The following is a 451,683-nucleotide window of genomic DNA, read 5'->3' as shown; positions in this document are numbered from 1 at the left end:
ACGCCCTGACCCCGATGCCGCCGCCGCACTGAGACCTGGCGCCGCCACCACGCACAGCCGGTTCACGGCCGGTTGCCGCGCAGCCTGCGCCGGTCGTGCGCGGACTTCGGCGGCGAGTCCGCGAGCCGGATGACCTCGCCGTCCCGCCCGGCCACCACGGGCCCCAGCGAGCGCGCCGCCTTGGCCCGGTACTGGGCGGCGTCCGCGAGCCGGAACAGCCGCCGGGCCGAGCGCACCGGGCCGATCGGATCGCCGGTCGACGCGACCCCGCAGGCGACCCCGTCGCCCAGCTCGATCACCGCCGCCCGGTCGCAGAGTTCGGTGGCCACGCCGACCACCGCGTCCGCCGGGGGCCCGGCCGCGAGCAGACAGAACTCGTCGCCGCCGAGCCGGGCGGCCAGCGCCTGGGGCAGCATCGCCCCGCACAGCGACAGCACCGAGCCGAAACGTTCCAGCAGACGGTCGCCGACGGCGTGGCCGTGGGTGTCGTTCACCGCCTTGAGGCCGTTGAGGTCGCAGACGACGAGGCTGACGACGGTGTCGTCGACGCGGTGCAGCTCGATCGCCTCGTCGAGCCGGATGTCGACCGCGCGCCGGTTGGCGAGACCGGTCAGCGGGTCGGTGAAGGCCAGTTTGCGGACCTCCTCCAGGCGCTCGGTCTGAGCGATCCCGGAGGCGACGACGGCGGCGAGCACGGTCGCGAAGTCCGCGTCGGCCCGGTCGAAGACGGGCTGTCCGGCCGGCCGCGCCACATACAGCTCGCCCCATGCCCGGCCGTGCAGCACGATCGGCGCGACCACGCAGCAGCCCCGGCCGCGCCGCCGGAGCGCGGCGACCCGCTGGTGGCAGTACGGGCGGGCGCCGCGCGCCGGTCCGCCCGCGCCGGGCAGCCCGTCGGCGGTCTCCACCCAGGCGTCGGGCTCGCCGCCGCCGGCCCACCGCTCGTGCAGGAACTCGGTGATCTCCGGGAACTCGTGGACCGGGTAGGCCTCCTCCTCGGGGAACTCCTCCTCCCCCTCGGCCCGTTGACCCGCGTTCACCAGCACCCGCAGCCTGCCCCGGTCCCGCTCCCACACGGAGAGCGCGGCGAAACTGCCGCTCAGCGCCTCGCAGGCGCCCAGCGCCGCCGCCCGCCACGACTCCCGCGGCGTGTAGGCCGCGGCCATGGTCTGCGCCAGCGAAACCACGGCCCGCAGCCGCACATCGTCACCACCCATTTCTTTAGTTTATGTAGATTTGTCCCCTTTTGAGCGGCTTGATCAGCTTGATGCGTAACTAATTTCAACTATTTCTTCGCATCGCGCTCACTCTGTGTGAGGCACGCGCGTCGTCACTCGCCGGGCCAGTCGGGGCGCCGCTTCTCGTTGAACGCGGCCACGCCCTCCGCCCGGTCCCCCGAGAAGGCCACCGACCGCCAGGCCGCGTCCTCGACCTCCAGGCCCGCCCGCAGATCGAGGCCGTGGCCCAGCCGGAGCGCCTTCTTGGCCGCGCGCAGCCCGACCGGCGAGTTGGCGGCGATCCGGCCGCCCAGCGCGAGGGCCTCCGCGCGGTCCCGGCCCGCCTCGACCAGCTCGTCCACCAGGCCCAGTTCGCGCGCCTCGGCGGCCTCGACGCGGCGGGCGCTGAACACCAGCTCGGCGGCGCGCGCCGCACCCACCCGGCGCGGCAGCAGCTGCGTACCGCCGCCGCCCGGGATGACGCCCACGGACACCTCGGGCAGTCCGACCACGGCGGTGGCGTCGGCGACGATCACATCGCAGGCGAGGGCGAGTTCGAAACCGCCGCCGAGGGCGAAGCCGTGCACGGCGGCGATCACCGGCATCGGCAGCTCCAGGACCCCGGTGTAGGCGGCGCGGGCGGTGGGCCGCTGGCGTACGAGGTCGGCGTCGGAGAAGGAGTTGCGCTCCTTGAGGTCCGCGCCGACGCAGAAGGCCCGCTCGTGGCTGGAGGTGAGGACGGTGACCCGGACGTCCCGGTCGGCGCCGAGCGCCTCGCAGGCGGCGGCGATGGACCGGGCCATGTCGGTGGAGACGGCGTTCATGGCCTTCGGCCGGTCGAGGACCAGCTCGGCGACGTGGTCCTGTCCCTCGTGCCGGCGTACGACGACGAACTCCCCGTACCGCTGCTCGGACGTGACGGTCATGACTGCACCCCTGTCGGTCGACGGCGCCCGTTAACGAGCGTTACCCGGCAGGAATCCTAGACAGGACCGCCGGGCCGCCGACAGGGCGAAGCCGTGACCGACGGGCCCCAGGGGTGTCGGACATCTCTCAGGAGCCGGTCTTGCCCCGGCGGGCCAGCAGCCACGGCTCCACCACGCCGAGCCCGCGCACCGGACGCTGCCACATCGGCTGGAGACCGAAGCGGTACGTGGGCAGCGGCGGCTCGTCGGCGGGCTCGCGGCCTTCCTTCTCGGCGAGCCGGGCCCGTTCGGCGGCGGCCGCGACGGCCTCGGCGGCCTGCGCCTCGGACTCCGGGGCCTCGCCGTGCCGGACCAGCTCCTTGGCGAACGCCCCGTCGACCAGGACGGCGTCCTTCGGAGCTATCGAGGTGAGCCGGCTGGCGAGGTTCACCGTGGTGCCGAAGACATCGCCCATCCGGGTGGTGACCGTGCCGAAGGCGATGCCGACGCGCAGGGCGGGCATCGTCTCGTCCTGGGACATCGCCTCGATCAGCCGGAGCGCTATCTCGGCGGCCGTGCCCGCGTCGTCGGCGGCGAAGAGCACCTCGTCGCCGAGGGTCTTGATGAGCCGGCCGCCGTGCGCGGCGACCAGGTCGGCGGCGGTCGTCTCGAAGGACTCGACCAGCTCGCCGAGCTCCTCCTCCTCCAGGCGCCGGGTCAGCCGGGTGAAGCCGACCAGGTCCGCGAAGCCGACGGCGAGCCGCCGGTCGACCATCTCCTCGTCGTCCGCGGCCTGCACGACCCGGCCGGTGGCGGCGGCCAGCTGGCGCCGCCACACGTAGACGAGGAACTCCTGGAGCTCCGGGAGCAACAGCTCGACCAGCGGATACGTGACCTCGGTGCGGGTCATGCCGGGCTCGGGCGGCTCGGTCAGACCCTCCAGGAACGAGTCGATCTGCCATTCGGCCAGCCGGGCGGTGGTCTGCCCGGTGGAACGGGCGACCTGGATCGCCATCGGCTCGCTGAGCAGCCCGGCCTCGACGAGACCGGCGAGCCGCCGCAGGGCGAGCACATCGGCCTCGGTGAGCGCCTTGGCCTGGCCGATGTCGGCGAAGCCCATGGCCCGCCAGAAGCGGGAGGCCAGGTCCATGGAGACCCCGGCGGTACGGGCCGCCTGGAAGGGCGTGTAGCGCCGGTCGGCCCCCAGGATCAGCGCTTCGAGGCGGATGGCGAGGGGGTCGTCGGTCGGTTCCACCGTGTGGTCGACCTCGTGGTGGGGTGTGGCGTGGACCGAGGAGTCCGGCCCGGGCTCCTCACCCGCGCCGGACGTCGTGTCGCCGACGGTCACCAGCCGCCTCCTGCCCGTTCCCTGCGCACTGCCCTGCCGATCTGTCGCTGGATCGCCTCAACGATACGGCAGGTGTGCCCCAGCTCACGTCCTTGGTTGCCCGCCGTCGGTGCGTCGCGCGTGACAACTCAGGCATACGCGGTATCCGCCCGTACGCCCGTCGGGGGCGGGAGCCGCCTCAGGTCAGACCGCCCGCCGCGCCCCGCAGATGGACGATGTCCCCGGCCGACACCGGCTGCTGGAGGCCGCCCTCGGTGGAGAGGACGAGCCGCCCGTCGCCGTCGATCGCGACCGTCTCGCCGACCAGCGACTTCCCGCCCGGCAGCTCGGCCCGCACGGTCCGGTCCAGGGTCGCGCAGCCCGCCGCGTAGGCGGCCTGGAGCCCGCTCGCCGCCGCGTCGCCGCCGGCCGCCTTCCACCGGCCGTACCAGTCCTCCAGCGAGCGCAGGACGGCGCGCAGCAGGGTCTCGCGGTCGGTGGAGACCGCTCCGGCGAGCGCGAGGGATCCGGCGGTGGGGGCGGGCAGCTCGTCGGCGCGCAGCGAGACGTTGATGCCGAGGCCGACGACGATGCCGTCCCCGGCGAACTCGCCGAGGATGCCGCCCGCCTTGCGCTCCTCACCCTCCACCGAGACCAGCAGGTCGTTGGGCCACTTCAGCGACATGTCGACACCCGCCGACTTCGCGAGCCCGGTCGCGGCGGCCACCCCGGCCAGCAGCGGCACCCAGCCCCAGCGCTCCACGGGGATGTCGCCGGGCTCCAGATGGACGGAGAGGAAGAGCCCGGAGCGGGGCGGTGCGGTCCAGGTCCGCTCCAGCCGTCCGCGCCCGGCCGTCTGCTCCTCGGCGACCAGCACCGCACCCTCGCCCACCGCCCCTGTACGGGCCCGTCCCGCCAGGTCGGTGTTGGTGGACCCGGTGGACTCCACGACCTCCAGCGACGTCCACAGCGCGTCCGGCCGGAGCAGTCCGCGGCGCAGCGCGGTCACGTTGAGGGGCGGCCGGTCCAGGTCCGACCAGCGGTTGTGTGGCGCATCCGGTGGTGTCATGCAACCCAGCCTAGGTGTGGCAAAGGACGCACTGCCTTTCCGGAGGCGCGCCGATACCCTACGAGTCAGTAGCCAGAGCCGGACAGACGGCTGGCCGTCCCCCCGTGACCGGTGCCAGACGTCGTCCCCGTGACCAGGCAGGGAGCCGCCCCCCGATGTCCGAGCCGCTAAGCGACATCCACACCACCGCGGGCAAGCTCGCGGACCTGACGCGCCGCATCGACGAAGCGACGCACGCCGGTTCGGCCCGTGCGGTCGAGAAGCAGCACGCCAAGGGCAAGCTGACGGCCCGTGAGCGGGTCGAGCTGCTGCTGGACGAGGGCTCCTTCGTGGAGCTCGACGAGTTCGCCCGGCACCGCTCCACCAACTTCGGCATCGAGAAGAACCGCCCGTACGGGGACGGTGTCGTCACCGGCTACGGCACGGTCGACGGCCGCCCGGTCTGCGTGTACTCGCAGGACTTCACGATCTTCGGCGGTTCGCTCGGCGAGGTCTACGGCGAGAAGATCGTCAAGGTCATGGACTTCGCGCTGAAGACCGGCTGTCCGGTGATCGGCATCAACGACGGCGGCGGCGCGCGGATCCAGGAGGGCGTCGTGGCGCTCGGCCTGTTCGCCGAGATCTTCCGCCGCAATGTGCACGCCTCCGGGGTGATCCCGCAGATCTCGCTGATCGTCGGCCCGTGCGCCGGCGGCGCGGTCTACTCCCCCGCGATCACCGACTTCACGGTGATGGTCGACCAGACCTCGCACATGTTCATCACCGGACCCGACGTCATCAAGACGGTCACCGGTGAGGACGTCGGCTTCGAGGAGCTGGGCGGCGCCCGTACGCACAACACCACCTCCGGGGTGGCGCACCACATGGCGGGCGACGAGAAGGACGCCATCGAGTACGTCAAGTCGCTGCTGTCGTACCTGCCTTCGAACAACCTCTCCGAGGCCCCGGCCTTCCCGGAGGAGGCGGACCTCGCCACCACCGACGAGGACCGCGAGCTGGACACGCTGATCCCGGACTCGGCGAACCAGCCGTACGACATGCACACCGCGATCGAGCACGTCCTGGACGACGCCGAATTCCTGGAGACCCAGGCCCTGTTCGCGCCGAACATCATCACCGGCTTCGGCCGGGTCGAGGGTCACCCGGTCGGCATCGTCGCCAACCAGCCGATGCAGTTCGCCGGCTGCCTGGACATCAACGCCAGTGAGAAGGCGGCCCGTTTCGTCCGCACCTGCGACGCGTTCAACGTCCCCGTCATCACGTTCGTGGACGTGCCGGGCTTCCTGCCGGGCGTGGACCAGGAGTACGGCGGTATCATCCGGCGCGGCGCGAAGCTGATCTACGCCTACGCGGAGGCGACGGTCCCGCTGATCACCGTCATCACCCGCAAGGCGTTCGGCGGGGCGTACGACGTGATGGGCTCCAAGCACCTGGGCGCCGACCTGAACGTGGCCTGGCCGACCGCGCAGATCGCCGTCATGGGGGCGCAGGGCGCGGTGAACATCCTGCACCGCCGCACCATCGCCGCCGCGGAGGACCCGGACGCCACCCGTGCCGAGCTGATGACGGACTACGAGGACGCGCTGCTCAACCCGTACGTGGCGGCCGAGCGCGGCTACGTCGACGCGGTGATCATGCCGTCCGACACCCGGGCCCACATCGTCAAGGGCCTGCGTCAGCTCCGTACGAAGCGGGAATCCCTTCCCCCGAAGAAGCACGGCAACATCCCGCTCTAGCCGTCGGCACTTCCCAGAGAGGCCTGCCCATGATCAAGGTCGTACGGGGCAACCCCACCCCGGAGGAGCTGGCCGCCGCACTGGCGGTGGTCCGGGCGCGCGCCGCGGCGGCGTCCGCCGTGTCGTCCGGCGCGCCGCTGCCGCCCGAGCAGTGGTCCGACCCGGGGCGCATCGCCCGCACGGGCCGCCCGCGCCCGGGCCCCCGCGCCTGGGCCAGGACGTACTGGCCGGCCTGAGCCGGAACCGGGCGCCGTCGCCTCTTGAGTACCCGTACTCAGGCGCGACGGCGCCCGGCGCAGCAGGATCGGAAGCATGTTGTGGTCCGACCCCGAGAACAAGCCGCCGAAGGAACTGCGCGACGCCCAGGCCATGATGCGCAGAGCCGGCGTGCTGCTGGCGCTGGCGATGCTGGTGGCGATGTTCGTGCTCGGCATCCACTGAGCGGTGCGGCGGTACGGACGCCGGGCACTGCGGGGTCCACGGCCCTTCCGGGCCCTTCTACGATGGCCCGCATGACTGATCAGCGCCGTCTCGTGCTCGCCTCCGCCTCCCCCGCCCGTCTCGGTCTGCTGCGCCAGGCCGGGTTCGCCCCCGAGGTGATCGTCAGCGGTGTGGACGAGGACGCCCTGAGCGCACCGACCCCCGCCGAGCTGGCGCTCGTCCTGGCCCGTGCCAAGGCCGCGGCGGTCGCGGAACGCCCCGAGGCGGCGGGCGCCCTGGTCGTCGGCTGCGACTCGGTGCTGGAGCTGGACGGCGAGGCGCTCGGCAAGCCCGCCGACGCCGAGGAGGCCACCGCCCGCTGGAAGTCGATGCGCGGCCGGGCGGGCGTCCTGCAGACCGGGCACAGCGTGATCGACACCGCCTCCGGCCGTACGGCGTCGGCGACGGCGTCCACGGTCGTACGGTTCGGCGAGCCGAGCGACGCCGAGGTCGCCGCCTATGTCGCCTCGGGCGAACCGCTCCATGTGGCGGGGGCGTTCACCCTGGACGGCCGCTCGGCGCCGTTCGTCGACTCCATCGAGGGCGACCACGGCAATGTCATCGGGCTCTCGCTGCCGCTGCTGCGGCGGCTGCTGGGCGAGCTGGACGTCTCCGTCACGGAGCTGTGGGTCTGAGACCGGAGCCGCCGGACCCGCCCTAGGCAGGCGCCGGGGCGGTCTTCCCGTCCGCCGTGCCGTCGGTGCCGCCGGTGCCGTCCGCCCGGGTCTCGGGGCCGTACGACACCAGGGTGAGCACCAGCAGGGCCAGCACCACCATCATGAACGCGAAGGCGCCCCAGCCCACCAGGCCGACGGTGACCGCGCCGAGGACGCCGTGCACGACCGCGCAGCCGATCAGGACGATCCGTCCGGCCCGCCCCGGAGCCCGGTCGCGTATCCCGGCGATCAGGGCTATCAGCCCGCACAGGACCAGCAGCAGCCCGGAGACGCCGCCCATCGCCCAGGTGCCGGCGGACATGGCGTCCGGGTCCATTCCGGCGAGCGACATGTTCTGGTTCTCGGCGACCGTGGCCAGGACGGCGTTGATGAGCACGATGCCCACCGCCTCCCCGAACAGCACGAGCGCCGTCACGATCGCCACCGGTCTGCGCATCTGCGTCCCACCCCTGTTACCTCTGGTACGTGCGTAGCGCGGACCCTACTCATGGGTATTCCTTCGGACAAGAGGTTGAACGGCCCGGGCGGCGGGCAAAGAATCCAGCGGCCGTTCGTAGGGAGTCCACAAAGAAACGCCGTGAGGCGTTGACCTTAAAGACAGAGACCTGCACCACACCGGGTGGTTACTGTGCGGTTGAGGATCCCGGCGTACCGTGGTGCCACAAGGGATTTCACTACTGGGGCAAGCCTCGGATCACACTCCGTGTGGGCAAGCTCACCATTGGGGACGGGTCGTACGGCCGTGTCGGTAGTCCCTAAACTCAGCTTGTTTCGAGGAGGGAGTCATCGTGCGCAAGGTGCTCATCGCCAACCGTGGCGAAATCGCTGTCCGCGTTGCTCGGGCGTGCCGGGACGCGGGGATCGCGAGTGTCGCGGTCTACGCCGAGCCGGACCGGGACGCTCTGCATGTCCGGGCCGCCGACGAGGCGTTCGCTCTGGGCGGTGACACCCCGGCCGCCAGTTATCTGGACATGGCCAAGGTGCTGCAGGCCGCGGCCGACTCGGGGGCGGACGCGATCCACCCCGGTTACGGATTCCTGTCGGAGAACGCGGAGTTCGCCCAGGCGGTCCTGGACGCCGGACTGACCTGGATCGGCCCGCCGCCGGCCGCGATCCGCGACCTCGGCGACAAGGTCGCCGCCCGGCACATCGCCCAGCGCGCCGGCGCTCCGCTCGTCGCCGGCACCCCGGACCCGGTCTCCGGATCCGACGAGGTCGTCGCGTTCGCCGAGCAGAACGGCCTGCCGATCGCGATCAAGGCCGCCTTCGGCGGCGGCGGACGCGGTCTGAAGGTGGCCCGCACGCTGGAGGAGATCCCGGAGCTGTACGACTCCGCGGTCCGCGAGGCGGTCGCGGCGTTCGGCCGGGGCGAGTGCTTCGTCGAGCGCTACCTCGACAAGCCCCGCCACGTGGAGACCCAGTGCCTGGCCGACACCCACGGCAACGTCGTCGTCGTCTCCACCCGTGACTGCTCGCTCCAGCGCCGCCACCAGAAGCTCGTGGAGGAGGCTCCGGCCCCCTTCCTCACCCAGGCGCAGAACGACGAGCTGTACGCCGCGTCCAAGGCGATCCTGAAGGAAGCCGGCTACGTCGGCGCGGGCACCGTCGAGTTCCTGGTCGGCGTCGACGGCACGATCTCGTTCCTGGAGGTCAACACCCGCCTCCAGGTCGAGCACCCGGTCACCGAAGAGGTCACCGGCATCGACCTCGTACGCGAGATGTTCCGTATCGCGGACGGCGAGGAGCTCGGCTACGGCGACCCGGCCGTGCGGGGTCACTCCTTCGAGTTCCGGATCAACGGCGAGGACCCGGGCCGCGGCTTCCTGCCCGCCCCCGGCACCGTCACCACCTTCGCCCCGCCGACCGGCCCCGGTGTCCGCCTGGACGCGGGCGTCGAGTCGGGCTCGGTCATCGGCCCGGCATGGGACTCGCTCCTCGCCAAGCTGATCGTGACCGGTGCGACGCGTGAGCAGGCGCTCCAGCGCGCCGCCCGCGCGCTCGCGGAGTTCCAGGTCGAGGGCATGGCCACCGCGATCCCCTTCCACCGGGCCGTCGTCGCCGACCCCGCCTTCACCGCGGACCCCTTCACCGTCCACACCCGGTGGATCGAGACCGAGTTCGTCAACGACATCAAGCCCTTCGCCGCGCCCGCCGACGCGGACGCGGAGGACGAGGCCGGACGCGAGACCGTCGTCGTCGAGGTCGGCGGCAAGCGCCTGGAGGTCTCGCTGCCGTCCTCGCTGGGCATGAGCCTGGCCCGCACCGGCCTCGCCGCCGGCGCCAAGCCCAAGCGCCGCGCGGCCAAGAAGGCCGGCTCGGCCGCCTCCGGCGACTCCCTCGCCTCGCCCATGCAGGGCACCATCGTCAAGATCGCGGTGGAGGAGGGCCAGGAGGTCAAGGAAGGCGACCTCGTCGTCGTCCTGGAAGCCATGAAGATGGAACAGCCGCTGAACGCGCACCGTTCCGGCACCGTCAAGGGCCTCACCGCCGAAGTCGGCGCATCCGTCTCCTCCGGCGCCCTGATCTGCGAGATCAAGGACTGACCGCCTCGCACACTCCGAAGGGGCCCGGACCGCGTCATGAGACGTGGGCCGGGCCCCTTCGTCACCAGTGGCATCCTGGAACCCACAAGGTCCTGAGGACCGAGGGAGGGGCGGAAGCCATGGCAGGGGCGATCCCGATGGAGACGAGCACGGCGCGACCGCCGGCCCGGCCGATGCGCGCGGACGCGCGCCGGAACCACGACCGGTTGGTGGGCGAAGCGCGCAGGTCCTTCGCCGAGCACGGCACGGACGCCTCGCTGGAGGACATCGCCCGGCGGGCCGGCGTGGGCATCGGCACCCTCTACCGGCACTTCCCGAACCGGGACGCCCTGATGAACGCGGTCTTCCAGGACGCCCTGTGCTCACTCCTGGACCGCTCGCGGGAGCTGGCGGCGGCCGAGGCCCCGTGCCGGGCGCTGGTGGAGTGGCTGGGCGCGATCGTCACTCATGCGGGTGAGTACCGCGGCCTGGCGCACGGCCTGATGTCCGCCTCGCGCGACGAGACCTCGGCACTCGTGCAGTGCCATCTGCCGCTCCGGGAGGCGGGGGCGGGGCTGCTGCGCCGGGCCCAGGAGAGCGGTTCCGTACGGGGCGACGTCTCCATCGACGACCTGCTCCAGCTGACGAACGCCATCGCGCTGGCGGCCGAGCAGTCGCCGGACGATCCGGAGCTGGCGGAGCGACTGCTGCGGCTGACGCTGCGCGGGCTGAAGTAGCCGACCTTTTCGGAGCCCCTGCGCCAGGCGCGCCAGGCCGCTGCGCGGAGCTTCTCCCCGCCCCGCCCCTTCCCGAACCCGGGGCTCCGCCCCGGACCCCGCTCCTCAAACGCCGGAGAGGCTGAGAAGCGAGCAAGCGGGCGTCGCAGCCGCGAAATCCAGCCCCTCCGGCGTTTGAGGAGCGGGGGTTCGGGGGCAGCGCCCCCGACCTGCGCCTAGCGCCGGCGCAGGTCCGCCACCCGGGCCCGCTGTTCGCCCGGCACGTCCGCCAGGGCGGAAGCGCTGCGCAACTGCGGGCCGAGGCCGCCGTTCTGCGTGCGCCGCTGGCCGGGCAGCGGCATGTCGCGGCGGGGCCGGCTCCCCGGTGGGGGGCCGTCACCACCGGACGCGTCCGACTCCGGGCCGGCCACCGTGATCTCCACGCCCTGGTCCGCCAGGGCCTGGAGCTCGGCCGCGGCCCGCTCGTCGTGGAGCGGCGGCTCGTCCGTCACCAGACGGGTGATCAGCTCCGTGGGCACCGTCTGGAACATGGTGTCCGAGCCGAGCTTGGTGTGGTCGGCCAGGACCACCACCTCCGCGGCGGCCTGCACCAGGGCCCGGTCGACGCTGGCCGAGAGCATGTTGGAGGTGGACAGGCCACGCTCCGCCGTGAGGCCGCTCCCGGAGAGGAAGGCCCGGGAGACCCGCAGCCCCTGGAGGGACTGCTCGGCCCCGCTGCCCACCAGCGCGTAGTTGCTCCCGCGCAGGGTGCCGCCGGTCATGACGACTTCGACCCGGTTGGCGTGGGCCAACGCCTGGGCCACCAACAGGGAGTTGGTGACGACGGTCAGACCGGGGACCCGCGCGAGCCGTCGGGCCAGCTCCTGCGTGGTCGTGCCGGCGCCGACCACGATGGCCTCGCCCTCGCCGACAAGACCCGCGGCCAGGTCGGCGATTGCTGTCTTCTCCGCGGTGGAGAGATGGGATTTCTGCGGAAAGCCGGACTCCCGCGTAAAACCGCCCGGCAAGACCGCACCGCCGTGCCGGCGGTCGAGGAGTCCTTCTGCCTCCAGTGCCCGCACGTCCCGCCGTACGGTCACTTCGGAGGTCTGGACGACGCGGGCGAGCTCACGGAGCGATACCGCCCCGTTGGCGCGCACCATTTCGAGGATCAACTGACGACGTTCTGCAGCGAACACGAAACTGACAGTAACCTGGCCGTCGGTGAGTTTTCAGCAGTTTGCGCCGAATAACAGAAGTTGTACTTCAAAGGGGCCTCCAAGTGGTATAGGAGGCCCCTTTGTTGTTCGGCGGTGATCGTCAGGCGGTCACAGCGCCGTCCGGACTGCCGGGGGTTGCCGGGGAATGTCGGGTTTCCCGGGTGCTCAGCCCTCGCCCGTGAGCTTGCGGGTGTGCAACTGCCGGGCCACTTCGGCGATCGATCCGGACAGGGACGGGTACACGGTGAAAGCGTTTGCGATCTGCTCCACCGTCAGGTTGTTGTCGACCGCGATCGAGATGGGGTGGATCAGCTCGCTGGCGCGCGGCGCGACCACGCAGCCGCCGACCACGATCCCCGTACCGGGACGGCAGAAGATCTTGACGAAGCCGTCGCGGATGCCCTGCATCTTGGCGCGCGGATTGCGCAGCAGCGGCAGCTTGACGACCCGGGCCTCGATCTTGCCCGCGTCGACCTCGGCCTGGCTGTAGCCGACGGTGGCGATCTCCGGGTCGGTGAAGACGTTGGCGGAGACGGCCTTGAGGTTCAGCGGGGCGACCGCGTCGCCGAGGAAGTGGTACATCGCGATCCGGCCCTGCATCGCGGCGACCGAGGCCAGCGCGAAGATGCCGGTGACGTCGCCGGCCGCGTAGACGCCGGGGGCGCTGGTGCGCGAGACCCGGTCGGTGAGGACGTGCCCGGAGTCCTTGAGCCGTACGCCGGCCTCCTCCAGACCCATGCCCGCGGTGTTCGGGATCGCGCCGACCGCCATCAGACAGTGCGAACCGGTGATGACCCGGCCGTCGGCCAGCGTCACCTCGACCCGGTCGCCGACGCGCTTGGCGGACTGGGCGCGGGAGCGGGCCATGACGTTCATGCCGCGGCGGCGGAAGACGTCCTCCAGGACGGCGGCGGCGTCCGGGTCCTCGCCGGGCAGCACCCGGTCGCGGGAGGAGACGAGGGTGACGCGGGAGCCGAGCGCCTGGTAGGCCCCGGCGAACTCGGCGCCGGTGACACCGGATCCGACGACGATGAGTTCCTCGGGGAGCTCGTCGAGGTCGTAGACCTGGGTCCAGTTCAGGATGCGCTCGCCGTCCGGCTGCGCGTCCGGGATCTCGCGCGGGTGGCCGCCGGTCGCTATCAGCACGGCGTCGGCGGTGAGCCGCTCCTCGGTGCCGTCGGCGGCGGTGACGACGACCTGGCGGGATCCGTCGGCCGCCTGGAGCCCGTCGAGCCGGCCGCGGCCGCGCATCACGCGGGCGCCGGCCCGGGTGACGGAGGCGGTGATGTCGTGGGACTGGGCGAGCGCGAGGCGCTTCACCCGGCGGTTGACCTTGCCGAGGTCCACGCCGACGACCCTCGCCGCCTGCTCCACGTGCGGGGTGTCGTCGGCGACGATGATGCCGAGCTCCTCGTAGGAGGAGTCGAAGGTGGTCATCACCTCGGCCGTCGCGATCAGGGTCTTCGAGGGCACGCAGTCGGTGAGGACCGAGGCCCCGCCCAGACCGTCGCAGTCGACGACGGTCACCTCCGCGCCGAGCTGGGCGCCCACCAGGGCTGCCTCGTAGCCGCCGGGGCCGCCGCCGATGATCACGATCCGGGTCACGAAAAGTCCGCCTCGCGTTGTGTAACCCGCGGCCGCCTGCCGCCCCGGCCGGGGGTCCGGGGGATCGCCCCGGGGGAATGCAGTACGTACTCCATTGTCCCGCACGCGCCAAAGTGCTTCGCCCCGGGGCCCTCCATACGGGAAAGAGGGCTTCCGCCGTACGGGAACCGGCACCCGTGCCGTACGGGGACCAGGGCGTCCGCCGTACCGGAACCAGAGTTTCCGCCGTCCGGGAACGGGCCGCCGGAGCCGGTGCCGCGGCCCTCCCCGCACTCCCCCGACCGGGGCCTTCGTCACAGGAACCGCCGCTCCCGCGCCCACCTCCCGTACCCTCGGTCCCATGTCGCTCTACGCCGCGTACGCCGGCAACCTCGACGCGCGGCTCATGACCCGCCGCGCTCCGCATTCCCCGATGCGCAGCACCGGCTGGCTCAACGGCTGGCGGCTGACCTTCGGCGGGGAGCAGATGGGCTGGGAGGGGGCGCTGGCCACCGTGGTGGAGGCGCCGCGCTCCCAGGTCTTCGTCGCGCTGTACGACCTGGCGCCGATGGACGAGGACTCCATGGACCGCTGGGAGGGCGTCGGGCTGGACATATACCGGCGCATGCGGGTGCGGGTGCACACCCTGGACGGCGAGGAGCCGGCCTGGATGTACGTGCTGAACGGATACGAGGGCGGGCTGCCCTCGGCGCGCTATCTCGGCGAGATCGCCGACGCCGCGGAATCCGCCGGCGCACCGCACGACTATGTGATGGAGCTGCGCAAGCGCCCCTGCTGACCTGGGCGGAAGAGGCCCGGACCAGCCCTCTTCGTGCGAAAGCACAAAGACCTCCGACGTGTCTTTGCGCCCGTGCATCTACGCGCGTAGGGATTCAGCGGTTACGCTCATCCGCGTGAACGCATCTGTTATTCCGGACAACATCCAGGGCGACCCGCAGGCAGCCGCTGCCGGGGCCGCCGCCCGTCTGCGCGAGCTGACCGGCGCCGAGACCCACGACGTCGCCCTGGTCATGGGCTCCGGCTGGGCGCCCGCGGGCGAAGCGCTCGGCGTCCCGGAGGCCGAGTTCCCCGTGACCGAGCTGCCGGGCTTCCCGGCGCCCGCCGTCGAGGGCCACGGCGGCACGGTCCGCTCGTACAGGATCGGCGAGAAGCGCGCGCTGGTCTTCCTCGGCCGCACGCACTACTACGAGGGCCGGGGCGTCGCCGCCGTCGCCCACGGGGTCCGTACGGCGGTGGCCGCGGGCTGCAAGACCGTCGTCCTGACGAACGGCTGCGGCGGTCTGCGCGAGGGCATGCGCCCGGGGCAGCCGGTCCTGATCAGCGACCACATCAACCTGACGGCCGCCTCTCCGATCATCGGCGCCAACTTCGTCGACCTGACCGACCTGTACTCCCCGCGGCTGCGCGCGCTGTGCAAGGAGATCGACGGCTCCCTCGAAGAGGGCGTGTACGTCCAGTTCCCCGGCCCGCACTACGAGACCCCGGCCGAGATCAACATGGTCCGGGTCATGGGCGGCGACCTGGTGGGCATGTCCACGGTCCTGGAGGCCATCGCGGCCCGTGAGGCGGGCGCCGAGGTCCTCGGCCTCTCCCTGGTCACCAACCTGGCGGCGGGCCTGTCCGGAGAACCCCTCAACCACGAGGAGGTCCTCCAGGCCGGCCGCGACTCGGCGACCCGGATGGGCGCACTGCTGGCACGGGTGCTGGAGCGCATCTAGGGCCTGCGCGTTTCAGCCCGTCCGGCGGCCTTCTCGGCCGGTCGGTCCGGGCGGGCATTTCAGCCCGTCCGGCGCTTGAGGACCGGGGCCCGGGGCGGAGCCCCGGCCTCGCCCCGGACCGCCCGCACCCCGCCACCCCCGTACCCCCGCCCCCGTACCCCTTCCGCAGACCCCGAAAGGCGGACCCCGTGCAGCACGACCTCATCGCGCAGGCCAGGACCTGGCTGGCCGAGGACCCCGACCCCGAGACGCGCGCGGAGCTGGCCGCGCTCGTCGAGGCGGGTGACACCCAGGAGCTCGCGGCCCGTTTCGCGGGCACGCTCCAGTTCGGCACCGCCGGGCTGCGCGGGGAGCTCGGGGCCGGGCCGATGCGGATGAACCGGTCCGTGGTGATCCGGGCGGCGGCGGGCCTCGCCGCCTATCTCAAGGCCCGGGGCGAGGAGGGCGGGCTCGTCGTCATCGGTTACGACGCCCGGTACAAGTCGGCGGACTTCGCGCGCGACACGGCGGCCGTGATGACCGGCGCCGGACTCCGCGCCGCCGTGCTGCCCCGCCCGCTCCCCACCCCCGTACTGGCGTACGCCATAAGGCATCTGGGCGCCGTCGCGGGCGTCGAGGTCACCGCCAGCCACAACCCGCCGCGCGACAACGGCTACAAGGTCTACCTCGGCGACGGGTCGCAGATCGTGCCCCCCGCCGACGGCGAGATCGCGGCCGCCATCGCCGCGGTCGGCCCGCTGGCGGACGTCGTACGCCCCGAGGACGGCTGGCAGACCCTCGGCGAGGAGGTGCTGGAGGCCTATCTCGCCCGTACGGACGCGGTCCTGGCCGCCGGCAGCCCCCGTACCGCGCGCACGGTCTACACGGCGATGCACGGCGTCGGCACGTCCGTGCTGACCGCGGCGTTCGCCCGGGCCGGTTTCCCGGAGCCGGTCCTCGTCGCCGAGCAGGCCGAGCCCGACCCCGCGTTCCCCACCGTGGCCTTCCCCAACCCGGAGGAGCCCGGCGCGATGGATCTCGCGTTCGCCACCGCGCGCCGGGCCGCGCCGGACCTGATCATCGCCAACGACCCGGACGCGGACCGCTGCGCCGTCGCCGTGCCCGACACCGCCACGGAGGGCGGCTGGCGGATGCTGCGCGGCGACGAGGTGGGCGCGCTGCTCGCCGCGCACCTGGTGGAGCGGGGCGCGAGCGGGGTGTTCGCCGAGTCGATCGTGTCGTCCTCGCTGCTCGGCCGAATCGCCGAGAAGGCGGGCCTCGGCTACGAGGAGACGCTGACGGGCTTCAAGTGGATCGCCCGCGTGGACGGTCTGCGGTACGGGTACGAGGAGGCGCTCGGTTACTGCGTCGACCCCGAGGGCGTCCGCGACAAGGACGGCATCACCGCCGCCCTGCTCGTCGCCGAGCTCGCCTCCGTGCTCAAGGAGCAGGGCCGTACGCTGCTGGACCTGCTGGACGACCTGGCCCTGGCCCACGGCCTGCACGCCACCGACCAGCTCTCGGTGCGGGTGGAGGACCTGTCGGTCATCGCGGACGCCATGGCCCGGCTCCGTGAGCAGCCGCCGACCGCGCTGGCCGGACTCGCCGTCACCTCGGCCGAGGACCTGTCGCAGGGCACGGACCGGCTGCCGCCCACCGACGGGCTGCGCTACCACCTGGAGGGCGCCCGGGTGATCGTCCGCCCGAGCGGCACCGAGCCGAAGCTGAAGTGCTACCTGGAGGTCGTCGTCCCGGTGGCGGACGCGGCCGGGCTGCCCGCCGCGCGGGCCCGGGGCGCGGAGCTGCTGGCCGGGATCAAGCGGGACCTCGCCGCGGCGGCGGGTATCTGACGGACCGCTTTCACGCCGAAGGGCCGGCACACCTCCCGGGTGTGCCGGCCCTTCGGCGTTCGATGGCGTCGGCCTCAGCCGGTCGCCCCCAGCACCACCAGCAGGACGGCGCCCGCGACGGCCGGGGCGATCACCTCGTACGCCCAGCGCACCGAGCCCCGGTCCGCGCCCTCGGGGGTCGTGTCACCGGCCCGCTCGGCGATGTCCCGCAGGTCGCGGACGGTCTGGTCGGCGGAGGCGGTGCGCGCGGCGGTGTCACGGACGTCGGCGCTGACCGACGTACGGCCGTAGGGGTCGTCGTGGGCCGCCCGGGCAGCGCTGCGCGCCGCGCGCTTGCGGGCGCGCAGCGAGACGGGGATCGCCCACAGCTGGTACTTCGTGCCGTCCTGGGCGAGCAGCTCGGAGGAGTACGAGGCGCGTACGTCGGCGACCTCGGTCCAGGGGAGCCGGATCGTCCGGAACGGGTTGCGGATCCGGATGCGCTCGTCGTTCGCGAAGACGGCGGGCCGCAGGGTGAACGCCACGACCAGCGGCACCACGAGGAGCAGCGCGGCCGCCGCGAGCCACGGCGTCCGGCCCTCGCCCCGGATCATGGCGTCCCCGGCCATCCAGGCGATCAGCAGAAGCAGCAGCGACCCGCAGACCAGTGCGGCCACGGAACGGTAGGTCCGGTCGCCGTGGAGCGGCTCTGCGGGAGGTGTGGGGCTCGTCATGGGGCCGATTCTGCCTGACGGGCGTCCGCCCCGGCGGAGCGCCCGCCCGCGCTCGCGTCCCCGGGGCGGATCGCACGGATGGCCCGGCCCCCTGTACAGGTCGCTACGCGCGTAGATATGCTCATGTGGTGACCATGCCCACCACTGCTCCCGCATTTTCCGACGCGACGGCGTCCGACAGTGCGCTGCGCCGCTTCCTGTTCGGGCTGCCCGGCGTCGACGCCGTCGGCCTCGAAGCGCGCGCCGCCTCCCTCGGAACCCGTTCGATCAAGACGACGGCCAAGGCGTACGCCATCGATCTCGCCATCTCGATGATCGACCTGACGACGCTGGAAGGCGCGGACACCCCGGGCAAGGTCCGGGCTCTCGCCGCCAAGGCCGTCAACCCCGACCCGACCGACCGCACGACCCCGCGCACCGCGGCCGTCTGCGTCTACCCCGACATGGCGGCCACCGCCGCCGCCGCGCTGGCCGGCTCCGGTGTGAAGGTGGCGTCCGTGGCGACCGCCTTCCCGGCGGGCCGCGCCGCGCTGGACGTCAAGCTCGCGGACGTCCGCGACGCCGTGGCGGCCGGGGCCGACGAGATCGACATGGTGATCGACCGGGGGGCGTTCCTCTCCGGCCGGTTCCTGAAGGTCTACGAGGAGATCCTCGCCGTGAAGGCGGAGTGCGGGTCCGCCCGGCTCAAGGTGATCTTCGAGACCGGTGAGCTGTCCACGTACGACAACATCCGCCGGGCCTCCTGGATCGGGATGCTGGCGGGCGCGGACTTCATCAAGACCTCGACCGGCAAGGTGGCCACCAACGCCACCCCGGCCAACACGCTCCTCATGCTGGAGGCCGTGCGCGACTTCCGGGCGGCCACCGGCGTACAGATCGGTGTGAAGCCGGCCGGCGGCATCCGCACCACCAAGGACGCGGTGAAGTTCCTGGTCCTGGTGAACGAGACGGCGGGCGAGGACTGGCTGGACCCGCACTGGTTCCGGTTCGGCGCGTCCAGCCTGCTCAACGACCTGCTGATGCAGCGCCAGAAGCTCAGCACCGGCCGTTACTCCGGCCCCGATTACGTGACGGTGGACTGATAGCCATGGCATCCGCATTCGAGTACGCACCGGCGCCGGAGTCCCGTTCCGTCGTCGACATCGCCCCGTCGTACGGGCTGTTCATCGACGGCGAGTTCACCGAGGCCGCCGACGGCAAGGTCTTCAAGACCGTCTCGCCGAGCAGCGAGGAAGTCCTCTCCGAAGTCGCCCGGGCGGGCGCGGCGGACGTGGACCGGGCCGTGAAGGCGGCACGGAAGGCGTTCGAGAAGTGGTCGGCGCTGCCCGGCTCCGAGCGCGCGAAGTACCTGTTCCGGATCGCCCGGATCATCCAGGAGCGCAGCCGCGAGCTGGCCGTTCTGGAGACCCTGGACAACGGCAAGCCGATCAAGGAGACCCGCGACGCGGACCTCCCGCTGGTCGCCGCGCACTTCTTCTACTACGCGGGCTGGGCCGACAAGCTGGACCACGCGGGATACGGGGCGAACCCCCGTCCACTGGGCGTGGCCGGCCAGGTCATCCCGTGGAACTTCCCGCTGCTGATGCTCGCGTGGAAGATCGCCCCCGCGCTGGCCACCGGCAACACGGTGGTGCTGAAGCCCGCCGAGACGACGCCGCTGAGCGCGCTGTTCTTCGCGGACATCTGCCGCCAGGCCGGGCTGCCGAAGGGTGTCGTCAACATCCTCACGGGGTACGGGGGCGCGGGCGAGGCCCTCGTCACGCACGCGGACGTCAACAAGGTCGCCTTCACCGGTTCGACCGCCGTCGGCAAGGCCATCGCGCGCTCCGTCGCGGGCACGGACAAGAAGGTCACGCTGGAGCTGGGCGGCAAGGGCGCGAACATCGTGTTCGACGACGCCCCGATCGACCAGGCCGTCGAGGGCATCGTCACCGGCATCTTCTTCAACCAGGGCCAGGTCTGCTGCGCGGGCTCCCGGCTGCTGGTCCAGGAGTCGGTCCAGGACGAGGTGCTGGACGCGCTGAAGCGCCGGCTCTCCACGCTGCGCCTGGGCGACCCGCTGGACAAGAACACCGACATCGGCGCGATCAACTCCGCCGAGCAGCTGGCCCGGATCACCTCCCTGGTGGAGACCGGCGAGGCGGAGGGCGCGGAGCGCTGGAGCGCGCCGTGCGAACTGCCCTCGTCGGGCTACTGGTTCGCGCCGACGCTCTTCACCAACGTCACCCAGGCCCACACGGTGGCCCGTGACGAGATCTTCGGCCCGGTGCTCTCGGTGCTCTCGTTCCGCACCCCGGACGAGGCGGTCGCCAAGGCCAACAACAGTCAGTACGGGCTCTCGGCCGGCATCTGGACGGAGAAGGGCTCCCGCATCCTCGCGGTGGCGAACAAGCTCCGCGCGGGCGTCGTCTGGGCCAACACGTTCAACAAGTTCGACCCGACGTCGCCGTTCGGCGGCTACAAGGAGTCGGGCTTCGGCCGCGAGGGCGGTCGCCACGGCCTGGAGGCGTACCTCGATGTCTGATCAGAACCGTCTGAGCGTCTTCAAGACCTACAAGCTGTACGTCGGGGGCAAGTTCCCCCGCTCCGAGAGCGGCCGGGTGTACGAGGTGACGGACTCCAAGGGCCAGTGGCTGGCCAACGCGCCGAAGTCGTCGCGCAAGGACGCGCGCGACGCGGTCGTGGCCGCGCGCAAGGCGTTCGGCGGCTGGTCGGGCGCGACCGCGTACAACCGGGGTCAGGTCCTCTACCGCGTCGCGGAGATGCTGGAGGGCCGCAAGGACCAGTTCGTCCGTGAGGTGGCCGCGTCCGAGGGACTGTCGAAGTCCAAGGCGGCGGCCGTGGTGGACGCGGCGATCGACCGCTGGGTCTGGTACGCGGGCTGGACCGACAAGATCGGCCAGATCGCGGGCGGGGCCAACCCGGTCGCGGGCCCGTTCTTCAACCTCTCCACCCCGGAGCCGACGGGCGTCGTCGCGGTCCTCGCACCGCGGAAGTCGTCGTTCCTGGGGCTGGTCTCGGTGATCGCCCCGGTCATCGCGACCGGCAACACGGCGGTCGTCATCGCCTCGGCGGACGCCCCGCTGCCGGCGCTCTCGCTGGGCGAGGTGCTGGCCACCTCGGACGTGCCCGGTGGCGTGGTCAACATCCTGTCGGGCGTCACGGCGGAGCTCGCGGCCCCGCTCGCCGCCCACCAGGACGTCAACGCGATCGACCTGACCGGCGCGGACGCCGAGCTGGCCAAGGAGCTGGAGATCGCGGCGGCGGACAACCTGAAGCGCGTCCTGCGTCCACAGCCTGTGGACGCGGACAGCGCTTCGGACTCCGCCGGCTGGTCGGCCTCCCCCGGCACGCACCGCCTGACGGCGTTCCTGGAGACGAAGACGGTCTGGCACCCGACGGGCGCACTGGGGGCCGCGGGCTCCTCGTACTGAGGAAGGACCGCGCCACAGGCACCCGAGCGGGGCCGCCCTCCACCCCGGGCGGCCCCGTTCGCCGTGTCCGTGCGCGTGTCCGCGTGGGTCAGCCGGTGACGAGCTTGGTCACCGACCCCACCACGGGCAGGTCGCTCAGCGCGCCGCCGCTGGTGATCGGGTCGGTGACGATCGCCGTGGTCACCGGCTTGAAGTCGGCGATCTGCGTGCCCACGGCGTTGTCCAGCGGGTCCACGCCGGTGTTGGCAAGCGGGTCCAGCTGGAGGTCGGTGATCGGGGCGACGCTGCTGGCCAGCGAGGTCCCAAGCGCGCTGGTCACCGCGGGCCCGGCCGTCTCGCCGACCGCCTGGAGGGCCGAGACGCCCTGCTCCGGGACCTCGGCCGCGGCGGGCAGCTGGACGGCCTGCGCGGCGCCCGCACCGGCCCCCAGGGCGGCCCCCAGCGCGGTGAAGGTCAGACCGGCGCGCAGCAGGGCGCGACGTTCGGGCTTACGTGCATGAAGTGCCATGTTTTCCACCTGATCGAACCTGGTCGGGTAATCGTCCGTAAGCGCAGAGTAGTTGAGGTGTGATGCTGGATACCAACAGGAGGCCCGAGGGGTCCCCTGCGCGGGTCAATGCCTCACACTTCTGTTCTGTGAGTTCCCAACCGATCCCGACCCGCGTCGTGCTGCTCGCGGGCCCCTCCGGCTCCGGCAAGTCCGTGCTGGCCGCCCGCACCGGCCTTCCGGTGCTGCGCCTCGACGACTTCTACAAGGAGACGGGGGACCCGACGCTGCCGCGGGTGTCCGGCTCCACGGACATCGACTGGGACTCCGTCGCGTCCTGGGACGCGGAGGCGGCGGTGGCCGCCATCGCCGAGCTGTGCCGGTGCGGCCGTACGGACGTTCCGGTGTACGACATCGCCACCAGCTCCCGCACGGGCCACGAGACCTTCCACATCGAGCGGTCGCCGCTGTTCGTGGCGGAGGGCATCTTCGCGGCGGACATCGTGCGGCGCTGCCAGGAGCTGGGGCTGCTGGCGGACGCGCTGTGCCTGCGCGGCCGGCCGTCCACGACGTTCCGCCGCCGGCTGGTGCGCGATCTGCGCGAGGGCCGCAAGTCGGTGCCGTTCCTGCTGCGGCGCGGCTGGCGGCTGATGCGGGCCGAGCGGCGCATCGTGGCCCGTCAGACGGCTCTGGGGGCGTATCCCTGCGGCAAGGAGGAGGCGTTGGGGCGGTTCGCCGCGGCGGCGGCGGGACGGTGCCGGCGGGGGGCTCCCACGGCGCGGACGTCGTAACCGGGGCTCCGCCCCGGCCCCCGCTCCTCAAACGCCGGAGGGGCTGGACGGGCAGACGCCGGAGGGGCTGAAGTGCGGCCTCCATGCACGGTGGGGTCGTACAGGCCCCCAGCCCGTACGACCCCACCGTGTTCCCCCGGATCCCCTCGGTCCCCGTTTTACTGCTCCCCCGTGTTCCCCCGTGTTCCCCCGTACTTCCCCCGTGTTCCCCCGTACTTCCCCCGTGGCCCCCGCCTCCCCCGAAGCGGAGGGCCCAGCCTCAGGCCACCAGCTCGCCGAAGGACTCCTGCTCGTCACGTCCGAAGCTGAGGACCTCGTCCTCGCGCAGCCGGCGCAGGGAGCGCCAGATGCTGGACTTCACCGTGCCGACACTGATGTCGAGGATCGACGCGATCTCCGGGTCGGTGCGGCCCTCGTAGTACCGCAGGACCAGCATCGTGCGCTGGAGTTCGGGCAGCCGGGCGAGTGCCTGCCACAGCACCGCCCGCAGCTCCGTGCCGCGCATCGCGTCCGTGTCGCCCACCGTCTCCGGCAGCTCCTCGGTCGGGTATTCGTTCAGCTTGCGCCTGCGCCAGGCGCTGATGTGCAGGTTGGTCATGGTGCGGCGCAGATAGCCGCCGACGGCCGCCTTGTCGCTGATCCGGTCCCACGCCCGGTAGGTCGAGAAGAGGGCGCTCTGCAGCAGGTCCTCCGCCTCGAACCGGTCGCCGGTCAGGTGGTAGGCGGTCGCGTACAGGGAGGCCCGTCGCTCCTGGACGTAGGCCGTGAACGCCGCTTCGGCGTCCGCGTTCTCCGTCCGGGTTCCGCGATCCCCCGTGGCCTCCCCGTACGCGCCGGCCGCCGCCTTGGGTGCGTCGACCACCGCCATGTACGGCATGCGCACCTGCTCCGCAGCCGTCTGGTGCTGACGCCCGGTGCTCCGAACACACCCCCGTACGTTCGTCACACCGGACTTCTCCATGCTCCGGCCGACGTCGTGGAGACGCGTGACAACTGCGCTTGAGCTGGTGCTGTGCAGTGCGTTCATCTCGCGCCCCCTATCGGTGGAGTCCGTTCGTTCCCTGCTGACCAAGAGCTTGCCGGGGCAGTTTCATGGCGCTGTCCCCCGACTGTCACAGGCCTGTCACAGGGGCAGTTGCGGCCGTGCCCGGACAATCGGACCGGACCGCAGGTCGAACTGAAGCGCCACCATGGGCCAGAATGACGTTCGTGCCTTTCCTGTTGCTGATCGAGGACGACGACGCCATCCGCACGGCCCTCGAACTCTCGCTGTCACGCCAGGGCCACCGTGTGGCCACCGCGGCGACGGGAGAGGACGGCCTGGAGCTGCTGCGCGAGCAGCGGCCCGACCTGGTCGTGCTGGATGTGATGCTGCCCGGGATCGACGGTTTCGAGGTGTGCCGGCGGATCCGCCGCACCGACCAACTGCCGATCATTCTGCTGACCGCGCGCAGCGACGACATCGACGTCGTGGTGGGACTGGAGTCCGGCGCGGACGACTATGTGGTGAAACCTGTCCAGGGCCGGGTGCTGGACGCCCGGATCCGGGCGGTGCTGCGCCGCGGGGAGCGCGAGTCGACCGACTCGGCGACCTTCGGCAACGTGGTGATCGACCGCTCCGCCATGACCGTCACCAAGGACGGGGAGGATCTGCAGCTCACGCCGACCGAGCTGCGGCTGCTGCTGGAGCTGAGCCGCCGCCCCGGCCAGGCCCTGTCCCGGCAGCAGCTGCTGCGGCTGGTGTGGGAGCACGACTATCTGGGCGACTCCCGGCTGGTGGACGCCTGTGTGCAGCGGCTGCGCGCCAAGGTGGAGGACGTGCCGTCCTCGCCGACCCTGATCCGTACGGTGCGGGGCGTGGGCTATCGGCTGGACTCGCCTCAGTGACCGAAACCGCCAAGCGGTCGCTGCGCGCCGGCCTGCGCTGGACCAGTCTGCGGATGCGGCTGGTCGTCGTGTTCGCGCTGGTGGCGCTGGTGGCCGCGGTGTCCGCGTCGGGGATCGCGTATTGGCTCAACCGCGAGGCCGTGCTGACCCGTACCCAGGACACCGCGCTCGACGACTTCCGGCGGCAGATGCAGGACACCGCCGCGGGACTGCCGACGCGTCCCACCAAGGACGATCTCCAGCGGGCCGCCGGGGAGATGGCGTCCAGCAGCCCGGGCTACAGCGTGCTGCTGGAGGCCGAGCGGGAGCGCGGCAAGCCGATCGTGGGCTACTCCGACCTGGACACCTTCACGCTGTCCGACGTGCCGGACTCGCTGCGCAAGCAGGTGGCCCGCAAGCAGCCGCTGACGTCGAGCAACGAGCACGAGTACCACCTGTTCTGGCAGCGGACGAGCATCGCGGGCACGCCGTATCTGGTCGCCGGCACGCGGATCATCGGCGGCGGCCCGGCCGGCTACATGCTCAAGTCCCTCGACCAGGAACGGCAGGACCTCAACTCGCTGGCCTGGTCGCTGGGGATCGCGACCGCCCTCGCGCTGGTCGGCTCGGCGCTGCTCGCGCAGGCCGCCGCGACGACGGTGCTGCGTCCGGTGCAGCGGCTCGGCGACGCGGCCCGCAAGCTCGGCGAGGGCAAGCTCGACACCCGGCTCACCGTCTCCGGCACGGACGAACTCGCCGATCTCTCCCGTACGTTCAACAGAACGGCCAGCTCGCTGGAGAAGAAGGTCGCGGACATGAGCGCGCGGGAGGAGGCGAGCCGCCGGTTCGTCGCCGACATGTCGCACGAGCTGCGCACCCCGCTGACGGCGATCACCGCGGTGGCGGAGGTGCTGGAGGACGAGGCGGACACCCTCGATCCGATGATCGCGCCCGCAGTGCACCTGGTGGTCAGCGAGACCCGGCGGCTGAACGACCTGGTGGAGAACCTGATGGAGGTGACCCGCTTCGACGCGGGCACGGCCCGGCTGGTGCTGGACACCGTCGACGTCGCCGACCAGGTGACCGCCTGCATCGACGCGCGGGCCTGGCTGGACGCGGTGGACCTGGACGCGGAGCGCGGCATGCTGGTCCGGCTCGACCCGCGCCGGCTGGACGTGATCCTGGCCAATCTGATCGGCAACGCCCTCAAGCACGGCGGTTCGCCGGTGGGCGTCCGGGTGTGGACCGAGGGCGAGGAGCTGGTCATCGAGGTACGGGACCACGGTCCGGGCATCCCCGAGGATGTGCTGCCGCACGTCTTCGACCGGTTCTACAAGGCCAGCGCCTCCCGGCCGCGCTCGGAGGGCAGCGGGCTCGGCCTCTCCATCGCCATGGAGAACGCGCACATCCACGGCGGTGACATCACGGCGGCGAACTCCCCGGACGGCGGTGCGGTCTTCGAACTGCGGCTGCCGCGCGACGCCGAGAAGCTCGCACGGAACGACGAGGCGGGCGCGGGGGCCCCGGACGAGGACGGGGCGACGTGAAGCGCGGCGATGTGACGTACCGGGGGCGGAGCCCGCTGCGGCGGCGCACGGCCGTCTCGCTGGCCGTCCTGGTGGCGGCCGGGGCGCTGGCCTCCGGGTGCGGGATCCGTACGACCTCGGTGCCGGTGGACGCGGGCGCCGCGCCCTCCCGGGTGCCGTGCCGGCTGTCGTCCTCCGACGTCACCACCCGGTCGCCGGACAGTGTGACCGCCGAGGTGTATCTGGTGTGCGCCTCGCAGCTGGTCACCGTGGACCGTCCGGTGACGGCGGAGGCGGCCGGCTCCGACCGGGTGGCGGTCGCCCGCGCGCTGCTGAAGGAGGTCCAGCAGGCGCCGCCCGCGAGCGAGCGGCGGGCCGGGTTCACCACCGCGGTTCCGGCGGGGCTGCGGGTGGATCCGGCCAGGGACGGCGACCCGGCGGGCGCCCTGCGGCTGAGCAGTCAGCCGGAGGACCTGTCGGCGGAGGCGCTGGCCCAGCTGGTGTGCACGTACGCGGAGAGCGAGACGCTGGTCCGGGACGGTTCGGTGGTGCTGGGCGGGCCCGGGGACTATCCGCCGCGCGGCTACCTGTGCACCTCGCAGACGAAGACCCGGCCGGGCGATCTGGCCACCCCGGACGCGATCCGGCTGGACTGACCCGGGCCGGGTGCCCCGTGCCCGTGCGATCGGGCCCGCAGGGGCGTCTCTACGCAGCGGGCCGCGCGGGTACGGAACCGATCCTGCCGGTCGTGGCGTCTTGGTGGACGTGCGTCAGAGTTCGGACGGCCAGACCGTCATCCACTTCCGCGCGGCGGGCGTCACTCTCCTGGTCGCGCATCTGCTGTTCGTCGGGTGGCTGACGCTGCGCCCGCTGGACGTTCCCTGGATCACGGCGGCGAATTTCGAGCCGCTCGCCGGGATCAGGGCGGATCTCGCGCTGGGACCGGCCGAGGCGGCCCGCCGGATCGGCGGTGCGCTGTTGCTGCTGGCCCCGCTCGGAGTGCTGCTGCCGATGGCCGGGGGCCGGATCTTCGTATCGCCCTGGGTCTCACTGCTGCGTACGGTCGCCGCCGGGGCGCTGATCTCGCTGGCCATCGAGCTGGGCCAGACCGGGGTGCCCGGTCAGGTCGTCGACATCGACTCGCTGCTGCTGAACACCACCGGGGTGGTGCTGGCCCATCTGCTGGTCGTGCCGGCCTGCCGGGCGCGGCTGCGCCGGGCGGGACTGCCCGGGGTGCGGGATCTGCCCCGCTACCGCCAGGAGACCCGTCTCAGGGACGAGGCCCCTGGGGGGTCGACCCCGACGATTACCGGGGTCGGCCTCGCACCGTAGAGCGATGCTTCGCACCCCTTCGCGGCGGCACCATGGATACATCGGGGAGCGGAGGAAGCCGCTCCCGCCGCTACGGTTCGCGAAGGAGCCCGCCATGGCTGCCGCACTTGTCCGCCCCCGCGAAGGCCGCATGATCGGTGGAGTCTGCGCGGGCCTCGCCCGGCGCTTCGGTATCTCCGCAGGCACGATGCGCGTGATCTTCGTCGTCTCCTGTCTGCTGCCCGGCCCGCAGTTCCTGCTCTACCTGGCGCTGTGGGCGCTGCTGCCCTCGGAGAAGTCCGCCTCCTCCGCGACGGCCTGGTGACGCGCGGCACGACGGGGAACGGATACGCGCAGTGGGGCGCACACCCTGGACCAGGGTGTGCGCCCCACTGGTGGTTTCAGCCGGTTCAGCCGCCGAGCGGGATCCCGTTGGCGGAGAGACCCTGGGTGGGCAGGCCGCCGAGCAGGCCGGTGACCGGGGCGGCCGCGTCGGTGGCGTCGCCGCCGAGGACCTTGCCGACGGTGTCCTGGACCGGCGCGTTCTGGACCGACTGCGCGACCGTGTCGAGCGCCATCGTCGAGACGGGGAGCGCCCCGGCCGCGGTGTCCAGCGGCAGCGAGGGGGCGGCGGAGGCGCTGCCGGCGGCGGCAGCGGCGAAAGCGGCGCCGAGAGCGGCGACACCGAGAGTCTTGGCAGCAGACTTCTTCATGGAGAATTCATCCTTGGGGAAGGGGATGTGAGCGGCTCTGCAAGCTAGCCATCCCGCAGCTCCCTCCGCAAACATCGCGACACGCGAAAAAGGGCCGGGATTTCGCCTCCCGGCCCTTTCAGGTGTTGCGTTCATCAGCCTCCGGAGACCGCAGAACCACTGGTCACAGCGGTCTGGCGGAAAAGCCACTCCGACTTCAGCTCGGCGTATCCGGGCTTGACGACGTCATTGATCATCGCGAGACGTTCGTCGAAAGGAATGAATGCTGATTTCATCGCATTGACGGTGAACCACTGCATGTCGTCGAGCGTGTATCCGAAGGCCTCGGTCAGCCGCTCGAATTCTCCGCTCATGCTCGTCCCGCTCATCAGCCGGTTGTCCGTGTTCACGGTGATCCGGAAGTGCAGCTTGCGCAGCAGCCCGATGGGGTGTTCGGCGTACGAGGTGGCCGCGCCGGTCTGGAGGTTGGAGGTCGGGCACATCTCCAGCGGGATGCGCTTGTCGCGTACGTAGGAGGCGAGGCGGCCGAGGGTGACCGAGCCGTCATCGGCGACCTCGATGTCGTCGATGATCCGCACGCCGTGGCCGAGCCGGTCGGCGCCGCACCACTGGAGGGCCTGCCAGATGGACGGCAGGCCGAAGGCCTCGCCCGCGTGGATCGTGAAGTGGTTGTTCTCGCGCTTGAGGTACTCGAACGCGTCCAGGTGGCGGGTGGGCGGGAACCCGGCCTCGGCGCCCGCGATGTCGAAGCCGACGACGCCCTGGTCGCGGTAGCTGTTGGCGAGCTCGGCGATCTCCAGGGCGCGGGCGGCGTGCCGCATCGCGGTGAGGAGGGCGCCGACGCGGATGCGGTGGCCGTTGGCGCGGGCGATGCGTTCGCCCTCGCGGAAGCCCTCGTTGACGGCCTCGACGACCTCTTCGAGGGTGAGGCCGCCTTCCAGGTGCTGCTCGGGGGCGTAACGGATCTCGGCGTAGACGACACCGTCCTCGGCGAGGTCCTCGGCGCACTCGGCGGCCACCCGGAACAGCGCGTCACGGGTCTGCATGACGGCGCAGGTGTGGGCGAAGGTCTCCAGGTAGCGCTCCAGCGAACCGGAGTCGGCGGCCTCGCGGAACCAGATGCCGAGCTTGTCGGCCTCGGTCTCGGGGAGGGAGTCGTAACCCTGCGCGCGGGCCAGCTCGACGATGGTGCCGGGCCGCAGGCCGCCGTCGAGGTGGTCGTGGAGCAGCACCTTGGGGGCGCGCCGGATCTGGTCGGAATCAGGGACATTCGGGGTCTGGCTCGTCATCTTGGCACTCTAGCGCCTACGCGCGTAGAGCGCCTCGTGTCGATGCGTAACAGTGACCGCGAAGTCGGGTGGAGTACACCTCACCTTCTGACACTGTTCTGTCATGGCACAGCGCGCACTTCCCCTGCCCGAAGCCAGGCTGGGACGGGCCGTACAGACGGCCGGAGCAACGGACGAGGTCAGCGGCGTGGTTCTGCTGCTCCCGGACGGCGAGGCCGACTCACGCCGCCGCCCCTCCACCCTGTCGTACGCGGTACAGCTGCCGTTCGCGCGTTCGCTGGCCCGGGCCGGGGTGGGCGACGGGCTCGCGGTGCATGTGCTGCGCTACCGCTGGCGCGGCTGGAACGCGGCCGACGCGCATCCCGCCGAGGACGCCGCGTGGGCCGCCGACGAGGTGCAGCGGCGGTACGGCGATGTGCCGGTCTGTCTGGTCGGGCACGGGATGGGCGGACGGGCGGCGCTGCGGGCCGCCGGGCACGGCGCGGTCACCTCGGTGCTGGCGATGGCGCCGTGGCTGCCGGAGCGGACGGCGGACGGTCCGGAACCGGTGAAGCAGCTGATGGGACGGCGGGTGCTGATCGTGCACGGCACCAACGACGAGCGCACCGACCCGGAGCTGTCCTACCGGCTGGCCGAGCGGGCGAAGAAGGCCAACCGGGACACCTGCCGCTTCGAAGTGCACTCGGACGGGCACGCGTTGCGCCAGCACCGCTCCGAAGTGGTGGCGCTGGCCGCCGACTTCGTGCGCGGCTCGCTCTTCGCCCGGTCCTACGCCCGCCCGGTCGCGGACGCGCTCGCCGCACCGCCGCCGCTGGGGCTGCGGATGCCGCTGGCCGCCGGGTTCGGGCGGTCGCTGCGGCACTGAGGCGGGTGCCGGACCGGGTCGGGTCAGGCCGTCCGCCGCCGCGCCAGGGCCTGTCGTCGCCTGTTCTCCTCGGCTCAGTCCGGCAGCAGGTTCCCCCGGCGCGAGAGCAGGAAGCGCTTGAAGGCGGCGACGGGCGGGGTGTCGGGGTGTCCGTCCAGCCAGGCGACGCCGATCTCGCGGGCCGCGCGCGGGGCGGTGACCGTCAGTTCGACGACTCCGGGGCGGGCGACCGCGGGCGGCGGCAGCAGGGCCACCCCGAGCCCGGCGGCCACCAGTCCGCGCAGGGTCTCCGCCTCCTCGCCCTCGAAGGCGACCCGGGGCGTGAAGCCCGCCTCCGCGCAGAGGTCGTCGGTGATCCGGCGCAGCCCGTAACCGGGCTCCAGCGTCACGAACGTCTCGTCGGCGGCCTCCGCCAGGCGGATCCGGCGGCGGGAGGCGAGGCGGTGGTCGTCGGGGACCACCAGGCGCAGCCGCTGTTCGTCGAGGCGGCGGGCGACCAGATCGGGGGCGTCGGGCACGGGTGAGGTGAGGCAGAGGTCGAGGCCGCCCGCGCGCAGCCGTTCGATCATCGCCTCGCCGTAGTTCTGCACGAGCTGGAAGCGGACCCTCGGGTGGTCGACCCGGAAGGCGCGGATCAGGGCGGGCACGGTCTCCGAGCCCATGGTGTGCAGAAAGCCGAAGGAGACCCGGCCGGCCGTCGGGTCGGCGTCCGCCCGGACCGAGTCGGCGGCCTTCTCCACCTCGGCCAGGGCCCGTTCCGCCGAGCCGAGGAAGGTGCGGCCCGCGGGGGTGAGCGAGACGGTGCGGCCCTTGCGGGCGAACAGGGCGACGCCCAGGTCCGTTTCGAGCCGGACCATGGCGCGCGAGAGCGTGGACTGCGGTACGCCGAGCTCGTGTGCGGCGCGGGTCACATGCTCGTGGCGGGCGACCGCCTCGAAGTACGCGAGGCGGGGCGCGAGTACGGCCCGGATGTCTTCTTCGTAACTGCCCGGTGACAGCCGAGGCCCTGAGCTGCGTTCATGCACCATGGGATCGATTATGGCAGTTTCATGCATTGGACGCATGAAACGTCTCGCTCTACTTTCGACCTATGCCTCCCGCCAGTACCGGGGCATCCACCATCGCCGTGGATGCCTCTGCCCCGCAGTCCCCCGTCACCACCACCGCCGCGCCCGACGCCGCCACCCATGAGCGCCTGGAGCCCGGCCGCCCCGGCTACCGCCGGATGAGCTTCGCCCTCTTCGCCGCCGGTGTCGCGGCCTTCGCCCTCCTCTACTCCACCCAGGCGCTGCTGCCCGCCGTCTCCGCGTCGTTCGACGCGACCGCCGGGCAGGCGAGCTGGACGGTCTCGGCCGCGACCGGGGCGCTGGCCCTGTTCGTGCTGCCGCTGAGCGCGCTCTCGGAGCGGTTCGGGCGGCGGCAGATGATGACGGCCTCGCTGACCGTCGCGGTACTGGTCGGGCTGCTGGTGCCGTTCGCCCCGTCGATGGGCGCGCTGATCGCGCTGCGCGCCGTCCAGGGTGCGGCGCTCGCCGGTCTTCCGGCCTCCGCGATGGCGTATCTGGCGGAGGAGGTGCGGCCCAAGGCGCTGATCGCCGCGATCGGGCTGTTCGTCGCGGGCAACAGCATCGGCGGCATGAGCGGCCGCATCCTCACCGGCTGGGTCGCCCAGGCCTGGGGCTGGCGCGCCGCGCTCGCGGCGGTCGGGCTGCTCGCGCTGGCGTGCGCCGTCGTGTTCCACCTCCTGATCCCGAAGGCGAAGAACTTCCGCCCCGGTTCGCTGAACCCGAAGGCGCTCGCCAAGACCGTCGCCGGCCATCTGGCCGATCCGCTGCTGGTGCGGCTGTACGCGATCGGCGCGCTGTTCATGACGGTGTTCGGCGCGGTCTACACGGTGATCGGCTACCGGCTGGTCGAGGAGCCGTTCAGCCTGCCGCAGGGCGTCATCGGGTCGATCTTCCTCGTCTATCTGGTCGGTACGGTCTCCTCCGCCGCCGCCGGACGTCTGGTGGCCCGCCTCGGCCGCCGGGGCGCGCTCTACCTGGCGGTCTCCACGACGACCGCCGGGCTGCTGCTCTCACTGGCCGACCAGCTGGCCGCGGTGCTGCTGGGCCTGGTGCTGATCACGGCCGGCTTCTTCGCCGGGCACGCGGTCGCCTCGTCCTCGGTGAGCCGGACGGCCACGACGGGCCGGGCGCAGGCCTCGGCGCTCTACCAGTCGGCGTACTACCTGGGCTCCAGCGCGGGCGGCACGCTGGGCGCGGTCGCCTTCCACACGGGCGGCTGGACGGCGACGGTGGCGCTCGGCCTGCTCGCGGTCCTCGGCGTCGTCTCGATCACCCTGTACGGCACCCGGGTGGCGCGTGCGGAGCGGCGGGCGCTCGTCCCGGCCACCCGCTGAACCGCTGCCCCCCGACCCGCTCCGCCGGCCGCTGAAGCACAACCGAGACATTCCGGCGCGCAACCACGGCTCCCCTTCGCACGTCTACCAGGCGTAACCAACAACGCACTGTGGGCGAAGGGGAGTTGGCGCGCATGGGAGTCACGGCGAAGATACCCGGAAGACGGTTGCGGCGTGGGGTGGCACTGTCCGTCGCCGGACTGGTGGCCGCCCCGGCCCTGGTCCTGGGCACCGGCACCGCCGCCCACGCGGCGTCCTGCACCAAGTCCGTGGGACCGCACCAGAAGCAGGTCGAGAAGTTCCTGAAGCGGCCCGTGGACGGAAAGCAGTCGACGGCCGACTGCAAGGCGACCCAGAAGTTCCAGAAGAAGCACGGGATCACCCCGACCATCGGCTACGCCGGTCCGCTGACCTGGCGCACGATGAACACGATGCTCGCCCAGAAGGCGGCCGGGAAGAACCCCAACAAGGCGAAGAAGTGCCCCACCAACAAGGGGCGCATCGCCTGTGTCGACCTGACGCGGCAGCTGAGCTGGATCCAGGACGGCAAGAAGCTGAAGTACGGTCCGGTGCCGGTCCGGACCGGCCGGGACGGCGCGGAGACCCGGACCGGCGCCAAGAAGATCTACTGGCGCAACATCAAGCACTGGTCGACCATCTACAAGGTCTGGATGCCGCACTCCCAGTTCTTCGACGGCGGCCAGGCGTTCCACTCGGTCACCAAGTCCATGTACAACCCGCCGGGCTCCGGCGGCTGTGTCAACATGCGCCCCGCCGACGCGAAGGCATACTGGAAACTGCTGAAGAACGGCGACGACGTGTACGTGTACGGGCGCAAGCCCGGGACCTGAGCGAGGCGCTGAGCGCATCCCGAGGGGTGCCGGACGGATCGTGGCCGGAGCCACGGCGTCCGGTACCCCTTGTCCTCTTTCCGCCCCGGCTGTCAGTGGGCTGCGGTAGCTTCCGACGTACCGGGTGACGGATGCCACAGCGCGGCTGCGCGCGACAGGGGTGGAGCGATGAGCGACCTGACCACGACGACGGACGCGGGAGCGGCGGCGGGTTCCGAGGGCGGTGACGCCGGGATCGACAGCCGTCTGGAGGGGCACCGGGTCGAGCTGACCGGCTACTGCTACCGGATGCTCGGATCGGCCTTCGAGGCCGAGGACGCGGTGCAGGACACCCTGGTCCGCGCCTGGCGCAACTTCGACAAGTTCGAGGGCCGCTCCTCGCTGCGTTCCTGGCTCTACCGGATCGCCACCAACGTCTGCCTGGACATGCTGAACGCGGGCAACAAGCGGGCCCGCCCGGTCGATCTGACCGGCCCGACCCCGCTCGCCCAGGCCGCGCTGAGCCCCCGCCCGGAGAACGTCTGGCTGGAGCCGATGCCCGACGGCCGGATCCTGCCGTCGCTCCAGGACCCGGCGGAGGCGGCCGTGGCGCGCGAGTCGGTGCGCCTGGCGTTCGTCGCCGCCCTCCAGCATCTGCCGCCCAAGCAGCGGGCCGTGCTGATCCTGCGCGAGGTCCTCGCCTGGAAGGCGGCGGAGGTCGCCGAGCTGCTGGAGACCTCCGTGGCCTCGGTCAACAGCGCGCTCCAGCGGGCCCGCGCCACGCTGACCGAGACGGAGAGCCGGCCGGGCGACGCGGCGGACCCGCTGGACGAGGAGCAGCAGAAGCTCCTGGAGCGCTATGTGAAGGCGTTCGAGGGCTATGACATGGCCGCCCTGACCGCGCTGCTCCACGAGGACGCGGTGATGACGATGCCGCCGTTCGACCTGTGGCTCCGGGGCACCGGCGACATCACGGGCTTCATGACCACCATCGGCGCGGCCTGCGCCGGCTCCAAGCTGGTGCCCGTCTCCGCCAACGGCTCCCCCGGCTTCGCGCACTACAAGCCCGCCGAGGACGGGTCCGGGTTCGTGCCGTGGGCGGTCCAGGTCATCGACATCCGGGACGGGGCGATCACCGGGATGCACTGCTTCCTGGACGTCCCGCGCTGGTTCCCGCTGTTCGGCCTGCCGGACCGGCTGCCGGCGGACGCGTAACGGCCTTCGGCGGTACGTAGGTACGTACGCCCGCCCGTACGGGTCCGGCAGACGCCGGGCCCGTACGGGCGGCGCGTGCCCGGCGCCGTTCCCCCGCCGTCAGCGCGCGTCCGGCACCCGCTCCCCCGGGTCCTCCTCCAGGGCCACCACGTCGGCCAGCCCCACCAGGTCCAGCAGTGACCGGAGTTCTGGCGGTACGCGGCGCAGCCGCAGGGTGCGGCCGGACCGGCGGGCGACGAGGCCCAGCCGGGCCACCGCCTCGACGAGGGTCAGATCGGGCCGGACCACTCCGCCCACATCGCAGTCCACCGCCGCGCCCGGGGCGAGCGCGGCCCCGTGAGGACCGGCCAGGGCGCGCTCCAGTTCGGCGCAGAGGTCGGGTACGACGGCGCGGCTGACCCGGCCGGTCACGGTCAGGGCGATCGGATTTTCGGCATCCACACCAGGCAGACCGGAGCGGCGGGCGAAATTCATCGGAGCCCCGTGCGTGACCCCCGCCACGGAGGGGCTGTTTCGCGTCAACTCCGGAAGACCTGTGCTCCTTCTGTGAACCAATCCCCCCGGCTCTCCCTCTAGTTCGGTGAACCGACGGCCGCAGCCGTCATTCCTGCGTCTCTGCGGACCGGCGGGTTGAGGAACCATCGAGTTCTCCAGGGGGAGAGTTGCGCAGACACGTGAGGAACGCGTGCATACCGGCGGTCGCCGCGGCGGTGGCCGTGGCGCTGGCGGCGGGCATGACCCAGACCGCCGTCGCCCAGCCGGATCCGAAGGGGGCGTCCGGCGCCCGGGCCAAGGACCGGGAGGTGCGTCATCTGACGCTCGTCACCGGTGACCGGGTCACCGTCGACGCCCAGGGCAAGCCGGTCGCCTTCCGGCCCGCGAAGGGCCGGGAGAACATCCCGGTCCAGCGGATGAGCAACAAGGGCCACACGCTCGTCATCCCGGCCGACGCCCACCGGCTGATCGTCTCCGGCAAGCTGGACCGCCGGCTGTTCGACGTCACCGAGCTGAGCCGTCCGGAGAACCTCCGGGCCCGCAAGGACGGCCTGAAGCTGATCGTCGGCTACCGGGGCAAGCAGGCCGCCGCCGCGAAGGCGCAGGTCCGCGACGCGGGCGGCACCGAGGTCGGCCGGAGCCTCACCTCGCTGAACGCCGAGTCGGTGACGACGCCGACCGCCGACGCGCCGGATATCTGGAAGGCCCTCACCGACCGGGGCGCGGACGGCGAGCGGGTCACCACCGCGGCCGGTATCGACCGGGTCTGGCTGGACGGGGTGCGCCGGGCGAGCCTCGACAAGAGCGTCGCGCAGATCGGCGTTCCGGCGGCCTGGAAGGCCGGGTTCACCGGGAAGGGCGTGAAGATCGCGGTCCTGGACACCGGGACGGACACCACCCACCCCGACCTCAAGGGCCAGGTCCTGGCGGAGAAGAACTTCAGCGACGCCAAGGACACCAAGGACCGGGTCGGCCACGGTACGCACGTCGCGTCGATCGCGGCGGGCACCGGCGCCAAGTCGGGCGGGAAGTTCAAGGGCGTGGCCCCGGACGCCAAGCTGCTCGCGGGCAAGGTGCTCGACGACGAAGGGTACGGCGACGACTCCGGCATCCTGGCCGGCATGGAGTGGGCGGTCGCCCAGGGCGCCGACATCGTCAACCTGAGCCTCGGCGGCATGGACACCCCCGAGGTGGACCCGCTGGAGGCGGCGGTCGACAAGCTGTCGGCCGAGAAGGGCGTCCTGTTCGCCATCGCCGCGGGCAACGAGGGCGACGGCGCGGGCACCGTCGGCTCGCCCGGCAGCGCGGACGCCGCGCTGACCGTGGGCGCGGTCGACGACAAGGACCAGCTGGCGGACTTCTCCAGCCGGGGCCCGCGGATCGGTGACGGTGCGATCAAGCCGGATGTGACGGCCCCCGGCGTGGACACCACGGCGGCCATCCCGCCCGGCTCGCTGATCGCCCGGGAGGTGGGCGAGAAGCCCGCCGGCTACGCCACCATCTCGGGTACGTCGATGGCCACCCCGCATGTCGCGGGCGCGGCCGCGCTGCTCAAGCAGCAGCACCCCGACTGGACGTACGCCGAGCTGAAGGGCGCGCTGACGGCGTCGACGAAGCCCGGTGCGTACAACCCGTTCCAGCAGGGCTCCGGCCGGATCGCGGTGGACCGCGCGATCGCCCAGACCGTGATCGCCGAACCGGTCTCGGTGAGCTTCGGGGTGCAGCAGTGGCCGCACGCCGACGACAAGCCGGCCACCGAGAAGGTCACGTACCGCAACCTCGGCACGAGCGACGTCACGCTCGATCTGAAGGCGACGGGCACCAACCCGAAGGGCAAGCCCGCTCCGGCCGGCTTCTTCACGCTCGGCGCGGACAAGGTGACCGTTCCGGCGGGCGGCACGGCGGAGGTCACGCTGACCGCCGACACCCGGCTCGGCGGCACCGTCGACGGCACGTACTCCGCCTATCTGGTGGCCACCGGCGGCGGGCAGACCGTGCGCACGGCCGCCGCGGTCGAGCGTGAGGTGGAGAGCTACGACGTCTCCATCAAGCACCTCGGGCGGGACGGCCGCCCGGCCGCCTACGTGGACAGCACGCTCTTCCGCTTCGGTGTGGAGTCCGGCAACCCGTTCCTGAGCCCGCAGGTCGTCGACGGCACGGCGAAGATCCGGGTGCCCAAGGGCACGTACGTGGCCAACTCCACGGTGTACAAGGACCCGGACGACGTCACCAAGGGCGCCGACTGGATCGCGCAGCCCAAGGTCGCGGTCACCAAGAACACCTCGCTGACGTTCGACGCCCGCAAGGCGAAGCCGGTGAAGGTCACGCTGCCGGACGCGAAGGCGAAGGGTGAGCTGTTCTCCCCGGACTACGTGGTGGAGGCCGCGAACGACGCGGTCTCCTTCGGCTGGGTGATGGACTCGCCTGCCGGTATCCGTACGCTCCACGTCGGCCCGAAGATCACCGACGGTTCGCTCGCCCAGCACTGGTCGGGCACCTGGAGCAAGGGCGCGTCGACCGAGTACGACATCGCGGTCGGCGGCACGGTCAAGCAGCTCGCCACCGGCTTCGACCGGAAGTTCACCTCGGCGCAGCTGGCCAAGGTGAAGATCGCCATGGGCTCGGCCGCGCCGAAGAAGAAGGGCTCGATCACCGCCTTCCCCTTCCTGCCCACGCAGGGCGGTGGCTGGGCCACCTCGATCGACCAGAAGCTGCCCGGCACCCGCACGCTGTACGTCTCCACCGCGGACAAGGTGACCTGGACCTTCGACTTCGACCAGCAGGGCCCGCTCGACGCGGACGGCTGGCCGACGTACGAGGCCAACTACCAGGTCGGCAAGGAGGCCGCGTACAAGGCGGGCAAGACGTACCCGAAGTCCGTGAACACCGGGGTGTTCGGCCCGCTGGTCGACAAGGACTACGGCGTCGCCCGTGAGGGCAACGAGATCACCGGCTCCCTCCCGCTGCTGGCCGACGGCCAGGGCAACGCGGGCGGGATGGTGTTCACCTCGGCCAAGACCGTCCTTTACCGCAACGGCAAGAAGCTCGGCCAGAACACCGACCCGGTGACCGGCTTCGAGTCCTTCAAGGTCCCGGCGGGCGCGGCCGACTACAAGCTGACGACCACGGTCAAGCACAGCGCGAAGGTCAACCCGCTCTCCACCCGGGTGGACTCGGCGTGGACGTTCCGCTCGAAGAAGACCGCGTTCACGATGCTGCCCGTCTCCACCGTCCGGTTCACCCCGGCCGTGGGCGCCGACGGCCGGGTCAAGGCGGGCAAGACCGTCTCGGTGCCGGTGAAGGTGCACGGCGCGGCCGCGGGCAAGAACCTGAAGTCGCTGAAGACGTACGTCAGTTACAACGGCGGCAAGACCTGGAAGAAGGTCACGGTCAAGAAGGGGAAGATCACCGTCAAGAACCCGGCCAAGGGCAAGGCGATCTCCTTCTCCGCCAAGGTCACCGACAAGAAGGGCAACACCTCGTCGGTGAAGATCTACAGCGCGTACCTGGGCAAGTGACCGGGCACGAAGGGTAGTCCACCCTCGCGGGTGGCCCGCCCCCGCACGACGGCGGCCCGCCGCACGGATGCACTCCGTGCGGCGGGCCGCTCGTGTGTCAGCTGATGGGGAAGACGCCCGTGTCCAGGACCAGCCCGAACGGCTCGGGGAGGCTCAGCTTCCGCCCGTACTCGACCGTCTCCAGCACCCGGTACGTACCGCCGTCCGGCTCGCCGTAGAGCGTCGCGGTGGGGCGGCCGGAGTGCCAGGGGTCGAGGAGGAGGAAGAGCTCGACTCCAGCCTTGGCGTAGCCATTGACCTTGCTGACGCGGTGGTGGTTGGCGTTGGCGCGGGAGGTGATCTCCACGACGAGGCGGGCTTCTTCGGCGGGGACGGTGTTGCCCGGCCCGGTGGCGGAGGCGCGGTCCACGACGACAAGGTCGGGGATGTAGATCCCGCCCCGCCCCGGCAGCGAGAGGCCGAGGGTCTGGTAGATCCCCCAGTCCTCCGGAACGACGGTGTAGAGCCGGCGCTGGAGCAGCTCAGCAGTGGTGTTGTGGTCCTTGGACGGCGGCGGCGACACGGTGACGATCTCCTCGATGATCTCCACCTTGCAGCCCTCGGGCGCGTCCGTCTCCTCCCAGATCCGGACGAGGTCGTCCCAGTCCTGGCCAGGGCCGGGCACGGGGTCGACGGTGAGTGCGCTCATGGCGGTCTCCTCTATCGGTACGTCACCGAGTCCAGCATGCCGAACGGGACCGGCGGCAGTCCACCGGTCCCGTTCACCCGTACGAGAAAACCGCAGGTCAGGCGATACGTTCCCGCACCACCGGCAGCGGTGCGAACGACGTGCCGGCCGGGGCGATGTCGTATGCGTCGGGCAGCGCCTTGAGGGCGTAGTCGAACTTCTCCGGGGTGTCCGTGTGCAGCGTCATCAGGGGCTGGCCCTCGGTGACGGTGTCGCCGGGCTTGGCGTGCAGCTCGACGCCCGCGCCGGCCTGCACCGGGTCCTCCTTGCGGGCGCGGCCCGCGCCGAGGCGCCAGGCGGCGACGCCGACGTCGTAGGCGTCCAGGCGGGTCAGGACGCCGGAGGTGCGGGCCGTCACCACGTGCTGCTCGCGGGCGGTCGGGAGGGTGGCGTCCGGGTCGCCGCCCTGGGCGGAGATCATGCGGCGCCAGACGTCCATCGCGGAGCCGTCGGCCAGCGCCTTCTCGGGGTCGGCGTCCTTGAGGCCCGCCGCGTCCAGCATCTCGCGGGCGAGGGCGAGGGTCAGGTCGATGACGTCCTGCGGGCCGCCGCCGGCGAGGACCTCGACGGACTCGCGGACCTCCAGGGCGTTGCCCGCGGTGAGGCCGAGCGGGGTGGACATGTCGGTGAGCAGGGCGACCGTGCGCACTCCGCTGTCGGTGCCGAGCGCGACCATGGTGGAGGCCAGTTCGCGGGCGTCCTCGATGGTCTTCATGAAGGCGCCGGAGCCGACCTTGACGTCCAGGACGAGCGCGCCGGTGCCCTCGGCGATCTTCTTGGACATGATCGAGCTGGCGATCAGCGGGATCGCCTCGACGGTGCCGGTGACGTCGCGCAGCGCGTACAGCTTCTTGTCGGCGGGCGCGAGACCGTCACCGGCGGCGCAGATGACCGCGCCGGTGGTGTCGAGGACGTTCAGCATCTCCGCGTTGGACAGGTGGGCCCGCCAGCCGGGGATGGACTCCAGCTTGTCCAGGGTGCCGCCGGTGTGGCCGAGGCCCCGGCCGCTGAGCTGCGGCACGGCCGCGCCGCAGGCGGCGACCAGCGGGGCGAGCGGCAGGGTGATCTTGTCGCCGACGCCACCGGTGGAGTGCTTGTCGGTGGTGGGGCGGGAGAGCGCGTCGAAGTTCATCCGCTCGCCGGACGCGATCATGGCGGCGGTCCAGCGGGCGATCTCGGTGCGGTTCATCCCGTTGAGCAGGATCGCCATGGCGAGGGCGGACATCTGCTCGTCGGCGACCTCGCCGCGGGTGTAGGCGTCGATGACCCAGTCGATCTGCTCGGGGGTCAGCTCGCCTCGGTCCCGCTTGGTGCGGATGACGGAGATGGCGTCCATGGGAGTCCTTCCGGCCGGGTGCGTACGCAAGAGTCCTCGTTGACTCTACGCGCATAGAGAGGGGGAAGAGCGGTGGCCCTTCCGGGAAGGGAAGGGCCACCGCCGGGAGATACGGGTTCAGCCGAGGTGCTGCGGGCCGAACGACTGGGGCAGCATCTCGTCCAGCGTGCGCCGCCCGGCGGGCGTCTCCAGGAGGAGTTCCGGCCCGCCGAACTCGTACAGCAGCTGCCGGCACCTGCCGCACGGCACCAGGATCGCCCCGGTGCCGTCCACACAGGTGAAGTGGGTCAGCCGACCGCCGCCGGTGGCCTGGAGCGTGGAGACCAGACCGCACTCGGCGCAGAGCGAGAGGCCGTAACTGGCGTTCTCCACGTTGCAGCCGGTGACCGTGCGGCCGTCGTCCACCCGGGCGGCGACCCCGACCGGGAAGCCCGAGTAGGGGGCGTACGCACGGGACATGGCGTCCCGGGCGGCCTCCCGCAGGGCATCCCAGTCGGCCTCGCCGAAGGGCACGGCGGCGGGCGGCGGCGTCACTTGCCCTCGCCCTTGCGGTACGGCACACCGTTGGCCTTGGGCATCCGCAGCCGTTGCGCGGAGAGCGAGAGGACCAGCAGCGTGGTGACGTACGGAGCGGCGTCGACGAACTGGCTCGGCACCTGGTCGGTCAGGAAGTACCAGGTGAACAGCAGCGCCGAGACGGCGGCCGCGATCACCGCGGAGACGTACTTCTTCTTGTACAGCTGCCAGAACACCGCGATGACCAGCAGGATCGCCAGCAGGAGCAGCATCGCGTGGACGTTCTCGGCGCCGCCGCGCAGCTTGAGGCTGTCGGTGAAGCCGAAGAGGCCCGCGCCCAGCGCCATGCCGCCCGGCATCCAGTTGCCGAAGATCATCGCGGCGAGACCGATGTAACCGCGGCCGCCGGTCTGGCCCTCCTGGTAGATGCCGGTGGAGACGATCGCGAGGAACGCGCCGCCGAGGCCCGCCAGACCGCCGGAGATGGTGACGGCGATGTACTTGTACTTGTACACGTTGACGCCGAGCGTCTCGGCGGCCACCGGGCTCTCGCCGCAGGAGCGCAGCCGCAGCCCGAACGGGGTGCGCCACAGGATCCACCAGGTGGCGGGGATCAGCAGCAGGGCGACGACGGTGAGCAGGGACAGGCCGGTGACGAGCCCGCCGATGATGCCCGCCAGGTCGGAGATCAGGAACCAGTGCTGTTGTTGCAGGTCCTGCATCCAGTCCGAGAGTCCCGGAACGGTGATCCGGTCGATGGGATCGATGCGCGGGGACTGCTTCGAGGAGCCGCCCTGGACGCCGTCGAAGGCGAAGTTGGAGAGGTAGCGGGTGACGCCGACGGCGAGGATGTTGATGGCCACGCCGGAGACGATGTGGTTCACACCGAAGGTGACGGTGATGACGGCGTGCAGCAGACCGCCGAGGCAGCCGCCGAGGACACCGAAGAGGACGCCCGTCCACGGGCCCCACTGGAACCCGGCCCAGGCGCCGAACCAGGTGCCGAGGATCATCATGCCCTCGAGGCCGATGTTGACGACCCCCGCGCGCTCGGCCCACAGACCGCCGAGTCCGGCGAGGCCGATCGGAACGGCGAGTGCCAGCGCACCGCGGACCTGGCCGACGGAGGTGATGTCGTCGGCGCCGCTGATGATGCGGACCAGCGAGACCAGGGCGAGACCGCCCGCGATGATCAGCAGGACGACGGGCAGGGTGAGCTTGCGGCGGCCGTTGCCCTTCTTGGGGGCGGGGCGTGCGGCGATGGTTTTGCTGGTGCTCACAGGGCCGCCTCCTTCTCGGTCGTGAGGGCGTGTCCGGCGGCGAGTTCCTCGCCGACCTTCTGCTGCTGGCGGCGGATGCCGTAACGGCGGACCAGCTCGTAGGAGACGACGACCGAGATCACGATCAGGCCCTGCATGATCGTGGCGATCTCCTTCTCGTACCCGTACTGGTCGAGCGAGGCCGAGGACTTGTCGAGGAACGCGATCAGCAGGGCGCTGAGGGCGATGCCGAGCGGGTTGTTCCGGCCCAGCAGCGCGATGGTGATGCCGGTGAAGCCGATGCCCGTGGGGAAGTCGAGGCTGTAGGTGTGGGTGTCGCCGAGCAGCGTCGGCATGCCCGCCAGGCCCGCGACCGCGCCGGAGATCAGCATCGAGGTGAGGATCATCTTCTTGGCGTCCACACCGGAGGCCTGGGCCGCGGTCTCACTGGCCCCGGTGGCGCGCAGGTCGAAGCCGAACCGGGTGCGGTTCAGAACGAACCAGTACACGACACCGCAGCCGGCGGCGACGAAGGTGAAGCCGTAGATCTCCCCGGCCATGTCGCCCATCGGCAGCCCCGGGAACCAGCCGGACTCCGGGATCTCGCCGGTGGTCAGGTTGTTGGAGCCGGCCGGCTGCTCGCCGAAGTTCTTCGGCAGGATCATCCAGGCGACGAGCGCGGTGGCGATCGAGTTGAGCATGATCGTCGAGACGACCTCGCTCACTCCGCGGGTGGTCTTGAGGAAGCCGGCGATACCGGACCAGAAGGCGCCCACGAGCATCGCGACGATGACGATCAGCGCGATGTGCAGCGGCCCCGGCAGGTCGACGCTCGCGCCGACCAGCGCGGCCATCATGGCGGCGAGGCGGTACTGCCCGTCGACGCCGATGTTGAAGAGGTTCATCCGGAAGCCGACGGCCACCGCGAGCGCGGCGAGATAGTACGTGCCGGCCTGGTTGATGATCAGGACCTGTACGTCGGCGTAGCCGGCCGACTCGAACATGATCCGGTACGGCTCGAAGGGGTTCTGCCCGGATGCCAGCAGCACCACGGTCGTCAGCACGACGGCGACGACCAGGGCGAGCACCGGACCGGCGAAGCCCAGGATCAGCCGGTCCTTGTCGAATTTCTTCATCGGGCCTCGTCCTCCGGGCTTTCGAGGTGACCGGTGGCGGCGCCGGTCATGGCCGAGCCCAGTTCCTCCGGGGTGATGGTGGCCGGGTCGGCGTCGGCGACCAGTCGGCCGCGGTACATGACGCGCAGGGTGTCGGAGAGCCCGATCAGCTCGTCCAGGTCGGCCGAGATCAGCAGGACGGCCAGTCCTTCGCGGCGGGCCTCGCGGATCTGGTCCCAGATCTGGGCCTGGGCGCCGACGTCCACGCCACGGGTGGGGTGGGCGGCGATCAGGAACGTGGGCGCGTGGCTCATCTCGCGGCCGACGATCAGCTTCTGCTGGTTGCCGCCGGAGAGCGAGGCCGCGGTGACCTCGATGCCGGGCGTGCGTACGTCGTACTCGCGCACGATGCGCTCGGTGTCGGCACGGGCCGCCTTGTTGTCCAGCAGCCAGCCGCGGCTGTTGGGCTTCTCGGTCACATGTCCGAGGATGCGGTTCTCCCAGAGGGGCGCCTCCAGCAGGACGCCGTGGCGGTGGCGGTCCTCGGGGATGTAGCCGATGCCGGACTCGCGCCGCTTACGGGTCGGCACACGCGAGATGTCGTCCGTGCCGAGCGTGATCACTCCGGCGTCCGGGGTGCGCATGCCCATCAGGGCCTCGATGAGCTCGGTCTGGCCGTTGCCCTCGACGCCCGCGATCCCCAGGACCTCGCCCTGGTGGATGGTGAAGTCGATGCCGGCGAGCACGTCGCGGACGGTGCCGTCGGGGTCGGTGACGGTGAGCTTCAGGTCCTGGACCCGCAGCATCGGTACGTCGGTGACGGTGGACTCGCGGGTCTCCGGCGAGGGCAGCTCGCTGCCGACCATCAGCTCGGCGAGCTGCTTGGTCGTGGTGTTCGCGGGGTCCGCGGTGCCCACGGTCGTGCCGCGGCGGATCACCGTGATCTCGTCGGCGACGGAGAGCACCTCGCCCAGCTTGTGCGAGATGAAGATGACGGTCAGTCCCTCGGCCTTGAGCTCGCGCAGGTTGGCGAAGAGCGCGTCGACCTCCTGCGGCACGAGGACCGCGGTCGGCTCGTCCAGGATGAGGATGCGGGCGCCCCGGTAGAGGACCTTGAGGATCTCCACGCGCTGCCGGTCCGCGACCCCGAGGTCCTCCACGAGCGCGTCGGGCCGGATGCCGAGCCCGTACGCGTCGGAGATCTCCTTGATCTTCTTCCGGGCGCCGGCGCCGATGCCGTACAGCTTCTCGCCGCCGAGGACGACGTTCTCCAGGACGGTGAAGTTGTCGGCGAGCATGAAGTGCTGGTGCACCATGCCGATGCCGCGCTCGATGGCGTCGCCCGGGTTGGAGAACGAGACCTGCTCGCCGTTGATCGCGATGGTGCCCTCGTCCGGCTTCTGCATGCCGTAGAGGATCTTCATCAGGGTGGACTTGCCGGCGCCGTTCTCACCGACGAGCGCGTGGACCGTGCCCTTGCCGATGGTGATGTCGATGTCGTGGTTGGCGACGACGCCGGGGAAGCGCTTGGTGATGCCGTGCAGTTCTACGGCAGGGGGACTGCTGGACGCGTTGATGACGCACTCTCCTTGGCCGGACAGGAGCGGGGGCGGAGGGGCTGAGGGCTCGGGGGCCCCGGGGGGCGGGGTGAAGTTATCGCGCCGGAGGGCTGTCTACACGCGTAGCGCTGCCGAATCGTGAAACACAGATGCACGTCACGGTCCGGACGCGCGGTCCGGACCGGGTGGGAGAGCACTGCGAGAGGCGGATCTTCTTCGAGTGGTGCTGCGGACGACCTGCTCGTCGGGCGGGGACGGGCCCGCGGCCCTGTCCGTCCGCCGGGCCGGGGTGCGGCGCGGGGACGGACAGGGCCTGGGGAAACCAGCCGTTCGGCAGGAAAGACGCCGAGCTGCTTGCTTACGGAGCGGTCTTGACGGTGATCTTGCCGTCGATGATCTCCTGCTTGGCCTTGTCCACGGCCTCGATGACATCGGTCATCTTGGTGAAGGCCGGGTTGGACATCGACAGGCCGACGCCGTCCTTGTCCAGGCCGTAGCGGATCTCACCGGTCTCCGGCTTGCCGTCCTGGACCGACTTGATCAGGTTGAACACCGAGTCCTCGACGTCCTTGGTGACCGAGGTCAGGATGGACTCCTTGTAGGCCGCGAGGCCCTTCTGCTGGTACTGGTCGGAGTCGACGCCGATGTTCCACTTGCCGGCCTTCGAGACGGCCTCGATGGCGCCGGAACCGGCCAGACCGGCGGCCGAGTAGATCACGTCGGCCTTCTTGTCGAGCTGGCCCTGGGCGGCGGCCTTGCCGAGGTCGGGCTTGGAGAAGCCACCGAAGTCCGGCGGCTGCGTCAGGTACTGCGGAAGGACGTTGACCGAGGCGTCGGTGTCCTTGACGCCCTGGACGAAGCCGGCCTCGAACTTCTTGATCAGCGGGGTCTCGACACCACCGATGAAGCCGACCGTCTTCGACTTGGTGACCTTGGCGGCGGCGACGCCGGCGAGGTAGGAGCCCTGCTCCTCGTTGAAGACGATGTTGGCGATGTTGTCGCCGGTCACCGAGGCGTCGTCGATGATGCCGAAGGTGGTCTTCGGGAACTTCGGCGCGACCTTCTTGATGGCGGGCGCGTAGGCGAAGCCGACGCCGATCACCGGGTTGTTGCCGGAGCGGGCCAGCTCGGTGAGGCGCTGGACCTTGTCCGCGTCGCCCTCACCGTCGGAGGGCTCGGCCTCGCTGCCGGAGATGTCGAGTTCCTTCTCCGCCTTGGCGAGACCGGCGTAGGCGGCGTCGTTGAACGACTGGTCGCCACGGCCGCCGATGTCATAGGCGATGGCGGCCTTGTCGCCGCCCGAGCCGGACCCGGAGTCCGACGAGTTCTCGCCACACGCGGTGACGCTGAGGGCAAGCGCCGCGGACGCAATGCCCACGGTGGTGATCCTGGTGATCCGGCGCAAGGGAAGGCTCCTTCAAACCTGACCGAAGCGCCTCTTCCGGCGCTGGTTTCGCGGCGATCGTAACGCGCGTAGATGTCAGATAAGAGCACGTACGGAAGCCGTTATCGGATCGTCGTGAACAGAAGGCGGCCCGCAGGTCCACGAACGGCCTACGAAGAGTGTGTCAACGCTCCGCTAACGCTTCCCGTCGAGCAGCGCCGAGGCGGTGAACAGCTCGACTCCCACGGCGATGGCCTCTTCGTCCACGTCGAAGTTGCCGCGGTGCAGATCCAGCCCGCGCGTGTCGCCCGGGGTACGGACGCCGAGGCGGGCCATCGCACCGGGGACCTGCTCCAGGTACCAGGAGAAGTCCTCGCCGCCGAGGCTCTGCTCTGTGTCCTCGATCGCATACGATCCGCGCCGCTCGGTCATCGCGGCGTCCAGCAGGCCGATGGACTCGGCGTCGTTCACCACGGGCGGCACGCCGCGGACGTAGTTGATGACGGTCTTGGCCCGATGCATTCCGGCCACCTCGTCCACGGCGGCATGCACCAGGTCGGGGGCCGCGCGCCAGGCGTCCAGGTCGAGGCAGCGGACGGTGCCGGACAGCTCGGCGTGCTGCGGGATGACGTTGGGGGCGTGCCCGGTCTCCAGGCGGCCCCAGGTCAGCGCGAGCCCAGAGCGGGCGTCGACCCGGCGGGCGAGCAGGGCGGGCACGTCCACGGCGATCCGGGCCGCGGCGGTGACCAGGTCGGTGGTCAGGTGCGGGCGGGCGGTGTGGCCGCCGGGACCGTCGAGGGTGATCTCCAGCCGGTCGCAGGCAGAGGTGATCGCCCCGATCCGCAGCCCGATCCGCCCGACGTCCACCTTCGGGTCGCAGTGCACGCCGATGATCCGCCCGACGCCCTCCAGCACCCCGGACTCGATCGCGTCGACCGCGCCGCCGGGCAGGACCTCCTCGGCGGGCTGGAAGATCAGCCGCACGGCGTTGGGCAGCAGCCCTTCGCGGTCGAGCCCGGCGAGCACGAGGCCCGCGCCGAGCACGGTGGTGGTGTGCACGTCGTGCCCGCAGGCGTGCGCCCGGTCGGGCACGGTGGACCGGTAGGGCACGCCCGCCTTGGTGTCCGGGATCGGCAGCGCGTCGATGTCCGCCCGCAACGCCAGCATCGGCGTCACCCCGTCCCACTCCCCCACATCACACATGAGCCCGGTCCCCACGGCGAGAACCTTCGGCTTCAGCCCGGCCTTCTCCAGCCGGTCCTTGATGGCCGCGGTGGTGCGGAACTCCTGGTTGCCGAGCTCGGGGTGCATGTGGAGGTCGCGGCGGAAGGCGATCAGCTCGGCACGGAGTTCGTCGGAGAGCCTGCCGGGCAGCGCACCTCCCCCGGGCTGGCCGGCCGGGTGGTGGGGGCGGGAGGCGCGGGACTTCAACTGGTTCACCTTACGAAGCGTAGGCCCCCTGCCCCCTCAACTGGCCATGGATCTAGGAAATTTCAGCCGTGCAGGCGAACAAAGTTCGGGTGAGGGTGTGTGACAGAGGGTGGTTGCGGGTATACCAAATCCTCTTCCGGGGCGGGTGCGCGCGCCGGTGAGAAAGGCACAGGACACCGCGACAGGGTCCCTCATAGGATCGCGAAAAATCGTGAACATCCTGTGAGGAGCGCCATGAACAGTCGGTCCGACGCCGCCCCGGCCAGAGGGAGACGGACCAGGAAGAGACGGATCCGTCAGGGCACGCTCCTGGTGGCTGTCGCCGCTTCCCTCAGCACGGTCGCCGTCCTGGCCCCGCCCGTCGCGGCGGAGGAATCCCACGCCGCGTCCACCGGCGCGCGCCTGATGAACCTGCCCCCCGAGATACCGGACCGCCTGGCCACCAGCCCCGAGACCGCGTGCGCAGGTGGATTCATCGGCAACACCCGGACGACTCTGATGGCCCGGGTGGATGACGCCGACTCGCCCTCACTCACCGCGCAGTTCCAGGTCTTCGACGCAGACGGCACGGACCCGGTGGCCGAGCGCTCGGTGGCCGCCACGGCGGGCGGCACCGCCTCGGCCTCGTCGATCGACCTGCCTTCCGGTGACTACCGCTGGCGGGTCCGTGCCACGGACCCGGCGGGCGCCGCCTCCGCCTGGACCGACCACTGCCTCTTCTCCGTCGACCGCGTACGACCGGACCGGCCGCCGACCGTCTCCTCGGAGGAGTTCCCCGACGGGGACTCCGGATGGCCCCCGGTGACCGGGGACGCCCGCACTCCCGGCACCTTCACCTTCGGCGCCAACGGCGTGGACGATGTCGTCGGGTACGTCTGGTACAGCACCTTCGACCCGCAGCAGCGGGAGGTCGCCGTCTCCCCCGGCGGAACGGCGGACGTGACGGCCACCCCGCTGAGCGGCGGCCCGCACATGCTGTACGTCTACAGCGTCGACCGTTCCGGCAACCGCTCGGACACGACCACGTACCGCTTCTACGCCCAGGGCATCACCACTCCCGATGCCCCCGGCGACCTCAACGGGGACGGTGCCAAGGACATCTGGAGCCTGGACGACCGGGGCGAGTTGCTGACCTACGCGGGCCGGGGAGACGGGACCTTCGCCCCCGCTGCCGAGGCGGGGCTGACCGCGCCCGGGGCAGGCACCGCCTATCGGACCGACTGGGACGGCGACGGATACGTCGACCTGGTGACATTGGAGTACAACGTCAACACCCGAAGGAAGCAGCTCTGGGTCCACCCCAACAGTGGTCTGGGAAGGGTCGACGGCCCCCGGAGCCGACAGCTTCTGACGGTCGACTGCCCGGTCCCGGACGAGGACTACGGCTGTGTGGGCGAGCCCGGCTGGACCGGTGACGACCACTGGGGGAACGCGGAGCAGGTGATCGCCCCCGGCGATCTGAACGGTGACGGCAGGAGTGATCTCCTCGTCCAGGAGGGCGGCCGGCTGTGGATCTACCACGGCCTGTACGGGACGCAGCTGGACGTGCCGGTGCCGGTCGGCGGCTCGCAGTGGGACGACTTCACCGTCCTCGCGCCCGGCGACGTCAACGGTGACGGCCTGGCCGACCTGTGGCTCCGTGAGAAGGCCACCGGCGACCTCTACGGCGTGCACGGCGGCAACGGTACGGACGGTGAGCCGGACCCCGCTGTCTGGGGCAACCCCGAGAACCGTGTGCTGATCGGTACCGGTTTCACCACGGCCGCCCGTCCGGTGCTGGACACGGTCGGCGATCTCGACGGCGACGGTGTCGCCGATCTGCACGGCCGTACGCAGGACGGCACCCTGACACTGTGGCCGGGCCGTGTGTCGGCGGACGGCGGCTTCGGTTTCGGGGAGGGGAGGGCCATCGGGTGACTCCGCCCGCTCGGCCGGGTGTTCCTCCGCGGAACGCCTGACTCCCCGGGGCGCCCGCCGCGGCGGGCGCCCTACGCGTGGGCCGTCGAGGTCAGTCGCTGCACCCCCCGCGCCGTCTCCGTGACGCCGCTCAGGAAGCCCTGGGCGCGCGGCGAGGCCGTGGCGCGGAGCCATTCCGGGGCGATGTCGCAGACCGCGACGTTCACGCCCGTGCCGGCCAGGGCCAGCGGGAGGGTGTGGACGACCGTGGAGGGGAAGCTGACGATCGTGCGGCCGATGGGGCCGCGGCGGGCGATCAGTTCCAGCGGGAGGTCCGGGCGGACGATCTCCAGGCCGGTGGCGGCTTCCAGGGCGTGGAGCTTCTCGGCGGACTCGCGGCGGTGGGCGAAGTAGCGGGTGGCGCTGTGCGTGCGGGCCAGGGCCGCGACCGCCTCCTGGTACGGGACGGGGTCGACGACGCCCGTCTCGACCAGGGAGGTGCCGACCAGGTCCGCGCCCCTGCCGATGCTGGGCGGGCCGAAGCGGGCCCGGGTCCAGGCGAAGGTGTTCGGGGTGACCGCGATGCCGGGCGGAGCCTCGACCGGCATCGCGGTGAACACCTCGACCGTGTGGCGCGCCGTCGGGGTGAAGCGGCGGCGGGCCGTGGCGGTGACCGGGGCCAGGACCAGTTCGCGCGGTCCCGTACGGCCCCGGCGGTGCCAGCGGGTCAGCCGCTCGCCCCGGGCCAGCTGGGCGACGAACTCCATGGTGGCCGTGCCGTCGTCGACCACGGTGAGGCGGTCGGCGCGGACCAGGGTCAGCAGGAGCTGGACGTAACGGGAGAACGGGTCCCCGATCACGATGTGGTCCGCGCGCCGGACCAGTCCGGCCAGGGCGCGCAGGGCCTTCAGGGGGGCGCCGGACTCGCCGCGCGCCTCCTGCCAGCGGACGGCGATGCCCTCGTCGCGGGCCAGCTCCGCCATCCGGCGCAGCTGACCGCGCGACATCGGGTCGACCGGGGGGAGGACGACGACCGTGGTGGCGGCCGGATCGTCTCCCCCCTGGGTGTGAACCCACTCCAGGACGTTCAGGAGCTGGACCGGGCTCTCGACGAAGGCGAGGTTCACCGGTCGGCGCTCAGACCGCGACCGGCTCGGGGGCCGGCGCGTTCTCGGTCTCGGCGACGACGCCCGCGACGCGGCGGAGCTTCTTCATCGGGCCGAGCTCGGACTCGTACACCTTCTTGACGCCGTCGCCGAGCGACTGCTCGATGGTGCGGATGTCGCGGACCAGGCGGGTCAGGCCCTGCGGCTCGACGGAGGCGGCCTGGTCGGAGCCCCACATGGCGCGGTCCAGGGTGATGTGGCGCTCGACGAAGGTGGCGCCGAGCGCGACGGCGGCCAGCGTGGTCTGGAGGCCGGTCTCGTGGCCGGAGTAGCCGATCGGGACGTTCGGGTACTCCTGCTGGAGGGTGTTGATGACCCGCAGGTTCAGCTCCTCGGCCTTCGCCGGGTACGTGGAAGTGGCGTGGCAGAGCAGGATGTTGTCGCTGCCCAGGACCTCGACCGCGTGGCGGATCTGCTTCGGGGTGGACATGCCGGTGGAGAGGATGATCGTCCGGCCGGTGGCGCGCAGGGCGCGCAGCAGCTCGTCGTCGGTGAGCGAGGCGGAGGCGACCTTGTGGGCCGGGACGTCGAACTTCTCCAGGAAGGCGACGGCCTCGGTGTCCCACGGGGAGGCGAACCAGTCGATGCCGCGCTCGGCGCAGTGCTCGGCGATGGCGGTGTACTCGGCCTCGCCGAACTCGACGCGGTGGCGGTAGTCGATGTACGTCATCCGGCCCCAGGGGGTGTCGCGCTCGATGTCCCACTGGTCGCGCGGGGTGCAGATCTCCGGGGTGCGCTTCTGGAACTTGACGGCGTCGCAGCCGGCTTCGGCGGCCGCGTCGATCAGCGCGATGGCGTTGTCGAGGTCGCCGTTGTGGTTGATGCCGATCTCACCCGTGATGTAGACGGGGTTGCCGGGGCCGGCGGTGCGGGTGCCGAAGGTGCGCAGGCGGGAGGTGCTCATGGTGGTGCTTCCTTACTTGGTGGGGACAGAAGGGGAGGGAGTGGAGGTGAGGGTGGGGCCGAGCAGCCAGGCCGCGATCTCGCGGATGGCGCCGTAGCCCCCGGGGGTGGTCGTGACGGCGCGCGCGGCGGCGCGTACCGAGTCGTGGGCGCTCGCGACGGCGACGGGCCAGCCGGCGAGCGAGAAGCAGGGGAGGTCGTTGACGTCGTTGCCGACGTAGAGGACCCGGTCGGGGGCGATGGAGTGCTCGTCGCACCAGCGCTTCAGCGCCTCGTCCTTGCGGTCGATGCCGTGCAGGACGGGGATCCGGAGCTTGCGGGCGCGGGCGGCGACGACCGGGTTCTGTTCGGTGGAGAGGATCAGGAGGGGCACGCCGGCCTTGCGCAGGGCGGCGATGCCGAGTCCGTCGCCCCGGTGCACGGCGACCGTCTCGCGGCCCTCGGAGTCGATCATGACCCGGTCGTCGGTCTGGGTGCCGTCGAAGTCCAGGACGACCGCGTCCACGTCCGCGAGGGAGGGCAGCGGGGCCGGGTCCAGGAGCGGGGCGAGCGCGCGGGCCCGGGCCAGGTCGTGCGGGTCGTCGATCTCCAGCACCCGCGCCGGGTCGGTGGGCACCAGGGCGGTGTGACCGAAGAAGCGGTGGCGGTGGGTGCGGAAGCCCGCCGCGTCCATCGCGTAGGCCGCGCCGGTCTCCAGGTGGTCCTGCGGGCGGTCCTGGCGGCGGGGGCGTACGGACTTGTCGTGGTTGACGCCGTACGTTCCCTCCTCGACCGCGTGCCCGTCGCGCCAGACGAAGCCGTGGAACGGGGCGACCGTGACGGCCGTGTCCGCGCCCTCGTGGGCCACCGCCCGGGCCACGCCGTCGATGTCCTCGCGGGAGACGAACGGGCTGGTGCACTGGACGAGGAGGACCACGTCGACGGTGCGGGCGCGCTCGGCCTCGTAGACGTCCAGGGCGTGCAGCACGGCCGCTTCGCTGGTCGCCGTGTCGCCCGCGATGGCGGCGGGGCGCTCGACGCAGTGCAGCCGGTGGGCGGCCTGGAGGTCGGCGGCGGCGCTCCGGGCGGCCTCGGCGATCGCCCCGTCGTCGGTGGTGACAACGACGTCGGTGACCTCGGGGGCGCCGAGCGCGGCGCGGACGGCGCGGGCGACCAGGGGGATGCCGCCGACCTCGGCGAGGTTCTTGGCGGGGACGCCCTTGGATCCGCCGCGGGCGGGGATCACGGCGAGGACGGTCGGGGTCGGGGGCGGCTGCATCGCTGCTCCTGGTGTCATGGCGGTTCCTGAGGTGGTCGAGGCCGCCGGCGTGGTCACAGCTCTCCCATCCGGCGGATCACCGGGGCGACGCGCTGGACGCCCTGGCGGTAGGCGCCGCGCGCGGCGTTGCGGACGGTCTCGCGCACCGCGCCCCGGACCCGGCCGGGCTCCTGCGGCGCGGCCGCGCCGGGCAGGGGCGTGCCGTCGGGGGCCAGGTGGTGGCGGGCGAGGATGCCGGGGAGGTAGCCGGGGGCGGTGGCGGGGGTGTAGTAGGGGGCGAGCGGCGGGAGTTGACCGCCGTCGAGGAGGGCGGCCACCTTGGCGCGGGCGGTGTCGTAGGCGGTGCTGTACGAGCCGTCGGCGGCGACGCCCTGCCCGGCCACCCACTCCGCGTCCGGCCGGGGCCGGAGCCCGCCGTCGAGCTTGTCCCAGGAGGTGAGGAGCCCGGAGCCGACGAAGTGGTGGTTGCCGAGGGTCTCCCGTACGCCGAGGTCGGTGAGGACGGCGGTCGGGATGCGGCGGTGCAGGGACTCCAGCGCGGCGGTCGAGGAGACCGTGACCAGGAGGTCGGTGCGGTCCAGGACCTCGCCCATGTGCCCGTACACCAGGCGGAAGTTGGGCGGCAGCCCGCCGGGCAGCTTCTGGGCGAGCCTCTGGTAGGGCAGTTCCTCGATGTGCGTGGTGTGCTCGCCGGGCTTGGAGCGCAGCTTCAGCAGCACCTCGCGGCGCGGGTGCAGCCGGGCGTGCTCGACGAGCCGGCGGAGCAGATACGTACGGTCGGCGCGGGAGGCCGGTACGGAGGGCTGGGCGGCGAACACCACGGTGGCGCGGCCCTCTTCGGGCTCGTACGGGGCTCCGCCGAGGAAGGGCAACGCGGCCTCCGTGACGGCCGAGGCGTCGGCGCCCACCCCCTCGTACACCGCGCGGAAACGCCCCGCGTCGTGGGCCGAGTTGGCGAGGACGACGTCGGCCCCGTGGCGCAGCAGGAGGCCGTCGGCGAGCTTCTCGTAGACGACCCCGACATATCCGGTGACGACGACGGGCCGGCGCGGCAGGTCGAGGGCGGCCAGTCCGTGCAGCATGGCCTGGACGCCGCCGCCGACGAGGGCGAGGACGAGAAGGTCGTACTTCTCCTCGCGCACGGTGTGCAGGAACTCGACGGCGGTGACCTCGCGGACCCGCTCGGCGTCGATGCCGACCTCGCCGACCTCCGCGAGCTGGCGGGGCGTCGGGGTGGCCCGGCCGCGCAGCAGCAGCCCGCTGACCTCGACGGGGCGCGCGTCCGGTCCGTCCGCTCCGGCGGTCAGGCGGCGCGCGGTGAGCGCGCCCCATTTCCACCGGGTGTCGGAGTCGGCGAGGACGGCGACCCGGAGCGCCGGTCGGGCGGCGGGGGTCTCGGCCGGTTCGGCCTCATGGCTGGTACGTGGGGGCACGTCCTAGAAGCTAGGAAGGCATTTCGATGCGCGGCCCAACGCGATGGCAACAGATGGTTAACAGCGAGCCGACGATTGGGGAGGCACCCCGAATACGCCCTCAATTCCCGCTCCGGAAAAGCTGATTCACCTGGGCGTCGGACGTTGTTCACCTGCCGGGCGCATTGCGGAAAAGGAAGGGTCCGAGGCCGCACCTAAGGTGATGTGCGTGGTTAAGCTCTCCGTCATCGTGCCGTTCTTCAACGTGCAGACCTACGCGCCCGACACCCTCAGAAGTCTGCGGGCCAACGCCCGCGAGGACGTCGAATTCCTTCTCGTCGACGACTGTTCGACCGACGGGACACTCCCGTTGCTGCGCCGGGCCGCGGAGGAGATCCCCGGGGCCGTGCTGCTGCGGCACGAGGTGAACGGCGGTCTGGCGACCGCGCGCAACACCGGTCTGGACGCCGCCCGCGGTGAGTACATCGCGTTCCTCGACGGCGACGACTGGCTGGCCCCCGGCCACTATGCCCGGCTGCTGGCCCGGACCGAGGCGCTGGGCTGCGACTTCGTACGCACCGACCACGTCCAGGTGAACGGCAGTTCGCGGACCGTGCGCCGGGTTCCGCACGGGCCGCACGGCGTGGTGAGCGACCCCCGGTCCGCGATCCTGCCCGCCCACCGCACCACGTCGGTGGACTACGCGTTCGCCTGGGCGGGCCTCTACCACCGGCGACTGCTGGACCGGGGGCTGCTGCACTTCACCGACGGGCTGCGCACCGCCGAGGACCGGCCGTGGATCTGGCGGCTGCACCGGGAGGCGGAATCCTTCGCCGTCCTCGGTCTGCTCGGCCATTTCTACCGGCGGGGCGTCGCCACTTCCCTGACCCAGATCGGTGACGTCCGCCAGCTCGATTTCCTGCGCGCTTTCGACCAGGTGATCGCCGATACGGCCACGGACCGCGAGGCGGAGATGTTTCTGCCGAAGGCCGTCCGTACGTACTGCGCGGTCATCGCCCATCATCTGGGCGACCTCGACAAATTCGAACCGGCCGTGGCCCGCGAACTGAAGTCGCGCGGCGCGGCGGCCCTGGGACGCCTGCCGCAGAGACTGCTGGACGAGGCTCTCGACTCCATGGACGTGACACGGGCGACCCGGGTGCGCAGGCTGCGCCGCCGCCCGGCCGCGAAGGGGGCCTCGGCCGCATGACCATCCGGATCTTCCACGCCTCCTCGCCCGCCGCGACGGTGCTGCTCGCCGCGGCGATCGACGCGTGCTGCTTCACCGAGCCCGACCGCCGGATCCTGCTGCTGTCCCGGACCGGGGCGGCTCCGGAGGCCGGCGCCGATGTCTCGGAAACCATCGGCTTCGAACGGCTGCGCGCCCGGTTCGACGAGGTGCTCTCGTGGAACGACGCGATCTTCCCCTTCCACCCGGACGGCTGGCTGCCCCGGGCCGACGACGCCCCGCTGTGGGAGCGCCACTTCCGGCGCGCCTGGGGGCTCGGCGAGGAGCCGCTGGAGCTGGTGGTGGACTCCCCGCACGCCGGGCCCGCCCGGGCCCTCACCCAGGTCTTCGCCGGGGTGCCGGTCGATGTGTACGCCGAGGGGCCCGGCGGCTACGGCCCGACCGGCGAGAAGCTCCCGCCGCCGGCCGGGACCCGGGTGCGGCGGCTGCTCCATCCGGACCTGGTCCCCGGCGTGCGCCCGCTGCTGCTGGGCGAGTACGGGGTGGAGCCGCAGATCGTTCCGGTCGGGGCGATCACCAAGGTGGTGGGCGAACTCGCCGACCTGGACGGGGAGTTGTCCGACGCGGCCGGCTCGGCCCTGGAGCTGCCGGACGCGGGGGTGCCGGGCGCCGGGGCGCCGGGCGCGGGGGTGCCGGACGTCGAGGCGCCCGCGTTGCTGCTCGGGCAGGATCTCGCCGGGGCCGGGCTGATCACGGCGGCCGAGGAGGCGGGGTTGCGGCTGGAGATGGTGCGCGGGGCCGCGGCCCTCGGTCACACCCGGCTGGTGTTCGCGCCGGATCCGTACGCGCCGTGGGAGAGCCCGGCGGCGCTGCTCGCCGAGGCGGACCGGCTGGGCGTCGGGCTGACCGTGCTCGACACCACGCGGCCCGTCCCGGCCGATGTGCTGCTGCACCGGCTGCGGCCCGCGCTGGTCGTCGGCTGCACCTCGGCCGCGCTGTTCGGGGCGGCCCGGTTCCACGGTCTGCCGGTGGCGACCGTCGGCACGGGGCTGCTGCTGGAGCGCCTGACGCCGTACGAGAACGCCGAGCGGATACCGGCGACGCTCGCCGACGCCGTGCTGCCCGCTCTCGACGACGCGAAGGCGGTCGCCGCGCAGAAGACGGGCGACGCCGCGGAGTTGGACGGCACGGTGGGGTCGGGCGGCACGGTGAGGGTGAACGGTGAGGTGAAGCCGGACGGCGCGGACGAGGTGAACGGTCTGCTGGCGGCCGTCGGCTTCGCGATGCGGCCGAAGGTGCGCCCCGATCTGCGCCCGGACGCCGAGCGCTATCTGTCCGCGCACCTGGACGGCCGCACCTGGCGCTACTTCAAGCGCCGCCGCCTGGCCTCGCTCGCGCTTCCCGGAGTGGTCCCGGCGCGGCTGGCGTTCCTGCGCTCCAACCCCGCCCTGCGCCGGGTCGCCCGGCGGGCCCGGGCGCTGCGGAGGAGCGGGGGCTGAGGAGCGGCGGGGGCTCGGGGGCCGCGGGCGGGCGCGGGCAGACCGGCAGGAGCTGGTAGCCGGTGGCCGGCACGGGGGCGCGGGCGTTCAGCCCAGCACCTTGCTCGCCCCGGCGCGGCCCCACAGCAGGGCCGCGCCGAACGACAGCGCCGTCGTGGCCGCCGTGATGCCGATGACCAGCGCTCCGGCGGCCGCGCCGCTCAGGTCCGCCCGGACGAAGGCGTCGTCGAGGACGCCGAGGACGAGGACGTGCACGAGGTAGGCCCCGAACGACGCTTCGGCCAGCCGGGTCAGCGTGGGCCGCATCCGCTCCGGGACGCGCAGGCCGTGCAGCGAGACCAGGACTCCGCAGCTGAACAGGCCCACCAGGATGTGGGCGTACGGGATCGCGTAGTGCACCTCGTGCTGGTACGCGATCACTCCCGCCAGCCCGCCCGCCGCGAGCAGCAGCCAGGGCCACCGCCGTCGGCCGAACGTACCGGCCGGGGCGGCGAGCAGCAGCGCCCCGAGCACCGCGTAGATCAGCTGGTACGGGGCGAACGCCCAGCCGAAGCGCGGCAGTTCACGGCCGGTGGCCTCGGCCAGGTCGCCGAGGAACGACGGAGCGGCGGCCAGGACCAGCAGGACCGCGCCGAGCCCCCACGGCCGCTTGCCCGCCCGAACCAGCACGACCAGGCCCAGGACCATGATCACGGGGAGATAGGCGTACAGGTACCAGAGGTGGTAGGCCGGGCGGACCGAGGCGAAGACGGAGTCCAGCGCGAGTTGGCGGAGCGGGTCGTCGTTGGTGTCGCGCAGTTTGCCCCAGGCCAGGTAGAGCGCGGTCCAGACGGCGAGCGGCACCACGATCCGCACGATCCGCCGCCGCAGCCGCGCGCCGTCCTTCGGCGGGGCCCCGGCCAGGACCACCCAGCCGGCGATGGCGAAGAAGAGCGGCACGGCGAAGCGGCCCGCGGAGTCGGCGACCAGCCCGGCCCAGTAGGTGCCGGACCCCTGCGAGGCCGTCCGGCCCACGGTGTTCACGAACGCCGAACCGGTGTGGAGGCCGATCACGGCGACCGAGCAGAGCAGCCGGATCAGGTCGATGTCGTAGCGGTGCTCACGGACGGGACGCGTCGTCTCCGGGGCCGTCGAAGCCGTGGCGGAGACGGGGGCGGGGGGTGTGGTGGACATGGCTCTCAGAGGGTGGGCGGGGCGGTACGAAGGGAGGGGGCGGCGCGGTCCTCGTCGGCGGCGGACCGGGGCGCGGGAACCACGGGGCCGACGCCCGGATCGCCGAACGGGTCCGGGAGGCCGGTGAGTTCACGCAGCCGGGCGAGGTTGTCCCGGGTCACCGACCACAGCGCCCGCTGCCGGTCGTGGACGTCGGCCACCGCCGCCGCGTGGTCCGCCAGCACCGCCCGGGCCCGCTCCGCGAGCCGGGCGCCGAGGGCCCGTTCGTGGACGGAGACGCCCCAGTCGGGCCGGTCGATGTCGGCGAGGAAGTAGGCCAGTTTGGGGTGCGAGACGAGGCTGATGACGGGGGTGCCGCAGCCGAACGGGATCATCCCGGCGTGCCCGCGCATCCCGATCACCAGGCGGGTGCGCCGGTAGAGATCGCGGATGGCGTCGTTGGAGAGGAGATACAGCGGCTCCACGGGGAGGGTGAGGCCGTGTTCGCGGCGCAGATCGTCGACGAAGCGTTCGTCGGCGGGCATGTGCGCGGCGTAACGGACCTCCGCGGAGGCCGAGAGGTCCCTGATCGCGGCGGCCATCTCCGCCAGGAAGTGCCCGTAGTCGTGACCGAAGCGGAGTCCGGCCCGGTCGTAGGCGCAGTTGATCAGCACGGTGTCCTCGCGTGCCACCGGTTCGGCGAGGCGCGCGTCGAGGTGACGGGCGACGGTGGTGGGGCAGGGCTGGTAGCGGACCTTCTCGCGGAGGGAGTCGGGCAGCAGTTCGCGGACCCGGGCGACGGAACCGTGGTTGCGCAGCCCGAAGAACGCGGACCGCTCGACCAGGGTCCGCAGCGAGGCGGCGAACCGTTCGCGGCGGTAGCGCTGGCCGTCGAAGACGTTGTAGCCGACGGCGAAGACCGCCAGGGGTGCGGTGATCCGGGCGAGCACGTCGTCGGGGATGTTCCACTGCCAGCCGCTGTTGCCGTTGGGCGCGGTGTCGGGGAGGAAGAGTCCTCCGCCGCCCACGATCACCGCCCGCCGGTCGTTGAGGCGTTCGAGGCCGGCCTCGTCGACCAGCAGGTGCGCGTGCTGCTGGTGCCAGCGGTCCGGACCGGTGTCGGCGGTGAAGCAGCTGCGGACCGCTTCGGGCAGCACCTTGTCGCCCGCGTTCTCCTCTCCGTCGGCGAACAGGGCGACGTGGGCGAGCTGTTCACCGGGCGGACTGTCCGGCACAGCACCGCCCGCCGCGATCATCTCGGACGTACGGGCGTACCAGGCACGGCAGTTGGCGTCGGCCGGGTCGGTCTCCAGCCCGGCGAGCGCGTACCCCCGGGCGTCCTCGGTGCGGCCCAGCAGCCAGGCGAGCCGGGCGAGTTGGCCGTAGGCGCGCGGGGCGAAGTCCGGTGAGGCGGTGGCCAGCAGCAGATGTGTCTCGGCCTCCTCGTACCGGGACAGCGCCATCAGGCAGACGCCGAGCGTCTCGTGGCAGCGCGGCAGATCGGGGCGGCCCACGACGGCCTCGCCCAGCAGCGCGACGGCCTCGTCGTGCCGGCCGCGCCCCCGGTGGATCTCGGCGATCCGCCGGACCAGGTCGATCGGCGGTCGGGATCCCTCGGGGAACGGGAGCGCGAGGTGCAGCAGCAGGTCGGGGTGTCGGGGGCCGGTCAGGGCGAGGTAGGCGGCGCGGAACGCCTCGTCGTCCAGGTCGAAGCGCGCCCGTGCCGCGTGGGCGGGGCCGGTGGAAGTCGTGGGCGTACCGGCGAAGTTCAGGACGACGACGTCTTCGGGGACCGCCAGGTCGTCGCCCAGCCGCAGCGCCGGGAAGTCGTACCGGGGTTCCAGGGGTACGAGGACGCTCTCCGGGATGTCCCGCGCGGCGGCGGGCGGTACGGAGTGGTCGAGGTCCTGGCGCTGGATCACCAGCAGGCCGCCGTGCGGGTCCGGGGCGCCGTCGGGGCCGGGGCGTGGTACGGCGGCCACTCCCGTACGGAGTTTCAGCAGGGCGTCGAGCGGGCCGAGGACGACCATGGCGGGGCTGAGGGCGACCACGGTGTCGTACCCGTCGAGGCCGAACACCTCGTGGCGCCCGGCAGCGGTGCGCGGGACCAGCCGGGGGTGCAGCCGGCGGGCGGCGTCGAAGTCGGTGTCCGGCAGGCCGGGGTGCAGGACGACGACGTCCTCGCAGAGGCCCGGGTCGCTCAGCGCGATGCTGCGCAGGAGGGCCTGGAGTCCGGGCAGTTCGTCCGCGCCGGCGACGTACACGGCGAAGGCGATCCTGCGCTTCCCGGTGACGGCCCGGCGGTCGTCGGCGGATGCGGACCCGGCCACGGGGGTGGAGTCGTGCGTCGTCATCTCAGGGTGATCCTCACTGCGGTGTCGTCCGTGGTCCCGGTGCGCGCCCCGATCCACTCCCGCTCGCGCGGGGGGAGGGACGCCGGTCCTTCGAACCCGATGAGGTCCACCCGGGCGGGCGTGCCCAGGAAGTCGAGGAGCCGCAGCACGGTGTACGCGGTGCTCGCGGGCCCTTCGCCGTCGGCCGTCCCGCCGATGAGCGCCGGATCGTGCAGCGGGCGGCGCAGCGAGGCGTCGCCGATGCGGTCCTGCGCACCGGGGACGAGCCGGCTGCGCAGGGCGAGCCGCCAGTGCGGGAGCGGGTCGCCGAAGACCAGCCGGGTGCCGGCCCGCCGGTCCCAACGGGGGCCCTTCCACGGGGTGTCGCCGCGCAGGGTGCAGACGTGCAGGTCGGTGCGGGCGGTGGGGGCGGCATGGCGCAGGGCGTCGCAGCGCACGACGAGGTCGTAGCCCTCGATCAGGGCGGCCAGCGAACTGCCGGACCGCTGCTCCTGCTCGGCGGTGCGCGGCGTGTCGGCGACCAGGCACACCGTGCGGCCCGCGACGAGCCGGCGCAGACCGGGCACGCCGATGGGCTCGGCCCCGCCGAGGAGCGGGTCGGCCATCGGGTCGTGGTCCGAGAGCCGGCGGTGTTCGGCGTAGAGCGCGGCGAGCCGGCGTACGGCCGGGTCGGCGGCCCCGAGTTCGGCGGTACGGCGGCGGACCAGCTCGGTGAAGGCGGCGCGGGCCTCGGCGGCGGGCAGCCGGCGGGAGAGACGGACGGCCCCGGCACCGGCACCGGTCCCGACACCTGCCCCGCCCCCGGTCCCGTCCCCGGCCCCGTCCGCGTCCCCGACCAGCGCCAGCGCCTCGTCGATGCGGTCGCCCGCGGCGCGGAGGGTGGCGATGCGGCGTTCGACGTCGCGCGAGGCGGCGGCGTTCTGCTGGAGCGCCAGGTGACGTTCGTACGCCGTGATCGCCTCCTCGCGCAGGCCGAGCGCGTCCAGGGCGTTGCCGCGCAGCCGCCAGGCGCCCTTGGAACGGCCGCGCAGGGCGGTGGCCTCGTCGGCGAGGGCCAGGGCGAGGCGGGCCCCGGCTTCGCCCCCGCTGTCCAGGGCCTGCTGCCCGGTCCGCAGCAGCGCGTCGAACGCGTCGGCGCCCGGGGTGGAGCACGCGGTGGTCAGGGCGCCGATCGACGCGATGAGCCGGGTGCGGCGGGCGTCGGTGAGGGGCCCGGAGGCGGCGAGGGCGGCGAGGTGGTCGCCGCAGTGCCGCAGGGCGGCCAGGAGCGCCGGGTCCGGTCCGCCGCCGGTTCGTCCCGGGGCGGGCGACCCCGGCCGCCCCGCTATCGCCCGTACTGACGTGAGCAGCCCGGTGAGGGTCTGGCCCATGCTCGTTCCGCCGTTCTGTGAGTCGGACGCCGGTGCCGGGGTTCGTCGCCCCGGCCCCTGGTCAGAGGCCCAGGGTGCTGCGGGTGCGCCGTACGGTGCGGCGCAGCCGGACCGCCGCTCCCCGGGGGCCGCCGCCGGGCAGGGTGAGGCTCTGCAGGCGGCGGCGCTTGAAGTAGTGCTGGGTGGTGGGGTCGAGGTGCTCCCGCAGCCATGCCTCGGCGTCGGGGCGCAGCCCGGGGTGGAGCTTGGCCTGCATGCAGTAGCCGACGGTCCGCAGCAGCGGGGCGAGGCTGTCCGGCGCGGTGCGCGGCAGACGGGGAACGCCCCCGGCGCCCTGCGCGTCCGCGCCGCCCGGACCGTACAGCGCGTCCAGGTCCGGCACGAGGTGGTCGGTGATCGTCAGCGGGATGCGGTTGCTGTTCTCGTACGGGGTGATGCGGTCGAGGACCAGCCGGGTGCCGACGCGGGCGACGGGGATGCCGTAGTAGGCGGCGGCGGTGAACATCGCGGTGGAGAAGCAGCCGACGACGAGAGTGGGCGCGCACCGCTCGTACAGCGTCTCGGCGAGCAGTGGGCCGTCCAGCGTGGTGAGCCGTACGCCGAGTTCGGCGGCGGCCTCGTCCAGGGCGCGGGAGTAGCGGGCCGGGGCGGTCGGGTGGGGCTTGAAGAGGATGGAGGTGTGCCCGGCGCGGGCGGCTCCGCGCAACATCCGGATGTGCAGGTCCTCTTCCTCCTCCGGGGTGAGGATGGTGAGGGCGGCGAGGTACTGGCCGAGCAGTATCGCGGTGGGGGCGGCGGCCTCGGCGGCGGCGAGCCCCTTGTCGCCCTCGGCCGCGGCGGCGATCTCGGAGAGGACGGCGCGGAAGGCGTCGTCGGGGACGAGTTCGGGTTCGACGCCGGCTTCGGCGAGCAGGAGCGGGCGCACTCCGGTGACCAGGTCGAGGTGGAGGACGCGCCGGATGCGGCAGGCGATGGACTGGGGCAGCCGGTTGCGGGTGGGTCCGTAGCTCATCAGGCCGTCGGCGTAGACGTGCACGGCGCTCTCGGAGAAGATCGCGGCGAGTGCGCGGGCCGGGTTGACCTGGATGGACTCGACGGCCAGGTCGACGGGGGCGTCGGGGGCGATGTCCCAGGCGAGGCGGAAGGCCCGCTGCCACAGGACGGTCTCCTCGGAGCGGGGGCCCCAGCCGCTGGGGTGGTGCGGGCTGATCGCCTCGTTCCAGTCGACGACGGCGTCGAAGCGGGCGGCGAGGGGGCCGTAACCGCGCATCTCCTCCAGCCGGAGGGCGGTTTCGGGGACGGCCGCATTGTTGGAGACCAGCAGGATGCGGTGGCTGTCGGTGGCCCGGCCGAACTGTCCGGCGTCGAGCGCGGCGGCGAGGGTGGCCGCGCCGTACAGCGTGGAGACCTGGAAGATCTGGGTGCGCGGGGGCCTGCGTACGGGGGTGGGACCGGGCGAGGATACGGGGGCGGGCTCGGGTGCGGTCATCGTCAGGCGGCCTTCTGCTTGGTCTGCTTGGTGCGCAGACGGCTGAGCAGCGTGCCGCGCCTGTCGTCGATCATCGTGAGGGTGCGGTCGAGCACGTCCTGCGGCATCCGGCCCAGCGCGGCGGTGGACTCGGCGCGCAGCCGGCGGGCGGTGGCGGGCTCGTAGTCGTCGGCCTTCTCGTTGTGGAAGGCGATCATCGCGCAGTAGGTACGGACGGCCTTCGGCAGCAGGACGTCCGCGTCCCGGTCGGCGCGCAGCTCGTCGAGCAGCGTGTCGTAGGAGGCGAAGAAGTCGAGCTGACGGGCGTCCTTGATCTGGGTCAGGGAGGTGGTGACCCCGCGCCGGTAGAAGATGCCGTACAGCCCGAGCGCCGCGTAGGTGCGGGCGCGCAGATGGAGCTGCCAGATCCACAACCGGTCCTCGGCGGTGCGCAGTTCGGTGGCGAAGCGCTGGGCGCCGTCCGCGAACAGCCGCCGGTGGTAGATCCCGGCCCAGACGAACGGGTAGTCGACCATGGTCTCGCGCTCGGGCACCCCGATGCCGTCGCGGGGGTCGAGCACGGTGTCGCGGAGCGGCGCGGGGGCGCGCCGCACGACGCGGGTGGTGCCGGTGGACTGGACGTGGTCGGTGCGGGCGAAGTCGCAGTCGAGGTCCTGGGCGGCGCGCAGCATCTGCACGAGATGGCCGGGGGCGTACCAGTCGTCGCCGTCGAGGAAGGTGAGGTAGTCGCCCTCGGCGGCGTCGATGCCGCTGTTGCGGGCGGCCGCGATGCCGACGTTCGTACCGTGTCTGATCACCCGGGCGCGCGGCAGCCGCTCGGCCCAGTGGTCGACGATGTCCTGCGTGCCGTCGGTGGACGCGTCATCGACCAGCAGGAACTCGATGTCCGGGTCCGCGTTGCGGGCCAGGCCGGCCAGCGTGGTCGGGGCGTAGGCCGCGACATTGTGGAACGGTACGACAACGGACAGTTTCGGCACGCGCGCCCTCACCTTCGATCATGGTCCCGACAACGTAGTGAGACGGCGGAAGGATCGGGTGACACCTGCCACGACAGCGGGTGAACTCTGCGCGTCCGCCGGATGACCGGGCACACGGTTGGACGAGGCCCCCGTCGCCCGGAACCGGACCTCGCCCCGCCCCGCCCCGCCTCGCCTCGCCTCGCCTCGCTACAGCTGGTCGCCTCTGCTGGGCGATTCCGGAGGGTGCGTGCCGCCACCGTCCTTGCCGTCCGCTGCGCAGGTGCGCCGGTTGGAGGACTGGTCGTTGGGGATCAGCAGCACGGCGTCGACCTGCTCGGGGTTTTCGACGTCGAGCCACTGGTCGCCCGTGCGGGAGTCGTCGGCCGGACCGAACGCCTGGGACGAGGAGATCGTCCGGCACCCCAGCGTCACGCGCTTCTCGTCGACCGCGCAGGCGTCCACCGAGGGGGTCATATGCACCGACGCCGTCGAAGCGGAAGCGGAGCTGGCCGCGTACGCCGAACCTCTGGGCCTGGACCTCACGTCCGCCTGAAGCCACCCACGGAACGGGCCGTCCCTCCGGCTACCCGCTCTACACGCTGCTGAGCGAGAGCTTGGCGGCGAACCCGAGGAACAGGACGCCCGCCGCCGAAGTGGCCCCCGCCGACAGCCGCTTGCGCCGGCGGAAGGCGGCGGCGAGACGCGTGCCGCCGAAGATCAGCACCGAGAGGTACGCGAAGCTGGCGAGCTGGAGCAGTGTGCCCAGCACCAGGAAGGACAGGGCCGGGTAGGCGTAGCCCGGGTCGACGAACTGGACGAAGAAGGAGATCAGGAACAGGATCGCCTTCGGGTTGATCAGACTGACCACCAGCGCTCGGCGGTAGGGCCGCTCCATGGAGGCCGCGGCCTGGGGCGCCTCGGCCGTCTCGACCAGTTCGGCGGTACGCCGGTGCCGCTCGCGCCACAGGGACACGGCCGCCCGCAGCATCCCGATGGCCATCCAGGTCAGATAGCCCGCCCCCGCGTACTTGACGATCGCGAAGAGCAGGGGCGTGGTCTGGAGCAGGGACGCGGCGCCGAGCGCGGAGAGCGTCATCAGGACGGTGTCCCCGGTCCAGACGCCCGCGGCGGCGGTATAGCCGGTACGCACGCCGCGTCGGGCCGCGACGGAGAGCACGTACAGCGAATTCGGGCCCGGCAGGAGAACGATCAGCGCCAGGCCGGCGAGATAGGTCGGAAGGTCGGTGACACCCAGCATGGACGGAGTCTCGCACGTCCGTACGGGTCGCCGTCCAGCGGTTTCACCAGGCGATATCAGCGGTTCGGCGCCCGGTCGGAGAGGCCCGGCTCCGGCGGGCCGGACCCGGCCATGATCCACCGGGCGCACCCTCGGGGGGCTGGACGCGCGGCGCGGGTCCGACGGAGGATTCGGTGACCGGGCCGGACGGGAATCCGTCCCGTACAGGAGGCACCGGGCCGGCGGGTGAGCCAGGGGGGACCGAGCGATGGCGGACACGAACAGCGGGCGGGACGGCCGAGGGTCGAGGGGCGGCACGGAGGGGGCGCGGGTGCGGGCGCAGGAAGCGATATCCGGTCCGGGCGTCTCGGGCCCGGGCGTATCGAGCCCGGCCGTCTCAGATCCGGGCGTATCGGGCCCGGGCGTCTCAGATCCGGGCGCATCGAGCCCGGCCGTATCGAGCCCGGGCGCATCGGGCCCGGGCGCATCGGGCCCGGGCGGGCAGGCCGTGCAGAGCGGGCCGACCGCACCGGCCGTGCCGAGCGCGGTCACCGGGACCAGCGGGCCGGCCATGGCGAACGCGTCGGCGTCGCCCTCCGGTCCGGCCCCGAGGACCGGAGGCAGCCGCCCCCGGTCCCGCCGCGTCAACGCCGTACCGATCGTCTCGATCGTCGCCCTGGCCGCCCTCGCGACCGCTTGCGAACCGGGGACCGCCACCGGGGCGCAGGACGCGCCGCCGCCGGTGCGGGCCACACAGGCCGCCGCGCCGACCGCGAGCCCCTCCCCCACGGCCTCGGCCACCGACGACGCGAAACCGCCCACGCCCTCGCCCACCACCCCGCCCCCGAGCCCGAAGGCGTCCACCGCCGCGCCCGCCCGCACCGCTCCGGCGCCGAGCACCGCACCGGCGCCGCGCGTCCTGATGCGTACGGGATCCCAGAGCGACCAGGTGCGGGAACTCCAGGCCAGGCTCCGCCAGATCGGCCACTTCGGGCGCAACCCCACCGGCTACTACGGCTCCGTCACCGCCGACTCCGTACGGTCCTTCCAGGCCAAGCGGCGGCTGCCGGTCACCGGAAGCGCCGACGAGGTCACCTGGAAGCGGCTGCTGGCCATGACCCGGGTACCGACGGCCGCCGAGCTGCACCCGCCGACCGAGCGCCCGGTGGCCACGCCGGACGAACGGTGTCTGAAGGGCCGGGTCCTGTGCATCAGCAAGAAGAGCCGGACGCTGGCGTGGATGATCGACGGCAAGGTCGTCTCCGCGATGGACGTCCGCTTCGGCTCGGAGTACACGCCCACCCGCGAGGGGGTGTTCGAGGTGTTCTGGAAGTCCCGGGACCATGTGTCGACGCTCTACGACACCCCGATGCCGTACGCGCTGTTCTTCAGCGGCGGCCAGGCGGTGCACTACTCCGCCGACTTCGCGGCCAACGGCTACGGCGGCGCGTCGCACGGCTGCGTCAACGTACGGGACAAGAAGAAGGTCGCGGCGCTGTTCGACCAGGTGAAGAACGGCGACAAGGTCGTCGTCTCCTGGTGAACCGGTACCTGGCGATCCGGCGCGAGCACGGTGTGAACAGGGAGGGAGAGGGCGCGGGCGGGACCGGGGGAACGTGTCCCGCCCGCGCCGATGCGCTGAGCCGAAGGTACGGGGGGAACCCCGGCTCGTTGCGCGGCCGATGACCAGTCGGCTCACTCTGTACTGCGCCCGGCCTCCGAAAAACGTCACACCTGGCTGTCCGAGCCGTCCGCCGGACCGCTCACGCTCCCTGGATCCGCAGGTCAGCGGGCGAGCACGGAGGCCGCGCCGGAGCTCTTCGGGAGCGGCGAGATCCCGGCATCCGCCCCGTCGGCGCCGGGCCCGGTCTCCACCGGCTGCTCCGGGGCGAAGCCGGAGCGCGGTACGGGATGGAAGGAGACGGGCGGCAGTGAGCCGCCGCCGCCCGGTCCGCTCTGACCACCGTCGTCGTCATCGTCGTCGTCCCCGCCACCGCCGGAACCACCCGAGCCACCGCTCCCGCCGCTGCCACCGTTCCCGCCGAGGAGGCGGTCGCAGAAGCGCTCCAGGTTCTTCTCACCCTTCGCGAACTCGATCAGCTGCTGTCGGCTCCGGTCGTCCAGGGTGCCGTTGCGGAAGTCCTTGCAGGCCTTGACGGACTTCTCGTACCAGTTCCCGGAGTCCGTACCGTCACCGGATCCGCCGGATTCGCCGGGGCGTTCGTCCCGGCCGTCGCCGCCGCCGGAGGTCTCCTCGCGGCCGTCGCCGCCCGGCCGGTCCGGGGTGCCCGAACGGTCGCCGCCGGACTCCCGGCTGGTGTCGCCGGTCCGTGCTCCGTCGGGGGCTTCGGCCCCGCCGGACTCACGGGTCTCGGGCGAGGAGGACGCCTCCGGTGCGTCGGGCGGGGACGGGTCCGCCGGGGACGAGGAGTCGTCGGCGGGTTCCCTGGAGGTCAGCGGCCCGGGGGTCACGGCGGCCGATACGGAGCTGGCGGGCGCGGGTGAGCCCTGTCCGCCGAAGGTTCCGGTGAACACGCCCGTACCGGCGGCGACCGCGACCCCGCCGAGCGCACAGCCCGCGAGCGAGGCGACCAGGCCGAAGCGGACCGGGCGGCTCCAGCGCGGGCGGCGGGCCGGGGTGTCGGGGGCGGAGCCGATCTGGACGGCGTGCAGGATGCCGGGGCGTCCGGGGACGGCGGCCCCGGCGTCGCGGCCGGCGAGCCGGTCCACCCCGTTGCCGTGGCCGGCCTGCCGGAACGCGGCGAGGACGGCGTCCTCGCCGGGAAGTTCGCCTGTCGCGGTACGCAGCCCTCCGCGGGCCGTGCCGAGCGCGTCGGCGAGCCGGAGGGCGTCGGTGCGGGCCTGGTCGCCGACGGGGACGACAGGTTCGCCGCGGAGCAGTCTCTCCGCCGCGTCCTTGTCAAGCCACTCGTAGTGCTCGTCGGCCATCACATGTCCTTCTGCGTCCACGGTCGCGAATGCGTCACACCGGGAGTGACCCCGGCGGGCGCCGCCGGACCGCCCCGGCCGGGCCGCTGGGAGGGCACGGCGCCGAGCCCGGCGCCCCCGCCCGCGTCGGAACCGGCCTCGCCTCCGGCGCCCTGTGCCGGGCCGGCGGCCGGGGCTCCGTCCGAGGCGAACGCGCCGTCGGCGGCCCGGGCCGCCGCGAGCTGCTCGTCGGCGCCGAGGAGTTCGGCCAGTCGCTTGAGGCCGCGGTGGGCGGCGGTGCGTACGGCGCCGGGCCGCTTGCCCAGGGTCTGCGCCGCGCTCTTCGCGTCGAGCCCGACGACCACCCGGAGAACGACGGCCTCGGCCTGGTCCTGGGGCAGCTGGGCGATGAGGGACATGGTGCGGTCGGTGTCGAGCGCCTCGATGGCGTCACCCGCGGTGTCGGACTCGGCGGCGCGCGCGGTCAGCTCGGTCTCGTCGCCGCCGATCGCGGGACGGCGGCTGCGCATCCGCAGATGGTCCAGCGAGCGGTTGCGCGCGATCCGCGCGGCCCAGCCCCGGAACCGGTCGGCGTCACCGCTGAAACGGTCGAGGTCACGCGCTATCTGCAGCCACGCCTCGGACGCCACGTCCTCGGCGTCCGGTTCCCCGACCAATGTCCGTATGTACCCCAACAACCGTGGCTGCACCGCGCGGTACACAGCACGGAAGGCGTCCTCGTCCCCGTCCTGTGCCGCGAGCACCGCGGCAGTCAGCTCCGCGTCGTCCCCCAGCACTCCCTCAACCCGCCCTGCCGTCCTCAATCGCAGCTGGTCAACTGCTGCGCAACCCTGCGCGAACCAGCACGCTACGTGCTCGGCGGGGGCCACGTCCATGACTTGTACAACCCGCAACAATTCGTCGGGCGTCTTCCGGTGTGACAGAAAACGCAGTCATGGCGCTGAGATGAGTACGGGGTCGTGCTGCGACCCCGTGGAAGACGGCCGGGGCCTCTCCTGTGGGGGGTGGCGGCCCCGGTCGTCGCTCCTCTTCGCCCTGTGCCCCGACCAGGGCTGCCCTGCGTGCAGACCCCTGTGCGATCGACGGCGTGACCAACACCGCACGGATTCCGCCCGGCCGACCGGAGCTCCTTAAACTGCGCCGGGTGAATACCGCGTCTCGACCCGCCTCCGCCTTCCGCCTGATCGTGACGGGAGGCGGCACCGGCGGCCACACGTACCCCGCTCTCACCGCGATCCGCACCTTGCAGGCACGTCTGGCGGCTTCCGGCCGCACCCTCGACGTCCTGTGGATCGGCACGGCGGAGGGCCTGGAGGCCCGGGTCACGAGCGCAGAGGGCATCCCGTTCACCACCGTGGCCACGGGGAAGGTCCGGCGTCACGCGAACCCGCTGAAGATGGTGTCGCCCGCCAACGTCCGGGACATGGCACGTGTGCCGCTCGGGGTCGCCCAGGCGCGCAGCGCCGTCTCCGCCTTCCGGCCGGACGTCGTCCTCGCCACGGGCGGTTACGTAGCCGTGCCGGCCGGGCTCGCCGCGCGGATGTGCCGGGTCCCGCTGGTCCTGCACGAACAGACCGTCCGCCTCGGCCTCGCCAACCGCAAGCTCGCCGGCTCGGCCACGCGGATCGCCGTGTCCTCGGAGTCGACCCTGCCGCTTCTGCCGGAGAGCGTGCGGTCGGCGGCGGTGGTCACCGGAAACCCCGTACGACCCGAGGTCCTGACCGGCCACCTGGACAAGGCCGTGACCGCGCTCGGCCTCCACAGCTTCGACCGGCGGCTGCCGACCGTATACGTCACCGGCGGAGCGCAGGGCTCCCAGCAGATCAACGACGTGGTCGGCGGCGAACTGCCGTGGCTGCTGGAGCGCGCCAACGTGGTGCACCAGTGCGGCCCGGCCCACCAGGAGGCGCTGTCCGCGCGCGCCGCAGGGCTTCCGGCACCCCTCGCCGCCCGGTACCACCTCACCCCGTTCGTCGGACCGGAGCTGCCCGACGTCCTGGCCTTGGCCGATCTGGTGATCTCCCGCAGCGGCGCGGGCACCCTGGCCGAGCTGACCGCCCTCGGCAAGCCCGCCGTATTCATCCCGCTCGCCACGGCGGCCGGGAACGAGCAGGCCCACAACGCCCGCCATCTGGAGGAGTCCGGGGCAGCGGTCGCCCTCCTCGGCGAGATCTCCGGCGGCCGTCTGCGCGAGGCGGTCGGCCCGCTCCTGGACGATCCGGAGCGCCGGGGCGCGATGGCAGCGGCAGCCGGGGCACATGGGCGCCCGGACGCTGCGGAGAGGCTCGTGGACGTGATCCTGTCCGCGGCGTCCCGGTAGCCGCGGAGCCCGCAGTGGCTCCGCGGTCCGCCCCCGACCCCAGGGCCGGGCCCCGGCCGGAGAGCGGCGGTTCACACCGCCTTTCGCCGCCCGTGCGCTGTCGGCGAGCTCCTGGACCGCAGCTATACAGCGTCCTTGACAGTCATTTGAATTACGCGGACGACAACTCCCCCCGAGCGGGAGACAATTGCGCATTCGAAAGACGGCCCGATCGGAACAGTGAGTTCAGGCGACGGGCGTGAAGCCTCGGACGTTCCACAAACGGCCCGTGAGAGGCCTCACTTTACGGTGAATTGAACTGTCACCAGTTGGGCGTTAACGTCTTTCACGCCCAACCGGACTGGTCCAGGCCATTTCGGAAATATGACGATGCACGGGGGGAGGCCGGCGATGCCATCAGGTTTCGCAGGCCACGACAGCATCACCGGGCCTCACCTCGTGCGCATACAACGCACTAAGGACTGTACGTGAACCGCAGCGCAATGCGCTTTCGCACGACTGTGATTTCCACCGTGGTGGCCGGTGCTGTCACCTTCACCGGTATCGGCACCGCGCACGCGGCCGAGGCGTCCGGGGCCCGGGACAACGGCGCCGGGGCCCAGAACACCGGTGTCGGCAGCGAGCCCACCGCCGAGCAGGTCGACGAGCTGGCCCGCTATCTGCAGGCCCTCGACAACGGCGACGTCCTGGATTCCCAGGGCGTGTTCGACTACGACAAGACCCGCGCCGAGTTCGGCGTCGAGTTCGCCGACGCGATCCAGGCCAAGCTCAGCGGCGACATTCCCGTCGGCGCCTACGGCAGCTACACCTCGTGCCTGCTCAAGGGCGTCGGTCTCGGCGGCCTGGGCGGCGCCACGGCGGCCATCACCGCCAAGCTGAAGAAGAAGCACTTCACGGACGCGGCCAAGCTGATCATCAAGGAGGCCGCCAAGCGCGGCATCAAGGTGGGCGTCAAGGGCGGCGTCGCGGGGCTCGCCGCCTCGCTGGGGACGTACGCCGTGTGGTGCGCCACCCCGTGGGCCTGAGCCGCACGGTGAGCTAGTCGTCTGATCCGGCGTCGGCGAAGGGGGTGCGACCGTGGGGTCGCGCCCCCTTTTCTTCTCCGGTCACCCATTCTCCGGTCACCTTTTCTCCCGTCACCTATTCTCCGGCGCCTTTCTCCGGCGCCCTTTCTGCGACGCCCTTTCTGCGGCACTGGGGCCGTCAGCCTCCGGAGGCCGTCAGCCTTCGCCGACCAGGGCCCGCAGGTGCGTGAGGTACTCCTCGAAGCGCTCCCGCCCTTCGTCGGACAGGCGTACGAAGGTGCGGACACGGCGTCCCTCGCCGCGCAGCTTGGCCAGCTCCACCACGCCCGCTTCCTCCAGGACCCGCAGCTGCCGTGAGAGCTCCGGCGAATCCAGTTCGAGGGCTTCGCACAGATCGGCGAAGGACGCGTTGTGCACGCGCCGCAGGGTGCCCAGCACGGCCAGGCGGACCGGCGAGTGCATCAGAGTGGTCAGAGCCTGCCGGTGGTGCCCGTCCTCGCCCATCAGGCCCTCCACCGCGACACCAGGTAGCCCAGCAGGACCAGCGCGGAAGCCGCGGCCGGGACCACGATGCCGATGGTGGAGTCCGGGGTGTCCCACAGAACGTTGCCCGCCGGGAGGCCCAGCAGGAAACCGGCCGCAATCCCGGCGCCGCTCTCCAGCCGGGTGTGCGGACGGCGCAGCGCGCGCTCGCGGTGGTAGTAGTTCCAGCCGACCACCACGGCCAGCGCCGCCAGACACACCGGGATGCCGAGCGCGAGCGGCACCCGCTGTTCGGCGGCCACCCACAGGGCGCCGAACAGGGCGGCCGCCGACACCACTCCCCCCACGCGTTCGCCTGTCGTGGCAGGCCGGTTGAGGGCGGGTGCGCCCTCGGCGGCGGCGAGCTGGTCGGCTGCGGTCTGCGGGTCCATCACGGAAATCCCCCCAGGTCGTGCGGATCTTTCAGTTGCGATACTCGCACTCACTTGGCAAAACAGCAAGTAATGGGCAGGAGAGGACCCGACCCCAGCGCCCGCGCCGCCCGAGCACCCGGGACCCGGGACGTCATCCCGTCCGGTGACCAGCGCCCAGCCAGGGGCTCACCCCTGGGCTCACCCCCGAGTTCACCCCCGCCCGCGGGCCCTCCGCGACATCACCGCGCGCAGCACCCGGCGGCCCTCCGTGGACAGGTCCAGCGCCTTGCGGAGGCCGGCGCCGCTGCCTGCCGTGCCGGTGGTCTCCGCGAGGATCTCCAGGATGCGGACCTGCCGCTCCAGCTCCCCCGCGACCAGCGGGCCCACGGCGGCCGGTTCGCCGCTGCGGGCCGTCTTGAGCAGGTGGTCCCCGTCCGGCGGTACGTCCTTGTCCGGGGCGTCGAACCGGCCGTGGACCCTCAGCGCGACCAGCGAACAGGCGTCGGCCCACTCCCGCAGCGGTACGGGGGTGAAGTCGGAGGGGGCGGCGCCGAGCATCGACCGTACGAGCGCGGCCGGGCCGTCGGGGACCGGCGCGTGCTCCATCTCCGTCCGTACCGCCGCGAGCCGGATGGCCCAATCCTGTCCGTCTCCGCAGCTCGCCCAGAGCGGGCGCAGAGGCTCCGCGTCCGGTCCCGCGAGCAGCGGCAGGCAGCGGTCCAGGCAGGCCACGGCGGAGGCGGCCAGGGCGCGCTCGTCGGCTCGTTCGATCAGTTCCAACAGACTCATCGACGTCTCCCTCGGTCTATCGGATACTGCGCCGAATGGCTGAAAATCGTCACTTCGGAGCCATCGTCGGCACGGAGCGGCCTTCGGTCGGGCAGCCGTCTATCGCGCGGCGGCCGTCACCGGTGGGCGCCCGGGACCACCGTGGCGGGAAGCACGCCGAGCGCGGCGCGTTCGACCTGCATCCGGGTCACCGTGCGGACGAAGAGGATCGCGAGCACCGCGGCGACGACGTCCAGCGCGTCGGAGGCCGCCACCAGGCCCGCCGCCCGCACGATCTCCGCCGGCTCCCCGGCCCGCTCCCACAGGCGCCCGGTGACGCGGGAGGCCAGGAGCGTCGCGACCCACGCGGCCCACCAGAGGTTGAGCGGGGTGCGGGGGACCGTGCGCCAGGCGCCGTCCGCGCGGGTCTGCGCGGACGCCTCCCAGACGCCGCTCGCCACCCGGTACGGGAACCAGAAGTTGGCGACCGGGACGAACCAGCCGCCCACCGCCCAGCCGGGGCCCATCCGCTGCACCCCGGCGTCGAAGACCTCGGCGTTCCGGCGGGTCCGGTGGAACCAGACGATGAAGACGACGCCGGTGGCCACGAGCGCCGCGCCCTGGGCGAGGGCCGCGATGCCGTACAGCCGCTCGGCCGTCTCGCCGTCGCCGCCGTAGACGTCCAGGGCGCCCTCCGTCGCCAGCCGGTCCCAGAGAGCGCGCACGCGCAGTCCGGTGCCGATGGCGAACAGGTCGGCGGCGATGGCCACGCCGAGCAGCGCCGTCACCGCGTGGGACAGGCCGACGGGTGAACGCGGCCAGGTGCCGACGCCCCAGCCCCCGGGTCCGGCGGCCGGGGGCTGGGGCGTCGGCAGCGGGGGCCGGGTGCCCGAGCAGAAGGTGCACAGGCCGTCGTCGGTCACGGCCGTTCTGATACGGCAACGGGTGCAGAGCATGAAGAAGTCCCCCCAGGACGCGGTGTCGGTGCACGGCCGCGCGTCCCTCCCCAGGAGCGCGCGGCCGACGGTGCGCAGGCCGGCGACTGCCGGGCTGTCCGCCTCGCATCCTCGCAGGTGGGTGAGGGTGGGGACAGCCCTTTCAGCGGCGGCTCACGGTCACCCGGCGCTGCCGGTCCGCTTCGCCAGCTCCTGGAACTGCGCCCAGCTCAGCGCGGGCTTGCGCGGGTCCCACAGCTTCTGCGAGGTCGCCACCAACGGCATCCTGATGCCGTTCGCCACCTGCTGGGTGGTCTGCGCGTTCGGCAGGTCGCCCCAGACCGCGAACCGGCCGCCGAGGATCTGCTTCGAGTAGCGGTCGGCGACGGGCTCCGTGCCGCGCAGGACCATCGGGGTCCACTGCTCGTAGATCCGCTCGCCGGTCGGGTAGACGAACGCGTTGGGCTCGCCGAGCACGTAGTAGAGGAACTCGTCGTTGAGGTTCAGCATCTTGTAGCCCTCGGCGAGGTACTCCTGCGGCGGGCGGGCGCCGATCTCCTTGCCGGTCCAGTACTCGATCTCGATGTTCTCGTCGGCCTTGACCTTCGTGCCCCGGAACAGACCGTCGTTCCAGGCCTTCGCGGTCCGGCCCTTGGGGACGACGACGTCCGCGCGGTCGTTCAGCCAGCTGGTGGCCAGGTCCTCGATGGTGGCGTCCGCGCCGTGCCGCTCCTCGGCGGCCCGCTGGAGCTGGGGGTAGGAGGCGGCCGGGTTCCGGACGGTCAGCGCCTGGTACTCGTCCGCGCCGAGGTGCCAGAAGCGGCCCGGGAACAGCTCGGTGTACTCCTCCAGGAGTTCGTCGATGAGCTTGGCCGCGGCCGGCTTGGAGATGTCGATGGACCCCTTCGACACGACGCCCGCGGTGTTGCGGAGCTGGAGGTCGGGGTGGGCGGCCAGCACCGCGCCGAGGTGTCCGGGCGAGTCGATCTCGGGGACGACCTCGATGTGCCGGCTGTTGGCGAGGCCGACGATGCGGCGGACCTCGTCCTGGGTGAGGGCCTCGTCGGAGACCACCTCGGGGTGGGACTTCGACTCGATCCGGAAGGCCTGGTCGTCGGAGAAGTGCAGGCCGAGCTGGTTGAGCTTGAGGTCGCCCATCTCGCGTATGCGGTCCTCTATCCACTCCGCGCTGTAGTGCTTGCGCGCGATGTCGAGGTTGAGCCCGCGCTGCGGCCGGTCCGGCCGGTCGTTGACGACGCCCTCGGGGAACGTGCCGTCCGCCTTGAGCGACTGTTTGAGCGTACGGGTGCCGTAGAAGACGCCCGATTCGTCGGGTGCGGTGATCTTCACCTTCGCGTCCCGCACGGTGAGCGTGTACGACTCGGCGGGGCCCGCGTCCTTGGCGCCGAGCGCCAGCTCGACGTCCCCGGTCCGCGCCGGTTCGGCGCCCCGGTAGCGGATCTTCAGCTCCTTGGCGAGCAGCTCCGCCTCGTCGGCGAGCACCTGGCTGCCCTTGGCGATGACGACCGTGCTGTCCTTGCCCGGCTGCCAGCCCGGCCCGCGCGCCGCCGTGTGCTCGCGGACCGCGGGGATCACACTCGGCGTGCTGGACATCGGGTAGCTGCGGGAGGGCGATGGGGCGGCGGCCTCGGCGGAGGTGCCGGAGGGCGACGCCGTGTCGCCGGACGGTCCGCTGCCGGACCCCTCCGGCCAGACGACGACGGTGAGGACGACGGCGGCTGCGGCCGTGACAGCCGCGCCGGTGACAAGGGCACCACGCGAGGGCGACATCGGGCAGATTCCTCCGTTGAGGGGGCAGGGACGGGTGAAACGGGTGAAGAGGGTGCAAGGTTGGCATTTTTGCCGTGGCCTCGCCCATCGAGGGCTCCGGGGGATCGGACAGGACCCCGGCCGATGCAGGTCAGACGTCCATCACACGTTCCGAAACCCTCCCGTTCGGGTGATTTTTCTCCGGTCCTTCGGACGGCCGCCGACCGGTCTCGCTAGCGTTGCGACACATTCGTCTCTCCCTTCACTCCCTCCCCGCGGAACCTGAAGACGCTCCGGCCGGTCTTTCAGGAACGGAGGGCCCTTTTCGGGGCCACAGGGTCATAGATGTCGTCGATGTCATGGATGTCGTCGCATGGATACGAGGAGTCCCCGCTGTCCAGGTCCAGCGAGTCCCCCGCCGGCCTGCCGAAGCGATCCACGCCCCCGGCCGGCCGGTCGGCCGTGCCCGTGCAGCCGCGCCACCCGGTTCCGGCCGACGGCCCGGAGGCGCCGCACACCGGCGGGCCACCGGATGATCATGCCGTCGGTCTGGCCCATTTCAACAGCCTCCCCTTCGCCGCCGCCGAGGCGGCCTTCCTGGAGTGCTGCGGAAGTCTCCGCTGGGCCCACCGGATGGCCGCCCACCGCCCCTACCCGGATCTCGGCTCCCTACTGGCCGCCTCCGACGAAGCGGGCTACGACCTCGCGCCCCGGGACATCGCGGAGGCCCTGGCCTCGGAACCGGCCCCCTGCCTGCACCACGACGCCCCGCGCGCCGCCCATCTGGCGCTGCGGGCCGCGCACGCGGCGTACGAGAGCAGGTTCGGCCACGCCTTCGTGATCTGCCTGGACGCCTACCAGCCCTCCCAGCACGTGGACCAGGTGCTGGCCGGGATCCGGGTCCGGCTGGCGCACGACCCGGACGAGGAGCGGGCGGTGACCGCCGAGGAGCTGCGACGACTCGCCCGGAGCCGGATCGTCGAGCTGGTGACCCCGGACCTCGGACGATAGCGCCCGGGGGTCCCGTGGACCGGGACACCCTCTAGCCCGTACGTGCCCCTTTGATTGCCACTTTGATCACACCAGAGGCCCCGGCGCGAACGAACCGACAATGCGTCGCTACGATGGCCGGGGCCGGTGGACCGTACCCGGCCGGGTCAGACCGACAGTCAAGCCGGCCGACCCCAATCCCCGCTCCCGGAGGGTTCTTCCGTGCCGGCTGGAACGCTGTACCGCGGCCGGGAAGGCATGTGGTCCTGGGTGGCTCATCGAGTCACCGGTGTCCTCATTTTCTTCTTCCTGTTCGTACATGTCCTGGACACCGCTCTCGTCCGCGTCTCCCCCGAGGCCTACGACGATGTCGTGGCCACGTACAAGACGCCGATCGTCGCGCTCCTCGAATACGGCCTCGTGGCCGCGATTCTCTTCCACGCGCTGAACGGTCTCCGGATCATCGCCGTGGACTTCTGGGCCAAGGGCCCGCGACTCCAGAAGCAGATGCTCTGGACCGTGGTGGGCATCTGGATCGTGCTGATGGTCGGGGCCCTGTACCCCGTCCTCGGTCACGCCGTACGCGACGTCTTCGGGAGCTGAGGCCCATGTCCAGCGAGACTTCTTCCGCAGCCGCGATCGGCGACGTCGAGGGCGTGAGCCTGTTCGACGTCGACCACCCGGCCCCGGTGATCGAGGCGCCGCGCAAGCGCACGGCCAAGACGCCCAAGGGTTCGCGCACCAACTTCGAGATGTACGCCTGGCTCTTCATGCGCCTGTCGGGCATCGTCCTGACCGTCCTCGTCATCGGCCACCTGCTGATCCAGCTGGTGCTCGACGGCGGCGTCTCCAAGATCGGCTTCGCCTTCGTGGCGGGCCGCTGGGCCTCGCCGTTCTGGCAGGTCTGGGACCTGACGATGCTGTGGCTCGCCATGCTCCACGGCGCCAACGGCCTCCGTACGGTCATCAACGACTACGCCGAACGGGACAACACCCGCTTCTGGCTGAAGATGCTCCTGTACACCGCCACGGTGTTCACCGTCCTGCTGGGCACGCTGGTGATCTTCACCTTCGACCCGAACATTCGCTAGGCGCCGGGACAGAGGGACCAGAGGAAACCATGCAGATCCACAAGTACGACACCGTCATCGTCGGCGCCGGCGGCGCCGGCATGCGCGCGGCCATCGAGTCGACCAAGCGCAGCCGTACCGCCGTGCTGACGAAGCTCTACCCCACCCGCTCCCACACGGGCGCCGCGCAGGGCGGCATGGCCGCCGCGCTGGCCAACGTGGAGGAGGACAACTGGGAGTGGCACACCTTCGACACGATCAAGGGCGGCGACTACCTGGTCGACCAGGACGCCGCCGAGATCCTCGCGAAGGAGGCCATCGACGCCGTCCTCGACCTGGAGAAGATGGGCCTGCCGTTCGGCCGCACGCCCGAGGGCAGGATCGACCAGCGCCGCTTCGGTGGTCACACCCGTAGCCACGGCGAGGCCCCGGTCCGTCGTGCCTGCTACTCGGGCGACCGCACCGGCCACATGATCCTCCAGACGCTGTACCAGAACTGCGTCAAGGAGGGCGTGGAGTTCTTCAACGAGTTCTACGTCCTGGACCAGCTGATCACCGAGGTCGACGGGGTCAAGAAGTCCGCCGGCGTCGTCGCGTACGAGCTGGCGACCGGCGAGATCCACGTCTTCCAGGCGAAGTCGGTCATCTACGCCTCCGGCGGCACCGGCAAGTTCTTCAAGGTGACGTCGAACGCCCACACCCTGACCGGTGACGGCCAGGCCGCCTGCTACCGGCGCGGTCTGCCGCTGGAGGACATGGAGTTCTTCCAGTTCCACCCGACGGGCATCTGGCGCATGGGCATCCTGCTGACGGAGGGCGCCCGCGGTGAGGGCGGCATCCTCCGCAACAAGGACGGCGAGCGCTTCATGGAGAAGTACGCGCCCGTCATGAAGGACCTCGCGTCCCGTGACGTCGTGTCCCGCTCCATCTACACGGAGATCCGTGAGGGCCGCGGCTGCGGTCCCGCCGGTGACCACGTCTACCTGGACCTCACCCACCTGCCGCCGGAGCAGCTGGACGCCAAGCTCCCGGACATCACCGAGTTCGCGCGGACGTACCTCGGCATCGAGCCCTACACGGACCCGATCCCGATCCAGCCGACCGCGCACTACGCCATGGGCGGCATCCCGACCAACGTCGAGGGCGAGGTGCTGGCCGACAACACCACCGTCGTCCCGGGCCTGTACGCCGCCGGCGAGGTCGCCTGTGTCTCGGTGCACGGCGCCAACCGCCTCGGCACCAACTCGCTGCTCGACATCAACGTCTTCGGCAAGCGCTCGGGCATCGCCGCCGCCGAGTACTCCGTGAAGAACGACTTCGTCGAGCTTCCCGAGAACCCGGCCCAGCTGGTCCAGGACCAGGTCGAGCGGCTGCGCAACTCGACGGGCACCGAGCGGGTCGTCGACCTGCGCACGGAGCTGCAGGAGTGCATGGACGCCAACGTGATGGTGTTCCGCACCGAGCAGACCATCAAGACGGCGGTCGAGAAGATCGCCGAGCTGCGCGAGCGGTACCTCAACGTGTCGATCCAGGACAAGGGCAAGCGGTTCAACACCGACCTGCTGGAGGCCATCGAGCTGGGCAACCTGCTCGACCTGGCCGAGGTCATGGCGACCTCCGCGCTCGCCCGCAAGGAGTCCCGCGGCGGTCACTACCGCGAGGACTACCCCAACCGCGACGACGTCAACTTCATGCGCCACACCATGGCGTACCGCGAGGTCGCGGATGACGGTTCCGCGTCGATCCGGCTCGACTACAAGCCGGTCGTCACGACCCGCTACCAGCCGATGGAGCGTAAGTACTGATGGCTACCCCCACCCTGGACAAGACCGACAACGCCGAGGCCGGCTTCGCCGACTCGCCGTTCATCACGGCCACGTTCCGGATCCGCCGCTTCAACCCCGAGGTGTCGGACGAGGTCCAGTGGCAGGACTTCCAGATCGAGATCGACCCGAAGGAGCGTGTCCTCGACGCCCTTCACAAGATCAAGTGGGAGCTCGACGGAACCCTGACGTTCCGCCGTTCCTGCGCCCACGGCATCTGTGGTTCCGACGCGATGCGGATCAACGGCAAGAACAGGCTCGCCTGCAAGACGCTGATCAAGGACATCAACCCGGACAAGCCGATCATGGTGGAGGCCATCAAGGGCCTCACGGTCCTCAAGGACCTCGTGGTCGACATGGACCCGTTCTTCCAGGCGTACCACGACGTCATGCCCTTCCTCATCACCAAGGGGAACGAGCCGACCCGCGAGCGTCTGCAGTCGCCCGAGGACCGCGAGCGGTTCGACGACACCACCAAGTGCATCCTGTGCGCCGCTTGCACGTCCTCGTGCCCGGTGTTCTGGAACGACGGCCAGTACTTCGGCCCGGCGGCGATCGTCAACGCGCACCGCTTCATCTTCGACTCGCGCGACGAGGCCGGCGAGCAGCGTCTGGAGATCCTCAACGACCGTGACGGCGTGTGGCGTTGCCGCACCACGTTCAACTGCACGGACGCCTGCCCGCGTGGCATCGAGGTCACCAAGGCGATCCAGGAGGTGAAGCGCGCGCTCATCACGCGTCGCTTCTGACCCGCTCGTAGCACCTGTTACGTCGACAGGCCCCGTTCCCGCAGCCTCACCGCCGCCGGGAGCGGGGCCTGTTGCTGCGCCCGGGACGCGTGGGCGGTACGGTTCAGCGGAGCTGAAGACCGAAAGAGAAACGGGGATCGCCGTGAGCGAGCCGAATCCGTACGCGGACGACGCGTACAAGTGGGGCCCGCCCCAGCAGCCGGGCCACCAGCCGACCGTCGCCGACGGTCAGGCGTACGGCTATCCGGCGCCGGGCGCCACGCCCGCGTACGGCTATCCGCAGCAGCTGCCGGAGTCCGCGGCCCAGCCCGGCCCCGGTTACGGGTACCCCAACGCGGCGCAGCCGACGATGCCCGGCCAGTACCTCCCGGTGCCGCAGGGCGTGCCCGGCCAGGGCGGCGTGCCGGTGCTGGCGATCGGCGACATCACCGTGATGAGCGACGCGATCGTCACCCCGTCCGGCTCGATGCCGCTCAAGGGCGCGGTCTGGACGGCCACGGACATGTCGCGCACCGAGGAGAAGATCCCGACGCACGCGGTCGTGCTGGCGATCATCTTCGCGCTGTTCTGCCTGATCGGGCTGCTGTTCCTGCTGATGAAGGAGAAGCGGACCACCGGCTTCATCCAGGTCACGGTCACCAGCGGCGGCCGGCACCACTCCACGATGATCCCGGCCGTCGGCCCCTACACCTTCCCCGCGGTGATGGGCCAGCTCAACCAGGCCCGTTCCATGAGCGCCTGAGTCACGCGTCGCCGATGGCACGGTTCGAGCACACGGTCCGTGTGGCCGCCCTGGACCGCGACTGGTTCGAGGAGGCCGCCGGACACGTGGTGGACCTCTTCGAGGCCTCCCGCGAGCAGGGCGGTGCCCTCCTGCTGCCCGACGGGCGCCCGGTCCACGGCCTCCGGCTGCTGAAGGGGCGTCATCTGCAACCGGGGGCGGAGTACGGGGAGTCACCGGATCCTGAGAAGGACGGGGCGGGCTCCCCGGAGACCGCCGTCCTGCGTGAGTGGCGGCCCTCCCGCGCCGTCGAGGTGGAGAGCCTCGTGGCGGAGGAGGGCATGTCCATGCGGGTACGGATACGGCTGCGCGAGCCCCGGACGCCCAGGGCCCTGGAGCTGTCCCTCGACGGGCACAACCCGAAGGGCGGTTCGCTGTACCGCTTCTCGGGGCGCGGCAAGGCCGACCTGCACGCCTGGTGGGCGGCGCTGGACCGGCCCGCCGCGGCTCCCCCGGCCGCCCGGGCCCCGGTCGTCGGCAAGGCCGTGCACCGGCTGGCCAAGGCCCGTCTGACGGTCACCCCGCGCCCGGCGGAGGACGGTTCCTGGCAGGTCCGTGCGGTGCTGGGCGTGCGCGGGCGGTGGCTGCTGCGGCCGGTGGGCGCGATGGCGCTGTTCTTCGCCCGGGGCCCGGTGGCGCGGGGCTTCCGCGAGGCGGTGGAGAGCGCGGCCGAGGAGTGGAACACGGCGCTCGCGGAGCTGACGCCGCTGCACGGCGAGGCGTTGCGCGCGGAGATCGCGGACGCGCTGACGGAGCCGCCCGAGCGGCCGGAGCGCGCGGAGCGGCCCGAGCGGCCCGGGCCGGAAGAGCCCAAGGTTCTCTGACCCACTCCCTGGAGACCCCTGTAGTCCTCTGTAGACCTCCGCAGACCCCTTCTTGAACATGTTCAAGAAGGGGTCTACAGTCATGCCCGAAAGCATTTTTGAACGCGTTCAAGGGAGGGTGGGGCATGGACCTCACTGTTGTCGCGTACGTCATCTACCTGCTGATCACCGTGGCGCTCACCATCTGGGTCGCCCGTACGCTCAGCCGCAACGGGCGGATCTTCCTCGCCGATGTGCTGCACGGGAACGAGAAGCTCGCCGACGCCGTCAACCACCTGCTGGTGGTCGGCTTCTACCTGGTCAACCTCGGGTTCGTCACGCTCTATCTGAAGAACGCCGACGGGGTGGCCGACGCCCGCGAGCTGTTCGAGGCCCTCTCGGTGAAGGTGGGCGTGGTCCTGCTGGTCCTCGGCGTCATGCACCTGGGCAATGTGTGGGTGCTCAGCCGGATCCGCCGCCGCGGCGCCCTGGAGCGCGAGCAGACGCCGCCCGTGCCGCCGCAGGGCTGGACGCCTCCGGCCGGCCAGGGCCCGTGGGCCGCGCCCACGCCCGGACGGTGAGTCCGGTGACCGGGTCGCCGCCCGCCCCCGTACGGCCCGGGGAAGGCTCCGTACCGCCCGGGCCCGCCCCCGTACGACGGCTCACCGTGCTCTACGACGCGCAGTGCCCGCTCTGCGTCCATCTGCGGCACTGGCTCCAGCGGCAGCGGCAGCTCGTCCCGCTGGATCTCGTACCGGCCGGATCGGCCGAGGCCCGGCGGCGGTTCCCGGGGCTGGACCACGCGGCGACGCTGGCGGAGATCACCGTGGTCGGCGACCTGGGGCAGGTCTACCGGGAGGCCGCCGCCTGGATCGTCTGTCTGTGGGCGCTCGCCAAGTACCGCTCCAGGGCCCACTGGCTGACCACCCCGGCGGGCCGGCCCTTCGCCCGGGGCACCGTGCTGGCCGCCGCCCGCTACCGCGCCAGGGCGCTGCCGCCCTGCGCCCCCGGGGCCCGTGAGTGCGCCGCCCCGCCCGGCGGACCGTGGGGCCCCCGTTAACCTTGGGCCCGTGGTGAAGGAAGAGAAGAACGTGCAGGAGAACAAGCCGGCCAAGGCCGCGAAGAGCGAGCAGACCCGCACGCTGATTCTCGAAACGGCGCTCCGGCTCTTCGCGGAGCGCGGCTACGACCGGACGACCATGCGGGCCATCGCCCAGGAGGCGGGCGTCTCGGTCGGGAACGCCTACTACTACTTCTCCTCCAAGGAGCACCTGGTCCAGGGCTTCTACGACCGGATCGCCGCCGAACACGCCACGGCGGTCCGGCCCGTGCTGGAGGGCGACGGCGATCTGACCGTACGGATCAGGGGGGTACTGCTCGGCTGGCTGGACGTGGCGGAGCCGTACCACCGCTTCGCCGCGCAGTTCTTCAAGAACGCGGCCGATCCGGACAGTCCACTCTCCCCGTTCTCCGAGGACTCGGTGGCCGCCCGCGACGCCGCGATCTCCATCCATGAGCGCTGCATCGCCGGGGCGGACGTCAAGAGCGATCCGGAACTGGCTCCGCTGCTGCCTCAGTTGATGTGGCTGATGCAGATGGGGCTGGTGCTGTTCTGGGTCTACGACCGGACCGAGGGCACCGAGCGCAGCCGCCGGCTGGTCGAGCGCACCGCGCCGATCGCCGCCCGGGCCATCGCGCTCTCCCGGTTCCGGGTGCTGCGACCGCTGGTGCGGCAGATCCACGCGCTGCTGGTGGAGTTTCTGCCGGGTACGGCGACGGCCGGACCCCGGGACGCTGCCCGGGGCCCGGCCGACTGACGTACCGGTCGGATCCGTCGATCCGTCAGATCCAGCTCAGCTCCCACAGGCGCCAGGTGCCGGTGCCGTCGGAGAGGTACTGGGAGCCGGCGACATCGGACTTGGCGACGACGTAGTCCTTCTTCTGCCACAGCGGCAGCAGCGGGACGTCCTCGCCGACGAGCTCCTGCATGTCCTTGAAGTCGCCGGAGGTGCGGCTGCGGTCGCTGAACTGCTGGGTGGCGGCGATCAGCTGGTCCATCTTCTTGCTGGAGTAGCCGCTGTGCAGGACGTTTGCGGTACCGACGAGCGGCTGGCTGAAGGTGTCGGGGTCCGGGAAGTCGGGGAACCAGCCGACGGTGTACATGTCGTACTTACCGGCGGCGTACCCCTTCTGGTACTTCGTCCACTCCACGGCCTCGACCGAGACCTTGAACAGACCGTCCTTCTCCATCTGACGGCGCAGCTCGGCGGTCTCCTTGGTGTACATGTCGCCCTCGCGGTACGCGAACTTGATGGCGACCGGCGTCTCCACCCCGGCCTGCTGCAGCAGCTGCTTGGCGCGCGCCGGGTCGGAGGAGGGGTACGCGTCGAAGAACGGGGTGCTGTGCCCGATGAAGCCGGTGGGGATCAGCGAGTACAGCGGGTCGACCGTGCCCTGGTAGACCTTCCGGACCAGGGGGCCCCGGTCGAGGAGCGCGGCGACGGCCTGGCGGACCTTCTTGTCGCCGAACGGCGAATCGGTGCGGGAGTTGAAGATGATGTTGCGGATCTCGGCGCTGGCCGCCTCGGTCACCCGTACGTCCGGGTCGTTGACGTTGAGGTCGGCGAGCGTCTCGGACGGCAGCTGGCGGTGGGCGATGTCCACGTCACCGCTGTCCCAGGACGTCTGCAGTTCCTCGGAGGTCTTGAAGTAGCGGATGGTGACCGCTTCGCCGGTCTTCTTGAGCGCGCCCTTGTACTTCAGGTTGGGCACCAGCTCGGCGCGGTTCCCCGACTCGTACGACTTCAGGACGTACGGACCGGAGCCGTCGGCCTCGTTGCCCGCGCGGAGCTTGTCCTCGGGGTACTTGGTCGGGTCGACGATCGCCGCGGCGCCGGTGGCGATCTTCTGCGGGAAGGTCGCGTCCTTGCCGGACAGGTTGAACGTGATCGTGCGGCCCTCGGTCGTCACCGACTCGAGGGTCGGGAAGAGACCCGCGGGGCCGACGTCCGACTTGATCGTGAAGATCCGGTCGAAGGAGTGCTTGACGTCCTCGGCGGTGATCTTGCGGCCGTTGGAGAAGGTCAGGTCGTCACGGAGCTTGCACTGGTACGTCTGGAGCTTCTGCCCGACGAACCCGCAGCTCTCGGCGGCGTCCGGCTCGGGTGTGACGGCACCGGGCCTGAAGGTCAGCAGCGACTGGTAGATGTTGCTGTAGATCGCCCAGGAGCCCGCGTCGTACGCGCCGGCCGGGTCGAGCGAGGTGACGATGTCCGACGTCCCGACGGTGATCGCATCGGTCTTCGCCTCCCCCGACGGGAGCAGTTGCCAGGCGCCGACGCCCGCTATGACCAAAACCGCGAGAATCGCGAGAATCCGTACCCGGACCGACCGCATTGCCGTGCTCTCCCTTACCAGCCCCACCTCGGCGGTCGCGTGGTGACGCGCACATCGCCGCATGTTCACGCTTACCCAATCACACGATTTTCACATCTGGAAGAGTAAATGGGGCACTCGCAGCCTTTTGTTGGACACGTACGGGAACCCCTGTCCGAAAAGGCTGTTTCCTGCCTCCTACCTGCGGGTTTCCGTAGCTGACGGTGACCCTTCGGTGTGGATTTCATGATGGTGGGCCGGAGCGTTCCGGAACGTCGCACCCGCAACGCTGCTAGGCCTGACGGGAGGCGAGCTCCACGACGGTGATGTCGGACGGGGCGCCCACCCGGACCGGCGGGCCCCAGGCGCCCGCGCCGCGCGAGACGAAGAGCTGGGTGTCGCCGTAGCGTTCGAGCCCGGCGACGGTGGGATTGGCCAGCTCGGCGAGGAGGTTGCCGGGCCAGAGCTGTCCGCCGTGGGTGTGGCCGGAGAGCTGGAGGTCGACGCCGTGCTCGACGGCGTCGTGGATGACGACGGGCTGGTGCGCGAGCAGGACGGCGGCGCGGCCCCGGTCCCGGTCGCCCAGCGCCTTCACGAAGTCGGGCCCCTGGCCCTCGGTCTCGCCGGCCACGTCGTTGACGCCCGCGAGGTCGAAGCCCTCGATCTCCACCCGGGCGTTCTCCAGCGGGTGCAGACCCAGCTCCCGGACGTGGTCGACCCACTGCTCGGCGCCGGAGAAGTACTCGTGGTTGCCGGTGACGAAGAAGCTTCCGTGCCGGGCGCGCAGGGCCGCCAGCGGTTCGGCGGCGGAGCCGAGGTCGGCGACGGACCCGTCGACGAGGTCGCCGACGACGGCGACCAGGTCGGGCGAGGTCCGGTTGATCGTGTCGACGATCCGGCGGGTGTGGGCGCGGCCGAGGATCGGGCCGATGTGGATGTCGCTGACCACGGCGATCCGGAAGCCGTGGGCGGCGCGGGGCAGTCTGGCCAGCGGGACGGTGATCCGCCGGACGCTCGGCCCGCGCAGCACGCCGTACGTGCCGTACCCGACGGTGGCGAGTCCGGCGGCGGCCGCCGCGCCGCCGACGACCCGGGAGACGAAGAGCCGGCGGGAGGGGTTCGGGGCGGGGGCGGGCGGGGCCTCGGCGGGGTTCGGAGCGGGTTCCGTATCCGGTCCGGTCGAGGGTTCCGCTTCCGGACCGGTCGTGGCTTCCGTTTCCGGTTCCGCCTGAGGTTCCGTCGCCGTACGCACCGCCGCGTCCGAGGTGCCGGCCGAGCGGGACGGAACCAGCTCCTCGGTACGGGGACGGGTCTCTTCCGGGACCTCGACGAGCGTTCCGGAACGCGGTGCGGAGGACGCTCCGGAAGGCGTCGCGGAAGGTGCTCCGCTTTCGGCCGTGGCCGCCTTCCGGTCGCGCCCGGCGAGGACCCGCAGGAGAACCGGACGTACGACCTCGCCCACGAGCAGCGCCAGCGTCAGGTACAGCAGGCAGGCCAGCCACAGGAAGCCCGGCCAGGCCAGCACCTGCTGGAGCCAGAAGGGCGCGCCCACCCGGCCGGACGTCATGGCGCCGACGCTCAGCAGCGGCAGGACGAAGGCGGCGACGGTGCCCGCCCGCCGCAGCGGGCTGCCCGGCGCCGTCGTGTCACCGACGAAGCGCCGCCACAGATACCGGTGCACGGCGCCGAGCAACGCCAGCACCACGAGCCCCACCAGGGCGAAGACCACTGCAGCCATCCGAGCTTCCCCATGTTCCCGTCGTCATGCGCGCTTGTCGCGCAAAGCCCGGACTCCACGCAACCCGATCACGCCGACCGCCGTCCCCAGAAGAAAGGACGTGATGGCGAGCAGCAGGTGCACCCAGAAGTACCCGGTCGGTTCGCCCGCGTCGTCGAAGGCGAGCCCGCTGCCGTCCTGCCACAGGTTCTTGACGAAAGTGATCCAGATGAACCAGCTCCACACCCCGAACGCGAGCAGGAACCAGGACACGCGGCGGCTGAGCTTCATGGGTCCAGTATCGCCGCCGTCCCCCGGTCCCCTCCCCCGGGGTGGCGTCCGAACGGGGCTGTCCCGGCGTTCCCTGCGGCGGGTCAGGCGGTCCGGCTCCGCATCCACATCTTCGCCCTGTACGTTTCCGACCGTGCCTGCTCTGAAAAAGATCGCCTTGACGGTCACCTCCGCCGCTTTGTTGTCCGGTTTCGTCCTCAGTCCCGCCGCGGCGGCCGACAAGGACAAGAGCGACGACAAACAGCCCAAGCCGCCGGGCGTCATGTCCAGCCTCGGCGGGGAGCGGCTCAGCATGTCCGGCACCCAGGTCAATCTGGGGCCGGGGGTGCCGGTGCTGCCCAAGGAGCTGACCGGCCGTTCGTGGATCGTCGCGGACGCGGAGAACGGGGACGTCCTGGCGGCGCACAACTCGCACTGGCGGCTGCCGCCCGCCTCCACCATGAAGATGCTCTTCGCGGACACGGTGCTGCCCGCACTCCAGCCCACCACCACCCACAAGGTGACGGAGAGCGAGCTGGCCGGGGTCGGCGAGGGGAGCAGCCTCGTCGGGATCAAGGAGGACCACACCTACACGGTCCACGACCTGTGGCTCGGGGTGTTCCTGCGGTCGGGCAACGACGCGGTGCACGTCCTCTCGGAGATGTACGGCGGCGTTCCGGAGACGGTGGCCGCGATGCAGAAGCACGCCGAGGAACTCCAGGCCCTGGACACGGTGGTGATCTCGCCCGACGGGTACGACGCGCCGCGCCAGGTCTCCAGCGCCTACGACCTGACCCTCATCGCCCGCAGCGGGATGCAGAAGAAGGACTTCCGCGAGTACGCGGCGACCGCGTCGGCCGACTTCCCCGGTGAGAAGAAGAAGGGGAAGAAGCGCGAGTCCTTCGAGATCCAGAACACCAACCGGCTGATCACCGGGGACATCGGCGTGGATCCGTACCAGGGCATCGCGGGCGTCAAGAACGGCTACACCACCCAGGCGGGCAACACCTTCACCGGCGTCGCGGAGCGCAACGGCAAGGTCCTGCTGGTCACCGTGATGCACCCGTCGGCGGACGAGAGCCACGCCGTCTACAAGGAGGCCGCCCACCTGCTCGACTGGGGCTTCGCCGCGAGCGGCAAGGTGACCCCGATCGGCGAGCTGGTGCCGCCGAAGTCCGTGGACACCGGCACCGGCACGGACACCGGGACCGGCGGCAAGGGCGCGGCGCCCGCCGCCGGCGCGGACCAGGGTTCGGGCGGCCGGGCGGAGGCCGCGCACGCGTCGGCCGCGAACGGTTCCAGCGGGGTCGGGATCGCCCTGGCGATCGTCGGCGGGCTGCTGGTGCTCCTGGCCGGCGGGGTGTTCCTGGTCAACCGCCGCTGGCCGCTGCCCGGCCTGACCCGCCGCACCCCGGCCGCGAGCGACGACTCGGCCGGGGCCGCCGGGGCCGCCGGGGCCGCCGGGACCACGGAACCGGCCGGGACCGCCGAGCCGAACGAGCCGACCGCCTCGACCGACTCGGCCTCATCTGCCTCCTCGGCTTCCCCGGCCGACAAGTCCTAGGCGCGAGTGGAGCCGCCGGGCGCCTCGGCCCCGGCGGTATCCCCCGCGTCGGCGCCCTCACCGTCCTCCTGGTCCTCCGCACCCTCTTCGTCCTTGCTGCCGGTCGCCGTCCAGGCGGCGCAGAACAGCAGCAGTTTCGCGGTGAAGTTGATCCACAGGAGGAGTGCGATCGGCACGCCGAACGCGCCGTACATGCTCTTGCCCGCGACCTCCCGCATATAGCTGCCGAGCAGCAGCTTGAGCAGTTCGAAGCCGACCGCCCCGAGCAGCGCCGCGACCACCAGCCGCCGCCGGGGCGGCTCCACCCCGGGCAGCAGCGTCAGCAGATAGAGCAGCAGCAGGAAGTCGGCGACGACCGCGACCGCCAGCGCGGCCACCCGCAGCAGCACGCCGCCCGCCCCGCCGTCGGGGATGCCGATCAGGTCGGCGGTCCGGCCGACCGCCATCGAGCCGATGCTGGAGACCGCCACGGTGGCGAGCACCGCACCGCCGAGGCCGACCAGCAGCACGGCGTCCTTCACCTTGGCGACGACGGGGTTGGCCCCCTGGACGTCGTCCAGCTCCCAGACCGCGCGCAGGCACTCGCGCATCGAGCCGACCCAGCCGGCACCGGTGAACAGCAGCAGCGCACCGGCCACCAGACCGACCGTGCCCGCGTTGGCGACCAGGCCGTCGATGCCCAACTGGTCCGAGATGCCGGGCACCTGGTCGGCGAGCTTGTCCTTGATGGTGTCCAGCTGTTTGTCGCTCAGCAGGGCGGCCGCGACGGCCGCGCCGACCGCGATCAGCGGGAAGAGGGCCAGAAAGCTGATGAAGGTGATAGCCGCGGCGAGCCTGGCCCAGTGGACCCGGTCCAGCCGCTCGTAGGAACGCCACGCGTGCGTCTCCATCAGCCGGGCGACCAGGGGCCCGATCACCGGGAGTTTCTTGAGCCAGTCCATGACGTAACGCGTACCCTCCTGGGCCCGGAACACCAGCGGCCCGCCCCGGACTCTCCCGGACCCGTCCGGCGGATCTCCGTCACGCTTCGCTGACACTCACTCCATCACCCGTTCCGGTGAGCGAATTCACCAATGCCGCGAAGGGGATTTCCCGGACGATACGGTCACCCTCATGTCCGTCGACACGGTGTCCTTGACCGGCTGGGGCCGCACCGCCCCGACGACCGCCGTGCGGTTCCGCCCCCGTACGTACGAGGAGGCGGCCGCCGTCGTCCGGGGGCGCGGACCCCGGGGGGTCGTCGCGCGCGGGCTGGGGCGGTCGCCCGGGGACGCGGCGCAGAACGCGGGCGGCTCGGTGCTCGACACGACGGGTCTGGCCCGGATCGGTGCGGTCGACGCCGCCTCCGGTGTGGTGCGCTGCGACGCGGGGGTGAGCCTGGAGCGGCTGCTGCGGGTGCTGCTGCCGCTCGGCTGGCTTCCGCCGGTCGTACCGGGGACCGGCAGGGTGACCGTCGGCGGGGCGATCGGCTCCGATCTGACCGGCCTCGACCACCGCCGGTCCGGTTCGTTCGCCCGGCAGGTGAGCGCCCTGGAGCTGCTCACCGCGGACGGCGAGGTGCGTACGGTGCTGCCGGGCACCGCCCTGTTCGACGCCACCGCCGGGGGCCTGGGGCTGACCGGGGTGATCCTGGGCGCGACGCTCCGGCTGCGGCGCGTCGGCACGGCGCTGATGTCCGTCTCCACCGAGCGCGCCGGGGACCTGGACGAGCTGCTGGCCCGCTTCACCGCGGGCGGCGACCGGCTGCCGTACGGCTCCGCCTGGATCGACCTGATGGCCCGGGGCCGGGCGACCGGGCGCGGAATCCTCACCCGAGGGGAGCATGCACCCCGGGATGTGCGCCCGGCGCACGCGGGGCGCACTCTGCTGGGGACGCGCTCCGGCGGGCTCCGGGGCCGGGGCGCGCTCCCCGGCCTCCCGCCGCTGCCGGGCGGGCTGCTCGGCCCGGCGGCGGCCGCCCTGTACAACGAGGTCCGCTACCGCGGCGCACCCCGCGCGCGGACCGGCGAGCCGCGCCCGCTGCCCCTCTTCTTCCACGCGTCGGACGCCCTTCCGGACCCGCGCCCGCTCTACGGCCGCGGCGGCCTGGTGTGCTACCGGTTCGCCGTCGGACACGGCCAGGAGGAGACCCTGCACCGAGTGGTGCGCCGGATCGCGGCGCGCCGGAGCCCCGCCGTGCGGGCGGTGCTCCAGAGGTTCGGGGCGGCGGACCCGGGTCTGCTGTCCTTCGCCGCGCCCGGCTGGTCCCTCGCGCTGGATCTGCCCGCGGCCCTGCCCGGTCTCGCCCGCTTCCTGGACGGCGTCGACGAGGAGGTGGCCGCCGCCGGGGGCCGGGTCTGCCTGGCGAAGGACTCCCGGATGCGGCCGGAGACGGCGGCCGCGATGTACCCGCGTCTCGCGGAGTTCCGGGAGCTGCGGGCGCGGCTGGACCCGACGGAGGCGTTCCGCTCGGACCTGTCGCGCCGGCTCGCACTGTGATCCCAGCGAACCCCATCCCATCTGACCAGGAGTTTTCCGTGAAGGATGCCTTCGGCGCCCCGCAGTCCCTGCTCATCCTCGGCGGCACCTCCGAGATCGCCCTGGCCACCGCGCGGCGGCTGATCGCCCTGCGCACCCGCCGGGTCTGGCTGGCCGGGCGACCCTCCCCGGCCCTGGAGTCGGCCGCCGCCGAGCTCCGCGGCCGGGGGGCGGACGTGCGGACCGTCGACTTCGACGCGCTGGACTCCGGCTCCCACGAGGTCGCCCTCGGCAAGGTCTTCGCGGAGGGCGACATCGATGTGGTGCTGATGGCGTTCGGCGTCCTCGGTGATCAGGCGCGGGACGAGGAGGAGCCGATGGCCGCGGTCCGGGTCGCCCAGACCAACTACACGGGGGCGGTCTCGGCCGGCCTGGTGTGCGCCGGCGCACTGCAGGCCCAGGGGCACGGTTCGCTGGTGGTGCTGTCCTCGGTGGCCGGGGAGCGCGCCCGGCGCGCGGACTTCATCTACGGCTCCAGCAAGGCGGGCCTCGACGCGTTCGCGCAGGGGCTCGGTGACGCGCTCCAGGGGACCGGGGTGCAGGTGATGATCGTCCGCCCCGGTTTCGTACGGACGCGGGCCACGGCGGGGCGGCCGGAGCAGCCGTTCGCGACCGGCCCGGAGGAGGTCGCCGCGGCGATCGTCACGGGGCTGCGGCGGCGCTCGGAGACCGTATGGGTGCCCGGTTCGCTCCGGGTGGTGATGGCGGCGCTGCGGCACGTGCCGCGCCCGCTGTTCCGCAGGCTGCCGGTCTGAGACGCTCCCTGGCGGGCCGGGGCCGTACGGCGGCTGTCGCGGCCGCTCAGGGCCGCAGCGACGGGGCCGACGAGGACGCTTCGATCGTGTAGCCGCCCTGGGCGGGGACGGCGGGCGTCCCGCCGCCCGCTCCGAACGGGAAGTCCCGGAGCTTGCGCCAGACCGCGTCCGGGCCCTGCTCGTACAGCGCGAAGGAACCGCAGGTCCAGGCCGCCTCGTAGTCGGCGAGCTCCTCGTAGGCCCGGTCCATGGCCTCCTCGGCGATGCCGTGGGCCACGGTGACATGCGGGTGGTACGGGAACTGCAGCTCGCGCACCAGGGGCCCGGAGGCGTCCCGCACCCGCTTCTGGAGCCAGGAGCAGGCCGAAGCCCCCTCGACGACCTGGACGAAGACGACCGGCGACAGCGGGCGGAAGGTGCCGGTGCCGGAGAGCCGCATCGGGAACGGCCGGCCGGCCGTGGCGATCCGGTCGAGGTGCGCCTCGATCGCCGGGAGGTCCGCCGACTGCGCCTCGGTCGGCGGCATGAGGGTGACGTGGGTGGGAATGCCGAAGGCGGCAGGGTCCCCGAAGCTCGCGCGGCGTTCCTGGAGCAGGCTGCCGTAGGGCTCCGGGACCGCGATCGAAACGCCGAGCGTTACGGTCCCCACGTCGTTCTCCTCCATCGTCGATGGTCGATTTCCGGTCATGCCGCGCGGGCCGGATGTCCGGCCCGCGCGTTCCGTCGCCGCAAGTGTGACCCCTGCGGCCATGATCTCGCCAGGGTCCTTGGACTCAGTGCTTCGCGGGCAGGAAGCCCATCCGGTCGTACGTCTGTGCCAGCGTCTCCGCCGCGACGGCCCTGGCCTTCTCCGCTCCCTTGGCCAGGATGGAGTCCAGCGTCTCCGGGTCGTCCAGATATTCCTGGGTGCGGGTCCGGAAGGGAGTGACGAATTCCACCATGGCCTCGGCCAGGTCGGTCTTCAGCGCACCGTAGCCCTTGCCCTCGTAACTCCGTTCCAGATCCTCTACGGGGCTGCCGGAGAGGGTGGAGAGGATCGAGAGCAGGTTGCTGACGCCCGGCTTCTTCTCGGCGTCGAAGCGGATCACCGTGTCGGTGTCGGTGACCGCGCTCTTCACCTTCTTGGCGGTGACCTTCGGGTCGTCCAGCAGGTTGATGAGGCCCTTCGGCGTGGAGGCCGACTTGCTCATCTTCACCGCCGGGTCCTGGAGGTCGAAGATCTTCGCCGTCTCCTTGAGGATGTACGGCGCGGGCACGGTGAACGTCTGTCCGTACCGGCCGTTGAACCGCTCGGCGAGGTCGCGGGTCAGCTCGATGTGCTGGCGCTGGTCCTCGCCCACCGGGACCTGGTTCGCCTGGTAGAGCAGGATGTCTGCGACCTGGAGAACCGGGTAGGTGAAGAGACCGACGGTGGCCCGGTCGGCGCCCTGCTTGGCGGACTTGTCCTTGAACTGCGTCATCCGGGAGGCCTCGCCGAAGCCCGTGAGGCAGTTCATCACCCAGCCGAGCTGGGCGTGCTCGGGCACATGGCTCTGGACGAAGAGCGTGCAGCGCTCCGGGTCCAGACCGGCCGCCAGCAGCTGCGCCACCGCGAGCCGGGTGTTGGCCCGCAGCTCGGCGGGGTCCTGCGGGATCGTGATCGCGTGCAGGTCCACGACCATGTAGAAGGCGTCGTGGCTCTCCTGCAGCGCCACCCACTGGCGCACCGCGCCCAGGTAGTTGCCGAGGTGGAACGAGCCCGCGGTGGGCTGGATCCCGGAGAGCACGCGCGGACGGGCGGCCGCACCGGTGCGGCCCGTCTGCGGCTGGTCGGTGGGGAGCGAAGGGCGATCAGAGGCCATGGCCCCATTGTCTCAGGTGTCCGGGGCATCTCCGGCAGCCGGTGCGGGGCGGGAAGGGCGCGTCACTGCACGGTCCCGGAGCACGGGAGCGCACGGCTGAGACGAACCCCACATTCCGGCCGCCCGGCGTGCGACGGCGGGCGCGCCGGGCGGTGGAGGTTTCCCGGCGTGGGATCCGACCGACGATACAAAGTGGGCACCACCCCCGCCCACGCCGCACGACGAACGGAGATCCCGTGTCGACCACGGAAACCGCCATCGCCTCCGCCGAGGCGCACAGCGCGCACAACTACCACCCGTTGCCGGTCGTCGTGGCCACGGCGGAGGGCGCCTGGATGACCGATGTCGAGGGCCGTAGGTATCTGGACCTGCTGGCCGGATACTCGGCGCTCAATTTCGGCCATGGCAACCGGCGTCTCATCGACGCGGCCAAGGCCCAGCTGGAACGGGTGACACTGACCTCCCGGGCCTTCCACCACGACCGGTTCGCCGACTTCTGTACGGAGCTGGCGGCGCTCTGCGGCATGGAGACGGTGCTGCCGATGAACACCGGGGCGGAGGCCGTGGAGACCGCGGTGAAGACCGCCCGCAAGTGGGGCTACCGGGTCAAGGGCGTGCCGGACGGCATGGCGAAGATCATCGTGGCCTCGGACAACTTCCACGGCCGCACGACGACGATCGTCAGCTTCTCCACGGACCCGGAGGCGCGGGCCGACTTCGGCCCGTACACCCCGGGGTTCGAGATCGTGCCGTACGGGGATCTCACCGCGATGCGGGAGGCGATGACCGAGAACACGGTGGCGGTGCTGATCGAGCCGATCCAGGGCGAGGCCGGGGTGCTGGTGCCGCCGGCCGGCTATCTCTCCGGCGTACGGGAGCTGACCCGCGAGCGGAACGTGCTGTTCCTCGCGGACGAGATCCAGTCGGGCCTGGGGCGGACCGGGAAGACGTTCGCACTGGACCACGAGGGTGTGGTGCCGGACATGTACGTGCTCGGCAAGGCGCTGGGCGGCGGTGTGGTGCCGGTCTCCGCGGTGGTCTCGTCGGCGGACGTGCTCGGGGTGTTCCGGCCCGGCGAGCACGGCTCCACCTTCGGCGGGAACCCGCTGGCCTGTGCGGTGGCGCTGGAAGTGATCGCGATGCTGCGGACCGGTGAGTACCAGCAGCGGGCGGCCGAGCTGGGCGACCATCTGCACCGGGAGCTGGGCCTGTTGACCGGCGGCGGCGCGGTGGAGACGGTGCGCGGCCGGGGCCTGTGGGCGGGCGTGGACATCGCACCGGCGCTGGGCACCGGCCGGGAGATCTCCGAGAAGCTGATGGAGCAGGGGGTGCTGGTGAAGGACACCCACGGCTCCACGATCCGGATCGCCCCGCCGCTGGTGATCTCCAAGGAGGACCTGGACTGGGGACTGGACCGGCTGCGGGCGGTACTGGGCGCCTGAGCCGGTCCCGTACCCACGGAGCCGGAGGGTTCAGAGGATGACGTGGGGCAGGAAGCGGGCGTACTCGTCCGTGACCGGCCCCGCCGACTCCCGGATGCCGAGCCCCGCCGCCTCGTCCTCGACGATCCACGCGCCGAGCACCACCCGGTTGCCGTCGATGTCCGGCAGCGGGGCCAGCTCCTGGTAGCAGCACGGCTCGTCGCGCAGGACGGGCGGGGAGCCGGGGGCGTGGATGTCGACCCCGGCGCCCTCGCGGCCGAGCAGCGGTTTGGAGACGTACCCCGCGCCGCCCGGTCCGGCCAGCTCGCGCGGGCCGTCGAGATGGGCGGGGAGCAGGTTCGGGTGGCCGGGGTAGAGCTCCCAGAGGATCGCGAGGAGCGCCTTGTTGGAGAGCAGCATCTTCCAGGCGGGCTCGATCCAGCAGGTGGTGCCGGAGCCGCCGCCGTTGTCGAGGGTGTCCAGCACCTGCGGGCCGAAGCGGTCCGTGGCCAGCCACTCCCAGGGGTAGAGCTTGAAGCAGCTGCGGATGAAGCGGAGCCGGTCGTCGACGAACCGCCCGGAGAGCCGGTCCCAGCCGATCTCCTCGACGGAGAGCGCCTCGGTGTCGATCCCGGCCTGCTGGGCGGTCTCGCGCAGATACGCGACCGTCATCAGGTCCTCGCCGATCTCGTCGCCGTCGGAGTGGACGAAGTGCAGCGGCCCGGGCGGCAGCAGGGGCGCCTGCCGCTTCCAGGCGGCCACCAGCCGCTCGTGCAGGGAGTTCCACTGGTCGGCCCCGGGGAAGCGGTCCTCCATCCAGAACCACTGCGCGCTCGCGGCCTCCACCAGCGAGGTCGGGGTGTCGGCGTTGTACTCCAGCATCCTCGCCGGGCCGCTCCCGTCGTAGCGCAGGTCGAACCGCCCGTACACGGAGGGCAGTTCGGCACGGCGGCGCCAGGACTCGGCGACCAGCGCGGCGAGGCGGGGGTCGGTGATGCCGAGGTCGGCGAAGCGGTCCTGCCCGACGATGTGCGCGGCGGCGGCCAGGCACATCGTGTGCAGTTCCTCGACGACCTCCTCCAGGGCCTCGACCTCGGGCAGCGAGAAGACGTAGTAGGCGCTCTCGTCCCAGTACGGGCGCAGCGAGTCGTCCGGGTAGCGGGTGAGCGGGTAGACGACGCCCTGCGACTCGACGGTCTCCTGCCAGCCGGGGCGCGGCTCGGTCGTGCGGCGTTCCACGGCGGTCAGCCGCCGCCGGAGCCGGAGCAGCCGAAGCCGCCCCGGTCGACGGCCGACTTGTCGAAGCTGCCGCCCTGCACCTTGCCGCTGTCGCTCTTGCCGCCGTAGTAGTACGAACCGTTCCCGCCACCGCGGCACTCGGAACTCGGCAGGGTCTTCTGCGTCGTGCGGTCGGCGCAGCGCCGGTCCGGCTCCGAACCGCAGGACGTGATCGTCAGGGCGAGCAGCCCCATACCGCCGAGCACGACCGTGCTCGACCTCAGCCTTCGTGTCGCCATGTTCGGTTCTCCCCCGTGGTACGCGATCGGATCCGGCGTCTCTTTTCCGCCACCGGACCTCTTGTCAGATTAGTGGCAGGGGTGGCCGGTTCGGAACCTGGCCCTCGGACAGGTCTACGGCAGCACCCGGCACAGGGCGTCCAGCGCACCCGCCCAGGCGCTCTCGGACGGTGAGCCGTAGCCGATCACCAGGGCGTCGCGGGCGGCCGGCGCGTCCGGGTGGCGGTAGCGCGCGAGGCCGTCCAGCGCCAGGCCCTGGAACGCCGCCGCCTGGATCACCGAACGCTCGGCGCCCGCCGGGAGTTCGAGGACCGCGTGCAGCCCGGCCGCGATCCCGCTGACCTCGATGCCCGGCGCACGCTCCGCGAGCGCCGCGACGAGCTGGTCGCGGCGGCGGCGGTAGCGCAGCCGCATGGAACGCACATGCCGGTCGTACGCCCCCGAGGCGATGAACTCCGCGAGCGTCAGCTGGTCGGGCGAGCCGGACATCCACTCGGCCACGCCCTTCGCCGCCACCACCTCCCCCACCAGGCTCCGGGGCAGCACCATCCAGCCGAGGCGCAGCGCCGGGGCCAGCGACTTGCTGGCGGTGCCGAGATGGACCACCCGCTCCGGATCGAGGCCCTGGAGCGCGCCCACGGGCTGCCGGTCGTACCGGAACTCCCCGTCGTAGTCGTCCTCCAGGATCAGCCCGCCGGTGGACCGGGCCCAGTCGACGGCGGCGGCCCGCCGGTCCGGGTGCAGCGGTACGCCGGTGGGGAACTGGTGCGCCGGGGTCAGCAGCACCGCCCCCGCGCCGCGCATCGCGGCCAGCTCACCGGTGCGCGAACCGTGCTCGTCCAGCGGCAGGCACGGGGTGCGCAGCCCGGCCTCGGTGAGCAGATTCGTATGCAGGTCGAGGCCGTACGACTCGACGACGACGTCCCGGACCCGGCGGCCGCGCAGCACCCGTCCCAGCAGCGAGAGCCCGTGCGCGAAGCCGGCGCAGATCACGATGCGCTCCGGATCGGCGTACACCCCGCGCGCCCGCGCCAGATACTCGGCCAGCACCGTGCGCAGTTCGAGGCGGCCGTGCGGGTCTCCGTAGCCGAAGGCCTCGTCGGGTGCGGCGGTGAGCGCCTTGCGGGCGGCCCTGAGCCAGGCCGTGCGCGGAAAGGCCGACAGGTCCGGCGAGCCGGGCTTCAGGTTGTACCCGGCTCCGGACCGCGCGGGCCGGGCGGGGGCCGCCGCCGGGTCCTTCCGGCGCGGCGCGGACCGCTGGGCGACCCGGGTGCCCGAGCCCTGGCGGGCGGTGAGCCAGCCCTCGGCGACCAGTTCGGCGTAGGCGTCGGCGACCGTGTTGCGGGCGACGCCCAGGTCGGCGGCGAGCACCCGGGAGGACGGCAGCCGGGTGCCGGGCGTCAGCCGGCCGGTGCGCACCGCCTCCCGCAACGCCTCCATCAGCCCGCTGCGGAGCCCCTGGCCGACCGGCTCCAGATGCAGGTCCGCGCCGAAAGTGGCCCAGGAATCCGTCATGGCAATGGACCATACCGGGGTGCCATCGGGACCGTAGCGTCGTCCTCATGACCTCGACACAGGGACACCACCACGCCCCCGCCGACCTCGCCCCCGAGCACCCGGCCCGGATCTCCGTCTCCCAGCTCCTCCCCGACGTCTACAAGGCGATGATCCGGCTCGACATCGCCGCCCGGAAGGGCCTGGACCCGGTCCTGGTGGAGCTGGTGAAGATCCGGGCCTCGCAGCTCAACCGGTGCGCGTTCTGCCTGGACATGCACAGCAAGGACGCGCTCGCGGCGGGCGAGTCCGCCGAGCGGATCGTGCAGCTCAGCGCTTGGGAGGAGTCGCAGCACTTCTACACCGAGAAGGAGCTGGCGGCGCTCGCCCTGACCGAGGCGGTCACCGTCCTGACCGACGGCTTCGTCCCGGACGAGGTGTACGCGAAGGCCGCCAAGCACTTCGAGGAGACCGAGCTGGCCCAGCTGATCGCGGCCATCACCGTGATCAACGCCTGGAACCGCTTCGGCGTCACCGGCCGGCTGGCACCGGGCCACTACACGCCCGGCGACCACAAGAGCTGACCCCGCCCGCGTGGCGTCCGGTGTGGTGCGGGTGCGGATCAGATGAGGCCGAGCTCGCGGACCGCGTCGCGCTCCTCGGTGAGCTCCTTGACCGAGGCGTCGATGCGCGCCCGGGAGAACTCGTTGATGTCCAGGCCCTGGACGATCTCGTACTTCCCGTCCTTCGTGGTGACCGGGAAGGAGGAGATGATGCCCTCGGGGACACCGTAGGAGCCGTCCGACGGGATGCCCATCGAGGTCCAGTCGCCGGCGGCGGTGCCGTTGACCCAGGTGTGCACGTGGTCGATGGCGGCGTTGGCGGCCGAGGCGGCGGAGGACGCGCCACGGGCCTCGATGATCGCGGCGCCGCGCTTGGCGACGGTCGGGATGAAGGTGTCGGCCAGCCACACCTCGTCGTTGACGACCTCGGCGGCGTTCTTGCCGGCGATCTCCGCGTGGAAGATGTCGGGGTACTGGGTGGCCGAGTGGTTGCCCCAGATCGTCAGCTTCTTGATGTCGGAGACGGCGGTGCCGGTCTTGGCGGCCAGCTGCGAGATCGCGCGGTTGTGGTCCAGGCGGGTCATCGCGGTGAAGCGCTCGGCCGGTACGTCCGGGGCGGCGGCCTGCGCGATGAGCGCGTTGGTGTTGGCCGGGTTGCCGACGACGAGGACCTTGATGTCGTCCGCGGCGTGGTCGTTGATGGCCTTGCCCTGCGGCTTGAAGATGCCGCCGTTGGCGGCGAGCAGGTCGCCGCGCTCCATGCCCTTGGTGCGCGGGCGGGCGCCGACGAGCAGGGCGACGTTCGCACCGGCGAAGCCGACGTTCGGGTCGTCGGTGATCTCGATGCCGCGCAGCAGCGGGAAGGCGCAGTCGTCGAGCTCCATGGCGGTGCCCTCGGCGGCCTTGAGGCCCTGCGGGATCTCCAGGAGGCGCAGGTTGACCGGCACGTCCGGGCCGAGCAGGTGGCCGGAGGCGATGCGGAAGAGCAGCGCGTAGCCGATCTGGCCGGCTGCGCCGGTCACGGTGACATTCACGGGAGTGCGGGTCATGGCGGTCTCCGTTTAGACAGCTGGCGGTGGGGGTCCCGGCCCCTGGTGCCGGACCCTGGTGCTGGACACCTCTTCCGCCCGGTCCGGCCTGACGACCAATCTTGACGTGAAGAGATATCCAGCGGTCAGGCTATCGGACCCGGCCGGGCCGGACCGCCCGGCCCCCTGTGGCACCGCACACAAACGGTCACACACCGCACGCGCGGGCGGGTGACGGGCGGTGGGACGCGACGGACCCACCGGCCCGGTGTCACTCGCCCGGGTCGGTGCACCCCTTCGTACCGGAGGTGAGCGTCGCGCAGGCCTTCGCGTCGGACGCCTTCTTCACCGCGACCATCGGGGTGTACGCGTCGGTGTCCCCCATGACCTCGCCGTTCTGGGGGTCCTCGCCTCCGGTGATCTGCACGGTGTCGCCGATCGCCGCCTCGGTGAGACGGGCCCAGGCGGCGGCGCAGACCTCGCTGTAGCGGACCTCGACCTTACTGCCGCCGACCACGGCGCTGGCCACCGTACGGGCGAACTCGCCGCCGCAGCCCATCGCCTCGGGGTCCTGCCCGGTGCAGTCCGCACCGCTGCACTCGACGCCCACGGGCAGCTCGGGAGCGGCCGTGGTGGGGGCCGCCGACGGGGGCGGGGTGGCCTTGGCGGCCTCGTCGCCGCCCGGGGCGAGCAGCACGGCGCCGACCACGACGATCAGCGCGCCGACGGCCCCGACGGCGAGCATGGCGCCCTTCCGCCGGCCGCCGGGCGCCTTGCCCGGTCCGGTGCCGCCCGGGCTCCGGCCGGAGCCTCCGCTGCCGTTCTCCGCCGGGTTCCGCTCCGGCCGTCGCCCGGCCTGGTCCGGCCCGCCGCCGTACGGCCGGTCCTGGCGGGGGGCGGGGTACGGTGCGGCGCCGCGCTGGGTGGGGACGGTGAGCCGGCGCGTGTCGTCGTCGCCGGGCACGTAGGCCCCGCCGCCGTACGGGCCCTTGCCGTGGGCGTCGCGGGGCGGGGCGTCCGTACCGGCCGGGCCGCCAGCGGCGGGAACCCGTGCGCCGGATCCGGACGCGCTGTGCCGGCCCCCGGTGGAGGACCGGCCGGAGCGGCCGCCTCCGGGAGCGTCGGGGGCGCCGGGACCCGTCGGGCCGAGCTCGCCGAGCGCGGCCCGGGCCTGCGTGATGCGGATGGCCTCCATCGTCATGTCGTGCCGCATCTCGGCCCGGCTCCAGGCCCGCTCCGCCAGCTCCCACATGGTCGTGAGGTGGTGCTGCGGGGTGCCCGTCACCTCGGCGAGCGCCACGACGGCCCCGCGCGGGGCGAGCAGCCGCCCGTTGAGATACCGCTCCCAGGACGTCTTGCTGTAACCCGTGCGGTCGGCCACCGCGTTGATGTTCAGTCCGCTGCGGTCGACGAGCCGGCGCAGCTGGCTGGCGAACTCCCTGATCTGCGGGTCGAGCTCTTCGGGCAGTGCCTTCCAACGAGGCATCGCGTTTCCCCCCTCATGTCCCCCGGACGTGCTTGCTGTTCCCCGCTGCGCCGGGTCCCCCGACCCGCGCCTCCCCCGGTCCGTCCGTTGTCGGTCCGTTCCGGACCGTCAACGGGACTACCCACGAGGATGCGCGGAACCAGGGTGTCAGTTCCTGACGAGGGGGCGCACGGGAGCATTCGGGACGGAGTGCGCATCTTTACGCGCCCCGATCGCTGTTCCGGCCACTGCTCTGCCTGCTTGCTCCGTGCCGCTCTGTGTGCCGTGACAGTCTGCCATCGTTGCGCGGCGATCACACCGTGCCGGAATGGTCACTTCCGTGCCACAGGCCACAGTGAGCGCTTGTTCCGGCCTTTCATGTCCATGACGCTGGAGTCCGGACGGGGCAAGGCCTCCCATCTCGCCGCATACCGGGGCTTCCTGCCCGGTGGCCCCGTTCCGCCGTGGTGTCCGTCCCTCCTCGGGGGTGGGGACGGGCACCACGGTCCGGCGGTCCCGGGCCGATCCGTCTACGACAGGTCCTAGGGGACTACGACAGGCCCTAGCGGATCGTGAAGCGGACCGCGTCCTCCAGAATCGGGACGTCCAGCCACGGCTTGGGCTGCGCGACCAGCGCGAGCAGCACGATCAGCGTGCCCATCAGCCCGTACGTGACCAGGTCGGTGAACCGGGAACGTACGGCCAGCATCCCGACCGACGGCACCACCCAGCGCAGCACGGCGCCGCCGATCAGCGCGCCGCCGATCAGGATGGTGCCGACGCGGAACGCCTCGTCGAACGGGTCCAGGACCACGATCAGCAGGCCGAGGCCCGCCGCGCAGAGCACGGTGAGCAGGGGCCACTGCCGGGCCGGGGCGGGCGCGTCGCCGGACGCCGCCCGGCCGCCGCCCTCGGGGCGGGCGGTGTCCCGGGTGAACCGGGGGAACCGCCGCGACCGGCGGGGCCGCCCGGCGACCACGGGCCCGGCCGCGGTGGCCTTGCCCGCGGCCCCTTCGGCGTCCTTGCCCGAGACCTTGTCGGCGGCCGTGGCCGCGTCCGTGACCGTGGCTTCGCCCGAAGCCGTGCCCGGGGCTTCGTCGGTGGCCCTGCCCGAAGCCTCGTCCTCGGCCGGACTCGTACCAGCACCCATGGGGTTCCCTCCGGATCCGGGCTGTCAGCCCGCGGCGGCGGCGTCGGCGGCCTCGGAGGCGGCCCGCTCGGCCGCCTCGACCACGTTGACCAGCAGCTGCGCACGGGTCATCGGGCCGACGCCACCGGGGTTCGGGGCGACCCAGGCGGCCACCTCGCGGACCCCCGGGTGGACATCGCCGACGATCTTGCCGTCCGCGTCCCGGCTGACGCCGACGTCGAGCACGGCCGCGCCCGGCTTGACGTCCTCGGGCTTGATCAGGTGCTGCACCCCGGCGGCGGCGACGATGATGTCGGCCTGGCGCAGGTGCGAGGAGAGGTCCCGGGTGCCGGTGTGGCACTGGGTCACCGTGGCGTTCTCCGTCTTACGGGTCAGCAGCAGCGGGATCGACCGGCCGATGGTGACACCGCGTCCGACGACCACGACATGCGCCCCGTTGATCTCCACGCCGTGCGCGCGCAGCAGCTGGACGACGCCCTGCGGGGTGCAGGGCAGCGGGCCGGTCTCGTTGAGGACGAGTCGGCCGAGGCTCATCGGGTGCAGCCCGTCGGCGTCCTTCGCCGGGTCCATCAGCTCCAGGACCCGGTTGGTGTCGATGCCCTTGGGCAGCGGCAGCTGGACGATGTAACCGGTGCACTCGGGGTTGGCGTTGAGCTCCCGGACGACGTCCTCGATCTCCTCCTGCGTGGCGGTGTCGGGAAGTTCGCGCTGGATGGAGCCGATGCCGACCTGGGCACAGTCACGGTGCTTGCCGTTGACGTACCACCGGCTGCCCGGGTCGTCCCCGACGAGCAGGGTTCCGAGGCCGGGAGTGATCCCCTGGGCCTTGAGTGCCGCCACACGGACGGTCAGATCGGATTTGATCGCGGCAGCGGTGGCCTTGCCATCGAGAATCTGGGCAGTCATGGGCCCATCCTCGCGGATGACCCCGCCCGCATACCAATTGCCGGTGCCACCCCCGTACCGGAGATTGCACTTGCACAACGTCCGGGGGCCCGGACTGGACAAACGCGGGTTCCGCTTATAACGATGAAGGCCGCGGTTGTACGGGGGGCGGGCCGCTGATCGATGTCCTTCCTCCGTGTGGCCATCTCGTCCCCACACGTCTGTTGAAGGAACACCCCTATGAGCTTCGGCGACCCGAACAATCCGTACGGGCAGCAGCCCGGCCAGCCGCCTCAGGGCCAGCCGCAGGGGCAGCCCGGTTACGGCTACCCGCAGCAGGCTCCGCAGGGCGTCCCGCAGCAGGGCTACGGCTACCCGCAGCAGCAGCCGGGCTACCCCCAGCAGCCCGGCCAGCCGTACGGGGCCTACCCGCAGCAGCCGGGTTACGGCGGCCAGCAGCCCGGCTACGGCGGCGGCATGCCGGAGCTGGCGCACTGGGGTCTGCGGGCGGGCGGGCTGATCATCGACGGCCTCGTCGTCGGCGTCCCCTACTTCATCCTCGGCGGCATCGGCGGGGCCATGGGCGACTCCGTGGGCGCGATCTTCGCCCTGCTCGGCTTCGTGGCGCTGATCGGTCTCGCCATCTGGCAGCTGTACCAGGAGGGCACCACCGGCCAGACGATCGGCAAGAAGGCCGTGGGCATCCGCGTGCTGCGCGAGGCCGACGGCCGTCCGCTGGGCTTCGGCATGGCCTTCGTGCGCCGGCTGGCCCACTTCCTGGACAGCATCGCCTGCTACATCGGCTGGCTGTGGCCGCTCTGGGACGAGAAGAAGCAGACGTTCGCGGACAAGGTCTGCTCGTCCGTGGTCGTCAAGGCCAACTGACCCGCCGCAGCACCCTGTACGGAGGAAGGCCGCACCCGGTTGCCGGGTGCGGCCTTCCTCCGTGTCCGGCGTTCAGTCCTCGCGTACGCCCGGGATCTCGGCCGGCTCCGGCGTCGTGCGCTCCATCACCACGAAGCTGCCGCCCCGGTGCTTGAGCCGGTAGCGCGCCTCCGGGTGCAGCTGCTCGGCGTACGCCACCGGGTCCTGGATCGGGCGGGACCAGCCGAAGTCCAGGTTGATGGCGACGATGTCGGGTGCGGTGCCCGGGGCTCCGCCGACCCAGTAGACGGTGCGGTCGGAGGTGAGGTGGGCCATCAGCGTGATGTCCGTCTCGACCCGCGACCCGGCCGGGATGGCGTCCAGCGCCGCCCGGGCCGCCTGGCTGCGGGCGTCGTCGGTGCGGTAGGTCTCCGGGCGCAGCAGATCGCGCAGCGGCAGATGCTGGGTCATCGCGACGGCGATCGCGGCCGCGACGGGCACGGCGACCTTCGCGTACGAGGCGAGCCAGGGCCGTCGCGAGTCGCGGCTGCGGCGGACGCCGTCGGCCAGTGCGAGGAAGAGCACCGGCATGAGGATCGCGCTGTAGTGCCAGACCATGCCCCAGTGGTTGCTGTCCTGCGAGAGCAGCCGCCAGCCGAGCGTGGGGACGATCAGCAGCGTCAGCGGTGAACGCAGCGCCATGAACGCGGTGATGCCGATCAGGAAGACCAGCATCTCGATCTTGACGGAGGAGTTGAGGACGCCGAGGACGGAGTCCAGCATCGAGACGTCCTGCTCGCCGTTCTTGTCGATCTTCTGCCAGTAGTCGTACGTCCCCGCGCTGCTGGCCGCCGGGATGAGGACCATGAGGGTGACCGCGAAGGCGGCGACCCCGAAGGCGGCGAGCAGCGCGCCCTGGAGGCGGCGCCCGTACACGAAGAGCAGGAAGCCGACGACGGCGACGGTCGCGCCGAGATCCTCCTTGACCAGGACCAGCGGGAGCGACCACAGGAGCGCGGCCGTGTACCGCTTCAGGAGCAGCGCCCGGCAGACGAGGGCCAGCAGCGGCACGGCGAAGGCGATCTCGTGGAAGTCGGCCTTCACCGCTTCCTGGATGCCCCAGGAGAGCCCGTACGCGACGGTGACGCAGAGCCCGGAGCGTCCGCCGAGGAGCTGCTGCGTGGTGCGGCCGACGATGACCGCGCCCAGCGCGAACAGCGCGGCCTGGGCGAGGAGCAGGGCCTCGGCCGACGGCCAGAGCCAGTAGAGCGGGGCCAGCAGCGCCACGATCGGGGAGAAGTGGTCGCCGAGGATCAGATAGCCGGGGCCCTTGATGTCGACGACCGGCGCGTCGAAGGCGGCGTACGCCCTGACCTCCTGCTCGAAGATCCCGAGGTCCCAGGAGGGCGAGCCGAAGCGGCTGTACTGGAAGTACGCGTAGAGGAAGTAGAGCGCGCACAGGACGGCGCCGGCGATGAGGTACGGGCGCAGGGGTACGCGTTCGGCGGCGGCGTCCGGGCCCGTGGAGCCGGCCGCCGGGCGGGTATCCGGGGCGGCGTCGGGCCCCGGGTCCTGGGCGGGCAGGCGCCCCGGCCCCGACCGGTCCGTTCCACTCTTGTTCAGCTCAAGCACGGTGACTGCCCCCGCTAGGGATTTCCACGGCCGTTCATCGGATACGGCCGTGTCATTAGAACAGAGCGGCGAGCGGATTCCGCACGCCGGACACGACGGCGGCCGCACCCCGGGAAAGGGGTGCGGCCGCCGGGAGACGCCTGGGCGATCAGTGGAAGAAGTGGCGCGTGCCCGTGAGGTACATGGTCACGCCCGCCTTCTTCGCGGCCTCGACGACCAGCTCGTCGCGGACGGATCCGCCGGGCTGGACGACGGCCTTGATACCGGCGGCCGTGAGGATCTCCAGGCCGTCGGGGAAGGGGAAGAAGGCGTCGGAGGCGGCGTACGAACCGGCCGCCCGCTCCGCGCCCGCCCGCTCGACGGCGAGCTTGGCGGAGTCGACGCGGTTGACCTGGCCCATGCCGACGCCGACCGAGGCGCCGTCCTTGGCGAGCAGGATCGCGTTGGACTTGACCGCGCGGCAGGCCTTCCAGGCGAAGGCCAGCTCCTTCAGCTCGGCCTCGGAGAGCGCCTCGCCGGTGGCCAGCGTCCAGTTGGCCGGGTCGTCGCCGTCGGCCTGGAGGCGGTCGGCGACCTGGAGCAGCGCGCCGCCGTCGATCGGCTTGACCTCGAACGCGGCGGCCGGGGCGTCGGGGGCGCGCAGCACGCGGATGTTCTTCTTGCGGGCCAGCACCTCGACGGCGCCGTCCTCGTAGGCCGGGGCGACGATGACCTCGGTGAAGATCTCCGCGACCTGCTCGGCCAGCTCGACGGTCACCGGGCGGTTGACGGCGATGACGCCGCCGAACGCGGAGAGCGGGTCGCAGGCGTGCGCGTTGCGGTGCGCGGTCGCGACGTCGTCGGCGATGGCGATACCGCACGGGTTGGCGTGCTTGATGATCGCGACGCAGGGCTCGGCGTGGTCGTAGGCAGCGCGGCGGGCGGCGTCGGTGTCCGTGTAGTTGTTGTAGGACATCTCCTTGCCGTGCAGCTGCTCGGCCTCGGCGAGACCGCCGTCGCCGGAGGTGTAGAGCGCGGCGGGCTGGTGCGGGTTCTCGCCGTAGCGCAGGACGTTCTTGCGGGCGAAGGTGTCGCCGAGGAACTCCGGGAGGCCCGAGTCGTCGGCGGCCGCGTAGTCGTCGGCGAACCAGGAGGCGACGGCCACGTCGTAGGCGGCGGTGTGCTGGAAGGCCTCGGCGGCGAGCCGCTTGCGGGCGGTGAGGTCGAAGCCGCCGGCCTTGGCGGCGGCGAGGACGTCGGCGTACCGCTCGGGGCTGGTGACGACGGCCACGGACGGGTGGTTCTTGGCGGCGGCGCGGACCATCGAGGGGCCGCCGATGTCGATCTGCTCGACGCACTCGTCGTCGGAGGCGCCCGAGGCGACGGTCTCCTTGAACGGGTAGAGGTTCACCACGACCAGGTCGAAGGGCTCGACGCCCAGCTCGGCGAGCTGCTCGCGGTGGGCGTCCAGGCGGAGGTCGGCGAGGATGCCGGCGTGGACGCGGGGGTGCAGCGTCTTGACGCGGCCGTCCAGGCACTCGGGGAAGCCGGTGAGCTCCTCGACCTTGGTGACCGGCACTCCGGCGGCGGCGATCTTCCCGGCGGTGGAGCCGGTGGAGACGAGCTCGACGCCCGCCTCGTGCAGACCGCGGGCGAGGTCTTCGAGCCCCGTCTTGTCGTAGACACTGACCAGGGCGCGGCGGATGGGCTTATTCACCGACATGACCGAGATGAACCTTTCGTCCCTCAATGCGACAGCCGTCACGGGCGATCCGCCCCACGGCCTCGACGAGCAGCGTGCGCTCGACTTCCTTGATGCGTTCGTGGAGAGCGGCTTCGCCCTCCGGGGTGTCCTCCTCGGTCACCTCGACCACGCCCTGCGCGATGATCGGACCGGTGTCGACGCCGTCGTCGACGAAGTGGACGGTGCAGCCCGTGACCTTGACGCCGTACGCGAGTGCGTCACGCACTCCGTGGGCGCCGGGGAAGCTGGGCAGCAGGGCGGGATGGGTGTTGACGGTCCGGCCGCCGAAGGCGGCGAGGAACGCGGGGCCCACGATCTTCATGAAACCGGCGGAGACGATGAGGTCCGGGCGGTGTTCGGCGACGGCCGCGGTGAGCGCCTCGTCCCACTCCGCACGCGTCGCGTGGTCCTTGAGCTTGCACACGAACGTGGGGATTCCGCCCCGCTCGGCCCGCTCCAGACCGCCGGTCCCGTCACGGTCGGCACCGACGGCGACGACCTGCGCCCCGTACGCCGCCGGGTCGTCGCCGATGGCGTCGAGCAGGGCCTGGAGGTTGGTGCCGGATCCGGAGACCAGCACGACCAGCCGGGCGGGAGAGGCGGAGGAAGGCGGGGAGGCCACGTCGGGGCCCTTTCTCACGTGATGACCGCGGGGTGACGCAGGTGCGGCGAACTCTTTGTAGGGTCGTACGAAAGAATCGCTTCGCCCGATACGGGGAACCCTACGAACGGGCCGACCGTCAGCAACGATACCGGCACACCGGGCGGCCCCCACGGGACGGGGGCCGGGCCGAGAGGTAGCGTCAGGGGACAGCGAGCCGTCCACCGGGCGGTCGAACCGTCCTTCGGACGGACATGACGAGATGGGGAAGACGTTCACCACATGCCGGACCGACGCCGTCGCACCGCCTTCCACCTCCCCCTGCCCGAGCGCTCCCCCTTGCTGATGCGGGAACGCCGGTCCTCTCCGCCGGACTCCTCCTCGGCCACCGGCTCCGCCGGGAAGCCGCAGGAGGACAACCCGTTCGCCGCGCCGCCCGCGGACCGCCCGGACCAGCCGTGGCAGCCGCGCCGCCCCTCGGCGTCGAACGGATCCGACGGCTCGGACGGGAACGGCGGCTCCGAAGGGAACGGCGACGGCTCCTCCGGCGACCGCCCGGCCTGGGGCAGCCAGTGGAGCAACAAGCAGCCCGGCCGGGGCGACGGCGGCTTCGGCGGCCGCCCCGGCGGCAACGGCTCCGGCGGCAACGGCCGTGGCGGACCCGAACGCGGCGGTCCCGGCGGCATGCGCTGGGACCCCACCGACCCCGCGCAGCGGCGCGCCCGCTACGCGGTGCTCGGCGGTATCTGGGCCCTCTTCTTCGCCCTGTTCGACTTCACCGAGATCGCCCTGCTGCTGGGCGCGCTCTCGACGTACTGGGCGATCAGCGCGCTCCGCACCCCGCTGAAGAACACGTCCGCGACGGACCGCACGGGAACGGCCGGGGACGCTTCCGGGACAGGGAACGGGACCGGCACCGGGTCCGGTTTCGGCTCCGGTACGGGCCCGGGCACGGGCGCCACGGTGGACGGCCGACCCGGGACCGCGCCCGCCGGGCCCTCGCCCGCCTCGCCCCTCGCCACCGCGCAGGGCGTCAGCGGCAGGCAGCAGACCACGGCGGCCGTCGGCGGCCTGGTGGCCGCCCTGCTGGCGCTGCTCATCGTGGCGACGACGTACACCGTGCAGCTCGTCTACCGCGACTACTACACCTGCGTGAACGACGCCCTGACCAAGACGGCCGCGCTGGCCTGCAACGACCAGCTGCCGAAGCCGCTGGAGCCGCTCTTCGGCGTCAAGGAGTAGCACCCGGTCCGTCCGGCTCCGCCGCAGGGCGGCCGGTGCGGCGGTCGGCGGCGGGATCGGCGGGGAAGTCGGCCATCAGGCCGCCGGAGCCCCGTTTCAGGGAGGCCCACCGGGCCTCCCTGAGGTCTTTCCCGTGCCAGGGGTCGGTCGGCAGGAAGTCGTACGGTTCGAACCCCGCCTCGTCCCGGCCCGCCGCCCCGCCCGGCAGCGCGCCGGAGGCCGCTTCGGGTGCCGGGCCGGGGGCAGGAACAGCGCCCGGAGCGGCATCCGTCGCGGCCGCCGGGTTCGCGGTGCGGCCCGGCCGCGCGTCGCCGGCCTCGCCCTCCTCCTCGTCCGCCGCGCCGCCCCGCCCACGCCACGGCGCCCACCAGCGGCGCGGACGCCCCGCGAACTCCTCCTGGTCCGCCGCTTCCGAGGGCTCCTCCATCTCCGCCACGCCCCCGTCCGCATCCACGCCCGTCTCCGCGTCCAGGTCCACGTCCCTGCGCCAGGCCCAGCCCGGGGTGCGCAGCCGCCACAGCCGCAGCAGCAGGGCCGCCGGTACGCCGACGACCGCGGTCCACGCCAGCGCCGCCGGACCGGTCAGCCACCACACCGGGCCGAACGCACTCAGCGCCCCGGTGCCCAGCGGCCCGCCGGCCACCGCCGTGAGCAGCGCCGTCGCCAGGCCGCAGCCCAGCGCGGCGAGCAGGGTGACCAGCGCCGTCTCGCGCGGGCTCCACGCCTGCGCGCGCGGCGCGTCGGCCGGGGCCGCCCTGCGTACGGTGCACCAGGCGACCGCCAGCGCGGCCGCCACCGGCACCGCCAGGGCCGCCCCGTTCAGCAGGGTGCCGGGGCCCTGGTCCGGCACGGCCGCCAGCAGCGGGAAGTGGGGGACCGCCGGGGTGCCGTCGAGGCTCAGCGGAGTGGCGGTGGCTTCGGTACCGAGCGAGAAGCCGGGCCCGAGCCCGTACGCGGCGCCCCACAGCGCGGCGTTCGGCACGAGTGCGGCGGCCAGCAGCAGCACGGCGAACCGGCCCGACCAGTCGCCCGCGAGCGCCAGGAAGTCGTTCTGGGCCACCGCCGCGTTCCGGCCGAGCGCCACCGCGACCAGCAGCGCACCACCGCCGAGCAGCACCGTCACGCCCACCGCGGCCGAACGGCAGGCCGTCCCGGCCCGGTTGCGGAAGAGCGTCCGCGCGAACGCCTCCTGAAGCGCCAGGGGCGACCAGGACGGCAGCGGACCGAACGGCCGCCCGGCCGCCGTCCACACCCCGGCCGCCGCCGCACCGGCCACCACCAGCGCCACCGGGAACACCAGCGTGTCCGGGTCCGCGCGCAGCGAACCGCCCCGGGCGTAGGCCGCCGCACCCGCCACGACCAGCAGATAGCCGGCCGTCACCGCGCAGAACGCGCCCGCCTGCGAAGGCCTGGGCCGCCCCTCCTCCTGCTCCGCCGCATCGCGCGCCGCACGGTGCGTCAGCCAGACCGGTCCCAGCACGAGCAGCAGCGGCACCATGGAGACGGGGGCGGGAACGCCGCTCAGGGTGTCGGGCCGTACGAGTCCGGCGCCGTGGGCCAGCAGCCACACCCCGGCGGCCGCGCGCAGCGCCCCGCCCGGTCCGCTGTCCGGGTACGGGGAGCTGATCCACACCACCATGACCAGCACCGTCAGCGACCCGAGGCCGAGCCCGGCGGCGACGGCGCCCCGCACCAGGGCGGAGGCCAGGGCGAGGGTGCGGTTCCGCTCGGCCGTCACCTTCGGGCTGCGTTGCGTCATTTGGGTCACGCGGCCCATGCTCCCAACGACACGCGCTTATCCCGCGTAACGCGCGAAGAGCCGCCGTGTCGCTCAATATACGTTTATGTACTTTTTCACCCAGTGCGGCGCTGCCGGGGGTCGTCCATGACCCGGAGCACGACCGACGAGGCCGCCGCGCCGTCGCTGCCCTCCCCCAAGGAGCGCCGCAGACTGCGCGAGGCGAAATCGCTGAGCGAGGATCAGGTGGCGGCGGCGGTCGGTGTCACGCGCGCCACCGTGCGCTCCTGGGAGACGGGGCGCACGAGCCCTCGCGGACGCAAGCGCGCGCTGTACGCGAAGCTGATCGCGCCCGAACCGGAAGCGCCCCCGGCTCCGACGGCGCCCCCGGCACCCACGACCGCCCCGGCTCCGGCCGCACCGGCTCCGGCAGATCCGACGGCAGTTCCGGCAGTTCCGGCAGTTCCGGTGGCCATCGTTGAAGCCGCCCCGGAAACTCCGGCCGCACCCCCGGCCGAGGCGGCGGACGCGGAGACCGAGACCGAGACGGACGCCGAGGCGGAGGCCCAGGCCCGGACCGGAGCGACCGGCGAGCGGCCCTTCTCGCCCGCCGAGGCGTTCGACGAGCTGTACACCCGCACCGCCCCCGGCCTCGTCCGGCAGACCTACCTGCTGACCGGCCGCCGCGCCCTGGCCCGCGAGTCCGTCGAGCGCGCCTTCGAACTGGCCTGGCAGCGCTGGCCCGAGGTCGCCGTCGACCGGGACCCGGCCGGCTGGGTGCGCGCGGCGGCGTACGAGTACGCCATGTCCCCCTGGCACCGGCTGCGCCGCACGCACCGGCACGCCGACGCCCCGCCCACGGAGCCGGGCAAGCGGGCGCTGTTCGACGCGCTGCTCGACCTGCCTCCGGCCTACCGGCGGACGTTGCTCCTCTATGACGGGGTCGGCCTGGATCTGCCGGAGACGGCGGCCGAGACGGAGGCCAGCACTCCGGCGGCGGCGGGCCGGCTGATGACCGCCCGTGCCGCCGTCGCCGAGCGGCTTCCCGAGCTGACGGCCGCCGCATCGCCCGCCGAACAGTCGGCCCTGTTGCACGACCGGCTCGGCGGCCTCGCCCGCGCCGAGCACGTACCCGTACCGCAGCCGGCCCGTGCCGTGCGCACCGGCAGCGAGAACAAGGCCAGGCTGTGGACCCGGGCCGCCGTCGCGGGCGTCGCCCTGCTCATCGCGGTGACCGGACTGACCCTGCACACCGCGCCCACCCACTACGAGCCGCCGATCTCCCCCGGCGAACGGGTCGGGGGCGTACCGCCGCGCGGTGGTCCGCAGAAGCTCACCGCGCAGGACCTGAAGCTGCAGAAGTCGCTGAGCGAGCAGCTGGCGCACGGCCCGGAACGGCTGGTGCCCCGCATTCCCTGAGCGGTGGAGGACGAACGGCGCGGGCCCGCACCCCTGGTCGAAAGGGGTGCGGGCCCGCGCCGTTCACGCGTGGTGCGGCTGCCTGAATCAGGCGCCGAGGATCTCGCGCGCCAGCTTGGCGGTCTCGGTCGGCGTCTTGCCGACCTTGACGCCGGCGGCCTCCAGGGCCTCCTTCTTCGCCTGGGCGGTGCCCGAGGAGCCGGAGACGATGGCGCCGGCGTGGCCCATGGTCTTGCCCTCCGGGGCGGTGAAGCCCGCGACGTAGCCGACGACCGGCTTCGTGACGTTCTTCGCGATGAAGTCGGCGGCACGCTCCTCGGCGTCGCCGCCGATCTCGCCGATCATCACGATGAGGTCGGTGTCGGGGTCCGCCTCGAACGCCGCGAGGGCGTCGATGTGCGTCGTACCGATGACCGGGTCGCCACCGATGCCGACGGCGGAGGAGAAGCCGATGTCACGGAGCTCGTACATCATCTGGTAGGTCAGCGTGCCGGACTTGGACACGAGACCGATGCGGCCGGGCTTGGTGATGTCGCCCGGGATGATGCCGGCGTTGGACTGGCCCGGGGTGATGAGACCGGGGCAGTTCGGGCCGATGATCCGGGTCTTGTTGCCCTTCTCGTTCGCGTACGCCCAGAACGCGGCGGAGTCGTGAACGGCGATGCCCTCGGTGATGACGACCGCGAGCGGGATCTCGGCGTCGATCGCCTCGACGACCGCGGCCTTGGAGAACGCCGGCGGCACGAAGAGGACGGAGACGTTGGCGCCCGTCTTCTCGATCGCCTCGGCGACGGAGCCGAAGACCGGTACCTCGGTGCCGTCGAAGTCGACGGACGTGCCCGCCTTGCGCGGGTTCACGCCACCGACGATGTTGGTGCCGTCGGCCAGCATGAGCTTGGTGTGCTTCATGCCCGTGGCGCCGGTCATCCCCTGGACGATGACCTTGCTGTCCTTGGTGAGGAAGATAGCCATGGTGTTGGAGTCCCTCGTCCCTTACTTCGCAGCCGCGGCGAGCTCGGCGGCCTTGTCGGCCGCGCCGTCCATGGTGTCCACGCGCTGCACGAGCGGGTGGTTGGCGTCGGAGAGGATCTTGCGACCGAGCTCCGCGTTGTTGCCGTCGAGACGCACGACCAGCGGCTTCTCGACCTTCTCGCCCTTGGACTCGAGCAGCGCGAGCGCCTGCACGATGCCGTTGGCGACCTCGTCGCACGCGGTGATGCCACCGAAGACGTTGACGAAGACGGACTTGACGTCCGGGTCGCCGAGGATGATCTCCAGGCCGTTCGCCATGACCTCGGCGGAGGCGCCGCCACCGATGTCGAGGAAGTTGGCGGGCTTCACGTTGCCGTGGTTCTCGCCGGCGTACGCGACGACGTCCAGGGTCGACATGACCAGGCCGGCGCCGTTGCCGATGATGCCGACCTCGCCGTCCAGCTTGACGTAGTTGAGGTTCTTGGCCTTGGCGGCAGCCTCGAGCGGGTTGGCTGCGGCCTTGTCCTCGAGGGCCTCGTGCTCCGGCTGGCGGAAGTCGGCGTTCTCGTCGAGCGAGACCTTGCCGTCCAGCGCCAGGATGCGGCCGTCCTTGGTCTTCACCAGCGGGTTGACCTCGACGAGGAGCGCGTCCTCGGCGACGAAGGTCTTCCACAGGGTGACCAGGGCCTCGGCGACACCCTCGGCCACGTCGGCCGGGAACTTCGCCTGGGCCACGATCTCGCGGGCCTTGACGATGTCGACGCCGGAGTTGGAGTCGACCGGGACCTTCGCGAGGGCCTCGGGGGTCTTCTCCGCGACCTCCTCGATGTCCATGCCGCCCTGCACCGAGGCCATGGCCAGGAAGGTGCGGTTGGTGCGGTCGAGGAGGTACGAGACGTAGTACTCCGCCTCGATCTCCGGGGACAGCTCGGCGATCATCACCTTGTGGACCGTGTGGCCCTTGATGTCCATGCCGAGGATGTCGGTCGCCCGGGCGACCGCCTCGTCGGCGTCGGCGGCCAGCTTGACACCGCCGGCCTTGCCGCGGCCGCCGACCTTCACCTGCGCCTTGACGACAGACTTGCCGCCCAGCTTCTCGGTCGCCTCGCGGGCTGCCTCAGGCGTGTCGATGACTTCACCGGCCAGCACCGGTACACCGTGCTTGGCGAAGAGGTCCCTCGCCTGGTACTCGAACAGGTCCACGCGCGTCCGTCCCTTTTAGTGGTATCGCGGTTCGTTCTTCTGCGTGGGCGTGCCGCGAAGGGCAACGTGACTGCGCTGTCACTAGGGAGGCGTACACGGTGTCCGAGTACGCGGCATGTCCATCCGGCAGGTTATCCCCGAGCCCGGTGTGACCCTAAATCGCAGATCACACCTGAGCGGTGATAACGGTCACAGAGGGTGGTCCCTCCGGCCCCCGGCCGGGGTGAGCCGGGAGCCGGAGGGGGCCTCGAAGAGGCTGTACGGAAGCGGGGCAGGAGCCGGAGCACCCCGGCCCGGGTCCCCCTGGGCCGAGTACTCCGGTGCGGTGAATCACTCACGGCGCGTGCGCCGTGAGCGCCCCGCTCGTTCGGCTACCGCCCGGGCAGCGCGTCCGTCACGAAGGACGGGGTGACCGAGGTGACGCCCTGGGCGCCGGTGACCGCGTGGCCGACGGCGGGGCGGGCGTCCTCGCGGACCGTGTCCGCCGCACCGCCCGCGAACGGCCGGACCTGCTGCCCGACGCCCTGGGCCAGCGGCTGCACCCGGGTGGTGACGCCCTGGGCGAACGGCGCGACCGCGTCACCGGTCAGTCCCTCCGCCAGCGGCCGGACCTCGGACCCGACGCCCCCGGCGAACGGCACCGCCGCACCCGTGACGCCGGACGCCAGCGGCTGGACCTCGGTCGTGACGCCCTGCGCGAAGGGAACGGCGGCGTCGCCGACGACCCCCTGGGCGAACGGCCCGACCTCACCGAGGACGCCCCGGGCGAGCGTGCCGACGTCGCCGACCGCCCGTCCGACGACCGGCAGTGCGGCATCGACCGCACCGGCGGCGAGCGGCGGCAGGACGGAGTCGGACGTCTGCCCGACCACGGGCCCGGCCTCGGCCAGTGCGCCCTGGACGGCGGCCGGAGCCTGGTTCTGCGCGTAGCCGGGGATCTGCTCGATCGGCCCGAAGAGGTAGTCGATCTCGTCGGCCGGCGCTGCGGGGACCTGGGGGACGCGCACGTTCTCGGGCACGTGCCGTACGTCACCGAGGTCCGGGACCTCCGGGCTCTGCGGCGCGCGCACCTGGGACGGGAGGCGGTCCCGTACGTCAGTCGCACCGACGGCCTCGCTCCCGGCCTCCGTCAGCGTGTCCTTGACGTCGGTGACGGCCTTGGCCCCGGTGACGGCCTTCGCGTCCTTGAGGACCTTGGCGTCCTTGAGGACCTTGGCGTCGGTGACGTCCTTGGCGGACGCCGTGTCCTTGACGTCCTCGACGATCTCCGTCGCGTCGGGGGTCCCGGCCGCCAGGTCCGGGGTGGAGAGCGGTACGGACACGGGCAGTTCGTCCGCGCTCGCCGCGGCGGTGCCGAGCGCCCACATTCCGGTGGCGGTGGCGGCGATGGCTATGGATCGGCGCATGTTCTTGTGCATGGGTGTGTCAGATCCTTCGAAGCTGTTCGGCAGTCCGGAGAGGTCCGGACGCGGGCAGACCTGTTCCGCCCCCGCGCGGCAGGTCGAGGCGGGGAACGGCCTGCCCTAGCCGGGGAACGCGAGGATCTCGCCGGATCTGTCGGGTATCGGGGCGGCGGTCGCCGGGAGGCCTGCGCCCCGGACGAGCGCGGCGTGCGGGCCGCCCGGGGCCGGGACCGCGTGCAGGTCGCCGCCGCGCGGCCCCTGGACATCGGCCGTCGCCGTACGCGCGAGGTCGCCGCAGGGGCCGAACGGTGCTCGGTCCTGTGCCGGCGTGGGCGCGGGGCTCTGTACGTGCCCGGCGCCCGGCGTACCGGACCCGCCCGGAACGGCCGGGGTCTCCGGGGCGGAGAACGGTGCCCGGGCACCCCGGCCGGCCTCGCGTCCGGCGGACTCGTCTGAGGTGCCCGCGGCGGCGTCGCCCGGCTTCGCGGCGCCGTCCTCGGCGCCACGACCGGTGCCCGGCACGGAAGGTGACGGAGCACCGGGTGCGTCCGATCCGCCGCCGGGCACGGGCAGCACGGAGAGGAGCGGAAGAAGCCCCGGCAGGTCCGGCACCAGCGGCCGCACCTCCCCGGCGACCCGCTCCACAGCGTCGTCCGTGTCTCCCGCGTCTTCCGTCGCCACGACCACGGCATCGCGGACCCGGGCGGGCGCGGCGGACTCCCGTACGGCCTGCTGTCCTTGTTGCGCCTGCTGTACCTGCGGTGCTGCCGTCTGCTGGTGCGCGGTCCGCTCCGCGGCCCGCTCGACCGCTGTGGCCACCGGGTCGGCGGCTCGTTCGGCGACCGGGCGGGCCGAGGGCTCGGCCGCCTCACGGGCGGCGGCCTCGGGGGCAGCATCCTCCGGCACGACATCCGGCACAACGTCCGGCACGGCGTCGGCGACGGAGGACGTGAGGGGGCCCGGGTCCGGACGTTCCTGCGCCTCCGCGCGTCCGCCCGCGAGGATCCCCAGAGCCAGCAGTCCGCCGAGGAACACCACCAACAGCCCCACCTGTACCGCGCGACGCCCCGCCGTACCCCGCGCCGGGCGCGGGTCGACGGCTGCGCGGGCAGCGGTGGTCGTGGTCACCTCGGTGGCTCCTCCCTGGTACGCGGACGGCGGAATGCGGCCCTCCGCGACCGACGGGTCGATGCTTGCACGAGCCCGTGGGGGTCACGCAAGTCCCTGGTTACTGTTGGGTCTCCTTGTCCGGTATGGGCAGTGGCCTCTTCTCGATCGCCGCCGCCATGACGTCGGGGAAGAGGTCCGGCGTACAGGCGAACGCAGGTGCGCCCAGCGCCCCGAGCGCCGCCGCGTGGTCGTGGTCGTAGGCGGGTGCGCCCTCGTCGGAGAGCGCGAGCAGCGTCACGAACTGCACGCCGGAGTCCTTCATCGCGGCGACCCGTTTGAGCATCTCGTCGCGTATGCCGCCCTCGTAGAGGTCGCTGATGAGGACGACGACGGTGTCCGCGGGGCGGGTGATTCTCGACTGGCAGTAGGCGAGCGCCCGGTTGATGTCGGTGCCGCCGCCGAGTTGGGTGCCGAAGAGGACGTCGACCGGGTCGTCGAGCTGGTCCGTGAGGTCGACGACCGCCGTGTCGAAGACGACGAGCCGGGTCGACAGGGTGCGCATGGAGGCGAGGACCGCGCCGAAGACGGAGGCGTGGACGACCGACGCGGCCATCGAGCCCGACTGGTCGATGCACAGGACGATGTCCTTCTGCGCGGACCGGGAGGCGCGCCCGTAGCCGATGAGACGCTCGGGAACGATGGTGCCCGTCCCCTCCGCACTTCCCGGTACGGGGAGGTAGTTGGCGAGATTGGCGCGGACGGTGCGGTTCCAGTCGATGTCGCGGTGGCGCGGCCGGCTGATCCGCGCCGAGCGGTCCAGGGCGCCGGTGAGGGTGGCCCTGGTGCGGCTCTCCAGACGCTTCTCCAGGTCCTCGACGACCTTGCGGACGACGGTGCGTGCGGTCTCCTTCGTCGTCTCGGGCATCGCCTTGTTGAGCGAGAGCAGGGTGCCGACGAGGTGGACGTCCGCCTCGACCGCCTCCAGCATCTCCGGCTCCAGGAGCAGGGCCGCCAGGCCGAGCCGGTCGATCGCGTCGCGCTGCATGACCTGGACCACGGAGCTGGGGAAGTAGGTCCGGATGTCGCCGAGCCAGCGGGCCACGGAGGGCGCGGACGCGCCGAGCCCCGCCGTACGGCCACCGGTGCCCCGGCCACCGGGCTTCTTGCCCGCTCCTCCGCCGTACAGCGCGTTCAACGCACCGTCCATCGCGGCGTCCTGGCCGGTGAGGGCGTGTCCGGTGCTGTCGGCGCTGTCCGCGCCGAGCACCATCCGCCAGCGCCGCAGCCGTTCGGCGTCGGGCGACGGTGTCGTCTCCGCCATCGGGTCCGTCCTCCTGTCCGTTCTGCTGGTCGTTCTGCTGGTCGTGGTCATACGGTCGCGTCCGTGGGCTCGGGTGTGCGGCCGAGCAGCAGGCGCAGCACCGGCTCCACCGCGTCGGCCCTGGCCTCGTCGAGACCGGGTCCGAAGCCTCCGGGCGCCCGGCCGGCGTCGGCCCCGCGGGCGCCTTCGGGAGCGGGCCCGCGCCGGACCAGCTCGCCCAGGGTGCGCCGTACGCCCGGTTCGTACGCGGAGAACGTGCGGCGCAGCAGCGGCAGCACATCGGTGAACAGGCCGGCCGGAACACCGGTCAGCCAGGCGTCGAGGAGGCCGAGCAGCCGCTCGTCGTGGACCAGCAGCAGGCCGCCGCCCGACGCACCGCCGGCGAACCCCTCGATCCAGGCGGCGGCGTCGGCGGGCGGGGTGCCGGGCGAGAGCGCCAGGCCCATCAGCCGGGCCGCCTCGTCCTCCGCGAGCCGTCCTTCGTCCAGGAGGAGCCGGGTGGCCCGGCCCCGGATGATCCCGGCGACGGCGTCCCGGGCCGCCAGCTTGTGCAGGACGGCGTCCCAGCGCTCCCGCAGCCCTTCGGCGGGGGCCGGTCCGGCGAGGAGCAGCCCGATCGCGCCGTGCACGGCCTCCACCTGACGGCGCAGCGCCTCGGCCCCGTCGGCGTCGAGGCCGGTGCAGGCGGGCGGCAGGCCGACGCAGATCCGCTCGGCGAGTCCGGCGGCGACCTCCGCGAGCGCCGCCGTGTCCGTGGCGCGCACGTCCCCGTACCGCAGGGAGCGGGCCAGGGCGGGCAGCGCGTCCGCGAGGTGGCCGACGTCCGCGTCGAGGGCGGCCCGGTCGGCGAGGGCCTTCATCACGACGGGCAGCGCGTCGGGCAGTCCGGCCAGGAGGCAGTGTTCGGCGAGTGCGGTGACGTCGGCCAGCGCGGTCGCCGCCACGGCCCCGGACTCGGCCTTCGCGGTGGCGGCGGTGAGCACGGTGGTGCCCCATACGCCCGCCTCCGCGACCCGGACGTGCAGTTCCGGCTCCCAGCTCAGTCGCCAGCTCTCCCGGAAGGTGCCGGTGCTGCCCCGCCCGGCGACCGGGTCGCCCCAGCCGATGCCGAGGAGACGCAGCCGGTGCAGGAGGCGGCTGCGGGCGGCGTCGGTCTCTTTGCGCAGATCGAGGTCCAGCTCGCGTTCCGACGCCTCCGGCTTGAGCCGGAGGGTGCGCTGGCTGCGGGTCAGGTCCCGTTGCAGCGGGACGGCCGGGGCGGTGTCCGGCACCTCTCCGAGGGTCTCGCCGACGATCAGCCGGTCCCGGACGAGGGCGAGCGGGACGTCGGACCCGTCGCACATGACGGCCCGCACCGCGTCGGTCGTCTCACCGAGCCCGGCCAGCGGGCGGCCCCGCAGGGCGGCGAGGGTCTCGGCGAGCCGGACGGCCTCGATGACATGGGCGGTGGAGACGAACCGGTCCTCCGCGCGCAGCAGTCCGGCGACCTTGGTCATCCAGCGCTCGATGGGCCGGTCGGCCGCGTCGAAGAGGTGCCCGTACCAGCCGGGCGAGTCGATCCCGGCGCCGTATCCGCTGTGCCGGGCGAGCCTGCGGTGGGTCCACGGCACCCAGGTCAGGTCGGTTTTGACCTTCGGGAGGCCCTTGAGCAGGGCGCGGTCGGCGGCGAGGGTGGTCCGCGCGGCGAGCGCGGGCACGTGCCAGGCGCCGCAGACGACGGCGACGCCGTCACCGAACTCCTTGCGCGCCGTACGCAATTGGATGCGCATGTACGCCTCGCGCACCGCGTCCCGGGGCTGCCCGCCGTCGCCGTACGCCTCGCGGAGCGCGCTCATGGCCTCCGCCAGCGCGACGAACGGCGCGAGCGCGTCACCGGGCGTTCCGCCGACGGGTGTCTCGCCGCCCGGTGAGCGGTGCTCGACGACGTCCTCCCACCAGCGTTCGGGGTCGTCGTATCCGGCGGTCTCGGCGAGCACCCGGATCGGGTCGACGACCGGTGTGACCTCGTCCGCCGCCCGCTCCCCCGGTGGCCCCTCACGTCCGGTGCCGGGAGCGGGTTCCTTGAGGGCGAGGGAGTGCGCGGCGGGCAGGTCGATGAAGCGGACCGGGACGTCGTGGTCGAGGGCCCAGCGGATGGCCACCCACTCCGGCGAGAACGCGGCCATCGGCCAGAAGGAGGCCCGCCCCGGGTCGTCCACGGCGTGCGCGAGCAGCGCGACGGGAGGACGCATCCGCGGGTCGACGGCGAGCGGCAACAGCGCGTCGCCCTCGGGCGGGCCCTCGACGAGGACGGCGGCCGGGCGGGCCGCCGCGAGCGCGGCGAGGACCGCGCGGGCGGACCCGGGACCGTGGTGCCGCACCCCGAGGAGCCAAGGCCCGACGTCCGCACGGGAACCCGGAACAGCCGCCCCGGTCGTGGCGGGGCTCGTCATGCGGATACCTCGCGGCAGGCGCGGTAGAAGTCCTTCCAGCCGTCCCGCTCCCGGACCACCGTCTCCAGATACTCCTGCCAGACCACCCGGTCCGCCGCCGGGTCCCGGACGACCGCGCCGAGGATGCCGGCCGCCACATCGCCGGGGCGCAGAACCCCGTCGCCGAAGTGGGCGGCGAGGGCGAGGCCGCTGGTGACGACGGAGATCGCCTCCGCGGTGGAGAGCGTGCCGGAGGGCGACTTGAGCTTGGTGCGCCCGTCGGTGGTCACCCCGTCGCGCAGTTCGCGGAAGACCGTGACCACGCGCCGGATCTCGGCCAGGCCCTCCGGCGCGGCCGGCAGGTCGAGCGAGCGGCCGATCTGGTCGACGCGCCGGGAGACGATGTCGACCTCGGCGTCCGGGGTGGCGGGCAGCGGCAGCACGACGGTGTTGAACCGGCGGCGCAGCGCGCTGGACAGCTCGTTGACGCCGCGGTCCCGGTCGTTGGCCGTGGCGATGAGGTTGAACCCGCGGACGGCCTGGACCTCCTGGCCCAGCTCGGGCACGGGGAGCGTCTTCTCGGACAGGATCGTGATGAGCGAGTCCTGCACATCGGCGGGGATACGGGTCAGCTCCTCGACCCGGGCGGTCATGCCCTCGGACATCGCGCGCATCAGCGGACTGGGCACCAGGGCCTCGCGGCTGGGGCCGTGGGCGAGCAGCTGGGCGTAGTTCCACCCGTAGCGCACGGCTTCCTCGGGCGTCCCGGCGGTGCCCTGCACGAGCAGCGTCGAGTCGCCGCTGACGGCGGCGGCGAGGTGCTCGGACACCCAGGTCTTGGCCGTACCGGGAACGCCGAGCAGGAGCAGCGCCCGGTCGGTGGCGAGCGTGGTCACGGCCACCTCGACCAGGCGGCGCGGACCCACGTACTTGGGCGTGATCACCGTCCCGTCCGGGAGGGCGCCGCCCTGCAGATAGGTGGCGACGGCCCAGGGCGACAGCCGCCAACGGGCGGGCCTCGGGCGGTCGTCGGCGGCCTCCAGCGCCTTCAGCTCGTCGGCGAACGCGTCCTCGGCGTGCGGGCGGAGCGCCTCTGCGCCCGCCTCCGGCTCGATGGCCGCGGTGGTTTCGGGCACGGTCATGGATCCCCCTCCAGATCGGTCGACCTGATCTGGTTCCACCGTGCACCATGCCACTGACAACGGGCCCTGATCGCAGGTCAGGGCCCGTGCACGCGGGGATTGTCAGTGGTGCCGCCTACCGTCGGGAACATGCTGCTATCTCACGGGGGAGAACCCTCGCCCACCGGTGGACCGGTGGCGCGCTGGTCGGTGGAGCAGGTGCTGGCGCTGGCTCCTGACGACGCATCACGCACGGCGGGCACGCGACTCGGTACGGCCGGCCCGTGGTCCGGGACGGGCCGCGACGGAGCGGGCGCGGTGTGGGGGCTGTGCAGGGGGAGCGGAAGCACGCCGTACCGGACCGTGGTCGACACCACCGGTCCGGCCTGCTCCTGCAGTTGCCCGAGCCGGAAGTTCCCGTGCAAGCACGCGCTGGGTCTGTTGCTGCTCCTGGCGTCCGACGAAACCGCGTTCCGGCCGGGCGAACCGGCCGACTGGGCCGCGGCCTGGATCGAGGGCCGACGCGGACGGGCGGCGGAGCAGGCCGGGGCGGCCACGGGCGGCGGAGCCTCGCGGGGGCCCGCCGACGCCGCCGCCGCCAGGAAGCGGGCGGAGCGCCGCGCCGAGCGGGTCACGGGCGGCGCCGAGGAGTTGGAGCAGCGTCTGGCCGACCTGTTGCGCGGCGGGCTCGCCGCGACCGACCGCTCGGGGTACGGCCTCTGGGACGAGACCGCGGCCCGCATGGTCGACGCCCAGGCTCCCGGTCTCGCGGCCCGGGTGCGGGAGCTGGGCGCGATCACCGGGTCCGGTCCGGGCTGGCCGGTCCGGCTGCTGGAGGAGTGCGGCCTGCTCCATCTGCTGGACACGGCCTGGCTCGGCCGGGAGCGGCTGCCGGACCCGCTGGCCGCGACGGTGCGGACGAGAGTGGGGCTGCCGATGTCCGCCGAGGGCGTCCCGGTCCGTGACCGCTGGCTGGTCCTCGCGCAGTACGACACCCCGGACGGCAGGATCGTCACCCGGCGGATCTGGCTGTACGGGCGGGATTCGGGCCGCACCGCTCTGCTGCTGTCGTTCGGCGCGGCGGGCCGGTCCCCGGCGCAGACGCTGCCGGTCGGCGCCACGATCGACGCCGAGCTGACGCCGTATCCGGGCGGCGGGCAGCTCCGGGCGGAGCTGGGCGAGCAGTTCGGGACCACGGCCCCGGCGGGCCCGCCGCCGGGCATCGCCGCAGCGGCCGCCCCGGCCGTCTACGGCACCGCCCTGCGCGAGGACCCCTGGCTGGACGCCTGCCCGGTCACCCTGCGCGACGTCATACCCGTGCCGTCCGAGGACGGCTGGCAGGTGGCCGACGCACACGCCGACTCCGCGCTGCCGATCGCCCCGGCCGCGCTGTCCCGGCCGGGGCTGTGGAAGCTCGTCGCCCTCTCCGGCGGCGGCCCGGTCACCGTGTTCGGCGAGATCGGCCACCGCGGCTTCGACCCGTTCGCGGCCTGGGACCCGGGCGAGAGGGAGGAGGTGGGCAGGCGCACCACGGGCGGGCCGGTCGTCCAACTGGTCTGACCGGTCTGGCTGGTCCGGGCTGGTCCGGGCTGGTCCGGCTGATCCGGGCTGGTCCGGCTGGTCCGGCTGGTCCGGCTGGTCTGAAGCGACGCAAGGACGACCGGCGACCGGCACATGGCGACCGGCCCTGGCGACCCGTGCCCGGAGACCCACCACCCGACGCCCACCACCACCGTTCCCGCCCGCCCACCATCCCCACCGGAGGGTAAAGATGCCTCGCACCACCACTCCCGCATCCGCATCCGTATCCGTATCCGCACCCGTCTCCGCATCGGTCGGCGCCCTCCCCTGGGAGGAGCTGGTCACCTCGGCGCTCCTGGGGACCGACCGCCGGCCTCCGACGCCGCGCGGCGGCCCCGTACCGCCCGCCGCTGTTCCGACGGCCCTGCTGGACGCCGTCGCGCTGCACACCGTGCGGCGGCGGGCCGGGCTGCTGCCCGCCGTTCCGGCGGCCCGGCCCGAGCCCGCCGCCCCCGATCCGCGCCCGGCGCTCCCCGAGGCCGCCCGGCACCGGCTCGCCCATCTGCTCGCCGATCGGGCCGCGCCCTCGGGCGGCGGGCGGCGCGGGACCGCGCCCGACCTCACCGAGCTGATTCCGCAGTGGCTGGCCACCGCCAACCGCAGGGGCTTCCGCGCCCCGGCGGCCCTGTTGCCGCCGCTGCTGGACGCCGCCCGCGCCCGGACGGACCTGCGCCCGCAGGCGCTCGCGTTCGCCGGGCCGCGCGGTCTGTGGCTGGCCGCGCTGAATCCGGACTGGAAGTTCGCCCTGCGGGGCTCCGCGAGCGGCACCCTCCGGCCCGACACCGAGGACCCGGATGCGGTGGGCCGGCTGTGGGAGGAGGGGCTGTTCGCGGAGCGGGTCGCGCTGCTCGACGCCGTACGGGCGCAGGATCCGCCCGCCGGGCTGGCCCTGCTCGCCACCACGTGGTCGGTGGAACGGGCCGAGGACCGGCTGATGTTCCTGGACTCCCTGCGGTCCGGGCTCGGGGCCGACGACGAGCCGTTCCTGGAGCAGGCCCTGTCCGACCGCAGCCGCAATGTGCGCGCCACCGCCGCCGAACTGCTGTCCGCCCTGCCCGCGTCCGCGCTCGCCGGCCGGATGGCGGACCGCGCGATGTCCTGCGTCAGCCCCGACCGTACGGGAGACGTCGTCTCCATCTCCGTGGAGGCGCCGCACGAGTGCGACGCGGGTATGCAGCGTGACGGCGTCGCCGCGGTGCCGCCGACGGGCCGGGGCGAACGGTCCTGGTGGCTCGGGCAGTTGGTGGAGGCCACCCCGCTCGGTGTCTGGGAGCAGCGGTTCGGCGGGCGACCGGCCGAGGAGGTCGTGGCCCTGCCCGTCGCCGACGACTGGGCCGGGGAGCTGCACGCCGCCTGGTGCCGGGCGGCGGTGCGACAGCGGAATCCGCGCTGGGCCAGGGCCCTGCTCGGGCGCCCCTCGGCTCCCCCGGCGAGCAGCCCCGGGACGGCCTCGATCGCCGAGCGCTCGAAGCTCCTCGCGATCCTGGACCAGGACGAACGAGCTGTCTGGGTCGCGGAGTTCATCGCCGCGCACGGCCTGTCGGAGGCGTTCCAGCTGCTCGGGGTGTGCACGGTCCCCTGGGCCGGGCCGCTCGGACGTGCGGTGGTCGACGCACTCGACATCGCGCGGGACGGCGGGAGTTACCCGTGGAGCTTCAGCGGAGTGATGGGCCTCGCGGAACGCTGCCTGGATCCGGCCGAGGCCGACCGGCTGGAGGTCCTGACGGCCGCGCAGGACGAGCAGGAGGGGGCGTCACCGGGAGCGGGCGGCTACTGGTCGGAGGCCTTCCAGCGCCTGGTCTCCACGCTGCGGCTGCGCGCCACGATGGAGGCGGAGCTGATGGCCTGACCAGGACGCGCACGTCGCGCCGAGCCGGCCCACCGCCCCGCGGCCGGCCGCGCCGGGCCAGACGCGCGGCCCCGGCCCGGCGAGCATCGCGGCCCCGGCCCGTCCGGCCCGGCGAGCATCGCGGCCCCGGCACGGCGGCCCGCGCCGCCCGGGGTCGGGCAGGCACAGCAGCCCCGCGCGGGCCCGTGTGCGAGTAGGCCCGCCCCGGGGGCGGCGTTCAGGCCTGGGCGGCCTGGCGGACGTTGGCGTTGACCCAGGTGACGATCTCGGTCGTCGTCGCCCCCGGCGTGAAGAGCTCCGCGACGCCCAGCTCCTTCAGCGGTGCGATGTCGTCCTCCGGGATGATCCCGCCGCCGAACACCTTGATGTCCTCCGCCTCCCGGGCCTTCAGCAGCTCGATCACCTTGGCGAACAGCGTGTTGTGCGCCCCGGAGAGGATCGAGAGGCCGATGGCGTCGGCGTCCTCCTGGATCGCCGTGTCGACGATCTGCTCGGGTGTCTGGTGGAGTCCCGTGTAGATCACCTCCATACCGGCGTCCCGCAACGCCCGCGCGATGACTTTGGCCCCGCGGTCGTGGCCGTCGAGGCCCGGCTTGGCCACCACCACACGGATCGGACCGGTCACACCCATCACTGCCTCCACCTGGTCTCCCGTGCCTGAAGGGCCGGGGATGTGAACGAACGTTATCCACAGCATCCCGCAAGCCGCAGTTTCGCGGCAGGCGGGGAGGGGGAAATCACACGTGGGACATGTTCGCCAGGCGCCGTCCCCCGTGTCGGACGGTGTTCCGGCCGCGCGGGGACCGGCACGACACACCCCCCGAGGGAGCCGCTACGAGGTCGCCGTACCACCGCGCCGCCAGCCGCACGGCACGGTGGTACGGCCCCACGTCGCCCGGCCGCCACCGGCCGTGCGCCGCTCGCGTCGGCACCCCATGAGGGCATACGGGGACCGGGAGCCGCCTCCCCCGTGCGCCAGTGCCGGAGGTCGGCCGTGAAGCTCCTCCCTCTCCCCCTGCCCCCTCTCCTCTCCCGACTGCCCCGACCGCCCCGGCTGTCGTCCGCACTGCTCGGCGCCACCGTGCTGGAGCTGGCCGTCCTCGCCGGGCACCTGGCCGTCTACCCCTTCGGCCTCACCCCGGAGCGCCGCCCGCCGACCCGGCCGACAGGCACAGAACCCGGCAGCGGCGGCGCCACCGCCCTGCCCGCCACCGCCACCACCGTCGCCGCGCCGCCGCCCGTCGTTCTGCTGCACGGTTTCATCGACAACCGCTCCGTGTTCCTCCTCCTGCGCCGCGCGCTGCTCCGGAACGACCACGGCCACCACCGCCACCGCCACCTGGAATCCCTCAACTACTCCCCGCTGACCCGCGACATCCGCGCCGCCGCCGGACTGCTCGGGCGGCATGTGGAGGAGATCTGCGCGCGGACCGGGCACCATCGGGTCGACATCGTCGGGCACAGCCTCGGCGGCCTGATCGCCCGCTATTACGTACAGCGACTCGGCGGCGACCGGCGCGTGCGCACCCTGGTGACGCTCGGAACGCCGCACGGAGGCACCGCCGTCGCCCCCGGGGCGGGCGTTCACCCCATCGTGCGGCAGATGCGCGCCGGTTCCTCCGTGATCGAGGAGCTGCGCGCCCCCGCCCCCGGCTGCCGGACCCGGTTCGTGAGCTTCTGGAGCGAGCTGGACCAGGTGATGGTCCCCGCCGAGACGGCGTGCGTCGACCACCCCGATCTCGACGCGGTGAACGTACGCGTCACCGGCATCGGGCACCTCGCCCTGCCCGTGCACCCGACGGTGGCCGCCGCGATCCGTGAGGCTCTGGATACGCCGGTGACAGGAGAGGACACGGCGCCCGCTGACGGTGCGGCTTCCGTGGCCTGAAATAGAACATCTTTCGAACGTAGGGCCAAGGCTGCGTCTGCCGTCCACCGAAAGACGGCCGATTGCCCGTTTCCTGCGGACGCAAAACCTGTCGAAGATTGTCGTCCTCACATACCGCCGGGTACAGTCGCGGCCACTGCTTCCCCCTGGGACACCCCTGACCGGGACCCAGAACAGTCCTGCTGCCGAGGCGAGAGAGAAGTTGGTGAACGACCAGCACCCCCACGCCGGGCACGTCGGGTACGACGACCGATCAACCGGCAGCTTCGACACCGACCCGCTCTTCGGCTCCCTTCCGGGCGGCCACGACACCGGCTACGACGCGGGCCACCCCGCCGCCGGATACGGCGACACCACCTACGGCGTCGGCTACGACACCGCGTACGCGACCGGACAGCCGAACCACAGCGGCCAGTACGACGCTTCCGCCTGGAACACCGGCGCACAGCAGACCTTCGCCTACGACGGCTACGCCGCTCAGGAGCACGCCCAGCAGCAGGCCCTGCAGCAGGAACCGCAGCAGTGGGACACCTCCGGGGCCTGGCAGCAGGTCACCGACCAGGATCTGACCGGCCAGTGGGCGACCGCCGCGTACAGCGCGGAGACCCCGTACGCCACGGAGGCGTACGAGACCGGAACGTACGACACGGGCGCCTACGACACCGGTACGTATCCGGCCGGCACCGCGTACGGAACCGGCGGCGTCCACGGGGCGGACGCCTACGAGACCGGGGCGTATCCGGTCGGCGCGTACGGCACGGCGGCCGTCGCCGCCGACACCGGGACGTACGCCACCACCGGCGCCTACGGCACGGGCACGTACGACGGCGGGGCCTACGACACGGGCGCCTACGACGCGACCGCGTGGAACTCCGGCGCCACGCCCGGGGACACCGCGTACGAGCCCGAACAGACGTCGTACCCGCTGTACGAACAGCAGCACGAACAGCATGCGGCCGACGCGACGGCACCCGAGGCCTCGGCCGAGCCGGACGGAACGACCGGGGATCCGGCGGCCGACCCGTCCTCCACCGCCGCGTTCGCCGCCCTCGCGCCGGATGCCGCGCAGGATGTCGCGCCGGACCGGGAGCAGGACGCCGGGGACGACTTCCCCGCCCCGCACACCGCGAACCGCACCGCCGTCCGCACCCCCGCACCCCGCAGCCGGGCCCGTCGGCGCACCCCCGCCAAGCGTTCCGCCCTGCTGACCGTCGCGGTGCCCTCCGCCTGCGTGATGAGCGTCGCGGGCATCGCCGCGGCCTCGGTCAGCGGGATGCCCGGCGGCGAGGAAAAGCAGGACGAGACGACCACCTCGCTGGCGGTCGCCGACCCCAGCACGGTCAAGCCGGTCGCCGCCAACAACCAGCTGGACAGCCAGCTGGCGCAGCTCTCCGAGGGCAGCGACGACTTCCGGGAGCGCGCGAGCCGCACCCAGGAGCGCATCGACCTGCGGGAGCGGCAGGCGGCGGAGAAGAAGAAGCGCGAGGAGGAGGCCGCACGCCGTGAGGCGCTGCGCCCCAAGTTCGTCCTGCCGGTCAAGCAGCACGGGCTGAGCGCCTACTACGGTCAGGCGGGCGTCAACTGGATGTCCGTGCACTCGGGCATCGACTTCCCCGTCTCGTACGGCACTCCGGTGATGGCCGCGACCGACGGCACCGTACGCACCCAGCTGAACAGCGCCTACGGGGTCATGGCGATCGTGACGGCGGCCGACGGTACCGAGACCTGGTACTGCCACCTCAGCAGCACCAAGATCCGCTCGGGTCCGGTGAAGGCCGGTGACGTCATCGCGTACTCCGGGAACTCGGGCAACTCCACCGGTCCGCACCTGCACTTCGAGGTCCGGCCCGGCGGCGGCGCGGCGATCGACCCGCTGGTGTGGCTGCGCAGCAAGGGCGTCAACCCGACCTGACCTCACCTGACGAGCACGTGAAAAAAAGGGGGCCCGCGGGCCCCCTTTTTTCGCGTCCGATCGCCCGTCTACAGCTTCTCGACCGGCGCGTACCGCAGCAGCAGCTTCTTCGGGCGCTCGTCGCCGAAGTCGACCGTCGCCTTGGCCTGGTCGCCGAAGCCCTCGACGGCCGTCACCGTGCCGAGCCCGAACTGGTCGTGCGTGACCCGGTCCCCGGCCACCAGGGTGACCGTCGGCTTCTCCGAGGAGCGCCGGGTCGCGAAGCCCGAGGGGCCGGTGCGGGCGCGGGAGGAGGAGAGCGAGGACGTGATGCCGGAGGTCGGTCCGGCGGGCGCGGCCATCGGGCCCTTGCGCTTCCAGTCCAGGTGCTGTTCCGGGATCTCCTCCAGGAACCGCGAGGGCGGGTTGTACGAGGGCTGGCCCCAGGCGCTGCGCATCGCGGCCCGGGTCAGGTAGAGCCGTTCGCGGGCGCGGGTGATGCCGACGTACGCGAGGCGGCGCTCCTCCTCCAGCTCCTTGGTCTGGCCGAGGGCCCGCATGTGCGGGAAGACGCCGTCCTCCAGGCCGGTGAGGAAGACGACGGGGAACTCCAGGCCCTTCGCGGTGTGCAGGGTCATCAGCGTGATGACGCCGGAGCCGTCCTCGTCCTCGTCGGGGATCTGGTCGGAGTCGGCGACGAGCGCGACCTTCTCCAGGAACTCCGCGAGCGTGCCCGCACCCTCCTCCTCGCCGCGTTCCTGCTCGAATTCGAGGGCGACGGCGGCGAGTTCCTGGAGGTTCTCGATACGGGTCTCGTCCTGCGGGTCCGTGGAGGCCTGGAGCTCGGCGAGATAGCCCGTGCGCTCCAGGACCGCTTCGAGTACGACGGCGGGTCCGGCGCCGGACTCGACGATCGTGCGCAGCTCCTCCATCAGCGTGTTGAAGCGCTTGACGGCGTTGGAGGAGCGGGCGGCCATGCCGTACGCCTCGTCGACGCGGCGCAGCGCCTGCGGGAAGGAGATCTTCTCGCGCAGCGACAGGGCGTCGATCATCGCTTCGGCGCGGTCGCCGATGCCGCGCTTGGGGACGTTGAGGATGCGGCGCAGCGGGACGGTGTCCTCGGGGTTGGCGAGGACGCGGAGGTAGGCCAGGACGTCCCGGACCTCCTTGCGCTCGTAGAAGCGCACACCGCCGACGACCTTGTAGGGCAGGCCGACGCGGATGAAGATCTCTTCGAAGACCCGGGACTGGGCGTTGGTGCGGTAGAAGACGGCGACGTCGCCCGCCTTGGCGTCGCCCGCGTCGGTGAGCCGGTCGATCTCGTCGGCGACGAACTGCGCCTCGTCGTGCTCGGTGTCGGCGACGTAGCCGGTGATGCGGGCGCCGGAGCCGGCGTTGGTCCAGAGGTTCTTGGGGCGGCGGCTCTCGTTGCGCTCGATGACGGCGTTGGCGGCGGAGAGGATCGTCTGCGTGGAGCGGTAGTTCTGCTCCAGCAGGATCGTCGTGGCGCTGGGGTAGTCCTCCTCGAACTGGAGGATGTTGCGGATGGTCGCGCCCCGGAAGGCGTAGATCGACTGGTCCGCGTCACCGACCACGCACAGCTCGGCGGGGGCGTCGTTCTCGCCGGCCGGGCCGACCAGCTCACGGACCAGCGTGTACTGGGCGTGGTTGGTGTCCTGGTACTCGTCGACCAGGACGTGGCGGAAGCGGCGGCGGTAGTGCTCGGCGACGTCCGGGAAGGCCTGGAGGAGGTGGACCGTCGTCATGATGATGTCGTCGAAGTCCAGGGCGTTGGCCTCGCGCAGCCGGGCCTGGTAGAGCGCGTAGGCCTGGGCGAGGGTCTTCTCGAACCCGTCGGCGGCCTGTCCGGCGAAGGTCTCCTCGTCGATGAGCTCGTTCTTGAGGTTGGAGACCTTGGCGGTGAAGGACTTCGGCGGATAGCGCTTGGGGTCCAGGTCGAGGTCGCGGCAGACCAGGGCCATCAGCCGCTTGGAGTCGGCGGCGTCGTAGATCGAGAACGACGAGGTGAAGCCGAGCTTCTTCGACTCGCGGCGCAGGATGCGGACGCACGCGCTGTGGAAGGTCATGACCCACATCGCGTTGGCACGCGGCCCGACGAGCTGCTCGACGCGCTCCTTCATCTCGCCCGCGGCCTTGTTGGTGAAGGTGATCGCGAGGATCTGCCCGGGGTGCGTGCCGCGCTCGGCCAGCAGATGGGCGATGCGATGGGTCAGCACCCGGGTCTTGCCGGAGCCGGCCCCGGCGACGATGAGCAGCGGGGATCCGGCGTGCACGACGGCGGCGCGCTGCTCGGTGTTCAGCCCGTCGAGCAGCGCGGCGGAGTCGATCACCGGGCGCGGGTGACCGTCCCGGTAGTACCCGTCCCGGGGCGGCGGGGGCGCGTCGTAGACGCCCTCGAAGAGTCCCTCCGGCACCGCTTCGGGCGCGTGGTCCTCGGGGGGCGGCGGGGGGCCGTCCTCCGCGGGCTGGAGGCCGGTCAGGAAACTGTCGTCAAAGAGGCTGCTCATCGCCTACCGAGTCTAGGCGGCCGCACTGACAACGTTCCGCCGAAGCCCGGAAGCGGCCGGGAAGCGGGCCCCGGTGCCGGCCGCCGACACACCCGTACCGGGTACGGACGGAGAGCGGACGTCCACGTTCCGTGAAGAAGTGCCCGGTCGGAGGGGACGCGGCGCCCCGGATCCGAAAAGGTCACGAAAATGTATCGGGCATATCGCTCATCGTGCTTCCCAGCGGTACCACGGGTTGGCTAGCGTGCTCGGTCAGGTGATCCGTACCTCCCTGAGGCGAACCGCGCCTAACGGACACCTCTGCCGAATTCGTGCTGCCCTCCAGGCAGTTCGGAACCGGGGACCCACACGCAGAACCGGGGTGAATCGGTCCGTGAGCTCGTATCCGGACCGTAGGACAGCCTTCCGTTCCGTCCGAACCCGACAGCTAACCCGGTAGGCGGTCCACGGAAGGAGATGCCGGTCTTGGCATCGCATCGCAAGCCGCGCACGAAGGTGCGCACCACCACTCCCGCCGTCGGTCTGACGACGGCCGCGCTGGCCTCGGTGACGTTGCTCTCCACGCAGAGCGCCACGGCCGCGCCCGCGGAGCCGAAGCCCGCCATCGAGGAAGTGCAGAAGAAGGTCGACGCCCTGTACCGGCAGGCGGGCACCGCGACCCAGGAGTACAACCGGGCCAAGGCCGCCTCCGCCACGCAGCAGAAGAAGGTCGACACCCTGCTCGCGGACGTGGCGAAGCGGACCGAGAAGATCAACGAGGCGCGCCGCGCGCTGGGCTCCTACGCGGCGGCCCAGTACCGCAGCGGCGGCATCGCGCCCACGGCGACGTTCTTCCTGGCGGACGACCCTCAGGGGTACTTCGACCAGAGCCGGCTGATGGACCGGGCGACGGAGCGGCAGCAGAAGGCCGTCACCGACTTCCGTACGCAGCAGGCCTCGGCGGCGAAGAAGCGCGCGGAGGCGGTGAAGAGCCTGGAGACGCTCACCGATACGCAGGCCACGCTCGCCTCCAGCAAGAAGGACGTGCAGACCAAGCTCACCGAGGCCCGCGGCCTGCTGTCCCGGCTGACCGCCGAGGAGAAGGCGCGGCTGGCGGAGCTGGAGCGCAAGAAGGAGGCCGAGGCCAAGGAGAAGGCGGCGAAGCTGGCCGCCCGGCAGGCCGCCGAGGCGAAGGAGAGGGCCGAGGCGGAGGAGAAGGCCCGCGAGGAGGCCGCGAAGGAGTCGGGCGGCGGTTCGGGCACAGGCTCCGGTACGGGCACGGGTTCGGGCTCCGGCTCCGGTACGGGCAGCGGTTACGCCGCCAAGGCGGAGAAGGTGCTGGCCTTCGCCCGCGCCCAGATCGGGAAGCCGTACGTCTGGGGCGCGACGGGCCCCTCCAGCTACGACTGCTCGGGGCTGACGCAGGCGGCGTGGCGCGAGGCGGGCGTGACCCTGCCCCGGACCACCTGGGACCAGGTGAAGGTCGGGACCCGGGTCGCCACGTCCGACCTGCAGCCGGGGGACCTGGTCTTCTTCTACGACGACATCAGCCACGTGGGCATCTACAAGGGCGACGGCATGATGATCCACGCCCCGAAGCCGGGTGCGAACGTGCGCGAGGAGTCGATCTACTACATGCCGATCTACGGGAGCGTCCGCCCGGCGTGACGCGGGGGCGGGGGCGGCCGGTGACCGGCCGCCCCCCGACAGGTTCAGGTCCAGACGGTGGCGATGAAGATGTTGGCGGTCGTGAGGGCGCCGACCGCGATGAACGCGCCCTTGTCGACCTTCTCCTCGTCGCGCTTGACGTAGACCAGGGCGAGGATCACGACCAGCAGCGCCAGCTTGATGCCGATCTTGACGTTGTTCACGGTCTGGTCGTCGGCCTGGTTGAGGCCGACCAGCGCCATGCCGGTGACCAGCATGGTCAGCGCGCCGTGCAGCATCGCGGGGGTGAACCGGGCGGTCCCCGACCCCATGGCCTTCATCTGCGTCAGGAAGCCGCCCAGCAGGGAGGCGATGCCGATGATGTGCAGGGCGACGAAGACATTGATGAGTACGTCCATGGCTCGGGAGCCTAGCCATGGCCAAGGTTTTACCTTTCAGTGAGGCAAGCCTTCCTCGTCGGTGAGGCACGCCCTCCTCGATCACTTCGGTCATGAGTGAGCGGCGAAACGTCACATCAGGGCAATAGCTGTCATGGCGACTCTTTTCTCCGCGCCCGGATTAGCGTCCTTCACGGACCCGCCGGTATCCCCCGGCGGCCAGCCGACAGGAAGGATGCCGCCCCCGTGGCAGCGCACCGCAGGTCAGCCCACCGAAAACCCAAGCAGCGCCCGTTCACCGGCCCTGCTGCCCGCACCGCCGCCACCCTGGCGCTCGCCGGAGCCGCCACCGCGGGCTCGGTCACCGGGGCCGGCGCGGCCCCCGCCGAACCGGCCCCCACCGCCGACCAGGTCAGGGCGAAGGTCGACCGGCTCTACCACGACGCCGAGGTCGCCACCGAGAAGTACAACGGGGCGAAGGAGAAGGCGGCCGCCGCCACTCGCAAGGTCGAGGCCCTGACCGACGAGGCCGCCCGCCGCACCGACCGTCTCAACACCACCCGCAACGCCCTGGGTTCGCTGGCCACCGCGCAGTACCGCGGCGGCACCCTGGACCCGGCCCTGCAACTGGCGCTCTCCTCCGACCCGGACGCCTATCTGCAGCGCGCCTCCTACCTCGACCGGGCGGGCGACCGGCAGAGCGGTCTGCTGCGCAACATCAAGCGGCAGGTCTCCCAGATCACCCGCGTCAGGGCCACCGCCGACCAGGAGACCGAGCGCCTCGCCGCCCGCCGCGCCGAGCTGCGCGAACACCGCACCGTGATCCGCACCAAGCTGGCCGACGCCCGCAGGCTGCTGGACACCCTGACCGCCGACGAGCGCGCCGCCTACGAACGCTCCGCCGACGCCCGGCACGGCGGCGGCCCGGCCCACGCCGACCGCTCCACCGCCCGCGGCGGTCCGGTCGCCGCTCCCGGCTCCCGCGCCGGGCAGGCCATCGCCTTCGCGCACGGGGCGATCGGCAAGCCCTACGTCTGGGGCGCGACGGGCCCCAACGCCTTCGACTGCTCCGGCCTGACCCAGGCGGCCTGGAAGGCGGCGGGCGTCAGCCTGCCGCGCACCACCTACACCCAGATCAACGCCGGACAGCGCGTCCCGCGCTCCCAACTGGCCCCCGGCGACCTGGTGTTCTTCTACTCCGGAATCAGCCATGTCGGCCTCTACATCGGCGGCGGCCAGATGATCCACGCCCCGCGCCCCGGAGCGCCGGTCCGCATCGCGCCCATCGATCAGATGCCTTTCGCCGGAGCGACCCGGGTGGCATAGTCCCCGGCGCCGACCTCACCTCCCGCCGAAGGAACTCCCGTATGACGATGGCGAACGCCGTCCAGGACTACGCCCGCACGCTCACGCTGCGGTCTCCCGACCACTACCGGGTGGGCCCGTTCACCGTCCGGCACCACCCGGGCTGGGAGCTGAAGTACGCCAACTACGCGATCCCCGACCGGGAAGCGGAACCCACGGCGGACGACGTGGCGGCCCTGGTCGACGCGTTCCGGGAGCATGAACGGCTCCCCCGCCTGGAGTTCCTGCCCGCCTGGGCCCCGGCCGTCGAACCGGCCCTGCTCGCCGCCGGTTTCACCGTGGAGAACCGGGCCCCGCTGCTGGCCTGCGGCCACGGGGACCTCCGGACGCCGACACCGGTCGACGGCCTCCGCATCGCCGTGCCCTCCACCGAAGCGGAGTTCACCGACGCCGCCCGCGTCCAGCACCAGGGCTTCGGCGGCGAGGGCGAACCCGAGCCGGGCATGACCGACTGGCTGCGTACGGCGGCCACCGGCGACGGGGTGGCCGCCCTGGCCGTCCTGGACGGCACACCGGCCGGGGCCGGGGGCTGCTCGGTCGCGGTCGACGGCCTCAGCGAACTGGCCGGCCTCGCCGTCGCCGCCCCCTTCCGCCGCCGGGGCGTCGGCGCCGCGCTCTCCGCCTGGCTGACGGACCGCGCGCTCGGCCAGGGCTGCCGGACCGTCTGGCTGGAGCCGGGCGGCCCCGACGTCGAGCGGATCTACGCGAGCATCGGCTACCGCCGGATCGGCGAGAAGGTCAACATCTCGCTGGAGCCGGGCGGGGCCTGAACGACGGCAACGACGGCCGGCTCAGACCAGCCGTCGCGCCGTGGCCCACCGGGTCAGCTCGTGCCGGTTGGAGAGCTGGAGCTTCCTCAGCACCGCCGAGACGTGCGACTCGACCGTCTTCACCGAGATGAACAGCTGCTTGGCGATCTCCTTGTACGCGTAGCCGCGCGCGATCAGCCGCAGCACCTCGCGCTCGCGCTGGGTGAGCCGGTCCAGGTCCTCGTCGACCGGTGGGGCGTCCGTGGAGGCGAAGGCGTCCAGGACGAAGCCGGCCAGGCGGGGCGAGAAGACCGCGTCGCCCTCCTGGACCCGGAAGACCGAGTCGACCAGGTCGGTGCCGGTGATCGTCTTGGTGACGTAGCCGCGCGCGCCGCCCCGGATGACGCCGATGACGTCCTCCGCGGCGTCCGAGACGGACAGTGCGAGGAAGCGGACCGGGTCCTCGGCCGTGCCCATCATGGGGGCGCAGCGGCGGAGCACCTCGACGCCGCCGCCGCCCGGGAGGTGGACGTCGAGGAGGACGACCTCCGGGCGGGTCGCGGTGATGACGGTGACCGCCTGGTCGACGTCGGCGGCCTCGCCGACCACTTCGACGCCGGTCTCCTCGGTGCGGCCGATCTCGGCCTGCACCCCGGTGCGGAACATCCGGTGGTCGTCGACGAGCACGACCCGTACCCGTCGCTCCGGGCCCCCGGTGGCTTCGGTGTTCTCGGTCATTCGCTCGCCCTCTCCATCTCCAGCTCGACCTCGGTGCCCCCGCCGGGCACCGAACGCAGCCGGGCGCTGCCGCCGTTGCGCTGCATCCGGCCGATGATTGATTCTCGTACGCCCATCCGGTCCCCGGGAACCTCGTCCAGGTCGAACCCCGGACCCCGGTCCCGTACGGACACGAAGACGGTGGTGCCCTCGACCTCCGCGTAGACCTGGACGGCGCCGCCCTCGCCACCGTACTTGGCGGCGTTCACCATCGCCTCGCGCGCGGCCTGCATCTGCGCGGTCAGCTTGTCGTCCAGGGGGCAGTCGCCGACCACGACGACCTCCAGGGGAACGCCGTGCTTGTCCTCGACCTCGGCGGCGGCCCGTTTGACCGCCTCGGCCAGGGTCTCGGGCTCGTCGTCCTCGTCCTTGCCGGTGCCCTCGGGGTTGTAGAGCCAGTTGCGCAGCTCGCGTTCCTGGGCGCGGGCGAGGCGTCTGACCTCGCCGCCGTCGTCCGCGTTGCGCTGGATCAGGGTGAGGGTGTGCAGCACGGAGTCGTGGACGTGGGCGGCGACCTCGGCCCGTTCCTGGGCGCGGATGCGCATCAGGCGCTCCTCGGAGAGGTCCTGGGTCATCCGCACGAGGTAGGGGCCGGCGAGCAGGGCGATGCCGGTGAGCACGGCGATGGCCGCGGTGAGGACGTTGCCGAGCTGGGCGGCCGAGCCGCGGACCACCATGAACACGGCGAGGCCGAGGCCGACGAGGGCCACTCCGGCGAGGCCGCGGGCCAGATGCAGCAGCTTGCGGTTGCGGCCGGTCTCCATCCAGCGGGCGCGGCGGGCGTTGTCCGCCTGCCGCCAGACCAGGACGGAGCCCGCGCCGATCAGGAGGGTGGGCCAGATGTAGCGGTCGGCGTCGCTGCCCATGTCGACGTTGACGACGAACGCGATGGCCCCGACGGTCAGGGCGACCAGGGCGAAGACCTGACCCTTGTCCGGTTTACGGAGTTTGCGGCGGCCGTCCGTCGATGTCTCGAACACCGAGCGCGGGGCGTCGACGCCGCCGACGCCGAGCGGGACGACGATCCAGAACACCGCGTAGAGCACCGCGCCGAGGCCGTCGGTGAGGAACAGCCCGAGGAAGAGGAACCGCACCCAGGCGACCGGCAGCCCGAGGTGCCCGGCGAGCCCGCGCGCGACGCCGCCGAGCAGCCGGCCGTCGGCGCTGCGGTAGAGCTTGCGCAGCGGCGGCTCCTCCGGGTCGGCGGCGAGGGAGCTGGCGGCTCGGGCGGTGGCGGCTGGCATACCCCGATCGTCACACGCGCGGACGCGGGGCGGCATCAGGGTCGGCCCCCGAAGTGACCCTGAGGCTCTCCCCCGTGTGCGGCCTGGTGCTCTCCCCTCCGCCCCGTCGGGCGGACCGGGCCCTTCCGGGGCGTGCGCGGGCAATATCAGGGACCGTCCAGGGTCGGCGCGGGTCCCGGCGGGCGGTCCGGCCCGTCACCATGGAGGCATGACCGCTCCCTCCAACGCCGCTCCCGGCGTCGCGCCCCCCGAAGCGCCGAAGCCGACGCTGCGGCGCACCCCGCGACAGAAGGTCGTCGCCGGGGTGTGCGGCGGACTCGGCCGGTACTGCGACGTGGACCCGGTGATCTTCCGGATCGTGCTCGGTGTGCTGTCGGCGACCGGGGGCATCGGTCTGATCTTCTACGGCTTCGCCTGGCTGCTGCTGCCCGCGGACGGCGACGACGAGAACGAGGCGCGCAAGCTCCTGTCGGGGCGGGTCGACGGGGCGTCCCTGGTGGCGCTGCTGCTGGCGCTGATCGGCTGCGGGCTGTTCCTGTCGATGCTGCACAACCGGGGCATGCTGGCGTTCGCCGCGCTGCTGACGCTGGCGGTCGTCGGGTTCTCCGTATGGACGCAGTCCCGGCGGACGGCGGCCCCGGAGGACCCGGCGGCCCCGCCCGGCGCACCGGCTTCCCCGCCCGGACCCGCGCACGCCGGCGGGCTCGGCACGCCGCCGCCGGAGGTGAAGGCCCCGCCGACGCCCGGCGGCCCGTCGTGGTGGCGGGACCCGATCGTCAAGGACGGGACCACGGGGCCGGTCGGCTCCGGCTATCTGTGGGGGCCGCCGGACACGGACGCCGACGCGGCGCGCGCCGATGTGAAGGCCGGGCGGCCCACGCCGGACGCCCCGTTCCGTACGCCCCGGCCGTCGCCCGCTCCCCGCGGGCCGCGCTCCATCGGCGGCCCGGTCTTCCTGACGGCGCTGGTGGCGGGCGGGCTCGGCACCGGGCTGAGCTGGGAGCACCAGCCGCTGGGCACCGCGCTCCAGATCGGTCTGGTCGCGGCTCTGGCCGTCTTCGGGCTCGGCCTGCTGATCGCCTCGGTGCTGGGCCGGACCGGCTTCGGCACGGTCCTGATGGCGATGGTCACGGCGGGTCTGCTGGCGGGTGCGGCGGCGGTGCCGAAGGACATCGACACCTCGTGGACCCGCCAGGAGTGGCGGCCCGCCACGGCGGCGGCCGTCCAGCCGCACTACGAGCTGCGCACGGGCGACGCCCGGCTGGACCTGTCCGGTCTGAAGGTGCCCAAGGGCGAGACCGTGCGCACGGGGCTCGACGTGGCGGCGGGCCGGGCGGCCGTCGTCGTCCCGGCGAACGTGACGGTGAAGGTGCGCGCCGAGGCGGGTCTCGGGGAGATCCGGCTGGAGGACGGCCAGCGGGTCCAGGTCCGGATCAACAGCGACGAGTCGACGCAGCGGACGCTGCCGCCGCCGACGGGCACGAAGCCCGCCGGCACGATCGAACTGGAACTGGAAGTCGGCATCGGACAGGTGGAGGTCACCCGTGCTGCGTCATGAATTCCGGCCCGGCCGCGCGGTGGCGGGCCTGGCGATGCTGGGCCTGGCCGGCGGGTACGCGGCCGAAGCCGCCGGGGCCTGGGAGGTCCCGTGGACGTTCTTCCTGCCGCTGTTCCTCGGCGGGCTGTGGCTGGCCGCGACGGTGACCTGGGCCGCCTACATGCTCCGGCGGCGGCGCGAGGCGAGGAAGGCGTCGGCGGAGAACACGGTGGCGCCCGCGAGCACCAGCGGCAGCCACGCCATCAGATAGGGCAGGTCGTTGCCGTAGTAGTACGGGGTGGCCTGCCAGCTCACGGTCAGCCAGAGGCTCAGTGAGATCAGCGCGCCGCCGAGCGCCGCGAGCCGGGCCCAGAGGCCGACGAGGGTGCCGAGGCCGACGAGGAGTTCGCCGATGGCGATGGCGTATCCGAAGCCCTCGGGGCTCTTGAGCGCCAGGTCGACGAGGGCGGGGACGGCGGAGGAGTCGCGTACTCCGCGCATCATCTCGCCGATGGATCCGGTGCCGGTCGCGGACAGGAACGCACTGTCGGTGAGCTTGTCGAGGCCCGCGTAGACAAAGGTGACGCCGAGGAAGATCCGCAGCGGCAGCAGGGCGTACGTGCCCGCCTGCTCCCGCAGCGTCCTGCGCTCGCCCAGACCGTACGAACCGCCGCCGTAACCGTTCATCACCACTGCCCTACTTCCCGAGGTCCCGTCGTCTCGACCATACGTACGCCTTCGGAGCGCTGCTCACCAGGGCCGCGGGAAGATCGGCGGAAGAATGGCGGGGGTCAGTCCGTCACGTCGATCGGGCAGCGGTTGGTCTCCACCCCGGCGGCGGTGACGACCTGGACGTCCACGGTGCCCGGCTCGACCTCGACCGGGACGGGCACGGTGAGGACGGTGTCGGTCGGGTTGGCGAAGCCGCCGGCGACCGGGACGAGCGGGACGTGCACATGGACGGTCCCTATCCGTACGACGAGCCGGGCGAGGCGGTCGGGGCCGCCCGCGCCGGGCGGTACGAAGCCCGCGCCCCGGATCTCGATGTCGTCGCCGGTCCGGATCGCGCCGTCCAGGTCCCCGGCCTCCCGGGCCCGTACGACGGAGAGCACGACGGGCCGGCCGCCCTCCGCGTACTTCCCGGCGAAGTAGGTCGCCGCCGAGACCGCCACCAGCAGCGCGAGCCCCCACGGCAGATCGGGCAGCTGCTCGGGGCGGCGGGCCAGGCGGACCGCGGCGAACAGCACGGCGACGGCGCTGACCAGCACGTACTGCACATCGGTGAAGGAGCCGCGCCCCGAGTCGTCGGTGAGCAGGTCGGCGGCGCGCGGCCGGTCCGCGCGCAGCTTCTGGAGCCGCTGGTTCAGCACCCGTACGGTCACCACGCGGCGCACGACGACCGCGACCGCGCACACCAGCGCCAGCACGGCCACGACCCCGGCGGAGCGCACCAGGTCGAGCCCCTCGATCAGCGCGTCCCGGTCGTCCGGGTCGGAGGCCCCGGCCAGTTGCAGCGCGAGGACGAGGACGGCGAAGACGGCGAGGAGCACCCAGGCGGCGGCGACCGTCCGGGAGGTGGAGAGCCGGTTGTCCTCACCGATCAGCGGGGCGAGGAGGCCGCCCCGGGCGCGGTGGAGCCGGGCGGCGGCGGTGAGCAGCCCGGCGGTGACGAGGGCGGCGATCAGCCCGGCGGTACGGGCGGTGGACCAGCCGGCCCCGATCGCGGTGAGGCTCGCCCCGACGAGGAGCGCCCCGGCCGCGCCCCAGACGGCGAACAGCGTGCCCCGCCACACCTGGTGCAGCCAGGCGTCACCGGCCTCCCGGGCCCGTTCGGCGACGGTACGGGCGGAACCGGTCAGCTCGTCGGAGACCCACTGCCGCGAGGCGGACGGGGACTGGGCGACGCCGGCGGGCAGCCCGTTGCCGGCCGCCAGTTCGTCGCGCTTGGCCAGGAACGCGGCGACCGCGCGCCGGTGTCCGCGACGGGCTCCGTGCGGGCAGTCGCCGCAGGTACAGCCGCCGCCGTGCGTGCCGCTCGTCCTTGCTTCGTCCAACGCCACGGAGGATTACGCCCTTTCCCGCCCCGGTACAGCCAACTCACTTGTGATATCCGCGAATTGTGCCGTACCGGGCGGCGGGACCGCGCATCGGGGCGGGCCGGGGGCGGGTGCCGTCAGAATGTTCGAACGATCCGCTGCCACAGGGGCTGGTAGTTGATCCAGGCCACCAGGTCGCTGCCGAGGTGGTCGCGGGTGGTGACGGCGTCCCGGTGCGCGATGAGCACGGGCTTCCCGGCGGCCCGCGCCAGCAGCTGTACCTGGCAGGCGCGCTCCATCGTGAGGAACCACCAGGCCGCCGCGTCCACCGAGTCGCCGACGGTCAGCAGCCCGTGGTTGCGCAGGATCACCGCCTTGTGCGGCCCGAGCGCGGCGGCGATGCGCCGGCCCTCCTCCTCGTCCACGACGACCCCGGAGTAGGCGTCGTACAGCGCGTGGTCCTCGTAGAAGGCACAGGATTCCTGGGTGATCGGCTCGATGGTCTCCCCGAGCGCGGAGAGGGCCCGCCCGTGCACGGAATGGGTGTGGGCGACGGCCACGGTGTCCGGCCGGGCCCGGTGCACCGCCGCGTGCACGGCGAACGCCGCCTGGTTGACGTGGAAGCGGCCCCGGACCACCTGGCCGTCGCCGTTGACGAGGATCAGGTCCTGCGGGGCGATGTCGGCGAACGGCGCGCCGAACGGGTTGACCCAGAAGCAGTCCGCCAGTTCGGGGTCGCGCACGGTGATGTGCCCGGAGACGCCGTCCTCGTACCCGAGCTGCCCGAACAGCCGCAGTGCGCCCGCCAGTCGCTCCCTGCGGTGCGCGCGCTCCTCGTCCGGGGAGGCGTGCACGGGCGGCATCGCGAACTGAAGCTGGTCGACGGGGATCGGGGCGGGGGCGGGCACGGCGACCGGCTCGGGCATGGCGGCTCCTCGGGTTCCCAGGGCGTACGGGACCGGAAGTTACCGCCGGGTGGACCAGGTGACCAGAGGCGGGACGTCCTCCGGGCGCCGCTCAGGTGCCGAGCACCAGATAGGCGAGGGTGAGATACGAGCGGTAGCCGCCGTAGTAGCCGGTGCGGCGGGCGTCGATCTCGGCCGTCACCTCGGCGTGCAGCGGATGGTCCGGGTTCGCCAGGGCCCAGCGCTGCCCGCGTCCGATCGGGCCCTCGGACTCGAAGAGGTCCCATTCGCGCTCGTCGGCGACGGTGACCTGGAGTGCGCGCAGCCCGGCGGACTCCGCCAGCCGGATCAGCTGCAGCAGCGAGCCGAAGTCCCCGGGCCCGGCGCCGATGCCCTCCAGCGCGGCGGGCGTGGGCTCCCGCTGCCAGACCGCCTCGCCGAACAGGACGCGCCCGCCGGGGCGCACGGTGGCGGCCAGGGCGGTGAGGGCTTCCCGGGTGGTGCCGGGCCAGGCGTGCGAGGAGCCGATGGAGACGGCGAGGTCGTATCCGCCGTCGGACCACTCGGCGGCGGGCGTCTCGTGGAACCTCACCCGGTCCGCGAGCCCCCGTTCCTCGGCGAGCTTCCGCCCGCGTGCGACGGCTTCCGGGTCGGTCTCGACGCCGTCCCCGGTGGAGCCGGGCGCGGCTTCCACGAGCCGCATCAGCAGCTCGCCCCAGCCGGATCCGAGATCGACGATCCGTGCGCCGGGAGCGGGGGCGCAGGCGGCGATCAGGCGGGCCGCGTGTTCTTCGGAGAGCGGGGTGTTCCAGGTGAGGCGGTCGTTCCCGGGAGCGGAGATGACGGCGCGGACTTCTTCGGCGGACATGGTGGAGGAGCCTGGCACGGGCGACCGGGCCCGTGCCAGGGAATTACCGGCGGCCCCGGCGGTAGATCTCGCCGAGGTCCACGTCGATCCGGAAGGGAACGGACAGGTTCATCTTCTGGTGGTGGATTCCGGTGGGCGTGTAGGTGTGCGTCGCCGGGTCGAGCTCGTAGACGTAGACGACGGGCAGGTCGTCGTCACCCTGCTCGACCCGCCAGAAGTGCTTGACCCCGGCCTCGGCGTACTTGCGCGGTTTGACGCCCCGGTCTCGCTCCAGGGAGTCGGGGGACACGACCTCGACGGCGAGGACGACGTCCTCCGGTGCGTACCAGGTCTGGTCGGGGCCGGTGTCGGCGTCGGCCCTGTACACCAGGAGGTCGGGCTCCGGGCGGTTACTGGTGTCCAGCCTGATGGTCATCTCCCGGTCCACGTCCAGATCCGCGGGGACGTGGGCGAGGAGGGCGGATTCCAGCAGCCACATGGCTCGCGTGTGGAACTTCCGCTGCGGACTCATGAAGACGAGACTCCCGTCGATCAGCTCGGTGTGGGGCGGGAGGCCCGGAATCCGGTCGAGGTCGTCCGCCGTCCAGCCGCCCTCGGGCGGAACCGGCCACCGGTTCGGCTCCTGCTCAAGCCTGTCCTCGGGTGCGGCGCTCATAGTTGCTCCCATACGCCGAAGTCTCGTCTCTTCACTCAGCGTACCCATCCGATACGACAATGCCGCCGCCCAAACGAATGAGCGACGGCATCGGCGTTGACCTGGGGGCTCCGGGGTTCAGCCGAGCCCGGGAGGGGTCACTCCCACTCGATCGTCCCCGGCGGCTTGCTCGTCACGTCGAGGACGACGCGGTTGACGTCGGCGACCTCGTTGGTGATGCGGGTGGAGATCTTCGCCAGCGTCTCGTACGGCAGGCGCGACCAGTCGGCCGTCATGGCGTCCTCGGAGGAGACCGGGCGCAGCACGATCGGGTGGCCGTAGGTGCGGCCGTCGCCCTGGACGCCGACCGAGCGGACGTCGGCGAGGAGGACCACCGGGCACTGCCAGATGTCGCGGTCCAGGCCGGCCGCCGTCAGCTCCTCGCGGGCGATGGCGTCGGCCTCGCGGAGCAGGTCCAGGCGGTCCTTGGTGACCTCGCCGACGATGCGGATGCCGAGGCCGGGGCCGGGGAACGGCTGGCGCTGGACGATCTCCTCGGGGAGGCCCAGCTCCTGGCCGACCATGCGGACCTCGTCCTTGAACAGCTGGCGCAGCGGCTCGACGAGCTGGAACTCGATGTCGTCGGGGAGGCCGCCGACGTTGTGGTGGGACTTGATGTTGGCGGTGCCGGTGCCGCCGCCGGACTCGACCACGTCCGGGTAGAGCGTGCCCTGGACGAGGAAGGCGACCTCGGGGCCCTCCTCCTGGAGGATCTCCAGCTGGGCCTGCTCGAAGACGCGGATGAACTCGCGGCCGATGATCTTCCGCTTCTGCTCGGGGTCGGAGACCCCGGCCAGCGCGTCCAGGAAGCGCTTCTCGGCGTCGACCACCTTCAGCTTCGCGCCGGTCGCGGCGACGAAGTCCTTCTCGACCTGCTCGGTCTCGCCCTTGCGCATCAGACCGTGGTCGACGTACACGCAGGTGAGCTGGGAGCCGATGGCCTTCTGGACGAGGGCCGCGGCGACCGCGGAGTCCACGCCGCCGGAGAGGCCGCAGATGGCGCGCTTGTCGCCGACCTGCTCGCGGATGAGGGCGACCTGCTCCTCGACCACGTTGGTGGTGGTCCAGTTCGGCTCGATGCCCGCGCCGCGGTAGAGGAAGTGCTCCAGGACCTGCTGGCCGTGGGTGGAGTGCAGGACCTCGGGGTGGTACTGGACGCCGTAGAGCTTCTTCTCGTCGTTCTCGAAGGCGGCGACCGGGACCACGTCGGTGGAGGCGGTGACCGTGAAGCCCTCGGGCGCGGCCGAGCAGGCGTCGCCGTGCGACATCCACACCGGCTGCTCGGTGGGCGTGCCCTCGAAGAGCGTCGAGCCCGCCTTGGTGACGTGCAGCGGGGTACGGCCGTACTCACGGGCCCCGTTGTCGTCGACCGTGCCGCCGAGCGTGGTGGCCATCAGCTGGAAGCCGTAGCACATGCCGAAGACGGGCACCCCGGCCTCGAAGAGCGAGCGGTCCAGGGACGGCGCGCCCTCCGCGTACACCGACGAGGGGCCGCCGGACAGGATGATCGCGCGCGGGTTCTTGGCCAGCATCTCCGCCACCGGCATGGTGGACGGGACGATCTCGCTGTAGACCCGGGCCTCACGGACGCGGCGGGCGATGAGCTGGGCGTACTGCGCGCCGAAGTCGACGACGAGGACCACGTCGGCCGTGGCGTCGGGGGCGGCGGGGGGTGCTGCTGGCACGGGGCGGCCTTCCGGCGGTGGTGAAGGGGGTCGGTTCTTCCGATTCTACCGGCCGTGCGCACACCCTCCGCCGGGCCGGGCGCGGGGCTCCGCGTCTCAGGATCCGGGCGCCGTTTTGTCGGGGCGGCCGGAGCGGGGCCATACTGGGCCCATGCGTCAGCACACGATCTTCGTCTTTACCTATGGCATCCGGCCCGCCGGCTGCCATGGTCGTGCTGCTTGAGCTACTGACAAGCAACGTTCCAGGCGCCCCGGGCCATCAGGCCCGGGGCGTTCTGCGTATCCGGGCCCGTTCGCCCCGGGTGGCCTCCGACCATCTGGAGTCACCACCATGAGCAGCACCACCACCGCCACGGACACCACCACCGCCACCGGCGCCCACACCGACGAGGCCGCCGCCCTGATCGGCGGCGCCCGTGAGCGCATCGACGCCCTCGACGACCGGATCATCGGCCTCGTCCAGGAACGGATGGCCGTCTCGGCGGTGATCCAGCAGGCCCGGATCACCTCCGGCGGCCGCCGGGTCAACCTCTCCCGCGAGACGGCCGTGCTCGGCCACTACAGGGACGCGCTGGGCAAGCCGGGCACCGCGCTGGCGATGACGCTCCTGGAGCTGTGCCGCGGCCGGGTGTGAGGACCGGTGGGCGGCGCGCGGACGGAACGGTTCTCCGCCCGCGCCGCACGGGCCGTATCTGCGTTCGGGCCCCGTCTCACCCGTACGGCGCGTGACCAGGAGCGCGGTGCCTTCGTTGGTCCTGATGTCCGTGCCAACCAGGGGCGGCATCGGTAGGAAACCACGCGTGGCTCCGCCGGGAAGTGTGACGCACTGCAGGTGCGTCGTGGGACCACGACCCGGCGCACGTGACCGGTCCGCAGGGGACAGCAGCCCGGTCACCCCATATGCGGCCGGGCCCGGGGACGCCCGGGCCGGCCGCATCGGAACATCTCGGCGGAGGCCCGTTCCCTCCTTCGCCCCCTCCGTACCGCTCTGCGTCGGCCGGGCGTCAGATGTGCTGCGCGCCGGACCGTCGCCGTGCCGCCGTGAACAGCAGCAGGCCCGCCGCCAGTGCCGCGGCCGCCGTGCCCGAGGCGATCAGCGCGACCGATCCCGTGGAGGCGAGACCGCCGCCGGAGCCGCCCGTCGTACCCGCCGCGCCGCCGCCGGACGTGGTCGAGGCCGAGGGCCCGGAGGTGCCGGACGAGCTCTCCGCCGGGTCCGGGGCGGAGGTCGGCGGGGTGGACGGCTCGCCGGAGCCGCCGTCACCGCCGGCCGTCGCACCGCCGGAGTCGGAGCCGTCGCCCTCACCGTTCAGGATCAGGTAGGCCGTGTTGTTGGCGGGCTTCGGGTCGAACGGAAGCTTCGGGTCCTGGAGCCAGGGGCTGCGGACGGTGACCGCGCCCTCCGCACCGACCATGCCCTTGTCGATCCGCAGCTCGAAGGGCAGGTCGAGGCCGCCGCCGTCCTTCACGATGGCGGTGGTGGTGCAGGTGTAGCGCGGCGCGGGGCTCTTCTGGTCCTCCAGATAGCCGCCGTCGGCGGTCACCGCTCGGCAGAGGTCCGGCTTCGCGGTGACGGTCGCGCCCTGCGGGACGGTGAAGTCGAGGGTGGCGACGGCCTCGTCGGAGCGGATGTAGCCGATCCAGGCCGGGCCCTCGTTGCGGAAGCCGATCTCGGCCTTGACCGTGGAGCCCTCGGCCCCGGCCACCTTGTCGCCGTACGCCACGAAGTCGGCCGTGTTCTTCGTACGGAAGTCGGCCTCGTGCTGGTTGTCCCACGGGTCGAGGTCCCCGCCCCGGGCGGCGGGCGCGCTCTTCTTCGCCTTCGTCGGGACCGCCTTCAGCACGCTGCCGGAGCCGCGCTCGAAGGGGGCGCCCGCGCGCTGGGCGGTGCGCTGGGCGGCGCTGTCCTCGTGGATGCCGTAGACGAACATGTCGTAGTAGGCGCGGTCGGTGGCCTCGATGGTCAGCGGGGTCGCCAGGGTGTACGTCTCGCCCACCTCGAATGAGCCCTCGACCGAGCAGAGGGCGGTGGTCCAGCCGATGCCGCGGGAGGCCGGGTCGTCCTCGGTGTACTCGCAGTTGGAGTAGCGCTCGGGGATGTCGAGGCCGCGGGAGTACACCAGGTTGAGGAGGACGCCGTCGGCGGCGCGGGTGCCCCGGTTGGTGAAGGTGATCGGGGCCTGCTGCTTGTCGCCCGGGTTCGTCTGCTCCTTGAAGGGCAGCTGTTCCATGATGAGGTCGGGGCCGCCGATGGTGACCTTGGTGGTGAACGGGGTGAAGGTCGCGCCCTTCGACTGTCCGGTCACCGTGATCGTGCCGGAGTCGCCCATCTCGCTGCCCTCGGCGGCGGAGAGGAGGAGGTCGTCGATGCCCCGGAGGCCGGCCCAGATGCCGTAGTCCTTGCAGACCGCCTTCGTGCCGGTGATCGTGCAGTCCGAGGTGTCCTTCACCTCCGTGTCGGCGACGCCCGCGATGCCGCTGAGGTCGAAGGTGACGGTGAACTCGGTCTCGTACTCGTCGTCCTCCTCGTCCCCGCCCGGGTTGTTGACGGTGAAGCCGACCGTGGACTGCGGCGGCGCGCCGCTCTCCGGGTACGGGTACAGGGCGGTCTCGGCGGGGCCGCCGAGGACGAGCGCCGGGAGTTCGGCGGCCTGCGCCGGGGCGGCCGCCCCGGTGAGCGAGGCGGCGGCCAGCAGGCCTGCGGCGGCGAGCGAGCCGGCTGCGCGGTGCAGCACGGTTCGCGGGGAACAGCGTGTCATCGGTGACCTCGGGGACTCGGCTGGAGCTGTGTGGCTGCTGTGACAGTTGTCGCGGTACGGGTTCGACCGCGCAGCTCCTCGAACAGTTGCCCTCCCCAAGATCACGGATTGGGCACGGTCAGGGATGGGATACGGGGGTGTTCCCGACGCCCTTCACGTCCGTCCCGGCCTCCGTCGTCCCCTTCGGCGGCACCACGGGCAGGCCCAGGAACGGCAGCTTCAGCGCGCCGAACGCCTCCTTGGGCACGGCGGGCGCGAGCGGTTCGACGGGGGCGAGCCGCTCGTAGGCCGCGTCCTGCTCCGGGCGCGGGTCCGGCTCGCCCTTGTTGGGCCACAGCGACATCGCGCGCTCGGCCTGGGCGGTGATGGTCAGCGAGGGGTTGACGCCGAGGTTGGCGGAGACCGCGGAGCCGTCGACGACGCTGATGCCGGGGTGGCCGTAGAGGCGGTGGTACGGGTCGATGACGCCCTCCTCCGCGCTCGCGCCGATCGGGCAGCCGCCGAGGAAGTGGGCGGTGAGCGGGGTGCCCATCAGCTCGCCGACGTTGGACCCGGCGAAGCCGTTGATCTCCTCGGCCAGCAGGGTGGCGCTGCGGGTGGCCTCCGGTATCTGGGTCGGGTTGGGCGCGCCGTGGCCCTGGCGGGCGGTGAGCAGGCCCTTTCCGACGCCGCCCGGTTTGCGGTACGTGGTCAGGGAGTTGTCCAGCGACTGCATGACCAGGCCGATGATGGTGCGCTCGGACCAGCGGCGGTTGGAGAGCGAACGGGCGGCGAGGGTGGGGTGCTTGACCATGTTGGCGAGCCAGCCGCGCACCCGGTGGGCGCCGTAGGGGACCTGGAGGATCGACATCGCGCCCATGGCGTTGGAGCCCTTGCCGTAGCGGACGGGCTCGATGTGGGTGTTGTCGTCGGGGTGGATCGAGGAGGTGATCGCGACGCCCTGCGAGAAGTCGGCCTTCGCGATGCCGTGCTTCTTCCGGTAGCGGCGGTCGCTGGTCTGGGAGCCGACCAGCGCCTCGGAGTTGGTACGGGTCAGCTCGCCGAGCTTCGCGGAGAGCCGGGGCAGCAGGCCGCGGTCCTTCATGGTGTGCAGCAGGGTCTGGGTGCCGTACGTGCCGGCCGCGACGACGACCTTCCGGGCCCGCAGCCGCGTGGGCTTCGCCTTGCGGCGGCGGTCGGTGGGGACGGTGAGGACCCGGTAGCCGCCCTCGGGGTCGTCGGTGATGCCGACGACGGAGGTCATCGGGTGGATGACCGCTCCGGCCTTCTCGGCGAGGTACAGGTAGTTCTCGTTGAGGGTGTTCTTCGCGCCGTGGCGGCAGCCGGTCATGCACTCGCCGCACTCGGTGCAGGCCTTGCGGGCCGGGCCCGCGCCGCCGAAGTACGGGTCGGGGACGGTGGAGCCGGGTTGGGCCTTCGCGGTGCCGTCGGCGTCCTTGCCGTCGCCGAAGAAGACGCCGACCGGGGCCAGATGGAAGGTGTCGCCGACGCCCATCGCCTCGGCGGCGGACTTGAGGTGGATGTCGGAGGGGGTCATGGTCGGGTTGAGGCGGACCCCGAGCATCCGGCGGGCCTGGTCGTAGTACGGCTTCAGCTCGTCCTGCCAGTCGGTGATCGAGGCCCACTGGCGGTCTTCGAAGAACGGGGCGGGCGGCACGTACAGCGTGTTGGCGTAGTTGAGCGATCCGCCGCCGACCCCGGCCCCGGCGAGCACCATGACGTTGCCGAGGAGATGGACGCGCTGGATGCCGAAGAGGCCCAGCGCCGGGGCCCAGAGGTAGTTCTTCAGGTCCCAGGAGGTCTTGGGGAGCGTGCCGGGGGTGAAGCGGCGGCCCGCCTCCAGGATGCCGACGCGGTAGCCCTTCTCGGTGAGCCGGAGCGCCGACACCGCGCCGCCGAAGCCCGATCCGACGACCAGGACGTCGTAGTCGTACGCGGCGTCGTCCTCGGCCGGGACAGGGATCGCCGGAATGCGGCTCGCGGCCTGTTTCTGGGCAGGGCTGTCCTGGGACATGGCACTCCTCGGTACGAAAAGGGCAGGGTTACGACGTCTCGGCGGGCGCTCAGCGCAGCCGGAACGCCTTCATCGCCTTGAGGCTGCGGGTCATGAACGCGGCGTACTTCTCGTCGTCCATCCCGAAGGCGGGCGCGAGCGGGATGAGCCGCTGCTGGGCGACGGTCTGGGCCTCGGTGTACTTGAGGATGCCCTCGGAGCCGTGCCGCCGGCCGAGACCGGACTCCTTCATGCCGCCCATCGGGGACTGGACGCTGCCGTAGGCCGGGGCGTACCCCTCGTTGATGTTGACGGTGCCGGTGCGCAGCCGGGCGGCGACCTGGTGGCCGCGCTTGGAGTCGGTGGTCCAGACGCTGGAGTTGAGGCCGTACGGGGTGGCGTTGGCCAGTGCGATCACCTCGTCCTCGTCGCTGAAGCGGTAGATGGCGACGACCGGCCCGAAGGTCTCCTCGGAGCAGACGGACATCGGTGCTTCCACGCCGTCGAGGATGGTCGGCTCGTAGAAGAGCGGGCCGATGTCGGGGCGGGCGACGCCGCCGGCGACGAGGGTCGCGCCCTTCTCGACGGCCTCGTCGACGTGCTGGGTGACGGTCTCCAGCTGACGCTCGCCGACGAGGGAGCCCATGTCGGCCCCGTACGCGAGGGCGTTGCCGAGCCGCATGGCCTTGGTCCGGGTGGCGAAGCGCTGCACGAAGTCGTCGGCGATCGACTCGTGGACGTACAGCCGCTCGATGGAGATGCAGAGCTGTCCTGCGGAGGAGAAGCAGGCGCGGACGGCTCCGGCGGCGGCCTTCTCCACGTCGGCGTCCTTGAGGACGAGCATGGCGTTCTTGCCGCCGAGCTCCAGGGAGACGCCGACCAGGCGGCCCGCCGCGCCGACGGCGACCTCACGGCCGGTGCGGGTGGAGCCGGTGAAGGAGACGTAGTCGGCGCGGCCGACCACCTCGGGTCCGACGACGGGGCCCTCGCCGAGGACGATCTGGAAGACCTCGGCGGGGAGTCCGGCCTCGATCAGCAGGTCGCGGGCCCACAGGGCGGTGAGCGCGGTCTCGGTGTCGGGCTTCATCACGACGGCGTTGCCGGAGACGAACGCGGGCAGGGCGTCGCCGACGGAGAGTTCGAGCGGGTAGTTCCAGGGCGCGATCTGGCCGACGACGCCGCGCGGCTGGCGCAGTTCGGTGACCTTGGTGAGGGTCGGGACGACGCCGGTGTGGCGGCGGGGCTTGAGGTAGGAGGCGGCCTTGCGCCCGTAGTGGCGGGCGGCGACGGCGACGGCCTGCACCTCCTCGTGGGCGTGCAGCCGGGCCTTGCCGGTCTCCAGCTGGATGAGGTCGAGGACCTCGGACTGGCGGCTCAGGACGAGGTCGTGGAAGCGCAGCAGGACGGCGGCCCGCTGCCGTACGGGGACGGCGGCCCAGACGGGCTGGGCGGCGCGGGCCCGGTCGAAGGCGGTGGCCACGTCCTCGGGGGTGGACTCGGGCAGGTCGGCCAGCTTCTCCCCGGTGAAGGGGGTGTGGTTGGCGGTGCGGCCCGACCCGACGACGCCACGGGTCAGCTGGGCGATCACCTCGGGGGTGACCACGTCGGCGGCGGTGCGCACACCGGCGGGGGCGACCGCCACGGGGTTCGTACCGAGAGGGGCGTCAGGGGCCTGCGAGTCCGTCATGAGGCCGAGAGTATGTCCAGCCGAAGCCTTTGGGTACCCGTGGGTAACAGTTTTTCACAGGACCCGCCGACCCCGCCCGACGCCCACTCCGAACGAGCCAGTGATCGCTGGCGACATAACCGCTGATCAGTGGCGTTGTGGCCGGCCACCGCATGGCGGCCGGCCCACGGCACTCAGGAAGCGTGAATCTTCAGCCCCTCGGTGACCTCGGTGAAGATCGCGTCGCCGTCCTTCGCCGCCTGCCCCTTCGCGGGCATCCGCACCCGCACGTGCCAGTAGGGGTCGCTCTCCTTCTCGCCGGGGATCAGCAGCTCCCGGAAGCGGTAGCGCACCGGCTCGTCGTCGGAGGAGGCGTACGGGGTGTACTCGGTGCTCATCTCGACCGCCTTCCGCCCCTGGTGCGTGGCGTCCTTGTACGTGACGGTGGCGTCCTCCATCTGGGTGGTGTTCGCGCCGCCCTTCTCGTAGTACGCCTTGCGGGCCGCCGGGTCGGCCCCGGGGTTGTCGTCGGTGGTGTCGTCGCTCTTCGGGGCGCGGTGCCAGAAGTCGATCTCGAAGACGCCGCTGGGGTCGGCGTACCAGACCAGTTCGCCGTCGTCGTCCTGGACCCGCTTGTACTCCTCGGGCACGGCCACGTCCGCCGACAGGACCTCGTTCTCGGGCCGGATCTGCCAGTTCTCGGGAGGTCCGTCGCCCGCGAACGGGTTGAGCAGGACCAGCACGAGCGCGACCACCACCGCCAGCGCCCCGCCGCCGAGGGCGAACTGGGCCACGCGGTTGCGGTGCAGCACCGGCGGCACCCACTTGCTGCCGCCGCCACCGCCCGCCGCGACCGCTCCGTACGGGGAGGTCACCGGCGCCGGGGCCGGGGCGGCCAGCTGCTGGAGCGTCCGGCGGACCTCGGCGGCCGGCGGGCGCGCGGCCGGGTCCTTGCGGAGCAGCTGCATCACGAGCGTGCCGAACGCGCCCGTGCCGCGGGCGGGCACCTGCGGCTCGGCGGACAGCACGGCCTGGAGGGTGGCCGGGGTGTGCGAGCGGCGGTACGGGGACATCCCCTCGACCGCCGCGTACAGCACGACGCCCAGCGACCACAGGTCCGACTCCGGTCCGGGGCGCTGCCCGAGGACCCGCTCCGGCGCGATGTACTCGGGCGAGCCGACGAACGCGCCGGTCTCGGTGAGCTGCTGTTCGCCCTCGACCTGGGCGATCCCGAAGTCGGTGAGGACGACCCGGTCGCCGGTGCCGAGCATGACGTTGTCCGGCTTGACGTCCCGGTGCAGGATGCCGATCGCATGGGCGGCCGTCAGGGCGTCGAGGACCGCGAGCCCGATCCTGGCCGCCTCGCGCGGGTCCAGGGTGCCTTCCTGGAGGCGGTCGCCGAGCGACGGGCCGCGCACCAGCTCCATGACGATCCACGGCTTGCCGTCCTCGATCACCACGTCGTGGACGGTGACGACGGAGGGGTGGTCGATCCGGGCGGCGGCCCGCGCCTCGCGCCGCATGCGCTGGTGCACGGTGCTGTGTTCCCGCTCGCCGAGGTGTTCCGGTACGCGCGGTTCCTTGACGGCCACCTCGCGGTCGACGACCTGGTCGTGCGCCCGCCACACCGTGCCCATCCCGCCGTGCCCGAGCCGGGCCAGCAGCCGGTAGCGGCCGCCGACGAGGCGGTTCGCCGCACGGTCGGGGGCGCTCGCCGGAGCGGTCGGGGAGGGGACGTACGCCGGGGGCGCGGGGTGCTGCGCGCCGGAGCCGCCCGGTGCGTGCGGTGGCTGGAGTCCATAGCTGGTGGGCTCGTTCGCCCGTCCCCCGTGATCTGTCATGCGCCCATCCTGGTTCACGCGCCGGGCCGGACACCACCGGGGACGTACGGCGGATGCAGAGCCGTGACCGTACAGCAACCCGGGCCGGGCATCGGGCGCCCGCGGTCAGCTCTTCGGGGCGCTCCAGCTGCGCAGCATGATGTCGAACTTCTTCCGGCTCTCCTCCCAGCCCTCCTGCGGAGCGGTGAGGTACAGCGCGTACTCGGGGCCGCCGGAGGAGCCGTAGTACATCTGGTCGATGCCGTGCCGGGGGCCCGGATGGTCCTTGGTCTCGTTCCAGGTGAACTCCCAGAGGGCGCCCGGCCGGTCGCGGAAGGTGTTCTTCTCCATCCCGATCCGCTGATAGCCCGGCAGCCGCTCGGAGAGCTGCTCCTCCATGTTCTCCATGTGCAGATACGGATGGTCGAAGTCCGGTTCCGGGTCGACGCTGATGCGGATCCGGTGGGCCCCGCCGTCCGGGGTGTAGTCGATCTGACCGTTCTCGTACTGCCGGGTCCAGTCCTTCGGCACGACCAGGCTGAACCCCGCTGGGTCGTCGACCCGGTGCCAGCCGTCGGGTATCTCCGGCGCCCCCCGGGCGGGGTCGGTGGGCTCCGGGGTGGTCTGCTTCGCGGGCGGGGTACGACCTGCGGACGTACCGCCGTCCGTGCCGCCCGGGGCCTCCGAGCCGTCCCCGTACTTCATCGCGAACAGCCCGCCCGCGCCCCCGAGGACGGCCGCAGCGACGACCACGACGAGCACCGTGCGCCACCGGGATCCGGCGCGCCGGGTCACCGGGGCGGAGGCGGGGCCGGTGACCGGGTGGGCGCGGTCCGGGCCGGTGGCGGGCGGCACGGTGGCGGGGGCCCCGCCGGGCAGCCGGGCGGTGGCGCCGTCGGAGCCGTCGGAGGGGCGGGATCCGTTCGCGCCGCCGGGGCCGTTCGCGTCCGGGTAGCCGTAGCGGGCGTCCTCGCCGAAGCGCTGGGTCGGCACATGCGCCTGGGCCGCGCGCGGTTCGCGGCCCTCCATGGCGTCCAGCAGCATCTGCTCGGTCTCGGCGGCGGTGGGCCGGTCGGCCGGGTCCTTGCGGAGCAGCGCGGTGATCACTGCGCCGAGCGGACCGGCGTTGACCGGAGCGGGCGGCTCCTCGGTGACGACGGCCTGCATGGTGGAGATCGGGGACGTACGGCGGAACGGGGAGGTGCCCTCGACCGCCGTGTACAGCGTCGCGCCCAGCGACCAGAGGTCGGAGGCGGGTCCCGGGTCGCCGCCGCGTACCCGTTCCGGCGCCAGGTAGTCGATGGAGCCGACCAGTTCGCCGGTCCGGGTGATGGTGGAGTCGCCCTCGATCGCGGCGATCCCGAAGTCGGTCAGCAGCACCTGCCCGTCGCGGGCCAGCAGGACGTTGCCGGGCTTGACGTCGCGGTGCAGCACCCCGGCCCCGTGGGCGGCGCGCAGGGCGCTCAGCACGTGCAGCCCGATGCGGGCGGCCTCGCGCGGGGCGACCTCGCCGCTCTCCTTGGCGGCGTCGGCGAGCGAGGGCCCGTCGACGTACTGCATGACGATCCAGGGGCGGTTGTCGTACTCGATCACGTCATGGACGGTGACGACGCCGGGGTGCGTGATGCGCGCCGCCGCCCGCGCCTCCTTCTGCGTCCGGGCGTGCAGGACGAGCCGGTCGGCCTCGGCGACGTACAGCCCGGCGGTCAACTCCTTGACGGCGACGGTGCGGTGCAGCACCTCGTCGTGGGCGCGCCAGACCTTGCCCATGCCGCCCCGGCCCAGGACCTCGCCCAGCCGGTAGCGCCCCGCCAGCACCAGTCCCGCGTCCGTGCCCTGTGATCGATCCACGTGATGTCCCCGCCCCGTTCCTCGGCTTGCCAGATTACGGAGGCGGAACGGAAAGGCGGAACCGGGGATCGCCCACGAGACCGCACTGTGATGGTTGTCGACACCGCACAACGCCCGTGGCGGTGGGGCGGCGATGACGTGCGGTCAGGCGTTGACCCGGTACGAGGCGATGGCCTGCTCGTAGATCTCGGTGACCTTGTCGCGTTCGTTCTCCGGCCCGATGACCTGGATGACGTGGTACCTGCCGTCGACGATCATCGCGAGATTACGGACGTACACCTCGCGCCCGCCGCTCTCCTGCCAGGTGAACTGCCCCTCGGCCATGGCCTGCCGGCCGACGTCGACCCGGCGCAGCCCGGAGGAGGAGGACCAGCTGGAGTCGCGGAACGGCTGGAGCTCGGGCTCCTTGTTCCGCTGGTAGTCCAGCGGATCGCTGCCGCCCGCCTTCACCGTGTCCCGGCCGGGCACCACGAGCAGGGTGAACCCGTCGCTGCCGTAGCGGATCTGACGGTCCGCGTTGGCGGGGCTGCGCTGCCAGTCCTTCGGTACGCCGACCTCGAAGCCCTCCGCGTCCTTGCGGAGCGTGTAGCCGGAGGCGAGCGCGACGGCCGACCGGCTGGTCTGCGGCTGCTGCGAGCCGGCGTCGGACGACCCGTCCGACGAGGCGGACGGCGCGGGCTCGCCGGAGGCGGCGGGCGGTGCGGCGGAGCCGGTGGGCGGCGTCGGCGCGCCGTTGTCCGCGCCCTCCCCCTGCTTCGGCAGGAACATCACCGCGTACGCGACGGCGGCGGCCATCAGCAGCAGGATCAGGACGAGCAGCAGCCGGCCCAGACTGCGCGGCGAGGACGACCGGTCGCCCCGGCGCGGCGGTTCCCGCAGCACCCGGGGCCCCTTGGGCGCGCGCGGCGCACGGGCCGGACGCTCCTCCTCCCAGGCCTCGACGGGCATCCGCACGGACCGGTCGGGCGGCAGCAACGAGTCGTGCCGGTCACGCTGCTTGCCGCCGCCGCGCTGCCCGGGCGGCTGCTGACGCTTCCCCTGCCGGTGCTTTCCGTGCGCGGCGCCGCCGCCGAAACGGCCCCGGCGCCGACGGACCAGCTCGCCCCGGCGGCGGACGACGGGGAGCCGGGTGGCGTCGGGCGCGGGCAGGGGGACGACATCGGCGCCCGCCTCCGGCTCCGGCGCGGAGCGCACCAGCGAGCGCAGCCAGCCGCGCAGCTCCTCGAAGTCCGGCCGCTCCGTGGGGTCCTGGCGCAGCAGCGACTCGACGACGGGCCGCAGCGGGCCGCACTCCTCGGCGAAGGCGGGCGGCTCGCCGCACACCATCTGGACGAGCTCGGCGGCGTTCTCCTCGGGGTAGGGGGCGTGGCCCTGGACGGCGCGGTAGAGCAGCGCGCCGAGTGCCCACAGGTCGGTGGAGGGGCCGATCGGGGGCGCGAGCTGCCAGTTGTCGTGGACCGGGCCCGCCTGCTCGGGGGCCCAGCGCTCGGTGACGGCTCCGACCACGGCGATCCGTGCCTGGCGGGCGCGTTCGGCGGCGAGCGGGGTGGTGGGGCCGCGGTAGACGGCGGGTTCGCCGCCCGCGACGGCGTCCTCCCAGGCCCGGGACGGGGACGAGGGCGGGGCGGTGCGGGCGAGCTGCTTGGGCGCGGAGGCCGGCGGTCCGGGCCGCCGGGAGTCGGCGCGCAGCGCGTCCGCGCCGGAGCCGCCCGCGGGGACGGGCCGCCCCGCGCCGGGCCCGTCGTCCCAGGTACCGGCGAGGTGGACGCGCCGGCCGGGCGGCCGGGGGCCCTCTTCGTCGTCCTCGTCGTCCTCGTCGTCGTAGGGGTCGTCGGCGGGGCTGCCCCAGGGGGCGGTCAGCCGGGGGGCTCCGGGGGCCGGGCTCTGGAAGGGGAGGTCGCCGGTGCCGGTGGTGGTGTCGCGCGTGCCCGTGTCGGTGGTGGTGTCGCCGGTGCCGGTGCCGGTGTCCGTGCCGGCGCCCGGGGCCGTGGTGCCGGTGCCGGGTGCGGATCCGGCGCTGTCGGCCTCCGGAGCGGCATCGCCCCCGGGCCGCGGCGGCTTCGTGAGGTCGGCGGGGGTGCGGTCGGCCTGCTGACGGTCCTCGGTGACCCGGGCGGCGGCCCGCGCGCCCGCCCGGTAGGCGGCGATGGCCCCGGCGCGGGCGGCCCGCAGCTGGGCGGCGCTCGCGGCGCCCGGCTCGGCGGGCGGTACGGCGGTGTACGGGACGGCGGGGGCGGCGGGGCGCGGGACGATCTCCTGCGCGTCGGCGCGCTGCTCCGGTACGGGTCCGGCCTCGCGGCCCGACGGCGGATCGTGGCGGTCCTCGCCCCGGCCGTCGTCGTACCGGCCGTCATACCGATCGTCGTCCGGGCCGTCGCCCGGGCGTGGTGCGTACCCCTGCGGCAGCGGCGGAACGGGAAACTCCCGGTCGCCACCGTCGCCCTCGCCGCTCCGGTGGTCGGCGTACTCCTGGACGGCCTCGTACTCCGCGCCGTCCGCATAACCCTCGACCGCCGCGTACTCCGCGTACTCCACCTCCGCGTCGCTCCTGGCGGCCGGCAGCGCATACGCGCCGCCGAGCTCCCGCGGCGGGGCGGGCTCGACGGCCGGGATGCCGTACGTCGTCGGGGCGGCCACCGGGTCGGCGTCGGGCCGCGGTTCGGGGGCGTACCCGCAGAGCGCCTCCTCGGCGGCGCCCGCCGCGAGGCCGGTGAGCATGACGCGGCCGTCGTCGCAGACCAGGACCGTGCGGACGGTGATGTTGCGGTGGGTCCAGCCGTGGGCGTGCAGCACCCGCAGGGCGGTGAGCACGTCGGAGCCGATCTCGGCGGCCCGGTAGGGGTTGAGGGGGCGTTCGGCGAGGAGGGCGGCGAGCGGGCGGGCCGCGACGAGCTCGCTGACTATCCACAGCGAACCCGCTTCGGCGAACACGTCGAAGACCTGGTCGAGCCGGGGGTGGTCGGGCACCTGGGCGGCGGCCTGCGCGGCCTCGATCGCCCGTCGGACCGCGGGGTCCGTGCTGCGGCGGACCGCCCGCCCGGTGGCGCGTCCGGACAGGGAGGCCCGCCCGTCGGCGTCGAGCACCTCCGCGTCGACGATCTCCGGCAACGGCACCTGGCGGACCAGGACTTCCTGGCCGCTGTAGGTGTCGAACGCCCGGGTCTCGGCCAGTTCGTACCCGTCGGACGGGGGCAGCGGAAGGCGGTAGCGGTCGGCAAGCACCCGACCCGCGTAGTCGTCCACGACGCCTCCCCAGAGCGCGCTGTTCCCCCGGCCGTCAGAGGTGCACGTATCCGTCAGTTACGGTCATTCGGCGGGCAATTGACCGGTGATTCCGGCTGCGTACGGTCTCCGGCCTCTTACGATACGTGGCAACACGGGCCGACGGGCCGGGTCGTGCCAACCCGGCCCGCACAAACGTTTCACACCGGCCCGGATCGGGCGTGCCCGGCGGTCAGTCCGTGGGCGTGAAGGTGGCGAACGCCGTGTCGCGCAGCGTCCGGCACGCGTCGCCGTCCCACTCGTCGATCTTGCAGCTGATCATGATCGAGTAACCGCGCTTGGCGTCGACCTTGAAACCGCGGTTGAGCACCCGGACCCGGACGCCGTTGTGGTTGCGCTCGAACGTCCAGTCCGCGACGGTCGGATAGCCGTTGTACTCGACCTTCTTTATGCTGCCGTGCTTGTACCCGTCGCTGAGGACCTTGGCGCTGCCGACGGCCCCGCGCCAGGCGGCCGCCGCGTCGTCCTTGGGCGAGCTGTTGAAGTCGACCTGGACCCGGGGGAAGCTGCCCTGCGCGGCGTTGTAGATGCCGCCGGAGTTGGTGCCCGCGATGCCCGTGCGCTTGAAGTCGCCGGGCATCGCCATGGTGAAGTGGAACCGGGTGTCGGTGACGTTCTCGTAGCCGGCGGGCAGGGAGTCGCCCGCGGCCGGACCGTCTCCCTCGTCGCCCTCGGGGTCGTCGCCCTTCGGGTCGTCGGAGCCCTCGCCGGACGGGTCCTCGGAGGCCCGGCCGTCCTCCTTGCCCTGGCCCTCCTTCTGGCCGTCGCCCTTCCCGCCGGCCGAACCGCCGCCGGTGTCGCCCTTGTCGTCGGCGCCGCCGGCCGAGGCTCCGGCCGACGCGGCGGTGTCGTCCTTGCCGCCGTTCCCGTCGCCGTCGCCGAGGGTGAGCGCGAGGATCGTGCCGAGGATGGCCAGCGCGACGACGGCCGCGATGATCGCGAGGGTGCGGCGGGGCACCACATCGGTGATCGAGGCACGCGTGGACGCGGGCGGGGCGGGCGGTCGCTGCCCGGGTACGGAAGCACTCGCCGTCGCCGTGGACTTCGGGGCGCCGACGGGTGCGGCGGGGGCCGCGACGGCTCCCTTCGCCGCCGTGCCGGACGGCGCGCCCGGCGTGGAAGTCCCGGGCGGGGACGGCGGCTTGGGCGGGGCTACGGGCGAACCGGTGGCGGCGGCGGCCGGAGAGCTCGCCGACGCGGCGGCCGCGCCCGCCGCGGCTCCCGTCGCCACGGCCGGGGTCTTCGCGTTGCGCACGGAGCGCAGGGCTCCGCGCAGCCGGTCGCGGGCGCCCTCGCCGGACTCGCCCGAGCCGGTGGACTGCTTCGGCGGCTTCGGGGCCTTGGGCTGCTTCGGCGTCCGCTTGACGAGGGGGTCGGCGGCGGGGACCGGCGGGATGGCCATGATCTGGGTGGAGTCGGCGGGGGCCGGCGCGGGAACGTCGGGGGCGTTGATGACGTCGTTGAGCAACGCCCGTGCCCCGGCGTCGTCGAGGCGCTGCTCGGGGTCCCGGGCGAGCAGCCCGTAGATGACCTCGGTGAGCGGACCGGCGTTCTTGGGCGGGTCGAGCGGTTCGGTCATCACGGCCGTGAGCGTGGCGATGGCCGAGCCCTTGTCGTACGGCGGGCAGCCCTCGACGCTCGCGTACAGCAGTCCGCCGAGCGACCACAGGTCGGCGGGCGGGCCCGGCTTGTGCCCACGCGCGCGCTCCGGCGAGATGTACGAGGGGGCGCCGACGAGCATGCCGGTGGAGGTGACCGACGGGTCGCCCTCGACCTGGGCGATGCCGAAGTCGGTGAGCACGACGCGCCCGTCCTCGGAGATCAGCACGTTGGACGGCTTCACATCGCGGTGCAGGATGCCCTCGCGGTGCGCCGAGCGCAGCACGTCGAGGATGGCGAGTCCGACCTCGGCGGCCCGCTTCGGCGTCAGCGTGCCGTCCTCGCGGATGGCCTCCGCGAGCGACTTGCCCTCGATCAGCTCCATGACGATCCACGGGCGGTCGTCCTCGTCGACCACGTCGTAGACGGTCACCGCGCTGTTGTTGCGGATCCGTGCGATCGCCTTGGCCTCACGCAGGGTGCGCGTGATCAGCCGGCGCTTCTCGTCCTCGTCGATCGCCGAGGGGAACCGCAGTTCCTTGACCGCGACCGTGCGGCCGAGCGTCTCGTCGTCGGCGCGCCAGACCGTACCCATGCCGCCTCGGCCGAGCACCTCACCGAGCCGGTAGCGCCCCGCGAGGAGCCGACCGTTCTTGTCCCGTTGGGGCTCCCGTGACTGCTCCGCCTCCGACATGCGTCCCCTCTGCGATCAACCCGCCCTGGCAGAGCGTCCATTGTCCCTCACCCCGGGACCGGTCCTGGTGCCGGGTCCGGGGTCCGCCGCGCCACGGCCCAAGGAGGAATCTCCCACAGCCTCCTACCGACCCGGCCTCCCCGTCCAGGCCGGACCGGGCCACGGTCCCGCCCCACGGGACCGGTGGGGCCCAACTGCCCCGGCGGCAACAGGCGGTGGCCGCCGTCCGGGGCTCGTCGGGGCGGGCGGGCGCCGAAGGGGCCCTCCTAGATCGGCACGATGTCCGGTGCGCCGAGCCGGGCCGCGTCCGCCGTGAGGTCGTCCGGCTGCCGCTGCGATTCGCGCTCGGCCTCCACCCGCTTCTCGTAGTGCTCGACCTCCCGGTCGATCCGCCCCTCGTCCCAGCCCAGCACCGGCGCCATCAGCTCCGCGCAGAGCCGGGCGCTGCGGGTGCCCCGGTCGAAGGTCTCGATGGAGATCCGGGTGCGCCGGGTCAGCACGTCGTCCAGATGGCGGGCGCCCTCGTGGGAGGCCGCGTAGACGATCTCGGCGCGCAGATAGTCGTCGGCGGCGGGCAGCGGTTCGCCCAGGACGGGGTCGGCGACGATCAGTTCCAGAATCTCCTCGGTCATTGAGCCGTACCGGTTGAGCAGATGCTCCACCCGGGCGACATGGAGTCCGGTGCGGGCCGCGATCCGGGCGCGCGCGTTCCACAGGGCCTTGTACCCCTCGGCCCCCAGCAGCGGGGTGTCCTCGGTGACGCAGGCGGCGACACGCTGGTCGAGCCCGTGCACCGCCTCGTCGACCGCGTCCTTGGCCATGACCCGGTACGTCGTGTACTTGCCGCCCGCCACGACGACCAGCCCTGGGGCCGGGTGGGCCACCGTGTGCTCGCGCGACAGCTTGCTGGTGGCGTCCGACTCGCCGGCCAGCAGCGGGCGCAGCCCGGCATAGACGCCCTGGACGTCGTCCCTGGTCAGCGGGGTGTTCAGGACGGAGTTGACGTGCTGGAGGAGATAGTCGATATCGGCGCTGGAGGCGGCCGGATGGGCCTTGTCCAGGTCCCAGTCGGTGTCCGTGGTGCCGATGATCCAGTGCCGGCCCCAGGGGATGACGAAGAGGACGGACTTCTCGGTGCGCAGGATGAGGCCGGTCGAGGAGTGGATGCGGTCCTTGGGGACGACCAGGTGGATGCCCTTGGAGGCCCGGACGTGGAACTGTCCGCGCTCGCCGATGAGGCCCTGGGTGTCGTCGGTCCACACGCCGGTCGCGTTGACCACCTGCTTGGCCCGGACCTCGTACTCCTCACCGCTCTCGACGTCCCGTACGAGCGCGCCCACGACCCGTTCGCCCTCGCGGAGGAAGCCGACGACCCGGGCCTGGTTCGCCACCCGGGCGCCGTAGGAGGCGGCGGTGCGCACCAGGTCGGTGACGAAGCGGGCGTCGTCCATCTGGGCGTCGTAGTACTGGAGGGCGCCGACCAGGGCATCTTTCTTCAGCGCGGGGGCGACCCGCAGGGCGTGCTTGCGGGAGAGGTGGCGGTGGACGGGGAGGCCCCGGCCGTGGCCGGAGGAGACCGACATCGCGTCGTACAGCGCGACGCCGGAACCGGCGTAGAGCCGCTCCCAGCCCTTGTGCTGCAAGGGGTAGAGGAAGGGGACGGGCTTCACCAGGTGCGGGGCGAGCCGCTCCAGGAGCAGCCCGCGCTCCTTGAGGGCCTCCCGGACCAGGGCGAAGTCGAGCATCTCCAGATAGCGCAGGCCGCCGTGGATCAGCTTGCTCGACCTGCTCGATGTGCCGGACGCCCAGTCGCGCGCCTCGACCAGGCCGGTGGAGAGGCCTCTGGTGGCGGCGTCCAGCGCCGTGCCCGCGCCGACCACGCCCGCTCCCACGACCAGCACGTCCAGTTCGCGCTCGGCCATGGCGGCGAGCGCTGCGGTGCGCTCGGCGGGTCCCAGTGTCGCTGTCCTCACTGCTGCCTCCCGGTGGATCGGGGTGGTCGGACACGGGAGTGCCACCCGGCCGAGGGGCCGGCCGCCCGTGTCCACCCTTCGATTCTGTCCGCGCTCCCCGAGTTCAGCCACCGCCTGTGGACAACACCCGGGCGTCCGGAACCACGCAATGCGACATATAGGTCATATTTACGCCTAGTCTGACATTGCGCTGTCCACAGCAGTTGCGATCTTCGCTCTCCGCACTTAGGGGGTCTTCCTGTATGCCCGCAGACCTCGCCGTCATCGGACTCGGTCACCTCGGCCTGCCGCTCGCCCGGGCCGCCGTCACCGCCGGAATCGACACCGTCGGCTACGACCCCGACCCACGCCCCTACGCGGAGCTCGGAGCGGGCCGCAGCCCCGTCGAGGGCACCCTCACCGCGTCCGAGATCCGCCGCATGCTCTCCGGCGGCTTCCGGCCCACCACCGACGCCGCCGAGCTGGGCCGGATCCGTACCGCCGTGATCTGCTCCCCCACCCCCCTCGGCCCCGACCGCACCGTCGACCTCACCGCCCTCGGCGACGCCGCCCGCGCCCTGGCCGCCCGGCTGCGCCCGCACACCACCGTGCTGCTGGAGTCCGCCGTGCCGCCCGGCACCACCGAGACCTTCCTGCGCCCCCTCCTCGAAGAGGGCTCCGGGCTCGTCGCCGGACGCGACTTCCACCTCGCCTGCTCCCCCAGCCGGCTCGACCCCGGCAACCGCACCCACACCTACGCCTCCACCCCCAAGGTCATCGGCGGCCTCACCCCCGCCTGCACCGAGTCGGCCGCCGCCTTCTACGGACGGCTCACCGACAAGGTCGTCCGGGCCCGCGGACCGCGCGAGGCGGAGATGACGAAGGTGCTGGAGACCAACTTCCGGCACGTCAACATCGCCCTGGTCAACGAGATGGCGGTGCTCTGCCACGACCTCGGCGTCGACCTCTGGGACGTCATCCGGTGCGCCGAGACCAAGCCGTTCGGCTTCCAGCCCTTCCGCCCCGGACCCGGCGTCGGCGGCCACGGCGTCCCGGTGGACCCGGGCTGCCTGCCCTACAGCACCCGCACCCCCGGACACCCGCTGCGGATGGTCTCGCTGGCGCAGGAGATCAACGACCGGATGCCCAGTTACGTCATCCAGCGCTGCGCCACCCTCCTGAACGAGCACGGCAAGTCCGTCCGGGGCGCACGCGTCCTGCTCCTCGGGGTCACCTACAAGCCGGACAGCGCCGACCAGGAGGCCGCCCCCGCCCGGGAGATCGCCACCCGGCTGATGGACATGGGCGCCCAGATCGGCTACCACGACCCGCACGTCCTGGACTGGCGGGTGCGCGAACGTCCCGTCCCGCGCGCCGACTCGCTGTACGAGGCGGCGGCCGGCGCCGACCTGACCGTCCTGCTCCAGCAGCACCGCACCTACGACCTCCAGGGCCTCGCGGTCAAGGCCCAACTCCTCCTGGACACCCGGGGAGCCACTCCGGCGGGGGCCGCGCACCGGCTCTGAGGGCGGTGCGCGGCGGCCGAAAAAGATTGCCGGTGACCGGATCCGGTGCGTACTGCTACCCTGCGGCGTCACAGAGCGCACAGACGTGCGCACCACGCACACCCGTGCGCAGCCGCCCCAGGGGGAGTTCCACCGTGAGTCAGCCCGTGCAGCCGCCGAACCAGCCCCAGCAGCCCTACGGCGGTCAGCCCGTAGAAGGCAACCCGTACGCCGGCCAGCCGGGTCAGCCCGCCCCCGCCGCGCCGACCGGCAACCCGTACGGCCAGCAGCCCCCGGCCCCGACCGGCAACCCGTTCGCGGGCCAGCAGCCGGGCCAGGGCGCCCCGTTCGGCGGCGGCGCGCCCTTCACCCCGGCGCCCCCGGCCCGTAACAACGTGCTGCTCGGTGTGCTGGTCGCGCTCGGCGCGGCGCTCGTCGCGGGCATCCTGTACGGCGTGATCGCGGGCTCCATCGAGCGCGAGGTCGGCTACGCGGCGGTCGGCGTCGGCTTCCTGGTCGGCTTCGCGGCGAGCAAGGTCGGCGGCTCCAACCCGGCGGTCATCGCCGCCTCGGCGGTCTTCTCGATCGGCGCCGTCTACCTCGGCCAGCTCGTCGGCATCTCGATGGTGCTCTCCGACCTGGCGCAGATCCCGTTCTCCGAGGTCATCGGCGACCACTTCGACACCGTGACCGAAGCCTGGTCGCAGGAGGCGGACTTCATGACCTACCTCTTCCTCGGCCTCGCCGCGGTCGCCGCCGTCGGTGGCGCCAAGAAGGCCGGCTGACACCCGGCGGGACCACACGGAAGGGCCCGGACCGTCACGGTCCGGGCCCTTCCGTATCCGTACGTACGGGAGATCAGCGGCGGTGCTGCGAGTCCGCCACCGTCACCTCGACGCGCTGGAACTCCTTGAGGTCGCTGTAGCCGGTGGTGGCCATCGCGCGGCGCAGGGCGCCGAAGATGTTCATCGAGCCGTCGGGGGTGTGCGAAGGACCGGTGAGGACCTCCTCCGTCGTCCCGACCGAGCCGAGGTCGACCAGCTTGCCGCGCGGCACGTCCTCGTGGACGGCCTCCATGCCCCAGTGGCGGCCGCGGCCCGGCGCGTCGGTGGCGCGGGCCAGCGGGGAGCCCATCATCACGGCGTCCGCGCCGCAGGCGATGGCCTTCGGCAGGTCGCCGGACCAGCCGACGCCGCCGTCCGCGATGACGTGCACGTACCGGCCGCCGGACTCGTCCATGTAGTCGCGGCGGGCGCCGGCGACGTCCGCGACGGCGGTGGCCATCGGGACCTGGATGCCGAAGACGTTGCGCGTGGTGTGCGCGGCGCCGCCGCCGAAGCCGACGAGGACACCGGCCGCGCCGGTCCGCATCAGGTGCAGGGCGGCGGTGTACGTGGCGCAGCCGCCGACGATGACCGGGACGTCCAGCTCGTAGATGAACTGCTTCAGGTTCAGCGGCTCGGCCGCACCGGAGACGTGCTCGGCGGAGACCGTCGTACCGCGGATGACGAAGATGTCGACGCCCGCGTCGACGACCGCCTTGGAGAACTGGGCGGTGCGCTGCGGGGAGAGCGCGGCGGCGGTGACGACACCGGAGTCGCGCACCTCCTTGATGCGCTGACCGATCAGCTCCTCCTGGATCGGCGCGGAGTAGATCTCCTGGAGCCGGCGGGTCGCGGACTCGACCGGCATCTCGGCGATCTCGTCCAGCAGCGGCTGCGGGTCGGCGTGCCGGGTCCACAGGCCTTCCAGGTTCAGCACGCCCAGGCCGCCGAGCTCGCCGATCCGGATGGCGTGCTGCGGGGAGACCACGGAGTCCATGGGAGCGGCCAGGAACGGCAGCTCGAAGCGGTAGGCGTCGATCTGCCAGGCGATCGAGACCTCCTTCGGGTCGCGGGTGCGGCGGCTCGGAACGACGGCGATGTCGTCGAATGCGTATGCCCGGCGGCCGCGCTTGCCGCGCCCGATCTCGATCTCAGTCACGATGTGTGGCCTTTCCCTCTACGTCTGCGCTGACCAGTATCCCCGACGCACACGTGAGGGGCGGACCGGAGTTCCCGGTACCGCCCCTCACCTGCGCTGACGCGTTACTTCCTGCTGTAGTTCGGTGCTTCCACCGTCATCTGGATGTCGTGCGGGTGGCTCTCCTTGAGGCCCGCCGAGGTGATCCGGACGAAGCGGCCCTTGCTCTCCATCTGGTCGACGGACGCGGCGCCGACGTAGCCCATGGTCTGGCGCAGGCCGCCGACGAGCTGGTGGAGGACGTTGGCCAGCGGGCCGCGGTAGGGCACCTGGCCCTCGATGCCCTCGGGGACGAGCTTGTCGTCCGAGGAGACCTCGGCCTGGAAGTAGCGGTCCTTGCTGTACGACCGGCCCTGGCCGCGGGACTGCATCGCGCCCAGCGAGCCCATGCCGCGGTACGACTTGAACTGCTTGCCGTTGATGAACATCAGCTCGCCCGGCGACTCCTCGCAGCCCGCCAGCAGGCTGCCCAGCATCACGCTGTCCGCGCCGGCGGCCAGTGCCTTGCCGATGTCGCCGCTGTACTGGAGGCCGCCGTCGCCGATCACCGGGACGCCCGCGGCACGGGCGGCGAGCGCGGCCTCGTAGATCGCGGTGACCTGCGGGACGCCGATGCCGGCGACCACGCGGGTGGTACAGATCGAGCCGGGTCCGACGCCGACCTTCACACCGTCGACACCGGCGTCGATCAGGGCCTGGGCGCCGTCGCGGGTGGCGACGTTGCCGCCGATGACGTCGACGCCGACGCTCGACTTGATCTTCGCCATCCAGGCGAGGGCGTTGCTGTTGTGTCCGTGCGAGGTGTCGACGATCAGGAAGTCGACCCCGGCGGAGGCGAGCGCCTGCGCGCGCTCCAGCGCCTCGGGGCTGGCGCCGACGGCCGCGCCGACGAGCAGCCGGCCCTCGGCGTCCTTGGCCGCGTTCGGGTACTGCTCGGCCTTCTTGAAGTCCTTGACCGTGATGAGGCCCTTGAGGAGGCCCGCCTCGTCGACCAGCGGCAGCTTCTCGATCTTGTGGCGGCGCAGCAGCTCCATGGCCTCGACGCCGGAGATGCCGACCTTGCCGGTGACGAGCGGCATCGGCGTCATGACCTCGCGCACCTGGCGCGTACGGTCCGACTCGAAGGCCATGTCGCGGTTGGTGACGATGCCGAGCAGCTTGCCCGCGGCGTCGGTGACCGGCACACCGCTGATGCGGAACTTCGCGCAGAGCGCGTCCGCCTCGCCGAGCGTGGCGTCGGGGTGCACGGTGATCGGGTCGGTGACCATCCCGGACTCGGACCGCTTGACCAGGTCGACCTGGTTCACCTGGTCCTCGATGGAGAGGTTGCGGTGCAGCACGCCGACGCCGCCCTGACGGGCCATGGCGATCGCCATGCGGGCCTCGGTCACCTTGTCCATGGCGGCGGACAGCAGGGGGATGTTCACCCGGACGTTGCGCGAGATGAGGGTCGAGGTGTCGACCGCGTTGGGCAGGACCTCGGACGCGCCGGGCAACAGCAGCACGTCGTCGTAGGTCAACCCGAGCGTCGCGAATTTCTCGGGCACTCCGTCGACGTTTGCAGTCATGACACCTTCCCCAAATGGCCTTGATCGGTGCGGATGTCCATGCTAACGGGCTCCACGGGTGTCTCATTCCACGATCAAGATCACTTGGCCGTTCTGTAGCTTCCTACAGAGCCCTCGGCGAGGGCCGGAACGTGCGTCTCTACTGCTCCGCGAGCGCCCGGAGCCTGCTGAGCGCGCGGTGCTGCGCGACCCGGACGGCCCCCGGCGACATCCCGAGCATCTGTCCGGTCTCCTCCGCGGTCAGCCCGACCGCGACCCGCAGGACCAGCAGCTCGCGCTGGTTCTCCGGGAGGTTGGCGAGGAGCTTCTTGGCCCAGGCCGCATCGCTGCTGAGCAGGGCGCGCTCCTCCGGGCCGAGGGAGTCGTCGGGCCGCTCCGGCATCTCGTCGGAGGGGACGGCGGTCGACCCGGGGTGGCGCATCGCGGCGCGCTGGAGGTCGGCGACCTTGTGGCCGGCGATCGCGAAGACGAAGGCTTCGAAGGGCCTGCCGGTGTCCTTGTAGCGCGGCAGCGCCATCAGCACCGCGACGCAGACCTCCTGCGCCAGGTCCTCCACGAAGTGGCGAGCATCACCGGGAAGGCGGTTCAGCCGGGAGCGGCAGTAGCGCAGGGCGAGGGGGTGTACATGGGCCAGCAGATCATGGGTGGCCTGCGCGTCGCCGTCGACGGCCCGGTGCACGAGGGCACCGATCACCGTGGTTTCGTCGTCGCGCATCGGACCATGGTGCCCTGATGCCGTCAGGTCCGCTCCATCGCGTCCCGAGTTGTGCACCGAAGCGTTATGAGCGGGTGCGCCGGATGTCATGTCCTGCGCCCTCCCCTTCCGCTCGACCGAATCGTTCCTGAGGAACTCCACGACTCAAGGATGCGTCATCGGCCGGGAAGCGTCACATGGCACCGCTGGGCGGGCGCCCGGATACGGGGTGTGGAACCGGTGGCCCGCTCCGTGACCCCGTCCGCCGGTGTGCGGACGGGGCGCGGCCCGGGCCGGTCGTCAGCGGACCAGGCCCCAGCGGAATCCGAGGGCCACCGCATGGGCGCGGTCCGAGGCCCCGAGCTTCTTGAACAGGCGTCGGGCGTGGGTCTTGACCGTGTCCTCGGAGAGGAACAGCTCGCGGCCGATCTCCGCGTTGGAGCGGCCGTGGCTCATGCCTTCGAGCACCTGGATCTCACGCGCGGTGAGCGTCGGGGCCGCCCCCATCTCGGCGGACCGCAGCCGGCGCGGGGCGAGCCGCCACGTCGGGTCGGCCAGCGCCTGGGTGACGGTGGCCCGCAGCTCGGCGCGCGAGGCGTCCTTGTGCAGATACCCGCGGGCCCCGGCGGCGACCGCGAGCGCGACGCCGTCCAGGTCCTCGGCGACGGTCAGCATGATGATCCGGGCCCCGGGATCGGCGGAGAGCAGCCGCCGGACCGTCTCCACACCCCCCAGACCGGGCATGCGTACGTCCATCAGAATCAGATCCGAACGATCGGCACCCCAGCGGCGGAGGACTTCCTCGCCGTTGGCCGCCGTCGTCACGCGCTCGACGCCGGGCACGGTGGCCACCGCGCGACGGAGCGCTTCTCGGGCAAGCGGGGAGTCGTCGCAGACGAGGACGGATGTCATGACCGTCCTCCGCAGCTGATGCGCGTCACCTTGAGCCTCCAGGCTGATACAAGTCGTCACCTGTGCGGTTGACCCCCTCGGACATGTGCCCGAGCCGGATATCCGTCAACCGCATCCGCTCTCTTAACGATGGTCACTCGAAAGAGTTACGGGTCGGGCGGTCGGGTTCGGCACTCTACGTGAAGGCCCGTGCACGGAGGAGAACGGCGCGGGTGATTCACCCGTCAACCGAATCTTCACTCGTTGGCATGCCCTATTTGGCAGCTTTTCTTCCCTTTAGGGGGTGTCTGTGGCTAGATTCGCAATCAGTCATATTTACATCTACTAGCACCGTAGATGTACGGTCGAGACTTCGGTCACACCGATCACAGACGGTCCGATCACAGCAGACCGTCGTTCACAGACGGTCCTGGATGCCGCTTCCGAAGCAGCACAGCTCCGAGGGGACAAGCAATGGCAGATTTCTCCCGCCTTCCCGGACCCAACGCAGACCTGTGGGACTGGCAGCTGCTCGCCGCCTGCCGAGGCGTGGACAGCTCCCTGTTCTTCCACCCGGAGGGTGAGCGCGGCGCCGCCCGGAGCGCCCGCGAGACCTCCGCCAAGGAGGTGTGCATGCGGTGCCCGGTACGGGCCGAGTGCGCGGCGCACGCCCTGGCCGTCAGGGAGCCCTACGGAGTGTGGGGCGGCCTGACGGAGGACGAGCGCGAAGAGCTGATGGGCCGGGCCAGAACCCGGCTGATCACCGCGGCGCCTTCCGGGGCCTCCGCCAACGGCCCCGGCGCCACCTGACACCCGTACGCCGTCACTGAACGCAGAAACGTTTCTTCGAGACCTTCAGCCATCCGGCCCGCGACCAGCCGCAGCGGGACCGGATCCCTCACCACCCGTGGGCCGCGGGGCCCGGCGGGCGCCGCGGCCCCGCGCGGTCTCAGCGCGCGGCCGTCCGCGCCAGCTGGTCCAGCGTGGCCGCCACCGCGGGGACCCGGGCCAGGTCCGGCAGGGTCAGGGCGACGATCTCCCGCTCGATCGCGGGCTCGACCGGCACCGCCCTGGCCCCCTTGGGGCGTACCGACTCGACGGCCAGCTCCGGCAGCACCGCCACCCCGAGCCCCGCCCCGACGAGGCCCATCACCGCCGGGTAGTCGTCCGTGGCGAAGTCGATGCGCGGGGTGAACCCGGACTCCTCGCAGACCTCGACCAGCTGGCGGCGGCAGCGCGGGCAGCCCGCGATCCACGACTCCTCGGCCAGCTCGCCGATGGACACGCTCGCCGCCCCGGCCAGCCGGTGCCCGTCCGGGACCAGGCCGATCAGCCGGTCGGTGAGCAGCGGCCGGACCACCAGGTCGTCCCATTCGCCGCCGGTCGCCCCGTAACGGAACGCCAGCGCGATGTCGCAGTCGCCCTCGCGCAGCAGGTCCACCGAGCGCGGCGGCTCGGCCTCGACGAGCGACACCCGGGTCCCGGGGTGTTCGGCGCGCAGGGCGGCCAGCGCCCCCGGCACCAGGGTGGAGCTGCCGCTGGGGAAGGAGACCAGCCGGACCCGGCCGGCCCGCAGCCCGGCGATGGCGGCCACCTCCTCCTCGGCGGCGGTCAGCCCGGCGAGAATGCCGGAGGCGTGCCGCACCAGCGCCTCGCCGGCCTGGGTGAGGCGCATCTCGCGTCCGGTGCGGATCAGCAGCGTGGTGCCCGCGGAGGCTTCCAGGGCCTTCATCTGCTGGCTGACGGCGGGCTGGGTGCAGCCGAGTTCGCGGGCGGCGGCGGAGAACGAGCCGGTGGTGGACACGGCGCGCAGGACACGGAGGTGGCGAGCTTCGATCACCTCTCCAGCATAAGAAATTCTTGGAGTCGGGGCGAATTAATGAGGTGGCCCTTTGGGATCGGGGGCCGTTAGCGTGACCGCATGAAGCTGCTGACCGTGAATACCGGCCAACCCCGCCACTCCGCGCAGGCCGACGGGCCCGGAGGGCTCACCGGGATCGACAAGCGACCGGTGGAGGGCCCGGTCGAGGTGGGCGACCCCGGCCCCAAGGGCGTCGGCGGCAGCGGACTCGCCGGTGACGCGGTGTGCGACCTGCGCCATCACGGCGGCAGCGACCAGGCGGTGTACGCCTTCGCACGGGAGGACCTGGACGCCTGGGAGCAGGAGCTGGGTGGCCGGAAACTGGCCAACGGCGTGTTCGGCGAGAACTTCACGACGCTGGGGCTCGACGTCAGCGGCGCGCTGATCGGCGAGCGCTGGCGGGTGGGCGCGGACCTGGTGCTGGAGGTGACCTCGGGCCGCATTCCGTGCCGGACCTTCGCCCACCACCTCGGCGAGAAGGGGTGGGTCCGGCGGTTCACCCAGCAGGGCGTCACCGGCGCTTATCTGCGGGTGATCGAGCCGGGGACCGTCCGCGCGGGCGACCCCGTCGAGATCGTGCACCGGCCGGACCACGAGGTGACCGCCGCCCTGCAGTTCCGGGCGGTGACCACCGAACGCACCCTGCTGCCCGCACTGCTGGCCGCCGGGGAGGCGCTGCACCCCGAGGCGCTGCGCAAGGCCCGGGAGTACGCCGCGCGGCAGGGCTGAGGGCCGGGCGGGACGGTCGCGTACGAGAACGGCGCCCCGGCGCGGTGACGTGGCGTCACTCCTCACGAAGGGCCGGGGCGTTGAGCGGGAACTGGACCGGCGCGCGGCGCGTCCACCACCAGGGACCTTGCGTCCGAGAAGCAGCTTTCGCGCCGCGTGGCACGTCTCAGGGGGAAGACCATGCCCGACCCGCAGCAGCCCTGGTACCACCCGGGCCCGCCGCAGCAGCCCGTACCCGGCAACCCGTACGCCTCGGAGGGCGGCGCGGCGGCGGGGTCCGGGCCGCCTCCTCCCCCGCCGCCACCGCGTCGGCGGTTCGGCCGGGGCCCGGTCGTCGCGGCGGTCGTCGCGCTGGTGCTCGCGGTGGTGGCGGGCGGGGTGTACGCCGTCACCGACCGGGGACGGGACGAGCCCACGAAGCCCGTGGCGAAGAAGTCGCCCGGCCCTTCCGGACCGGCGTCCCCGTCCCGTACGCCCGCGGCCGGCGCCCCGGAACTGAGCCGCATTCCGACGACGGCAGAGGTCGCGGCGGCACGGAAGCCGGGTGAGGCGGCGGCGTGGATCGCCGATGACAGGACCGACCTGCCCAAGCAGATCAACCCGGTCCACGACCTGTGGATCGTCGGCGACACCGCCGTCCAGGCCCTGTACCGGAAAGTCACGGCCTACCGGCTCTCGGACGGCGCCGAGGTCTGGAGCGTGACGCTGCCGTCCGCAGTGTGCGAGACACCGGCCAACCCGACGCCCGACGGCAAGGTCGTGGTCTTCCGGAACGAGAGGCCCGACAACGAGCGGAACAATCTCTGCAACCAGATGCAGATGATCGATCTGAAGACGGGGAAGCAGGGGTGGCACAAGAAGCTCGACGAGCCCGGTGACGAGGACGACACGTTCATCGTCTACAGCGCCATCAGCGGCGACGTCCTCTCCGTCGCCCGGGGCCAACGAGTCGTCACCTATCGGATGGGCGACGGGAGCAAGCTCTACGAGGTCCCCCGGGAGAACAAGAACACGTGCGTCCCCGACGATGTGGCGGGCGGACCGTCCCGGCTCCTGGTGAGCTCCGAGTGCATGATCGCCGTCGAGCGGGGCAAGAACTACGGCCAGCTGCGCGAACTCGACCCGCGCACCGGCAAGGTGCTGTGGCGTTACCGGATGAAGACCGGCTGGAGGTTCGGCAGTCTGATCTCCATGGACCCGGTCGTCTTCACCATCTACAACGACAAGGACACCGCGTCCGACTGGCGGATCACGGTCCTGGACCCCAAGGGCAAGCACCGCGTCACCTTCGACGCGCGGGACAAGGGCTTCGAGGAGTGCGCGGGAACCGGATCGGGCGGGAACATCCAGCCCTGCCGGGGCGCCTCGGTCGACAAGGGCCTCATCATGCTGGGTGGCCAGGACCAGGCCGGCGCGTACGACGTGAAGACCGGGAAGTTCCTGTGGGGGATCAAGGACAACCGGCTCCGGAGGCTCTATCCCCTGCGCGCGGAGGGCGGCACGTCGATGCTCATCTACGAGGCGGCCGGACCGAGCAGCCCGGGCCGGACCTTCCTGATGGGCCCGCGCGGCGCCGGCACCGAGACGAACGTCGTGAAGCACCCGGTGGCGACCGCGAAGTGGGAGTACGAGATGTCCATGGGGCACACGGCCTACGTCGACGGACGGCTCGTCCTGACCTCGACGCACATGAGCGGTGACGAGGACCGCGAACCCGTGCGCGAGGCCCGCATGCTGTCCTTCGCCCCGGGGGCGCCCTGACCCGGACCGCGGGGTCTCCCCCGGCCGGGCCGGGCGGGTGTCGTCCCGGGCCGGGCGGGGCACTAACGTGCCGCGTATGACGACTGCACTGATCACGGGCGCGACGGCGGGTATCGGGGCCGCGTTCGCGCGGCGGCTCGCGGCCCAGGGGCACAACCTGGTGCTGGTGGCGCGGGACACCGCACGGCTGCGCGAGCAGGCCACGGAGCTGCACGACCGGCACGGCATCGAGGCCGAGGTGCTGAGCGCCGACCTGTCCACGGACGGCGGGATCGAGGCGGTCGAGAAGCGGCTCGCGGAGCGCACGCATCCGATCGATCTGCTGGTCAACAACGCCGGGTTCGGCAACAAGGGGCGCTTCCTGGAGGTGTCCATGGCCGATGAGCTGACGATGCTGAAGGTGCACTGCGAGGCGGTGCTGCGGCTGACCTCGGCGGCCGTCGCCGGGATGCGGGAGCGGGGCCGGGGCGGGGTCGTCAACGTGGCGTCCGTCGCCGCGTTCGTGCCGCGCGGTACGTACGGGGCGTCGAAGTCGTGGGTCGTGCAGTTCACCCAGGGCGCGGCGCGGGATCTGGCCGGGTCGGGGGTGCGGCTGATGGTGCTGTGCCCCGGGTTCGTGCGGACGGAGTTCCACGAGCGGGCCGGAATGGGCACGGACAACATCCCGAACTGGATGTGGCTGGACGCGGACAAGCTGGTGTCCTCGGCGCTGGCGGATCTGGCCAAGGGCCGGACGGTGTCGATCCCGGACCCGCGCTACAAGGCGCTGATGGGGCTGGTGAAGGTGACCCCGCGCGGGCTGCTCGGCGGGGTCACCTCGCGGACGGGGCGCAAGTACGGCCCGCAGTAGGGCAGTAGGGCGGTGGCGGTACGGGAATCGCTCCGCCCCTCCCGCGTCCGGCCGCCCTGTGATCGAATGATCGCCCGTTGCTCAGGGTTCGATCATTCTGCTCCAGGGGGCTGTCTCCGTGCGCGAAGGTGCTGCTGAACGTCATGACCGGCTGCTGAACCTGGTACGCGAGCGCGGCACCGTACGGGTCTCCGACCTGGCGGACCGGCTCGGCGTCGCCACGGTCACCGCCCGGCGCGATGTCGAGGCGCTGGCCTCCCGGGGGCTGCTGGAGCGGGCGCACGGTTCGGTGTCCTGGCCCGCCGACCGGGGCCCGGCCGGTACGCCGGCGGGCGGCGGCCCGGTGATCGGGATGCTGGCCCCGGCCGCCGCCTACTACTTCGCCGAGGTGATCCGGGGCGCCCACGAGGCGGCCGCCCGGCTCGGCGCGCGGCTGATCCTGCGGGTCACCGACTACCGCCCCGAGGACGACGCGGCGCACGCGGCCGGGCTGCTGGCCGCCGGGGCGCAGGGGCTGCTGCTGGCGCCGAGCTGGACGGAGCCGGAGCACCCGGAGCGGTACGGCGAGTGGATAGCCCGGCTGCCGGGCGAGAAGGTGCTGGTGGAGCGGAGGGGTGCGCCCGGCAGCCCGCTGGAGGGCCTGGACCAGGTGGGCTCGGACCACGCGCACGGGGTACTGCTCGCCGTTCGGCACCTGGTGCGGCTGGGGCACGGGACGCCGATGCTGGTGGCCCGTTCGGACAGCCCGACGGCCCTGGCGGTACGGACCGGGTTCACGCGGGCGCTGGCCGCGCTGGGCCTCGCCGGGACGGAACCGCTGATCGCGACGGTCTCCGCCGACCGTGATCCGGCGCTCTTCGAGCGGTCGGCGCAGGCGGTGCGGGCCGCGGTGCGCGAGGGGCGGGCGAGCTCGGTGCTGGTCCACAACGACGAGGAGGCCATCCGGCTGGTGCGCCGGCTGGCCGAGCTGGGGGTGCGGGTCCCCGGGGACCTGGCGCTGGTCACGTACGACGACGAGGTCGCGGCGCTCGCCGACACCCCGCTGAGCGCGGTGGCCCCGCCCAAGCGGGAGGTGGGGCGCAGTGCGGCGGAGCTGCTGGTGGAGCGGCTGGCCGGGCCCCGGTATCCGGGCGGGGACGGGCCTTCGCCCCGGCGGCGGGTGGCGCTGCTGCCGGCGCTGCGGGTGCGGGAGTCCTGCGGGCGGCCGGGGGCGGGCGACGCCGACCGTCTTGCGGCGGTCTGACCCTCTTCACCCCTTCCTGAATCGATCATTATTCGATCATTCAATCTTTCGCTCTTGACTTCGCTCAGGCGGAATCGAAATATCGCGGCTACCCAGCTCGTACCGTCCGCCCGTACAGGAGCCATGCCGTGAGCCGCAGTTGGTCCCGTCCCGTCCATGCGCTGGTCGGCGCCGCCACCGCTCTCGCCGTCGTCACGGCGTGCGGCGGCGCCGACGACTCCCGCGCCCGAGGTACCGCCGACGACCCGGTGACCGTGTCCTTCTGGGCATGGACGAAGGGATCCCAGGAGGTCGTGGACGCGTTCAACGCCACCCACGACACGATCCGGGTGGAGTTCGAGGAGATACCCTCGGGCGGTCTCGGCGGCTACCCCAAGATCGCCAACGCGGTGAAGGCGGGCATCGCCCCCGATCTGCTCTCCATCGAGTATCCGCAGCTGTCCGCGTTCGTCAGCCAGGGGTCGCTGCAGGACATCAGCCCCTATCTGACCGAGGACGTCAAGAAGAAGTTCCTGCCGCAGACGATCGAGATGACGACGCTCGGCGGCAAGAACTGGGCCGTCCCCTTCGACGCCGCGCCGCAGATCTTCTACTACCGCAAGGACTTCTTCACCGAGCACTCCATCGAACCGCCCGCCACCTGGGACGACTTCCGGAGCGCGGCGGAGCAGGTGAAGAAGGCCTCACCGAGGACCAGGATCGCCACCTTCTTCCCCGACGACCCGACGTTCTTCCAGGCCATGGCGTGGCAGGCGGGCGCGCAGTGGTTCCGGGCCGGGACCGACGCCTGGCGGATCGACACCACCGACCCCGCCTCCGAGCGCACCGTCGCGTACTGGCAGGGCCTGATCGACGACCGGCTCGTCTCCACCGCCTCCTCGTTCAGCCCCGAGTGGACCGGCTCCCTCAAGCAGGGCACCACCGTCGGCTACCTCGGGGCGTCCTGGAGCGCGGGCGTGCTCGCGGGCATCGTGCCCGAGCAGAAGGGCCAGTGGGCGGCGGTACGGCTGCCGAGCCAGGAGGCGGACCGGCCGGCCAGCGGGATGATCGGCGGTTCCACGTTCGCCGTCAGCAAGGGCAGCACCAGGACGGCGGCCGCCGTCGAGTTCGCGCTGTGGATGTCGACGCACGAGGACGCGATCAAGGCCCGGATCGGGGCGAGCACATCGAGCGCCCTGCCCGCCTCCCCCGCCATGGTGCCGATCGCGAGGAAGGCGTTCGACACGAGCTTCTACGGCGGTCAGGACCTGTACGGGCTGTTCGAGGAGGCGGGCAGGTCCATCGGGCCCGACTGGGTGTGGGGCCCCAGCCCGGGGGCGACCAACGCCGCGCTGGGCGACGAGCTGGGCGAGGTCGTCGGCGGCGGCTCGACGCTGCCGCGCGCGATCCGGCGGGCCCACGAGGCCACCGTCGCCGACCTGCGGAAGCGCGGCCTGAAGGTGGCGGAGGGCTCATGAGCACCCAGGACACCGAACGCCGCCCCGGGGTGCCGGGGCCGCGCACCACGCCGCCCCGGGACACCGCCCGCACCGGCCGCCGGTCCACGGCGCTCAGCACCAGGGCCCGGACCCGGCTGGCGGCGGGCACGCTCCTCGCCCCCTTCTTCGCCCTGTTCACCGTGGCGATGATCGTCCCGGTCGGCTACGCGCTCTGGCTCAGCCTCTTCACCGAGAAGCAGTCCGGCCTGGGCTTCGACGGTCCCCGTACCGTCTTCGACGGGCTCGGCAACTACGCGACGGCCCTGGGCGACCAGGCGTTCCGCGACGGTTTCTGGGTGCTGCTCGGCTACTGCGCGTTCTACATCCCGCTGATGGGCGGCGGCGCGATCGTGCTGGCGCTGCTGCTGGACACCGCGCTGGCCCGCGCCCGCCGCTTCTTCCAGCTGGCGCTGTTCCTCCCGCACGCCATCCCCGGCCTGATCGCCGCGCTGATCTGGATCTACCTCTACACCCCGCAGCTCAGCCCGGTCGTCGCCGCCATGGAGGCCGGCGGCTTCGGCTTCGACTTCTTCTCCTCCGAGGGCACGCTGCCCTCCATCGTGAACATCGCGCTGTGGCAGTGGCTCGGCTACAACGTGGTGATCTTCTACGCCGCCCTCCAGGCCGTGGACCGCTCGCTGCTGGAGGCGGCGACCGTCGACGGCGCGGGGAACTGGCGGATCGCCTTCTCGGTCAAACTCCCCCTGATCCGCTCGTCGCTGGTGATGGTCCTGCTCTTCACGATCATCGGTTCGCTCCAGCTGTTCACCGAACCGCTGATCCTCAGCCGTGGCTCGGGCTCGGCGGTGACCAGCACCTGGACCCCGAACATGTACGCGTACAGCGCCGCCTTCGAGCGCAACGACTACGGTCTCGCCGCCGCCGCGTCCGTCCTGATCGCCCTGGTCGCCGCCGTCCTGTCCTTCGTCGTCACACGCTTCGCCAACCGCAGGAAGGAGGCACGCCGATGACCTCCGGCCGATGGCTGTCGAAGACGACGGTCAACGTCGTTCTGCTGATCGCCGCCGTGTACACGCTGTTCCCGCTGATCTGGCTGCTGACGGCGGCCACCAAGGACGCCGGGAACCTGCTGGGCGGCGATGTCTTCTCCTTCGAGGGCTTCGACCTCGGGCACAACCTCTCCGAGCTGACGTCCTACCAGGACGGCATCTACTTCCGGTGGTACGGCAACTCGCTGCTGTACGCGGGCCTCGGGGCGCTCGGCTGCTCGCTGGTCAGCGTCGCCGCCGGGTACGCCTTCGACAAGTACCGCTTCCGGGGCAAGGAGAAGCTGTTCGCCCTGGTGCTGCTGGGTGTGCTGCTGCCCTCCACCGCCCTCTCCCTGCCGCTGTATCTGCTGGCGGTCGAGACCGGCACCGTCAACACCTACTGGGCGGTGCTGATCCCGGCCCTGGTCAACCCGTTCGGCGTGTATCTGTCCCGGATCTTCAGCGCGGGCTACATACCCGACGAGGTCCTGGAGGCCGCCCGGATCGACGGGGCCGGTGAGCTGCGCACCTTCTGGTCGGTCGGCCTGCGGATGGTGATGCCGGGGTTCGTGACCGTGTTCCTCTTCCAGTTCACCGCGATCTGGAACAACTTCTTCCTCCCGCTGGTGATGCTCTCGGACAAGGACCTCTATCCGCTGAGCCTGGGCCTCTACAACTGGCACAGCAACGCCAACGCCGACCCGACGTTCTACCCGATGGTCGTGACCGGCTCGCTCCTCGCCGTCACGCCGCTGATCATCGCCTTCGTCCTGCTCCAGCGGCACTGGAAGGCGGGCCTGACCGCAGGGAGCCTCAAGTGACCCCCACCCCCACCGCCCTCCTCGCCATGGGCCCCGGCATCGCGGACCGCCTCTTCACCCCCGTACAACGGGACCGGCTCACCGCGCTCGTGGACACCGACCCGGCGCTCGTCGCGCACCGGCTGACCGACCCGGAACCCGAGGTGGCGGCCGCGCTCGCCGAGGCGGAACTGCTCATCACCTGCTGGGGCGCGCCCCCGCTGACCGCCGGCGTCCTCGCCGCCGCGCCCCGGCTGCGGGCCGTCGTCCACGCGGCGGGAAGCGTCAAGCACCACATCACCCCGGCCTGCTGGGAGCGGGGCGTCCGGGTCGCCTCGGCGGCCGGGGCCAACGCGCTGCCGGTCGCGGAGTACACGCTGGCCGCGATCCTGTTCGCCGGGAAGAACGTGCTGCCCGCCGCCCACCGCTACCGGCAGCTGCGCGCCCCGCACGACTGGCGGGCGGAGCTGGCGGGGCACGGCAACTACCGGCGGTGCGTGGGCATCGTGGGCGCCTCGCGGATCGGCCGCCGGGTGATCGAGCTGCTGCGCCCGTTCGACCTGGACGTGCTGCTCTTCGACCCGTACGTGGACGCGGGGGCGGCGGCGCGGCTCGGCGCGGCGAAGGCGGGCCTGGACGAGCTCTGCGCCCGGAGCCGGATCGTCTCGGTCCACGCGCCGGAGCTGCCCGCGACCCGGCATCTGATCGGCGCCGCCCAGCTCGCGGCGATGGCGGACGGGACGACGCTGATCAACACCTCGCGCGGTTCGCTGATCGACGAGGACGCGCTGCTGCCGGAGCTGGTGTCGGGGCGGCTGAACGCGGTCCTCGATGTGACGGACCCGGAGGTTCCACCGCCCGGATCCCCGCTGTACGACCTGCCGAACGTGCTGCTGACACCGCATGTCGCGGGTTCGCTGGGCGACGAGATCCACCGGCTGGCGGACTGCGCGCTGGACGAGGTGGCGCGGTACGCGAGCGGGCTGCCGTTCGCGGATCCGGTCACCCCGGACGACCTGGCGCGCAGGGCGTAGGCCGCCCGGAACGCACCGAGGCCCGGTGCCCCCGCGACGGGGGTACCGGGCCTCGGCCGTACCGGAAGGTACGGGGCCGTACTAGTGGGAGTGGCCGTGGCCGCCGTGACCGGCGTCGGCCTCTTCCTCGGCCGGCTTCTCGACGACCAGGGTCTCGGTCGTGAGCAGCAGCGACGCGATGGACGCGGCGTTCTCCAGGGCGGAGCGGGTGACCTTGACCGGGTCGATGACGCCGGCCTTGACCAGGTCGCCGTACTCGCCGGTGGCGGCGTTGAAGCCCTGGCCCTTGTCGAGCTCGGAGACCTTGGAGGTGATGACGTAACCCTCCAGGCCGGCGTTCTCGGCGATCCAGCGCAGCGGCTCGACGGCGGCGCGGCGGACGACCGCGACACCGGTGGCCTCGTCGCCGGTCTTGCCGAGGTTGCCCTCCAGGACCTTCACGGCGTGGACGATGGCGGAGCCACCGCCGGAGACGATGCCCTCCTCGACCGCGGCGCGGGTGGCGGAGATGGCGTCCTCGAGGCGGTGCTTCTTCTCCTTGAGCTCCACCTCGGTGGCGGCGCCGACCCGGATCACGCACACGCCGCCGGCCAGCTTCGCGAGGCGCTCCTGGAGCTTCTCGCGGTCCCAGTCGGAGTCCGTGGACTCGATCTCGGCCTTGATCTGGTTGACGCGGCCCTTGACGTCCTCGGTGTTGCCACCGCCGTCGACGATGGTCGTGTCGTCCTTGGAGACGGTGACGCGGCGGGCGGTGCCGAGCACGTCCAGACCGGCCTGGTCGAGCTTGAGGCCGACCTCCTCGGCGATGACGGTCGCACCGGTGAGGGTGGCGATGTCGCCGAGCATGGCCTTGCGGCGGTCGCCGAAGCCCGGGGCCTTCACCGCGACGGCGTTGAAGGTGCCACGGATCTTGTTGACGACGAGGGTGGAGAGCGCCTCGCCCTCGACGTCCTCGGCGATGATCAGGAGCGGCTTGGAGGCGCCGGCCTGGATGACCTTCTCCAGGAGCGGCAGCAGCTCCTGGATGGAGCCGATCTTGCCCTGGTGGATCAGGATGTACGGGTCGTCGAGGACGGCCTCCATACGCTCCTGGTCGGACACCATGTACGGGGACAGGTAGCCCTTGTCGAAGGCCATGCCCTCGGTGAACTCCAGGTCCAGACCGAAGGTGTTGGACTCCTCGACGGTGATGACACCGTCCTTGCCGACCTTGTCCATCGCGTCCGCGATGAGCTCGCCGACCTGGGTGTCCTGCGCGGAGAGCGCGGCCACGGCGGCGATGTCGGACTTGTCGTCGATCGGGCGGGCGGTGGCGAGGAGCTCCTCGGACACGGCCTTGACCGCGGCGTCGATGCCCTTCTTCAGGGCGGCCGGGGAGGCGCCGGCGGCGACGTTGCGCAGGCCCTCGCGGACGAGCGCCTGGGCCAGGACGGTCGCGGTGGTGGTGCCGTCACCCGCTACGTCGTTGGTCTTGGTCGCCACCTCCTTGACGAGCTGGGCACCGAGGTTCTCGTACGGGTCGTCGAGCTCGACCTCGCGCGCGATGGTGACACCGTCGTTGGTGATGGTGGGAGCGCCGAACTTCTTGTCGATGACGACGTTGCGGCCCTTGGGGCCGATCGTCACCTTGACCGTGTCGGCAAGCTTGTTGACGCCGCGCTCAAGGGCGCGACGGGCGTCCTCGTCGAACTTCAGAATCTTCGCCATGGGCTGTATCCCTCTCAAAATGAACTGCGCCCCTCGCCGCCCGGCTAGTTATCTCGCAGGGGGCCAGGGGCGCAGAACACAAGCAAACGTGGGTGAATTACTTCTCGACGATCGCGAGGACGTCGCGGGCCGAGAGGACGAGGTACTCCTCGCCGCTGTACTTCACCTCGGTGCCGCCGTACTTGCTGTACAGGACGACGTCGCCGGTCTTGACGTCGAGCGGAAGCCGCTCGCCGTTCTCGAAGCGGCCCGGGCCCACGGCGAGGACGACGCCCTCCTGGGGCTTCTCCTTCGCGGTGTCCGGAATGACCAGGCCGGAAGCCGTGGTCTGCTCGGCGTCGAGCGGCTGGACCACAATGCGGTCCTCGAGCGGCTTGATCGCAACCTTGGAGCTGGTGGTCGACACGATCCGGTCTCCCCCTTCGGAGATCTCACGGGGTTTAACAGTCTGTGGGCGGCGACCAGACCGATCCGTCGTCGCGGGTGCCGGACCTGCCCTGTCGCGCAAAGGTGGTGCTGGCACTCTCCAGGGGGGAGTGCCAGACCCGAGACTATGACCGCGATTAGCACTCGGTCAAGCGGAGTGCCAATTCACCACCCTCGCGCCGTCTCGATCACGGCTCGATCAGGGGCCGGAGTGCGGGAAAGGGCTCCGGTCAGACGTAGTCCTCCAGCTTCGCCACCGCATACCCCTTGTCCGTGATGGTCTTCATGACCCGGCGGATCATGTCGGGCATCGAGCCCTTCCAGTCGCCCTTGCCCCGGAAGTGGGTGAGGACGATGTCGCCGGGGTGCAGGTCCCGGTCCCACTCGCGCCACTCCATGTGGTCGGGGAAGGCCTCGGAGGACCACAGCGGTACGGCGGTGATCCCGCAGGACTTGGCGATGACGAGGGTGTCGCGGTTGTAGTTGCCGTAGGGCGGGCGGAAGAGGGTCGGCCGCTTCCCGTAGTGCTTGAGGATCTTCTCCTGCTGGCCGCAGATCTCCCGCTTCTGCTCGGCGTAGGAGAGGCCGGGCAGATAGCGGTGGTTGAGGGTGTGGTTGCTGATGGTCACCCCGCGCTGCTGCATCTTCTTGAAGTAGCCGTAGTCGTCGTTGGTGACGTAGTCGCTGAGGAACGCGCTGTACGGGATGGAGAGTTCGGTCATCATCCGCAGCAGCTCGGGGTCCTTCTCCGCCCCGTCGTCCATCGTCAGGAAGACGATCTTCTCCTTGGTGGGGACGGTGGTGAAGACGGGCGGCAGCCCCTTGTCGTCCCGGACCTCGAAGCCCTTGCGGGTGGTGATGGCCGGCTTCGTCCTCGGCGGCTCGGGGGCCGCGAGCGGGGTCTTGGCGAGGCCCCACTTCTTCGCGGCGACGGCCCGTGCGGCCTGCTTCTTCCGGAGCGCCTCGGCGTACGTGTCGAGGGCGCGGGCGGGCCCGGCCTGCGGGGCGGCCTCGCCTTGCTGGCCGGCGGCGGGTTTCGCGGGTCCGCCGGGGGCTCCCGTGCCGCTGCCGCCCGTCTCCGCCGCGCACCCGGAGGCGACGGCGGCGGCCAGCAGGGCCGCCAGCACGACGACGCCGGATCTGTGCCGCTTCATGGCTGATTTTTCGTTTTGTCGTACTAGCTGCATGGCGCCGCATCCTGCCAGCCGTCGGCCCGTCTCCGGCCCCGACACCGCGAGCGGACCGGCCCCGTCCCCCGGCCGGCCCACACCCGCGCACCGGCCACAATGGACCGGGTGAACGCATCGACCCCCGCCGCCCCGTCCGACGACCCCGCGCGCGCCGCCTTCGCCGCACTGCGCACCCCCGAGGGCGAGCAGCTGCTGGCCGGGCTGCGCGACCACGACCCCGCCGACGAGCTGGCCACCGCGACCCGGCTGCGCCGCACGCATCCGGCGGAGCTGGTCTCGGCGGCGCTCGGGCAGGCCCGGCTGCGGCAGCGGGCGGTGGCGAAGTTCGGGGCCGAGGACGCGTACCGGATGTACTTCACGCCCAACGGCGTCGAGCAGGCCACCCGCACCTCGGTCGCCGCCCACCGCGCCGCCCGGTTCGCCGGGCTCGGCGTGCGGAGCGTGGCCGATCTGTGCTGCGGCATCGGCGGCGACGCCATCGCGCTGGCCCGCGCCGGTATCTCCGTACTGGCCGTGGACCGCGACCCGCTGACCGCCGAGGTGGCCCGCGCCAACGCCGAGGCGCTCGGCCTTGCCGGGCTGGTCGAGGTGCGGTGCGCCGATGTCACGGAGATCGACACCGCCCCGTACGACGCGGTCTTCGTGGACCCGGCCCGGCGCGGCGGACGCGGCAGGATCTTCGATCCGGAGGCGTACTCACCGCCACTGTCCTGGGCGACGGCCGCCGCGCTGAAGGCCCCGAGGGCGGCGCTGAAGATCGCCCCCGGCATCCCGCACGAGGCGATCGGCCCGGAGGCGGAGGCCGAGTGGATCTCGGACGGCGGCGACGTGAAGGAGGCGGTGCTCTGGTACGGGGAGGGCTTCGCGCCCGGTGCGTTCCGGGCCACGCTGCTGCCCTCCGGGGCGACCCTGACCGCCCCGGCCCCGCTGCCCGCCCCGCCCGTGGGCCCGGTCGGGCGCTATCTGTACGAGCCGGACGGCGCGGTGATCCGGGCCCATCTGGTCGCCGACATCGTGGAGCGGTGCGGCGGGCGGCTGGTGGACGAGACGATCGCGTACGTCACGAGCGACGAGCCGTACTCCTCCCCGTACGTCTCCGGGTACGAGATCACCGATCAGCTGCCCTTCAACATGAAGAGGCTGAAGGCGCTGCTGCGGCAGCGGGAGGTCGGCGTGCTGACCGTCAAGAAGCGCGGTTCGGCGGTCGAGCCGGAGGAGCTGCGCCGCCGGATGAAGCTCGCCGGACCGAACGCGGTGACGGTGTTCCTGACCCGGGTGGCGGGGGCTCCGACGATGCTGCTCGGGCACCCGCTGGGGTAAGCCGGTCGCTGCGACCGCCGTCCGGCAAACCCACCCAGCCCGTCCCGCGGACCCACCCAGCCCGTCCCGCGGGCCCACCCAGCCCGTCCGGCGTTTGAGGACGGAACCGTCGAGCACGTCCCGGGTGCGGACAAGGGTCTCCCCTGCCACGGGGCCCGTAAGGGGCTCGCCCACCAGGCGAAGGGTTCCGTCCTCAAGTGCCGGACGGGCTGGATCAGCGGTGACCGGGCCCGCCGGTGCGGACATAGGGCGGGCGCACGGGCCCGGACTCCGGCGCGGCCGACGGCCGTACGGCCCCGTCCCCGGCCCCCGCACCGCCCCCGGTCCCGGCCCCCGTGCCTCCACCGCCCCCGCCGCCCCCGGTGCCCATCAGGACGCCCACCACCCAGCGGCGGTGCGCCAGGGCCGTGACCGCGCCGATCAGCGCGGTCAGCCAGGCGACCATGCCGACGCCCACCACCAGGGCGACGAGCCCGTACGTGTCCCGGCCGGGCCGGGCGCTCGCGGGCCCGATGACGCACAGGGCCAGCCCCACCGCGCCCAGGCCGAACGACAGCAGCAGCCAGATGAGGCTCATCTCGGGCATCCGCAGCCGCCGGTCGCGCTCCGGGTCGCGCGCCAGCGCGCCCCAGGCGGTGAGCAGCGTGCGGACCTTCCGGTCGCGGGAGACGCCGAGGCAGAGGAAGGCGACGGCCGGGATCAGGACCGCCGCGCCGATGACCAGGCTGACGATGCCGCCGATGACACTGACGAAGTCGACCAGGTCGATCGCCTGCTCGAACATGACGATCCCGGTGCCCACCAGGCTCCAGCCGATCGCGGCGAGCGCCGCCCACATCCACAGCAGCCCGAGCCGCCCCGGCCCCACATGCATCTTCACCAGCTCGCCCAGGACCACCGCCCGGTCGGCGAGCATCGCCTCGCGGTCGGGCCAGGTGCGGATCTCGACGGGCGGCGGAGGGGGCGGCAGCGGGGCACGGCGTGGCATGCGCAGAACATTACCGACGCGCCGCGATCACCACCGACGCGGTGCGGTCAGGCGTCGCGCAGCGCCTGGACGTCCAGCTTGCCCATGCCGAGCATGGCCTTGACGACACGCTGCGCCCGCTCCTTGTCCGGGCCGGTGACCAGCCGTTGCAGCTCGTTCGGGACGACCTGCCAGGAGACGCCGAACTTGTCCTTGACCCAGCCGCACGGTCCTTCCTCGCCGCCCTCGGAGAGCGCCGCCCAGAACCGGTCGACCTCGGCCTGGTCGGCGCAGTCGACGGAGAGCGAGATCGCCTCGGTGAACGGGAACTGCGGCCCGCCGTTGAGCCCGATGAAGTCCTGGCCCGCGAGCCGGAAGTCGACGGTGAGCACGGAACCCGTCTTGTCGGGGGCCTCTTCGCCGTAATAGGTGATGTCCCCGATCCGGGAATCGCCGCCGAAGATCGCGACGTAGTGCTCGGCCGCCTCCTTGGCCTGGCCGTCGTACCAGAGACAGGGGGTGATCTTCTGCATGGTCCACTCCTCGGGCCGTCCACCCGTCCGGACCGGGCGGTCCGGACGTCGTGGAAGGTAGACCCGGCCCGCCGCCCGAACTCATCGGACCCGCCCGGCCCCGTACCCGTACGGGCTCAGCGGGCGGCCGCGCCGCTGTCCGGCTCCACGGCCGCCGGGCCCGCGACCCCGGTCCGGCGCTCCGCCGGCAGCAGGACGTACGCCGCCAGCGCGGCCGCCGCCAGCAGGCCCGCGGCGGCCCAGAAGGCGGCCGCGTACCCCGAGGACAGCTCGGTGGGGCCGGTGGAGCCGCCGGTGACCCGGGCGGCGATGGTGACCAGGACCGCGAGGCCGAGCGAGCCGCCGACCTGCCGCGAGCTGTTGAGCAGCCCGGAGGCCATGCCGGTCTCGCCGGGTGCGACATCGGTCGTGGCGGCCGTGCCGAGCGGGACGAAGCACAGGCCGATGCCGAAGGAGCAGACCAGCGACGGGCCGAGGATGGAGACGAGGAAGCCGCCGTCGACCGTGGCGGTCGCCGCGAACCAGCCCATCCCGAGCGCGGCCAGCGTCGCGCCCACCGTCATCAGCCGCCGGATGCCGAGCGCGGCCACCGCCCGGGTGGCGAGGACCGAGCCCGCGACGACGCCCACGCAGAAGGGCAGGAACGCGAACCCGGCGGCGGTCGGCCCGAATCCGAGGACCAGCTGCATGTAGAGCGAGACGAAGTAGAACGCGCCGAACTGGGCCGAGGCGAGCAGCAGACAGAACAGGTTCGCGGTCAGCACCGGCCGCCCCTTCAGCAGGCCGGGCCGGAGCAGCGGGGAGGCGGTCCGCAGTTCGACGGCGACGAAGGCGGCCAGCAGGACGACCGCCGCGCCGAGGGAGGCGAGCGTGGTCGCCGAGGTCCAGCCGTGGTCCGAGGTCCGCACCAGTCCGAGGACCAGCAGCGTCGTCCCGGCCGTGGCCAGCAGCGCCCCGGCCACGTCCAGCCGGGCCCCGGTCCGACGCTGCCCGCCGACGGAGCCGGTGCGCGCGGCGGCGGCCAGCGCGAAGGCGACGATCGGCACGTTGACCAGCATCACGGACCGCCAGCCGGTCGCGTCGGTGAGCACGCCGCCCGCCAGCACCCCGACCGCGCCGCCCGCCGCGCCCGCCATGCCCCACAGTCCGAGCGCCCTGGACCGGGCGGGCCCGGCCGGGAAGGCGAGGGTGATCAGGGCGAACGCCACCGGGGCGAGGGCCGCCGCGCCGACGCCCTGCACCGCGCGCGCCGCCACCAGCGAACCGGGCGACCAGGCGAGCCCGCCCGCCAGGCTGGCCAGTCCGAACAGGACCAGACCCGCCGTCAGGACGCGGCGGGGGCCCGCCAGGTCGGCGAGCCGGCCGCCGAGCATGAGGAGTCCGCCGAAGGCGAGGGCGTAGGCGTTCACGACCCACAGCAGCCCGTCACCGCCGAAGCCGAGGTCGCTGCGGATGTCGGGCAGCGCGACGTTCACCACGGACATGTCCAGCGACACCAGGAACTGCACGGTGAGCGCCACCACCAGCAGCCATCGCGCGGGCCGCTCCCCCGCGCCCGGTTCCTTCGTCGTCCCGCCCATGACGTCCCCTTCCCCACGATGTGTTTCTCGGCGTGTTTCTCGACGTGCCCCTCGATCGAGAATTACCATACACGTATAGAAAATAGACGCGCCGGTACGCCGAGGGAGCCGTAAGGGGAGAATGCCCAGGTGTCAGGCAGCGAGAAGACCGAGAAGAAGCCCGCGAAGAAGAAGACCGGGGCGTCCGGGCGGCCCGTGGGGCGGCCCCGGCGGCTGGACCCGGACGTGATGGTCGCCACCGCGCGCCGCATCGTCGAGGAGGAGGGCGTGGCCGCCCTGTCCATGCGGCGGGTGGCGAAGGAGCTGGGCAGTACGCCGATGGCGCTCTACCACTACGTGCAGGACAAGGACGAGCTGCTGATGCTCACCCTGTCCGGCACCGCGGCGGCGTTCCCGCGCCCGGAGCTTCCCGAGGACCCGCGCGAGCGGATCGTGGCGGTGGCCGCGCACATGCACGACATCATCGGCCGGATCCCCTGGGTGCTGGACGTCCTGGCGCTGGGCGAGCTGACCGACCGCAACGCCCTGTGGATGGTGGAGGAGATCGTCGACTGCGCGCTCGCCTGCGGCCTCTCACCGGCCCGCTCGGTGCGGGCGTACCGGACGATCTGGAGTTACGTCTACGGCGACCTGGTCTTCCGCAGGGCGGCGGCCCGCCGGGCGGAGAACCCCTCGCGCCGGGAGTTCTTCCCGGAGATGATCACCGAGGAGGACGCGGCGGAGCTGCCCCGGCTCACCGGGGTCAAGGACCGCTGGCGGGAGTACGCCGCCGACTACGAGACCGTCGAGGAGCTGGACGCGATCGTGGACGGCCTGATCCGGCGCGGAACCCGGGGCGCGGGGGCCTGAGGCTCCCGGCGGGCCCCGCCGCTCAGCCCACCGCCTCGAAGCGCCAGCGGTGCACCGGGCGGGTGATCAGGGCGGCGTCGGGCTCGGGGAGTTCGGGCAGGTCGTCGGCGTACGAGGCGTCCTGCCACCACGTCATCACCAGCACCCGGTCCTGCGGGGCGCGCAGCAGTTCGCGGCGGTGGGGGTCGCGGGCCAGCTCGGCGGTCCGGGCGCGGGCCCACTCCAGCAGCTCGCAGCCCCGGCCCTCCACGGCCCGGGCCTCCCACATCAGGACGATGGTCGCGTCGCCGCTCATGAGTACAGGTTGTCCTTGCTGATCTCGTGCACGTGATCGTGGTCGTGCGCGTGCGCGGTCCCCGGAACGTGCGGCTCCGTCACCGGCAGCGAGGAGTCCGCCGACAGCTCCAGGTCGGAGGGGCGGCGGTTGCGGGCGACCATCTCCGCGCCGAGCGCCGCGACCATCGCCCCGTTGTCCGTGCAGAGCCCGGGGCGCGGCACCCGCAGCCGGACGCCGGCCCGCTCGCAGCGCTCCTGGGCCAGGGCGCGCAGCCGGGAGTTGGCCGCGACGCCGCCGCCGATCATCAGGTGGTCGACGCCCTCGTCCTTGCAGGCCCGGACCGCCTTGCGGGTGAGCACGTCCACCACGGCCTCCTGGAAGGACGCCGCCACATCCCGTACCGGCACCTCCTCGCCCGCCGCGCGCTTCGCCTCGATCCAGCGCGCCACCGACGTCTTGAGGCCGGAGAAGGAGAAGTCGTACGGGGCGTCGCGCGGGCCGGTCAGACCGCGCGGGAAGGCGATGGACTTCGGGTCGCCCTCCTTCGCCAGCCGGTCGATGACCGGGCCGCCGGGGAAGCCCAGGTTCAGCACCCGGGCGATCTTGTCGAAGGCCTCGCCCGCCGCGTCGTCGATCGTCGCGCCGAGCGGGCGGACGTCGCTGGTGATGTCGGGGGCCAGGAGCAGGGACGAGTGCCCGCCGCTGACCAGCAGGGCCATCGTCGGCTCGGGCAGCGGGCCGTGCTCCAGCTGGTCGACGCAGATGTGCGAGGCGAGGTGGTTGACCCCGTAGAGCGGCTTGCCGAGCGCGTACGCGTACGCCTTCGCGGCCGAGACGCCGACGAGCAGGGCGCCGGCGAGCCCGGGCCCGGAGGTGACGGCGATGCCGTCGAGGTCGCGGGCGCTGACGCCCGCCTGCTTCAGGGCGCGCTCGATGGTGGGGACCATCGCCTCCAGATGGGCGCGGGAGGCGATCTCCGGGACGACGCCGCCGAAGCGGGCGTGGGTGTCGACGCTGGAGGCGACGGCGTCGGCGAGCAGGGTCGTGCCGCGCACGATGCCGACGCCGGTCTCGTCGCAGGAGGTCTCGATGCCGAGTACGAGGGGTTCGTCGGCAGCCATCATTCAGTCCCGGTCTCTGGTGCGTGCTCGTGCACGGCTTGCTCTTGCATGGTCAGGCGCATGACGAGCGCGTCGATGTTCCCCGGCTGGTAGTAGCCGCGCCGGAAGCCGATCGGCTCGAAGCCGAAGCGCTCGTACAGCTTCTGCGCGCGGGTGTTGTCGACCCGCACTTCGAGGAGCACGGTGGCGCTCTCGAAGGCGGTCGCGGCCTTCAGCAGGTCGGTGAGGAGTTCGGAGCCGAGTCCGGTGCCCCAGGCCTCGCGGCTGACCGCGATCGTCTGGACGTCGGCCAGGTCGCCGAGGGCGGCGAGCCCGGCGTAGCCGACGATCCGGCCGGTGGCGGTCTCCTCGGCGACGACGTAGTGGCGGGTGGCGCCGGGGCCGCGGGCGTGGGCCAGCTCGGACCAGAACATGCCGGGCGACCAGGCGTCGTCCGGGAACAGCGCGTGTTCGAGCTCCAGCACCGGTGCGATGTCCCACCAGCGCATCTCGCGCAGTACGGCGGTGGCGGCGCTCACTTCGGGGTGACCACCTTGTAGTTCTTCGGGACCTGGGCGTCGGGCCGGCGCAGATAGAGCGGCTGCGGCTCCAGGAGCTCCTGCCCGGCGGCGAGCCGCTCGGCGGCGAGCGCGGCGAGCGCCCCGGCGGCCACGTGCTCGGGGCCGCGCGCGTCCGGGAAGGACTCCGGGTAGAGCCGCGCGCCCGCGCCGACCACGGGGAGCCCGGCGAGGGCTGCGGCGATGTCGGCGGGCCGGTCGACGGCGGGTTCGCCCGTACGGGTGCGGGCGTCCTCGTACCGCGCCCAGTAGACCTCCTTGCGGCGCGCGTCCGTCGCCACGACGAACGGTCCCGCCAGCCCCTCCTGCCCCGCGGCGTACGCGATCCCGTCCAGGGTGCACAGACCGTGGACCGGTACGGAGAGGGCGGAGCCGAAGGTGGCGGCGGTGACCAGGCCGACCCGCAGGCCGGTGTACGGGCCGGGGCCGACGCCCACGACCACGTCCGTCACGGCGTCGAGCTTCGTCCCTGCCTCGGCGAGGACCCGGTCGACGGCGGGCAGCAGCAGCTCCCCGTGGCGACGGGCGTCGACCTGTCCGGAGGAGGCGATGACGGACGTACCGTCGTGCAGGGCGACGGTGACGGCGGGCGTGGCGGTATCCATGGCGAGCAAGAGCACGCAAACAGCCTACGGCTCCGCCGACGGCGGTACGGCGTCCGTACGGCGTCCCGGTCCGCGCACGCGCTGCTGCTACCGTCACCGGGTATCCGCGGGTACGACGTAAACGCTTGTACGACATGCGGCAGGCGGCGCCGAAAGGGGAGTTCACGGTGGCAAGGAGCAGCTCGGGAATCGTGGCCGGGCTCACTGCGGCGGCGGTCGCCGCGGTCGCCTTCCTCGCTTACCAGGCCTCGGCGAACGCCCCCGACTCGGTGGCGTCCACGCCCGGCCCGAAGACGTCCGCCGCGGCCTCGGCACAGCCCTCCGCCAAGCCGAAGCCCCCGGCCGACCCGCTGGCGGTCCCGGCCGCCTCCGGCAAGGGCGAGCGCGTCGTGTACGCGCTGAAGGACCGCCGGGTGTGGCTGGTCGACGAGAACAACAAGGCGATCCGCACCTTCACCGTGATGCCGAGCCCCGTCAGCCCGCCGCCCGGGGCCCACCAGGTCACCTCGCGCTCGGGCACGGTCCAGGGCTCGGACGGCGTCCCGATCGAGCACGTGGTCCGCTTCGCGAACGTGGACGAGGTGGCGATCGGCTTCAGCGCGGCCCAGGACGGCTCGATGGCCAGCCCGGACCCGACGTCGAAGACCGGCGGCGTCCGGATGAAGCGCGCGGACGGCAACGCGATGTGGACCTTCGCGACGGTCGGCGCGAAGGTCGTCGTCGTCCCGTAGGCGGCGCCCGGCGGATCGCTGCCGTCCGTCCGTGGGCGCCGCCCGGCGGATCGCGGCCGGGTCTCCGCTACGCGGCGTCGCGCCTGGCCGGCGGGGGCACCGCGCCGCGGGCTTCGCTGTCGTCCGCCTCCTCCGCCGCGTCGCTCGGCGGGGTGGAGACGGCGGTGGCCGCGGCGCACGAGGCCAGCAGGTCTCTCATCGACAGGGCGGACGGAGTCGGTCGCGGCTGCGGTCGCGCTGCGCGCTCGGGCGTCGGCATGGATGCCTCCTGGGTGCTCCGGTGGAGGGCGCGGTTAGGTAAACCTAACCACGTCTCGTACCCATGTGACCACGACCACGGTCCCCCGCGCAACAATTTACCGACGGCTTGTCGGGAAGGGTAGAGCCGGACGTCACGGACCGGACGTCACGGACCGGGCGTTACGCCAGCTCCTCCCGCAGCCCCGCCCACCGCGCCCCGATGCCGACCAGGGTCACCTCGCGCCGCTCGTCGTCGGTGTCGCCGGTGGCGCGGTCGATGAGGACCCGCAGGCGGTCATCGGCCAGCTCCTCGACCTTGCCGTCGCCCCACTCCACGACCACCACCGACTCCGGCAGCGACACGTCCAGGTCCAGGTCCTCCATCTCGTCGAGGCCGCCGCCCAGGCGGTAGGCGTCGACGTGGACCAGGGCCGGGCCCTGGACCAGCGAGGGGTGGACGCGGGCGATGACGAAGGTGGGCGAGGTGACCGCGCCGCGTACGCCGAGGCCCTCGCCGAGGCCGCGGGTCAGCGTCGTCTTCCCGGCGCCCAGCTCGCCGGTGAGCATGACCAGGTCGCCGGGGGCCAGCACCCGGGCCAGGCGGCGGCCCAGGTCCCGCATCTGTTCGGGGGACGTGACGGTGAGCGTCAGGGTGACGGCCTCGGGCACGGCCCCCACGGCGTCGGGATCGGTCGCCCCGGCGGGCTCGGAGACGGTCTCAGCGGCCGGGCTGTTGTGCGGTGCTTCCATGTCCGCCAACGTTAGCGGCCGGCACCGTGCCGCTGCGTACGAGCAGGTCGGCCAGCCGGTCCGTGACGGTCTCCGGGTGTTCCAGCATCACCAGGTGCCCGGCGTCCGGCACGATCACCAGCTCGGCGTCGGGCAGGACGTCCGCGATGGCCTCGCTGTGCGAGCTGGGGGTGACCAGATCCTTGTCCCCGGCCAGGATCAGCACCGGCACGTCCCGGAACGCGGGCAGCGCGCCGCTCTTGTCGTGGTCGGTGAAGGCCGGGTAGAACTCGGCGACCACATCGATCGGGGTGGACTCGATCAGCCGTTCCGCGAACCGGGCGACCGCCGGGTCCACGTCCCGCGAGCCGAACGAGTACCGCTTGATCAGCCCGGCGAACAGGTCCGCCGTGGCACGCCTCCCCTTCTCCACCAGCTCCTTCTGCGAGCCGAGCGCCTTCAGCACCCCGGGCAGCACCCGGCGCACCGCGTTCACGCCCGCCACGGGCAGCCCGAAGTCGACCTCGCCGAGCCTGCCGCCGGAGGTGCCGACCAGGGCGACGGCGGCGACCCGGTCGCGGATCAGGGCCGGGTACTGGTCGGCCAGCGCCATCATCGTCATGCCGCCCATGGAGTGCCCGACCAGCACCAGCGGGCCCTCGGGGGCCGCCGCGTCGATGACCGCCTTGAGGTCGCGGCCGAGCTGGTCGATGCCGACCGGCACCCCGTCCGCCTGGGCCCGGCCGCGCTCGGAGCGGCCGTGGCTGCGCTGGTCCCAGTAGACGCAGCGCACGAGACCGCGCAGCGCGGCCCGCTGGAAGTGCCAGGAGTCCTGGCCGAGGCAGTAACCGTGGCTGAAGACGACGGTGACCGGGGCGGGCGCCTTGCGCCCGAAGAGCCGACGGCGACGGGTGCCGGAGGCGCCCTCCTCGGCCGTCGCCTGCGCGTCCTCCACCTCGTCGACCTCGTAGTACAGCTCGGTGCCGTCGTCGGCGACGGCCCGGCCCGGCGTGCCGCGCAGCGAACCGTAGGGCCCGGTGGCGTCCAGGGCGAGGCGGGCCTTCTTCCGCATGCCGCGCCCGACGGTGAGCCGCTCGACGGCGACCCCGGCCGCCGCACCCGCGGCGAGCACTCCTATCGCGGCCCCGGCGATGCCCGCCCGGCGCCAGCCCGCCGCACCGGCCACGTTCGCGGTCGCGGCCACCACGGCCTCCGCGCTGCTCTCGCTCACTGCGCCGTGCCCCCGGTCAGCTCGTCGGCCTTCTCGTTCACGTACACCCTGGGCACCCGGGTGCCGATGCGCGTGACGATCTCGTACGCGATGGTGTCGGCGGCCTCCGCCCAGTCCTGCGCGGTCGGCTCGCCCCGGTCGCCGGGACCGAACAGCACCGCCTCCGCGCCCGCCTCGGGCCGGTCGCCTTCGAGGTCGACGACGAACTGGTCCATGGCGACCCGGCCCGCGACCGTGCGCCGCCGTCCGCCGACCAGGACGGGGCCCCGGCCCGACGCGTGGCGCGGGACGCCGTCCGCGTAGCCGACGGGGATCAGGCCGAGCGTCGTGTCGGCGGAAGTCGCGTAGTGGTGGCCGTAGCTGACGCCGTGTCCGGCCGGGGCGTCCTTGACCAGGGCGACGGACGCGGCGAGCGTCATCACGGGGCGCAGCCCGAGGTCGGCGGAGGTGCCCAGTTCGGGGGCGGGCGAGATGCCGTACATCGCGATGCCGGTCCGGACGAGGTCGAAGTGCGCCTCGGGGATCGTGAGCGTGGCCGGGGAGTTGGCCAGGTGCCGCACCTCGGGCTCCACGCCCTCCTTCTCGGCGTACGCCACCATGTCGCGGTAGACGGCGAGCTGGGCGGCGATCGAGGGGTGGCCCGGTTCGTCGGCGCAGGCGAAGTGCGACCACAGGCCGGTGATCCGGACCCGTCCGGCCTGCTCGGCGGTGAGCGCCTCGGTGACCAGTTCGGGCCAGTCGGCGGGCTGGCAGCCGCCCCGGCCGAGGCCGGTGTCGGCCTTGAGCTGGACGCGGGCCGGGCGGCCCGCGGCTCCGGCGGCCGCGACGACCTCACGCAGCGCCCACATGCCGCCGACCGACACATCGAGGTCCGCCTCGATCGCCTCGCGCCAGGGGCCGCCGGGCGTCCAGAGCCAGCACATGATCCGGCCGTCGAGTCCGGCCGCCCGCAGGGCGAGGGCCTCGTGCGGGGTCGCGGTGCCCAGCCAGGTCGCCCCGGCCTCCCGCGCGGCCCTGGCGCAGGGCACCGCTCCGTGCCCGTACCCGTCGGACTTCACCACGGCCATGAGCTGCGCACCGGCCGCCCGCTCGCGCAGGACACGCACATTGGCGCGCAGCGCGGCGAGGTCGATCTCGGCACGGGCTCTCAGGGACGCTGTCTCGTTCATCGCGCCCAGTCTCTCAGAGGCATCCGCCACCTCTCGGGCAGTGCACGCCGGTATCCGGGCTTATGTACGTTTCATCACATGCTTCAGGTGATCGACCAGGACCGGGACATGGCTGTCCCCGACGTCCTTGGCCGCCGTGATCAGGGTGACCGGGCCGCCCTCGCGCACGAGGCCGACGAGCTGTTCGACCGCCTCCGTGTGCGTCGGGTCGTCCAGTTCGGTGCGGTACCGCTCGACGAACTCCGCGTGCCGGTCCGCGCGGTCGTGGTGGTACCAGGAGCGCAGCTCGTCCGAGGGCGTGACGTCCTTGAGCCACAGGTCGATGTCGGCCCGCTCCTTGGAGACGCCCCGGGGCCAGAGCCGGTCGACCAGGACCCGGGTGCCGTCGCCGTCCTCGACCGGGTCGTACGCCCTGTGTACGCGTACGGATTCGCTCACCGCTCGCACCGCCCTTCTGCCGGAGCTTCCACCATCGCCCCCGCTCAGCCCGCCCGCACGTCGCGCCAGGCCGCCGGGATGCGGTCCGCGACGTCCTGCGCGGAGACCGGGGCCCCGTCCGAGCCGTGCCGGGCGGCGAGCCCGTGCAGATGGGCGGCGACGGACGCGGCGTCGCGCGGGGCGAGCCCGGCCGCGAGCAGGGAGCCGGTGAGGCCGGAGAGCACATCGCCGCTGCCCGCCGTGGCCAGCCAGGCCGTGCCGGTCGGGTTGACCCGTACGGGCGTGTCGCGGGCCTCCGCGATCAGGGTCGTGGAGCCCTTGAGGAGCACGGTGGCGCGGTAGCGGGCGGCCAGTTCGCGGACGGCGGTGAGCCGGCCGGACTCCACCTCCTCCCGGGCCGTGCCGAGCAGGGCCGCGGCCTCGCCCGCGTGCGGGGTGAGGACGGTCGGGGCGGTCCGGGTCCGCACGGTCTCCGCGTCCAGCAGCCGCAGCCCGTCCGCGTCGACGAGCACGGGCACGTCGGCGGCCAGCACATCGGCGACGGCCGCCGCCGCGCCCCGCCCGTCGCCGAGCCCCGGCCCGACCACCCAGGCCTGCACCCGCCCGGCCTTCGACGGCGGCCCGGCGTGCACCAGCGCCTCGGGGAACCGGGCGATCACCGCGTCCGCGCCCGGTCCGACGTACCGCACGGCCCCGGCCCCGCCGCGCAGCGCGCCCGCGACCGCGAGGACCGCCGCGCCCGGGTAGCGCTCGGACCCGGCGACCACGCCGACGACCCCGCGCCGGTACTTGTCGCTCTCCGCGCCCGGCACCGGCAGCAGTGCCGCGACGTCCGCGTACTGGAGCGCCTCCAGGTCCGGCGGCTCGGGCAGCTCAGGACCGAGCCCGATGTCCACCAGCCGCAGCGCCCCCGCGTGTTCGGCGGCCGGGTCGATCAGGAGGCCGGGCTTGTAGGTGCCGAAGGTGACCGTGGCGTCCGCCCGGACCGCGTCGCCGTGCACCTCCCCGGTGTCGGCCTCCACCCCGCTCGGCAGGTCGACGGAGAGGACCGGCGCACGGTCCCGGGTCACCGCGTGCAGCAGTTCGGCGGCGTCCTCGCGCAGTCCGCCGCGCCCGCCGATGCCGGTGATGCCGTCCACCACGAGGTCGAGCGCGCCGAGCCCGTCCGGCCCGTCGACGACCCGCCCGCCGGCCGCCAGCAGCGCGGCGAGCCCGCCGGGGTGCGCCCGGTCGGGGGCGAGCAGCAGGGCCCGCACGCCCGCGCCCCGGCGGGCGAGGCGGGCGCCCGCGTACAGCGCGTCGCCGCCGTTGTCGCCGCTGCCGACCAGGAGCAGGACCCGGGACCCGTACACCCGGCCGGTGCGCCGCAGCAGATCGCCGCAGGCCGCGGCGAGTCCGGCGGCGGCGCGCTGCATCAGGGCGCCCTCCGGCAGCCGCTGCATGAGGGCGGCCTCGGCGGCCCGTACGGTCTCCACGCTGTAGGCACGTCGCATGGTCCAACCCTCCGCGATCACCCGGGCCGACGCCACCCCCGCGGGGCGTGGCGACCGGTTCGGCCGTGCGGGTGCTCACCCCTCCGCGATCACCACCGCCGAGGCGACGCCCGCGTCGTGGCTGAGCGAGACGTGCCAGCCGCGCACGCCCAGTTCGGCGGCGCGGGCGGCGACCGTGCCGCGTACCCGCAGCCGGGGCTGCCCGCTCTCCTCGACCCAGACCTCCGCGTCGCTCCAGAGCAGCCCGCCCGGTGCGCCGAGCGCCTTGGCCAGAGCCTCCTTCGCGGCGAACCGGGCGGCGAGCGAGGCGATACCGCGCCGCTCGCCGCTCGGCAGCGTCAGCTCGCTGCCGACGAAGAGCCGGTCGGCCAGCTGGGGCGTACGCTCCAGCGCCGCGCCGAACCGCTCGATCTCGGCCACATCGATGCCGACCCCAATGATCACGGCCCCCACCCTCGCTCGCTCACTCGCTCACTCCACGGTCACGGACTTCGCCAGATTGCGCGGCTGGTCCACTTCGTTGCCGCGGGCCGTCGCGAGCTCGCAGGCGAAGACCTGGAGCGGCACGGTGGCGACCAGCGGCTGAAGCAGCGTAGGCGTTGCGGGGACGGTGATGAGGTGGTCGGCGTACGGGACGACGGCCTCGTCGCCCTCCTCGGCGACGACGACGGTGAGCGCGCCCCGGGCCCGGATCTCCTGGATGTTGGACACGATCTTGTCGTGGAGCACCGAACGCCCGCGCGGGGACGGCACGATGACGACGACCGGCAGGCCCTCCTCAATGAGTGCGATCGGCCCGTGCTTCAGCTCGCCGGCCGCGAAGCCCTCGGCGTGCATGTAGGCGAGTTCCTTGAGCTTGAGCGCGCCTTCGAGGGCGACCGGGTAGCCGACGTGCCGGCCGACGAACAGCACGGTGTCGTGGTGGGCGAGGGACCGGGCCAGCTCGCGCACCGGCTCCATCGTCTCCAGTACGCGGTCGACCTCGCCGGGCACGGCGGAGAGCTGGCGCACCACCGTACGGATCTCGTCGCCCCACTTGGTGCCGCGCACCTGGCCGAGGTAGAGCGCCACCAGGTAGCAGGCGACGAGCTGGGTGAGGAAGGCCTTGGTGGAGGCGACGGCGACCTCGGGCCCGGCGTGGGTGTAGAGGACGGCGTCGGACTCGCGCGGGATGGTGGAGCCGTTGGTGTTGCAGATGGCGAGCACTTTCGCGCCCTGTTCACGGGCGTGCCGCAGCGCCATCAGGGTGTCCATGGTCTCGCCGGACTGGGAGATGGCGACGACGAGGGTGCGCTGGTCCAGGATCGGGTCGCGGTAGCGGAACTCGCTGGCCAGCTCGGTCTCGCAGGGCAGCCGGGTCCAGTGCTCGATGGCGTACTTGGCGATCATCCCGGCGTGGAACGCGGTGCCGCAGGCGACGATGACGACCTTGTCGACCTCGCGCAGTTCGGTGTCCGGGATGCGCACCTCGTCGAGGTGGAGCGCGCCCTCGCCGTCGATCCGGCCGAGGAGGGTGTCGGCGACGGCCTGCGGCTGGTCGGCGATCTCCTTGAGCATGAAGGAGGCGTAGCCGCCCTTCTCGGCGGCGGAGGCGTCCCAGTCGACGTGGTACTCGCGCACCTCGGCGAGCGCCCCGTCGAAGCCGGTGACGGTGACGCCCTCGCGGCTCAGCTCGACCACCTGGTCCTGGCCCAGCTCGATCGCGGAGCGGGTGTGCGCGATGAAGGCGGCGACGTCGGAGGCGAGGAACCACTCGTCCTGCCCCACGCCCACGACCAGCGGGGAGTTGCGCCGGGCGCCGACGACGACGTCCGGCTGGTCCGCGTGGACGGCGACCAGGGTGAACGCCCCCTCCAGCCGCCGGCACACCTGCCGCATCGCGTCCGCGAGGTCTCCGCCCGCCGAGAACGCCTCGGCCAGCAGATGCGCGACGACCTCGGTGTCCGTCTCCGACTCCAGGGCGTGCCCGCGCCCGGTCAGTTCGCGGCGGAGGGCGGCGAAGTTCTCGATGATCCCGTTGTGCACGACGGCGACCCGGCCCGCGTTGTCCAGGTGCGGGTGGGCGTTGACGTCGGTGGGCGCTCCGTGCGTCGCCCAGCGGGTGTGCCCGATGCCGGTCCGCCCGGCCGGCAGGGGCCGGTCGCCCAGTTCCTTCTCCAGATTGACGAGCTTGCCCGCCTTCTTCGCGGCGGCCAGCCCGCCGTCCGCGAGAACGGCGACGCCCGCCGAGTCGTAGCCCCGGTATTCGAGGCGCTTGAGTCCTGCGACGACGACGTCCTGCGCCGACTGTCCACCGACATAACCCACGATTCCGCACATAACGGCACCCTAAGGCCGGAAGGCAGATTCCGGGCCTCTTGAAAACTTCGTGACGCGATCGACGCTGATCTTCATACAACCTTTTCAACATTGTGGTGAAGCTCACAGACCCCTTCCTCTCATGTCGCCTATGCCGTACGTGCCTTGCTTGCCTTCGGGTGCGGCAGCTGTTGGGCTGAGCCCACCGGAAGGTGACAGCGGGGTACGAGCAGGGGGCTCGGGACGCCTTCCGGTGATGCGAGGAGGGGTTTTGAGAAGGCGCGTACTGAAGTCCGCCCTGGCCGCGGGCGCCCTGTCCGGGGTGGTCGTGGCAGCGCTCGTGACCGGACAACCGGATTCGCCCGAACAGGAGTTGACGCTCCGTCCGGTGGCGGGCGAGGGACCGGGCCACGCCGTGGAGGACTTCGCCTATCCACAGGCCGACACGATCCTCGCCGAGCAGGGGATCCTGCTGAAGCGGGGCGACGGACACATCGTGCTGGCGCAGTGCGGCAGTTCTCCGGACCTGCTGGAGATCTACGTACGCCACGAGAGCGCCGAGAAGTTCTGCTTCCGGACCACGGGCGCCTCCGGCTATCTGAGCCTGGAGCTGCCCGCCGTCTACGGCGTCCAGACCAAGGACCACGCCACCGAACTGTCCACGACGGTCGACGGCGAGGAGCACCAGTACGACGTGGCGGCCAACTCCTGGGCCCCGGTGGGCGAGACGGCCGACCCGGAAGGCCGCGAGCACGTGCTCGTGGAGATCGTCACCTCCGGCTAGCCGCCGGCACACACCCCGAAAGAGCGCCGACGGCAGGTCAGCCGCGGGGCTGTGCCGCCATGCCGCCGTGCGTAACGCCATCTGCGCCCTCACCCCAGTGAGCGGCGCGTCCAGCGTTCCGACATCGAAAGGAATTCCGTCGTGCCACCCACCATGTGGAGCAGACGCCGCATCCTCACCACGCTCTCCGCGATGACCGCCGTCGCCGCCGTACCCGGATCGCTCGTCCTGTCCGGGGCACCTGCGTATGCCGCGGACACCGGCTCCGAGCTGCCCGACAACCTTCCGGACACCGACCGCGGCCAGGTGCTGTGGGCGTATCTGACCGGTGGCCGTGCCGTACGGGAGGCCGCCGCCGCCGCGCTGCTCGGCAACGACGCCCGGATCGCGGAGTTCCTGTCGGGCGAACTCGCCCCGGCCAGGGCCGAGGACAACCGCGTGGCCGTGTTCCAGGGTCTCGCCTGGGCGGGCCGGTCCGTCCAGACGGCGGCGAGCCGGGCGCTGTCCGGCGGCGACGAGGCCATCGCCGCCTACCTCAAGGACGGCTATCTGGCGCCGCTCAAGACCGACCTGCGCGCCGAGGTCCTGCGTGTCATGGAGAGCGGCGGCACGGGCACCAAGAGCCGTGCCAACACCGCGCTGAACACGGACACCCAGGATTCGCTGGAGAAGTTCCTCCTGGAAACCCGCTTCGACGGCCAGGAGGAGGACGAGCAGGTCGAGGTCTTCAAGATCCTCGCCACCGCCTCGCCCCAGGTGAAGGAGTACGCGCAGCGCGCGCTCCAGGACGGGTCCGCGAAGGCGATCCAGTGGTTCCTGAACACCGGTCAGCACATCGCCCGGGCGCGCGACGAGGAAACGGCCACGATCGACCAGCTCGTGTCGATCGTCGAGCGCGAGGGCAAGCAGGCACGCCTCAAGACCGACAAGGCCGTCGCCGCGTCCGAGCAGGCGAAGGAAGCCGCGGTCAAGGCCAAGGAGGCCGCGCTGGTCGCGGCGGCCGAGGCCAAGGCCGCGCAGAACGACGTACGCAAGTCGGCGGCGGCCGCCAACAAGGCGTCCGACGCGGCACGCGGGGCCGCCCGCGCGGCGCAGACCGCGATCAGCGCCTCGCGGTCCGCGCAGTCCGCCTCGCAGCGGGCGGCGAACGCCGCACAGGCGGCGGCAGCGGCGGCGGCCGTGGCCGGCCGCGCTGCCTCCCGCGCCTACAACGCGGCCATCGCCGCCTCCGGTGACGCCAGCAAGGCCTCCGCCGCGCTCTCGGCGGCCAAGGGCGCCCGGGACGCCGCAGCGAAGGCGCGCACCGCGGCGAAGGCCGCCGACCAGGCCTCCATCGCCTCCACGCAGGCCTCCGCGGCGGGCGCCGCCGCCGCCAGCGCGGCCGGCAACGCCGCGGCCGCCGCCAGCGCCTCCGCCGACGCGGCCAACGCCGCCGGCGCGGCCACCGCCGAGGCCCGCAAGGCCCGTGAGGCCGCCGCCGACGCCAACGCCCAGGCGGCCCGCGCCACCCGGGCGGCCGCGCTCTCCCGGTCGCTGGCGGACAAGGCCGCGGCAGCGGCATCCGCCGCGCACAAGGCGGCCAACTCCGCGGCCGCGCACGCCGAGAAGGCCGCCGACGCCGCCGAGGACGCGGCCAAGCACGCCGGCCAGGCGATCGAGTACGCGAAGCGCTCCCGGCTCTTCGCCGAGGAGGCGGTGAAGGCCGCCAACACCGCGGCCGACGCCGTCAAGGAGGCGACGGACGTCGAGGCGGCGGCCCGCGAGGCCGAGGCCGAACGCATCGAGCAGGACACCGAGGTCGGCATCGTCGCGGCCCGCCTCAAGGCCGCCCAGGAGCAGGAGGCCCTGGACCGGATCGCCACCCAGCGCACCCAGAACGACCAGATGGCGCAGGAGATCCGCGATCTCGTCGCGCAGGCGCAGGAGGCCCTCACCGCCGGGGACCAGCCTCGGGCGGTGTCCACGGGCCGCAAGGCGGCGGTCAAACTCCTCGACAGCCACGGGACGTGGACGCGCCAGGCGGCGGAGTTCGCGCTCGCGGCGGGCGACTACGAGATCCTCAACTGGATCGACGTCGACCGTCCGGCGGCCCAGCGCCAGGACGACCGCGAGACCGTCCTGGCCCTGGCCGAGATGGCGGCGCCGGATGTCGCGGCCGGCGCGCATGTGGCGCTGAAGAGCGAGGACCCCGACGCGGCGAGCACGTTCCTCGAAGCGGGCATGACCGATTCGGCCGCCACCGAGAACCGCGTCAAGATCTTCACGATCCTCGGCCAGGACCCCGGCCGCGCGGTCAAGGCCAAGGCGGAGGCGGCCCTCGCCGACGGCAGTCCGGAGGCGCTGTTCCGCTTCCTGAGCACGGAGTACGTCGAGGCGGTCAAGGAAGACGACACCGTCGAGGTCTTCAAGATCCTCAACGAGGGCGGGGCCTACCTCCGTTCGGCGGCCCAGGTCGTCCTGGAGGGGTCCGCCCTCATGCGGCGGTCCTTCGTGGCGCACGACCAGTTCAACGTCGCCCGCCTCGACCACGACGCCGAGGCGCACGTCGCCGCGATCCGGGCCGCCATCGCGCACGCCGCCCAGATCGCCCAGCGGGCCCTGGAGGACGCCGCGCGCGCCTCCAAGGCGGCGGCGGACGCCCGGCAGGCGGCCGAGGAGGCGGCGGACTGGGCGGACAAGGCCAAGGGCTACGCCAAGGCCGCGGAGGACGCGGCCACCAAGGCGCGCAACAACGCCGAGGCGGCCGACGCGTCCGCCGCACGCGCCGCCACCTCCGCCCAGCGCGCAGAGAGCGCCGCCGTGGTGGCACGGTCCGCCGCGCGGGCCGCGAACTACTCCATGAACCAGGCGTACGCCTCCGCCGGCCGGGCCCAGGCCTCCGCCGCCTCCGCCGCGCAGTCCGCGGCGAGCGCCCGCGCCTCCGCCGAGCAGGCGGGCAAGGACGCCTCGGAGGCGGCCGCGGTCGCCTCCGACGCGCACCGCATCGCCCGCGAGAAGCGGCAGCAGGAGATCGCCGCCGCCGCGGCCGCCGCGGAACGCAAGGCGAAGGAGGACGCGCAGAGCGGCAAGAACCCCGCCGACAGCGCCGACAACGACAAGAACAAGGCGGAGGAGGACGGCGAGTTCCTCGGTCTGACCAAGGACCAGTGGATCAAGTACTCCGGCCGCGTCAGCACCATCGCCGGTACGATCTCGGCCGGTGCGGGCGGTCTGGCTCTGGCGGTCGGCTGGATCCCGGTCGTCGGCCAGGGCGCGGCCGCGATCCTCGGTGGCATCTCGCTCGTCGCGGGAGGGGTCTCCCTGCTGGCGGGCGGTGTGAACGTCATCGCGAGCTGGGGCACGGACGATTTCCAGAAGAATCTGGGCACGTTCGCATTGAGCGCCCTGTTCTTCGGGAAGGGCCGAGCGGTGGCCCATGTGTCCAAGAAGGTCGGCAGCAGCCTGTCGGGCATCGCGGACGAGGTCGGCATGAAGGTGTCCGGCTTCCTGGAGGACACCACGACGGCGGCCATCGGGCTGCTGAACTGGAGTTGACCGGGGGCTGATCGAGGCGGGTGGGCGGCACCGGACACGGCGCCGCCCACCCGCACCGCACACGGGACACTGGACGACCGAACGGACGGGAGAAGAAGCGTGCAGGCAGAGAGCTTGACGACGGCGCAGTGGTGGCTGGTGGCACTGGCGACCTCCGCGGTGCTGCTCGCGGCGGTCCACTTCACCTTCAGGAACGGCAAGGCCACGCTCCTCTCCCTGATCGCACCCGTCCTCGGCGGCATCACCGTCCTGGGCGCCGCCGGCGTACGCGACCACGCGGAGGTGGAGGCGCTGATCATGTTCTCCGCCTCGATGCTCGCCGTGGCGCTGCTGGTCCTGGCGCTCAAGCCGGAGCTGCCGAGGATCAGGGCGGCGGCTCTGGCCGGTGAGACGTACGAGATGCCGAAGTGGAAGACCGGCCTGTACGGGGTGCTGGCGGTGGCGTTCGCGGTGACGGTGGTGTTCGTCCTGTTGTAGAGCCGGGCAACACCGCCCCCCTACTCCCCCAGCTTCCGTCGCAGGGCGGCCCGCTCCGGCCCGGTGCCCGCGCGTTCCAGCGCCTCCCGGTACGCCTCGGCGGCCTCGCCGTCCCGCCCCAGCCGGCTCAGCAGATCGCCGCGCGCCACCGCGTACGGCGCGTACGCCCGCAGCCGGGGCTCTCCGGCCAGCGCGTCCAGCAGCGCGAGCCCCGCCTCGGGCCCGTCCCGCATCGCCACCGCCACGGCGCGGTTGAGCGCCACCACGGGCGACGGGGTGAGCGTGAGGAGCACGTCGTACAGGGCCACGATCTGCGGCCAGTCCGTGCCCGCCACGTCCGCCGCCTCGTCGTGCAGGGCGGCGATGGCGGCCTGCACCCCGTAGGGCCCGGCCGGTCCGCCGGTCAGCGCCCGGACGACCAGGGCACGCCCCTCCTCGATCATCGGCCGGTCCCAGCGCCCCCGGTCCTGGTCCTCCAGCAGCACCGGCTCGCCCTCCGGCCCGGTCCGCGCGTCGCGCCGGGCGTGGACCAGGAGCAGCAGCGCGAGGAGCCCGGCGCTCTCCCGCTCGGCGGGCAGCAGCCGGTGCAGTATCCGGGCCAGCCGGATCGCCTCCTCGGCGAGGTCGAGCCGCTGGAGACGGGGCCCGGAGCTGGCCGCGTACCCCTCCGTGAACACCGAGTAGACGACCTGGAGCACTCCGGGCAGCCGCTCCGGCAGTTCGTCGGGGCCGGGCACCCGGAACGGGATGCGGGCCTCGCGGATCTTCTTCTTGGCCCGCACGATGCGCTGGGCCATGGTCGCCGTCGGTACGAGGAAGGCGCGCGCCACCTCCGGTGTGGTGAGCCCGGCGAGGCAGCGCAGGGTGATGGCGGCGCGGTCCTCGGCGGCGAGGGCGGGGTGGGTGCAGGTGAAGAACAACTGGAGCCGGTCGTCGGGCAGTTCACCGACACCGGCGACGTCCGGCGCGGGCGCGACGGCCTCCGCCCGTTCCGCGTCGGCCCGCAGGACGGCGAGCCGGGCGGCGTACGCCTGGTCGCGCCGCAGCCGGTCCACGGCCCTGCGCCGCGCGGTCGTCAGCAGCCAGGCCCCGGGCCGGGCGGGGACGCCCTCGGCGGGCCAGTGCCGCAGGGCGGCCTCGATCGCCTCGGACGTCACCTCCTCGGCCAGGTCGAGGTCGCCGAACCGGCGGACGAGGGAGGCGAGCAGCAGCCCGCGCTCCTCCCGGAACACCGCCTCGACGGCGACCCCGGCCTCCCCCGCCGGGGCGTCCTCGTCCGCCACGGTTCTCAGGCCCCGAAGTCCGCGACCGGCCGGACGACGACCGAGCCGCCGTCGCGCGAGCCCGGACAGCGGGCGGCCCAGTCGAGGGCGGCGTCCAGGTCGGGCACGTCGATCACGAGGAACCCGCCCAGCAGCTCCCGGGTCTCGGCGAACGGCCCGTCCGTCACGGTCCGCTCCCCCGTCGGCGAGACCCGCACGGTGGTCGCGGTCACCAGATCGGCCAGCGACTCCCCGGAGACGTGGATCCCGGCGTCGCGTACGGCCTTGTCGTAGGCCATCCAGTCCTCGACGGTGCACTCGGGCGCACCGCCCTGCTCGTCGACGGCCCCGCTGTGGATCAGCAGCATGTACTTCATGATCGGCTCCTGTCGCCTGTGTGTCGCGCCCGCCGTGCGGGTCGCCCTACACGATGACGACGAACGGGACCGGCGCCGATCGACACGCCGCCGACATCTTTTTTCGCGGACCCTGAGCAGGAAGGTTCCACGGGCCTCAGCACGACGGCACCCGCCGGCTCTCCCCCACCGGCTCGGCCCGCCCGCAGACGCCCATGCTGCACCAGCGGCGCCGGCCGCCCGCGTCGAGGAAGAGCCACCCGCAGTCCTTCCCCGGGCAGACCCGGACGGTGAGGCGGCGCGGATGGGCGAGCAGGTCCGCGGCGCGCTGGGCCACGGCGTGCAGCGGAAGCCGGAGCCCGGACTCCGGATGGGGTCTCCAGCGCCCGAGGCCGTCCTCGCCCCGGACGAAGGCGGCATGGCACATGGCCTCCTGGATCACCTCGGCGGCCCGCCCGAAGGCCCCGCCGCCGCCCGCGCCCGGCTCCTCCGTGAGGCACCCGTACAGCGCGCTCCGGAACCCCCGTGCCGCCGCCAGTACGGCACCGGCCTCCTCGGGCCGCTCCTCCGCGGTGCGCAGCAGCCGGACGACCGTACGTTCGTCGACGAGGTCCAGGTGCCCGGCCCAGACCACGAGCGTGCGGTAGCCGCAGAGCCACTCCGAACCGGCCCGCCGTTCGCCGCCCCACCCGGCGTAGGTGTTGCAGAACTCCAGGGCCGGATCGCCGCTGGTGTTCCAGGGCAGCCACTCGCCCCGCACCCGGACGGCGTACGTGGGCGTGGCGGCCTGCCGCAGGGCCGGGTCGTCGCGGCGGACCCGTTCGTACAGGGTGCGCAGCTCCTCGCCGGGCTCGGCGTCGAAGGCGGACCGCAGGGCGCTGCGCGTGGCCCGGTAGAGCTGGAGCGCCTCCGCCGACCGGCCGCCGCGGTGCAGGGCGACCATGCTGTCCGCGACGAGGCGTTCGCGCTCGGGGTGCTCCTCGGCGAGCGGGGGCAGTTCGGCGGCGACGCGCTCGTGCTGCCCGAGCGAGAGCAGGAGCCGGGCGCGTTCCTCCGCCGCCGAGAGCCGCAGCGCGGCGAGCCGCCGGCCGATCCGGTCGCGCAGGGCGTCGGCCGCGACGTCGGCGAGGAGTTCGCCGCGCCACAGCGCCAGCGCCCGGTCGTAGCGGAGCACCCGCTCCTCGTCGTCCACGGCGGCCGCGGCCTCCCGTACCCCGTCCTCGAAGGCCCGGGTGTCGATCACATGGTCGTCGGCACGGAGTAAGTAGCCGTCGTTGCGGGTCTCCAGGTGGACGCCGTCGGGCCCGAGGGAGGCGCGCAGCCTGCCGATGTACGTGTGCACGGTGGAACGGGCCCCGGCCGGGGCCTCGCCGTTCCAGAGCAGGTCGATGAGCCGGCCGGTCGGGACGGTCCGGCCCGCCTCCAGGAGGAGGACGGCCAGCAGGCACCGCTCCTGGCGGCGCAGCCCCGCGAGTACGGGGCGCCCCCCGTGCCGCGCGGCGAAGGGTCCGAGCAACTGGAATTCCATCGGCAAAGCATCCAACTGCCGCCGCCCGCAAGGCCAGACCTTGCCTACATCTGCGCCTGTGTCGTGGCGGGTCCGTCGTGGTGAGTCTTTGGTGAGCCCCCCGGAGCATCCTTCGGCGAACAGCACGAACAGCACCACGAGCAACACGCGATCACCCGATCACCCGATCACCCGATCCCGACCTATGGAGAGTTCACATGCGCAGCATCGTTCTCGGCGCTCTCGGCGCGGCCTGCCTGGCCGTGGTGGCGCTCGGCACGGCCCCTGTGGCGGCGGCGGCCCCGGCCAAGGCCGCTCCGCAGGGATCCGGCTGGGAACCGGCTCCTTCGGCCCCGTGGGACGTACCGGCGGGAGAGCGGTGCGCCTTCCCCATCCACGGCGAGCCCATCGTGGACGAGGTCGTCCGCCGCGAACTGCCCGCGCCCGAGGGCGTGACGCGCAGCTTCTACAAGGGCGACCTCGTGGTCCGGGTGACGAACAAGGAGACCGGGGCCTATTACGACGCCGACTCCAGCGGTGTCGCCCTGATCGACGAGTACGCCGACGGGGCCCAGCGCTGGCACATCCTCGGCCCGGTGCTCCTCGGCGTGGGCGAGGGCAATCTGCCCCGGGGCATGTGGCTGGTCGACGGCGCCTACAAGCTCCACTGGAGCGCGGACCGCGTCAAGACGGTGACCGGCGCGGTGCTGTCCAAGACCGACGTCTGCGCGCAGATCGACTGAACGGGCGCGGGGCGGCGGACCGTTGACCTCACGCACTGAGCAGGGACGGCCCGCCGCCGTACGCACGGATCTCGCGGCACCCCCCGCAGCACCCCGGCGCGGCCGACCGGAAGGCACGGTCGCAGTCGTCGCAGGTCTGGAGCGGGACGACGGGCACGGCGGCGGGCCGGGGCGGCGGGAGGAGCGCGATGAGCCGGTGCCGCAGCAGCTTCGCCGGGTGCCGGAGGGGTACGGGCGGATCGTCGGTGAGCGCCGCCCGTACGGCCTCCGGCCGCATCCCGCGCTCCAGCCAGGCGGCGACGCCGGGGGTGAGCCGCTCCACGTCCGCCCCGGAGAGGCCGAAGAGGGGCGCGCCGAGGTGCAGTTCGGCGAGCAGCCGCGCGGCCTCGGCGGACAACGCGGCGCTGGGCTCGCACGGGACGGGCAGCGGCCGGGGCGGCGGCTTGGGCGCGGTGGGCGGCGGCACGAGACGGGGCGCGGGCGCGGGCTCAGACACGGGCGCGGGCACGGCTTCCGTTACGGGCACGGGCACGGGAGCGACCTCCGGCTCTGCCTGCGGCTCCGGAGAGGGCGTGGGCACCGCCCTCACCGCGCCCCGGGCCGCCGCCTCCGGGTGGTTGTACGACTCCGTACGCGTGGCGAATCGGCCGCCGCAGCCGCGCTCCCGGGTCCGGCGCAGGAACCCGTGCCGCTCCAACTCCCGTAACGCGGCGGCGATACGGACCTCGCTCTCCGGGAAGACCGCGGCCAGCGCCTTGACGCCGACACGACGTCCGGCGGGCAGCGACTGGATGTGGGTGCCGAGGCCGATCGCCAGCAGGGACATGCCCCGGTGCTGGGAGAGCCTGTTGGAGATGATCGTGTAGCCGTCGGTGAGCCGGATGTTGATGTGTACGACACCGGCGGACGGGGCGCGCAGGGGCGCGCTAACCTGCTGGGTATCCATCGGGAAGTCTCCGCTTCCTCGTTGGTCAGGCCTTCGGTCGGGATGCCAGTCCCGGCCGGGGGCCGTCTCATGTCTGGTGTGGTGGTCAGCGTGAGCATATGCCTGCCAACAGGTCATAAATCCAGCCCGGTTGGCACACTTCACCCATGCGAGTGACGACGCCCCTCGCCGAAGCCGACCGGACCCGCAGAGGTCGGACCAGAGGGTTGGGTCGGGTTATTTCCCCAGTGATCAAAGACAGGTACTCAAAAGCTTTTACGTCGCGGGTCACCGCGTCGCGGTGGACCGCGTCGCGGTGACCCACGCTCCCGGCGGCCCCTCCCGCCCCACCGGATCGCGGCTGTCACGACCCGGTGAGCGCCACCTCCGCCCAGACCGTCTTGCGCGGGAACGGCCCGTGCTCCGTGCCCCACCGCACCGACAACGCCTCGACGAGCAACAGCCCGCGCCCGCCGTCGGATGCGGCATCCGCATCCCGCTTCTCCGGGAGGCGGTCACCCCGCGTGTCGGCGACCTCGATCCGCAGCACGTCGCCGTACACGCTGAGCAGGATGCGGAAGTCCCGCCCGGGGACGTAACCGTGGAGCGCCGCGTTGGTGGCCAGCTCGCCGATGACGAGGCTCGCGTCCTCCAGCGGGAGCCCCCAGGAACGCAGTTGCTCGGTGGCGAGGAGGCGGGCGAGCCGGGCGCCCCGGCGGGTGGCGGAGAGCTGGACGGCGAACTGTCCGGTGCGGGCACGCGGTTGGGTGATTTTTCGGTTCACGTCACTCAGCGTGGCCGCGCGTATCTACGCTGAGAAGTACTGACACGGGTACGGACCGTCACTGTCCTGGGTGTGTACAGGCCTGTCCCCGTACGTACGGTGCCCGCCGCGCGGGCGCACGGGATGAAGGCGGGACGGCAGATGATCGACGGAACCGAAGAGGACCGGGAGTTCGGCCTGGAGGACGACTCCGGCGCGGTCATCGCGGCCGTGGGCCGGCAGATCAAGCTGTGGCGCGAGGAAGCCGGATTACGCGCCGCCGAGCTGGGCTCGATCATCGGATACAGCGAGAACCTCGTCTTCAAGGTCGAGGGCGGGAAGCGCATTCCCAAGCCGGAGTTCCTGGACAAGACGGACGCGGCCGTCGGGGCGAACGGCAAGGTCTCGGCGATGAAGAAGGACGTGGAGGAGGCGCGGTATCCGAGGAAGGTCCGCGACCTGGCGAAGCTGGAGGCGGAGGCGATCGAGATCGGGTCGTACGCCAACGGCGTGATCGACGGGCTGCTCCAGACCGAGGAGTACGCCCGCGCGCTGTACGCACAGCGGCGGCCCGCGTACGCGGAGGACGACATCGAGCGCCTGGTGGCCGCCCGGATGGCCCGGCAGGTGGTCTTCGACCGCCGCCCCGCTCCCCTGCTGACCTTTGTCCAGGAAGAGGCGACGCTCCGGCGGCGGACCGGAGGCAGAATGGTCCTGCGACGACAGCTCGAACACCTGCTTGAGCTGAGCCAGTTGCGGCATGTCGAGATCCAGGTCATGCCGACGGAGGCGGAGGAGCACGCGGGTCTGGGCGGCTCGCACCGCGTCCTTAAGCTCATGGACGGAAAGACCGTCGGGCTCAACGAGGTTCAGCTGATCAGCGGGCTGATCAGCGATCCGAGGCAGGTGCAGATCCTGGACATGCGCTACAACCTGCTCCGGTCGCAGGCCCTCACGCCCCGGCTGTCGCGGGAATTCATCGAGAAACTGCTGGGAGAGACATGAGCACCCCCGAGCTGACGTGGTTCAAGAGCAGCTACAGCACCAACGACGGTCCGTCCTGCGTCGAGGTCGCCGCCGCCCCCACCACCATCCACGTGCGCGACTCCAAGCAACTCCCCACCGGCGGCCCGCACCTCGACTTCACCCCGGCCGCCTGGGCGGACTTCGTCACCTACGCGTCGAGGGCCTGATCCGCAGGGACGCGTGACGAGCAGGGCCGGGCCCACAGCGGCCCGGCCCCGCGCTCCCGCGCTCGTGCCGCCGCGCGTACGGTCTGGGCGTGGCTACTCAGAGACCCCCTCGGCGATCGATAGATGATTTCGCGACCTGGCAACCCGTGCTGCGGCTCCTGCGGGCCGCCAAGGCAGGCAAGGCGGCCAAGGCCGGTGCGGATCCCGTCCCTGTGTCAGGTCGCATCGGACACGGCGGTTGGAGTCTGGCCCTCCCGCGCCCGGTGCCACCGCGCGGTCGGGCTGCCCTGACCGAGGACATACAGGACGAGATCGACGCGGTGGAGCGGGTGCAAGCGGCGCTGGCGGAGGCCGGTGTCGACGACGTCTCGTTCTCGGCGGCGATCGACCCGGCCGGGGCGGCCGTACTTCGTCTGATCAGCCGCAGCCCGGCGGTGGAACCCGGAATCGGAACCGCTCATCCCGGTGCGCTCATCCTCGTCGAAGACGCTCTTCCCGAGCCCTGGCGCCGCCTCCCCGATCCGGCGCACGAAGCGGGGCCCGCCTCCTCGGCGGACCCGGAGTCGCTGGAGCGGACGCTGCGGGAACGGCTGCCCGACGCCATCGGCGCGACGGAGGAGGAGATCGCCGCCGCCGAGGCACGCCTGGGCGTCCGCCTGCCCGAGGAACTCAAGGCGCTCTACCGGGTGACCCGGGCGCGCTGGGAGGACTGGGGCGACGACTACGAGGCGGCGGACGGCGTCTTCGCCGCGGTGCGCTGCGAACTCTCCTCCGTGGACGAGCTGTACATCGCCGATGTTTCGACCCGCCACTGCCGCTGGGAGTTCGCGGCCATGAAGGCAGTCGAGACCCCGCCCGACGCCGAGGTACAAGGCCTCGTCGGCTCACCCGGGTGGATCGTCTTCGCGGAGAACGGCGGAGGAGACCAACTGGCGGTCGACCTGACGCCCGGCCCTCGCGGACACACCGGTCAGATCATCCTGATCGGCCACGAGGAGAACGTCGGCGCCGAGTTGCTGGCCGACTCGCTCACCGACTGGATCCTGGACCGGGAGAGGCGCGGGCACCGGCATCGCAGCGAGGAGCCACCACTCGTGGCCCACGTCAACCACGCGAGCATCAAGAGCGTGCGGGAAGCCGCCCACCCCGGCCTGGAGGTCCTCTCGATCGGGGTGTGGGACGGCGCACCGTTCAGCCTCGCCCCGGTCACCGGGCTGCCCCGCCTGCGCGCCCTCTCCGCGTACGCGGGTACGCTCGCCGACCCGCTGGAGATCGCCGAGCTCACCGGCCTGGAGTTCCTGCAACTCGGCCCGCAGGACTGGCGCGTCCTCCTGGACGCCGGCGCCGTCCCCCGGAGCCTGTCGGCCGCGTGCATCACGGCGTACGGCGGCCAGGACCCCTTGCCCGTCGTGGCCATCGCCAACGAGATCCTGGCTCTCTGGGACCGGCCCCGGATCATCCAGACCGTCCTGGAAGGAAACCTCGGGCCCCTCGCGTAGGCAGGCGGAGCGGGGTGGGGACCGATGTTCCGCAGCCCCCGAAACTCCCCGGCGTACACCGCACCCAGGGTGCTAGCCTCCCGTTCCGATCATCACACCATCCGCCCCTCCATCCCAGCGCAGCCCCGCCCCGCCCCGTCCCACCCGCTCGCCCTGCCATCACCTGCCCGTTCGTCGACACGCCGCGCGCTCCCCGCGCCCGGCCCCCCACCGGTCGCGTCCGCAGCCCGTATCCGAGGACCGACGTGTCTCCGACCGCACCCGACCTGATCCGCGCGGAGTTCGACCGCTGCCGCCAGATCCCCTCCCTCGTGGACCTCCGTACCGCCGTACGCGGCAACGACTGGGACACCGTGCAGGCCTACTTCGACTTCCTGGAGGACGAGGACGAACGGGCCGTGGCCGCGGGCCTCGTCGCCGACCTCAGCTCCTCCGAACGCTTCCTGGAACACCAGGTCGCCGCCCACGGGTCGCCGCTGGCCCGCACCCTGCTCGCCGCCCGCTACATCGACGTCGGCTGGGACATCCGCAGCGGGTACACGGCGGAGCACGTGTCGCGGGAACAGTTCCAGCAGTTCCACGGCTGGCTGCGGCGGGCCGAGCAGCTGCTGATCGGCGTGTGCGCCGACGAACCCGCGTACGCCCTCGCCTGGTCGTACCGGCTGACGACCGCCCGGGGTCTTGAGCTCGGGGCGAGCGAGGCGCGGCGGCGGTACGACCGGCTGGCCGAGCACCACCCGCACCACATCCAGGCGCAGATCCTGCTGCTCCAGCAGCTGTGCCCCAAGTGGGGAGGGCGCTGGGAGGAGGCGTTCGGGTTCGCCCGGGCGTGCCTGGACGCGGCGCCCGCCGGGAGTCATGCGGGCCGGCTGGTGGTGCAGGCGCACCTGGAACGCTGGCTGGACGACAGTGACGACCGGCCCAGCGACTACCTGCGCGCGACGGAGGTGCGCGACGACATCCTGGCCGCGGCCGACCGTTCCGTACGGCACCCGGACTACCGGCCGGGCTTCCACTGGGTGGGCGACCACAACGACTTCGCGGGTGCGCTGAGTCTGGGCGGTCACTACCGGGAGGCCGCCCCGTTCTTCCGCACGCTCGGGGACAAGGCCACCGAGTACCCCTGGGGCTACTACGGCGACCGGGAAGTGCAATTCCTCAAGCACCGCAGACGCGCGATGGCGAAGGGCTGAACCGACGATGACGCAGCAGACCGACGGCCCCGCCACCACCGGGTCCGGGTTCATCACCAGCACCGAGGTCGACCGCATCCCGACCCTGATGGCGCCCACGTCCGGCGGCGGCCCGGTGACCGCGGGGCTGTACTTCCGGGTCGGCGCCGCCGACGAGACGCTGGCCACGGCCGGCCTCACCCACCTCGTGGAACACCTGGCGCTGCACCGGCACGGCGTCTCGGACCTGCACTACAACGGGTCCACCGCCGCCACCCACACCCTCTTCGTGGTCTCCGGCACCCCGGAGGAGGTCGTCGCCTACCTCAACGGGGTCTGCGCCTCCCTGCGGGACCTGCCGGTCGAACGCCTCGCCACCGAGCGGGAGATCCTGCGCACCGAGCAGGCGGGCCGCAGCCGGGGCCCCAGCCACCAACTGCCGCTGTGGCGTTACGGGGCACGGGGCTACGGCCTCGTCAGCTACCCGGAGTACGGCACCCTGCATCTGACGGCCGACGCGGTGCGGGACTGGGCCGCGACCTGGTTCACCCGGGACAACGCGGTCCTGTGGATGACCGGCGACACCGTGCCGGAGGGCCTGGACCTGACCCTGCCCGCCGGACGGCGGCAGCCGCTGCCCGCGCCCACCTCGGCCCTGCCCGTCACCCCCGCCTACCTCACGGGCGGCAGCGGCGGAGTGGTCCTGGACGGCATCGTGCGGCGCACCTCGGCGGCCCGGCTCTTCGCTGAGGTGCTGGGCCGGGCGCTCTTCACGGACCTGCGGCAGAAGGGCGGTTATTCCTACACCGCCGACTGCGACTACTACCCGCGCGACACCGACCACGCCACCATCACCGCCTACGCGGACGCGCTGCCGCAGAAGCAGGACGCGGTGGTCGGCGGCTTCATCGACGTCCTGGCCCGGCTGCGGGCCGGAACCATCGACCGAGCCGAACTCGACTCGGCCCGGGCGAAGGTCGTCAAGCAGTACGAGATCCCGGACGTCGGCGCGGCGGCGCTGCCCTTGTACGCACTGAACGTGCTCACGGGGCACGAGAACCTCACGCCGGACGAGCACCGGGCGCACTTGGCCGCTGTCACCGTCGAGGACCTGCGCGACGTGGCCCGCGAGCTGTACGACTCCGCGCTCATCCAGGTGCCGGGGCGGGGCGTGGACTGGGCGGGCTTCACCGAGGCGCCCCAGTGGTCGGGCCCGTCGTTCGGCCCCGAACCGCTGGGCACCGTGCACCGGTCCCGGGCGAGCGACGCCGTGAGCCTGGCCGTCGGACGGGAGGCCGTCACCCTGTCCACCCCCCGCGGGCGGATCTCCGTGCGGTACGACGCGTGCGCCGCGATGCGCGTCTTCCCGGACGGGGCCCGGCACCTCATCGGCTTCGACGCGTTCGTGGTGGAGGTGGAGCCGACGCTGTACGCCAAGCTCACCCCGGACCGGATGGCGCTCATCGACGCGGCGGTCCCGGCCGCCGCCGTCGTCCCGATGCCGGAGCGCGACCCCGACGAGATCCCGCAGCCGGCCGCACGGCGCGGCGGGCTGAAGGGCCGGGCGCTGGGGATGCTGCGCTCGCTGCGCCCGGGACGCGGCTGAGGGGGACTGGGGCCGGGACGCGGCCCGGCCTTCTCAACTCCTCCACAGGCAACCCGTGAACCTTTCCGCCCGCTGCGGACAACAGGGGTGACAGACACACCGACCGACGCACCCTGGAGGCGCAGTGACCGGACCACCTCCGGCCCGCCCGGGCACCGCGGGCGAGGGCAGAGACGACGGCAGGGACGACGCCGACGTCATCGCCCAGTCGCTCGACGAGCCCGAACTGTTCGCCGGGCTCTACGACCGGCACGCCCCGGACATCCACCGTTACGCCGCCCGCCGCCTCGGGGAGGGCGCGGCGGACGACATCACGGCGGAGACGTTCCTCATCGCGTTCCGTACCCGGGTCCGCTACGACACGGCTCACCGGATGGCCCGGCCCTGGCTGTACGGCATCGCGGCCAACCTGATCGGCAAGCACCGCCGTACCGAGGTGCGGGCGCTGAAGGCGCTGGCCCGGACCGGGCACGATCCGGTCGCCGCGTCGTGGAGCGACCGCTCGGACGACCGGATCGCGGTGCAGGCCCCCCTCGCGGGGGCGCTGGCCTCACTCTCGCCCGGCGACCGGCACGTCCTCCTGCTCGTCGCGTGGGCGGACCTCGGCTACCAGGAGGTGGCCGAGGCGCTGCGGATACCGCTGGGAACGGTGAGGTCCCGGCTGAACCGGGCCCGCCGCAAGGTCCGCGCGTCCCTGAGCACCGACCCCGCGTTCACGTCGGCGCTCGACTCGGCGCTCGACGCATCGCCCGCCACGGCCGGACAGGAGCTGAGCCCGTCATGGACGAAATGACCCAACTGCGGGAGCTGCGCGCCGACGCCCCCGTACCCGACCGCGCCGCCCTGGCCCCCGGCCGCAAGCGGCTGACCGACGCCATTGAGGGCAGGAGCCGCCGCGCGCTCCGGCTGCGGGCCGACTGGCGGATCGCCTCGCTCGGCGCGGTGGTGGCGATCACCGCGGCGGCGCTCTTCGTGACGCAGATCGTCGACACCTCGGCTCCCGGCCGGACGGGCCCGGCGACGGTGGCGGGCGAACTCGACCTGTCGAGCCCGGCCGCCGCCCTGGGGGAGGCCGCCGACTTCCTGGAGCGGCAGGAGGTCCCCCCGGAGCCGAGGGCGGACCAGTGGATCTACCTCCGGGAGGAGAACCCGGACCAGGAGAAGCAGTGGAAGGACGTGCCCGCCGAGGTCCGGAAGAAGATGCCGTGGTCCTACAGCCCGGACTCCTGGATCCCGTACGACGACAAGGCCGCGGAGAACGACGAGTCCGACACCGACTACCGGACCGCCCGCGAGTCCTACCGGATCGCCGCCGGTCTGCCGGAAGACCCGGAGGCACTCCTCGCGGAACTGCGGAAGGTCTTCCCCACCGGCGACGGATCCGACGGCCCCCGGGAGGACAAGGACACCCACAGCTTCCGCGCGCTGACCGTCCTCTTGCAGTCGTACCCGCTCCCACCTGACGCGCTGGCCCGGATCTACCGGGCGTTGGCCACGGTCAAGGGCATCGGCGTGACCGACCACCTGATCCGGGACGCCAGCGGCCGCCAGGTCATCGCCGTGACCCGCGCGTACGACGCGAACACCCGGAGCGAGATCCTGCTCGACCCGGTGGACTACAGCTACGCGGGCGAACGCGATGTCGTCACCAAGGCCCACGAGGTCACCGGCCCCGAGGGCACCGAGCCGATCGCCTACAAGCGCGGCGACATCCTGAGCGACTTCGCGAGGACCAGGGCGGCCGTGGTCGACGCCAAGGGCCAGAAGCCCTGACCGTACGTACCGCACAAAGCCCGGCGTGGGCCCGGTGCCCGGCACAGGGGAGCGGACACCGGGCCCACGGCCGTTCCGGGCGAAACCGGTGACATCGCCGCCGCGCCGGAGGCAGGATAGAGGAACGTGACGGACGCCCCGTCACATCGGGGAGGGGGTCCGCATGTTGACGGAAAGTCTGGCGGCGCTGGCCGCCGCCGGTGGAACCGCGGTCGTGTCGGCGGCGGGGACCGAATTGTGGGACTCGTTCCGCACCCGGGTCGCCGGGCTCCTCGGGCGCGGGAACGACACCACGGAACGGATCACCCTGGAGCGGCTGGACCGCACGGCGGCCGAGGCCGAACCGGCCGCCGCCGACCAGGCCTCCGCCTGGGCGTCCCGGTTCTCCGACGCCCTCGAAGAGGCATCCCCGGAGGAACAGGAGCAACTGGCGGAACGGTTGCGGGAGCTGGTGGACGAGATCAACAGCCATCGCGCGGCGGCCGGCTCGGGCGGCATCGCCATCGCGGGGGACGGCGGCGTCGCGGTCAACGGCGAGGTGCACGTCGAGGCCAAGGGCGGCGGGTTCGCCGCCAACGTACAGAATTTCGGATCTCCGCCCGAAAACCCTACGGTGCCCGGTCGGCCCCAGGCCTGATCGGGACATCTCCCGACCAGGAGCGCTCCGGCCTTCCCACCGCCTCCGTGTCCGAGCCCGGCGGGATCTCGATCTCCGCCCTGGGCGGCACCGCCTTCGCCTCGCACACCGCGAACATCGAGCAGCTGATCGTCGTCTCCGAGGGACTGGTCACGCAGAGGACGGTCTCCGCTCCCTCGGAAATGCCGGCACATCACGGCACGGACCGGTCCGACGCCCGACCCCCGTCCTCCGCGGTCATGCCGCTGGCGCTTCCGCAACGGCGTGTCCCCCGGGACCGGCTCCGGGGCCGGGAGGACCTTGTCACCACACTGGTCCGCGGCATCGGGCAACGTATGGGCGGGGACTCCGACGCCCCCGGCGTGTGGGTCCTGACCGGCCTGGGAGGGAGCGGCAAGACCACCGTCGCGCTGGAGGCCGCCCACCGTGTCTCCCGCACGGTGTCGCACGTGTGGTGGGTGTCGGGCGGGGACCGCGAGCAGATCTCGGAAGGCATGCTCTCCGTCGCCTTCGCCATCGGAGCCCGGCCCGCCGAGTTCCACCGCGTCAACCCCGCCGACGTCACCTGGAGACACCTCGACCGGCTCCGGGAGCCCTGGCTGCTCGTGCTGGACAACGTGGACGATCCGGCGGCCCTGCTCACGTCGAGGTCCTCCGCGGCCGACGGCGTCGGCTGGCTGCGCTCCCCCCGCCACGGCCACGGAACGGTCCTCGTCACCAGCAGGGAGTCACGCAGGGAGCGGTGGGGGTCCTGGGTCGGACACGCGCCCGTGGAAACCCTCGGGCAGGAGGACGGGGCCCGCGTCCTGCTCGACCTGGCTCCGCGCGCCGGAGGGACGGCGTCGGCCCGCGCCCTCGCCGAGGAGCTCGGCAGCCTGCCGCTCGCCCTGGACCTGGCCGGTTCCTATCTGGCCAGGGCGCGGGAGCAGCTGTGGGAGGTCCCGGGAACGCCCCGGACCTTCTCCGCCTACCGGCACGCGTTCGCGGAGCGGCTCGGCGACATGGCGTACGACCCGGACACATCGCTCGGCCCGTCGGAGCGCGCGCGTCGGGCGATCCTGACCACCTGGGAGTTCTCGCTCGACCTGCTGCGCCGCGAGAGCGGCAACGACGACGCCCGTCATCTGCTCCGCCTGCTGGCGTGCTTCGGCCCCGCGCCGGTCCCGCACCGGCTGCTGGACATCGGCCTGCTGGCCGGGGCGGGGCTGTTCGAGGAGGCCCCGGACGCCGAGCGGCTGGAGAGCACCCTGAGAGGGCTCGCGGGTCTGCGGCTGGTGGACATCGAGGACGCGTACGCCCCTGAGGGGGACGGGGCCGAAGAGGAGGATGAGGACGGGGACGCCCAAGAACTGGACCTGGGCCTGGGCCTGGACCTGGACCTGGACCTGGACCTGGGGCGGAACATCCGGATGCATCCGCTGGTACGTGCCAGCAACCGGGCGCACCACGACTTCGCTCCTCGGGCCGGCACACACCTGCGGCTCCTCGTCGACCTGCTGAACCGTGCCACGGGCCCGATCGGGCCGGACGAACCCGAGCACTGGGCCCGGTGGCGCGTGCTCGCCTCCCACTGCGCCGCTCCCCTCTCCCTGCTGCCGCTGCTCACCCCCGGGGAGACCGACCCGGCTCTGGTCCTGGCGGCGAGCGAGCCGTCGCTCAGGGCGGTGACGTACCGCAACTACCGGGGTCTGTACGCCGATGCCCTCAAGGAGTTGGACGCGCTCACCGCCGTACGGTCGACGCGGCTCGGCGAGGACGACCCGGCGACCATCGAGGCCCGGCTGGCCGGTGTCTGGCCGCTGCGCGGCCTGGGCCGCCTCCACGAGGCCGAGGCCGTCTGCCTGGACATCGTGGCCTCCTGCGACCGGACTCTGCCCGCCGACCACGCGCTGTCCCAGTCGGCCCGGGGCAGCCGGGCCCGTGTCCTGAGAGAACTCGGCCGCTACGCCGAGGCCGAGCGGGAGCTGCGCGCGGTGCTACGGCTGCGGCTGACCGACCCCGCGACGGACCCGGCGAAGGTCCTGCGGTCCCGGCACGATCTCGCCGCGCTGCTGCACGAGAGCGGGCGGCTCGACGAAGCCGTCGACGAACTGCGCCGGATGTGGGACGTCCGGTCGCGGCCGGGCGGCCTGGACGTGACCGTGATGAGCATCGGGGTCACCCTTGCGGCCGCGCTGCGGGACTCCGGTCGGCCGAACGAGGCACAGAGCGTCGCCGCCGCGGTCGTCAAGGACTGTCGGCGCGTCATGGACGAGGACCACCCGCTCCTCCTCTCGGCCCGGCACGAACACGCCCGCACCGTCCGCGACCTGGGGCAACTGGAGCGCGCCGAGAACGAATTCGCCGAAGTCCGGGGGCTCTACACCGCACGGCTCGGCCCCGAGCACTACAACACCCTGGCCGCCCGGCATGAACTCGCCACCGTTCTGCACCTGTCCGGGCGGCACACCGAGGCCGAGGAGCATCTGAGGGCCGTTCTCGACATCAATGGACAACGGCTGGGAGCTGACCACCCCGACGTGAACGTGTGCCGCGCCAACCTGGCCCTCGTACTGAGGGAGGGGGCGGAAGCGGAGCCGGGGACGACTGAAGGGCTCGTCGACCTCTCCGGACTCTCGCTGGGCGAGGCTCTGTCCCTGGACATCTCCTCACGCCAGGCGAGGGACACCGTGACAAGGTTCGGCAGCCCCCGGCAGAGCCGGTCTGCCGTGGAGCCGCCGGGCGGAGGCTATTCATGGGTCTCCCCGACCCACACCCGTTCGGCAAAGGCCCGCAAGGTGACCAGCAGGCCGAGTGCGGTCCCGGGTCCCGATCGGTCCACCGCGCCCGCGTCCGGGAACCGCGCGACCACGTTCCACACCCTGTCCCCCGACGCTCTGCGCGCCCTGGCGACCGGCCGGGAGGACACCGGCGCGACCGGTCGGCTGCGGGCGGGCCAGCGCAGCATCCGCCTCCTGGTGCTGCGCGACCTGTTGCGGCCGGGGGCCTTCCCCGATACCTCCGGGGGTGCCCTGCCTCCCGTGGACGAGGTGCGCGCACTGCTGGAGGAGGCGGACCGCGCGGCCCGGGACGAGGTCGACGCGCTCCTCCTGCACCCGTCCGTCGGCCGGTGGATGAGCCACATGCTGCGCAGACGTGCCGCTCCGGGCTCCTCCGCCGACGTACCGCTGTGGACGGATCTGGGGCACGCGCACGCCATCGCGGCAGCGGCGGGCATCAGAGCGGGGCTCACCTTCAGGTTCCGCGTCCCCGTACGCGGGGGCCGGGTCTTCCTGCCCACCTTGGGGCACGCCGAACTCGGCACTCCGGACGCCCGCACGGCGGACATCGTCGTGAAGCGCTGGACCGTCCGCTTCCCGGGGTCCGGCATCACCGTGCGGAAGCCGCTCTCACGGCAGGCGCGCGGCTGGCATCCCGCGCACCGCGTCAGCGTGGGTACCGGGGCGGCGGCGCTGACGGTGCTGCTCGACGACGTCGACCCGTTCCGTCACGAGGACGCCACCTCGGAGCCCTCACCGGTCCGCCCGCTCGACCCGGCGGCGGTCGAACGCTGGACCGGTCTCCTCGCGGGCGCACAGAACCTTCTGCGGCGCGCGGACCCGGAACAGGCGCGGGCGCTCGGAGCGACCCTGACCGCCCTCACCCCGTGCGGCCCGGTCGGTACGGTGGTGGCGTCGCACACGTCGAGCGACGCGTACGGCGGGATCATTCTCAGCGAACCGGCCGACGCGGAGGAGCTGGCGGCGACCCTGGTGCACGAGTTCCGCCACCTGAAGCTCCACGCCGTGGCAGACATCGTGCCGCTCCACACCAGGGAGCCGGGCGGCGCGTCCGGGAGCGGGGGCGAGATGTTCCAGGCCCCGTGGCGGGACGACCCCCGGGGCTTCGAAGGCACCTTCCACGGGGTGTTCGCCCACTCCGGCGTGGCCGACCTCTGGCGGCGCGTCTGCCGCGACGCCGAAGGCCCGCTGCTGCGGAGGGCCCAGTTCGAGCTGGCGTACTGGTGGCCGCAGGTGCGCGACGCCTTCGCCGTGCTGCGGACCTCGCCCCGCCTCACCCCGGCGGGCCGGACGTTCCTGTCCCTGGCGGCCGGCTCCGCGAACCGCCCCGAAGAGCTGCTGGACGTCCCCGACGACGTGGCCCTCCTCGCCCGCGAGGCCGTCATCGGCAACCGCGCCAGGTGGCGGATCCGCCAGCTGCGAGCGACACCCGCCGACGTCGCGGACTGCGTCGCCGCCTGGCGGGCCGGGGACCCGCTCCCCGCTCACGCCGGAACCGCTCCCCTGCTGGTCCCCGTTCCCGGATCCCCGGCGACGGCCCCCGCCACGGCCCTGCTGCGCCGCGCGGCGGTCGCCACCCGGCAGAACGGCCCGCTCTGCCCGGCACAGCGGTCGTCGGACGATCCGCTCGTCCCGCCGCCGCACCCCGGGAACGAGGACGTCGGCGTCCGGACCGCATTGGCCCGGATCGCCGGGGACACGGCCCTCGCCCGCCGCCTCTGCACGGACCGGATCGCCGACGACCCGCGGGACCCCGAGGCATGGATCGGGCTCGGGGTCGCCCTGCGCCGGGCGGCCCACGGAACACCACCCGACGTCGCCGCGGCCCGCGCCCTGTCCCACCGCCCCGAACTCATCCGGGCCGTCCACATCGCCCTCACTGCCGGACCCGGACCCGCCGTGGCCCCGGTCGCCCTGGCGGCCTGGAGCGCCCGGCCCAACGACGCCGAGATTCCCGGGCTCCACCGCACCCGCCCGGAAGGGCCACCCGCCCCGACACCCACGTGACCGACCCCACCCCCCGCTCCGTTAAAACTCCCGCAACAATGAACAGGTGATCACCTCACCCGCACGGAGCCCCCAGCGTCGCACCGAGCCTGCGCCGACCCCCTACGTCGACCTCTCGCGCGACGAGTGGAGCGCCCTGCGGGACAAGACGCCGCTGCCGCTGACCGCCGACGAGGTGGAGCGGCTGCGGGGGCTCGGGGACGTCATCGACCTGGACGAGGTGCGGGACGTCTATCTGCCGCTCTCCCGGCTGCTCAACCTGTACGTCCAGGCCACCTCCGGGCTGCGCGGCGCGCTGAACACCTTCCTCGGGGACGCCGGGAACGGGCACGGGGCGCAGCGCGGTACCCCGTTCGTCATAGGGGTCGCGGGCAGTGTCGCCGTCGGCAAGTCCACCAGCGCCCGTATCCTCCAGGCGCTGCTGGCCCGCTGGCCCGAGCACCCGCGGGTCGAGCTGGTGACCACGGACGGGTTCCTGCTGCCGATGAAGGAACTCCGGGCACGCGGGCTGACCTCGCGCAAAGGGTTCCCGGAGTCCTACGACCGGCGCGCCCTGACCCGCTTCGTCGCCGACATCAAGGCGGGCAAGGACGAGGTGACCGCCCCCGTCTACTCACACCTGATCTACGACATCGTCCCCGGCGAGCGGCTCACCGTGCGCCGCCCCGACATCCTCATCGTCGAGGGCCTCAACGTCCTCCAGCCCGCGCTGCCCGGCAGCGACGGCCGCACCAGGGTCGGGCTCGCCGACTACTTCGACTTCAGCGTGTACGTGGACGCCCGCGCCGAGGACATCGAGACCTGGTACCTGAACCGCTTCCGCAAGCTGCGCGCCACGGCCTTCCAGGACCCGTCCTCGTACTTCCGCAAGTACACCCAGGTCTCCGAGGAGGAGGCGCTGGACTACGCGCGCACCATGTGGCGGACCATCAACAAACCGAACCTGCTGGAGAACGTGGCCCCGACGCGCGGCCGCGCCACCCTGGTGCTCCGCAAGGGCCCGGACCACAAGGTCCAGAAGCTGTCCCTGCGCAAGCTCTGACCTCCGACGCGCGGAAGCCCCCGGCGACGACGCCAGGGGCTTCCGTACGAGGCCGGAGCGGCAGCTCAGCCCAGCGCGGACTTCACCACATCGGCCAGCCGGCCGGCGACGGCCCGGGCCTGCTCGATGTCGGCGGCCTCGACCATGACCCGCACCAGCGGCTCCGTACCCGACTGGCGCAGCAGGACGCGCCCGGTCTCGCCGAGCTCGCGCTCCGCCTCGACGACCGCGGCCGCCAGCTCGGCCGAGGTGTTCACCCGGGTCTTGTCGACGTCGGGGACGTTGATGAGGACCTGCGGCATGCGCTGCATGACCCCGGCCAGCTCGGTGAGGCTCCGGCCGGTGGCGGCGACACGGGCCGCCAGCATCAGGCCGGTCAGCGTGCCGTCGCCGGTCGTGGCGTGGTCCAGGACGATGACGTGCCCGGACTGCTCGCCGCCGAGCGCGAAACCCTCGGCCTTCATCGACTCCAGGACGTACCGGTCGCCGACCGCCGTCTGGACGAGCCGGATGCCCTCGCGCTCCATGGCCAGCTTGAAGCCGAGGTTCGACATCACGGTGCCGACGACGGTCTCCTTGCGCAGCTGACCGGCGTCCCGCATCGCGAGGGCCAGCACCGCGAGGATCTGGTCGCCGTCGACCTCCTCGCCCGCCGCGTCCACGGCGAGGCAGCGGTCGGCGTCACCGTCGTGCGCGATGCCGAGGTCGGCCCCGTGCTCGACGACGGCGGCGCGCAGCAGCTCCAGGTGGGTGGAGCCGCAGCCGTCGTTGATGTTCAGGCCGTCCGGGTCGGCCCCGATGGTGACGACCTCGGCCCCGGCCCGCGCGAACGCCTCGGGCGAGACCCGGGCGGCGGCGCCGTGCGCCTCGTCCAGGACGACCTTGAGGCCGTCGAGCCGGTTGGGCAGGACGCCGATCAGGTGCGCGACGTAACGGTCGAAGCCCTCCGTGTAGTCGGTGACCCGCCCCACGCCGGCGCCGGTCGGACGGTTCCACGGCGCGCCGGTGCGGTGCTGCTCGTAGACCGTCTCGATCCGGTCCTCCAGCTCGTCGGCGAGCTTGTGGCCGCCGCGCGCGAAGAACTTGATGCCGTTGTCGGGCATCGCGTTGTGACTGGCGGAGAGCATCACGCCGATGTCCGCGCCGAGCGAACCGGTCAGATACGCCACCGCGGGCGTCGGCAGCACACCGACGCGCAGCACGTCGACACCGGCGCTGGCCAGGCCCGCCACGACGGCCGCCTCCAGGAACTCTCCGGATGCCCGCGGATCACGCCCGACCACGGCGGTCGGGCGATGGCCCGCGGAGGTGCCCGCCTCGGCGATGACGTGCGCCGCCGCGACCGAGAGTCCGAGCGCGAGCTCGGCCGTCAGATCGGCGTTGGCGACACCGCGTACTCCGTCCGTACCGAAGAGTCGTCCCACTGGTGTCCTCCGAAGTGCTCCGAAACCACAAACCACTGCACAGCAAACGAACTGGCAACCAAACAACACATGCAACGAAAACAACGCAAAAAAGCAAAAGGGCACGTCGGACGGCATGTCGCGGCCGACCTGCGAGATGCGCGACAGCGCTCACCGGTTCGCGGTCCCGTGCGGACCGATGAACGTCTTATGCCGTTATACGCCCGCGGGGGCTGATAAACGAACGCCCCGGCAGCACAGAGCGTGCCGCCGGGGCGAACGTGACAGTCGAGCAGGCGAGATTTAGCGCTTGCTGTACTGCGGGGCCTTACGGGCCTTCTTGAGACCGGCCTTCTTGCGCTCGACCGCACGGTCGTCGCGGGAGAGGAAGCCGGCCTTCTTCAGCGTGGCGCGGTTGTTGTCCACGTCCGCCTCGTTCAGCGCGCGGGCCACACCGAGGCGCAGGGCGCCGGCCTGACCGGAGACGCCGCCACCCGAGATGCGGGCGATGACGTCGTAGCGGCCGTCGAGCTCGAGCACCTTGAAGGGCTCGTTGACTTCCTGCTGGTGCACCTTGTTGGGGAAGTAGTCCTCAAGGGTGCGACCGTTGATCTTCCACTTGCCGGTGCCCGGAACGATCCGGACGCGGGCGATGGCGTTCTTGCGACGGCCAAGGCCGGCCGCGGGCTGCGGGTCACCGAAGCGGCCCGCGAGGGACTCGCTGGTGTACTCGCCCTCGACGGGAACCTCGGACTCGAAGGTGGTCACCTCGGCGAAGGTCTCCTCGCCCTCGGTGCCCTCGACGGGGTTCTCAACAGTGGTCTCGGCCACGATTCTCCTCAGATCTTTCTGTACGTCTTAGGGGGTGGCCGGAACTACTGCGCGACCTGGGTGATCTCGAACGGGACCGGCTGCTGAGCAGCGTGCGGGTGCTGGTCGCCCGCGTAGACCTTGAGCTTCGAGAGCATCTGACGGCCCAGGGTGTTCTTGGGGATCATGCCCTTGATGGCCTTCTCGACGGCCTTCTCGGGGTTCTTCGCGAGAAGCTCGTCGTAGCGGACCGAACGGAGACCGCCCGGGAAGCCGGAGTGGCGGTACGCCATCTTCTGGGTCTTCTTGTTGCCGGACAGGTGAACCTTGTCGGCGTTGATGATGATGACGAAGTCGCCCATGTCCATGTGGGGGGCGTAGATCGCCTTGTGCTTGCCTCGGAGGAGGTTCGCAGCCGTGGTGGCCAGACGGCCCAGGACGATGTCCTGAGCGTCAATGATGTGCCACTGGCGCGTGACATCGCCGGGCTTGGGGCTGTACGTACGCACTTCGCAGCCTTCGCTTCTTCAGTGGATGGGATCCAGACACACGGCACCTCTGAAGCGATCATGCAGCTGAGGCTCACAGTGCCGGGACGCTGCCCGTATGCGAGCCACTGGTAACTGCTCCAGGGAACCTACGTAAGGCCCTTCGCGTGAGAACGACGAAGCCAATACGTATAACAAACCTGAACCCTACCGGCCGCCCCCCACACAGGTCAAAACGCCCCTGCCGACCCAGCCCCGCCGCGCCCCTCCGGCTCCGCCGCACCCTCTCCAGCCCCGCCGCACCCTCCCAGCCCCGCCGGCGCTTGAGGCGACCTTTCCAGCCCCGCCGCGCCCCCTCCAGCCCCGCCGGCGCTTGAGGCGACCTTTTCAGCCCCGCCGGCGTTTGAGGCGCGGGGGCCCGGGGGCAGCGCCCCCGCAACGGCGCCGCACGGCCCCCCGCACCCGCACCCCACCCCGCCGACCGCCAAGGTCACCGCACCCGCTCAACCCTCCGCTCATCCCACACCGGCTCCGATGTCTCCCGCACCACCCCGTCCGATCCGAACACCAGATACCGGTCGAACGACTTCGCGAACCACCGGTCGTGCGTGACGGCCATCACCGTGCCGTCGTACACCTCCAGCCCGTCCTGCAACGCCTCCGCCGACTCCAGGTCCAGGTTGTCCGTCGGCTCGTCCAGCAGCAGCGCCGTCGTGCCCGCCAGCTCCAGCAGCAGGATCTGGAACCGGGCCTGCTGCCCACCCGACAGCCGCTCGAAGTCCTGGTCCCCCTGCCGCTCCAGCTCGTACCGCCGCAGCACCCCCATCGCCCCGCCCCGGTCCTTGGCGTGCTCCGACCAGAGGATCTCCACCAGGGTCTTCCCCAGCAGCTCCGGGTGCGCGTGCGTCTGGGCGAAGTGCCCCGGCACCACCCGCGCCCCGAGCTTCCACTCCCCCGTGTGCGCCACCGGCTCCCCCGCCAGCAGCCGCAGGAAGTGCGACTTGCCCGACCCGTTGGAGCCGAGGACCGCGACCCGTTCCCCGTAATAGATCTCCAGGTCGAACGGCTTCATCAGCCCGGTCAGCTCCAGGCCCTTGCAGGTCACCGCCCGCACCCCGGTCCGCCCGCCGCGCAGCCGCATCTTGATGTCCTGCTCGCGCGGCGGCTCCGGCGGCGGCCCGGCCTCCTCGAACTTCTTGAAGCGGGTCTGCATCGCGTGGTAGCGGTTGGCCATGTCGGGGCTGTTCGCCGCCTGCTGCCGCATCCGCAGGACGAGCGCCTTCAGCCGGGCGTGCTCCTCCTGCCAGCGCCGCAGCAGCTCCTCGAAGCGCGCGAACCGCTCCTTGCGCGCGTCGTGGTACGTGGCGAAGCCGCCACCGTGCACCCAGACGTCACTGCCCGCCGGGCTCGGCTCGACGCTGACGATCTTCTCGGCGGCCCGGGACAGCAGCTCCCGGTCGTGGGAGACGAAGAGGACCGTCTTACGGGTCTCCTTCAGCTTCTCCTCCAGCCACCGCTTGCCCGGCACGTCCAGATAGTTGTCCGGCTCGTCGAGCAGCAGGACCTCGTCGGGCCCGCGCAGCAGCGCCTCCAGCACCAGCCGCTTCTGCTCACCACCGCTGAGCGTGCGCACCTCGCGCCACTGCGCCTTCTCGTACGGGACGCCCAGCGCGGCCATGGTGCACATGTCCCAGACCGTCTCGGCCTCGTACCCGCGCGCCTCCGCCCAGTCGCTCAGCGCCTGCGCGTACGCCATCTGCGCGGCCTCGTCGTCGACGGTGAGAATGCGTTCCTCGGCCGCGTCGACCGCCTTCGCGGCCTCCCTGATCCGGGGCTGGGCCACGGACACCAGCAGGTCCCGTACGGTCCGCTCGTCCCGCACCGAGCCCACGAACTGCGGCATCACACCGAGCCCGCCGCTCACCGACACCGTGCCGCCGTGCGGCTGGAGCTCACCGGCCAGCAGGCGCAGCAAGGTCGTCTTGCCCGCCCCGTTCGCCCCGACGAGCGCGACGACGGCCCCGTCGGCCACCCGGAACGAGGCATCGCCGAGCAGCACCCGCCCGTCCGGTAGGTAGTACTCCAGGTGGCCTGCTTCGAGATGTCCCATACCGAGCATTGTCACGGTCCGCGAAGCTCTGACCCAACCGGTTTACCGATAGCCCTAAACTGCGCGCATGAGCTTTGGGCAAGGGGGGGCCTCCTGGGGGCCCGGGGGCGACGGGACTCCGGACTGGGCGGCGCTGGCGGAGGAATCCGCGGCGCGCGCCCGCCGGAAGAAACTGCTGATGATCGGCGGCGGCGTGCTGGCCACCGTGGCGATCGGCGCGATCGTGACCACGGCCGTGGTCACATCGAACGGCGGCAAGGGCAAGGCCGACAAGAACGCGAGCCAACTGCCCGCACCGGCCGAGCTCCCCGAGGACACCTCGGCGCCCGAGCCCTCCTTCTCCTCGGTCGCACCGCCGCCCCCGCCGGACCCCAAGGAGTTCATATCGAGCGCCGAGAAGGACAAGGCGCCGATCACCGTCGACGGGTTCTTCCCCGGCAAGAAGCTCACGATGGGCGACCGCGTCCACCTCAAGGGCGCGACGAGCAGCGCCGCGAACTGCGCGACCGGCACCCAGGGCGCCCTCGGCTCGATCCTCGCGAACAACGGCTGCACCCAGCTCATCCGGGCCACCTACCGCAAGGACGGGGTGGCCGTCACCGTCGGCATCGCCGTCTTCGAGACGGAGGCCCGCGCGAAGAAGACCGCCGACCAGGCATCGGGCGGCCTCGCCTCGCTCAGCGGCGGGGGCATCGACACCTTCTGCCGGGGCGGCACGGTCTGCCTGCGCACCGCCAACTCCTACGGCCGTTACGCCTACTTCAGCGTCGGCGGCTTCCTGAACGGCAAGCGGGTCACCACCGCCGACAAGGACGTCTACGCGGTCAGCAAGGATCTGACGAACTTCGCCTTCCGCCAGATCCACCGCCGCGGCCAACTCCAGGCATCCCAGGCCGCAGCGGAACCCAACAGCTGACACGGCCGGAGGCCGGGCGGCCGGGGACCGGGATCAGGGCTCAGGGATCAGCAGCAGCCAGCCCCCGGCAACGTCCGTACGTTCCGGGCCTCTTCGGCCCGCGCCGCCAGCAACTCGTCCGCCGGATACGCCACTTCCTCCAGCGTCAGCCCGTGCGGCCGCACCACATGCACCCCGGGATCGCGCACCTTCGCGGCCAGCACCTCGGCGGGCCAGGAGGCCGGCCGCCGCCCGTCGCCGACGAACAACGCCGCCCCGATCAGGGCACGGACCATGTTGTGGCAGAACGCGTCCGCCTGCACGGTCGCCGTGAGGACCCCGGACTCCGGATCCCGTACCCAGCTCAGTTTCTGGAGCGTACGGATGGTCGTCGCACCCTCGCGCTTCTTGCAGTACGCGGCGAAGTCGTGCTCGCCGACCATCAGCGCGGCCGCCTCGTTCATCGCGTCCAGGTCCAACGGCCGGTCGTGCCACAGCACATGGCCGCGCGTCAGCGGATCGACGCCACCGGGCCGGTCACCGACGCGGTACGCGTACCGCCGCCACAGCGCGGAGAAGCGGGCGTTGAACCCCGCCGGAGCGGGAGCCGCACGCCAGATCCGTACATCCAGCGGCAGCCGCCCCGCCAGCCGCCGCAGCAGCTTCTCTTCATGCTCGCCCCAGACCGCCTCCGGCAGATCCACATGGGCCACCTGGCCGCGCGCGTGCACCCCGGCGTCGGTCCGGCCCGCCACCGTCAGGTCGTACGTCACCGCCGAGCGGGTCACGGTCCGCAGCGCGTCCTCGATCTCGCCCTGCACCGTGCGCCGGCTGGTCTGCTTCGCCCAGCCGGAGAAGTCCTTGCCGTCGTAGGACAGGTCCAGTCGTACCCGTACGAAACCGGGCTCGGCCTCGTCACTCACCGCGTCTCCCTCTCCACACCCTGGTCAGCGAAACGGGCCCGCACCGCCCCGAAGGGTGATGCGGGCCCGTCCCGTGGTCGCTAAGACGCTCAGGCGTCCTTGGACTCCGCGTCGTCGGCCGGCTTGGCGTCCTCGACGGCCTCGGCCGCGGGGGCCTCGTCCTTCTTGAGGGCGTCTTCCTTGACCGCACGCTTCGTCGCGGCCTCGGCCTCACCGGTGGCCTGCTGGGCCACGGTCAGCGCCTCGACCAGCTCGATGACGGCCATCGGGGCGTTGTCGCCACGACGGTTGCCGATCTTGGTGATACGGGTGTAACCACCGGGGCGGTTCTCGTACCGGGGAGCGATCTCGGTGAAGAGCGTGTGGACGACGCTCTTGTCCGTGATCGTCTGGAGCACCAGGCGACGGTTGTGGATGTCGCCCTTCTTCGCCTTGGTGACGAGGCGCTCGGCGACGGGGCGCAGGCGGCGGGCCTTGGCCTCGGTCGTCGTGATGCGGCCGTGCTCGAACAGCGACTTCGCCAGGTTGGCGAGGAGCAGCTTCTCGTGCGCGGCGCTGCCGCCCAGACGGGCACCCTTGGCGGGACGCGGCATGGTGATTCTCCTTGTGTGCTGCACCGGCCGTATCAGGTACCGATGTCAGTTCCCGCGAGGCGGACGCCTCACGGAAGTCATAGCTGCCGGACATCAGCCAAATTCAGCCTGCCCGACGTTCACGCCGGACATCAGCCAAATTCAAGCCCGTCCGACGTTCGCGCCGGACATCAGCCAAATTCAAGCCCGTCCGGCGATTGAGGACAAAGCCTCAGCCCCGGCCCGGGGGCACCCTCAAAACCGGGCACCCCCAGCCGGGAGGCGATCAGTACTGCTCGGTCTCCACGAACCCCGCGTCCGCGTCGTCGTCGGCGCCAAAGGCGTCCGCCGCGGCGGTCGGGTCGAAGCCGGGAGGCGAGTCCTTCAGCGCGAGGCCCATACCGGCCAGCTTCGCCTTGACCTCGTCGATCGACTTCGCACCGAAGTTGCGGATGTCGAGCAGATCCGCCTCGGAACGCGCCACGAGCTCACCCACGGAGTGGATGCCCTCGCGCTTGAGGCAGTTGTACGAACGGACCGTGAGCTCCAGCTCCTCGATCGGCAGAGCCAGATCGGCGGCGAGAGCGGCGTCCGTCGGGGACGGGCCCATGTCGATGCCCTCGGCGTCGATGTTGAGCTCGCGCGCCAGACCGAACAGCTCGACCAGGGTCTTACCGGCCGACGCCATGGCGTCACGGGGACGCATGGCCTGCTTGGTCTCGACGTCGACGATCAGCTTGTCGAAGTCGGTGCGCTGCTCGACACGGGTCGCCTCGACCTTGTACGTGACCTTGAGCACCGGCGAGTAGATGGAGTCGACCGGGATCCGGCCGATCTCCTGGCCGACCTGCTTGTTCTGGACGGCGGAGACGTAGCCGCGACCGCGCTCGACGGTCAGCTCCATCTCCAGCTTGCCCTTGCCGTTGAGCGTGGCGAGAACGAGGTCGGGGTTGTGCACCTCGACACCGGCCGGGGGCGCGATGTCGGCGGCGGTGACCAGACCCGGGCCCTGCTTGCGCAGGTACATCACGACGGGCTCGTCGTGCTCCGAGGAGACGACCAGCTGCTTGATGTTGAGGATGAGGTCGGTCACGTCCTCCTTGACGCCCGGCACGGTGGTGAACTCGTGCAGGACACCGTCGATCCGGATGCTGGTGACAGCGGCACCGGGGATCGAGGAGAGGAGGGTGCGGCGGAGGGAGTTGCCGAGGGTGTAGCCGAAGCCCGGCTCCAGCGGCTCGATCACGAACCGGGAGCGGAACTCGTCGACGACCTCTTCGGTCAGCGACGGACGCTGAGCGATAAGCATGCGGTGATCCTTCAGTCGTGGGCACCCACTATTTGATGCCCGACAGATGTAACAAGGGTACGGGCGGTACGCCCCGTAAGAGGTGTACCGCCCGGACCCGGCGCTACTGACGCACGGCCGTCACCGGCCGTAGCGGGTCAGACGCGACGACGCTTCGGCGGACGGCAGCCGTTGTGCGGCGTCGGGGTGACGTCCTGGATCGAACCGACCTCCAGGCCGGTGGCCTGGAGCGAGCGGATCGCGGTCTCACGGCCGGAGCCGGGACCCTTGACGAAGACGTCGACCTTGCGCATGCCGTGCTCCTGCGCGCGGCGGGCGGCCGACTCGGCGGCCATCTGCGCGGCGAAGGGGGTGGACTTGCGCGAGCCCTTGAAGCCGACGTGGCCGGCGGAGGCCCAGGAGATCACGTTGCCCGAGGGGTCCGTGATCGAGACGATCGTGTTGTTGAACGTGCTCTTGATGTGCGCGTGGCCGTGAGCGACGTTCTTCTTTTCCTTGCGACGCACCTTCTTGGCTGCGCCCTGACGACCCTTGGGGGGCATGTCTTGACTCCAGATGGAGAGGGGAGGTGATCGGTCCTACAGCGAAGACCGCTGGTTGCTGCGGGTTCCGGGGAACCGGAGGTCCGCAGTGCGTCCGCTGAGGACTACTTCTTGCCCGGCTTCTTCTTACCGGCGATGGCGCGACGCGGGCCCTTGCGGGTACGCGCGTTCGTGCTGGTGCGCTGACCGTGGACGGGCAGGCCACGACGGTGGCGGATGCCCTGGTAGCAGCCGATCTCGACCTTGCGGCGGATGTTCGCCTGGACCTCACGGCGGAGGTCACCCTCGGTGCGGAGGTTGGCGTCCACGTGCTCGCGGATCTTGACGAGGTCTTCCTCGGCCAGGTCGCGAACGCGGGTGTTCGGGTTCACGCCGGTGGAGGCGAGGATCTCCTTGGACCGGGTGCGCCCGATACCGAAGACGTAGGTGAGGGCAACCTCCACGCGCTTTTCGCGCGGGATGTCAACACCTGAAACGCGTGCCATTCAATGGCTCCAGTTGTTAGATCGGGGGTCTTCCGCAGTGCCACTCCCGACCGCCGACCGCTCCTGAGGAGCAGTGGTACGTCCGGGTCCCCGGCCCCCGCCGGAGGTGTCGTCAGCCGTGGCTTGGACGGGCTCTGCGTATGTACGTATTACGTGCGTCGCGCGAAGAACTGCGAGATGCAGGCGGTCGTGCGTCAGCCCTGGCGCTGCTTGTGGCGCAGGTTGTCGCAGATGACCATGACCCGACCGTGACGGCGGATCACCTTGCACTTGTCGCAGATCTTCTTGACGCTCGGCTTGACCTTCATGGGATGTCAGGTTCTCCGGGTCAGTGCCATCACCCGCCGAAACGGGGTGCCGGCAAGATCTACTTGTAGCGGTAGACGATCCGGCCACGCGTCAGGTCGTACGGAGAGAGCTCCACCACAACCCGGTCATCGGGGAGGATACGGATGTAGTGCATCCGCATCTTGCCGCTGATGTGCGCCAGGACCTTGTGACCGTTCTGGAGCTCCACCTTGAACATTGCGTTCGGGAGGGACTCGATCACGGTGCCCTCAATCTCGATGGCACCTTGCTTCTTGGCCACGCTTCGCCTTTCGAATCGGCTACCTTGATCGGCTCCTGTTTCACCGGAGCGCCGCATACGGGCACACTGATGCACGAGAGCCGACGAGTCAGTCTACGTCAGCGGACTCCAAAAGACGAATCCGTCAAGTTTGCCCACTCCCGGTGATCCTTAGACCTGCCGGGCGGAACGCGTCACCCGAGAGGGTCGGGCGCGGCCGTGATCCCGTACTCCGCGAGCTTCGCCTTCCCGCAGTCCGGCGAGGTCAGGACCAGCGGGCCCTGCTCGGTCAGCGCGATGGAGTGCTCCCAGTGCGAGGACCAGGTGCCGTCCGTCGTGATGACGGTCCAGTCGTCGCTCAGGGTCTCCGTGCGGGCCGTGCCCAGCGACACCATCGGCTCGATCGCCAGGCAGACGCCCGGGACCAGCTTGATGCCCTTGCCGCGCTTGCGGGAGACGTAGTTCAGCAGGTGCGGGTCCATGTGCATCTCGGTGCCGATGCCATGGCCGCCGAAGTCCTCGATGATCCCGTACTTGCCGGTCGCCGGCCGGGGCTGGCGGCGGATGTAGGTCTCGATGGCCCGGGAGATGTCGACGAGGCGGTTGTTCGCCTTCATCGCGGCGATCCCGGCCCACATCGACTCCTCGGTCACCCGGGAGAGCTCGATCAGCTCCGGAGCGTGGCCGGTGCCCACGAAGGCCGTGTAGGCCGCGTCACCGTGCCAGCCGTCCACGATCGCGCCGGCGTCGATCGAGATGATGTCGCCGTCCTTCAGGACCGTCTTCTCGTCCGGGATGCCGTGGACGACGACCTCGTTGACCGAGGTGCAGATGGTCGCGGGGAACCCGCCGTACCCGAGGAAGTTCGACTTCGCCCCGTGGTCGGCGATCACCTTCCGGGCGACCTGGTCCAGGTCGTGCGTGGTGGCCCCGGGAACGGCCGCCTCACGGGTGGCGGCGTGAATGGCAGCGACCACCAGGCCCGCCTCGCGCATCTTCGCGATCTGCTCGGGGGTCTTGATCTGCACCATTGCTCGGCGCCTCTCTCTGCATCGACGGTGACGGGTACGGCTCGGCGTGTTCAACGATACGGGCGCAAGCAGTCGGCCGCGGCGCCCTGAGGCGCCGCGGCCGGCTTGCACTGCGGTGGTACGGGGTGACGCTCAGGCCTTGTCGGAGGCCTTCAGCGCCTCCATGGCGCGGGCGGTCACGTCCGCGACCTTGCCCAGCGCGGAGATGGTCACCACCAGGCCCTGGGCCCGGTAGTAGTCGATGATCGGCTCGGTCTGCGTGTGGTAGACCTCCAGCCGGGTGCGGACCGTCTCCTCGCTGTCGTCGTCCCGCTGGTACAGCTCGCCACCGCAGGCGTCGCAGACGCCCTCGGTCTTCGGCGGGTTGTACGTCAGGTGGAAGACGTGCGCGCTGTTGTTGCGGCAGACGCGGCGACCCGCGATCCGCTTCACGACCTCGTCCTCGGGGACCTCGAGATCGAGGACCGCGTCCAGCTTCACGCCCTCGTCCTTGAGCATCACGTCAAGGGCTTCGGCCTGGCCCACGTTCCGCGGAAAGCCGTCCAGCAGGAAGCCGTTCTCGGCGTCCGACTGAGCCATCCGGTCCTTTGCCATCCCGATGGTGACCTCGTCCGGCACCAGCTGGCCTGCGTCCATGTAGGCGCGGGCCTGCTTGCCAAGGTCGGTGCCCTGGCTGATGTTGGCGCGGAAGAGGTCGCCCGTGGCGATGTGCGGAATCGAGAGGTTCTGAGCAAGGTACGCAGCCTGCGTTCCCTTGCCGGCACCCGGAGGCCCGACGAGGACGATTCGCATCAGCGGAGGAACCCTTCGTAATTGCGCTGCTGGAGCTGACTCTCGATCTGCTTCACGGTCTCCAGACCCACACCCACGATGATGAGGATGCTCGTCCCGCCGAACGGGAAGTTCTGGTTCGCACCGCCGAAGCCTGCCAACGCCATCGTCGGCACCAGAGCGATCAGGCCCAGGTACAGCGAGCCCGGCCAAGTGATCCTGTTGAGCACGTAGCTCAGATACTCGGCAGTAGGTCGACCTGCCCGGATACCCGGGATGAAGCCACCATACTTCTTCATGTTGTCGGCGACTTCGTCGGGGTTGAACGAAATGGCCACGTAGAAGAAGGCGAAGAACACGATGAGTACGAAGTACGTCGCGATGTAGTACGGGTGGTCACCGGTGACGAAGTTGTCCTGGATCCAGGTCGCCCAGCCTGCCTGGGAGTTGGAGAACTGGACGATCAGCGCCGGGATGTAGAGCAGCGACGAGGCGAAGATGACCGGAATCACACCGGCCTGGTTCACCTTGAGCGGGATGTACGTGGACGTACCGCCGTAGGACCGGCGCCCGATCATGCGCTTCGCGTACTGCACCGGGATACGGCGCTGGGCCTGCTCGACGAAGACGACGAGGCCGACCATCACGAAGCCGATGAGGATGACGGTGCCGAACTCGATCCATCCGTCGGCCAGCTTGCCGCTCTCCTTGATGGCCCACAGGGCGCCGGGGAACGTGGCGGCGATCGAGATGAACATGAGGATCGACATGCCGTTGCCGATGCCGCGGTCGGTGATGAGCTCACCGAGCCACATGACGGCGGCCGTACCGGCGGTCATGGTGAGGACCATGATGACCGTGGTGAAGACCGACTTGTCCGCGACGATCTGGTCGCCCACGGAGCAGTTCTGGAAGAGCGCACCGCTGCGGGCGGTGGCGACGAGGCCGGTGCCCTGGAGGACGGCGAGCGCGACCGTCAGATAACGCGTGTACTGCGTGATCTTCGCCGTGCCGGACTGCCCCTCCTTCTTCAGGGCTTCCAGGCGCGGGATCACGACGGTCAGCAGCTGGAGAATGATGCTGGCCGTGATGTACGGCATGATGCCGAGCGCGAAGATGGTGATCTGCAGAAGAGCGCCACCGCTGAACATCTGCATCAGACCGAGGAGACCACCCGAGTCGGCCTGGTCGATGCACTGCTGCACCTTCGAGTAGTCGACGCCCGGGGCCGGGATGTGCGCCCCGAGCCGGTAGATCACGATGATGCCGAGCGTGAAGAGCAGCTTCTTGCGCAGGTCGGGCGTCTTGAACGCTCGGGCGAACGCGGTGAACACGGTGCCTCCTGCGACCCCCGCGCTATGCGTCAGAGGCGACGGGTCTGGATGGGTCTGGACGGGATCGGGTACAAGGCAGCCCTACATCGTAAGGAGGCCACAAAAGATTAACGGCGCCACCCTACCCGGCCCGGGACTGAGCAGGAAACACGCGCCGCACACCGGTGCACCGCCCGTCTCCCGGCCCGCGCCGTGAAAGACCGGCCAAGCCACACCATTTGGGACGTGAACGACCTCGGACTCCCCCACCGCCGGTGCGGTGGACACCCGTTCAACCTTTCCCGAGCCTTTACGGTTCCCGTACGGCGCCGTAAACACGGAAAAGCCTGGCCGGCCACCTCCGAAGAGGCGGCCGGCCAGGCCCAGTTCTGTCCCGCGGCTCAGACGAGCTCGGTGACCGTACCGCCGGCGGCGGTGATCTTCTCCTTGGCGGAGCCGGAGACGGCGTCAACCGAAACCTGCAGCGCCACGGAGATCTCGCCCTGTCCGAGGACCTTGACGAGGTGGTTGTTGCGCACAGCGCCCTTGGCGACCAGGTCGGCCACCGTGACCTCTCCACCCTCGGGGTAGAGCGTCGCGAGCTTGTCCAGGTTCACGACCTGGTACTCCGTGCGGAACGGGTTCTTGAAGCCCTTGAGCTTCGGGAGACGCATGTGGAGGGGCATCTGGCCACCCTCGAAGCGCTCCGGAACCTGGTAACGAGCCTTCGTACCCTTGGTACCACGGCCTGCGGTCTTACCCTTGGACGCCTCACCACGACCCACACGGGTCTTGGCGGTCTTGGCGCCCGGGGCAGGCCGGAGGTTGTGGGCCTTCAGCGGGCTGTTCTCCGCCATGTCAGTCAACCTCCTCAACCGTCACGAGGTGGCGGACGGTGTGCACCATTCCGCGGAACTCGGGGCGGTCCTCCTTGACAACCGAGTCGTTCAGGCGCTTGAGCCCGAGCGAACGCAGGGTGTCGCGGTGGTTCTGCTTGCTGCCGATGTACGACTTCGTCTGCGTGATCTTGAGGCGAGCCATTACGCACCCGCTCCCGCACGTGCACGAAGCAGAGCCGCGGGGGCGACGTCCTCGAGGGGCAGACCGCGGCGGGCCGCGATCTCCTCGGGACGCTGCAGGCCCTGGAGGGCCGCCACGGTCGCGTGCACGATGTTGATCGCGTTGGACGAGCCAAGCGACTTCGACAGGATGTCGTGAACGCCGGCGCACTCGAGCACGGCACGCACCGGGCCACCGGCGATAACACCGGTACCGGGGGAAGCCGGCTTGAGCAGGACGACGCCCGCAGCCTTCTCGCCCGTGATCGGGTGAGGGATGGTGCCCTGGATGCGCGGGACCTTGAAGAAGTTCTTCTTGGCCTCTTCGACACCCTTGGCGATGGCCGCGGGAACTTCCTTGGCCTTGCCGTATCCGACACCGACGGTGCCGTCACCATCGCCCACCACGACCAGCGCGGTGAAGCTGAAGCGACGACCACCCTTCACAACCTTGGCGACGCGGTTGATCGCGACGACGCGCTCGACGTACGCGGTCTTCTCGGCGGCAGCGCCACCGTCACGGCCCTTCCGGTCCCGCCGCTCGCCGCCACCGGCACCGCTTCCGCGGCGCTGGGGTCCAGCCATTGGATTTACCTCTCTCTGTTACGTCCGCTGTGCGTAGGAACCGGGGCTTAGAACTTCAGCCCGGCTTCACGGGCGGCGTCAGCCAGAGCGGCAATCCGCCCGGCGTACTGGTTACCACCGCGGTCAAACACGACGGCCTCGACGCCTGCGGCCTTGGCGCGCTCGGCGACCAGGGCGCCGACCTGCTGGGCCTGGGCGCTCTTGTCACCTTCGCCACCACGGATCGAGGTGTCCAGGGTCGACGCCGACGCGAGCGTGTGGCCCGCGATGTCGTCGATGACCTGGGCCACGATGTGGCGGTTGGAACGCGTCACGACCAGACGGGGCCGCTCCGGCGAACCCGACAGGTGCTTGCGGACGCGGATGTGGCGCCGCTTGCGAGCAGCGCGCTTGTACGCGTCGCCCTTGGCGATCTTCACACCGTATGCCATGGCTACTTACCAGCCTTTCCGACCTTGCGGCGGATGACCTCGCCCGCGTACTTGACGCCCTTGGCCTTGTACGGGTCGGGCTTCCGCAGCTTGCGGATGTTGGCGGCTACCTCGCCGACCTTCTGCTTGTCGATGCCCTCGACGCTGAGCTTCGTGGGCGACTCGACCTTGAAGGTGATGCCTTCCGGAGCCTCGATGAGGATCGGGTGGCTGTAGCCCAGGGCGAACTCCAGGTTGGAGCCCTTCGCCTGGACGCGGTAACCGACACCGCTGATCTCGAGCGCCTTGGAGTAACCCGCGGTCACGCCGGTGATCATGTTCGCCACCAGCGTGCGGGACAGGCCGTGGAGGGCCTTGTTCTGACGCTCGTCGTTCGGGCGGGAGACGTTGAGCACGCCGTCCTCACCCTTGGAGACCTCGATCGGCGCGGCAACGGTGTGCGTGAGGGAACCCTTGGGGCCCTTCACGGCGACCGTACGGCCATCGATGGTGACGTCCACACCGGCGGGAACCTGGATGGGGAGCTTGCCGATTCGCGACATGAGCTTTCCTTCCTTTCCCGACTACCAGACGTAGGCGAGGACTTCCCCACCTACGCCCTTCTTGCCTGCCTGCTGGCCGGTCAGGAGACCGTGGGACGTGGAGATGATCGCCACGCCCAGGCCGCCGAGGACCTTCGGCAGGTTGGTGGACTTTGCGTAAACACGCAGACCCGGCTTCGAGATGCGCTTGATGCCGGCGATCGAGCGCTCGCGGTTCGGGCCGAACTTCAGCTCGAGGACGAGGTTCTTGCCGACCTCGGCGTCCTCGACCTTCCAGCCGGTGATGAAGCCCTCCTGCTGGAGGATCTCCGCGATGTGCGACTTGATCTTGCTGTGCGGCATCGAGACATCGTCGTGATATGCCGAGTTCGCGTTACGCAGACGCGTGAGCATGTCTGCGATGGGATCAGTCATGGTCATGAGTTGGCCTTCGGCCTCTCTCGCCGGGGTTTCCTGTATGCGCCATCCCTCTCCCCACTCAGTGGCGGGACGGGTGCGGTGCGGGGACCTACGGCGTAGTAAGTCGGTCTTGGGCGGCAGGCGCCCAACCCTTCAAGCCTACGGCATGAAAGGACGGGCTCCTGCCGACCCAGATGCTTACCGAGAGTCTCCGGAACTTCCCTTCGCCCTAGGGCGGAGGAGAGTTACCAGGAGCTCTTGGTCACGCCCGGCAGCTCGCCACGGTGAGCCATCTCACGAAGGCACACGCGGCACAGGCCGAACTTGCGGTAGACGGAGTGGGGCCGGCCGCAGCGCTGGCAGCGGGTGTACCCGCGAACGCCGAACTTCGGCTTACGGGCGGCCTTAGCGATCAGAGCCTTCTTCGCCACGGTCAGTTCTCCTTGAACGGGAAGCCGAGGTGACGAAGGAGGGCACGACCCTCGTCGTCGTTGGTCGCCGTGGTGACCACGGTGATGTCCATGCCCCGGACCCGGTCGATCTTGTCCTGGTCGATCTCGTGGAACATGACCTGCTCCGTGAGACCGAAGGTGTAGTTGCCACGGCCGTCGAACTGCTTCGGCGACAGGCCACGGAAGTCACGGATACGCGGCAGCGCGAGCGACAGCGTACGGTCCAGGAACTCCCACATCCGGTCACCGCGGAGGGTGACGTGGCAGCCGATCGGCTGACCCTCGCGCAGCTTGAACTGCGCGATGGACTTGCGGGCCTTCGTGACGGCCGGCTTCTGGCCGGTGATCGTGGTGAGGTCCTTGACGGCACCGTCGATCAGCTTGGAGTCGCGGGCGGCGTCGCCCACACCCATGTTGACCACGATCTTGACCAGACCGGGAACCTGCATGACGTTCTCGTACGAGAACTCCTCACGCAGCTTGCCGGCGATTTCCTCGCGGTAGCGCGTCTTGAGACGCGGCGCAGTGGTGGCAGTCATCAGATGTCCTCACCGGTCCGCTTGGCAACGCGGATCTTGTTGCCCTCGTCGTCAAAGCGGTAGCCGACGCGGGTGACAACCTTGTTGCCGTCCTTCTCCACAACCAGCTGAACGTTGCTGACGTGGATCGGGGCCTCGGTGGTGACAATGCCACCCGTCTGCGAACCGCGAGCCGTCTGACCGGCCTTGGTGTGCTTCTTGACCCGGTTGACACCCTCGACGAGGACGCGGTCCTGAGCGGGGTAGGCCACGATGACCTTGCCCTGCTTGCCCTTGTCCTTACCGGTGATGACCTGAACCAGGTCGCCCTTCTTGATCTTCATGCTTACAGCACCTCCGGCGCGAGCGAGATGATCTTCATGAACTTCTTCTCGCGCAGCTCCCGGCCCACCGGGCCGAAGATGCGGGTGCCGCGGGGGTCGCCGTCGTTCTTCAGAATGACGGCGGCGTTCTCGTCGAAGCGGATGTACGAGCCATCCTGACGACGACGCTCCTTGACGGTGCGAACGATGACGGCCTTGACGACGTCACCCTTCTTCACGTTGCCACCGGGGATCGCGTCCTTGACGGTGGCGACGATGACGTCACCGATACCCGCGTAGCGGCGACCCGAGCCACCGAGAACACGAATGGTGAGAATTTCCTTCGCACCCGTGTTGTCGGCGACGCGCAGTCGCGACTCCTGCTGGATCACGTCTATCTCCTGATCGTCTGCCGGTTCCCGGCGGGTGCCTCTCCGTTACCGGAGAGGCACCCCACCGAGCCTGGCGGAACTGACCCGAGGGGAGAATCCCTCAGGAATTACTTGGCCTTCTCGAGGATCTCGACGATGCGCCAGCGCTTCGAGGCCGACAGCGGACGCGTCTCCATGATGATGACGCGGTCGCCGACGCCCGCAGAGTTCTGCTCGTCGTGGGCCTTGAGCTTGTTGGTACGGCGGATGACCTTGCCGTACAGCGCGTGCTTGACGCGGTCCTCGACAGCGACGACGACGGTCTTGTCCATCTTGTCGCTGACGACCAGACCCTCACGGGTCTTGCGGAAACCGCGGTCGGTGTTCGTCTCAGTCACAGTCTTCTCGCTCATCAGGCGCTCTCCACCGTCTCGATGCCCAGCTCGCGCTCACGCATCAGGGTGTAGATCCGGGCGATGTCCTTACGGACGGACTTGAGCCGGCCGTGGTTCTCGAGCTGGCCCGTCGCCGCCTGGAAGCGGAGGTTGAACAGCTCTTCCTTGGCTTCGCGGAGCTTGTTGAGGAGCTCCTCGTCGCCCAGCTCGCGCAGCTCGGACGCCTTGGTACCGGCCGACATCACGACTCACCTGCCTCGCGCCGAACGATCCGGCACTTCATCGGAAGCTTGTGAGCAGCGCGGGTGAGCGCCTCACGAGCAATCTTCTCGTTCGGGTAGGACAGCTCGAACATCACCCGACCGGGCTTGACGTTCGCGATCCACCACTCGGGAGAACCCTTACCGGAACCCATGCGGGTCTCGGCGGGCTTCTTCGTCAGGGGACGGTCCGGGTAGATGTTGATCCAGACCTTGCCGCCACGCTTGATGTGACGGGTCATCGCGATACGAGCGGACTCGATCTGACGGTTCGTCACGTACGCCGGGGTCAGCGCCTGGATGCCGTACTCGCCGAACGCAACCTGCGTGCCACCCTTGGACATACCGCTGCGCTTCGGGTGGTGCTGCTTGCGGTGCTTGACCCTACGGGGGATCAGCATTTCGGTCAGGCCTCCGTTCCGGTGCTCTCAGCAGCCGGAGCAGCGGCGGCGTCGGCCTTGGGGGCCTCGGCTGCCGGCGACTGCTGCGGCTTACGGCCGCGACCGCCACGCTCGCCACCACGGCCACCGCGGCCGGCCGGGCGGTCAGCGCCGCCACGAGCCGGACGGTTACCGGCGCGGGCCGCGGCGTTCTCGGCGCGAACCTCGGCGATGTTCTTGACGTCGCCCTTGTAGATCCAGACCTTCACGCCGATGCGGCCGAAGGTCGTCTTGGCCTCGAAGAAGCCGTAGTCGACGTTCGCACGGAGCGTGTGCAGGGGCACACGGCCCTCGCGGTAGAACTCCGAGCGGGACATCTCGGCGCCGCCGAGGCGACCGCCGCACTGGATCTTGATGCCCTTGGCGCCGGCCTTCATCGAGCTCTGCATGCTCTTGCGCATGGCACGACGGAAGGAGACGCGGGAGGAGAGCTGCTCGGCGACGGCCTGGGCCACCAGCTGAGCGTCCACCTCGGGGTTCTTGACCTCGAGGATGTTCAGCTGGACCTGCTTGCCGGTCAGCTTCTCCAGCTCGCCGCGGATGCGATCGGCCTCGGCGCCACGGCGACCGATGACGATGCCCGGGCGGGCGGTGTGGATGTCAACGCGGACGCGGTCGCGGGTGCGCTCGATCTCGACCTTCGAGATGCCGGCCCGCTCCATGCCCTTCGTCATCATGCGACGAATGGCGACGTCTTCCTTGACGTAGTCCTTGTACAGCTTGTCGGCGTACCAGCGGGACTTGAAGTCCGTGGTGATGCCGAGCCGGAACCCGTGCGGGTTTACCTTCTGGCCCATTACCGGGTTCCTTCCTTGCTGCTGACGACCACGGTGATGTGGCTGGTCCGCTTACGGATCCGGTAGGCACGGCCCTGAGCACGCGGACGGAACCGCTTCAGGGTCGGGCCCTCGTCCACGTACGCCTCGCTGATGACCAGCGAAGAGGCGTCGGTGTGGTCGTAGTTGTGTGCAGCGTTGGCGATGGCGCTGTCCAGCACCTTGCCAACCGGCACGCTCGCGGCCTGCGGGGCGAAACGCAGGACCGCCTGAGCCTCCGTGGCATCCATGCCACGGATGAGGTCCACCACTCGGCGGGCCTTCATGGGCGTGACGCGGATGTACCGCGCCTGGGCCCTGGCTTCCATGGTTGTCCCTTCGGTGTAAGTCATAGTCGTTTCCACCCCGCGCTTAGCGGCGCTTCGACTTCCGGTCGTCCTTGACGTGGCCGCGGAAGGTGCGAGTCGGCGAGAACTCGCCGAGCTTGTGGCCGACCATCGACTCGGTGACGAACACCGGGACGTGGATCTTGCCGTTGTGCACCGCGATGGTGTGACCCAGCATGGCCGGGACGATCATCGAGCGACGGGACCAGGTCTTGATGACGTTCTTGGTGCCTGCCTCGTTCTGTACGTCCACCTTCTTGATGAGGTGGCCGTCGACGAAGGGCCCCTTCTTGAGACTGCGCGGCATCTAAACCCGCTCCTAGCGCTTCTTGTTCGTCTTGCGGCGGCGGACGATGTACTTGTTGCTCGCCTTCTTGGGAGAACGAGTACGACCCTCCTTCTGACCCCACGGCGAGACCGGGTGGCGTCCACCGGAGGTCTTGCCTTCACCACCACCGTGCGGGTGGTCAACCGGGTTCATCGCGACACCGCGGACGGTCGGGCGAACGCCCTTCCAGCGCATGCGGCCGGCCTTGCCCCAGTTGATGTTCGACTGCTCGGCGTTGCCGACCTCACCGATCGTCGCGCGGCAGCGCGCGTCGACCAGGCGGATCTCACCCGACGGCATACGAAGGTGGGCCATGGTGCCCTCCTTCGCCAGCAGCTGCACGGAGGCACCCGCGGAACGGGCGAACTTCGCGCCGCCGCCGGGCCGCAGCTCGATGGCGTGGATGGTCGTACCGACCGGGATGTTGCGCAGCGCCAGGTTGTTGCCGGGCTTGATGTCGGCGGTCGGACCGTTCTCGACACGGTCACCCTGCGACAGGCCACGGGGAGCGACGATGTAACGCTTCTCGCCGTCCGCGTAGTGCAGCAGCGCGATGCGCGCGGTGCGGTTCGGGTCGTACTCGATGTGCGCGACCTTGGCCGGCACGCCGTCCTTGTCGTGACGACGGAAGTCGATCACGCGGTAGGCGCGCTTGTGGCCACCACCCTGGTGGCGAACGGTCACACGACCGGCGTTGTTACGGCCGCCCTTGCTGTGCAGGGGGCGGACCAGCGACTTCTCCGGCGTGGACCGCGTGATCTCGACAAAGTCGGCGACGCTGGAGCCACGACGGCCCGGGGTCGTCGGCTTGTACTTGCGGATACCCATTTCTCAGTCCTCGTCCGATTCCGGACGACTCGGCCTCCGTTAGGAGGTCGGGCCGCCGAAGATGTCGATACGGTCGCCCTCGGCGAGGGTCACGATGGCGCGCTTCGTGTCGGCGCGCTTGCCGAAACCGGTCTTGGTGCGCTTGCGCTTACCCTGCCGGTTGATCGTGTTGACCCCGGTGACCTTGACCGAGAAGACCGCTTCCACGGCCTGCTTGATCTGGGTCTTGTTGGAGCCGGGCGCGACGATGAACGTGTACTTGTTCTCGTCGAGCAGCGCGTAGCTCTTCTCGGAGACCACGGGCTTGACGAGAACGTCACGCGGGTCCGAGTACGTCTTGCTGGTAACGGTCGCCTCGCTCATCAGGCGTCGCTCCCTTCGGTCTCAGCGGTCTGGGGGCCAGACACGAAGGACTCGAAAGCGGCCTGGGTGAAGACCACGTCGTCAGAGACGATCACGTCGTACGTGTTGAGCTGGCCCGGCTCCAGGATGTGCACCTGGGGCAGGTTGCGCGCGGACAGCCACGCGGCCTCGTCGGCGCGGTCGACGACCAGGAGCAGGTTCTGGCGCTCCGAGATCTTGCCGAGCAGCGTCTTGGCGGCCTTCGTGGAGGCGGCACCCTCGACCACGCCGGTGACGACGTGGATACGGGAGTGACGGGCCCGGTCCGAGAGGGCACCGCGCAGGGCGGCGGCCTTCATCTTCTTCGGGGTCCGCTGCGAGTAGTCACGCGGCTGCGGGCCGTGGACGACGCCACCACCGGCGAACTGCGGGGCGCGGGTCGAACCCTGACGGGCGCGGCCGGTGCCCTTCTGGCGGTAAGGCTTCTTGCCACCACCGCGGACTTCACCGCGGCGCTTGGTCTTGTGCGTGCCCTGACGGGCAGCCGCCAGCTGAGCGACAACGACCTGGTGGATCAGCGGAACGCTGGTCTTCGCGTCGAAGATCTCCGCGGGGAGGTCGACGGTACCGGCCTTGTCGCCTGCCGGCGAAAGGATGTCAATGGTGCTCATTACCTCAAGCCCCCTTGGCCGCGGTACGGACCAGGACGAGGCCGCCGTTCGGACCGGGGACCGCGCCCTTGATGAGGAGCAGACCCTTCTCCGCGTCAACCGCGTGGATGGTCAGGTTCTGGGTGGTGACGCGCTCGTTACCCATGCGGCCCGCCATGCGCATGCCCTTGAAGACACGCCCAGGGGTGGCGCAGCCACCGATGGAACCGGGGGAACGGTGCTTGCGCTGGGTGCCGTGCCCGGCGCCGAGGCCCTTGAAGTTGTGACGCTTCATGACACCGGCGAAGCCCTTGCCCTTGCTCTTGCCCGTGACGTCGACCTTGACGCCGGACTCGAACACCTCGGCAGTGACCTCCTGGCCCAGCGTGTACTCGCTGGCGTCAGGGGTGCGGAGCTCCACCAGGTGGCGGCGCGGGGTGACGTCGGCCTTGGCGAAGTGACCCTTGAGGGGCTTGTTCACCTTGCGCGGGTCGATCTCGCCGAAGGCGATCTGGACCGCTTCGTAGCCGTCGCTGTCGTTGGTGCGAACCTGCGTCACGACGCACGGACCGGCCTTGACGACGGTCACCGGGACAACCCGGTTGTTCTCGTCCCAGACCTGGGTCATGCCGAGCTTCTCGCCCAGGACGCCCTTGATGTTCTTGCTCATCTCGGCCCGTCCCCTCAGAGCTTGATCTCGATGTCGACGCCGGCCGGCAGGTCGAGACGCATCAGCGAGTCAACCGTCTTCGGCGTGGGGTCGAGGATGTCGATGAGGCGCTTGTGGGTGCGCATCTCGAAGTGCTCGCGAGAGTCCTTGTACTTGTGCGGCGACTTGATGACGCAGTACACGTTCTTCTCAGTGGGCAGCGGCACCGGGCCCGCGACCGACGCACCAGTGCGGGTCACCGTCTCGACGATCTTCTTCGCCGAGGAGTCGATGACCTCGTGGTCGTAGGCCTTGAGCCGGATGCGGATCTTCTGTCCCGCCATGGCTACTAGTAGTCCTGTCTCTCGTAACGCTCTGGAACCCGGGGGTTCTCTGGACTCCTCCTCCGACCCACGCGGTCGGGCGTGTCGCATCCCCTCTACGAAAATCTCCCGAAGGAGATCCCAACCAAGGGGGTGCGGGCCCTGAGACCGCGGAACCGGGGGCGGAACACCCACCGGGTGCCTGGCCGGCGCCCTGCATTGCTTCCCGGAAGATTCCCGTACGTCCGGCCCTGGGGGCCGACGAGTACTGTGGGACTCGCTTCCGGTCCTCCCGGCGGGAGGCGCGCAGCATTGACACTCAACCGAGCAACCTGGTCAGTGTGCCATACGGGGCGCGGGCCTGGCCAATCGAGTCGGGAATCCTACCCCGGCCGAGCGAGTACTCAAACGCGGGCGCGCATCCGGCGGCACCGAACCCCCCACGGACCTGACGACGCCGTCGACGCGTGTCCGGTGCGCAACCCCACACCCTGACCGGGCAACCCGCCCGCCCCTCCCTCCGTCTACTCCCCCGCAGGCGCGGCTCGACCGCCGCTGACCTGCGCACGGACCAAGGAGTACGCAGGACAGGGCGACCGTTCGCCCGCTGCGGGGGAAGCGGAAGCGGACGGAGCACCCGGCGTGACGGATCGATCTGCCCTGCCTCGGACGGACCTGCCCCGGCGGACCGGCCCGCCCCGGCGCACGGCTCTGCTCGCCGCCGGGGCCACCGCCGCGGCGGCCGCGCTCGCCGGATGTTCCGTGCCGGCGCCGCGCCGCCGGGGCCCGGTGCCCGATCCCGCGCCCGGGCTGGCGATCAGCAGGGCGCGGCGGGCGCTGCTGATGCAGCTGCTGGCCCACCCCGACGACGACCTGTACTTCATGAATCCGGCCGGGACCGGGCGCCTCGACGCCGGCCGCGCCCGGGCCGAGGCTGCTCGGGCTCGACCGGTTCACGCCCTGGCAGAAGTCCGTGGTCTCCCTGCGCGGCGGCCACCGGGCCGAGCTGAACATCCTGGTCGACGGGGTGCGCCGGGTCGAGCTGGTCTTCCTGAACACCGCGATGCACACCGCGCGCGGCCGTCTCGGGCTGCCCAGCCTCTGGCAGGACCGCCGGCTGGTGCTGCGTACCGTCGTCGCCGACGACTCGCCGCTGGAGCGGGCCGGCTCCTACACGTACGACTCCCTCGTCGACGTGCTCGTCGGGCTGCTGGAGGAGTACCGGCCGACGCTCGTGCACACCCTCGACCCGGACCCCGACCTCCAGTTCAGCAGCGAGTACGAGCGCCGCCGGGACAGCGAGCAGCACGGGTACTCCGACCACGCCGACCACACCGCCGCCGCCGGCTTCGCCTGGGCGGCCCTGATCCGCTGGGTGGCCGCCACGACGGGACGCGGGGAGCCGGTGCCCGGGTTCGTCGTCGCCGCGTTCCGCGGGTACTACAACCGGCACTGGCCCAAGAACCTGCCGCCCGCGGTGCTGGAGCGGAAGGCCTCCCACCTCGTCCCGTACGGCGGCGCACCCGACTGGGAGTGCGGCAACCCGTCCGGCTGCGGCGACTACAACGTCGGCGGCGACCGGCCGCTGACCAACCGCAAGGGCTGGGTCCGCTCCACCCAGCACCGCTACCCGGGCCCCCGGGCCGTCGTCGCCGCCGGCCCGGACGGGCGGCTCACCGTCTACGGGGTGCTGGGGCTGCGAGCCGTGCGGTGGAGCGAGAGCGCGCCCGGCAGCGGGCTCCGGGACGCGCCGGACGACCTCGGCGGCGGTCCGCTCGCCCCGGTGCTGGGCTCCGCGACGACGGCGGACGGGCGGCAGCTGCTGTTCGGGCTGCGGTTCGCGGCGCTCGGCGGACGGGGCGGGCCCGACGAGCGCGAGATCGTGCTCCTGGAACAGCGCTCACCGGACGGCCCCTTCCTGGCCTGGCGGGGGCTCGGCAACCCCGCGACGGGCCGCGACCACGGCCGCCGCACAGGGACACCGGTCGCCGTCACCGCGCCGGACGGCCGCGTCCACCTCTTCGTACGCAACGCGGAGAAGGGGCTCAGCACCCGGGTGCGCGACGCGGTCACCGGCCGTTGGAGCGGCTGGCGCGACATGGGCGGCGGCGAGGTGCAGGACGGGCTGAGCGCGGTCGTGGACGCGGCGGGGCGCGTCCATGTGTACGCGGCCGGGCACCACGCCGTGCACCACTGGACCCAGGACGCCCCGGGGGCGGATGTCACCGCCCGTACCCAGCTCACCGGCTCCCCCGTTCCCGCGCACGCGCCCGGCGCGCTCCCGGCGCCCGACGGGTCCGTGGAGCTGTACTACCGGCCGGCCGCACAGAAACGGCTCACCGCCGTCCGGGCCGACCCCGCCCCCGCGCCCCGCTTCGGCGGGTACGGTCCGGTGACCGCCGCCGCCGCGCCGGGCGGCGGCCCGGTCCTGCTCGGCCGCACCGCGGAGGGCCGGATCCAGCTGCGTACCGCCGAGGGCACTGCCGTACGGTCGCGGGGCCCGGTCGCCCTGGACGGCGCCGCCCTCCACCTCGGGGCGGGCGGGCGGCCCGTCGTCGTGGGGTTCGGGCCGGACGCGGCCCCCTGGGCCTGGCGCCCGCAGTAGCGACCGCGTCCCCCAACTCCCGCCCCATAACGCCGCGTTATGGCCAAACGTTAGTACCCCGCCCTCGTCGCGCTCCGGCACCCTGTTGCCCACCATCCCCCACGGACACGCCTACCCAGCGTGTCGCGCGAAACGAGGCATCATGCGCATATCCCGGCTCATGCCCGCTGTCGCCGCAGCAGCGGCCTGCGTCCTCTCGCTCTTCGCACCGTCCGCGACGGCCGCACCCGCGCCGCCGCTCCAGGACGCCCCGCCGCCCACCACCCAGATCATCGGCGGCGGCTACGCCCAGAACGCCCCCTGGGCCGCCCGGCTCTTCTCGAACGGCAGAGAGACCTGTTCGGCGACGATCATCGCCCCGACCTGGATCCTCACCGCCAAGCACTGCGTCACCGGCGGCGGCCTGTCGTTCCGCATCGGCAGCCTGGACCAGCACAGCGGTGGAGTCGTCGCGAACGGCGTCCAGACCTACACCCACAGCTCGGACCTGGCGCTGGTGCGCCTGGACCGTTCCGTGCAGGCCACCTACTCCCGCCTCGGCTCGCCCGGCTCGGTGAGCGTCGGGCAGAGCGTCCAGGTCTGGGGCTGGGGCGCGACCTCGCAGTGCGGCTCGGAGGCGAACTGCCAGTCGCGCTACCTGAAGGTGGCCAACGTGACGGTCACCGGCGGCTGCGGTGACGCGTACGGCGGCTCGGCGATCTGCGCCCGCCGCGGCAACGGCATCACCGCCGGCGGCGACTCCGGCGGCCCGATGACCGCCAACGGCATCCAGGTCGGTGTCGCCTCCACCAGCGACCGCCAGACCACGACCGCGTACACCAACGTCACCGCCTACCGCTCCTGGATCCAGTCGATCGCGGGCGTCTGACCGGACGCCCCACCCGGGACGGCGGGCACCTGACCGACCCGCCGTCCCCCTGAACCGTAGGGCCCCCTTACCTCTCCGCCCTGAGGTACCGGGGCCCTACATCCATCCCTGGCCCTTCGCCGTCCGCACGGTGCGCTCGGGCGCGGCCGGGAGGGTCAGCGCCGCCGCTCGCGCCGACCGCGTCCGAGCGGCACCACGGGCCACACCGCGGGCGACAGGAACGCGAAAGCGGCCGTCGCACCGGCCAGGACCAGGGAGGGAACCCCGGTCAGGTGGTCGCCGACGGCGGAGAGCAGCCGGGCGGGGCGGTCGCCCTCGGTGAGGACGCCCACCGCCAGGGTCAGCAGGCCGACGGCGACGACGGTCGCCGCGAGCACCGCCAGCAGCGCGCCCAGCCGTGCCGCCGGACCGGCGGGCCGCAGGTCGCGGTCCGGTCCGACGAGCACGGGCGTGAGGCTGCGTGCCGCGACCGGGCGGATCACGACGAGCCCGGCGAAGAGCGCGTACTGCCACCAGGCGACATGCTCGGTGAACTGCTCGGCGATGCCGATGCCTCTGACGGCAGCGGCGCTGGTGTTCACCACCCACACGATCCAGGCGGTGACGGCCGCGTGGGCCACCCGGTCGGCGAGCCGCGCTCCGCGCGCCTCTTCGGTCGTGTCCATGTCCTGTCCCCCTGCACCGACCGCGCACGAAGCGCCACAGTCCGATCACGCCGAAGGGCCCCGCGCCTCTTTCGAGGTGCGGGGCCCTTCTTGCGACTCAGTGAGCCACCAGGTCCAAGGACCAAGCAGAAACTACTTGATGATCTTGGTGACCTGGCCGGCGCCCACGGTCCGGCCACCCTCACGGATGGCGAACTTCAGGCCCTCTTCCATGGCGACCGGCTGGATCAGCGCGACGTCCATGAGGGTGTTGTCACCCGGCATGACCATCTCGGTGCCCTCGGGAAGGGTCACAACGCCCGTCACGTCCGTGGTACGGAAGTAGAACTGCGGGCGGTAGTTGTTGAAGAACGGGGTGTGACGGCCACCCTCGTCCTTCGACAGGATGTAGGACTGCGCCTGGAACTCGGTGTGCGGGGTGACCGAGCCGGGCTTGATGATGACCTGGCCGCGCTCGACGTCCTCGCGCTTGATGCCACGGAGGAGCAGACCGACGTTCTCACCGGCCTGGCCCTCGTCGAGCAGCTTGCGGAACATCTCGATGCCGGTGACCGTGGTGGTGGTCTTCTCGGTCTTGATACCGACGATGTCGACGGTCTCGTTGACCTTCAGGACACCACGCTCGATGCGGCCGGTGACGACCGTACCGCGACCGGTGATCGTGAAGACGTCCTCGATGGGCATGAGGAACGGCTTCTCGACGTCACGCTCGGGCTGCGGGATGGCCTCGTCGACAGCCTTCATCAGGTTGAGGACGGACTCACCCCACTCCTTGTCGCCCTCGAGCGCCTTGAGCGCCGAGACCTTGACGACCGGAACGTCGTCGCCCGGGAACTCGTACTCGGAGAGGAGCTCACGGACCTCGAGCTCGACGAGCTCCAGGATCTCCTCGTCGTCCACCATGTCGGCCTTGTTCAGGGCGACGACGATGTAGGGGACGCCGACCTGGCGGGCCAGGAGGACGTGCTCCTTGGTCTGCGGCATCGGGCCGTCGGTGGCGGCGACCACGAGGATGGCGCCGTCCATCTGCGCGGCACCCGTGATCATGTTCTTGATGTAGTCCGCGTGACCGGGGCAGTCGACGTGCGCGTAGTGACGCGACTCCGTCTGGTACTCGACGTGCGCGATGGAGATGGTGATACCGCGCTGGCGCTCTTCGGGAGCCTTGTCGATCTGGTCGAAGGCCGAGGCCTCGTTCAGGTCCGGGTACGCGTCGTGCAGCACCTTGGTAATGGCGGCCGTGAGGGTCGTCTTACCGTGGTCGATGTGACCGATGGTGCCGATGTTGACGTGGGGCTTAGTCCGCTCGAACTTTGCCTTCGCCACTGGGGTCCTCCTGAGTGGTTCTGTACGCCTTGCTTCATCGGCGCCAGGTGATCTTTGCTGGGGTGCCGGGGCCGGGGGCATTCCGCACAGTGCTCGCGCGCTGTGCGACATGCCCGCCCGGCTCCGGTGACAAGCCTAAAGCGTGAGCTCGGGAGAGTTACTCGCCCTTGGCCTTCGCGATGATCTCCTCGGCGACGTTCCGCGGAACCTCGGCGTAGGAGTCGAACTGCATCGAGTAGCTTGCGCGACCCGAGGTCTTGCTGCGGAGGTCTCCGACGTAGCCGAACATCTCCGAGAGGGGCACGAGGCCCTTCACGACGCGAGCGCCGCTGCGCTCCTCCATGGCCTGGATCTGGCCACGGCGGGAGTTGAGGTCGCCGATGACATCGCCCATGTAGTCCTCGGGCGTGGTGACCTCGACGGCCATCATCGGCTCGAGGAGCACGGGAGAGGCCTTGCGGGCACCCTCCTTGAACGCCTGCGAACCGGCGATCTTGAAGGCGAGCTCCGAGGAGTCGACCTCGTGGTAACCACCGTCGAGAAGGGTGACGCGGACGCCGACCATCTCGTAACCGGCCAGGATGCCGAACTGCATGGCTTCCTGAGCACCCGCGTCCACCGAGGGAATGTACTCACGGGGGATGCGGCCACCGGTGACCTTGTTGACGAACTCGTAGGAGGCGTCGCCACCCTCGATGGGCTCAAGGGCGATCTGCACCTTCGCGAACTGGCCGGTACCACCAGTCTGCTTCTTGTGCGTGAAGTCGATGCGCTCGACGGCCTTGCGGATCGTCTCGCGGTAGGCGACCTGCGGCTTGCCGACGTTCGCCTCGACGCGGAACTCGCGCTTCATGCGGTCGACGAGCACCTCGAGGTGAAGCTCGCCCATACCACCGATGATGGTCTGGCCGGTCTCCTCGTCGGAGTGCACCTGGAAGGAGGGGTCCTCCTCCGAGAGGCGCTGGATGGCGACACCCAGCTTCTCCTGGTCGCCCTTGGACTTCGGCTCGATGGCGACCTGAATGACCGGCGCCGGGAAGTCCATGGACTCCAGGATGACCGGGTTCTTGTCGTCGCACAGCGTCTCACCGGTGGTGGTCTGCTTGAGACCCATGACGGCGATGATGTCGCCGGCGCCCACCGATGCGATCTCCTCACGCTTGTTCGCGTGCATGCGGTAGATCTTGCCGATGCGCTCCTTCTTGCCCTTGACGGAGTTCAGCACCGCGGTGCCGGCCTCCAGGCGACCGGAGTAGATCCGGACGAAGGTGAGCTTGCCGAGGTGCGGGTCGCTCGCGATCTTGAACGCCAGGCCGGAGAACGGCTCGTCGTCCGAGGGCTTGCGCGCGATGACCTTCTCCGGGTCCTTCACGTCGTGGCCCTCGATGGCCTCGACGTCCAGGGGGGAAGGCAGGTAGCGCACGACCGCGTCGAGCAGGGGCTGGACGCCCTTGTTCTTGAACGCGGTGCCACAGAACACCGGGGTGACCGTGACGGAGTCGGCGCTGCCCTTGGAGGCAAGGGTGATGCGGCGGATCGCCTCGTGCAGCTGCTCCTGGGTGGGCTCGGTGCCCTCCAGGTACAGCTCCATCATGGCGTCGTCGTTCTCGGCCACGGCCTCCAGGAGCTTGCCGCGCCACTCGGCGGCCGACTCCTTGAGGTTGTCCGGGATCTCGACGGTGTTGTACATCTCGCCCTTGGCGGCCTCTTCGGGGTACACGAAGGCCTTCATCGACACGAGGTCGACAACGCCCGTGAAGTCCGCTTCGGCGCCGATGGGGAGCTGCATGACGATCGGGGTCGCGCCGAGGCGGTCGATGATCATCTGGACGCAGCGGAAGAAGTCCGCGCCGGTGCGGTCGAGCTTGTTGACGAAGCAGATACGCGGCACGCCGTAGCGGTCCGCCTGACGCCAAACGGTCTCGGACTGCGGCTCGACGCCGGCGACACCGTCGAACACGGTGACAGCGCCGTCGAGGACGCGGAGCGAACGCTCCACCTCGACGGTGAAGTCGACGTGACCCGGGGTGTCGATGATGTTGATGGTGTGGTCAACATCGTTGAGCGGCCAGTGACAGGTCGTCGCGGCGGACGTGATCGTGATGCCGCGCTCCTGCTCCTGCTCCATCCAGTCCATCGTGGCAGCGCCGTCGTGGACTTCACCGATCTTGTAGCTCACACCGGTGTAGAAGAGGATCCGCTCAGTGGTGGTCGTCTTCCCCGCGTCGATGTGGGCCATGATCCCGATGTTGCGGACCTTGGCCAGGTCAAGCGAAGTGGTGGCCATGAGGCTCAATCTTCTCTCGGTCTCGATGGGGGTAGCGACTACCAGCGGTAGTGCGCGAAGGCCTTGTTGGACTCGGCCATCTTGTGGGTGTCCTCACGCTTCTTGACCGAAGCGCCGAGGCCGTTGGAGGCGTCGAGCAGTTCGTTCATGAGGCGCTCGGTCATGGTCTTCTCGCGGCGGGCGCGGGAGTAACCGACGAGCCAGCGCAGAGCGAGGGTGGAGGCGCGACCGGGCTTGACCTCGATCGGCACCTGGTAGGTGGCGCCACCGACACGGCGGGACTTGACCTCGAGCGAGGGCTTGACGTTCTCAAGCGCGCGCTTCAGCGTGATGACCGGGTCGTTGCCGGTCTTCTCGCGGAGGCCTTCCATGGCGCCGTACACGATCCGCTCGGCGGTGGAACGCTTGCCGTCGAGGAGGATCTTGTTGATCAGCGAGGTGACAAGAGGAGAGCTGTAGACCGGGTCGATGATGACCGGGCGCTTCGGGGCGGGGCCCTTACGAGGCATTCTTACTTCTCCTTCTTGGCGCCGTAGCGGCTGCGGGCCTGCTTGCGGTTCTTGACACCCTGGGTGTCAAGGGAGCCGCGGATGATCTTGTAACGAACACCCGGCAGGTCCTTCACACGGCCACCACGCACGAGCACGATGGAGTGCTCCTGCAGGTTGTGTCCCTCACCCGGGATGTAGGCCGTGACCTCGATGCCGGAGGTCAGACGCACACGCGCGACCTTACGGAGCGCCGAGTTCGGCTTCTTCGGGGTGGTCGTGAACACACGCGTGCAGACACCACGACGCTGGGGCGAACCCTCGAGCGCGGGCGTCTTGTTCTTCTCGACCTTGTCCTGCCGGCCCTTCCGGACCAGCTGCTGGATCGTAGGCACTACTTCTCCGGTTTCTGTGTGCCGTTCGTGAAACTAACCTGGAACATCGCCGACCCACGCGGTCGGGTGTGTCGAATACTGCGGACTTCCGCCCTGCGGACAGAAGGGGCGCAGATTGCGGTGGCCACTGACGGACTCGCGATGCGGTTGATGACACGCACACGAGCCCAGGCACACCCCAGGCACAAGGCTTGAGCGTACCTACCTCACGGAGCTGGGTCAAAACAAATGCTGTCCACCCCGACGCACCGGACCTCACGCGCTCCTCGCCGGAAGCCGTGACCGCCCCTGTCCGGCCCCGTACCAGCGGTTCCGTGCCCGGGGGGGCCACCTCTCCCCCGTACCTTCGCGTACCGCCCGCGCAGACCCCCGCAAGGGCGACATCACGCCGGAGGGCGGCCACCCCGTTGCGTACGGGGTGACCGCCCTTCGGTCGTTCAAGCGACTCGCTTACTGGTTGTACGGACCGTAGTCGTAGTCCTCCAGCGGAACGGCCTGGCCGGAGCCGGTACCGAACGGCGAGTAGTCGATGTCGTCGTAGCCGACGGCCGAGTACATCGCGGCCTTGGCCTCCTCGGTCGGCTCGACCCGGATGTTGCGGTAGCGGGACAGGCCCGTACCGGCCGGGATGAGCTTACCGATGATGACGTTCTCCTTGAGGCCGATCAGGGAGTCCGACTTGGCGTTGATCGCCGCGTCGGTCAGAACCCTGGTCGTCTCCTGGAAGGACGCCGCCGACAGCCACGACTCGGTGGCGAGCGAGGCCTTGGTGATACCCATCAGCTGCGGACGGCCGGAGGCGGGGTGACCGCCCTCGGTGACCACACGACGGTTCTCGGTCTCGAACTTCGACCGCTCGACCAGCTCGCCCGGAAGCAGCTCCGCGTCGCCGGACTCGATGATCGTCACCCGGCGCAGCATCTGCCGGATGATGATCTCGATGTGCTTGTCGTGGATCGACACGCCCTGCGAGTTGTAGACCTTCTGGACTTCGCCGACCAGGTGGACCTGGACCGCACGCTGGCCGAGGATGCGCAGCACGTCGTGCGGGTTGGTCGCACCGACGGTGAGCTTCTGGCCCACCTCGACCGCGTCGCCCTCGCCCACGAGCAGACGGGCACGCTTCGAGATCGGGAACGCCGTCTCGTCGCTGCCGTCGTCCGGGGTGACGACGAGCTTCTTGGTCTTCTCGGTCTCCTCGATCCGCACGCGGCCCTTGGCCTCGGAGATCGGGGCGACACCCTTGGGCGTACGGGCTTCGAAGAGCTCGACGACACGGGGCAGACCCTGGGTGATGTCGTCACCGGCCACACCACCGGTGTGGAAGGTACGCATCGTCAGCTGGGTACCGGGCTCACCGATGGACTGGGCGGCGATGATGCCGACCGCCTCACCGATGTCGACCAGCTTGCCGGTGGCGAGCGAGCGTCCGTAGCAGAAGGCACAGGTGCCGACCGCGGACTCACAGGTCAGGACCGAGCGGGTCTTGACCTCCTCGACGCCGGCGCCCACCAGGGCGTCGATCAGGACGTCACCGAGGTCGACGTTGGCAGGCGCGATGACCTTGCCGTCCACCACGACGTCCTCGGCGAGCATGCGGGCGTAGACCGAGGTCTCGACGTCCTCCGTCTTGCGGAGCACGCCGTCGGCGCCCTTGACCGCGATCTTCAGCTTGAGGCCGCGGTCGGTGCCGCAGTCCTCCTCGCGAATGATCACGTCCTGCGAGACGTCCACCAGACGACGGGTCAGGTAACCCGAGTCGGCGGTACGCAGGGCGGTGTCCGCCAGACCCTTACGGGCACCGTGCGTGGAGATGAAGTACTCCAGAACGGTGAGGCCCTCGCGGAAGGACGCCTTGATGGGACGGGGAATCGTCTCGTTCTTGGCGTTCGACACCAGACCACGCATACCCGCGATCTGACGCATCTGCATCATGTTTCCTCGGGCGCCCGAGTCGACCATCATGAAGATGGGGTTCGTCTTCGGGAAGTTCGCGTTCATCGCCTCGGCAACCTCGTTGGTCGCCTTGGTCCAGATCGCGATGAGCTCCTGCGTGCGCTCGTCCTTGGTGATCAGACCGCGCTCGTACTGCTTCTGGACCTTCTCGTCCTGGTCCTCGTAGCCCTTGACGATGGCCTTCTTGGCCTCGGGCACGACGACGTCGGAGATGGCCACGGTGACGCCCGAACGGGTCGCCCAGTGGAAGCCCGCCGCCTTCAGGTTGTCGAGCGTCGCCGCCACGATGACCTTGGGGTAGCGCTCGGCCAGGTCGTTGACGATCTCGGAGAGCTGCTTCTTGCCCACCGAGTAGTCGACGAACGGGTAGTCCTCGGGCAGCAGCTCGTTGAAGAGCGCGCGGCCCAGGCTGGTCCGCAGCCGGAAGGTGTCGCCGGGCTGGTACTCCGGCTCGCCCTCCTCGGCGACCGGCGGCACCCAGCCACGCGGCGGCATGGTGCCGACCGGGAAGCGGATGTCGACCTTCGCCTGGAGCGACAGCTCGCGGGCGTCGAAGGCCATGGTGGCCTCGGCCGTGGAGCCGAACGCGCGGTCCGTGCCCTTGACGTTGCGGCCCTCTTCGTCCGTGGTGAGGAAGAAGAGACCCAGCACCATGTCCTGGGTCGGCATGGTGACGGGACGACCGTCGGCCGGCTTCAGGATGTTGTTCGAGGACAGCATCAGGATGCGGGCCTCGGCCTGCGCCTCCGCGGAGAGCGGCAGGTGCACGGCCATCTGGTCACCGTCGAAGTCCGCGTTGAACGCGGTGCAGACGAGCGGGTGGATCTGGATGGCCTTGCCCTCGACCAGCTGCGGCTCGAAGGCCTGGATGCCGAGGCGGTGCAGGGTGGGTGCACGGTTCAGCAGCACCGGGTGCTCGGCGATGACCTCTTCGAGGACGTCGTACACGACGGTGCGGCCACGCTCGACCATGCGCTTGGCCGACTTGATGTTCTGCGCGTGGTTCAGGTCCACCAGGCGCTTCATCACGAACGGCTTGAACAGCTCCAGCGCCATCGCCTTCGGCAGACCGCACTGGTGCAGCTTGAGCTGCGGACCGACGACGATCACGGAACGCGCGGAGTAGTCCACGCGCTTGCCGAGGAGGTTCTGACGGAAACGACCCTGCTTGCCCTTGAGCATGTCGCTCAGGGACTTCAGGGGGCGGTTACCGGGACCGGTGACCGGGCGACCGCGGCGGCCGTTGTCGAACAGCGCGTCGACGGCCTCCTGCAGCATCCGCTTCTCGTTGTTCACGATGATCTCGGGGGCACCGAGGTCGAGGAGACGCTTGAGGCGGTTGTTGCGGTTGATCACACGGCGGTACAGGTCGTTCAGGTCGGAGGTCGCGAAGCGGCCACCGTCCAGCTGCACCATCGGACGCAGGTCCGGCGGGATGACCGGGACGCAGTCGAGCACCATGCCCTTGGGCTTGTTGCTGGTCTGCAGGAACGCCGAGACGACCTTGAGGCGCTTGAGCGCACGGGTCTTCTTCTGGCCCTTGCCGGTACGGATGATCTCGCGGAGGCGCTCGGCCTCCTCGTCGAGGTCGAAGGACTCCAGGCGCTTCTGCAGCGCGGCGGCGCCCATGCAGCCGTCGAAGTACGTGCCGAAGCGGTCACGCAGCTCGCGGTAGAGCAGCTCGTCGCCCTCCAGGTCCTGGACCTTGAGGTTCTTGAAGCGGCTCCACACCTCGTCGAGGCGGTCGATCTCGCGCTGCGCACGGTCGCGCAGCTGCTTCATCTCACGCTCGGCGCCTTCGCGCACCTTGCGGCGCACGTCGGCCTTGGCGCCCTCGGCCTCCAGCTCGGCCAGGTCGGTCTCGAGCTTCTTGGCGCGGGCCTCCAGGTCGGAGTCGCGGCGGTTCTCGGTCTGCTGGCGCTCGACGGAGACGTGGGCCTCCAGGGACGGCAGGTCGCGGGTACGACGCTCCTCGTCCACGAACGTGATCATGTACGCGGCGAAGTAGATGACCTTTTCCAGGTCCTTCGGCGCGAGGTCCAGCAGGTATCCGAGGCGCGAGGGAACGCCCTTGAAGTACCAGATGTGGGTGACGGGAGCGGCAAGCTCGATGTGGCCCATCCGCTCACGACGCACCTTGGCGCGAGTGACCTCGACGCCGCAGCGCTCGCAGATGATGCCCTTGAAGCGGACACGCTTGTACTTGCCGCAGTAGCACTCCCAGTCCCGGGTCGGACCGAAGATCTTCTCGCAGAAGAGTCCGTCCTTTTCGGGCTTGAGCGTGCGGTAGTTGATGGTCTCCGGCTTCTTGACTTCGCCGTGCGACCAGGTCCGGATGTCGTCCGCGGTGGCAAGGCCGATCCGCAGCTCGTCGAAGAAGTTGACGTCGAGCACTTGTCGTCAATCCCTCTTTCGGGGTCTCGTCTCAATCAATGGTCTGAACGGGTCCGGGGAGGGCCGGCCGCCTCGGGATGAGGCGGCCGGCCGGCCCGTCAGACCTCTTCGACGCTGCTCGGCTCGCGCCGGGACAGGTCGATACCGAGTTCCTCCGCCGCGCGGAAGACGTCCTCGTCCGTGTCGCGCATCTCGATGGACATGCCGTCCGAGGACAGCACCTCCACGTTGAGGCAGAGCGACTGCATTTCCTTGATGAGCACCTTGAAGGACTCGGGAATGCCGGGCTCGGGGATGTTCTCGCCCTTGACGATGGCCTCGTAGACCTTCACGCGGCCGGTCACGTCGTCGGACTTGATCGTCAGGAGCTCCTGGAGGGCGTACGCGGCGCCGTAAGCCTCAAGGGCCCACACCTCCATCTCACCGAAGCGCTGACCACCGAACTGCGCCTTACCACCCAGCGGCTGCTGGGTGATCATGGAGTACGGGCCGGTCGAGCGCGCGTGGAGCTTGTCGTCGACCAGGTGGTGCAGCTTGAGGATGTACATGAACCCGACCGAGACCGGGTCCGGGAACGGCTCGCCGGAGCGGCCGTCGAACAGCTGGGCCTTGCCGGAGGGCTGGACCAGCCGGTCGCCGTCGCGGTTGGGGATCGTGGCCTCGAAGAGACCGGAGATCTCGTCCTCGCGCGCACCGTCGAAGACGGGCGTGGCGACGTTGGTGCCGGGGGCGACCTGGTCGGCGCCGATGGCCTGCAGGCGCTGGGCCCACTCGTCACCGAGGCCGGAGACGTCCCAGCCGCGGCTGGCGAGCCAGCCGAGGTGGATCTCCAGGACCTGTCCCGGGTTCATTCGGGACGGGACACCCAGCGGGTTGAGGATGATGTCGACCGGGGTGCCGTCCTCCAGGAACGGCATGTCCTCGATCGGCAGGATCTTGGAGATGACGCCCTTGTTGCCGTGACGGCCGGCGAGCTTGTCACCATCGGTGATCTTGCGCTTCTGCGCGACGTAGACGCGGACCAGCTGGTTCACGCCCGGCGGCAGCTCGTCGCCCTCTTCGCGGTCGAAGACGCGGACGCCGATGACCTTGCCGATCTCGCCGTGCGGCACCTTCAGCGAGGTGTCGCGCACCTCGCGCGCCTTCTCACCGAAGATCGCGCGGAGCAGGCGCTCCTCGGGGGTCAGCTCGGTCTCGCCCTTGGGCGTGACCTTGCCGACGAGGATGTCGCCGGCGACGACCTCGGCGCCGATCCGGATGATGCCGCGCTCGTCGAGGTCGGCGAGGACCTCTTCGGAGACGTTCGGGATGTCCCGGGTGATCTCCTCCGGGCCGAGCTTGGTGTCACGGGCGTCGACCTCGTGCTCCTCGATGTGGATCGAGGAGAGGACGTCGTCCTGCACGAGGCGCTGCGACAGGATGATCGCGTCCTCGTAGTTGTGACCCTCCCACGGCATGAACGCCACAAGCAGGTTCTTGCCGAGGGCCATCTCACCGTTCTCGGTGGCGGGTCCGTCGGCGAGCACCTGGTCGGCAATGATCCGGTCGCCCTCGGAGACGACGACCTTCTGGTTGACCGAGGTGCCCTGGTTGGAGCGCATGAACTTGGCGATGCGGTACGTGGTGTACGTGCCGTCGTCGTTCGTGACGGTGATGTAGTCCGCGGAGACCTCCTGGACCACACCGTCCTTCTCGGCCTTGAGGACGTCACCGGCGTCGGTGGCGCAGCGGTACTCCATGCCGGTGCCGACCAGCGGGGCCTCCGACTTAATCAGCGGCACCGCCTGACGCATCATGTTCGCGCCCATGAGGGCACGGTTGGCGTCGTCGTGCTCCAGGAAGGGGATCATCGCGGTGGCGACGGACACCATCTGGCGCGGCGAGACGTCCATGTAGTCGACGTCCGTGCCGGGCACGTAGTCGACCTCTCCGCCACGACGGCGGACCAGGACGCGGGGCTCGGTGAAGCGCAGCTCGTCGTTGAGGGTCGCGTTCGCCTGGGCGATGACGAAGCGGTCCTCCTCGTCGGCCGTGATGTAGTCGACGTCATCGGTGACCTGGCCGTCGACGACCTTGCGGTACGGCGTCTCGATGAAGCCGAACGCGTTGACGCGGCCGTACGAGGCGAGCGAACCGATCAGACCGATGTTCGGGCCTTCGGGGGTCTCGATCGGGCACATGCGTCCGTAGTGGGACGGGTGCACGTCGCGGACCTCGAAGCCGGCCCGCTCACGGGAGAGACCACCCGGGCCAAGAGCCGACAGACGGCGCTTGTGGGTGAGACCCGACAGCGGGTTGTTCTGGTCCATGAACTGCGACAGCTGGCTGGTGCCGAAGAACTCCTTGATGGAGGCGACGACCGGCCGGATGTTGATCAGGGTCTGCGGCGTGATCGCCTCGACGTCCTGCGTGGTCATGCGCTCACGCACGACGCGCTCCATCCGCGCCAGGCCCGTACGGACCTGGTTCTGGATGAGCTCGCCGACGTTGCGCAGACGACGGTTGCCGAAGTGGTCGATGTCGTCGGTCTCGACGACGATCTCCCGGCCCGACTCGCCGGTCGTCTCGGTCTCACCGGCGTGCAGCTTGACCAGGTACTTGATGGTCGCGATGACGTCGTCGGTGGTGAGCACCCCGGCGTCCAGCGGCTCATCGGCGCCGAGCTTCTTGTTCACCTTGTAGCGGCCGACCTTCGCGAGGTCGTAGCGCTTCGGGTTGAAGTAGAGGTTCTCGAGCAGCGTCTGAGCGGCCTCGCGGGTCGGCGGCTCGCCCGGACGCAGCTTGCGGTAGATGTCGAGCAGTGCGTCGTCCTGGCCCTGGGTGTGGTCCTTCTCCAGGGTGGCGCGCATCGACTCGTACTCGCCGAACTCCTCCAGGATCTGCTCGGTGGTCCAGCCGAGCGCCTTGAGGAGGACGGTGACCGACTGCTTGCGCTTGCGGTCGATGCGGACACCGACCATGTCGCGCTTGTCGATCTCCATCTCCAGCCAGGCACCCCGGGACGGGATGATCTTGGCGGAGAAGATGTCCTTGTCGGACGTCTTGTCGATGGAGGAGTCGAAGTAGACACCCGGCGAGCGGACCAGCTGCGACACGACGACACGCTCGGTGCCGTTGATGACGAAGGTGCCCTTGTTGGTCATGAGCGGGAAGTCGCCCATGAAGACCGTCTGGGACTTGATCTCGCCGGTCTCGTTGTTGGTGAACTCGGCCGTGACGAAGAGCGGCGCGGCGAACGTGAAGTCGCGCTCCTTGCACTCGTCGATCGAGTTCTTCGGGGGCTCGAAGCGGTGGTCGCGGAACGTAAGCGACATCGACCCGGAGAAGTCCTCGATCGGTGAGATCTCCTCGAAGATCTCCTCCAGGCCGGACTTGGTGGGGACGTCTTGTCCACTGTCCAGAGCAGCCTCGACGCGAGCCTTCCAGGCGGCGTTGCCGAGGAGCCAGTCAAAGCTCTCGGTCTGCAGCGCGAGGAGGTTCGGAACCTCGAGGGGCTCCTTGATCTTTGCAAAAGAGATGCGCAGCGGGGCGGTGCTGGCACCGTTGTTCGTATTCGCGGTCGAGGCGTTGCGCGAGGCGGCCAAGAGGGGGTCCTTCCGAGGGCTCGGACTCACTACGCGCGTACCGGTCCCACTCTGGACACAAAGACAGGCCGTTCCGAATCGGTCGCAAACGACCAGGTCGGAGGGGGTCGGTCATCGGTGCTTCAGCGTGGGCATGCCCCTGGTGACGGGCAGGAGGCAGCTAACAGGCAGCGCAAAGGGTCAGTGTAGCCAAGCGGCACACTGATGTCCAGTCGGGGTTCTCAGAGACCCACGTTGCTCTCAACAGCTGTTCTCAACACCTATGTCTAGCCCTAGCCCTCGCGCGGGGTGCGCTCTTCTTTACTGCCCTCTTCACTCTCGATCCATGCCTCGGATACGGATCGAAGTGAGGACGCGTCCTGAGAATTGCGCGCCGCGTCCGGTTCGTCAAGGCCCGCCGGTCCGATCGGGCCTCCAGGAGCCTTCACCGGCCGCCCCCGGGATACCCGCGGGACGCCCCTGAGGGCCCCCGCGAGAGGCGCACGGCGAAGATCACCCTACTCGTCACCGGCGGAAGAGCAAGGCACCTGCCCCGGGCACGCCGAAGGGCGACCACCCGGATGGGTGATCGCCCTCGGCGCGGGCACGTGACGTGCCCAGGGAGTCCGGAGGACTCCCGAGGTGTTACTTGACCTCGACGGAAGCGCCGGCGGCCTTGAGGGACTCGGCAGCCTTCTCGGCGGCCTCCTTGGCGACCTTCTCGAGGACCGGCTTCGGGGTGCCGTCGACGAGGTCCTTGGCCTCCTTCAGACCCAGCGAGGTCAGCTCACGCACGACCTTGATGACCTGGATCTTCTTCTCGCCGGCGCCGGTGAGGATGACGTCGAACTCGTCCTGCTCGGCCTCGGCCTCGGCCGGGGCGCCGCCCGCGGCGGGACCGGCGACGGCGACGGCCGCAGCGGCGGTGACGTCGAACTTCTCCTCGAAGGCCTTCACGAACTCGGAGAGCTCGATGAGGGTCATCTCTTCGAACTGCGCGAGCAGGTCGTCCTGGGACAGCTTCGCCATGACAGGCGTCCTTCCACTATTCGGCAGGTGCCGGATGTATATGTCGGCGGGCGTACACGGAGCCCGCTGGACCGCTGAGCGTGATTACTCGGCGGCCTCGGCGGGAGCCGGAGTACCGGCACCGCCCTGCTCTTCCTTCTTGGCGCGAAGAGCTTCCGCGGTGCAGACTTGCCCTGAAAGCACCGGCCAGCTTGGAGAGCAGAACCTCGCGGGACTCGAGGTCCGCGAGCTTCTTGATCTCATCGGCGGACAGCGCCTTACCGTCAAGGACACCGCCCTTGATGATGAGGTTGGGGTTGTCCTTGGCGAAGTCACGAAGACCCTTCGCCGACTCCACCGGGTCACCGGTGACGAAGGCAACCGCCGTCGGACCCGAGAACAGGTCGTCCAGCGTGTCGATCCCGGCCTCGTTGGCCGCAATCTTGGTCAGCGTGTTCTTCACCACGGCGTACTGGGCGTTCTCACCGAGCGAACGGCGCAGCTCCTTGAGCTGTGCCACGGTGAGACCCCGGTACTCGGTCAGCACGGCGGCGTTCGAGCTGCGGAACTGGTCCGTCAGCTCGGCTACCGCGGCAGCCTTGTCGGGCCTTGCCATGAGCGTCGGCCTCCTTCCGGGTGATGAGGACCGCTCAGAAGGGGCCGGGAAAGACGAAACGCCCCAGCACAAGTGCCAGGGCGCAGCTCGACCGAACAGAGTCCGGGAGCGTTCCACAGTCACCTGCGCAGGTCGTCCGATCTAGCGGAACCTTCGGTCACCGTCCCTCTGACGAGGCACAGTGACGACCAGCGGTCTTTGGCTTCCTGGTGAGAGTACGCGACCGGAAGGGGGACGAGCAAATCCGTCCCTGTTCGTCCCTTGCGGGAGGTGTCAGGCGGTGCCGCCCGGGGTACCGCCCTGCTTCAGCATCTCCTTGAAGTCCACGGTGTCCGAGGTCGCCGGCTTCTCGGAGGGGACCTCGGTGCCGTAGTCGCTGTAGAAGAGCGTCGAGTTGAACGTGCCGGTCTTCATCTCGCCGCGCTCGGTCTTCTTCACGAGCAGGTCGTTCTTGTCCACCCAGATGTCGACGGTCTGGGTGGTCACCCCGGCCAGCGCGAGCTGCTCCTTGAACGCGGCCAGCTGCTTCGCGTCCAGCGCGCTGTTCTTCGCGGTCAGGTCGGCCACGTCGACCGTGCCGGAGTAGTGCGTCGCGGAGACCCCGCGGACGTCCTCCTGGCCGACCTTCTTGACGTCCCCGGAGGCCAGGAGCGCCTTCACACCCTGCTCGGGCGTGCTGTTCTGGATCTGGTCCTTCATGACGTCGCCGGAGGCGCCGCCCAGCTCGGCGAGGTCCTCGTAGGAATACCGGATCCAGTGCTTCCCGCCGAGGTTGGCCGCCATGGCGTCGCCCATGTTGGCGTAGTACTCGTCCTTGAAGTAGCGGGCCTCCACCGATCCGTCGCCGCCGGCCTGCTTCAGGGCGTCGCCCATGGTGCCGCCGGTGTACGTGATGGTCAGCGCGCCCGAGAGGCCGTCGGACCAGCCGATGGCCCCGGACTGCTTCATGGACATGGTGTCGCCCATCTCGGTGGTGCCCTCGACCTTCGCGGACTGGGCGCCGCCGGTCTTCTGCTGCACCTGCTTCAGCGCGGCCACGGGGCTCGCCTTCGAGACGGCGCCCGCCTTGTCCGAACCGGATCCGCCCGAGCTGTCGGAGCCACTGCAGGCCGCTATCGACGTCAGTGCCGCCGCGGCGGCCAGAGCCGTACCCATGCGTCGTGCCGTGCTCGTCCTCATCTACCCGTCCACCCCTCGTATCGTCTTTCGTCCCCCGCACAACAGTGTCATAGGGCACTGACAGGCATGAGGGTCTTACGGATACGAGGACGGGCCCCGCACCTCGAAAGGTTGCGGGGCCCGTTCACACAGTGCACGCGTGCGACGCGGCTACCGGGTGAGCACGGTGGCTCAGACGGCGGCCGGGTCCTCCTCGACGAGGAGGTTGCGGGTGCGGTTGGCGTCCAGCGGGATGCCGGGGCCCATCGTGGTGGCCAGGGTGGCCTTCTTGATGTAGCGGCCCTTGGCGGCGGACGGCTTCAGACGGAGGATCTCCTCCAGCGCCGCTGCGTAGTTCTCCACCAGCTTCGTCTCGTCGAAGGAGACCTTGCCGATGATGAAGTGCAGGTTCGCGTGCTTGTCGACGCGGAACTCGATCTTGCCGCCCTTGATGTCGTTGACAGCCTTCACGACGTCGGGGGTGACGGTGCCGGTCTTCGGGTTCGGCATCAGACCACGCGGACCGAGCACGCGGCCCAGGCGGCCGACCTTGCCCATGAGGTCCGGGGTCGCGACGACGGCGTCGAAGTCCAGACGGCCCTTCGCCACCTCGTCGATGAGCTCGTCGGCGCCGACGATGTCGGCTCCGGCGGCTTCCGCGGCCGCAGCACGGTCACCGGTCGCGAAGACCAGGACCCGGGCGGTCTTGCCGGTGCCGTGCGGGAGGTTCACGGTGCCGCGGACCATCTGGTCGGCCTTGCGCGGGTCGACACCCAGGGCAAAGGCGACCTCGACGGTGCCGTCGAACTTCGTGGCGGAGGTTTCCTTGGCGAGACGGACGGCCTCGAGCGGGGCGTAGTTGCGCTCCCGGTCGACCTTGGCGTCCGCAGCGCGGAGGTTCTTGCTGCGCTTCACTTCTACTCCTGTGGTTTCAGAGTGTGGAGTCGTGGTGCGGACCAGCGCTTGGTCCTACCACTGGGGGTTACGGGGCTGAATCAGCCTTCGACCGTGATGCCCATGGAGCGGGCGGTGCCGGCAATGATCTTCGACGCGGCGTCGAGGTCATTGGCGTTCAGGTCGGGGAGCTTCGTCGTGGCGATCTCGCGGACCTGGGCGGCCGTCAGCTTGGCGACCTTGGTCTTGTGCGGCTCGCCGGAGCCCTTGTCCACACCCGCGGCCTTGAGGATCAGCTTGGCGGCCGGCGGAGTCTTGGTGATGAAGGTGAAGGAGCGGTCCTCGTAGACCGTGATCTCCACCGGCACGACCATGCCACGCTGCGACTCGGTCGCGGCGTTGTAGGCCTTGCAGAACTCCATGATGTTGACGCCGTGCTGACCGAGCGCGGGGCCGACCGGCGGGGCCGGGTTCGCCGCACCGGCGTTGATCTGGAGCTTGATAAGCCCCGTGACCTTCTTCTTCTTGGGAGGCATTGCTCTCTCCGGGTCCTAGTGAGAGTGTTTCGCCGCCAATTCCGGTCATCCGGATGGAGGCATACCGCACAACGATAACGGGTATAGCTGTGCGACCAAAAACCAAGCAGGTCAGAGCGGCCGCGAAGCCCCTCTGACCTGCTGGGTAGGCATGTGTCCAGAAACCGGCGGGAAGCGCTAGTTCTTCTGGATCTGGTCGAAGCTGAGCTCGACCGGGGTCTCGCGGCCGAAGATCTCGACGAGGCCCTTGACCTTCTTCGAGTCGGCGTTGATCTCGTTGATCGTGGCCTGCAGCGTGGCGAACGGGCCGTCGGTGACGGTGACCGAGTCGCCGACCTCGAAGTCCAGCACCTGGACCTCGACCTTGCGGGCCGGAGCCGGCTTGCCCTCGGCCTCGGCGGCCTCGCGGGCGGCCTTCGGTCCGGGCGGGCCTTCACCCGGCCGACGCCCCAGGACTCGTTCGTCAGGTCCATGCGCACCAGCACGTAGCCGGGGAGCTTGTTCTGCCGGACGTTCTTGCGCTCGCCGTTCTTGATCTGGACGATTTCCTCCTCAGGCACCTCGGCCTGATAGATGAACTCCTCCACGTTCAGCGAGACGGCGCGCTGCTCCAGGTTGGCCTTCACGCGCTTCTCGTAACCGGCGTACGTGTGGATGACGTACCACTCGCCGGGGAGACCGCGGAGCTCTTCGCGCAGGGCGGTGACGGGGTCGACGGGGGCGGCCGGCTCGGCCTCTTCCTCGTCGGCGCTCTCGTCGTCGGCCTCGGCGACGGCGTCCTCGGCGACGATGTCCTCGTCGGACTCCTCCGCCTCGGCGTTCACGGCGGCCTGCTCGGCGGGCTCGCCCGCGGCGAGGTCGGCGGCTTCGGCCTGGTCCGGGTCCACGGAGTCAGCAGCCTCAACGATGTCGAGCTCGTCCTTGGCGGACTCTGAGGCGCCGGCCTCGGGCTCGACGGCGTCGTTCAGGTTCGGGTCAGACACGATGGCTGCTTCTTCCTGGATACAAAGGGTGGAACGTGCGAAAGGGGCGCCGGGTCCGACGCCTTCCGCGTGATCAGCCGAAGACGTACTTGATGACCCGGGCGAAGCCCATGTCGAGAACGGTAACAAGACCGATCATGACGACGACGAACACGATCACCACGGAGGTGTACGTCGTCAGCTGGCTACGCGTCGGCCAGACAACCTTACGAAGTTCGGCGACGATCTGGCGGTAGAACAGCGCGAGACGGCCCAGAGGGCCCTTCTTGCCGCGCTTTCCGCCCTTCCGAGTCTTCTTCTTCGACTCAGGAGCTTCATCATCGGCATCAGGCATGTCGATGGAGCCCACGGCGTCCGTCACGCTACTCACCTGATTCCGGGTCGTGGCCGTGCCGCGCCCGGTGGAGCCGCACGGCTGTGCAATGAAGTACGTACATGCGCACACATCCTGGCGAAGGAGTGTGTAGCAGGGCCGGAGGGACTTGAACCCCCAACCGCTGGTTTTGGAGACCAGTGCTCTACCAATTGAGCTACGACCCTTTGTGGTTTCCACCAACCTACCGCATCTTTCCCGGTGACCGGGTGCGGGAACGGTGCGGCTGGTGAAGGCCAACGACAGGTGAGTGTACGTGTTCAGGGCCGCTGCGTCGAACAGACAACTACCGACCGGTCCTGTCCGGATGCTGTCCGGGTCCTGTCCGGTCCCTGAAACCCCCGTGCCGACGGCTTTTACGGTCTGGGAGCATGGGGCCATGAGCGCTGCAACTTCACCGTCCGAGCGCCGGGTTTCCGCCCGCATCGGTGCGATCTCCGAGTCCGCGACCCTCGCCGTCGACGCCAAGGCCAAGGCCCTCAAGGCCGCCGGGCGTCCGGTGATCGGCTTCGGGGCCGGCGAGCCCGACTTCCCGACGCCCGACTACATCGTCGACGCCGCGGTCGAGGCCTGCCGCAACCCGAAGTACCACCGCTACACCCCGGCCGGCGGGCTCCCCGAGCTCAAGGCCGCCATTGCAGAGAAGACGCTGCGCGACTCCGGCTACGAGGTCGACGCCGGCCAGATCCTGGTCACCAACGGCGGCAAGCAGGCCATCTACGAGGCCTTCGCCGCGATCCTCGACCCGGGCGACGAGGTCATCGTCCCCGCCCCGTACTGGACCACCTACCCCGAGTCGATCCGGCTCGCGGGCGGTGTCCCGGTCGAGGTCGTCGCCGACGAGACCACCGGCTACCGGGTCTCCGTCGAGCAGCTGGAGGCCGCGCGCACCGAGAAGACCAAGGTCGTTCTCTTCGTCTCGCCGTCCAACCCGACCGGCGCCGTCTACAGCGAGGCCGACGCCGAGGCCATCGGCCGCTGGGCCGTCGAGCACGGTCTGTGGGTGCTCACCGACGAGATCTACGAGCACCTCGTCTACGGCGACGCCACGTTCACCTCGCTCCCGGCGATCGTGCCCGAGCTGCGCGACAAGTGCATCGTCGTCAACGGCGTCGCCAAGACGTACGCGATGACCGGCTGGCGGGTGGGCTGGATCATCGGCCCGAAGGACGTCGTGAAGGCCGCGACCAACCTCCAGTCGCACGCCACCTCCAACGTCTCCAACGTCGCCCAGGTGGCCGCGCTCGCCGCGGTCTCCGGCCCGCTGGACGCGGTCGCCGAGATGCGTACCGCCTTCGACCGCCGCCGCAAGCTCATCGTGCGGATGCTCAACGAGATCGACGGCGTGTTCTGCCCGGAGCCCGAGGGCGCGTTCTACGCCTACCCGACGGTGAAGGACCTGCTCGGCAAGGAGATCCGCGGCAAGCGCCCGGCCACCTCGGTCGAGCTGGCCGCCCTGATCCTGGACGAGGCCGAGGTCGCCGTCGTACCCGGCGAGGCCTTCGGCACCCCCGGCTACCTGCGCCTTTCCTACGCCCTGGGCGACGACGACCTCATCGAGGGCGTCTCGCGGATCCAGAAGCTGCTGGGCGAGGCCAAGGCCTGACCGGTCACGCACAGCCGCTCACGAGAAGTGCCCCCGGCCGCCGGAACCACCTCCGGCCGGGGGCACTTTTTTGTTCGAGCCGCCCTCCGTAGGGGAAAGCGGCTACCGCTCCGGCCCGCCCGTGCGGCAGGATCTTCCAATGGAGCGTGATGTACGTCTGTTGCCCAAGGCCCACCTGCACCTGCACTTCACCGGGTCGATGCGGCCCACCACCCTGCTCGAACTCGCCGACAAGTACGGGGTCCATCTCCCGGACGCCCTGACCGGTGGTGAACCGCCGAAGCTGCGGGCGACCGACGAGCGCGGCTGGTTCCGTTTCCAGCGCCTCTACGACATCGCCCGGTCGTGCCTGCGGTCCCCGGAGGACATCCACCGCCTGGTGCGCGAGAGCGCCCAGGAGGATGTCGCGGACGGCTCGGGCTGGCTGGAGATCCAGGTCGACCCCACCTCGTACGCCCCGCTGCTCGGCGGGCTGATCCCGGCCATCGAGATCATCCTCGACGCCGTGGACAGCGCCGCCCGGGACACCGGCCTGGGCATGCGCGTGGTGATCGCCGCCAACCGGATGAAGCACCCGCTGGACGCCCGCACCCTGGCCCGGCTCGCCGTGCGGTACGCGGACCGGGGCGTCGTCGGCTTCGGGCTCTCCAACGACGAGCGGCGCGGGATGGCGCGCGACTTCGACCGGGCCTTCGCCATCGCCCGCGAGGGCGGTCTGCTGGCGGCTCCGCACGGCGGGGAGCTGTCGGGGCCCTCCAGCGTGCGCGACTGCCTCGACGACCTGGACGCCTCGCGCATCGGCCACGGTGTCCGGGCCGCCGAGGACCCCCGGCTGCTGCGCAAGCTCGCCGAGCGCGGGGTCACCTGCGAGGTCTGCCCGTCGTCCAATGTGGCGCTCGGCGTCTACGAGAAGCCCTCCGACGTCCCCCTGCGCACTCTGTTCGACGCGGGTGTGCCGATGGCCCTGGGGGCGGACGACCCGCTGCTGTTCGGTTCGCGGCTGGCCGCCCAGTACGAGCTGGTGCGCCGCCACCACGACTTCACCGACGAGGAGCTGGCCGAGCTGGCCCGGCAGTCGGTGCGCGGCTCGGCGGCCCCCGTGGACGTACGGGAGAAGCTGCTGTCCGGGATCGACGACTGGCTGGCTAGCTGATTCCGCCCAGCAGGGTGCGGGCGACGGAGGCGGCGAAGTCGTCCAGGGGCTGCGGGGGCTCGCCGCCGGGGAGCGCGGCGTAGGCGAAGGCGCGCTGAGCGCAGGCGCCCATCAGCAGGGAGGCGGCGGCGTAGGTGTCCGCGTCGGACCGGATGCGGCCCGCGCCCTGTTCGGCGCGCAGATAGGCGTCGAGCCACTGGATCGGCAGATGGGGTCCGGCCTCCAGCCCGCCCACGCCCTGCTCGTGGCGGCGTTTGAGCTGGGGTTCGGCGTAGAGGGACGCGGCCATGGGGAAGGTCTGCTCGTAGAACAGGGCGGCCACCCGGGCGATCTCGGTGAGGTTGCCCTCGACGCTGCCCTCGCCGGCCTTCAGTTCGCCGAGCAGGTTCCCGAGCCGGGGCAGCCGCTCCGCGAGAACGGTGACGAACAGCTCCTCCTTGCCGGAGAAGTACTTGTAGAGCGCCGCCTCCGAGCAGCCGGCCGCCTTGGCGATCTCCTTGGTGGTGGTCCGGGCGAGGCCGATGGAGAGCATCAGCTCGTGTGCCGCGTCGACGATCCGGACGCGGGCGGGCTTCTGGTCCATGCGTGCTCCTACCGGCCGTGACCCGGACATCTTGACGCCCGGGCGGGAAGCCGCCCATTCTAGAGGTTAGTGAATACTCACCCACCAAGGGGCGCACCATGAGAATCACCGTGTTCGGAGCGACCGGCGGCATCGGCCAGGAGGTCGTGGGGCAGGCGCTCGCGGCGGGTCACGAGGTGACGGCCGTGGTCCGCGACCCGGACCGGCTGCCCGCGTCGCTGGACCGCGCGGCGCTCCACGCCGTCGTGCGGCTGGACGACCCGGCGGCGGTACGGGCGGCGGTGGCGGGACGGGACGCGGTGCTCTCGGGGCTGGGCTCGCGCGGCCGGAAGGCCAACGGCGTCGCCGAGCGGCTGACCGGGCGGATCGTGTCGGCGATGGAGGCCGAGGGCGTCCGGCGGCTGCTGGTGGTGAGCGCGTCGCCGGTCGGGCCGGAGCCGGCGGACGATCCGCTGGTGGACCGGCTGATGCGCCGGGCGATCGGGGCGGTCCTGGCGGAGCTGTACGCCGATCTCGCCCGGATGGAGGCGGCGTTGGCCCGCAGCGCCACGGACTGGACCTCGGTGCGCCCGCCGAAGCTGACGGACGGGGCGTGCACGGGCGTCTACCGGAAGGTCGTGGGCGGTACGCCGCGCAGCGGCCGGTCCATCTCCCGGGCGGACGTGGCGCACGCGATGCTCGCGCTGATCGACGACCCGGCGGCCGTGAAGCAGGGCGTGGGCGTCGCGTACTGACCGCGTGGTTACGTTCCCGGAGGCTGACCGCGTACGCCCTAGAGGCTGACGCCGACCGTCACCGGCTCGTTGACCAGGGTGACGCCGAAGGCCCGGTGCACTCCGGCGACCACCTCGCGGGCCAGGGCGAGCAGGTCCTCGGTGGTGGCCGCGCCCCGGTTGGTGAGGGCGAGGGTGTGCTTGGTGGAGATCCGGGCGGGGCCGCTGCCGTAGCCCTTGGTGAATCCGGCCCGGTCGATCAGCCAGGCCGCCGAGGTCTTGGTGCGGCCGTCCCCGGCGGGGAACGCGGGGGGCGTCACATCCGGGCCGAGGTGCTCGCGGACCCGGTCGAGGAAGTCCTGGAACGCGGCCGGTTCGAGGATCGGGTTGGTGAAGAAGGACCCCGCCGACCAGGTGTCGTGGTCCTCCGGGTCCAGCACCATGCCCTTGCCGGCCCGCAGCCGCAGCACGGTCTCGCGGGCGGCCTCCAGCGGGACGCGGTCGCCCTGCTCGACGCCCATGGCCCTGGCCGTTTCGGGGTACTTGAGGGGCGCGGAAAGCCCGGCGGCCTCTTCCAGCTCGAATCGGACACGCAGCACCACGAAGCGGTCGGGTTCGGCCTTGAAGCGGCTGTGGCGGTACGAGAACGCGCACTCCGCGTTCGGCATCGTCACCGTCTCCTCGGTGCGCCGGTCGTAGGCGACGACCTCCGTGATGGTGGTGGACACCTCCTGCCCGTACGCGCCGACGTTCTGGATGGGCGTCGCACCGGCGGAGCCGGGGATGCCGGCCAGGCACTCGATGCCCGCCAGGCCCGCCTCGACGGTCCGGGCGACGGCGTCGGTCCACACCTCACCGGCCGCCAGCTCCAGGGACGTACCCGAGAGCGCGAAGCCCCGGGTGGCGATGCGCAGCGCGGTGCCGTCGAAGCCCTTGTCCCCGATGACCAGGTTGGAGCCGCCGCCGATCACCAGCAGCGGGGTGCCGCTCGCGTCGGCCTCGCGTACGGCGGCGATCACCTCGGCGTCGGTCGTGGCGGTCAGCAGCCGGGCCGCGGGGCCGCCGAGCCGGAAGGTGGTCAGGGGCGAGGGGGTCGTCTGCACGGGTCGTGGCCCGTCCGGCCGGGGGCCACGGACCGTACGCCGGGGTCCGGGGCTCGGACGGCCACCGGGTCCGGCCGACGCGCCGGTACGTCTCAGGCGAGCCGGACCAGGGCCCGGGACATGCCCAGCACCTTCTTGCCGTCGCACACGGCGACCAGGTCCACCCGGACCAGGTTGTCGTCCAGCTTCGCCGCGATCTTGCCGCTGACCTCGATCAGCGCGCCCTTGTCGTCGTTGGGCACGACGACCGGCTTGGTGAAACGCACCCCGTAGTCGACGACCGCGCCCGGGTCACCGGCCCAGTCCGTGACCACCCGGATCGCCTCGGCCATCGTGAACATGCCGTGCGCGATCACATCCGGCAGCCCGACCTCGCGCGCGAACTTCTCGTTCCAGTGGATGGGGTTGAAGTCGCCCGAGGCGCCCGCGTACTGCACGAGCGTGGCCCGCGTCACCGGGAACGACTGCGCCGGCAGTTCCGTGCCGACCTCGACCGACCCGTAAGAGACCTTCGCCGTCATCACGCCTCCTCGGCGGCGCGCGCCACCAGCTTCGTCAACGCCGAGACGACCAGTTCGCCGGCCTCGTCGTGCACATCCCCGCGGACGTCCAGGATGTCGTTGCCCGCGAGGGACTTGATCGCCTCGATCGTCGAGGTGACCGTCAGCCGGTCCCCCGCCCGCACCGGACGCACATAGGAGAACTTCTGGTCCCCGTGCACCACCCGGCTGTAGTCCAGGCCCAGCTGCGGGTCCTGCACCACCACTCCGGCGGCCCGGAAGGTGATCGAGAAGACGAAGGTGGGCGGCGCGATCACATCGGCGTGACCGAGTGCACGGGCGGCCTCCACGTCGACGTACGCCGGGTGGGGGTCGCCCACCGCCTCGGCGAACTCGCGGATCTTCTCCCGGCCGACCTCGTACGCCGGAGTGGGCGGATAGGTCCGCCCCACGAAGGACTGGTCGAGCGCCATGAGCTCGCTACCTCCTGAGAAACCTGATGAAAGACGAACACAACGACACGAGGCCGCCCCCAGAGGGGACGGCCTCGTGTACGAGCCTGATTCAGCGCGTTTCGCGGTGCGCGGTGTGCGAGTTGCAGCGCGGGCAGTGCTTCTTCATCTCAAGACGGTCCGGGTTGTTACGCCGGTTCTTCTTGGTGATGTAGTTCCGCTCCTTGCACTCCACGCAGGCCAGCGTGATCTTCGGGCGGACGTCGGTGGCAGCCACGTGAGTGCTCCTTGGACGGACGTTGGACGGATGAACGCATGAAAGGGTAGCCGATCGAAGGACCGACCCAACAATCGGCTACCGTTAGTAGCGGTGACCGGACTTGAACCGGTGACACAGCGATTATGAGCCGCTTGCTCTACCGACTGAGCTACACCGCTTTGATGATGAGTCCCCCCGCCGAAGCGGGGTTTCCCGATCACCAGAGCCCCAATGCGGAATCGAACCGCAGACCTTCTCCTTACCATGGAGACGCTCTACCGACTGAGCTATTGGGGCGAGCGATGAAGACATTACACGGTCCCCCGCCGGTTGCCCAAATCCGTTTGTTCCGCACGCTCCGGCCCTCCGCCCGGGGCCGTCCACACCCCCTGATCAGGCCTTGATCCAGGCCGCGTCCGCCTCAGGACCGGGCCCGGCCGGCCGGCAGCACAGGCGCACCGGTACGACTATTCCGCTCCTCCCGGAAGCCGCCCCCGCACGCCCCTAGGGTGTGGTCACTCCGTGTGAACTTGCACCCCTCCCAGGAGCGCGATGCCTGACAGCCAGCCACGGCGGCCCGACGACAACGCGCCCGACAGCGCCGACGCGGCCACCACCGCCGACACCCCCGCCCTCGTCCTCGGCGGCGCCCGTCTCGCCGACGGCAGGGCCGTCGACGTACGCCTGAGCGGCAGCCGCATCGAGGCCGTCGGCACCGCGGGCAGCCTCACCGCCCGCGGCCCCCGCATCGACCTCCGCGGCTATCTCCTGCTCCCCGCCCCGGCCGAACCCCACGCCCACAGCGACACCGCCCTCACGGCCGACAGCGCGGGCCCCGACAGCCCGGGCCCGGCCTCTCACCGCGCCGAGGACATCCAGCGCCGCGCCACCGAGGCCGCGCTCCTCCAGCTCGGCCACGGCGCGACCGCCCTGCGCACCCACGTCCGCGTCGGCGACGTCCAGGGCCTCGTCCCGCTCGAAGCCGTCCTGCAGACCCGGCGCGCCCTGCGCGGCCTCGCCGACGTGATGCCCGTCGCGGTCCCCCGGATCCTCACCGGCGTCGCCGGGGCGGACAGCCTCGCGATGCTCAGGGACGCGGTGAAGATGGGCGCGGCCGTCGTCGGCGGCTGCCCCGACCTCGACCCGGACCCCACGGGCTACACCGAGGCCGTCCTGGAGATCGCCGCCGAGCACGGCTGCCCCGTGGACCTGCACACCGACGGCGACGACCCCGCCCGGCTGGCCCGGCTCGCCGCGATGGCCGCCGGTCTGCGCCCCGGTGTCACCCTCGGCCCGTGCGCCGGTCTGGCCCATCTGCCGCTGGACGCCGCGACCCGCGCCGCCGACCGGCTGGCCGCCGCCGGGATCACCGTGGTCTGCCTGCCCCAGGGCGGCTGCGCCGGTGCGGAGCGCCGTACGACCGCCCCCGTACGCCTGCTGCGCTCCGCCGGCGTCCGTGTCGCGGCGGGCAGTGGCGCGTTGCGGGACACGGCCAACCCGGTCGGCCGCGGCGATCCGCTCGAAGCGGCCTACCTCCTCGCCTCCCAGGCCGGGCTACGCGCCGAACAGGCGTACGCCCTGGTCTCCACGACCGCGCGCGCGGTCCTCGGCCTTCCCGACGTACGCGTCGAGGCGGGCTTTCCCGCCGAACTCCTCGCCGTACGGGGCGAGCGGCTCTCCTCGGTGCTCTCCCTCGCCTACAGCCGCATCGTCATCCACCGCGGCCGGGTCGTCGCCCGCACCAGCGCCGTGCGCGAGTACTGCGACTCCGACGCCGACGCCACCGCCGGCCTCGGCGGCCTTCCGCGCCAGGGACGACCCGACTCCGGTTCCGGGCCCAGGAACTGAGCGGGAGCCCGCCCCCGGGCGTACGGTCGGAGATATGCGCATTGTCATCGCAGGTGGACACGGACAGATCGCACTGCGGCTGGAGCGGCTGCTCGCCGCACGCGGGGATGAAGCCGTAGGGATCATCCGCAACCCCCAACAGAGTCAGGACCTGACCGACGCCGGCGCCCAACCCGCCGTGCTGGACCTCGAATCGGCCACCGTGGAGCAGACCGCGGAGGTGCTGCGCGGCGCGGACGCGGCCGTCTTCGCGGCGGGCGCGGGGCCGAACAGCGGCACCGCCCGCAAGGACACCGTCGACCGCGACGCGGCCGTGCTGTTCGCCGACGCGGCCGAGGCGGCGGGCGTCCGCCGCTATCTCGTCGTCTCCTCGATGGGCGCCGACCCCGACCACCCCGGCGACGAGGTCTTCGACGTGTACCTCCGGGCCAAGGGCGCCGCCGACGCCGACGTACGCGCCCGTACCGCGCTGGACTGGACGATCCTGCGCCCCGGCATGCTGACCGACGACGCGGGCACCGGGCAGGTCCTGCTGGCCGCCTCGACGGGCCGCGGCCCGATCCCCCGCGACGATGTGGCGGCCACGCTGCTGGAACTGCTGGACACCCCGGCGACGGCGGGCCTCACCCTGGAGGCGATCTCCGGGAACGTGCCGGTGACGGTGGCCGTGAAGGACGTCGCGGGCAACTGATCCGCACCGGGACTCGGCGACGGGAACGCCCGCCCGGACAACACCGCCCGGACAACGAGGAAGCCCCCGACCGGATATCCGGTCGGGGGCTTCGTTCGCGTGGCGGCGCCAGGGTTCGAACCTGGGTAGGCTGAGCCGGCAGATTTACAGTCTGCTCCCTTTGGCCACTCGGGCACACCGCCTCGAACGACGCGTTGGATCTCGTGGTGAGCTCCTTGGCGACGACGTAAACAATACCCGATGGCCAGGGGTGCTCCGCCACCTCATTGATCAGCGCCCGGAGTGTGCGGCGGTGGCTAGGCTTTGGCCTGTATCCCCACGCACATTCGACGCAAGGAGCCACACGTCATGGCCGACTCCAGTTTCGACATCGTCTCGAAGGTCGAGCGGCAGGAGGTCGACAACGCCCTCAACCAGGCCGCCAAGGAGATCTCCCAGCGTTACGACTTCAAGGGCACGGGCGCCTCGATCTCGTGGTCGGGCGAGAAGATTCTGATGGAGGCGAACGGCGAGGAGCGCGTCAAGGCCATCCTCGACATCTTCCAGTCCAAGCTGATCAAGCGCGGGATCTCGCTGAAGTCGCTGGACGCCGGTGAGCCGCAGCTCTCCGGCAAGGAGTACAAGATCTTCGCCACGATCGAGGAAGGCATCTCCCAGGAGAACGCCAAGAAGGTGGCGAAGACGATCCGCGACGAGGGCCCGAAGGGCGTCAAGGCGCAGGTCCAGGGTGACGAGCTGCGCGTCAGCTCGAAGAGCCGGGACGACCTCCAGGCCGTTCAGGCGCTGCTGAAGGGCAAGGACTTCGAGTTCGCGATCCAGTTCGTGAACTACCGGTAGTCACCGGCAGTCACGGCAGTCGACTGCCGCACGCAACGGGGCACACCGCCGAGGCCGACCTCGACGGCGTGCCTCTTCGTGTTTCCGGCCCGTGTGGTCGTGCCGGGCGGGGCATGCGGATGCGATGTCCGAATACCGCCGGTGGTGGTGGGCGGACGGGGCGCAGACTGGCCGTACGGACCGGGGAAGTGAGAAGGCATGACGACGACGGTGTACGCACGGGTGGAGAGCCCGTTGGGCGAGTTGCTGCTGGTCGGCGAGGAGACGGCGGTGGCGGACGGGCCGGATGCGGCCGGGGCCGGAGGTGTCCGGCTGCGGTCGCTGTCGATGCCCGGTCAGAAGGGCGGCGTGGTCGTCCAGGACGGCTGGAGGCACGCCCCTGAGGCGTTCGCGGAGGTCGCCCGGCAGCTGGAGGCCTACTTCGCGGGACGCTCGACGCGGTTCGACGTACCGGTGGCCGAGGGCGCGGGCACGGAGTTCCAGCGGCGGGTCTGGGCGGTGCTGGAGTCGATCCCGTACGGGAGCACGGTGTCGTACGGCCAGGTCGCGGCGCAGGTCGGGGCCTCGGGCGCGGGGGTACGGGCGGTGGGCACGGCGATCGGGCGCAATCCGCTGCTGGTCCTGCGGCCGTGCCACCGGGTGATCGGGGCGGACGGGGCGCTGCGGGGGTACGCGGGCGGCCTGAAGCGCAAGAAGCTGCTGCTGGGGATCGAAGGCGTCGAAGCTCTGGCGGGCTGAGCCGTGGCGCACGGGCTTCCGCCCTCCTCGGACGGGCTGTTCCGGCGGCCGCGCCGGGTGGTCGCGCCGGGTGCCGTGCACGTGCCGGAGTGGCTTTCGGTGGAGCAGCGGGCGGAGTTGGTGGCGGCGTGCCGTCGGTGGGCGCGGGGGCCGGTCCCGTTGCGGCACACGGTGTTGCCGGGCGGCGGGGTGATGTCGGTGCGGACGGTGTGCCTGGGGTGGCACTGGCAGCCGTACCGGTACGCGCGGACGGCGGACGACGTGAACGGCGCCCGGGTGGCCCCGTTCCCGGAGTGGCTGGGCGATCTGGGGCGGGCGGCGGTGGCGGAGGCGTACGGCGACGAGGGCGCGGCGGCGGCGTTCACACCGGACACCGCACTGATCAATTTCTACGACGACACGGCGCGCATGGGTATGCATCAGGACAAGGAGGAGCGGTCGGGCGCTCCTGTGGTGTCGTTGAGCATCGGGGCGAGGTGCGTGTTCCGCTTCGGGAACACGGAAGGTCGCGGGCAGCCCTACACGGACGTGGAGTTGGCGTCCGGGGATCTGTTCGTCTTCGGCGGGCCGTCGCGTTACGCGTTCCACGGGGTGCCGAAGGTGTACGCGGGAACGGCCGACCCGGCAGCGGGGCTGCGGGCCGGCCGGTTGAACGTGACGTTGCGGGAGACCGGGATGGCGTCGGAGGACGCGTAGGAAGGCGGGGCTCGCCCCCGGTCAGCGGCGGTCGCGGGAGTTGCCGAACAGCAGCCGGTAGGCGATCAGCAGGACCAGGGAGCCGGCGATGGCGGCGATCCAGGTCGCGGTGTCGTAGAAGTCGTTGCTGATGGGGCGGTCGAGGAACTGGCTGGAGAGCCAGCCGCCGACGAAGGCCCCGGCGATGCCGATGAGGGTGGTGCCGATGATGCCGCCCGGGTCGCGTCCCGGGAGGAGGATCTTGGCTATGAGTCCGGCGAGCAGGCCGAGAATGATCCAACTGATGATGCCCATGTCGCTGCACCTACCCCTTGTTTCGTCGTGAAATCCAAGACGCGGCGGGCAGGTGTTCGGTTGCTCTCGCGTTCGCCGGAATCGGCGGACTCGGCGGACTAGCGGGTGGCGAAGGGCTGGTCCGTGGGGACGATCTCCTTACCGAAGGGCAGGAGGGAGACCGGGATCAGCTTGAAGTTGGCGATGCCCAGGGGGATGCCGATGATCGTGATGCACAGCGCGATGCCGGTGGTGATGTGGCCGAGGGCGAGCCACCATCCGGCGAGGACCAGCCAGAGGACGTTGCCCACGCAGGAGGGCGAGCCGGCGTCCCGGCGGTCGACGACGGTGTAGCCGAACGGCCAGAGGGCGTAGACGCCGATCCGGAAGGCGGCCACGCCGAACGGGATGCCGATGATGGTGATGCAGAGCAGGACGCCCGCCAGCAAGTAGCCGAGGAACATCCAGAATCCGCAGAGGATCAGCCAGATGATGTTCAGGATGGTTTTCACGGGCGATGACCTGCCATCTGTTCTAGTCGGGCGATGCGCTCCGCCATCGGCGGGTGGGTGGAGAACATTTTCGCCATCCCCTGACCGGGACGGAAGGGATTCGCGATCATCATGTGGCTCGCGGTCTCGATCCTCGGCTCGGGCGGCAGCGGGAGCTGTTTCGTACCGGCGTCGAGCTTGCGCAGCGCACTGGCGAGAGCCAGTGGGTCGCCGGTGAGCTGGGCCCCGGAGGCGTCGGCCTCGTACTCCCGGGAGCGGCTGACGGCGAGCTGGATGACGGACGCGGCGAGCGGCCCCAGGATCATGATCAGGAGCATGCCGAGGAGGCCGGGCCCCTCGTCGTCGTTGGAGCGGCCCACCGGGATGAGCCAGGCGAAGTTGACCAGGAACATCACGACGGAGGCGAGCGCTCCGGCGACGGACGAGATGAGGATGTCCCGGTTGTAGACATGGCTGAGCTCATGACCGAGGACGCCGCGCAGCTCGCGCTCGTCGAGGATCTGGAGGATGCCCTCGGTGCAGCAGACGGCGGCGTTGCGCGGATTGCGGCCGGTGGCGAACGCGTTGGGCGCCTGCGTCGGGGAGATGTAGAGGCGCGGCATGGGCTGACGGGCCGCCGTGGAGAGCTCGCGGACCGTGCGGTAGAGCTGCGGCGCCTCGAATTCGCTGACGGGGCGGGCGCGCATGGCCCGCAGGGCGAGCTTGTCGCTGTTCCAGTACGCGTACGCGTTGGTGCCGACGGCGACCAGGAGCGCGACGATCAGTCCCGTACGTCCGAAGAAGCTGCCGATGACGATGATGAGTGCGGACAGTCCCCCGAGGAGTACGGCGGTCTTCAGCCCGTTGTGCCGGCGGTGCACGGTACGCCCTCCAAGTGGTGCAGCAGGGGAACCCTTTGCATGGTGGTGCTCCACTCCCCAGTGGAGCCTCCCGTACTGGTCAACGCCAGGCGAGAGGACCTAGTTCCCTTGTGCGTGCGGCCGGAGGGCGGGGGCTGTGCCGCGTGTTCGCGCCGGTCGGGCCCCCGGCCCCGTACGGAGTGACGCTGGGCCGTACGGGTGGCGGCGGGCCGTCCTGATGGTGCGGGGTGGTGCGGGGCGGTGCGGTACCGCTGTGCGGTCGGTGCTGCTGTGCGGTCAGTGCTGCTGTGCGGGGAGCTTGGCGAGGGAGAGCGCCTCGGGGTCGGGCTCGACCTCGCTGGTGCAGTGGCCGCAGCGGGAGGCGACGGCGGGAATCTGGCTGAAGCAGCGCGGGCAGTCGCGGAGGGCGGCCTTGATGTCGACGGCCTCTTCCTTGGCGAACCGGTCCTGCACCTTGGCCATGGGGACCACGACGCAGAAGTAGAGAACCGCTGCGGTGATCAGGAAGGCGATGGTGGCGCTGACGAAGAGGCCGTAGGGGAACTTGACGCCGTCGACCGTGTAGGAGGCCTTGCTGAAGTCGCCGGTGCCGCGGGTGGCGAGGCCGATCAGCGGGGTGATGAAGGCGTTGCTGAAGCCCGTGACGACGGCGGTGAACGCGGCCCCGACCGCGAGACCGATCGCCATGGAGATGACGTTCCCGCGCAGGATGAAGTCCTTGAACCCGTTCAGCACTGCTCTCTCTCCCTCTTGTCCTTGACACGTCCACGCCTCTTACGTGACGTGCGCAGCCAAGACCATGCCCTGTGGCGGGGGCCGTGGGCAAACCGATCTTGCGGGCCCGGGAGGGCTCAGAAAAGGTTCACGGAGGCGAAGCGCAGGACGGTCTGCGGAACCCCGGAGAGCAGGATTCCGGCGACGGCGGTGAGGACGATCGCCGTGGTGAGAGGGGCGGGGGCGCGGAATCGGCGCGACGGGGCGGACGCCGCGGCGCCGGTGGCCTCCTCGGCCGTTTCCGGGGCTCCGTCCGGCGTACGGAAGAGGATCGCGGTCCACTGAAGGTAGTAGTAGAGAGCGATCACCACGTTGACGGCCATGACGACGGCGAGCCACCCGAGGCCCGCGTCGACCGCCGCGGAGAAGACGGTGACCTTCGCGAAGAGCCCGATGATGCCGGGCGGCAGTCCGGCCAGGCAGAGCAGGAAGAAGCCGAGCGCCAGGGCCGCGAGGGGCCGGGTGGCGTACAGGCCCCGGTAGTCGGAGAGCCGGTTGCCGGGGTGCGTACGGGCGACGAGGGCGGCGACCGCGAACGCGCCCAGGTTCACGACGGCGTACATCAGGGCGTACGCGACCGTGGAGCCGATCTGTTGGTCGCTGGAGTACGCGGCGGCGGCGATCGGGACCAGGAGGTAGCCGGCCTGGGCGACCGAGGACCAGGCGAGGAGGCGGACGGCGCTGCGGGCGCGGTCGGCCCGCTGGCGGAGTGCCGCGACGTTGCCGACGGTCATGGTGAGCGCGGCCAGGACGGCGAGGGCGGGCCCCCAGACGTCGGCATAGGAGGGGAACGCGATGACGGTCACCAGGATGAGCCCCGAAAACCCGACGGCCTTCCCCACGACGGAGAGATAGGCGGCGATCGGGAGGGGGGCGCCGACGTAGGTGTCGGGGACCCAGAAGTGGAAGGGCGCGGCGGCGGTCTTGAAGGCGAAGCCGACGAGGGTGAGGGCGACTCCGGTCTTGGCGAGGGTGTCGAGCACCGGGGACACGTCGTCGAGGCGGACGGCGATCTCGGTGAGGTGCAGGGTGCCGGTGGTCGCGTACACGAAGCTGACGCCGAGCAGCATGACGGCGGTGGCGACGACGGAGGAGAGGAAGAACTTCAGCGCGGCCTCGGAGGAGCGCCGGTCGCCGCGTTTGATGCCGACGAGGGCGAACGCGGGCAGCGAGGCGACTTCCAGGGCGACGACGAGCGTGGCGAGGTCGCGGGAGGCGGGCAGCAGGGCGGCCCCGGCGGCGGAGGCCAGGAGCAGGAACCAGTACTCCCCCGCCGGCAGTTTGCGGGTGTCGTCGAGCGAGAGCAGGACGATGAGGAACGCGCCGCCGAGGACGAGGGCCTGGATGACGAGCGTGAAGTGGTCGGCGGTGTAGCTGCAGGCCCGGGTGCCGGTGGTGACGCAGAAGGTGGCCCGGTCCCCGGCGCGCAGGGGGAGCAGCAGGGCCAGGGCGGCGGCGAGCGCGGTGAGGGTGCCGTAGCCGAGGAGCCGCTTGCGGTGCGCGGGCAGGAACAGGTCGGCGACGAGGACCACCAGGGCGGCCAGCGCGGTGAGGGTGGGAGGCGCGATGGCGAGCCAGTCGATGGACTGGACGAGGCTGGGGGCGTCGGCCGCGGCGGTGTACGCGACGAGGCTTCCGGCGGTGGTGGCGAGGTCCGCGGTCACGACTTGCCTCCTGCGAGGAGCTGCTGCACGGCCGGGTCGGTGAGGCCGAGGAGGACGGCGGGCCAGAGGCCGGCGAGGACGGTGAGCGCGGCGAGCGGGGTCCAGGCGACGGCTTCGTACGTCCGGATGTCGGCGAGCTGCGGGGTGGTGGCCGGCCGGGCTCCGGCGGTTGCGGACGGCTCGGAGCCGTCAGGAGTTGCGGACGGCTCGGGGCCGTCGGCCGTTCGCGGGGCCCGGTCGTCGGGCGACAGCCGGGAGTGGGGCGGGTGTTCGCCCATGCAGACGCGCCGGACGACGATGAGCATGTACGCGGCGGTGAGCAGGGTGCCGAACGCCCCGATGGCCATGAAGGTGCGGAACGCGGGCCGGCTGAGGCCTTCGGCTGGGCTGTACGCGCCGAACAGGGTGAGCATCTCGCCCCAGAATCCGGCGAGTCCGGGCAGCCCGAGCGAGGCGATGGCGGCGAAGGCGAGCAGCGCGCCGAGACGGGGGGCCCGGCCGTAGAGGGCGGCCCCGGTCGCTCCGGCGAGGGTGTCGAGGTCGGCGGTGCCGTAGCGGTCCTTGATGGCGCCGACCAGGAAGAACAGCAGGCCGGTGATGAGGCCGTGGGCGATGTTGGCGAAGAGCGCGCCGTTGACTCCGGTGGGGGTCATGGTGGCGATACCGAGCAGGACGAAGCCCATGTGGCCGACGGACGAGTAGGCGATGAGCCGCTTGAGGTCGCCCTTGGCGCCGGTACGGGCCAGCGCCAGGCAGGCGAGGGATCCGTAGACGATGCCGACGACGGCGAACGCGGCGAGGTAGGGCGCGAAGGTCCGCATGCCGTCGGGGGCGACGGGGAGCAGGATCCGGACGAATCCGTACGTTCCCATCTTCAGCAGGACGCCCGCGAGGAGCACGGATCCGACGGTGGGGGCGGCGGTGTGGGCGTCGGGGAGCCAGCTGTGCAGGGGCCACATCGGGGTCTTCACGGCGAGGCCGACACCGATCGCGAGGACGGCGATGACCTGCACGGATGTGGTGAGGCCCCGGCCGTTGTCAGTGGCGAGTGCCACCATGTCGAAGGTGCCGCTCTTCAGCCCGATGAGGAGCAGGCCGAGCAGCATGACGACCGAGCCGAGCAGCGTGTAGAGGATGAACTTCCAGGCGGCCGCCTGCCGTTGGCCGCCGCCCCAGCGATTGATGAGGAAGTACATCGGGATGAGGACCATCTCGAAGGCGAGGAAGAAGAGCAGCAGGTCGAGGACGGCGAAGGTGGCGAGGGTGCCGGACTCCAGGACGAGGACGAGGGCGACGAAGGCCTTCGGTGAGGGGCCCGCGGGCAGCTTGAAGTAGCTGTACAGCGCGCAGAGGAAGGTCAGCAGCGCGGTCAGGAGCAGGAGGGGGAGTGAGATGCCGTCGATGCCGAGGTGGATGCGGACGTCGAGCGCCGGGATCCAGCTGATGTCGGTGGTCGCCTGCATCGTGGCGGGGTGGTCGTGGTCGAAGCCGACGGCCAGGACGATCGCGGCGACGAGGACGGCGCCGGTGACGGTCACGCCGTGGCGGAGCACTGCCTGGTCGGAGTTCTTCCCCTTGAGCCCGGGCGGGGCGGGCAGCAGGGCCGCGACGGCGCCGAGGAGCGGGGCGACGACGATGAACGCCAGAAGGAACTGCATCACGGACGCACTGATATCGATCACGGTCACGACCCCGCGTTGACGTTGGCGAAGACGACGGCGGCGATCGCCAGGACGAGTGACCCGGCGAGCAGGGCGCTGACGTAGGTCTGCACGTTGCCGGTCTGGGCCCGGCGGACGGCGGTGCCGAGGAGGCGTGTGACGGCGCCCGATCCGTTGACGTAGGTGTCGATGACCGCGCGGTCCAGGAAGCGGACGAGGCGGGCGGCTTCCTGGACGGGCCGGACGAACAGCGCCGTGTACAGGGCGTCGAGGTGGAAGCCGGTGACCGCGTGGCGGTGCAGGGGCCCGAGGAGGAGCCTGCCGGGGTCGGCCGGGTCGGGGGCGTCCGCGATGGTGCCGTAGGCGGCGGTGTGGGACGTCATGGCCTCGGCTTCGACGAGGGCGGGTTCGGCGCCGGGGTGGGCGGCGACGGCGCCGATGGGGGTGCGGGCGGCGAGGGCGGTGGTGTGCCGCCACGCGCCGTAGGTGACGAGGCCGCCGACGAGGCCGACGCCGGTGGAGAGGACGGCGGTGGTGAGCGACGGCGTGAGGGCGTGTCCGTCGAACCAGTCGCCGAGCATGCCGACGGTGAGGCCGAAACCGATGGTGGGGACGGCCAGGATCCACAGGACGGAGGTCATGGCGAGGGGCTGCCTGCCGTGGTCGGGGACTTCGGCCCCGCGTCCGCGGAAGGCGAGGAGCCAGAGGCGTACGGCGTAGGCGGCGGTCAGGACGGCGGCGAGGAGCCCGGCGATCAGGATCGTCCAGCCGGCGGCGGCCGGGGCGACGGTCCGGTCGCCGAGGGCGGTGTGCTCGGCGGCGACGAGGACGGCTTCCTTGGAGAAGAAGCCGGCGAACGGCGGGATGGCGGCCAGCGCGAGGAGGGCGACGGTCATCGTCCAGTAGGCGTCCGGGATACGGCGGGCCAGGCCGCCCATCCGGGACATGGCGGCCAGTGAGTTGGTGCCGGCGGCGTGGATGACGACGCCCGCGGCGAGGAAGAGGACGGCTTTGAACGCACCGTGCGAGATCAGGTGGAAGACGGCGGCGCCCCGGTCGCCGACGGCCAGGGCGCCCGACATGTAGCCGAGCTGACCGATCGTCGAGTAGGCGAGGACGCGCTTGATGTCGTCCTGGGCGAGGGCGGCGAGCCCGGACCCGATCATCGTGACGGCGGCCATCACGGCGAGGACGACGAGCGCCGCGCCGGAGGCGGCGAAGACGGGCAGCAGGCGGGCCACGAAGTAGATGCCGGCGGCGACCATCGTCGCGGCGTGGATGAGCGCGGAGACGGGGGTGGGGCCGGCCATCGCGTCGGGCAGCCAGGTGTGCAGGGGGAACTGCGCCGACTTGCCCGCGACGCCCGCGAGGAGCAGCAGGGCGATGAGGGTGGGGTGGTCGAGTCCGCCGTTGCCGACGGCGGCGAGGATCTTGGTGATCCGGAAGCTGCCGGTGTCGGCGGCGAGCGCGAACAGCCCGATCAGGAAGGGGACGTCGCCGAGCTTGGTGACCAGGAAGGCCTTGAGGGAGGCGGCCCGGGCTTCGGGCGTCTCCCAGTAGTGGCCGACGAGGAAGTACGAGCAGATGCCCATGATCTCCCAGCCGACCAGGAGCACCATCAGGTCGCCGGAGTAGACGACCAGCAGCATCGCGGAGGTGAAGAGGGAGACGAGGGCGGCGTAGGAGGGGTAGCGGGCGTCGTCGCGGAGGTAGGCCGTGGAGTAGAGCTGTACGCAGGTGGCGACGACGGTGACGAGGACGGCGACCAGCACGGCGAAGCCGTCGAGGTGCAGGGCCAGATCGATCGGGACCGAGCCGGTGGGCGTGAGCTGGGTCGCGGCGTCGATGGCCCGGCCGCCGCCCTGGCGGACGGCGACGAGCACGGCGAGTACGGCCGCGGTGAGGGTCGGGAGGATCGCCAGCGGCCGGACGAAGCCGGGGGCGGTGCGGCCGGTGGCGAGCCCGGCGAGGGCGCCGAGGAACGGGAGGAGGGGGACGAGGGCGGCGAGGGTCGTGGTGGTCACGTGGTGGCCTCTGCCTTCTTGGTCTTTCCTGTTTTCCCGTCCACCTGGCCGGGGGCCGTCGCTGCGTCGCGGGTCTCCGCGGTGTCGGTCTCTGCCGAGTCGGTCTCTGCCGTGTCGGGAAGCGTCTCCGCCTCGTCGGTCTCGGCGGTGTCGCGGAGCCGGTCGATGTCGGAGGTGCCCCGGTTGCGGTAGACGGCCAGGACGATCGCGAGGCCGATGCCGATCTCGGCGGCGGCGATGGCGATGGTGAAGAGCGTGAGGGCCTGACCGGAGTGGAGGGTGTCGCGGAGCCAGACGTCGAAGGCGACGAGGTTGAGGTTGACGGCGTTGAGCATCAGCTCGACGGACATCAGGACCAGGATCGCGTTGCGGCGGGCGAGGACGCCGTAGAGGCCGATGCAGAAGAGGAGGGCGGCGAGTACGGCGGGATAGGCGAGGTGCATCAGCGCTTCTCCCCCTTGCCGGGGCGGGCGGTGGTGCCCGGCGTGCCGGACGGGCCGGGGCCGGGCGTGGTGTCCGTTCCCGTTCCCGTGTCTGTGTCCGTGTCGCGTTTGCGGGACAGGACGATCGCGCCGACGAGGGCGGCGAGCAGCAGGACGGAGAGCGCCTCGAAGGGCAGGACCCAGTTCCGGAACAGGAAGGCGCCGGTGACTTCGGTGGAGCCCTGGGCCGGCCCGTCGAGGTCGATCCAGGTGGTGCGGAAGGCGTCGACCGCGACCCAGACGAGAGCGGCCGCCGCGGCGGCGGCCACCCCGAGCGCGACCCACCGGTTGCCCGAATCGGCGTCCGGGGAGCGGCCGATGGGGGCCCGGGTGAGCATCAGGCCGAAGAGGAGGAGGACGACGATGGAACCGACGTAGATCAGTACCTGCACCCAGGCGATGAACTCCGCGGTGAGCAGGAGGTACTCGACGGCCAGTCCGCCGAGCGCGACGACGAGCCAGAGCGCGGCGTGCACCAGCTGCTTGGTCGTGACCGTGATGACGGCTGCGCCGAGGGTGGCGAGGCCGACGAGGAGGAACGCGATCTCCACGCCGGACGGGGAGAGGAAACCGGGGTGGTTGCCCGTGGCGGCGGCGGTCGCGGTGAGCAGAGGGGGTGCGGTGTGCAGCGTCACGGGGTTCCTCCCTTCTCGTTCTGCTGTTCCTGCTGTTCCTGCTGTTCCTGCTGCTCCTGTGCGCGTTGGGCGGCGAGCTTGTCCGCGGCCTTGCGGGCGGCGGCGATCTCCTTCGGCTCCTCGGCCCCGGGGTCGAGGGCGGGCGGCTCCGGAACGGTCCACATCCACTCGCGCAGCTTGTCGCGCTCGTGGGTGAGTTCGTGGATGTCCGTCTCCGCGTACTCGAACTCCGGCGACCAGAACAGCGCGTCGAAGGGACACACCTCGATGCAGATGCCGCAGTACATGCAGAGGGAGAAGTCGATGGCGAAACGGTCGAGGACGTTCCGGCTGCGCTCGCGGCCGCCGGGGGCGGCGGGCGGCGACGTCTCCTTGTGGGAGTCGATGTAGATGCACCAGTCGGGGCACTCACGGGCGCAGAGCATGCAGACCGTGCAGTTCTCCTCGAACAGCCCGATGACGCCGCGGGAGCGGGGCGGGAGTTCGGGCTGGGCGTCCGGGTACTGCGCGGTGACGGTCTTCCTCGTCATCGTGCGCAGGGTGACGGCAAGGCCCTTGGCCAGGCCGGATCCGGGGATCGGGGGCATCAGTTGATCGCCACCTTCACGATGCCGGTCAGCGCGATCTGCGCGAGGGCGAGCGGGACGAGGGTGGTCCAGGCGAGCTTCTGCAACTGGTCCTCACGCAGGCGCGGGTAGCTGACGCGCAGCCAGATGACGACGAACGCGAGGAGGGCGGTCTTGAGGAGGGTCCAGAGCCAGCCGAGTCCGTCGGCGCCGAACGGGCCGTGCCAGCCGCCGAGGAAGAGGACGGTGGTCAGGGCGCAGAGGATGACGATGCCCGCGTACTCGGCGAGGAGGAACAGGGCGAAGCGGAGACCGGTGTACTCGGTGTACGCACCGAAGATGATCTCGGAGTCGGCCACCGGCATGTCGAACGGCGGGCGCTGGAGTTCGGCGAGACCGGCCACGAAGAAGACCAGGGCGCCGACGATCTGCCAGGGCAGCCACCACCACGCGAAGGCGTCGAGGATGCCGGTGAGCGAGACCGTACCGGCCGCCATGGCCACGGAGGCGGCGGCCAGGAGCATCGGCAGCTCGTAGGAGAGGAGCTGCGCGGCGGTACGGAGGCCGCCGAGGAGCGAGAACTTGTTGGCGGAGGCCCAGCCCGCCATGAGCGAGCCGAGGACGCCGATGCCCATGACGGCGAGCACGAAGAAGATCCCCGCGTCGACGGCCTGGCCCACCGCGCCTTCGGGGCCGACGGGGATGACGACGAGGACGAGGAGGTACGGGAGGAGGGCGACGGCGGGGGCGAGCTGGAAGACGCGGCGGTCGGCGGCTGCCGGGACCACGTCCTCCTTCTGCGCGAACTTCACGCCGTCCGCGACGAGCTGGGCCCAGCCGTGGAAGCCGCCTGCGTACATGGGGCCCAGGCGGCCCTGCATGTGGGCCATCACCTTGTGTTCTGTCTGGCCCACGAGGAGGGGGGCGACCAGGAACACGACGAAGACGATGGCCAGGCGGAGGGCGACGTCGAGTACGTCGTTCACTCGGGATCGCCTCCGGCGGGGTGGTCGGGGGTGGGCTTGTCGGGGGTGGGCTTGTCGGGGGTGGGGGCGGATTCGGCTTCGGAGTCGGTGGCTTCGGTGGGGGTGGCTTCGGAGGGGGTGGCTTCGGTGGGGGTGGGGCCGCTGCGCGGGGCTTCTCCCCTGCCCGCCCCTTCCCGAACCGGGGGCTCCGCCCCCGTGCCCCCGCTCCTCAAACGCCGGAGGGGCTGAGAAGGCTCGTCCGGGGAGTCGGGCTCCGGGCCCTCCGGTTCGCCGAAGGCCGGTTGCGCGTCGTGCCACGGGGCGTCCGTGCTGCGCACCCGGGGCGGACGCGACGGCGGGCCCTCGGGGCCGGCCGGCGGGGGCGCGGGCGACTCGGCCGGCTCAGGGCGCTGGCTGGCCGAGCCGTCGGACGCCGACCGGGAACGGCGGGCAGGCCGGGCAGGGGTGGTACCCGGCCCGTCCGGCTCCGGGCGCTGGCTCGCCGACCTCTCCGACGCGGACCGGGAACGGCGCGGGCGGGCCGCAGCAGGCGTTCCCGGTGCCTCGGGTGTTTCCAGGGCCTCGGGCGTCTCCGGAGACGCGGGGGTGGGGGCCTGCGCACCGGGCACCGCGGGGCCATCCGCGCCGGGCGCAGCCGCACCGGACGGCGGAGCGGCTTCCGCGCCGGGCGGCGGCGTGGGGCGCTGCGCCGCTGAGCCCTCGCTCGCCGTGCGCGTGCGGCGGGGTGGGCGGTCGGCCGCTGCGCGGGCGGCTCGGGCCGGGCGGGCGGCTGCTGGGGGGAGTTGGCCCTTCAGCGGGCCCCATTCGTTCGGGTCGGGAACCCCGGGCGGGAGCATCGCGCGACGCTTGGGGCCGGTGTGGCCCTCCGCCGGCTCCCCCGGTTCCTTCGCCCCGGGCCAGGCCTTGGCGACCCGTGCGGCCAGGACGAAGTCCTTGCGCAGCGGGTGGCCCTCGAAGCCTTCCGGCAGGAGCAGCGGTACGAGGTGGGGGTGGCCGTCGAACGCGACGCCGAACATCTCGTGCGTCTCGCGCTCGTGCCACGCCGCGCCCGCATACACGTCGATGGCGCTGGGCAGCGCCGCCGCGTCGTGCGGCACGGTCGTCCGTACCATCAGCCGCCGTACCGTACCCGTGCCCAGGGCCACGACATGGGCGCAAACGCGGAAGCCGACGCCCGCTTCGTCCACGGCGCTGAGCCAGTCGAAGTAGGTGCACCCGAGTGCGTCACGGGCGGTCCGCAGCGCGGTGAGCCAGGCGGCGGCGGGGACGTCGACGGTCAGCAGGTCGTACGCGGACTCCGCCGTGGCCTCGTCGCCGAACAGGTCGGTGACCGCGTCCGGCAGCCGGTCGAACGCCTCGGCCGCCTCTGCCGCCACGGCCGCCTCGGCCACCGCGGATTCCGCGTGCTGGTCGCGGTCGCTCATCGCCGCCCCTCCCCGTCCGGTCGCGAAGACGGTGCCGGAGCTGGTGCCGGTGCCGGTGCCGGTGCCGGTGCGGCGACCAAACCGCTGCGCAGAGCCTCGGTGGACGGACCGCCGCCGCCCGTCGCCCCGGAGGCGTACCGCTCGGCGAGGGATTCGCGCGCGATCTTCTCCTGGAGCTTGAGGATGCCCTGGAGCAGCGCCTCGGGCCGGGGCGGGCAGCCGGGTACGTACACATCGACGGGGATGATCTGGTCGACGCCCTTGGTGACGGAGTACGAGTCCCAGTAGGGACCGCCGCAGTTGGAGCAGGCGCCGAAGGAGATGACGTACTTCGGTTCGGGCATCTGCTCGTACAGCCGCTTCACGGCCGGGGCCATCTTGTCCGTCACCGTGCCGGAAACGATCATGAGGTCGGCCTGCCGGGGTCCGGGGGCGAACGGGATCACGCCGAGCCGGATGAAGTCGTGGCGTGCCATGGACGCGGCGATGAACTCGATGGCGCAGCAGGCGAGTCCGAAGTTGAAGACCCAGAGGCTGTAGCGGCGGCCCCAGTTGAGGACGACCTTCATCGGCTCCGGCGCCAGCCGGGAGAGCACGCCCAGGCGCTTGGGCTCGGGGAGCAGGACCGGATCGGACGGGGGCGGGGACGGAGGCGCGGGCTGCTGCGACTCGGGGGCGGGAGTCGGCCGGCTCGTCAGGCCCATGCGAGGACGCCCTTCTTCCATGCGTAGAGCAGTCCCACGGCCAGGAAGCCGAGGAAGATGAACATTTCGACCAGGGTCGTCGCGCCGTATCCGGGCGCCGCGAACACCGTGGCCCACGGGAACAGGAAGATGGAGTCGACCGCGAAGATCACGTACAGGAACGCGTAGACGTAGTAGCGGACCTGGGTGTGCGCCCAGCCCTCGCCGACCGGGTCGACGCCGCATTCGTAGGTGAGGAGCTTCTCCGGGGTGGGGACGACGGGGCGCAGCAGTCGCCCGGCCCCGAAGGCCACGGCGACGAACAGGACGCCGACCAGGGCGAGCAGGCCGATGACCGAGTAGCTCTGGAAGTACTCCGAGGCGAGTGCGATGGATCCGTCCGCCGGGACACCGGGGACACCCGGAACGCCCTGGACGGCCTGCACGCCCTGGCCGCCCAGGACACCCGTACCGCTGGACGCGCCGGACACGCCGGTCGTTCCCGTCGCGTCCGCCACGCCGGTCACGTCCGTAACGTCGGCCACGTCCGCCCCTCGCTCCCTCTTCGTCTGCCGCTTCGTCCGCTGCTTTGTCTGCTGCTTTGTCTGCTGCTTTGCCGTGCTGTTTCGTCCACCGCTGCTGCCGCCACTTCGGCCGCATCGGTCCCACGTGCCCGTTCTGTACGCGCGGGAGTTACGCACGGGAGTCTAGGGCCTGCTAAACGGAGCGTAAGCAGCCGCGTCGGGCATCAGGTGGGGTTATCCCTACTTCGACCCGCCCATGAGCCCCATGGTGTGCGCGGGTGCGGCCCGGCAGGCTGTGGGTATGACCATGAGCCCTTCCGTTCCGGACCCCGGCCGGCTGCCGCCCGCCCGCTTCGCCATCGACCGGTGGACCTGGCGGGAGATCGCCCATCTGCTCGCCAATCTGCCGTTGGCCGTCGTCGGGTTCGTCTACACGGTCCTCGTGATCGCCGTCGGCGTCGGGCTCTCCGTCACGGTGATCGGTCTGCCGCTGCTGGTCGCCGGGCTCCAGGGCGCCCGGCTGCTGGGCCGGTTGGAGCGGCGGCGGGCGCGCGGGATGCTCGGCGTACGGGTGGAGGAGCCGAGTCCGTTGGCGCGCGGCCACCGGGACCAGGGGTTCTTCGCCCGGCTGTGGGCGGGGCTGAAGGACCCGGTGGGCTGGCGGGCGTTGCTGTACGGGTTCATCCGACTGCCCTGGGGGGTGCTGACGTTCGCGGTGACGCTGGTGAGCCTGTTCGTCCTGTGGCCGGTGCTGCCGTTCGTCGCGCGGGGGCTGACGACGGTGGACCGGGCGATGGTGCGCGGGCTGCTGTCGCCCTCGGACGAGCTGGAGCGGCGTATCGCCGAGCTGGAGTCGGACCGGGGCGTGGTCGTGGACACCGCCGCCGCCGACCTGCGCCGCATCGAACGCGACCTCCACGACGGCGCCCAGGCCCGCCTGGTCGCCCTCGCCATGGGGCTCGGCCTGGCGAAGGAGAAGCTCACCGACGACCCCGAGGCCGCCGCCCGCATGGTCGACGAGGCCCACGGCGAGATCAAGGTGGCCCTCCAGGAACTGCGCGACCTGGCCCGCGGCATCCACCCCGCCGTCCTCACCGACCGGGGCCTGGACGCCGCCCTCTCCGCCATCGCCTCCCGCTGCACGGTCCCGGTCAAGGTGACGGTGGGGCTTCGGAAGCGCCCGGCGGAGGCGATCGAGGGGATCGCGTACTTCACCGTCTCCGAGCTGCTCCAGAACGTCAGCAAGCACAGCGGCGCGCGGTCGGCCTCCGTCGACGTGTGGCGTTCGACCGACCGGCTGATGCTCCAGGTCACGGACGACGGCGGGGGCGGAGCACGGACGGACGGCGGCGGTACGGGACTGGCGGGGCTCGCCGAGCGCCTCGACGCGGTCGACGGGGTGCTCGTCCTGGACTCGCCGGAGGGCGGGCCGACGACCGTCACCGCCGAGCTGCCCTGGCGCGACCGGGCCGCCTGACCGGCCGTGTGTTCCCGATACCCGGGCCGGGCCCGGCTCGGCCCGGGGGTGGGGAAAACCCCCGGTCGGATACGGAGAGGGGCCTCATGGTGCGGGAGGCGGCCGGCCAGCACTCTTGAGGGAGAACGGTCCGTGATGACCGGCCGCCCCGGCGCCACCACGCCGCACGCCCCGCGCACCACTCCCCCCGCACCCACATCCACATCCACACACCACCGCACAGTCCACTGAGAGACTGAGAACAGAGACGGAACGGACGGAACTCATGGCCACGGCATACGGACCGGACACGCGGGACCGGGAGCATCAGGGTTCCGGCCCCGGCTTCACGGCGAAGACCCCGGCCAAGCACTTCCTCCCGGCGCCGCTGCGGGCCCCGCTGGAGGCCCGTGCCTGGCGCGAGCTTCTCTACGCGCTGCTGAGCTTCCCGCTCAGCACGGTGGTGTTCGTCTTCGCGGTCACCATGACGTCGATGAGCGCGGGCCTGCTGGTCACCTTCATCGGGATTCCGGTCCTCGCGGTCGGTCTCGCCGTCTGCCGGGGCTTCGGCGCGCTGGAGCGGCACCGGGCGCGCGGACTGCTGCGGGTGGAGGTGGCGGATCCGGAGCCGGTGCGGGGGAAGACCGGCGGCCCCATGTCCTGGATGGGCGCGATCCTCAAGAGCGGGGCGTCCTGGCGCCACCTGCTGTACGCGCTGCTGCACTTCCCGTGGGCGACGTTCACGTTCGTCGTGGCGATCTCGTTCTGGACGTACGGCCTGGCGGCGCTGACGTACCCGCTGTGGTTCTGGCTCTTCCCGGTGTTCGGTGGGCAGGGCGGCCTCCAGCTGTACGGGGACCGCACCCATCAGGAGTACCTGGACTCGCCCGGCGAGCTGGCGGTGACCGGAGCGGTGGGCCTGGTGCTCGTGCTGGCGGCGCCGTGGATCGTGCGGGGGCTGCTGAGCGTGGACCGGCTGATGGTCACCGGTCTGCTGGGCCCGTCCCGGCTGGCCACCCGGGTCTCCGAGCTGGAGTCGGACCGGGGCGTGGTCGTGGACACCGCCGCCGCCGACCTGCGCCGCATCGAACGCGACCTCCACGACGGCGCCCAGGCCCGCCTGGTCGCCCTCGCCATGGATCTGGGCCTGGCGAAGGAGAAGCTCACCGACGACCCGGAGGCCGCGGCCCGCATGGTCGACGAGGCGCACGGCGAGGTGAAGGTGGCTCTCCAGGAGCTGCGCGACCTGGCCCGCGGAATCCACCCCGCCGTTCTCACCGACCGGGGCCTGGACGCCGCGCTCTCCTCCATCGCCTCGCGCTGCACGGTGCCCGTGACGGTCGAGGTGGACCTGGACTCACGGCCCGCGCAGGCGATCGAGGGGATCGCGTACTTCACCGTCTCCGAGCTGCTCCAGAACATCAGCAAGCACGCCCGGGCGACCCGGGCCACGGTCGATGTGTGGCGGGCGGCCGACCGGTTGATGCTCCAGGTCACGGACAACGGCCGGGGCGGGGCGTCGTCTGCCGCGGGCGGCGGCCTGGCCGGGCTGACGGAGCGGCTGGACGCGGTGGACGGCGTCCTGGTCGTCGACTCCCCGGCCGGCGGTCCGACAACGGTCACCGCCGAGCTGCCCTGGCGGGGCTGAGACTCCGCGAGCTGCGATGGCGGGGCTGAGACCTCGGCCCCGCCGCCCTCCTCCGCCTTCCGGCTCTCCCCTTCAGCCGTGCCTCTCAACTGTGCCTCTCACCTGTGCCTCTCACCTGTGCCCCGTCGCCCGGACCCTCGGTCCGGGCGACGGGGCGTGTCGCGTGGGTTATCCACAGGCCCCCCATCCGTGTCCGGGTCCTGGGATGCTTGAGCGGTCGGGGCGCGGTGCGCGGTGGTCGGGCGTGGTGCGTGCGAGGTCGTGGGGAACGCGGCATATTCGGAACAGTGGGGGACTCGCAGTCGTGGAGAACGTGGAGAACAGGGTGCGCGTGGTCATCGCCGAGGATTCGGTCCTGCTCCGGGAAGGGCTGACCCGTCTGCTGACCGATCTCGGGCACGAGGTGGTCGCCGGGGTCGGGGACGCGGAGGCGCTGCTGAAGACCGTGGCGGAGCTCGACGGGCAGCAGGCCCTTCCCGATGTGGTGGTCGCCGATGTGCGGATGCCGCCGACGCACACCGACGAGGGCGTGCGTGCGGCGGTGCGGCTGCGGAAGGACTATCCGGACATCGGGGTGCTGGTCCTCTCCCAGTACGTGGAGGAGCAGTACGCCACCGAGCTGCTGGCGGGCAGCAGCCGCGGGGTGGGGTATCTGCTGAAGGACCGGGTGGCCGAGGTCCGCGAGTTCGTGGACGCCGTGGTCCGGGTGGCGCAGGGCGGGACCGCACTGGACCCGGAAGTGGTGGCGCAGCTGCTGGGCCGCAGCCGTAAGCAGGATGTGCTGGCCGGGCTGACGCCGCGCGAACGGGAGGTCCTCGGTCTGATGGCCGAGGGCCGGACGAACTCCGCCGTCGCCCGGCAGCTCGTGGTGAGCGACGGGGCGGTCGAGAAGCACGTCAGCAACATCTTCCTGAAGCTGGGGCTCTCGCCCAGCGACGGGGACCACCGGCGCGTCCTCGCCGTGCTGACCTACCTGAACTCCTAGCGATCTGACACCCTGTCAGATATCGATGAGGGGGGGTGGCGACCGCGGCACCCGCAGCACTTCAGGGGCGCGCCGGGAGCGCTCCGGGGGTATTGCGCGGGCCCGGGGGTGTCCGGCGAGCGCCGGACGGGCACCTCTGATCAAGAGACGACCGAGGGGCGGGGACGACGGCGGGTCCACCAGGAAGCGACCGGGGGGCGGTAGAGACAACCGCGGGGCTTAGGACCAAAGAAGCAGAGCGCAACTGTCTCCATCCCACGATCGGGGGCCTGAGAAAGGTGACAAACCACACCGAAAGGGTGTCTCAAAACAGCGTCCACCATATGATCGGTCCCTGGAGAGCCACCTACGCGGACGTAGGGTGGCTTCTGGGATCGCCGGCTGGCCGGACGGTTCCGAACCGCCGCCCCAAGGGAGGTCCAGTTCAGTGACGAGCCAGGTCAGTAGCGCGGCAGAGAAGGCCGATGAGGCCAACGACGCCGTCCTCGGGGGTCAGCGAGCCCCCCTGTCAGGTACGACGGGAACCACGGGCGGCGACGGCAAGGAGGTCCGCCGCCTGGATCGGGTGATCATCCGTTTCGCGGGTGACTCGGGTGACGGTATGCAGCTCACCGGTGACCGGTTCACCTCGGAGACCGCCTCCTTCGGCAACGATCTCTCCACCCTGCCGAATTTCCCGGCCGAGATCCGTGCCCCCGCAGGCACGCTGCCGGGGGTTTCTTCCTTCCAGCTCCACTTTGCCGATCATGACATTCTCACCCCCGGCGACGCCCCCAACGTCCTGGTCGCGATGAACCCCGCCGCCCTGAAGGCGAACATCGACGACGTACCGCGCGGCGCGGAAATCATTGTGAACACCGACGAGTTCACCAAGCGGCCGATGGCGAAGGTGGGCTATGCCACCAGTCCGCTGGAGGACGGTTCGCTGGAGGCCTACAACGTCCACCCGGTGCCGCTGACGACGCTGACGCTGGAGGCGCTGAAGGAGTTCGGGCTCCCCCGCAAGGAGGCCGAGCGCTCCAAGAACATGTTCGCGCTCGGGCTGCTGTCGTGGATGTACCACCGGCCGACCGAGGGGACGGAGACGTTCCTGCGGCAGAAGTTCGCGAAGAAACCGGAGATCGCCGAGGCGAATGTGGCGGCCTTCCGGGCCGGGTGGAACTTCGGCGAGACGACCGAGGACTTCGCGGTCTCCTACGAGGTCGCCCCGGCGTCGCAGGCCTTCCCCACCGGCACCTACCGCAACATCTCGGGGAACCTCGCCCTGTCCTACGGCCTGATCGCCGCCGGGCAGCTGGCGGACCTGCCGCTCTACCTGGGGTCGTATCCGATCACCCCGGCCTCGGACATCCTGCACGAGCTGTCCCGGCACAAGAACTTCGGTGTGCGGACCTTCCAGGCCGAGGACGAGATCGCCGGTATCGGTGCGGCGCTCGGTGCGGCGTTCGGCGGGGCGCTGGGCGTCACGACGACGTCCGGCCCCGGGGTGGCGCTGAAGTCGGAGACGATCGGTCTGGCGGTCTCCCTGGAGCTGCCGCTGCTGATCATCGACATCCAGCGCGGCGGACCGTCCACCGGGCTGCCGACCAAGACCGAGCAGGCGGATCTGCTCCAGGCGATGTACGGGCGCAACGGCGAGGCCCCGGTCCCGATCGTGGCCCCGCAGACCCCGGCGGACTGCTTCGACGCCGCGATCGACGCGGCCCGGATCGCCCTGACGTACCGGACTCCGGTCTTCCTGCTCTCCGACGGCTATCTGGCCAACGGTTCCGAGCCCTGGCGCATCCCGGAGACGGCGACCCTGCCCGATCTGAAGACCTCCTTCGCCACAGGTCCGAACCACACCCTCGCCGACGGCACCGAGGTCTTCTGGCCCTACAAACGCGACCCGCAGACCCTGGCCCGCCCCTGGGCGGTCCCCGGGACGGCCGGCCTCGAACACCGCATCGGCGGCATCGAGAAGCAGGACGGCACCGGCAACATCTCCTACGACCCGGCCAACCACGACTTCATGGTCCGCACCCGCCAGGCCAAGGTCGACGGCATCGAGGTCCCCGACCTCCAGGTCGACGACCCGGCCGGGGCCGCCACCCTGGTGCTCGGCTGGGGGTCGACGTACGGGCCGATCACCGCCGCCGTACGCAGGCTGCGGGCCGCGGGGGCGCCCATCGCCCAGGCCCACCTGCGCCACCTCAACCCCTTCCCGAAGAATCTCGGCGAGGTGCTGAAGCGCTACGACAAGGTCGTCGTGCCGGAGATGAACCTCGGCCAGCTCGCGATGCTGCTGCGGGCCAAGTATCTGGTGGACGCCCACAGCTACAACCAGGTCAATGGAATGCCGTTCAAGGCAGAGCAGCTCGCCACGGCTCTCAAGGAGGCCATCGATGCCTGACACCGACGAACTGCGGCACAACGAACTGCTGCAGCTGGTGCCCAAGGCCGAGGCGAAGCAGTCCATGAAGGACTTCAAGTCGGACCAGGAGGTGCGCTGGTGCCCCGGCTGCGGCGACTACGCGGTCCTCGCCGCCGTCCAGGGCTTCATGCCGGAGCTGGGTCTCGCGAAGGAGAACATCACCTTCGTCTCCGGCATCGGCTGCTCCTCCCGCTTCCCGTACTACATGAACACCTACGGGATGCACTCCATCCACGGCCGCGCCCCGTCCATCGCGACCGGGCTCGCCACCTCCCGCCGCGATCTGTCGGTGTGGGTGGTCACCGGTGACGGCGACGCGCTGTCCATCGGCGGCAACCACCTCATCCACGCCCTGCGCCGCAACGTCAACCTCAAGATCCTGCTGTTCAACAACCGGATCTACGGGCTGACGAAGGGCCAGTACAGCCCCACCTCCGAGCTGGGCAAGATCACCAAGTCGACGCCGATGGGCTCGCTCGACGCGCCCTTCAACCCGGTGTCGCTCGCCATCGGCGCGGAGGCCACGTTCGTGGCGCGCACGGTCGACTCCGACCGCAAGCACCTCACGAGCGTGCTGCGCGCGGCCGCCGAGCACTCGGGCACGGCGCTGGTGGAGATCTACCAGAACTGCAACATCTTCAACGACGGCGCCTTCGAGGTCCTCAAGGACAAGGAGCAGGCCGCCGAGGCCGTCATCCGCCTCGAACACGGGCAGCCGATCCTCTTCGGCTCCCAGGAGCCCAAGGGCGTCGTCCGTGATCCGGCCACCGGTGATCTCCGGGTGGTGGCCGTCACGGAGGAGAACCGCTCGCAGATCCTCATCCACGACGCCCATGCCGCATCACCCACGACGGCGTTCGCGCTGTCGCGGCTCGCCGACGCGGACACCCTGCACCACACCCCGATCGGGGTGCTGCGCAGTGTGGAGCGGCCCGTCTACGACACGCTGATGTCGGACCAGCTGGACGCCGCCGTCGAGCGCGAGGGCAAGGGCGACCTCGCCTCGCTCCTCGCGGGCAACGACACCTGGACGGTCGTCGGCTGAGCCACAGCGGAACGAGCCGGAAGCAGAGCCGAACGACCGGAAGCAGAGCGGAACGAACGGAAGCGGAACGGTACGGGAGCGGAAGCGCTTCCGGGGCCCGGGTCCGGTCCCTCACGGGATCAGGCCCGGGCCTCGTCGTATGCCTCGCGTGCCGCCTGCACCGCGTCCACCTGGCGTTCGGTCCAGCGGGCGAGCGCCCACACCTGCTCGGCCGCCTCGATGCCGATCGGGGTGAGCGTGTAGTCCACCCGCGGCGGGATCACCGGCTTCGCGTCCCGGTGGACGAAGCCGTCGCGCTCCAGCGTCTGGAGGGTCTGGGCCAGCATCTTCTCGCTGACGCCGCCCACCGCGCGGCGCAGTTCGCTGAAACGGTGCGAGCGCTCCAGCAGCGCCGCCAGCACGAGGACGCCCCAGCGGCTCGTCACGTGCTCCAGGATCAGCCGGGACGGACACATGCGCTGGTTGACGTCCGGACGACGTGATGTGTCTACGCCTACGCCCACGTTTGAACTTACTCCCATACCCGTACCTTACTTCAAAGTGGGTACTTTCTTACAGTTAGCGCTGTGCGTAGGGTTGCAATGACCCAAGGGCGGAACCGCCCGGCCCACCACCATCGGAGAACCCTCATGAGCATCGTCGTCACCGGAGCCACCGGCGCACTCGGCCGTCTCGTCGTCGACACCCTGCTGACCACCGTTCCGGCCGGCGAGGTCGTCGCGGTCGTGCGCGACAAGGAGAAGGCCGCCGCGCTCGCCGCCCGGGGCGTGGAGCTGCGCATCGCGGACTACAGCCGCCCCGAGACCCTGGCCGGAGCCTTCCGGTCCGGTGACCGGGTGCTGCTGATCTCCGGCAGCGAGGTGGGCCGGCGGGTGGCGCAGCACGCGGCGGTCATCGACGCGGCGAAGGCGGCGGGCGTCGCCCAGCTCGCGTACACCGGCATCCTCGGCGGCCCTGACGCGGACTTCACGCTGGCCGACGAGCACCGGGCCACCGAGCAGCTGATCCTCGACTCCGGACTGCCGTACACCTTCCTGCGGAACGGCTGGTACACCGAGAACTACACCGCCAACCTGGCCCCGGTCCTGGCGCACCACGCGGTCGTCGCCAACGCGGGCGACGGACGCGTCGCCTCCGCCTCCCGTGCCGACTACGCCGCCGCCGCGGCCGCCGTACTGACCGCGGACGGCCACCTGAACACCGCCTACGAGCTGAGCGGCGACACCGCGTGGTCGCTCACCGAGTACGCCGCGCTGCTGTCCGAGCTGACCGGCGAGGAGATCGCGTACCAGAACGTCCCGGCCGCCGCGCACCAGGAGATCCTGGTCGGCGCGGGGCTGCCCGAGGGCTTCGCGGCGATCCTCGTCGACGTGGACGAGGCGATCGGGCGCGGCCGCCTCGCGGGGACGAGCGGTGACCTCGCCCGGCTCATCGGCCGCCCGACGACGCCGCTCGCCGAGACCGTGCGCGCCGCCCTGTCCGCCGCCTGAGCCCCGACGCACCCCGGCCGCACCTCCGCACGCCCCGCCGCACCCAGCACTGTCATGAGTGTTTCCGTGAGACGGCTATGACACGAAGCCCTTCCGGCGCTACCGTCGTGCCGTCGGCGGTCGCGCCGGCGCGGGTGGGCCGGGAGGGCACGTGAAGGGGAAGAGCGAACAGCGGGCAGGCTTGCTGTACGGAGTCGGCGCCTACGGGATGTGGGGCCTGGTCCCCCTCTTCTGGCCGCTGCTGAGGCCGTCCGGAGCGATCGAGATCCTCGCCCACCGCATGGTCTGGTCGCTCGGCGTCGTCGCCGTCGCCCTGCTGGTCGTACGCCGCTGGGCCTGGATCGCCGAGCTGGCCCGCGATCCGCGCAAGCTGGGCCTGATAGCGGTCGCGGCGGCGACCATCACCGTCAACTGGGGCCTCTACATCTGGGCCGTCAACAACGGCCAGGTCGTCGAGGCCTCGCTCGGCTACTTCATCAATCCGCTGGTCACCATCGCCATGGGCGTCCTGCTGCTGGGCGAGCGGCTGCGGCCGGTCCAGTGGGTCGCGGTCGCCACCGGTCTGGCCGCCGTGCTCGTGCTGGCGATCGGGTACGGCAGGCCGCCGTGGATCTCGCTGACGCTGGCCTTCTCCTTCGCCACGTACGGCCTGGTGAAGAAGAAGGTGAACATGGGCGGCCTGGAGTCCCTGGCCGCCGAGACCGCCGTGCTCTTCGTGCCCGCGCTCGGCTTCCTGCTCTGGCTGACCGCGACCGGCGAGTCGACGTTCACGTACGGGGGCGCGGGGCATGGATTCCTGCTCGCGGCGACGGGCATCGTCACCGCGGTCCCGCTGATCTGCTTCGGCGCGGCGGCGATCCGGGTGCCGCTGTCCACGCTGGGGCTGCTCCAGTATCTGGCCCCGGTGTTCCAGTTCGGCCTGGGCGTCCTCTACTTCCACGAGTCGATGCCGCCCGAGCGGTGGGCCGGGTTCGCCCTGGTCTGGCTGGCGCTGTCGCTGCTGACCTGGGACGCGCTGCGGACCGCTCGGCGCAACCGGGCGCTGGCGGCGGAGCTGCTGGCGACGGCGGCCGCCGCCCCGGCGTCCGCGACACCGACGGCCGCTACACCTGCCACCCCACTCCCGGACCCCGCACAACAAAAGATTACCTAGTTGCTTTTCTAACTTGGTTGCGTTTCTCTGGTCCTGGACGGATGACCGGAGAGCGCGACCGAAGGAGAGCCGTGGACACGGGCATGGGCATGACCGACGTACTCGTCGTGGGAGCAGGACCCACCGGGCTGGTGCTGGCCTGCGATCTGGCCCGGCGCGGCGTCGCCGTACGGATCGTGGACCGGTCCCCCGCGCCGCCGCGCACCTCGCGCGCCAAGGGCCCGAACCCCCGGTCGCTGGAGATCCTGGACGATCTCGGGGTGGCCGATGAGGTGCTCGCCGCCGGTTCGGCGCCGCTGCCGATGCTCAAGTACCGCGACCGCCTCCCGGTCGCGGAGTCCGATCCATGGGCGGACTCCGCGCCGACCACGGAGGCGCACCACGACCGGGGATGGCTGATCGCCCAGTGGCGGCTGGAGGGCATCCTCCGCGACCGGCTGGCCGCTCACGGCGTCCACGTCGAGCTGGGCCGCGAGGTCGTGGGGCTGGCGGAGGACACCGGCGGGCGGCACGTGGAGGCGACGTTCGCGGAGGGCCGGACGGAACGCGCACGGTACGTCGTCGGCTGCGACGGCGCCCACAGCTCCGTCCGGAAACTGCTCGGGATCGGGTTCGACGGCACCACCGACGAGGACCAGGTGATGGTCTGCGGCGATGTCGACCTCGCCGAGGCCGCCCTGGACCGCACCCGCTGGCACCAGTGGTTCGACGAGGACGGCGCGGTGATGCTCTGCCCGATCCCCGGTACGCGGACGGGCTGGTGGTTCCAGGCCGGGCCGGAGCGGGACGGGCGGGGGCGGCCGCTCGCGCCCACCGCCGACGGGTTCCGCCGGCTGCTCGCCCACCACACCGCGCTGTCCGGCGAAGACCTGACGCGGGCCGAGCTGCTGTCGACGTACCGGGTCAATGTGCGGATGGCGGACCGGTTCCGGGCGGGGCGGGTCTTCCTCGCGGGCGACGCGGCGCATGTGCACGCCATCGCGGGCGGCCTCGGGATGAACACGGGCATCCAGGACGCGTTCAACCTGGGCTGGAAGCTGGGCCTGGTGCTCGCCGGTCACGCGGACGCGGCGCTGCTGGACAGCTACGAGGAGGAGCGGCTTCCGGTGGCCGCCCGGACCCTGGACCTGACATCGGAGCGGCTGCGGGCCACGCTGGAGGCGATCCGCCGGCCCGGCGGCGGCCTGGACGCGGCGATCACCTCGGACACCACGGGCCTGGGCGTCGGCTACCGCTGGAGCCCCCTGACCGCCCCCCGCACCGACACGCCGCAGGCCGATGGCGGCGGCCCGGAACCCGAGGACGGCTCCCCGCACCCCGGGGACCGCGCGCCGGACGCCCCCTGCACCGATGCCGCGACCGGAGCCCGCACCCGGCTGCACCGCATTCTCGCGGGGCCCGGCACGACCGTGCTCGGCTTCGGCCCCGGCAGCGCGGCGGTGCTGCGCGAGGTGGCGACGGCGTACGGCGAGGCCGGGGTGCGGACCTGCCGGGTGTACGCGGCGCACGAGGACCGGGCCAAAGCGGAACCGGGCGCGGTGGTCGACGACGCGGGCCACGCTGCCGCCGCGTACGGAACGGGAACCTCCGGCGAGACGGGCGCGAGCACCGTCGTGGTCGTCCGGCCCGACCACCATGTGGGCGTGTGCGCACCGGCGGACGACGCCGATGCCGTACGGGAGTTCCTGCGCCGGCTCCACGGAACGGGCGCGTCCGCGAGCCGGCCCGAAGGCACACCCACGGACCGGTCACCGGACCGGTCACCGGACCGGTCGCCGGACCAGTCCGCGGACGGGTCACCCGGCATGGTGGACGCCGTGCGGTAAAGGCTGATTGAGTGCCCGGATGGGGACTGTCCTGGGCGCCATGAGGAACGTGCGGTGGCACGAGCTGCAGCACGCGTACGGCTCCGCGTCCCAGGTTCCCGGCGTGCTGTCGCGGATCGCCTGGGGCGACGCGCCGACCTCTGACGAGGCCCTGAGCGATCTGGAACGGTGGATCGGCACCCCGCCCGTCTTCGACTCGACGGCGGCGACGGTGCCGTTCCTCTGGGAGCTGGCGGCGACGGACACGGTCCGGGACCGGGCGGGCGTCCTGGACCTGCTCGCCACGATCCTGGCCGCCGGAAACCCGGAGCACCCGGCGTGGACCCGCGCCGCGCACGACGCGGTGACGGCGGGCCGCGCCACGGCCGCCCGCCTGGCCGCCACGCCCGAAGCCCAGGACGCACCGCATGTACCGGGCGCGCCGCATGTTCCGGGCGCACCGGGCGCGCAAGCCGTACGCACAGCCGCCGCCGCACGCCTGCTCACCGCGATCGAACGGCACGCCTGCCCGGTCTGCCCCGCCCCTCCCCCGCGCGAGGCGTAAGGAGCCTCACTCGTCGCCGGCGGTGAGCCGGGCGCGGTGGGCCCGGACCTTGGCGCGGTTGCCGCACCGCTCCATCGAGCACCAGCGGCGCTTGCCGGGGCGCGAGGTGTCGACGAACAGCAGACGGCAGTCGTGCGCGCCGCAGGCACGGATCCGGTGGGCGTGCGCCCCGGTGAACAGGTCGACCGCGTCACGGGCGACGGTGGCCAGCAGCCCGGTCCCGGTGCCCCCCGCAGCCCAGGCCCGGCCGCCGTCCGCGGTCAGCCGGGCCGTCAGGGGCGGGTGCGCCGCCGCGTCGTTGAGGGTGGCGAGGTCGTCCGGGCCGGGCGGCGCACCGCGCACATGCCCCTCCGCCAGCCGCCACAGCGCATCGCGCAGAGCCCGCGCCTCCGCCACCTCGGCCGCGCTCACCACGAGCCCGGCTCCGGCGGCGAGCCCGTCGGGCAGCCGGCTCTCCTCCGCCCAGCGCACCAGGTCGGCCGGCTCGTTCAGCACCTCGAAGTACGCCAGCGGGCCGGGGCCGCCGGTCGGCAACAGCTCCAGACACAGCGCGCCCGGATCGAACCGGAACGAACTGCCGTCCGGATGCCGCAGCACCAACCCCGGTGTGTCCGTTGCCTTTTCGCTCATGTAACCACTATAAACGGTTTCCATGACGCAGACACCGCCACAGCCCCAGCCGCAGCCGCAGCCCCTGTCCTGGAAGCTCGTGATCGACAGCGCCGACCCGCACGCGCAGGCCGGATTCTGGGCACAGGTCCTGGGCTACCTGATCGAGGACAACAGCCCGCTCGTCGAGCAGCTGCTCGCGGCCGGAGCCGTGCCCGAGGCCATCACGACCCACGCCCACGGCCGCCGCGCCTGGCTCGACCTCGCGGCGGCCCGGCACCCCGACGACCCGTACGACGAGGTCAGCGGTACGGGTCAGGGGCGGCGGCTGCTGTTCCAGCGGGTGCCGGAGCCGAAGACGGTCAAGAACCGCCTCCACATCGATGTGCACTCCGCGCCGGGGCAGCGCGACGCGGAGGCGGAGCGGCTGGTGGGGCTGGGCGCGCGGGTGCTGCGTACGGTCGACGAGCAGGGCGGGAGCTGGATCGTCATGGCGGACCCCGAGGACAACGAGTTCTGCCTGAACTGACCCCACCGCCGCCGAACGACCACGACGACCGAGCGGCCTGGACGACCGCTACCGCCGGACGACCACGACGACAGCCTTCAGGGCCGCAGCCCGCGCAGCAGCAGCTCCACCAGCCGGCGCGGGTCGTACCGCGGATCGTCGTCCCGCCCCACGCAGAGGTTCCCGACGCCCCGCATCAGCTCGTACGGCTCGATGCCGGGCCGGGCCTCTCCCGCCGCGACCGTCGCGTCGAGCAACTGCCCGCAGACGGGCACCAGCCGGTCGAGGAAGTAGGCGTGCAGCGCCTCGAAGCCGCCGCTGTCCGAGCGCAGCGCGTCGGCGAGCCCGTGCTTCGTGACCAGGAAGTCGACGAAGAGGTCCACCCACTTCCCCAGCGCGACGAACGGCGACTCCTCCTCGGCCAGCAGCACCGGGCCGGCCTCGGCGCAGGCCTCGACCTGGTGGCGGTAGACGGCCACCACCAGGTCCGCCCGGGTCGGGAAGTGCCGGTAGATCGTGCCCATGCCGACGCCGGCCTTCTTGGCGATCTCGCGGATCGGCGCGTCGACCCCGGAGGCCACGAAGACCTCGGAGGCGGCGGCGAGCAGCGTCTGCTGGTTGCGTACCGCGTCGGCCCTCCTGGGTCGGGCCGACGCCCCTGCGGCTTCATCGGCGGCAGCCACCGCACACCCCTCTCCTCGCCCGTTCCGCCGTCACCGCACAGTGGGCCGTTGACAAAGCGGAACAGCGCTCCGTATCGTAAATGGAACAACGCTCCGCTTCACTGTAGTCGAAGCCGGACGCTTCCACCTCCCCTGCCCCGTCCCCGTTCGGACCCGTGGCAGGGACCCCCGGGAAGGAACCCTCTCCCCCATGAGCACGCCCACACCCCGCACCACAGACGCCTTCGGGCCCGCCTCCCCCGTCCTGTCCGTCGCCCCGGTGACGCTGCCCGCCCCCGACCGGGCGGTGGACCTCCAGATCCGCGTCTCCGTACCCCTGACCGCCCTGACCGGCGAGGGCAGGCTTCCGGTCATCCTGCTCTCGCACGGCCAGGGCTTCTCGAACAACCTCTCCTCGCTCAACGGCTACGCACCGCTCGTCAGCTTCTGGGCGGCGCACGGGTTCGCCGTGATCCAGCCGACCCACCTCAGTTCGACGACGCTGAAGCTGCCGGCCGACACCCCCGGCGCGCCCATGCACTGGCGCTCCCGGGCCGAGGACATATCGCGCCTCATCGACCGGCTCGACGAGATCGAGGCGGCGGTGCCCGGGCTCGCCGGCCGTCTGGACCGGGACCGCATCGCCGTCGCCGGGCACTCCATGGGCGGCCACACCGCGGGCCTCCTACTGGGCGCGCGCCTCACCGATCCGGACGACGGTACGGAGGTGGACCTGGCCGATTCCCGGATCGGCGCGGGCGTCCTGCTGGCCGGGCCCGGCCGGGGCGGCGACGCGCTCGTACCGGCCATGGCCGAGATGCTGCCCTTCCTCACCACCGCGGACTTCTCCCGGATGGCGACCCCCACGCTCGTGGTCAACGGCGAGAAGGACGGGTCCACCCATCTGACGGTCCGGGGCCCGGCCTGGCACACCGACCCCTACACCCTCTCCCCCGGCCCCAAGACCCTGCTCACCCTCTTCGACGCGGAGCACGGACTCGGCGGGATCTCCGGATACGACGTCGCCGAGACGACCGACGAGAGCCCGGCGCGCGTGGCCGCGCTCGCGCGTCTCAGCTGGGCCTACCTGCGCAGCCGGCTGTACGCGGACGACACCGCCTGGCAGGCGGCCCGCGAGGCGCTGGCGTCGGGCCCGGACGCGTTCGGCCGGGTCGAGTCGAAGGAGGGATAGGGACAAGGGGACAGGGACAGGGCGACGTTACGAGGTGCTGCCCGCCGCACACGGCTGCGGGCAGCACCTCGTACCGGGGCCGACCCCGGCTCACTCCTGCCCGCAGCCGCCGCAGACGCCACGGCGGCGCAGGTAGTACAGACAGGTGGCGGCGCCCAGCGCGGCGCCCCACACCACCCAGAGGATCGCGGGCCCCGTGATCCCCCACGAGGCGGCCTCGAAGCCGCGCACCGCCATCAGGCCGCCCGGAATGAGCACCACCGCGACGAACCCGGCCGGTACGACGGCGGTCGCCGGATGGATCGTCCGCCCCTTCTTCCACCACACCCAGCGCGGCCACACCTCGCCCCACCTGGCGATCAGCCCGTGCATCAGCAGGCTGCCCAGCGTCGACACCACACCGAGCCCGAGCCCTATCTCCAGCATGTTCGGCGTGTCCCGCATCTCCTTCAGGAACGCGTCGGTGATGCCGAGCGGCACGTCGAAGTACCAGGCGATACGGGTGATGTCGTACGGGAGGGTCGAGAGCACGGCCACCCAGACCGTCCGGCGGCCCCAGGCGCGCAGCCTGACGGGGCCGCTCCGGCGTCCCGATCCGTGCGGTGCCCGGCCGCAGTGGACGCACCGCCCGCCGGTGCGCCGCTGGTACGCGAGCGTCGCGGCGACCCACAGCAGCCCGCCGATGAAGACGATCATCAGGTTCCCGCGGTGCCAGTACAGGATGTCGCCCATGTCCTGCGGCCCCGGCACCCCGGTGAAGACGAACACGAGCAGCACCGGCGAGAAGGCCAGCAGGCCGAGCAGCGAGTAGTCGGGGATCAGGAGGGCCAGGGCGACACCGGCCACCCACCCGTAGCCGAGCAGGGTCTTGCGGACCCGACCGGTCCCGAGCTTTCGCACCATCAGCAGTCCGACGACCACACCGAGGGCGCAGAACACGGCCAGCACCGGGGCGACCACCTCGGCCCGGCTCGGCTCCAGGATCGACCCCGACGAACGGTCCTCGTGGACCCGCTGGAAGGGATAGCCGTCGCCGCCCAGGGCCCAGTACAGCGCCGCCGCCCCGTAGAGCGCGGACCACGCGACCGCCAGATGTCCGGCCAGGTCCGGCCACCGGGACCACCACCGGAGCCTGCGTGGCCCGCAGTCCGGGGCAGCCCTCCCCGAAGCCTCGGCGGGCGTTTCGGCGGACGCTTCGGTGACGGTGTCAGGCATGACGAACTCCCCCTGGTCTCGCGGCATCCATATCTGCGTCTGCCGTCGGAAGATCTCGGAAGATCAAGGCTGTCGCGCGGAGCCCCCGTCGTACATCTGCCGATCGGCAGAGAGCCGCGGCGGAAGACCGTCGGGCAACCTCCCCGACGGTAGATGCGTCATACAGGAAAACGACGTACGACCGAGGGAGAGAGACCGTGATGGACGAGCACCTGGTGAGGGCTTTCCGGTGGGCCGCTCGCGGCATGGGCGCCGCCCTCGACTACGTGAACCAGCGCACCGGCGTCGGCACGCTCACCGGAAGCATCCGGAACACCGTCGGCCGCAAGCGGCGCTAGACGTTCCGGGACGCGGCCGCCGCCCATGAGCCCACCCCGCTCCGGACCTTCCACAGGCCCCGCCCCCGTGTCATCACCAGCCGCCTCCCCGGCGCACCTGCTGCTCCCGCATCCCAACTCACCTAGCCAGCACGGCCCGTGCTACGCGGGCGCGCCGCCCTCCCGGTCGCGCCGCACGTCCTCCCGGATCCGCTCCGCCATCAGATCGGCGAGCGGATCCGTGACGTCCCAGGAGTGCGCGGCCGGATGCCGGTCGTACAGCACGCAGGCGTCGCCGTCCTTGACGGACAGCCGGTGGATGACGGCCGGGCACGGCAGCAGTTCCTTGAACCGGAACTTCCGGCGTCCGTCGCCGTCGCTCCAGAACATCCACAGGTCGCGCCCGCCGGACGCCGACACCGACGGGAGCTGGGCCGCGTGTTCGACCCCCTCCTCGTGCTCGCCGAGCTCGCACAGCAGGAACTCGTCCAGTTCGGGGGCTTCCGTCGCCTCGCCGGGCTCGTCCTCCAGGCCCATGAGCGCGACCCGCGCGCCCATCTCGGGGAGTTCGGTGAAGGCGGTGCACTGCAACATGGCGCTCATCCTTGCCGGAGAGAAGGGGAGGGGATACGGGCGGAAGCGGCCAGCGGGCGCATGACGAGCCCGTACCAGGCCGTGGCGTCGCGGGCGACGAACTCGTACGGCAGCCCGTCCGCGAGCCGCCCCAGCGCATAGTCGTGCTCCCGGAAACTGGTGACCCAGGAACGGAGTTCGGTCGGTGCGTCACGTCGGCCGGCCGCGCCGACCGGGTACAGCGCACGGCCCGGAACCCACGGCGCGTACGGGTCCGGATCGAGCGCGTCCGCGAACCGCCGGGCCTGCCGCCGCAGCCAGCGCAGGGCCAGCCGCCGCGTCGGTACGAGGACGCCGCCGAGCCGGACGGACCGCGCCGCGTCGCCGCCGTGGCTCTCGGCGACGTACCAAGTGGCGTGCCGATGACGGGCGTTCACAGGACCTCACCCCGGCTGCGGGCGTTGAGCCGGGCGGTCCTGGCCCGGAGCTGCTCTATGAGGAGCGCGGGCCGGACGAGGTGCGGCACGGCCTCCCACTCGACCCCGCCACCCACGGGCCGCAGCGACCAGCGGGCGCCGGCGACCCCACGGAACTCGCCCACACGGTCGCCGTGACCGGTGTCCACCATGAGCGCGCCGAGGGCCGGGAGTTCGGGAGGCTGCTGCGCGGTCGGGCAAACGTTCTCGCCGTACACCTATCGCTCCTCTCTGTAGCCGTATGACTACCGGGGCGATTCAGCGTGACCTACCGTCGAGATGTCTTCAACTTACGCAAACTGGCAGGCAAGTCGGGAGTCCCATGGTGAACCGCAAGGAGCTGGATCCCGAGCGGTCGGCAAGTGCCGCGTTCGGAGCGCTTCTCCGCAGCTTGCGGGACGAGCGCGGCTGGACACAGGACGAACTCGCTGCACGCATGGGGTGCTCCGGGGCGCACATCTCTGCCGTGGAAACTGGTCGACGATCTCCAACTTTACGTTTTGCGGCAAGCGCTGACAGGGCGCTGGGTACGGGAGACCGTCTGCAGCGCCAGAGCAGGGCGGTAACGCACAAAGCGTTGTTGGAGGGGTTCCCGGAATATCTCACCCACGAGGAGCGCGCGGCGGAGATCCGGCTGTACGAAGTCGGAGTCATCCCAGGGCTGCTCCAAACACCGGCGTACGCGGCCACCCTGGAGGCCGACGCCGTGCGCCGCGAAGCGATCACCCAGGAACAGGCCGATGAGCGAGTGGCGCTGGTGGAGCGGCGACAGGCCTCACTCGTACGCTCACCGACCCCCTTGTTGTTCGCGGTTCTGGATGAGGGGTGCGTCCTCAGGCCGATGGGCGGCCCGGAGGTCATGGCCGCCCAGTTCGACCGGCTGCTGGAGTTCGCCGAGCAGCCGAATACCGTCCTCCAAATCGCTCCGTTCCAGATGGGGGAACGCCGACCGTTCAGCCTGCCCGTGACCGTGCTGACCCTCCACGACCGCTCACTCATGTCGTACGCGGAGTCCACCCAGCACGGTCATCTGGAACGTAACAACGCACTCGTCCTGCCTCTACTGACGGCCTACCATCAGTTGCAGGCCGAGGCGCTGTCGCAAGCAGCTTCCGTAGCCATGATCAAAAAGTTACGAAAGGGCATCCTGTGACGACCGAGACCCCCCACTGGTACACGTCCTCGTACAGCGGCAACGGCGGTCAGTGCGTCGAGGTCGCCACCAACCTCGCCGCCCCGCACGGCATCGTCCCCGTCCGCGACTCCAAGAACGCGACCGGCCCGGCCCTCACCGTCCCCGCCACCGCGTTCAGCGCCTTCGTGGCGGGCGTCCGCGCCGGAGACTTCGGCACCGTCTGAGCCGCCCGAGCCGACAGAACAACAGCCCCACCGTGCGCGCGCGGTGGGGCTTGCCGTCGTCCGGGGAGAAAGCAGCGCCCCGGTTTCCCGTTCCGGAAACCAGAAGGTCTTGCTCCGCGCTCCGCAGACCGGAACCATCGGGAGAAACATCACCACCGGCCGAGGGGAACGCCTGTGAAGGTGAACGTGCTGGCGACGACCTGCGAGAAGAAGAACTGCCCGACCATCTACAAGACGGATCGAGACACCATCCTCGTTCAGGGCGAGACTCCGACAGGTCATGGGCTCACCATTCCGGCCCACGAAACTCTCGTCGAGATCCCCATGGAACTGATCCGCAAAGCGTTCGGAGACCAGATCAGTGCCTAAGACTCTGGGAGACATGTTCGACGACTTCACGCATGAGGCATTCCGGCTGGAAACGCTCGACGATTACGGCCGGTCGGGCAACGCGGATGCTTACCGGCTGTTTCTCGACGGGCAGCCGAAGCCTCAGGACTACAACTCCGACTGGCTCGACGAGGTACGCAAGCATGTCGACGCCGGACGGAGGATGTACCGCGTGCACGTGGTAGCACGCCCACTCACGCCCTATCTGCGGTACGAACTGGGCTGGGGCTACACCACGAACATGACCGCCGGGGAGGAATTCTTCATCCTGGATGTGACCGAACGACCCAGCCCTCTGGGTGATGCAGGAGATTTCTGGCTGTTCGACTCCGTCACCGCAGCCCCGATGAGCTACACCGATGACGGTGGGTTCATCGGAGCCGACACGCTCCCCCCTGAACAGGCCGAGAGGTTCGTCGCGATCAGGGACACAGCACTCGCTCACGCCGTTCCCTTCTCCGACTGGTGGGCAGAACACGGCCAGTGAACCGGTCCGAGCTGGGCGTCGCACTGCGGATACTGCGGAACGCCTCCGGTAAGGAGGCCAAAACAGTGGCCCGCAGTGCCGTCATGTCACCGAGCAAGCTCAGCAGGATCGAAACGGGAAAAATCTCTCCGAGCGCGGAAGACGTCGACCGCATCATGACGGCGATCGGCGTCTCGGAGGACGTCAAGGCGGAGTACATGGATGCCGCCCGTGCTGCCGCGACAGAAGCCACGGCATGGCGTCTGATCCAACGGGCGGGTCTCCATAAGGCGCAGCAGCATCTCCGGGACATGGAAACCCGGATGAACCTGCTGCGCCTGTTCCAGCCCGCTCTGGTGCCCGGATTGCTTCAGACGCCCGAGTACATCAAGGCCATCCTGTCCCGCTACAAGGATCTGACCGAGGAGACAGCCCGCCGGACAGCAAGCGTCCGTATCGAGCGACAGGAAGTGCTGTACGACGAGACCAAGACGCTCCAGTTCACCATCACCGAACCCGTATTGCGCTGGTTGATCGTCCCTCCCGCACTCATGGTCGTACAGCTCGACCGACTGGCCTCAATCTCTCGCCTGCCGAACGTAGACATACGCGTTGTTCCGCTCAGTGGGCGGAAGCACGATATCCCGAACCACTCTTTCGTTATCCGGGACGACCGCTCCGTAACTGTCGAGACCGTGCACGCGGAGATCATCGTGACCGACCCTCAGGATGTCGACCAGTACGTCGAGAAATTCGAAGGATTCAGCAGTACCGCTGTTTCCGGCGATGACATGAGGACCCTCCTCGCAGAGATTCGGGACGAATTCCTGCAGGAGCGGGAAAACTACTAGAACTCATCTCCCTCACCGGACACCATTCCCATCGGCCGCCCTCAAAAGGGCGGGAAAAGCCCACCCAGGGCTCATCATGGACCGGAAAGGGAACAGGAAATGACCGACCTGTACAGGCTCCCCATCAACGACGCCGAGTTCTCCAAGGCCTGCGGCGGCAACACCCACCCCGACGGCGAATCGTGCGTCACCCTCGCGCGGATCGGGCCGGACGCCTGGGCCGTCGGCGACAGCAAGCGCCCCGACGCCGAGCCGTTGCGGTTCACGACGGCCGAGCTGGACGCGGCGGGCATCGACCCCGCCCGCTTCGACCTCTCCGCCTGAGCCGCCGTGCACCACCACGGTTACGCCTGGCTCGGGGAGAAGCGGACGTTCGACAAGGAGAGCATCCGCAGGCCCCCGGGCCAGGCACCGACGGCAACCAGTGAGCCGGACGTGCACGAGCGGTTCCGGGAGGCGGTGGCGGTGTTCCCGGGCTCCGACGTACCGCCGATCCAGACGGCGCACTGGCTCATGAAACCGGCCTCGATGATCCGGGGCACCTGGGAGGAGCCCAAGGAGGCCGGCGCGTGGCTGGGGCGGCAACTCACCGAGTTCGCCCCCCGGTTCGCCTCCGCGCAGGACCGGGAGGCGACCAGACTGGTCCTGCTCGTCAGGGCGGCGGTCGAACGGCTCGCGTGGGGCGGGGACGTCTCCCTCGGCCATTACCTCAACGGCACGGTCTTCCACTCCGTCGCCCTGGTGACCTGCTCCCCGAACCGCAGCGCACCCGAACTGCCCTGCCCACAGTGGCGGACCGGATCATGACCGAATCAAGACCGCACCGCGCACGACGACGCGTGCGCAGCCTCCGCCCTGGGTATCCAGAGCCGAGGTTCGCAGCACCCACAATCGGTGAACTGACCTCCCACGAAGGGGCGCCCGTGACGACCGAGACCGAAGACCCCCGTTGGTTCACGTCCTCCTACAGCGAAAACGGCGGCGCGTGCGTCGAGGTCGCCACCAACCTCGCCGCCCCGCACGGCATCGTCCCCGTCCGCGACTCCAAGAACCCGACCGGCCCGGCCCTCACCGTCCCCGCCACCGCGTTCAGCGCCTTCGTGGCCGGCGTCCGCGCCGGAGACCTCGACACCGCCTGAGCCGCCCGAGCCGACAGAACAACAGCCCCACCGCGCTCACGCGGTGGGGCTGTTGCTGCGACCAGGAGGGGCGACCACGCCGTCGGGCCGGGGACTACGCCCTCCGCTTCGCTAAGCGGATCCGGCCGTTCCTGTCGTTGTGGCCATGCCCAACATCGCAACGGTGACCGCAATACTCCACACGATCACCCCCAGGCGCACCGAAAGCCGATTGCTCCGCAGCTTGGTGAACGCCAGGATCACGGCGAGAGGGACGGCAGCCAAAATCACCTGCGCCAGGAGAACCAGCAGCACCCAGCCCGCCACTGCGGCCGGAGAAGCCGCAGAGGAATTTCTGGGTGCCCCCCAGTAGGCCGCCTGGACCATGGCGTTCGGCATACCGTCTCCCTTTCCGATGTCAGAGCTGAGCCCAGAGGGCCATACCCACGACGCCTATCACCAGCAGCGTGGCCAAAGCCACGCCGACGAACAACCAGACCCGTCGAGCAGTGGATGCCATGGGCACTCCTTAGACGTTCTTGAGGTAGTGGTACCTGAGCCCGGTCTCGTCGCACCGCAGATGATGGCGCTTGTCCAGGCTCACACCGAACCCCTTGTAGATGATGTTCCCGTGCCAGGTCACATAGGCCAGGGCATTACCGGCACCGGAGATCCACTGTTCCTCCGGTTCGTGGCTGATCGACACACCGACGTTGTAGTTCGTGTGCGAGGCCGACGCGTTGTAGACCTTGTCCACCTTGGTTCCGGTGGAGTGGTACCACTGCTTGAAGTTCAGGCTCGTGATGGTGACCCCGAGCACCTTCTGCTTCGCGTTGTACCAGCAGGACCAGTCCTGAGCCGCGGCGAGGGTGGAAGCCTGCCCGTCGGGAGACTCCGGCTTCACCCCCTGCTCCGAGGTGACCTCGATGTCGCCGCCGGCGAGCACGGCACGCTTACGTTCCACCGGGCCACCGGTTTCGTCGGCGGGATCGCCGTCGAGGTCCCCGGTAGCGGCCTGGGCGAGAGCGGCCATCGCCTCCTTGTCCACCAAGTAGGCGAGAAACTTCTCCTGGTCGGCCTCGGACAGGGCCGTGAACTCTGTTGCCGTCCGGGCCGCCCCGGGATCGTCCTGCTCGGCGAGCCAGGAAAGGTATTCCTGAGCCGACGGCGGAGTCGGCTGCTCGGCAGCCGTGGCAGGTGTCAGGGTGGCGAGCATTCCGGCGACGAGCGCGGATGCGGTAACCAGAGCCTGGCCTATCGTTCTGCGACGCATGGAAAGCATGCGTATCCCCCATGATGTGTTTTCTGTACTCCCTTTGGCCCTCTGGTCAGAAGGGCTCATGTGACCCACTGGTCACGCGGGCTGCGCCAAATACAACGTTGTCATCAGTCTTTGCGTCAACCAGCGGGAACTGACGAATCCGAGCCGCCGCACAACCTAGGAGGTTTCTCCAACGAGGAGGTCGTTTCCTCCTAATGAGCTCGGTGAGCATGCGTCAGTTCTTGAATTTCGGCGAACTCGTTTTCTTTCGCGTCGCGTTCGCGGGCGCCGGGCCGGGCCATGACCCGCGCCGCGCGCGACGACGCATGACGACGCACGACGGGGTGCTCACCGCCCTTGACAGCCACCCCTCACGCGGCATGCAATATATTGCATGCCAGTCCCGCAGAACCGAGGCCTCGTCTCCCGTTCGCTCCTCCGTGAGAGCGCCTACCGGGCCATCCGTGACGCCATCGTCGACGGCACGCTCGCGCCCGGCGAGCGTCTCAACGACGGTGACCTGGCCGACTGGCTCGGGGTCAGCCGTACGCCGGTGCGTGAGGCGCTGGCGCGGCTGGAGCAGGCGGGGCTCGTGCAGACGAAGCCCGGTCGGTTCACCCTCGTGAGCCCGCTCGACGTCCGCGCCGTCCGGGCCGCGCAGTCGGTCACCTCCGCCATGCACGAACTCGCCGTACGGGAGGCCGTCCCGCAGCTGGACGCGGTCGAGCTCGACGCGATGCGCGAGGCGAACGCGCGCTTCGCCGACGCCCTGCGGCGCAACGACGCGGACGGGGCGCTGGAGGCCGACGACGCGTTCCACCGCGTCGCCGTGACCGCCTGCGCCAACGCGGCCGTCGCCACCGTGCTCGACCAGTTCACGCCCGTACTGCGACGCCTGGAGCGGCTGCGGTTCTCCTCGCTGAGCGGGCGCGGGTCGGTCGCCCAGCACGACCGGATCATCGAGCTGTGCGCGGCCGGGGACGTCGAGGGCGCGGTGGCCGCGACCCGGGCCAACTGGCAGACGCTGCTGCCGCTGCTCGACGCCTGGCCGGACGCCGGAGCGGGGACCGCCACCGGGGAACCCGGCGAGCCGGGGTCCGGCGGGCCGCGACCCGGCGGATCGCGGAGCGGCGCGCCCGGAGACTCCTGAACACCCGTGCCACGCGGCCCGGCGACGGGCCGCGCCGGACCCATCCACGCCTACGCACACGCCTACGCCCACGCACACGCACACGCACACGAGGAGCCCGCGATGTCCCTGGACGACTTCGAGCGTTACCCCCTGCTGTTCGGCCCCAGCCCGGTGCATCCGCTGGACCGGCTCAGCGAGCATCTCGGCGGTGCGCGCATCTGGGCCAAGCGGGAGGACTGCAACGCCGGTCTCGCGTACGGCGGCAACAAGACCCGCAAGCTGGAGTACCTGCTTCCCGACGCGCTCCGGCAGGGCGCGGACACGCTCGTCAGCATCGGCGGCGTGCAGTCCAACCACACACGGCAGGTGGCGGCCGTGGCCGCCCGCGCCGGTCTGAAGGCGGTCCTCATCCAGGAGAGCTGGGTGGACTGGCCCGACGCGGTCAACGACAAGGTCGGCAACATCCTGCTGTCCCGCATCATGGGCGCGGACGTGCGCCTGGTGCAGGCGGGCTTCGGCATCGGCGTCAAGGACAGCTGGCGTCAGGCCCTGGACGACGTACGGGCCGCGGGCGGCACGCCGTACGCCATTCCGGCAGGCGGATCCGACCATCCCCTCGGCGGCCTCGGCTTCGCGAACTGGGCGCGCGAAGTGCAGCGGCAGGAGGAGGAGTTGGGCGTGTTCTTCGACACCGTCGTGGTGTGCAGCGTCACCGGCAGCACCCAGGCAGGCATGATCGCCGGGTTCGCGGGCCAGGACCGGCCGCGGCGGGTCCTGGGCATCGACGCGTCGGCGAAGCTCGCCGAGACCCGTGCCCAGGTGGCGAGGATCGCCCGTGCCACCGCCGAACTCATCGGCCTCGGGCGGGAACTGAAGGACGACGAGATCACCGTCCTGGAAGGCTGGGCCGGCGAGCTCTACGGCATACCGGTCCAATCCACGGTGGACGCCATCAAGCTCACGGGCCGGCTCGAAGGGATGATCATCGACCCGGTCTACGAGGGCAAGTCCATGGCCGGACTCATCGACCTGGTGCGCGACGGCGGGATCCCCGAGGACTCCAACGTCCTGTACGCCCACCTCGGCGGCCAGCCGGCCCTGAACGCCTACAGCGGGATCTTCGCCTGAGGCCCGCGCCGGGCCGGGCCGGGCCGGGCCGGGCTTGGGTCGGGCTGGCGGGGGCCGGGCACAGACACGGTCCCCCGCCGGCCGGGCAAGACGATCCTCTTGCCCTCAACAACGCTTGAGGTTCTACGGTTGCCGCGAGGCCACCGCAAGGCCCCGAAGCGCATGAGGGAGAAGACGCCATGACCGATCACCAGCTTTCCGACGCCGAACTCGCCGGACAGCCCGCCGCCTACTGGACCGGCGTCGCCTACGAGGCACTGATCACATACACCCGGGACCGGCAGGCCGAGAAGGGCTACACCCAGCCCCAGTTCTGGCTTCTGCGCCATCTGTCGGCGAACGACATCTCGCCCGACGGCGAAGGGATGGCCCTCCCCGAGCTCCAGCAGGCCATGGCCTCGTACATCCGGCCCGAGGACGACCTGGCGGTCGAGGCCGAGGCGCTCGTGGAGCGGGGCTGGCTGAACCGGGACCCGGACGGCAGGCTGTGGCTCACAGAGGCGGGGGAACAGGCGCGGGTCGATCTCGCGCGCAACGCACCCGCGATCCGCGCCGCGCTCCACGAGGGCATCTCCGACGCGGACTACGTCACCACGGTGAAGGTGCTGCAGCGGCTCATCCGCAACGCCGGCGGGACGGCCGCCTGACAGCGGCCCCCGCGCCCCCGCCCGGCCGATCCGTATATCCGATCCACCCCCTGGCGGGCAAGCGGCCGTCCGGGTGCTCCTAGGCTGGGGCCCATGCTCACGCCACCCGCATATGCCCTCGTCGCCACGGACCTGGACGGCACCCTGCTCCGCCCGGACGACACCGTGAGCGCCCGGTCCCGCGCGGCGCTCGCCCGCGCCGCCGCGGCGGGCGCCCGGCATCTGATCGTCACCGGGCGGCCGGTCCCCGGGATACGGGCGCTGCTCGCGGACCTGGCGTACACCGGGCTCGTCGTCTGCGGGCAGGGCACCCAGCTGTACGAGGCCGGGAGCGGGCGGCTGCTGCGGTCCGCCGCCCTGGACCGCGAGGCCGCCGACACCGCGCTCGGCAAGATCGAGGCGGAGGTCGGGGCGGTGTTCGCCGCCGTGGACCAGGACGGCGTGGACGGGGTGACCCTGATCGAGGCCGGGTACCGGATGCCGAACCCGACGCTTCCCGCCCAACGCGTCGCCTCCCGCGCCGCGTTGTGGGCGCGGCCCGTGATCAAGGTGCTGGTGCGCCATCCGGAGCTGGGCGACGACGAGCTGACCGCCGCCGCGCGCGCGGCCGTGGGCGAGCTGGCGACGGTGACGATGGCGGGGCCCGGCACGGTGGAGCTGGCCCCGCGCGGCGTGGACAAGGGCACGGGGCTGGCGGCGGCCGCCGAGCTGCTGGAGATCGGGGCCGAGCGGACGATCGCCTTCGGCGACATGCCCAACGACCTGCCGATGTTCGCCGGTTCGGGGTACCGGGTGGCCATGGGCAACGCACATCCGGAGCTGCGCGCGGCGGCCGACGAGGTGACCCTGTCGAACGCGGAGGACGGGGTCGCGGTGGTCCTGGAGCGGCTGTTCGGTACCCAGGCCGCACCGGGCTCCGGTGCGGCCTGACCGACCCTGGTTTGGTCTAGACCAAGGCGGGTAGGCTGCGGTCGCATGCGTGGCGACCCCACCGCCACGCATGCGGCTTGACATGCACCTGCCTGCCAGGTTCGCCGCAGGCGGGAGACCCCCACGGACCCACCGAGGAGCTGTCGTGAAGCGCAAGATGATGTCGGCCGTCGTGGCCCTGCTCGCCACCGGCCTCGCCGCCTCCCCGGCCGTCGCGGCCCCCGCCACCTCCGCCGCCGAGGGCAAGGCCACCGTCGGCGCCGACTGGGCGAAGCAGTCCATCACCTTCACCGCCGCCCCGGGCCAGGTCAACGACCTCCACGTGGTCCCGATGGACCAGGGCGACGGCGTCCGGCGCATCGGCTTCCGTGACGCGGTGCCGCTCCGGCCCGGCGACCACTGCACGTACCTCACCCCGGGCGACGAGACGTACGTCGTCTGCGAACTGCCCACCGACAGCGCCCGGCCGGACCGGATCGACGTCTTCCTCGGCGACGGCGACGACGAGATCGCCACCAGCGACCCGGGCGTCGCCACCGTCAGCGGCGGCCCCGGCGACGACATGCTGCACGCCCACACCGCGCACACCGTGCGCGGTGACGAGGGCGACGACATGGTCATGGGGCGCGTCGTCCTCGACGGCGGCGACGGCGACGACCACCTGATGGCCGTCGACGGCGACCAGTGGCTGTGGGGCGGCCGGGGCGACGACATGATCGAGGCGTACGACGGCGACGACGTCGTGTACGCGGGCCCGGGCGACGACCACGTCATGGGCGGGGAGGGCAACGACCTCCTGTTCGGCGGCTCCGGCGACGACATGCTGTACGGCGAGGACGGAGACGACCTCGTCGTCGGCGGCTCCGGGAAGGACACGGTCGAGGGCGGCCCGGGCCGGAACATCACGCTCCCCTGAAGGCTTCCCCGAGCACTCCCCTCAACGGCCCCTGGGAACGGCCCTACCCCTGGGGCGGGTTGAGCTTGCGGAAGTACGTCCAGCTGGTCTCGTTCGGCTCGCTCCACTTCTCCGGGGCGTGGGCGAACTCCGGGTGGCGGCCGGCGATGTAGGCGCGGGTGCGCTCCGGCACCTCGGTGTACGCGCCGAGCTTGCGGCCCCGGCAGTGGAAGGTGAGGCCGCCGGGCCGCTGTCCCCGGGCCATCCAGGGCAGCCACGGCGACATCCGGCTCCACGACAGGGTGGCCGGAACGCTGGGCGCAGCCCCCGCCAGATCGGCGCGGTCCGCGAAGAACTGGAAGAGTTCCAGGGCCTTGTACGTGTCCCCCGCCGAGTGCACCGGATACGCGGCCACCGGCAGCGGCGACGGGTAGGCGAGCGGGATCTCCAGGCTGAAGCAGACCTGGTCCCCGAGCTCGGTCGTCGGGATCGGGAAGGGGCGCCACTTCTGGTTCGCCGGGTCGTTCCAGACGTGCACCACCGGCAGGTCCTGCCAGGTCTCCAGGATCTCGCGGCTGACCGGATCCAGATAGAACGCGGCCTCACGGGTGAGCAGTTGATACGCGTCGGGACCGGCCTCCGCGTCCTGGACCAGGCGCGAGACATTGAGGCCCTCGAAGCCGAAGACGCGCTGGTAGGGCTCGTCGGGGGCCCAGGAGTACACGTCTCCGGACCACCAGTACGTCACCTCCTCGCCGTCGAGGGAGGCGCGGGTGCGGGCGAAGGAGCGCAGCAGCTCTGCGGGTGTCGTCATACGGACCACTCTGCTCGATCGGCGCGGCCGGCATGCCCGTGCGCCCCCGGATTCCGCCGGTCCGGGCGGAATCACGCGCCCGGCAGCTCCTGTTCGGTCCACAGCACCTTGCCGTCCGGCCCGTGCCGGGCGCCCCAGTGCGAGGCGAGACGGGAGACGATGAACAGGCCCCGGCCGCCCTCGTCGACGGTCCGGGCGTGCCGCAGGTGCGGGGCGGCCGTGGAACCGTCGTGGACCTCGCAGGTGAGCGTGGAGTCCAGCAGGAGGCGCAGCCGCAGCGGCGGGGTGCCGTAGCGGACGGCGTTGGTGACGAGCTCGCTGACGATCAGCTCGGTCGCGTCGACGGTGTCCTCGTCCAGGCCCCAGCCCTGGAGCCGGTCGCGGACGAGCACCCGGGCGGTGGCGGGCGTCGCGCGGTCCTGGGCCAGGTCCCAGGTGGCGACCCGGTGTTCGGAGACCGTACCCGTACGGGCCAGGAGCAGGGCCGCACCGGCGGAGCGGGTGTCGTCCGGCAGCGCGTACACGATGTCGTCGCCCAGTTGCCGCAGACTGCGGCCCGGCCGGGCGAGGGTCCGCGTGATGCGTTCGGCGGCCCGGTCGCCGGAGAGCAGCTCGGCGGTGCAGAACGCGAGCAGGCTGCCCTCCTCCAGGGTGACGGTGGCGGGGGCGAAGAGGGCGCTGTCGGCGGAGAAGAGTCCGGGCCCTTCCGGTACGTCGAGGTCGACGGGCCGCCCGTCGGGGCCGATGATCAGCGGCGCGGGGTGCCCGGCGCGGGCGAGGGTGCAGGTGCGGGTGAACGGGTCGTAGACCCCGTACACGCAACCCGCGCTCAGGGGTTCGCCGTGCAGCGAGTCGTCCGGGGGCAGGGCGGCGCGTTCGCCGGCGAGGCGGTCGGCGGTGTCCTTGAGCCGGGCGAGGACCTCCTCCGGCTCCAGGTCGAGACCCGCCAGCGCCTGGATCACCGTACGCAACTGGCCCATGGCGATGGCCGATTGAAGGCCCTCGCCCGCGACGCCGCCCACGACGAGCGCGGTACGGGCGCCGGACAGGGCGATGGCGTCGAACCAGCGGCCGCTGTCCCGGCCGGGCAGCAGGACGTGCGCGGTCTCGACGGCCGCCTGCTGCCGCTCGGCCTGCGGGAGCAGCCGCCGCTGGACGGTCGAGGCGATGACGTGCTCGCGTTCGTAGCGGCGGGCGTTGTCGACGGCGAGCGCCGCGCGGGTGGCCGCCGTGGTGGCGAGGGTGACGTCGTCCTCGTCGAACGGCTCGGCCGCCGCGCAGCGGTAGAGGCTGACCAGCCCGAGGACCGCGCCGCGCAGGGTGAGCGGCACGACGATCAGGGAGTGCGCCCCGGCCTGCGCGGCGGCGCCCGCCCCGTCCGGGTCGGCGTCCAGCCACGGGGTGTCGGGGCCGATCGGGACGAGCCGGGGCCGCAGATCGGCGACGGCCAGCGCGTGCGGCGTACGGGCGGGGAGCCGGCGGACCGCCCCGGCCCGGGCCCGCCGGCCCCCCGCCCCGCTCCCGTTCTCCGCCCCGTCCCGCACCGCGGCGCACCGGCCGCTCGCCGCCCGGCACAGCGGGGTGTCGGGCGGCAGCGGGCCCACCGGCGGGGCGGCGCCGCGCAGGATCTCGTCCACCACCTCGATGACGGCGAGATCGGCGAAACCGGGCACCAGGGCGTCGGCGAGGGCGCGGCAGGTGGCGGCGACGTCGAGGGAGCCGCCGACCGCGTCCCGCACGGCGGCGAGCGCGGCCTCGCGGGAGCGGGCCCGCTCCCGCTCGGTGACGTCGACGACCGCGGCCAGCAGGCCGAGGGCGGAGGGGTCGGCGGGCCCGCCACCGGAGCCGTCGGGCCCGCCGCCGGAGCCGCCGAGGCCGATCCTGGAGCCGTCGATGCGGTACGCGGAGACCAGGAACTCCCGGTCGCCGGGGACCTGGCGCAGCCGGCCCCGGACGAGGTGATCGCGGATCGGGCCCTCACCGGCGAGCACCCGGTTCATGATCTGCTCGGCGCCGTCCGGGTCGTCGAGCCGGAAGACCTCGGTGAACCGGCGGCCGATGAATTCCCCGGTCTCCACGCCCTCGACGAGCGAGTTGGCGCGTACGAGCCGGAGCCGCGGGTCGAGGACGGCCAGGCCGACGGCGGACTGGGCGAACAGCGTGGCCAGCACCGCCTCGTCCAGCTGGTCCGCCCCACTCGGTGACCCTTCGGGCACGGCCGGGGTCTCGGCGTCCGACACGGCTCCACCCGCCCTCCGGCTCCGGCGCGCCGGAGCACCGGTGCCGGCACGCGCCGGTCCAGCATCACCCGGCCCCCGGGGCCCGGCCACCGGTGGACGGCCAACAGAGGCGAGCGGGCCCTGCCCTCCAAGACCGTCAGTGGCCACCCGTGGTCGTCCACGGCCATCAGAGGCCGTCAGAACGCTGCGGCATACTGAACCGCCGGATCACAGGGGGGCGTTCAGCGCATGGAGCACGGGGCGGACGGCGGCGGGCTGCCGGATCGTATCGGCGGGTACGCCGTGGAGCGGGAGTTGGGCGCCGGCGGGATGGGCACCGTCTATCTGGCGCGTTCGCGCGGCGGGCGGGCGGTGGCGGTGAAGGTGGCCCGGCCGGAGCTCGCGGGCGACCCGCACTTCCGGGAGCGGTTCCGGGCCGAGGTCGCGGCCGCGCGCAGTGTGGGCGGCTTCCACACGGCCCCGGTGGTGGACGCGGACCCGGAGGCGGCGGCGCCCTGGCTGGCCACGGCGTACGTTCCCGGGCCCACGCTCGCCGCGCTGGTGGAGGCCGAGGGGCCGATGGACGAGGCGCGGCTGCGGCAGCTCGGCGCGGCGCTGGCCGAGGCCCTGGCGGCGATCCACGGCTGCGGGCTGGTGCACCGCGATCTGAAGCCCGGCAACATCATCATGGCCCCGGACGGCCCGCGGGTCCTGGACTTCGGCATCGCGCGGGCCCTGGAGTCGACCCGGCTGACCGCCACCGGCATGGCGTTCGGGACGCCGGGGTTCCTGGCGCCCGAGCAGGCCCAGGGGCAGGACATCAGCGGCGCGGCCGATGTGTTCGCGCTGGGCGCGGTGCTCGTCGCGGCGGCGGGCGGCAGCGCGTTCGGGGCGGGCACGCCGATGGGCATGATGTACCGGTCGGTGCACGAGCCGCCGGACCTGGCCGCCGTGCCGGAGGGCCTGCGGCCGGTCCTGGCCGCGTGCCTGGCCAAGGAGCCGGACCAGCGGCCCACGCCGACGGGTCTGCTGGACCTGTTCGTACCGGACGAATCGGCCGCTTCGCCCGCCGCGCCGTACTCGTACGCCCCCACCGTGGCGGTGGCCCCGCCGCCGCCCGCGTACGCGCCGTCCAACGGCTTCCTGCCGCACCAGGCGCCGACGCGGCTCGCCCCGACGGGCGGCGTACCGGACGACATCGACCTCACGTTCGTGGCGGTCGGCCCGGGAAGCTCTCTCCTGGTCGACGAGACGGGCGTCACCCTGGGCCCGGAGAACGCGGAGGTGCACTACACCTGGGCCGAGATCAGCACCGTGACGTACCAGGCCGCGGGCCCCAAGCACCTCCAGGTCGTCGTCCACCCGCACCACGGCACGGCCCACCCGTGCCTGCTCGCCGCCCGCAGGCGCTCCCGCCTCCAGGCGTGGCTGGACGACCTGCCGCTGGCCCTGGAGTGCTTCGGCTAGGGCGGGTCGTCGTCCGGGCTCAGTACCCCGGCGCGCGCAGCGAGCGCAGGACGTGGTCCACGAGGGTGGCGATCGTCGCCTCGTCCTGGATGGGTTTGCGCAGGACGTGGCGGTAGTAGACGGGGCCGTACAGCATCTCGACGGCCAGCGGGAGGTCCGCGCCGGGCGGGATCTGGCCCTGTTCCTGGGCGCTGCGCAGCCGGCCGATCGCCTCCTCGACGCGCGGGTCGACCAGCTGTTCCCGCAGCTGCTGGGCCAGGAGCTCGTCGTGGTGCAGCTCGGAGAGGATGCCCGCGTAGGCCGGGCCGAACGGCGGGACCGAGAGCAGGTTCACCGCGCCGGCGACATGGGTGCGCAGGTCGGCGCCGATGTCGCCGGTGTCCACGAACGGCGTGGCGTCGATCAGGGCGTCCGTGAACGCCTCCAGCAGCACCGCGCCCTTCGACGGCCACCAACGGTAGATCGTTTTCTTGCTGACCCCGGCGCCGGCCGCGATGGCCTCTATGGTGACGTGCCCGTACCCCCGCTCCGTACAGAGGTCGAGAGCGGACCGCAGGATCGCGCGGCGTGATCGTTCGCTGCGTCGCACGCTGCTCGGCGATGTGATCATTCGGTGAGCATAGGGGGGTTCCAGCCAATCTCTTGTTGACATCTCGTCGCCAAAGACCGCACCATACCGAGGCGGAAACGGAACGTACCGTGTCGTGTCGTTCCCGTTGTCCGCACCGTTCGTGCCGTTCGTGCCGCGACGAGCCGATCGGGGGACGGCTCGCCCGGCCGACGGCGCGTGCGGACCCCGACGATCCGATCCAGCCAGGCCGCCTTGTCCCCCTCTCCGGGGCGCCTCTTACGCCGTGATGTCCTTGGCCGTGAAGCGGGCCCAGGCCGCCGAGCCGAACACCGCGACGTACAGCCCCTGCAGCTGGAAGTTCTTGATCAGGTCGTCCCAGTGGACGGGTTCGCGCAGGACGTCCGCGAAGGACATCCAGTAGTGCGAGAACAGATACGGATGCGCGCCGCTCAGCTGCGGGATGCTGTCCAGGATCTGCACCGTGATCAGCAGCCCGACCGTGGCCGCCATCGCCCCGATCCCGCTGCCGGTCAGCGTCGAGACGAACAGCCCGAGCGCGGCGAACCCGGTCAGGGACACCGCGACGACCAGTGCCGTCAGCGCCGCCCGGACGAGCCCTTCGCCGAAGCCGATCCGGGTCCCGGAGATCGTGGTGACCTCCCCCACCGGGAACAGCAGCGCGCCCACCGCCAGCGCCGACGCCGCCACGACCAGCGTCGCGACCAGGCAGAAGACGAGGACGGAGGCGTACTTCACGAGCAGCAGCCGGGTCCGGCCCGCCGGGGCCACCAGCAGATAGCGCAGGGTGCCGCTGCTCGCCTCGCCCGCGACGGCGTCGCCGGCCACCACGCCGACGGCCATCGGCAGGAAGACCGGCAGGGTCGCGGCGAGGGCGGCGAAGACGAGGAAGAGGCCGTTGTTGGTGACCTGGGCGAGGAACGCCGGCCCCGCCCCGCCGTCCGGGCCTCCCGCTCCGCCGCCACCGCCGCCGCCCGTCTCGATCCGGACCGCGATCCCGATGAGGACGGGTACGGCGGCGAGCACGCCGAGGAGGGCGTAGGTGCGGTGGCGGCGGAGCAGCGTGGCGATCTCGGAGCGGAGGAGACCCAGCGTCCACAGCGGACTGCGGGAGCGCACCTGTTCGGCTTCAGCCTGCGACATCGAATCCCTCTCCCGTGAGTGCGACGAAGGCGTCCTCCAGCGAACCCCGCTCGACGCCGAAGAACCGCACCCGCACCCCGCCGGTCACCAGCGCCGCGTTGAGGTCGGCGAGGTCCACGGCGGCGGGCGGGGCATCGGCGGTGAGCCGGTCGCCGTCGGCGCTCAGGCCGGTGAGCCCGTGTTCGCGGAGGATGCGGGCCGCGTCGCCGGGGTCCGGAGTGGTGACGGCGAGCCGGCCCCGGGCGCCCGCCGCGAGGTCGGCGACCGGGCCCTGGACGATCAGCCGGCCCCGGGCCATCACCGCGGCGTGCGTGCAGACCTGCTCGATCTCGTCCAGCAGGTGGGAGGAGAGGAACACCGTGGTGCCCTCGGCCGCCAGCTCCCGGACCAGGGCGCGGATCTCGCGCATGCCCTGCGGGTCGAGGCCGTTGGTCGGCTCGTCCAGGACCAGCAGGCGGCGCGGCCGGAGCAGGGCGGCGGCCAGGCCGAGGCGCTGTTTCATGCCGAGCGAGTACGCCTTGGCCTTCTTGCCGGAGGCGGCTCCGAGCCCGACCCGTGCCAGGGCATCGTCGACGCGGGCCCGGCGGGTGCGCGGGTCGGCGGTCGGGTCGGCCCGGTCGTACCGCAGGAGGTTGTCCCGGCCGTTCAGGAAGCCGTACAGCGCGGGCCCCTCGATCAGCGCGCCGACCTCCGGCAGCACCGTACGGGCGGCGGCGGGCATCGGGCGGCCGAGCACCTCGGCGGTGCCGGACGTCGGGTCGATGAGGCCCATCAGCATCCGGATCGTGGTGGTCTTCCCGGAGCCGTTGGGGCCGAGGAAGCCGAAGACGCTGCCGGCGGGCACGGCCAGGTCGAGGCCGTCCACGGCGAGCTGGCCGCCCCGGTAGCGCTTGGTCAGGCCACGGGTACGGATGACCGGCGTGCCCGCCCCGTCCGTCCCATCCGCCACGCCCACCGCATCGGCCGCGGCTTCCCCTGTCGTCGTCATCCGGGTCGCACCTCTCCGTCCGCGCGGCTGCCAGGCCTTACGGCGTTGCCGCCCCGCCGCACAGTGTGCGACGGGGCGGGTGTCCGGCGCCGGTTGCCCGGCGTGTCCTACTTCGCGGCCGCGTCGGCGGCGCGCACCAGCGCGTCCTTCGTCACCGCTCCGACGTACACCGAGCCGTCGTCCGTCAGCAGGGCGTTGACCAGGCGCGTCTTGAAGACCGTGCCCGAGCCGAACTTCCCGGTGACCTTGTCGCCCAGCGCGTCGAGGAAGCCCTGCGCCTCGGCCGGGACCTCGTCCGAGCCGGCCGCCGGGAGGCCCTTGCCTCCAGGGGTCTTGATCTCGGCGATCGAGGTCCAGCCCTTGCCGATGACGTTGAGGCCCTCGAAGCCGTCCAGCTCGGCCAGCTGACCGGGCAGCGCCTTCTGCGCCGCGCCGCGCTCGTCCTTGCCGGTCTCCAGCTCGTCGGCCTCGGTCACCTTGGCGCCCTTGGGCGGGGTGAAGGAGAACGTGGACGCGGCGGGCCTGGAGAAGTCGACCTTGGTGAACCCGGCGTCGACGACGGCCTTGCCGCCGCTCGCCGCGGACAGGGTGAACTTCAGTGGTACGCCGTTCTCGGCGTCCACGGCGATCCGGACCGAGCCGATGGTCGAACCGGACTGCTTCGGCTTGATCAGCAGCTGGTACGCGTCCCGCCCGGCGACCTGAGCCGTGCCGTCCACGGTGACCGAGGTGGTGTCCCCGGCCGCCGCGAGCGCCTGCTCGGCGAAGTCCTTCGGGGTCGCCGGAGCGCCCTCGGGGGCCTTCGGGGCCTTCTCCGCGTGGCCGCCGCCGTCGCGGCCCTCGGGGGCCTCGGCGTGGTAGACCTCGTCGGATGTGCTGTCGTACGCCCAGACCTCGCCCTGGTTGTGGATGAGGCTGTACTCGGACGCGTCGCCGAGGATGGAGAGCTTCTGCCGCTCCGGGCCGTCGGCGGCCACCCGCAGCGTGTGCGTGCCGGACGTCAGCTCCATGAGCTTGTCCTGCGGGGCCGCCGCGCCGCCGTCCTTGTCGCCGCCCTTGCCGCCCGGGACGAAGGAGCCCGCGAGGCCGTCGAGGGGCAGGCCCAGATCGGTGCTGATCTTGAACGTGCCGGAGAGCTGTTCCTCGTCGGAAGCGGCGATCTTCTCGATGAGCTCCTGTGCGCTGATCTTCGGCAGGTCGGGGTCGCCGGAGTTGGCGAGCGCCGGGACGAGTCCGATGGTCGCGGCCGCCACTCCCGCGACCGCGACGGGGACGATGTAGCGCGCCGCCTTCCGGCGGCCCACGACAGTACCCGTGGCCTCGCCGGTGGTCTGTGCGCTGTCGTTCGGGTCCATGTGTGCCCTACCTCCGTGGTCGGCGCTTCCGTTGGTATCCATCTGACCAAAACGGACGGCTTGAAGCGTCAGCCCGGGGGATCAACTCCGCCTACTGCTCCGGTATGACAACCGGACGGGGCACCTGGGCCATCCAGTAGGGGTAGGCCACCGGGTGACACCACGTCAACCCGCGCCGAAGCGACGTCCCGCAGCACCGCGCGGCGTCTCACCGCACCCGCACGGACTCAGCCCGCGCGGTGCACCACCGCGTCGCACAGCTCCTCCAGCGCCGACTTCGCGTAGCACTCGGGCAGCGGCGCGAGCGTGGCGCGCGCCTCCTGGGCGTAGCGCACGGTGTCCTGGCGGGCCTGCTCCAGCGCCGGGTGGGCGCGCAGCCGGCGCAGCACCTCGGTCAGGGCGGCGTCGCCGCTCAGGTCGCCGTCGAGCAGCTCGACGAGCTCCAGGTCGTCGGGCTTGCCGTCCTCCGCCGCCTGGGCGCGCAGCCGCAGGACCGGGAGGGTCGGGATGCCCTCGCGCAGGTCGGTGCCGGGGGTCTTGCCGGACTCGTGGGAGTCGGAGGCGATGTCGAGGACGTCGTCGGCGAGCTGGAAGGCGATGCCGAGCCGTTCGCCGTACTGCGTGAGGATGTCCACGGTCCGCTCGTCGGCCCCGGACATCATCGCGCCGAACCGGCCGGAGACGGCGACCAGCGAGCCGGTCTTGCCGCTGAGCACGTCCAGGTAGTGGTCGACCGGGTCGCGGCCGTCGCGCGGGCCCGCGGTCTCCAGGATCTGGCCGGTGACGAGCCGTTCGAAGGCCTCGGCCTGGATGCGGACGGCCTCGGGGCCGAGGTCGGCCAGGATGTGGGAGGCGCGGGCGAAGAGGAAGTCGCCGGTGAGGACGGCGACGGAGTTGCCCCAGCGGGTGTTGGCGCTGGGCACCCCGCGCCGCACGTCGGCCTCGTCCATCACGTCGTCGTGGTACAGCGTGGCCAGGTGGGTCAGCTCGACGACGACGGCGGAGGGCACGACTCCGGGCGCGTCCGGATCACCGAACTGTGACGCGAGCATGACCAGCAAGGGACGGAACCGCTTGCCGCCCGCCCGCACCAGGTGCTGGGCGGCGTCCGTGATGAAGGGGACGTCGCTCTTGGTGGCTTCGAGCAGCCCCGCCTCGACAGCTGCCAGGCCCGACTGGACACCGGCCTCAAGAGCCTGGTCCCGCACGTGCAGTCCGAACGGCCCGACGACGGTCACGAGGGCATCTCCTGTCTGCTGACGATCACACTCAATGTCGATGTGTCGCTGTCTCTCCTGGCAACTTCAGCGTATCCGGTCCGCTATGGATCACCGTGGGCGGCTTCCCATCACCGCCGGTATGTTCGGGATCAGCTCATACGATCAGGAGTCTCCGCTTTGTCCCACAGCACCGCCGACACCGAACCGGCCAAGCCCCCGCCCGAGGACGACCACGCCTTCTTCGGGCAGCCACGGGGGCTGATGACCCTGTCCGGCCTGGAGGTGTGGGAGCGGTTCTCGTTCCTGGGCATGCAGGCCATCCTGGTGCTGTTCTTCGCCGACACGGTGAGAGACGGCGGCATGGACATGGACCCGGGCACCGCCGCCTCCGTCTCCGCCGCCTACGGAACGCTGGTCTATCTGGTCTCCGTGGCGGGCGGCTGGCTGGCCGACCGGATCCTCGGCTCGTACCGGGCCGTGCTGTACGGCGGCATCCTCATCGCCTGCGGCCACTACTCCATGGCCGTGCCCACCGACGCCATGACCTGGGTGGGCCTCGGCCTGATCAGCGCCGGAACGGGCCTGCTCAAACCCAATGTGGCCTCCATGGTCGGCAAGCTCTACCGCACCGACGACGAACGGCGCGACGCCGGCTTCGCCCTCTACTACATGGGCATCAACATCGGCGCGTTCGCCGGACCGCTGATCACCGGCTGGCTCGGCGAGCACTGGAGCTGGCACTGGGGCTTCTCGGCCGCCGCGATCGGCATGACCTTCGGTCTGATCCAGTACGTCGCGGGCCGCCGTCACCTGGCCGGGCGTAAGCACGCCGCCGAATTCGCGCTGGCGCCGGACGCGATGCGCCGCGCGGTCCGGCTGATCATCGGCGGGGCGGTGGTGGTCGCCCTCGTCGCCACCGCGCTGGCCCTGGCGGGCTGGCTGACGATGGACCGGTTCGTCGACGTGCTCACCGTCATCTCGGTGATCGCGCCGGTCGTCTACTTCGTGGTGATGTTCCGCTCGCCCCGGGTCACCGCCGAGGAGCGCGGCCGGCTGCGCCCGTACGTGGTGCTCTTCCTCGGATCCGTCGTCTTCAACTTCATCCTCTTCCAGGCGTACTCCACGATGATGCTGCTCGCGTCGACGAACGCCCGGACCGAGATCTTCGGCTTCACCTTCCCGGCCAGCTGGTACGCCTCGGCGCTCGGCGCCTTCGAGGTCGCGCTCGCCCCGGTCGTCGCCGCCGTCTGGGCGAAGATGGGCCCGCGCCAGCCGCACGCCTCCAACAAGATCGCGTTCGGCGTGATCCTCGGCGGGCTCTCCTTCCTTCTGATGGTCCTGCCGACCTCCGGCCACGCGAGCGACACGTACCGCATGGCGGCCTGGTGGATCGTCGGCTCGTACCTGCTGCTCGGGCTCGGCGACATCCTGCTGGAGACCTCCGGCATGTCCGCCACCACCAAGCTCGCCCCGAAGGCGTTCGCCAGTCAGACGATGGCCCTGTGGTTCCTCTCGCTCGCGCTGGCCAACGGCATCCAGGCCCAGATCGTGAAGCTGTACGGCGAGGTCTCCAACCCCGCGTACTTCGGCGTCAACGGGGCCATCGCCGTGGCGGCCGGCGTGGCGATGATCCTCGCCGCGCCCTGGCTGAAGCGCACGATGCACCCCGTCCGCTGACCCGTACGCCTGAAAGCACCCCGCCCACCGACCCGTACGCCCGCGCGAAGCACCCCGTCCCCCACCGAGGTGACCCATGAACATCACGACCGAGTTCCCGTACGAGACCACCCGCGAGGACGTCCGCATCCCGCTGCCCGACGGCACCCGGCTCTACGCCCGGATCTGGCGGCCGGTGACCGACGAACCGGTCCCGGCCCTGCTGGAGTACCTGCCCTACCGGCTCAGCGACTGGACCGCCCCGCGCGACTGGCAGCGCCACCCCTGGTACGCAGGCCACGGCTACGTCTCCGTACGGGTCGACGTGCGGGGCCACGGCAACAGCGAGGGGCTGCCGGGCGACGAGTACGACGCGCAGGAGCTGGAGGACGGGGTCGCCGTCATCCACTGGCTGGCCCAGCAGGAGTGGTGCTCCGGCCGGGTCGGGATGTTCGGCATCTCCTGGGGCGGCTTCAACTCGCTCCAGATCGCCGCGCTCGCCCCCGAGCCGCTCAAGGCGATCGTCACCGTCTGCTCGGCCGACGACCGCTACGACAACGACGTCCACTACATGGGCGGCTCGGTCCTCGCCGTGGACATGCACGCCTGGGCGGCCACCATGCTCGCCTTCGTCTGCCGGCCGCCGGACCCGGCGCAGGCCGGCGACGACTGGAAGGAGATGTGGCTGAAGCGGCTGGAGGCCGTCGACCCCTTCATCCACACCTGGCTGGCCCACCAGAGCCGCGACGCCTACTGGAAGCACGGCAGCGTCTGCGAGGACTACGGCGCGATCAAGGCGAACGTCCTCGCGGTCGGCGGCTGGCACGACCCGTACCGCGACACCGTCCTGCGGCTGGTGGAACACCTCGACCCGGGGCGGGTGCGCGGGATCATCGGGCCGTGGTCGCACCAGTACCCGGACCGGGGGCTGCCGCCGGGGCCGGCGATCGGCTTCCTCCAGGAGACGCTGCGCTGGTGGGACCAGCACCTCAAGGGCAAGGAGACGGGCGTGATGCGGGAGCCGCTGCTGCGGTCCTGGATCAGCGGCTCGCACCCGCCCGCCACGGTGTACGAAACGCTGCCGGGACGCTGGGTCGGGGACGCCTCCTGGCCGTCGGAGAACGTGAACCCGATGGCGTACGCCCTCCAGGGCGGCGAGCGGATCGTCGCCTCGCCGCAGCAGACCGGCCTGGACGCGGGCCGCTTCTTCCCGTTCGGCAACGAAGCCGACCTGCCGCCGGACCAGCGGGACGAGGACGCCAAGTCGGTGTCGTTCGAATTCCCGGTCACCGACGCGCCGATCGAGATCCTCGGCCGCCCCCGGGTGAAGCTCCGCATCCGGATGGACGTACCCCGCGGCCAGGCCATCGCCCGGCTCTGCGACGTGGCGCCCGACGGCTCCTCCACCCTGGTCACCCGCGGCGTCCTCAACCTCGCCGCCCGGCACGGCCGCGACCGCACCGACGACTGGACGCCCGGCGAGACCGAGGACGTCGTCTTCGACCTCAACGGCATCGGCCACACCTTCCCGCCCGGCCACCGCATCCGGATCGCGATCTCCTCCTCGTACTGGCCCTGGATCTGGCCGCAGGCGGGCTCGGCGGGCTTCACCCTGGACGCCGACGGCAGCTTCGTCGAGCTGCCGGTGCGCCGCCACACCGAGGACCCGGCGATCACCTTCGGCGAACCGGAACAGTCCGAACCGCTCGGCGTGGTCTACCCGGTCACCCTGGAGGAGCCGCGCCCCGAACGCCTCGTGGCCCGCGATGTCGCCAAGGGCGAATGGCGGCTGGAGGTCGACCCCCGCTACGGCGGTACGCGGGTCTACCCCGACGGCCTCGAATTCACCGAGGACGCCCTGGAGACGTACACGGTCCAGCAGGACGACCCGCTCTCCGCGCGGACCCGCTCCGACTGGCGGATCCGGCTGCACCGCCCGGAGACGGCCTGGGACGTGGAGATCGAGACCCGCTCCGAGATCGCCGCCGACGACCAGGACTTCATCACCTCCGACGAGGTGATCTGCAAGGACGGCGGGGAAGTCGTCTTCCACCGCACCTGGGAGAAGCGCATCCCGCGCACGGCGGGCTGATCGGCGCGCGTGTTTCCCGCTCGGTTCCCCCGGATTTCCGGGGGAACCGACGGTAACCGGTGAACTTTCCGGGCAATACGCACAGTTGGGGATGGTCAGGGCACTGCCGCTGGGTAGGAGCCCCGACGTAACGTGTCCTCCACGCGACCTGGAAAGCGAGGCAGCACCACATGCCCGAGCAGAGCAGCCCGCTCGATCTGGCCGAGGGCGACCCCTTCGGCCCGCACAACCTTCCGTACGGTGTGTTCTCCACCCCCGACCACCCCGACGTCCGCCGGGTCGGCGTCCGCATCGGCAACCACGTCCTGGACGCCGGGGCCGCCGCCCACGCGCTGGGCTCCCCGTACGCGGGGCTGCTGGCGCAGCCGAGCCTGACGCCGCTGCTCGCGGCGGGCCGCACCGCCTGGCGGGACGTGCGCCGCGCGCTCACCGCCTGGCTGACCGTCCCCGCCCACCGCGCGGACATCGAGCCGCTGCTGCACCCGGTGGACGCGGTGACGCTGCACCTGCCGTACGAGGTCGCGGACTACGTCGACTTCTATGCCAGCGAGCACCACGCCACCAACGTCGGGAAGATCTTCCGGCCGGACGGCGACGCGCTCACGCCCAACTGGAAGCACCTCCCGATCGGTTACCACGGCCGCTCCGGCACCGTCGTGGTCTCCGGCACCGACGTCGTCCGCCCCAGCGGCCAGCGCAAGGCGCCCACCGACCCGGCCCCCGTCTTCGGGCCCTCGGTGAAGCTGGACATCGAGGCCGAGGTCGGCTTCGTCGTCGGCGTCCCCTCCGCGCACGGCGCCCCGGTGCCGCTGGCCGACTTCCGCGAGCACGTCTTCGGGCTCTTCCTCCTCAACGACTGGTCCGCGCGCGACCTCCAGGCCTGGGAGTACGTGCCGCTCGGCCCGTTCCTCGGCAAGTCCTTCGCCACCTCCGTCTCCGCCTGGGTCACCCCGCTGGAGGCCCTGGACGCCGCCCGCACCGCGCCGCCGGCCCGCGACTTCCCGCTCCTCCCCTACCTCGACGACGCGAACGACGAGGAGCCGGGCGGCTTCGACATCCGGATCACCGTCGAGATCAACGGCCAGGTCGTCGCCGAGCCGCCGTTCGCCTCGATGTACTGGACGGCGGCCCAGCAGCTCGCGCACATGACGGTGAACGGCGCCTCGCTGCGCACCGGCGACCTGTACGGCTCCGGCACCGTCAGCGGCCCCGAGCCCACCCAGCGCGGCTCGCTCCTGGAGCTCACCTGGAACGGCCGCGACGCGCTCGAACTCCCCGAGGGCAAGCGGACGTTCCTGGAGGACGGCGACACGGTCACGCTGACCGCCTGGGCCCCGGGCCCGCACGGCACCCGGGTGGGCCTCGGCGACGTGACCGGAAGGATCGTCACCGCACCATGACGCACGACGCCCCCGAGCTGACGCTGCCCGAGGAACTGATCCTGCTGACGCTGGACCCGCTGCGCGGCAAGCCGCTCTGCGACCGCACGCATCTGCGGTACGGCACGGCCGGCGCGGTCCTCGCCGAGCTGGAGCTCCAGGGCCGGATAAGCGAGAAGCGGGGCCGGGTCCAGGTGGTCAACCCCCTGGACCCGGCCCACCCGCTGCTCGCCTCGCTGCTCCGCACGCTGAACCCGCCGTCCAAGAGCCGCTTCCGCTCCGGGACCAGCGCCAAGGCCTGGATACGGCAGTACGGCCGCGACGCGGAGGAACCTCACCTCGACACCCTGATCGAGCGCGGCCTCCTGCGCCGCGAGACCCGCCGCTTCCTCGGCATACTCCCCTACCAGCGCCACTTCCCGGCCGACCCGGACCTGACCGGTGCGGCCCGGCGGCGCTTCGGCCAGGCGGAAGCCCTGGGCTTCCCGGACCGGCGCAACCGCGCCCTGGCCGCCCTGATCTCGGCGATCGGCCTCGCGGGCACCCTGAGCCCCGACGGCCGCGCGGGCCGCATCACGATGAAGGCGATCCGCCGCACCCAGTGGGCCGCCACGGCCGTCCACCACAACGTCCGCCAGACCCGGTCCAGCGGCGGCGACAGCGGTGGCGGCGGCTGGGGCGACGGCGACGGCGGAAGCAGCTGCGGAGGAAGCAGCTGTGGAGGCGGCGGGGACTAGGCGGTGCGCTGGGGTGCGGTGCAGGTCAGCGGCGCGCGAGGCGTTCACGCGTTCGGGTCATCCGGATCCCGTTCCCGGCGGATACGCTGGTCAGGCCCGCGAGACTCCTCCCCATGGGAGCAATGATGAGCATCGAACCCGAGGCCTCCGAGCCGCGGTGGGCGGTCCCGCCCGAGGGCGGCTGGACCGCCGATGACCTGGACACACTCCCGAATCTGCCTCCGCATACGGAGCTGATCGACGGAAGCCTGATTTTCGTGAGTCCGCAGAGCTTCTTCCACTCATGGGCCGTTGACTTCTTCACCTGGCACCTGCGGTCACTCGCACCACCGGAGCTCCAAGTCGTGCGTGAGTGCACCATCGACATCGACCGGTACAACCGGCCCGAACCCGACGTTGCGGTCTTCGACAGCCTGGTAGCCCCGGAGCCGGGCCAGACCCGCTACCCGGCCGATTCCGTGCGGCTGGCTATTGAGGTCGTCTCGCCGGAGTCCCGCTCGCGTGACCGGGAGACCAAGCCGGTCAAGTACGCCCGGGTCAAAATCCCCCACTACTGGCGGGTGGAGAATCACGACGGCCGGGCCGTGGTTTACGTCTTCGAGCTGGAACCCGCTACAGGTACTTACACCTCTACCGGCATCTTTCACGACCGGATGAAGGTCGCCGTTCCGTTCCCCGTGGACCTGGACCTGACGGCGATCAACCCGACCACGCCCCGGGCGGCAGAGACGGAGTAAGCCTCGCCGCCCGGTACGCGACTCACTCGTACTCGGGCGGTTCCTCGTCCCAGCCGAACTCGGGGTCGCTGTGCTGCGGGGCCGGGGCCTTGGTGCGGGCCGGGGGCGGCGTATGTGGTGCGGGGGCCACGGGTGCAGGGGCGGGAGCCTGGGACGCGGGTGCCTCCGGGGCCGGTCCCGGGGACGTCTGGGCCAGGACCTCCAGCACGCCTTCCCCGTACGTCGCGAGCTTCTTCTCGCCCAGGCCGCTGACGCCGCCCAGCTCCGCGAGCGAGGCCGGGTGCAGCGTCGCGATCTCCCGCAGCGTCGCGTCGTGGAAGATGACGTACGCCGGGACGCCCTGCTCCTTCGCCGTCGCCCCGCGCCAGGCGCGCAGCGCCTCGAAGACCGGGACGGCGGACTCGGGGAGATCGGCGGCGGCCGCCTTGCCCCGGCCCTTCGCTCCGCCCGCGGAGGACGAGGAACGGGACGTGGGCTTCTTGGGCTCCTTGCGCAGCAGCACGTCCCGCTCGCGGCCGAGCACCGTCGCGCTCTCGTCGGTGAGGACCAGCGTGCCGTACTCGCCCTCGACCGCGAGCAGTCCCTGGGCCAGCAGCTGGCGCACCACGCCGCGCCACTCCGCCTCGGCCAGCTCCTCGCCGATGCCGAAGACGGAGAGCTGGTCGTGGTCGAACTGGATGACCTTGGCGGTCTTGCGACCCAGCAGGATGTCGATGATCTGGCCCGCGCCGAACTTCTGATTCCGCTCGCGCTTCAGCCGCACCACCGTGGAGAGCAGCTTCTGCGAGACGACCGTGCCGTCCCAGGTCTCCGGCGGGGTCAGGCAGGTGTCGCAGTTGCCGCACGCGGCGGCCGTGGGCTCCTGGCCGAAGTAGGTCAACAGCTGGGACCGGCGGCACTGGACCGTCTCGCAGAGCGCCAGCATCGAGTCCAGGTGGGCGGCGGCCCGGCGGCGGTGGGCCTCGTCGCCCTCGCCGCCCTGGATGAGCTTGCGCTGCTGGACGACGTCCTGGAGTCCGTACGCCATCCAGGCCGTCGACGGCTCCCCGTCACGGCCCGCGCGGCCGGTCTCCTGGTAGTAGCCCTCGACGGACTTGGGGAGGTCGACATGGGCGACGAAGCGCACGTCCGGCTTGTCGATGCCCATGCCGAACGCGATCGTCGCGACGACGACGAGCCCCTCCTCGCGGAGGAACCGCGCCTGGTGGTCGGCGCGCGTGGCGGCGTCCAGGCCCGCGTGGTACGGAACGGCCCGCACGCCGTTGCGGCTCAGATACTCCGCGATCTTCTCGGTGGAGTTCCGCGAGAGGCAGTAGACGATGCCCGCGTCCCCGGCGTGCTCCTCCTTGAGGAAGGCCAGCAGCTGCTTCTTGGGGTCGGACTTCGGCACGATCCGGTACTGGATGTTCGGCCGGTCGAAGCTCGCCACGAAGTGCTTCGCGTCCGGCATGCCGAGGCGGCGGGTGATCTCCTCGTGCGTGGCGTTCGTCGCGGTCGCCGTCAGGGCGATGCGCGGCACGTCCGGCCACCGCTCGCCGAGCACCGACAGGGCCAGATAGTCGGGGCGGAAGTCGTGGCCCCACTGGGCGACGCAGTGCGCCTCGTCGATCGCGAACACGGAGATCTCGCCCCGGGCCAGGAGGGAGAGGGTGGAGTCCAGGCGCAGCCGCTCGGGGGCCAGATAGAGGACGTCCAGCTCGCCCGCGAGGAACTGCGCCTCCATCGAGCGCCGCTCGTCGAAGTCCTGCGTGGAGTTCATGAAGCCGGCCCGGACGCCGAGCGCCCGCAGGGCGTCGACCTGGTCCTGCATGAGGGCGATCAGCGGCGAGACGACGACGCCGGTGCCCCGGCGGACCAGGGACGGGATCTGGTAGCAGAGGGACTTTCCGCCGCCGGTGGGCATGAGCACGACCGCGTCGCCGCCCGCCACCACATGCTCGATGACCGCGCCCTGCTCGCCGCGGAACGACTCGTACCCGAAGACGCGGTGCAGCGTCCGCTGCGCCTCGCTCTCGCCGCCCGTGTCGGTGCCGGTGCCGGTCACCGTCCCGGTGGTCTCATCCATGGTCACGCCCAATGCTCTGTCCCCCGAGGGTCCGCACGCCCGGCCCTGTCCGTCCTGCTCTCGTCCCCGTCCACGATAGGCGGCTCCTACGACAACGCCGGACGGTCTGTGGATAACCGACCGTCCGGCGCTGCTGTCGCTCATACTGCGGGGGATCCGCGCGGGCTACCGCACGAAGACTCCCGCCTGGCTCGCCAGGTCCAGGAAGTACTGCGGGGCCAGGCCCAGCGCCAGGGTGACGACGACGCCGGCCGCGATCGTCGTCATGGTCAGCGGGGACGGGACGGCGACCGTGGGGCCGTCCGCCTTCGGCTCGCTGAAGAACATCAGGACGATCACCCGGATGTAGAAGAACGCCGCGACGGCCGAGGAGAGCACACCGACGACGACCAGTCCGCCCGCACCGCCCTCGGCGGCCGCCTTGAACACCGCGAACTTCCCCGAGAACCCGGAGGTCAGCGGAATCCCGGCGAAGGCCAGCAGGAACACCGCGAAGACCGCCGCGACCAGCGGCGAGCGGCGGCCGAGCCCGGCCCACTTCGACAGGTGCGTGGCCTCGCCGCCCGCGTCCCGGACCAGCGTGACCACGGCGAACGCGCCGACCGTCACGAAGGAGTAGGCCAGCAGGTAGAAGAGGACCGAGGAGATGCCCTCCGGGCTGGCCGCGATGACGCCCGCGAGGATGAAGCCCGCGTGCGCGATCGAGGAGTAGGCGAGCAGCCGCTTGATGTCGGTCTGGGTGATCGCGACGATCGCGCCGCCCAGCATCGTGATGATGGCCACGGACCACATGACCGGCCGCAGGTCCCAGGTGAGGCCCGGCAGCGCCACGTACAGCAGGCGCAGCATCGCGCCGAACGCGGCGACCTTCGTGGCGGCGGCCATGAAGCCGGTCACCGGGGTCGGGGCGCCCTGGTAGACGTCCGGGGTCCACATGTGGAACGGGATCGCGCCGACCTTGAAGAGCAGGCCGACCAGGATCATCGCGCCGCCGATGAGCAGCAGCGCGTCGTTGCCCATGGTGTCGGCGAGGGCCGGGTCGATCTCCAGGACCGAGCCGTCGACGACGTTGGCGATGTCGGCGTACGACAGGGAGCCCGCGTAGCCGTAGAGAAGGGCGATCCCGAAGAGGAAGAACGCCGAGGAGAACGCGCCGAGCAGGAAGTACTTCACGGCGGCTTCCTGCGAGAGCAGCCGCTTGCGGCGGGCCACGGCGCACAGGAGGTAGAGCGGGAGGGAGAAGACCTCCAGCGCGATGAACAGGGTCAGCAGGTCGTTGGCGGCCGGGAAGACCAGCAGCCCCGCCACCGAGAAGAGGAGCAGCGGGAAGACCTCGGTGGTGGCGAAGCCGGCCCGGACGGCGGCCTTCTCGCCCTCACCGCCCGGTACGGCTCCGGCCTGGGCGGCGAAGGAATCGACCCGGTTGCCGTGGGCGGTGGGGTCCAGCCGGCGTTCGGCGAAGGTGAACACCGCCACCATGGCGACCAGCAGAATGGTGCCCTGGAGGAACAGGGTGGGGCCGTCGATCGCGATGGCGCCCATCGCCGCGATCTGGGCCTTCGTGGTGCCGTAGCCACCGGCCGCGAGGCCGACGATCGCGGCGAACGAGGCGGCGACCGCCACCACGGTCAGGAAGAGCTGGGCGTGGTAGCGGGACCGGCGCGGCACGAAGGCCTCCACCAGGATGCCCAGGACGGCGGCGCCCACGATGATCAGGACCGGCATCAGCTGGGTGTACTCGATCTTCGGCGCCGTGAACGAGGTGCCCGGTGCCGCCGATGTCACCCCGCTCGCCGTCGTCCACAGACTGTGGACAGCTGTTGCGCTCACTTGGCGGCCTCCACCTCGGGCTGGGGGTCCTTCTTCTGTACGTCGGACATGGTGTGCTCGACCGCCGGGTTGACGACCTCGGTGAGCGGCTTCGGGAAGACGCCCAGGAAGATCAGTACGGCGATCAGCGGCAGCGCGACCGCCAGCTCACGGGCCTTGAGGTCCGGCATGGACCGGACCGATTCCTTCACCGGCCCGGTCATCGTGCGCTGGTAGAGGACCAGGACGTAGAGCGCGGCGAGCACGATGCCGGTGGTGGCGATGATGCCCGCCACCGGATACGCGCTGAACGTGCCGACCAGGACCAGGAACTCACTGACGAACGGGGCGAGCCCCGGCAGCGACAAGGTCGCCAGACCGCCGATGAGGAAGGTGCCCGCCAGCACGGGGGCGACCTTCTGGACCCCGCCGTAGTCGGCGATGAGCCGCGATCCGCGCCGGGTGATGAGGAATCCGGCGACCAGCAGCAGCGCGGCCGTGGAGATCCCGTGGTTGACCATGTAGAGCGTGGCGCCCGACTGGCCCTGGCTCGTCATCGCGAAGATGCCCAGGATGATGAAGCCGAAGTGCGAGATCGAGGCGTAGGCGATGAGTCGCTTGATGTCGCGCTGGCCGACCGCGAGCAGCGCCCCGTACACGATGGAGACGAGCGCCAGGGCGATCACCACCGGCGTCGCCCACTTGCTGGCCTCCGGGAAGAGCCCGAGGCAGAAGCGGAGCATCGCGAAGGTGCCGACCTTGTCGACGATCGCGGTGATCAGCACGGCGACCGGGGCGGTCGCCTCGCCCATCGCGTTGGGCAGCCAGGTGTGCAGCGGCCACAGCGGGGCCTTGATCGCGAAGGCGAGGAAGAACCCGAGGAACAGCCACCGCTCGGTGCTGGTCGCCATCTCCAGCGAGCCGTTGGCGCGGGCCTCCACGATCTCGGAGAGCGAGAAGGTGCCCGCGACCACGTACAGCCCGATGACGGCGGCCAGCATGATCAGGCCGCCGGCCAGGTTGTAGAGGAGGAACTTGACCGCCGCGTACGAGCGCTGGGTCGCGGCGCTCTCGTCGGTGCCCGCGTGGGCCCGGTCGCCGAAGCCGCCGATGAGGAAGTACATCGGGATGAGCATGGCTTCGAACAGGATGTAGAAGAGGAAGACGTCGGTCGCGACGAACGACAGGATCACCATGGCCTCGACCATGAGGATCAGGGCGAAGAAGCCCTGCGTCGGACGCCAGCGTGAGGACTTCGTCTCCAGGGGGTCGGCGTCGTGCCAGCCGGCCGCGATGACGAACGGGATCAGCAGTGCGGTGAGGCCGAGCAGCGCCACCCCGATGCCGTCCACGCCCAGTTCGTAGCGGACGCCGAAGTCGGCGATCCAGGAGCGGGACTCGGTGAGCTGGTAGCGGTCGCCGCCCGGCTCGAAGCGCAGGAAGACGACGGCCGCCAGGACGAGCGTGCCGAGCGAGAAGAGCAGCGCGAGCCATTTGGCCGCGGTGCGCCGTGCGGCGGGGACGGCGGCGGTGGCGATGGCGCCGATCGCCGGGAGCGCCGCCGTCGCGGTCAGGAGGGGAAAGGACATGTGATCAGACCGCCCTCATCAGCAGGGTCGCGGCGATGACGACCGCCGTACCGCCGAACATCGAGACCGCGTAGGTGCGGGCGTAGCCGTTCTGCAGCTTGCGCAGCCGGCCGGAGAGCCCGCCGACCGAGGCGGCCGTGCCGTTGACGACGCCGTCCACCAGGGAGTGGTCCACGTAGACCAGCGAGCGGGTGAGGTGCTCGCCGCCGCGGACCAGGACCACGTGGTTGAAGTCGTCCTGGAGGAGATCGCGGCGGGCGGCCCGGGTGAGGACCGAGCCGCGCGGGGCGACCACAGGGACCGGCTTGCGCCCGTACATCGCCCAGGCGATGCCGACGCCGACGACCAGGGCCACCACGGTGGCTCCGGTGACCGTGGCCGCGCTCAGCGGGGCGTGCCCGTGGTCGTAACCGGTCACCGGCTCCAGCCAGTTGATGAACCGGTCGCCGATCGCGAAGAACCCGCCGGCGAAGACCGAGCCGAAGGCCAGCACGATCATCGGGATCGTCATCGACTTCGGGGACTCGTGCGGATGCGGCTCGTGGCCCTCGGCGTCGGGCTGCCAGCGCTTCTCGCCGAAGAAGGTCATCAGCATCACGCGCGTCATGTAGAACGCGGTGATCGCGGCGCCCAGCAGGGCCACGGAGCCGAGGATCCAGCCCTCGGTGCCGCCCTTGGCGAAGGCCGCCTCGATGATCTTGTCCTTGGAGAAGAAGCCGGACAGGCCGGGGAAGCCGATGATGGCCAGATAGCCGAGCCCGAAGGTGACGAAGGTGACCGGCATGTACTTCCGCAGGCCGCCGTACTTGCGCATGTCGACCTCGTCGTTCATGCCGTGCATGACGGAGCCCGCGCCGAGGAACAGCCCGGCCTTGAAGAAGCCGTGCGTCACCAGGTGCATGATCGCGAAGATGTAGCCGATGGGGCCGAGGCCCGCGGCGAGGATCATGTAGCCGATCTGCGACATCGTGGACCCGGCCAGGGCCTTCTTGATGTCGTCCTTCGCGCAACCGACGATCGCACCGAAGATCAGCGTGACCGCGCCGACGATGACGACGACCAGCTGGGCGTCCGGGGCGGCGTTGAAGATCGCGCCGGAGCGGACGATGAGATAGACACCGGCGGTCACCATGGTCGCGGCGTGGATGAGGGCGGAGACCGGGGTCGGGCCCTCCATCGCGTCGCCGAGCCAGGACTGCAACGGCACCTGGGCCGACTTGCCGCAGGCGGCCAGCAGCAGCATCAGGCCGATGGCGGTCAGCTTGCCCTGGCTCGTCTCGCCCGCCGACTCCAGCACCGGCCCGAAGGCGAAGGTGCCGAAGGTGGTGAACATCAGCATGATGGCGATCGACAGGCCCATGTCGCCGACCCGGTTGACCAGGAAGGCCTTCTTCGCGGCGGTGGCCGCGGTGGGCTTGTGCTGCCAGAAGCCGATGAGCAGGAACGACGCCAGGCCGACGCCCTCCCACCCGACGTACAGCAGCAGGTAGTTGTCGGCGATGACCAGGATGAGCATCGCCGCGAGGAACAGGTTGAGATAGCCGAAGAAGCGGCGCCTGCGCTCGTCGTGCTCCATGTAGCCGATGGAGTAGATGTGGATCAGCGTGCCCACACCGGTGATGAGCAGGACGAACGTCATCGACAACTGGTCGAGCTGGAAGGCGATGTCGGCCTGGAAGCCCTCCACCGGAATCCAGCTGAACAGATGCTGGTGCAGGGCCCGGTCCTCGGCGCCCTTCCCCAGCATGTCGGTGAAGAGGATCAGTCCGACGACGAACGAGGCGCCGGCCAGGGCGGTGCCGAGCCAGTGGCCCGTCCGGTCCAGCCGGCGGCCGCCGCAGAGCAGGACCGCCGCTCCGAGCAGGGGCGCCGCGACGAGCAGCGCAATCAGGTTCTCCACGTTTCCGACCCCTTACAGCTTCATCAGGCTGGCGTCGTCGACCGAGGCCGAGTGGCGGGAGCGGAACAACGACACGATGATCGCGAGTCCGACGACGACTTCCGCGGCGGCGACGACCATCGTGAAGAACGCGACGATCTGCCCGTCGAGGTTGCCGTGCATCCGCGAGAACGTGACGAGCGCCAGATTGCAGGCGTTGAGCATCAGCTCGACGCACATGAACAGCACGATCGTGTTCCGCCGGATCAGCACCCCGGAGGCGCCGATCGCGAACAGCAGGGCCGCGAGATAGAGGTAGTTGACCGGGTTCACTGGGCGGCCTCCGAATTCTCCACGTCCTTGCGCCCGAGCCGCTCCCCGGAGCGCTGCTCCAGCGCCTTGAGATCGGCGAGGGACTCCTGCGAGACATCGCGGATCTGGCCGCGTTCACGCAGGGTCTGCATGACGGTGAGCTCGGACGGCGTACCGTCGGGGAGCAGACCGGGGATGTCCACCGCGTTGTGCCGGGCGTAGACGCCGGGGGCGGGGAGCGGCGGGAGGTGCTTGCCGCGCACGCGCTCCTCGGACATCTGCCGCTGGGTCTTGGCCCGTTCGGTGCGCTCGCGGTGCGTGAGCACCATCGCGCCGACGGTCGCGGTGATCAGCAGGGCGCCGGTGATCTCGAAGGCGAAGACGTACTTGGTGAAGATGAGGTTGGCGATTCCCTCGACGTTGCCGCCGTGCAGGGCGTTGGCCGCGCCGAGCCCGTTGAAGGTGCTCAGCGAGGCGTTGCCGATGCCCGCGATCAGCAGGACGGCGAACCCGAGGGCGCACCCGAGGGCCAGCCAGCGCTGGCCCTTGAGGGTCTCCTTGAGGGAGTCCGCCGCGGTGACGCCGACGAGCATGACGACGAAGAGGAACAGCATCATGATCGCGCCGGTGTAGACGACGATCTGGACGATGCCGAGGAAATACGCGCCGTTGGCGAGGTAGAAGACAGCGAGGACGATCATGGTGCCGGCGAGTGACAGGGCGCTGTGCACGGACTTCTTCATCAGCACCGTGGAGAGCGCGCCGATCACGGCGACGGTGCCCAGGATCCAGAACTGGATGGCCTCGCCGGTCGAGGTGGCGGTGGCCGCGGCCAGGGCGTTCACGCCTCCACCCCCTTGTCCTGCCGGGCGTCGGCGGCCCGGGTGGACTCGATGGGGTCCTCGTCGGGCTTGTCGCTCTCGCCCTTGGACACGGCCGTCTGACGGACCGTACCGGGGGCGGCCTCGGTGACCACGCCCCGGTAGTAGTCCTGTTCGTCCATGCCGGGGAAGATCGCGTGCGGGCTGTCGACCATGCCTTCGTCCAGGCCCGCGAGCAGCTCGTCCTTGGTGTAGATGAGGCTCTCGCGGGTGGTGTTGGCGAGCTCGAACTCATTGGTCATGGTGAGCGCCCGGGTGGGGCACGCCTCGATGCAGAGTCCGCACAGGATGCAGCGCGCGTAGTTGATCTGGTAGACGCGGCCGTAGCGCTCTCCCGGGGAGTAGCGCTCCTCCTCGGTGTTGTCCGCGCCCTCCACGTAGATCGCGTCGGCCGGACAGGCCCAGGCGCACAGCTCGCAGCCGACGCACTTCTCCAGGCCGTCCGGGTGGCGGTTGAGCTGGTGGCGGCCGTGGAAGCGGGGCGCCGTCACCTTCGGCGTCTCCGGATACTGCTCGGTGAGCCGCTTCTTGAACATGGCCTTGAAGGTCACGCCGAAGCCGGCCACGGGGTTCTGGAACTTCTCCCCGGACTCCCCCGACTCCCCGGTCTGTCCCGCCCGGCCCGAGGACCCAGCGGATCCCGATGAGCCCGTGAGCTCTGGTTTCTCAGACACCGCCGGCCTCCTTTCCGTCACTCGCACTTTCGTCACTCTGAGTATCCGCCCCGCCACTGACAACGAGCTCCCGGTCCCGTCGTGGCCTGCGCCTGGGCACCGGCGGCAGCGTCTGTCCGGGCAGCGGCGGCACCGGGAACCCGCCCGCCATCGGGTCGAAGGCGGGCTCGGGTCCGGCCGCTTCCTCCTCGGCCTTGCGCCTGCGGTCGCGGTACATGTCGACGACGAAGGAGATCAGCAGGATCGAGATCACGACGGCGGCGACGTACAGCACGATCCGGGAGAAGTCGTAGCCCTCGTTGCGCAGGGCGCGGACGGTGGCGACGAGCATCAGCCAGACCACCGAGACCGGGATGAGGACCTTCCAGCCCAGCTTCATCAACTGGTCGTAGCGCACCCGGGGAAGGGTGCCGCGCAGCCAGATGAAGAAGAAGATCAGCAGCTGGAGCTTCAGGAAGAACCAGAGCATCGGCCACCAGCCGTGGTTCGCGCCCTCCCAGAAGGCGGAGACCGGGTACGGGGCCCGCCAGCCGCCGAGGAACAGCGTCACCGCGATCATCGACACGGTCACCATGTGGATGTACTCGGCGAGCATGAACATCGCGAACTTGATGGAGCTGTACTCGGTGTTGAACCCGCCGACCAGGTCGCCCTCGGACTCCGGCATGTCGAACGGGGCCCGGCTGGCCTCACCGACCATGGTCACCATGTAGATGATGAAGGAGACCGGCAGCAGCATGATGTACCAGCGGTCCGCCTGCGCCTCCACGATCGTCGAGGTGGACATCGACCCGGAGTAGAGGAAGACCGAGGCGAAGGCGGCGCCCATGGCGATCTCGTACGAGATCATCTGGGCGGACGAGCGGATTCCGCCGAGCAGCGGGTACGTCGAGCCCGAGGACCAGCCGCCGAGCACGAAGCCGTACACCCCGACCGCGCCGACGGCGAGGATGTAAAGCGCGGCGATCGGGAGGTCGGTGAGCTGCATCGCGGTGCGCTGCCCGAAGATGGAGACCTCGTTGCCCGCCGGGCCGAAGGGGATCACGGCGATCGCCATGAAGGCCGGGATCGCGGCGAGGATCGGCGCGAGGACGTAGACCGCCTTGTCCGCGCGCTTGACGATCACGTCTTCCTTCAGCATCAGCTTGATGCCGTCGGCCAGCGACTGGAGCAGCCCCCAGGGGCCGTGCCGGTTGGGGCCGATGCGCAGCTGCATCCAGGCGACGACCTTGCGTTCCCACACGATGGAGAACAGCACGATCAGCATCAGGAACGCGAAGCAGAAGACCGCCTTGATGGCGACGAGCCACCAGGGGTCGGTGCCGAACATCGAGAGATCCTCGGCGGCGAGGACGGCGCGCTCGGGCGCCGTCGTGAGTGCGGCGAGGCCAGTCACGCTCGTACCTCCGATGGTTCGACGGGAGCACCCGGTGCGGCGGCGGGGCCGATCCGCACCAGGCCGCCCGGGTTCACGCCGGTGTCGGCGGGGATGCCGCGTCCCACCGAGTTCAGCGGCACCCAGACCACCCGGTCCGGCATGTCGGTGACCGCGAGGGGCAGTTCGACGGTGCCCGCGGGGCCGGTGACGGCGAGCAGGTCGCCGTCCTTGACGCCGGACTCGGCGGCGGTGACCGCCGAGAGCCGGGCGACGGCCGCGTGCCGGGTGCCGGCGAGCGCGGTGTCGCCCTCCTGGAGCCGGCCGAGGTCGAGCAGCATCCGGTGGCCCGCGAGGACCGCCTCCCCGTCGCCGGGCCGGGGCAGCGGCCGCGCGCTCTCGCGCGGGTCGTCCGCGTGGCCGCCCTCCCAGCCGCCGAGCCGGTCCAGCTCGCGGCGGGCGGCGGTCAGGTCCGGCAGGGCGAAGTGCACGTCCATGGCATCGGCCAGCATGTGCAGCACCCGCGAGTCGGCCGGCGCGAGCGTCCGGGACATCTGCTCGGGCTTCAGCGCCGCCTGGAACATCCGGACCCGGCCCTCCCAGTTGAGGAAGGTGCCGGACTTCTCCGCGACGGCGGCGACCGGGAAGACCACGTCCGCGCGGGCGGTGACCGCGCTCGGCCGCAGCTCCAGCGAGACCAGGAAGCCGACCTCGTTCAGCGCCTGGATGGCGCGGTTCGGGTCGGGCAGGTCCTCGACGCCGACCCCGGCGACGAGCAGCGCGCCCAGTTCGCCGGTGGCCGCGGCCTCGACGATCTGGCCGGTGTCGCGGCCGTGGCGGGTGGGCAGTTCGGCCACCCGCCACAGCTCCGCGACCTCGTCGCGGGCCCGCGGGTCGGTGGCCGGGCGGCCGCCGGGCAGCAGCGAGGGGAGCGCGCCCGCCTCGACCGCGCCCCGGTCGCCCGCCCGGCGCGGAATCCACACCAGGCGTGCGCCGGTGGCGGTGGCGGTGCGGATCGCGGCGGACAGTGCGCCGGGCACGCCCGCGAGCCGCTCGCCGACGATGATCAGCGCGTGCTCACCGCGCAACGCCTCGGCGGCCGCCGCCCCTTCGGCCTCCAGGCCGACGCCGCCCGCGAGCGCGTCCAGCCATTCGGTCTCGGTGCCGGGGGCGGCGGGCAGCAGGGTGCCGCCCGCCTTCACCAGGCCCCGGGTGGCGTGCGAGGCGAGCGCGAAGGTCTTCTGGCCGCTCTTGCGGTGGGCCTTGCGCAGCCGCAGGAAGACGCCGGGCGCCTCCTCCTCGGACTCGAACCCGACGAGCAGGACCGCGGGGGCCTTCTCCAGGGCGGTGTACGTGACACCCTCGCCGTCGAGGTCCCGGCCGCGTCCGGCGACCCGGGCGGCCAGGAAGTCGGCCTCCTCGGCGCTGTGGACGCGGGAGCGGAAGTCGATGTCGTTGGTGTCGAGGGCGACCCGGGCGAACTTGCTGTACGCGTAGGCGTCCTCGACGGTCAGCCGGCCGCCGGTCAGGACGCCGGTACGGCCGCGGGCGGCGAGGAGTCCGGCCGCCGCGGCTTCCAGCGCCTCGGGCCAGCTCGCCGGTTCCAGGACGCCTTCGGCGTTGCGGACCAGCGGGGTGGTGAGCCGGTCGCGCTGCTGGGCGTAACGGAAGCCGAACCGCCCCTTGTCGCAGATCCACTCCTCGTTGACCTCGGGCTCGTTGGCCGCGAGGCGTCGCATGACCTTGCCGCGCCGGTGGTCGGTCCGGGTCGAGCAGCCGCCCGCGCACTGCTCGCACACTGAGGGGGTGGAGACCAGGTCGAAGGGGCGGGAGCGGAATCGGTACGCCGCCGAGGTCAGCGCGCCGACCGGGCAGATCTGGATGGTGTTGCCGGAGAAGTACGACTCGAAGGGGTCGCCCTCACCGGTGCCGACCTGCTGGAGGGCGCCGCGCTCGATCAGCTCGATCATCGGGTCGCCCGCCACCTGGTTGGAGAACCGGGTGCAGCGCGCGCAGAGCACGCACCGCTCGCGGTCCAGCAGCACCTGGGTGGAGATCGGGACGGGCTTCTCGAAGGTCCGCTTCTTGCCCTCGAACCGGGAGTCGGCGCCGCCGTGCGACATCGCCTGGTTCTGCAGCGGGCACTCGCCGCCCTTGTCGCAGACGGGGCAGTCCAGCGGATGGTTGATCAGCAGCAGCTCCATCACGCCCTTCTGCGCCTTCTCGGCGACAGGAGAGGTGATCTGCGACTTGACGACCATGCCGTCGGTGCAGGTGATGGTGCAGGAGGCCATCGGCTTGCGCTGGCCCTCGACCTCGACGATGCACTGGCGGCAGGCGCCCGCGGGGTCGAGGAGCGGGTGGTCGCAGAAGCGCGGGATCTCGATGCCGAGGAGTTCGGCGGCCCGGATGACCAGGGTCCCCTTCGGGACGCTGATCTCGATGCCGTCGATGGTCAGCGTGACCAGGTCCTCGGGCGGAACCGCCGCCTCGCCGCCCCCGGAGGGCGCACTCGTGGTGACTGTCATGCGTTCACCCCCCGGTGAGCGTTCTTGCCGTCGGTGTTCTTGTCGTCGGCCCAGGCCGTGGACCGGGCGGGGTCGAAGGGGCAGCCCTTGCCGGTGATGTGCTGCTCGTACTCCTCGCGGAAGTACTTGAGCGAGGAGAAGATCGGCGAGGCCGCGCCGTCGCCGAGCGCGCAGAACGACTTGCCGTTGATGTTGTCGGCGATGTCGTTGAGCTTGTCGAGGTCGGCCATCTCGCCCTTGCCGGCCTCGATGTCGCGGAGCAACTGGACCAGCCAGTACGTGCCTTCGCGGCAGGGTGTGCACTTGCCGCAGGACTCGTGGGCGTAGAACTCGGTCCACCGGGTGACGGCCCGCACGACGCAGGTCGTCTCGTCGAAGCACTGGAGCGCCTTGGTGCCGAGCATGGACCCGGCCGCGCCGACGCCCTCGTAGTCGAGGGGGACGTCGAGGTGCTCCTCGGTGAACATCGGGGTGGAGGAGCCGCCCGGGGTCCAGAACTTGAGGCGGTGACCGGCCCGGATGCCGCCGCTCATGTCGAGGAGCTGGCGGAGCGTGATGCCGAGCGGGGCCTCGTACTGGCCGGGGCTGGTGACATGGCCGCTGAGCGAGTAGAGCGTGAAGCCCGGGGACTTCTCGCTGCCCATCGACTTGAACCAGTCCTTGCCCTTGTTCAGGATCGCGGGAACCGAGGCGATGGACTCGACGTTGTTCACCACAGTGGGGCAGGCGTACAGACCGGCGACCGCAGGGAAGGGGGGCCGCAGCCGGGGCTGGCCACGTCGTCCTTCGAGAGAGTCGAGCAGCGCGGTTTCCTCACCACAGATGTACGCACCGGCGCCCGCGTGCACCGTGAGTTCCAGATCGAGTCCTGAACCCAGGATGTTCGTCCCCAGATAACCCGCCTCGTACGCCTCTCGTACGGCCTCGTGCAGTCGTCGCAGCACGGGGACGACCTCACCGCGCAAGTAGATGAACGCGTGCGACGAACGGATCGCGTAACAGGCGATCACGATGCCCTCGATGAGGCTGTGCGGGTTCGCGAAGAGGAGCGGGATGTCCTTGCAGGTCCCCGGCTCCGACTCGTCGGCGTTGACAACGAGATAGTGCGGTTTGCCATCGCCCTGCGGGATGAACTGCCACTTCATCCCGGTGGGGAAGCCCGCGCCGCCGCGGCCGCGCAGACCGGAGTCCTTGACGTACGCGATGAGGTCGTCGGGCGCCATGGCCAGCGCCTTGCGCAGCCCTTCGTAGCCCTCGTGGCGCCGGTAGGTGTCCAGCGTCCAGGACTCGGGCTGGTCCCAGAAGGCGGAGAGCACGGGTGCGAGCAGCTTCTCGGGGCTCGTCCCGTTGTGGTCGATCTCGGCGGCCAAGGTCATCACTCCCCCTCCTCGGCTGCGGGCCCGGCCGGGTGCTCCGGGTCGGAGGCCGAGGTCTGCTGCGGTGCGTCGTGCGAGCTGAGGTGCTCGGACGGCGAAGGGTCGTGCGGCTGCGCGTCCTGCGGCTGCCCGGCGCGCGGGGAGACCACGCGCGCCTTCGGCAGCGCCTCGCCCTTGGCGAGCTTCAGCCCGACGAGGGAGGCGGGGCCCGCGCCGCCGGTCGCCTCGACGGCGCCGGGGCGCTCGTCGGGGAAGCCGGCCAGGATGCGGGCGGTGTCCTTGTACGAGCAGATCGGCGCGCCGCGGGTGGGCTCGACGGTCCGGCCGGCGATCAGGTCGTCGACGAGCTGGGTGGCGCTCTCCGGCGTCTGGTTGTCGAAGAACTCCCAGTTGACCATCACGACGGGCGCGAAGTCGCAGGCGGCGTTGCACTCGATGTGTTCGAGGGTGACCTTGCCGTCCTCGGTGGTCTCGTTGTTGCCGACGCCGAGGTGGTCCTTGAGCGTGTCGAAGATGGCGTCGCCGCCCATGACGGCACACAGGGTGTTGGTGCAGACACCGACCTGGTAGTCGCCGCTCGGCCTGCGCCGGTACATGGAGTAGAAGGTGGCGACGGCGGTGACCTCGGCGGTGGTGAGGTCGAGCGTCTCGGCGCAGAAGGCGACGCCCGTACGGGAGACGTAGCCCTCCTCGGACTGCACGAGGTGCAGCAGCGGCAGCAGGGCGGAGCGGCTGCCGGGGTAGCGGGCGAGCACCTCCTTCGCGTCCGCGTCGAGCCGGGCGCGCACCTCGGCCGGGTAGGGGGTGGCGGGGAGCTGCGGCATCCCCAGACTGACGTCTTGGCGTGAGGTGGTCACCGGTCGACGCCTCCCATCACGGGGTCGATGGACGCGACGGCGACGATGACGTCGGCGACCTGGCCGCCTTCGCACATCGCCGCCATGGCCTGCAGGTTGGTGAAGGACGGGTCGCGGAAGTGGACCCGGTAGGGGCGGGTGCCGCCGTCGGAGACGACATGGACGCCGAGTTCGCCCTTGGGGGACTCGACGGCGGTGTACGTCTGTCCGGCGGGTACCCGGAAGCCCTCGGTCACCAGCTTGAAGTGGTGGATCAGGGCTTCCATGGAGGTGCCCATGATGTTCCTGATGTGGTCGAGCGAGTTGCCGAGACCGTCGGCGCCGAGCGCGAGCTGGGCGGGCCAGGCGATCTTCTTGTCGGCGACCATGACCGGCCCGGGCTCCAGGCGGTCGATGCACTGCTCGATGATGCGCAGCGACTGGCGCATCTCCTCCAGCCGGATGAGGAAGCGTCCGTAGGAGTCGCAGGTGTCGGCGGTCGGGACGTCGAAGTCGTAGGTCTCGTAGCCGCAGTACGGGTCGCTTTTGCGCAGGTCGTGCGGGAGTCCGGCGGAGCGGAGCACCGGGCCGGTGGCGCCGAGCGCCATGCAGCCGGTGAGGTCGAGGTAGCCGACGTCCTTCATCCGGGCCTTGAAGATGGGGTTGCCGGTGGCGAGCTTGTCGTACTCCGGCAGGTTCTTCTTCATGGTCTTGATGAACTCGCGCAGCTGGTCGACCGCGCCCGGGGGCAGGTCCTGGGCGAGGCCGCCGGGGCGGACGAACGCGTGGTTCATCCGCAGGCCGGTGAAGAGCTCGAAGAGGTCGAGAACCAGTTCACGATCGCGGAAGCCGTAGATCATGATCGTGGTCGCGCCGAGCTCCATGCCGCCGGTGGCGATGCACACCAAGTGCGAGGCGAGCCGGTTGAGCTCCATCAGCAGTACGCGGATGACGGTGGCCCGGTCGGGGACCTGGTCCTCGATGCCGAGGAGCTTCTCGACGCCCAGGCAGTACGCCGTCTCGTTGAAGAACGGCGTCAGGTAGTCCATCCGCGTGACGAAGGTGGTGCCCTGGGTCCAGTTGCGGAATTCGAGGTTCTTCTCGATGCCGGTGTGGAGGTAGCCGATGCCGCAGCGGGCCTCGGTGACGGTCTCGCCGTCGATCTCCAGGATGAGGCGCAGCACGCCGTGCGTGGACGGGTGCTGGGGGCCCATGTTGACGATGATGCGCTCGTCGTCGGACTTCACCGCGGATTCGACGACCTCGTCCCAGTCGCCGCCGGTGACTGTATATACAGTCCCCTCGGTGGTCGCTCGGGGTGTCGCGTGGGGAGTGGTCATCAGGAGTACGACCTCCGCTGGTCCGGAGCCGGGATCTGGGCGCCCTTGTACTCGACGGCGATGCCGCCGAGCGGGTAGTCCTTGCGCTGCGGGAAGCCCTGCCAGTCGTCCGGCATCATGATCCGGGTCAGGGCCGGGTGCCCGTCGAAGATGAGCCCGAAGAAGTCGTACGCCTCGCGCTCGTGCCAGTCGTTGGTCGGGTAGATCTCGACGAGCGACGGGATGTGCGGGTCGCTGTCCGGGGCGGACACCTCCAGCCGGATCAGCCGGCCGTGGGTGAGCGAGCGCAGGTGGTAGACGGCGTGCAGCTCGCGGCCCTTGTCGCCCGGGAAGTGGACGCCGCTCACGCCCGTACAGAGTTCGAAGCGCAGGGCGGGGTCGTCGCGCAGGGTGCGGGCGACCTGGACGAGGTGTTCGCGGGCGATGTGGAAGGTCAGCTCGTCGCGGTCGACGACCGTCTTCTCGATGGCGTTCTCGGGAAGCAGGTCCTGTTCCTCCAGGGCCCCTTCGAGCTCGTCGGCCACCTCGTCGAACCAGCCGCCGTAGGGCCGGGAAGCGGCTCCCGGCAGGGTGACGGTGCGGACGAGGCCGCCGTAGCCGGAGGTGTCGCCGCCGTTGTTGGCGCCGAACATGCCCTTGCGTACGCGGATGACCTCGCCGCCGGTGTCGCGCGGGGCGGGTACGGCGTTGCCGTTCTGTCCCTCGCCGTGGGTGTGGTCGCTCACCGCAGCAGCCCCTTCATCTCGATCAGGGGCAGTGCCTTGAGGGCCGCTTCCTCGGCCTCGCGGGCGGCTTCCTCCGCGTTGACCCCGAGCTTGCCGTCCTGGATCTTCTGGTGGAGCTTGAGGATGGCGTCCAGCAGCATCTCGGGACGGGGCGGACAACCCGGCAAATAGATATCGACCGGGACAATGTGATCAACACCCTGCACAATGGCGTAATTGTTGAACATTCCACCCGATGACGCACAAACCCCCATGGAAATGACCCACTTGGGATTCGGCATCTGGTCGTAGACCTGGCGCAGGACGGGCGCCATCTTCTGGCTCACCCGTCCCGCGACGATCATCAGGTCAGCCTGTCGCGGCGATCCGCGGAAGACCTCCATCCCGAACCGGGCGAGGTCGTAGCGGCCCGCGCCGGTCGTCATCATCTCGATGGCGCAGCAGGCGAGTCCGAACGTGGCCGGGAAGACGGATGACTTCCGCACCCAGCCCGCGGCCTGCTCGACCGTGGTCAGAACGAAGCCGCTCGGCAGTTTCTCTTCGAGTCCCATGGTGTGCCCCTCAGCCCCTCAGTCCCATTCCAGGCCGCCGCGACGCCATACATACGCATAGGCGACGAAGACGGTGAGCACGAAGAGCAGCATCTCCACGAGCCCGAAGATCCCCAGGGCGTCGAAGGAGACCGCCCAGGGATAGAGGAAGACGATCTCGATGTCGAAGACGATGAAAAGCATCGCCGTCAGGTAGTACTTGATGGGAAAGCGGCCGCCACCGGCCGGAGTCGGGGTGGGTTCGATACCGCACTCGTACGCTTCGAGCTTTGCCCGGTTGTAGCGCTTGGGGCCGATAAGCGTGGCCATGACCACGGAGAAGATCGCAAACCCTGCCCCGAGGGCGCCGAGCACGAGGATGGGCGCGTAGGCATTCACGCTCCTCGCTCCTTCCAGTCGTCCTTGACCTTTGGACCGCATCGGGCGACCGGCTCGCCACCTCACCAAGATCGTGCACATGTGAGGCAGTTCACAAGCCCGACTGCCCCGCATCCTATGCCTGGTCCCCTGTGATCTGCGACACGGGGTACGACAACGGCTTTGTGATCTCCACCACCTGACGAAGGATCATGAAGTCGTATGAGCGGTGATCTTCGTACGCGAAGCGGCCGAGTGATCACGAGACGTGACATTCGATGGCGTTACCGCTGGTCAAAGGCGCGCGGCGCTATCAATCGACGGCCTGTACAAGCAAATTGGCGGTGGACGGCCCGGAGGTGATAAGAGCGCCGTCCGATGCTGACGCTCACCCGGACGAGGGGCGGTCGGGACCGAAGGGGACATGTGCCCGCATTCACGAACTTCCGGATCAGGTCCGCGGAGACGGCCGCGCGCCGGCCGCGACGACACCCGGCACTCCGGTTCCGGCCACGGGCCGCAGCCCGGTTCCGGCCATGGACGCCCACGCGGGTCGCGGGCGCGAGGGTTGCCTGTCGCGGTGGACTCACACTGTGACCTGCGCCACTCGCCCCCGCACCTCAGGAAACCGGGCTTGGCCATCGGTGTGAACGGATGGTAAGCGACGGGCAATTCGGGCGTATTACCGAAAGGCCGTGATCACGGCCCTGATCGCGGCCGCCCGATTTGCCCGTTACGGCGTCAATAAAGGCGCCCAGAAAGCGGATTCACAGATTCCGAACGTAACTGTGTCGCAACACACGTTTCTTGATGGGACCCCTACAGCCCTGATAGCGCTAGTACCCATGTCCCACACCGCTCACATACCCAGCCACCGGAAGCCCCGCCAGCGCGCCTCGAAGTCGGCACTGCGAGCCGGAGTTGCCGGTGGCGTCCTCAGCACCATCGCGGTCGCGGGTGCCGCCGGTCCGGCCCAGGCCGAGCCGGTGACCCAGACGATCGAGATGCCCACCATCACGTCCGGCTTCTCCACCGCTGTGGCCGCCTCCGCTCAGGCCACCCAGCAGGTCGCCCTCGACCTGGAGACCCAGGCCGACGAGGACGCCGCGGCCGAGAAGGCCGCGAAGACGGCCAAGAAGGCCCACGCCGAGGCCGTCCGCAAGGCCGAGGCCAAGAAGAAGGCCGAAGCCGCCGCGAAGGCCGAGGCGGAGGCCAAGGAGCGCGCCGAGCGCGCCTCCCGGACCGCCGAGCGCACGACGCTCAGCGCCTCCTCCGGCTCCTCGGACTCCACGGGCAGCTCCGCCTCCGCCCCGTCCTCCTCCTCGAACGTGAGCGGTTCCGCCGCCTCCATCGTGGCGTTCGCCAAGGCCCAGGTCGGCGACGCGTACGTCTCCGGCGGCACCGGCCCCAACGCGTGGGACTGCTCCGGCCTGGTCCAGGCCGCCTACCGCACGGCGGGCATCGACCTGCCGCGCGTCTCGCAGTCCCAGTCGACGGCCGGCACCCAGGTCTCCCTGGACAACCTCCAGCCCGGCGACATCCTGTACTGGGGCGGCGCGGGCAGCGCGTACCACGTGGCGATCTACGTCGGCGGCGGCGAGTTCGTCGGTGCGCAGAACTCCAGCACCGGCACGGTGCAGCGCTCCCTGGACTACGACCGGCCGACCGGCGCGGTCCGCGTTCTCTGATTCACAAGCGGTTCCCCGGGTGTTCGCCCGGAGAGCCGTCGCGCCCCCGGGCGCACCGGTGCACGGCTGAGGGCCGCCGCTCCCCCGCTCGGGGGCGGCGGCCCTTCGCCGTCGTCGCGGCGACGAGCAGGGCCAGGACCATCAGCAGGGCGCTCACCTGAACCGGCGCCCGGTAGCCGAATCCGGCGTCCAGGGCCAGTCCGCCCGCCCACGGGCCCACCGTCGCCCCCAGGTTGAACGCGGTCGTCGAGAAGGCGCCGGCCAGCGTCGGGGCCCCGGGAGCGAGGCCCAGCACCCGGGTGATCAGGGCGGTGCCCGTACCGAAGGCGAGCATGCCGAGGAGCGGGATCAGGGCCAGGGTGAGCACCGGGCTGCCCGCCGCCGGGGCGAGCGCCGCCCAGCCGGCCGTGAGGGCGGTCATGCCGATGGCGACCACGGTGATCGGGTGGGCGTCGGCGAACCGGCCCGCCACCGCGACCCCGGCGAACGAGCCCGCCCCGAAGAGCGCCAGGGCCACCGGCACCCACCCCGCGCCCAGCCCCGTCACCCGGGTCAGCAGCGGCTCCAGGTACGAGAACGCGCAGAAGGTCGCCCCCTGCACCAGGGCCATCGTGAGCAGGGTCGGCCGCAGCAGGGGGCCGGTCAGCGCGCGCAGTTCGTCCCGTACGGGTACGGGAGCGGCGGCCACGCCCGTACCCCGGCCGCCCGGGATGGAGCGCAGGACGGCGAGGACGGCGGGCAGCGAGACGATCGCGACCGCCCAGAAGGCCGACCGCCACCCCCAGTGCTCCCCCAGCACCGCGCCGGCCGGTACGCCCACCACGCAGGCGACGGTCACACCGCCGACCACCACGGCGGTGGCGCGGCCCTTGAGCCGGTCGGGGACCAGCGCGACGGCCGTCGTCAGGGCCACCGCCCAGAAGCCCGCGTTGGCGAGTGCTCCGACGAAGCGGGTCGCGAGGAGCACGCCGTAGTGCGGGGTGAGCGCGCCGATCACATGGACGGCGACGAACACGGCGAGGAAGAGGAGCAGGGCGCGGCGGCGCGGCCAGGTGCGGCTGGTGAGCGCCATCAGGGGTGCGCCGACGACCATCCCGACGGCGAAGGCGGAGGTGAGGAGGCCGGCGGCGGAGAGGGAGACGTCGAGGTCGGCGGCGATGCCCGAGAGAAGCCCGGACAGCATGAACTCGGAGGTGCCCTGGGCGAAGACCGCGAGCCCGAGGACGTAGACGGCGAATGGCATGGGTGAGTAGCCCCTTGGACGGAACCGTCGGATGGACAGACAGACCGGTGTGCGGGGATGAGGGCCGCGCGGACGGCCCCGCCGGAGGTCCGGCGGCGGCACGGCGCGAAGAAGTGCCCGGCGTTGATCGACGTCGATCTGCGGTGATCTGTGGCGATCCGCGTCGATCCGAAGTGATCGGCCGGTGGCACGAACCCTGCGTACGGCGGTGGTTCGGCACGTACGCGGGAGAGAACGGCCCGTACCCGCGGTGATCCGGCGGGGCGTGGAACCGTGATGGAGGGGCCGGTTGACCCGAGGGGTCAGCCGGTGAGGCTCAGCACGGACACGGCCACCGGCGCACCGGTGGCCGGAGTCTGTCGGACTCGGGACTGGCCATGGGACGGGAGGCTACCCGATCAGCGGCGGCGCGGGCGGCGGTTCGGCCGCTCCTGCTCCTTGGCCGAGGTGGTGGGCGCGGGGAGCGCGTCGTACGCGGCGTCGAAGTCCTCGTCGTCGTCCGGCGTGGTCAGGTCCACGGCGAAGCGGGGTTCCAGGAAGAGGTCCTGGTGCTGGGGCAGCGAGGCGGTGGTCATGGCTGTCAGTCCTTGGGGTCGAGCAGCGCTGTAGCGGCTTGTTCCGTGCCCCGCAGGCCTGCGTTCGATAAGAGGGTGCGATATGAGAGTGCGTCAAAGAGAGTGGCACGCACCGAGCGCCGCCACGGCCGGCCCGAGCCACCGACGGGCCCGGCAGGCGCGCAAATCATCGCACACGATCCCCCGGGGGGCCGAGGATTAAGACCGACCGGCGATTGGGGGGTGGGGGAAGGAGCGGGGCTGGGTGCGTGCGGCTGCAAGGCGGAGGATCGAGGCATGGCGGAGCCATGGTGATTGACGACAACGCCGCAGATGCGCGTGCCCAGCCCCGCGACGCCGCCCCCCGATCGCCGGTCGGTCTGAAGCCCGTGGTCCGGATCAGAGAACGACACGGAAGTGCGTGGTCAGCCGCCGGTCCTCGCCCAGGACGTGGAACGCCAGCCCCGGCGGCTGGTCCCGGTCCGCCGGCCGGTCGCCCTCCCAGGGCATGCGCAGGGTCCAGGTGACGGCGGGGCCGACGATCAGGGGGCGGCCGCCGAAGACGGACGTGGCGGCCGTGTGGGCGTGTCCGGTGAGGACGGCGACGACCCGCGGATGGGCGGCGAGCAGGGCGGCGAGCCGCTCGGGCTCCTGGAGCATCCCGGCGTCCGGCAGCGGGTGGTGGAGTGCGACGGGCGGCTGGTGGAAGGCGATCAGCGCCGGTACGCCGTCGGGCAGCCCGGTGAGCGTGGCGTCGATCCAGGCGAGCGTCCCGGCGTCGAGGCGGCCCTCGTCCCTGCCCGGGATCGTGGAGTCGCACATCAGGACGGCGGTTCCGGCGATGTGGTGGACCCGGTTGACGGGCCCGGTGTCCGGGGCCTCTCCGAGGAAGGCCTTGCGGTAGGCGGGGCGGGCGTCGTGGTTGCCGGGGCAGGCGAGCACGGGGAACGGCGCGTCCAGCAGCCGTACGGCCTCCTCGTACTCCGCCTCGGTCGCGTGGTCGGCGATGTCCCCGGTGACCAGCAGCGCGTCGACCGGGCGGGGCAGAGCCCGCAGATGGTCCATGACGCGGACGGCCCGCCGGGTCGCGCGTTCGCCGCCGTCCAGGTGCAGATCGCTGATCTGAGCGAGCAACATGAGCAGCCCTTCCCCCGTCTAATGCAGATTTCCACTTCTTCCATTAGGACTCTAGGGTGGGGAGCGCAGACGTTCAAGAGGCTTGGGAGGAGCGGCCGGTGAGCGAGCGGCCCGTGATGGAACTGGCGGGCACCATCCGCCACGACGGGGACGGCGGCGTCCTGGACGACCTCGGCACGCTCGAAGGGGCGGCCCGGTGGATCCGGCGGCAGACCGGACCGCTGAGCGCCCTCGCCCCGGCCGGAGAGCCCATCGGCGCCGAGGAGCCCGTACGCGCCCCGGAGTTCGTCGTCGACGAGGAGCTCAGGGACGCGGTCATCGGGGTACGGCGGGCCGTCCGGGCCCTGTTCGCGCGGGTGGTCAGCCCGGCCCCGCCCAGCCCGGCCGACGCCCACCGCCTGATGCCCGCCGACGAGGCCCTGGCCCTCCTGAACGCGGCCGCCGCCCGGGAGCCCGTGGCTCCGCAACTGCGCTGGCCCGCCGAAGGCGTGCCCACGGCCGGGCTGCTGTCGGCCGAGGCCGATCCACGCGTACGGCTGGTCGCGGCGCTGGCACGCGATGCCGTCGACTTCCTGAGCGGGCCGGAGCGCGAGCGGCTACGGGCCTGCCACGCGCCGCGCTGCGTACGGTATTTCGTCAGGAGCCACGGCCGGCAGGAGTGGTGCAAGCCCTCCTGCGGCAACCGGGCGCGGGTGGCCCGCCACTACGAACGCACCCGCGCGGCGGACCCCTCGTAAAACTTCCCGGAACATCCCGGGACGTTCCGGAAGGCACCGGAACGTCCCGTGCGGCCTCAGGCCTTCGGAGCCACCTTCGACAGGCCGTTGATGATCCGGTCCATCGCGTCGCCGCCCTGCGGGTCGGTCAGGTTGGCCAGCATCTTCAGGGTGAACTTCATCAGCAGCGGGTGGGTCAGACCGCGCTGGGTGGCGAGCTTCATGATCTTGGGGTTGCCGATCAGCTTCACGAAGGCGCGGCCCATCGTGTAGTAGCCGCCGTAGGTCTCCTTGAGCACCTTCGGGTAGTTGTTCAGGGCCAGTTCGCGCTGGGCGGGGGTGGCGCGGGCGTGGGCCTGGACGATGACGTCGGCGGCGATCTGGCCCGACTCCATGGCGTACGCGATGCCTTCGCCGTTGAACGGGTTGACCATGCCGCCCGCGTCGCCGACGAGCAGGAGGCCCTTGGTGTAGTGCGGCTGGCGGTTGAAGGCCATCGGGAGGGCGGCGCCGCGGATCGGCATCGTCATGTTCTCCGGGGTGTAGCCCCAGTCCTCCGGCATCGAGGCGCACCAGGCCTTGAGGACCTCGCGCCAGTCCAGCTCCTTGAAGGCGGAGGAGGAGTTGAGGATGCCGAGGCCGACGTTGGAGGTGCCGTCGCCCATGCCGAAGATCCAGCCGTACCCGGGCAGCAGCCGGTCCTCGGCGCCGCGTTTGTCCCACAGCTCCAGCCAGGACTCCAGGTAGTCGTCGTCGTGGCGGGGCGAGGTGAAGTACGTACGGACGGCGACGCCCATCGGCCGGTCCTCGCGGCGGTGCAGGCCCATCGCGAGGGAGAGCCGGGTGGAGTTGCCGTCGGCGGCGACCACGAGCGGGGCGTGGAAGGTGACCGGGGTCTTCTCCTCGCCGATCCTCGCCTCGACGCCGGTGATCCGGCCGGTGCGCTCGTCGCGGATGGGCGCGCCCACGTTGCAGCGCTCGTACAGCCGGGCGCCGGCCTTCTGCGCCTGGCGGGCCAGCTGCTCGTCGAAGTCGTCGCGCTTGCGGACCAGTCCGTAGTCCGGGTAGGAGGCGAGATCCGGCCAGTCCAGCTGGAGCCGGACGCCGCCGCCGATGATGCGCAGGCCCTTGTTGCGCAGCCAGCCCGCCTCCTCGGAGATGTCGATCCCCATGGCGACGAGCTGTTTGGTGGCGCGGGGCGTGAGCCCGTCGCCGCAGACCTTCTCCCGGGGGAAGGCGGTCTTCTCCAGGAGCAGGACGTCCAGTCCGGCCTTGGCGAGGTAGTACGCGGTCGTGGAGCCGGCAGGGCCCGCTCCGACGACGATGACATCCGCGCTGTGCTCGGAGAGGGGCTCGGTCACGGTCGGATCTCCCGAAGACTCGAATTCGCGTGCCGCGCGGCACATGTCCCGTGCAGTCTATGGGGGCCTGCGAACCAACCCTCCGAAGGGCTCCCTCATGTCGATCGCGCCTGCCACGCCCCACGCTTCGGCCCCCGCCGTACGTCTCCGTGTTCCGACCGACGAGGACGCCCTGACCTGGCACCGGGTCTTCGACGACCCCGAGGTGATGGAGTTCTTCGGGGGCCGGCGGGCGGATCTCTCCGTGTACGAGGAGCTCACCGCGCGCCAGCGCCGCCACGACGCGGAGCTCGGCTGTGTCACGACGGACGAGGCTCGGAGCCGGCTCGGCTTACGGGCCGGTCGGCGCGACCGAGATCGGCTGGCGGCTGGGGCGTGCGGCGTGGGGCCGCGGATACGCCTCCGCCGCCGCCCGCCTCACGCTGGAGCGGCTGCGGGCGGCGGAGGTCGGCGAGGTGGTCGCGATGATCCACTCCCGTAACGCCCGGTCCATGGCGGTGGCGGAGCGCCTCGGGATGCGGCGCGCGGAGTCGTACGACACCCCGCGCGGCCAGGTGGCCGTCTGCTTCCGGCTGGAGCTGTAGGACCTCGCCGGTGGCTCAGGCGCGGGTGGCCCGGTGCAGGGCCACCACGCCGCCGGTCAGGTTGCGCCAGGCGACGTTCGACCAGCCCGCCTTCTGGAGCAGTGCGGCGAGGGCGGGCTGGTCGGGCCAGTCGCGGATGGACTCGGCGAGGTAGACGTACGCGTCCGGGTTGGAGGAGACCGCGCGGGCGGCCGGCGGGATCGCCCGCATCAGGTACTCCGTGTAGACCGTGCGGAACGGGGTCCAGGTCGGCTGGGAGAACTCGCAGATCACGACCCGGCCGCCGGGCTTCGTCACCCGGTACAGCTCGCGCAGGGCGACGTCGGTGTCCTGGATGTTGCGCAGCCCGAAGGAGATCGTGACGGTGTCGAACGTCTCGTCCTTGAACGGCAGCCGCATACCGTCGCCCGCCGTGAACGGCATCCACGGGTGGCGCTCCTTGCCGACCTTGAGCATGCCGAGCGAGAAGTCGCACGGCACGACGTAGGCGCCCGCCTTCACGAAGGGCTGCGAGGAGGTCGCGGTGCCGGCCGCCAGGTCGAGGATCTTCTGCGCGGGGCGGGCGTCGACCGCCGCCGCGACCGCCTTGCGCCACAGCCGGGCCTGGCCGAGCGAGATCACGTCGTTGGTCAGGTCGTAGTTGGCCGCCACACCGTCGAACATCGAGGCGACTTCGTGCGGCTGCTTTTCCAGGGAGGCTCGGGTCACCCTTCCATTCAAGCAGCCGCGCCCCCGCGATCAGTGCGGGCGGTCGCCCGCGATGGCCACGCGCTCCGCGACCCGGCGGTGCGGGGCGTAGTCGTTGACCGCGTAGTGCTGGGTGGCCCGGTTGTCCCAGAACGCGACGTCGCCCGCCCGCCAGGAGAACCGCACCTGGAACTCCGGGGCGTGCGCCTGCTGGAACAGCAGCCGCAGCAGCCGGTCGCTCTCCTCCTGGGCGAAACCGACGATCCGGGTGGTGAACGAGGCGTTGACGAAGATCGTGCGGCGGCCGGTGACCGGATGGCGGCGCACCACCGGGTGCTCGACCGGCGGGAACTCCTCCTGGTGCGCCGCCAGCCGCTCCGGCGGGTAGAAGCGCGCGAAGCCGGGGATGAAGTCGTGCACCGCCCGCGCCCCCTCGATGCGCTCCTTCACCTCCGGGGCGAGGTTGTCGTACGCGGCGGCCATGTCCGCCCAGAGCGTGTCGCCGCCCACCGGCGGCACCTCACGGAGCTGGAGGACCGCGCCGAGGGCGGGGCGCTCGCGGAAGGTGACGTCGGTGTGCCAGATGTTCTCGAAGGTCGGCACGGTGGTGCGGTCGAGGCGGGCGACCTCGGGGTCGTCGCCGGTGGCGAGCAGCGGGTTGGTCTCCAGCTCGCCCCAGAGCCCGGCGAACGCCCGCTGCTGCTGCGAAGTGAGGTGCTGGTCGCGGAAGAACAGCACCTTCCACTCCAGCAGCGCCCGGTCCAGCTCGTCGCGCACCGCCGGATCGAGCGGGCGGGACAGGTCGACGCCGTGGATCTCCGCGCCGATGACCCGGCCGAGCGGGACCGGCCGGAAGCGCTCGTACGGGCGGTCGGTCCAGCCCTCCGGGACCCGGGGCAGCTCGCGCGGCCCCTCGTAGAGACCGTCGGCGGGGATGCGGGCCTCGCGCAGGACGGGCGTCGTCGCGGTGGTCATGATCCTTCTCCTCTCGTTGGACGGGGCATGCCGTTGTACGGGGCGCTGTACGCGGGTGTCAGCGGGCCGCGTTGCGTACCGCCGTGCCGATCTCGGCGCGCAGCGCGGCGTACCCGGGCAGTCCGCGCAGTTCGTCGGGGTCGGCGCCGGTGCGGGGCAGGTCGATCGGGATGTCCAGGGCGACCGTGCCGGGCCGGTTGGCGTCGGGGTCGTCGTGGATCAGGTCGAGCGCATGCGCCTGGGCCTTGCGACAGGCGGGCAGCACATCGGGGTGGGCCTTGAGGAAGCGGGTGGAGGCGACGCCGAGGTCGAGGGTGGGTATCGCGGAGGATGCCGCGGCCGGCATCAACAGGATGCGCTGGAGACGCGGCAGAGATCGATGTGGAGGCACTCCACCAGAAAACGATCGACTGTCACGGGCGCTGTTCTAGCACAGCGTTTCGCGCGGGCACCAGGATCCGCCAGGGAGTGAGACGCCGGCGGACCGGTCCGTGGACGGGCACCGGACCGGCGCACACCGTCTCGAACTGATCTTCACTTCTCTTCAACCTTTCCGGCACACGGGTGCTCTGTAAGGGGTGGGGGTCGGAGAGAGAGAAGGGGAGGGCGGATGCCGGCAGGGGCGGAGCCCGCCATGGCGGACGGCGAGCGCGCCGCGTTCGAGGCGTACGCCCGGGCCGGGCAGCGCCGGCTGTACCGGACGGCCTACCTGCTGTGCGGAGACGTCGAGGGCGCGCAGGACCTGACGCAGACGACGCTCGCCAAGCTGTTCCAGCACTGGCGCGGGGCGAGCCGGGCGGACAACCTCGACGCCTACGCCAAGACCGTGCTGGTGCGCACCTTCGTGGCCGAACGCCGCCGCACCGTACGCGATCTGCTCGCCCACCGCCGCAACGCGCCCCGCCCGCAGCCCAATCCCGCACCGGGCGCCGACCTCCGGGTCACGCTGCTCGCCCTGCTCGCCGAACTCCCGCCCCGGGCACGGGCGATGGTCGTCCTGCGCTACTGGGACGACCTGAGCGTGGAGACCGTGGCCTCGCTGCTGCGGTGCAGCGAGTCGACGGTGAAGAGCCAGTGCTCGCGTTCGCTCCTCCGCCTGCGCGCCCGGATGGGCGACGTCCAGCTCTACTCCACCGGAAGCTGAGGGCCGGTCATGACCCCTGAACCGTACGAGCGCCCGTCGCCCCGCACGCGCGACGAAGAGCCGCGCCGGAGCGAAGAGCTGCTCCGGGACGAGGAATTGTTCCGGGACGCCCTGCGGCGGACCGTCGACCCGCTGTCCCTCCAGCCGGATCTGGTCGCCGACGCCGTACGGGAGGGCCACCGGCGGCGGGCCAGGGCCCGGGCGTTCGCGGTCGCGGGCGCCTTCGTCGCGGTCACCGCCGTGACCCTGGGCCTCTCCGTGCTCGGCCCCTGGCTGTCGGCCGGGCCGGGCCCGGAACCCGTCACGCCCGCCGGTCCGTCCCTCTCCCTGCCCGCCACCACGCCCACCCCGTCCCCCCGACGTACGGAGCACCCCACCGACATGCCGAGCCCCACCGCCACCCCCGTGCCGACGGAGTCAGCGGCCGTGCCGCCCGAGCCGTCCCTGTCGGTCCCGCCCGGGCTCGGCCCCCAGGAGGCCCAGCGCCTGGAGGACTTCCGGCGGCAGACGGCCCGGACCCTGGGCTCCCTGCTGCCCGTGTCGGTCGGGACCGTCCGGCCCGTCGGCGACGGCCCGGGGAGCTACGAGGGGCGGCGCGACGGCATCGTGCACACCGTCCGCCTGACCGTGCGCCGGGATCCGGGGAGCCCCGAGCCCGCCTGCCGCGACCTCCCGGAGAAGGGGCTGACCTGCGAGCCCGTCACCCTGGACGACGGCACGCCCGCGCAGGCGTACCGGCAGCCCGTCGCGGACCGGCCGGGCACGGAGGTCTCGCTCCACTACCGGTCCGGCCGCAGCACGGTGGCGCTGTCCGTCGCGCCCGCGCGGTCCGGGGCGGACGGTGCGGCCGTCACCGCGGGCGACCTGGTGCGGGTCGCCCAGGACCTGCGGTTCCGGGAGCTGATCGCGTACGCGGACGAGCACCCGGCGGCGTGGAGCGGGGCCGCCTCGTGACGCGCCGCCGCACGACCGGCACGCTGCCGCCCGCGTACGGGCGACCGGACGGCGACGAGGACACGTTCCGGCTGCGCGTGCCACCGCCCCGGACGCCGGAACGGACCGGGAGCGGTCCGAGGAGCGGCTCCGGGGACGACTCCCGGGACGGCTCGGGGAGCGGTACCCGGGGCGGCTCGGGGCGCAGTTCTCGCAACGGCTCCCGGCGCGGCTCGCGGTCCGCTCCCCGTTCCCGGTCCGCGGCACGGAACCGGGTCCGGCGTCAGCGGCGGAACCGGCGCCGGGCGGTCGGCCTCGCCGTGCTGACCCTCGCGGTGGCGGCGGGCGCGACGCTTCTCGTCGGCCGCCCCTGGCAGAACGGCGGCGGCCCGGCAGACGCCGCCCCGGCCCCGTCCCGTACGGCGCCGGAGGCCGGACCGGACAACGCGTCCGAACCGCTGGAGGACGCCCCCGAGCCCACTCCCCCGCCGACCCCGACCCCGTCCGCCACCGAGGAGGCGGAGGAGGAGACGGACGGCCTCAAGGCCGAGGACATCCCCGCATCGGGTCCCGGCACGTTCACCGTGGCCCGCGCGGGCGTCACGCCGAAGGGCAAGGGCAGCGCCTACCGGGTCGAGGTGGAGGACGGCATCGGCGTCGACCCGGACCGGGCCGCCGCCGGCATCGCCGCCGTGCTCGCCGATCCGCGCGGCTGGAGCCACGGCGGCGAGCGCTCGTTCCGCCAGGTCGCCGACGGCTCGGCCGGACTGGTGATCAGGATCGCCACCCCGGCGACCACGGACCGGATGTGCGGCGCGTACGGCCTGAACACGCGCGGCGAGGTCAACTGCCGGGGCGGCGAGAAGGTGATGGTCAACCTGAAGCGCTGGCAGCTCGGTTCGCCGCAGTTCGACGGGCCCGTCGCGGAGTACCGGGCGCTGATCATCAACCACGAGGTCGGCCACTGGCTGGGGCACGGCCACGAGACCTGCCCGGGGAAGGGCCGCCCCGCGCCCGCGATGATGCAGCAGATCGACGGGCTGAAGGGCTGCGTCGCCAACGCCTGGCCGTACGACGCGAAGGGGCGCTATCTGGGCGGCCCGAAGGTGCCCTGACGCCCCGCCGGAAAGCCCGGCCTCAGCGCTCGCGGTGCACGAGCCGCCCCGCGAGCACGGTCGCCACGCAGGGCCGGGGGCCTCCGCCGTACAGCGCCGCCTCGTCGGGCACGTCGAAGACGGCGAGGTCGGCCCGGCCGCCCACGGTCAGCGGTCCGTGTGCTGTACGGGCCAGATCGCCGCCCGCCGCGAAGGGGTCCAGGTCCGGCACCCCGTCACGTACGGGCGAAGGCTCCCCGGGCTCGTCCCGTACGGGCACAGGCGGCGCGGCCCGGACGACCAGCCCCGACCGGGCGACGGCCGTGCGCAGCGCCGGGTCGTCCGCGCCGAACGGGCCCGCCACCTGCGTGGTGCCGTGCCGCAGCATCCGCTGGAGCCCGCGCCGGACGCTGCCGGCCCGCCGGGTCGCGTCCATCGTCGCCGCCAGCCGCTCGAAGTCCTCGCCCCACAGCGGGAGTCCGCCCAGCTCCTCGGCCTCGCGCGGGTCCGGGTGGTAGCAACGGGTGAGCAGCTCGCGGGCCCGGTCCTGGCGCAGTCCGGGCGTGAGGAGGCCGGGCCAGCGGCGGATGCGGGCGGCCGGGTACGCGGCGGCGACCTCCTCGTACGGGCCGAGGGCCGCGATCCGGTCGCCGTCCACCGCGACCGCCCCGTCCGCGACGGCCGCCGCGCCCACCGGGAGGACCAGGGGCGCGGCGTGAATCGTCAGCACGGCAGGATCAGTTGGCGCTGAGGAGCTTCAGCTCCGGGTGGGCCGTGCCGCCCTCGATCGCGGTGGACGAGATGTGCGAGACGACGCGCTCGTCGACCGGGTCGTTCGCCGGGTCGTCGTGCACGACGAGGTGCTCGTACGTCGTGGCGCGCTGGGCCGGGACGCGGTCGGCCTTGCGGATCAGGTCGATGATCTCCAGCCGGTTGGAGCGGTGCTTGGCCCCGGCCGAGGAGACGACGTTCTCCTCCAGCATGATCGAGCCGAGGTCGTCCGCGCCGTAGTGCAGCGACAGCTGGCCGACCTCCTTGCCGGTGGTCAGCCAGGAGCCCTGGATGTGGGCGACGTTGTCGAGGAAGAGCCGGGCGATGGCGATCATCCGCAGGTACTCGAAGAGCGTGGCCTGCGTACGGCCCTTCAGCTTGTTGTTCTCCGGCTGGTAGGTGTACGGGATGAAGGCGCGGAAGCCGCCCGTGCGGTCCTGGACGTCCCGGATCATCTTCAGGTGCTCGATGCGCTCGGCGTTGGTCTCGCCGGTGCCCATCAGCATGGTGGAGGTGGACTCGACGCCGAGGCCGTGCGCGATCTCCATGATCTCCAGCCAGCGCTCGCCGGACTCCTTGAGCGGGGCGATGGCGGTGCGCGGCCGGGCGGGCAGCAGTTCGGCGCCCGCACCGGCGAAGGAGTCGAGCCCGGCGGCGTGGATCCGGCTGATGGCCTCCTCGGCGGAGACCTTCGAGATCCGGGCCATGTGCTCGATCTCGGAGGCGCCGAGCGAGTGGATGACCAGCTGCGGGTACGCCTTCTTGATCGCGGAGAAGTGCTCTTCGTAGTACTCCACGCCGAAGTCCGGGTGGTGGCCGCCCTGGAACATGATCTGGGTGCCGCCCAGCTCCACGGTCTCCGCGCAGCGGCGCAGGATGTCGTCGAGGTCGCGGGTCCAGCCCTTGTCGGTGGCCTTGGGCGGGGCGTAGAAGGCGCAGAACTTGCAGGCCGTCACGCACACGTTGGTGTAGTTGATGTTGCGCTCGATGATGTACGTCGCGATGTGCTCCGTACCGGCGTAGCGGCGGCGGCGTACGGCGTCGGCGGCGGCGCCCAGCGCGTGCAGCGGCGCGGACCGGTAGAGGTCGAGCGCCTCCTCCGGGGTGATCCGACCGCCTTCGGCGGCTCGGTCGAGGACGGGCTGAAGGTCGGCCTTCTCGGTCACCGGGCTGTCACCTTTCGGCGGTTTTTCTACGGATCCTCGGACCGATCCAGCGTACGCCAGCCCGGTGCGCCGTCAGCCGCCGGACCTGGTGAGCTTCCCGTACGGGAGACCGGCGGCGCGTTCCTTCGAGCGGTAGTCCAGAGTGCCGTCGCCGGCCAGCCGGAAGACCAGGTCGGCCTCGGTGCTGGTGCAGAGGCCGGGGGTGCTGGGGCGGTCCGGGTCGGTGGCCTCGCGGATGTTCAGCTCCTTCGCGGTGCCGGAGGCGAGGGTGCCGACGCTGTTGCAGGTGACGGTGATGCCGAGCTGGGAGATCGTCGTGCTCATCCGGACGACCTGCTCGCCGCGCTTCCCCTCGGTGAAGACGGCGGTGAGGGTGCCGTGGGGCTGGCCGGTCGTCCTCTCGGTGACCGGGCCCTTCCAGGTGCCGACGTACGCCTTCGGCAGGGCGGCCGCCGGGGCCTCGCTCGCGGCGTCGTCGGACTCGGCGGGCGACGGCTTCCCGGAGGCGGGCGGGGAGACGGACCTCGACGGGGTCGCCGCGGCGTCGCTGCCCCGGTCCTGGTCGGCGTCGCCGCCCGGGAAGAGGCCGTCGAGCAGGCCCGTGCCGAGGGTGACGACCGCGAGCGCGCCGGCCACGGCCAGGGCGACCGTGCAGCTGACCCGGCGGCCGCGGCGCTCACCGGTGGCCGGCCGGTTCTCGGCGCTGACGGTCAGGGAGAGGCGGGGGTCGCCGGTGCGCTGCCCCGGCAGGCCGCTCGCGCCGTGCGTGCCGTGTGTGCCGTCGCCGCCCTGACGGTAGGTCCCGGCGTGCGCCGGGGGCGGGGGTGCGGTGGGCGCGGGCGTGGCGCGCGGGGGAATCGGGGGCGGAGGCGGGGGCGGCGTCCCGTAGTCGTCCTGCGGATGCGGCGTGCCGTACGCGTCGTCCTGCGGGTGCGGTGTCCGGTACGGCACATCGTCCTGCGGCGCCGCCTGCGGTGCTTCCTGCGGGTGTGGTGTCCGGCCCGGTGCTTCCCGCAACGCTTCCTGCGAGGCTTCCTGCGGACGCGGTGGCCCGTACGGCGCTTCCCGCGGGTTCGGGGCGGGCGGGCCGAACTCGCCGGGCCGGCCCGGTGCGGCCTCCGCCGGCCAGGGCCGGGGCCCGGCCCCCGCGCCCAGCGACGCGCTGCTGAACGGCACCGGACCCGACTGCACCGGCGCGTCCTGCGGTTCCAGGTCGAGCAGGGCCACCGCGGACCGGCTGACCTCGCGCACCAGCCGGCCCGGCAGCCAGCCGCCCGCCACCATCGCCGCCGCCCCCTCGGGAGCGAGTGCGCGCGCGAGGCGGGCCGGGGCGGGGCGGTCCGCCGGGTCCTTGGCGAGGCAGCCCGCGACCACCTCGCGCAGCTCGCCCTCCAGCTCGCCCAGTTCGGGTTCCTCGTGGACCACCTTGTAGAGGAGGACGGCGGAGGAGTCGCCCGGGAAGGGGGCCGCGCCCGTCGCCGCGTACGCGAGGACCGCGCCCAGCGAGAAGACGTCGGCCGCGCCGGAGACGTCCCGGCCCCGGATCTGCTCGGGCGCCATGTAGCCGGGAGAGCCGACGGAGACCCCGGTGGAGGTGAGCGAGACGGTCGCGCCGAGGGCCCGGGCGATGCCGAAGTCGATGAGGCGGGGTCCGTCGAGGGCGAGCAGCACGTTGGACGGCTTCACATCGCGGTGGACGATGCCCTGGCCGTGGACGACCGCGAGGGCCTCAGCGAGACCCGCGCCCAGGGTGCGCACCGCGTGTTCGGGCAGCGGGCCGTGCTCGGTGATCGCCTGGGAGAGCGGCGGGCCGGCGACGTACCCGGTCGCCACCCACGGCACCGGCGCGTCCGGGTCGGCGTCCAGGACCGGGGCCGTCCACTGGGCGCCGATGCGCCGGGCGGACTCCACCTCGCGCCGGAACCGGGCGCGGAACTGCTCGTCGAGGGCGAAGTGGGGGTGGACGACCTTGACCGCGACCGTACGGCCGCCCGCGCTGCGCCCCAGATAGACCCGGCCCATGCCGCCCGCGCCGAGCCTGCCGAGCAGCCGGTAGGCACCGATGGTGTGCGGTTCGCCCGCTTCCAGCGGCTGCATATGGACTCCCCCTGTGAACCCTGCGGACGGTGAACCCGTGGACGGCAATCCCGGTGGGCGCTCCGGAATCCCGGTGGACGGTCCGGACCCGGACCGAAGCCTAGGGGGCGCCACCGGCTCGGTCACCGGGAAACGGCCGGACCATTCCCCCCTCTCCGGTCAGGAGGGGATCATTTCGCCCCGGGGAAAGGCGCGAATGTGTTGTTCCGACGCCCTGCCGTCAATTCCCTGCCCAGGAACGGGAAAGGGAATTCCCGCCCTTTCCCGGGCCTCCGCTCAGCCGCCGAGCAGCTCCACCCGGACATCGGCCGGGTAGCCGGTGTCCTGTCCCGTCCGGCGGGCGAACTCACGGACGCCGGCCAGCTGGTCCGGGCCGAAGCGGAAGTCGAGCGTCGTGAAGTACTGCTCCAGCACCTTCGCGTCGAAGGCCTCCCAGCGGGCGGCCTGCTCGGCGACCTTGGTGACCTCCTCCAGCGAGAGGTCCCGGGAGGCCAGGAACGCCTCGTGGACCTTGGCGGCCGTCTCGGGGTGCGCGGCCAGGAAGTCCTTGCGGGCCGCCCAGACGGCGAAGACGAACGGCAGCCCCGTCCACTCCTTCCACATCTGGCCCAGGTCGTGGACCTGGAGCCCGAGCCGGGGGGCGTCGTGGAGGTTGGCACGCAGTGCGGCGTCGCCGATCAGCACGGCGGCGTCCGCTTCCTGCATCATCAGGCCCAGGTCGGGCGGGCAGGTGTAGTAGTCGGGCCGGACGCCGTAGCGCTCGGCCAGCAGCAGCTGGGCCAGCCGCACCGAGGTGCGGGAGGTCGAGCCGAGCGCCACCCGGGCCCGGTCGAGCTGCTCCAGCGGCAGCTGGGAGACGATCACGCAGGACATCACGGGTCCGTCGCAGCCGACCGCGATGTCCGGGAACGCCACCAGGTCGTCGGCGTTGCGCAGGTACTCCACGAGGGTGACCGGGCCGATGTCCAGATCCCCCCTGATCAGCTGCTCGCTGAGCCGCTCCGGGGTGTCCTTGGAGAGCTCCAGGTCGAGCAGGGTTCCGGTCCGGGCCAGGCCCCAGTACAGCGGGAGGCAGTTCAGGAACTGGATGTGGCCGACGCGGGGCCGGCTGCGACGGTCGTCGTCGCCTTCGCGGGGGGAGACGGTTGAATTGTCCACATCGCGAGGCTAGACCCGCATCCGGCCACCGGCACCACCGGGGCCCGCGCGCCCCGCCCCGCGCCCCCGCCCGCACGCCGCTCCGCGCCTTCTTCGGAAGGCTCTCGTACGGCCTTCCGCCGGACGCCCGACGGGGCGGTCAAACATTCGGGTGAAGTGATCTTTCCCTCTACCGCTCTCCAGAGACCGCGTGCTAGGCTCGCCCGCAAGTTGCAGTTTGGTTTCCCTTGCAGTACAGAGCCTGCGGAGCATGTAACCCGCAGGCTTTTGTAGTTTTCAGACTTGTTTGCAGGTTCTGGAGCAGGGCAACCCTTTGGCCCAAGGAGGGCTTATGGCTACCGGAACCGTCAAGTGGTTCAACGCTGAAAAGGGCTTCGGCTTCATCGCCCAGGACGGCGGCGGCCCGGATGTCTTCGTTCACTACTCCGCGATCAACGCGTCCGGGTTCCGCTCCCTCGAGGAGAACCAGGTCGTGAACTTCGACGTCACTCAGGGACCCAAGGGTCCGCAGGCTGAGAACGTCACCCCGGCCTAGTTGCCCGGGTCGGTCGATCGCGGCCGCACAGAGCAGTACCCAAGGAGCCCCGCTCCCCCGCTTCGGCGGAGGAACGGGGCTCCTGCCTGTGTACGACGGGATCCGTCAGGCCACGGCGGACCGGGCGGCGACCGCGTCGGCCGGGTCCCAGCCGGCGCGCGGCACCGATGCCAGCAGCAGCCGGGTGTAGGGGGCGCGGGGGTCGGCGAGCACCTCGGCGGTCGGGCCCTGTTCGACGGCCGTTCCCCGTCGCATCACCACGACCTCGTCGGTGATGTGCTGCACCACCGCCAGGTCGTGGCTGACGAAGACCAGCGCCACCCCGGTGTCCCGGCGGATGCCGTCGAGCAGGTGCAGGATCTGGGCCTGGATCGACACGTCGAGCGCCGCCACCGCCTCGTCCAGGACCAGCACCTTCGGGTCGACGGCGAGCGCGCGGGCGATGGCCAGCCGCTGCCGTTGTCCGCCGGAGAGCCCGTGCGGCAGGGCCTCCGCCTCGCGCTCGCCGAGGCCCACCCGGTCCAGCAGCCGGTCGGCCAGCCCCGTCGGCCGCCCGTGCAGCCGCAGCGCCGTGGTCAGACAGCGGCGGGCCGTGAGCCGGGGGTCGAGCGAGAGGTAGGGGTCCTGGAAGACCATCTGGATCTCCCGCGCACGGGCCAGCCGGGCCGCCCCGCCGCGCGGGGCGGCGAGCCCCCGGGCCCGCCCCTCGACCCGGACCGTTCCGGCGTCCGGGCGGACCAGGCCCACCAGCATCCGGGCCACGGTCGTCTTGCCGGAGCCGGACTCCCCGACGATCCCGAGCGAACCGCCCGCTGGGACGGTGAAGCCGATGCCGTCGGCGGCGGTCAGACGGCCCTTGCCGGGCAGCGGGTACGTCTTGCGCAGCCCCTCGACCGCGAGCAGCGGCGCGGGGTCCTGCCCTGCGGGGATCGTCATCGGTCGGCACCCTTCTTCGGTATCTGCGGTACGGGGACGAGCTCGGGCAGCCGGCGGCAGGAGGCGGAGCCCGTACCGCCGTCCGCGAGGGCCACCGGCTCGGGCCGCCAGGTCGCGCACTCCGGTTCGACATCCGGACAGCGCTCCGCGAAGGGGCAGCCCGCGAAGGCGTCGGCCAGCGACGGCGGCTTCCCGGGGATCGGGCGGATCTCCCGGTGGCCCTCCCCCAGCGTCGGCGAGCAGGCCAGCAGACCCCGGGTGTAGGGGTGGCGGGGCCGCTCGAACAGGTCGCCCGCGGTCCGCTCCTCGACGACCCGGCCCGCGTACATCACGTACACGCGGTCGCAGTATGCGGCGGCCAGGTGCAGGTCGTGGGTGATGAAGAGCAGACCGAGGCCGCGTTCGGCGCGCAGGGTGCGCAGGAGGGCGAGGATCTCCGCCTGGGTGGTGACGTCAAGGGCGCTCGTCGCCTCGTCGGCCAGCAGCAGCCGGGGCTCGGCGGCCAGCGCCCCGGCGATGACGACGCGTTGGAGCATCCCGCCGGAGAGTTCGTGCGGGCGCTGGCGGACCCGGCGCTCCGGTTCGTCGAGCCCGACGGCGTCCAGCAGCTCGACCGCGCGGCCCCGGGCCGCCGCTCCGGTCACCCCGGTCCCGGCCGCGGCGAGCCGCTCAACGAGGAAGTCGCCGATGCGGCGGACGGGGTTGAGGGCGGCGCGCGGGTCCTGGTGGACCAGGGCCACGGTCCGGGCCCGGTGGGCGCGCAGTTCCTCGCCGCGCAGGGCGAGGACGTCGCGGCCCGCCACCCGTACGGAACCGTCGAGGGCCGTCCCTTCGGGGAGCGTACGGAGGGCCGCCTTGGCGGTCGTGGACTTGCCGGAGCCGGACTCGCCGACCAGGCCGACGACTTCGCCGCTCGCGACCCGCAGGGACACCTGGTCCAGGACAGGCCGGGCGGTGCCGGGGAGGCGGAGGGTGAGGCGGTCGATGTCGAGGAGCACGGTGTCACTTCCCGGTGCGGCGGGGGCCGCTGTGGCGTGTCCCGCTGAGGCGGATGGCATGGGCGGCTACCTCCCGTTGGCGAGTCGGTCGGCGGCCCGAACCCCGACGACGTTGAAGGAGACGACCACCAGGGCGATGGCGATGCCGGGCACCAGGGCGGGCAGCAGCGCGCCCTGGACGACGGCGGCCTGCCCCTCCTGCACCATCAGCCCCCAGTCGGAGCTGGGCGGCTGGGCGCCGAAGCCGAGGTAGGAGAGCGTGGCCAGGGACATCAGGGCCTCGCCGAAGAGGACCACCAGATAGCCGATGACGGAGCGGCCGAGGTTGGGGACGAGGTGGAAGGCGCAGATCCGCAGGCCGCCCATGCCCTGGACGCGGTAGGCGTCGATGTAGGGCTTGCGCCGCTCCCCGATGGCCACCGAGCGGGTGTACTTGGCGACGGTCGGCGTGTACGCGAGGCCGAGCGCCAGCACGGAGGTGGTCATTCCGGCGCCGAAGACCGCGATGATCAGCACGGTGAACAGCAGTCCCGGGAACGCGTACATGACGTCGGTGAGCCGGGAGATGACGGTGTCGGCCCAGCCGCCGCGCCAGGCCGCCAGGGTGCCGAGCGCGATGCCGAGCACAGCGGCGATGGCGAGCAGAAGCGCCGGGGCGACGAGGCTGGTGCGGGCCCCGTACAGCACCCGCGACAGCAGGTCCTGGCCGGAGGAGTCGGTGCCCAGGAGGTGGTCGCCGGTGGTCCCGGCCAGCGAGGCGGAGAGGTCGATGGCGTCGGGGGCGTACGGGGCGATCAGCGGGGCGAGGAGGGCGGCGAGCACCACCAGGCCGAGGACCGCGCCCGCGAGGACCGCCCCGTAGGAACGGCGCGCGGCCGGGATCTTCACCGGGGCCGGGGTCGAGGTCGGGGCCAGGGTCGGGGCGGTCATACGGCGGCCTCCTTCACACGCGGGTCGAGCAGCGGGTGGACGAGGTCGACGAGGGTGGTGACCACGATGTAACCGGTGACCATGAGCAGCAGGACCGCCTGGGCCACGGGGAAGTCGTGGGTGTTGATCGCGCCGACGAGCAGCGAGCCGATGCCGCTGATGCCGAACGCGGTCTCCACGACGACCGTGCCGGCAAGCATCCCGGCCATGACCAGACCGCACATGGTGACGATCGGGCCGAGCGCGTTGCGCAGGATGTGGCGGCGGACGATCTCGCGCTCCGGGATGCCGGAGGAGCGGGCGGCCTCCACGTGGTCGGCGGCCCCGGCGTCGGCCATCGCCTGGCGGGTGACCCGGCTGATGATGGCGAGCGCGCCGAGCGCCAGCGCCAGGGCGGGCAGGGTCAGATGGTGCAGGGTGCCGGTGAAGCCCTCGCCTCCCCCGGTGACGGGGAACCAGCCGAGCTGGACGCCGAAGACGGCGGCGAGCGCGATGGCGGAGACGAACGAGGGGACCGAGGCCGCCAGGGTCGTACCGCCGACCACGGCCGAGTCGATCCAGGTGCCCCGGCGGACGGCGGCGAGGATGCCCGCGCCGACGCCGAGGACGACGAAGAGGACGGTCGCGTACGCCACCAGGGCCAGGGTGGTCGGGAAGCGGGCGATCAGCAGGTCGGCCACCTGGTCGCTGTACTTGAAGGAGCGGCCGAGGTCGAACTGGAGGCAGTCGCCGAGCCAGCGGCCGTACTGCACGACGAGGGGTTCGTCGAGGTGGTACTGCGCCCGGACCAGCTCCAGCTTCTCGGGGGTGAGTTTGTCGCGGCCGCCGGCCAGGAAGACGGCGGGGTCGCCGGGGGCCGCGTACACGGCGGCGAAGATGACGAAGGAGGCGGCGAGGAGGGTGGCCAGCAGTCCGGCCAGCCGCCGGGAGATCCGGGCGAGCATCGCGGTCAGCCCTTCTTGGCGCCGAGGTCGGCGGCCCAGGGGTAGTAGAGGTACGCCATGGAGGCGGGCGGTCCTGTGAGCTTCTCGTCGAGGACGAGGACGGACGGGACCTGGGCGACGGAGATCCAGACGGCGGCGTCGGTGAACTTCTTCTGGACCTCGGCGGCGAGCTTCGCGCGCTCGGCGTCGTCGAGGGTGGCGAGCGCCTTCTTGACCGTGGCGTCGTAGGCGGGGTCCGCGAAGCCGACCCAGTTGTTGGAGGAGCCGGTGAGCGCGTTGTCGTAGAAGCCGATCGGGTCGGCCTTGGAGATGTACCAGTCGCCGACCAGGACGTCGATGCCGCTGCGGGCCTCGGGGTCGCTGTAGAACTGCTCGAACTGGGCGGTGGGCACGGTCTTGATCTGTCCGGTGAGCCCGATCCGCTGGAGGGCGGCCCGGACGGCGTTGGCGACGACGGTGCGGCCCTGGCTGGCGTCGGTGCCGATGACGATCGGGGTGGCCGCGTCGGCGCCGGAGTCCTTCACCAGCTTCTTCGCGGCGGCGATGTCCTCGGCGTCGGGGCTCGCGGGAGCGACCGGGTCGGCGGCCCGCTGGGCGGCCTCGAAGACCGGCTTCTCGTAGCCCCAGGCACCGGAGCCGACCGGGGTGGACCAGGGCTGGACCATCCCGCCGTAGCCGGAGGCGGCGATGCCCTTGCGGTCGAGCGCGAGGGAGAGCGCGCGGCGCACGGCCGGGTCCTTCAGTCCGCCGCGTGCGGTGGGGATGAGGACGAGGGAGGAGGTGGAGGGGCCGTAGTACTGGGTGATGCCCTTCTTGCCGTCGAGGGCGGCGGCGGTGTTGGGCGATTCGGCGTACGCGCCGTCGGCGGCCCCGGTGGTGAGCGCGTTGACCAGGGCGCTGTCGGTGGCCCAGCGGAAGGTGACGCGCTTCGTCAGCGGTTTGTCGCCCCAGTAGTCGTCGTACCGCTCGATGGTGATGGAGTCGCCGGACTTCCAGTTCGCCAGCCGGTAGGGGCCGGTGCAGGCGTCGGGCTGTCCGGGGGTGCCGAAGTCCCGGCCCGCCTTCTCGACCTGCTCCTTGTTCCATACGATGCCCGCGTCCCCGGCGAGCGCCTTGAGGAAGAGGGCGTCGGGGGCCTTGAAGGAGAGGGTGATCTCGCGGTCGCCGGTCTTCTTCATGGAGGCGACGTTCTCGAATTCGTCACCCTGCTCCATGTCCGGGTCGGCGTGCCGCTGAAGGCTCCAGAGCACGTCGTCGGCGGTCATCGGGGTGCCGTCGTGGAAGGTGACGCCGGAGCGGAGCTTCAGGACGAGGGTGGTGTCGTCGGGCGTTTCGACGCTCTCGGCGAGGAACGGCTTCGTGGTCATGTCCGGCTGGAGCTGGTAGAGCCGTTCGCAGACGTTGGTGAGGACGACCCGGCCGGCGCTGGAGCCCTGGGTGTCCAGGTCGAGGGAGTCCGGTTCGTCCTCCAGGAGCCAGCGGGCTTCGGGGAGTTCGCCCTGGGCAACGGCCGTGGTCGGGGTGAGGGTGAGCCGCGAGGCGTCGGCGGCGGAGCCGCTGCCGGCGGGCTTGGTGGCCCCGCTGCATCCGGCGGCGAGCAGCGCGACGACGACGGCTCCGGCGACCGGGGCGGTACGGCGCGCGGCGCGGCGGGGAGCGGCGGCGGGTACGGCGTGGCCTTCGGCTGCGGGCGGACAGAAGGTGTCGGGCGTGCGGTGGGTCATGGCTGGGTTCCTGTCGGTTCCGGGCCGCCGTGCGGGCCGTCGTAGAGGTTCCAGGGAAGGTGCTGGTACGCGCGGTCGCAGGGGGTTCCGGCGGTCACGTGGTAGTCGCCGGTGGTGAGGTCGGCGAGAGAGGAGACGAGGGTGGTCCAGTGCTCGACGGCCGGCCGGCGCGGGTCGGGGTGCGTGCACAGGGACTCGGGGTGGCCGAGGTGGTCGGACATCGCCCGGCGGATCAGCTTCCGGGACTCCTCGGGTCCGGTGGAGTGGCGCAGGGCGGCCAGGCCCTGTTCGGCGCGGGGGACGCGGACCAGGGAGTCGGAGGACATCGGGCGGTAGCCGGCGGCGGCGAGCGGGGCGGGGATGCCTGCCTGGTAGTGGTTGCCGTGCACCAGCAGGCCGTCGGTCGGATACATCCAGCCGTGTCCGGCGGGGGTGGTCTCCAGGTCGATGGCGAAGCCCTCGCGGCAGGTGAGCAGGGCGTTGCTGGCGATGTGGGCCCGGGTGCGGCAGAGCACGTCGAGGGCGTCGGCGATGTTGTCCTGGTCGAGGACGGTGCGCCGGACGACGGTCTGGGGCAGTCCGATCCGGTCGTCGAACCGGCCGCCGAGGCCGTTGGCGTTGAAGGCGATACCGGCGGAGTTGGCGCCCTGGCGGCCGATCTGCCCGGCCTCCACCTGCATGATCAGGGTGGGTTTGGGCGGCTGGACGATCCGGATCATGACGACGGTGTCGGAGACCCCGGCGCGCCAGTCCCAGTTCTGCCCGGCGTAGACGTGGCCGTCGCCGCTGGCCGGGCCGTACGCGGCGAACGAGGTGCAGCCCTCGGCGGGTTCCTCCTCGGCCGGTCCCTCCCCGGCCCCGGCGGCGGCGATCTCGGCGAAGGACTTGTCGTAGATGACCTCGCCGCGGGCGTTCAGCGCGAGGACGTCCAGCAGGCCGGTGCCCGCGCCGTCGGCGATGCCCCGCATCTCCTCCACGAGGTGGGGGGCGTAGGCGCGTACGGGCTCCAGCCAGCGGGCGGCGCGGGCGGTGACCTTGTCCCAGGTGAGCCCGGCGGAGCGGCCGAACGCCTCCTCGTAGTAGCCGAGGGCGGCGTGCAGTTGGGGTCGGACGGCCTCGCCGTACTGCCGGCCGCGCTCCCGCGGGGAGCCGGAGATCTCGATGACGGGGAGGATCCGGGTGGCGGAATCCGTGGGCGGGGGTGCGGAATCCGTGGGAACGGGGGTGGACTCCGTGGGAAGGGGTGCCATTCTTCTCCTCGCGACGGAACGCTTCGGCGACCGACGAACAGGAACCGGAGGCCGGAGACCGGAGGCCGGCACGGTCCTGTAACGTCGATTTCAGAATGCGTTCCCTTTGGAACGTTCTGCCCAGGACAGTAACGCCGGTCACACGGAAGTCAATGCTTGTAATGGAAATTCCAGAGAACGAGACCGGAGTGACGCGCCTCCGTGTCGCCATTCGTGACCAATGGAACGATCTGTCCACCTCGGAACGGGCCGTGGCCCAGTACCTGGTGAGCGCACCGGTCGAGCAGCTGCTCTTCGCCAGCGCCCAGCAGCTCGGCGCGGCCAGCTCCACCAGCAACGCCACCGTCGTACGGGCCCTGCAACGCCTCGGGTACGCGGGCCTACCCGCGCTCAAGCGGGAGCTGGCCAACGACTTCACCTCGGCCGTCGCGCCCGAGGTGCGGCTCAAGCGGCGCATCGCGCATGTGGGCCAGGACCTGGACTCCATCTGGACCGATGTCTTCGACGAGGCCCAGGAGCGCATCGACCAGGCCCGCCGGCTGACCGGTCCGGACTCCCTGAAGCGGGCCGTGGCCGTCCTGGCCGAGGCCCGTGAGGTCTTCGCCTACGGCGTCGCCGCCTCCGAACCGGGCGCGCGGCACCTGGCGTTGGCGCTCGGCCGGATCGGCCGCCGGGCGCGCGCCGTCTCGGAGACCGGGTTCGCCCTGGCGGACCAGCTGCTGGCCCTTGGGCAGGGCGACGCGGTGGTGATCTTCCAGCCGGGGCGGCGGCTGATGGAGCTGTCGGTCCTGATGGAACGGGCCCGCTCGGTCGGCGCGAAGGTGGTCCTGGTGACGGACGAGCTGGGCGAGGCGTACGCGGACCGGGTCGAGGCGGTGCTCACCGCGCCGCACACGCCGACCGGCATAACGGCGGAGTCTCTGACCGGGCTACTGGTGGCCGACGCACTGCTGCTGGCGCTGGCCACCCTGGACGAGGACCGGGCCGTCGACTCCTCGCACCAGCTGACAGCCCTGCGCGAGCAGTTGCTGGACCCGAAGCGGCACGGCTGACGGCACGGCCGACAGCACGCCCGAGGGCCCCCGCCCCGACGTCGCTCGCACTCGGCCTTGACCTTGACACCGTGTGAGGCGGTGCAGTGGGAGCCATCATGTTCACCATCGGAGACTTCGCCAGGTACGGGCGGGTGTCGCCCCGGATGCTGCGTCACTACGACGCCATCGGGCTGCTGCACCCCGACCGCACCGACCCCGCCACCGGCTACCGCCGCTACGGCGCGGCCCAGCTCGGGCCTCTCTTTTGGATCAGGCCGGATCAGGGAGCGGGACGTGGTGCGTGCAGCTGCAAGGCGGAGGAGGGAGTCAACGCGGAGCGTTGGCGACTGACGACAACGCCGCAGATGGGCGTGCCACGTCCCGCGAGCCCGGCCTGATCCGAAAGAGAGGCCCTTGCCCGGCTCAACCGGATCATCGCGCTCAAGGACCTCGGCTTCACCCTCCAGCAGGTGGGGGCGGTCCTGGACGAGCAGGTGGGCCCGGAGGAGCTGCGCGGGATGCTGCGGCTGCGCCGGGCCGAGCTGGCGGAGGCGGTGGCGGCCGCGTCGACGCGGCTGGCCCGGGTCGAGGCGAGGCTCCGGTCGATCGAGAGCGAGGGGCGTATGCCTGCCGACGACGTTGTGATCAAGACCGTTCCGGCGGTCCGGGTGGCCGAGCTGACCGGGACGGCCGCGAGTTACCAGCCGGAGGACATCGGTCCGGTGATCGGCCCGCTGTACGAGAGGCTCTTCCCGCTCCTGGAGGGCGCCGGCCTCCGGCCCACCGGTCCCGGGATCGCCCGGTACGAGGACGCCCCCGGGGGCGGCGGCGCGATCACGGTGCACGCCGGGGTGACGGTGTCGACCCCGGCGGGCGCGGTCGGGGAGACGGGGGTGCGGGTGGTGGAGCTGCCGCCGTTCGAGGCGGCGACGATCGTGCACCGGGGCACGATGGACGACGTCCTGCCGACGGCCCACACGCTGGCCCGCTGGCTGGACGCCAACGGCTACCGCTCCACGGGCTACACCCGCGAGGTGAACCTGGAGTGCCCGGCGGACCGGAGCGCGTGGGTCACGGAGCTCCAGGAGCCGGTGGCGAAGGCCTGACGCGGTGACGTACGGGGAGGGGCGGCGGCCCTTCCCCGTACGCACGCGACGAGCGGAGGCCGCCCTTCCTCGTACGCACGCCACGAGCGGAGGCCGCCCCTCCCCGCAGGCCGCGGGCGCTACGCCCCCGCCCAGAGCCCGTCCTCCGTGAGCCCCAGCAGGTCGATCGCGTTGCCCCGGACGATCCGGTCGACGACGTCCGGAGCCAGGTGGCCCATCTGCTCCTCGCCGACCTCGCGGGAGCGGGGCCAGGTGGAGTCGGAGTGCGGGTAGTCCGTCTCGTACAGGACGTTGCCGACGCCGATCGCGTCGAGGTTCTTCAGCCCGAAGGCGTCGTCGAAGAAGCAGCCGTAGACGTGCTCGGCGAACAGCTCGGACGGCGGGCGGTGGACCTTCTCGGCGACGCCGCCCCAGGCCCGGTTCTCCTCCCAGACCACGTCGGCGCGTTCCAGGATGTACGGGATCCAGCCGATCTGCCCCTCCGCGTACATGATCTTCAGGTGGGGGAAGCGTTCGAACTTGCCGCTCATCAGCCAGTCGACCATCGAGAAGCAGCAGTTGGCGAAGGTGATGGTGGAGCCGACTGCGGGCGGGGCGTCGGCGGAGGTGGAGGGCATCTTCGACGAGGAGCCGATGTGCATGGCGATCACGGTGCCGGTCTCGTCGCAGGCCGCGAGGAACGGATCCCAGTCGTCCGCATGTATGGACGGAAGTCCGAGATGGGGAGGTATCTCGGAGAACGCGACCGCGCGCACGCCCCGCGCCGCGTTGCGCCGGACCTCGGCGGCGGCCAGCTCCGCGTCCCACAGCGGGACGAGGGTGAGCGGGATGAGGCGGCCGTGCGCCTCGGGGCCGCACCACTCCTCCACCATCCAGTCGTTGTAGGCGCGCACGCCGAGGAGCCCCAGCTCGCGGTCCTTCGCTTCGGTGAACGTCTGCCCACAGAAGCGCGGGAAGGTCGGGAAGCAGAGCGCGGACTGCACATGGTTGACGTCCATGTCGGCGAGCCGGTCCGGGACCGAGAAGGAGCCCGGCCGCATCTGTTCGTAGGTGATGATCTCCAGCTTGATCTCGTCCCTGTCGTAGCCGACGGCGGTGTCGAGACGGGTGAGCGGGCGGTGCAGGTCCTCGTACACCCACCAGTCGCCGACCGGCCCGCCGTCGCCCTTCGCACCCATCACGGGCGCGAACTTTCCACCCATGAAGGTCATTTCCTTCAGCGGTGCGCGAACGACGCGCGGACCGGAGTCCGCGTATCTGGACGGGAGCCGGTCCCGCCAGACATGAGCGGGCTCCACCGTGTGGTCGTCCACCGAGATGATCTTCGGGAAGGTCTCCATGTGCTCCACGGTAGCGCTGATCTGACGAACCGTCAGCTGGCGTGCGGGCATTCGCGCCGGGTCCGGCACGGGGATCGGTTCCCGAATCGTTGTCGAGGGCTTGTGCAGAGCGTCACCCACTGCTGACGAGTCCACCCGGGACAAGGCAGACTGTTGAGCGCGATACCAGCGGTACCGGGCCATCCGGATGCCTGCCGCGCATCGGCGCACACATGGGCATGCGGGCGCGGGCACCACCGGCAGGATCCGCAGACGAGCGGACCGGCAGGCGAGCAGGACAGGGGGCATCAATGGACCGTGACAACGGGCCACGCGTGCGCGTACCGGAGCAGCGCGCTCCGGAGAAACCGGGTACGGCGGACGCCCTCAGGTTCACCGTGCTCGGCCCCGTACGGGCCTGGCGGGGCTCGGAGCTGCTCTCCTCGGGCTCGCCCCAGCAGCGCGCCCTGCTGGCCGCGCTGCTGCTGCGCGAGGGCCGGACGGCGACCGCGAGCGAGCTGATCGACGCGTTCTGGGGCGAGGACCCGCCCTCGCAGGCGCTGGCCACGATCCGTACGTACGCCTCCCGGCTGCGCAAGATCCTGGGCCAGGACACCCTGGTGAGCGAGTCCGGCGGCTACGCGATCCGGACCGACCGGGCGGCGCTCGACCTGACGCTGGCACAGGACCTGGCGGGCGAGGCCGAGAAGGCGCGGGCGGCCGGGGACCGCTGCCAGGCGCGCACCCTGATCAACAAGGTGCTGGGCCTGTGGGACGGCGAGGCGCTGGCCTCCGTGCCCGGCCCGTACGCGGACAACCAGCGCACCCGGCTGGAGGAGTGGCGGCTCCAGCTCACCGAGGCGCGGCTGGACCTGGACCTGGAGGTCGGCTGCCACGCGGAGGCCGTCTCCGAGCTGACCGCGCTGACCGCCGCGCACCCGCTGCGCGAGCGGCTGCGCGAACTGCTGATGGTGGCGCTGTACCGCAGCGGCCGGCAGGCCGAGGCCCTCGCGGTGTACGCGGACACCCGCCGGCTCCTCGCGGAGGAGCTGGGCGTCGACCCGCGCCCCGAACTGGCCCAGCTCCAGCAGCGGATCCTGCGCGCCGACGAGGAGCTGGCCCGCCCGGCGGACGAACCGGCGCCCGCTCCGGCCCCGCTGCGCCCCGCGCAGCTCCCGGCCACCGTGCCCGACTTCACCGGCCGGTCCGCGTTCGTGGCGGAGCTGGGCGGCCGGCTGGCCACCGCCGAGGGCTCGGTGATGGCGGTCTCGGCCGTGGCCGGGATCGGGGGCGTCGGCAAGACGACCCTGGCGGTGCACGTCGCCCACCAGGCCCGCCGGCACTTCCCGGACGGGCAGCTCTACGTCGACCTCCAGGGCGCGGGGGCGAGGGCGGCGGAGCCGGAGACGGTCCTCGGCTCGTTCCTGCGCGCGCTCGGCACGGCGGACTCGGCGATTCCGGACACGCTGGACGAGCGGGCCGCGCTGTACCGCTCGACGCTGGACGGCCGCCGCATCCTGATCCTCCTCGACAACGCCCACGACGCCGCCCAGATCCGCCCGTTGCTGCCCGGTACGGCGGGGTGCGCGGCCCTGGTGACGAGCCGGGTGCGGATGGTGGACCTGGCCGGGGCGCATCTGGTGGACCTGGACGTGATGTCGCCGGAGGAGGCGCTGCAGCTCTTCACCCGGATCGTGGGCGACGAGCGGGTCGGCGCGGAGCGCGAGGCGGCGCTGGACGTGGTGGCCGCGTGCGGCTTCCTGCCCCTGGCGATCCGTATCGCCGCCTCCCGCCTGGCGGCCCGCCGCACCTGGACGGTCTCGGTCCTCGCCGCGAAGCTCGCCGACGAGCGCCGCCGGCTGGACGAGCTCCAGGCGGGCGACCTCGCGGTGAAGGCCACGTTCGAACTCGGCTACGGCCAGCTGGAACCGGCCCAGGCCCGCGCCTTCCGCCTCCTGGGCCTCGCGGACGGCCCGGACATCTCCCTGGCCGCGGCGGCGGCCCTGCTGAACCTGGACCCGCACGCGGCGGAGGACCTCCTGGAGGCCCTGGTCGACACGAGCCTGGTGGAGTCCGCCGCCCCGGGCCGCTACCGCTACCACGACCTGGTGCGCCTCTACGCGCGTGCGTGCGCGGAACGGGACGAGGAGCCGGTGGAGCGGGAGTCGGCGCTGTCGCGGCTGCTGGACTTCTATCTGGCGACGGCGGCGGGGGTGTACGCGCTGGAGCGGCCGGGGGACCGGCTGGCCGATCACCGGGAGCCCACGCAGTACAGCGGGCTGACGTTCGCCGACCGGCACAGCGCCCAGGACTGGCTCTACACGGAGGCCAACTCCCTGCTCGCCTGCGTACGTCAGTCGTCGGGGGCCGGTGCGGTGCGCCGGGCGGTCGATCTGCTCTGGGCCACCAAGGACCTCGCGGAGTCGGGCGCGAACTCCAAGCAGTACGAGGCCGCGGCGATCACGATGCGCGATCTGGCGCGGTCCAGCGACGACGCGCGGGCCGAGGGGCGGGCGCTGATCACCCTCACCAACGCACGTCTGGTCGCGGGCCGTTTCGACCAGGCGGAGCGGGACGCGCAGCGGGCCATGCGGCTCGCCCGTGCCGTGGACGATCCGCTGCCGAGCTGCTGGGCCCCGAACGACCTCGGCATCATCGCGCTGTACCAGAACCGCCATGCGGAGGGAGAGGCGTATCTGGAGCAGGCCATCGCCAACTTCCGGGCCGACGGCAACCGCCCGGGCGAGGCGAGCGCCCTGTGCAACCTCTCCCGTATCCACCTGGCGATGGGGAACACCACGAGCGCGGTGGCCCTGGCCCAGCAGGGCATAGACATCTACGACGAGCTGGGCCACGCGCTGCGCGGTGCGAACGGCCGTTACGCTCTCGGCCTGGCCCTCACGCAGAGCGGCCGGTTCGCCGATGCTACGGAGCAACTCCACGAGGCGCTGGCGGTGTTCCGGGACAGCAGGCAACGTCTCTGGGAGGGTATGGCGACGTTCCGTCTCGCGGAGGTGGACCTGGCGGCCGGCCTTCCGGCGCAGGCGGCCACCAAGTCCGAACAGGCTCTCGCGATCCTGCGCGGGATCGGCGGGGAGTGGCGGCGCGGCAACGTCCTCACCGTGCTGGGCCGGGCGCTGAGCGAGATCGGGCAGCCGGGCCGGGCCCAGGTGTGCTGGCGCGAGGCGCTGGAGATATACGAGACGCTCGGCTCCGCGGAGATCGAGACCGTGCGGAAGTTGCTCGTGCCAACGCTGCCCGGCTGAGCCGGCGGTGAGCGTTCATCATTCGTTTATCGCTTCCCGACACTGTGGTCCCAGTCGTTCCGTCGCGTCGGGGGGCAGACGGGTCGGCTTTGGCCGTAGAGGTACGTTGAACGGCCAGATGACACCCGCCCGGCAACCCGACGGGGGAGTTGCCGGGCGGGCTCGTCGAGTCCGTTGCACAGCTATTCAGGAAGCTGGAGAACACCATGAGCGATGCGAAGAAGAACCCGGTCGTCAAGCCGCTCGACAACCACGCCACCGGCGGGGAAGCCAAGCCGCTCGACAACCACGCGACCGGTGGCACCGTGAAGCCGCTCGACAACCACGCGACCGGTGGCACCGTGAAGCCGCTCGACAACCACGCCACGGGCGAGCCCGCCTAGACCTTCCCGACGGGGATACGGGGGAAGCGACCGCGGCGACGCCGAGGGGGAGCCGCCGCGGTCGCGGTACGGGGGAATGTGTGAGGGGCCCGAGCTGGGGGAAACGCTCGGGCCCCTCACGCGTGTCCGGGGGCGGACCTACAGCCCCCGCAACTGAACCCTCTTCCCGCACAGCTTGCCCATGTCGTCCACATCGGACGTGAAGAGCGCCGTCCGGCCCGGCTGACGGTTCGCGATCGCGGCGAGCGCGGCGTCGATGGCGTACTTGTGGCTGTGCGGGCCGGCCTCGCGCAGGAGCCGGATCGCCTCGTCGGCGCGAGACGGCCTCGCAGTCCAGTACGTAGGTGATGTCCGGCATCACGCGGCCTCCGCGCCCCGGCGTGCGGGGGTGTCCGCCTCCTGCTCGGCGAACCACTGCTCGATCTCTCGGCGCTCGGCCTCTGCCGCCGCCAGGTCGGCATCGGTGACGGGTCCGTATTCACCCTCGAGGCGCGCCACCAGCTGCCCCAGCCGGTCATGCTCACGCTGACGCTCTACGGCCCTCGTGACATAGGCACTGAACGCTCCCGGGCCGACTTCCGCCCGGATCTCCTCCGCCAGCTCCTCCGGCAGGGCAACCGTGTACTTCTTGGTTGCCATACCCGCGACCATACCGCCGAAGCCGGGCGGGCCCCAGGCGCGCTCACCCCATCCGGTGAAGCAGAACGGACGCTCCTCTACCCCCGCCCCCGCAGCTCCCCCTTCACCACCTTGCCGCTCGCGTTGCGCGGGAGCCGCGGGACGAACTCCACCGACCTCGGGACCTTGAAGTTCGCCATCTCGCGGCGGGACCAGGCGATCAGGTCGTCCGCGGTGAGCGTCGCGCCGCGGCGGCGGACCGCGTAGGCCTTGCCGACCTCGCCCAGTCTCGGGTCCGGGATGCCGATGACCGCGACGTCGGCCACGTCCGGGTGGAGGCCGAGGAGCTGTTCGATCTCGGCCGGGTAGGCGTTGAAGCCGCCCACGATGAACATGTCCTTGATCCGGTCCGTGATCCGCAGGTTGCCCGCACCGTCCAGGACGCCCACGTCGCCGGTGCGGAGCCAGCCGTCCTCGGTCATCGTGGCGGCCGTCGTGTCCGGGTCCTCGAAGTAGCCGGTCATCACGGTGAAGCCGCGGACCTGGACCTCGCCCGGAGCGCCCGGTTCCGCCAGGACGCGGATCTCGGTGCCGGGGATCGCGCGGCCCGACGTCGTCGCCACGACCTCCGGCGCGTCGCCCCGGCGGCACATGGTGACGATGCCGCTCGCCTCGGAGAGGCCGTACGCCGTGAGGACCGTCGCGATGTGCAGTTCGTTGCGCAGGCGCTCCACCAGCTGGAGCGGGACCACCGCCGCGCCCGTCACCACCAGGCGCAGCGCCGACAGGTCGTGTGCCTCGCGCGCCGGGTGGTCCAGGAGTGACTGGTGGAGCGTGGGCGGGCCGGGCAGGACCGAGATCCGTTCCGCCGCGATGTTCGCCAGCACCGTATCCACGTTGAACACCGGCTGCGGCACCATCACGGCCCCCCGCATCAGACAGGCGATGATCCCCGCCTTGTAGCCGAAGGTGTGGAAGAAGGGGTTCACGATCAGGTAGCGGTCGCCCTCGCGCAGGCCCGCCAGGTCGCTCCAGATCGCGTACGCGCGCAGGGTCTGGGCGTGCGTGATCACCGCCCCCTTGGGCGCGCCCGTGGTGCCGGAGGTGTAGATGATGTCGGAGGGGTCCGAGGGGGCGACGGCCGCCGCCCGTTCCCGTACGGCGGAGGGCTCCACCCCCTCCCCCGCCGCCAGGAAGTCCGGCCAGCTCGTGTAGTCCTCCGGGGCCGTGTCCGCCAGCACCACCACCCGCTGCAGGTCCGGCAGCTTCACCTCCGCCCGCCGCAGCGACGCCACGTACGAGGTGCCCAGGAACGTGCCGGTGACGAACAGCAGCCTGGCCCGGCTGCGGCGCAGGATGTACGCGGCCTCCGTGCCCTTGAAGCGCGTGTTCAGCGGGACCAGCACCGCGCCGGCCGTCACCGCCCCGAGCGCGGAGACGATCCAGTCCAGCGTGTTCGGGGCCCAGATCGCGACCCGGTCGCCCGGCTCCACTCCGGAGGCGATGCACGCGGCCGCCGCGCGCTCCACCCGGTCGCCGAGCTCGGCGTACGAGATCCGGGTGCGGCCGTCGGCCACCGCCTCGGCCGGGCCGTACCGTTCCGCCGCCGCCCGCACCAGCCCCGGGATGCTGCCCCACTCCTCGTCGCCCCGCATCACGCGCCCGCCTTCCGCCGCCGCACTAGCTGACTATCCGTCAGATTAGCGGTAGCCTCTGCCGCTGTCAGCAGGCGCGACGGTGCGGGAGGTCAGCGGATGGCAACGCTCAAGGACGCGACGGCGATAGCCGGGATCGGGCAGACGGCGTTCGCTAAACAACTCCCGGAATCCGAGAAGACCCTCGCCTGCCGGGCGATCCTGGCGGCCCTCGACGACGCGGGCATCGCCCCCGCGGAGGTCGACGGATTCGCCTCGTACACCATGGAGGAGACCGACGAGGTCGAGGTCGCCAAGGCGATCGGGGCCGGGGACGTCACCTTCTTCAGCAAGGTGGGGTACGGGGGCGGGGGTTCCTGCGCCACCCTCGGCCATCTCGCCGCCGCCGTCGCCACCGGGCAGGCGAGCGTGGGCGTCGCCTGGCGGTCGCGGAAGCGCGGGTCCGGACCTCGGCCGTGGAAGAACACCGCCGTTCAACTCCCCACGCCCGCCCAGTGGACCCGGCCCTACGGACTGCTGCGGCCCGCCGACGAGATCGGCATGCTGGCCCGCCGCTACATGCACGAGTACGGAGCCACCCGCGACCACCTCTTCAACGTCGCCCTCGCCTGCCGCAACCGGGCCAACCAGAACCCGGACGCGATCATGTACGAACGCCCGCTGACCCGCGAGATGTACATGAACTCCCGCTGGATCAGCGAACCCCTCTGCCTCTTCGACAACTGCCTGGAGACCGACGGGGCGTTGGCCTGTGTCATCGTCTCCGCCGAGCGCGCCCGCGACTGCCGGCGGCGGCCCGTCTACCTCCACTCCGTCGCCCAGGGGCTGCCCACCCAGCACCACGGAATGGTCAACTACTGGAACGACGACCCGCTCACCGGCCCCGCCTGGACGGCCGCCCGACAGCTGTGGAAACAGGCTGACTTCGGGCCGGACGACATCGATGTGGCCCAGATCTACGACGCGTTCACCCCGCTCGTCCCTCTCTCCCTGGAGGGCTACGGCTTCTGCGGGCGCGGCGAGGGCGGCGCGTTCACCGAGGGCGGCGCGCTGGAGAGCGGCGGCCTGCTGCCGGTCAACACCGGAGGCGGCGGGCTGAGCGAGGCGTACGTCCACGGCTTCAACCTCATCACCGAGGGCGTGAAGCAACTGCGCGGCACCTCCACCGCCCAGGTGCCGGACGCCGCCACCTGCCTGGTCACCGCCGGTGAGGGCGTGCCGACGTCCGCTGTCCTGCTGAGGAATTGAGGCGATCCCATGAGCATGTCCGATGCCGGTTCCCTGCTGCTGCCCGTCGTCGACGAGGACGGCGCGCCCTTCTGGGAGTACGCCGCGCGCGGCGAACTCCGCGTCCAGGCCTGCGCCGCGCCGGCCTGCGGCGAACTCCGCTTCCCGCCCCGGCCCTGCTGCCCGCACTGCGGGTCCTTCGACAGCGAGTGGCGGCTGATGAGCGGGCGCGGACGGCTCTGGTCGTATGTGATCCCGCACCCGCCCCTGCTTCCCGCTTACGCCGAACAGGCCCCGTACAACGCGGTGTTGGTCGAGCTGGCGGACGCTCCACGGATCCGGCTCGCCGGGAACGTCGTCGCCTCCCCCGACGCGCCGCTGAACTCGGTGGACCCGGTGCGGCTGCGGATCGGCGCTCCGGTGCGGGCCGTCTTCTGCCCGGCCGGCCCCGGGGGCGACGTCACGCTCGTGCGCTGGCTCCTGGAGCGGTGAGCGATGGCCCTGCGCATCGAGCGGGAGGCCGCGGCCGGGGTCGCGCTCGTCACCCTGGACCGGCCGGCGAAGCTCAACGCGATCGACCTGGAGACGGCCGGTGAACTGACCTCGCTGTGGCGCGGGTTGAGGTTCGACGAGGCGGTCCGGGCCGTGGTTCTCACCGGGGCCGGGACGCGGGCCTTCTGTACGGGGATCGACCGGAACGTCGAGGTCCCGCAGCCTCCCTCCCCGTACGCCGTCGACGACCCGCTCCTGCGCATCGGGCCCAAGGCCAACGACCTGTGGAAGCCGGTGATCGCGGCCGTGGAGGGGATGGCGTGCGGCGGGGCGTTCTATCTGCTGGGCGAGGCGGAGTTCGTCGTCGCGTCCCGGGAGGCGACCTTCTTCGACCCGCACACGACGTACGGAATGGTCTCGGCGTACGAGGCGATGGCGATGGCCCAGCGGATGCCGTACGGGGAGGTCGCCCGGATGGCGCTGATGGGCACCGCGGAGCGGCTGAGCGCGGAACGGGCGTACGCGGTCGGGCTGGTCAGCGAGGTGACGGAGCCGGGCGGCGCGGTGGCGGCGGCGCTACGGGCGGCGGCGGTGATCGCCGGCTGTCCGACGGAGGCGGTGCAGGGCACGGTCCGGGCGGTGTGGGCGGCGAAGGAGGCGGCCAGGACCCAGGCGATGGCCCAGGCCCCGGCGCTGATCGCCCTCGGCAACCTGCCCCCGGAACGGCAGGCGGAGCTGTTCGGGGCGCGGGGCGGGGGCGGGGAGCCGCGGGTGCGGTGATCCGGGTGCGGTGATCCGGGTGCGGTGATCCGGGTGCGGCCGCCTCCGCGGTCACACGGTCAGAGCGCCACCGCGGTCACTTCGCAGCGCTTGACCCGGGACACCTTGCCGGGGCTGTCCATCCGCACGGTGAGGGTGCGCACCTCGCCGCCGTCGAGGTTCGTGGTGGTCTCGGCGGTGTCCACGGTCTGGCCCAGGGCGTCGACGAACCGCACGTCGATCTCGTACGCCTGCGAGCCCGGCTCGTTCGCCCGCAGTTCGACCAGCGACGCGGTGACCGCCTTGCGCTTGCCCTTGCGCGGGGCGGCGCAGCGGATGACCCGGACGGCGGGGGCGTCCGACGCGGTGGGCGTCGGGGTTCCGTAGGAGCCGGACGAGCCGGAGGAGGAGCTGTCGTTGTCGTCGTCGTAGTCGTGGTCGCGGTAGCCGTTGTTGCTCTTCTTCGAGCTGGAGCAGCCGCCGCCCGAGCTGCTGCTCTTGCCGCTCCTGCTCTTGCCGCTCTTGCCGCCGCTGGTGGAGGTGGAGAACCCGGTGAGCGCGAGCACCACCACGACCAGGACCGCCGCGAGCTTCATCTGTCGCCGCATCATGGATGCAGCCCCCCTTGAGTGTCGTTGCCGTATGTCGAGCCGGTGGCGTGCGTTGTGACCCTCAGCATGCCCTGCGGCACTCCACGTTCAGGTCATGACCCTGTCACGGTCCGGTCATGGTCTGCGTGGCGGGGGTGATCGTCCCGGCGTAGCGTCGGTGACGGGGGCCGTTCGCGTACGCCCCTGGAGGCCTGACGATGATCCGCAACATCCTCGGCTCCGTCGTCGCGCTGGCCGGGGCGGCCTCCGCCGTGCTGAGCCCGTTCCGCGACTGGTACGCCGGGCGGGCCGGGCACGAGTACCGGGTGCGGGACCTGTTCGAGGGGATCACCGCCACGGAGTCGGGGGTGCTGGTCTCGATCCTGCTGCCGTTCCTGGTCGCGGCGTTGCTGGTGATCGTGGGCGTGGCGCTCCGCTCGCGGCTGGTGGTCGCCTTCGCGGGCGTGGTGGTGCTGGGCTTCACGATCCTGTGGATGGTCCGCCAGGGGCAGGCGGCGGGGTCGCTGGTGGTGGGCGGGGACGGGGCGGGGTTGCAGGTGGGGGTGGTGAACGCGTTGGCGGGTGGGGTGCTGATGGTGATCGGGGCGTTGTTGATGAGGGGCCGGCGGGGCCGGCGGGGGGCGGGGCGGGAGCCGGTGGAGCGGTATGCCGTGCCGGCGGCGGATCAGGTGGATACGTGGCCGCCCACGCAGGAGCCGGGGATGTCGGTGCAGCAGTCGCCGTGGCCGGAGCCGGAGGCGGAGCCGTACACGGGGCCGGATCCGGTGCATCCGCCGCACCGCCCACCACCGGCCTGACGCCCACCACGTCGAGGGTTCCGTCCTCAATCGCCGGACGGGCTGGGGGTCCGCAGGGTCGCCGCTCCCCGGGACAAGGGTTCCGTCCTCAAACGCCGGACGGGCTGGGGTGGGCCGGACGGGCTGGGGAATCAAGCCCGTCCGGCGCTTGAGGACGAAAGCAGTGCTCAGGTCCGGGCCCTGTTGCCCGTGCCTGTGCCCTTCAGGGCGTCCAGCGCGTACACGCAGCGGTCCTTGCTGCAGGCGTACACCACACCCGCCTGGGCCACGGGCGACCCCGTGATCTCGCCGCCCGTCGCGAGCTTCCAGCGCAGCTGGCCCCCCGCCGCGTCCAGCGTGTACAGCACGTGGTCCGCCGAGCCGAAGTGGACCCGGCCGTCCGCCACCACCGGGGAGCCCACCACGTCGCCGCCCGCCGCGAAGCGCCACTTCGGGGTGCCGGTGACCGCGTCCAGGGTGTAGAGCGCGCTGCCGCTGCCGACGTGCACGTTCCCCACCGCCACCAGCACCGGTTCGATCGAGGCGCGGGCCTCCGTGGCGATGCGCCAGCGGTCCTTGCCGGTCGCCGCGTCCAGCGCGTACACCGTGCCGAGGTAGTCCGCGAGGTACACCCCGCCGCCGGTCACCGCCGGGCCCGGCGCGAACGCGGGCGGGGAGAGGAAGACCGCGGGCGACTCGAAGTGCCAGCGCACCCGGCCGGATCCGGTCTCCACCGCCAGCACCCGGGTGCCCGCCGCGATGTAGACGTAACCGTCGGGCGCCGGGGTGACCCGGACCGGGACGCCGCCGCAGGAGGCCGCGTCGCCGATGGGGTACGACCAGCGCTCGATGCCCGTACGCGCGTCCAGCGCACGCAGCCGGGCGTCCTGCCAGACGTACACCGTGCCGTCGTGGATGACCGGCCCGGCCTCCGCCGTCTCGAAGTCGCTCTGCGCACCGGTGATCTCCCACAGCTTCTCGCCGTTGGAGGCCTCCCAGCCCTGGACGCCGCCGCCCCGGGTCGCGGTCAGCACCGTGCCCCGGTCGGCCTTGAGCGCGTACACCCAGGCGTCGGTCGACAGCCGCCACTGCTCGGCGCCGCTCGCCGCGTCGAGCGCGTACAGCGACGGGCCGTCCGAGGCGTGGATGCGGCCGCCCTCGACGGCCATCGCCCAGGCCACGTCCCGGGTCTTGAACTGGCGGCGGCCGTTGCCCACGTCCAGCGCGTGGACCTCGAAGGACGTGACGTACAGCAGATCACCGGAGACGACGGGCGTGCCCCACACGTCGTTGGACATGCGGAAGCGCCAGGGCCGCCAGCGGTCGGGCGCCGGGGCCGCGCCGTCCTGGGCGGGCCCGGGGGCCGGGACGGGCGCGGTGGGGGCGGTGGCCGCCGACGGCGAACCGTTCACTCCGGCGGGCGGGCGGACCCAGCCGGTGGCGGCGGCCGGGTGCGCGGCCGCGGCCCCCCGCACCTCCCCCGCACGCGGTCCCGGCCCGATCGGCACCTTGGCGCCGGGCAGCTGGACGGGCCCGCTGTCGGGGGCCGCGGACGGGCCCGCCGAGGCGGCCGGGCCGGACGCGCCGGACATCGGTGAGGGCGAGGCCAGCGGGGAGGGCGAGCGCAGGTCGGCCCCGCTGCGCCAGGCGGTGTCCCGCTCCGGAGCCCCGGGGGGCTGCCGCGGGGGCGGCGGGGGCGACACCGGGGCGGGCGGGGCGGTGCGCCCGCCGCCCCTGCGCCGCTCGATCATCGCGGTGGCCCGGGACGGCAGCCAGGCCGATGCCGTGCCGCTGTCGTCGCTGCCAGAGGCGAAGAGATGCGGGGCGAGCTGCGCCTGGAGGTCGGCTGGGCTGGGCCGCTGGGTGGCGTCCATCTGCATGCAGGACTCGATCAGCGGCCGCAGGTCGTCCGGCAGGCCCTCCAGGTCGGGGCCCTCGCGCAACAGCATGAACACCGTCTCGACCGGGTTGGCCCCGTGGAAGGGGGCGTGGCCGGTGGCGGCGAAGACGAGGGTGGAGCCGAGCGAGAAGATGTCGCTGGCCCCGGTGACGCTGCGGGAGTCCCGGGCCTGCTCGGGCGACATGTACGCGGGCGTGCCGACGGCGACGTTCGTCATGGTCAGCCGGGTGTTGGAGACGCCGGACGCGATGCCGAAGTCGATCACCCGGGGGCCGTCCTCGACGACGAGGACGTTGGACGGCTTCAGGTCGCGGTGGACGAGGCCGGCGCCGTGGATGGACTGCAGGGCCTCGGCGATTCCGGCGGCCAGCCAGCGCACCGCCTGGGTCGGCATGGGGCCGCACTCGTTCACTATCTCTTCGAGCGAGGGCGCGGGCACATAGGCGGTGGCGAGCCAGGGCACGGCGGCACGCGGGTCGGCGTCGACCACGGCGGCGGTGTAGAACCCGCTGACCGCGCGGGCGGCCTCGACCTCGCGCGTGAAGCGGACCCGGAAGAGCTGGTCCTCGGCGAGCTCGGTCCGCACCGTCTTGATCGCCACCCGCCGGCCGGACGCCGAGCGTGCGAGATAGACCAGCCCCATGCCGCCGGCCCCGAGCCGTCCCAGCACCTCGAACGGGCCGATCCGTCTCGGGTCGTGCTGCGTCAGCTGCTCCACCACGTGCCTGCCACCTCCCCGTCACCGGACCTCGGCGACGAAGTCCGCGAATTACCGCCCGTTGCTGCCCGGTCGTATCCCGCCCTGCGCAGCGCGCCCTGTGCAGGGTCTCACCACTGGGCATCACCCGGCGGTACGCACCCCGATTCTTCCTGGCTCGGGCTCCGGTTGCGAACCCGGGGGCGGATCGGGGTGTCCCATGTCACTTCATCCCGTATCCGTCCACACCGGTTCACCTGCACCGGCCGGGTGCGCCGGTCAGCCGCACGGTCACGGAAGCAGTTCGTGGGGCTGCAGTACGGCGAAGGCGGCCCCCTGGTCGTCGTGCAGGACGGCCATCCGCCCGGAGGGGATGTCGAAGGGCGGCTGCGCGACCCGGCCGCCGAGCTGTACGGCGAGTTCGGCGGCGGCGTCGCAGTCGGCGACGGCGAAGTAGACGAGGAAGTAGCTCGGCATCTCGGCCGGGAAGGCGTCCGTGATGACGCTGCGGCCGCCGACGGCGGTGTCCGGGCCCGGCTCGGCGCCCTCGGGGGACCACAGCCGGAAGTCGACCAGCGCTTCGGAGTCGCCGGCGAGGTCGTGGCCCGGCTCGTCCAGGTCGGTGCCGTGGAAGCCGAAGACCTTCTCGTAGAAGGGATCCACCCGGTCCGGCTGCCGGGTGTAGACCTCGGTCCAGCAGAAGGAGGCGGGGTCGTTCTGCTTCTCGAAGCCCGCGCGCTCCTCCGCCTGCCAGAGCCCGAAGACCGCGCCCCCGGGGTCGGCCGCCTGGGCCACGATCCCGGCGCGCCCCGCCCGCACCGGGTCGGTGATGATCTGGCCGCCGTGCTCGCGGATCGCGGCGACGGTGGCCCGGATGTCGTCGGTGGTGAAGTAGACGCCCCAGGCCGTGGGCATCCGGCCGTCCTTCTTGGCGGCGAGCGCGGCCACCAGACGGCCGTCGCTGAGCGCGTCCGCGAAGGGCATGCCGTCGCCCGCCCGGAAGGTCCAGCCGAAGAGCCCGCCGTAGAAGCGCTTGCCCGCTTCGAGGTCGGAGAGCTGCACGTCCGCCCAGCACGGCGCGGAATGCGCGAATGCGGCCATGGGACCGAGTCCTTCCGTAGCAGTGACGCCCGTCACAGTCAACGTAACGTCGGCCCCGGTCCGGCGCGCCCCGAAGCGCGGCGGGCGCACCAGAAACGAACCTTTGACCGATTGATGAAGGGTGCGCCCACCATGTGGACGAAAGTTGTCCACCGAAGTTGTCCACAGGCTGTTGATAACACTTATGCCGGGCGACACCCTCCGCTCCGGGGCCTCCCGCACACTCCGGAGGCGCTCGCACCGCGGCCGAAAACCGTCGCTCCCCACCCCCGCGCACCCCGCCGGCCCTGCGGCGTTCCCCATTTGCAGTCGGCCGAATCGCGCTCCCATCACCCCTCGGTAAGCTGACGGCATGACAGGACAAGTACGCACCGTCGACGGCCGCGTGGCCGGTCGACGCGGTCAGGCGACGCGGCAGAAGCTGCTCGACTGCCTCAGCGAGATGCTCAGCTCCTCGCCGTACCGGGACGTCAAAGTCATCGACGTCGCCCGGAAGGCCGGGACTTCACCCGCGACTTTCTACCAGTACTTCCCCGATGTGGAGGGCGCCGTCCTCGAAATCGCCGAGGAAGTCGCCAAGGAGGGCGCCGGACTGACCGAACTGGTCGCCGGACGCTCCTGGGTCGGCAAGGCCGGCTGGACCACCTCCGAGCAACTCGTCGAAGGATTCCTCGACTTCTGGCGGCACAACGACGCGATCCTCCGCGTGATCGACCTCGGCGCGGCCGAGGGGGACAAGCGGTTCTACAAGATCCGCATGAAGATCCTGAACTCGGTCACCAACTCCCTCACGGATTCGGTGAAGGAGCTCCAGAGCAAGGGCAAGGTCGACAAGGACGTCAGCCCGGCGGCGATGGCGGGCTCCCTGGTGGCGATGCTGGCCGCGGTCGCCTCGCACCAGAAGGGCTTCACCACCTGGGGCGTGAAGCAGGCCGAACTGCGGCCCAACCTGGCCCTGTTGGTCCACCTCGGCATCACCGGCAAGAAGCCGACGAAGTAGGCCGGGGCGCCGGAGGCCCACCGGCCCCGGACGCCCCGCGCCACCGGGCGGGTACCCGCTCGCCCGGACGCCCCACGTCCTGTCTCACCGACGGCGGTCCACCACGCACCCCTGCGGGTGGTCCGCCGTCGGCGTTCCCGCAGGGCCGCGACGGCTTTCGCCTCCGCTACCGCCGCTCCAGCCGGAAGAGCCGGATCTGCCGCTCCACCCGTCGTTGGTACGCGGCGTACGGCGGCCAGAACTTCAGCGCGGCCTCCCACACCCGGGCCCGCTCCTCGCCCTCCAGCAGGGTCGCGCGCACCGGGATGTCCCGGCCGCGCCAGTTGACGACGGCCTCGCCCCCGCGGGCCAGCAGATTCGCGGTCCAGGCCGGATGACTCGTACGGCCGAAGTTGCTGCCGACCAGGATCCAGCCGCTCTCCGCCTCGCCCTCCGGCATGCAGGCCAGCGGGGTGGTCCTCGGCCGGCCCGTACGCGCACCGGGCACCGTGAGGACGAGCCCCGGCAGCATCCGGGCGCTGAGCAGCACCCTGCCCCGGGTGAGCCGGTGCACGGACCGGTCCAGCACGGGGACCACATGCGGGGCGATCCGCCCGAAGGCCCGGGTGGAGGAGACCTTCTGGACCAGGCGCGCGCCCCGGGCGCCGGTCATCGGACGCCTGCCCCGGGCGCCGCGGCGAGCGGCATCCGTCCGGGCTCGAAGAGGCCGGCCCGCTGAGCCGCGTGGTCGCGCAGCCGGTGGACCGGGCCGAACAGCAGCTCGTCGCCCGCCGCCCGTTTGAGGTGGCGGTGTGCCTCGTGCTCCCAGGTGAAGCCGATGCCGCCGTGCAGCTGGACGGCCTCGCCGGTGGTGATCCGGGCCGCCTCCAGGGCCTGGGCGAGCGCGAGCGGCCCGGCCTCCGGCTCCCGGGCGGCGTGGTACGCGGCGGAGCGGGCCGCCTCGACCCGTACGTACAGATCGGCCAGGCGGTGCTTGACGGCCTGGAACGACCCGACGGCCCTGCCGAACTGCTCGCGCGTCTTCACGTACTCCACAGTGCGCTCCAGGGCGCTCGCCGCCGTCCCGACCGCCTCGGCGGCGAGGATCGCGGCGGCAGTACGTCCGACGGCGGCGAGCGCCTCGGCCGTGTCGGCGGTGTCGTCCGCGCCGAGGAGCGTGGCGGGGGTGTCGCGGAGTTCGACGCGGGCGAGCGGGCGGGTCTCGTCGAGGGCGGTGAGCCGGGTACGCACCAGCCCGCCCTCGTCACGGGGAACCAGGAACAGGAGCGTACGGCTGCGCGGATAGCCCCCGGTGTGCGCGGCGACCAGCAGCAGCCCCGCGCTGTGGCCGTCCAGGACCCGCTCGGCCTCCCCGTAGAGCCGCCAGCCGCCCTCGCCCCGGCTGTCGTCGCTCCCGTACGCACGCGCCTGGATGCCGCCCGCCCGGCCGCCGCCCGCCCAGGCTCCGTCGCGGTTGTCGCCGGTGAGGCCGAGGGCGGTGGCGAGCGAGCCGCCGGGGACGGCGAGGGCGGCGGTCAGGGCTCCCCCGGCGATCCGGGGCAGCAGGGCGGCGCGCTGGTCCGGAGTGCCGAGGGCGGCGATCAGGGGTGCGGCGAGGGCGGCGGTGGCGAGCAGCGGTGAGGGCAGCAGCGCGCGCCCGGTCTCCTCGCAGGCGAGGGCCAGCTCGGTGGCCGTGCAGCCCGCGCCGCCGTACTCCTCCGCGAGCGCGAGGCCCGGCAGCCCGAGGTCCCGGGCGAGCCGGCGCCACAGGACCGGGTCATAGCCCTCGGCGGCGCCCACGGCGGCGGGGATCGCGCCGGGTCCGGCGGCCCGGGCGAGCAGTTCGCGCAGGGTGCGGCGGATCTCGTGCTGTTCCGCGGTGAAGGCGGCGTCCATCTGCGGGCTCCTTCCACCCGGGGGCCAGGGCGACCTCGGATCTGACGATCCGTCATATTAGGTGGGGAGCAAGGGAATTCCCAGGGTCGCGCACACACGGGGAGGCAAGGAAGAGGTCGTGCGCACGAGGTTGCGGAGGCCGCAATCTGATGTACCGTCAGATTCATGCTGCCGGCCCGGACCTCCTCCCCTCGTCCGCGCGGGGTCGCCGTCGTCGGCGTGGCGCTCGCGGACTGCGGTCGCGTCGACGACGCCACTCCGTACGCCCTGCACGCCCAGGCCGCCCGCCGCGCCCTGGCCGACTCCGGCCTGGACCGCTCGGTCGTCGACGGCTTCGCCTCCGCCGGGCTCGGGACGCTCGCCCCGGTGGAGGTCGCGGAGTATCTGGGGCTGCGGCCCACCTGGGTCGACTCCACGGCGGTGGGCGGCGCGACCTGGGAGGTGATGGCCGCCCACGCGGCGGACGCCATCGCCGCGGGCCGCACCCGTGCCGTACTCCTGGTGTACGGGTCGACGGCCCGGGCCGACATCAAGGCGGGCCGCCGCACGTCGAACCTGTCGTTCGGGGCGCGGGGGCCGGCGCAGTTCGAGGTGCCGTACGGGCACTCGCTGATCGCCAAGTACGCGATGGCCGCCCGCCGCCACATGCACGCGTACGGCACGACGCTTGAACAGCTCGCCGAGGTGGCGGTGACGGCGCGGGCGAACGCGGCGGCGAACCCGGAGGCGATGTTCCGGGAGCCGATCACGGTGGACGAGGTGCTGTCGGGGCCCATGATCGCGGACCCGTTCACCAAGCTGCACTGCTGCATCCGCAGCGACGGCGGCTGCGCGGTGCTGCTGGCCGCCGAGGAGTACGTACCCGACACGGCGAAGCGTCCGGTGTGGATCCTGGGCACCGGCGAGCACGTCTCGCACGCGACGATGTCCGAGTGGGAGGACTTCACGGTCTCCCCCGCCGCCGTCTCCGGCCGCCTGGCCTTCGAACGGGCCGGGGTGCGGCCCGCCGACATCGACCTGGCCGAGATCTACGACGCGTTCACGTACATGACGCTGGTGACGCTGGAGGACCTCGGCTTCTGCGCGAAGGGCGAGGGCGGCGCGTTCGTCGAGAAGGGCCGCACCGGGCTGCGCGGCGCGCTCCCGGTGAACACGGACGGCGGCGGCCTGTCCGCCTGCCACCCCGGGATGCGCGGGCTGTTCCTGCTGGTGGAGGCGGTACGCCAGCTGCGCGGCGAGGCCGGCGAACGCCAGGTCCACCGGCCGGGCGGCGGCCTGCCGGAGCTGGCGGTGGCCTCCGGGACGGGCGGCTGGTTCTGCTCGTCGGGCACGGTGGTGCTCGGGCGGGGGTAAGGAGGCCGCGCACGGCTGTCTCACAGCCCGACGACGGTGACCGCGCTCTCCAGCCCTTTGAAGTCGTCGGCGTTCCGCGTGTAGAGCGGCAGATCCCGGACCGACGCGATGGAGGCGATCATCAGGTCCAGGCGTCGCGGCCGAGGGTCGCGTCGGGCCGCGAGAACGAGAGCGACGAGGGTCCCGTAGCGTGCGGCGGCCTCCGCGTCGAACGGGAGCGGTTCGAAGTCGGCCACCGCCGCCCCCAGCTTCTCCATCCGCGCGGCCCGCACCAGCGGATCCTTCGCCAGGGCCACCCCCTGCTGGAGTTCGGCCAGCGAAATGGCCGTGAGGGCCGGCAGTACGGGCAACCGCTCCGGCTCCAGCACATCGAGGTCGATGTACGTGCAGGTGTCGAGCACTCCCGCCCGGTGTCGCTCAGCCACCGTTGCGCTCCCACACATCGTCGTCGCCCACTCGGTCCTCCGCACCGAAGAACTCGTCCGCCTCGCGGCGCAGCAGCGCACCGTCCACCCGGGGCAGCCTCCGGTGGCGGGCGACGAGCTCCTCGGCGCCGAGGAGCCTCTTGCGGCTCAGGGGGCGCAGTTCGGCGACCTCTATGCCGTTCCGGGTGATGTGGAAGGTCTCGCCTCCCTCCACCGCGTCCATGACCTCGGCGGACTTGTTCCGGAACTCCCGCTGCGTGATGGTCTTCATGGACCTATCGTAGCGAGGCGTGTCCCACTGCGCTACGGAGGCGAGGGCAGCCCCGTACGGTCCAATGGCCTCCATGACCGACCACACCGCCGCGCCCGCCCAGCCCCCCTCCCCCGGCTTCCGCGACCTCCTGCACGCCCAGCGCGTCTGGGACGTCGAGCTGCCGGCCTTCGACCCGGCGGACACCCCGCCCGACCCGGTCCGCCTCTTCCACGCCTGGTTCGCCGAGGCCGTCGCGGCGGGACAGCCCGAGCCGCACGCGATGTCGCTGGCCACGGCCGACGCCGAGGGGCTGCCCGACGTACGCACCCTGCTGCTGCACGGGGCCGACGAGCGGGGCTTCCACTTCGCCTCGCACGCCACCAGCGCCAAGGGCCACCAGCTCGCCGCCCGCCCGCACGCCGCGCTCGGCTTCTACTGGCCCGCGCAGGGGCGGCAGGTACGGGTCCGGGGCCCCGTCCTGCGCTGCACGCCCGCCGAGAGCCACGCCGACCTGCACGCCCGGTCCACCGGGGCGCTCGCCGCCGCGCTGACCGGGGCGCAGAGCGGGGTCGTCGGTTCCGTGGCGGAGCTGCACCGGGCGGCGGACGCCGCCTGGGAGCGGGCCCGGGCGGAACCGGACACGGAGGCCCCGACCTGGACCCGGTACGTGGTCGAGCCGGCCGAGGCCGAGTTCTTCCAGGGCGACGCCCGGCGACGCCACATCCGGCTGCGCTACCGCCGTACGGGAGGCGGCGACTGGACGCGCGAGCTGCTCTGGCCCTGAGCGGGGCGGCTCCGGACCGGGCCGGGCCGGAGCCGCCCGTCCCGACCGGTGTAAGCAGCACTTTTATCCGGTTCTCACCGTCAAGGGGCACTATGGGAGTCAGGTGAGAGGTGAGCTGTCAGGAGGCACCGATGCCACGAGCCCGTTCGCGCTACGCCCCCGACCGGGGTCTGACCGGTCGCATGGTCACCACCATGTTCCTGATCGGCCTGCTCTACGTCGTCTTCGTGGGCGTGCTCCTCGCGGCCCTGCGGGGCTCCTGGCCGATCATCCTGATCATCACGGGCGCCATGTTCATCGCCCAGTTCTGGTTCAGCGACCGCATCGCCGCGTACGGCATGGGCGCCCGCGAGGTCACCCCCGAGCAGGCCCCCGAGCTGCACGGCACCATCGACCGCATCTGCGCGCTGGCCGACATGCCGAAGCCCAAGGTGGCCATCGCCGAGAGCGACGTACCGAACGCGTTCGCCACCGGCCGCAGCGAGAAGACGGCGCTGGTCTGCGCGACGACGGGCCTGCTGCGCCGGCTGGAGCCGGAGGAGCTGGAGGGCGTCCTCGCCCACGAGATGTCGCACGTCGCGCACCGGGACGTCGCCGTCATGACGATCGCCTCGTTCCTCGGTGTCCTGGCGGGCGTCATCACCCGGATCGCCCTGTGGGGCGGCTTCGCCCGCAGCCGGCCGGGCAACGACCCGGCGGGCATCCTGCTCCTCCTGATCCCGCTGATCAGCGCCGTCGTGTACGCGATCAGCTTCCTGCTCACCCGGCTGCTCTCCCGCTACCGCGAGCTGTCCGCCGACCGGGCCGCCGCCCTGCTCACCGGCCGGCCCTCCGCCCTCGCCTCCGCGCTGACGAAGGTCAGCGGGCAGATGGCCCGCATCCCGACCGAGGACCTGCGGAAGGCGGAGCCGTACAACGCCTTCTACTTCATGCCGGCGTTCTCCGCGAAGGAGAGCCTGGGCCGGCTGTTCTCCTCCCACCCGACGCTGGAACAGCGGCTCGACCAGCTGTCCCGGATCTCCACCGACCTGTCCCGCTGAGCGTCTAAGGAGCATCTCCGTGGGCCTGCTCGACGCCATCCTCGGCCGCAGCAAACCCGTCCGCCCCGACCTCGACCAGCTCTTCGCGGTGCCCTCCGCCGCCCTCACCCTCCAGGCCGCCGCCGGCTTCACGCCGACCGGCCTGGGCTCGGTCTGCTTCGCGGGCGTGGAGGGCGGCGGCTTCGCCCGGCTCCAGGAGGACGTACGCGAACTGCTGGACGCGGACACCGACCGCGGCGGCATCCCGGTGGAGTTCAGCCGGGACGCGTACGGCTACACCTGGCTGCTCGCCCGCCACCCGGCCGATGACACGGCGGGGCTGGTCAACGACCTGCACGCGGTGAACACCCTGCTCCAGGACGGCGGATTCGGCCCGCATCTGCTCTGCTCGCTGATCGGCTTCCAGAACGCGGAGGGGCGGGCGCTGGCGCTCGTCTACCTCTACAAGCGCGGCACCTTCTATCCGTTCGCGCCCCTGCCCGGCGACGCCGAGAAGCGGGACAACCAGCTGGAGCTCCAGGTGCGGGGCGCGCTCGGGGACGACCTCCGGGTGGAGAAGGACCTGTCGCGGTGGTTCCCGGTGTGGGGCGCGCCGGGGCTGTGAGCGGCGCGCGTCATGCGTCCAGCGTGATGCCGTGGGACGTGGGGCCCAGGCGGGCCCGGTAGCGGCGGATGCCCCGGCCGCGGTGTTCCAGCTCGGCGGCGACCAGCACATCCGCCCGGTTCACCGCTCCGGGCACGAGCTCCACCAGGGCCGCCACCGGGTGATCGCCGACCAGCGGCGCGCGGCGCAGCCGGCGGAACTCCCACTGCGGGTCCGGCTGGGACGCCCCGTGGCCGCGCACGATCCACTCCTCCCGGCCGGGGCCCGCCTCCGGCTGCCGCTCGACGCCCACGTCCACGATGCCGGTGCTGACGGTGAAGCTGAGTCCGGTGCCGGGGCCGGCCGCGACGGCCCGGGTGCGTACGCCCGGGTCGATGAGCCGGGCCACGGGCCGTACGCCCGGGTCGGGGGTGCTGAGGGCGACGGCCAGCGAGGCGTGCCGGAACGCGCCCGGCGCCCGCGGGGTCTCCGGCCGGAAGGAGCACACCAGCAGCAGGTGGCGGTACGCGCGCCCGGGGGTGGCCTCGACGTGGGCGAGCCAGTCGGCCGGGGCGCTCGCGTGACCGGCGGGCAGCAGGTCCCAGCCGAAGGTGAGCCGGCCGCGCAGCGGTCCGTCGTCGGCCGGGGCGCCGAGCGTGCGCTCCGGCACGAGGGCGACGTCGTGCAGCTGGATCTCGGTCATGCGGTGGCTCCCTCGCTCCGGCCCAGCAGATAGGTGAACGCGCCCCAGTCACGGTATGCGGGGTAGCGCGCCCGGGTGGCGCTCTGTGCCGCCCGGAACGCCTGCTCGGGGGCGTCGGAGAGGCCGGACCGCCGGTGCAGGTGCTGGAAGAAGTACGTGGCCGGTTCGGGGCGTACGGCCCACAGGCAGCCGACGACGGCCTGGACCCCGGCGGTGATCAGGGCGGCCGGAACACCGCGCACGTTGTCCGCCCGGTCGAACCGGCCCAGCGCCGACTCGCAGGCGGCGAGCGTGACCAGGCGGACGCCGCTCAGGTCGAGTTCGAGGAAGTCGTGGGCGAAGAGCCGGCCGTCGTCGTCCTCGTCGGGCGTGAGGTAGAGGCAGTGCAGCCAGGGTGCGTCCTGGTCCATCGTGCCGTGGACGGCGAGGTGGACCACGTCGGCGGTGGCGAGTTCGGCGAGCAGTGCGGCGCGGGTGGCGGCCGGGCCGGTCAGCGCGTGGGCGCCGACCGCGGCGGCGACCGTGCGGGCGTGCTCCTCCAGGGCGGGTTCGGCGGGCAGACCGTAGGGCACGCCGCCGGATCCGGAGGCGAGAACCGCCGTGCGGCGCGGGCGCACGGGGCCGGTGGCGGGGAGGAGCGCTTCGAGGCCGGCGACGGTGACGACGGTCCAGTCGTCGGCGATCGTGCGGCCACCGGCGGAGCAGAGCGCGACCGGCAGATAGTGCAGTGCGCCGTGCGGCCAGAGCAGGAGCCGGTCCTTGCCCCGGGTGCGCCACGCGGCCAGCTGGCCGCCGTCGGGGAGCGGCAGTTCGTGGCCCGTCAGCAGTCTGCGGCCCTCCGGTGTCACCTCGCCGAAGAGCGGATCGCGTTCGACCTCCGCCCGGACCGCCTCGACGAGATCGGCGACGGGGTGCCGGTCGGCGGACACCGCCGCGCACTCCGGTCCGCCGCCGTCGTCGTAACCGCCGCCTTCGCTTTCACCTTCGCCGAGTTGCACGGTGATCGCGCTGCCCTCGCGGGTGACGGCGAGCAGGACGGCCGCGCCGTTCACCGCGGTGGGCAGGAACCAGGTGAGCAGGACCGTACGGTCGCCGAGCAGTTCTCCGGTCCGTGCCCATACGTGCTCGTCGTCCACGAACGCGGCCGAGCGGCCGCGCAGTTCGTCGTCGATGAACGAGGAGATGCGCCTGCGCAGGTTGCGTACGAACTCATCGCGGCCGTCACCGGCTTCGGCACCTTCACCGCCCGAACGGTGGTCGCCGTCCAGGGCGTCGAGCAGGTTCGCCGTCGCCCCGCCGACGGCGCTCGGGCTCTCCAGGGCGCGGAGTTTCCCGACGTAGTTCTCGATGTGCGCGGGCCGGGTGATCGCCCCGTCGATCCGGCGCCACGCGCCCGCCTCAGGCCCCTTGCCCGCCTGGTGGAGTCCGAGCATCAGCGCCACGGGCATCGACTCGATCTCGACGGTCAGTTGCCACACGGCGGCGTGGACGAGATCGCGCAGCACCTCGCCGAGCGCCGGGGCTCCGCTGGTGTCGAAGTTCGGCAGGTCCACGATGATCGCGTACACGGCGTTCCTGAGGTCCTCGCCGCGCAGCCGCGGCAGGTCGTGGAGGACGGGCAGCAGACACGCCCGGGCCAGGTCCTGCTGGTTCAGCGAGGCGTAGGAGAGTGCCGCGTACGTGGAGTGGCCCCACGGGAACGGGACCGGTCCTGCCACCGGTTCGCCCTGCTCCACGGCCAGGCGGTGGAGGTCCGCCGCCAGCAGTCTCACGCCCGCGCCGTCCTCCGGCCGCGCCTGTCGCAGGAGGGCGGCGCCCAGCGCGGGCTGCCACCGGTCGCGGGCGTGGGCGGCCAGGTGCAGCAGAGCGGCGGAGCGCTGGTCCGGGGTCCAGCCGGCCGGGAAGGAGTCCGGGTCCGGCAGAGGACCGGGGCCGGGGCAGTCGGTGGGGTCGTCGGGCAGCGCGTGCAGCCTGGCCTCGATCAGTTGGCGGCGGTGCGCGGGGCCCGGGAGGAGCGGAGAGCGGTCGGCCCAGTCCAGCGCCGCGCGCAGGAGCGGCCGGTCGGCGCGTTCCCGGGCGAGGTTGATCGCCTGGTCCACGGTCCGGGCGGCGACGGCACCGCCGTGTGCGGCGAGGAAGGCGGGCACGTCCGAGCCGAACACGTTCGCGCGGATCACGTCGACGAAGGAGTCGGGCACGTCGTCCACCGCCCGCAGGAGGAAGACGGTCAGATCCGTCGGGCCGGGCGCGCGTACGGCGAACAGGGCGTCGAACGCGGCCCGCGCGGTCGCCCGGTCCACGCCGCCGTACTCCTCCCCACCGCCGCCCTGCTCCCCACCGCCGCCCTGCTCCTCGCCGCCGCCCTGCTCCTCGCCGGCTCGCTCCTCCTCGCCGCCGTGCTCCTCCTCCGCCGTCACCTGCGCCAGCGCGGCCAGGATCCGGGGCCGCAGCGCGCTGCCCGGCCCGCCCTCGCGGTCGTCCGACTCGGCCGCCCGCACCAGCAGTTCGCGGGTCTCACCCCGCAGCCGCGCGTCGAACCGCAGCGGCCACGCTCCGCCGGACCACGGCCGGTACAGCGGCGACCGGTACAGATCCGCCGCGAGCTGAGCGGCCCGTACGGACCCCTCCGCCCCGGCGTAGGCATCGCCGCCCAGGTCCTCCGGCCCCCGGACCGCCAGCCGCAGCCGGGCGGCCGCCAGGAGCGCCGCCGCCAGGTCCGGTGAGCTGCCGGAGGCGCTGTCCGGGGCAACGCCCGAGGTACCGCCCGGGGCGCCCTCCAGCCGCTCGATCAGGCGGCCGGCCAGCTCGTCGGCGTCCTCGAACACCGGGCGCTCGCACCGCTCCGCGAGGACCGGGGCCGCGTTCTCGACCGTACGCAGCGCCGCCTCCCGCCAGGCCGCGTCCACCCCGCACTCCTCGGCGACCTCGGCCACCAACCGCCAGTAGAGGTACCGGAGATCGGCCGACGGGCCCCGGTTCCGGGCCGCCTGCGCGATCAGCAGCTCCAGCAAGGCCCCGGCGGTCAGCCAGTGGCCCTCCCCCAGGCTCCGCCGGGTCCGCTCCAGCCCGCGCGCCCGCCGCCTGGCCACGTCGAGCGACAGCACCCGGTCCCGTACATGGAGCACCAGCTCCAGCAGGTCGGAGACCGGGTCGAGGACGTGGGCGAAGGTGGGCGGCCCGGCGGTCTCGTCACCGGGCGGGCCGAACCGTACCCGGCCGGCGCAGACCATCCCGTGCTGCGTCTCGTACGTCAGCACGGCGGCCATGTCGTCCGACGACGGCAGTACATGCGACACCACCAGGACCAGCGATCCCGCGCCGGTCACCGACTCCAGCCAGTCGGGCGGCAGTTCCAGGGCGAGATCGTAGGCCAGCCGCAGGCCGCCGGGGCCGAAGACGGAGACGACGCCCTCCGCGTCCCGGTGGACGCACCACCGCGCGTCCATGGGCCCCACGACCGGCAGCGCGTCCAGAGAGGTGAGCGTGGGCAGCCCGCGGACGTACGCCAGGGTGGCCAGGCTGCCGCCCGGCCCGGCCCCGGTGAACGGGCCGATCCCGGCCTGCCCCACCGCGAGCCCGGCGTGCCGGACGCCGTCCACCTCCGCCAGGAACGCCCAGCCCGTGACCTCCCCCGACCGCCGCACGCCGCCCCCTCGCACCTCTGGATCATGGCCCCGGCCACCCTTCCACACGTACCGGCGGCGCGCAGGCGGCTTCCGGGCACGGGCGGCCGATCACCCATCACCGGTCGCCCGGAACCGAGTTCGCCGGGCCGGTCAGGTTCCGGGCCGGAACACCGCCACGGCCTCCCCGCCGTCCTCCCCCGCCTCCCGGAAGGCAACGGTCAGCCGCATCCCGACGCGCAGCGCCCCGTGCGCGCACTCCACGATCTCCGTCATCATCCGGGGCCCCTCGGCGAGGTCGACGACGGCCGCGACGTACGGCACGCGCCCGCCGAAGGGCGGCAGATCGTTGCGGTGGACGACGGACCAGGTGTACAGCGTGGCGTTCCCGCTCGCGCGCTCCCAACCGACCTCCTCGCTCCAGCAGTACGGGCAGAACTCACGCGGGTAGTGATGGGCCCGGCCGCACCCGGCGCAGCGGCGGATCAGCAGCCGCCCCTCCGCCGCCGCGTCCCAGTAGGGGCGGGTGAAGGCGTCCGGCTCCGGGAGGTCGAAGCGCGGGCCGGCCGCGGGCTCTCGCGTCACGGGAACAGCCCTAACGCCGCGTCCAGCGACCAGGTCTGCCACGCCATCGCGAACAGGGCCACCAGCGAGATCAGCGCCATCATCGCGTTCTGCCCCTGCTCGGCCCAGTCGTGGATCATCAGGGTCAGGTAGAGGAGGTTGAGGAGCAGGCCCGCGACGAGCGCGACCGGGGTCAGGAGACCGGCCACCAGGCCGAGCCCGAGCGCGAGTTCGGCGTAGACGACGACGTACGCCATCACCTTCGGGCGCGGTTCGACGACCCGCCGGAAGCCCGAACGCACCACGCTCCAGCGGTGCTTGCCCGCGACGTCCGCCGCCCAGGCGATGCCCGTACCGCGCTCGAACCAGCCTTTCCGGTCCTTGTGCCGCCAGCTCTCCAGCCACCACAGGCCGAGACCTATGCGCAGGACGGCGAGCCATTCCGCACCGCTGAGCCAGATCGTCTGCATCGGACCGCCTCCGCTCACCTCACGTACCTGACGGTACGTCAGTTCAGCGGATCCGGGCCGCCCCGCGCAAGAGGCGCGCACGCACCCGTGGGCCGCGCCTCAGCGCCGCCGTCCGCGCCCCAGCGGCCACGCCGGACAGAGGCCGCCGAGACCGCCACCGCGCTCAGCCCGACCGCGATCAGGAGGACGAGCACCCGGGCCCGGCCCGCGTCCACGCCCGGGCCGCCCGCCGCACCGGCCGCCACATACGCCGGGTCGCCGTGCAGCAGGCCGAATGGCCGCCAAGTGCCGCATCGCGACCCTCGTGATCAATTCGCAATCGTTTCCCCTCTTGACCGAGACCCATCAACAGAGTGGGCGATTACGCTCCGAACCATGCCCAACAGCCCGTCCACCGCAGCCAGTCACGACGCCGTCGCCCTCACCGACCGTACGGACGACCGTCCCGTCTACGTCATCGGCGGCGGCCCCGGAGGTCTCGCCACCGCCGCCGCGCTGCGCGCCCGGGGCGTACGGGCGGTGGTCCTGGAGAAGTCGGACCGGGTCGGCGCGTCCTGGCGCGGCCACTACGACCGGCTGCACCTGCACACGACCCGGCGCTGGTCGGCGCTGCCGGGGCTGAAGATGCCGCGCAGGTTCGGGCGCTGGGTGGGCCGGGACGACGTCGTGCGGTATCTGGAGAAGTACACCGAGCACCATGAGCTGGAGGTGGTGACCGGCGTCGAGGTGACCCGGATCGACCCGGCCCCCGACGGCTCCGGCGACTGGCGGCTCACCGCGACGGGCGGCCGGGTCCTGCGGGGCCGCGCGGTCGTCGTCGCCACCGGCTTCAACCACACCCCGCGCATCCCGGAGTGGCCGGGCCGCGACACGTTCACGGGCGAGCTGCTGCACGCGGCGCGGTACCGCAACCCGGCCCCGTACGCGGACCAGGACGTGCTGGTCGTCGGCATCGGCAACACGGGGGCGGAGATCGCGGCGGACCTGGCGGAGGGCGGGGCGTCCGCCGTGCGGATCGCGGTCCGGACGGCCCCGCACATCGTCCGCCGCTCCACCGCCGGCTGGCCGGCCCAGGCCACCGGGATCCTGGTCCGCCGGCTGCCGGTACGGCTCGTCGACCGCGCGGGGGCCGCGCTGTCCAAGGTCGCCGTGCCCGACCTGACCGCCCAGGGCCTCCCGCGCCCCGCCACCGGGCTCTACTCCCGGGTCCGCCAGGGCGCGATCCCGGTCCAGGACGTCGGCCTGATCGACGCGGTGAAGAACGGCCGGGTGATCCCCGTCGCCACGGTCGCCTCCTTCGAGAAGGACACGGTGGTCCTGGCCGACGGCACCCGCCTCACCCCGGACACCGTCATCGCGGCCACCGGCTACGACCGCGCCCTGGAGCCGCTGCTCGGCCACCTGGACGTCCTGGACGGGCGCGGCCGCCCGGTCGTCCACGGCAGCCGCTCGCCCAAGCAGGCCCCGGGGCTCTACTTCACCGGCTTCACCAACCCGATCAGCGGGATGCTCCGCGAACTGGCGCTGGACGCGGAGAAGATCGCCAAGAAGGTGGCCCGGACGCACCGCTGACGGAACGGCTCACGGAAGGCCGTGTCAGAGCCCTTGCATAAGGTGCGCCCCGTGAGCGATGTCTACGAACTGACCGTGACCGTCGACCTGCGCGACGGGCTGTCCGACCACCAACTGGCCGAACTGCGCTGGCACCTGGGGCTCGGCCCGCGGCCCGAGCGCCTCACCGTCGTGACCGACTTCCCGTGCGTGGTGGTCGACGACGACGGCGTCCCGCGGATCGAGGACGACCCCCGCCCGCTGCTGGCAGGCGACGGACCGGCCCGGCGGACGGCGGGCGCGCTCTGTGCGGCGCTGGCCGACCGCACCGGCCTGCCGGGCGGCGGCTGGGCGCTGACCTCCCGTACCGAGATCCATCCGGACGAGGCGGAGGAGGTCGGCGTACTGCTCCGCTGGCTCGCCGAGCACGCCCACGACACCCACCGGCGGAGCGACGGCACGGTGGGGATCGGGCACTACCGTGCGCACGAGGACCCGACGCCGAGCGCGCTGCTCGTCGGCGACGGCCGGGTCGGTCTGGTGCAGGACCTTCTTCCGGGGAGTCGATGATGACCGTTCGCCGTGTCGTGCCCAACGTCCGTTCCGAGGCGGTGGAGGAGAGCCGGGAGTTCTACGGCCTGCTCGGCTTCGAGGAGGTCATGAACCTCGGCTGGATCACGACCGTCGCCTCGCCGTCCCGCCCGCAGGAGCAGGTCAGCTTCATGACCCACGACCTGACCGCCCCGGTGGTGCCCGACATGAGCATCGAGGTGGACGACGTGGACGCGGCCTACTCGGCGGTACGGGAGAGCGGCGCGGAGATCGTCCACCCGCTGCAGGACGAGGAGTGGGGCGTACGGAGGTTCTTCGTCCGGGACCCCAACGGCCGGGTGGTCAATGTGCTGGGCCACCGCTGAGCCGATGAGGGCGCCGAGAGGCCGGCGCGAGGGCGCCCGGAGGGAGGGTGATGCCCGTCACACCCGCGGATGTCACACCCTCCGGGGCCGGTTCCGTCCTGTGTGTGTAGCCACTGACGACAGCAGCAGAGGAGCACACCATGAACGCCCGTATCGACGCCTTCGCCAGCCCCGTCACGGGAAAGCTCGTCAAGCACCTGGTCTCGGCGTCCAAGGTCGTCGAGGGCACGGCGCTGCCCGCGACGACGCAGGAGCTGGTGAAGATCCGCGCGAGCCAGATCAACGGCTGCGGCGGCTGCCTGGACATGCACACCAAGGAAGCCGCCGCGGCCGGTGAGACCTCGCTGCGCCTCAACCTGATCGCCGCCTGGCGGGAGGCCACCGTCTTCACCGACGCCGAGCGCGCCGCGCTGGAGCTGACCGAACAGGGCACCCGGATCGCGGACGCGGCGGGCGGGGTCCCGGACGACGTCTGGGCGAACGCCGCCAAGCACTACGACGAGGAGCAGCTCATCGCCCTGGTCTCGCTGATCGCGATGATCAACGCCTTCAACCGGCTGAACGTGATCCTCCAGCAGCCGGCCGGCGGCTACCAGGTGGGTCAGCTCGTGCACCCCGCCTGAGATCCGCCGCGGCCCGCCCCGGCCCATGGGCGACCGTCCGTCGTCCATAGGTGAACGTCCGGGACGCCCGCGACGCTGCCTAGGCTGGGTCCCATGGACGTGTTCGACGAGCTGTTGCGGGGCGTGCGGGGCAGGGGCGCGGTGTTCGGCCGTTCGGTGCTGTGCGCACCGTGGTCGCTGCGGTTCACGGACGGGGCGTATCTGACCCTGTGCCTGCCGTTGCGCGGTGCGGGGTGGATCGTGCCGGAGGGCGGCGAGCCGCTGCGGGTGGAGGTCGGCGAGGCGGCGATCGTCCGGGGCCCGGCGCCGTTCGTCTTCACCGACGACCCGGTGGACGGTACGCGGCCGGGGCGGGCCGGCGGCGTACGGGAGGTGCGCTGGGGCCAGGTCCGGGACGCCGGGGCCCCGCCGGACCGGGGCCCCGAGTTCGACTGCCCCACCGTGCTGCTGACCGCCGCCTATGACGTCCAGGCGCAGGTTCCGCAGCGGCTGCTGCGGGCGCTTCCGCCGGCCCTCGTGGTCCCCGACGAGGAGGACTGCGCGCCGCTGCGGGACTACCTGGAAGCGCAGATCGGCGGCGGCCGGCCGGGCGATCAGATCGTGCTCGACCGGCTGCTGGACTGGATGCTGGTGTGCACGCTGCGGGACTGGTTCGACCGGCCCGAGGCGGATCCGCCGGGGTGGTACGGGGCGCTCGGCGACGAGGTGGCGGGGCCGGCGCTGCGGGCGATGCACGAGGATCCGGCGTACCCCTGGACGACGGCGGAGCTGGCGAGCCGGGCGGGGGTGTCGCGGACGACGCTGGCGAAGCGGTTCACCGAGCTGGTCGGGGACGGCCCGGTGGCCTACCTGACCGAGTGGCGGATGACGCTGGCGGCGGATCTGCTGACCCGCCCGGAGCTGACGGTGGCGGCCGTGGCCCGCCGGGTCGGCTACGCGGACGCGTTCGGCTTCAGCGCGGCGTTCAAGCGGCTGCGCGGCCGGAGCCCGAGCGCGTTCCGGCAGGAGGCGTCGGCCGTCGACACGGTGGAGGCGGCCGCCCCGGTGGGGTGAGCCGCATCGGCGGGGCGGCTCACCCCGCCGGGGCGCGGCCTCCGGGGCGTGCCGGGCCCGGGGCCCGGCGTCCTCAGCCCCACACCCCCTGCGCCGCCGCGTCCCGCACGAAGTCGGCGAAGTCGCGCGGCTCCCGGCCCAGCGCCCGGCGCACCCCGTCCAGGACGGGCGCCTCCCGGCTCGTGGTGATCGGCTCCAGCGCGTCGGTCCAGAGGTCGGCCTCCTGGTCCGTGAAGCCCTGGTCGGCGAGGAGCCGGGCCCGGAAGACGGACGGTTCGACGGGGACGTACGCGGCGCGCTTCCCGGTCTCCTTCGCGATCTCGTCCAGGACGTCGGCGATGCCGAGCGCGCGCGGGCCCGAGAGCCCGTACTCCTCGCCCGCGTGGCCGTCCTCCGTGAGCGCGGCGACGGCCACGTCCGCGATGTCGTCGGTGTCGATGAACGCGGCCTTCCCGTCCCCGGTGGGCAGCGCCAGTTCCCCGTCGCGTACGCCGTCGAGGAAGACGCCCTCGCTGAAGTTCTGGGCGAACCAGCCCGGCCGGAGGATCGTCCACTCCACCCCGGAGGCGCGCACCGCCCGCTCGCCCTCGCCGTGCGGTCCGCCGTCCTCGTAGGCGGGGCCGAAGTAGCCGGGCACGTCCGTGCCCCGGGCCGACAGCAGCACCAGCCGCCGCACCCCGCTCGCGACGGCCTGTTCGACGAAGGCGGGCGTCGGGGAGGGCGAGGCGTCGAGCGGGACGATGTAGACGGCGGCGACGCCGTCCAGGGCGGCCTGCCAGGTGGCGGGGTCCGCCCAGTCGAAGGGGGTGTCTGTGGACCGGGAGGCCGCCCGGGTCTCCACCCCCAGCTCACGGAGGCGGGCCACCACCCGGCGGCCGGTCTTGCCGGTGCCGCCGGTCACCAGTACGGGGCCCTGCACGGAGGTCGTCGCTGCGGTCACGTCTGTCTGCGTCATGACACCAGCCTCACGCGGCGGGGCGGCCCGCGCCCATGGCTCAGCGTCCGGGAGGGATGTCCGAGCGTCCGGCTCCGGCCGGGGGGACGCGGACACGGCAGAGGCCCGGATCCTGGTGGATCCGGGCCTCGGTCGCGTACTTCTTCAGTAGCGGGGACAGGATTTGAACCTGCGACCTCTGGGTTATGAGCCCAGCGAGCTACCGAGCTGCTCCACCCCGCGTCGGTGAACACCACCTTACGCCACACCAACGCCCCGCGTGACCATGTGAGCCTTTGCCTGCACGCCCATTCCTGACGCAGCGTCAGTTCGGTAACCTGACAGTGCGTCAGTTAACCGGCCGGCCCCGCCCGTTCACCGGCGGGCCATCGAGCAGGAGTGGGCGGAACGATGCTTGGATCGACTCACGGCACCCTCACCACCGGCTTCCGTGCCCGGGTGGTGGCCTGCGGCGAGGAGCCGCACGCCGCCGTCGTCAGCCTGCCGACGGCCTCGGCCCCGGGCGGCCTCGACGTCAGCGGGCGACCGCTGCACCTGACCGTGCCCGACCTGGACCGCTTCTTCCGGCCCCGGTCGGTGGCCGTCGTCGGCGCCTCCGACGCCGAGGGCCGCCCGAACACCGGCATCACCCGGCAGCTCGTCGACTGGGCCGGACGGGTCGGGGCCCGGCTGCACCCGGTGCACCCGACCCGGCGGACCGTGTTCGGCCGCGACTGCTTCGCCTCGGTCGCCGCGATCCCCGATCCCGTCGACCTCGCGGTCCTCCTCGTCGCGGACCCGCTCCCGGTGATCGAGGAGCTGGGCGAGGCGAAGGTGCCCTTCGCCGTCGCCTTCGCCTCCGGGTTCGCCGAGACCGGGGAGGCGGGCGCGGCCGCCCAGGCCCGGCTGGCGGCGGCCGTGGAACGGTCCGGGCTGCGGCTGCTCGGACCGAACACCAACCTCAACGCCTTCGAGCGGTTCCGGGAGGACCTGGACGGCCCCGCCATCGCCCTGATCACCCAGTCCGGGCACCAGGGCCGCCCGCTGCACGCCCTCCAGGAGCTCGGCATCCGGCTCTCGCACTGGGCCCCGACGGGCAACGAGGCCGATCTGGAGACCGCGGACTTCCTCGCGTACTTCGCCCAGCTCCCCGAGGTCGGGGCCATCGCGTGTTACGTCGAGGGGCTCAAGGACGGCCGCTCCTTCCTGCTCGCCGCCGACCGGGCCGCCCGCTCCGGGGTGCCGGTCGTCGCCGTGAAGGTGGGCCGTACGGAGGCCGGGGCCAGGACCGCCGCCTCGCACACCGGCAAGCTGACCGGGGCGGACCAGGTGGTGGACGCGGCGATGCGGCAGTTCGGGGTGGTCCGGGTGGACGGCCTGGACGAGCTCCAGGACACCGCCGCCCTGCTGGCCCGCGCCCGCCCGCCGAAGGCCGACGGGGTGGCCGTCTACTCCATCTCCGGCGGCACCGGCGCGCACTTCGCGGACCTGGCGACGGCGGCGGGCCTCACCCTGCCCACGCTCTCCCCCGCCAAGCAGGACGAGCTGCACACCTGGATACCGGAGTACCTGACCGCCGCCAACCCCATCGACAACGGCGGCCACCCGGTCGGCGACTGGCGCGGCCGGAAGATCATCGACGCGATCCTCGCCGATCCGTCCGTCGGGGTGCTGATCTGCCCGATCACCGGCCCCTTCCCACCGATGAGCGACCGCCTCGCCCAGGACCTGGCGGACGCGGCGGAGGCCACCGACAAGCTGGTCTGCGTCGTCTGGGGCTCCCCCGTCGGCACCGAGGACGCCTACCGGACCACCCTGCTGGGCTCCTCGCGCCTCGCCACGTTCCGTACGGCCCGCAACTGCGTCACCGCCGTGAAGGCCTATCTGGACCACCACCGCTTCACCGACCGCTACCGCTCCCCCTTCGAGGACGCCCCGCGCACCCCGTCACCGTCCTTCCGCAAGGCGCAGAACCTGCTGCGGCCGGGCCAGCAGCTCAGCGAGCACGCGGCGAAGCAGCTGCTGCGCGCGTACGGGATCCGGGTGCCGCGCGAGCAGTTGGTGACCAGCGCGGCGGCGGCGGTCCGGGCGGCGGGTCCGGTCGGCTACCCGGTGGTGATGAAGGCCTCCGGCCCCCGGCTCGCCCACAAGACGGAGCTGGGCCTGGTGAAGGTCGGCCTCACCTCCGCCAGCCAGGTCCGCGACGCCTACCGCGAGCTGACCGACATCGCCCGGTACGAGTCGGTGGACCTGGACGGCATCCTGGTCTGCCAGATGATCGACCGGGGCGTCGAGATGATGGTCGGGGTCACCCACGACGCCCTGTTCGGCCCGACGGTCACGGTGGGGCTCGGCGGGGTCCTGGTGGAGGTGCTGCACGACACGGCGGTGCGGGTGCCGCCGTTCGACGAGCAGCAGGCCCGGGACATGCTGGGCGAACTGCGCGGCCGGGCGCTGCTGGAGGGGGTGCGGGGCGGGCCTCCGGTCGATGTGGACGCGCTGGTCGAGGTGGTGCTGCGGGCGCAGCGCATGGCCCTGGAACTGGGCGACGACCTGACCGAGCTGGACATCAACCCGCTGGTGGTGCTGGGCCGGGGGCAGGGCGCGGTGGCCCTGGACGCGCTGGCGGTGTGCCGGTGAGCGGGGAGGCGGGCGCCGGGCCGGACGAGCACGCGCGTACGGGCCTGCCGGACGCCGGACCGGAGGCGGCAGGCCCGGGCCCGGGGGCCGCCACCGTCCTGCACTCCCTGGACGGCGGCGTCTCCTGGATCACCCTCAACCGGCCCGAGGCCATGAACGCCGTCACCTGGGACCAGCGCGAGCGGATCATCGCCCTCCTAGCCGACGCCTCCGCCGACCCCGGCGTACGGGCCGTGGTGCTCACCGCCACCGGCCGGGGCTTCTGCGCGGGCGCCGATCTGCGCGGCGCCCCGGCCCCCGCGCGCGAACGGGTCCCCGGGGACGTCGCCCGGACGATCCGGCTCGGCGCGCAGCGGCTGATCGCCGCCGTACTGGACTGCGAGAAGCCGGTGATCGCCGCCGTCAACGGGACGGCGGCCGGGATCGGCGCGCATCTGGCGTTCGCCTGCGATCTGGTCCTGGCCGCCGACACGGCGACGTTCATCGAGGTCTTCGTACGCCGGGGGCTCGTCCCGGACGGCGGCGGCGCGTATCTGCTGCCCCGGCTGGTGGGCCCGCAGCGCGCCAAGGAGCTGATGTTCTTCGGCGACGCCCTCACGGCGGCGGACGCGGAGCGGCTCGGCCTGGTCAACCGCACGGTACCGAGTGGGGAGCTGGAGGCGCTGGCCGAGGAGTGGGCGGGCCGGCTGGCCGCCGGACCCACCCGGGCCCTGGCCCTGACCAAGCAGCTGGTGAACGCCTCGCTGGACGGCGACCGGGCCACGGCGTTCGCGGCGGAGGCGGCGGCCCAGGAGATCAACATGACCACGCGCGACGCGAACGAGGGCGTGGCGTCCTTCGTCGAGCGCCGGTCGCCGGAGTACCGGGGCTACTGACCGGAGCACCGGGCCTCAGTCGCCACCGGCGGGTTGAAGCGGTGGAACGCGGGGGCCGACCAGCGCAGCGGGGAGGCGGCGGCGATCTCCCGTACGGCGGTGACCTCGAACTCCACGAGCCGCTCCGCCCCCGGCACCCGCGCCACCGCGTCCGCGTCCCAGACCGTGCGGGCGCGACCCGTCAGATGGAGGGCGGCCCCGGTGTCCCAGCCGGGCACCAGGAGCCCGGCGGCCGGGTTGAGTTCGAGGTTGCCCAGGGTCAGGAACATGCCGTTGCCCGCGTAGTCGGGCCAGCGCAGCAGCCGGTCCGAGACCACCTGGACGAAGCCCGGATTGCCGCCCCGGTGCGAGGCGTCGGCGTCGCCCCGGTCGGACGCGGTGGCGACGAAGAAGGTGTCGGCGGCCCGCACCGCCTCCTGCTGCGCGGGGCTCAGGGCGTCGCCGTCCGTGACCGTGCGCCGCTGCCCGCGCTCCTCGCCTGGTGCGATGCGGTGGTGGTGGCGCTCCTGGATGTACTTGGGGCAGTTGGCGACGGCCTGGTCGAGTTCGACGCGCAGCCCGTCGCCGGCGCGGACCGCCCGGCCGTTCATCCGCATCCGGCGGCGGGTGGCCGGTTCGATGGCGATCATGCCGATCCGGGCCGGGCCGGCACCGCCCGCGCCGGCGCCGGACAGCACGTAGGCCAGCGGATCGCCGGGCCGGGGCAGGGCCCCGACGACCAGCGTGTCCGGCGCGGGAACGCTCAGGAACCCCGGTTCGCCGGTCAGCTGGGTCGCCCAGATCTGCCCCCGCTCGTCCGCGCCGCCCACCACCAGGAAGGACTGGCGGCCGAGGAAGTCCGCCGCGATCTCGGGAATGCCGGAACGGATGGCCCGCTCCGCACTCGCCGCCTGCCGGGCGAGCCCCGCCCGCTCCTGCACGGCGGCCTCACCCCGGTGATATCCGTTCATGCCTCTGCCCGCCTTTCCGCCGGATCACGGCTCGTCGTCTAGAAGAACCCGCAGGTGGGAGCACCGGTGGTCGGTGCGTCCGCCGGGTCGGCCCCGGTGGGCGCGTAGACCTCCAGGCGGATGCCGTCGGGGTCGGTGAAGAAGATGCCGCCCGAGGTGCCGCTCTCGCCGTGCGGCACGACGCCCTCGTGGGCGAACTCCGCGCCCAGCCCGCGCAGGACGTCCTCGGTGGCCCGGACCTCCTCGACGGAGTCCACCTCGAAGGAGAGGTGGTGGAGACCGGGGAGGGCCGTCGCGAACGTGCCCTCGCTCTGCTGCCACAGGGTCACCACGAGCCGGGAGTCGCGCCCCAGGAAGGCCCAGCGGCGGTCGGCGTCCTTGCCTTCCGCCAGCACCTCGAAGTCGAAGACCTCTCGGTAGAAGGCGGCCGAGCGCTCCAGGTCGGTGACGTTGAGCCCGACATGCCCCGTCCGGAGGTTCTTCGCCTTGCCCATGGTCGATCCCGTTCCTTCGGTCAGAGCCACGAGGCGATCCCGCAACCGTTGATATCGATTTTGATGGTTAGGGCGGCGAACGTCAACCGGTAATCTTCACTTGACTGGTTACGATCGAAGGATCAGCCACCCTCGCCCACGGAAGGAGCCCACCCGTGCCACACCCCTCCGGGACCGACCCCCGCCCCCTGACCGGCGAGCCGCTCGCCCTCGACCTGCTCAACACCCGCTGGATCGACGGCGACGGCCGACACGACCTGCTGGACTCCGTGGCCGGCCTGGCTCTCTGGCTGGACAGCCCGCCGGTACGCGAACACCTCCGCCCCACGGAAGCCGCTCCGGCCCCGCCCGCCGACCGCACCACGCTGGACCGCCTGCTCCTGACCCGCGCGGCGCTCGACGCACTCGTCACCACGACGGCCCGCCACGATCCAGCCACCCCCGAGGACGCCACCCACCTGAACGAGGTCCTCTCCCACGGGCGCATCCGCCGCACGCTGGGCCCCGACGGAGCACCGGAGTCCGCGGTGGAGACGGACGACCCGTCCTGGATCCCCGCCTGGTACGCGGCGGACAACTGGCTGCACCTGATCGCGGACCGGCCCGACCGCATCCGCCCCTGCGCGAACCACGCGTGCATCCTGCACTTCTACGACGTCTCCAAGAACGGCACGCGCCGCTGGTGCTCCATGGCGGGCTGCGGCAACCGCGCGAAGGCCCAGCGCCACTACGCCAAGCGCACCGGAACCTGACGCCCGCCCCGCACGAGCGACTTCACATCTGACGATCCGTCAGCTCTAATGGACGGCGTGATGGGACACGCAGGCATGGCCGCCACCGCCGTCCGGTACCTCAGGTCCGTCGGCGCCGCCACGACAGCCGCACCGCAGACACCGGCCGAGGCGCTTCCCCGGCCGGACCTGAGGGCGGTCCGGGACGACGAGCGGCTGCCGGTCGCACCGGACGAATTCCGGCGCGTGCTGGGCCACTTCGCCAGCGGCGTCACCGTGATCACCGCACGCGACGCGGCCGGCCCGACGGGCTTCGCCTGCCAGTCCTTCGCCTCGCTCTCACTGGACCCGCCGCTGGTGTCCTTCATGGTCGCCCGTACGTCGACGACCTGGCCGCGCATCGCCCGCGCCGGGACGTTCTGCGTGAACGTCCTGGGGGCCGAACAGGGCGCGCTGTGCCGGGGGTTCGCGGTGAGCGGGGCCGACAAGTTCGCGGGCGTGGCCTACGAGGACGCCCCGGCGACCGGTTCACCGCTGCTCGACTCCGTACCCGCCTGGATCGACTGCCGTATCCACGCCGTCCACACCGGCGGCGACCACCTCATCGTGGTCGGCCGGGTGGAGGCGCTGGGGGCGACGGCGGAGGGCGATCCCCTGCTGTTCCACCGGGGCGCGTTCGGGCGGTTCAGCCGCTGAGCCCGGCCTCCGACTGCCGGACCCGCCGGATCACCAGCGACATCAGCGCCGCCATCGCGCACAGCGCCCCCGACGCGTACCAGACCACGTCGTAGCTGCCGAACACGTCCCGCGCGACCCCGCCGAGGAACGCCACGACCGCCGCGCCCACCTGGTGCGAGGCCAGCACCCAGCCGAAGACGATCGCGCTGTCCTCGCCGTACTGCTCGCGGCAGAGGGCCAGCGTCGGCGGGACGGTGGCGACCCAGTCGAGGCCGTAGAACACGATGAAGAAGATCATCGGCGGCTGCACCTCGGGGCCGATCAGCAGCGGCAGGAACAGCAGTGAGATCCCGCGCAGCGCGTAGTAGACGGCGAGCAGCCTGCGGGCGTCGAAGCGGTCGGTGAGCCAGCCGGAGAAGATCGTGCCGATGACGTCGAAGACCCCGATCACCGCGAGCAGCGAGGCCGCCACGGTGATGGGCATGTGGTTGTCGTGGGCGAAGGGGACGAAGTGGGTGCGGATCAGGCCGTTGGTGGAGGCCCCGCAGATCGCGAAGGTGCCCGCGAGCAGCCAGAACGGGCCGGTGCGGGCCGCGTCGAACAGCACCCGCACCGTCCGGCGCGCGGCGCCGCGGGCCGGGGCCGGCTTCGCGACATACGTACCGCCGTACGGGGCGAGCCCCACATCGGCCGGGTGGTCGCGCATCAGGAGCCAGACGAACGGGACGACGACCAGGGCGGCCAGCGCGACGGTGACCGACGCGGGCTGCCAGCCGTGCCGGTCGACGATCCAGGCGCAGAGCGGCAGGAAGACGAGCTGCCCGGAGGCGCCCGCCGCGGTGAGGATGCCGGTGACCAGGCCACGGCGGGCCACGAACCAGCGGTTGGTGACGGTCGCGGCGAACGCCATCGCCATCGAACCGGTGCCGAGGCCGACCAACAGGCCCCAATAGATCATCAGTTGCCAGGAGGCGGTCATCCAGACGCTGGCGATCGCCCCGGCCGCCACCATGGTCAGCGCGACCGCCACGACCCGCCGGATGCCGAAGCGGTCCATGAGCGCGGCGGCGAACGGCGCGGTCAGCCCGTACAGCGCCATGTCGATGGAGACCGCGAGCCCGATCTCGCCCCGCGACCAGCCGAACTCGCTGTGGAGCGGTTCGATGAGCAGTCCGGGCAGCGAGTTGAAGGCCGCGCCGCCGATGATCGTCACGAAGGTGACGGCGGCGACGATCCACGCCCGGTGGACGGAGAAGGGGAAGCGGCGGCGGCGCGCCTCGCGGGGCGGCCGCCGGTCGTCCTGAGCGGCGCTTTCGATGGTCTCGGTCACGTGGACCAGCTTCTTGGCCTGCGACTCTCCCTGCGAGTGGCCGGAAAGACATGGTTCGCAGGGATCGGGCCACGGCGGGCGTGGGGGCGGCCGGCAGCCCCCACGCCCGCCGGTCAGCGGCGGAGCCTCGTGGCCCCCGCGTGGACCGACCAGGCCGCCGCCGCGCCCACCGCGTACCAGAACAGATCCGGCGCGTTGAAGGTCGAGCCGAGCACCAGCCGGGCCGCCGTGCTGTGTGCCGACAGCTCCGCCGGTACGCCGGTGAGCTGCGCGAACTCCACCGCCCAGCTCACCACCAGCGCCGTGCCGGCCACCACGGCCGGGCGCGCGCGGGGCGCGCAGAAGGCGACGAGGGCGCAGAGCAGCACCGTGTAGAGCGCGCTCCCCGCGTACTTGGCGAACGCGCCGTCCGCCCCGGCGCGCACGGCGAGACCCGCGGCGACGGTGGCGACGGCCGCCGACGCCGCGACGGCGCGGACCACGAGCGGGCGGGGCAGGGGTGTCCCGGCCGTGGCCGGGCTGCCCGAGACCGTACGCGGCAGGGGCGTTGGCGGGGACGCGGGCGTCGTGGGTGACCGTGTCGGGCGCCTCATATGTGCCCGATCCGCTTGAGCCGCCGGATCGGCCGGGCCACCAGCAGCACCGCCACCACCCCCATGTTGATCACGGCCGCCGCCACCAGCAGTTCCGGCGCCCCGACCGCCTCGGCCACCGGGCCCGCCAGCGCGCGGCCCGCCGCGACCATCAGGAGCGAGCCCGCCACATCGTAGGCGTGCAGCCGGTTCAGGGCCTCCGGCGGAACATGCGTCTGGACCGTCGTGGACCACATCACCAGCCAGAACGCGGCCGCCCCGCCGGCGAGCAACTGCCCCGCCGCCAGCACCGGCACCGGCAGCCCGAGCGCCAGCACCAGCAGGCTCACCGCCACCAGCGGCAGCGCCACCGCGCCCGCCGCCAGCGGATGCGACGGGCGCAGCCGCAGGGCGAGGAGACCGCCGACGACGCTGCCCGCCCCGTTCACCGCCATCAGCATTCCGTACGCCCCCGAGCCGTGCGCCTCGGTGACCAGGACGGCGGTCAGCGGGAGCATCGGGCCGAGGACCGCGAAGCCGTACACCGTCCAGACCGCGATCACGCCCCACAGCCAGGACCGGGCCCGGAACTCCCGCCAGCCGTCGACCAGTTCGGCGGCGAACGTGCCACGTACCGCGTCGTCGTGCGGGGCCGGGGCCAGCCGCATCAGGAAGAGGCAGGCGCCGGAGACCGCGAAGGTCGCCGCGTTGGCCGCGTAGACGGCCCCGGCGCTGGCGAGGCCGACGAGCGCCCCGGCGAAGGCGGGCCCGGCCATGGTCATCAGCGCCTCGGCGACCCGCAGGACGGCGTTGGCGCGCTGGACGTCGGTGGAGACGCGCGGCACGGTCGAGGCGACCCCGGGCTGGAAGAGCGCCGCGCCGACGCCGGCCACCGAGCAGAGGACGTACACCGCCCACAGCGGCGGGTTGCCGGTCGCGAAGGTCACGGCCAGCACGGAGGCGCCGATCAGCCGCAGCGCATCGGCGATGATCATCATGCGGCGCGGGGTGAAGCGGTCGGCGAGCACCCCGCCGAACAGGACGAACACCGCCAGCGGCCCCATCCAGGCGGCGAGCGCGAAGCCGACCGACGAGGCGGGCCGTCCCGCGCCCAGCAGTCCGGCGGTCAGGGCCACCGGGATCATGCCGTCGCCGAAGAGCGCGACCGTACGGGCCACGAAGAAGTAGCGGAAGTTACGGTTCCAGAGCCCGGCGCGGCCGGGGGCGGAGCCGAAGGAGGGCCCGGCGCCCGGACCGGTCCCGGACGGTCCGCCCGGTCCGCCGCCATCGAGCGGGGCCGGGCTCGGGTTCGGGCGCCGGTCCGGGTTCGGTACCGGGGACGTACGGGTGTCGCGCGCGGCGTCGGGAATGGACGCGCGCCCTGTCGGCTTCTCCATCACATCAGTAACCTGTATCAGCTCGTGGTCTATACCAGCTACAGGATTCCCCTGTGATCTTCGAGGAGGCCGTCGTGCCGCACCGCGTCGTCGTCCTGGCCCTCGACGGGCTGCTCCCCTTCGAACTGGGCATCCCGCAGCGGATCTTCGGCCGCAGCATCGGCACGGATGCGGACGGCACGGGCCGGAAGCTGTACGACGTGGTGACCTGCTCGGTCCGGCCGCCGGGCCCGGTCCGGACCGACGCCGACTTCTGCGTCCTCGTGGAGCACGGCCCGGAGGCGCTCGCCACCGCCGACACGGTCGTCGTCCCCGCCTCCTACGAGCTGGGTCCGGTCTTCGAGGAGGGCAGGCTCACCGAGGAGCTGGCCGCCGCGCTCGCCCTGGTCCGGCCCGGCACCCGGATGGTCTCCATCTGCACCGGCAGTTACGTCCTGGCGGCGGCCGGCTATCTCGACGGCCGCCCCGCCACCACGCACTGGTCCTCCGCCGACCACTTCCAGCGGACGTTCCCGCAGGTCCGCGTCGACCCGGACGTCCTGTTCATCGACGACGGCGATGTCCTCACCTCCGCCGGGGTCGCCGCCGGGATCGACCTCTGCCTGCATCTGGTGCGGCGCGACCACGGGGCGGCCGTGGCGAACGAGATCGCCCGCCGCACGGTCGTGCCCCCGCACCGGGACGGCGGGCAGGCGCAGTACATCCACCGCCCCGTGCCCGAGCCGCAGTTCGCGACCACGACCGCCGCCCGGTCCTGGGCGCTGGCCCGGCTGGAGCGGCCGATCCTGCTGCGGGACATGGCGGAGCAGGAGGCGATGAGCGTACGGACGTTCACGCGCCGCTTCCGCGAGGAGGTCGGGATCAGCCCCGGCCAGTGGCTCACCCAGCAGCGGGTGGAGCGGGCCCGCCATCTGCTGGAGTCGACGGACCTGTCGATCGACCAGGTGGCCCGGGACGCGGGCTTCGGCACGGCGACCTCGCTGCGCCAGCACCTCCAGGCGGCCCTGGGCGTGCCGCCGACGGTCTACCGGCGTACGTTCCGGTCCTCGGCGGACAGCGTTTCCTGATTGCCCCTCCCGAGGCCCGGGCCTCAGCCGCGCCGCGCCACCAGGTCGTCCAGTTCGGCCCGGAAGAGCTGGGCGGGGTCGAAGCCCATGCCGGTGAAGTGACCGGCCAGCTCCAGGGACAGCACGCCGTGCAGCCGGGTCCAGAACGCGAGGGCCCGGTGCAGGGCCTCGGGCGGGGCGGGGTGGTCACCGGCCCAGTCGCGGTGGCCGGCCAGATGGGCGGCGAACGGGGTGGCGGGCGCGTCCGGTTCGAGGGCCGCGCAGGCGGTCAGCAGGTCGGCCATGATCTCCTGCGAGATGCCGGTGATCTCCTCGGGCGCGTGGTAGCCGGGGACGGGGGTGCCGTAGATGAGGAAGTACCGCTGCGGGTCCGCCAGCGCCCAGTCGCGCAGGACGTGCGCGAGTCCGGCCAGGTCGGCGCCGGTGCCGGCCGCCGCGTGGACGGCGTCGGCGAGGCTGCGGTACGCGTCCCGGATCAGCTCGGTGATCAGTTCGTCGCGGCCCGCGTAGTAGCGGTAGAGCGCGGGCCCGCTGACCCCCATCCGCTTGGCGATCGCGTTGAGCGAGAGCGCGGACGCACCGGCCGTGGCGATCTGCTCCCACGCGTGCTGCTTGATCTCCGTGCGGACCTGGGCGCGGTAGCGCTCCCGGGGGGTCGCGGCGTCGGACTTCGCCATGGGGTGCCGCCTTCCGTCACCACGTCAGCTACTTACTCAAATTTCCGTTAGAAGATATCACGGAACCTTCCGCCCACCCCTTGACCCTTCGGCCCACCGGGAGTTACAACTCCTAACGAACACATGAGGAACTAACGACTGGAGCCCTGATGTCCCGGACCCGCACCGCCGCCGCTGCCCTGCTCGCTCTCCCGCTCGCCGCCGCCGGGCTCCTCGGCGCCGCCGCCGCGCCCGCCGAGGCCGCCACCGCGCGCCCGGCCCCGTCCCTCACCTGCCGGGACCAGGGCGTCGACCCCGACGCCCTGGTCCGCGCCCGGGCCGAGGCCGTGATCGACGCGCCGCTGAGCACCGTGTGGAAGCTCCAGACCGAGGTGGAGCGCTGGCCGGACTGGCAGACCCACGTCACGGGCATGGACCGCCTCGACCACGGGCCCTTCCGCCCGGGTTCGGCGTTCCGGTGGACGACCCCGGTCCCGCCCAACCCGGCGACCCCCGCCACCAGCCTGGACATCACCTCCACCGTCGGGCAGCTGAAGCACGGCTCCTGCATCCGCTGGACCGGCCCCGCCGTCGGCGAGGGGCTGCACATCGACGGCGTACACGTGTGGACGTTCACCCGGGTCCGGGGCGGTGTCCTCGTCCGTACCGAGGAGACCCACACCGGCGAACAGGTCGACGCGAACGTCCCCTACGCCACCGCGATCCTGAAGCAGGGCCTCGAAGCCTGGCTCGCCGAACTGAAGACCGCCGCCGAGGCCCGGCCGTGCTGACCCCGTGACCGGTCAGAAGACCAGCACCCCCCGGGCCACCCGCCCGTGGTGCGCGTCGTCGGCCGCCTTGGCGAAGTCCTCCACCGGATACGTCTCCGTCACCAGCTCGTCCAGCAGCAGCCGGCCCTCCCGGTAGAGGTCCGCGTACAGGGCGATGTCGCGCTGCGGCCGCGCGGAGCCGTAACGGCAGCCGAGGATCGACTTGTCCAGATACATCGACGAGACCAGGAACGACGCCTCGGCGCTCGCCGCCGGTACGCCCAGGAGCACGGCCTGCCCGTGCCGGTCGAGGAGGTCGATCGCCTGCCGGATCAGCTCGGTGCGGCCGACGCACTCGAAGGCGTGGTCGGCGCCGTCCGGGAGGATGTCGCGCACTCCCTCCGTGCTCGTCAGGAAGTGCGTGGCGCCGAACTGCCGGGCCACCGCCTCCTTCGCCGGGTTGCTGTCGACGGCGACGACGGTGAGCGCACCGGCCAGCCGGGCCCCCTGGAGCACGTTGAGGCCGATGCCGCCGGTGCCGATGACCACGACGCTGTCGCCCCGGTCGACCTTCGCCCGGTTGAGGACCGCGCCGACACCGGTGAGCACCCCGCAGCCGATCAGGGCGGCGGAGGTGAGGGGCAGGTCGGCCGGGATCCTGACGGCCTGGACGGCGCGCACCACCGTACGTTCGGCGAAAGCGGAGTTGGAGGCGAACTGGAACACCGGCTTCCCGCCCCGCGAGAACGGCCGGCCGGGCCGCCCGATCGCCTTGCGGCACATGGTCGGCCTGCCCCGGTCGCACTGGGCGCAGGCCCCGCAGTTGGCGAGGGTGGAGAGCGCGACGTGATCACCGGGCCGTACGTGGCCGACGCCCGGCCCGACCGCCTCCACCACGCCCGCGCCCTCGTGGCCGAGCACGACGGGGACCGGGAAGGGGATCGTGCCGTCGATCACCGACAGATCGCTGTGGCAGAGTCCGGCGGCGGCGACCGCCACCAGCACCTCGCCGGGGCCCGGGTCGCGTATCTCCAGGTCGTCGACGACCTCGGTCCGTGTGCCGTCGAAGACGACGCCTCTCATCTCGGCTCCCTCGGTAGGCCGAGCACCCGCTCGGCGATGATGTTCCGCTGGATCTCGTCGGAGCCGCCGTAGATGGTGTCGGCCCGGCTGAAGAGGAACAGGTGCTGTGCGGGGTGGAGTTCGTACGGTCTCCGCGTCGTCCACGGCTCCGGGCCGACGGCCCCCGCCTCGCCCGCGACCTCCACCGCCAGCTCCCCCAGCCGCTGGTGCCAGCCGCCCCACAGCAGCTTCGCCACGCTGGGCGCGCCCGGGTCGCCGGTGGTGCCGAGGGTGCGCAGGGCGTGGCGGCGCATGGTGTCCAGCTCGGCCCACTGGCGGACGATCCTGGCCTTGATGACCGGGTCGTCCGCGGCCCCGCTCGCCACGGCGGCGGCGACCACCTGCTCCAGCTCCGCGGCGAACCCGACCTGCTGGGCGAGGGTGGAGACCCCGCGCTCCAGGGCGAGGAGGCCCATGGCGACCTGCCAGCCGTTGCCCTCGCCGCCGACGGCCTCGGTGGCCCGCGCCCCGTCGAGGAAGACCTCGTTGAACTCGCTGGTGCCGGTCAGCTGCCGGATCGGCCGCACCTCGATCCGCCCGGGCTGGTCCATCTCCACCAGCAGGAACGACAGCCCGTGGTGGCGGGTGGAGCCGGGGTCGGTCCGGGCGAGGACGAAGCACCAGTCGGCGTCCAGGGCGAGCGAGGTCCAGATCTTCTGCCCGGTCACGGCGTAGCCGCCGGTGCCGTCCGGGGTGGCCGTGGTCCGTATCCCGGCGAGGTCGGAGCCCGCGCCGGGTTCGCTGTACCCCTGGCACCAGAGGGTCTCGCCCCGGGCGACGGGGGGCAGATGGCGGTGCTTCTGCTCCTCGGTGCCGTAGGTGATGAGGGTCGGCGCGAGGAGGTTCTCGCCGATGTGGCCCATCCGGGCGGGGGCTCCGGAGCGGGCGTACTCCTCGGCCCAGACGACCTGTTCGGGGAGGGTGGCGCGGCGGTTGCCGTACGTCTCGCCGTCGGCGCCGGGCCAGCCGATCCCGATCCAGCCGGCCTTCCCCAGCTCGCGTTCCCACGCGCGGGGGTGGGGGGCGGGGGTGTCGGCGAGGCGGCCCGCCAGCCATGCGCGCGCCTCGGTACGGAAGTCCATGCTGCCTCCTGTTCTCCCGGGGGCTCCGCCCCCAGACCCCCGCTCCTCAATCGCCGGAGGGGCTTGAATCACCCCGGTCCGCATCTCCAGCCCGTCCGGCGTTTGAGGACCGGGGTCCGGGGCGGAGCCCCGTATTGAGCCCCTCCGGCGATTGAGGAGCGGGGGTTCGGGGGCAGAGCCCCCGAAGGCGGTCACCGGTTCGGCCGGGTCCCCGACTTCGCCGCTGCCGCCATCTCCGCCACCCGCGCCAGCATCGGCATCGGATCCACCCCCACCGTCCCCGGCAGGAAGTCCGCGATCCGTTCCGGGGTCCAGGCCGCCCCCTCCGCGTACCCCGCCCGCAGCTCCCTCGGCTGGGCCCAGACCGCGATCTTCGGGCCCGCGATCGTGTAGACCTGCCCGGTGATCCCCTCCGCCCGCGCCCGCTCGCTCAGCAGATAGACGACCAGCGCCGCCACGTCCTCCGGCTCCCCGATCTCCTTCAGCTCCATCGGCACACCGGCCGACATCCGGGTCCGGGCGACGGGCGCGACCGCGTTGGCCGTGACGCCGTACTTGTGCAGGCCGAGCGCCGCGCTGCGGACCAGCGAGATGATTCCGCCCTTCGCCGCGCTGTAGTTGGCCTGCGAGACGCTGCCCTGGTGGTTGCCGCTGGTGAAGCCGATCAGCGTGCCGCCGCCCTCCTGCTTCCGCATCACCGCCGACGCGGCCCGGAACACCGTGAACGTCCCTTTCAAGTGCGTCGCGAGGACCGGGTCCCACTCCTCCTCCGACATGTTGAACAGCATCCGCTCACGGAGGATCCCGGCCACGCAGACCACCCCGTCGAGCCGCCCGTACTCCGCCAGCGCGGTGTCCACGATCCGTTGCCCGCCCGCCATCGTGGAGATGTCGTCGGCCACCGCGACCGCCTCGCCGCCCGCCGCCTCGATCTCCTTGACGACGGACCGGGCGATCTCGCTGGTGGGTTCGGAGCCCTCGACGGAGACGCCGTAGTCGTTGACGACGACCCGCGCCCCCTCCGCCGCCGCGGCGAGCGCGACCGCCCGCCCGATACCCCGGCCGGCCCCGGTCACGGCGACCACCCTGCCTGCCAAGAAGTTCCCCATGCCCGGCCCCTTCCCGCGGTTTCTGACGGACCGTTAGATTTTACGGGCAGTCGGATACCCCGGCACAAGACCCAGGAGGTCCCCATGTCCCTGCCGGCCGCGTTCCACGAGATCGCCAAGCGCGTCAACAACTGGGGCCGCTGGGGAGAGGCCGACGAACTCGGCACGCTGAACCTGATCACCGACGCCGTCGTACGGGAGGCCGTCGGAGCCGTCCGCACCGGCCGCCGGATACCGCTCGCGCTGCCGCTCCGGCAGGACGGGGTGCAGAGCGGGCTCATCCCGGGCCGGATCAATCCGCTGCACACGATGGTCCAGATCAACCAGGAGCTCTTCGGCCCCGGTACGGTCGCCACCAGCGACGACGCCGTCACGATGGGGCTCCAGGCGGCCACCCACTGGGACGCGCTGCCCCACGTCTCGCACAGCGGGAAGATCTACAACGGCCGCCCGGCGGACACGGTCACCGCCCACGGCGGGGCCCGGTTCTCCTCCATCGCCGCCGTGGAGCACCTCGTCTCGCGCGGCGTGCTGCTGGACGTGGCCCGCGCCCGGGGCGTGGACCGGCTGCCGGGCGATCACGCCGTGACGCCACAGGACCTGGCGGCGGCGGAGGAGTTCGGCGGCGTGACCGTACGGGCCGGGGACATCGTGCTCGTACGGACGGGGCAGGTGCAGCTCGCGCTGGCCGGGGACCGGAACGCGTACGGCTACCCGTCGCCGGGGCTCTCGGTGCGCACGCCCGAGTGGTTCCACGCCCGGGACGTGGCGGCGGTCGCCAACGACACCCTGACCTTCGAGATCTTCCCGCCGGAGATCGAGGACCTGTGGCTGCCGGTGCACGCGCTGCATCTGGTCGAGATGGGCCTGCTCCAGGGCCAGAACTGGAACCTGGAGGCGCTGTCCACAGCGTGTGCGGAGGAGGGCCGGTACGCCTTCCTCCTCACCGCCGCACCGGAGCCGTTCGCCGGGGCCACCGGGTCGCCGGTCGCCCCGGTCGCGGTCCTGTAGAGGGGAACGACGAGCGGTTCAGGCCAGGCGGGTCTCAGCCCAGGTGGTCGGTGAAGACGCACGAGGGCGGTTCGCACACCTCGCCGCCGCCCCGGAGGACCACCGCGGGCGGCTCCGCGCCCCGCACCGGACCGCTCCGGTCGACCTCGCACCAGATCTGCTTCCCGGCGCCCTCCGGCAGCCAGCCCCAGCGGTCCGCGAGGCCGTCCACCAGCTCCAGGCCCCGGCCGTTGGTGTCCTCGCCCTCCGCGTGCCGCTGGAGCGGCGGGCGGTCGCTGGCGTCGGCGACCTCGACCCGGACGGTCCCGGCCGCACCGGAGGACCCGCCCCCGCCGAAGAGCATCCGCAGCACGGCGGGACAGCCCGTGTGGACGACGGCGTTGGTGACCAGCTCCGAGATCAGCAGGATGAGCGTCTCGGCGAGCGGCTCGTCATCCCCTATCCCGGATCCGACCAGACGCGACCGCGCCCACCTACGGGCCCGCCCCACCTCCGCGGGATCCGGACCGACCTCCAGCTGAACCTGAAGCACCTGCACCGCTCACACCATCCGAACCGGCGGACACATCGCCTCGCGCCTCCTCAGGGTCACGGAACGTGATTCCCTTACGCGACAGCATGGTTGACGTACAGTCACCGCAACAAGCGCTTCGGGCATATTCCAGCGCGAAGGAGTACGCGTGGTGCATACTGTGCGACGCACGCTGCGGGGAGTCGAACAGGAGCGCGCAGAGACTGCGAGAAACGCTCTTCGGGCAGGCCCGGCACATCTCCGGCGAGCGCCCTCGCCCCGGACCGGAGCCGCCGCACAGGCCGCCCCCGGATCGCCCGGTTCCAGAACCACTCGCATCCCACGGAGCGTACCCGAGCCGGGCCCCGACTCCACCCGGTGACGAATCACGCAAAGGACACAAGCCGGTATCGGCGCGGCACGGATGCGTTGCGTCACCCTCCGCCCCCTGCTTCCGGGGCCTCCGGGCCGTACGCCGCCGAGCTGCCGGGAAGCGGCCGCGCGGCCCCCAGAGCGGCGGCCAGCAGCTCCTCCGCCTCGGCCCCGGTGAGCCAGGAGGCGGCCCGGAGCCAGGCCCGTTTCAGGTGGAGGTGAACATCTGCCTCCCAGGTGAAGCCCATGCCGCCGTGGATCTGGAGGCAGTCGCGGGCGTTGCGTACGGCGGCCTCGTCGGCGAGCAGTTTGGCCGCCGCGATCTCCACCGGATCGCCGGTCAGGGCGGCCGCGTACACGGCGGCGCGGGCCGGTTCGGTGCGGGCGAGCATGTCGGCGCAGAGATGTTTGACCGCCTGGAACGATCCGATGGGCGATCCGAACTGCTCGCGGTCCCCGGCGTGTTGAACGGCCGCCTCGGTGGTCCGGGCGGCGCTGCCGAGCTGTTCGGCGGCGGTGAGCAGCGCGGCCTCGATGCGGAACCGCCCGGCGTGCGCCGGTGTGCGCTCCGTCGCTGCCGGGGCACGTTCCGCGTCCGTCGGCGCCCGGTGCAGCGGTGTGAGCGGGTCCGTCGACCGTACGGGCCGGGCGGCGGCCACGAAGTCCCGCAGCGCCTCCCCGGTGAGCGGCTCCCCGGCGAGGGCGTCGGTACCCACCAGCACCGCGTCCGCCGCCGCCAGGTGCGCCACCGGCAGCCGCCCGTCCACCGCCGTCACCACCGCCTCGCCCTCGGCCGCGCCCTTCACCGGGCCGGCCGCGAGGTGCGTGGCGACCAGCGGGCCCGGGAGCAGCGCCCGGCCCGCCTCCTCGAAGAGCAGCACCGCCTCGGGCAGCCCGAGGCCCACCCCGCCCGCCTCCTCCGGCAGCCGGAGCGCGAAGAACCCGGCCGCGCCCAGTTCCCGCCACAGCGTCCGGTCCAGGGCCCCGCCCCGGTCCACCGCCGCCCGCAGCCGGTCCCGGTCGAACACCGCGCCGAGCAGGTCGCGCATGCCGGACCGCAGGGCCCGCTGGTCGTCCGAGAGCTGGAAGTCCACGGTGGCCTCAGCGCCCCTTCGGCAGGCCGAGGATGCGCTCGGCGACGATGTTCCGCTGGATCTGGGAGGTGCCGGCGGCGATCGTGTAGGAGAGCGAGGAGAGCCGGTCCAGCACCCATTCCCGGTCCAGGTCGAAGGCGTCCGCCGCGCCCAGCGCCTCCGCCGCCGCCTCGTACAGCTCCTGGCGGGCCCCGGAGTAGCGCAGCTTGAAGACCGAGCCGCCGATGCCGGGGACGCCGCCCGTACGCTCCGACTCCGCCACGTTCCGCTGGGTGAGCCGCCACAGGGCCCGGAACTCGGCGTTCAGGCGGCCGAGCCGCCGGCGCAGCACCGGGTCGTCCCAGCGCCCGTTGCGCCGGGCCTCGTCGGCGAGGGCGTCCAGGGTGCGGCGGCAGGCGACGACCTCGCCGACGAAGGCGGTGCCGCGTTCGAAGGAGAGGGTGACCATGGTGACCCGCCAGCCGTCGTTCTCGGCCCCGACCCGGTTGCGTACCGGCACCCGGACCTCGTCGAGGAAGACCTCCGCGAACTCGGTGGACCCGGCGAGCGTGCGCAGCGGCCGGACGGTGATGCCGGGCGCGTCCATCGGCATCGCCAGCCAGCTGATCCCCCGGTGCTTCGGCGCGTCCGGGTCCGTCCGCACCAGCAGCTCGCACCAGTCGGCCACCTCCGCGTGCGAGGTCCAGATCTTCTGCCCGCTGACCACGTAGTCGTCGCCGTCGCGCACCGCCCGTGTCCGCAGCGCGGCCAGGTCGGAGCCCGCGTCCGGTTCGCTGAACCCCTGGCACCAGATCTCGTCGCCGCGCAGCACCGGCGGCAGCCAGCGGGCCCGCTGCCCGGCCGTGCCCTCGGCGGCGATGGTCGGCCCGGCGTGCAGCAGCCCGACGAAGTTCGCGCCGACGTAGGGCGCCCCGGCCTTCTCCGTCTCCTCCAGATAGATCAGGTGCTGGGTCGGGGTGGCGCCCCGCCCGCCCGCGTCGGCCGGCCAGTGCAGGCCCGCGTACCCGGCGTCGTACAGCATCCGCTGCCAGGCGGTGTCGTACGCCCGGCGCGCGGGCCAGTCGTCCGGCGAGGGCTTCGGCGGCAGTCCGGGCAGGACGGCGGCCAGCCACTCCCGCAGCCGCCGCCGGAACTCCTCCTCTGCCTCCGTGTACGCGAGATCCACCGCCGTCCCCGCCTACTTGTCCAGGTCCAGGCCGAGCATGCGGATCGCGTTTCCGCGCATCAGTTTGTGGACGGTCTCCGCGTCCAGTCCCTTGACGTGGTCGAGGGCGACCTCCTTGGTGTGCGGGAAGGTCGAGTCCACGTGCGGGTAGTCGGTCTCGAAGGTGGCGTTGTCGCGGCCGACGACGTCCAGCGCGGAGATGCCGTGCTTGTCGCGGAAGAAGCAGCAGAACATCTGGCGGTAGTAGTACGTGGACGGCGGCTCGGGGATCAGATCGCGCACCCCGCCCCAGGCCCGGTGCTCCTCCCAGACGTCGTCGGCGCGCTCCAGGGCGTACGGGATCCACCCCATCTGGCCCTCGCTGTACGCCAGTTTGAGCGTCGGGAACCTCACCAGCACCCCGCTGAAGAGGAAGTCCATCATCGAGGCCATCGCGTTGTTGAAGGAGAGCGAGGCCTGCACGGCGGGGGGTGCGTCCGGGGAGGCCGCGGGCATCTGGGAGCTGGAGCCGATGTGCATGTTGACGACCGTGCCGGTCTCCTGGCAGACGGCGAAGAACGGGTCCCAGTAGCCGGTGTGGATGGACGGCAGCCCGAGGTAGGTCGGGATCTCGGAGAAGGTGACCGCGCGGACGCCCCTCGCCGCGTTCCGCCGGATCTCCGCGACCGCCAGGTCGATGTCCCAGAGCGGGATGATGCAGAGCGGGATCAGCCGGCCGCCGCTGTCGCCGCACCACTCCTCGACCATCCAGTCGTTGTAGGCGCGCACACAGGCGAGGGCGACCTCCTTGTCGTGCGCCTCGGCGAAGGTCTGCCCGCAGAAACGCGGGAAGGTCGGGAAGCAGAGGGAGGCCTCGACGTGGTTGAGGTCCATGTCCTTGAGGCGTTCGGCCGGATCCCAGCAGCCGGGGCGCATCTCGGCCCGGGTGATGCCCTCCAGGGTCATGTCGTCGCGGTCGAAGCCGACGGCGGCGATGTTCCGCTTGTACGGGAACTTCAGGTCCTCGTAGATCCACCAGTCGGTGGGCGGCCCGTCCGGGTCCATCGTAATGACGTACTTCCCGCCCGTGTACGCCAGCTCCCCGATGCCCGCGGTGAGCGGCTGCGGGCCGCGCTCGCGGTACTTCGCGGGCAGCCAGGTGGAGAAGAGGTGCGCGGGCTCGATCACATGGTCGTCGACGCTGACGATCCGAGGCAGTTCCGTGTCCGTCATGGTGTGTGCCGTCCCTCCGCGCACCCGGGAGCACCCGGCGAACCCCAGGCCCCGGACGCTTTCTGATGGTCCGTCAGATGCGATTGCGAACTCAGGCTAGCCCCGCACCCCTGGACCGACAAGGCGCGGAGCCCTACGCTCTGCGCAATATCTGACTGGCCGTCAGTTCGGAGGGATCCCTGTGACCGCCGTGAACGACGTGACCGCGACCGCCCACGCCCTGGGCTCCTCCCGCACCTTCTGGGAGCTGATCGAACGCCGCGCCGCCCTCACCCCGGACCGGCCGGTCCTGCTCCAGGAGAACCGGAGCCTGACCTTCGGCGAGCTGCGGGACCACGCGGAGCGGGTGGCCGCCGGGCTGTACGGAATGGGCGTGCGGGCGGGCAGCGTGGTGGCCTGGCAGCTGCCGACCCGGCTGGAGACGGCAGTGCTCTCCTTCGCCCTGACCCGGCTCGGGGCGGTGCAGAGTCCGGTCATCCCGTTCTACCGGGACCGCGAGGTGCGGTTCGCGCTGCGCGAGTCGGGGGCCGCGTTCTTCGCCGTGCCCGGTGTGTGGCGCGGCTTCGACCACACCGCGATGGCCGAGCGGATCGCCGCCGGACTCCCGGACCCGCCCCGCGTCTTCGAGGCGTACGACGTCCTGCCCGACGGCGACCCGGCGGTCCTGCCGCCTCCGCCGGAACCGGCCTGCGGCGAGGAGGTCCGCTGGATCTACTGGACCTCGGGCACCACCTCCGACCCCAAGGGCGTGCTGCACACCGACCGTTCCCTGATCGCGGGCGGCTCGTGCCTCGCCCACGCGCTGAAGCTCGACGCGGACGACGTGGGCTCGATGGCGTTCCCGTACGCCCATGTCGCCGGGCCCGACTACACGGTGATGCTGCTGCTGTACGGGTTCCCCGCGGTGATGTTCGAGCAGTTCGCGCTGCCGGACGCGCTGGCGGAGTACCGGCTCCACGGGGTGACCGTGGCGGGCGGCTCGACGGCGTTCTACGCGATGTTCCTGGCCGAGCAGCGCAAGGCCCCGGACCGGCCGCTCATCCCCTCCCTCCGCCTCCTCGCGGGCGGCGGCGCGCCGAAGCCGCCGGAGGTCTACCACGCGGTGGTCCGGGAGATGGGCGTCCAGCTCACCCACGGCTACGGCATGACCGAGGTCCCGATGATCACCATGGGCGCCCCGGACGACACCGCGGAGCACCTGGCCCTGACCGAGGGCCGGCCGCCGCAGGGCATGGAGATCCGGATCACCGACGAGCACGGCAAGCCGCTGCCGTACGGCGTGGAGGGCGAGGTGCGGCTGCGCGGGGAGGCGGTCTGCCGGGGCTATCTGGACCCGGCGGCCTCCGCGGCGGCCTTCGACGCGGAAGGGTTCCTGATCACCGGTGACCTGGGCCGGGTCCGGGAGAGCGGGCACCTCACGCTCACCGGGCGGCTGAAGGACATCATCATCCGCAAGGGCGAGAACATCTCCGCCAAGGAGATCGAGGACCTGCTCCACACCCACCCGGCCGTCGCCGACGCGGCGGTGATCGGCCTGCCCGATCCGGAACGCGGCGAGCGCGTCTGCGCGGTGGTCGAACAGCCGCCGGGCGCCCCGCCGTTGACGCTGGCCGAACTCTCGGCCCACCTGCGGGAAGCGGGTCTGTCCGTCCACAAGGTGCCCGAGCGACTGGAGCTGCTGGACGCCCTGCCCCGTAACGAGACGCTGCGCAAGGTGCTCAAGTACCGGCTGCGGGAACGGTTCGGCGGATGAGCGAGGCGTTACGGGGGCGGTCGCGCCGCCCCCGTAACGCCGGGAGTGACTACGCGTCGGGCTCGATCACCGTGAAGTACACGGCGAACGCCGCCACCACGTCGCTCTCCGCGACCCGGCCGTCCCGGTCCGTGTCCAGGCTCTGGGCGGCGATGCCCGCGATCTCGGGGCTCGCGCCGAGGACCCGGAGCGCCCGCTCCACCTCCGCGACCGATGCTCTGCCGTCGTTCCCGCCGTCCGCGACCGCGATGACCGCCCGCAGGAACGGCCGGGCGATCTCGGCGAACCGCTCGGGATTGTCCCGGAGCCGCTTCACCGCCCCGCCCACGAACTCCTCACGGGTGACCCGCTGGTCCCCGTCCACGTCGGCGATGCCCGCCATGCCCTGCCAGAAGGCCTCGGCCCCGGTGTAGAGCGCCTGCCCCTTGTCGCAGCGGGCCGTCGTACCGAACTCGGTGAGCAGACGGGCGGCTGCGGCGTTGAAATCGGCGCGATCGATGTAGCCGTTGCCGTCCTGGTCGAAGGCGGCGAAGCGGTGCGCGATCTTTCGCTCGTACTCTGCGCTGTCCATGCGGGGAGCGTACGACGCCCGGAGCGGTCACGTGTCACCGCGCGGCTCTTCCTGTGTGACAACCTCGCATCGGCGCCCGCGGCTTCAGGCGCTGAGCGGCCTGCACTCCTCGTCGGTGGCCGACAGCGCGTCCGGATAGACGTCGAAGAGCCGGCGCACGCCGAGCGCACCGAGCACCTTGTTGACGTGCGAACCGTCCTCCGCCCCCCGGGCCGGCAGGATCAGCCGCAGCCGGCCGCCGCAGGACTTCATCAGCCGGCGCGAGGCGATCAGCACACCGACGCCGCTGGAGTCGCAGAAGAACACCTCGGACAGATCGAGCACCACATCGTGCTGCCCCTCCGCCACCGCCTCGTGGACGGACTGGCGCACGACGGGTGACGTCACCAGATCGAGTTCGCCGCTCATGCGCAGCACGGTCCAGGAGCCCTGCTCCGCCTCGTCCACCTTCAGCGTCACGCGACTGGACCTCTCGTTCCGGGGCTTCCGGCAAATCCGGAAGTTTCCGTTCCTCCTCGCGGCTGCCCAACCGCGCCTCCATGAAACACCGACGCGCCCGTCCAGGCCCAGGAGGTTTCCGGTGGAAAGGCGCAGTTCGGCCCGTTTCCGCTGATCAGAGCGGCCAGGGAGGCATCCGGGCCGAAAATCGACTACCGTCGTCGGCCACGCGTCGCGGAAGGGGAGCGGAAAGGGAGTTGACGCAAAGGCGCGTGCGTCGCACACCGGGCGGACTACATTCGGTCCTCACGGGCACAGGGTGGATCACGGAGCTGGGCAGACAGGCCGGGGGCTGGGGGGTTCATGGCGAAGGACACGGCACCCCGCTGGGACCGCAGGATGCAGCAGAGGCTGGCCCGCGGCGAGGCGGCCGCGCTCGGCGAGCTCTACGACCGGTTCGCGGCCCTCGTCCACAGCCAGGCGCACCGGATGCTCGACGACGAGGACGCCGCCGACCTGGTGACCCGCGAGGTCTTCGCCCAGGTCTGGGAGAACCCCGAGGCGTACGACCCGAAGCAGGGCTCGATGCGCTCCTGGGTGGCCCGTCTCACCCACCGCCGGTCCGTCCAGCGGCTGCGCCGCGCCGCGGCCTCCCGTTACGAGGAGGAGCACGGCGAGGGCACGGCGCCCGACCCGGAGGAGCTGGAGCGGCGGGTGCGCAGCGCCACGGCCGCCGCCCGCGCCGACTACATCGTCTCCTCGATGCCCGCACCGCTGCGGCAGGCCCTGGAGCTGGCGTACATCCAGCGCCGGGACTACCGGCAGACCGCCGTCGATCTCGGGGTCACCGAGGACGAGGCGCGCCGTCGGCTCCGGCTGGGCCTCCAGCTGCTGTCCACCGCGAACGCCCGCCCGCTCGAAGGGTCCTCGCCACCCGGTTACGGACGGGTCCGGTGAGTGGCGACGGACGCGAGAGCGAGGGCGGCGAGGAGGAGGTGCGCGGCGCTCGCCGGATACCGGGACCGCGCGGTGCGGCGGACGACCTCGACCTGGAGTCGGTGCCGCTGCCTCCGCTGCCGCCCGGCGGGAACGCCTCCGGAAGCGCCTCCCGGAACGCCTCCGCCGAGACCGTGCCGGAGCAGGCCGGGGCGGCGGAGGGCCGGGCGGCGCCGGACGATGCGCCGGACCCCTCCGACACGGACGCCCCGGAGCCGCTGATGACCTCCGCCGCCCCGGTCCTCCCGCACCGCGTCCTCCAGGCCCTGCTCGGCGCCTGGGCGCTGTCCGCGTGCTCGGCGGAGGAGACCGCCGCCGTGGAGGACCACCTCACCGCGTGCGCCGCGTGCGCGGACGAGGCGCTGCGGCTGCGGGACGCGGTGGGGCTGCTGCACACCGACGGCTCGCTGGACCTCGATCCGACTCTGCGCACCCGGGTGATCGACGGCTGCCTGGGCCGCCGCCCGGCCAGGATCCCGGTGCCGGAGTGGGCCGCCCCGTACGACGCCGAGACCGCCCGGCTCGACGCGCTCCTCCGGGACATCGGGGACTCCGAGTGGCACGCCCCGGTGCGGCTCCAGTGGTTCGAGGAGGAGCACCACGTCAGCCGCCGGACCACGGTCGCCGGGGTGATCGGCCATCTGCTGGCGGTCGACGGGCTGCTGTCCGCCGCGCTCGGCCTGGACGACCCGCTCGGCGGCGGCGAGGTGCCGCTGGACCCGACCGAGCGCACCGAGACGTACTGGTCGGCCGACGGACCGCCGGCCACCCGGGCCGTCCGCGAGCCCTGGCGGGCGCAGAGCCACGAGCTGATCCGTACGGCGTCCTTCGCCGGGCGGAACGTCGCCGAGACCTCCGTCTCCTACGGGGCCTTCGCACTGCCGCTCCAGGACGCCCTGCTGGAGCGGTCCTTCGAGTGCTGGGTGCACGGCGGGGACATCGCCGACGCCGTCGACTACCCGTACCAGGACCCGTCGGCGGCCCATCTGCACCGGATGATCGACCTGGCGGCCCGGATGCTTCCGGCCGCGCTCGCGAAGCGCCGCCGCGCCGGGCTGGCCGCACCGGCGAAGGACCTCGTCACGGCCGGGGCGCCGGGCCGCTCGCTCCATCTGGAGATCGAGGGCCACGGCGGGGGTGACTGGTACATCGCGCTGGACTCGCCCGCCGCCGTCGGCTCCCCCGAGCGCGCGGTGGCGCAGGTGGCCCTGGACGGGGTCGAGCTGTGCCGGCTCGTCGCGGGCCACATCTCGCCGGTGGAGGCGGCCGCGGGCCAGGAGGGCGACCGCGAGGCCATCCGCGACGTGCTCTTCGCGACGGCCTCGCTCAGCAGGCTCTGAAGGACAGAAGGCCCTACGCGAAGATCACCGTACGGCGGCCGTTGAGCAGGATCCGCCGCTCCGCGTGCCACTTCACCGCGCGCGCCAGCGCCTGGCACTCCACGTCCCGGCCGATGGCGACCAGCTGGTCCGGCGTGACGTCGTGACCGACGCGCTCGACCTCCTGCTCGATGATCGGGCCCTCGTCCAGGTCGGCGGTGACGTAGTGCGCGGTCGCGCCGATCAGCTTCACCCCGCGCGCGTGCGCCTGGTGGTAGGGCTTGGCGCCCTTGAAGCTCGGCAGGAACGAGTGGTGGATGTTGATGATCCGGCCGCTCAGCTGCTTGCACAGGTCGTCGGAGAGGACCTGCATGTAGCGGGCCAGGACGACCAGCTCGACGTCCTCCTCGCGGACCAGCTCCAGCAGCCGCGCCTCGGCCTCCGGCTTGTTGTCCTTCGTCACCGGGAGGTGCCGGAAGGGGATGCCGTACGAGGCGACGAGCTCGGCGAAGTCCGTGTGGTTGGAGACGACGGCCGCGATCTCGACCGGCAGCGCGCCGGTACGGGAGCGGAACAGCAGGTCGTTGAGGCAGTGGCCGAACTTGCTGACCATGAGCACGATCCGCATGCGCTCAGCGGCCCGGTGGATCTGCCACTCCATGCGGAAGGCCTCCCCGATCGCGGCGAAGCTGGCGCGCAGCTTGTCCACGGTGACGGTGGCGTCCGCCGAGAAGTGGACGCGCATGAAGAACAGGCCCGTGTCGTGGTCCCCGAACTGCTGGCTGTCCTCGATGTTGCAGCCGGTCATGAAGAGATAGCTCGACACGGCGTGCACGATGCCCTGTTTGTCGGGGCAGGAGAGCGTGAGGACGTACTGCTCGGTCGCGGCGGCGTCCGAGGTGGCGGAGGGGGCGGGCTGCGGCGCGGTCATCCTCGTAGGGTGCCACACCCGCCGCTCCCTAGGCGGCCCTGGTCATGATGCGGATGACGTCCAGCGAGCGCGGCGGTATGTCCGGATCCTCCGCGTCGTTGGTGGCGAGCATCACATGGGCCTCGCGGGCCGACTGGACGGCCTCGGGCCAGCCGTGGTGCTCCAGATAGGCGGAGACGGGGGCGTCCGCGCCGACCTGGTGCATGATCCGCAGCACCCGCAGGGCGGCGGCGTCCACGGCGGCGGCCTCGGCGGAGTCCCTGAATATGGTGCCGACGTACTTCTCGGCGGACCAGTTGTCGAGCCAGGTGTCCTCGACCAGGCGGTACACGGCGTCGGTAACGTCCCCGTACCCTTCCCGGCCGGCGAGCCAGCACTCGTGGTGGAAGACGGGGTCGGAGAGCATGTGCAGCGCCGAGCGCACGTTGGTGCGCCAGCGCCACCACGGCATGTCAGTGAGCGGCATGCCGCCCATGGTGGAGGAGCGACGGCCGCGACGGGAAGAGTTCTCCGAACCTTGCTGCACGATGTTCGATCGTACGTTCCTTCACACCGCCCCCGCACAGGCCCCCGTAATTCACCTGGACGTCACCGTGCGTTGAGAACGGCACACCGCGCCGTTACCCGGGGCCCGGAAGTGTCCTGGTTCATGACCGGACGGCGACGCCCCACCTTTCCCCGCCCCTTCCCGGGCGTCATCAGTACGGCGGCGGCGGGGGCGGTGCTGCTGTCCGGCTGCGGTGTGCTCCCTGGAGTCTCGGGGGGCTCCAGGGAGCCCGTCACCGTGATGACGTGGGCGCCCGACCGGTCGGACGACATCAACGCGGTGAAGATGTCCGGGGTGCCGGCGATGGCCCAGACCTACGCCCGCTGGGTCAACGACACCGGCGGCATCGACGGGCGCGAGCTGCGGGTCGTCGTCTGCGACGAGGGCGACACCGCGATCGGCGCCGAGCGGTGCGCGCGGGAGGCCGTCGAGAAGAAGGTGGCCGCCGTCGTCGGTTCGTACAGCCGCCACGGGCAGAGCTTCATGCCCGCGCTGGAGGCGGGCGGCGTCCCGTACATCGGCGGCTACGGCGCCTCCACCGAAGAGTTCAGCAGCTATCTCTCGTACCCGGTCAACGGCGGCCAGCCGGCCCTGCTGGCCGGTCACGGGCGGCAGTTGGGCGGCAGCTGCGAGCGGGTCTCGCTGGTGCGGCCCGACTCGATCGGCGGCGACGGCATGCCGCCGCTCCTGAACAACGGGCTGATGGCCGCCGGCCGGCCCGCCTCCACCGACATCGTGGCCCCCCTGGACGCCACGTCCTACGACGATCAGGCCACGCAGGCGCTGGAGCGGTCCGACGGCAGCTGTGTGACGGCGGTGCTCGGGGCCCGTACGGAGACGTTCTTCGACTCCTTCCGCCGGCTGGAGCCGGACGGCGAGCAGGTCAGGATCTCCTCCGTGCTGGGCAGCGTCAGCCAGCCGCTCATCGACCGCACGGGCGGCCGGAACAGCCCCTTCGAGGGCGCGTACGTCACCGGCTGGTACCCGGACGCGAAGAACGCGCGCTGGACGGAGATGCGCGAGGTGGTCGGGAAGTACGCCTTCGGCGACAACCGCATCGACGTGGACGACACGGCCGTGCAGACGACGTGGATCGCGTACACGGCACTGCGGGCGGCCGTCCGGGCGCTCGGCGACGAGGACGTCACCTCGGGGCGGGTCGTGGCCGCCCTCAACCGGGGCGTCGAGGTGGACACCGGCGGCCTGACGCCGAAGCTCCGCTGGCGCTTCAAGGACCTGGTCGGCACGTTGAGCTACCCGCGCATCGTCAACACGAAGGTGACGTTCCAGGTGGTCCGCGAGGGCCGTCTCACCGCCCAGAAGAAGGGCTTCGTGGACGTCGCCGACGCCCTGACGGACGCCCCGCGCGGCTGAGGTCCTTCGTGGGCCTCCGGGGCGCCCGTCAGGGCCCGTGGGCTCAGAGCTCCACGTAGGTGTGCTTGGTGAGGCCGTACTTCACCGCGATGGCGTTCCACAGCTTGGACGCCTCGCGCTTGGCCTGGGTGGCCACCCCGCTCTGCTGGTTGGCCTTGGCCGTCTCGTTCGTCGACCGGGCCTGGCCGCCCTTGCAGACGGACTTGTTCTTCTTGGCCTGCCGGGCCCAGGTCGCGTAGTGCTCGTCGGCGGCCGCCGAGGCCTTCCACGCCCGGTTGAGCGAGGCGGTCAGCTCGGCGTGCTGCGGAAGCTTGTCGACGGTCAGGCCTTCGAGCCGGGTCACCAGGTCACGGCGCTGCTGGGCGGCGCCCTTGAGATCGGTGTTGGCCTGGTCCAGCTCCTTGCAGGACTTGATCTTCTCGACCGCGCTGATCACCGCGGCCCGGCTGTTGTTGCTGTCGGCCAGCAGCTTGTCCAACGCCTCGGCCTGCGGCTTCGCCGGGTCCGGCGCCGCCTTGGCGGTGGGCTCGGCCCCGGCCGGTGAACTCTGCGCGGCGACCGGCTGCTTGTCGTCCTTGCCGGAGTCGTCGCCGCCGCTCATCAGCGCGCCCGCGCCGAGCCCGATGACGGCGCAGCCGACGACGACCGCGGCGATCAGCGGCACGTGTGCGCCCCGCCGGCGCGGAGCCTCGTCCTGCTGCGGCGGCGGCCCGTCCTGCTCCGCGCGGCCCTGGAGGCCCTGGAGACCGGACTGGTAGCCCCCGGGGGCCTGCGGCGGCAACGCACCGCCCTGGGGCTGCTGCTGGGGCGGGTAGCCCTGCTGCTGGTACGGGGACGGGGGCTGCTGCTGGTACGGCTGCGGGGGCTGCTGCCCCGCGTCGAACTGTGGCATCTGCTGGGTGGCGCCCGCCGGTTCCTCCGTACGGAACAGGTTGTCGAACTCCGCGGGCGGCTGCCGGTCCCCCGGCGCGCCCGGCCTGATCCCGTACGGGGCTCCTCCGGGCACCGGGGGTATGTACTGGGTCGCGTCGGCGTCCCCGCCGCCCGGCTGGGGGGCCACGGGGCCGGGGCCGCCCGGGATGGGCGCGATGTACTGCGTGGCGTCCGCGTCACCGCCGGGAACACCGGGAGCCCCCGGACCGCCCGGAACCCCCTGACCGCCCGGCCCGGCCTCCGGCGGCAGCGGCTGCGCGTACGGCTGCGGCTGGTGCTGCTGCGGCGGCTGGGCCTGCTGGTGCGGCTGCTCCTGCTGCCCGTACGGCTGCGGCTGATACGCACCGGGCTGCTGGGACTGCTGCGGCTGCGGCAGGTACCCGCCGGGCTGCTGCTGGGGCTGCTGGTACGCCCCGGGCTGCTGATACGTCTCCGGGGCACCCGGCGACTGCTGCTGCGCGGGCGGCAGGGGCTGTGCCGGCGGGTAGCCGTAGTGCCCCTGCGCCTGCTGGTCCGGCTGCGGCGGTCCGGCGGACTGCGGCCCCCACTGCCCGCCCCACGGCTGACCGCCCGCGGGCGCGCCCTGCTGTCCGCCCTGCCCGGCCGCGGGCGCACCCGGGATCCAGGGGGCGCCGCCGTCGGCAGGCAGCACGACACCCTCGTGCGCGGGTCGTGCGGCGGGGAGCTGGTGCTCGCCGCCCTGTCCGCCCTGTCCGCTCTGCGTCACCGGGACTCCTACGTGTGAACCTACGGAATCGTCGGCTCACGCTATCGGGTGGTCGCCCGCCTCCGCCAAGCGCGTGGTGCCCCTCACGACCCCTTCACAGGGCCGGTAACATCCGGCGGCCCGACGACGCTGTTAAGGGGTGGCCGGGCGGCCGGACCGCCGCGGACACGGCCCGGACCGCGTCGGCGACGGCCTTCCCTCAGGCCGCCTGGAGCTCCAGCCGCTCGCCGAACTCCCGTACCGCGGGCTCCTCGGCGAAGGGCGTGAGCCGCTGCTGGAGATCGTCGAGATATTCGGCGCCCCGGCTGGAACGCACCGTCGACAGCAGCTCCATCGCCCGGGTCCCCGTGTGGCACGCCCGCTCCACCTCGCGCTGCTGCACCTGGGCCGAGGCCAGCAGCACCAGCGCGATGCCCCGGCGCCTGGCCCGGGTCTCCGGCAGCGCGGCCAGCGCCTCCTTGGCCCGCCGGGCGGCCGGCTCCGGCTGCCCCAGGTCCCGGTGGCAGTGGGCCAGTTCGTCCGCGAGGTAGCCCGCGTCGAAGTGCCGGATCCAGGCCGGGTCGTCGCCGGAGTCCGGCCCCGCCTGCTCCAGCGCGGCGACCGCCCGCCCCGCCACCGCGTTGCAGGTCCGGGCGTCCCCGAGCAGCGCGTGGCCCCGGGCCTCCGCCGCGTAGAACATCGCCTGGGCGCGGGGGGTGACCTGGCCCCGGGCGCCTTCCTGCGCGGCGCGGGCCAGTTGGGCGATCTCGCGGGGGTTGCCGAGCTGGGCGGCGAGATGGCTCATCGAGGCGGCGAGCACATAGCCGCCGTACGCCCGGTCGCCCGCCGCCTGGGCGAGCCGCAGCGCCTGGATGTAGTAGCGCTGGGCGAGACCGGGCTGGCCGGTGTCGACCGCCATGTAGCCGGCGAGCTCGGTGAGCCGGGCCACCGCGCCGAACAGCTGCCGCCCCACCTGTTCGCGGTACGCGCCCGAAAGCAGCCCGGAGACCACGCTGTTGAGGTAGTGCACGAGCACCGGCCGCACGTGGCCGCTGCCGAAGCGGTGGTCGAGGTCGGTCAGCGCGGTGGTCATCGCCCGCACCGCCTCGACGTCGGACATCCCGACCCGGGCCCCCGCCGCCCGCTCGACCTGCGCGTCCGGGCCCGAGATCAGCCAGTCCCGGCTGGGCTCGACCAGCGCGGAGGCGGCGACCGCCGAGCCGGTGAGCAGATCGCGGCGGCCCACGTCGCTGCGCCACAGCTCGCAGACCTGCTCGACGGCCCCGGCGACGGTCGGTGCGTACTGGAGGCCGACGCCGGAGGCCAGGTTCTTGCCGTTGGCCATGCCGATCTCGTCGATCGTGACCGTACGGCCGAGCTTGCGGCCCAGCGCCTCGGCGATGATCCCCGGGGCCCGGCCCCGGGGCTGCTGTCCGCGCAGCCAACGGGCCACGGAGGTCTTGTCGTAGCGCAGGTCGAGACCGCGCTCGGCCCCGACCATGTTCACGCGGCGGGCGAGGCCCGCGTTGGAACAGGCGGCTTCCTGGATGAGCGTCTGGAGCCGTTCGTTGGGCTGGCGGGCTACGAGAGGCCTTGCAGCCATATGTCCCCCTGAAACATCGGTTATGTGCAGTGATCGGTGGAAGGGATCACTGCCCGGCACATACACAAGAAATGCGCATATTCCATCGGCATTCGGTACGGACATGGCGCGTTGCACCGTCGCGGGGGCCCGAGCACGGTCCCGGGCGGCGGTCCTGGAGGTGGTTACCCCTCCTTCGGTGCGACGCCGCACGCGCGCCCCCGCCCATGCACCGATGCGCCCCGCGTGCAGGATCGATGCGCCGGGCCCCGGTTCAGGGGAGGCCGTAACCCCTGGTGACGGCGGGAGTTGTGCTGGACGTGGAAGAGCCCATCGGAGTCACGGAAGCCGCGCAGGTCCCTCAGCAGCGGAGCGAGCCGCTGCTCGACGCCGCGGTGCGGTATGCGGAAGAGCGTCACTGGGACGTGTTCCCCGGCACCTGGCTGGAGGCGGTGGGCGGCGCGGAGCGGTGCTCGTGCGGCGACGCCGGCTGCGCCCTGCCCGGGGCCCACGCGGACCGGCCGGACTGGGCGGGCCAGGCGACCGGCAGCGGGGCCGCGGCCCGGCGCATGTGGACCCGGCGGCCCGGCGCCTCGGTACTGCTGCCGACCGGCCGGGCCTTCGACGCGCTGGAGGTGCCGGAGTCCGCGGGCTTCCTGGCGCTGGCCCGGATGGAGCGGATGGACCTGACGCTCGGCCCGGTCACCCGCACTCCGGACCGCCGGATGCTGTTCTTCGTGCTGCCGGGGGCCGCCGCCAAGGCCGCCGAGCTGGTGCGCGCGCTCGGCTGGAACGCCGAGGCGATCGACCTGACGGGCCGGGGCGAGGGCCACTACATCGCCGCCCCGCCCACCCGGTTCGGCGCCCGGGGGGCCGTGCAGTGGGCCCGGAAGCCCACCCACGCCAACCGCTGGCTGCCCGATGTGGACGAGCTGATCAGCCCGCTGGCGTACGCCTGCGCCCGGGAGGCGGCCGACGCCCGCGCCCGCGTTTCGTAGGGCCGGGACGGCCTTTCGTAGGGTGGTCCCCACCACGTGGGGATATCGAAAGGCTGTGCCATGCCGGACCAGGCAGATGCACGAACGAAGACGGACACCGGGACAGAGACGGACACCGGGACGGACGCGGCGACGGACGCGGTGACCGGCGGGGCGCACGAGGTGCGGCCCGCCGTCCGGGTACAGGGGCTGTGGAAGCGGTTCGGGGAACAGGTCGCCGTCGCGGGGATCGATCTGGAGCTGCCCGCGGGCAAGTTCATCGGTCTGGTCGGGCCCAACGGGGCGGGCAAGACGACGACGCTCTCGATGGTCACCGGTCTGCTCCGGCCCGACCAGGGCAGGATCGAGGTCGCCGGCCACGACGTGTGGAAGGACCCGGTCGAGGTGAAGTCCCGGATCGGGGTGCTGCCGGAGGGGCTGCGGCTCTTCGAACGGCTCTCCGGGCGTGAACTGCTCGCGTACAACGGCCGGTTGCGCGGACTGCCCGGCGACGAGGTGGACAAGCGGGCCACCCAGCTGCTGGACGTGCTGGATCTCGCGGGGGCGCAGCACAAGCTGGTCGTGGACTACTCCACCGGTATGCGGAAGAAGATCGGGCTCGCGGCGGCCCTGCTTCACAACCCCGAAGTGCTGTTCCTGGACGAGCCGTTCGAGGGCGTCGACCCGGTCTCGGCGCAGACGATCCGCGGTGTGCTGGAGCGCTACACCCGGTCCGGGGCGACCGTGGTCTTCTCCAGCCATGTGATGGAGCTGGTCGAGTCGCTGTGCGACTGGGTCGCGGTGATGGCGGCGGGCCGGATCAAGGCGCGGGGCACGCTGGCCGAGGTGCGCGGCGACGCCCCCTCACTGCAGAACGCCTTCCTCGAACTGGTCGGCGCGGGCGGCCGGGACAACGGCGACTCCCTCGACTGGCTGGGCGGCGCCCGATGAGCGTGCTGGACGCCCCGGTCACCGCGGCCGCCCCGGCCGCGCCGACGACGGGTCTGACCCCGGTCTTCGTACGGCTCAAGCTGACGCTGCTGCGCAACGGGCTGCGGCAGTCGTCCGGGCGCAGGGCGGCGTTCATCGCCTCGCTCGTCGTCAGCCTGCTGCTCGCCGCCGGCCAGGTGCTCGGTCTGGTGCTGCTGCGCGGCAACGAGCACGCGGGCACGGTCGTGGTGCTGCTCACGGGGGTGGTGGCGCTCGGCTGGGCGGTGCTGCCGCTGTTCTTCCCGAGCGGTGACGACACGCTCGACCCGACCCGGCTGGTGATGCTGCCGCTGCGGCCCGAGCCGCTGGTCCGGGCGCTGCTGGTGTCCTCGATGGTCGGCATCGGTCCGCTGTTCACCCTGTGTCTGGTGGTCGGCTCGGTCCTGGCGCTGGCGCACGGGGCGGCGGGGGTGGTGTTCGCGGTGCTCGCGGCCCCGCTGACGATGCTGCTGTGCGTGGCGCTGTCGCGGGCGGTGGCCACGGCCAACGTACGGCTGCTGAACTCCCGCAAGGGCCGCGACCTCGCGGTGCTCAGCGGGCTGGTGATCGCGGTGGGCATCCAGTTCGTCAACTTCGGCGCGCAGCGGCTCGGTCAGGCGGGCGGGCTCTCCACGCTGGACCCGGCGGCGGACGTGGTGCGCTGGCTGCCCGGGGCTTCGGCGGTGGCGTCGGTGGACGCAGCGTCGGACGGTGCGTACGGGATCGCCGTCGTCCAGCT

At 71.9% G+C, this 451,683-nt stretch carries 423 protein-coding genes, 5 tRNA genes, 6 pseudogenes and 1 riboswitch (2 of these 435 running past the window's edge); of the genes and pseudogenes, 168 read left to right on the top strand and 266 right to left on the bottom strand.

Features of this window, described 5'->3' with window-relative positions; translation table 11 throughout:
* A protein-coding gene (locus tag KV381_RS23810; RefSeq protein ID WP_103536738.1) for a translation initiation factor IF-2 crosses the window boundary here: on the top strand, positions 1–32 show its 3' end. It extends 706 nt beyond the left edge of the window; the window shows 32 of its 738 coding nt (coding positions 707–738); its start codon lies beyond the left edge, outside the window; it ends in the stop codon at positions 30–32.
* A 30-nt stretch (positions 33–62) separates the two neighbouring features.
* Here the strand turns inward: KV381_RS23810 and KV381_RS23805 are convergent, their stop codons facing one another.
* The 4 genes from KV381_RS23805 to KV381_RS23790 all read right to left on the bottom strand — a co-directional run bounded on the left by KV381_RS23805 (position 63) and on the right by KV381_RS23790 (position 4,518).
* A complete protein-coding gene (locus tag KV381_RS23805; RefSeq protein WP_030086860.1) occupies positions 63–1,217 on the bottom strand; it encodes a diguanylate cyclase domain-containing protein in 1,155 nt (384 codons plus the stop codon).
* A 113-nt stretch (positions 1,218–1,330) separates the two neighbouring features.
* The gene (locus KV381_RS23800) at positions 1,331–2,143 is read right to left on the bottom strand and encodes an enoyl-CoA hydratase/isomerase family protein (protein WP_218786170.1); all 813 of its coding nucleotides are present in this window, start codon (positions 2,141–2,143) and stop codon (positions 1,331–1,333) included.
* Positions 2,144–2,270: 127 nt separating this feature from the next.
* The gene (locus KV381_RS23795) at positions 2,271–3,470 is read right to left on the bottom strand and encodes an adenylate/guanylate cyclase domain-containing protein (protein ID WP_030086858.1); all 1,200 of its coding nucleotides are present in this window, start codon (positions 3,468–3,470) and stop codon (positions 2,271–2,273) included.
* Positions 3,471–3,648: 178 nt separating this feature from the next.
* Entirely contained in the window at positions 3,649–4,518 is an 870-nt protein-coding gene (locus tag KV381_RS23790; RefSeq protein WP_218786168.1) for a biotin--[acetyl-CoA-carboxylase] ligase, read from the bottom strand.
* A 155-nt stretch (positions 4,519–4,673) separates the two neighbouring features.
* Here KV381_RS23790 and KV381_RS23785 point away from each other — a divergent pair, with 155 nt between their 5' ends.
* The 4 genes from KV381_RS23785 (at position 4,674) to KV381_RS23775 (ending at position 7,369) form a co-directional block, all read left to right on the top strand.
* Positions 4,674–6,254 carry an acyl-CoA carboxylase subunit beta gene (locus KV381_RS23785; RefSeq protein ID WP_030086854.1) on the top strand — a complete coding sequence of 527 codons (1,581 nt, stop codon included), beginning with the start codon at positions 4,674–4,676 and terminating at the stop codon, positions 6,252–6,254.
* 29 nt (positions 6,255–6,283) lie between these two features.
* Entirely contained in the window at positions 6,284–6,490 is a 207-nt protein-coding gene (locus KV381_RS23780) for an acyl-CoA carboxylase epsilon subunit (RefSeq protein WP_030086852.1), read from the top strand.
* A gap of 76 nt (positions 6,491–6,566) precedes the next feature.
* Positions 6,567–6,695, top strand: coding sequence for a morphogenic membrane protein MmpB (mmpB, locus tag KV381_RS36660; protein ID WP_010058523.1), 129 nt, complete (start codon positions 6,567–6,569; stop codon positions 6,693–6,695).
* Positions 6,696–6,757: 62 nt separating this feature from the next.
* Positions 6,758–7,369, top strand: a complete 612-nt coding sequence (locus KV381_RS23775) for a nucleoside triphosphate pyrophosphatase (protein ID WP_030086850.1) — start codon at positions 6,758–6,760, stop codon at positions 7,367–7,369.
* Between the two features lie 22 nt (positions 7,370–7,391).
* Here KV381_RS23775 and KV381_RS23770 read toward each other — a convergent pair whose 3' ends face one another.
* Positions 7,392–7,847, bottom strand: a complete 456-nt coding sequence (locus KV381_RS23770; RefSeq protein ID WP_218786167.1) for a hypothetical protein — start codon at positions 7,845–7,847, stop codon at positions 7,392–7,394.
* Positions 7,848–8,199: 352 nt separating this feature from the next.
* On the opposite strand from KV381_RS23770, the gene KV381_RS23765 reads away from it, so the two are divergent.
* Together KV381_RS23765 and KV381_RS23760 are read left to right on the top strand one after the other, a co-directional pair.
* Positions 8,200–9,954 (top strand): biotin carboxylase N-terminal domain-containing protein, encoded by a 1,755-nt coding sequence (locus KV381_RS23765; RefSeq protein WP_030086846.1) that lies wholly within the window; start codon positions 8,200–8,202, stop codon positions 9,952–9,954.
* 119 nt (positions 9,955–10,073) lie between these two features.
* Entirely contained in the window at positions 10,074–10,670 is a 597-nt protein-coding gene (locus KV381_RS23760; RefSeq protein WP_030086843.1) for a TetR/AcrR family transcriptional regulator, read from the top strand.
* Between the two features lie 215 nt (positions 10,671–10,885).
* Here KV381_RS23760 and KV381_RS23755 read toward each other — a convergent pair whose 3' ends face one another.
* Entirely contained in the window at positions 10,886–11,848 is a 963-nt protein-coding gene (locus tag KV381_RS23755; protein WP_078611261.1) for a DeoR/GlpR family DNA-binding transcription regulator, read from the bottom strand.
* Between the two features lie 186 nt (positions 11,849–12,034).
* On the bottom strand, positions 12,035–13,474 hold the full coding sequence (locus KV381_RS23750) for an NAD(P)H-quinone dehydrogenase (protein ID WP_007458836.1): 1,440 nt from the start codon (positions 13,472–13,474) through the stop codon (positions 12,035–12,037).
* 340 nt (positions 13,475–13,814) lie between these two features.
* On the opposite strand from KV381_RS23750, the gene KV381_RS23745 reads away from it, so the two are divergent.
* The 3 genes from KV381_RS23745 (at position 13,815) to KV381_RS23735 (ending at position 17,021) form a co-directional block, all read left to right on the top strand.
* Positions 13,815–14,252: a gamma-glutamylcyclotransferase gene (locus KV381_RS23745; protein ID WP_007458837.1), complete on the top strand. Its 438-nt coding sequence runs from the start codon at positions 13,815–13,817 to the stop codon at positions 14,250–14,252.
* A 115-nt stretch (positions 14,253–14,367) separates the two neighbouring features.
* Positions 14,368–15,192, top strand: coding sequence for a purine-nucleoside phosphorylase (locus KV381_RS23740; RefSeq protein WP_030086722.1), 825 nt, complete (start codon positions 14,368–14,370; stop codon positions 15,190–15,192).
* A 188-nt stretch (positions 15,193–15,380) separates the two neighbouring features.
* Positions 15,381–17,021: a phospho-sugar mutase gene (locus KV381_RS23735; protein WP_098025519.1), complete on the top strand. Its 1,641-nt coding sequence runs from the start codon at positions 15,381–15,383 to the stop codon at positions 17,019–17,021.
* A gap of 74 nt (positions 17,022–17,095) precedes the next feature.
* On the opposite strand, the gene KV381_RS23730 is transcribed toward KV381_RS23735, so the two are convergent.
* The gene (locus tag KV381_RS23730; RefSeq protein ID WP_086779937.1) at positions 17,096–17,734 is read right to left on the bottom strand and encodes a PH domain-containing protein; all 639 of its coding nucleotides are present in this window, start codon (positions 17,732–17,734) and stop codon (positions 17,096–17,098) included.
* 134 nt (positions 17,735–17,868) lie between these two features.
* On the opposite strand from KV381_RS23730, the gene deoC reads away from it, so the two are divergent.
* From deoC to KV381_RS23715, 3 genes are read left to right on the top strand one after another with little or no spacing between them, the layout of a single operon-like run.
* Complete coding sequence (gene deoC, locus KV381_RS23725) at positions 17,869–18,816, top strand: deoxyribose-phosphate aldolase (protein WP_030084666.1); 948 nt, start codon at positions 17,869–17,871, stop codon at positions 18,814–18,816.
* Between the two features lie 5 nt (positions 18,817–18,821).
* Positions 18,822–20,258 carry an aldehyde dehydrogenase family protein gene (locus tag KV381_RS23720; RefSeq protein WP_030630549.1) on the top strand — a complete coding sequence of 479 codons (1,437 nt, stop codon included), beginning with the start codon at positions 18,822–18,824 and terminating at the stop codon, positions 20,256–20,258.
* Positions 20,251–21,168, top strand: coding sequence for an aldehyde dehydrogenase family protein (locus tag KV381_RS23715; RefSeq protein ID WP_218786165.1), 918 nt, complete (start codon positions 20,251–20,253; stop codon positions 21,166–21,168). Before KV381_RS23720 ends, KV381_RS23715 begins: the two co-directional genes overlap by 8 nt.
* Before the next feature lie 88 nt (positions 21,169–21,256).
* Here the strand turns inward: KV381_RS23715 and KV381_RS23710 are convergent, their stop codons facing one another.
* Entirely contained in the window at positions 21,257–21,676 is a 420-nt protein-coding gene (locus KV381_RS23710; RefSeq protein ID WP_030084660.1) for a hypothetical protein, read from the bottom strand.
* A 62-nt stretch (positions 21,677–21,738) separates the two neighbouring features.
* Here KV381_RS23710 and KV381_RS23705 point away from each other — a divergent pair, with 62 nt between their 5' ends.
* Positions 21,739–22,446, top strand: a complete 708-nt coding sequence (locus tag KV381_RS23705; protein ID WP_193463422.1) for a uridine kinase — start codon at positions 21,739–21,741, stop codon at positions 22,444–22,446.
* Between the two features lie 259 nt (positions 22,447–22,705).
* Here KV381_RS23705 and KV381_RS23700 read toward each other — a convergent pair whose 3' ends face one another.
* Positions 22,706–23,473: a SigE family RNA polymerase sigma factor gene (locus KV381_RS23700; RefSeq protein ID WP_218786163.1), complete on the bottom strand. Its 768-nt coding sequence runs from the start codon at positions 23,471–23,473 to the stop codon at positions 22,706–22,708.
* Positions 23,474–23,655: 182 nt separating this feature from the next.
* Here KV381_RS23700 and afsQ1 point away from each other — a divergent pair, with 182 nt between their 5' ends.
* The 5 genes from afsQ1 to KV381_RS23675 all read left to right on the top strand — a co-directional run bounded on the left by afsQ1 (position 23,656) and on the right by KV381_RS23675 (position 27,474).
* A complete protein-coding gene (gene afsQ1 / locus KV381_RS23695; protein WP_006127084.1) occupies positions 23,656–24,333 on the top strand; it encodes a two-component system response regulator AfsQ1 in 678 nt (225 codons plus the stop codon).
* Positions 24,330–25,859: a HAMP domain-containing sensor histidine kinase gene (locus tag KV381_RS23690; protein ID WP_218786161.1), complete on the top strand. Its 1,530-nt coding sequence runs from the start codon at positions 24,330–24,332 to the stop codon at positions 25,857–25,859. The genes afsQ1 and KV381_RS23690 overlap by 4 nt, the downstream gene beginning before the upstream one ends.
* Positions 25,856–26,494 carry a hypothetical protein gene (locus KV381_RS23685; RefSeq protein WP_218786158.1) on the top strand — a complete coding sequence of 213 codons (639 nt, stop codon included), beginning with the start codon at positions 25,856–25,858 and terminating at the stop codon, positions 26,492–26,494. Before KV381_RS23690 ends, KV381_RS23685 begins: the two co-directional genes overlap by 4 nt.
* A 103-nt stretch (positions 26,495–26,597) precedes the next feature.
* On the top strand, positions 26,598–27,170 hold the full coding sequence (locus KV381_RS23680) for a VanZ family protein (RefSeq protein WP_030084649.1): 573 nt from the start codon (positions 26,598–26,600) through the stop codon (positions 27,168–27,170).
* Between the two features lie 94 nt (positions 27,171–27,264).
* Complete coding sequence (locus tag KV381_RS23675; RefSeq protein ID WP_030084647.1) at positions 27,265–27,474, top strand: PspC domain-containing protein; 210 nt, start codon at positions 27,265–27,267, stop codon at positions 27,472–27,474.
* 85 nt (positions 27,475–27,559) lie between these two features.
* Here KV381_RS23675 and KV381_RS23670 read toward each other — a convergent pair whose 3' ends face one another.
* Together KV381_RS23670 and KV381_RS23665 are read right to left on the bottom strand one after the other, a co-directional pair.
* Positions 27,560–27,862: a hypothetical protein gene (locus tag KV381_RS23670; protein ID WP_086777919.1), complete on the bottom strand. Its 303-nt coding sequence runs from the start codon at positions 27,860–27,862 to the stop codon at positions 27,560–27,562.
* Positions 27,863–27,996: 134 nt separating this feature from the next.
* Positions 27,997–29,151 (bottom strand): adenosine deaminase, encoded by a 1,155-nt coding sequence (locus KV381_RS23665; RefSeq protein WP_086777918.1) that lies wholly within the window; start codon positions 29,149–29,151, stop codon positions 27,997–27,999.
* A 187-nt stretch (positions 29,152–29,338) separates the two neighbouring features.
* Here KV381_RS23665 and KV381_RS23660 point away from each other — a divergent pair, with 187 nt between their 5' ends.
* A complete protein-coding gene (locus KV381_RS23660; RefSeq protein WP_032787333.1) occupies positions 29,339–30,016 on the top strand; it encodes a S9 family peptidase in 678 nt (225 codons plus the stop codon).
* Between the two features lie 74 nt (positions 30,017–30,090).
* Here the strand turns inward: KV381_RS23660 and KV381_RS23655 are convergent, their stop codons facing one another.
* The gene (locus KV381_RS23655) at positions 30,091–31,044 is read right to left on the bottom strand and encodes a LysR family transcriptional regulator (RefSeq protein ID WP_030084638.1); all 954 of its coding nucleotides are present in this window, start codon (positions 31,042–31,044) and stop codon (positions 30,091–30,093) included.
* Between the two features lie 62 nt (positions 31,045–31,106).
* Here KV381_RS23655 and KV381_RS23650 point away from each other — a divergent pair, with 62 nt between their 5' ends.
* The 3 genes from KV381_RS23650 (at position 31,107) to KV381_RS23640 (ending at position 34,462) form a co-directional block, all read left to right on the top strand.
* Positions 31,107–32,417 carry an MFS transporter gene (locus KV381_RS23650; RefSeq protein WP_030630570.1) on the top strand — a complete coding sequence of 437 codons (1,311 nt, stop codon included), beginning with the start codon at positions 31,107–31,109 and terminating at the stop codon, positions 32,415–32,417.
* Positions 32,418–32,551: 134 nt separating this feature from the next.
* Positions 32,552–33,268: a L,D-transpeptidase gene (locus KV381_RS23645; RefSeq protein WP_030084635.1), complete on the top strand. Its 717-nt coding sequence runs from the start codon at positions 32,552–32,554 to the stop codon at positions 33,266–33,268.
* Between the two features lie 168 nt (positions 33,269–33,436).
* Positions 33,437–34,462, top strand: a complete 1,026-nt coding sequence (locus tag KV381_RS23640; RefSeq protein WP_030084633.1) for a sigma-70 family RNA polymerase sigma factor — start codon at positions 33,437–33,439, stop codon at positions 34,460–34,462.
* A 99-nt stretch (positions 34,463–34,561) separates the two neighbouring features.
* On the opposite strand, the gene KV381_RS23635 is transcribed toward KV381_RS23640, so the two are convergent.
* Positions 34,562–34,936 carry an STAS domain-containing protein gene (locus tag KV381_RS23635; RefSeq protein ID WP_030084631.1) on the bottom strand — a complete coding sequence of 125 codons (375 nt, stop codon included), beginning with the start codon at positions 34,934–34,936 and terminating at the stop codon, positions 34,562–34,564.
* Between the two features lie 260 nt (positions 34,937–35,196).
* On the opposite strand from KV381_RS23635, the gene KV381_RS23630 reads away from it, so the two are divergent.
* Positions 35,197–38,475 carry a S8 family serine peptidase gene (locus KV381_RS23630; protein ID WP_218787286.1) on the top strand — a complete coding sequence of 1,093 codons (3,279 nt, stop codon included), beginning with the start codon at positions 35,197–35,199 and terminating at the stop codon, positions 38,473–38,475.
* A 97-nt stretch (positions 38,476–38,572) separates the two neighbouring features.
* Here KV381_RS23630 and KV381_RS23625 read toward each other — a convergent pair whose 3' ends face one another.
* From KV381_RS23625 to KV381_RS23590, 8 genes are all read right to left on the bottom strand, one after another.
* On the bottom strand, positions 38,573–39,163 hold the full coding sequence (locus tag KV381_RS23625; protein WP_218786156.1) for a Uma2 family endonuclease: 591 nt from the start codon (positions 39,161–39,163) through the stop codon (positions 38,573–38,575).
* A gap of 97 nt (positions 39,164–39,260) precedes the next feature.
* Positions 39,261–40,538 carry a thymidine phosphorylase gene (locus tag KV381_RS23620; RefSeq protein WP_098025752.1) on the bottom strand — a complete coding sequence of 426 codons (1,278 nt, stop codon included), beginning with the start codon at positions 40,536–40,538 and terminating at the stop codon, positions 39,261–39,263.
* Positions 40,539–40,655: 117 nt separating this feature from the next.
* Positions 40,656–41,072, bottom strand: a complete 417-nt coding sequence (locus KV381_RS23615; RefSeq protein WP_030084623.1) for a cytidine deaminase — start codon at positions 41,070–41,072, stop codon at positions 40,656–40,658.
* Positions 41,069–42,334 (bottom strand): ABC transporter permease, encoded by a 1,266-nt coding sequence (locus KV381_RS23610; protein WP_030084621.1) that lies wholly within the window; start codon positions 42,332–42,334, stop codon positions 41,069–41,071. Before KV381_RS23610 ends, KV381_RS23615 begins: the two co-directional genes overlap by 4 nt.
* A complete protein-coding gene (locus KV381_RS23605) occupies positions 42,331–43,449 on the bottom strand; it encodes an ABC transporter permease (protein WP_030084619.1) in 1,119 nt (372 codons plus the stop codon). The genes KV381_RS23610 and KV381_RS23605 overlap by 4 nt, the downstream gene beginning before the upstream one ends.
* Complete coding sequence (locus KV381_RS23600) at positions 43,446–45,029, bottom strand: ABC transporter ATP-binding protein (protein WP_030084617.1); 1,584 nt, start codon at positions 45,027–45,029, stop codon at positions 43,446–43,448. The genes KV381_RS23605 and KV381_RS23600 overlap by 4 nt, the downstream gene beginning before the upstream one ends.
* 316 nt (positions 45,030–45,345) lie before the next feature.
* Positions 45,346–46,392 carry a BMP family protein gene (locus KV381_RS23595; RefSeq protein WP_030084615.1) on the bottom strand — a complete coding sequence of 349 codons (1,047 nt, stop codon included), beginning with the start codon at positions 46,390–46,392 and terminating at the stop codon, positions 45,346–45,348.
* Between the two features lie 174 nt (positions 46,393–46,566).
* Positions 46,567–47,802, bottom strand: coding sequence for an amidohydrolase (locus KV381_RS23590; protein WP_030084613.1), 1,236 nt, complete (start codon positions 47,800–47,802; stop codon positions 46,567–46,569).
* Positions 47,803–48,114: 312 nt separating this feature from the next.
* Between KV381_RS23590 and KV381_RS23585 the strand changes: the two genes are divergently transcribed.
* Positions 48,115–49,719, top strand: a complete 1,605-nt coding sequence (locus tag KV381_RS23585) for a VCBS repeat-containing protein (RefSeq protein WP_030630602.1) — start codon at positions 48,115–48,117, stop codon at positions 49,717–49,719.
* Between the two features lie 71 nt (positions 49,720–49,790).
* Here the strand turns inward: KV381_RS23585 and KV381_RS23580 are convergent, their stop codons facing one another.
* Genes KV381_RS23580 through KV381_RS23565 form a run of 4 tightly spaced genes read right to left on the bottom strand, consistent with a single transcriptional unit; the run spans position 49,791 to position 54,458 of the window.
* Entirely contained in the window at positions 49,791–50,825 is a 1,035-nt protein-coding gene (locus tag KV381_RS23580; protein WP_218786154.1) for a hypothetical protein, read from the bottom strand.
* A gap of 10 nt (positions 50,826–50,835) precedes the next feature.
* Positions 50,836–51,768, bottom strand: a complete 933-nt coding sequence (locus KV381_RS23575; RefSeq protein ID WP_030084607.1) for an N-acetylneuraminate synthase family protein — start codon at positions 51,766–51,768, stop codon at positions 50,836–50,838.
* A gap of 12 nt (positions 51,769–51,780) precedes the next feature.
* Positions 51,781–53,025: an N-acylneuraminate cytidylyltransferase gene (locus tag KV381_RS23570; protein WP_030630605.1), complete on the bottom strand. Its 1,245-nt coding sequence runs from the start codon at positions 53,023–53,025 to the stop codon at positions 51,781–51,783.
* A gap of 53 nt (positions 53,026–53,078) precedes the next feature.
* Complete coding sequence (locus KV381_RS23565) at positions 53,079–54,458, bottom strand: DUF6716 putative glycosyltransferase (protein ID WP_030084603.1); 1,380 nt, start codon at positions 54,456–54,458, stop codon at positions 53,079–53,081.
* Positions 54,459–54,666: 208 nt separating this feature from the next.
* Between KV381_RS23565 and KV381_RS23560 the strand changes: the two genes are divergently transcribed.
* On the top strand, positions 54,667–55,647 hold the full coding sequence (locus tag KV381_RS23560; RefSeq protein WP_030084601.1) for a glycosyltransferase family 2 protein: 981 nt from the start codon (positions 54,667–54,669) through the stop codon (positions 55,645–55,647).
* Positions 55,644–57,125, top strand: coding sequence for a polysialyltransferase family glycosyltransferase (locus KV381_RS23555; protein WP_030084599.1), 1,482 nt, complete (start codon positions 55,644–55,646; stop codon positions 57,123–57,125). The genes KV381_RS23560 and KV381_RS23555 overlap by 4 nt, the downstream gene beginning before the upstream one ends.
* 87 nt (positions 57,126–57,212) lie before the next feature.
* Here KV381_RS23555 and KV381_RS23550 read toward each other — a convergent pair whose 3' ends face one another.
* The 7 genes from KV381_RS23550 to leuE all read right to left on the bottom strand — a co-directional run bounded on the left by KV381_RS23550 (position 57,213) and on the right by leuE (position 65,707).
* Complete coding sequence (locus KV381_RS23550) at positions 57,213–58,298, bottom strand: acyltransferase (protein ID WP_030084597.1); 1,086 nt, start codon at positions 58,296–58,298, stop codon at positions 57,213–57,215.
* A 5-nt stretch (positions 58,299–58,303) separates the two neighbouring features.
* On the bottom strand, positions 58,304–60,631 hold the full coding sequence (locus KV381_RS23545; RefSeq protein WP_218786153.1) for a tetratricopeptide repeat protein: 2,328 nt from the start codon (positions 60,629–60,631) through the stop codon (positions 58,304–58,306).
* Positions 60,628–62,001 carry a tetratricopeptide repeat protein gene (locus tag KV381_RS23540; protein WP_218786152.1) on the bottom strand — a complete coding sequence of 458 codons (1,374 nt, stop codon included), beginning with the start codon at positions 61,999–62,001 and terminating at the stop codon, positions 60,628–60,630. The genes KV381_RS23545 and KV381_RS23540 overlap by 4 nt, the downstream gene beginning before the upstream one ends.
* 61 nt (positions 62,002–62,062) lie before the next feature.
* The gene (locus KV381_RS23535; RefSeq protein WP_030084591.1) at positions 62,063–63,490 is read right to left on the bottom strand and encodes a polysialyltransferase family glycosyltransferase; all 1,428 of its coding nucleotides are present in this window, start codon (positions 63,488–63,490) and stop codon (positions 62,063–62,065) included.
* A gap of 2 nt (positions 63,491–63,492) precedes the next feature.
* On the bottom strand, positions 63,493–64,467 hold the full coding sequence (locus tag KV381_RS23530; RefSeq protein ID WP_030630623.1) for a glycosyltransferase family 2 protein: 975 nt from the start codon (positions 64,465–64,467) through the stop codon (positions 63,493–63,495).
* 189 nt (positions 64,468–64,656) lie between these two features.
* A complete protein-coding gene (locus KV381_RS23525; protein ID WP_218786150.1) occupies positions 64,657–64,929 on the bottom strand; it encodes a hypothetical protein in 273 nt (90 codons plus the stop codon).
* A 112-nt stretch (positions 64,930–65,041) separates the two neighbouring features.
* Positions 65,042–65,707, bottom strand: coding sequence for a leucine efflux protein LeuE (gene leuE, locus KV381_RS23520; protein ID WP_030630627.1), 666 nt, complete (start codon positions 65,705–65,707; stop codon positions 65,042–65,044).
* Between the two features lie 550 nt (positions 65,708–66,257).
* On the opposite strand from leuE, the gene KV381_RS23515 reads away from it, so the two are divergent.
* Positions 66,258–67,229, top strand: a complete 972-nt coding sequence (locus tag KV381_RS23515; protein WP_234024644.1) for a L,D-transpeptidase family protein — start codon at positions 66,258–66,260, stop codon at positions 67,227–67,229.
* 242 nt (positions 67,230–67,471) lie between these two features.
* On the opposite strand, the gene KV381_RS23510 is transcribed toward KV381_RS23515, so the two are convergent.
* Together KV381_RS23510 and KV381_RS23505 are read right to left on the bottom strand one after the other, a co-directional pair.
* Positions 67,472–68,635, bottom strand: a complete 1,164-nt coding sequence (locus KV381_RS23510; protein WP_030084581.1) for a hypothetical protein — start codon at positions 68,633–68,635, stop codon at positions 67,472–67,474.
* Positions 68,635–69,411 (bottom strand): RNA polymerase sigma factor, encoded by a 777-nt coding sequence (locus KV381_RS23505; protein WP_030084579.1) that lies wholly within the window; start codon positions 69,409–69,411, stop codon positions 68,635–68,637. The genes KV381_RS23510 and KV381_RS23505 overlap by 1 nt, the downstream gene beginning before the upstream one ends.
* A gap of 368 nt (positions 69,412–69,779) precedes the next feature.
* On the opposite strand from KV381_RS23505, the gene KV381_RS23500 reads away from it, so the two are divergent.
* Entirely contained in the window at positions 69,780–70,955 is a 1,176-nt protein-coding gene (locus KV381_RS23500) for a glycosyltransferase (RefSeq protein ID WP_218786148.1), read from the top strand.
* Positions 70,956–71,455: 500 nt separating this feature from the next.
* On the top strand, positions 71,456–71,980 hold the full coding sequence (locus tag KV381_RS23495) for a hypothetical protein (protein WP_030084575.1): 525 nt from the start codon (positions 71,456–71,458) through the stop codon (positions 71,978–71,980).
* Between the two features lie 195 nt (positions 71,981–72,175).
* Here the strand turns inward: KV381_RS23495 and KV381_RS23490 are convergent, their stop codons facing one another.
* The 5 genes from KV381_RS23490 to KV381_RS23470 all read right to left on the bottom strand — a co-directional run bounded on the left by KV381_RS23490 (position 72,176) and on the right by KV381_RS23470 (position 76,370).
* A complete protein-coding gene (locus tag KV381_RS23490) occupies positions 72,176–72,484 on the bottom strand; it encodes a transcriptional regulator (protein WP_030084573.1) in 309 nt (102 codons plus the stop codon).
* Positions 72,484–72,894: a hypothetical protein gene (locus tag KV381_RS23485; RefSeq protein ID WP_218786146.1), complete on the bottom strand. Its 411-nt coding sequence runs from the start codon at positions 72,892–72,894 to the stop codon at positions 72,484–72,486. Before KV381_RS23485 ends, KV381_RS23490 begins: the two co-directional genes overlap by 1 nt.
* A 192-nt stretch (positions 72,895–73,086) precedes the next feature.
* The gene (locus KV381_RS23480; protein ID WP_030084569.1) at positions 73,087–73,665 is read right to left on the bottom strand and encodes a hypothetical protein; all 579 of its coding nucleotides are present in this window, start codon (positions 73,663–73,665) and stop codon (positions 73,087–73,089) included.
* A gap of 116 nt (positions 73,666–73,781) precedes the next feature.
* Positions 73,782–74,600, bottom strand: coding sequence for a DUF4328 domain-containing protein (locus KV381_RS23475; protein ID WP_030630639.1), 819 nt, complete (start codon positions 74,598–74,600; stop codon positions 73,782–73,784).
* Positions 74,601–74,759: 159 nt separating this feature from the next.
* On the bottom strand, positions 74,760–76,370 hold the full coding sequence (locus tag KV381_RS23470; protein ID WP_086778213.1) for a family 20 glycosylhydrolase: 1,611 nt from the start codon (positions 76,368–76,370) through the stop codon (positions 74,760–74,762).
* Positions 76,371–76,811: 441 nt separating this feature from the next.
* Between KV381_RS23470 and KV381_RS23465 the strand changes: the two genes are divergently transcribed.
* The 10 genes from KV381_RS23465 to KV381_RS23420 all read left to right on the top strand — a co-directional run bounded on the left by KV381_RS23465 (position 76,812) and on the right by KV381_RS23420 (position 84,382).
* Complete coding sequence (locus tag KV381_RS23465; protein WP_032790712.1) at positions 76,812–77,360, top strand: 2-oxo-4-hydroxy-4-carboxy-5-ureidoimidazoline decarboxylase; 549 nt, start codon at positions 76,812–76,814, stop codon at positions 77,358–77,360.
* A 201-nt stretch (positions 77,361–77,561) separates the two neighbouring features.
* A complete protein-coding gene (gene sdhC, locus KV381_RS23460) occupies positions 77,562–77,942 on the top strand; it encodes a succinate dehydrogenase, cytochrome b556 subunit (RefSeq protein WP_073740310.1) in 381 nt (126 codons plus the stop codon).
* Between the two features lie 5 nt (positions 77,943–77,947).
* On the top strand, positions 77,948–78,430 hold the full coding sequence (locus KV381_RS23455; protein ID WP_030084561.1) for a succinate dehydrogenase hydrophobic membrane anchor subunit: 483 nt from the start codon (positions 77,948–77,950) through the stop codon (positions 78,428–78,430).
* A gap of 29 nt (positions 78,431–78,459) precedes the next feature.
* Positions 78,460–80,214, top strand: a complete 1,755-nt coding sequence (sdhA, locus tag KV381_RS23450; RefSeq protein ID WP_030084560.1) for a succinate dehydrogenase flavoprotein subunit — start codon at positions 78,460–78,462, stop codon at positions 80,212–80,214.
* Complete coding sequence (locus KV381_RS23445) at positions 80,214–80,981, top strand: succinate dehydrogenase iron-sulfur subunit (RefSeq protein ID WP_030084559.1); 768 nt, start codon at positions 80,214–80,216, stop codon at positions 80,979–80,981. The genes sdhA and KV381_RS23445 overlap by 1 nt, the downstream gene beginning before the upstream one ends.
* A 142-nt stretch (positions 80,982–81,123) precedes the next feature.
* Positions 81,124–81,723, top strand: coding sequence for a hypothetical protein (locus KV381_RS23440; RefSeq protein ID WP_030084557.1), 600 nt, complete (start codon positions 81,124–81,126; stop codon positions 81,721–81,723).
* A 14-nt stretch (positions 81,724–81,737) separates the two neighbouring features.
* Entirely contained in the window at positions 81,738–82,586 is an 849-nt protein-coding gene (locus KV381_RS23435; protein ID WP_218787364.1) for a hypothetical protein, read from the top strand.
* A 125-nt stretch (positions 82,587–82,711) separates the two neighbouring features.
* Entirely contained in the window at positions 82,712–83,146 is a 435-nt protein-coding gene (locus KV381_RS23430; RefSeq protein ID WP_030084553.1) for a hypothetical protein, read from the top strand.
* Complete coding sequence (locus KV381_RS23425; RefSeq protein WP_373461080.1) at positions 83,119–83,625, top strand: thiol-disulfide oxidoreductase DCC family protein; 507 nt, start codon at positions 83,119–83,121, stop codon at positions 83,623–83,625. The genes KV381_RS23430 and KV381_RS23425 overlap by 28 nt, the downstream gene beginning before the upstream one ends.
* Positions 83,626–83,635: 10 nt before the next feature.
* The gene (locus KV381_RS23420; protein WP_086778216.1) at positions 83,636–84,382 is read left to right on the top strand and encodes a TetR/AcrR family transcriptional regulator; all 747 of its coding nucleotides are present in this window, start codon (positions 83,636–83,638) and stop codon (positions 84,380–84,382) included.
* A 25-nt stretch (positions 84,383–84,407) separates the two neighbouring features.
* On the opposite strand, the gene KV381_RS23415 is transcribed toward KV381_RS23420, so the two are convergent.
* The 3 genes from KV381_RS23415 to KV381_RS36655 form a co-directional block, all read right to left on the bottom strand.
* Positions 84,408–85,961 carry an ABC transporter substrate-binding protein gene (locus KV381_RS23415; RefSeq protein ID WP_030084547.1) on the bottom strand — a complete coding sequence of 518 codons (1,554 nt, stop codon included), beginning with the start codon at positions 85,959–85,961 and terminating at the stop codon, positions 84,408–84,410.
* Between the two features lie 271 nt (positions 85,962–86,232).
* Positions 86,233–87,669, bottom strand: a complete 1,437-nt coding sequence (locus KV381_RS23410; RefSeq protein WP_218787284.1) for a metallophosphoesterase — start codon at positions 87,667–87,669, stop codon at positions 86,233–86,235.
* Between the two features lie 33 nt (positions 87,670–87,702).
* Positions 87,703–87,948, bottom strand: a complete 246-nt coding sequence (locus KV381_RS36655; RefSeq protein ID WP_030084543.1) for an SCO4848 family membrane protein — start codon at positions 87,946–87,948, stop codon at positions 87,703–87,705.
* Positions 87,949–88,081: 133 nt separating this feature from the next.
* On the opposite strand from KV381_RS36655, the gene KV381_RS23405 reads away from it, so the two are divergent.
* On the top strand, positions 88,082–89,491 hold the full coding sequence (locus KV381_RS23405) for a D-alanyl-D-alanine carboxypeptidase family protein (RefSeq protein ID WP_256995138.1): 1,410 nt from the start codon (positions 88,082–88,084) through the stop codon (positions 89,489–89,491).
* On the opposite strand, the gene KV381_RS23400 is transcribed toward KV381_RS23405, so the two are convergent.
* On the bottom strand, positions 89,488–90,432 hold the full coding sequence (locus tag KV381_RS23400) for a YihY/virulence factor BrkB family protein (protein ID WP_218786143.1): 945 nt from the start codon (positions 90,430–90,432) through the stop codon (positions 89,488–89,490). The genes KV381_RS23405 and KV381_RS23400 overlap by 4 nt on opposite strands.
* Before the next feature lie 172 nt (positions 90,433–90,604).
* Here KV381_RS23400 and KV381_RS23395 point away from each other — a divergent pair, with 172 nt between their 5' ends.
* On the top strand, positions 90,605–91,969 hold the full coding sequence (locus KV381_RS23395) for an FAD-binding oxidoreductase (RefSeq protein WP_218786140.1): 1,365 nt from the start codon (positions 90,605–90,607) through the stop codon (positions 91,967–91,969).
* 38 nt (positions 91,970–92,007) lie between these two features.
* A complete protein-coding gene (locus KV381_RS23390; RefSeq protein WP_030084536.1) occupies positions 92,008–92,763 on the top strand; it encodes a decaprenylphospho-beta-D-erythro-pentofuranosid-2-ulose 2-reductase in 756 nt (251 codons plus the stop codon).
* Positions 92,764–92,809: 46 nt separating this feature from the next.
* Here KV381_RS23390 and KV381_RS23385 read toward each other — a convergent pair whose 3' ends face one another.
* Together KV381_RS23385 and trpS are read right to left on the bottom strand one after the other, a co-directional pair.
* Positions 92,810–93,412 carry a 2'-5' RNA ligase family protein gene (locus tag KV381_RS23385; protein ID WP_030630663.1) on the bottom strand — a complete coding sequence of 201 codons (603 nt, stop codon included), beginning with the start codon at positions 93,410–93,412 and terminating at the stop codon, positions 92,810–92,812.
* Between the two features lie 124 nt (positions 93,413–93,536).
* Entirely contained in the window at positions 93,537–94,529 is a 993-nt protein-coding gene (gene trpS / locus KV381_RS23380; RefSeq protein ID WP_030084532.1) for a tryptophan--tRNA ligase, read from the bottom strand.
* A 311-nt stretch (positions 94,530–94,840) separates the two neighbouring features.
* On the opposite strand from trpS, the gene rocD reads away from it, so the two are divergent.
* Entirely contained in the window at positions 94,841–96,046 is a 1,206-nt protein-coding gene (gene rocD / locus KV381_RS23375) for an ornithine--oxo-acid transaminase (protein ID WP_218786138.1), read from the top strand.
* A gap of 30 nt (positions 96,047–96,076) precedes the next feature.
* Here rocD and KV381_RS23370 read toward each other — a convergent pair whose 3' ends face one another.
* The 3 genes from KV381_RS23370 to KV381_RS23360 all read right to left on the bottom strand — a co-directional run bounded on the left by KV381_RS23370 (position 96,077) and on the right by KV381_RS23360 (position 99,057).
* Positions 96,077–97,264: a glutathionylspermidine synthase family protein gene (locus KV381_RS23370; RefSeq protein WP_218786136.1), complete on the bottom strand. Its 1,188-nt coding sequence runs from the start codon at positions 97,262–97,264 to the stop codon at positions 96,077–96,079.
* Between the two features lie 5 nt (positions 97,265–97,269).
* A complete protein-coding gene (locus KV381_RS23365) occupies positions 97,270–97,542 on the bottom strand; it encodes a hypothetical protein (RefSeq protein ID WP_030084526.1) in 273 nt (90 codons plus the stop codon).
* 114 nt (positions 97,543–97,656) lie between these two features.
* The gene (locus KV381_RS23360) at positions 97,657–99,057 is read right to left on the bottom strand and encodes a PLP-dependent aminotransferase family protein (RefSeq protein ID WP_218786134.1); all 1,401 of its coding nucleotides are present in this window, start codon (positions 99,055–99,057) and stop codon (positions 97,657–97,659) included.
* 47 nt (positions 99,058–99,104) lie between these two features.
* On the opposite strand from KV381_RS23360, the gene KV381_RS23355 reads away from it, so the two are divergent.
* Positions 99,105–99,620 (top strand): carboxymuconolactone decarboxylase family protein, encoded by a 516-nt coding sequence (locus tag KV381_RS23355; RefSeq protein ID WP_193463406.1) that lies wholly within the window; start codon positions 99,105–99,107, stop codon positions 99,618–99,620.
* 38 nt (positions 99,621–99,658) lie between these two features.
* Here the strand turns inward: KV381_RS23355 and KV381_RS23350 are convergent, their stop codons facing one another.
* The 4 genes from KV381_RS23350 to KV381_RS23335 form a co-directional block, all read right to left on the bottom strand.
* Positions 99,659–100,648 carry a malate dehydrogenase gene (locus tag KV381_RS23350; RefSeq protein WP_218786132.1) on the bottom strand — a complete coding sequence of 330 codons (990 nt, stop codon included), beginning with the start codon at positions 100,646–100,648 and terminating at the stop codon, positions 99,659–99,661.
* Between the two features lie 250 nt (positions 100,649–100,898).
* Complete coding sequence (locus KV381_RS23345) at positions 100,899–102,113, bottom strand: DUF2690 domain-containing protein (RefSeq protein WP_193463405.1); 1,215 nt, start codon at positions 102,111–102,113, stop codon at positions 100,899–100,901.
* Positions 102,114–102,654: 541 nt separating this feature from the next.
* Entirely contained in the window at positions 102,655–103,242 is a 588-nt protein-coding gene (locus tag KV381_RS23340; protein ID WP_218786130.1) for a DUF3017 domain-containing protein, read from the bottom strand.
* A 24-nt stretch (positions 103,243–103,266) separates the two neighbouring features.
* Positions 103,267–104,148, bottom strand: coding sequence for a bifunctional methylenetetrahydrofolate dehydrogenase/methenyltetrahydrofolate cyclohydrolase (locus tag KV381_RS23335; protein ID WP_030084515.1), 882 nt, complete (start codon positions 104,146–104,148; stop codon positions 103,267–103,269).
* A 219-nt stretch (positions 104,149–104,367) separates the two neighbouring features.
* On the opposite strand from KV381_RS23335, the gene KV381_RS23330 reads away from it, so the two are divergent.
* On the top strand, positions 104,368–105,012 hold the full coding sequence (locus KV381_RS23330; protein ID WP_030084513.1) for an RDD family protein: 645 nt from the start codon (positions 104,368–104,370) through the stop codon (positions 105,010–105,012).
* 72 nt (positions 105,013–105,084) lie between these two features.
* Here KV381_RS23330 and KV381_RS23325 read toward each other — a convergent pair whose 3' ends face one another.
* The 3 genes from KV381_RS23325 to purN all read right to left on the bottom strand — a co-directional run bounded on the left by KV381_RS23325 (position 105,085) and on the right by purN (position 108,968).
* The gene (locus KV381_RS23325; RefSeq protein ID WP_218786127.1) at positions 105,085–106,623 is read right to left on the bottom strand and encodes a DUF2079 domain-containing protein; all 1,539 of its coding nucleotides are present in this window, start codon (positions 106,621–106,623) and stop codon (positions 105,085–105,087) included.
* Between the two features lie 148 nt (positions 106,624–106,771).
* Positions 106,772–108,325 (bottom strand): bifunctional phosphoribosylaminoimidazolecarboxamide formyltransferase/IMP cyclohydrolase, encoded by a 1,554-nt coding sequence (purH, locus tag KV381_RS23320; RefSeq protein ID WP_218786125.1) that lies wholly within the window; start codon positions 108,323–108,325, stop codon positions 106,772–106,774.
* Complete coding sequence (gene purN, locus KV381_RS23315; RefSeq protein ID WP_218786123.1) at positions 108,312–108,968, bottom strand: phosphoribosylglycinamide formyltransferase; 657 nt, start codon at positions 108,966–108,968, stop codon at positions 108,312–108,314. Before purN ends, purH begins: the two co-directional genes overlap by 14 nt.
* A gap of 261 nt (positions 108,969–109,229) precedes the next feature.
* On the opposite strand from purN, the gene KV381_RS23310 reads away from it, so the two are divergent.
* Complete coding sequence (locus KV381_RS23310) at positions 109,230–110,189, top strand: hypothetical protein (RefSeq protein ID WP_218786121.1); 960 nt, start codon at positions 109,230–109,232, stop codon at positions 110,187–110,189.
* Here KV381_RS23310 and KV381_RS23305 read toward each other — a convergent pair.
* A complete protein-coding gene (locus tag KV381_RS23305) occupies positions 110,179–111,948 on the bottom strand; it encodes a DUF6350 family protein (protein ID WP_218787283.1) in 1,770 nt (589 codons plus the stop codon). The genes KV381_RS23310 and KV381_RS23305 overlap by 11 nt on opposite strands.
* A 126-nt stretch (positions 111,949–112,074) precedes the next feature.
* On the opposite strand from KV381_RS23305, the gene KV381_RS23300 reads away from it, so the two are divergent.
* Positions 112,075–113,346: a helix-turn-helix domain-containing protein gene (locus tag KV381_RS23300; protein ID WP_218786119.1), complete on the top strand. Its 1,272-nt coding sequence runs from the start codon at positions 112,075–112,077 to the stop codon at positions 113,344–113,346.
* A gap of 87 nt (positions 113,347–113,433) precedes the next feature.
* Here the strand turns inward: KV381_RS23300 and sucD are convergent, their stop codons facing one another.
* The 7 genes from sucD to KV381_RS23265 all read right to left on the bottom strand — a co-directional run bounded on the left by sucD (position 113,434) and on the right by KV381_RS23265 (position 122,908).
* Positions 113,434–114,318, bottom strand: a complete 885-nt coding sequence (gene sucD / locus KV381_RS23295) for a succinate--CoA ligase subunit alpha (protein WP_030084502.1) — start codon at positions 114,316–114,318, stop codon at positions 113,434–113,436.
* A gap of 21 nt (positions 114,319–114,339) precedes the next feature.
* On the bottom strand, positions 114,340–115,521 hold the full coding sequence (sucC, locus tag KV381_RS23290) for an ADP-forming succinate--CoA ligase subunit beta (RefSeq protein WP_030084500.1): 1,182 nt from the start codon (positions 115,519–115,521) through the stop codon (positions 114,340–114,342).
* A gap of 371 nt (positions 115,522–115,892) precedes the next feature.
* On the bottom strand, positions 115,893–116,939 hold the full coding sequence (locus tag KV381_RS23285) for a hypothetical protein (RefSeq protein WP_218786117.1): 1,047 nt from the start codon (positions 116,937–116,939) through the stop codon (positions 115,893–115,895).
* 105 nt (positions 116,940–117,044) lie between these two features.
* Positions 117,045–118,052, bottom strand: coding sequence for a hypothetical protein (locus KV381_RS23280; protein ID WP_218786116.1), 1,008 nt, complete (start codon positions 118,050–118,052; stop codon positions 117,045–117,047).
* Between the two features lie 100 nt (positions 118,053–118,152).
* Positions 118,153–119,355 carry a VWA domain-containing protein gene (locus KV381_RS23275; RefSeq protein WP_086779800.1) on the bottom strand — a complete coding sequence of 401 codons (1,203 nt, stop codon included), beginning with the start codon at positions 119,353–119,355 and terminating at the stop codon, positions 118,153–118,155.
* A 47-nt stretch (positions 119,356–119,402) separates the two neighbouring features.
* Complete coding sequence (locus KV381_RS23270; protein ID WP_218786115.1) at positions 119,403–121,787, bottom strand: DUF5682 family protein; 2,385 nt, start codon at positions 121,785–121,787, stop codon at positions 119,403–119,405.
* Positions 121,784–122,908 carry an AAA family ATPase gene (locus KV381_RS23265; protein ID WP_030084489.1) on the bottom strand — a complete coding sequence of 375 codons (1,125 nt, stop codon included), beginning with the start codon at positions 122,906–122,908 and terminating at the stop codon, positions 121,784–121,786. The genes KV381_RS23270 and KV381_RS23265 overlap by 4 nt, the downstream gene beginning before the upstream one ends.
* A gap of 129 nt (positions 122,909–123,037) precedes the next feature.
* Here KV381_RS23265 and KV381_RS23260 point away from each other — a divergent pair, with 129 nt between their 5' ends.
* On the top strand, positions 123,038–124,447 hold the full coding sequence (locus tag KV381_RS23260; RefSeq protein WP_218786114.1) for an SWIM zinc finger family protein: 1,410 nt from the start codon (positions 123,038–123,040) through the stop codon (positions 124,445–124,447).
* Positions 124,448–124,658: 211 nt separating this feature from the next.
* Entirely contained in the window at positions 124,659–126,317 is a 1,659-nt protein-coding gene (locus tag KV381_RS23255; protein ID WP_218786113.1) for a DUF5691 domain-containing protein, read from the top strand.
* A 217-nt stretch (positions 126,318–126,534) separates the two neighbouring features.
* Here KV381_RS23255 and KV381_RS23250 read toward each other — a convergent pair whose 3' ends face one another.
* Entirely contained in the window at positions 126,535–126,948 is a 414-nt protein-coding gene (locus KV381_RS23250; protein ID WP_003966859.1) for a cobalamin B12-binding domain-containing protein, read from the bottom strand.
* 363 nt (positions 126,949–127,311) lie between these two features.
* Here KV381_RS23250 and KV381_RS23245 point away from each other — a divergent pair, with 363 nt between their 5' ends.
* Entirely contained in the window at positions 127,312–128,205 is an 894-nt protein-coding gene (locus tag KV381_RS23245; RefSeq protein WP_218786112.1) for an alpha/beta fold hydrolase, read from the top strand.
* A 205-nt stretch (positions 128,206–128,410) separates the two neighbouring features.
* Positions 128,411–130,117, top strand: a complete 1,707-nt coding sequence (locus KV381_RS23240) for a M23 family metallopeptidase (RefSeq protein ID WP_218786111.1) — start codon at positions 128,411–128,413, stop codon at positions 130,115–130,117.
* 68 nt (positions 130,118–130,185) lie between these two features.
* Here the strand turns inward: KV381_RS23240 and pcrA are convergent, their stop codons facing one another.
* Positions 130,186–132,624, bottom strand: coding sequence for a DNA helicase PcrA (pcrA, locus tag KV381_RS23235; RefSeq protein ID WP_030628743.1), 2,439 nt, complete (start codon positions 132,622–132,624; stop codon positions 130,186–130,188).
* A 291-nt stretch (positions 132,625–132,915) separates the two neighbouring features.
* A riboswitch (cyclic di-AMP (ydaO/yuaA leader) is annotated at positions 132,916–133,082 on the top strand.
* Between pcrA and KV381_RS23230 the strand changes: the two genes are divergently transcribed.
* Positions 133,081–134,271, top strand: a complete 1,191-nt coding sequence (locus KV381_RS23230) for a C40 family peptidase (RefSeq protein ID WP_030628740.1) — start codon at positions 133,081–133,083, stop codon at positions 134,269–134,271. Its footprint overlaps the riboswitch before it by 2 nt.
* Positions 134,272–134,315: 44 nt before the next feature.
* Here KV381_RS23230 and KV381_RS23225 read toward each other — a convergent pair whose 3' ends face one another.
* Complete coding sequence (locus KV381_RS23225) at positions 134,316–134,669, bottom strand: hypothetical protein (RefSeq protein ID WP_030084475.1); 354 nt, start codon at positions 134,667–134,669, stop codon at positions 134,316–134,318.
* A gap of 225 nt (positions 134,670–134,894) precedes the next feature.
* Between KV381_RS23225 and KV381_RS23220 the strand changes: the two genes are divergently transcribed.
* Both KV381_RS23220 and KV381_RS23215 read left to right on the top strand, forming a co-directional pair.
* Positions 134,895–135,974, top strand: a complete 1,080-nt coding sequence (locus KV381_RS23220) for a C40 family peptidase (RefSeq protein ID WP_218786110.1) — start codon at positions 134,895–134,897, stop codon at positions 135,972–135,974.
* Positions 135,975–136,015: 41 nt separating this feature from the next.
* Positions 136,016–136,783 carry a GNAT family N-acetyltransferase gene (locus KV381_RS23215; RefSeq protein WP_030084471.1) on the top strand — a complete coding sequence of 256 codons (768 nt, stop codon included), beginning with the start codon at positions 136,016–136,018 and terminating at the stop codon, positions 136,781–136,783.
* A gap of 21 nt (positions 136,784–136,804) precedes the next feature.
* Here KV381_RS23215 and KV381_RS23210 read toward each other — a convergent pair whose 3' ends face one another.
* Together KV381_RS23210 and KV381_RS23205 are read right to left on the bottom strand one after the other, a co-directional pair.
* A complete protein-coding gene (locus KV381_RS23210; RefSeq protein ID WP_030084469.1) occupies positions 136,805–137,500 on the bottom strand; it encodes a response regulator transcription factor in 696 nt (231 codons plus the stop codon).
* On the bottom strand, positions 137,497–138,783 hold the full coding sequence (locus KV381_RS23205; protein ID WP_030084467.1) for a PspC domain-containing protein: 1,287 nt from the start codon (positions 138,781–138,783) through the stop codon (positions 137,497–137,499). The genes KV381_RS23210 and KV381_RS23205 overlap by 4 nt, the downstream gene beginning before the upstream one ends.
* A gap of 208 nt (positions 138,784–138,991) precedes the next feature.
* On the opposite strand from KV381_RS23205, the gene KV381_RS23200 reads away from it, so the two are divergent.
* Together KV381_RS23200 and KV381_RS23195 are read left to right on the top strand one after the other, a co-directional pair.
* A complete protein-coding gene (locus KV381_RS23200) occupies positions 138,992–140,341 on the top strand; it encodes a PspC domain-containing protein (RefSeq protein ID WP_030084465.1) in 1,350 nt (449 codons plus the stop codon).
* Positions 140,328–140,591 carry a hypothetical protein gene (locus tag KV381_RS23195; protein WP_078611223.1) on the top strand — a complete coding sequence of 88 codons (264 nt, stop codon included), beginning with the start codon at positions 140,328–140,330 and terminating at the stop codon, positions 140,589–140,591. The genes KV381_RS23200 and KV381_RS23195 overlap by 14 nt, the downstream gene beginning before the upstream one ends.
* On the opposite strand, the gene KV381_RS23190 is transcribed toward KV381_RS23195, so the two are convergent.
* The 6 genes from KV381_RS23190 to guaA all read right to left on the bottom strand — a co-directional run bounded on the left by KV381_RS23190 (position 140,498) and on the right by guaA (position 146,508).
* Entirely contained in the window at positions 140,498–141,007 is a 510-nt protein-coding gene (locus tag KV381_RS23190) for a DoxX family protein (RefSeq protein ID WP_030084463.1), read from the bottom strand. The genes KV381_RS23195 and KV381_RS23190 overlap by 94 nt on opposite strands.
* A 104-nt stretch (positions 141,008–141,111) precedes the next feature.
* Positions 141,112–142,380, bottom strand: coding sequence for a hypothetical protein (locus KV381_RS23185; protein WP_098025329.1), 1,269 nt, complete (start codon positions 142,378–142,380; stop codon positions 141,112–141,114).
* A 113-nt stretch (positions 142,381–142,493) separates the two neighbouring features.
* The gene (locus KV381_RS23180) at positions 142,494–143,282 is read right to left on the bottom strand and encodes a class II aldolase/adducin family protein (RefSeq protein WP_030628722.1); all 789 of its coding nucleotides are present in this window, start codon (positions 143,280–143,282) and stop codon (positions 142,494–142,496) included.
* 91 nt (positions 143,283–143,373) lie between these two features.
* Positions 143,374–144,129, bottom strand: coding sequence for a cyclopropane-fatty-acyl-phospholipid synthase family protein (locus KV381_RS23175; RefSeq protein ID WP_103536520.1), 756 nt, complete (start codon positions 144,127–144,129; stop codon positions 143,374–143,376).
* A 43-nt stretch (positions 144,130–144,172) separates the two neighbouring features.
* Positions 144,173–144,784 carry a Uma2 family endonuclease gene (locus KV381_RS23170; protein ID WP_030084455.1) on the bottom strand — a complete coding sequence of 204 codons (612 nt, stop codon included), beginning with the start codon at positions 144,782–144,784 and terminating at the stop codon, positions 144,173–144,175.
* A gap of 137 nt (positions 144,785–144,921) precedes the next feature.
* Positions 144,922–146,508: a glutamine-hydrolyzing GMP synthase gene (gene guaA / locus KV381_RS23165; RefSeq protein ID WP_006126969.1), complete on the bottom strand. Its 1,587-nt coding sequence runs from the start codon at positions 146,506–146,508 to the stop codon at positions 144,922–144,924.
* Between the two features lie 331 nt (positions 146,509–146,839).
* Here guaA and KV381_RS23160 point away from each other — a divergent pair, with 331 nt between their 5' ends.
* A complete protein-coding gene (locus tag KV381_RS23160; RefSeq protein ID WP_098025327.1) occupies positions 146,840–147,142 on the top strand; it encodes a chorismate mutase in 303 nt (100 codons plus the stop codon).
* A gap of 370 nt (positions 147,143–147,512) precedes the next feature.
* Here KV381_RS23160 and KV381_RS23155 read toward each other — a convergent pair whose 3' ends face one another.
* The 8 genes from KV381_RS23155 to KV381_RS23120 form a co-directional block, all read right to left on the bottom strand.
* Positions 147,513–149,267, bottom strand: coding sequence for a peptidase (locus KV381_RS23155; protein ID WP_218786109.1), 1,755 nt, complete (start codon positions 149,265–149,267; stop codon positions 147,513–147,515).
* A gap of 118 nt (positions 149,268–149,385) precedes the next feature.
* A complete protein-coding gene (locus tag KV381_RS23150) occupies positions 149,386–151,281 on the bottom strand; it encodes a GMC oxidoreductase (protein ID WP_030628716.1) in 1,896 nt (631 codons plus the stop codon).
* 49 nt (positions 151,282–151,330) lie between these two features.
* Positions 151,331–152,947: a succinic semialdehyde dehydrogenase gene (locus KV381_RS23145; RefSeq protein WP_218786108.1), complete on the bottom strand. Its 1,617-nt coding sequence runs from the start codon at positions 152,945–152,947 to the stop codon at positions 151,331–151,333.
* 173 nt (positions 152,948–153,120) lie between these two features.
* Positions 153,121–154,767 (bottom strand): serine/threonine-protein kinase, encoded by a 1,647-nt coding sequence (locus KV381_RS23140; protein ID WP_098025324.1) that lies wholly within the window; start codon positions 154,765–154,767, stop codon positions 153,121–153,123.
* A gap of 105 nt (positions 154,768–154,872) precedes the next feature.
* Positions 154,873–156,597, bottom strand: coding sequence for a serine/threonine-protein kinase (locus KV381_RS23135; RefSeq protein WP_218786107.1), 1,725 nt, complete (start codon positions 156,595–156,597; stop codon positions 154,873–154,875).
* A 144-nt stretch (positions 156,598–156,741) separates the two neighbouring features.
* Positions 156,742–159,840 (bottom strand): protein kinase, encoded by a 3,099-nt coding sequence (locus KV381_RS23130; RefSeq protein WP_218786106.1) that lies wholly within the window; start codon positions 159,838–159,840, stop codon positions 156,742–156,744.
* 211 nt (positions 159,841–160,051) lie between these two features.
* Complete coding sequence (locus KV381_RS23125; RefSeq protein WP_218786105.1) at positions 160,052–162,172, bottom strand: serine/threonine-protein kinase; 2,121 nt, start codon at positions 162,170–162,172, stop codon at positions 160,052–160,054.
* 266 nt (positions 162,173–162,438) lie between these two features.
* Complete coding sequence (locus KV381_RS23120) at positions 162,439–164,145, bottom strand: glycerol-3-phosphate dehydrogenase/oxidase (RefSeq protein WP_030628697.1); 1,707 nt, start codon at positions 164,143–164,145, stop codon at positions 162,439–162,441.
* Between the two features lie 242 nt (positions 164,146–164,387).
* Between KV381_RS23120 and KV381_RS23115 the strand changes: the two genes are divergently transcribed.
* Together KV381_RS23115 and KV381_RS23110 are read left to right on the top strand one after the other, a co-directional pair.
* A complete protein-coding gene (locus tag KV381_RS23115) occupies positions 164,388–165,650 on the top strand; it encodes a nucleotide sugar dehydrogenase (protein WP_030084435.1) in 1,263 nt (420 codons plus the stop codon).
* A gap of 134 nt (positions 165,651–165,784) precedes the next feature.
* The gene (locus KV381_RS23110; RefSeq protein ID WP_230543709.1) at positions 165,785–166,414 is read left to right on the top strand and encodes a hypothetical protein; all 630 of its coding nucleotides are present in this window, start codon (positions 165,785–165,787) and stop codon (positions 166,412–166,414) included.
* 73 nt (positions 166,415–166,487) lie between these two features.
* On the opposite strand, the gene KV381_RS23105 is transcribed toward KV381_RS23110, so the two are convergent.
* The 4 genes from KV381_RS23105 to KV381_RS23090 form a co-directional block, all read right to left on the bottom strand.
* Positions 166,488–167,612: a GuaB3 family IMP dehydrogenase-related protein gene (locus KV381_RS23105; protein ID WP_007453079.1), complete on the bottom strand. Its 1,125-nt coding sequence runs from the start codon at positions 167,610–167,612 to the stop codon at positions 166,488–166,490.
* Between the two features lie 104 nt (positions 167,613–167,716).
* On the bottom strand, positions 167,717–169,219 hold the full coding sequence (gene guaB / locus KV381_RS23100) for an IMP dehydrogenase (RefSeq protein ID WP_030084431.1): 1,503 nt from the start codon (positions 169,217–169,219) through the stop codon (positions 167,717–167,719).
* Positions 169,220–169,358: 139 nt separating this feature from the next.
* Positions 169,359–169,934, bottom strand: coding sequence for a sigma-70 family RNA polymerase sigma factor (locus KV381_RS23095; RefSeq protein ID WP_030084428.1), 576 nt, complete (start codon positions 169,932–169,934; stop codon positions 169,359–169,361).
* 279 nt (positions 169,935–170,213) lie between these two features.
* A complete protein-coding gene (locus KV381_RS23090) occupies positions 170,214–170,825 on the bottom strand; it encodes a response regulator transcription factor (protein ID WP_003948568.1) in 612 nt (203 codons plus the stop codon).
* 453 nt (positions 170,826–171,278) lie between these two features.
* Here KV381_RS23090 and KV381_RS23085 point away from each other — a divergent pair, with 453 nt between their 5' ends.
* Positions 171,279–171,614 carry a WhiB family transcriptional regulator gene (locus tag KV381_RS23085; protein WP_103536351.1) on the top strand — a complete coding sequence of 112 codons (336 nt, stop codon included), beginning with the start codon at positions 171,279–171,281 and terminating at the stop codon, positions 171,612–171,614.
* Between the two features lie 139 nt (positions 171,615–171,753).
* Here KV381_RS23085 and KV381_RS23080 read toward each other — a convergent pair whose 3' ends face one another.
* Complete coding sequence (locus KV381_RS23080) at positions 171,754–172,644, bottom strand: LysR family transcriptional regulator (protein WP_030084425.1); 891 nt, start codon at positions 172,642–172,644, stop codon at positions 171,754–171,756.
* 81 nt (positions 172,645–172,725) lie between these two features.
* Between KV381_RS23080 and KV381_RS23075 the strand changes: the two genes are divergently transcribed.
* From KV381_RS23075 to KV381_RS23040, 8 genes are all read left to right on the top strand, one after another.
* Positions 172,726–173,394: an MOSC domain-containing protein gene (locus tag KV381_RS23075; protein ID WP_218786104.1), complete on the top strand. Its 669-nt coding sequence runs from the start codon at positions 172,726–172,728 to the stop codon at positions 173,392–173,394.
* Between the two features lie 180 nt (positions 173,395–173,574).
* Positions 173,575–175,155 (top strand): PQQ-binding-like beta-propeller repeat protein, encoded by a 1,581-nt coding sequence (locus KV381_RS23070; protein ID WP_218786103.1) that lies wholly within the window; start codon positions 173,575–173,577, stop codon positions 175,153–175,155.
* Positions 175,156–175,231: 76 nt separating this feature from the next.
* Positions 175,232–176,005 (top strand): SDR family oxidoreductase, encoded by a 774-nt coding sequence (locus KV381_RS23065; protein ID WP_030628687.1) that lies wholly within the window; start codon positions 175,232–175,234, stop codon positions 176,003–176,005.
* 118 nt (positions 176,006–176,123) lie between these two features.
* A complete protein-coding gene (locus tag KV381_RS23060) occupies positions 176,124–177,248 on the top strand; it encodes a substrate-binding domain-containing protein (protein ID WP_030628684.1) in 1,125 nt (374 codons plus the stop codon).
* 128 nt (positions 177,249–177,376) lie between these two features.
* Complete coding sequence (locus tag KV381_RS23055; protein ID WP_218786102.1) at positions 177,377–178,705, top strand: ABC transporter substrate-binding protein; 1,329 nt, start codon at positions 177,377–177,379, stop codon at positions 178,703–178,705.
* Complete coding sequence (locus tag KV381_RS23050) at positions 178,702–179,697, top strand: carbohydrate ABC transporter permease (protein ID WP_030084415.1); 996 nt, start codon at positions 178,702–178,704, stop codon at positions 179,695–179,697. The genes KV381_RS23055 and KV381_RS23050 overlap by 4 nt, the downstream gene beginning before the upstream one ends.
* Positions 179,694–180,536, top strand: a complete 843-nt coding sequence (locus KV381_RS23045) for a carbohydrate ABC transporter permease (RefSeq protein WP_030084413.1) — start codon at positions 179,694–179,696, stop codon at positions 180,534–180,536. The genes KV381_RS23050 and KV381_RS23045 overlap by 4 nt, the downstream gene beginning before the upstream one ends.
* A 26-nt stretch (positions 180,537–180,562) precedes the next feature.
* Positions 180,563–181,549, top strand: a complete 987-nt coding sequence (locus tag KV381_RS23040; protein ID WP_050495719.1) for a hydroxyacid dehydrogenase — start codon at positions 180,563–180,565, stop codon at positions 181,547–181,549.
* Between the two features lie 81 nt (positions 181,550–181,630).
* Here the strand turns inward: KV381_RS23040 and groL are convergent, their stop codons facing one another.
* From groL to KV381_RS23025, 3 genes are all read right to left on the bottom strand, one after another.
* On the bottom strand, positions 181,631–183,256 hold the full coding sequence (gene groL, locus KV381_RS23035; RefSeq protein WP_030628675.1) for a chaperonin GroEL: 1,626 nt from the start codon (positions 183,254–183,256) through the stop codon (positions 181,631–181,633).
* Between the two features lie 97 nt (positions 183,257–183,353).
* Complete coding sequence (gene groES, locus KV381_RS23030) at positions 183,354–183,662, bottom strand: co-chaperone GroES (RefSeq protein ID WP_030084405.1); 309 nt, start codon at positions 183,660–183,662, stop codon at positions 183,354–183,356.
* 250 nt (positions 183,663–183,912) lie between these two features.
* Complete coding sequence (locus tag KV381_RS23025) at positions 183,913–184,836, bottom strand: polysaccharide deacetylase family protein (protein ID WP_103537188.1); 924 nt, start codon at positions 184,834–184,836, stop codon at positions 183,913–183,915.
* 132 nt (positions 184,837–184,968) lie between these two features.
* Between KV381_RS23025 and KV381_RS23020 the strand changes: the two genes are divergently transcribed.
* Positions 184,969–186,192 carry a methyltransferase domain-containing protein gene (locus KV381_RS23020; protein ID WP_103537187.1) on the top strand — a complete coding sequence of 408 codons (1,224 nt, stop codon included), beginning with the start codon at positions 184,969–184,971 and terminating at the stop codon, positions 186,190–186,192.
* 214 nt (positions 186,193–186,406) lie between these two features.
* On the opposite strand, the gene KV381_RS23015 is transcribed toward KV381_RS23020, so the two are convergent.
* The 3 genes from KV381_RS23015 to KV381_RS23005 form a co-directional block, all read right to left on the bottom strand.
* Positions 186,407–187,180, bottom strand: a complete 774-nt coding sequence (locus KV381_RS23015) for a hypothetical protein (RefSeq protein WP_256995137.1) — start codon at positions 187,178–187,180, stop codon at positions 186,407–186,409.
* 47 nt (positions 187,181–187,227) lie between these two features.
* Positions 187,228–187,692 carry a VOC family protein gene (locus tag KV381_RS23010; RefSeq protein WP_030084398.1) on the bottom strand — a complete coding sequence of 155 codons (465 nt, stop codon included), beginning with the start codon at positions 187,690–187,692 and terminating at the stop codon, positions 187,228–187,230.
* Positions 187,693–187,808: 116 nt separating this feature from the next.
* Entirely contained in the window at positions 187,809–189,272 is a 1,464-nt protein-coding gene (locus KV381_RS23005) for an MFS transporter (protein ID WP_218786101.1), read from the bottom strand.
* A 129-nt stretch (positions 189,273–189,401) separates the two neighbouring features.
* Here KV381_RS23005 and KV381_RS23000 point away from each other — a divergent pair, with 129 nt between their 5' ends.
* A complete protein-coding gene (locus KV381_RS23000; protein ID WP_030084394.1) occupies positions 189,402–190,121 on the top strand; it encodes a TetR/AcrR family transcriptional regulator in 720 nt (239 codons plus the stop codon).
* Positions 190,122–190,143: 22 nt separating this feature from the next.
* Here the strand turns inward: KV381_RS23000 and KV381_RS22995 are convergent, their stop codons facing one another.
* From KV381_RS22995 to tsaB, 4 genes are read right to left on the bottom strand one after another with little or no spacing between them, the layout of a single operon-like run.
* Complete coding sequence (locus KV381_RS22995) at positions 190,144–190,416, bottom strand: hypothetical protein (protein ID WP_103536759.1); 273 nt, start codon at positions 190,414–190,416, stop codon at positions 190,144–190,146.
* Positions 190,413–191,519 (bottom strand): tRNA (adenosine(37)-N6)-threonylcarbamoyltransferase complex transferase subunit TsaD, encoded by a 1,107-nt coding sequence (tsaD, locus tag KV381_RS22990; RefSeq protein ID WP_030628667.1) that lies wholly within the window; start codon positions 191,517–191,519, stop codon positions 190,413–190,415. The genes KV381_RS22995 and tsaD overlap by 4 nt, the downstream gene beginning before the upstream one ends.
* Entirely contained in the window at positions 191,519–192,037 is a 519-nt protein-coding gene (gene rimI, locus KV381_RS22985) for a ribosomal protein S18-alanine N-acetyltransferase (RefSeq protein ID WP_030084389.1), read from the bottom strand. The genes tsaD and rimI overlap by 1 nt, the downstream gene beginning before the upstream one ends.
* Entirely contained in the window at positions 192,034–192,681 is a 648-nt protein-coding gene (gene tsaB / locus KV381_RS22980) for a tRNA (adenosine(37)-N6)-threonylcarbamoyltransferase complex dimerization subunit type 1 TsaB (RefSeq protein WP_098026525.1), read from the bottom strand. Before tsaB ends, rimI begins: the two co-directional genes overlap by 4 nt.
* Before the next feature lie 134 nt (positions 192,682–192,815).
* Between tsaB and KV381_RS22975 the strand changes: the two genes are divergently transcribed.
* Positions 192,816–193,412, top strand: coding sequence for a hypothetical protein (locus KV381_RS22975; protein WP_193463383.1), 597 nt, complete (start codon positions 192,816–192,818; stop codon positions 193,410–193,412).
* Positions 193,413–193,479: 67 nt separating this feature from the next.
* Here the strand turns inward: KV381_RS22975 and KV381_RS22970 are convergent, their stop codons facing one another.
* The 8 genes from KV381_RS22970 to glmS form a co-directional block, all read right to left on the bottom strand.
* A complete protein-coding gene (locus tag KV381_RS22970) occupies positions 193,480–193,671 on the bottom strand; it encodes a hypothetical protein (protein ID WP_030084384.1) in 192 nt (63 codons plus the stop codon).
* 161 nt (positions 193,672–193,832) lie between these two features.
* Positions 193,833–194,402: a tRNA (adenosine(37)-N6)-threonylcarbamoyltransferase complex ATPase subunit type 1 TsaE gene (tsaE, locus tag KV381_RS22965; RefSeq protein WP_030628661.1), complete on the bottom strand. Its 570-nt coding sequence runs from the start codon at positions 194,400–194,402 to the stop codon at positions 193,833–193,835.
* Positions 194,371–195,612: an alpha/beta fold hydrolase gene (locus KV381_RS22960; protein WP_030084380.1), complete on the bottom strand. Its 1,242-nt coding sequence runs from the start codon at positions 195,610–195,612 to the stop codon at positions 194,371–194,373. Before KV381_RS22960 ends, tsaE begins: the two co-directional genes overlap by 32 nt.
* The gene (alr, locus tag KV381_RS22955; RefSeq protein WP_218786100.1) at positions 195,609–196,781 is read right to left on the bottom strand and encodes an alanine racemase; all 1,173 of its coding nucleotides are present in this window, start codon (positions 196,779–196,781) and stop codon (positions 195,609–195,611) included. The genes KV381_RS22960 and alr overlap by 4 nt, the downstream gene beginning before the upstream one ends.
* Before the next feature lie 60 nt (positions 196,782–196,841).
* Entirely contained in the window at positions 196,842–197,219 is a 378-nt protein-coding gene (locus tag KV381_RS22950) for a DUF488 domain-containing protein (protein WP_098027043.1), read from the bottom strand.
* Positions 197,220–197,263: 44 nt separating this feature from the next.
* On the bottom strand, positions 197,264–198,712 hold the full coding sequence (locus KV381_RS22945; RefSeq protein WP_030084375.1) for a bifunctional ADP-dependent NAD(P)H-hydrate dehydratase/NAD(P)H-hydrate epimerase: 1,449 nt from the start codon (positions 198,710–198,712) through the stop codon (positions 197,264–197,266).
* A gap of 75 nt (positions 198,713–198,787) precedes the next feature.
* On the bottom strand, positions 198,788–199,156 hold the full coding sequence (locus KV381_RS22940) for a holo-ACP synthase (protein ID WP_030084374.1): 369 nt from the start codon (positions 199,154–199,156) through the stop codon (positions 198,788–198,790).
* 27 nt (positions 199,157–199,183) lie between these two features.
* A complete protein-coding gene (gene glmS / locus KV381_RS22935; protein ID WP_030628648.1) occupies positions 199,184–201,031 on the bottom strand; it encodes a glutamine--fructose-6-phosphate transaminase (isomerizing) in 1,848 nt (615 codons plus the stop codon).
* 250 nt (positions 201,032–201,281) lie between these two features.
* Here glmS and KV381_RS22930 point away from each other — a divergent pair, with 250 nt between their 5' ends.
* The 3 genes from KV381_RS22930 (at position 201,282) to KV381_RS22920 (ending at position 205,805) form a co-directional block, all read left to right on the top strand.
* Positions 201,282–201,794, top strand: coding sequence for a hypothetical protein (locus tag KV381_RS22930; protein WP_234024639.1), 513 nt, complete (start codon positions 201,282–201,284; stop codon positions 201,792–201,794).
* Between the two features lie 141 nt (positions 201,795–201,935).
* The gene (locus KV381_RS22925; RefSeq protein WP_218786099.1) at positions 201,936–205,328 is read left to right on the top strand and encodes an ALF repeat-containing protein; all 3,393 of its coding nucleotides are present in this window, start codon (positions 201,936–201,938) and stop codon (positions 205,326–205,328) included.
* Positions 205,329–205,427: 99 nt separating this feature from the next.
* The gene (locus KV381_RS22920; RefSeq protein WP_143665564.1) at positions 205,428–205,805 is read left to right on the top strand and encodes a hypothetical protein; all 378 of its coding nucleotides are present in this window, start codon (positions 205,428–205,430) and stop codon (positions 205,803–205,805) included.
* Positions 205,806–205,825: 20 nt separating this feature from the next.
* On the opposite strand, the gene KV381_RS22915 is transcribed toward KV381_RS22920, so the two are convergent.
* The 3 genes from KV381_RS22915 to KV381_RS22905 all read right to left on the bottom strand — a co-directional run bounded on the left by KV381_RS22915 (position 205,826) and on the right by KV381_RS22905 (position 208,951).
* Positions 205,826–207,088: an RNA polymerase sigma factor gene (locus KV381_RS22915; RefSeq protein ID WP_218786098.1), complete on the bottom strand. Its 1,263-nt coding sequence runs from the start codon at positions 207,086–207,088 to the stop codon at positions 205,826–205,828.
* 5 nt (positions 207,089–207,093) lie between these two features.
* Positions 207,094–207,444: a YciI family protein gene (locus KV381_RS22910; protein WP_030084361.1), complete on the bottom strand. Its 351-nt coding sequence runs from the start codon at positions 207,442–207,444 to the stop codon at positions 207,094–207,096.
* Between the two features lie 136 nt (positions 207,445–207,580).
* Entirely contained in the window at positions 207,581–208,951 is a 1,371-nt protein-coding gene (locus tag KV381_RS22905) for a BTAD domain-containing putative transcriptional regulator (protein ID WP_086778110.1), read from the bottom strand.
* A gap of 197 nt (positions 208,952–209,148) precedes the next feature.
* Here KV381_RS22905 and KV381_RS22900 point away from each other — a divergent pair, with 197 nt between their 5' ends.
* The gene (locus KV381_RS22900) at positions 209,149–209,673 is read left to right on the top strand and encodes a hypothetical protein (protein ID WP_030084358.1); all 525 of its coding nucleotides are present in this window, start codon (positions 209,149–209,151) and stop codon (positions 209,671–209,673) included.
* 28 nt (positions 209,674–209,701) lie between these two features.
* Here the strand turns inward: KV381_RS22900 and KV381_RS22895 are convergent, their stop codons facing one another.
* Positions 209,702–210,619 (bottom strand): hypothetical protein, encoded by a 918-nt coding sequence (locus KV381_RS22895; protein WP_218786097.1) that lies wholly within the window; start codon positions 210,617–210,619, stop codon positions 209,702–209,704.
* Positions 210,620–210,962: 343 nt separating this feature from the next.
* Positions 210,963–211,382, bottom strand: a complete 420-nt coding sequence (locus KV381_RS22890; protein ID WP_030084356.1) for an ATP-binding protein — start codon at positions 211,380–211,382, stop codon at positions 210,963–210,965.
* 141 nt (positions 211,383–211,523) lie between these two features.
* On the opposite strand from KV381_RS22890, the gene KV381_RS22885 reads away from it, so the two are divergent.
* The 10 genes from KV381_RS22885 to coaA all read left to right on the top strand — a co-directional run bounded on the left by KV381_RS22885 (position 211,524) and on the right by coaA (position 225,070).
* On the top strand, positions 211,524–212,366 hold the full coding sequence (locus tag KV381_RS22885; RefSeq protein WP_032786854.1) for a helix-turn-helix transcriptional regulator: 843 nt from the start codon (positions 211,524–211,526) through the stop codon (positions 212,364–212,366).
* Complete coding sequence (locus tag KV381_RS22880) at positions 212,363–212,554, top strand: DUF397 domain-containing protein (RefSeq protein ID WP_103537223.1); 192 nt, start codon at positions 212,363–212,365, stop codon at positions 212,552–212,554. Before KV381_RS22885 ends, KV381_RS22880 begins: the two co-directional genes overlap by 4 nt.
* Positions 212,555–212,643: 89 nt before the next feature.
* Complete coding sequence (locus KV381_RS22875; protein WP_218786096.1) at positions 212,644–214,053, top strand: SMI1/KNR4 family protein; 1,410 nt, start codon at positions 212,644–212,646, stop codon at positions 214,051–214,053.
* 245 nt (positions 214,054–214,298) lie between these two features.
* Positions 214,299–215,246 (top strand): hypothetical protein, encoded by a 948-nt coding sequence (locus tag KV381_RS22870; protein WP_103537225.1) that lies wholly within the window; start codon positions 214,299–214,301, stop codon positions 215,244–215,246.
* A gap of 7 nt (positions 215,247–215,253) precedes the next feature.
* Positions 215,254–216,831, top strand: a complete 1,578-nt coding sequence (locus KV381_RS22865; RefSeq protein ID WP_103537226.1) for a pitrilysin family protein — start codon at positions 215,254–215,256, stop codon at positions 216,829–216,831.
* Positions 216,832–216,955: 124 nt separating this feature from the next.
* Positions 216,956–217,624, top strand: a complete 669-nt coding sequence (locus KV381_RS22860) for an RNA polymerase sigma factor (protein ID WP_218786095.1) — start codon at positions 216,956–216,958, stop codon at positions 217,622–217,624.
* The gene (locus KV381_RS22855) at positions 217,612–218,604 is read left to right on the top strand and encodes a CU044_5270 family protein (RefSeq protein WP_218786094.1); all 993 of its coding nucleotides are present in this window, start codon (positions 217,612–217,614) and stop codon (positions 218,602–218,604) included. The genes KV381_RS22860 and KV381_RS22855 overlap by 13 nt, the downstream gene beginning before the upstream one ends.
* Before the next feature lie 163 nt (positions 218,605–218,767).
* Entirely contained in the window at positions 218,768–219,241 is a 474-nt protein-coding gene (locus KV381_RS22850) for a hypothetical protein (protein ID WP_218786093.1), read from the top strand.
* 47 nt (positions 219,242–219,288) lie between these two features.
* Positions 219,289–224,028, top strand: coding sequence for an HEXXH motif-containing putative peptide modification protein (locus KV381_RS22845; RefSeq protein ID WP_218786092.1), 4,740 nt, complete (start codon positions 219,289–219,291; stop codon positions 224,026–224,028).
* A gap of 46 nt (positions 224,029–224,074) precedes the next feature.
* Entirely contained in the window at positions 224,075–225,070 is a 996-nt protein-coding gene (gene coaA / locus KV381_RS22840; protein ID WP_103537231.1) for a type I pantothenate kinase, read from the top strand.
* Positions 225,071–225,135: 65 nt separating this feature from the next.
* Here the strand turns inward: coaA and glmM are convergent, their stop codons facing one another.
* From glmM to KV381_RS22820, 4 genes are all read right to left on the bottom strand, one after another.
* Positions 225,136–226,494 (bottom strand): phosphoglucosamine mutase, encoded by a 1,359-nt coding sequence (glmM, locus tag KV381_RS22835; RefSeq protein ID WP_030084347.1) that lies wholly within the window; start codon positions 226,492–226,494, stop codon positions 225,136–225,138.
* 282 nt (positions 226,495–226,776) lie between these two features.
* Positions 226,777–227,304, bottom strand: coding sequence for a 30S ribosomal protein S9 (gene rpsI, locus KV381_RS22830; RefSeq protein ID WP_010058767.1), 528 nt, complete (start codon positions 227,302–227,304; stop codon positions 226,777–226,779).
* A gap of 44 nt (positions 227,305–227,348) precedes the next feature.
* Positions 227,349–227,792 carry a 50S ribosomal protein L13 gene (rplM, locus tag KV381_RS22825; RefSeq protein ID WP_003966932.1) on the bottom strand — a complete coding sequence of 148 codons (444 nt, stop codon included), beginning with the start codon at positions 227,790–227,792 and terminating at the stop codon, positions 227,349–227,351.
* Between the two features lie 469 nt (positions 227,793–228,261).
* Complete coding sequence (locus KV381_RS22820; RefSeq protein ID WP_030628629.1) at positions 228,262–229,881, bottom strand: ABC-F family ATP-binding cassette domain-containing protein; 1,620 nt, start codon at positions 229,879–229,881, stop codon at positions 228,262–228,264.
* 67 nt (positions 229,882–229,948) lie between these two features.
* Here KV381_RS22820 and KV381_RS22815 point away from each other — a divergent pair, with 67 nt between their 5' ends.
* Positions 229,949–230,797 (top strand): hypothetical protein, encoded by an 849-nt coding sequence (locus KV381_RS22815; protein ID WP_218786091.1) that lies wholly within the window; start codon positions 229,949–229,951, stop codon positions 230,795–230,797.
* A 47-nt stretch (positions 230,798–230,844) separates the two neighbouring features.
* On the opposite strand, the gene truA is transcribed toward KV381_RS22815, so the two are convergent.
* The 31 genes from truA to rpsJ all read right to left on the bottom strand — a co-directional run bounded on the left by truA (position 230,845) and on the right by rpsJ (position 248,367).
* Entirely contained in the window at positions 230,845–231,699 is an 855-nt protein-coding gene (gene truA / locus KV381_RS22810) for a tRNA pseudouridine(38-40) synthase TruA (protein ID WP_030628626.1), read from the bottom strand.
* An 89-nt stretch (positions 231,700–231,788) separates the two neighbouring features.
* On the bottom strand, positions 231,789–232,292 hold the full coding sequence (rplQ, locus tag KV381_RS22805; RefSeq protein WP_030628623.1) for a 50S ribosomal protein L17: 504 nt from the start codon (positions 232,290–232,292) through the stop codon (positions 231,789–231,791).
* A gap of 265 nt (positions 232,293–232,557) precedes the next feature.
* Positions 232,558–233,580 carry a DNA-directed RNA polymerase subunit alpha gene (locus tag KV381_RS22800; RefSeq protein ID WP_003966937.1) on the bottom strand — a complete coding sequence of 341 codons (1,023 nt, stop codon included), beginning with the start codon at positions 233,578–233,580 and terminating at the stop codon, positions 232,558–232,560.
* Positions 233,581–233,717: 137 nt separating this feature from the next.
* Positions 233,718–234,122, bottom strand: a complete 405-nt coding sequence (rpsK, locus tag KV381_RS22795) for a 30S ribosomal protein S11 (RefSeq protein WP_003956432.1) — start codon at positions 234,120–234,122, stop codon at positions 233,718–233,720.
* 104 nt (positions 234,123–234,226) lie between these two features.
* Positions 234,227–234,607 (bottom strand): 30S ribosomal protein S13, encoded by a 381-nt coding sequence (gene rpsM, locus KV381_RS22790; protein WP_003966938.1) that lies wholly within the window; start codon positions 234,605–234,607, stop codon positions 234,227–234,229.
* A 194-nt stretch (positions 234,608–234,801) separates the two neighbouring features.
* A complete protein-coding gene (gene rpmJ, locus KV381_RS22785; RefSeq protein WP_003956441.1) occupies positions 234,802–234,915 on the bottom strand; it encodes a 50S ribosomal protein L36 in 114 nt (37 codons plus the stop codon).
* A gap of 59 nt (positions 234,916–234,974) precedes the next feature.
* Positions 234,975–235,196: a translation initiation factor IF-1 gene (infA, locus tag KV381_RS22780; protein WP_003956442.1), complete on the bottom strand. Its 222-nt coding sequence runs from the start codon at positions 235,194–235,196 to the stop codon at positions 234,975–234,977.
* Between the two features lie 173 nt (positions 235,197–235,369).
* Positions 235,370–236,206: a type I methionyl aminopeptidase gene (map, locus tag KV381_RS22775; protein WP_098024917.1), complete on the bottom strand. Its 837-nt coding sequence runs from the start codon at positions 236,204–236,206 to the stop codon at positions 235,370–235,372.
* 132 nt (positions 236,207–236,338) lie between these two features.
* The gene (locus KV381_RS22770; RefSeq protein WP_030084333.1) at positions 236,339–236,998 is read right to left on the bottom strand and encodes an adenylate kinase; all 660 of its coding nucleotides are present in this window, start codon (positions 236,996–236,998) and stop codon (positions 236,339–236,341) included.
* Positions 236,998–238,311: a preprotein translocase subunit SecY gene (gene secY, locus KV381_RS22765; RefSeq protein ID WP_030084331.1), complete on the bottom strand. Its 1,314-nt coding sequence runs from the start codon at positions 238,309–238,311 to the stop codon at positions 236,998–237,000. Before secY ends, KV381_RS22770 begins: the two co-directional genes overlap by 1 nt.
* Before the next feature lie 380 nt (positions 238,312–238,691).
* Entirely contained in the window at positions 238,692–239,147 is a 456-nt protein-coding gene (gene rplO, locus KV381_RS22760; protein ID WP_003966942.1) for a 50S ribosomal protein L15, read from the bottom strand.
* A gap of 1 nt (position 239,148) precedes the next feature.
* Positions 239,149–239,331 carry a 50S ribosomal protein L30 gene (rpmD, locus tag KV381_RS22755; protein WP_003966943.1) on the bottom strand — a complete coding sequence of 61 codons (183 nt, stop codon included), beginning with the start codon at positions 239,329–239,331 and terminating at the stop codon, positions 239,149–239,151.
* Positions 239,331–239,933, bottom strand: a complete 603-nt coding sequence (rpsE, locus tag KV381_RS22750; RefSeq protein ID WP_030084329.1) for a 30S ribosomal protein S5 — start codon at positions 239,931–239,933, stop codon at positions 239,331–239,333. Before rpsE ends, rpmD begins: the two co-directional genes overlap by 1 nt.
* 47 nt (positions 239,934–239,980) lie before the next feature.
* The gene (gene rplR / locus KV381_RS22745; RefSeq protein WP_003966945.1) at positions 239,981–240,364 is read right to left on the bottom strand and encodes a 50S ribosomal protein L18; all 384 of its coding nucleotides are present in this window, start codon (positions 240,362–240,364) and stop codon (positions 239,981–239,983) included.
* Positions 240,365–240,366: 2 nt separating this feature from the next.
* A complete protein-coding gene (rplF, locus tag KV381_RS22740; protein WP_007446727.1) occupies positions 240,367–240,906 on the bottom strand; it encodes a 50S ribosomal protein L6 in 540 nt (179 codons plus the stop codon).
* 21 nt (positions 240,907–240,927) lie between these two features.
* Entirely contained in the window at positions 240,928–241,326 is a 399-nt protein-coding gene (rpsH, locus tag KV381_RS22735; RefSeq protein ID WP_007446728.1) for a 30S ribosomal protein S8, read from the bottom strand.
* A gap of 224 nt (positions 241,327–241,550) precedes the next feature.
* Positions 241,551–241,736, bottom strand: a complete 186-nt coding sequence (locus KV381_RS22730; protein ID WP_003948630.1) for a type Z 30S ribosomal protein S14 — start codon at positions 241,734–241,736, stop codon at positions 241,551–241,553.
* A 2-nt stretch (positions 241,737–241,738) separates the two neighbouring features.
* Entirely contained in the window at positions 241,739–242,296 is a 558-nt protein-coding gene (gene rplE, locus KV381_RS22725; protein WP_003966948.1) for a 50S ribosomal protein L5, read from the bottom strand.
* The gene (gene rplX, locus KV381_RS22720; protein ID WP_003966949.1) at positions 242,296–242,619 is read right to left on the bottom strand and encodes a 50S ribosomal protein L24; all 324 of its coding nucleotides are present in this window, start codon (positions 242,617–242,619) and stop codon (positions 242,296–242,298) included. Before rplX ends, rplE begins: the two co-directional genes overlap by 1 nt.
* A gap of 2 nt (positions 242,620–242,621) precedes the next feature.
* Positions 242,622–242,990: a 50S ribosomal protein L14 gene (gene rplN, locus KV381_RS22715; protein ID WP_003966950.1), complete on the bottom strand. Its 369-nt coding sequence runs from the start codon at positions 242,988–242,990 to the stop codon at positions 242,622–242,624.
* Between the two features lie 107 nt (positions 242,991–243,097).
* On the bottom strand, positions 243,098–243,382 hold the full coding sequence (gene rpsQ, locus KV381_RS22710; protein WP_018960204.1) for a 30S ribosomal protein S17: 285 nt from the start codon (positions 243,380–243,382) through the stop codon (positions 243,098–243,100).
* Entirely contained in the window at positions 243,382–243,606 is a 225-nt protein-coding gene (rpmC, locus tag KV381_RS22705) for a 50S ribosomal protein L29 (protein WP_003966952.1), read from the bottom strand. Before rpmC ends, rpsQ begins: the two co-directional genes overlap by 1 nt.
* A complete protein-coding gene (rplP, locus tag KV381_RS22700; RefSeq protein ID WP_003966953.1) occupies positions 243,606–244,025 on the bottom strand; it encodes a 50S ribosomal protein L16 in 420 nt (139 codons plus the stop codon). Before rplP ends, rpmC begins: the two co-directional genes overlap by 1 nt.
* A 5-nt stretch (positions 244,026–244,030) precedes the next feature.
* Positions 244,031–244,861, bottom strand: coding sequence for a 30S ribosomal protein S3 (gene rpsC, locus KV381_RS22695; RefSeq protein ID WP_003966954.1), 831 nt, complete (start codon positions 244,859–244,861; stop codon positions 244,031–244,033).
* Positions 244,861–245,208, bottom strand: coding sequence for a 50S ribosomal protein L22 (gene rplV / locus KV381_RS22690; RefSeq protein WP_004571827.1), 348 nt, complete (start codon positions 245,206–245,208; stop codon positions 244,861–244,863). The genes rpsC and rplV overlap by 1 nt, the downstream gene beginning before the upstream one ends.
* Before the next feature lie 43 nt (positions 245,209–245,251).
* On the bottom strand, positions 245,252–245,533 hold the full coding sequence (gene rpsS, locus KV381_RS22685; protein WP_003966956.1) for a 30S ribosomal protein S19: 282 nt from the start codon (positions 245,531–245,533) through the stop codon (positions 245,252–245,254).
* A 12-nt stretch (positions 245,534–245,545) separates the two neighbouring features.
* Positions 245,546–246,382 carry a 50S ribosomal protein L2 gene (rplB, locus tag KV381_RS22680; RefSeq protein ID WP_003966957.1) on the bottom strand — a complete coding sequence of 279 codons (837 nt, stop codon included), beginning with the start codon at positions 246,380–246,382 and terminating at the stop codon, positions 245,546–245,548.
* A gap of 39 nt (positions 246,383–246,421) precedes the next feature.
* Complete coding sequence (rplW, locus tag KV381_RS22675) at positions 246,422–246,745, bottom strand: 50S ribosomal protein L23 (RefSeq protein WP_014154589.1); 324 nt, start codon at positions 246,743–246,745, stop codon at positions 246,422–246,424.
* On the bottom strand, positions 246,745–247,395 hold the full coding sequence (gene rplD, locus KV381_RS22670) for a 50S ribosomal protein L4 (protein WP_003966959.1): 651 nt from the start codon (positions 247,393–247,395) through the stop codon (positions 246,745–246,747). The genes rplW and rplD overlap by 1 nt, the downstream gene beginning before the upstream one ends.
* Positions 247,396–247,399: 4 nt before the next feature.
* Complete coding sequence (gene rplC, locus KV381_RS22665) at positions 247,400–248,044, bottom strand: 50S ribosomal protein L3 (RefSeq protein WP_003966960.1); 645 nt, start codon at positions 248,042–248,044, stop codon at positions 247,400–247,402.
* Positions 248,045–248,058: 14 nt separating this feature from the next.
* Entirely contained in the window at positions 248,059–248,367 is a 309-nt protein-coding gene (gene rpsJ, locus KV381_RS22660) for a 30S ribosomal protein S10 (protein ID WP_003948644.1), read from the bottom strand.
* Between the two features lie 952 nt (positions 248,368–249,319).
* On the opposite strand from rpsJ, the gene KV381_RS22655 reads away from it, so the two are divergent.
* A complete protein-coding gene (locus KV381_RS22655; RefSeq protein WP_373461226.1) occupies positions 249,320–250,951 on the top strand; it encodes a PIG-L family deacetylase in 1,632 nt (543 codons plus the stop codon).
* 142 nt (positions 250,952–251,093) lie between these two features.
* Positions 251,094–251,819, top strand: coding sequence for a trypsin-like serine protease (locus KV381_RS22650; RefSeq protein WP_030084316.1), 726 nt, complete (start codon positions 251,094–251,096; stop codon positions 251,817–251,819).
* 155 nt (positions 251,820–251,974) lie between these two features.
* Here KV381_RS22650 and KV381_RS22645 read toward each other — a convergent pair whose 3' ends face one another.
* The 15 genes and pseudogenes from KV381_RS22645 to KV381_RS22575 form a co-directional block, all read right to left on the bottom strand.
* On the bottom strand, positions 251,975–252,484 hold the full coding sequence (locus KV381_RS22645; protein ID WP_103538114.1) for a hypothetical protein: 510 nt from the start codon (positions 252,482–252,484) through the stop codon (positions 251,975–251,977).
* Between the two features lie 132 nt (positions 252,485–252,616).
* Positions 252,617–253,810 (bottom strand): elongation factor Tu, encoded by a 1,194-nt coding sequence (gene tuf / locus KV381_RS22640; protein ID WP_003966968.1) that lies wholly within the window; start codon positions 253,808–253,810, stop codon positions 252,617–252,619.
* Between the two features lie 157 nt (positions 253,811–253,967).
* Positions 253,968–256,097, bottom strand: a complete 2,130-nt coding sequence (gene fusA, locus KV381_RS22635) for an elongation factor G (protein ID WP_030084314.1) — start codon at positions 256,095–256,097, stop codon at positions 253,968–253,970.
* Positions 256,098–256,135: 38 nt separating this feature from the next.
* Positions 256,136–256,606, bottom strand: a complete 471-nt coding sequence (rpsG, locus tag KV381_RS22630) for a 30S ribosomal protein S7 (protein ID WP_003966970.1) — start codon at positions 256,604–256,606, stop codon at positions 256,136–256,138.
* Positions 256,607–256,608: 2 nt separating this feature from the next.
* A complete protein-coding gene (rpsL, locus tag KV381_RS22625; protein WP_003948652.1) occupies positions 256,609–256,980 on the bottom strand; it encodes a 30S ribosomal protein S12 in 372 nt (123 codons plus the stop codon).
* Positions 256,981–257,430: 450 nt separating this feature from the next.
* Entirely contained in the window at positions 257,431–261,330 is a 3,900-nt protein-coding gene (locus KV381_RS22620) for a DNA-directed RNA polymerase subunit beta' (RefSeq protein ID WP_030084311.1), read from the bottom strand.
* A gap of 98 nt (positions 261,331–261,428) precedes the next feature.
* Entirely contained in the window at positions 261,429–264,914 is a 3,486-nt protein-coding gene (gene rpoB / locus KV381_RS22615; protein WP_030084309.1) for a DNA-directed RNA polymerase subunit beta, read from the bottom strand.
* A 624-nt stretch (positions 264,915–265,538) separates the two neighbouring features.
* Complete coding sequence (gene rplL, locus KV381_RS22610; RefSeq protein WP_003966996.1) at positions 265,539–265,922, bottom strand: 50S ribosomal protein L7/L12; 384 nt, start codon at positions 265,920–265,922, stop codon at positions 265,539–265,541.
* A gap of 84 nt (positions 265,923–266,006) precedes the next feature.
* Positions 266,007–266,517, bottom strand: a pseudogene (gene rplJ / locus KV381_RS22605) (50S ribosomal protein L10).
* A 273-nt stretch (positions 266,518–266,790) separates the two neighbouring features.
* Positions 266,791–267,696, bottom strand: a complete 906-nt coding sequence (locus tag KV381_RS22600; RefSeq protein WP_086777755.1) for a hypothetical protein — start codon at positions 267,694–267,696, stop codon at positions 266,791–266,793.
* A gap of 171 nt (positions 267,697–267,867) precedes the next feature.
* Complete coding sequence (rplA, locus tag KV381_RS22595) at positions 267,868–268,590, bottom strand: 50S ribosomal protein L1 (RefSeq protein ID WP_218786090.1); 723 nt, start codon at positions 268,588–268,590, stop codon at positions 267,868–267,870.
* An 80-nt stretch (positions 268,591–268,670) separates the two neighbouring features.
* Entirely contained in the window at positions 268,671–269,105 is a 435-nt protein-coding gene (rplK, locus tag KV381_RS22590; protein WP_010058817.1) for a 50S ribosomal protein L11, read from the bottom strand.
* A 177-nt stretch (positions 269,106–269,282) separates the two neighbouring features.
* A pseudogene (gene nusG, locus KV381_RS22585) lies at positions 269,283–270,088 on the bottom strand (transcription termination/antitermination protein NusG).
* A 73-nt stretch (positions 270,089–270,161) separates the two neighbouring features.
* The gene (gene secE, locus KV381_RS22580) at positions 270,162–270,449 is read right to left on the bottom strand and encodes a preprotein translocase subunit SecE (protein WP_030084301.1); all 288 of its coding nucleotides are present in this window, start codon (positions 270,447–270,449) and stop codon (positions 270,162–270,164) included.
* 106 nt (positions 270,450–270,555) lie between these two features.
* A tRNA-Trp gene (locus KV381_RS22575) sits at positions 270,556–270,628 on the bottom strand.
* A gap of 212 nt (positions 270,629–270,840) precedes the next feature.
* On the opposite strand from KV381_RS22575, the gene KV381_RS22570 reads away from it, so the two are divergent.
* Together KV381_RS22570 and KV381_RS22565 are read left to right on the top strand one after the other, a co-directional pair.
* Positions 270,841–272,067, top strand: coding sequence for a pyridoxal phosphate-dependent aminotransferase (locus KV381_RS22570; protein ID WP_030084300.1), 1,227 nt, complete (start codon positions 270,841–270,843; stop codon positions 272,065–272,067).
* 139 nt (positions 272,068–272,206) lie between these two features.
* Positions 272,207–273,220 (top strand): adenosine deaminase, encoded by a 1,014-nt coding sequence (locus KV381_RS22565; protein WP_030084299.1) that lies wholly within the window; start codon positions 272,207–272,209, stop codon positions 273,218–273,220.
* On the opposite strand, the gene KV381_RS22560 is transcribed toward KV381_RS22565, so the two are convergent.
* Positions 273,213–273,803 carry a TetR/AcrR family transcriptional regulator gene (locus tag KV381_RS22560; protein ID WP_218786089.1) on the bottom strand — a complete coding sequence of 197 codons (591 nt, stop codon included), beginning with the start codon at positions 273,801–273,803 and terminating at the stop codon, positions 273,213–273,215. The two genes, KV381_RS22565 and KV381_RS22560, sit on opposite strands and share 8 nt — an antisense overlap.
* 98 nt (positions 273,804–273,901) lie before the next feature.
* Here KV381_RS22560 and KV381_RS22555 point away from each other — a divergent pair, with 98 nt between their 5' ends.
* On the top strand, positions 273,902–274,537 hold the full coding sequence (locus tag KV381_RS22555) for an NAD(P)-dependent oxidoreductase (protein WP_218786088.1): 636 nt from the start codon (positions 273,902–273,904) through the stop codon (positions 274,535–274,537).
* Between the two features lie 38 nt (positions 274,538–274,575).
* Here the strand turns inward: KV381_RS22555 and KV381_RS22550 are convergent, their stop codons facing one another.
* The 6 genes from KV381_RS22550 to KV381_RS22525 all read right to left on the bottom strand — a co-directional run bounded on the left by KV381_RS22550 (position 274,576) and on the right by KV381_RS22525 (position 277,127).
* Entirely contained in the window at positions 274,576–275,619 is a 1,044-nt protein-coding gene (locus tag KV381_RS22550; RefSeq protein WP_218786087.1) for a UDP-N-acetylmuramate dehydrogenase, read from the bottom strand.
* Between the two features lie 92 nt (positions 275,620–275,711).
* Entirely contained in the window at positions 275,712–276,140 is a 429-nt protein-coding gene (locus tag KV381_RS22545; protein WP_030084291.1) for a MaoC family dehydratase, read from the bottom strand.
* Positions 276,140–276,592, bottom strand: a complete 453-nt coding sequence (locus KV381_RS22540; protein WP_030084289.1) for a MaoC family dehydratase N-terminal domain-containing protein — start codon at positions 276,590–276,592, stop codon at positions 276,140–276,142. Before KV381_RS22540 ends, KV381_RS22545 begins: the two co-directional genes overlap by 1 nt.
* Positions 276,593–276,683: 91 nt before the next feature.
* Positions 276,684–276,848 (bottom strand): 50S ribosomal protein L33, encoded by a 165-nt coding sequence (gene rpmG / locus KV381_RS22535; RefSeq protein WP_003956487.1) that lies wholly within the window; start codon positions 276,846–276,848, stop codon positions 276,684–276,686.
* 88 nt (positions 276,849–276,936) lie between these two features.
* A tRNA-Met gene (locus KV381_RS22530) sits at positions 276,937–277,009 on the bottom strand.
* Positions 277,010–277,054: 45 nt separating this feature from the next.
* Positions 277,055–277,127, bottom strand: a tRNA-Thr gene (locus KV381_RS22525).
* A gap of 255 nt (positions 277,128–277,382) precedes the next feature.
* Here KV381_RS22525 and KV381_RS22520 point away from each other — a divergent pair.
* Complete coding sequence (locus KV381_RS22520) at positions 277,383–278,678, top strand: amidohydrolase family protein (protein ID WP_030628595.1); 1,296 nt, start codon at positions 277,383–277,385, stop codon at positions 278,676–278,678.
* A 34-nt stretch (positions 278,679–278,712) separates the two neighbouring features.
* On the top strand, positions 278,713–279,369 hold the full coding sequence (locus KV381_RS22515; protein WP_030084284.1) for an SDR family oxidoreductase: 657 nt from the start codon (positions 278,713–278,715) through the stop codon (positions 279,367–279,369).
* A gap of 100 nt (positions 279,370–279,469) precedes the next feature.
* Here the strand turns inward: KV381_RS22515 and KV381_RS22510 are convergent.
* Positions 279,470–279,551: transfer RNA gene (locus KV381_RS22510), tRNA-Tyr, on the bottom strand.
* 166 nt (positions 279,552–279,717) lie between these two features.
* On the opposite strand from KV381_RS22510, the gene KV381_RS22505 reads away from it, so the two are divergent.
* The 3 genes from KV381_RS22505 to KV381_RS22495 all read left to right on the top strand — a co-directional run bounded on the left by KV381_RS22505 (position 279,718) and on the right by KV381_RS22495 (position 281,640).
* Positions 279,718–280,206 (top strand): YajQ family cyclic di-GMP-binding protein, encoded by a 489-nt coding sequence (locus KV381_RS22505; protein WP_010056669.1) that lies wholly within the window; start codon positions 279,718–279,720, stop codon positions 280,204–280,206.
* 198 nt (positions 280,207–280,404) lie between these two features.
* Positions 280,405–280,944, top strand: a complete 540-nt coding sequence (locus tag KV381_RS22500; RefSeq protein ID WP_030084280.1) for a methylated-DNA--[protein]-cysteine S-methyltransferase — start codon at positions 280,405–280,407, stop codon at positions 280,942–280,944.
* 57 nt (positions 280,945–281,001) lie between these two features.
* A complete protein-coding gene (locus tag KV381_RS22495; protein WP_181008095.1) occupies positions 281,002–281,640 on the top strand; it encodes an alpha-ketoglutarate-dependent dioxygenase AlkB in 639 nt (212 codons plus the stop codon).
* Positions 281,641–281,661: 21 nt separating this feature from the next.
* Here KV381_RS22495 and KV381_RS22490 read toward each other — a convergent pair whose 3' ends face one another.
* From KV381_RS22490 to KV381_RS22425, 14 genes are all read right to left on the bottom strand, one after another.
* A complete protein-coding gene (locus tag KV381_RS22490) occupies positions 281,662–281,934 on the bottom strand; it encodes a GlsB/YeaQ/YmgE family stress response membrane protein (protein ID WP_030084276.1) in 273 nt (90 codons plus the stop codon).
* A 98-nt stretch (positions 281,935–282,032) separates the two neighbouring features.
* The gene (locus KV381_RS22485) at positions 282,033–282,425 is read right to left on the bottom strand and encodes a YccF domain-containing protein (protein ID WP_030084275.1); all 393 of its coding nucleotides are present in this window, start codon (positions 282,423–282,425) and stop codon (positions 282,033–282,035) included.
* Complete coding sequence (htpX, locus tag KV381_RS22480) at positions 282,422–283,285, bottom strand: zinc metalloprotease HtpX (protein WP_030084274.1); 864 nt, start codon at positions 283,283–283,285, stop codon at positions 282,422–282,424. Before htpX (KV381_RS22480) ends, KV381_RS22485 begins: the two co-directional genes overlap by 4 nt.
* A 276-nt stretch (positions 283,286–283,561) precedes the next feature.
* The gene (mscL, locus tag KV381_RS22475; RefSeq protein WP_030084272.1) at positions 283,562–284,020 is read right to left on the bottom strand and encodes a large conductance mechanosensitive channel protein MscL; all 459 of its coding nucleotides are present in this window, start codon (positions 284,018–284,020) and stop codon (positions 283,562–283,564) included.
* Between the two features lie 116 nt (positions 284,021–284,136).
* The gene (locus KV381_RS22470; RefSeq protein WP_218786086.1) at positions 284,137–285,723 is read right to left on the bottom strand and encodes an NADH-quinone oxidoreductase subunit N; all 1,587 of its coding nucleotides are present in this window, start codon (positions 285,721–285,723) and stop codon (positions 284,137–284,139) included.
* Positions 285,720–287,411, bottom strand: a complete 1,692-nt coding sequence (locus tag KV381_RS22465; protein ID WP_218786085.1) for an NADH-quinone oxidoreductase subunit M — start codon at positions 287,409–287,411, stop codon at positions 285,720–285,722. Before KV381_RS22465 ends, KV381_RS22470 begins: the two co-directional genes overlap by 4 nt.
* Positions 287,408–289,408 carry an NADH-quinone oxidoreductase subunit L gene (locus KV381_RS22460; protein WP_030628578.1) on the bottom strand — a complete coding sequence of 667 codons (2,001 nt, stop codon included), beginning with the start codon at positions 289,406–289,408 and terminating at the stop codon, positions 287,408–287,410. The genes KV381_RS22465 and KV381_RS22460 overlap by 4 nt, the downstream gene beginning before the upstream one ends.
* Positions 289,405–289,851 (bottom strand): NADH-quinone oxidoreductase subunit NuoK, encoded by a 447-nt coding sequence (gene nuoK, locus KV381_RS22455; RefSeq protein ID WP_218786084.1) that lies wholly within the window; start codon positions 289,849–289,851, stop codon positions 289,405–289,407. Before nuoK (KV381_RS22455) ends, KV381_RS22460 begins: the two co-directional genes overlap by 4 nt.
* On the bottom strand, positions 289,851–290,525 hold the full coding sequence (locus KV381_RS22450) for an NADH-quinone oxidoreductase subunit J (protein WP_218786083.1): 675 nt from the start codon (positions 290,523–290,525) through the stop codon (positions 289,851–289,853). The genes nuoK (KV381_RS22455) and KV381_RS22450 overlap by 1 nt, the downstream gene beginning before the upstream one ends.
* The gene (locus KV381_RS22445; protein ID WP_218786082.1) at positions 290,522–291,112 is read right to left on the bottom strand and encodes an NADH-quinone oxidoreductase subunit I; all 591 of its coding nucleotides are present in this window, start codon (positions 291,110–291,112) and stop codon (positions 290,522–290,524) included. The genes KV381_RS22450 and KV381_RS22445 overlap by 4 nt, the downstream gene beginning before the upstream one ends.
* Complete coding sequence (locus KV381_RS22440) at positions 291,112–292,077, bottom strand: complex I subunit 1 family protein (protein ID WP_098024540.1); 966 nt, start codon at positions 292,075–292,077, stop codon at positions 291,112–291,114. The genes KV381_RS22445 and KV381_RS22440 overlap by 1 nt, the downstream gene beginning before the upstream one ends.
* On the bottom strand, positions 292,074–293,501 hold the full coding sequence (locus tag KV381_RS22435; protein ID WP_218786081.1) for an NADH-quinone oxidoreductase subunit C: 1,428 nt from the start codon (positions 293,499–293,501) through the stop codon (positions 292,074–292,076). The genes KV381_RS22440 and KV381_RS22435 overlap by 4 nt, the downstream gene beginning before the upstream one ends.
* A complete protein-coding gene (locus KV381_RS22430) occupies positions 293,498–294,205 on the bottom strand; it encodes an NADH-quinone oxidoreductase subunit B (RefSeq protein WP_218786080.1) in 708 nt (235 codons plus the stop codon). Before KV381_RS22430 ends, KV381_RS22435 begins: the two co-directional genes overlap by 4 nt.
* A complete protein-coding gene (locus KV381_RS22425; protein ID WP_218787282.1) occupies positions 294,196–294,630 on the bottom strand; it encodes an NADH-quinone oxidoreductase subunit A in 435 nt (144 codons plus the stop codon). The genes KV381_RS22430 and KV381_RS22425 overlap by 10 nt, the downstream gene beginning before the upstream one ends.
* A gap of 379 nt (positions 294,631–295,009) precedes the next feature.
* Here KV381_RS22425 and KV381_RS22420 point away from each other — a divergent pair, with 379 nt between their 5' ends.
* From KV381_RS22420 to KV381_RS22400, 5 genes are all read left to right on the top strand, one after another.
* Complete coding sequence (locus tag KV381_RS22420) at positions 295,010–296,185, top strand: sensor domain-containing protein (RefSeq protein ID WP_218786079.1); 1,176 nt, start codon at positions 295,010–295,012, stop codon at positions 296,183–296,185.
* A 265-nt stretch (positions 296,186–296,450) separates the two neighbouring features.
* On the top strand, positions 296,451–297,812 hold the full coding sequence (locus KV381_RS22415; RefSeq protein WP_218786078.1) for a sensor histidine kinase: 1,362 nt from the start codon (positions 296,451–296,453) through the stop codon (positions 297,810–297,812).
* 325 nt (positions 297,813–298,137) lie between these two features.
* A complete protein-coding gene (locus KV381_RS22410; protein ID WP_030083520.1) occupies positions 298,138–298,797 on the top strand; it encodes a response regulator transcription factor in 660 nt (219 codons plus the stop codon).
* 427 nt (positions 298,798–299,224) lie between these two features.
* On the top strand, positions 299,225–301,189 hold the full coding sequence (locus KV381_RS22405) for a 2-oxoacid:acceptor oxidoreductase subunit alpha (protein WP_103538217.1): 1,965 nt from the start codon (positions 299,225–299,227) through the stop codon (positions 301,187–301,189).
* Positions 301,182–302,255 (top strand): 2-oxoacid:ferredoxin oxidoreductase subunit beta, encoded by a 1,074-nt coding sequence (locus tag KV381_RS22400; protein ID WP_030083516.1) that lies wholly within the window; start codon positions 301,182–301,184, stop codon positions 302,253–302,255. The genes KV381_RS22405 and KV381_RS22400 overlap by 8 nt, the downstream gene beginning before the upstream one ends.
* Positions 302,256–302,374: 119 nt before the next feature.
* Here KV381_RS22400 and KV381_RS22395 read toward each other — a convergent pair whose 3' ends face one another.
* Positions 302,375–302,776 carry a helix-turn-helix domain-containing protein gene (locus KV381_RS22395; protein WP_030083514.1) on the bottom strand — a complete coding sequence of 134 codons (402 nt, stop codon included), beginning with the start codon at positions 302,774–302,776 and terminating at the stop codon, positions 302,375–302,377.
* Between the two features lie 108 nt (positions 302,777–302,884).
* Here KV381_RS22395 and KV381_RS22390 point away from each other — a divergent pair, with 108 nt between their 5' ends.
* The 4 genes from KV381_RS22390 to KV381_RS22375 all read left to right on the top strand — a co-directional run bounded on the left by KV381_RS22390 (position 302,885) and on the right by KV381_RS22375 (position 307,268).
* Positions 302,885–303,745: an SDR family oxidoreductase gene (locus KV381_RS22390; RefSeq protein WP_103538215.1), complete on the top strand. Its 861-nt coding sequence runs from the start codon at positions 302,885–302,887 to the stop codon at positions 303,743–303,745.
* A gap of 151 nt (positions 303,746–303,896) precedes the next feature.
* Positions 303,897–304,898 (top strand): EamA family transporter RarD, encoded by a 1,002-nt coding sequence (rarD, locus tag KV381_RS22385; protein ID WP_098024338.1) that lies wholly within the window; start codon positions 303,897–303,899, stop codon positions 304,896–304,898.
* An 83-nt stretch (positions 304,899–304,981) separates the two neighbouring features.
* Positions 304,982–306,724, top strand: a complete 1,743-nt coding sequence (locus tag KV381_RS22380) for an FAD-dependent monooxygenase (RefSeq protein WP_218787281.1) — start codon at positions 304,982–304,984, stop codon at positions 306,722–306,724.
* Positions 306,725–306,743: 19 nt separating this feature from the next.
* Positions 306,744–307,268, top strand: coding sequence for a hypothetical protein (locus tag KV381_RS22375; RefSeq protein ID WP_030628550.1), 525 nt, complete (start codon positions 306,744–306,746; stop codon positions 307,266–307,268).
* 6 nt (positions 307,269–307,274) lie between these two features.
* On the opposite strand, the gene KV381_RS22370 is transcribed toward KV381_RS22375, so the two are convergent.
* Complete coding sequence (locus tag KV381_RS22370; protein ID WP_030628547.1) at positions 307,275–307,898, bottom strand: ABATE domain-containing protein; 624 nt, start codon at positions 307,896–307,898, stop codon at positions 307,275–307,277.
* 22 nt (positions 307,899–307,920) lie between these two features.
* Here KV381_RS22370 and KV381_RS22365 point away from each other — a divergent pair, with 22 nt between their 5' ends.
* Positions 307,921–308,406, top strand: a complete 486-nt coding sequence (locus KV381_RS22365) for a VOC family protein (RefSeq protein WP_050504925.1) — start codon at positions 307,921–307,923, stop codon at positions 308,404–308,406.
* Between the two features lie 77 nt (positions 308,407–308,483).
* Here the strand turns inward: KV381_RS22365 and KV381_RS22360 are convergent, their stop codons facing one another.
* The gene (locus KV381_RS22360; RefSeq protein ID WP_030083500.1) at positions 308,484–309,068 is read right to left on the bottom strand and encodes a TetR/AcrR family transcriptional regulator; all 585 of its coding nucleotides are present in this window, start codon (positions 309,066–309,068) and stop codon (positions 308,484–308,486) included.
* Between the two features lie 190 nt (positions 309,069–309,258).
* On the opposite strand from KV381_RS22360, the gene KV381_RS22355 reads away from it, so the two are divergent.
* Positions 309,259–310,239 carry a chlorophyllase gene (locus KV381_RS22355; protein WP_103538653.1) on the top strand — a complete coding sequence of 327 codons (981 nt, stop codon included), beginning with the start codon at positions 309,259–309,261 and terminating at the stop codon, positions 310,237–310,239.
* A 90-nt stretch (positions 310,240–310,329) separates the two neighbouring features.
* On the opposite strand, the gene KV381_RS22350 is transcribed toward KV381_RS22355, so the two are convergent.
* The gene (locus tag KV381_RS22350) at positions 310,330–311,454 is read right to left on the bottom strand and encodes an NYN domain-containing protein (protein ID WP_218786077.1); all 1,125 of its coding nucleotides are present in this window, start codon (positions 311,452–311,454) and stop codon (positions 310,330–310,332) included.
* A gap of 200 nt (positions 311,455–311,654) precedes the next feature.
* Between KV381_RS22350 and KV381_RS22345 the strand changes: the two genes are divergently transcribed.
* On the top strand, positions 311,655–311,792 hold the full coding sequence (locus KV381_RS22345) for a hypothetical protein (RefSeq protein WP_167396331.1): 138 nt from the start codon (positions 311,655–311,657) through the stop codon (positions 311,790–311,792).
* 141 nt (positions 311,793–311,933) lie between these two features.
* Here the strand turns inward: KV381_RS22345 and KV381_RS22340 are convergent, their stop codons facing one another.
* From KV381_RS22340 to KV381_RS22330, 3 genes are read right to left on the bottom strand one after another with little or no spacing between them, the layout of a single operon-like run.
* On the bottom strand, positions 311,934–312,365 hold the full coding sequence (locus KV381_RS22340) for a hypothetical protein (RefSeq protein WP_098024345.1): 432 nt from the start codon (positions 312,363–312,365) through the stop codon (positions 311,934–311,936).
* 5 nt (positions 312,366–312,370) lie between these two features.
* Entirely contained in the window at positions 312,371–312,781 is a 411-nt protein-coding gene (locus KV381_RS22335; RefSeq protein ID WP_030083493.1) for a hypothetical protein, read from the bottom strand.
* Positions 312,778–313,038 carry a hypothetical protein gene (locus tag KV381_RS22330; RefSeq protein ID WP_030083491.1) on the bottom strand — a complete coding sequence of 87 codons (261 nt, stop codon included), beginning with the start codon at positions 313,036–313,038 and terminating at the stop codon, positions 312,778–312,780. The genes KV381_RS22335 and KV381_RS22330 overlap by 4 nt, the downstream gene beginning before the upstream one ends.
* A gap of 104 nt (positions 313,039–313,142) precedes the next feature.
* Here KV381_RS22330 and KV381_RS22325 point away from each other — a divergent pair, with 104 nt between their 5' ends.
* The 8 genes from KV381_RS22325 to KV381_RS22290 all read left to right on the top strand — a co-directional run bounded on the left by KV381_RS22325 (position 313,143) and on the right by KV381_RS22290 (position 317,025).
* Entirely contained in the window at positions 313,143–313,973 is an 831-nt protein-coding gene (locus tag KV381_RS22325) for a helix-turn-helix transcriptional regulator (RefSeq protein ID WP_086778691.1), read from the top strand.
* Complete coding sequence (locus KV381_RS22320) at positions 313,970–314,179, top strand: DUF397 domain-containing protein (RefSeq protein WP_103538655.1); 210 nt, start codon at positions 313,970–313,972, stop codon at positions 314,177–314,179. Before KV381_RS22325 ends, KV381_RS22320 begins: the two co-directional genes overlap by 4 nt.
* A gap of 174 nt (positions 314,180–314,353) precedes the next feature.
* Positions 314,354–314,548, top strand: coding sequence for a hypothetical protein (locus tag KV381_RS22315; protein ID WP_103538656.1), 195 nt, complete (start codon positions 314,354–314,356; stop codon positions 314,546–314,548).
* Positions 314,549–314,561: 13 nt separating this feature from the next.
* Positions 314,562–315,056, top strand: coding sequence for a DUF6879 family protein (locus tag KV381_RS22310; protein ID WP_103538657.1), 495 nt, complete (start codon positions 314,562–314,564; stop codon positions 315,054–315,056).
* Complete coding sequence (locus tag KV381_RS22305; RefSeq protein ID WP_103538658.1) at positions 315,053–315,886, top strand: helix-turn-helix transcriptional regulator; 834 nt, start codon at positions 315,053–315,055, stop codon at positions 315,884–315,886. The genes KV381_RS22310 and KV381_RS22305 overlap by 4 nt, the downstream gene beginning before the upstream one ends.
* Positions 315,887–315,985: 99 nt before the next feature.
* Positions 315,986–316,210, top strand: coding sequence for a DUF397 domain-containing protein (locus KV381_RS22300; RefSeq protein WP_103538659.1), 225 nt, complete (start codon positions 315,986–315,988; stop codon positions 316,208–316,210).
* 6 nt (positions 316,211–316,216) lie between these two features.
* Positions 316,217–316,693 (top strand): hypothetical protein, encoded by a 477-nt coding sequence (locus KV381_RS22295; RefSeq protein ID WP_218786076.1) that lies wholly within the window; start codon positions 316,217–316,219, stop codon positions 316,691–316,693.
* A gap of 116 nt (positions 316,694–316,809) precedes the next feature.
* A complete protein-coding gene (locus KV381_RS22290) occupies positions 316,810–317,025 on the top strand; it encodes a DUF397 domain-containing protein (RefSeq protein ID WP_218786075.1) in 216 nt (71 codons plus the stop codon).
* A 111-nt stretch (positions 317,026–317,136) separates the two neighbouring features.
* Here KV381_RS22290 and KV381_RS22285 read toward each other — a convergent pair whose 3' ends face one another.
* Together KV381_RS22285 and KV381_RS22280 are read right to left on the bottom strand one after the other, a co-directional pair.
* Entirely contained in the window at positions 317,137–317,403 is a 267-nt protein-coding gene (locus tag KV381_RS22285; RefSeq protein WP_103538662.1) for a hypothetical protein, read from the bottom strand.
* A gap of 130 nt (positions 317,404–317,533) precedes the next feature.
* A complete protein-coding gene (locus KV381_RS22280) occupies positions 317,534–318,277 on the bottom strand; it encodes a hypothetical protein (RefSeq protein ID WP_146065424.1) in 744 nt (247 codons plus the stop codon).
* A 382-nt stretch (positions 318,278–318,659) separates the two neighbouring features.
* Between KV381_RS22280 and KV381_RS22275 the strand changes: the two genes are divergently transcribed.
* The 5 genes from KV381_RS22275 (at position 318,660) to KV381_RS22255 (ending at position 323,018) form a co-directional block, all read left to right on the top strand.
* Positions 318,660–319,415, top strand: coding sequence for a GntR family transcriptional regulator (locus KV381_RS22275; RefSeq protein WP_078845981.1), 756 nt, complete (start codon positions 318,660–318,662; stop codon positions 319,413–319,415).
* Between the two features lie 102 nt (positions 319,416–319,517).
* Complete coding sequence (locus KV381_RS22270; protein ID WP_103538664.1) at positions 319,518–320,525, top strand: 1-aminocyclopropane-1-carboxylate deaminase; 1,008 nt, start codon at positions 319,518–319,520, stop codon at positions 320,523–320,525.
* Positions 320,526–320,704: 179 nt separating this feature from the next.
* Positions 320,705–321,172 carry a MarR family winged helix-turn-helix transcriptional regulator gene (locus KV381_RS22265; protein ID WP_103538665.1) on the top strand — a complete coding sequence of 156 codons (468 nt, stop codon included), beginning with the start codon at positions 320,705–320,707 and terminating at the stop codon, positions 321,170–321,172.
* 93 nt (positions 321,173–321,265) lie between these two features.
* Positions 321,266–322,102, top strand: coding sequence for an HAD family hydrolase (locus KV381_RS22260; protein WP_218786074.1), 837 nt, complete (start codon positions 321,266–321,268; stop codon positions 322,100–322,102).
* Between the two features lie 160 nt (positions 322,103–322,262).
* A complete protein-coding gene (locus tag KV381_RS22255) occupies positions 322,263–323,018 on the top strand; it encodes a calcium-binding protein (RefSeq protein WP_218787280.1) in 756 nt (251 codons plus the stop codon).
* A gap of 43 nt (positions 323,019–323,061) precedes the next feature.
* Here the strand turns inward: KV381_RS22255 and KV381_RS22250 are convergent, their stop codons facing one another.
* Together KV381_RS22250 and KV381_RS22245 are read right to left on the bottom strand one after the other, a co-directional pair.
* A complete protein-coding gene (locus KV381_RS22250; RefSeq protein WP_030628512.1) occupies positions 323,062–323,811 on the bottom strand; it encodes a DUF1838 family protein in 750 nt (249 codons plus the stop codon).
* 71 nt (positions 323,812–323,882) lie between these two features.
* Entirely contained in the window at positions 323,883–326,051 is a 2,169-nt protein-coding gene (locus tag KV381_RS22245; RefSeq protein WP_218786073.1) for a SpoIIE family protein phosphatase, read from the bottom strand.
* Between the two features lie 228 nt (positions 326,052–326,279).
* Between KV381_RS22245 and KV381_RS22240 the strand changes: the two genes are divergently transcribed.
* Complete coding sequence (locus tag KV381_RS22240; RefSeq protein ID WP_218786072.1) at positions 326,280–327,497, top strand: serine/threonine-protein kinase; 1,218 nt, start codon at positions 326,280–326,282, stop codon at positions 327,495–327,497.
* Positions 327,498–327,516: 19 nt separating this feature from the next.
* On the opposite strand, the gene KV381_RS22235 is transcribed toward KV381_RS22240, so the two are convergent.
* From KV381_RS22235 to KV381_RS22215, 5 genes are all read right to left on the bottom strand, one after another.
* Entirely contained in the window at positions 327,517–328,107 is a 591-nt protein-coding gene (locus tag KV381_RS22235) for a TetR/AcrR family transcriptional regulator (protein WP_103536653.1), read from the bottom strand.
* A gap of 237 nt (positions 328,108–328,344) precedes the next feature.
* Positions 328,345–329,229 carry an ABC transporter permease gene (locus tag KV381_RS22230; RefSeq protein WP_086779507.1) on the bottom strand — a complete coding sequence of 295 codons (885 nt, stop codon included), beginning with the start codon at positions 329,227–329,229 and terminating at the stop codon, positions 328,345–328,347.
* Complete coding sequence (locus tag KV381_RS22225) at positions 329,216–330,217, bottom strand: ABC transporter ATP-binding protein (protein ID WP_218786071.1); 1,002 nt, start codon at positions 330,215–330,217, stop codon at positions 329,216–329,218. The genes KV381_RS22230 and KV381_RS22225 overlap by 14 nt, the downstream gene beginning before the upstream one ends.
* 107 nt (positions 330,218–330,324) lie before the next feature.
* Positions 330,325–331,572 carry a DUF2092 domain-containing protein gene (locus KV381_RS22220; RefSeq protein ID WP_193463360.1) on the bottom strand — a complete coding sequence of 416 codons (1,248 nt, stop codon included), beginning with the start codon at positions 331,570–331,572 and terminating at the stop codon, positions 330,325–330,327.
* 227 nt (positions 331,573–331,799) lie between these two features.
* Complete coding sequence (locus KV381_RS22215) at positions 331,800–332,810, bottom strand: polyprenyl synthetase family protein (RefSeq protein ID WP_086779505.1); 1,011 nt, start codon at positions 332,808–332,810, stop codon at positions 331,800–331,802.
* Between the two features lie 159 nt (positions 332,811–332,969).
* On the opposite strand from KV381_RS22215, the gene KV381_RS22210 reads away from it, so the two are divergent.
* The 5 genes from KV381_RS22210 (at position 332,970) to KV381_RS22190 (ending at position 339,393) form a co-directional block, all read left to right on the top strand.
* Positions 332,970–334,469: a peptide MFS transporter gene (locus tag KV381_RS22210; RefSeq protein WP_218786070.1), complete on the top strand. Its 1,500-nt coding sequence runs from the start codon at positions 332,970–332,972 to the stop codon at positions 334,467–334,469.
* 76 nt (positions 334,470–334,545) lie between these two features.
* Positions 334,546–336,540 carry a CocE/NonD family hydrolase gene (locus KV381_RS22205; protein ID WP_218786069.1) on the top strand — a complete coding sequence of 665 codons (1,995 nt, stop codon included), beginning with the start codon at positions 334,546–334,548 and terminating at the stop codon, positions 336,538–336,540.
* 170 nt (positions 336,541–336,710) lie between these two features.
* Positions 336,711–337,940, top strand: coding sequence for a fumarylacetoacetase (fahA, locus tag KV381_RS22200; RefSeq protein ID WP_030628497.1), 1,230 nt, complete (start codon positions 336,711–336,713; stop codon positions 337,938–337,940).
* Positions 337,937–338,656: a GPP34 family phosphoprotein gene (locus KV381_RS22195; RefSeq protein WP_218786068.1), complete on the top strand. Its 720-nt coding sequence runs from the start codon at positions 337,937–337,939 to the stop codon at positions 338,654–338,656. The genes fahA and KV381_RS22195 overlap by 4 nt, the downstream gene beginning before the upstream one ends.
* A gap of 125 nt (positions 338,657–338,781) precedes the next feature.
* Complete coding sequence (locus tag KV381_RS22190) at positions 338,782–339,393, top strand: Uma2 family endonuclease (RefSeq protein ID WP_030083447.1); 612 nt, start codon at positions 338,782–338,784, stop codon at positions 339,391–339,393.
* Positions 339,394–339,415: 22 nt separating this feature from the next.
* On the opposite strand, the gene recQ is transcribed toward KV381_RS22190, so the two are convergent.
* The 15 genes from recQ to KV381_RS22115 form a co-directional block, all read right to left on the bottom strand.
* Positions 339,416–341,458, bottom strand: a complete 2,043-nt coding sequence (gene recQ / locus KV381_RS22185; RefSeq protein ID WP_030628492.1) for a DNA helicase RecQ — start codon at positions 341,456–341,458, stop codon at positions 339,416–339,418.
* 165 nt (positions 341,459–341,623) lie between these two features.
* Positions 341,624–343,288, bottom strand: coding sequence for an NADH-quinone oxidoreductase subunit NuoN (gene nuoN, locus KV381_RS22180; protein WP_030628490.1), 1,665 nt, complete (start codon positions 343,286–343,288; stop codon positions 341,624–341,626).
* On the bottom strand, positions 343,285–344,856 hold the full coding sequence (locus KV381_RS22175; protein ID WP_030628487.1) for an NADH-quinone oxidoreductase subunit M: 1,572 nt from the start codon (positions 344,854–344,856) through the stop codon (positions 343,285–343,287). Before KV381_RS22175 ends, nuoN begins: the two co-directional genes overlap by 4 nt.
* Before the next feature lie 4 nt (positions 344,857–344,860).
* Positions 344,861–346,756 (bottom strand): NADH-quinone oxidoreductase subunit L, encoded by a 1,896-nt coding sequence (nuoL, locus tag KV381_RS22170; protein ID WP_193463681.1) that lies wholly within the window; start codon positions 346,754–346,756, stop codon positions 344,861–344,863.
* Positions 346,757–346,768: 12 nt separating this feature from the next.
* A complete protein-coding gene (gene nuoK / locus KV381_RS22165; protein ID WP_018960446.1) occupies positions 346,769–347,068 on the bottom strand; it encodes an NADH-quinone oxidoreductase subunit NuoK in 300 nt (99 codons plus the stop codon).
* Positions 347,065–347,892, bottom strand: coding sequence for an NADH-quinone oxidoreductase subunit J (locus KV381_RS22160; RefSeq protein ID WP_030083432.1), 828 nt, complete (start codon positions 347,890–347,892; stop codon positions 347,065–347,067). Before KV381_RS22160 ends, nuoK (KV381_RS22165) begins: the two co-directional genes overlap by 4 nt.
* Complete coding sequence (gene nuoI / locus KV381_RS22155; protein WP_032786817.1) at positions 347,889–348,602, bottom strand: NADH-quinone oxidoreductase subunit NuoI; 714 nt, start codon at positions 348,600–348,602, stop codon at positions 347,889–347,891. The genes KV381_RS22160 and nuoI overlap by 4 nt, the downstream gene beginning before the upstream one ends.
* Entirely contained in the window at positions 348,595–349,998 is a 1,404-nt protein-coding gene (nuoH, locus tag KV381_RS22150; protein ID WP_030083428.1) for an NADH-quinone oxidoreductase subunit NuoH, read from the bottom strand. The genes nuoI and nuoH overlap by 8 nt, the downstream gene beginning before the upstream one ends.
* A complete protein-coding gene (locus KV381_RS22145; protein WP_193463682.1) occupies positions 349,995–352,505 on the bottom strand; it encodes an NADH-quinone oxidoreductase subunit G in 2,511 nt (836 codons plus the stop codon). Before KV381_RS22145 ends, nuoH begins: the two co-directional genes overlap by 4 nt.
* A complete protein-coding gene (nuoF, locus tag KV381_RS22140; protein ID WP_199786677.1) occupies positions 352,502–353,884 on the bottom strand; it encodes an NADH-quinone oxidoreductase subunit NuoF in 1,383 nt (460 codons plus the stop codon). The genes KV381_RS22145 and nuoF overlap by 4 nt, the downstream gene beginning before the upstream one ends.
* Positions 353,881–354,705: an NADH-quinone oxidoreductase subunit NuoE gene (nuoE, locus tag KV381_RS22135; protein ID WP_030083422.1), complete on the bottom strand. Its 825-nt coding sequence runs from the start codon at positions 354,703–354,705 to the stop codon at positions 353,881–353,883. The genes nuoF and nuoE overlap by 4 nt, the downstream gene beginning before the upstream one ends.
* A gap of 29 nt (positions 354,706–354,734) precedes the next feature.
* A complete protein-coding gene (locus KV381_RS22130; protein WP_030083420.1) occupies positions 354,735–356,057 on the bottom strand; it encodes an NADH-quinone oxidoreductase subunit D in 1,323 nt (440 codons plus the stop codon).
* Positions 356,057–356,782, bottom strand: a complete 726-nt coding sequence (locus KV381_RS22125) for an NADH-quinone oxidoreductase subunit C (RefSeq protein WP_030083418.1) — start codon at positions 356,780–356,782, stop codon at positions 356,057–356,059. The genes KV381_RS22130 and KV381_RS22125 overlap by 1 nt, the downstream gene beginning before the upstream one ends.
* Positions 356,779–357,333 (bottom strand): NADH-quinone oxidoreductase subunit B family protein, encoded by a 555-nt coding sequence (locus KV381_RS22120; RefSeq protein ID WP_018490715.1) that lies wholly within the window; start codon positions 357,331–357,333, stop codon positions 356,779–356,781. Before KV381_RS22120 ends, KV381_RS22125 begins: the two co-directional genes overlap by 4 nt.
* Positions 357,334–357,351: 18 nt before the next feature.
* Positions 357,352–357,711, bottom strand: coding sequence for an NADH-quinone oxidoreductase subunit A (locus KV381_RS22115; protein ID WP_003967084.1), 360 nt, complete (start codon positions 357,709–357,711; stop codon positions 357,352–357,354).
* Between the two features lie 824 nt (positions 357,712–358,535).
* Between KV381_RS22115 and KV381_RS22110 the strand changes: the two genes are divergently transcribed.
* Complete coding sequence (locus KV381_RS22110) at positions 358,536–359,378, top strand: C40 family peptidase (protein ID WP_030083415.1); 843 nt, start codon at positions 358,536–358,538, stop codon at positions 359,376–359,378.
* Between the two features lies 1 nt (position 359,379).
* Here KV381_RS22110 and KV381_RS22105 read toward each other — a convergent pair whose 3' ends face one another.
* The 3 genes from KV381_RS22105 to KV381_RS22095 form a co-directional block, all read right to left on the bottom strand.
* A complete protein-coding gene (locus KV381_RS22105; RefSeq protein WP_030083414.1) occupies positions 359,380–360,621 on the bottom strand; it encodes a Cmx/CmrA family chloramphenicol efflux MFS transporter in 1,242 nt (413 codons plus the stop codon).
* 398 nt (positions 360,622–361,019) lie between these two features.
* Entirely contained in the window at positions 361,020–361,196 is a 177-nt protein-coding gene (locus KV381_RS22100; RefSeq protein WP_167396363.1) for a hypothetical protein, read from the bottom strand.
* A gap of 378 nt (positions 361,197–361,574) precedes the next feature.
* Entirely contained in the window at positions 361,575–362,312 is a 738-nt protein-coding gene (locus KV381_RS22095) for a phosphodiesterase (RefSeq protein ID WP_218786067.1), read from the bottom strand.
* A 116-nt stretch (positions 362,313–362,428) separates the two neighbouring features.
* Here KV381_RS22095 and KV381_RS22090 point away from each other — a divergent pair, with 116 nt between their 5' ends.
* Positions 362,429–363,049 (top strand): ABATE domain-containing protein, encoded by a 621-nt coding sequence (locus KV381_RS22090; RefSeq protein WP_218787279.1) that lies wholly within the window; start codon positions 362,429–362,431, stop codon positions 363,047–363,049.
* Between the two features lie 56 nt (positions 363,050–363,105).
* Here the strand turns inward: KV381_RS22090 and KV381_RS22085 are convergent, their stop codons facing one another.
* Complete coding sequence (locus tag KV381_RS22085) at positions 363,106–364,389, bottom strand: geranylgeranyl reductase family protein (RefSeq protein ID WP_030083410.1); 1,284 nt, start codon at positions 364,387–364,389, stop codon at positions 363,106–363,108.
* A 97-nt stretch (positions 364,390–364,486) separates the two neighbouring features.
* Between KV381_RS22085 and KV381_RS22080 the strand changes: the two are divergent.
* Positions 364,487–364,973 (top strand): annotated as a pseudogene (locus KV381_RS22080) (GNAT family N-acetyltransferase).
* Positions 364,974–364,988: 15 nt separating this feature from the next.
* Here KV381_RS22080 and KV381_RS22075 read toward each other — a convergent pair.
* The 3 genes and pseudogenes from KV381_RS22075 to KV381_RS22065 all read right to left on the bottom strand — a co-directional run.
* Positions 364,989–365,681 carry a demethylmenaquinone methyltransferase gene (locus KV381_RS22075; RefSeq protein WP_030083407.1) on the bottom strand — a complete coding sequence of 231 codons (693 nt, stop codon included), beginning with the start codon at positions 365,679–365,681 and terminating at the stop codon, positions 364,989–364,991.
* Positions 365,682–365,711: 30 nt separating this feature from the next.
* Complete coding sequence (locus tag KV381_RS22070; RefSeq protein WP_218786066.1) at positions 365,712–366,635, bottom strand: TauD/TfdA family dioxygenase; 924 nt, start codon at positions 366,633–366,635, stop codon at positions 365,712–365,714.
* 58 nt (positions 366,636–366,693) lie between these two features.
* Positions 366,694–366,831: pseudogene (locus tag KV381_RS22065) on the bottom strand (ABC transporter ATP-binding protein); the annotation flags it as partial.
* Positions 366,832–367,269: 438 nt separating this feature from the next.
* On the opposite strand from KV381_RS22065, the gene KV381_RS22055 reads away from it, so the two are divergent.
* From KV381_RS22055 to KV381_RS22045, 3 genes are read left to right on the top strand one after another with little or no spacing between them, the layout of a single operon-like run.
* Positions 367,270–367,779, top strand: a complete 510-nt coding sequence (locus KV381_RS22055; protein ID WP_098026116.1) for a SigE family RNA polymerase sigma factor — start codon at positions 367,270–367,272, stop codon at positions 367,777–367,779.
* 9 nt (positions 367,780–367,788) lie between these two features.
* Positions 367,789–368,733 carry a hypothetical protein gene (locus KV381_RS22050; protein ID WP_181007926.1) on the top strand — a complete coding sequence of 315 codons (945 nt, stop codon included), beginning with the start codon at positions 367,789–367,791 and terminating at the stop codon, positions 368,731–368,733.
* A complete protein-coding gene (locus KV381_RS22045) occupies positions 368,730–369,827 on the top strand; it encodes a DUF3152 domain-containing protein (RefSeq protein WP_030083397.1) in 1,098 nt (365 codons plus the stop codon). The genes KV381_RS22050 and KV381_RS22045 overlap by 4 nt, the downstream gene beginning before the upstream one ends.
* A gap of 22 nt (positions 369,828–369,849) precedes the next feature.
* Here the strand turns inward: KV381_RS22045 and KV381_RS22040 are convergent, their stop codons facing one another.
* The 4 genes from KV381_RS22040 to KV381_RS22025 all read right to left on the bottom strand — a co-directional run bounded on the left by KV381_RS22040 (position 369,850) and on the right by KV381_RS22025 (position 374,998).
* Positions 369,850–370,536 (bottom strand): hypothetical protein, encoded by a 687-nt coding sequence (locus KV381_RS22040; RefSeq protein ID WP_218786065.1) that lies wholly within the window; start codon positions 370,534–370,536, stop codon positions 369,850–369,852.
* A 7-nt stretch (positions 370,537–370,543) separates the two neighbouring features.
* The gene (mqnC, locus tag KV381_RS22035; protein ID WP_030083393.1) at positions 370,544–371,743 is read right to left on the bottom strand and encodes a cyclic dehypoxanthinyl futalosine synthase; all 1,200 of its coding nucleotides are present in this window, start codon (positions 371,741–371,743) and stop codon (positions 370,544–370,546) included.
* A 72-nt stretch (positions 371,744–371,815) separates the two neighbouring features.
* On the bottom strand, positions 371,816–373,840 hold the full coding sequence (locus KV381_RS22030; protein WP_218786064.1) for a serine/threonine-protein kinase: 2,025 nt from the start codon (positions 373,838–373,840) through the stop codon (positions 371,816–371,818).
* A 276-nt stretch (positions 373,841–374,116) separates the two neighbouring features.
* Positions 374,117–374,998, bottom strand: a complete 882-nt coding sequence (locus KV381_RS22025) for a menaquinone biosynthetic enzyme MqnA/MqnD family protein (protein WP_030083389.1) — start codon at positions 374,996–374,998, stop codon at positions 374,117–374,119.
* Between the two features lie 331 nt (positions 374,999–375,329).
* Here KV381_RS22025 and KV381_RS22020 point away from each other — a divergent pair, with 331 nt between their 5' ends.
* A complete protein-coding gene (locus KV381_RS22020) occupies positions 375,330–375,533 on the top strand; it encodes a cold-shock protein (RefSeq protein ID WP_003967102.1) in 204 nt (67 codons plus the stop codon).
* Positions 375,534–375,638: 105 nt separating this feature from the next.
* Here KV381_RS22020 and KV381_RS22015 read toward each other — a convergent pair whose 3' ends face one another.
* Genes KV381_RS22015 through KV381_RS21990 form a run of 6 tightly spaced genes read right to left on the bottom strand, consistent with a single transcriptional unit; the run spans position 375,639 to position 382,315 of the window.
* Entirely contained in the window at positions 375,639–376,469 is an 831-nt protein-coding gene (locus tag KV381_RS22015; RefSeq protein ID WP_030083384.1) for an ABC transporter ATP-binding protein, read from the bottom strand.
* A complete protein-coding gene (locus KV381_RS22010; protein WP_030083382.1) occupies positions 376,466–377,527 on the bottom strand; it encodes an ABC transporter ATP-binding protein in 1,062 nt (353 codons plus the stop codon). The genes KV381_RS22015 and KV381_RS22010 overlap by 4 nt, the downstream gene beginning before the upstream one ends.
* Positions 377,528–377,533: 6 nt before the next feature.
* Positions 377,534–378,397 (bottom strand): ABC transporter permease, encoded by an 864-nt coding sequence (locus KV381_RS22005; protein WP_086777599.1) that lies wholly within the window; start codon positions 378,395–378,397, stop codon positions 377,534–377,536.
* On the bottom strand, positions 378,394–379,341 hold the full coding sequence (locus KV381_RS22000; protein ID WP_007451777.1) for an ABC transporter permease: 948 nt from the start codon (positions 379,339–379,341) through the stop codon (positions 378,394–378,396). Before KV381_RS22000 ends, KV381_RS22005 begins: the two co-directional genes overlap by 4 nt.
* A gap of 5 nt (positions 379,342–379,346) precedes the next feature.
* Complete coding sequence (locus tag KV381_RS21995) at positions 379,347–381,065, bottom strand: ABC transporter substrate-binding protein (protein ID WP_218786063.1); 1,719 nt, start codon at positions 381,063–381,065, stop codon at positions 379,347–379,349.
* On the bottom strand, positions 381,062–382,315 hold the full coding sequence (locus KV381_RS21990) for a C45 family peptidase (RefSeq protein ID WP_030083374.1): 1,254 nt from the start codon (positions 382,313–382,315) through the stop codon (positions 381,062–381,064). The genes KV381_RS21995 and KV381_RS21990 overlap by 4 nt, the downstream gene beginning before the upstream one ends.
* Positions 382,316–382,467: 152 nt before the next feature.
* On the opposite strand from KV381_RS21990, the gene KV381_RS21985 reads away from it, so the two are divergent.
* From KV381_RS21985 to KV381_RS21975, 3 genes and pseudogenes are all read left to right on the top strand, one after another.
* Positions 382,468–383,367, top strand: a complete 900-nt coding sequence (locus KV381_RS21985; protein ID WP_030083372.1) for an SIS domain-containing protein — start codon at positions 382,468–382,470, stop codon at positions 383,365–383,367.
* Between the two features lie 98 nt (positions 383,368–383,465).
* Positions 383,466–383,600: pseudogene (locus tag KV381_RS21980) on the top strand (MerR family DNA-binding transcriptional regulator); the annotation flags it as partial.
* Positions 383,601–383,762: 162 nt separating this feature from the next.
* Positions 383,763–384,455: pseudogene (locus KV381_RS21975) on the top strand (GyrI-like domain-containing protein); the annotation flags it as partial.
* Positions 384,456–384,574: 119 nt separating this feature from the next.
* Here KV381_RS21975 and KV381_RS21970 read toward each other — a convergent pair.
* Positions 384,575–385,795 carry an amidohydrolase family protein gene (locus tag KV381_RS21970; RefSeq protein WP_086777600.1) on the bottom strand — a complete coding sequence of 407 codons (1,221 nt, stop codon included), beginning with the start codon at positions 385,793–385,795 and terminating at the stop codon, positions 384,575–384,577.
* Between the two features lie 290 nt (positions 385,796–386,085).
* Here KV381_RS21970 and KV381_RS21965 point away from each other — a divergent pair, with 290 nt between their 5' ends.
* On the top strand, positions 386,086–389,040 hold the full coding sequence (locus tag KV381_RS21965; RefSeq protein ID WP_218786062.1) for a BTAD domain-containing putative transcriptional regulator: 2,955 nt from the start codon (positions 386,086–386,088) through the stop codon (positions 389,038–389,040).
* A gap of 206 nt (positions 389,041–389,246) precedes the next feature.
* Positions 389,247–389,423, top strand: coding sequence for a hypothetical protein (locus tag KV381_RS21960; protein WP_167396294.1), 177 nt, complete (start codon positions 389,247–389,249; stop codon positions 389,421–389,423).
* A 357-nt stretch (positions 389,424–389,780) separates the two neighbouring features.
* On the opposite strand, the gene KV381_RS21955 is transcribed toward KV381_RS21960, so the two are convergent.
* Positions 389,781–390,062, bottom strand: coding sequence for a hypothetical protein (locus KV381_RS21955; RefSeq protein ID WP_218786061.1), 282 nt, complete (start codon positions 390,060–390,062; stop codon positions 389,781–389,783).
* Positions 390,063–390,139: 77 nt separating this feature from the next.
* Positions 390,140–391,696: a FadD3 family acyl-CoA ligase gene (locus tag KV381_RS21950; RefSeq protein ID WP_218786060.1), complete on the bottom strand. Its 1,557-nt coding sequence runs from the start codon at positions 391,694–391,696 to the stop codon at positions 390,140–390,142.
* A 99-nt stretch (positions 391,697–391,795) separates the two neighbouring features.
* Here KV381_RS21950 and KV381_RS21945 point away from each other — a divergent pair, with 99 nt between their 5' ends.
* From KV381_RS21945 to KV381_RS21935, 3 genes are read left to right on the top strand one after another with little or no spacing between them, the layout of a single operon-like run.
* Positions 391,796–392,944 (top strand): lipid-transfer protein, encoded by a 1,149-nt coding sequence (locus KV381_RS21945; RefSeq protein WP_218786059.1) that lies wholly within the window; start codon positions 391,796–391,798, stop codon positions 392,942–392,944.
* 15 nt (positions 392,945–392,959) lie between these two features.
* Positions 392,960–393,415 carry a Zn-ribbon domain-containing OB-fold protein gene (locus KV381_RS21940; RefSeq protein ID WP_373461212.1) on the top strand — a complete coding sequence of 152 codons (456 nt, stop codon included), beginning with the start codon at positions 392,960–392,962 and terminating at the stop codon, positions 393,413–393,415.
* Positions 393,416–393,418: 3 nt separating this feature from the next.
* Positions 393,419–394,195, top strand: coding sequence for an enoyl-CoA hydratase/isomerase family protein (locus tag KV381_RS21935; protein ID WP_218786057.1), 777 nt, complete (start codon positions 393,419–393,421; stop codon positions 394,193–394,195).
* A 59-nt stretch (positions 394,196–394,254) separates the two neighbouring features.
* Here the strand turns inward: KV381_RS21935 and KV381_RS21930 are convergent, their stop codons facing one another.
* Entirely contained in the window at positions 394,255–394,785 is a 531-nt protein-coding gene (locus KV381_RS21930; RefSeq protein ID WP_030628434.1) for a hypothetical protein, read from the bottom strand.
* Positions 394,786–394,982: 197 nt separating this feature from the next.
* Here KV381_RS21930 and KV381_RS21925 point away from each other — a divergent pair, with 197 nt between their 5' ends.
* On the top strand, positions 394,983–395,582 hold the full coding sequence (locus KV381_RS21925; RefSeq protein ID WP_218786056.1) for a hypothetical protein: 600 nt from the start codon (positions 394,983–394,985) through the stop codon (positions 395,580–395,582).
* A gap of 167 nt (positions 395,583–395,749) precedes the next feature.
* On the opposite strand, the gene KV381_RS21920 is transcribed toward KV381_RS21925, so the two are convergent.
* On the bottom strand, positions 395,750–398,182 hold the full coding sequence (locus tag KV381_RS21920; protein ID WP_030083352.1) for a PQQ-binding-like beta-propeller repeat protein: 2,433 nt from the start codon (positions 398,180–398,182) through the stop codon (positions 395,750–395,752).
* A 267-nt stretch (positions 398,183–398,449) separates the two neighbouring features.
* Complete coding sequence (locus tag KV381_RS21915) at positions 398,450–399,259, bottom strand: VOC family protein (protein ID WP_030083351.1); 810 nt, start codon at positions 399,257–399,259, stop codon at positions 398,450–398,452.
* Positions 399,260–399,611: 352 nt separating this feature from the next.
* Here KV381_RS21915 and KV381_RS21910 point away from each other — a divergent pair, with 352 nt between their 5' ends.
* A complete protein-coding gene (locus KV381_RS21910; protein WP_006126763.1) occupies positions 399,612–400,259 on the top strand; it encodes a TetR family transcriptional regulator in 648 nt (215 codons plus the stop codon).
* 166 nt (positions 400,260–400,425) lie between these two features.
* Here KV381_RS21910 and KV381_RS21905 read toward each other — a convergent pair whose 3' ends face one another.
* Entirely contained in the window at positions 400,426–400,911 is a 486-nt protein-coding gene (locus KV381_RS21905; protein WP_218786055.1) for a nitroreductase family deazaflavin-dependent oxidoreductase, read from the bottom strand.
* Complete coding sequence (locus KV381_RS21900) at positions 400,908–402,134, bottom strand: acyl-CoA dehydrogenase family protein (protein ID WP_218786054.1); 1,227 nt, start codon at positions 402,132–402,134, stop codon at positions 400,908–400,910. Before KV381_RS21900 ends, KV381_RS21905 begins: the two co-directional genes overlap by 4 nt.
* A 165-nt stretch (positions 402,135–402,299) precedes the next feature.
* On the opposite strand from KV381_RS21900, the gene KV381_RS21895 reads away from it, so the two are divergent.
* Positions 402,300–403,487, top strand: a complete 1,188-nt coding sequence (locus KV381_RS21895) for an acetyl-CoA acetyltransferase (RefSeq protein WP_218786053.1) — start codon at positions 402,300–402,302, stop codon at positions 403,485–403,487.
* Between the two features lie 20 nt (positions 403,488–403,507).
* On the opposite strand, the gene KV381_RS21890 is transcribed toward KV381_RS21895, so the two are convergent.
* Together KV381_RS21890 and KV381_RS21885 are read right to left on the bottom strand one after the other, a co-directional pair.
* Positions 403,508–403,912, bottom strand: a complete 405-nt coding sequence (locus KV381_RS21890) for a twitching motility protein PilT (RefSeq protein ID WP_030083340.1) — start codon at positions 403,910–403,912, stop codon at positions 403,508–403,510.
* Complete coding sequence (locus KV381_RS21885; protein ID WP_030083338.1) at positions 403,905–404,183, bottom strand: type II toxin-antitoxin system Phd/YefM family antitoxin; 279 nt, start codon at positions 404,181–404,183, stop codon at positions 403,905–403,907. Before KV381_RS21885 ends, KV381_RS21890 begins: the two co-directional genes overlap by 8 nt.
* Before the next feature lie 73 nt (positions 404,184–404,256).
* Between KV381_RS21885 and KV381_RS21880 the strand changes: the two genes are divergently transcribed.
* From KV381_RS21880 to KV381_RS21870, 3 genes are all read left to right on the top strand, one after another.
* Positions 404,257–404,949, top strand: a complete 693-nt coding sequence (locus KV381_RS21880; RefSeq protein ID WP_359430636.1) for a pyridoxal 5'-phosphate synthase — start codon at positions 404,257–404,259, stop codon at positions 404,947–404,949.
* 131 nt (positions 404,950–405,080) lie between these two features.
* Complete coding sequence (htpX, locus tag KV381_RS21875) at positions 405,081–405,989, top strand: zinc metalloprotease HtpX (protein WP_218786052.1); 909 nt, start codon at positions 405,081–405,083, stop codon at positions 405,987–405,989.
* Positions 405,990–406,008: 19 nt separating this feature from the next.
* Positions 406,009–406,593, top strand: a complete 585-nt coding sequence (locus tag KV381_RS21870) for a hypothetical protein (RefSeq protein ID WP_030628411.1) — start codon at positions 406,009–406,011, stop codon at positions 406,591–406,593.
* A gap of 10 nt (positions 406,594–406,603) precedes the next feature.
* Here the strand turns inward: KV381_RS21870 and KV381_RS21865 are convergent, their stop codons facing one another.
* The 4 genes from KV381_RS21865 to KV381_RS21850 form a co-directional block, all read right to left on the bottom strand.
* Positions 406,604–407,275, bottom strand: a complete 672-nt coding sequence (locus tag KV381_RS21865) for a hypothetical protein (protein ID WP_030083330.1) — start codon at positions 407,273–407,275, stop codon at positions 406,604–406,606.
* A complete protein-coding gene (locus tag KV381_RS21860) occupies positions 407,272–410,919 on the bottom strand; it encodes a CHAT domain-containing protein (RefSeq protein ID WP_218786051.1) in 3,648 nt (1,215 codons plus the stop codon). Before KV381_RS21860 ends, KV381_RS21865 begins: the two co-directional genes overlap by 4 nt.
* Before the next feature lie 132 nt (positions 410,920–411,051).
* Entirely contained in the window at positions 411,052–411,483 is a 432-nt protein-coding gene (locus KV381_RS21855) for a Zn-ribbon domain-containing OB-fold protein (RefSeq protein WP_086778234.1), read from the bottom strand.
* Entirely contained in the window at positions 411,480–411,932 is a 453-nt protein-coding gene (locus tag KV381_RS21850) for a hypothetical protein (protein WP_030628400.1), read from the bottom strand. Before KV381_RS21850 ends, KV381_RS21855 begins: the two co-directional genes overlap by 4 nt.
* 375 nt (positions 411,933–412,307) lie before the next feature.
* Between KV381_RS21850 and KV381_RS21845 the strand changes: the two genes are divergently transcribed.
* From KV381_RS21845 to KV381_RS21825, 5 genes are all read left to right on the top strand, one after another.
* On the top strand, positions 412,308–413,504 hold the full coding sequence (locus KV381_RS21845; protein ID WP_030628396.1) for an NAD(P)/FAD-dependent oxidoreductase: 1,197 nt from the start codon (positions 412,308–412,310) through the stop codon (positions 413,502–413,504).
* A 51-nt stretch (positions 413,505–413,555) separates the two neighbouring features.
* Positions 413,556–414,053 (top strand): hypothetical protein, encoded by a 498-nt coding sequence (locus KV381_RS21840; RefSeq protein WP_030628393.1) that lies wholly within the window; start codon positions 413,556–413,558, stop codon positions 414,051–414,053.
* Positions 414,053–414,400 carry a VOC family protein gene (locus tag KV381_RS21835; RefSeq protein WP_218786050.1) on the top strand — a complete coding sequence of 116 codons (348 nt, stop codon included), beginning with the start codon at positions 414,053–414,055 and terminating at the stop codon, positions 414,398–414,400. Before KV381_RS21840 ends, KV381_RS21835 begins: the two co-directional genes overlap by 1 nt.
* Positions 414,401–414,540: 140 nt before the next feature.
* On the top strand, positions 414,541–415,023 hold the full coding sequence (locus tag KV381_RS21830; protein WP_030628390.1) for a carboxymuconolactone decarboxylase family protein: 483 nt from the start codon (positions 414,541–414,543) through the stop codon (positions 415,021–415,023).
* Between the two features lie 93 nt (positions 415,024–415,116).
* The gene (locus tag KV381_RS21825) at positions 415,117–416,076 is read left to right on the top strand and encodes an AraC family transcriptional regulator (protein WP_218786049.1); all 960 of its coding nucleotides are present in this window, start codon (positions 415,117–415,119) and stop codon (positions 416,074–416,076) included.
* Between the two features lie 73 nt (positions 416,077–416,149).
* On the opposite strand, the gene KV381_RS21820 is transcribed toward KV381_RS21825, so the two are convergent.
* A complete protein-coding gene (locus tag KV381_RS21820; protein WP_218786048.1) occupies positions 416,150–417,031 on the bottom strand; it encodes an NAD(P)H-binding protein in 882 nt (293 codons plus the stop codon).
* Positions 417,032–417,179: 148 nt separating this feature from the next.
* A tRNA-Met gene (locus tag KV381_RS21815) sits at positions 417,180–417,253 on the bottom strand.
* A gap of 168 nt (positions 417,254–417,421) precedes the next feature.
* Here KV381_RS21815 and KV381_RS21810 point away from each other — a divergent pair.
* Both KV381_RS21810 and KV381_RS21805 read left to right on the top strand, forming a co-directional pair.
* Positions 417,422–419,650 carry an acetate--CoA ligase family protein gene (locus KV381_RS21810; protein ID WP_218786047.1) on the top strand — a complete coding sequence of 743 codons (2,229 nt, stop codon included), beginning with the start codon at positions 417,422–417,424 and terminating at the stop codon, positions 419,648–419,650.
* A complete protein-coding gene (locus KV381_RS21805) occupies positions 419,641–420,525 on the top strand; it encodes an enoyl-CoA hydratase/isomerase family protein (RefSeq protein WP_218786046.1) in 885 nt (294 codons plus the stop codon). Before KV381_RS21810 ends, KV381_RS21805 begins: the two co-directional genes overlap by 10 nt.
* Here the strand turns inward: KV381_RS21805 and KV381_RS21800 are convergent.
* Complete coding sequence (locus tag KV381_RS21800) at positions 420,519–421,475, bottom strand: pyridoxamine 5'-phosphate oxidase family protein (RefSeq protein ID WP_218786045.1); 957 nt, start codon at positions 421,473–421,475, stop codon at positions 420,519–420,521. The genes KV381_RS21805 and KV381_RS21800 overlap by 7 nt on opposite strands.
* A 38-nt stretch (positions 421,476–421,513) precedes the next feature.
* On the bottom strand, positions 421,514–421,969 hold the full coding sequence (locus KV381_RS21795) for a VOC family protein (protein WP_030083306.1): 456 nt from the start codon (positions 421,967–421,969) through the stop codon (positions 421,514–421,516).
* Between the two features lie 155 nt (positions 421,970–422,124).
* Between KV381_RS21795 and KV381_RS21790 the strand changes: the two genes are divergently transcribed.
* Together KV381_RS21790 and KV381_RS21785 are read left to right on the top strand one after the other, a co-directional pair.
* Entirely contained in the window at positions 422,125–422,721 is a 597-nt protein-coding gene (locus tag KV381_RS21790) for a CGNR zinc finger domain-containing protein (protein WP_218786044.1), read from the top strand.
* Between the two features lie 75 nt (positions 422,722–422,796).
* A complete protein-coding gene (locus KV381_RS21785; protein WP_218787278.1) occupies positions 422,797–423,396 on the top strand; it encodes a flavin reductase family protein in 600 nt (199 codons plus the stop codon).
* Here the strand turns inward: KV381_RS21785 and KV381_RS21780 are convergent.
* The 3 genes from KV381_RS21780 to KV381_RS21770 form a co-directional block, all read right to left on the bottom strand.
* Positions 423,386–424,708, bottom strand: a complete 1,323-nt coding sequence (locus tag KV381_RS21780; protein ID WP_218786043.1) for an MFS transporter — start codon at positions 424,706–424,708, stop codon at positions 423,386–423,388. The genes KV381_RS21785 and KV381_RS21780 overlap by 11 nt on opposite strands.
* A gap of 113 nt (positions 424,709–424,821) precedes the next feature.
* Complete coding sequence (locus KV381_RS21775; protein ID WP_256995136.1) at positions 424,822–425,301, bottom strand: DUF2809 domain-containing protein; 480 nt, start codon at positions 425,299–425,301, stop codon at positions 424,822–424,824.
* Positions 425,298–426,677, bottom strand: coding sequence for an MFS transporter (locus KV381_RS21770; RefSeq protein ID WP_030083298.1), 1,380 nt, complete (start codon positions 426,675–426,677; stop codon positions 425,298–425,300). The genes KV381_RS21775 and KV381_RS21770 overlap by 4 nt, the downstream gene beginning before the upstream one ends.
* Positions 426,678–426,751: 74 nt before the next feature.
* Between KV381_RS21770 and KV381_RS21765 the strand changes: the two genes are divergently transcribed.
* Positions 426,752–427,744, top strand: a complete 993-nt coding sequence (locus KV381_RS21765) for a GlxA family transcriptional regulator (protein WP_030083296.1) — start codon at positions 426,752–426,754, stop codon at positions 427,742–427,744.
* Between the two features lie 23 nt (positions 427,745–427,767).
* Here KV381_RS21765 and KV381_RS21760 read toward each other — a convergent pair whose 3' ends face one another.
* A complete protein-coding gene (locus KV381_RS21760; RefSeq protein WP_030628381.1) occupies positions 427,768–428,421 on the bottom strand; it encodes a TetR/AcrR family transcriptional regulator in 654 nt (217 codons plus the stop codon).
* A gap of 149 nt (positions 428,422–428,570) precedes the next feature.
* On the opposite strand from KV381_RS21760, the gene KV381_RS21755 reads away from it, so the two are divergent.
* The gene (locus KV381_RS21755) at positions 428,571–429,191 is read left to right on the top strand and encodes an SRPBCC family protein (RefSeq protein WP_030628378.1); all 621 of its coding nucleotides are present in this window, start codon (positions 428,571–428,573) and stop codon (positions 429,189–429,191) included.
* Between the two features lie 12 nt (positions 429,192–429,203).
* Here KV381_RS21755 and KV381_RS21750 read toward each other — a convergent pair whose 3' ends face one another.
* The 3 genes from KV381_RS21750 to KV381_RS21740 all read right to left on the bottom strand — a co-directional run bounded on the left by KV381_RS21750 (position 429,204) and on the right by KV381_RS21740 (position 432,483).
* Positions 429,204–430,253 carry a Zn-dependent alcohol dehydrogenase gene (locus tag KV381_RS21750; protein WP_030083290.1) on the bottom strand — a complete coding sequence of 350 codons (1,050 nt, stop codon included), beginning with the start codon at positions 430,251–430,253 and terminating at the stop codon, positions 429,204–429,206.
* The gene (locus KV381_RS21745) at positions 430,250–431,374 is read right to left on the bottom strand and encodes an acyl-CoA dehydrogenase family protein (RefSeq protein ID WP_218786042.1); all 1,125 of its coding nucleotides are present in this window, start codon (positions 431,372–431,374) and stop codon (positions 430,250–430,252) included. The genes KV381_RS21750 and KV381_RS21745 overlap by 4 nt, the downstream gene beginning before the upstream one ends.
* A gap of 191 nt (positions 431,375–431,565) precedes the next feature.
* Positions 431,566–432,483 carry an SDR family oxidoreductase gene (locus tag KV381_RS21740; RefSeq protein WP_030083286.1) on the bottom strand — a complete coding sequence of 306 codons (918 nt, stop codon included), beginning with the start codon at positions 432,481–432,483 and terminating at the stop codon, positions 431,566–431,568.
* A gap of 84 nt (positions 432,484–432,567) precedes the next feature.
* Here KV381_RS21740 and KV381_RS21735 point away from each other — a divergent pair, with 84 nt between their 5' ends.
* Positions 432,568–433,494, top strand: coding sequence for a cyclase family protein (locus KV381_RS21735; protein ID WP_218786041.1), 927 nt, complete (start codon positions 432,568–432,570; stop codon positions 433,492–433,494).
* Positions 433,495–433,528: 34 nt separating this feature from the next.
* On the opposite strand, the gene KV381_RS21730 is transcribed toward KV381_RS21735, so the two are convergent.
* From KV381_RS21730 to KV381_RS21715, 4 genes are all read right to left on the bottom strand, one after another.
* On the bottom strand, positions 433,529–434,032 hold the full coding sequence (locus KV381_RS21730; protein ID WP_218786040.1) for an ATP-binding protein: 504 nt from the start codon (positions 434,030–434,032) through the stop codon (positions 433,529–433,531).
* Positions 434,033–434,439: 407 nt separating this feature from the next.
* A complete protein-coding gene (locus KV381_RS21725; RefSeq protein WP_218786039.1) occupies positions 434,440–435,471 on the bottom strand; it encodes an acyl-CoA dehydrogenase family protein in 1,032 nt (343 codons plus the stop codon).
* A gap of 7 nt (positions 435,472–435,478) precedes the next feature.
* Entirely contained in the window at positions 435,479–436,636 is a 1,158-nt protein-coding gene (locus KV381_RS21720) for an acyl-CoA dehydrogenase family protein (RefSeq protein ID WP_103537600.1), read from the bottom strand.
* A gap of 12 nt (positions 436,637–436,648) precedes the next feature.
* Complete coding sequence (locus KV381_RS21715) at positions 436,649–437,848, bottom strand: amidohydrolase family protein (RefSeq protein ID WP_218786038.1); 1,200 nt, start codon at positions 437,846–437,848, stop codon at positions 436,649–436,651.
* Positions 437,849–438,029: 181 nt separating this feature from the next.
* Between KV381_RS21715 and KV381_RS21710 the strand changes: the two genes are divergently transcribed.
* A complete protein-coding gene (locus tag KV381_RS21710) occupies positions 438,030–439,601 on the top strand; it encodes a class I adenylate-forming enzyme family protein (RefSeq protein ID WP_218786037.1) in 1,572 nt (523 codons plus the stop codon).
* Positions 439,602–439,650: 49 nt separating this feature from the next.
* Here the strand turns inward: KV381_RS21710 and KV381_RS21705 are convergent, their stop codons facing one another.
* Both KV381_RS21705 and KV381_RS21700 read right to left on the bottom strand, forming a co-directional pair.
* Positions 439,651–440,172: an EF-hand domain-containing protein gene (locus KV381_RS21705; protein ID WP_030083272.1), complete on the bottom strand. Its 522-nt coding sequence runs from the start codon at positions 440,170–440,172 to the stop codon at positions 439,651–439,653.
* Positions 440,173–440,256: 84 nt separating this feature from the next.
* Positions 440,257–440,631, bottom strand: coding sequence for an STAS domain-containing protein (locus KV381_RS21700; RefSeq protein ID WP_030083270.1), 375 nt, complete (start codon positions 440,629–440,631; stop codon positions 440,257–440,259).
* Between the two features lie 342 nt (positions 440,632–440,973).
* On the opposite strand from KV381_RS21700, the gene KV381_RS21695 reads away from it, so the two are divergent.
* Both KV381_RS21695 and KV381_RS21690 read left to right on the top strand, forming a co-directional pair.
* Positions 440,974–441,567 carry an RNA polymerase sigma factor gene (locus KV381_RS21695; protein WP_030083268.1) on the top strand — a complete coding sequence of 198 codons (594 nt, stop codon included), beginning with the start codon at positions 440,974–440,976 and terminating at the stop codon, positions 441,565–441,567.
* Positions 441,564–442,946, top strand: coding sequence for a zf-HC2 domain-containing protein (locus tag KV381_RS21690; protein WP_218786036.1), 1,383 nt, complete (start codon positions 441,564–441,566; stop codon positions 442,944–442,946). Before KV381_RS21695 ends, KV381_RS21690 begins: the two co-directional genes overlap by 4 nt.
* A gap of 13 nt (positions 442,947–442,959) precedes the next feature.
* Here the strand turns inward: KV381_RS21690 and purU are convergent, their stop codons facing one another.
* Positions 442,960–443,856, bottom strand: a complete 897-nt coding sequence (purU, locus tag KV381_RS21685) for a formyltetrahydrofolate deformylase (RefSeq protein ID WP_030083264.1) — start codon at positions 443,854–443,856, stop codon at positions 442,960–442,962.
* A 28-nt stretch (positions 443,857–443,884) separates the two neighbouring features.
* Complete coding sequence (locus tag KV381_RS21680) at positions 443,885–444,331, bottom strand: hypothetical protein (protein ID WP_030083262.1); 447 nt, start codon at positions 444,329–444,331, stop codon at positions 443,885–443,887.
* Positions 444,332–444,505: 174 nt separating this feature from the next.
* Here KV381_RS21680 and KV381_RS21675 point away from each other — a divergent pair, with 174 nt between their 5' ends.
* Positions 444,506–445,777, top strand: a complete 1,272-nt coding sequence (locus KV381_RS21675; RefSeq protein ID WP_218786035.1) for an ABC transporter substrate-binding protein — start codon at positions 444,506–444,508, stop codon at positions 445,775–445,777.
* 43 nt (positions 445,778–445,820) lie between these two features.
* On the opposite strand, the gene KV381_RS21670 is transcribed toward KV381_RS21675, so the two are convergent.
* Both KV381_RS21670 and KV381_RS21665 read right to left on the bottom strand, forming a co-directional pair.
* On the bottom strand, positions 445,821–447,437 hold the full coding sequence (locus KV381_RS21670; protein ID WP_218786034.1) for a hypothetical protein: 1,617 nt from the start codon (positions 447,435–447,437) through the stop codon (positions 445,821–445,823).
* A gap of 199 nt (positions 447,438–447,636) precedes the next feature.
* Complete coding sequence (locus KV381_RS21665; protein WP_030083256.1) at positions 447,637–449,019, bottom strand: hypothetical protein; 1,383 nt, start codon at positions 449,017–449,019, stop codon at positions 447,637–447,639.
* Positions 449,020–449,309: 290 nt separating this feature from the next.
* On the opposite strand from KV381_RS21665, the gene KV381_RS21660 reads away from it, so the two are divergent.
* The 3 genes in view from KV381_RS21660 to KV381_RS21650 are tightly spaced (at most 60 nt apart) and all read left to right on the top strand, a layout consistent with a single transcriptional unit that may run on beyond the window.
* Positions 449,310–449,996, top strand: coding sequence for a bifunctional DNA primase/polymerase (locus KV381_RS21660; protein WP_030083255.1), 687 nt, complete (start codon positions 449,310–449,312; stop codon positions 449,994–449,996).
* Positions 449,997–450,056: 60 nt separating this feature from the next.
* Positions 450,057–450,926 (top strand): ABC transporter ATP-binding protein, encoded by an 870-nt coding sequence (locus tag KV381_RS21655; protein ID WP_218786033.1) that lies wholly within the window; start codon positions 450,057–450,059, stop codon positions 450,924–450,926.
* A protein-coding gene (locus KV381_RS21650) for a transporter (RefSeq protein ID WP_218786032.1) crosses the window boundary here: on the top strand, positions 450,923–451,683 show its 5' end (the start). The gene runs 880 nt beyond the window's last position; 761 of the gene's 1,641 nt are visible here — the first part of the coding sequence; it begins with the start codon at positions 450,923–450,925; the stop codon falls past the right edge of the window. The genes KV381_RS21655 and KV381_RS21650 overlap by 4 nt, the downstream gene beginning before the upstream one ends.

The organism is Streptomyces sp. WY228 (genome assembly GCF_019287315.1).
Lineage (GTDB): Bacteria > Actinomycetota > Actinomycetes > Streptomycetales > Streptomycetaceae > Streptomyces > Streptomyces caviscabies.
Note: the sequence above shows the minus strand (reverse complement) of the source record. Positions and strands in the feature narration are given on the sequence as shown.

What these genes read in the sequence shown, in the direction of transcription:
- KV381_RS23805 (WP_030086860.1), bottom strand. Translation starts at nt 1,217, where the DNA reads ATGGGTGGTGACGATGTGCGGCTGCGGGCCGTGGTTTCGCTGGCGCAG.
- KV381_RS23800 (WP_218786170.1), bottom strand. Translation starts at nt 2,143, where the DNA reads ATGACCGTCACGTCCGAGCAGCGGTACGGGGAGTTCGTCGTCGTACGC.
- KV381_RS23790 (WP_218786168.1), bottom strand. Translation starts at nt 4,518, where the DNA reads ATGACACCACCGGATGCGCCACACAACCGCTGGTCGGACCTGGACCGG.
- KV381_RS23785 (WP_030086854.1), top strand. Translation starts at nt 4,674, where the DNA reads ATGTCCGAGCCGCTAAGCGACATCCACACCACCGCGGGCAAGCTCGCG.
- KV381_RS23780 (WP_030086852.1), top strand. Translation starts at nt 6,284, where the DNA reads ATGATCAAGGTCGTACGGGGCAACCCCACCCCGGAGGAGCTGGCCGCC.
- mmpB (WP_010058523.1), top strand. Translation starts at nt 6,567, where the DNA reads ATGTTGTGGTCCGACCCCGAGAACAAGCCGCCGAAGGAACTGCGCGAC.
- KV381_RS23775 (WP_030086850.1), top strand. Translation starts at nt 6,758, where the DNA reads ATGGCCCGCATGACTGATCAGCGCCGTCTCGTGCTCGCCTCCGCCTCC.
- KV381_RS23770 (WP_218786167.1), bottom strand. Translation starts at nt 7,847, where the DNA reads ATGCGCAGACCGGTGGCGATCGTGACGGCGCTCGTGCTGTTCGGGGAG.
- KV381_RS23760 (WP_030086843.1), top strand. Translation starts at nt 10,074, where the DNA reads ATGGCAGGGGCGATCCCGATGGAGACGAGCACGGCGCGACCGCCGGCC.
- KV381_RS23745 (WP_007458837.1), top strand. Translation starts at nt 13,815, where the DNA reads ATGTCGCTCTACGCCGCGTACGCCGGCAACCTCGACGCGCGGCTCATG.
- KV381_RS23730 (WP_086779937.1), bottom strand. Translation starts at nt 17,734, where the DNA reads ATGACGAGCCCCACACCTCCCGCAGAGCCGCTCCACGGCGACCGGACC.
- deoC (WP_030084666.1), top strand. Translation starts at nt 17,869, where the DNA reads ATGCCCACCACTGCTCCCGCATTTTCCGACGCGACGGCGTCCGACAGT.
- KV381_RS23720 (WP_030630549.1), top strand. Translation starts at nt 18,822, where the DNA reads ATGGCATCCGCATTCGAGTACGCACCGGCGCCGGAGTCCCGTTCCGTC.
- KV381_RS23715 (WP_218786165.1), top strand. Translation starts at nt 20,251, where the DNA reads ATGTCTGATCAGAACCGTCTGAGCGTCTTCAAGACCTACAAGCTGTAC.
- KV381_RS23710 (WP_030084660.1), bottom strand. Translation starts at nt 21,676, where the DNA reads ATGGCACTTCATGCACGTAAGCCCGAACGTCGCGCCCTGCTGCGCGCC.
- KV381_RS23705 (WP_193463422.1), top strand. Translation starts at nt 21,739, where the DNA reads ATGCTGGATACCAACAGGAGGCCCGAGGGGTCCCCTGCGCGGGTCAAT.
- KV381_RS23700 (WP_218786163.1), bottom strand. Translation starts at nt 23,473, where the DNA reads ATGAACGCACTGCACAGCACCAGCTCAAGCGCAGTTGTCACGCGTCTC.
- KV381_RS23675 (WP_030084647.1), top strand. Translation starts at nt 27,265, where the DNA reads ATGGCTGCCGCACTTGTCCGCCCCCGCGAAGGCCGCATGATCGGTGGA.
- KV381_RS23670 (WP_086777919.1), bottom strand. Translation starts at nt 27,862, where the DNA reads ATGAAGAAGTCTGCTGCCAAGACTCTCGGTGTCGCCGCTCTCGGCGCC.
- KV381_RS23665 (WP_086777918.1), bottom strand. Translation starts at nt 29,151, where the DNA reads ATGACGAGCCAGACCCCGAATGTCCCTGATTCCGACCAGATCCGGCGC.
- KV381_RS23655 (WP_030084638.1), bottom strand. Translation starts at nt 31,044, where the DNA reads ATGGTGCATGAACGCAGCTCAGGGCCTCGGCTGTCACCGGGCAGTTAC.
- KV381_RS23650 (WP_030630570.1), top strand. Translation starts at nt 31,107, where the DNA reads ATGCCTCCCGCCAGTACCGGGGCATCCACCATCGCCGTGGATGCCTCT.
- KV381_RS23645 (WP_030084635.1), top strand. Translation starts at nt 32,552, where the DNA reads ATGGGAGTCACGGCGAAGATACCCGGAAGACGGTTGCGGCGTGGGGTG.
- KV381_RS23640 (WP_030084633.1), top strand. Translation starts at nt 33,437, where the DNA reads ATGAGCGACCTGACCACGACGACGGACGCGGGAGCGGCGGCGGGTTCC.
- KV381_RS23635 (WP_030084631.1), bottom strand. Translation starts at nt 34,936, where the DNA reads ATGAATTTCGCCCGCCGCTCCGGTCTGCCTGGTGTGGATGCCGAAAAT.
- KV381_RS23630 (WP_218787286.1), top strand. Translation starts at nt 35,197, where the DNA reads ATGACCCAGACCGCCGTCGCCCAGCCGGATCCGAAGGGGGCGTCCGGC.
- KV381_RS23625 (WP_218786156.1), bottom strand. Translation starts at nt 39,163, where the DNA reads ATGAGCGCACTCACCGTCGACCCCGTGCCCGGCCCTGGCCAGGACTGG.
- KV381_RS23620 (WP_098025752.1), bottom strand. Translation starts at nt 40,538, where the DNA reads ATGGACGCCATCTCCGTCATCCGCACCAAGCGGGACCGAGGCGAGCTG.
- KV381_RS23605 (WP_030084619.1), bottom strand. Translation starts at nt 43,449, where the DNA reads ATGAAGAAATTCGACAAGGACCGGCTGATCCTGGGCTTCGCCGGTCCG.
- KV381_RS23575 (WP_030084607.1), bottom strand. Translation starts at nt 51,768, where the DNA reads ATGAGCACCTCCCGCCTGCGCACCTTCGGCACCCGCACCGCCGGCCCC.
- KV381_RS23570 (WP_030630605.1), bottom strand. Translation starts at nt 53,025, where the DNA reads ATGCAGCCGCCCCCGACCCCGACCGTCCTCGCCGTGATCCCCGCCCGC.
- KV381_RS23555 (WP_030084599.1), top strand. Translation starts at nt 55,644, where the DNA reads ATGACCATCCGGATCTTCCACGCCTCCTCGCCCGCCGCGACGGTGCTG.
- KV381_RS23550 (WP_030084597.1), bottom strand. Translation starts at nt 58,298, where the DNA reads ATGTCCACCACACCCCCCGCCCCCGTCTCCGCCACGGCTTCGACGGCC.
- KV381_RS23545 (WP_218786153.1), bottom strand. Translation starts at nt 60,631, where the DNA reads ATGACGACGCACGACTCCACCCCCGTGGCCGGGTCCGCATCCGCCGAC.
- KV381_RS23540 (WP_218786152.1), bottom strand. Translation starts at nt 62,001, where the DNA reads ATGGGCCAGACCCTCACCGGGCTGCTCACGTCAGTACGGGCGATAGCG.
- KV381_RS23535 (WP_030084591.1), bottom strand. Translation starts at nt 63,490, where the DNA reads ATGACCGCACCCGAGCCCGCCCCCGTATCCTCGCCCGGTCCCACCCCC.
- leuE (WP_030630627.1), bottom strand. Translation starts at nt 65,707, where the DNA reads ATGCTGGGTGTCACCGACCTTCCGACCTATCTCGCCGGCCTGGCGCTG.
- KV381_RS23515 (WP_234024644.1), top strand. Translation starts at nt 66,258, where the DNA reads ATGGCGAACGCGTCGGCGTCGCCCTCCGGTCCGGCCCCGAGGACCGGA.
- KV381_RS23510 (WP_030084581.1), bottom strand. Translation starts at nt 68,635, where the DNA reads ATGGCCGACGAGCACTACGAGTGGCTTGACAAGGACGCGGCGGAGAGA.
- KV381_RS23490 (WP_030084573.1), bottom strand. Translation starts at nt 72,484, where the DNA reads ATGGGCGAGGACGGGCACCACCGGCAGGCTCTGACCACTCTGATGCAC.
- KV381_RS23485 (WP_218786146.1), bottom strand. Translation starts at nt 72,894, where the DNA reads ATGGACCCGCAGACCGCAGCCGACCAGCTCGCCGCCGCCGAGGGCGCA.
- KV381_RS23480 (WP_030084569.1), bottom strand. Translation starts at nt 73,665, where the DNA reads ATGAGTCTGTTGGAACTGATCGAACGAGCCGACGAGCGCGCCCTGGCC.
- KV381_RS23475 (WP_030630639.1), bottom strand. Translation starts at nt 74,600, where the DNA reads ATGCTCTGCACCCGTTGCCGTATCAGAACGGCCGTGACCGACGACGGC.
- KV381_RS23470 (WP_086778213.1), bottom strand. Translation starts at nt 76,370, where the DNA reads ATGTCGCCCTCGCGTGGTGCCCTTGTCACCGGCGCGGCTGTCACGGCC.
- KV381_RS23455 (WP_030084561.1), top strand. Translation starts at nt 77,948, where the DNA reads ATGTCCAGCGAGACTTCTTCCGCAGCCGCGATCGGCGACGTCGAGGGC.
- sdhA (WP_030084560.1), top strand. Translation starts at nt 78,460, where the DNA reads ATGCAGATCCACAAGTACGACACCGTCATCGTCGGCGCCGGCGGCGCC.
- KV381_RS23445 (WP_030084559.1), top strand. Translation starts at nt 80,214, where the DNA reads ATGGCTACCCCCACCCTGGACAAGACCGACAACGCCGAGGCCGGCTTC.
- KV381_RS23435 (WP_218787364.1), top strand. Translation starts at nt 81,738, where the DNA reads ATGGCACGGTTCGAGCACACGGTCCGTGTGGCCGCCCTGGACCGCGAC.
- KV381_RS23430 (WP_030084553.1), top strand. Translation starts at nt 82,712, where the DNA reads ATGGACCTCACTGTTGTCGCGTACGTCATCTACCTGCTGATCACCGTG.
- KV381_RS23415 (WP_030084547.1), bottom strand. Translation starts at nt 85,961, where the DNA reads ATGCGGTCGGTCCGGGTACGGATTCTCGCGATTCTCGCGGTTTTGGTC.
- KV381_RS36655 (WP_030084543.1), bottom strand. Translation starts at nt 87,948, where the DNA reads ATGAAGCTCAGCCGCCGCGTGTCCTGGTTCCTGCTCGCGTTCGGGGTG.
- KV381_RS23400 (WP_218786143.1), bottom strand. Translation starts at nt 90,432, where the DNA reads ATGGACTGGCTCAAGAAACTCCCGGTGATCGGGCCCCTGGTCGCCCGG.
- KV381_RS23395 (WP_218786140.1), top strand. Translation starts at nt 90,605, where the DNA reads ATGTCCGTCGACACGGTGTCCTTGACCGGCTGGGGCCGCACCGCCCCG.
- KV381_RS23365 (WP_030084526.1), bottom strand. Translation starts at nt 97,542, where the DNA reads ATGGCGACACGAAGGCTGAGGTCGAGCACGGTCGTGCTCGGCGGTATG.
- KV381_RS23360 (WP_218786134.1), bottom strand. Translation starts at nt 99,057, where the DNA reads ATGACGGATTCCTGGGCCACTTTCGGCGCGGACCTGCATCTGGAGCCG.
- KV381_RS23355 (WP_193463406.1), top strand. Translation starts at nt 99,105, where the DNA reads ATGACCTCGACACAGGGACACCACCACGCCCCCGCCGACCTCGCCCCC.
- KV381_RS23350 (WP_218786132.1), bottom strand. Translation starts at nt 100,648, where the DNA reads ATGACCCGCACTCCCGTGAATGTCACCGTGACCGGCGCAGCCGGCCAG.
- KV381_RS23345 (WP_193463405.1), bottom strand. Translation starts at nt 102,113, where the DNA reads ATGCCTCGTTGGAAGGCACTGCCCGAAGAGCTCGACCCGCAGATCAGG.
- KV381_RS23340 (WP_218786130.1), bottom strand. Translation starts at nt 103,242, where the DNA reads ATGGGTGCTGGTACGAGTCCGGCCGAGGACGAGGCTTCGGGCAGGGCC.
- KV381_RS23335 (WP_030084515.1), bottom strand. Translation starts at nt 104,148, where the DNA reads ATGACTGCCCAGATTCTCGATGGCAAGGCCACCGCTGCCGCGATCAAA.
- KV381_RS23330 (WP_030084513.1), top strand. Translation starts at nt 104,368, where the DNA reads ATGAGCTTCGGCGACCCGAACAATCCGTACGGGCAGCAGCCCGGCCAG.
- purH (WP_218786125.1), bottom strand. Translation starts at nt 108,325, where the DNA reads ATGTCGGTGAATAAGCCCATCCGCCGCGCCCTGGTCAGTGTCTACGAC.
- KV381_RS23310 (WP_218786121.1), top strand. Translation starts at nt 109,230, where the DNA reads ATGCCGGACCGACGCCGTCGCACCGCCTTCCACCTCCCCCTGCCCGAG.
- KV381_RS23305 (WP_218787283.1), bottom strand. Translation starts at nt 111,948, where the DNA reads ATGACGCAACGCAGCCCGAAGGTGACGGCCGAGCGGAACCGCACCCTC.
- KV381_RS23300 (WP_218786119.1), top strand. Translation starts at nt 112,075, where the DNA reads ATGACCCGGAGCACGACCGACGAGGCCGCCGCGCCGTCGCTGCCCTCC.
- sucD (WP_030084502.1), bottom strand. Translation starts at nt 114,318, where the DNA reads ATGGCTATCTTCCTCACCAAGGACAGCAAGGTCATCGTCCAGGGGATG.
- KV381_RS23285 (WP_218786117.1), bottom strand. Translation starts at nt 116,939, where the DNA reads ATGCACAAGAACATGCGCCGATCCATAGCCATCGCCGCCACCGCCACC.
- KV381_RS23275 (WP_086779800.1), bottom strand. Translation starts at nt 119,355, where the DNA reads ATGGCGGAGACGACACCGTCGCCCGACGCCGAACGGCTGCGGCGCTGG.
- KV381_RS23270 (WP_218786115.1), bottom strand. Translation starts at nt 121,787, where the DNA reads ATGACGAGCCCCGCCACGACCGGGGCGGCTGTTCCGGGTTCCCGTGCG.
- KV381_RS23265 (WP_030084489.1), bottom strand. Translation starts at nt 122,908, where the DNA reads ATGACCGTGCCCGAAACCACCGCGGCCATCGAGCCGGAGGCGGGCGCA.
- KV381_RS23260 (WP_218786114.1), top strand. Translation starts at nt 123,038, where the DNA reads ATGCTGCTATCTCACGGGGGAGAACCCTCGCCCACCGGTGGACCGGTG.
- KV381_RS23255 (WP_218786113.1), top strand. Translation starts at nt 124,659, where the DNA reads ATGCCTCGCACCACCACTCCCGCATCCGCATCCGTATCCGTATCCGCA.
- KV381_RS23250 (WP_003966859.1), bottom strand. Translation starts at nt 126,948, where the DNA reads ATGGGTGTGACCGGTCCGATCCGTGTGGTGGTGGCCAAGCCGGGCCTC.
- pcrA (WP_030628743.1), bottom strand. Translation starts at nt 132,624, where the DNA reads ATGAGCAGCCTCTTTGACGACAGTTTCCTGACCGGCCTCCAGCCCGCG.
- KV381_RS23230 (WP_030628740.1), top strand. Translation starts at nt 133,081, where the DNA reads ATGCCGGTCTTGGCATCGCATCGCAAGCCGCGCACGAAGGTGCGCACC.
- KV381_RS23225 (WP_030084475.1), bottom strand. Translation starts at nt 134,669, where the DNA reads ATGGACGTACTCATCAATGTCTTCGTCGCCCTGCACATCATCGGCATC.
- KV381_RS23215 (WP_030084471.1), top strand. Translation starts at nt 136,016, where the DNA reads ATGACGATGGCGAACGCCGTCCAGGACTACGCCCGCACGCTCACGCTG.
- KV381_RS23210 (WP_030084469.1), bottom strand. Translation starts at nt 137,500, where the DNA reads ATGACCGAGAACACCGAAGCCACCGGGGGCCCGGAGCGACGGGTACGG.
- KV381_RS23205 (WP_030084467.1), bottom strand. Translation starts at nt 138,783, where the DNA reads ATGCCAGCCGCCACCGCCCGAGCCGCCAGCTCCCTCGCCGCCGACCCG.
- KV381_RS23200 (WP_030084465.1), top strand. Translation starts at nt 138,992, where the DNA reads ATGACCGCTCCCTCCAACGCCGCTCCCGGCGTCGCGCCCCCCGAAGCG.
- KV381_RS23190 (WP_030084463.1), bottom strand. Translation starts at nt 141,007, where the DNA reads ATGAACGGTTACGGCGGCGGTTCGTACGGTCTGGGCGAGCGCAGGACG.
- KV381_RS23180 (WP_030628722.1), bottom strand. Translation starts at nt 143,282, where the DNA reads ATGCCCGAGCCGGTCGCCGTGCCCGCCCCCGCCCCGATCCCCGTCGAC.
- KV381_RS23175 (WP_103536520.1), bottom strand. Translation starts at nt 144,129, where the DNA reads ATGTCCGCCGAAGAAGTCCGCGCCGTCATCTCCGCTCCCGGGAACGAC.
- KV381_RS23170 (WP_030084455.1), bottom strand. Translation starts at nt 144,784, where the DNA reads ATGAGCGCCGCACCCGAGGACAGGCTTGAGCAGGAGCCGAACCGGTGG.
- KV381_RS23160 (WP_098025327.1), top strand. Translation starts at nt 146,840, where the DNA reads ATGAGCAGCACCACCACCGCCACGGACACCACCACCGCCACCGGCGCC.
- KV381_RS23155 (WP_218786109.1), bottom strand. Translation starts at nt 149,267, where the DNA reads ATGACACGCTGTTCCCCGCGAACCGTGCTGCACCGCGCAGCCGGCTCG.
- KV381_RS23150 (WP_030628716.1), bottom strand. Translation starts at nt 151,281, where the DNA reads ATGTCCCAGGACAGCCCTGCCCAGAAACAGGCCGCGAGCCGCATTCCG.
- KV381_RS23145 (WP_218786108.1), bottom strand. Translation starts at nt 152,947, where the DNA reads ATGACGGACTCGCAGGCCCCTGACGCCCCTCTCGGTACGAACCCCGTG.
- KV381_RS23140 (WP_098025324.1), bottom strand. Translation starts at nt 154,767, where the DNA reads ATGACAGATCACGGGGGACGGGCGAACGAGCCCACCAGCTATGGACTC.
- KV381_RS23125 (WP_218786105.1), bottom strand. Translation starts at nt 162,172, where the DNA reads ATGTCGGAGGCGGAGCAGTCACGGGAGCCCCAACGGGACAAGAACGGT.
- KV381_RS23115 (WP_030084435.1), top strand. Translation starts at nt 164,388, where the DNA reads ATGCCCGCAGACCTCGCCGTCATCGGACTCGGTCACCTCGGCCTGCCG.
- guaB (WP_030084431.1), bottom strand. Translation starts at nt 169,219, where the DNA reads ATGACTGCAAACGTCGACGGAGTGCCCGAGAAATTCGCGACGCTCGGG.
- KV381_RS23095 (WP_030084428.1), bottom strand. Translation starts at nt 169,934, where the DNA reads ATGCGCGACGACGAAACCACGGTGATCGGTGCCCTCGTGCACCGGGCC.
- KV381_RS23090 (WP_003948568.1), bottom strand. Translation starts at nt 170,825, where the DNA reads ATGACATCCGTCCTCGTCTGCGACGACTCCCCGCTTGCCCGAGAAGCG.
- KV381_RS23085 (WP_103536351.1), top strand. Translation starts at nt 171,279, where the DNA reads ATGGCAGATTTCTCCCGCCTTCCCGGACCCAACGCAGACCTGTGGGAC.
- KV381_RS23075 (WP_218786104.1), top strand. Translation starts at nt 172,726, where the DNA reads ATGAAGCTGCTGACCGTGAATACCGGCCAACCCCGCCACTCCGCGCAG.
- KV381_RS23070 (WP_218786103.1), top strand. Translation starts at nt 173,575, where the DNA reads ATGCCCGACCCGCAGCAGCCCTGGTACCACCCGGGCCCGCCGCAGCAG.
- KV381_RS23065 (WP_030628687.1), top strand. Translation starts at nt 175,232, where the DNA reads ATGACGACTGCACTGATCACGGGCGCGACGGCGGGTATCGGGGCCGCG.
- KV381_RS23050 (WP_030084415.1), top strand. Translation starts at nt 178,702, where the DNA reads ATGAGCACCCAGGACACCGAACGCCGCCCCGGGGTGCCGGGGCCGCGC.
- KV381_RS23045 (WP_030084413.1), top strand. Translation starts at nt 179,694, where the DNA reads ATGACCTCCGGCCGATGGCTGTCGAAGACGACGGTCAACGTCGTTCTG.
- KV381_RS23040 (WP_050495719.1), top strand. Translation starts at nt 180,563, where the DNA reads ATGGGCCCCGGCATCGCGGACCGCCTCTTCACCCCCGTACAACGGGAC.
- groL (WP_030628675.1), bottom strand. Translation starts at nt 183,256, where the DNA reads ATGGCGAAGATTCTGAAGTTCGACGAGGACGCCCGTCGCGCCCTTGAG.
- KV381_RS23025 (WP_103537188.1), bottom strand. Translation starts at nt 184,836, where the DNA reads ATGAAGCGGCACAGATCCGGCGTCGTCGTGCTGGCGGCCCTGCTGGCC.
- KV381_RS23020 (WP_103537187.1), top strand. Translation starts at nt 184,969, where the DNA reads ATGGACCGGGTGAACGCATCGACCCCCGCCGCCCCGTCCGACGACCCC.
- KV381_RS23015 (WP_256995137.1), bottom strand. Translation starts at nt 187,180, where the DNA reads ATGCCACGCCGTGCCCCGCTGCCGCCCCCTCCGCCGCCCGTCGAGATC.
- KV381_RS23010 (WP_030084398.1), bottom strand. Translation starts at nt 187,692, where the DNA reads ATGCAGAAGATCACCCCCTGTCTCTGGTACGACGGCCAGGCCAAGGAG.
- KV381_RS23005 (WP_218786101.1), bottom strand. Translation starts at nt 189,272, where the DNA reads ATGGGCGGGACGACGAAGGAACCGGGCGCGGGGGAGCGGCCCGCGCGA.
- KV381_RS22995 (WP_103536759.1), bottom strand. Translation starts at nt 190,416, where the DNA reads ATGAGCGGCGACGCGACCATCGTCCTGATGTGGGAGGCCCGGGCCGTG.
- tsaD (WP_030628667.1), bottom strand. Translation starts at nt 191,519, where the DNA reads ATGGCTGCCGACGAACCCCTCGTACTCGGCATCGAGACCTCCTGCGAC.
- tsaB (WP_098026525.1), bottom strand. Translation starts at nt 192,681, where the DNA reads ATGGATACCGCCACGCCCGCCGTCACCGTCGCCCTGCACGACGGTACG.
- KV381_RS22975 (WP_193463383.1), top strand. Translation starts at nt 192,816, where the DNA reads ATGCGGCAGGCGGCGCCGAAAGGGGAGTTCACGGTGGCAAGGAGCAGC.
- KV381_RS22970 (WP_030084384.1), bottom strand. Translation starts at nt 193,671, where the DNA reads ATGCCGACGCCCGAGCGCGCAGCGCGACCGCAGCCGCGACCGACTCCG.
- tsaE (WP_030628661.1), bottom strand. Translation starts at nt 194,402, where the DNA reads ATGGAAGCACCGCACAACAGCCCGGCCGCTGAGACCGTCTCCGAGCCC.
- alr (WP_218786100.1), bottom strand. Translation starts at nt 196,781, where the DNA reads ATGAACGAGACAGCGTCCCTGAGAGCCCGTGCCGAGATCGACCTCGCC.
- KV381_RS22945 (WP_030084375.1), bottom strand. Translation starts at nt 198,712, where the DNA reads ATGCGACGTGCCTACAGCGTGGAGACCGTACGGGCCGCCGAGGCCGCC.
- glmS (WP_030628648.1), bottom strand. Translation starts at nt 201,031, where the DNA reads ATGTGCGGAATCGTGGGTTATGTCGGTGGACAGTCGGCGCAGGACGTC.
- KV381_RS22910 (WP_030084361.1), bottom strand. Translation starts at nt 207,444, where the DNA reads ATGAAGTACATGCTGCTGATCCACAGCGGGGCCGTCGACGAGCAGGGC.
- KV381_RS22905 (WP_086778110.1), bottom strand. Translation starts at nt 208,951, where the DNA reads ATGGAATTCCAGTTGCTCGGACCCTTCGCCGCGCGGCACGGGGGGCGC.
- KV381_RS22900 (WP_030084358.1), top strand. Translation starts at nt 209,149, where the DNA reads ATGCGCAGCATCGTTCTCGGCGCTCTCGGCGCGGCCTGCCTGGCCGTG.
- KV381_RS22895 (WP_218786097.1), bottom strand. Translation starts at nt 210,619, where the DNA reads ATGGATACCCAGCAGGTTAGCGCGCCCCTGCGCGCCCCGTCCGCCGGT.
- KV381_RS22885 (WP_032786854.1), top strand. Translation starts at nt 211,524, where the DNA reads ATGATCGACGGAACCGAAGAGGACCGGGAGTTCGGCCTGGAGGACGAC.
- KV381_RS22880 (WP_103537223.1), top strand. Translation starts at nt 212,363, where the DNA reads ATGAGCACCCCCGAGCTGACGTGGTTCAAGAGCAGCTACAGCACCAAC.
- KV381_RS22865 (WP_103537226.1), top strand. Translation starts at nt 215,254, where the DNA reads ATGACGCAGCAGACCGACGGCCCCGCCACCACCGGGTCCGGGTTCATC.
- KV381_RS22855 (WP_218786094.1), top strand. Translation starts at nt 217,612, where the DNA reads ATGGACGAAATGACCCAACTGCGGGAGCTGCGCGCCGACGCCCCCGTA.
- KV381_RS22850 (WP_218786093.1), top strand. Translation starts at nt 218,768, where the DNA reads ATGTTGACGGAAAGTCTGGCGGCGCTGGCCGCCGCCGGTGGAACCGCG.
- KV381_RS22820 (WP_030628629.1), bottom strand. Translation starts at nt 229,881, where the DNA reads ATGGGACATCTCGAAGCAGGCCACCTGGAGTACTACCTACCGGACGGG.
- KV381_RS22815 (WP_218786091.1), top strand. Translation starts at nt 229,949, where the DNA reads ATGAGCTTTGGGCAAGGGGGGGCCTCCTGGGGGCCCGGGGGCGACGGG.
- rplQ (WP_030628623.1), bottom strand. Translation starts at nt 232,292, where the DNA reads ATGCCGCGTCCCGCCAAGGGTGCCCGTCTGGGCGGCAGCGCCGCGCAC.
- KV381_RS22800 (WP_003966937.1), bottom strand. Translation starts at nt 233,580, where the DNA reads ATGCTTATCGCTCAGCGTCCGTCGCTGACCGAAGAGGTCGTCGACGAG.
- rpsK (WP_003956432.1), bottom strand. Translation starts at nt 234,122, where the DNA reads ATGCCCCCCAAGGGTCGTCAGGGCGCAGCCAAGAAGGTGCGTCGCAAG.
- rpsM (WP_003966938.1), bottom strand. Translation starts at nt 234,607, where the DNA reads ATGGCACGCGTTTCAGGTGTTGACATCCCGCGCGAAAAGCGCGTGGAG.
- rpmJ (WP_003956441.1), bottom strand. Translation starts at nt 234,915, where the DNA reads ATGAAGGTCAAGCCGAGCGTCAAGAAGATCTGCGACAAGTGCAAGGTG.
- map (WP_098024917.1), bottom strand. Translation starts at nt 236,206, where the DNA reads ATGGTGCAGATCAAGACCCCCGAGCAGATCGCGAAGATGCGCGAGGCG.
- KV381_RS22770 (WP_030084333.1), bottom strand. Translation starts at nt 236,998, where the DNA reads ATGCGAATCGTCCTCGTCGGGCCTCCGGGTGCCGGCAAGGGAACGCAG.
- rplO (WP_003966942.1), bottom strand. Translation starts at nt 239,147, where the DNA reads ATGGCGGAGAACAGCCCGCTGAAGGCCCACAACCTCCGGCCTGCCCCG.
- rpmD (WP_003966943.1), bottom strand. Translation starts at nt 239,331, where the DNA reads ATGGCTCGCCTCAAGATCACGCAGACGAAGTCGTACATCGGCAGCAAG.
- rpsE (WP_030084329.1), bottom strand. Translation starts at nt 239,933, where the DNA reads ATGGCTGGACCCCAGCGCCGCGGAAGCGGTGCCGGTGGCGGCGAGCGG.
- rplR (WP_003966945.1), bottom strand. Translation starts at nt 240,364, where the DNA reads ATGGCATACGGTGTGAAGATCGCCAAGGGCGACGCGTACAAGCGCGCT.
- rplF (WP_007446727.1), bottom strand. Translation starts at nt 240,906, where the DNA reads ATGTCGCGAATCGGCAAGCTCCCCATCCAGGTTCCCGCCGGTGTGGAC.
- rpsH (WP_007446728.1), bottom strand. Translation starts at nt 241,326, where the DNA reads ATGACCATGACTGATCCCATCGCAGACATGCTCACGCGTCTGCGTAAC.
- rplE (WP_003966948.1), bottom strand. Translation starts at nt 242,296, where the DNA reads ATGACTGCCACCACTGCGCCGCGTCTCAAGACGCGCTACCGCGAGGAA.
- rplX (WP_003966949.1), bottom strand. Translation starts at nt 242,619, where the DNA reads ATGAAGATCAAGAAGGGCGACCTGGTTCAGGTCATCACCGGTAAGGAC.
- rpsQ (WP_018960204.1), bottom strand. Translation starts at nt 243,382, where the DNA reads ATGAGCGAGAAGACTGTGACTGAGACGAACACCGACCGCGGTTTCCGC.
- rpmC (WP_003966952.1), bottom strand. Translation starts at nt 243,606, where the DNA reads ATGTCGGCCGGTACCAAGGCGTCCGAGCTGCGCGAGCTGGGCGACGAG.
- rplP (WP_003966953.1), bottom strand. Translation starts at nt 244,025, where the DNA reads ATGCTGATCCCCCGTAGGGTCAAGCACCGCAAGCAGCACCACCCGAAG.
- rpsC (WP_003966954.1), bottom strand. Translation starts at nt 244,861, where the DNA reads ATGGGCCAGAAGGTAAACCCGCACGGGTTCCGGCTCGGCATCACCACG.
- rplV (WP_004571827.1), bottom strand. Translation starts at nt 245,208, where the DNA reads ATGGAAGCCAGGGCCCAGGCGCGGTACATCCGCGTCACGCCCATGAAG.
- rpsS (WP_003966956.1), bottom strand. Translation starts at nt 245,533, where the DNA reads ATGCCGCGCAGTCTCAAGAAGGGGCCCTTCGTCGACGGCCACCTCATC.
- rplB (WP_003966957.1), bottom strand. Translation starts at nt 246,382, where the DNA reads ATGGGTATCCGCAAGTACAAGCCGACGACCCCGGGCCGTCGTGGCTCC.
- rplW (WP_014154589.1), bottom strand. Translation starts at nt 246,745, where the DNA reads ATGAGCGAGGCGACCGTTACCAGCAAGACGTACTCGGACCCGCGTGAC.
- rplD (WP_003966959.1), bottom strand. Translation starts at nt 247,395, where the DNA reads ATGAGCACCATTGACATCCTTTCGCCGGCAGGCGACAAGGCCGGTACC.
- rplC (WP_003966960.1), bottom strand. Translation starts at nt 248,044, where the DNA reads ATGAGCAAGAACATCAAGGGCGTCCTGGGCGAGAAGCTCGGCATGACC.
- rpsJ (WP_003948644.1), bottom strand. Translation starts at nt 248,367, where the DNA reads ATGGCGGGACAGAAGATCCGCATCCGGCTCAAGGCCTACGACCACGAG.
- KV381_RS22650 (WP_030084316.1), top strand. Translation starts at nt 251,094, where the DNA reads ATGCGCATATCCCGGCTCATGCCCGCTGTCGCCGCAGCAGCGGCCTGC.
- KV381_RS22645 (WP_103538114.1), bottom strand. Translation starts at nt 252,484, where the DNA reads ATGGACACGACCGAAGAGGCGCGCGGAGCGCGGCTCGCCGACCGGGTG.
- fusA (WP_030084314.1), bottom strand. Translation starts at nt 256,097, where the DNA reads ATGGCCACCACTTCGCTTGACCTGGCCAAGGTCCGCAACATCGGGATC.
- rpsG (WP_003966970.1), bottom strand. Translation starts at nt 256,606, where the DNA reads ATGCCTCGTAAGGGCCCCGCCCCGAAGCGCCCGGTCATCATCGACCCG.
- rplL (WP_003966996.1), bottom strand. Translation starts at nt 265,922, where the DNA reads ATGGCGAAGCTGTCCCAGGACGACCTGCTCGCGCAGTTCGAAGAGATG.
- KV381_RS22600 (WP_086777755.1), bottom strand. Translation starts at nt 267,696, where the DNA reads ATGAGGACGAGCACGGCACGACGCATGGGTACGGCTCTGGCCGCCGCG.
- rplK (WP_010058817.1), bottom strand. Translation starts at nt 269,105, where the DNA reads ATGCCTCCCAAGAAGAAGAAGGTCACGGGGCTTATCAAGCTCCAGATC.
- KV381_RS22570 (WP_030084300.1), top strand. Translation starts at nt 270,841, where the DNA reads ATGAGCGCTGCAACTTCACCGTCCGAGCGCCGGGTTTCCGCCCGCATC.
- KV381_RS22565 (WP_030084299.1), top strand. Translation starts at nt 272,207, where the DNA reads ATGGAGCGTGATGTACGTCTGTTGCCCAAGGCCCACCTGCACCTGCAC.
- KV381_RS22560 (WP_218786089.1), bottom strand. Translation starts at nt 273,803, where the DNA reads ATGGACCAGAAGCCCGCCCGCGTCCGGATCGTCGACGCGGCACACGAG.
- KV381_RS22555 (WP_218786088.1), top strand. Translation starts at nt 273,902, where the DNA reads ATGAGAATCACCGTGTTCGGAGCGACCGGCGGCATCGGCCAGGAGGTC.
- KV381_RS22545 (WP_030084291.1), bottom strand. Translation starts at nt 276,140, where the DNA reads ATGACGGCGAAGGTCTCTTACGGGTCGGTCGAGGTCGGCACGGAACTG.
- KV381_RS22540 (WP_030084289.1), bottom strand. Translation starts at nt 276,592, where the DNA reads ATGGCGCTCGACCAGTCCTTCGTGGGGCGGACCTATCCGCCCACTCCG.
- KV381_RS22520 (WP_030628595.1), top strand. Translation starts at nt 277,383, where the DNA reads ATGCCTGACAGCCAGCCACGGCGGCCCGACGACAACGCGCCCGACAGC.
- KV381_RS22515 (WP_030084284.1), top strand. Translation starts at nt 278,713, where the DNA reads ATGCGCATTGTCATCGCAGGTGGACACGGACAGATCGCACTGCGGCTG.
- KV381_RS22505 (WP_010056669.1), top strand. Translation starts at nt 279,718, where the DNA reads ATGGCCGACTCCAGTTTCGACATCGTCTCGAAGGTCGAGCGGCAGGAG.
- KV381_RS22500 (WP_030084280.1), top strand. Translation starts at nt 280,405, where the DNA reads ATGACGACGACGGTGTACGCACGGGTGGAGAGCCCGTTGGGCGAGTTG.
- KV381_RS22490 (WP_030084276.1), bottom strand. Translation starts at nt 281,934, where the DNA reads ATGGGCATCATCAGTTGGATCATTCTCGGCCTGCTCGCCGGACTCATA.
- nuoK (WP_218786084.1), bottom strand. Translation starts at nt 289,851, where the DNA reads ATGCACCTCGCCTATCCCGCCGTACTCGCCGCCCTCCTCTTCTGCATC.
- KV381_RS22445 (WP_218786082.1), bottom strand. Translation starts at nt 291,112, where the DNA reads ATGCCCCCGATCCCCGGATCCGGCCTGGCCAAGGGCCTTGCCGTCACC.
- KV381_RS22435 (WP_218786081.1), bottom strand. Translation starts at nt 293,501, where the DNA reads ATGAGCGACCGCGACCAGCACGCGGAATCCGCGGTGGCCGAGGCGGCC.
- KV381_RS22430 (WP_218786080.1), bottom strand. Translation starts at nt 294,205, where the DNA reads ATGGGCCTGACGAGCCGGCCGACTCCCGCCCCCGAGTCGCAGCAGCCC.
- KV381_RS22420 (WP_218786079.1), top strand. Translation starts at nt 295,010, where the DNA reads ATGACCATGAGCCCTTCCGTTCCGGACCCCGGCCGGCTGCCGCCCGCC.
- KV381_RS22415 (WP_218786078.1), top strand. Translation starts at nt 296,451, where the DNA reads ATGGCCACGGCATACGGACCGGACACGCGGGACCGGGAGCATCAGGGT.
- KV381_RS22400 (WP_030083516.1), top strand. Translation starts at nt 301,182, where the DNA reads ATGCCTGACACCGACGAACTGCGGCACAACGAACTGCTGCAGCTGGTG.
- KV381_RS22395 (WP_030083514.1), bottom strand. Translation starts at nt 302,776, where the DNA reads ATGGGAGTAAGTTCAAACGTGGGCGTAGGCGTAGACACATCACGTCGT.
- KV381_RS22390 (WP_103538215.1), top strand. Translation starts at nt 302,885, where the DNA reads ATGAGCATCGTCGTCACCGGAGCCACCGGCGCACTCGGCCGTCTCGTC.
- KV381_RS22380 (WP_218787281.1), top strand. Translation starts at nt 304,982, where the DNA reads ATGGGCATGACCGACGTACTCGTCGTGGGAGCAGGACCCACCGGGCTG.
- KV381_RS22375 (WP_030628550.1), top strand. Translation starts at nt 306,744, where the DNA reads ATGGGGACTGTCCTGGGCGCCATGAGGAACGTGCGGTGGCACGAGCTG.
- KV381_RS22370 (WP_030628547.1), bottom strand. Translation starts at nt 307,898, where the DNA reads ATGAGCGAAAAGGCAACGGACACACCGGGGTTGGTGCTGCGGCATCCG.
- KV381_RS22365 (WP_050504925.1), top strand. Translation starts at nt 307,921, where the DNA reads ATGACGCAGACACCGCCACAGCCCCAGCCGCAGCCGCAGCCCCTGTCC.
- KV381_RS22355 (WP_103538653.1), top strand. Translation starts at nt 309,259, where the DNA reads ATGAGCACGCCCACACCCCGCACCACAGACGCCTTCGGGCCCGCCTCC.
- KV381_RS22350 (WP_218786077.1), bottom strand. Translation starts at nt 311,454, where the DNA reads ATGCCTGACACCGTCACCGAAGCGTCCGCCGAAACGCCCGCCGAGGCT.
- KV381_RS22345 (WP_167396331.1), top strand. Translation starts at nt 311,655, where the DNA reads ATGGACGAGCACCTGGTGAGGGCTTTCCGGTGGGCCGCTCGCGGCATG.
- KV381_RS22340 (WP_098024345.1), bottom strand. Translation starts at nt 312,365, where the DNA reads ATGTTGCAGTGCACCGCCTTCACCGAACTCCCCGAGATGGGCGCGCGG.
- KV381_RS22325 (WP_086778691.1), top strand. Translation starts at nt 313,143, where the DNA reads ATGGTGAACCGCAAGGAGCTGGATCCCGAGCGGTCGGCAAGTGCCGCG.
- KV381_RS22310 (WP_103538657.1), top strand. Translation starts at nt 314,562, where the DNA reads ATGTTCGACGACTTCACGCATGAGGCATTCCGGCTGGAAACGCTCGAC.
- KV381_RS22300 (WP_103538659.1), top strand. Translation starts at nt 315,986, where the DNA reads ATGACCGACCTGTACAGGCTCCCCATCAACGACGCCGAGTTCTCCAAG.
- KV381_RS22285 (WP_103538662.1), bottom strand. Translation starts at nt 317,403, where the DNA reads ATGCCGAACGCCATGGTCCAGGCGGCCTACTGGGGGGCACCCAGAAAT.
- KV381_RS22280 (WP_146065424.1), bottom strand. Translation starts at nt 318,277, where the DNA reads ATGCGTCGCAGAACGATAGGCCAGGCTCTGGTTACCGCATCCGCGCTC.
- KV381_RS22275 (WP_078845981.1), top strand. Translation starts at nt 318,660, where the DNA reads ATGCCAGTCCCGCAGAACCGAGGCCTCGTCTCCCGTTCGCTCCTCCGT.
- KV381_RS22270 (WP_103538664.1), top strand. Translation starts at nt 319,518, where the DNA reads ATGTCCCTGGACGACTTCGAGCGTTACCCCCTGCTGTTCGGCCCCAGC.
- KV381_RS22265 (WP_103538665.1), top strand. Translation starts at nt 320,705, where the DNA reads ATGACCGATCACCAGCTTTCCGACGCCGAACTCGCCGGACAGCCCGCC.
- KV381_RS22260 (WP_218786074.1), top strand. Translation starts at nt 321,266, where the DNA reads ATGCTCACGCCACCCGCATATGCCCTCGTCGCCACGGACCTGGACGGC.
- KV381_RS22255 (WP_218787280.1), top strand. Translation starts at nt 322,263, where the DNA reads ATGTCGGCCGTCGTGGCCCTGCTCGCCACCGGCCTCGCCGCCTCCCCG.
- KV381_RS22250 (WP_030628512.1), bottom strand. Translation starts at nt 323,811, where the DNA reads ATGACGACACCCGCAGAGCTGCTGCGCTCCTTCGCCCGCACCCGCGCC.
- KV381_RS22240 (WP_218786072.1), top strand. Translation starts at nt 326,280, where the DNA reads ATGGAGCACGGGGCGGACGGCGGCGGGCTGCCGGATCGTATCGGCGGG.
- KV381_RS22235 (WP_103536653.1), bottom strand. Translation starts at nt 328,107, where the DNA reads ATGATCACATCGCCGAGCAGCGTGCGACGCAGCGAACGATCACGCCGC.
- KV381_RS22230 (WP_086779507.1), bottom strand. Translation starts at nt 329,229, where the DNA reads ATGTCGCAGGCTGAAGCCGAACAGGTGCGCTCCCGCAGTCCGCTGTGG.
- KV381_RS22225 (WP_218786071.1), bottom strand. Translation starts at nt 330,217, where the DNA reads ATGACGACGACAGGGGAAGCCGCGGCCGATGCGGTGGGCGTGGCGGAT.
- KV381_RS22220 (WP_193463360.1), bottom strand. Translation starts at nt 331,572, where the DNA reads ATGGACCCGAACGACAGCGCACAGACCACCGGCGAGGCCACGGGTACT.
- KV381_RS22205 (WP_218786069.1), top strand. Translation starts at nt 334,546, where the DNA reads ATGAACATCACGACCGAGTTCCCGTACGAGACCACCCGCGAGGACGTC.
- fahA (WP_030628497.1), top strand. Translation starts at nt 336,711, where the DNA reads ATGCCCGAGCAGAGCAGCCCGCTCGATCTGGCCGAGGGCGACCCCTTC.
- KV381_RS22195 (WP_218786068.1), top strand. Translation starts at nt 337,937, where the DNA reads ATGACGCACGACGCCCCCGAGCTGACGCTGCCCGAGGAACTGATCCTG.
- KV381_RS22190 (WP_030083447.1), top strand. Translation starts at nt 338,782, where the DNA reads ATGAGCATCGAACCCGAGGCCTCCGAGCCGCGGTGGGCGGTCCCGCCC.
- recQ (WP_030628492.1), bottom strand. Translation starts at nt 341,458, where the DNA reads ATGGATGAGACCACCGGGACGGTGACCGGCACCGGCACCGACACGGGC.
- KV381_RS22175 (WP_030628487.1), bottom strand. Translation starts at nt 344,856, where the DNA reads ATGTCCTTTCCCCTCCTGACCGCGACGGCGGCGCTCCCGGCGATCGGC.
- KV381_RS22145 (WP_193463682.1), bottom strand. Translation starts at nt 352,505, where the DNA reads ATGACAGTCACCACGAGTGCGCCCTCCGGGGGCGGCGAGGCGGCGGTT.
- nuoE (WP_030083422.1), bottom strand. Translation starts at nt 354,705, where the DNA reads ATGCCGCAGCTCCCCGCCACCCCCTACCCGGCCGAGGTGCGCGCCCGG.
- KV381_RS22130 (WP_030083420.1), bottom strand. Translation starts at nt 356,057, where the DNA reads ATGACCACTCCCCACGCGACACCCCGAGCGACCACCGAGGGGACTGTA.
- KV381_RS22120 (WP_018490715.1), bottom strand. Translation starts at nt 357,333, where the DNA reads ATGGGACTCGAAGAGAAACTGCCGAGCGGCTTCGTTCTGACCACGGTC.
- KV381_RS22110 (WP_030083415.1), top strand. Translation starts at nt 358,536, where the DNA reads ATGTCCCACACCGCTCACATACCCAGCCACCGGAAGCCCCGCCAGCGC.
- KV381_RS22105 (WP_030083414.1), bottom strand. Translation starts at nt 360,621, where the DNA reads ATGCCATTCGCCGTCTACGTCCTCGGGCTCGCGGTCTTCGCCCAGGGC.
- KV381_RS22100 (WP_167396363.1), bottom strand. Translation starts at nt 361,196, where the DNA reads ATGACCACCGCCTCGCTGCCCCAGCACCAGGACCTCTTCCTGGAACCC.
- KV381_RS22095 (WP_218786067.1), bottom strand. Translation starts at nt 362,312, where the DNA reads ATGTTGCTCGCTCAGATCAGCGATCTGCACCTGGACGGCGGCGAACGC.
- KV381_RS22090 (WP_218787279.1), top strand. Translation starts at nt 362,429, where the DNA reads ATGGAACTGGCGGGCACCATCCGCCACGACGGGGACGGCGGCGTCCTG.
- KV381_RS22070 (WP_218786066.1), bottom strand. Translation starts at nt 366,635, where the DNA reads ATGACCACCGCGACGACGCCCGTCCTGCGCGAGGCCCGCATCCCCGCC.
- KV381_RS22055 (WP_098026116.1), top strand. Translation starts at nt 367,270, where the DNA reads ATGGCGGACGGCGAGCGCGCCGCGTTCGAGGCGTACGCCCGGGCCGGG.
- KV381_RS22050 (WP_181007926.1), top strand. Translation starts at nt 367,789, where the DNA reads ATGACCCCTGAACCGTACGAGCGCCCGTCGCCCCGCACGCGCGACGAA.
- KV381_RS22030 (WP_218786064.1), bottom strand. Translation starts at nt 373,840, where the DNA reads ATGCAGCCGCTGGAAGCGGGCGAACCGCACACCATCGGTGCCTACCGG.
- KV381_RS22020 (WP_003967102.1), top strand. Translation starts at nt 375,330, where the DNA reads ATGGCTACCGGAACCGTCAAGTGGTTCAACGCTGAAAAGGGCTTCGGC.
- KV381_RS22015 (WP_030083384.1), bottom strand. Translation starts at nt 376,469, where the DNA reads ATGACGATCCCCGCAGGGCAGGACCCCGCGCCGCTGCTCGCGGTCGAG.
- KV381_RS22010 (WP_030083382.1), bottom strand. Translation starts at nt 377,527, where the DNA reads ATGCCATCCGCCTCAGCGGGACACGCCACAGCGGCCCCCGCCGCACCG.
- KV381_RS22005 (WP_086777599.1), bottom strand. Translation starts at nt 378,397, where the DNA reads ATGACCGCCCCGACCCTGGCCCCGACCTCGACCCCGGCCCCGGTGAAG.
- KV381_RS22000 (WP_007451777.1), bottom strand. Translation starts at nt 379,341, where the DNA reads ATGCTCGCCCGGATCTCCCGGCGGCTGGCCGGACTGCTGGCCACCCTC.
- KV381_RS21995 (WP_218786063.1), bottom strand. Translation starts at nt 381,065, where the DNA reads ATGACCCACCGCACGCCCGACACCTTCTGTCCGCCCGCAGCCGAAGGC.
- KV381_RS21990 (WP_030083374.1), bottom strand. Translation starts at nt 382,315, where the DNA reads ATGGCACCCCTTCCCACGGAGTCCACCCCCGTTCCCACGGATTCCGCA.
- KV381_RS21985 (WP_030083372.1), top strand. Translation starts at nt 382,468, where the DNA reads ATGCTTGTAATGGAAATTCCAGAGAACGAGACCGGAGTGACGCGCCTC.
- KV381_RS21970 (WP_086777600.1), bottom strand. Translation starts at nt 385,795, where the DNA reads ATGGAGACCTTCCCGAAGATCATCTCGGTGGACGACCACACGGTGGAG.
- KV381_RS21965 (WP_218786062.1), top strand. Translation starts at nt 386,086, where the DNA reads ATGGACCGTGACAACGGGCCACGCGTGCGCGTACCGGAGCAGCGCGCT.
- KV381_RS21960 (WP_167396294.1), top strand. Translation starts at nt 389,247, where the DNA reads ATGAGCGATGCGAAGAAGAACCCGGTCGTCAAGCCGCTCGACAACCAC.
- KV381_RS21955 (WP_218786061.1), bottom strand. Translation starts at nt 390,062, where the DNA reads ATGGCAACCAAGAAGTACACGGTTGCCCTGCCGGAGGAGCTGGCGGAG.
- KV381_RS21950 (WP_218786060.1), bottom strand. Translation starts at nt 391,696, where the DNA reads ATGCGGGGCGACGAGGAGTGGGGCAGCATCCCGGGGCTGGTGCGGGCG.
- KV381_RS21945 (WP_218786059.1), top strand. Translation starts at nt 391,796, where the DNA reads ATGGCAACGCTCAAGGACGCGACGGCGATAGCCGGGATCGGGCAGACG.
- KV381_RS21940 (WP_373461212.1), top strand. Translation starts at nt 392,960, where the DNA reads ATGTCCGATGCCGGTTCCCTGCTGCTGCCCGTCGTCGACGAGGACGGC.
- KV381_RS21935 (WP_218786057.1), top strand. Translation starts at nt 393,419, where the DNA reads ATGGCCCTGCGCATCGAGCGGGAGGCCGCGGCCGGGGTCGCGCTCGTC.
- KV381_RS21930 (WP_030628434.1), bottom strand. Translation starts at nt 394,785, where the DNA reads ATGATGCGGCGACAGATGAAGCTCGCGGCGGTCCTGGTCGTGGTGGTG.
- KV381_RS21925 (WP_218786056.1), top strand. Translation starts at nt 394,983, where the DNA reads ATGATCCGCAACATCCTCGGCTCCGTCGTCGCGCTGGCCGGGGCGGCC.
- KV381_RS21915 (WP_030083351.1), bottom strand. Translation starts at nt 399,259, where the DNA reads ATGGCCGCATTCGCGCATTCCGCGCCGTGCTGGGCGGACGTGCAGCTC.
- KV381_RS21910 (WP_006126763.1), top strand. Translation starts at nt 399,612, where the DNA reads ATGACAGGACAAGTACGCACCGTCGACGGCCGCGTGGCCGGTCGACGC.
- KV381_RS21905 (WP_218786055.1), bottom strand. Translation starts at nt 400,911, where the DNA reads ATGACCGGCGCCCGGGGCGCGCGCCTGGTCCAGAAGGTCTCCTCCACC.
- KV381_RS21900 (WP_218786054.1), bottom strand. Translation starts at nt 402,134, where the DNA reads ATGGACGCCGCCTTCACCGCGGAACAGCACGAGATCCGCCGCACCCTG.
- KV381_RS21895 (WP_218786053.1), top strand. Translation starts at nt 402,300, where the DNA reads ATGCTGCCGGCCCGGACCTCCTCCCCTCGTCCGCGCGGGGTCGCCGTC.
- KV381_RS21885 (WP_030083338.1), bottom strand. Translation starts at nt 404,183, where the DNA reads ATGAAGACCATCACGCAGCGGGAGTTCCGGAACAAGTCCGCCGAGGTC.
- KV381_RS21880 (WP_359430636.1), top strand. Translation starts at nt 404,257, where the DNA reads ATGACCGACCACACCGCCGCGCCCGCCCAGCCCCCCTCCCCCGGCTTC.
- htpX (WP_218786052.1), top strand. Translation starts at nt 405,081, where the DNA reads ATGCCACGAGCCCGTTCGCGCTACGCCCCCGACCGGGGTCTGACCGGT.
- KV381_RS21865 (WP_030083330.1), bottom strand. Translation starts at nt 407,275, where the DNA reads ATGACCGAGATCCAGCTGCACGACGTCGCCCTCGTGCCGGAGCGCACG.
- KV381_RS21850 (WP_030628400.1), bottom strand. Translation starts at nt 411,932, where the DNA reads ATGCAGACGATCTGGCTCAGCGGTGCGGAATGGCTCGCCGTCCTGCGC.
- KV381_RS21845 (WP_030628396.1), top strand. Translation starts at nt 412,308, where the DNA reads ATGCCCAACAGCCCGTCCACCGCAGCCAGTCACGACGCCGTCGCCCTC.
- KV381_RS21835 (WP_218786050.1), top strand. Translation starts at nt 414,053, where the DNA reads ATGACCGTTCGCCGTGTCGTGCCCAACGTCCGTTCCGAGGCGGTGGAG.
- KV381_RS21830 (WP_030628390.1), top strand. Translation starts at nt 414,541, where the DNA reads ATGAACGCCCGTATCGACGCCTTCGCCAGCCCCGTCACGGGAAAGCTC.
- KV381_RS21825 (WP_218786049.1), top strand. Translation starts at nt 415,117, where the DNA reads ATGGACGTGTTCGACGAGCTGTTGCGGGGCGTGCGGGGCAGGGGCGCG.
- KV381_RS21820 (WP_218786048.1), bottom strand. Translation starts at nt 417,031, where the DNA reads ATGACGCAGACAGACGTGACCGCAGCGACGACCTCCGTGCAGGGCCCC.
- KV381_RS21810 (WP_218786047.1), top strand. Translation starts at nt 417,422, where the DNA reads ATGCTTGGATCGACTCACGGCACCCTCACCACCGGCTTCCGTGCCCGG.
- KV381_RS21800 (WP_218786045.1), bottom strand. Translation starts at nt 421,475, where the DNA reads ATGAACGGATATCACCGGGGTGAGGCCGCCGTGCAGGAGCGGGCGGGG.
- KV381_RS21795 (WP_030083306.1), bottom strand. Translation starts at nt 421,969, where the DNA reads ATGGGCAAGGCGAAGAACCTCCGGACGGGGCATGTCGGGCTCAACGTC.
- KV381_RS21785 (WP_218787278.1), top strand. Translation starts at nt 422,797, where the DNA reads ATGGCCGCCACCGCCGTCCGGTACCTCAGGTCCGTCGGCGCCGCCACG.
- KV381_RS21775 (WP_256995136.1), bottom strand. Translation starts at nt 425,301, where the DNA reads ATGAGGCGCCCGACACGGTCACCCACGACGCCCGCGTCCCCGCCAACG.
- KV381_RS21770 (WP_030083298.1), bottom strand. Translation starts at nt 426,677, where the DNA reads ATGGAGAAGCCGACAGGGCGCGCGTCCATTCCCGACGCCGCGCGCGAC.
- KV381_RS21760 (WP_030628381.1), bottom strand. Translation starts at nt 428,421, where the DNA reads ATGGCGAAGTCCGACGCCGCGACCCCCCGGGAGCGCTACCGCGCCCAG.
- KV381_RS21755 (WP_030628378.1), top strand. Translation starts at nt 428,571, where the DNA reads ATGTCCCGGACCCGCACCGCCGCCGCTGCCCTGCTCGCTCTCCCGCTC.
- KV381_RS21750 (WP_030083290.1), bottom strand. Translation starts at nt 430,253, where the DNA reads ATGAGAGGCGTCGTCTTCGACGGCACACGGACCGAGGTCGTCGACGAC.
- KV381_RS21745 (WP_218786042.1), bottom strand. Translation starts at nt 431,374, where the DNA reads ATGGACTTCCGTACCGAGGCGCGCGCATGGCTGGCGGGCCGCCTCGCC.
- KV381_RS21740 (WP_030083286.1), bottom strand. Translation starts at nt 432,483, where the DNA reads ATGGGGAACTTCTTGGCAGGCAGGGTGGTCGCCGTGACCGGGGCCGGC.
- KV381_RS21735 (WP_218786041.1), top strand. Translation starts at nt 432,568, where the DNA reads ATGTCCCTGCCGGCCGCGTTCCACGAGATCGCCAAGCGCGTCAACAAC.
- KV381_RS21715 (WP_218786038.1), bottom strand. Translation starts at nt 437,848, where the DNA reads ATGACGGACACGGAACTGCCTCGGATCGTCAGCGTCGACGACCATGTG.
- KV381_RS21705 (WP_030083272.1), bottom strand. Translation starts at nt 440,172, where the DNA reads ATGGACAGCGCAGAGTACGAGCGAAAGATCGCGCACCGCTTCGCCGCC.
- KV381_RS21695 (WP_030083268.1), top strand. Translation starts at nt 440,974, where the DNA reads ATGGCGAAGGACACGGCACCCCGCTGGGACCGCAGGATGCAGCAGAGG.
- purU (WP_030083264.1), bottom strand. Translation starts at nt 443,856, where the DNA reads ATGACCGCGCCGCAGCCCGCCCCCTCCGCCACCTCGGACGCCGCCGCG.
- KV381_RS21680 (WP_030083262.1), bottom strand. Translation starts at nt 444,331, where the DNA reads ATGGGCGGCATGCCGCTCACTGACATGCCGTGGTGGCGCTGGCGCACC.
- KV381_RS21675 (WP_218786035.1), top strand. Translation starts at nt 444,506, where the DNA reads ATGACCGGACGGCGACGCCCCACCTTTCCCCGCCCCTTCCCGGGCGTC.
- KV381_RS21665 (WP_030083256.1), bottom strand. Translation starts at nt 449,019, where the DNA reads ATGGCTGCAAGGCCTCTCGTAGCCCGCCAGCCCAACGAACGGCTCCAG.
- KV381_RS21655 (WP_218786033.1), top strand. Translation starts at nt 450,057, where the DNA reads ATGCCGGACCAGGCAGATGCACGAACGAAGACGGACACCGGGACAGAG.